Raw genomic sequence first — 403,849 nt, forward strand, 5'->3', positions numbered from 1 at the left:
CCTAGGACCGCTTGATATAAGGTACAGAAAGGTGAAAGCCATGATCACTGGCCTCAGCGCCTTCCCGCTCACCCCGATCGCCGGGGACGGTAGCGTCGATGAGAAAGCCTTCATCGGGCTGGTCGAACGACTGGTCACCGCCGGTGTCGACTGGATCGCGCCGTTGGGATCCACCGGGTCCTATGCCTACCTGCGCCCGGACGAACGGGCCCGTGTCACACGGCTGGCCGTCGAGCACGCGGCCGGTATCCCGGTGATGGTCGGGATCGGCGCCACCCGTACCCGCGAAGTCCTGAAGCTCGCCGAGGACGCGCAGACAGCGGGTGCGTCGGCACTCCTGTTGGCCCCGGTCTCGTATCAGCCGCTGACCGCCGACGACGTCTTCGGCCTGTACGAGGACGTGACCCGCGAGGTCTCCGTGCCGGTGGTCGTCTACGACAATCCCGGGACCACCCATTTCGTCTTCACCGACGAGCTGTACCAGGCGGTCGGCCGGCTGCCCCGGATCGCCTCCATCAAGATCCCCGGTGCCGCCTCGGCTCGCGTCGGTGAGCTGCGTGAACTCCTGCCGGCGCACGTCACGCTCGGGGTTTCCGGAGACGCGTTCGGGGCGGCGGGTCTGATCGCCGGTTGCGACGGCTGGTACACCGCTGTCGGCGGCACCCTGCCCACCCCGGCGCTCACCATCACCCGCGCGGTACAGGCCGGCGACCATGCCACCGCCCTGACCGAATCGGATCGCCTGAAGCCGTTATGGGACCTGTTCGCCCGGCACGGCGGCAGCATCCGAGTGCTCGCCACCATCGCCGAACACCTCGCCCTGGTGACGGCCCCCTGCCTGCCCACCCCACTCCGCGGCCTGACCGATGCGGCCCGCACCGAGGTGATCGAGATCCTCGAACGCCTGAACCTCGCGAAATGACCACCAGCCCACCACCCGACCAGACCGAGCAAACTGGCCGAACAGGAAGATCCCGACAGGTAGACCAGCCCAAGAAGGAGGGAGGGCCCGGGCAGGCGGACCGAACCGGAAAGGCTGTGGAAACGGGCTGGGCCGGGAGGGGAGAAGGGCTCGGGCGTGCAGGCCGGATCGGAAACGCTGTGGAAACGGGCTGGGCCGGGAGGGACGGAAGTTCCGGGCAGGCGGACGAGGGGCCTGGCGGTGGGCTGGCGCGCTACGTCGTCGCCGCCACCCTGGCTCGGGTCGCTGACGGGGGCGCTGTCGTCGCGGTTGTTCTGATGGTCACCACCGGCGGTGGGCCGGGGTGGCTTGCCGGACTGCTCGGGGCTGCCATTACCGGGCCCCATCTTGCCGGGCCGTTTGTTGCTCGGGCGCTGGACACTGCTCGGGACGGGCGTACCGTCATCGCCTTTGCCTGTTTGTTTCATGGGGTGGCGCTTGTTGGGGCGGTGCTGGTCTACCCGTACAGCTGGGTGGTCTCGATCCTGCTTTTGATCCTGTCGGGGTTGGTGGGGCCTCTGCTCACCGGAGGTGTCAGCAGTCGGCTTCCGGCCATCGCTGGGGCGGATCGGCGTTCTCAGCGGCGGGCTCAAGGGTGGGACGTCGCCACCTACGGGATTGCCGGGACCGTGGGGCCTTCCGTGGTGGCGGCCGTTGTGGCCTGGGCGAACGCCACGGTGGCCGGGCTGGTCCTGGCCGGTGCGGTTGTTGTTGCGGCGGGGCTCATGAGACTGCTGCCGTACGCCCCACCCGCCGGCGCCGCCAGTGAGGTGCCCCGGCCGGTTCGGACGCTCGGGCTGATGATCTCGAACGGGCCGTTGCGGCGCACGCTCTATCTGACCACGGCCGTCGCTTCGTCGGTTGCCGTGTTGCCGGTGATCGCGGTCGCCTCCGCCGGTGCGCTCGGGGTCGGGCACGCGGCGGCCGGGGTGCTGACCGCGGCATACGGCATCGGGGGTCTGATCGCCTCGGCCGGGCTCATGGTGCGGCCGCTGACCGGGGAGGCGGATCGGTCGATGATGCTCTTCGCCGGTGCGGTGGCTGCGGCATTGGCCCTGGTCGCGGTGACCACGGTGTTCTGGGCGGCCGTCCTGGCGTACGCGATGGCCGGTCTGTTGAACTCCGGTTTTTTCGCCGCCACCCTGGCCGCCCGCAGCGAGTACGCACCGCCTGCCGCCCGCGGGCAGGTCTTCGTCTGGATCGGCGCCCTGAAGATCACCGCGGGCTCGGCCGGAACCGCCCTGGCCGGCAGCGTGATCACCACCGGCATCCACCTGCCCCTGGCCGCCGCGACAGTCCTGACCCTGGCCGCCGCCGCCATCGCGCTGGCCGAGAAGCGCTGAAAACAGCCGGCGTCGTCTTGGTAGAGGGTCGGTAAGAAGTTCTGGTAGAGAACGGTAAGAAGAGGAGCGCTAACCGATCCGCCGGAGCGCGTCGAGCACCAGGTCCCAGAAGCGGGCGACGTCGATCCCGGTGGCGACGTGCGTGGTGCAGCCGGGCGGTGCCTCGCCACGCATGTCCACCACGGTCATCCCGGTGGTCAGCCGGCCGTGCAATTCCACATCGACCGGTGCGGCCCGGACCGTGAGCAGCGACGGGTCGATCACATAGGCGACCGCACACGGATCGTGCACCGGAGGAGCGGCAAAACCCTGATCGTTCAGGTACGCCTGGGTGAAAAACCGCAACACCTCACCGAAGAAACGCGACGGTACGGTGCCCAGCTCCTCGATCCGGGCGCAGACCTCCGGCGTGGCCAGCGCCGTGTGGGTCACGTCGAGGCCGACCATCGTCACCTTCCACGGCTGCTGGAAGACGATGCTCGCGGCCTCTGGATCCACCGCGATGTTGAACTCGGCCACCGGAGTGCGGTTGCCGCCCCGGATCGCGCCGCCCATCAGGACCACCTCGTGAACCCGGGACACGATGGCCGGTTCCTTGACGGCCGCCGTTGCGATATTGCTCAACGGGCCGGTCGGCACCAGCGTCACACTGCCCGGCGGATGCGTCATCACCAGGTCGATGATCAGGTCGACGGCGTGCCGGCCGTCCAACTCGAGAGCCGGCTCCGGAAGAACGGGGCCGTCCAGGCCGCTGTCGCCGTGCACCGACGCGGCGGTCCCGGGCGGCCGGACCAGGGGCCGGTGCAGGCCCCGGGCGAACGGCACGCCGGTGATGCCGCAGACCCCGGCGACGCTCAGCGCGTTCCGGGTCACCTTGCTGATCGACTGGTTGCCGGCGACGGTGGTGACCCCGATCAGGTCGACCGTGGGGTTGCCCCAGGCGAGCATCAGGGCGAACGCGTCGTCGTGGCCGGGATCGCAGTCGACAATGATCTTGCGCATGGGGCACCCTTCGAATCAGAACTCGGCGGAGACCTCGTCGAGGGCGGCCCGCTCGCCGGCGGTCAGCTCGACGGTGGCCGAGGCGATCAGGGCCGGCAGCTGGTCCACGGTGCGGGCGCTAGCGATCGGCGCCGCGACCTGCGGACGGCCACGCAGCCAGGCCAGCGCGACGGTCGCCGGGGCGACCCCGTGCGCGGCGGCCACGTCGTCGAGGACCTTGAGGACGGCCAGGCCCGGCCCGTTCAGCAGAGCGGCGGCGCCGTGCCCGCGCGGTGACTGGCCGAGGTCGTCGGCGGTGCGGTACTTGCCGGTGAGGAAACCGGCGGCCAGCCCGTAATAGGGGACGACGGCCAGATCCTCCTGTGCGGCCACCGGCGCGATGTCCCGCTCGTACCCGCCGCGTTTGATCAGGTTGTAATGGGGTTGAAGTGCGGTCGGCAGGGCGAATCCCTCCCGGCGCGCGACGGCGAACCATTCCCGGATCCGTTCGCCGGTGTAATTGGACAGCCCGATGGCGCGCACCTTTCCGGCCCGGACCAGCGCGTCGAAGGCGGCGGCGGTCTCCGCCAGCGGGGTGGCGGCGTCGTCGAAATGTGCCCAGTACAGGTCGATGTGGTCGATGCCGAGCCGGGTCAGCGACGCGTCGGCGGCGGCTGCCACATTGACGGCGGACAATCCCCGGAATTGCGGGTGCTGGCTCACCTTGGTCCCGATGACCAGCTGGTCGCGGTTGCCGCGGGCGGCCAGCCACGCCCCGATGACGGTCTCCGACTCGCCGCCGGAGTTGCCGGGCGCCCACGCGGAATAGCTGTCCGCGGTGTCGATGAAGTCGCCGCCGGCCGCCACGAAGGCGTCGAGCACCTGATGCGAGGTGGCCCGGTCGCTGGTCCAGCCGAACGTGTTGCCGCCCAGCGCGAGCGGGAGAGCGCTGATCCTGGTCATGGTCGCCAAACTACATCGCAGGATGTACGGGAACAGCGCACGGCACGGTGACCGGTACCTCTGGCGACCGATGCGTCCGCTCCGTCATCGGCGAAACGATATCCGGGTGTTCGAGGCACGTATTCCCGAACCATTCGGAATGAGAGATGCGACGACGAAGCCTGCTCCTGTTGCCCCTGCTGACCGCGTGCGGCGCGGCACCGTCCCGGACCGCGGTGCCGAACTCCCTGCGTATCCCACCGATCCTGGAACCATCAACCGACGGCGAGTTCGTGCTGACGATGCAGGCCGGGCGGACCGAGTTCCAACCCGGCAGGCCCACGCCCACCTGGGGGATCAACGGCTCCTATCTGGGCCCGACGATCCGGGTGTCCCGCGGCGACCGGGTGCGGATGCGGGTGGTGAACCGTCTCGCCGAGACCAGCACCCTGCACTGGCACGGCATCCGGCTGCCCGCCCGGATGGACGGCGGCCCGCACCAGATGATCGAACCCGGTGCCACCTGGACCCCCGAGTGGACGGTCGACCAGCCCGCGATGACCGGCTGGTACCACCCGCACCTGCACGAACACACCGCCATGCACGTCTACCGTGGCCTGGCCGGACTGATCGTCGTCGACGACGCGAACCGGACCGGGCTCCCCGGCGAGTACGGGGTGGACGACGTCCCGTTGATCCTCCAGGACAAGAAGTTCGAGGACGGCGGACAGCTCGAAGAGGGCGGCGTGGATCGCGGCACCTGGGGTGTGCTGGGCGAGGACGCACTGGTCAACGGCACCCTCAACGCCCGTTTCGCGGTCACCACCGAGGCCGTCCGGTTCCGGATCCTGAACGCCTCCAACGCCCGCGTCTACCGGGCCGGGTTCACCGACGGCCGTCGTTTCCACGTCGTGGCCACCGACGCCGGCCTGCTGCGACAGCCCGCCGAGGTGGACCGGGTCAAGCTGAGTCCCGGCGAACGCGCCGAGATCGTGGTCCGCTTCGCCCCCGGCGAGCAGGTGGTCCTGAACAGGATCGGCGAGACCGCCCGGGCGGCCGGTGACCCGGAGGAGGACGACTTCGACCTGATGACGTTCGTGGCGGATCCCCGGCTCGAACCGTCGCCGCCGATGCCGGCGGCACTGGGCGGCCCGCCGGCGGTGCCGCCCCCGCCCGGAGCCCGGGTCCGGACGTTCCGGCTGTCCGGCTCGGAGATCAACGACCGGGACATGGACATGACCCGGATCGACGAGGTCGTTCCCGCCGGAGCACACGAGATCTGGGAGATCGTCAACGAGTCGTACGCCCACAACTTCCACATCCACGAGGTGGAGTTCCGGATCCTGGAACTGAACGGGGCGCCCCCGCCCGCCTGGCAGCAGGGTCCCAAGGACACGGTCTTCCTACCCAAAGGAGCAAAAGCCCGCTTGTCGGTACGTTTCAACACGCACGTCGATCCGGTCGCCCCGTACATGTACCACTGTCACATCCTCCGTCACGAGGACAAAGGCATGATGGGCCAGTTCGTCGTCGTCACGCCCGGCACCGAGGACCGGGTAGCCCGTACGATCGAACCCGGTCACCACCACGACTGAACCGGATTCTCTCAACTTCGCCGGGGCCCGGCCGACGAGTTGAGGTGACGCTGCATCCTCTGGGGGGCGAATGCCACAACAGTGCTCGCCCACCGGGGCGACGTCGTGATCGGCGACGACTCCCCGGCTGACCTGCTGGCGCGCGCCGCCGTCTGCCTCAGCCGCGCGGACACCGCGGGCACCCGCGAGTTCGCGTCGGCGGTGGTGGCCGGTGACGACCCCGCCCTGCGCCCTCGGGCGATGGCCCTGCTGGTGCGCTGTCACCAGATCCGGGACGAACAGGTCGAGGCGCTCGCCCTGGCGCACCGGGCGCTGGAGGTCTGCTGGGCGGCCGGTGACACCGCCAGCGCGGCGATGATCCACGCCACGATGGCCCGCATCCTGCTCGTCACCTCCGACCCGGTGACCGCGACGGCCGAGATCATGACCGCTCTGGAGATGGCCGAGGCCGCCGGTGACCTGACCGCCCGGATGTGGACCTGCGCCGCGGCCTCGGTGGTCTACTTCTACCTCGAGCAGTTCGACCAGTGTTTCGAATTCTGCGAGCGGGCCGCCGAGATGGCCCGGCTGGTCGGTGACGAGGTCACCCACGGCGCGATGATCGACACGATCGCCTGCGCCAACATGGCCCTGGCCGAAGCCGCCCGGGCGGCCGGCGACGAGACCCGCGCGCTGTCGCTCGCCGCGATCGCCGCGGAGCAGTCCCGGGAGGCGACCGAGATCGCCCGCCGTGAGGGCAACCGGATGAACGAGGCGGTGGCGCTGGGCAACCTCGGCGAGACCCTGGCGTTCTGCGGCCGGGCCGAGGAGGCCCTCGCACTGTTCGACGACTGGCAGCTGGACTCCCGGGATCCGCCGTCGATCGTCACCCACATCCTCGACGTGCACGGCTGCATCTGCATGGCCAGCGGCCGGTACCCGGAGGCCATCGGTCACCTGCGCGCCGCACTGGCCGCGGCGGAGAGCAAAGTCAGCGAGATGGTGGCCGCCGAGCACCTGGCCGACGCCTACGAACGCAACGGTGACCTGCGCGGCGCGCTGGACACCTACAAGCTGTTCCACTCGCTGTCCAAGGCGGTGGCGTCCGAGGCGGCCCGGCGCAGCGGGCACATCGCTGTCGTACGCCTGGAGACGGCCCAGGCCAAGGCCGCCGCCGAGGAGGAACGGGGCCGGGTCATGGCCCTGCAACGGGCCAACCACGAGCTGTTGCGCAAGAGCCTGGAGGATCCGCTGACCGGGCTGGCCAACCGCCGGCACCTGGACGAGCTGATGGCCGCCGGACTGTCCGGCCAGGCGCTGCTGCTCGTCGACGTGGACCACTTCAAACGGGTCAACGACGAGCATTCGCATCTGGTCGGCGACCAGGTGCTCCGGTGCCTGGCCGACCTGCTCCGCGCCGTCTGCCGCACCGAGGACACCGTGGTCCGGTTCGGCGGTGAGGAGTTCGCGGTCCTGCTGTCCGATTCGGATCTCGCGGGTGCCCTGGCCGGCGCCGAACGCCTGCGGGTCCGGGTGGCGGCCCACGACTGGTCCACGATCGCGCCCGGCGTCACCGTCACGGTCAGCATCGGCCTGGCCCTGGGCGACGAGGCCCCCGACCCGTCCCAGATCCTGGCCCGCGCCGACGAGCGCCTGTACGAGGCCAAACGATCCGGCCGCAACCGGGTCCACGGCCCGGCACCGCTGGAAGCGATGACGATCCGGGTATGGGCGGAAGGCGAAGGGGCGTCAGGGCAGCCAGCCGGGCAGGGCGTGGCCGGATTCGTACGCCCACACCACCAGCTGGGCCCGGTCCCGTAGGCCCAGCTTGGTGAGGATCCGGCTGACGTGTGTCTTTGCCGTGGCGTGGCTGATCGACAGCTTGCCGGCGATCTCCTCGTTCGACAAGCCGCGGGCCACCTGGTCCATGATCTCCACCTCGCGCCGGGTGAGGGCGGCCAGTTCCGGGGTGGGCGGCGGGGTCAGGCGGGCGGCCACCTCGGCGATCAACCGGCGGGTCACCGACGGGGCGAGCAGCGCGTCACCGGCGGCCACGACCCGTACCGCCCGGATCAGGTCCACCGGTTCGGTGTCCTTGAGCAGGAAACCGGCGGCACCGGCACGGATGGCTCCGTAGACGTACTCATCGGTCTCGTAGGTCGTCAGAATGACCACCTTGACGTCGCGCAATCCCGGGTCGGAGCAGATCGCCCGGGTCGCGGCCAGCCCGTCCATCCCGGGCATCCGCACGTCCATCAGCACCACGCCCGGCCGTAGCTCACGGGCCAGCCGGACGGCCTCGCGCCCGTTCGCGGCCTCACCCGTCACGTCGAGATCCGGCTCGCCGCTGAGGATGGCCCGGAACCCGGCCCGGACCAGGGTCTGGTCGTCGGCGAGGACCACAGAGATCATCGGGTTCCGTTCTCGTCAGGGTTGATCGGTAGTTCGGCCCGGACCCGGAAGCCGCCGCCCGGTCGTGGCCCGGCCTGGAAACGGCCGCCGAGCGCGGCGATCCGTTCGGCCATCCCGCGCAGCCCGTTGCCGACGGAGAGAAGGGCGGAAGGAGGGCCGGGTGACGCGCGGCCGTCGTCGTCGACGGTCACCGTCAGCCGGTCGCCCTCGCGCACGATCCTGACCTCGGCGGACGTGGCGTGTGCGTGCCGGATCGTGTTCGTCAGCGCCTCCTGCACGATGCGATAGACGGCCGCGCCGGCCGGCACGGGCAGCTTCGGCGCCTCGACCGTCGACCGGATGCCGACCCCGGCCGCCCCGGCCCGGCGGAACAGCTCCGGCAACCCGGTGAGATCGGGCTCCCGCAGCACGTTCAGCACGGTGCGCACCTCATGAAGGGCTTCCTTGCTGGCGGTACGGATATTGGCCAGCGCCTCGAACGCCCCGTCCGGCGAACGGGTGTGCAGGGCCGCCCCGGCCTGCACGTTGATCAGCGCGATCCGGTGCGCCACCACGTCATGCACCTCCCGCGCGATCCGCAGCCGTTCCTCGACCGCCCGTTGCGACGCGGCAGCCTCGGCCCGTTCGACACGCTGGATCCGGCCCCGGGCGACCTCACCGAGTACCACCGCCACCAGCAGGATCGGCGCGACCCCGATCGCGACCTGCCCCGCATCGGCCCAGTCGTCGAACCCGCCGGCGGCGAACGCCAGCAGCAGCACCGCGGCGGCACTGCCGGACACCACCGGGCCACGTTCCCGGGCGACCGTGTACAGCGCGATCACCAGGCTCAACGCGATCGGCGAGTCGGGAAACCCGAACGGGTAGTAGAGCAGCGCCACCACACCGGTGACGACCAGCACGATGACCGGGAACCGTTGCCGCCCCAGCAGGGCCGCCGACCCGGCCACCAGAAGCGCCCAGCCGAGCGGCATCATCGCCCGGTCGCCGCCGTCCGTTGTGGTCAGCACGGTGGTGACGCAGAGCCCGAGAACCAGTCCGGCGATCGCGAATTCCCGCCACATGGCGCCCACTCTAGGCACGTCGAGGCCTTGGCACGGGGACGTGGCTGCCGATAATGAGCGAGTGAGCGGATCACGAGCGGCCACCCGCACGGTGCCGGAGATCGCCGCGGAGATCCAGTCGCTGGAGTACCGGTTCGGCGGCGACGGCGATCACGTGCTGACCCGTGCCACCGACCTCGCCGAACAGGCCCGTGCCCGCGGCGAACATCCGCTCTACCTGTGGGCGCGCCTGCTGGAGGCCAACATGCTGCGCCGCGGCGGCGAACTGGCGACGGCCGCGGCGATCTGTTCGGAGGCCAACGCGTGGGCGCAGGCCCGGCAGCACCGCCCGCTACTGGCCCGCAGCCACCAGCAGTTGTCGATAGTCCACGGCAATCTGGGTGACATCGCCGCCGGCCTGGAGCACGCGGTCCGTGCGGTGGAGGCCCTGGACGACGACGCGTCACCCCGGGCGCGCGGGGTGATACTGCTCCGGCTGGCGGACGTGCTCGCCGAGGGCGGTTCGCCCGACGCCGCCCGCACCCGGTACGGGCACGCCGAGCAGGTCGCGGTCACCGCCGGCGACGTCGAGCTGCGGATGGTGGTGCTGAACAACCTGGCGTACGCCGAACACCTGGCCGGCAACCAGGAGCAGGCCTGGGAGGCGATCCAGCGGTTGCGTACGGTGACCGAGGCGACCGGTGGCACGCTGTCCCCGGACGCGCTGGACACGATGGCGATGATCCAGATCGCGCGGGGGCGGTACGCCGAGGCCGCCCGGATCGCGGTGGCGAACGTGGACGCGTACGAGAGCGCCGGCCCGGACGACGCCGACGGTCTCGCCGAGTTCCTGCTGACCCTGGCCATCGCCCAGCGGCACCTCGGTGACCACGGCGCGTCCCAGCACGCCCTGGACCGGTGCGCCGCGATCTGCGAGGACCGGGAACTCGCCGGGGTCCGGGTGCGGGTGCTGGAGGAACAGGCCGAACTGCACGCCGCCCGGGGTGATCACGCGCGGGCGTTCATCGTCCACAAACGGTTCCACGCCGCCGAACGGGAACTACACTCGCAACAGCGTGACGCGCAGGCCCGGGCCCGGCACGCGGTCTTCGAGACCGCGGAGGCGCGCCGGGAGGCCGAACGGTTCCGCGAGCAGGCCCGCCGGGATCCGCTGACCGGGCTGCCGAACCGGCGGTACGTCGACGAGCACCTGCCGGCCCTGCTCGCCGCCGGTGGCCCGACGGTGGTCGCCCTGGTCGACCTGGACCATTTCAAACGGGTCAACGACCTCTGCTCGCACGAGATCGGCGACCGGGTCCTCACCGTCGTCGCCGGCCTGCTCACCCGGGCCGCCCGAGCCGGCGGGTTCGCGGCCCGGCTCGGCGGCGAGGAGTTCCTGCTGGTGCTGACCGGGGCCGGCACCGCCGAAGCGGCACCGGCCCTGGAACGGTTCCGGCAGTCGGTCCAGGACCATCCGTGGTCCGTGCTCACCGGCCGCCTGCCGGTCACCGTCAGTGTCGGCGCCCATCAGGCGATGCCGGGCGACGACCAGACGGCGGTCCTCGCCGCCGCGGACCGGCTGCTCTACGAAGCGAAAGGCTCCGGCCGGAACCGGGTCTGTTACTAGGTTTGGTGTGGCAGACCCCGCAGGGTCTGCCACACCAAACCTAGCCGCGCCGCCACTTCTGGTTGGCGCCGCCCAGGCACTCCCACAGGATCAGCTTGGCGCCGTCGTTGGCGTCCCAGCCGCCGATGTCGACGCACTTGTCGGCCTGCGGGTTCACCAGGTCACCGGCGCCGCTGAGCACCCACTGCTGGGCGGCGTTGCCGCTGCAGTTGGCGATCTGGATGGCCGCGCCGTTCGCGGTCGAGCCCCACGCCACGTCCAGGCACTTGTTGTTGCCGGTCCGCAGGGTGCCGCCGGTGGCCTCCCAGCGCTGTGCGGCACTGCCGTTGCAGTTCCACATCTGCGTCTGTACGCCGTCGGAGAAGTTGCTGTTCGGCACGTCGATGCACTTGTTGTTCAAGCTGCTGATCAGCGCCTGCCCGGTGCCGCCCCCGGAGGTGGTCAGCGACAACCCGTACACCGAAAGGATCTCGTTGACCGGCTGGAACCACATGGTGCCGCCCGAGGTGCAGTCGCCGGTCCCGCCGGAGGTGACACCCTGCGCCTGGTTGCCGGTGATCCACGAACCGCCGGAGTCACCCGGCTGCGCACACGCGTTGCTGCGGGACAGCCCGGAGACCGAACCCTGCGCGTAGTTGATCGTCTCGTTCCTGCCGAGCAGCGTGCCGCAGCGCCAGCCGGTGGTCCGCCCGGAGCGGCAGATCGAGCTGCCGATCGCCGCCTCCTGCGAGCCGGACACCAGCACGTTGCCGCCGCTGTAGTTGTTCACCCACGGCTGGGAGGTCCAGTTGCCGTTGGTGCGTACCCAGGCGTAGTCGTTGCCGGGGAACGACGAACCGGCGAACGTGCCCTGCGCGACGTTGTTGTATCCCAGCGTCGGGCTGCCGGTGCCGCCACAGTGCCCGGCGGTGACAAAACCGCCCGCGACGGCGAAACCGACCGAGCAGAGCGTGTTGCCGTTGATGACGTACTGGTCGCCGCCGCGGGTGTCGTACATCGGCTGCGGCTTCTCGGCGGCGGTGCGGACGGTGACCGGGCCCGCGCCGCTGGCCTCGGCGAACTCACGCGCCGCGGCCTCGGCGCCCGGCTGCACCGTGATCACCACGGCGTTCGCCGCCGGATCGACGAACCAGCTGCGTACGCTGTCCGGCGCCTGCTTCCCGTTGCGGTCCAGCCTGGCCCGGGCGGCGTCCAGGGTCTTCTCCGCGCGCTTGACGATCGTCGGGACGGCGCCTTCCGCGCGTACCCGCGAAGCCTCTTTCGCCGAGGTCACCGCCACGGTCAGGCGGGTGTCGCCGGCGGCGATCCAGGCGCCGCCGAAACGGTCACCGAGCTGGGCGCGCAGGCGCTGCTCGACGACCGGGGCCGCGGCTTCGGTGGCGAGCCGGCGGCGGATCTGGCTGTCGTCGAGGTTCAGGTCGCGGCGCATCGCCTCGGCCATCCCGGGGGACAGGTCGAGATCGGCGCCGCCGGGAGCAAGGCTGGGAGTTGCGGGGCCGGTGGGCGCGGCATGTCCGGCGGCCGGGGTCATGGTGGCGGTGATCAGCGCCGCGGCGCCGACGGCGAGCGCCCTGGCGAGGGTTCGTGGCATGCGGGAGGGTCCTTTCGCGCACGGGCCACCTGCCCGTCCGGGCGCGCCGGGACGAGCCGAAGCCGCTGGGGGGATGGCGAAGAGAGCGCTCTCGCAGAGATTCTCAACGCTCGATTCACAATCGTCAACAAACTTCACTGAAGCGCTTCTGGTACGCGTACCCTATGTAGAATCTCGTCTTAGGGTTTAGGCTGTGGCGCATGATCACAGCAGGGACGTCCGCCCGGATCCTGGCCGCTCTCTCCGAGGGCCCACGGGCGGGTCTCGAACTGATGGATTCCACCGGGCGCTCCAGCGGCACGCTCTACCGCTGCCTGGTCCGGTTGCAGCGGGCGGGCTACGTCGAATCGCGCTGGGAGACAGCTGCCGAGGGGCGCCCGGCCCGGCGCTACCACCACCTCACCGCGGCGGGAACCGCAGCTCACGGGCATGATGGAAATTGATGAGCGTTCCCGATCCCGCTGCCGTACCGTGTGCCGGTGACTGATCAGGACCTGAAGGTGTACCGGGCCGCCGCTTCCGCCGGCCTGACCTACAACTCCCCGCTGGGGGAGCATCGAGCGGCTGATCTGACCCGGCGTTTGGCGCCGGCCGGGGCGGACCGGCGGGCCCTCGACCTGGGCTGCGGCAGCGGTGAGCTGCTGATGCGGTTGTGCGAGGCACACGGCATCGGCGGCGACGGGGTCGAGTCCGACCCCACCGCCGGTGACCGGGCGCGGCAGCGCGCGGCCGAGCGCGGCCTCTCCGGACGGGTCACGTTCCACAGCGAGGACGCGTCCGGCTGGTCCAAGCCCGCCGACCTCGTCGTCAACGTCGGCTCCAGCCACATCTGGGGCGACGCCGGTCAGGCCCTGACGGCGCTGCACGCTCTCACCGCCCCCGGTGGAAAGGCGCTGTTCGCCGACGGCATCTACCGGACCACGCCCGGCGACACGGTCCACGAGATGTTCGGCGACCTGCCGGACCTGGCGGCGCTGACCCGATCCGCGGTCGACGCCGGATTCCGTCCCCTGCACATCGCCGAGTCGACCCTCGCCGAATGGGACGACTTCGAATCGGACTGGCTGGTCGGCGTCGAACACATCGGCACACCGCCGGCCCGGGCCTTCGCCGACGCCCGCCGCGACGGCTACCTCAACGGATACCGCGGCGTCGTCGGCTTCGCCTGGCTGATCCTGACCCCGGCCTGACCACCGCGCGGCGCTGAGACGCGAATGTGTGGCGTGCCGTCACCCGTCCACGTCGTCATCCGGCCGGGACGCTTCGCCCGAGGTCTTCCACAGCTGCAACCGGAACGCCTCGAACCGTCCCGGGAAAGGCCAGGCGTCCTCCGGTGCGAAACCGCCGGAGATTCCGCGGTTGTACGCTGCGATCCGGGCGCCGTATGTCCCGGCGCCGGTCGGCAGGTCCACTCCGAGATGGACGGCCGACTCCAGGGCCTGGATCGAGCTGAACCGGCCGCCGGGCAGGGCCAGTTCGGCCGTCGCGGTCCCGTCCGGCCTTCCCCCGGGCGAACTCGGCGTTTCCCCGGGCGGGCCCGGTGGGTCGTCCCGGACCTCGACCACGACGGACGCCGTGCCGGCGCCCATCGCGCGGGCGACGACGGCGTTGGGGCCCCACGCGAAATATCCGTACCCGAGGGTCCGGTGGGCCGCCGCGAAGTTCTCACCCTCGTCGCACGTCGGATCAAAGATCGTGAACAACCCGTACTGCGGGTTCACGGTGAACGAGTACTCGAACACAACCGGCACACCGCCGAAGGTAGAGCATCCCGTTCACCGGTCCGGTCGACGGACCGGAAACTCAACGTTCACCAGGGCAGACAGATCCTTAGAATGGGGCGGTGAGATCGCGTGAGGACGTCGGCCGGACCGAGGACGGGCGGTACATCGTCGTGGACGGGCGGCGGTGGCGGGCTACCGATCCGGCCATTCCGGAGGCGCTGCGGCAGGAGCTGGTCAACGAGCTGATGGCGGCCCGGCGGCTGGTCCGCAGCGATCCGGAGACGGCCCGGCCGCGGGTGCAGGACGCCAAGGTGGCGCTGGGGGAGCGCGGCGACCCGTGGTGGGAACCGACCGACGATGGCCGCCGGGTGCGCCTGGCCGCCGCGATCCGGGCGCTGCTGCGGCACCGCGACGAGGACTCCACGATCTGCCCGAGCGAGGCGGCCCGTATCGCCGGCGGCGAGTCATGGCGCGACATGATGGACCTGGCCCGTGCGACGGCCGCCGGCCTGGCCCGCGACGGAGTGATCACGGTCCGGCAGAAGGGCGCCGACGTCGACCCGTCAACCGCGACCGGCCCGATCCGCCTGGCCCGCGGCCCCGCCTGGTGAGATCCGCTCACCGAGCCACTGTTCGGCGTCCCAGGCCTGGAAGCGTTCGACCTCGGTGAAACCCAGCTTCGCCGCCAGGCGCATCGAACCCCGGTTGGCGGACTGGGTGGTCAGGATCGTGGGCTCGCCGGGGAGGGCATGGTCCAGCCAGTCGAGGGCCGCCGCACACGCCTCGGCGGCGTAACCGTGCCCCCAGGCCGCGGGAAGGAACAGATAGCCGAGGTCGATCTTGCCGAGAGCCGCCGGGCGGCTGTGCTGAGTCACCCGGCGGAGCAGGACCTGGCCGATGAAGGAGCCGTCGTGGTCGACGGCGAAACTGCCGGGCCACTGTTCGGGTATGCCGGGTAGGTCGCGTTCCAGTACGTCACGGGGGCGGGGGCCGCCGAGGTAGGTGTGCACCTCGGGCGAGGCGAGCAGGTCGACGAACGCCGGCCGATCCGCAGGCCGTGTTTCCCGTAGCACCAGCCGTCCGGTCCGGATCGGAGCGGGCGGCCAGGCCACGGCGGTGAGAGGGGAACCCATGGGGAAGGAAACTACCGGCGGACCCCGAACGCACGGTGCACGGTCCGGTCGGTGCTGTTGCCGCCCTCAACGCCCGCAGCCGTTGCGAAGCGGGCGTGGAGGCGGCCCGTCGCGGCCTGGTCTGATCAGTTTGCGACAGTCGTCGGCTCGTGCCGGACCGGGAAATTCACCGAGTTGGCGATGAAGCACTGCTCGTGCGCCTCCTGGTGCAGCGCCGCGGCCCGCTCGATCATGGCCGGGTCGGCCACGGTCACCTGCGGCCGCAGCACGACCTCGGTGAACCGCCCGGGGTGGCCCGCGCCCTCCCGCATGATCCCGGCGGCGGTGTCCCGATAATCGGTCACCGCGATCCGGGCCCGCGCGCACAGCGACAGGAAACTGAGCATGTGGCACTCCGCCAGGGCCGCGACCAGCAGATCCTCCGGGTTCCACCGCTCCGGCACACCGCGGAACACCGGGTCGGCGCTGCCCTGCAGGGTCGGCTTGCCCTCCGCGAGCACGTCGTGGTCCCGGGTGTAGTCCCGGTAACCGGCGCCGGTGTCACCGCTCCAGCGCACCGTGACCCGATAGTCGTGTTCCCTGATCACACTGCCTCACTCCACCCGCACGTTGTCCAGGTGGACGGTACCCGGGTTGACGTAGATCCACAGGACCCGGACGTCGGCCAGCGCGGTGGTGTCGCAGGACATCGCGGACAGCAGGTCGACGGCCGCCGTGGAGGTCTGGTCCTGGCCGATCCAGGTGAAGTTCGACTGGCACCAGGCCAGGCCGCTGCCGGTCTGCACGGCGATCGCCGCGTTGGTGCCGGTCGTCGGGGCGGTGCGCAGGTCGTACTTCAGGGCGCTGCGGGTGGACAGGTCGACCGGCTCCGGAAACGTCACACCGAACCAGCCGCCGTCGGCCGCGTCCACCCGCAGCCCGTGTGTGCCGTGGGTGGCGAAGTCGGTGGTCTGCGCGACGGTGCCGCCGTTGGTCTGCCAGGACGCCGACGCCCAGCCCTCGGTGCCGGTCTCGAACGAGGCGAGGATCGCGACCGCCGCCGGATCCGGCTTGACGGTGACCGTCACGGTCGCCACGTTCGACAGCTGTCCGGCCTGGTCCTTCACGGTGTAGCCGGTGGTCGAGCGCCCGGTGACCCCGCTCGCCGGGGTGAACGTGACGTCGCCGGCGGCGGTCGCGGCGAAGGTCCCGCCGGTGACGGTCCGGGTCCGCTGCCGGCCGGGCGCGACCGGGTCCAGGTCGAGGCCGGCCGGCTGGATCGGGCTGCGGTAGCCGATGTCGTTGGCGGTCGGCCGCACCGTCACCGGGGTGTCGAACTCGGTCACCACACTGTCGTGGTCGGCCACCGGAGCTGTCGACCGCTGACCGGATTCGATCTCATGGGTGGCGTTGGTGACGGTGGTGCACACCGGGCTGGGGCAGTAGACGGTGAAGCCGTCGTAGTCCGGATACAGGCTGCCGTCGTCCTGCGAGCCGGAGAGGATCCAATACAGAGATCCGTTTCCGCCGGTACGGGTGAACTCGCTCAGCCACGACTGATAGACCGGATTCCGGGTGCCCTTGTCCTTCCACCCGAACTCACCGAGCATCACCGCCTTGCCGAGCCGGGCCGCCTCCCGGTTGTGCCGGGCGATGAAAGCCGAACCCCACTCGGCCGTACGGTTCCCCCAGCCGTCCGGGTACAGGTGGTAGGACATCACGTCGACGGCCGGCAGCGCGGTCAGGGCCAGGGTGTCGACGCCCTCGCCGCAGTTGTCGATCCAGTCCGGAGCGTCCGGGCCATCACAGAAGAACCCTTCGTCACCCACACTGACCAGGTGTTTCGGGTCCACGGACTTGAGGTGCCGGGTCATCTCGTCGGCCCAGGCGGTGATCGTCTCGGTGGTGCAGGACGGGCCCTGCGGGTAAACGCCGGAGCCCTTGCAGCGCGGTTCGTTGCCCAGTTCCCACGTCATGATCGTCGGGTCGTCCTTGTACTTCACGCCGGTGATCGTGTTGACCCGGTTGAGGACGTGATCGAGGTAGTCCCGGTACCAGCCCCTGATGACCGGGTCGGTGTAGAAGTCGTCGTGGTGCTGCGCGCCCCGCCAGCGGACGTACTGGTCGATGCCGCCGAAGTCGGACCAGTTGTTGACCAGCGGCAGCACCAGTTTCAGGCCGTGCCGCCGGGCCGAGTCGACGACGTAGTCGAGGCGTTGCAGGCCGTCCGGGCCGTCGTTGAACGCGGGCCGCTCGCCGTCCCAGTACTGGAAGTGGACGCCGTCCGGCGCCGGGGCCACCGAGTCGCTGCCGTCGGCGTTGCCGATCAGGCCGAACGCCCAGGTGCGCAGCACGGTGAAGTCGGCCGCCGCGGCGTCGGCGAACACGTCGTCGACCATCGCCCGGCTCTTGTAGAACAGGTAGTAGTTGTTGGTCCCACCGAACCGGAACGTCCGGCCGTCCAGGGTGAGCCGGTGCCCGTTGCGGACCACAAAACCGTCCGGTGGGGCGGCGACAGCGGGCGCCGGGAGGAACGCGCCGAGCAACGCCGCCTGCAGGACGATCATCCGGATCCGCATCGGAACTCCCACCCGTATCGACAGTGGCCGATGTCACGCTAGGTCGGTCGCGGCAGAAATTCAAGGACGTTAAGAAGGTATTGCCGAAAACGTTTTCGGCGCGCATGTTGATTGATACGACTCGATCCCATGTGCTGGAGGCCGACGATGCGAACCCGACAGATCCGCAGCCTGCTGGCGGTCACCGCGACGGGCGTCCTGGCCGTCACGGCGGCCGTGCTCGCCCCCGGGGCGCACGCCGCGGCGGCCGGTTGCCAGGTGGCGTACACGATCAGTTCGCAGTGGCAGGGCGGTTTCGGCGCCAACGTGACGGTGACCAACCTCGGCGACCCGATCAACGGCTGGACCCTGCGCTGGACCTTCGGCACCGGCCAGGCCGTCACCCAGGCCTGGAACGCCACCGTCACCCAGAGCGGGACGGCGGTGACCGCGGTGAACGTGTCCTACAACGCCGCGCTCGCCACCGGCGCCGGCACCTCGTTCGGTTTCAACGGCTCGTTCAGCGGCGCCAACCCGGTACCCACCGCGTTCACCCTCAATGGCGTGACCTGCACCGGCGGCGTCGTCCCCAGCAGCCCCGGCCCGTCCACGTCACCCTCACCCTCGACCTCCACCGGGACACCGCCGGCCAAGACCGTCCGGGTGTTCTGGCTCAAGCCCACCGACGTCGCTTTCGATCAGCGCTACCCCGACGGCATCACGGCGGTCATGCGCGAGGCGCAGCGCTACTACCGGCAGGAACTCGGCAAGACCTTCACCCTGAACAGCACCGTCGTCGAGACGGTGACCGGTGAGCACGACCGGAACTGGTACATCACCACCAACTGCTCCGGCAGCGACCACTACTGGTGCGTGGTCGGCAACATGCACCAGGAGCTGATGCGCCGCTTCGGCATCGCCAACCCGGACAGCCGCTGGCTGGTGGTCGGCGAGATCAGCGCCGAGGAGACCAACCAGTCCGGCGGCGGCGCCAGCCCCGGCTGGGTGGTCCTGAGCGGCCACGACGCCGACGGCGCGGCCGGCATCAACGGCCCGATGAACCGCTGGTACGGCGGCATGGTCCACGAACTGGGCCACGCCTTCGGCCTGCCCGACTCGACGTCCACCGACGGCACCCCGATGTCTGCCTCCTTCTACGACTACCCCAACACCCACTTCAGCCAGTCCCAGAAGAACGCCATCATGTCCGGCCCGTACGGCAGCTTCCTGAGTTAGCCACCGTCCGTGTGCCGGTTGCGGTACGGTCCGGGCCGGCATGCGGGCGCGTCGAGGGGATCGCCGAATCGGCGCGTTCTACTTTCTCTTCTCGGCGGCATGGTGCGCTACCGACAGGAGCAAACCGGCGGCCCCGGCGAAGGCGCCTCCGCCGGTCAGCGCGGCGGTCGGCAAGTTGCTGCCCGCGAGAACCGATAGCCATCCGGCAAGAAGGCTGACTGTCAGGGCGCCGGGCAGGACGTAGAGAGCGGTGGTCCGATGCGGCTTCGCCGATCGCCGGGCCGGCGGCGACGGGGCTCGGGCGGGAAGGGTCTTGGAGAACCGGTCATTCATACTTCTATCTTCTATTCAGGGCAGTGACTAAACTAGTCGCGTTCACATGCTGCCATTCGATCTAACCGGTGACAGAATCAGCTATATAGCTGACAGGCGGCCGAATTTTTGGCAACGTTTGTTCTGCTTAGTCGTTGGTCAGCGCGACCTACTTCCGATCAATCGTTGACATGAGTAAGGTGAGTCAGGATGAATAGATCATTCCAGCGAGCCGTGGTCACCGCTCCGGAAAACGGATCTGTCATGCGCCTGCGGCCGATTGCGAACAGGTGCACGGCGGGCAATTGCCCTACTGTGTACATTGCGGATTCCGATGCGGCGGAACCCGGCACCGCCGTGGTGCAGGGCTTCGTGGTCTCGGCCGAGGAAGCGGGAATCGAACTGGCCGACGGGGAGATGCTGGTGCGGGTTCCCCTCAGTCTGTTGACCGAAGCGGCACATGGCATCTCGGGCGGTAGCCGGTCGGTCTGATCGAGGGGAGGGGCGGTATCTCCGTCGGTATGGGTGTTCCCGGCGCGGAGGACGAGCCGGTCGGTGCTGCCTTGGCCCGGATGCGCCGGGCCAAGCGGATCAGCGGTACACGCCTCGCCGCCCTGGCGGGGATGAGCCAACCCAAGATCTCCCGGATCGAACGTGGACAGGGAACCCTGAACCCGGACGATGTCGATGCCATCGCCCGTGCCCTCGGCATGGGCGATGCGGAGATCCAGGCGCTGGTGGCCCGCGCCGCCAAGTCCTACGACCGGATGACCGACTGGCGCCCGACCTCGGCGGGCCTGGCCCTGGCCCAGGAGACGTTGGCCGAGTGGGAGTCGGGTGCCGCCAGGGTGCGGACCTTCGAGCCGACGCTGGTGCCCGGTCCACTGCAGGCTCACGGCTACGCGAAACTCGTGCTGCGGGCGTTTCAGCGGCTCCTCGTGCTCACCGAGGAGGAACGCAGTGAGCCGGCGTTGCTGGCCGCGGTCTCAGCCCGTCTGCGCCGGCAGGAACACCTGGCGAATCCGGACACCGCGTTCGAGTTCATCATGGGCGAAGCGGCACTGAAGATCCGGACCCATCCTCCGGTCGAGGTTCTGGCTCAGATCAACCATCTGCGTGACATTCTCGCCCGTCATCCGAACGTCCGCATCACGATCGTTCCCGACGGCGCGCCGACGCCGATTCCTTTGCAGCACGGGTTCACCGTCATCGACGACGCTCTGGTGTTGGTCGATCTCTACAACACCGGACTCACCTCGCACAGCCGGAACGACGTGATGACGTATCACCGGGTGTTCGAGTTGCTTCAGGAGCAGGCCGTCGGCGTGGAGCCGTTCCTCGACCGGTACCAGTCGATGTACATCGGTATGTTGCGGGAAGGCTGACGGTCAGGTCGGGACCGGGACGCTGGTCCAGGAGTCGATCCACTTCGGGATGCCGTCCGGGTGGATCGGGCGGCACATGTAGTAGCCCTGGGCGTGTTCACAGCCCATCTCGCCGACCACCGTCAACGTCTTCTCGTCCTCGATGCCCTCGGCCACCACCGTCAGGTCCAGGGCGTGGGCCAGGTCCACGATGGCGGTGACGATGGCCCGGCCGCGTTCGGTGGTCAGGATCTCGGCGGTGAACTTGCGGTCGATCTTCAGCTCGTCCAGGGGCATCGACTGGAGGTAGCTCATCGACGAGTAACCCACCCCGAAGTCGTCGATGGACACCCGGACACCCCGGTCGCGCAGGTGGGTGAGGGCGGCCGCCGCGCTCTCCGGGTCGGTGATCAGGAACGATTCGGTGATCTCCATGGTCAGGTGGCCGGGTACCGCGTCGTACTGCCGCAGGAGTCCCTCCACCCGGGCCGGGAAACCGGGATCCCGCAGGCAGGCGGCGCCGATGTTGACCGCGACCGGGATGTGCCGGCCGTCCTCGCGCCACTCGGCCTGCTGCCGCAGCGCCATGTCGAGGACCGCCTCGGTCAGTGACAGCATCAGGTCGCTCTGCTCGGCCTCGGGCACGAACGCCTGCGGGCCGAGCAGTCCCCGGGTCGGGTGCCGCCAGCGGACCAGCGCCTCCATGCCGGCCACCGAGCGGTCCGCCGGGCGTACCTTCGGCTGGTAGTGCAGTTCGAGTTCGCCCCGGTCGATGGCGAAGCGCAGGTCGGTGAGCAGGGTGAGCTGTTCGAAGCTGTTGTTGTCGTTCTCCGGCTCGTAGGCGGCGATCCCGAGCCGGTTGCGTTTGGCGTGGTACATCGCCACGTCGGCGTGCTGCAGCAGTTCCTCGGCGCTGGCGCTGAGCGACGGGTAGTGCGAGTAGCCGATGCTGCCGCTGATGTCGACACTGAGGCCGCCGACGTCGGCGGGCCCGCACAGTTCGGCCAGGACACGCTGGGCGACCGTACGCGCGTCGATGATGCCCTCGACCCCGGTCAGCAGGATCGCGAACTCGTCGCCGCCGAGCCGGGCCACCAGGTCCGAGGCGCGGCTCCCGGCGCTGAGCCGGCGGGCCACCTCGACCAGCAGCAGGTCGCCGGAGTGGTGCCCGAGGGTGTCGTTGACCTCCTTGAACCGGTTGAGGTCGAGCAGCAGCAGCCCGACACCGGGGCCGGCGCGGTCGGCGTCGGCGATGGCCCGGGACACCCGTTCACCGAGCAGCCGGCGGTTGGCGAGCCCGGTGAGCCCGTCGTGGGAGGCCCGGTAGTCGTTGTCGGCGGCCTGCCGTTCGGTGCGTTTCTGGTACGCCAGCAGCACCAGCCCGCAGAAGATCACCAGCAGCAAGTCGGCCAGTGACAGCACCTCGACGGCGATCAGTTGCCGGGCGTTCGCGTCCTTGGCGTCGCGCAGCACCACGGCGATGGCCAGGTTGTTGCGGGCCACGTTCACCGACGCCTGGCGGCGCAGGCCGGACGCGCTCAGGGCGGCCTGCCGGGCGTACTTCAGGGTGTTCTCCCGGTCCTCGGTGGCCGCCGCGTCGATCAGGTTCCGCAGCGTGTACGTGTAGCCGCCGTACGCGTTCTGCAGCGCCATCACCTGCCGGGTGTCGTCGGTGCCGCCGTTGGCCAGCAGCCAGCGCAGGTTGGGTTCGGCCGAGCCGATCGAGGACAGCAGCGGCTGACGGTCGCCCGTCTCCGGCGAGTCGAGGTAGTCCTCCAGTAACTCGTACTCCATGCTGATCTTGAGGTAGATCTCGTTCCACTGCTGACTGGTCTGCTGGGTGCCGGCCGCGATGTCGGCGGCCCGGGCGGTGGAGCGGCTGCTGACCACGGCCATCGCGGCGAGCAGGGCGAGTCCCACGGTGAGGGCCGCCACCGCGCTGCGGGCGACCACCCGCCGCCGTAACCAGTCCCGCATGGCACCTCCCGAACCCTTATCGGCCGGGTTGTCGCAGTCATGAGACCTCAGCCGGGGCCCGGTCCGGCCGATGGGAGGGCGGGGGTGGAGATGAGGGTCGCGTCCGCCGCGTTCTCCGTGGCGCTACTGCTCGCCGCGTGCGCTGCCGAGGCCCCGACGCCGTCGGCGACCGATCCGGCGGTGCTGGTGGTGGCCGGCCGGCAGGTCGACTTCGTGAAGGAGCTGTCCGCCGGTTTCGCCGAGGGTGTGCGGCGGGTGCCCGGGATCCAGCACCGCACGATCGGGCCGGACGACGTCGACAACGCCGCCGAGATGCGCATGATCCGGGGTTTCCTGGACGGGAAACACGGCTCGGTCTCGCTGTTCACGTTCGCCCCGGAGCTGTTCGCCGACTCGCTGGGCAAGGCGGTCACGGCCGGTACCGCGCTGGTCGCGCTGCACTCGATCCCGGCGCCGGGTTCCCGGGTGCCGCTCTACATCGGCAACGACAACCTGGCGATCGGCACCCAGCTGGGCGAGGCGATGGCCCACCGGATCCCGGCACAGACCGAGGGACTGGTGATCATCGGATCGCCGTACCCGGGGGTGACCGTCCTGGACGAACGCGCCACCGGGGTCCGGGCGGCGATCGAGCGGCTGCGGCCGGACGTGACGGTGCTCGGGCCGTTCGACACCAAGCAGGACCCGGGGGCGAACCGGCACGCCTGGAGCACCCTGCAGGAGGCGAACCCGCACGCGCTCGCCTTCATCGGGGTGGGCGGCGCGGACGCGCACAGTCTGGCCCTGCTCCGGACCTCGGTCACCACCCGGATCGACGGGGGTGTCGGCACCGACCCGAAGGCGCTCGCGATGGCGGCGCGGGGCCCGATGGTGCTGGTGTCCACCGAGCCCTATCTGCAGGGGCTGCTGGCCGGGGCGATCCAGGCCCGGTGCGCGAAGGACGGCGATCCGCTGCCGACCGGCTGGCTGCCGGTGCCGGGCATCGTCGTGGACACCACGAACGCCGCGGAGATCACCGGCCGGCAGAGCAGCGAGGTGGCCCGGCGGGAGTGGTTCCGAGAGCGGGCCAACGAGATCCTGGGCGATCTGCCGGACACGATGCGCCCGCTAGTTGACGCCCAGTGACTCGCCGATCGAGCGACCCTCCTCGACGGCGTCGGTCCACGCCTTGGTGGCGGTCTTCGTGCCGGCCTCGATGGCGGCGAGCTGCGCCACGAACGCGTCGTGAATCTTGGAGTCGGCCGGCGCCTCGTAGACCCGGTGTGCCTTGCGGGCCGACTCGGCGAAGATCTCGACGGTCTTCTGGCCGCCGAAGAACGGGTCCGGCTCCTGCAGCGCGGGCATGTCGAACGCCGCCGTCGCGGCCGGGAAGAGCCCGGCGTCGGTGAACGCCGCGGCCTGGTTCTCCGGATCGAGGATCCACCTGATGATCTCGAAGGAGAGGTCCGGGTCGGCGGCGCCCTCCGGGATGGCCAGGAACGAGCCGCCGTAGTTGGCGCCGATCGCCGGGCCGTCCGCGACCCGCCACTTGCCGCTGGTGTCCGGGGCCAGGCTGGTCAGGTCGAAGCCGAGCCAGGACGCGCCGAGGGCGGTGGCGACCGTGCCCTCCTGCAGCGCCTTGCCCCAGCCGGTCTCGTCGGTGCTGGTGATGGCGGCCGACAGATCCTTGGCGATCAGTTCGACGGCCAGGTCCCAGGCTTCCCGGACGTGGGCCTCACCGCCGATGTAATGGTTGGTCTCGTCGATGTAGCGCTGGGTGCCCTGCCAGAGCTTGATCGTGTACAGCTCGGCGCCGCTGCGGACCAGCTTCACCGACGGTGTCGCCTTCACCAGCTTCACGCCGCCGGCGATGTAGTCGTCCCAGGTGCGCACCGCCGCGGCCATCTCGTCCGGCTCGCTGGGCAGCCCGGCGGCGGCGAAGAGGTCGGAGCGGAAGAAGGTGGCGGTCGGCCCGATGTCGATCGGGAAGCCGACCTGCCGGTTGTCCGGCGAGGCGGCCTGCTGCCATTTCCACGGCACGTACTGGCTCATCAGCTCGTCGGCGCCGAGGGTGTGCAGGTCGGCGAAGAGGTCGGCGCGGGGGAGCAGGGAGGCGATGTCCTCACCCTTGATGCCGACGATGCCGGGGATGTCCTTGCCGCTGTTCAGGATGTCGACGAGCTGGTCGCGGTAGACGCCCTGCAGCGCGTCCGGGATCAGCTCGGTGCGCGCGTCGAACTGGCTCTTGGCCTTGTTGAGGATGCCGGTGCTCAGGCCGCCCGGCCAGTAGAGCAGGTGGGTGGTGCCGCTGGAGTCGGTGGCCGGCGACTGCTGACCGCAGGCGGTCAGCGCTCCGGCGAGCCCCAGCAGGAGCGCCTGCCGTCGGGATATAGGTCGCAAAACGCCCCTTTCGCCATATCTACCGTATCACCGGATTCAAGGGCACGTGGCCTATTGATATGACCCGGAAGATATATAAGATCATCGCTATCCGCGGGCCATAATGCATACACACATGGAAATGTGTGCATCTCTGGTTCGGGAGGAACCGCGTGAAGAAATCCCTCGCGCTGGCCGGCGTGACCGCGCTGGTCGGTAGCACCCTCGTGGCCACCGCCGCGAGCAGTTCGGCCGCGCCGAAGCCCACGCCGCCGACACCCGCGCAGGCCGAGAGCCGCGCCGACGCCCTGATCGAGTCCCGTCCGGCGGCCATCGTCGCCGCGAAGGGCGAGACCTACGACGCCTACTCGACCAAGGTCGACGCCGACGGCGGCGCCCACACCCGCTACACCCGGGAGTACCAGGGGCTGCGCGTCGCCGGCGGTGACTTCGTCGTGCACACCAAGCCCGACGGCACCCTGGAGAGCACCTCGCTCGGCCTCGCCAAGCCGCTCACGCTGGGCACCACCGCCAAGGTGACCAGCGCCAAGGCTCTGAAGGACGCCAAGTCCCGCTTCGAGGGCAAGCTGACCAAGTCGGATCAGCCCGAGCTGTTCGTCGACGCGAGCACCGGCTACGGCATCCTGGCCTGGGAGACCGTTCTGCACGGCTGGGCGTCCGACGGCCAGACCCCGTCGCGGTTCCACGTCATCACCGACGCCGCCTCCGGCAAGCTGATCGGTGAGTACGACGAGATCAACCACATCACCGGCACCGGCAACAGCATCTTCTCCGGCACCGTCGCCGTCGAGTCCACGCTGTCCGGCTCCACCTACCAGCTGATCGACCCGGAACGCGGCAACGGCCGCACCTGCGACATGAACAACGGCACCAGTACCTGTACGACGTTCACCGACGACGACAACGTGTGGGGCACCGGCCTCAACACCAACCGTCAGTCGGCCGCCGTCGACGCCGCCTTCGGTGCCGCCACCACGTTCGACTACTTCAAGAACGTGCACGGCCGCAACGGCATCTTCGGTGACGGGCGCGGCGTGCCGTCCCGCGTCCACTACGGCAACGCGTACGTCAACGCGTTCTGGGACGGCGCCCAGATGACCTACGGAGACGGCGCGGGCAACGCGAACCCGCTGGTCGCCATCGACGTGGCCGGTCACGAGATGGCCCACGGCGTCACCGAGAACATCGTCAGCGGCGGTCTCACCTATTCCAGCGAGTCCGGCGGTCTGAACGAGGCCACCAGCGACATCTTCGGCTCGATGGTCGAGTTCTACGCGAACACCACGGCCGACCCGGGCGACTACGACATCGGCGAAGAGATCAACATCAACGGCAACGGCACGCCGCTGCGCTACATGTACGACCCGACCCTGGACGGCCGTTCGCACGGCTGCTGGTCGACCAGCACCGCCAGTGTCGACGTGCACTACTCGTCCGGCCCGGCCAACCACTTCTTCTTCAACCTGGCCGAGGGGACCGGCGCCACCGCGTACGGCACCTCTCCGGTCTGTGGCGCCGCCGAGGGTGTCGACGGCATCGGCCGGGACAAGGCCGCCGCTATCTGGTACCGGGCGCTCGACGTCTACTTCGCGTCGAACACCCGCTACGTGAACACCTCGGTGCCGTCGAACACCGCCCGCAACTACACCTTGTCCGCCGCCACCGACCTGTACGGCCTGTGCTCCACCGAGTACAAGACGGTCCAGGCGGCGTGGACCGCGGTCAACGTGGCCGGCAACGAGGACGAGTGCCCGGTCGCCAACGACTTCTCGGTCGCGCTCTCGTCGAACACGGTCGTCCTCGACCCGGGCACCTCGACCGACGTCACCGTCACCACCGCCAGCCTCGACGGTGAGGCGCAGACCATCGACCTGGCCGTCTCCGGTCTGCCGGCCGGCGTGACCGGCGCGTTCGCCGCTCCGTCGGTCACCGCCGGCGAGTCCACCACCCTGACGCTGACCGCCGCGGCCGGTGCCGAGAGCGGCCAGGCCGCGATCACCGTTCGCGGCACCTCGCCGGCGACGACCCGCCGGGCCAACATCGCCCTGACGGTCAACGGCCTGCCCGGCTGCTCCGCCAGCAACGCCACCGACGTCCCGATCAACGACAACAGCACCTCGGAGTCGACGATCGTGATCAGTGGCTGCGACGCCGTCCCGTCCTCGACCAGCAAGGTCGAGGTGCACATCGTCCACACCTACATCGGTGACCTGGTCGTCTCCCTGGTCGCCCCGGACGGCACCGCCTACACGCTGCAGAGCCGCACCGGTGGCAGCACCGACAACATCGACACCACCTACACCGTGAACCTGTCGTCCGAGACGGCGAACGGCGCCTGGATCCTGCGGGTGCAGGACGCCGCGGGCGCCGACACCGGTTACCTCAACAGCTGGTCGCTGAACCTCTGATCGGTTCGTAACACCTCGCGGACCCGGTCACGCAGCCATGCGTGACCGGGTTCGGTGTCGTAACGCTGATGCCACACCGCGACCACCGGCACCCGGGGCAACTCGACCGGCGCGGGTGCGGTGACCAGCCCGAACGCCTCGATCAGCGGCCCGCACGTCACCTCCGCCGCGATCATCAGCGCGTCACTGCCGGCGACGATCCGCAGCGCGCTCGCGGTGCTGCCGACCGACGCGATCACGGTTCTCCGCAGGCCGCGCTCGGCGAGCAGGTCGTCCACCGGATCGGTCAGCCGGCCCCGGCGCGAGAGCAGCACGTGCGGCTGCGCCGCGAAAACCTCGAGATCTTCCCCTTGCCGGTACGGGTGACCCGGGCGCGTCACCACGACCAGCCGGTCCCGGCCGATCGTCTCGGTACGGAACTCGGGCTGCTCGGGCACCGACGCGCCGATCTCCAGGTCCACCCGGCCGTGCCGCAGATCGTCGGAGTCGCCGGACGATTCGGTGAGGAACCTCAGTCGTACCCGGGGAGCGGTCCTGATCGTCGCGGCCAACAGCGCCGGGGCCATCGCGGCGGTCAGGGCGTCGTGGCAGCGCAGCGTGAACGTGCGATCCAGCGTCGGCAGGTCCAGGTCGCGGCGGGGTTGCAGGACCCGCTCGGCCTCGGTGAGCAGGGCGCTTACCTGGTCACGGATCGTGATCGCGTACGGCGTGGGGGTCATCGTCCGCCCGGTCCGGACCAGGATGTCGTCGCCGGTCAGCCGCCGGATCCGCCCGAGCGAACGGCTCACCGCCGGTGACGACAGGTGCAGACGGTCCGCCGCGCCCATCACGCTGCCCTCGGTCAGCAGGGCGTCCAGCACCGTCAGCAGATTCAGATCCAATTGCATGGGAGTAAACCTTAACTTAAAAACAGTGCATTGGACTTATCCGTATGTGTCCACAAGGCTCTGGTGCATGAACCTCTCCACAGTCGTCACCGCTGTCCGTACCGCAGGCACGCAGTTGCTGGAACGCTGGTCACCGGACAACCGTCCGGAAGAGCTGTACGCCGCCCTGCGCGCCAACGACGACCTCGTCACCGCGATCCTTCGTCCCGCGCTGCTCGACGCCCTGCCCGGCTCCGGCTGGGAGGAGGACGAGCACGCCACCGGCCCGATCGCCGCCGGCGACCAGTGGGTGGTCGACCCGGTCGGCGGCAACATGAACCTGGTGCACGGCATGACCGACTGGAACATCGGGGTCGCCCTGGTCCGCGACGGCCGCCCGGTCCTCGGCGTGCTGCACCTGCCGCAGTTCGGCGAGATGTACACCGCCACCGACGGCGGGGGAGCGTTCCTGAACGACGTGCCGATCCGGGTCTCGGCCAAGACCGACCTCGGACTCGCCCTGACCGGAACCGGTCAGGCCCAGCCCGGCCGTGGTGTCGAGCTGACCCGGCGCTTCGGCGACTCGATCACCGCGATGATGCGGTCCGCGCTGTACGTCCGCTCGTCGGTCCCGGTCGGGCACCAGCTGGCCCAGGTCGCGGCCGGGCGGATGGACGTGCACTGGCAGTTCGAGAACGTCCGCTCACACATCGGCCCGGTCCTGCTGGCCCGCGAGGCCGGCGCCACGGTGACCGATCTCGACGGCACGCCGTGGGAGATCACCAGCAGCGGCTATGTGGCCGCCGCGCCCGGCGTGCACGACGCCGCACTGACCGTCGTGCGGGGCGCGCTGTGATCCGGGTGGCCGTTCTCGGGGCCACCGGCGCGACCGGCCGTCTGATGGTGTCGGCCGCCCTCGACCGAGGGCTGGCGGTGACCGCCCTGGCCCGTGACCCCGCGCGGGTGCCCGACCGCCCGGGACTGACGGTGGTGGCCGCCGACGTCGGTGATCCGGCGTCCGTCGCCCGGGCGGTCGACGGGTGTGACGTGCTGGTGTCCGGTCTCGGTGTCCCGAAAGGATCACCGCCCGGCACGCTGACCCTGGGCGCCGCGGCCGTCGTCGCCGCGGCCGTCCCGCGGATCGTCTGGCTGGGCGCGCTGGGCACCGGCCCGTCCGGACCGGCGGCCGGAGCGGTGACCCGCGCCCTGCTCAAGGTGGCGATGAGCGCCGAACTACCGGACAAGGTGGAGGCCGACACGACCATCCTGGCCGCCGGCGGAACCGTCCTGCACGTCGGGCCCCTGGTCGGCGGCAAGGCGGCAGCCGCGCGCACGGTGCCGTTGGAGCAGGCCCCGAGACGGCTGTTCCCGTCCACGGTGAGCCGGTCGACGGTCGCCGCCGCGATGGTGGAGGAGGCGGTGCGGAACCGTTACCCGGGTCAGGTGGTCACCCTGGTTTAGCGGAGTTCGCCGTGCGGGTAACCGCTCCGCGACCCCCCACAACTAGGAGCAAAGATGTCCATTCAGGGACTCTTCTACATCATTGCCATCATCCTGCTCGTCGTGGCCGCCCTCCCGGTCAACACCGGCCGGATCAGCCTGGCCCTGCTCGGCGCAGCATTCGCCCTGGCCGCCTACTCCTGGCCGGTCCTCACCGCCTGACGATCCCCGAACGGCCCCGGCCTTCACGCCGGGGCCGAGGGCCCGCCCCCGCTTCCTTCCGGCCCCGCCAGGTGATCCTGCAGACGGGCGTGCCGGAACTGCCAGGTCAATCCGACCTGCCGCAGCACGCCCCGATGGCCGGCGTCCTCCAGAAACCGGACCAGCCGACCAGCAGTGCACCTCGGCGCGTACATGGTCGGGACATACGCCGCGATCAAGGTCTCCTCGATCGCGGTCGCGCTGCTGATCGACAGCAGTTCGGCCGGGTCGCGTTCCGGCCGTGAGTAGACGGTCCGCGCGAGATAGACCATGAGCGGCAGTGCCAGTGTGGTCGCGAGCGGGCCGTCCTGGCCGGCGCGCATCTTCTCGATCACGGGGTTCCATCGGGACCGGTCGCCGGGCCGGCCCGCGGCCAGGAAGTCGCCGATCCGGGTCACCGGGATCGGTTCGAGCGTCATGGTGGACGCGTGCGGGAGCTGTCCGGCCTCGTGGACCAGGTCCCGGTACTCGTCGGTGCGGCAGGTCAGCACGATCGGCCGGTCCCTGCTGACCGCCGCCCGTAACGCGACGATCGCCTGGGCCCGTCGCCGGTCCGGTAGCTCGTCCAGCCCGTCGACGACCGGGAGGATCCGATGCTGCTCGACCAGCCGGGTGACGGTGGCCCGGCCGGAACCGGCCGGCGCTCGCAGGACGCGGTACTCGTTGAGCAGATGCTCCGCCAGCCACGTGTCGAAGTGCTGCCGAAACGGATTCCAGGAAGCCGCGGTGACCAGCACCGGGACGGGTTCACCAGGCCGCCGGCCGGCCAGCAGCCGGCAGACGAGTAGGACCGCGGCCGAGGTCTTGCCGGCCCCGGGCGGCCCGATGACGACGAGTTGAGGCGCCGGAAGGGACCGCCACCGTCGCGCGATCCCGGTCACGTCGCCCCGCTCCGGGCCGCGCTCGCCCGCACCGTTCCCGGAGATCGTGACCTGCCAGTTCAGCCGCATGGGCTCCGGATCGGTCAGCCCGCGGGTGACGGCCTCACGCTCCCACTGCCGCCGTACCACCAGGGCGAGTTCGTCCTCCAGCGGGCCGAGGCCGTCCCGGTCCACCGTCGGGCCCGCCGTCAGCGCCCGCACGGCGACGGCTAGACCGAGTGCCCCCACGACCGCGCCCGCCATGCTCGCCACCTGGTCACCGAAACTGAGGAGGGCGACCGGCCCGAAGAGCGCGGCCAGAACCAGAGCCCCGGCCACCGCGAACAACACCGAGGCGAACAGCCACAACAGAAGCCAGCGAGTCGACGTCAAGGCACCTCCCGATCGTGGTGGGAGAGACAGGGGCCCCGTCCTTACCTGGCGGACAGAGCTGTCGACTTGACGAAATAGCTAGCCGGTCGGCAAGCTAGTCGAATGGTTGACATGCGTGCGCTTCGTTTTCATTCCTACGGTGACCCCGCCGATGTTCTTCGGCTCGACGAGACGGACAAGCCGGAGCCTGGGGACGGGCAGATCCGGATCGCTGTCGAGGCCTGTGGGCTCACTCCGGCGGACTGGGCGATCTGCGGTGGACTGCACGACGGCGTCCTGCCTCGCGGTATCGGGCTGGAGGTCTCCGGCACCGTGGATGCGCTCGGGGCCGGCGTGACCGGTGTCGAGGTCGGGGATCCGGTCCTCGGGCCGTCCGTGTATGCCGGGGCATCGGGCGGTGCGGCTGACTTCGCCCTGATGGCGACCTGGTTTCCTCGGCCCGCCGGACTCGGAGCGGTGCAGGCCGCGGCGTTGCCGATGGCGGTGGAGACCGCCTACCGGGGCATCGACGCTCTCGGGGACGTCTCCGGCCGGCGGGTGCTGGTCAGTGGGGCGGGAACGACGATCGGGCTCGCGGCTGCCCAGATCGCCCTGCGGCTGGGTGCCCGTGTCATCGCCAGCTCGGGGGACACCTTCGCCGGCTTGTTGCGGGAAGCGGGAGCGGAGGTCGTCGCGTACGGCGAAGGGCTCGGCCCGCGGGTGACGGCACTGGCCGGTGGGCCGGTCGACCTCGTGTTCGACGCCGCGCCGGCCGGGATCATGGCCGAGCTGCTGACCACCGTCACCGACCCGACCCACATCGTCACCGCTACCGATTTCGCCGCGATCCGGGACTTCGGCGTGCGCAGCACCGGCATGAACATGCGGTACGACGTGCTCGGCGAGTACGCCGAACTGGCCGCGCGGGGGCGGTTAGTCATGCCGATCGCCGGGACCTACCCTTTGGATCGCTGGCGGGAACCCCTGGCCGTCAGCCGCTCGGGCAAGGCGCGCGGAAAGCACGTGCTGGTTCCGGCACCGCACTGATCGAAGGAGGCTCGGTGGCTGACCGCACCGACAACCGGCGCACCGACACCCGGGACCGGGTGCTCGCCGTCGCCCTGGATCTCTTCGCCCACCAGGGTTACCAGGTCACGTCACTGCGGGAGATCGCCGAGCGGCTCGGGGTCACCAAAGCGGCGGTGTACTTCCACTTCCGCACCAAGCAGGAGATCCTCACCGCACTGCTGCACGGTTACGCCGGCGACGTCTCCGCCCTGGCCGCCGACGCCGAGGCGGGGCAGCCGCTGACCCGGGACGGGCGGGCGGAACTACTGCGCCGGTACGCCGTACTCCAGGAGCAGTGGGGTTCCGGGTTCGTCCTGCTCCTGCGGCAGAACTATGCCGAGATCCGGGACCTGCCGATCGGGGCCGCGGTCCAGGACGGCACCGCGTCCCTGGTGCGGGCCCTCGCTCCGGCGGGGGCAGGACCGGAAGACCGTCTGCGGGTACGGGTGGCGCTGACCACCTTCCAGATCGCCGCGTCCACGGCAGCCACCGAGGACGATCCGGCCACCACCGAGGCGACCATCGCCCTCGCACTGGACATCCTGCACGGCGGCGATCATTGACCGGGCGCGCCCGCCGTGGTGTCGACGCCGAGGAGGTCACGCAGCGCCGTGACCCCGGCCGGTGTGGGGCGCACCGCGCGGCCTGATCCGATTCGGACCAGCCAGCCGTTGGCGAAGAACGTCGTGCACAGCTGCGCGCCCGCTGCTCCGGCCAGGTGCGGGCGGCGCTCGGTCCAGTCCAGGCAACTCCGGGCCGTCGGACGTCGGCCGGCCGCCGGGCGTCGACCCGAGCCCGGCAGATCCGCCCCGAGCGTCTCGGCGAACCAGGCGCGCCCGGCCACGGTCAACAAGAAGCCACCGTCCTGATCCAGCAGCCCCCGGCTCGTCATCGCATCCGTGACCAGGACACCGAGCCGCCCGGCCAGGTGGTCGTAACAGGTCCGCCCCCGTCGCAGAGCCTCGGAAGCAGCCACGGCCCGCAGACCACGCCCCGCGGTGGGACGGCCCGAGGACGAAGACGCCGCGCCCTCGCCGGCCGCGGTCGACGGTGCCGTGATCCCGCTCGCGAGGTCTTCGATCAGCTGCGCGACCGTGGCGTCGGCCAGCCGGACGTACCGATGGCGGCCCTGTCGTTCCTCGGTGAGGAGGCCGCCGCTGGTCAGGCGGTGCAGGTGCCCGGTGGCGGTGGACCGGGCGACACCGGCATGTGCGGCCAGCTCACCGGCGGTCCAGGCGCGGCCGTCGAGCAGGGCGAGGCACATCGCGGCCCGAGTCCGGTCGGCCAGCAGGGCCGCGAGTGCGGCCAGATCGTCGGCGGTGGTCACCGTCCCAGGTTAGGGCGCGGTCGGTTCGGCGAGGACCGAACAATTGCGGCCGTACGGTCGGGTCATGCGCCTGATCCACGACCTCGACCAAGCCCGGGCCGTCCTCGACGACGTCACGTTCGTGGTACCCCCGGTACCACCCGCCACCAGCGGAATCGCCTGGCTCCGGGCCACCGTCGGCCGTTTCGCCGAGGGCACGGTCCACGAGCGACGGCGAGCCGCCCAGATCGCCATCCTGGACACGATCCCACCAGAGACGTTGCGGGGTCACGGCCCGGCCCATCCGGTGGAGATCCTGGCCCGCGCGATGGGGGTGGACGCGCCGATCGTGGAGTCGGTCCGGGAGGCGGCGCAGGCATACCAGCCGGGCACCGGCGACGAGTCACGCGCGGACGCGGCGGTCACCAGGTTGGTGGCGGTGTTCGGCGGCGTTCACGACGAGGCGACCGCGGCGCGGATCGGCCTCCTGGTGCAGGCGTGCGACGCCACCGCCACGTTGATCGAGCGTTCCCGCGATCGCGGCGTCGCCGAGGTGCTCCGTGATGATCCGCCGGTCGTCGCGACAAAGCGGCAGGCCACCATAACCACGACGATCGGTGGGATCACTATCGGACAGGGTGAGATCGTCCGGGTCCGTCTGGCCGGCGAGACGGCGTTCGGCTCGGGCCCACGTCGCTGCCCGGGCCGCGTCTACGCCCTGGCCCTGGCCGAAGGCAAAGAAGAGAGCTAGGGAGGGGGAGGAGGAAGGCAAAGCGGAGAGGGAGAGGGAGAGGGAGGCGGAGGGCGAGAGGGAAGGTGAGGGCGAGAGGAGGCGGACGGCGAGAGGGCGAGGCGGAGAGCGTCAGGCCGGGCCGGAGTTCGGCAGGAGCGCCAGGATCTCGGTGATGAGCAGGTCGGGGCGGTCGAGCATGACGTTGTGGCCGGAGCCCTCGGCGACGACCACGCGGGCGTTCGGGAGGGCTGCCGCCGACGTCGCGTGGGCGGCCCGCAGCGCGATCGCGGTCTTGTCGCCGGCGCCGGTGGACAGGAAGGTGACCGGGAGGTCGCCCAGGTCCGGCGGGGCGGAACGCAAGGCCGCCAGCCCGGGCACGAGGTGCCGCACCTCGTCGTGCAGGGCACCCGCCGCCCGCCGCCCGAAGTTCTCGTCCCGGAACTGGTCGAACAGGTCCCGGGGGAGCGCGCCGCCCATCCGACCGGCGAGACGCCGGTAGATGCCGAGGGCCACCATCACCCTGGTGACCGGCCCGGCCACGGCCATCCGCCGGGCCATCCCGGGTGTGAAGAAGTCGTCCAGGTTCTCGTCCGACGGGTCGACCAGCACGAGCGCCCGGACATCGGCTCGCCCGGCGGCGGCGAGCCGCGTGATCGGCCCGCCATAACTGTGCCCGACCAGCACGAACGGCCCGGGAAAGGCGTCCAGGACGGCACCGAGATCGTCGGCGAGACGGTTCAGGGTGCGAGGCCGGGGGCCGTCGTCGCTGGAGCCGATGCCCGCACGGTCGTAGACGACCGTGCGGGCATGACGGGCCACCGACGGGGCGACCAGGCCCCAGTAGACCCCGGACATGCCGAGTCCCGCTTCGAAGACGACGGTGCACGGGCCGTCCCCGGCGACCCGGGTGTGCAGGCGCCGGTCACCGATCGTCACGAAGGGGGTCACGGGTCAGAGCTTCTTCGCGGCCTTGAGCTGACCGGCCAGTTCCGCGTAGATCTGCGCGTACGACTTGTACGAGTAGGGCGCCGCCGCGTACCAGTTGTAGACCTGACCGGCCTTGACCGCGGGCAGGTTGGCCCAGGTCGCGACCTTCGCCAGGTCGGCCTTGCCGGCCTCGTAGGTACGGGCGTCGACCAGGATCACGTCGGCGTCGTTGAACTGGGTGGCCTGCTCCCAGCTGAGCTGCGCGAAGACCTCCTTCTTCGGGTTCTCCGGGCTGACCACGTCCAGGCCGGCCTTCTTCAGGGTGTTGCCCTCCGGGAGGTAGAGCGGGTCGGCGACGTACAGGCTGTCGGTGCTCGGCGACATGATCGCCACCTTGAGACCGGACGCCTTGGCGGCCTCACCGATGGCGGCGAGCGCGGCGGTGTACTCGGTCTTGGACGTGGCCAGCGCGGCGCTGCCGGTGTCGGCGCCGAGCTTGCCGGCCAGGTCGACGAAGGTCTCGATGGCGGCGTCGGTGGTCTCGTAGTTGCCGGGCACGGCGGCGGCGGGGGCCAGGCCGAGGATCTTCTCGGACTGGGCGGCCGGGACGTACCAGAGGCTCTTGGCGTCGAACGTGTAGTCGACGAGCAGCTCCGGGTTCATCAGCGCGTACTTCTCGGTGTCGAACTCACCGTAGGTGCTGCCGACCACCGTGATCTTGCTGAGGTCCAGCGAGCCGGCCTGGTAGCTGAGCTTGCCGGAGGCGTCCGGCTTCAGCTCGCCGTAGGCGCCCTTGACCTCGAAACCGGCGTCCAGCAGGGCGGCGGCGACACTGCTCTGGGCGACGACGACGGACGGCGCCTTGTCCAGCTTGATCTCCTTGCCGAGGGCGTCCTTGTACTCGAACGGCCCGGCCGGAGCGGTGGAGGCGGCGCTGTCGGTGGTGGCGGCCTCGGTCCCGCCGCCGCACGCGGTCAGGGCGAACGTCGCGACGAGCGCGACGGCCGTACCGGCAAATTTTTTGATCATGGGGTGGTAGTCCCTTCAGGGGTGTAACGCGGGATGACCAGAGGCGTCTTCGACTCGGGGTCGGTGATGATGCGGCAGGCGAGCCCGAAGACCTCTTCGATGAGTTCGGGAGTGATGATCGTGGTGGGGTCACCCTCGGCCACGATCCGGCCGTCCTTCATGGCCACCAGGTTGGTGGCGTAGCGGGCGGCGAGGTTCAGGTCGTGCAGGACCGCGACCAGCGTGGAGCCGCGTTCGCGGCGCAGCCGGGCGCACAGGTCGAGCACGTCGATCTGGTGCGAGATGTCCAGGTAGGTGGTCGGCTCGTCGAGCAGCAGGATGTCGGTCTCCTGGGCCAGCGCCATCGCCAGCCAGACCCGCTGGCGCTGGCCGCCGGACAGCTCGTGGAAACCCCGGCCGGACAGGTCGGCGGTGTCGGTGAGTTCCAGTGCGGCGTTCACCGCGGCCTGGTCGGCGGGCGACCACTGGCGCAGCAGCGACTGGTGCGGGTACCGGCCGCGGGCGACCAGGTCGGCGACGCTGATCGCCTCCGGCGCGGACTGGGACTGGGGGAGCAGCCCGAGCCGCCGGGCGACCTCCTTGGACGGGTGGTCGTGGATCGATTTGCCGTCCAGGATCACCGCGCCGCCCTGGGGTTTCAGCAGCCGGGCGAGCCCGCGCAGCAGGGTGGACTTGCCGCTGCCGTTGGCGCCGACGATCGCCGTGAACGACCCGTCCGGCACGGTCAGGTCCAGTTCGTGGACGATCTTCCGGCCGTCGTAGCCGAGCGCGACCTGTTCGGCCCGCAGTCGCGAGGTCATGCCCTGCCCTTTCGCCATTCGCGGCCCAGCAGCCACGCGAGATATGCGCCTCCGACGAGGCCGGTGAGTACGCCGACCGGCAGTTGCCGGGGCTGGAACGCTTCCCGGGCCGCCAGGTCGGCGAGCACGAGCAGCAGCGCGCCGGTCAGCCCGGACACGACGAGGTTGGGCCCGGGCGCCCCGGTCAGCCGCTTGGTGACCTGCGGGGCGGTGAGGGCGATGAACTGGATCGGCCCGGCCACGGCGACCGCGCCGGAGGCGAGCAGGACACCGGTGCCGACGGCGAGCAGCCGGGTCCGGTCGGTGGACAGGCCGAAGCTGGCGGACCGTTCGTCGGAGAACTCGCTCAGCGACAGCGGCCGGTGCAGCACCAGGCACAGCACAAATCCGGCCACCAGGATGCCGCCGACCAGGCGGGCCTCGTCCCAGTCCCGGCCGACCAGGTTGCCGACCAGCCACGCCGAGGCGCTCTGCGCGTCGTAGACCTGGGCCCGCACGATCAGCAGCGAGTTCAGCGAGTTCAGTGCCGCGCCGAGGCCGATGCCGACGAGCACCAGCCGCAGCGGGGCGACCCCGCCGCGGGAGGACAGGGCGAACACGATCGCGGCGGTGACCGCGCCGCCGACGACCGCGCCGATCGAGGTGGCGGCCAGGCTGCCCTTGAGGATCAGCAGGACGACGAGGGCGCCGGTGGAGGCGCCGATGCCGAAGCCGACGACGTCCGGGCTGCCCAGCGGGTTCCGGGTGATCGACTGGAAGATGCCGCCGGAGACCCCGAACGCGATGCCGACCAGGGCGGCGACGACCGCCCGGGGCAGCCGCAGCTCGCCGATGATCAGGTTCTCGGCGGGGGTGCCGGAGCCGAACACGGCGGCGACCACCCGGTCCATCGGGAACGCGTTGGTCCCGGCGGAGAGGGTAACGAGCAGCGCCGCGACCAGGAGCACGAGCAGCACCACGCCGACGATCAGGCTGCGATGATTGACCCGTACCGAATAAGGGCCGGCCTTCAGCAAAGTCATGAGGTGGCCGTCAGGGTGCGGCGGCGCACGAGCGCGATGAACAAGGGGGCTCCCAGGATGGCGGTCACCGCGCCGGCCTCGATCTCGGCGCCGCTGGAGACGATCCGGCCGAGGGTGTCGCAGAGGACCATGAAGGCGGCCGCGAGCAGCATCGACAGGGGGACGACCCGGCGCTGGTCGGCGCCGACCAGGATCCGGGCGACGTGCGGTACGGCGAGCCCGACGAAGACGAACGGCCCGGCGACCGAGGTGGCCGCGCCGCAGAGCAGGGTGATCGCGATCGCGGTGGCGACCCGGGCCTTGCCGAGGCCGAGGCCGAGCGCCTTGGAGGTGTCGTCGCCGAACGCGATCGCGTTCAGCGCCCGGGTCACCAGCAGCGCGATCACGATGCCGGCCAGGATCAGCGGCAGGGCCAGCAGCAGCCGGTCCATGCCGCGGTTGACCACCGAGCCGACCACCCAGAACCGCATCTCGTTGTAGCTGTCCTGGTCGCGCATGGACAGCGCGGTGATGTAGGAGAACAGCACCGCGGTGAGCGCGGCCCCGGCCAGGGCGAGCCGGGCCGGGGTGGCCGCCGACCGGGAGCCGCTGCCGAGCAGGTAGACGGCGACCGAAGCGATCGCGGCGCCGGCCAGGCCGAGCCAGGTCTGGGCGAAGCCGTTGGTGACGCCGAAGACGGCGAAGCCGGTGACGACCGCCGCGGCGGCGCCGGCGTTGACGCCGAGCAGGCCGGGGTCGGCGAGCGGGTTGCGGGTGAGTGCCTGCATGAGGGCGCCGGCTCCGCCGAACGCGGCGCCGGCGACCAGGCCGATGATCGTACGTTCGAGGCGGAGTCCACGCACGATGTCGGCGTTGTCGCCGGTCGCGCTGGGCATCAGCGCGTGGATGACGTCCACCGGTGAGATCGACTGCCGGCCCACCATCAGGCTGAGCACCACGACCACACCGAGGACGACCACCGCCCCGGCGAAGACGCCGAGTCTTCTGAGGTGAGAGGGTCGCACGGAGGTAAGGTAAGGCTACCTTTATTTGCTGGTCAACTCGATGTGATCAAGGACGGCCGGTGCTTGCGCTGACTGGCGATCAGGTCCACTGTGGTCGGCACGATCCCGTCGCCCGGCCAGCCCTCCCGATCCCACAGCGACGACCGCCGCAGAGCCTGCCCGCAGTGGACGAAGATCTCCTCGATCCGCACCCGGACCCCGATTCCCGGCCCGGTGGCGAACGACGGCTCTCGTAGCAGGGTGGCCTCGCCGTTGACGCGGACGCACTCTCGCATCCCCGGCACGATGAACAACATCCCGACACGCGGATGCTGCAGGATGTTGCGGAAACTGTCCAGCCGCCGGTTGCCGGGCCGGTCCACGAACGCCAGGTGATGGTCGTCGAGGACCTGCACGCCGCCGGCCGGCTCGCCGCGGGGCGACACATCCATCGATCCGTCGGCGGCGGTCGTGGCGAGCACGAAGAACGTGGACGCCCGCAGGAACCGGGCCGTCTCCGGGTCGATCAGGGTGAGCGCCTTGTCGCGGATCTCGGGATGCGGTGGTGCGACCAGCTCCCGCAGCTCTTCCTCGGTGGTGACGACGTGCTCGGTCACTGGTTCTCCTCGAAGACGTGGTGGCGGCCGATGGGGACGATCATCGGGGTCCGGGAGACCGGGTCCGGCACGATCCGGCAGGGCATCCCGAAGACCTCCTCGACCAGCGAAGCGGTGACGACCGAGCCCGGTTCGCCGGCCACCACGACGGCGCCGTTCTTCATCACGATCAGGTGGTCGGCGTACCGGCAGGCGAGGTTGAGGTCGTGCAGGACCGCGACGATCGTGGTGCCGTCCCGCTGGTTCAGATCGGTCAGCAGGTCGAGCACCTCCACCTGGTGGCTGACGTCCAGATAGGTGGTCGGCTCGTCGAGCAGCAGCACCTTCGTGCGCTGGGCCAGGGCCATCGCGATCCAGACCCGCTGCCGCTGCCCGCCGGACAGCTCGTCGACGGCCCGGCCGGTCAGCTCCAGGGTGCCGGTGGCCTCCAGCGCCTGGGTGACGGCGGCGTCGTCCTCGGCGTTCCACCGCCGGAACAGCCCCTGATGCGGGTGCCGGCCGCGCCCGACCAGGTCACCGACGGTGATGCCGTCCGGTGCGATCGGCCCCTGCGGGAGGATGCCGAGCTTGCGCGCGATCTCCCGGCTCGGGGTCTCGGCCAGGGCGCGGCCGTCCAGCAGCACCGCGCCGGCCAGTGGGGGCAGCAGCCGGGCCAGGCCACGCAGGAACGTCGACTTCCCGCACGCGTTCGGCCCGACGATCATGGTGATCCGCCCGGTCGGCAGCTCGAGGCTGAGGTCGCCGACCACCGTGCGTTCCCCGTACCCGAGGGAGAGGTTCTGGGTCTTCATGCTTTTCCTCCACGGTTGGCCGAGGCGAGCAACCACAGCAGGTAGGGCGCGCCGACCAGGGCGGTGAGCACGCCGGCCGGGAATTGTGTCGCGCCGAGCAGGTGGGCGCCGATGAAGTCGGCGACCAGCACGACCAGGGCGCCGACCAGGGCGGAGGCGGGCAGGGCGGGGCGTCCGCCGCCGACCAGGCGGGCGGCGATCGGGCCGGCGACGAACGCGACGAAGGCGACCGGTCCGGCCGCGGCGGTGGCTGCTCCGGCCAGGAGCACCCCGGTGACCAGCAGTGCGAGACGTGTGGTCTCGACCCGCCAGCCGAGGCCGCGGGCGAGGTCATCGCCCAGTTGCAGGCCGTTCAGAGCACGACCCAGGATCATTGCCGCCGGTACGAGGAACAACAGCTCCGCCGCGAGGGGCTGGACGTGCCCCCAGGTCCGCCCGTTGACGCTGCCGGTCAGCCAGAACAGGGCCTCCTGTGCCACCCGCACGTCGGCCCGGGTCATCAGGAACGACGTGATGCTGGACAGCCCGGCGCCGATCCCGATGCCGACCAGCACGAGCCGGTAACCGCCGACTCCGGACCGCCAGGACAGCAGGTAGATGGCGGTGGCGGTGAGCAGCGCCCCGGTCAGGGCGGCCACCGACACGAAGACGCCGCCGGCTCCGAACACGATGATCGCGGTGACCGCCGCGGTGCTCGCTCCGGCGCTGACGCCGATGACGTCCGGGCTGGCCAGGGGGTTGCGGACCAGGCGCTGGAAGATCGCGCCGGACAGTCCGAAGGCGAGCCCGACCAGCAGCGCGGTCAGCGCGCGGGGCAGCCGGATGGTGTGCACGATGTAGTCGACGGCCGGCAGACCGCTTCCGCTCAGCGACTTGACCACGTCGACCAGCGAGACCCGGAACTCGCCGTAGGAGAGGGTGAGCAGGAACATCGCCACCACCGCGAGCAGTACGCCGGTGGTGGCGGTGGTGGCCCGGCGCTGTTCCGCGCGGCGCTGCGCCGCGACGACGCCGGTCACAGCTCCGCCAGTCGTCGGCGGCGGGCCAGGGCGACGAAGACCGGCGCGCCGATCACCGCGGTCACGATGCCGACCTGGACCTCACCGGGGTGCGCGACGATCCGGCCGAGCACGTCGGCGGACAGGAGCAGGACCGGGGCCAGGATCATCGCGTACGGCAGCAGCCAGCGATGATCGGGACCGGTCACGATCCGGGCCATGTGCGGCACGACCAGGCCGACGAACCCGATCGGGCCGGCCATCGCGGTCGCCGCCCCGCACAGCAGCACCACCGCGGCCCCGCAGAGCAGCCGTCCGGCGGTCACGTTCTGTCCCCAGGAGACGGCGACGTCGTCACCCATCCCCAGAGCGTTCAGCACCCGGGCGCTGGCCAGCGCGAGCACCGCCCCGATCAGCAGGAACGGCGCCGCCTGCACGGCCACCTCGGCACCCCGCCCGGCCAGCGACCCGACCTGCCAGAGCCGGAACTCCTCGAACGTGTCGGCGTCGGTGAGCAGCACCGCGGTGGTCGCCGCTCCGAGCACGGCGGAGAGCGCGGCCCCGGACAGCGCGATCTTGACCGGGGTGGCGCCGCCGGAGCCCATCGCGCCGATCAGGTAGACCAGCACCGCGGCTCCGGCCGCCCCGGCGAAGCTGAACCAGACGTAGCCGATCAGGTCGGTCAGGCCGAAGACGCTGATGCCGATCACCACGAACAGGGCGGCGCCCGCATTCACGCCGAGAATGCCGGGATCGGCCAGCGGGTTGCGGGTGACACCCTGCACCACGGCGCCGGCCAGGCCGAGGGCCATGCCGGCGATCAGGCCGATCACGGTACGGGGAACGCGTACCTCACTGACGATGAGGTGTTCGGGAAGTGCCGGCTCGTGGTGGGTCAGGGCCGCCCAGATCGTCTCGGGCGGCAGCCCGCGGGAGCCGACGGTGACACTGAGCACCACGACTCCCGCGAGCGTCAGGACCAGCAGCACGAACCCGATGGCGCGCTTGTTCAACTGCCGGCGGCGGTGGCGAACAGCGGCACGGCCTTGTCGATCGCGTGCCGCAGGCCGAGGACCGAGGCGCTGGCGAACGCGGTGGAGATGGTCTTGTCCTCGAGGTAGACCAAGTGCCCGGCCTTCACCGACGGGATCGCCTGGAACAGCTTGTCGTCCAGCAGGGTCTGCTTGGTCGTGCCGATCATGAAGACCACGTTCAGGTCCGCGTCCAGCAGGTTCAGCTGCTCGGCGGAGATCTGTACCGAGAAGTTCTCCCCCTTGATCTTCTCCAGCTCCGGGGCGCCCACAAAACCGAGCTTCTCCATGAACTCCGACCGGTTGCTGTTCACGTACGCGCCGTATCCGGTCTTGGTCCGGCTGATCAGCGAGACGGTCTTGCCGGCGAACTGCGGGTTCGCCGCGGCCGCGTCGGCGAACCGCTTGTCCAGGTCGGTCTTGAGCGCCTCGGCCTCGGCGGTCTTCCCGAGCGCCTTGCCGACCAGGTCCAGCTGCTCGGTCCAGGTGGTCAGGTACGACGCGCGGCCGGCCGGCATGCCGACCACCGGGACACCGAGACCCTTGAGCAGGTCCTGGCGCTCCTGCTTGCCGCTGGAGCGGGTGTCCAGGATGAGGTCCGGCTGCAGGGCGGCGACCTGCTCCATGTCGACCTCGAGGGTGCCGAGGATCTTCGGCGGGGTGGTGTAGAGACCCTGCGCCCACACCCCCTGGCCGTCACCCTCGAACGCCAGCCAGTCGGAGGCGCCGACCGGCTGCACCCCGAGGGCGAGCGCGGTCTCGGCGTCGCTCCAGCCCAGGGCCACCACCCGCTGCGGCTGCTTCTCGATGGTGACGTCACCGAACGCGGTGGTGACGGTGACCGGGAACTGCGCGGACGACGTGCCGGTGCTGCTGTCGGTGGTGGTCGTCTCGGTGCCCGTGGTGGTGCAACCGGCGACCGCCAGCAGAACCGCGCCGGCACATGCGGCGAGCCAGCGCCGTCGGGACGTATACATGAAAATCTCCCAGGAGGTTAGGTTAGGCCTACCTAACCCCGGCGGTGCACCGGCGATCAAACCAGTGGGAACCACATCACACGGCATTCTTTTGCTGAAAGTGGGAAACCGCAGGTGACCGGCACCTACGTTGATGCGGTGAAGGACCACTCGGCGGCGGTGCTCGCGGTGATCTCCGAGGCGTACGTCGCGGCCACCGTCGAGGGCCGGGTCGTGCAGTGGAACCCGGCCGCCGAGGCGACCTTCGGCTGGAGCCGCGAGCAGGCGATCGGTGGCGACGTCGCCCGGCTGATCATCCCGGAGCGGCACCGGGACATGTACCGGGAGGCGCTGCGGCGGATCGCCGGCGGCGACCCGGGACGCCTGCTGGAACGGCGGCTGCAGTTCACCGCGCTGCACCGGGACGGCCACGAACTGCCCGTCGAGACCACCCTGACCGTCACCGGCGAGATCGTGCACGCGCTCGCCCGGGACGTGTCGGCGACCCTGCGCGGCAGCCGGTTCACCGTCGTCGAGGCGGCCGTCCTGCGCGGGCTGGCGGAGGCCACGAGCAGCGACGACGCGGCCGTGCGGGTGGTCGGGGCGCTGGGCGTACGGATGGGATGGCCGGTCTCCGAACTGTGGCTCTTCGACGCCGACCGGCAGATGATGACCTGCATCGCCCGCCACAACCGGGCCGGCCGGGACCTGACCGGGTTCGCGCTCGCCGAGATGGAACCGCACGCCGGGCTGCCCGGCGCGGTCTACCGGGACGGCCGGGCGCACTGGATCCCGGACGTGGCCGCCGCCCCGTCGTCGCCGCGCCGGCGGGCCGCCGCCCGGATCGGCCTGCGGGCCGCGGTCGGGGCGCCGATCCGCAGCGGATCCCAGGTGCTCGGCGCGCTCTGCGTCTTCGGCGACCGGGCCGAACCCTCCGACGCCACCCTGATCAGCCTGCTCTCCGGGCTGGCCGCGCACGTCGGGCAGTACCTGGAACGGCGCCGGGCCGAGGAGCTCGCCATCGACCTGGCGCGCACCAAGGACGAGTTCCTCACCATGGTCACGCACGAGCTGCGCAACCCGCTCGCGGTCATCCTCGGCACCGTCGCCCTGCTCGACGACGACCTCGAACCGGCCGAACGGCACGACCACCTGCGGATCATCGGCAGCAGCGCGGAACGGCTCAGCACGATGGCCGACGACCTGCTGGACCTGGCCCGGCTGGAGTCCGGCAGCCTGGAGATCCACCCGGCCGATCTGGACCTGGCCGGGCTGCTGCACGACAGCATCGCCACCGCCCGGATCGCGGCCGGCACGAAGGACCTCACCGTCCGGGCCGACCTGCCGTTCCGGCTGCCGCTCTGCGGTGACCCGGACCGGCTGCGCCAGGTGGCCGACAACCTGATCGGCAACGCGGTCAAATACACCCCGGAGGGCGGCACGATCACCGTCACCGCGGCCGCCGACGCCGCCCGGCCCGGCTGGGTGAGCTGGACGGTGGCCGACACCGGCATCGGGATCCCGGCGGGGGAGCGGTCCCGGCTGTTCCGCCGCTTCTACCGGGCATCGACCGCGGTGGCCGCCAAGATCCCCGGAACCGGGCTGGGCCTGGTCGTCACCCGCACCATCATCGAACGCCACCACGGCACGATCGCGGTGGCCGACACCGCCGGGCCCGGCACCACGTTCGTGGTCCGGCTGCCCCGGAGCGGATAGCTCGTTCACAGGAGATGTGCAGGTAGCGCCCGTATCTTCGGCCGGGAAGGGGACCGGTGACGGCCGCCGGCCCGGAAGCGGGAGACGACTGTTTTCATGGGCGGCATCACCGATTGGGTCACCGAGTGGGTTTTTCGTCTGGTCGATGCGCTGGGCGAGGTCGGCGTCGGGCTGCTGCTCTTCCTGGAGACGGTGATCCCGCCGATTCCCTCCGAGCTGATCCTGCCGCTGGCCGGATTCCACGCCCGCAGCGGTGATCTGAACCTGGTCCTGGTCTGGATCACCGCCACCATCGGCGCGGTCGCCGGCGCGGTGGTGTTGTATTACGTGGGAGCCCTGCTCGGGTACGACCGGTTGCACCAGCTCGCCGGGAAACGCTGGTTCGTGCTCGCCACCCGCGCCGACGTGGAGCGGGGCTACGCCCTGTTCGAGAAGTACGGCACCTGGCTGGTCCTGGTCGCCCGCTGTGTCCCGATCGTGCGCAGCCTGATCTCGCTGCCCGCCGGTGTCGCCCGGATGTCGCTGACCAAGTTCATCGCGTTCACCACGGTCGGCTCCGGCATCTGGAACGCGGCGCTGATCGGCGCCGGCTGGGCGCTCGCCGACAACTGGGACAGTGTCGAGGGATACCTCAGCCCGTTCAGCAAGATCGTGCTGGCGCTCGGTGTCTCGTTCGTGATCTTCCTGGTGGTGCGGCGGGTGCTGGCCCGCAAACGCGCCCGGGCCGAGGGTGTCGACCCGGCCGAGGCCGACGTGGACGGGCACCAGGCCGCCGACTTCGACGGCCTGGGCAGCCCGAACCACTATCCGACCCAGCGGCACCCGGCCCGCGGCACGGCCCGGGTGACCGACCACCACCACTGATCCGCCCGGCCCGGCCGTCGGCCGCGTCAGAGAGTGGTGATCAGGCCTCCGTCGATCACCAGGTCGGCGCCGGTGAGGTTGGTGGCCCGGTCGCTCGCCAGCAGCAGGACCAGGTCGGCGACCTCGTCCGGCTCGGTGAAGCGGCCGGTCACCGAACCCGCGGCGACCTGGTCGGCCACCGCCTCGGGCTTGCCGCCGGCCGCCTGCGCCACGGTGGCGGCCACCCCGTCCGGGCCCAGCCACAGACCGGTGGAGACCGGGCCGGGGCTCACCGTGGTCACCCGGATCCGGTGCGGGGCCAGCTCCTTCGACAGGGCCTTGCTGAAGTTGCCGAGGGCGGCCTTGGCAGCGCTGTAGTCGATCACCAGCGGGTCGGGCAGGCGGGCGTTCACCGAGTTGACGGTCACGATCGCGGCGTGACCGCTGTCGATCAGGTGGGGGACGGCGGCTCTGGTCGTGCGTACCGCCGCAAGGAAGTTGATCGTCAGGGTCTCGGCCCAGTCGGCGTCGGTGACCGAGAGGAAACCGCCGGTCCGGGGCCGCACCGCGCCGACGTTGTTGACCAGGATGTCCAGGCCACCGAGGGTGGTGACGGCGGTCTCGACCAGCCGGCCCGGACCGTCCGGATCGGCCAGATCGACGGGCACCGGATGCACGGCGGCCCGGGCGGCCAGGTCGGACAGTTCGGTGGTCACCGTGCGGGCGCCGGCCACGACGGCGACACCCTCGGCGGCCAGCGCCCGGGTGATCGCCAGGCCGATGCCCTTGCTGGCGCCGGTGACCAGGGCCCGGCGGCCGTTCAGATGCAGGTCCATGATCAGAGGTTCTGCCGCTTCAGCCAGGTCAGAACGCTGTCGGCGACCTCGCGCCAGCCGCTGTCCACGGTCAGCGAGTGCGCCCGGTCCTCGAACTCCAGGATGTCGGTGACCGCTTCGGAATGCCGGTACTGCTTGAGCGTCGCCCGGGTCACCGCCTCCGGAACGGTGTGATCCCGACCACCCATGATCAGCAGCAGCGGGCCGCGGTGGTCGTTGGCGGTGTCCACCTTCGCCGGCGAGTGCGGGTCGAAGTTGGCGGCGGCGGCCTCGAACAGCGGCTTGCCCGGCGACGGGACCGCCCACTTCTCGTGCAGCTCGTCCGACTCCTGCTCGGTGATCGCGTTGCCGAAGCCGTACCGGAACTGCTCGGCGGTCAGCGAGACCGCGCGGTTGCGGTTAGCCGGGTTCTTGAACACCGGGAAGGTCACCCGCAGCGACGACAACGGCAGCGGCAGCACCCCCTTGATCTGCGCGGCGTCGATCGCGACGGCGGCCGCCGCCAGGTCCTGGCCGAGCAGCTTCTGGGCGATCATGCCGCCGAACGAGTGACCGATCAGGATCGGCTTGCTGTCCCACTGGCCGATGATCTTCGTGTAGTGGGCGACCACGTCGTCGATGCCGTGACCGGCTACACCGTCCGGGTTCTCGCGGGCCCCCTGGACGGTGTCCGGTTCACCGGGCCAGCCCGGCGCCGACGTGCGGTAGCCGGCGCCCTCGAACAGATCCGTCCAGTTCGCCCAGGAGGTGGCGTGCAGCCAGAGGCCGTGGATGAAGAGCACGTGCGGGTTCGTCATGCCCGAAACGTAGGCGCGGACCGGCCCGCTCCGCGTACGTCAGATGACGGTATCGCGCAGGTCCGCGCGCGACGTCACGCCCAGTTTCGGGAAGATCCGGTGCAGATGGGTGCTGACCGTCCGGTGTGACAGGTAGAGGCGCTGGCCGATCTCCCGGTTGGTCAGGCCCTCCGCCGCCATCTGCGCGATCTGCAGCTCCTGCGGGGTCAGCCGGTCCCGGGCGTCGGGGGCCCGGCCCCGGCTCGTCTCACCGGCGGCCCGCAACTCGGCGCGCGCCCGGTCACCCCACGGGGTCAGCCCCATCGCGTCGAAACTGTCCCGGGCCGCCCGCAGCGGAGCCCGGGACTCGGCCGGCCGCCGCTGACGGCGCAGCCACTCGCCGTACCCCAGCTGGGCCCGGGCCCCCGGGAACGGCCACGACCCGGCGGCCAGCGCCTCGCCGAAGTCGCCGGTCAGCATTGCCCGCGCGTGCCGCAGCCCGCTGTGCAGCGCCGGCGACGGGGTGCGCCGCCCGACCGCCGTCATCTCGGCGATCACCCCGCTGACCGATTCCGGTCGCCCGCTGCGGACCGCGGCCTCGGCCAGATCACCTACCGCGTTGCACCGGATGGCCCGGTGGTACGCCGGATCCGCCGGATCGAACACCCGCTGCAACTCGTCCAGCGCGTCCTCGTTGCGGCCGTCGGCCAGGGCCGCCGAACCGCGCGCGATCTGCACCGCGGCCAGCACGGCGTGCGCCGCCCCCGGCAGGGCCGCCCGCTCCGCCTCGGCGGCCAGCCGGTACGCCTCGTCCTGCTCCCCGCGCAGCGCCGCCAGCGTCGCCCGGGCGGTCTGCGCGGTCGCCGCGACCAACGGCTGCGATGTGTCCCGGGCCAGCCGGTACGCCTCGTCGGCCGCCGGGATCGCCACCCCCAGATCGACCAGCTGGGCACAACTGCGCGCGTGCAACGTCAGCGCCCGGGCCAGCAGCGCCAGCCGCCCCTGCGCGCGCAGCCCGGCCAGCGAACCGGCGAAGAACCCGGCGGCCAGGTCGAACGCGCCGACCGCATGGGCGGCGTTACCCAGCATCCGGGCCGCCCGGCCACTGTGCGACGACTGCCGGCGCAACGCGTCCAGCACGATCCGGCCGTGCTCGATCGGCGAGGCGAAAGCCAGCACCATCAGCAGCCGGGGATCGTCGCCGTCCACCGGCACCCGTTCGGCGGCGGCGACCACACTCTGCCGGGCCTCCACACCCGGTTCGGTCCACCAGCAGCGCAGGGCCGCGCCGTACAGCAGGTTCAGCGCCAGATGCGGGTCGTCGGCGGCGGCCCGCTCGGCGATCCGGGCCAGCGACCAGGCCGCCCGGGTCCGCCCCAGCACACCGTCGTCGAAACTGTCCCGGATCCACGCGATCCGCCACTGCTGCCGCTCGGACAACAGCCCGGCCCGATCAGTTTCGGCCAGCAGCCGGGTGACGGTCTCGCTCTGCCCCAGCTCGAACGCGAGCTCGGCGGCCCGCAGCAGCCGCTCACCCCGCCGGTCCGGATCCGCACTCAGCCGCGCCGCCCGTTCCATCGCGGCGGCCGCGGCGGCCACCCCACCCCGCCGTTGCGCCCGCCCCGCCGCCACCTCGAGTTCGGTGGCGACCGCTTCGTCCGGCCGGTCGGTGGCCGCAGCCCGATGCCAGACCCGCCGATCCTCGAATTCCACCACCAGGGCCAGAGCCGCGTGGGTACGCCTACGCAACCCGACCCCGGCCCGCCCGTGCACCGCCGACCGCATCAGCGGATGCAGAAACCGAACCTGCTCGCCGTCGACCTCGACGAGCCGTGCCGTGACGGCCGGCTCCAGGTCGTCGGCGGTCCGGTCCTGCCCGGTCATCAGGCCCGCGGCGGTCATCGTCTCGGCCAGCGACTCGCTGTCGTTGAGGGCCGCCACCAGCAGCATGTCCCGGGTCGCCGGGGGCAGCGCGGTCATCCGGTCGGCGAACGCACGCTCGAGCCGGGCGGTCAGCGGCAGGCCCGCCGCCGGGTCGGCGCTGGTGCCGGCGCCGAGACCGGCGGGTAGTTCCACCAGGGCGAGCGGGTTGCCGGCGGCCTCGCGCAGCACCCGTTCGCGGGTCTCCGGCGGCAGGCCCGGGCTGCGGTCGTCGACGACCCGCTCGGCCGCGGACCGGTCCAGCCGGGTCAGGGCCAGCTCGGGCAGGCCGCTGCCGGTGAACGGCCCGGGGAACCCGTCGCGCAGCGCCGCCAGCAGCAGCACCGGCTCGAACTCCAGCCGCCGGGCGACGAAGACCAGGACGTCCGCGCTGGCCCGGTCCAGCCACTGGGCGTCCTCGACCAGGACGAGTAGCGGCCGGTGCGCGGCGGCCTCGGCCAGCAGCCCCAGCGTGGCGAGGGCGACCAGGAACAGTTCGGGTTCGGTGGATCCGGCGGGCGATTCGGCGGGCGTTCCAGTGGGGGAGAGGCCGAACGCGGTGTGCACGGCGTCCTGCTGCGGCCGGGGTAGCCGGTCGGCGTGGTCGATGACCGGTCGCAACAGCCGGTAGAGCCCGGCGAACGCGAGCTGGGCCTCGCTCTGCACCCCACCGGTGGCCAGCACCCGCATGCCCCGGCCCCCGGCCAGCCGCCCGGCCTCGGTGAGCAGGGCGGACTTGCCGATCCCGGCCTCACCGCAGACCACGGTGGCGCCGCCGCCGTCGCCGGTCCGGGCGACGAGCCCACCGAGGAGCTGGATCTCGTTCTCCCGACCGATCAGTAGCACCGGGACATCATGGCAAATCGCCGGTGGATCGATGGATTCGCGTCTATGGTGTCGAGCGGCCCTCCAATAGCAAAGGAACTTTACTGATGGCTGTGACCGACGCCCCGCCCGTGCGCCTGTGGAACCGCAACTTCACCCTCTACTTCACCGCCCGCATCATGTCGGTGCTGGGCGACACGATGGTCCCGGTCGCCCTGGCGGTCACGATGCTCGCCCTCGGCTACGGCGTGAGCGGCATCGGCTACGCCCTGGGCGCCTGGATGGGGGCGTTCGCGCTGTTCGTCGTGTTCGGCGGGGTGTTCGCGGACCGCTTCCACCCCCGGCCCCAGATGATCGGGGCGGACGTGGTCCGCGCGGTGGTCCAGCTGGCCGTGGCCGCCTGGATCTGGACGGGTCACACCCCGCTGTGGTTCCTGATCGGCACCTCGCTGGCCGGCGGGGTCGCGACGGCCATGTTCCAGCCCGGCCTGAACAGCCTGGTGCCGCAGGTCTCCACCGACGTGCAGAAGGCCAACGGGGTGGTCCGGGTCAGCCAGGGCCTGGCCACCATGGCCGGACCGGCGATCGGCGGTGTCCTGGTCGCCACCACCTCGCCGGCGGTGGCGTTCACCGTCGACGCGGCCACCTTCGTGATCAGCGGGATCTGCCTGGCCGCGCTGCGCCTGCCCGCGTTCACCGTGGACCGGTCCGGGTCGATGCTGGCGAACCTGCGGTTCGGCTGGGACGACTTCCGGTCCCGGTCCTGGCTGTGGGCGGTGATCCTGATCTGGTGGGTGCTCGGCGTCTTCGTCTGGGGACCGATCACCCCGGTCGGCGCGGTGTCGATCATCGGGGAGCACGGCAAGGCCGCGTTCGGGTACGCCGAGGCGGCGTTCGGGGCGGGCTCGGTGCTCGGCGCGCTGGCCGCCATCCGGATCCGGGCCACCCGCCCGCTGCTGGCCGGGGGCATCGCGATGTTCCTGTTCCCGCTGATGCCGCTGGCCGCCGCGCTCACCCCGGCCGTCCCGCTGCTGCTGCTCGGTTACGCGATCAGCGGACTGGGCTGGGCGTTCTGGGGCGTGCAGTGGGCCACCACGATCCAGACCCGGATCCCGGCCGACCGGCTCAACCGGGTCTCCGCGTACGAGATCGCCGGGTCCATCCTGGCCGTCCCGCTCGGCCAGGTCGTCTCCGGCCCGGCCACCCACCTGCTCGGCGTCCGGCCGCTGTTGCTGCTGGCGACGGTGATGAGCCTCGGCTGTGCCATCGCCCTGCTGGCGGTGGCCCCGATCCGGCGGCTGCGCGCCGCCGACGCGCACTGAATCTTGGGAGAACACCGGCGTGGGCCAGGCCCGGGCCTGCCGTCCCGCTCTGTGACTTCGGCCGCTGTCACAGGGTCCTGTCAGGCTCCGGCGGATAGTTTCGCCGCGTGACGCTCACCGACTCGCCGGCCCCGACGCCACCCTCGCCGTCCGCGAAACCCCCGGCCAGACGCCGGACCGGGGTGACCGTCGTGCTCTGGCTCCTGGTGGTGCCCGGAGCGCTCTGGTTCCTCGGGCGGGCGTTCGGGCTGGAGCGCGGCGCGCTGATCATGCTGTTCGCGGGCACCCCGTTCGTCGCCGCCTGGACCCTGATCCCGTTCCTCGCGGCGCTGGTGGCCCGGCGCTGGGCCACCGCGATCGTGGCCGGGATCGTCGCGGCCGGGATGGCCGTCTGCGTGCTGCCGCGGGCGCTGCCGGACCGGGACCAGGGCCCCACCGAGGGTGTCGCGCTGCGGGTGCTGACCATCAACACGCTGTACGGGGAGGCCGACGCCGCCCAGATCGTCCAGCTGGTCCGCGACGGTGACGTGGGCGTGCTCGCCGTGCAGGAGTTCACCCCGCGCGGCGAGTCGGCGCTGAAGGCCGCCGGGATCGGCGACCTGTTGCCGCACCAGCAGCTGACCGCGGCCCGCGACGCCGGGGGATCGGGGCTCTACTCCCGCTATCCGATGCTGACCCGGTCGACCCGGGACAACGACGGCGGATTCCAGCAGGCCACCGCCACCATCCAGCCGGACGGCGCGGCGCCGGTCTACCTGGAGTCGGTGCACCCCCTGGCACCGGCCGGCCCGGACATGTACGACGGCTGGCGCTCCGACATCCGCGAGCAGCCGGCCGCCGGTGGCGACGGACCGGCGAAGATCCTGCTCGGCGACTTCAACGCCACCCTGGACCACGGGGTGCTGCGGGACCTGATCGACACCGGTTACCGGGACGCGGCGTCCACCGTCGGCAAGGGCCTGGTGCCGAGCTGGCCCGCCTTCAACGGCTCCCGCGGCCTGGTCACCATCGACCACGTGCTGGTCGACGAGCGGATCGGGGTCCGCGACGTCGAGGTGCACAGCGTGACCGACTCCGATCACCGGGCGATCTTCGCCTCGCTGGTCCTCCCGGCTGGTTCTTAGGGGTTTTGGGCGGGACCGGCTGCAGCCCGCCCCGCCCAAAAAGCTCAGCTGTTGTGCGGGCGGCGGGCCACTGCCAGTAGATGGGTGGTCGGCCAGTCCAGCGGCTGCCCGTCGAGGTCCATCAGGTCGGCGACCGGGGCGATCCGGTTGTCGATCACCCAGTCGTTGCGGATCGGGGCGGACGCCGGATCCAGCTCGAAACCGACCTCGGCGAGCAGCTCGGCCCACTCGGCGAAGGACAGGCCGCAGAACTGCTCCTTCGTCTCGGACAGCCAGTTGTCCACGTAGTCCTTGCGGGTCAGGAAGTCCATCGCCGGGCCCAGCTCGATCCGGACCATCCCCTGCTCCGGGGCCTCGAACGTGAACGGGAACGCGAAATCGACGGCGAACTGGTCCAGCCGGGCCCGGGTGGAGAGGCCACTCACGTACTCGCGAACCGCCTCTGCATCGAGGTCCGCGAGGTCGTGCCGGGGCTGGGCCGGATTGTCGCCGTCGTCGTCGGCCAGCCATATCAGCACCTGCCGGCCGCGGTCGTCCGGGCCGCACACGTCGCTGTTGATCCAGACGCCGCCGGGCGCGGTGTGGTCGAAGATCCGGCGGGCGAACTGGAGCAACGACTCCCGGCGACTGCCGTACGACCAGATCTCGTGGGTCAGGGCGAACGTCAGGGTGGTGTCCACCGAACGGTCCGCGAAGATCGCGCCGCCGAGGACGTTGCGCTGGTAGAAGTACACGTTGGCGTTGTGGAACACGCCCTGCGCCTTCTTGTGCAGGCACTCCTGGTAAAGGTGCCGGGCCACCTCGACGCCGATCAGGTCGCTCTCGTGCAGGCCCGGCTCGCGGTCGGCCAGCTCCAGCAGCGAGCCGGCGCCGCAGCCGATGTCGACGATCCGGCCCGGGCGGACGTGCCGGCGGACCGCTGTCCACTTACGCTCGGCGGCGTCGGCGAAGGCCTCCACGTACGTCCGGTAGTCGCGGGTCGCGGTCAGCCCGCCCTCGTCACCGACCAGCGGATCGTTGACCACCGTGCGGACCTGGTCGACCAGCCGGTACCGCTGGTAGACGTCGATCGTCGCCGGATGCGCCAGCTCACGCCACGACTCGTCACCGGCGGCCAGCCGCAGCAGCACGTCGAACGGCCGCTCCGGCGTCACCGGCAGCAGCGGCTCGGCCTCGGCCAGGGCGATCGGGAAGCCGAGCAGCTCGTACAGTTTCGCCACCTCGGGCGTCGAACACGCCACCACGGTGTCGGCCGGGGTCAGCTCGATGCCGGTGGCCACCGCGATGCTCTTCAGCGTGACCTCGGCGAACGCGTCGGTGGGCGCGGTGTCGAAGACCGGCACGACAAGCGACCGCAGCCCGCTGACCAGGCTGAACCGTTCGATGGCGGCTTCCCGGCGGTGGTACGGCACCGGATTACGCCTGGTGTTGTCGTGGTTGGCCGACGTGACCGCCCAGACGATGGTGGCCTCGGTCGCGGCGGCGAGCCGGTGCAGGTACTCCGCCTGGAAGCGGGTCAGCAGATGGTGGCGCCCGGGAAACAGCACGTAACGTTCGATGATCCTCACCCCGCCATGATCATACTGACCAACTGCCGGGCACTCTTCTTAGAATCATCACCATGGGTATCGACTTCGCCCCATCGAGCAGATCGGGCTTGGGGATCGAGTGGGAGGTCGCCTGCGTGGACCGGCGCAGCGGCGAACTCACCGCGGCCGCACCGGAACTGCTCGCCCGGCTCGGGCCGGCCGACGGTTACCCGCATGTGACCGGGGAACTGCTCACCAACACCGTCGAGATCGTCAGCGCACCGCACCGCCGGGTCCGCGACGCCGTCACCGACCTGACCCGCCTCGCCGAACGGGTCGCCGCCGTCGCCGAACCACGCGGTGTCGACCTGATCTCCTCCGGCACCCACCCGTTCAGCCAGTGGTTCCGGCAGCAGGTGACCCCGGGCAAACCACGCTACGACACCCTGATCGACCGTACCCGATGGTGGGGCCGGCAGATGATGATCTGGGGCGTGCACGTCCACGTCGGTGTCGAGGACCGCCGCAAGGTGTTGCCGATCATCGACGGGCTGCTCACCTACCTGCCGCACTTCCAGGCCCTCAGCGCGTCCAGCCCGTTCTGGGCGGGCGAGACCACCGGGTACGCCTCCAACCGGGCCCTGATGTTCCAGCAGCTCCCGACGGCCGGGCTGCCGCCGCAGTTCCGGGACTGGGCCGAGTTCGAGGCGATGGTCGCCGACCTGAAGCACACCGGCGTGATCGAGGAGCTGAACGAGCTGCGCTGGGACATCCGGCCGTCCCCGTCCTGGGGCACGATCGAGGTGCGCACCTTCGACGGCATCCCCACCACCCGGGAGATCGCGTCGCTCGCCGCGCTGACCCAGTGTCTGGTCGAACTCCTCTCCCGGGAACTCGACGCGGGCCGCGAGGTGCCCCGGCTCCAGCCCTGGTTCGTCCGGGAGAACAAGTGGCGGGCCGCCCGGTACGGGATGGACGCGATCATCATCCAGAACGCGGCCGGCGACGAACAGCTGGTCACCAAGGACCTCGACGACCTGCTGCGGCGCCTGGCCCCGATCGCGGCGGACCTGGACTGCACCGCCGAGCTGGAGTCGCTGCGCGACATCGTCACCCACGGTGCCAGCTACCAGCGTCAGCTGCGCACCGCCGAGGCCAACGACGGCAGCCTGAAGGCGGTGGTGTCCTCCCTGGTCCGCGAACTGCACGAGGACGAGTTCAGCTGACCAGCACCGCCGCGGGATATCGTCGGACGATGATGGATCAGCGCCCCACTCTCGCCGACGTCGCCCGGGTCGCCGGGGTGTCCAAGGCCGCCGCCTCGCGGGCGATGAACGGCGCCTACGGGGTGTCCGACGCGGTCCGGCGGCGGGTCGTCGCGGTCGCCGCTGACCTCGGGTTCGAGCCGCACCCGGTGGCGCAGGCGCTGGCCACCGGGCAGGGCGGCCGGCAGCGGCGGGACACCGTCGAGGTGCTGATCGTCGATGCGGATCCGGAGGCGATGAGCGGCAAGCCGTTCTACGGGCGGGTGCTCGCCGGGGCGTCCCGGGCGCTGGCCGGGCGGGACATCGGCCTGACGGTCCGGCTGGTCGCGGCGCCGCCGGCCGAGGATCCGGATCCGCCGTTCGGGCGGCTGCTGATCAACGTGCCGGCCGCGGCGGCGACCGCCTACGCGCGCCGGGGCCGGGTGGTCTCGCTCGGGCGGTCCGGCGCCGGGGTCGCGTTCGTCGCGCCGGACAACGACGGCGGCGGCTCTCAGGCCGCGGTGCACCTGGTCAGCGGCAGGCGCGAGCGGGTCGGGGCGGTGTTCGGCCCGCCCACGCCGTGTGCCGACGAGCGGCGGGCCGGATTCCTGCGGGTGATGGCCGGCGCCGCCAGGCCGGTCGCGGTGGCCGACGGTGACTTCACCCGATCGCGGGCGTACGAGGCGGCCCGGGAGCTGCTGGCCCGGGAACCGGATCTGGATGCCGTTTTCGCCGCCTGCGACGTCACCGCGATGGGGGTGCTGCGGGCGCTGCGGGAGACCGGCCGCCGGGTGGCGCGGGACGTGGCGGTGGTCGGTTTCGACGGCAGTTCGCTGGCCGAGGCGGCGGACCTGACGTCGGTGTACATGCCGGTGGAGGAGGAGGCCGAGTCCGCGATCCGGCGCCTGCTCGATCCGGCCCTGCCGGAGCCGGGCCGCCTGCCGACCACGCTGACCGTCCGCGGATCGAGTTGACGCGCGATTATACGAGCGGGACGTCGGTCAGGGATCGACGGTCATGGTGATCGGGGAGTGGGGTTTATCGCCCTCCGCCGCGGATAGACTAGTGGTCTCAGGGGTTGGCCTGGCTGATCTCAGCACGCATATTGGGTGTCGTGACGGTGTCGGAGGATCTTCAACCGGATGCGGAGTGGAAGCGGCTGGCGCTCGCCGCGCTCCGCCGATCAGGCACGGCCGGCGACGATGTCGGCCCTGACCAGGTCGAGGAACTGCTCGCCGCGCTGACGTACGACGGGCTGCGGATCCCGGCGCTGCAGACGGCGTCCAGCGCCGACCTGCCGCCGGCCGGGCTGCCGGGCCGGTTCCCGTTCGTCCGCGGAACCCGGGACGCGACCGGACTGACCGCCGGCTGGGACATCAGGCAGCGGCACACCGCGCCGGATCCCGGGGCGATCCTGGCGGACCTGGAGAACGGCGTCACCTCGATCTGGCTGACCGACTGGGAGCCGAGCGCTCTCGACGGCGTGCTCCTGGATCTGGCGGGTGTGGTCCTGGACGCCGGTGACGCCGTCGCGGAGACCGGAGCGGCCTGGTTCGACCTGCTCGCGGCCCGGGGCGTCGACCCGGCGAAGGCCACCGGCGGGTTCGGGGCGGACCCGGTGGCCCGGGGGCGGGCCCTCGATGACACCGTGGCGCTGGCCGCCAGGTGCGTGGCGGAGGCGCCGGGGCTGCGGGCGATCACCGTCGACGCCACGATCCACCACGACGCGGGTGGATCCGAGGCTGAGGAGCTGGGCTGCGCGGTCGCGGCCGGGGTCGGCTACCTGCGGGCGCTGACCGATGCCGGGCTGACCGTCGAGCAGGCGCTGGGCCAGCTGGAGTTCCGGTTCGCGGCGACCGCCGACCAGTTCGCCACGATCGCCAAGCTGCGCGCGGCCCGCCGGATGTGGGCGCGGGTCGCCGAGATGTGCGGGGCGCCGGAGGCCGGTGGGCAGCGCCAGCACGCGGTGACCTCGGCGGCGATGATGACCGCCCGGGATCCGTGGGTGAACCTGCTGCGCACCACGGTCGCCGCGTTCGCCGCCGGGGTGGGCGGGGCGGACGCCGTGACGGTGCTGCCGTTCGACCACCGGATCGGCCGGTCCGACGCGTTCGCCCGGCGGCTGGCCCGCAACACCCAGATCCTGCTGCTGGAGGAGTCGCACGTGGCGCGGGTGGCCGACCCGGCCGGCGGCTCGTGGTACGTCGAGCGCTACACCGACGAGCTGGCCCACGCCGGGTGGGACTGGTTCACCACCATCGAACGGGCCGGTGGGTTCGCCGCCGCCCTGGACAGCGGCCTGATCGCCGGCCGGCTGGCCGCTACCTGGGCGCAACGGCGGGAGAATCTGGCGCACCGCCGCGACCCGATCACCGGGGTCAGCGAGTTCCCGGACCTGGCCGAGAAACCCCTGGTCCGCGCGGCCGCTCCGGCCGAGGCCAAGGGCGCGCTGCCGCGGCACCACTACGCGGAGGACTTCGAGCGCCTGCGCGACCGCAGCGAGGGCCATGCGCCCACGGTTCTGCTGATCCCGATCGGATCACCCGCCGCGTACGGCCCCCGGGTCACGTTCGCCACCAACCTGTTCGCCGCCGGTGGCATCGCCGTCACCACCGAACGCGGCGACGGCCCGCTCGGCGTGGTCTGTGTGTGCGGTGCGGAGCGGGACTACGCCGAGCAGCTGGATGCCGTGACCGCCGAGTTGAACGCGACCCGGGTCCTGATCGCCGGGCGCGGTGACGTCCGGGTGGGCGGGAACGCCGTCGCCGTCCTGACCACCGTGCTGGCCGACCTGGGAGTGCCACTGTGATCCCCGACTTCTCCACCGTGGAACTGGGCGTCCCGGCAGTGGAAAAGGAGACCCTGTCGCCGGGCGAGCCCTGGCACACGCCGGAGGGCATCGCCGTACCGCGGCTGTATGACGGTCTTGAGGGTCTGGACCATCTGGACAGCCGGCCCGGCATCGCGCCCTACCTGCGCGGACCGTATCCGACCATGTACGTCAACCAGCCGTGGACGGTCCGCCAGTACGCCGGGTTCTCCACCGCCGAGGCGTCCAACGCGTTCTACCGCCGCAACCTGGCCGCCGGGCAGAAGGGCCTGTCGGTGGCGTTCGACCTGCCCACCCACCGCGGCTACGACTCGGACCACCCGCGGGTGACAGGTGACGTCGGGATGGCCGGTGTCGCGATCGACTCCATCTACGACATGCGCCGTCTGTTCGAGGGCATCCCGCTGGACCGGATGAGCGTGTCGATGACGATGAACGGCGCGGTGCTGCCGGTGCTGGCGCTCTACATCGTCGCCGCTGAGGAGCAGGGTGTCGCGCCGGAGAAACTGTCCGGCACGATCCAGAACGACATCCTCAAGGAGTTCATGGTCCGCAACACCTACATCTATCCGCCGGCCCCGTCGATGCGGATCATCTCGGACATCTTCGCGTTCACCTCGCAGCGGATGCCGCGCTTCAACTCGATCTCGATCTCCGGCTACCACCTGCAGGAGGCGGGCGCCTCCGCCGACCTGGAACTCGCGTACACCCTGGCCGACGGCGTGGAGTACCTGCGTGCCGGGCAGAAGGCGGGCCTGGACATCGACGCGTTCGCCCCGAGGCTGTCGTTCTTCTGGGGCGTCGGGATGAACTTCTTCATGGAGGTCGCCAAGCTGCGCGCCGGGCGGTTGCTCTGGGCCGAGCTGGTCGGCCGGTTCGGGCCGAAGGATCCCCGGTCGACGAGCCTGCGCGCGCACTGCCAGACCTCCGGCTGGTCGCTGACCGCGCAGGACGTCTACAACAACGTGATGCGCACCTGTGTCGAGGCGATGGCCGCCACCCAGGGCCACACCCAGTCGCTGCACACCAACGCCCTCGACGAGGCGCTCGCGCTGCCGACCGACTTCTCCGCGCGGATCGCCCGCAACACCCAGTTGCTGCTGCAGCAGGAGTCCGGCACCACCCGGGCGATCGACCCGTGGGGCGGCAGCGCCTACGTCGAGCGCCTGACCCGCGATCTGGCGGCCCGCGCCCGCGAGCACATCGCCGAGGTGGAGGCGGCCGGCGGGATGGCCCGCGCGATCGACGAGGGCATCCCGAAACTGCGCGTCGAGGAGGCCGCCGCCCGTGTGCAGGCCCGGATCGACTCGGGCCGGCAGACCGTCATCGGGGTCAACAAGTACCGGCCGGACGCCGACGAGCCGATCGACGTTCTCAAGATCGACAACGCGGCGGTACGGGCGGGCCAGGTCGAACGACTGCGCCAGTTGAGGGCCGAGCGCGACGCCGAGGCCTGCGGGTCCGCCCTGGACGCCCTCACCCGAGCCGCCGGTGACGGCAGCGGCAACCTGCTCGCGCTCGCGGTCGACGCCGCCCGTGCCCGGGCCACCGTCGGCGAGATCTCCGAGGCCCTGGAGAAGGTGTACGGACGGCACGTCGCCCGGATCCGTACCATCTCCGGGGTCTACCGGAAGGAGGCGGGCGAGGTGACCAACATCGAGCGCGCCCGCGCCGCCACCGCCGCGTTCGCCGAGGCCGAGGGCCGTCAGCCGCGCATCCTGGTGGCCAAGATGGGCCAGGACGGCCACGACCGCGGCCAGAAGGTGATCGCCACCGCCTTCGCCGACCTCGGCTTCGACGTGGACGTCGGCCCGCTGTTCGCCACCCCGGCCGAGGTGGCCCGCCAGGCCGTCGAGGCCGACGTGCACATCGTCGGCGTCAACTCCCTGGCCGCCGGGCACCTCACGCTGGTGCCGGCGCTCCGCGACGAGCTCGCCGCACAGGGCCGCCCGGACATCATGATCATCGCGGGTGGGGTGATCCCGCCGCAGGACTACGACGAGCTGCGCGCCTCCGGCGCCGCCGCCATCTTCCCGCCCGGCACCGTGCTCGCCGACGCCGCGCTCGGCCTGCTCGACGACCTCTCCACGAAACTGGGCCACGTGCGGTGACCCCGGAGGAGATCGCCGCCGGGGTGCGCGCCCGCAGCCCGGCGTGGGTGGCCCGGGCCATCACCCTGGTCGAGTCCACCCGGCCCGACCACCAGGACCGCGCCCAGCGACTGCTCGCGCTGCTCACCCCGGACACCGGCCGCTCGCACCGGATCGGTGTCAGCGGGGTGCCCGGTGTCGGCAAGTCCACCTTCATCGACACGTTCGGCAGCGACCTGATCGCCTCCGGACACCGGGTCGCGGTGCTCGCCGTCGACCCGTCGTCGGTGCGCAGCCGCGGCAGCATCCTCGGCGACAAGACCCGGATGGCCCGGCTCGCCGCCGACCCGGCCGCCTACATCCGCCCGTCCCCGACCAGCGGCACCCTCGGCGGCGTCGCCAAGACCACCCGCGAGGCGATCGTCGTGGTCGAGGCGGCCGGTTACGACGTGGTGATCGTCGAGACCGTCGGTGTCGGACAGTCCGAGACCACCGTCGCCGGAATGGTCGACACGTTCCTGTTCCTCACCCTGGCCCGCACCGGCGACCAGCTGCAGGGCATCAAGAAGGGCATCCTCGAGGTCGCCGACGTCATCGCCGTCAACAAGGCCGACGGCCCGCACGCCACCGAAGCGGGACGGGCCGCCCGGGAACTCGCCGGGGCGCTGCGGATGATGAGCGACGGCGACGGCTGGACCACTCCCGTGCTGACGTGCAGCGCGCTGGAACGTACCGGAATCGGCGAAGTGTGGGCCCGGATCACCGCCCACCGGGAGCAGACCGACGTCGCCGCCCGCCGCCGGGAACAGCAGGCCGACTGGACCTGGACGATGGCCCGGGAGGCGCTGCTCCAGCGGTTCGAGACCCATCCGGCGGTCCGGGCCGAGGCCGGCGTGGTGCGCAAGGCGATCCTGGACGGTTCCCTCACCCCGGCCCAGGCGGCACAGCGACTGCTGGAGGCGTACGACGGATAGGTAGTTCTTGCCGACGCGACGCGGCGACCGGTAGCGGCACTGTGATCCGGTGTTCGCCATCCTCATCTTCCTCGATCTGACGCTGGCGGTGCTGCAGCTGGTCGCGGCGCCCCTGCTGTGGGTCCGCACGCTGGCTGCGCTGGCTGCCGGGCGGCTGGCCGTCGCGCTGGGCCTGCTCACCGGCGGGCTGCTGCTGGCCGACTCCCGGCTGAGCGTGCAGGTGCCGCTCGCCCTGATCCCCGCCCTGTTCGCCCTCTGGCGGCCCGGTAGGACGTCGGCCCGGGTCAGCGCGGCCGGAGCGGTGCTGTCGGTCTGGTGGCTGCTGGTGCCGTTCCCGCCCGAGGACACCGTCCTCGTGCTCGCCGGATCGGCCGCGGTGCTGGGACTGATCGTCGTCCTGTCCGCCCGGCCGCTCTCCCTGGCGCTGGTGTTCCTGCTGGTCCCGGCCGCGTCGCTGACCGCCGCGGCCACCGCCTCCGCCTCCGGCGGGCACCGGCACGACACCCCGGGACGGCTCAGCGTCGACCGGCTCACCGGCCCCGAAGACCAGACGCCGGACGTACGGACGACGCTGACCGCCGCCCGGACCGGCGACCGGCTCACCTTCAACGGCACCTCACCCGGCCCGGAGATCCGCGCGAAGGTCGGGCAGCTCGTCGAGGTCACCCTGCTCAACCGGGACGTCGACAGCGGTGTCACCCTGCACTGGCACGGCGTCGACGTCCCGAACGCGGAGGACGGCGTGCCCGGCGTCACCCAGGACGCGGTGCCGCCCGGTGGCCGCCACGTCTACCGGTTCGTCCCGACCCGGTCCGGCACCTTCTGGTACCACACCCACCGCGACGCCCTGCACAACGTCGAGAAAGGCCTGTTCGGGGCGTTCATCGTGGACGACGCCCCGTTCGGCGGCTTCGAACGGGTGCTGTTCACCCACCACTGGGCGGGCACCGAGGACGTGCCCGCCGGCCGTGAGGTCCGGTTACGCACCGTCAACAGCTCCGCCGAACCGCGGACCGTCCAGGTCGCCGGCGCCGACTTCCGGGTGACCGCCGTCGACGGCAACCCGATCCAGGGCGCCACCCCGCTCGCACCCGGCACCGACCTGGTGCTCGCCGCTGGTGGACGTTACGACCTCGGGTTCACCATGCCGCCCGGGCCGGTCACCGTCGCCCTCGACGGCGAGACCCGCACGCTCAGCCCCGGTGGCACCGCCCCGCCACTCCCGGTGACGAGCCAACGACAATTCGACCCGCTGTCGTACGGTTCCCCGAGCGCGCCCGTGGCCACCGGTCACCAGCGTGTGTTCGATCTGCGGCTGGACGACGGGTTCGGTTTCAGCCAGGGGCGGCTGTCGTACGTCAGCAGCCTGATCAACGGGCGGCTCTACCCGGCCGTACCCACCCTGGAAGTCGCCCACGGCGACCGGGTGAAGGTCCGCATCGCCAGCCGCAGCACCATCCAGCACCCGTTCCACCTGCACGGGCACCGCGTCCGGGTGCTGTCGCGCAACGGCGAGCCCAGCACCGGCAGCCCGTGGTGGACCGACACCCTCAACGTCGGCCGCGGCGAGCTGTACGAGATCGAGTTCACCGCCGACAACCCCGGCATCTGGATGAACCACTGCCACAACTTCCAGCACGGCGCCGACGGCATGATCCTGCACCTCGCGTATCAGGGCGTCAGCACCCCGTTCAGCTCCGACCACGCCCCCGAATGAGGACACCCATGAGCAGCGTCGTGGAAACCACCGAGATCGTCCTGCCCGGCATCGTCGAACCCGGCGGCCTGCAGATCCGCGTCCGGCGACTGCCGGCACCCGGACCCGGGCAGGTCGTGCTGCGGGTCGACGCCACCGGGGTGTCGTTCGCCGAACAGCAGATGCGGCTCGGCAAGTACTACGGGCAGCCGGAATTCCCGTTCGTTCCCGGCTACGACGCGGTCGGCACGGTCACCGCCGTCGGCGACGGTGCCGACCCCGGGCTGGGCGGTGGCCGGTTCGCCGTCGTCACCAAGGTCGGCGCGTGGGCCGGGCATCTCGTCGTCGACGCCGCCGCCCTGGTGCCGGTGCCGGACGGGGTCTCCTCGGCCGACGCGGAGACCGTCGTGGTCAACGGGGTCACCGCGCACCAGATGCTGTTCCGTACCGCCAAGGTCCGGTCCGGTCAGACGATCGTGGTGCTCGGCGCCAACGGCGGGGTCGGCTCCACCCTCGTCCAGCTGGCCCGGCACCACGGGATCACGGTGATCGGGACCGCCGCCGAACGGCACCACGCGGCCCTGACCGCCCTCGGCGCGATCCCGGTCGACTACCGGGATCCGGACATGTACCAGCGGATCCGCGAGCACGCGCCGCACGGGGTGGACGCGGTGTTCGACCATGTCGGCGGCGACGGGCTCAAGCAGTCGTGGCACCTGGTCCGCAAGGGCGGGACGCTGGTCTCCTACGGCACCGCCGCGGCCAAGGACGACTCCGGGTCGGCGCAACTGACGTACATGAACCTGTTCTCGCAGTTGTGGATGTGGCACCTGTCGCCCAACAACCGGGGCGCCCGCTTCTACAACTTCTGGGCCGGCGAGAAGCAGACGGCCAAGTTCCGGGCCCGGCTGCGCGAGGACCTGACCGCGGTCTTCGACCTGCTCGCCGCGGGATCCATCACCGCGCAGGTCGCGGCCACGTTCCCGCTGAGCCGGGCGGCCGAGGCATTGGCCCTCGCCGAATCCCGTACCGTAGCGGGCAAGGTCATCCTCCTTCGAGAGTAGACATGCCATCCGAATCCCTCACCGGGCGCGTTCACGAACAGCGCCGTATCCGGGAGCTTCTGAGCGACGCCCGGGAGGGACGCGGCGCGGCGTTGGTTCTGCGGGGCGAGGCCGGCATCGGCAAGAGCGCATTGCTGTCGTACGCGGAACGCGCGGTGCCGTCACTCCGGGTCCTGCGTGCTTACGGGTCCGAGTTCGAGCAGGAACTGCCGTATTCGGGGCTGCACCAGTTGTGCCGTCCGATGCTCCGGTATCTGCCGTCGCTACCTGCGCGGCACGGGGACGCCCTCGGGGTGGCGTTCGGGCTGGCCGAGGGCGCTCCGGACCCGTACCGGATCGGGCTCGCCGTTCTGGAACTGGTCACCGCCGCGGCCTCGGAGCAGCCGCTGTTGTGCCTGGTCGACGACGCGCAGTGGGTGGACGGCGCCTCCTCGCGGGCGCTGCGTTTCCTGGCCCGCCGGGTGGCCGGGGATCCGATCGCCATCCTGTTCGCGGTCCGCACCGGGGCCCCGCCGGACAGCTTTGCTGAACTGCCCGGCCTCGTCCTTTCCGGGCTCAGTGACGACGAGGCCCGGGCCCTGCTCGCCGCGCGTAGCCCGTTCCCGCTCGACGATCAGGTCCGGGACCGGCTGATCGCCGAGGCCCGGGGGAGTCCGCTCGCGCTGCTGGAACTGCCGCGGGCCGGAGGGTACGTGCCGCCGGCCCCGTCGTCGGTGCCGAGCCGGATCGAACACGGCTTCCAGACCCGCCTCGACGGGCTCTCCGCCGAGGCGCGACTGTTACTGATCACCGCGAGCGCCGACCCGACCGGCGATCCCGGCCTGCCCTGGACCGCGGCCCTGCACCTGGGCCTGGACCTGACCATCACCGGCAGCGAGGCGGCCGGCACCGGGCTGGCCGAGTTCGGGCACCGGATCCGGTTCTGTCATCCGCTGGCCCGGTCGGCGGTCTACCGGGCCGCCACCCCCGGCGAACGCCACCTGGTCCACCGGGCCCTGGCCGAGGCCACCGACCCGGCGACCGCCCCCGACCGGCGGGCCTGGCACCGCGCCCACGCCAGCGCCGGCCCCGACGACCGGGTGGCCGCCGAGTTGGAACAGTGCGCCTCCCGGGCCCAGGATCGGGGCGGCATCGCGGCGGCCGCGGCCTTCCTGGAGCAGGCGGTCGCGCTGTCCCTGAACGCCGACCAGCGGATCACCCGCACCCTGGCCGCCGCCCAGGCCCACTTCGACGCCGGCACTTCCGAAACCACCGCGGAACTCCTGGCCACCCTGGACTCCACCGGGATGGGCGTACACCAGCGGGCCCGGGTCGATCAGATGCGCGGGCGGATCGCGTTCACCCGTGACCACGACGATGCCGGCCCGCTGCTGATGGTGCGTGCCGCACAACGCCTGGCGCCGGTGGACCGGGCCGCCGCCCGCGGCTGTTTCCTGGACGCCCTGGAGATGAGCCTGGTGGTGGGCCGGGGCGGCGGGGTGATCCGGCAGGTGGTGGCCGCCGCCCGGGAGACCCTCCCGCCACCCGCCTCCCGAACCGCATCATCCGCGCCGGACCTGCTGGACACCGTGATCGCCCTGGTGACCGGCGGGTTCGCCGAGGCGGCGAAGTGGACCGCCGACGAGTGGACCGAGCATCCGGCGCTGTCCACGATGATCGCCATCGAGCTGTGGGATCCGGACACCCACGCCGACATCGCCGACTGGCTGGTCAAGGTGGGCCGCGACGCGGGTTCCCCGTTGACACTGCGGCTGGGACTCGCGCAGAAGGCGGTGGCCGCCACCATGAACGGCGACCTCGGCCAGGCGATCACCGTGACCGCGGAGGAGGCCGCGATCGCCGACGCCACCGATGCCGTCCCGCTGCTGCACCACCGCCTGCACCTGGCCGCCCAACGGGGTCGCCGCGACGAGTTCACCGCCCTCGCCTTCACCGGCCCGACCCGGGCCGCGGCGGCCCGGGTGATGAATCTGCACTCCTCGGCGGCCACCCTCTACAACGGGCTCGCCGACTACCCGGCCGCGCTGGCAGCCGCCCGCCGGGCCACCGCGACGGCCGACGCCTTCCTGACCGGCGCGGCCCTGCCGGAGCTGGTGGAGGCCGCTATCCGCTGCGAGGAGCCGGCCGTGGCAGTCGAGGCACTGGAGGCGCTGACCGCCCGCACCGAGGCCAGCGGCACCACCGCGGGCCGGGGAATGGCCGCGTACGCCCGAGGATTGGTCACCGGCACCGAGGACGATTTCCGGCAGTCGATCGAGCTGCTCACCGAGGGTCCGCTGACCCCCTACCTGGGCCGGGCCCACCTGCTATACGGCGAATGGCTACGCCGCAACGCCCGCCGCCGGGACTGCCGCCCTCACCTGAGAACCGCCCACGAACTGCTGACCGCCTCCGGCAGCGAGGGTTTCGCCAAGCGGGCCGCCGACGAGCTGCGGGCGACCGGCGAGAAGGTGTTCTCCCGCCCGGGAGATCCGTTCGAGAGCCTGACCATGCAGGAGGTGGCCATCGCCCGCCTGGTGGGTGCCGGCGCCACGTCGCTGGAGGTGGCCGCCCAGCTGTTTCTGAGCAAGCGCACGGTGGACGCCCACCTGCGCAACATCTTCCGCAAGCTGGGCTTGACCTCCCGCCGCCAGCTGAAGAACCACCCAGGCCTCTGACCAGCCGATCCAGGCTCCCAGGAAGGAAACATCGTGAAGCAGGAGCACGTGGTCCCCGCGCCCACCCCGCGGCTGGCGTTCCGGCCGATGGAGGTGGACGACCTCGACGACATGGCCGCGATTCTCGGGGATCCGGACGTGATGCGGTACTACCCGCGGCCCAAGACCCGGGACGAGGCCCGGGGCTGGATCGACTGGAACCAGCGCCTTTACCGGCAGGAAGGCCACGGGCTCTGGGTGGTGACGCTCCGGTCCACCGGTGAGTTCGTCGGCGACTGTGGGCTTACTCCGCAAGAGGTCGAGGGGGTCACCGACGTCGAAGTCGGCTACCACGTGCGGGCCGACCTGCAGGGTCACGGCTACGCCACCGAGGCCGCCACCGCCTGCCGGGACCACGCCCGCGACGTGCTCGGCGTGCGCCGGCTCATCGCGATCATCCACCCGGACAACGTCCCCTCGCAGCGGGTCGCGGAGAAGAGCGGCCTCGCCTACGAACGCGACGCCACCTACCGTGGCACCCAGAGCGTCCGGATCTACGCCGCGGCCCTGTGACGGCCGGTAGGTATCGATTGCCGACGCGAGTGGACCGGCCCACTGGCCAGGATCTACCGCATGAAAGCGCCGTCAATCGCGTCCTGGGACCGGTCGATGATGGTTCTGGCTGTGGGCATGGCGGTTCTCACCGCCGTCACCGCGGTCGGGATCCTCGTCGACGATCGGGTTCTCACCGGCGCTCCCATCTGGCTCAAACCGTTCAAGTTCTCGGTGTCGATCCTGCTGTACTCGCTGGCCCTCGCCTGGATGCTGTCGCTGCTCCCACGGCGCAGCCCGGTTGCTGAACGGTCCGCGTTCGTCATCGTCCTCGCGTTGTTCGTCGAGATGGCGATCGTCGTCGTGCAGGTGATCCGGGGGACCACCAGCCACTTCAACATGAGTACGCCGTTCGACACCGCCCTGTGGAACACCATGTTCGCCGCGATCATCGCGTTGTTCTTCGCACACGTGCTGATCGCCGTCGCGGTGCTGCGGGCCCGGATCCGGGACCGGGTGGTCAAGACCGGGATCGGGCTCGGTCTCGGGGTGTCCTGGCTGGGCCTGGTGGTGGCGGCGCCGATGCAGAGCGCGCACACCGTCGGCGTCCCGGACGGCGGCCCGGGGCTGCCGGTCACCGGCTGGAGCACGGCCGGCGGCGACCTGCGGATCGGGCACTTCATCGGCCTGCACGCGCTGCAGGTGCTGCCGCTGCTGGCCTGGGCACTGAACCGGTACGCCACCCGGCTGCCGGAGACCGCCCGGGTCCGGCTGCTGCTGGTCGCCGGAGCCGGGTACGCGGGCCTGACCGTGCTCACCACCTGGCAGGCCCTGCGCGGACAGCCACTGTTCGAACCGGACGGGCTGACCCTGGGCGTGCTCGCGGGGCTGATCCTCGCGGTGCTGGCCGGGGCGGCACTGTCGGTCACCCGTACCGGCGAAGGCAGTCCGTCGGTCTCCGGGGTGTCCATCGGCTGACCGGCAGGGAACCACCGACCTGGACCGGGCGGTCGGTCACCAGCTGCCGGCCGGGGCGTTGGCGGCCGTCGACGGGGCGAACTGCTCGAGGTAGCCGGTCCGGGGCCTGCCCAGAGCCTGATCTGCGCATAACCTGGTGGCCGAGGGAAAGGGGCCGCCACATGGCGAAGCTGGTCCACGTGACGAATGTGTCGCTCGACGGGTTCATCGAGGACCTCGTCGACCTCCACCACCGCGTCGTCACCGGGTGAGGATCCCGGCCCGGCTCGTCACCAACCTGCCCCGCTACTACGGCGACCGCGGCCGGGCCTGGCTCGCCGACGCGCCACGACTGGTGGCCAACCGGCTGGCCGAGTGGGCTCTCACCGTCGACGGCCCGCCCATGTGCGGTGAGGTCGCCCTGGTGATCCCGGTCCGGGGCCCCGACGGCCCGGCCGCGCTCAAGCTTCAGATCGACGACCCCGAGCACCCCGGCGAGGCTGCCGCCCTGCGGACCTGGAACGGCGACGGCGCGGTACGCCTGCTCCGCGAGCACGACGGCGCGCTGCTGCTCGAACGCCTCGATTCCGGGCGTGACCTGCGCGGTGTCCACGACGGGCAGGCCGCCCGGATCATCGCCGGGCTGCTGCTCCGGCTCAACGCCCACCGGGCCCCGGCGGGTGTCCGGAGTCTCGCCGACGTGACCGCGCGGATGCTGGCGGACGTTCCGGCCGCGGCCGCCCGGCTGACCGATCCGGCCGCCGGAAAGCTGCTTCTGACCTGGGCCGATGCGGTGCGGGAGGTGGCCGGTGACTGCGGCGACCGGCTGTTGCACTGGGACCTGCACCACCAGAACGTGCTGGCCGGCGACAGCGGCGACTGGGTGGCGATCGACCCCAAACCGCTGGCCGGTGATCCGGCGTTCGAGCTGCTCCCGGTGCTGCAGAACCAGTGGCCGGCGGACGGCGATCCGCGCCGGGCCGTCCGCCGCCGGTTCGAGGTGATGGTCGAGGTGATGGGGCTGGACCGGGAACGGGCGGTGCGCTGGACCCTCGGCCGCACCCTGCAGAACTCGCTGTGGACCGTCGAGGACGGCGGGCACGCTCTGGAGGCCGAGCAGGTTCTGGTGGCTGAGGCACTCGGTTAACCGGAACGGGTCGGTGGTTCGGGTGACATTTCCCGGGGCGGATCCTGACTACTGTGGATTGCCATGGAGCACCCTGAATCGTGGGATGACGAGACCCTTCAGGACGCGATCGCCGTACTCCGGCACGTGGCTCGGTGGCAGTTGACCCCGGACCGCTGGGCCCATGTGGATCAGGCCGTCGCCCGCCTCGGGACCGCGCTGACGGACGGTGACGCCGCCGGGATCCGGGAGGCCGTGATCGACCTGGAGCTGAGCGGGCCGACCCGGGCGCTGCGGATCGGGAGCGCCGTGATCGTCGGCATCCCGGAACCGGTGCTCGACCGCCGCACCACCCTGGTGCACGCGCTGGAACAGCGCCGGCTCCAGGGCCGGACGGGGGTGGCCGGTGACCGCGGGCAGGCTCGATGAGCAGGAGTTCGTCGCGCACCTGTTCGCGCCGGTGGACGGGCCGGCCGCGACGGACGCGCTGCGGGAGCTGGAGCTGCTCTGGGACGCGTGCCGCACCGAGTTGGGGATGACCCGGCGGATCGACGGCACCGGTCTGGCCACCGAGCTGCCCGCCGAGCCGGGTTCCGCGCCGGAGGGAGCCCTGGCCGGGCTGCAGGATCCGGCGGTGGATTTCCAGGCGGTGGTCCGGCGCGAGCACGACATGCTGAACTTCTCCCTGGTGATGGCCCAGCCGCGGCGGATGCGGCTGGGCGCGGCGACCCCGCCGGGCTGGTTCGAGTACGCCCGCTGGTGGCGCAAACTGACCGCCGGTGGCCTGGGCGCGTTCCTCGGTGGCGGCACCGTCTTTCTGGCCAAAGGCCCTGCTGACGTACGCGATGAGCTGCCTCCCGCCGAGGACGACGCGGACGAGTGGTGGACGAGGCCACTGGCGGTCAATGATCTGGCCCTGTGGGAGGCGACGGCCGGTGGTGCGCGGGCGTTCCGGCGGCTGGTGGTGCTGGGCCTGCCGGCCGAGGACGCCCGCCTGAGCCGGTTCACCTGGAGCGCCGGTGACGTGGCGCTGCCGCCGCTGGGCCGCTACCTGATGCACGCGGCCCGGCTGCGTTACCAGGCGCGGGTCCGCGGCGACGGTGAGCAGATCCGGGCGCTGCGGGACCGGGCGACGGCCCGCCTGAACCGGGCCGCCGCTGGGGATCACGACCTGGCCGGGGATCTGGCCGAGGTGGCCGGCACGCTGCAGGCGCTGACCTGGATGCAGCTCAGTGTGGAGGCGTCGGCGCAGAACATGGCGTCGGTGCTGCCGGCCCCTCTGCCGTCGGACCGGGCGCTGGCGACTGCGGTGACCCGGTGGCTCGCCGACGACGTCTACTACCTGCGGACGGTCCAGGACCGGGCGCGGCTGCTGGCCCCGGTGGTGAGCCTGCCGGTGACGTCCGCGCTCACCCCGCCGGTGGCCGGCCCGCCCCGGGAGCCGGACGGCCGGGCCGAGTACCGGATGGGTTTCGGGATCGACGTGGTCAGGTACAGCGACCGGACCACACCGGGCCAGTTCGAGGTGCAGCGGCGACTGGCCGGGATGGTGGCGGACGTCCTGGACGGGATCGGGGTGCCGCTGCGGGACAGCGATCGGCAGGACGCCGGCGACGGCATGATGGTGGTGCTGCCGGCCCGGGTCCAGCCGCACCTGGCCCTGCCGGGACTGCTCAACGGCTGGCGGGCCCGGCTGGCGGCGGACAACGGCGAGCATCCCGGGGACCGGATCCGGTTGCGACTGTCGGTGACGGTCGGCCGGTTCGCCCCGTCGGCGATCGGGTTCACCGGCGCCACCATCATCGAGACCGGGCGGCTGCTGGACAGCGACGCCCTGCGCCAGGGCATCAAGGACCATCCGGACGCCGATCTGGTCGCGCTGGTCTCCGACCGGATCTACCAGGACGTGGTGGGGGAGGGCTATCCCGGGCTGGACGCCGGCCACTTCGTGCCGGTGCGGGTGCGGGTCAAGACGTACGACCGGCAGGCCTGGCTCTGGCGGGGTGTGCCGGCCGGGCCCGGCGTCGGGGACTCCGTGACGGTCCCCGAACCCCGAACCCCGGCCGGCGGAGAAGGCTAGTACGCGCTGGTCGCCACCGCGACGTCCGACACGTCCAGCGGGAACACCCCGATCGCGGCGGCCGCCCCGGTGAGCAGGTCGATCGCGTACAGCGTCTGGTAGCCGCCGGCCGGGGTGAGCACCGCGAACGCCGTGTTCGTCACCGTCCTACCGCCGCTCAGGCCACTGAAGATGTCGAATCCGGTGTCCGGTCCGGCGTCGACACCGAGGTTGCCGGTGGCGACCAGGAACCCGTTGTTGGCCGGCGACTGGATGACGACCTGGTCGGTGGCGGTGTTGATGCCGAACAGGGTGGTGTTGGTGGCCCCGTTCAGATCGTTGTTGGTGTACGCCGCCGCGGTCACGCCCTTGGCCGGGCCGGTGCCCGGCGGGGTGGTCAGGGTGGTGTCCTCGACGGTGGTGTTGTCACCCAGGTTGTGCCGCAGGTTCTGGCCGTTGTCGCTGATCACCCGCAGCCGGTCGGCGGCCGGGTTGAAGTCGACACCGAACTTCGTGCCGTACAGCGCGACCTGCAACTGGGAGACCTTGGTGGCGATCGTGCTGGGCACCCCGATGACGTAGATGCCGCCCTGGTTGCCGACCGCGTACAGCTTGCCGTCCTGGGGCCGCGCGTCCAGTCCGACCACGTACGTGTCGCCGGCCAGGCCGGTGATCCGGCGTACCCAGTCGTTCTGTTCCGGGGTGTCGGTCCTGAAGGACAGCATCAGGGTGCCGCCGCCGGCGATCCCGAACGCCTGCAACGACGGCGCCGCGGCGGCCGCACCGGTGCCCGCCTGACCCGCGACCAGCGCCGAGGTGGTGAGGGTCAGAACGGCCGCCGAGGCGGCCCACTTCTTCAGCCGAGAGCTCATTTTCCGGTTTCTCCTTCGAGTGACGAACACCGGCGTTCGAGTGACGAACACCGACGTCCACGCGGTGACACATCGAAAGTTAAGAATGTTGAATGGATCGCGACTGGACGCGGAATGGACGCGGTGCCAGTCACCAGTCGACGGCCTCCGGGGCGCCGATCTCCGCCCAGCCGTCCCGCGCCTGCTTGCGGTGCTGCTCGGCGGTCTCCGGATCCCCGAGCATCTCCGCCGCCCGGGCCAGCCCGGCATGCGCCCGTGCCGACTCGTGCCGGTCCCCGGTCCCGGTGGCCAGACTCAGCGCCGCCCGGTGGTGCTCGCGCCCGTCGCCCGGCCGCCCGGTCGTGGTGCAGACCTCGCCGAGACTGTTGGTGACCCGCGCCTCGCCGGACCGCTCGCCGAGCTGCTGAAAGATCTCGAGCGCCTCACGCAGGAACAGGACGTCCTGGGTGACCGTGCCCAGACCGTCCAGCGCCAGAGCCGTACCGGCGCGTTCGTTGGTCCGGCGGAAGACCGCGAGCGCCTCCCGGTGCGACCGGGCCGCCCGTCTGGTGTCCCGCTGCCGGGCGGCGATGCCACCCAGGCTGACCAGGGCGTATCCCTCACCGACCGGGTCGCCGATGTCGCGGCAGATCCGCACCGACTCGCTGAGGTAGGCGGCCGCCTGCTCGTCGCGGCCCTGCCGCCGGAAGACCTGGCCCAGGTTGCCCAGGGCCCGTGTCTCGGCGGCCCGGTCGCCGGTGAGCCGGCACAGCGCGAGCGCCTCCCGGAGACGGTCCGCGGCGTCGTCGTACCGGCCCTGCCACTGGTGGACGTGACCGAGATTGCCCAGCGCCCGCGCCTGCACCGCGTGATCACCGCACTCCCGGGCCAGGCCGGCCGCGCGCCGCAGCATCGTCTCCGCCGGCTCGTAGTGTCCCTGCTGGACGTTCATCACCCCGAGATCGGTCAGCAGCTGCGCCTCCGCCGCGGTGTCCCCGGTCAGCCGGGCGGCCCGGACCGCGTGCTCGTGCATCACCACCGCCTCCGGGTAGTGCCCGCCGCTCTCCAGGTATCGCAGCAGCGTGAGGGTCAGATCGGCGGCGTGTGCGGGCCGGTGCGCGGCGAGTGCCACCAGGTTGTCGCGCTCCCGGTCCAGCCACGCCTGCGCGCCCTTCGCGGTGCCGACCGGCGGGATCGGCGCGTCCGGCCGGTCCACCCGGGCCCGCCGGTGCTGTTCCGCCGGATAGAGCGTGTCCATCGCCAGGGTCGCGGTGAACAGCATCGCGTCACTGAGCGCGTCGTCGTTCTCGATCAGGGGCAGAGCCAGGCTTGCGGCGTACGCCCGGAGCAGGTCGTGCTGCGTCCAGCGGTCGGCCGTCACGTGCTGGACCAGGTGTGCGTGCGCCAGCAGGTCCAGCAGCCCGGCGCCTCGGTCACGCCGGTGCCCAGCAGCGCGGCCGCGCCGTACCCCGACAGGTCCGGCCCGGGAACCAGCCCGAGCAGCCGGAACGCGCGCGCCGCGGCGGGCGGCAGCTGCCGGTAGGACCAGGAGAACACCGCTTGCACACCGGTCTGCGGGTCACCGCCGGCGTCCAGCAGCTCCAGCCGGCGGCTCTCGTCGGCGAGCTCGGTCACCAGGGTCCGCAGCGGCGCGCCGGGGCGGCCGACCGCCAGCTCGGCGGCCACCCGCAGGGCCAGCGGCAGCCGGGCACACCTGTCGATCAGGTCGGCCGCCGCCGCCGGATCGTCGCGCACCCGCCCGCCGATCAGCCGGGTGACGAGCGTCAGCGCCTCGTCGCCGGGCAGCAGCGGCACCACCAGACGATGCGCGCCGTGCCGGGCGACCAGGCCGGGCAGCATGTCCCGGCTGGTCACCAGCACCGTGCAGGACGGGGTGCCGGGCAGCAGCGGCCGGACCTGCTCGACGGTCGCGGCGTTGTCCAGCACGATCAGCATCCGGCGGCCGTCGAGGCGGCTGCGGTACGCGGCGGCCCGCTCGTCCCGGCCCGCCGGGATGTCCCGCCCGGCCATGCCCAGTGCACGCAGGAAACCGGCCAGGGCGTCGTCGGCTGTCATCGGCTGTTCGGTGTCGTACCCACGCAGGTTGATGTGCAGTTGACCGTCGGGGAACCGGGACCGGGACCGGTGCGCCCACCGCACGGCCAGGGCGGTCTTGCCGACGCCCGCCATGCCGGCGACGACGAGCAGGGCCGGCTCCCCGATCGGGACCAGCCGGTCCAGCTCGGCCAGCTCCTCGTCCCGCCCGGTGAACCCGGGGACGTCAGCCGGCAACTGGGCAGGCACCGCCTCCTTCTCCTCCCGGGCCGGCCTGATGCTGTCCCTCGGGGTCTCCGGCGGGGCGTCGTGCAGCACGGCCGCGTGGGCGGCGGCCAGCTCCGGGCCGGGATCGATGCCCAGCTCGTCGGCGAGACGGTGACGGATGTCGTGGTAGGTGGCGAACGCCTTGGCCCGCCGCCCGGCCGCCGCGTAGGCCCGGATCAGCCGCGCCTGCCCGGCCTCGTCCAGCGGCTGCCCGCCGGCCACCGCGAGCAGCCCGAGCACCGCCCGCCGCCCGGCCGAGGTCAACTCCACCGGATCGTCGCCGATCCAGGCGCGGACCGGGCCGAGCACCTGAATCCGCACGCTCCCCCCTCCGGCGCGTCACCGTCCGGCGCGGTTCCTTCCGGCGGGTCACCCTTCGGCGCGTCACCGCAGCTCGTCCAACCGCCGTCCAGTCAGGATCCAGTCCGGTGTTCCACCCTGCTCAAGGGAACCTTAGGCAAGCCTGAACCGATACCACAAGCACGGGAGCCGCATCGTGATACGTCGATCCGTAGCCTGCGTCACCGTCCTGACGGCGGCCCTGCTCACACCGTCCGTCCCGGCGTCCGCCGCGGCCACCGCCGGCTGCGATGTCAGCTATGTGACCAACGGCGACACGTGGTCGTTCACCGGCCAGATCACCATCACCAACACCGGGACGGCGATCCTGTACGGCTGGACGCTCCGCTTCGTGCTCCCCGCGGGCCAGACGTTGCGCTCCGGCTGGGAGGCCACCTTCACCGCCGACGGCCAGTCCGTCACCGCGAAGAGCCTCGCCTACAACAGCGACGTGGCCCCGGACAAGTCGGTCCAGGTCGGCTTCTCCGCCGCCGGCGACGTGAAGGGCCCCCGCCCACCCAAATTCAAGGTCAACGACCACGTGTGTACGACCACCAAGCCCTGATTCCGGGAACGGCGTGGTGGGCGCGTCGGAGGGGCGCGCCCACCACGCCCGGTTCGCCGTCCGGTCCGAGCGGAGGTCCGTGACAGGGCGGCGGTGGCGTGCGAGGCTACCCATCGGTAACCGATGGTGAGGGGGCGGCATGTCGGAGGGGCTCGAACAGGCGGCGCGGGAGGCCTGGCGGATCACCGAACCGCTGCACGGGATGATCTACTTCGTCGCCGAGGCGCGGGAGCGGTACGCGGCGCTGGGGCTCGACCCGGGGAACGGCTACTTCGCGTCCCGGTCGGCGGCGATGGGACCGGTCGGTCCGGGGCCGGTGGTGGCCACCTTCTACAACTTCAACCCCGACCTGGTGGCCCGCGCGCTGCCGTCGGCCTGGGACGTGACCACCCCGCAGGCTGTGCTGGCCGCCCGGGTGGACGCCGCCGGGGCCGCGCTGGAGCGGCTGCTCGGCGCCGGGGTGGTGGACTCGCCGGAGATGCGGGAGGCCGCCGATCTGGCGCGACGGGCCGCCGAGTCGGCCGCGGCGTACCCGGAAGGCCGTCCGCTCTTCGCCGCGCATGTCGCCCTGCCCTGGCCGGACCGGCCGCACCTGGTGCTCTGGCACGCCCAGACGATCCTGCGCGAGTTCCGCGGCGACGGGCACGTGGCCGCCCTGCTGCTGGCCGGTCTGTCCGGGTTGGAGGCGGTGATCCTGCACGTCGCGTCCGGGACGGTTCCGCGCCGGTTCCTGCAGCTCAGCCGGGGTTGGAGTGGTGAGCGCTGGGAGGCCGCGGCCGAGGGGCTGCGCCAGCGCGGGCTGATCGAGGGCGACGAGCCGGCCCTGAGCGCGAGCGGCGCCGAGTTGCGGGCGTCGATCGAGGCGACCACCGACCGGGCGGCCGTGCCCGCGTACGCGGTGCTCGGGGTGGACGGGTGTGCGCGGCTGGCCGAGTTGACCCGCCCGATGAGCCGGGCCGTGGTCAAGTCGGGTGGCCTGAGCATTGACAAGGCGCCCCGTCCGGCCTGACGGTCGTCTCCGTGCGTACGAAGATCGCTGTGGTCGTCGCCGTTGTCCTTCTGCTCGCCGGATGCGGCGGCGACCCGGAGAGGCGGTGCGGACCGAGTTCCTCGCGGACAGCACCGAGCTGACGCCGTCGCTGCATCTGGTCCCGGAGGCCGGGCAGTTCCCGCCGGTGCCCGCGCCCGGCACGTGGGAGCGGATGCTGCTGAAGTCCGGGGCCGGCCGCGAGTTCGTGGTGGTGAACACGTCCGGCAAGCTGGTGAAGCCGGTGCTCCGGGTGGGCGACAAGTCGTACCCGCCGGGCGGGGTCTCCGAGAGCGCCGTGCTGATCGCGGCGGTCGCGCCGAAGGTGCCGATGGTGCTGGAGCCGCGGGTACGCCCCGGAGGACAAGGCGACGAACTTCAGCGTGATCGAGACCGTCGGCTCGTCGACGAAGATGAAACTCGACTAGCACGCTACCCGGCGGTAACCTCGGTGCGGCGATCGTCGCTGTCGTTCACTGTGCGTTAACAGCGATGTGTGGTGCCTGCGATAGGCGTTTCCATTGACGCGAGTTGATGACGTACGCCCGATGTCTCGACGTTAACAGGGCCGTAACCTGGCGTGATTCTAGATTCTTATTGACATCTATCGATGTAATGGCGTTTGCTCGTCACAGCGGTATGTATCTACGTAGCTCGATGGCTGCTAGCTTTGGAAACGCCTGAAGCGGGACAAATAAGCGAAAAGGCAGTTCACCTCTGCGTGACGGAAAGGGCCGACGATGGCATCCGTACCCCGCAATCTCGTGATTGGCCTGTGTCCCACCGGCGAGCCCAACCCACGGCTGGTCGCGGCCGTCGCCCGGGGTGGCGGGCTCGGCGTCCTCGACCCCGGCACCGGCCGGAAAGCGCTCGACGACACCGCCCGCCTGGTCCCGGACGGCTTCGCGATCCGGGTCGCCGCGCCCCTCCCCGCCGACCTGCCGAACGCCGTCCGCGCCGTCATCGTCGACGCCCCCGACGGCCTGCCCGACACCGATCTGCCGGTCCTGGTCCAGGTGGTGTCCCTCGCCGAGGCCCGCGACGCGGTCGCCGCCGGAGCCGCCGGACTGCTGGCCCGCGGCAACGAAGCCGGCGGCCGGGTCGGCCCGCTCACCGCGTTCGTGCTGCTGCAGACCCTGCTGGCCGAGCTGCCGGACACCCCGGTCTGGGCGGCCGGTGGCATCGGCCCGCACACCGCCGCGGCAGCCGTCGCCGGTGGCGCCGCCGGAGTGGTCCTGGACGGCCAGTTCGCGCTGGTCAGCGAGCTGAACCTGCCCTACCGGGCGGCGTCCGCGATCCGCGCCATGGACGGCTCCGAGACCACGGTCACCGACGGGCGACGCGTCTACCATCACCCCGCGCACACCCACCCGATGCCGCCGCTCGGAGCCGAAGCCGCCTTCGCCCGCCCGCTCGCCGACCGCCACCGGTCCGCGGCCGCCGTGGTCCGGGCCGTCCGCGAGGCAGCCCTCGCCGGAGTCGCCGCCCCGGCCGAGTTGAACCTGATCGTGCAGGGGCCGATGACCCGGGTCAGCGACCAGGCCGCCTTCGCCGCCGCGGTCGCCGCCGAGGACGGGCTGCCGTTCCTGGCCCTGGCGCTGATGGACGGCGACCGGACCGCGCGCCTGCTGGAATCGGCCGCGGACACGCTCGGCGACCGGCCGTGGGGTGTCGGGCTGCTCGGCTTCTCCCCGCCCGAGGTGCGATCCGCCCAGCTCGCCGCGGTCCTGGCGACCCGCCCGCCGTACGCGATCATCGCCGGTGGCCGCCCCGACCAGGCCGCCCCGCTGGACGCCGCCGGCATCATCACGTTCCTGCACGTGCCGTCACCCGGCCTGCTGGACCGGTTCCTCGCCCAGGGCGCCCGCCGGTTCGTCTTCGAGGGCTCCGAATGCGGCGGCCACGTCGGGCCGCGCGCCAGCTTCCCGCTCTGGCAGAGCCAGATCGACCGGCTGCTCGCCTTCGACGAGGATCTCGGCGACGTGCGGGTGCTGTTCGCCGGCGGCATCCACGACGAACGATCGGCCGCCATGGTCGCCGCGCTCGCCGCACCGCTCGCCGCCCGGGGCGCGACCGTCGGCGTGCTGATGGGCACCGCGTACCTGTTCACCGCGGAGGCGGTCAGCGCCGGGGCGATCGTGCCGCGATTCCAGCAGGTGGCGGTGGAGACCGCCGAGACGGTGCTGCTGGAGACCTCACCCGGCCACGCCACCCGCTGTGCCCGTACCGGCTATGTGCAGACCTTCGCCCTGGCCCGGCAACGCCTCGCCGAGACCGGGACGGGAGTCCAGGAGGCCTGGGCCGAGCTGGAGCGCCTCAACCTCGGCCGGCTGCGGGTCGCCAGCAAGGGCCTGCGCCACCAGGACGGCGCCCTGCACGAGGTCGGCGACGACATCCAGCACCGCGACGGCATGTACATGATCGGCGACGTCGCCACCCTGCGCTCCACCACCACCACGATCCGCGAACTGCACCGCCAGGTCACTTCAGGAGCCACCGATCTTCTGGTACGCCGGGCCAGAGCGCTCGCCCCGGCTCCGGCGGTGGTCCGCGAACCCGAACCACTCGACATCGCGATCGTCGGCATGGCGTGTGTGCTGCCGCAGGCCGGTGACGTCACCCGCTACTGGCACAACACGGTGACCGGCGTGGACGCGATCAGCGAGATCCCGGCCGGGCGCTGGGACGTCGGCCGCTACTTCGACCCCGGCGCGTACCGCCGGCCGCGACGGGACGCCACCCCGTCCAAATGGGGCGGATTCCTACCCCGGGTCAACTTCGACCCCTTGGCGTACGGGATCCCGCCCACCTCCCTGGCCAGCATCGAACCCGTCCAGCTGCTCGCCCTGGAAGTGGCCGCGCGGGCGCTCGCCGACGCCGGGTACGCCGACCGCCCGTTCGCCCGCGACCGTGCCTCGGTCATCTTCGGCGCCGAGGCCGGGCACGACCTGGCCACCGCGTACGGCTTCCGGGCCCTGCTCCCCGGCTACCTCGGCGATCTCCCGCCCGCGTTGGACGAGCACCTGCCCCGGGTAACCGAGGACTCGTTCCCCGGCGTGCTGTCCAACGTGATCTCCGGCCGGATCGCCAACCGTCTCGACCTGGGCGGCGTCAACTACACCGTCGACGCGGCCTGCGCCGCCTCGCTGGCCGCCCTCGACCTGGCCTGCAAGGAACTCACCACCGGCACCAGCGACCTGGTCCTGTGCGGGGCCGCCGACCTGCACAACGGCATCTACGACTACCTGATGTTCGCCTCGGTCCGGGCGTTGTCCCCGTCCGGCCGGTGCGCCACCTTCGGCGCCGGGGCCGACGGCATCGCCCTGGGTGAAGGGGTGGCCTGCGTGACCCTGAAACGCCTGGCCGACGCCGAACGCGACGGCGACCGGGTGTACGCGGTGATCAAGTCGGTGGCCGGTTCCAGCGACGGCAGGTCCCTGGGCCTGACCGCACCCCGCCCCGAGGGCCAGCGGCTGGCGGTGCAGCGGGCGTACACCGCGGCCGGGGTGTCGATGGCCGACGTCGGCATGGTCGAGGCGCACGGCACCGGAACCGTGGTCGGCGACCGCACCGAACTGGCGGTTCTGACCGAGGCCTTCACCGAAGCCGGCGCCGGTGTCGGCAGCACCGCCCTGGGGTCGGTGAAGTCCCAGGTGGGGCACACGAAGTGCGCCGCCGGACTGGCGGGCCTGATCAAGACGGCGCTGGCCGTGCACACCGGGGTCCATCCGCCGACCCTGCACGTGGAGAAGCCGAACCCGTACTGGGACGGCGAGAAGAGCCCGTTCACCTTCGACCGCACGGCCCGCCCGTGGTTCCGCCCGCCGGCCGAACGCATCGCCGGGGTGAGCGCCTTCGGGTTCGGCGGCACCAACTTTCACGCCGTCCTGACCGGTTACGACGAACCGTCGCACGGCCTGGACGAGTGGCCCGCCGAACTGTTCCTGTTCCGCGGCGCCGACCGGGGGGCGGCGACCCGCCACCTGGACCGCCTGACCGACCTGATCACCGCCAACGACCGGGCGGGCCGCCCATGGCGCCTCCGCGACCTGGCCTGGACGGTATCCGCCGGTGTGGACCCCACCCTCCCGGTCCAGACGGCCATCGTCGCCACCGACCTGGACACGCTGGCCGCCGCCCTACCGTCGGCCCGAACCTTCACCCACGCCCCCCACCTGGGCGTATACGCCGCCGCCCCACCCACACCGTCCTCCGCCACCCCGCCCATGCCGTCCTCCGCCGCCGTGCCCGCGTCGCCTTTTGCTGCGCCCGCGTCGCCCTCTGCCGTGCCCGTGCCATCCTCCGCCGGGGATCCGGGCAGGATCGCTTTTCTCTTTCCGGGCCAAGGCAGCCAGCGGCCCGGAATGCTCGCTGACCTCTTTGTGGCGTTCCCCGCCCTACGGGCCACGATCACCGGACCGGCCGCCCGGTATGCCGACGTGATGTTCCCGCCCGCCGCTTTCGACCAGGCCGGCGACAAGGCCCAGCGAACCGCCCTGGCCGACACCCGGGTCGCCCAGCCCGCTCTCGGCATTGCGGATCTCGCCGCATTTCAACTGCTGACCAGCCTTGGCGTACGCCCGGACCAGCTGGCCGGCCACAGCTACGGCGAGGTGGTGGCCCTGACCGCAGCCGGAGCCCTCGACCCGGCAGACCTGGTGGACCTGAGCCGGGCCCGAGCCGAGGCGATCCTGGGCGCAACCACCGACGATCCCGGCGCCATGGCCGCGGTGTCCGCCTCCGCCGAAACGGTGCGCAAGGTCCTGGCCGCCCATCCCGACGTGGTGCCGGCCAACCACAACGCCCCCGAACAGACCGTGATCTCCGGCCCGACCGAAGCCATCGAAGCCGCTGTGAAAGCCTTGCGGGAAAAGCGGCTGAGCGCCAAACAGTTGCCGGTGGCATGCGCTTTCCACAGCCCCGTGGTGGCGGCTGGAGCCGTGACGTTCCTGGCAACCTTGGCCGAACGCACAGTGACCACCCCGGACACAGAGGTGTGGAGCAACGCGGAGGCCACGCCGTACCCCACGCAGCCCACCAGAATCCGTTCCCTACTGGCCCGCCAGATAGCCGACCCGGTCCGTTTCAAGGACCAGATAGAGGCGATGTACGAGTCAGGAACGAGAACGTTCGTAGAGGTAGGCCCGGGCGACGTCCTGACCCGCCTGGTAACCGCAACCCTGGGCGACCGAAACCACAAGGCAGTAGCCATGGACCGCCCCGGCGACCCGGGTCTACCCAGGTTGCTGAAGGTACTGGCGGAACTAGCGGTAACCGGCGTCCCGGTAGACCCGGAAAACTTGTTCACAGGCAGAGACACCAAGGTGGTGACCACCACCAAGATCCCACCCCGCCCCGGCTGGACAGTAGACGGCCACATGGTCCGAACCACCGACGGCAACCCCCTACCCGGAGGCCTACGCCCCGCCCAGGTCCTGGCCACAACCGAGCCCATCCCCTCTCCCCACCCCGCCGCGCCCACCTCAACCTCCTCCACCACGCCTGCCGCGCCTGGCTCTCGCTCCTTCGCCACGCCTGCCGCGCCCACCTCTCCCTCCTTTTCTGCCTCTCCCTCTTCCACCATCTCGTCCTCTCCTTTCACCGCGCCGTCCACCTCCGGGCTGCCCTCTGCTCCGCCGTCTTCATCCGTCCCGTCCCTCATCCCGTCTTCCGCATCCGAGCGGGACGCAGCCGTGATGGAGTTCTTGCGCGGCACCCGGGAGTTGGTCGCCACCCAGAGAGAGGTGATGCTCGGATACCTCGGAACGTCCGTGCCGTTGCCCTCCAATTTCGCTACCCCAGTGCATCCAGTCCCCGCCGACCTGCCCATTCCCGCAGACCTACCCGTTCCCGCCGCTCTCCCCGTTCCCGCTGACCTTCCTGTCTCCGAGGGCGACTCGCAGACCAGCGTCACCCCTTCACCGGCGCCAACCTCCGTCGATGTCCTTGCGCTGGTGGTGGCAACGGTGAGCGAGCGAACCGGATATCCGCCGGAGATGCTTGACCCGGCCTTGGATCTGGAAGCAGACCTCTCCGTCGATTCGATCAAGCGGACCGAGCTGATCGGCGAGCTGGCAGACCGCCTCGGTTTCGGCGGCGCAGGCGGTCAGATCGACGAGTCGGTAGTGGAAGAACTGACCCGGATCAAGACGATCCGAGGCATCGCCGACTGGATCGAAAAGCGTTCCGCCGCAATCTCTGCACCGACCTTGCCGCCCACTTCACCCGCAGCCTTATCCACAGATTCGCCGTTCTCGTTGTCCACGGGTTCGCCCGCTGTCGAACCCGAGCCCACGGTGGATGTGCTGTCCCTGGTGGTGGGGACGGTGAGCGAGCGAACCGGATACCCGTCGGAGATGTTGGATCCGGCCTTGGATCTGGAAGCAGATCTCTCCGTCGATTCGATCAAGCGGACTGAATTGATCGGCGAGTTGGCGGATCGTCTTGGTTTCGGCGGCGCAGGCGGTCAGATCGACGAGTCGGTAGTGGAAGAACTGGCCCGGATCAAGACAATCCGAGGCATCGCCGACTGGATCCAGTCCCGGACCGATCCTGGCCCCGTTTCTCCGGTTGCTGCCACTGTCGTCGCTGCTCCTGCTTCTGCTTCTGCTTCCGTTTCTGTTCCTGTTCCTGCTCCTCCTCCTGATCTGGTCTTTGCCTCCGCTCCGGCGGCCGCTCTCACGGTGACGCCTTTTCCTTTCGTTGAATTGCCTCAGAGCTTGCAGCGATATGTTGTGCAGGTTCAGGAGATTGCGCATCTGGAACCGGCCGGGCCTGATGTGTCCGTCGGCAGTGGCGTTGCCATCGTCGCCGATGGGCGGGGGATCGGACTGGAACTCGCCGACATGCTGGAAGAACACAGCATTCCTGTGTCGGTTCAGGACAATTCCGCTTCGGCGCACGGCATGATGGCGTCAACCCTTGACTCGGGTGGTTCGGCGACCGGCTTGGATGGGCTCGTCTATCTGGCTGGAATCGGGCCGGAACCTGCACCGGGTGTTCCGGAGGTGTTCGGGGTTCTTCGGCGGGCTCTGATCGGTGGGGTGCGCCGGGTGATCGTTGTTACCGGGTCGGCGGGCACGTTCGGGCATGGGTGGTCCGGGGATCCGGCCACTGATCCCACCTCGGGTGCCGGGATTCGAGGGCTGGTTCGCACGATTGCACGGGAGTACCCAGACGTCCTGGTCCGAGCGGTCGACGTGGACCTCAAGGAAGCACCTCGAAAGATCGCCGGACACCTGCTCGACGAACTCGCCGCCATCACCACCCCCGCGGCCGATCCCACCGCCCCATCCGTCAGTGGCCCCATCACCCCCGCGATCGATCCCACTGCCCCATCCGTCAGTGGCCCCACCACCACCTCTGCGAGCGGACCTTCCGCCACAGCCGGGACCAGCCTTACTGCCTCATCCGTCAGCGGCCCCACTGCTCCATCCGCGAGCGGGCCCGCCGCCACAGCCGGGACCGGCCTCATTGCAATATCCGCGAGCGGCCACGCCGTTACCTCTGTGAGCGGGCCCGCCTCCATGTCCGCGACCAGGACCGGCATCATCGGGGCTGGGCCCGCCGCCGGTTCGGGTGGGCCTGTGGTCGTCGGCTACACGAACGGAACCCGCACCACCCTGCGCGTCAGCGGTGGATCTCTGGGCGGGGCGGTCGACGTCGGGGCCGCGTGCCGGGATGCGGGGATCGGCCGTGAGTCCGTCGTGCTGTTGACCGGGGGCGCGCGCGGGATCACCGCCTCGGTTGCCGGCGTTCTCGCTGGAGTGGCCGGGTGCCACTTGGAGCTTGTCGGGCGTACGCCGCTGGGTGTGGAAGATCTTGACCCGGAAGTGATGGCCGCTGACAGTGAACCGGCGCTGCGACGTCTGCTCGTTGCACGTGGCTTGCGGAATCCTGCCGAGATCGGGGCAGCCGCGCGTCGTCTCGCCGCCGAGCGGGAGATTCGGCTGACCCTGCAGCGGCTGGCCGGGCGGGCGGCGTCGGTGCGGTACACACCTGTGGATGTCCGGGATCCACAGGCGGTGGCCCTGTTGATGACCGATGTCCACAGGCGGCACGGGCGACTCGACACGATTGTGCACGGGGCCGGCCTGTGTGAGGACAAACTGCTGGCCGAGAAGACCCCGGAATCGTTCGACCGGGTGTTCGGCACCAAAGTGGACGGGGCGCGGGCCATCGCTGCGGCGGCACCCCCGTACCTCAGGCAACTGATCTTGTTCGGCAGTGTCTCCGGTGTTTTCGGCAATCGGGGGCAGTGCGACTATTCCGCCGCCAACGATGCCCTCGACACCCTGGCCCGGAGCTGGCACGGCCGGGTCGCCGAACGGGTCCTCTCGGTCGACTGGGGGCCGTGGGCGCCGGAGGCCGGGGGCATGGTCACCCCCGAACTGGCCCGCGAGTACACCCGCCGCGGCGTCGACCTGATCGACCCGGCACACGGTGTGGCCGCGCTGCTGGCCGAACTGGCGTGGGGCCGCCCGGACCAGTGTCAAGTCGGATTCCTGGCCGGGCCTGTGGACAACTTCGACGGGTTCCGATGAGCGCGCCGGTCCCGGAGGCGGTGGCGATCGTCGGGATGGGCGCGGTCTTCCCGGGGGCTGGGGATATCGGCACGTTCTGGCGCAACATCGTCACGGGTGTGGACGCCACCGCCGACGTTCCGGTGTCGCGGTGGGATCCGGCCACCTTCTACGATCCGGGGGCCTACCACCGGCCGCCGGTGGCCGACCGGTTCTACTGCCGGCGGGGCGGGTTCGTCGACGACGTCGCGACGTTCGACCCGACCCGGTTCGGGATCATGCCCGCCGCGGTCGCCGTCACCGACCCTGACCAGCTGCTCGCCCTGCGGGCCGCCGCCGAGGCCATCGAGGACGCGGGCGGCGCCGGCGCTCTGCCGGACCGGTCCCGGATCGGGGTGATCATCGGCCGGGGCGGTTACCTGACGCCCGGCATGGCTCGGCTCGACCAGCGGGTACGCACCGTCACCCAACTGTTGTCCACACTCCGCGAACTCGTGCCCGGTCTGTCCACAGGCCAGCTCGCCGATGTCCGGAAACAGTTCCTGGCCGCCCTCGGGCCGGAGAGCCCGGACGCGGCCATCGGACTGGTGCCGAATTTCGCGGCCGCCCGGCTGGCCAACCGGTTCGACCTGCGCGGACCGTCGTACACAGTTGATGCCGCCTGTGCGTCCGGTCTGCTGGCCGTCGACGCGGCGGTCCGCGAACTGACCACCGGACGCTGCGACGCGGTCCTCGCCGGGGCGGTGCACGTCTGCCACGACCCCACCCTGTGGAGCGTGTTCACCCAGCTCCGGGCGCTGAGCCCGAGCGAACGGATCCGCCCGTTCGACAGGCGCGCCGACGGCACCCTGATGGCCGAGGGCACCGGCGTGCTCGTCCTCAAACGCCACGCCGACGCGCTCCGGGCCGGTGACCGGGTGTATGCGCTGGTCCGGGGCGTCGGGGTGGCCAGTGACGGGCGGGCTGCCAGCCTGGTCAGCCCCAGTGCCGACGGTCAGGTTCTGGCGGTACGGCGGGCGTGGGAAGCCGCCGGCCTGGACCCGGCGGCTCCCGATTCGGTGGGCCTGATCGAGGCGCACGGCACCGCCACCCCGGTGGGCGACACCGCGGAGCTGACCACCCTGGCCCGGGCTTTCGGCACCGGCGGCCCCACGATCGGCCTGGGCACGGTCAAGTCGATGATCGGTCACGCGATGCCGGCCGCCGGGATGGCCGGCCTGATCAAGGCGGCGCTGGCTGTCCACAACGGCATCCTCCCGCCGACCCTGCATGTGGACGAGCCGCATCCGGCCCTGGCGAGCACCCGTTGCCTGCCGATCCACCGGGCTACCCCGTGGCCGGCGGACTCCCCGCGCCGGGCTGGCGTGAACGCTTTCGGTTTCGGCGGCATCAACGCCCACGTAGTCCTCGAGCACCCGGGATCCGGCCCCGGCGGCACCCCGACTTTTGCGGCGGGCGCCCCGGTGATCAGTTCGGGACATCCGGCGCCGTCTTCGGCCTCTGCTACTCAGGGGCGGGTTCTCGCTGCTCCCGCCGCCGCTGTCCTTCCCGCCGAGACCGGCGCCGCCCTTCCTGCCAGGGGTTCAGCACCCGCGGACCCCTTTCGAATCCCACCACCGCCCGCCGCGCTGATTACCCCCGCGCCAGCTGCCGTGCCCTCGGCTCGCCCCGCGCCGGCCGCGGTGTCCTCCACTCATCCCGTGTCGCTCGCCGTGCCCTCGACTCACCCGGCGTCGGCTGCCGTGCTTTTCACCCAACCCGTGCCGACCGCCGTCTCCGTGACCGGGGCGGGTGGTGACTTCGTGGAACCGTTGCTGCTGCTTGCAGCGGACAGTCGCGAAGCCCTCACCGATCGGCTCGCGATTTCCGACGAGGAGTTGCTGGCCCGGTCCGCCGCCGGCGACTTCTTGCGTGGTGATTTCAGCGCCGATACCGAGCCAGGATCCTGTCGGCTGGCGATCGTGGCGCCGACCCCACGACGGCTTGCTCTGGCCCGGAAAGTGATCGAGCGGGGCCGGCCGTGGCGGGGCCGCGAGGACATCTGGTTCACCACCGAGCCGCTGCTCACCGGGGACGGCACTCTGGCATTTCTGTTCCCCGGTTTCGAGCCCGAGTTCGCGCCCCGCCTGGACGAGGTGGCCGCCCATCTCGGTCTGGCGGGACCACGTCTGACCGGCGGTACCGAGCTGCATTCCCGTGGCGCCGACGTGGTAGCGGTCGGCCGGTTCCTGGCCGAGGCGCTGAGCGAGCTGGGCGTGGTACCGGACCTGGTATCGGGCCACAGCCTGGGCGAATGGACCGCGATGGTTGCTGCCGGCAGCTACCGGGCCGCCGACGTGGACAGTTTTGTGGCATCGCTGCGGCCCGGGACGGTACCGGTGCCCGAGGTCGACTACGCCGCCGTGGGCTGCGGCGCGGACCGGGCCTTGAGCATCGCCGCGGCTCCCGGGGTGGTCATCTCGCACGACAACTGCCCACACCAGTCGGTGCTGTGCGGCCCGCCGGCGGCGATCACGGCGGCCCTCGAACGGCTGCGGGCCGAGGGCGTCCCCGGCGAGGTGCTGGCTTTCCGGTCCGGTTTCCACACCCCCATGGCAACCCCATTTCTTGCGGCCGTACGGGCCTCATTCGACATGCTCCCGCTGGATCCCCCGCACACGCCGGTGTGGTCAGCGACAACACTTGCGCCCTACCCGCAAGAACCCGCCGATGTCCGGCAACTCCTGGTCCGCCATTTGCTGGAACCCGTCCGTTTCCGCCAGCTGCTTGAGCGTCTTCATGACCGGGGAGTGCGCGGTTTCGTGCAGGTAGGCCCCGGCAGCCTGACCGGTTTCGTAGCCGACACCTTGGGCCGCCAAGACCACCTGACCATCGCGGCCCACACACCGTCCCGGGGAGGTACAGCCCAGCTACGCCGAGTGGCAGCCGCACTGTGGACAGAGGGCCGAACCCCCGACTGGAGCCGCCTGCCCACGCCGGCCAGATCGACAGCCGCCTCGACCCAAGTCCCGGCTCCCCCCGCGGAACCACCTGCAGAAAGGCATTTGACCGAGGTCAGGGAGCAGCCCAACGAGCCGAACACGGAGCGGGCTCGGGCAAAGGCCAAAGAAGGGTCAGGGTTGAAGGGCGGCACTCCGGTCCGTTTGGCTCTCGGCGCGCCACAGGTCCAACTGGCCGGAACGATCCCACCACTGATCCCGGCCGTCCCCGCTGCCAACGGTGTCCCGCTGCCGATTGCCGCTGGCCTTCTGCCGACCGACGGTGTCCCGCTGCCGATTGCCGCTGGCCTTCTGCCGACCGACGGTCTCCCGCTGTCGGCCGCCGCTGCCCTGCTGCCGACCGACGGCGCCTCGCTGTCGACCGCCGCTGGCCTTCCGCCGGTCGCGGATGGCCCGCTGCTGACCGCGGGTGCTGCATTGCCGACCATTGGTGCTGCGTTACCTGCTTCCGGGGTTCCGCTGCAGGCGGCCGGTGTCCCGTTTCCGGCTACCGACAGTCCGATTCTTGCTGCTCTGGCCGCGACGTTGGCCGAGACATCCGCAGCGGCCCGGGAGGTCGCCGAGGCGTGGTTCGCCGCCTCGATCGCAAACCCCGCGCAAGTCCCGCCAAGCTCGTCGCAAATCCCGGCGAAGGCAGGGCAAATTCCGGTGCAGGCAGGGCAGATTCCGGCGCGATCGCCGCTGGAACCGACACGCCAGGTTTCGCCGGCTGGAGTGGGCGGTGTCCGTACTGTCGAATGCTCTTTGGGGGGCATGCCCTGGTTGACCGACCACAGTTTGATTCCGCAGGCGGCGGGGTGGGCGGAACCTTCGGATCGGTTTCCGGTGGTGCCTCTGACCGGGCTGCTGGAGTTGATGGGGGAGGCCGCGCGCGAGATCTCGCCCGGGCTGATCGTTGTCGGACTTGAGCAGGTGCGGGTTCGGCGGTGGCTGGTGGTTGATCCGCCTACGACAGTCACCGTTCGGGCCGTTTCGGCTGGGGCGGGCAAGGTCAAGGTCTCCATTGATGGGTACGCCTCTGGAACGGTTCTGGTGGCCTCCGGTTATCCAGTGCCTCCGCCTGTGGACAACGGGGCGTTGCGGGAAGAGCGGCCGGCACCTGTGGACGCCGTGCGGCTCTATGTGGACAACTGGATGTTCCACGGACCCGAGTTTGCCGGTGTCAGCAGGCTGGATGTGCTGGCTGCCGATGGGATCCGGGGCGAGTTGACCGCTCTGCCGGCGCCCGGTGCGCTGTTGGATGCGGCCGGGCAGCTGATCGGGCACTGGATGCAGGTCAGTGCCGACGTCGACCAGGTCGTTTTTCCGATCGGTATCGCCGGGGTGCACTGGTTCGGGCCGCCTCCGGAACCGGGGGAGCGGCTGCAGTGCACCGCGCGGGTCACCGAACTGACCGACGATCGGATGCGTGCCGATGCCCAGTTGATCGGCGCTGACGGCCGGGTGCGGGTGACGATCACGGACTGGGTTACGCACCGGTTCTCCACCGACGACCGGATGTGGCAGTTGAAGCAGCATCCGGGCACGGTCGGCGCGGGTGAGCCGCAGCCGGACGGCTGGTGCCTGGTCCGGGAGCGCTGGCCGGACACCGCCACCCGCGAACTGGTGATGCGCCGCTATCTGGTGGCCGCTGAACGAGCCGAGTACGCCGACCGCAACCCGATGGCGCAGCGTGCATGGCTGCTCGGCCGGGTGGCCGCGAAGGACGCGGTCCGCGAACTGTTCCGTCGCCGGGGAGTGAAGGAGCTGTTCCCGTGCGAGATCCGGGTCGGCAACGACCCGGGCGGCAGACCGTGGGCGCGGGGCCCGGCCGGCGAACTCTTCCACATCTCCCTCGCCCACAGCGGCCCGATCGCGGTGGCGATAGCGGTGGAGCACGCCAGCCGCCCGACCGCCGGGCGGGAGGGTGTGGATGTCGGCGTTGTGCCGACCGCCGGGCGGGAGGGTGTGGATGTTGGCGTCGAGCCGACCGCCGGGCGGGAGGGTGTGGATATTGGCGTCGAGCCGGTTGCCGAGAGGGAAAGTGTGGGGATCGATGTCGAGCCGGTTGCTGAGCGGGCTATTGCTGACGTGGCGCTGACCGAGGCGGAGAAGCGCCTGTTCGAACAAACCGACCCTGTGGATCGTGCCGAACTCCTGACTCGTCTGTGGACGGCGAAGGAGGCCACCGCCAAGGCCGCCGGCACCGGGCTCGAAGGGAATCCTCGCCGTTTCGCCGCCGGCGAGCTGACCGCAGATGGCTGCATCGTCACTGCCGACGGCCATCGGTGGACGATCCGGCACCGCGCGATCGAGGTATCGGGTCGCCGCTACGTCGTCGCCTGGACAACCGAGCCACCGAGAAAAGCCGGGACGGCTGAGGCATCGAGCAGAGCCGGGACGCCTGAGCCGCCGGACGGAGCCTGGATGGCTGAGCCGCCGGACGGAGCCTGGATGGCTGAGCCGCCGGACGGAGCCTGGACGGCTGAGGCATCGGACGGGGCCTGGATGGCTGAGCCGCCGGGGGAAGTCGGGATGGGTGAACTGCTGAACAGGGGCTGGGCGGCTGGGGCTGCGAGGGCGGGCGGGATGGCCGGGGCGCTGGGTGACGGCCCGGGGACGGAATTGCCGAGTCAAGGAGGAAACGCGTGAGTTTGCCTGACAGCAGCCGGCTTCTCGAGGACGTCCGGGTGGCCCTCGCCGAGGTCATGGGTGACGACATTCTGCTCGCGGTCGAGATCACCCGGGACACCCGGTTCGACGACGATCTCGCGCTGGAGAGCATTGAATTCGTGGCGCTCGGTGAATATCTGCGGGAGAAATACGGCGACCGGGTTGACTTCGCCGCCTTCATCGCCGGTATGGAACTCGACGAGATCATGTCACTCACGGTGGGACGGCTGGTCGACTACATCGCCGAAACACTCGTGGCGGTCTGACCATGGTCGATGTAGTGGCCCGGGATGTGCGGTTCCATGTTCAGCGGATCAGCCCTCCCGGCGTACCGGAAAAGGTCGTTGTCTTTCTTCATGGGTTGATCCTCGACAATCTTTCCAGTTTCTATTACACGCTGGCCGGGCCGGTTTCCTCGCTCGGTATCGAGACGATCATGTACGACCTGCGTGGGCACGGGCGGTCGGAGCGGCCACCCGACGGCTACACGGTGGACGATGCTGTGGATGACCTGGCGGCTCTGCTTGCCGAGCTGGGTGTGGACAAACCTGTGTACCTGGTCGGCAACAGTTATGGCGGGGTGGTGGCGTTGCGGTTCGCGCTGCGCCGGCCGGAGCAGGTGGCCGGGCTGGTGGTGATCGAGGCGCACACCGTCGGGGACGGTGCGGGGGACTGGACCGAGCACATGAGCAACACCCTGACCGTGACCGCTCTCGGTCTGGCCCACGACGATCTCGCCGACCAGCTGAGCAAGATCGGTGACCGGAAGCTGGCGCGGGCCGCCAAACTGGCCGATCATCTGCTCAACGGCACCACCCTGATCGACGACGTGGCGGCCAACCCGGCGCTGCGCGGGCCCGATCTGCAGGCGATCCGTTGTCCGGTGCTGGCCGTCTACGGTGAGCATTCGGACCTGGCCGACGCCGGCCGCCAACTGGGCCGGCACGTGCCGGACTGCACCCTGCACGTGATCCCCGGCCAGGCGCACACGGTGCTGCGCGAGGCGACGCCGTTGGTCCGCACGCTGGTGCTGGACTGGCTGGTGGCGATATGAGCCGGTTCCTGTTCGTGGTGCCGCCGCTGACCGGGCACATCAACCCGGCCGCCGCGGTCGCCCGGGAACTGATCAGTCGCGGACACCGGGTGGCCTGGGCGGGGCGGGCGGAGACACTGCGCCCACTGGTGGGGGTCGATGCCGAGGTGTACGAAGCCGGGGATCCGGCGCTGGACGCGGTGCTGGCCCGGTCGCGGGATCGATGGCTGGGACTGCGCGGGGCGGGTGCTCTCAAGTTCCTGTGGGAGGAGTTCCTGGTACCCCTCGCCGACGCCTCGCGGCCCGGTGTGGAAACGGCTGTGGATACGTTCCGCCCGGACGTGCTGGTCGCCGATCAACAGGCGATCGCCGGGGCACTGGTCGCCGAGCGGCGCGGTCTGACCTGGGCGACCAGCGCCACCACGTCCGGGGAGTTCACCGATCCGTACGCGGCCATGCCGAAAGTGGAGGACTGGATCCGGGAGCGGATGGCGAAACTGTGCCGGGACGCCGGAGTTCCCGAGTCTGACCTGCGGTTCTCCGGGCATCTGGTGCTGGCGTTCACTTCGGCGGCGCTGATCGGGGCCGCCGATCGGTTTCCCGGGCACTACGCGTTCGTCGGGCCGGCCCTCAACGCCCGGCCGGATCGGATCGACTTCCCCTGGCCGGAGCTCGACCAGGAGAAACGACGGGTCCTGGTGTCGCTGGGGACGGTGAACGGGGACGCCGGCACGCGCTTCTTCGCCACGGTGGCCGCCGCCGCGGAACCCCTCGGCATCCAGTTGATCGTCGCTGCTCCGGACGGGGTGATCCCGGATCCGCCGCCGCATGTACTGGTCCGGCCCTATCTGCCGCAACTGGAATTGCTTCCACATGTGGACGCGGTGGTGTGCCATGCCGGCCACAACACGGTGTGTGAGGCGCTCGCGCACGGGCTGCCGCTGGTGGTGGCGCCGATCCGGGACGACCAGCCGGTGATCGCCGGTCAGGTGGTCGCCGCCGGGGCCGGGGTGCGGGTGCGGTTCGCCCGGTCCGGAGTGGATGAGTTGCGTGCCGCCTTGCACACGGTTCTGACCGATTCTGCCCATCGAGCGGCTGCCCTGCGGGTGCGGTCGTCGTTCACCGCCGCGGGTGGGGCACCAGCGGCGGCCGACCGTCTGGAGAAGCTGTGCTGACCGTGCTGCCGGCCGTCCTGGTCATCCTGATCCTGCTGCTCAGCGCGTTGCGATCACGGGTCCGGCTGGCCGCGTTGCAAGTCCTGCCGGAGCCCACTGACAACGAGCCGGCCGCGGAAAATGTGCCGACCACCGGAAACACAACGACCACCGGAAACACAACGACAACCGGAAACACAACGACGACCGGAAACACGCCGACCACCGGAAACACAACGACGACCGGAGGCGCGCCCGCCCTCACCACCGCGCCGGCCGGATTCCAGCTGTTCGCGCAGGCGGGCGTCGTGGTTGACGAGGCGACGCGGCGGGCTGCCCAGGCGTACGCGCGCCATCGAGGTCTTGAAGTTGTCGACCTTGTGCCGGGCGATCTGCCGGTTGCCGGGAGTCACGCCCTGGCCCGCGACGTCGATCCGGCCCGCTATCGCGACGACCGCCTCGCGGTGGGCCGTGGTGCCGGGCACGCGTTACTGGTAGCGACCGACCTGGCCGCCCGCGCCGAGGTGACCGCAAGCGCCAACCTCGATCCCGCCGAGATCATCCGGCTCACCGCCCGCCTCAAGAAATACGCCTCCACCAGCATGGACGTCGTCGTAGCCCCAGGTCTGCGGTCGGTCCCGGCCGATCCCGCCACCGGAAAGGCCCGGCTCCGCGCATCAGGCGCGATCGTCGCCATGTCACTGTCCGGAGCCTTCCTCGGGTACGCGTTACTCGCCGCAACCGTGGCCCTCCAGTTGACGTGGGGGCTCGCCGCCCTGGCCGTCTACAGCCTGCAGCCGTACCTGTTCCTAGCCGGAACCCCGCTGCACCCCGCCGACCTCAACCGCGCCTGGCTGCGATTGATCAGAGAACCGTGGCGCTGGCTACGCACGATCCGAGGCACCTGGCAGTCACAACACGACCGAGAACGGCAAGAACTGCAGGACCAGGCTCGCCTGGAGTACGCCGCCGAACTGTCCCGAGGCACCGACCGCTTCTTCGAACCGCCCCGCGACGACTGCCCGTGGTGCTCCGGCCGGAACCTGACGACCCGTGTCCACACCCGCGACCGTGTGCAGGGCAAACCCGGCCGCTTCACGCTTGTGGAATGCGACGGCTGTGGACACGTGTTCCAGAATCCCCGGCTCAGTCTCGACGGCCTGGCGTTCTACTACCGGGACGTGTACGACCGGCTCGGCGAGGACAGCACCGAGCACGCCTTCGGACTGTCGGTGGCGTCCTACGTGGGCCGCGCCGATCTGGTGAACCGGCACACCACGCCGGTGAACTGGCTGGATGTCGGAACCGGTCACGGGCACTTCTGCACCTACGCCCAGGGCGTCTTCCCGGACACCGTCTTCGACGGCCTGGACATCTCGGACTCGATCGACGACGCGCAACGCCGGGGCTGGGTGAGCACCGGCTACCGCGGTCTGTTTCCGGACTTCGCGGCGAAATTAGCCGACAGCTATGACGTCGTCAGCATGCATCACTACCTGGAGCACACCCGGGATCCGCGCGCCGAACTCGACGCCGCCGCCCAGGTGGTGCGGCCCGGCGGCTACCTGATGATCGAGGTCCCGAACCCGGCGACCCGCCTGGCCCGTCTGCTGCGCGGCTACTGGGTTCCCTATTTCCAGCCCGAACACCTCAACCTGGTTCCGGTACGGAATCTGACCGCGGCCCTGCTCCAGCGTGGTCTCCAGCCGGTAGCCGTGGAACTCGGCCGGGCCCACCAGCCGTGCGACTTCGCCGGCGCGGTACTGCTCTGGGTGAACAGTCTCTTCCCCGACCCCGATCATCCATGGGCCACCACCCCGGGTTCACGAGCGCAGAAGCTGGCCCGCCAGACAGCGTTCGTGGCGGCGGTCCCGCTCCTGGTGGTCGGCAACATCCTGGACCAGTTGCTGGGCGCGGCCATCGCTGGAACCGAAGGCGGAAACTGCTACCGAGTCCTGGCCCAGAAGCCTGTGGAGAAGCCGTGACCGACGTGATGTCCCGGGTCGACGCCCCGGCCGAATTGCGCATGGTGCCGTACACCTTTCTTCGGATGTTCGGCTCGCAACCGGATGTGGTGGCCTCCACCCGAGGCGGGCTCGGCCTGCTCGCGAACCGTGGGGCGGCGCTCGCGGTGACCGTGCCCTGGGGCGCGATCGTGGCCGGCAGCGCCCGTGACGACGGCGTGCTGGAGTTGCGGTCCCGCAATCGGCCCACCGAGGGGGTGACCCTGCAACCGGACGAGTGGTCGGCGGCGGCACCGGCCTGGGCGTGGCCGACGATCCGGGCGGCGAGCCGGTTGCGCGCGGCCGGTTTCGCCATCACCGGAGCCACCCTGGTCGTGCACACCGGTCTGCCCGGCGCGCTGTCGATCCCGACGGCCGCGGCTGCGACGGCGGCAACCACCAGGGCTTTCATCGACCTGTACGCCCTACCCGCCGACGCCGCGACATCCGCCGTCGGCTCCCCCGTCGTCCTCCCCGACCGAGCCGCCGACCTGGCCGCCCTCGCCGATGGTGGGGCCGTGCTCGCCCGCAGCGACACGACCGTGGACCGGCTGCCGTGGAATCCGGCCGCGGCGGGCCTGCGCCTGCTCGTCGTGGAATCGGGCAACCCGGAGCTGGTGGGGAATCAGTCCCGGGACGGCGATGTGCAACAGGCCGCGCAGGCGCTTCGCCGTGGTGACCTGTTCCGGTTCGGGCGGCTGCTGCCGGCGCCCGAACCGGACACCGGGCCGGCCGCAGCCGCGGCAGCCGCGAACGATGCCGGGGCCCTCGGTGCGACACTCGTCGGCGACCCGGCCCGCCCGGCCCTCGGCGTCCTCCTGCACGCCGCCGACCTGCCCCGGATCCGGGCCGCGATCCGGGCCGCCCTCCCGCCCGGCGACTACCGCCCGAGGTTCCTCACCGCCGGTAGCCGAGCCGGCTGACGTCCGATACCGATCGCTGATCACCTCCCGGCGGCACCCGGCCGATCAGAAAGAGCGGCTTGACGCATTCCGTTATCGGAATATGATTGCGGCATGGCGCGAGCAGCAACCACGTCGGACACGTTCAACGCGATCGCCGAACCGCAACGGCGGGACATCCTGACGCTGTTACGGTCCGGGGAGAGGTCGGTCACCGACCTGGCCCGGGAGCTGGGCATCAGTCAGCCGTCGGCCTCCAAACACCTGCGTGTGCTCCGCGAGGTGGGGCTGGTGCAGGCCCGCGAAGAGGGCAAACAACGGCTCTACGGGCTGGACGCCCGCGGGCTGCGCGAGGTCCACGAGTGGGTCGGCGGGTTCGAACAGTTCTGGGCCGGCAGCTTCGACCGCCTCGATGCGTATGTGCGGGAGCTGAAGAAGACACGAGCGGAGGACTGATGGACCGGGAGATCGTGATCGACCGGGTGGTCGACGCGCCGCGGGAGCTGGTGTTCGAGGCGTTCACCGAGGTCCGGCACCTGTCGCAGTGGTGGGGCCCGGCGGGGTTCTCGACCACCACCAGGGCGTTCACCTTCGCCGAGGGCGGGGTCTGGGAGTTCACCATGCACGGCCCGGACGGCACCGACTACCCCGAGTGGATCACCTGGACCGAGATCGTCCCGCCGGAGCGGATCGCGCTGCTGCACGGCGAGTCGGCCACCGACCCGAACGCGTTCACGTCGGTGCTGACGTTCACGGCCGCGAAGGACAAGACCTGGATCGAGATGCGCACGGTGTTCCCGACGAAACAACTGCGCGACGAGGCCGTGGAGAGATACGGCGCGATCGAGGGCGGCCGACAGACCTTGAACAACCTAGCTGCGTACGTGGAGAAGTGATGCCCGGAAAAGTGTTCTTCAGTGTCACGATGTCCCTGGACGGCTTCATCGCCCCGGAGGACCCGAACGAACTGATGGGGAAGAAGTGGGTCGAGCTGCAGAAATGGGTCTTCCCGCAGCGCTACTTCCGGGAGCGGCTGGGCCTGGGCGGCGGCGGAGAGGAAGGGCCCGACAACGATCTGGTACGGGACACCTTCGAGCGCACCGGCGCGAACGTGATGGGCAAGCGCATGTTCGACGCCGGCGAGCACGCCTGGCCGGAGAATCCGCCGTTCCGCACCCCGGTGTTCGTGCTGACGAAGGAGAAACGTGATCCGTGGGAGCGCCTGGGCGGCACCACGTTCCACTTCGTCAACGACGGCATCGAGTCCGCTCTGGATCAGGCCCGGCAGGCCGCCGGAGACCGGGATGTCCGGATCTCCGGCGGCGCCGACACCATCCGGCAGTATCTGAACGCGGGCCTGGTCGACGAGTTCTCGATCGCCCTGTCACCGATGCTGTTCGGCCAGGGGATCCGCCTGTTCGACGGCGTGGACATCCCCCTGGAAGCACAGCGGGTGACCCACCTGAACTACCGGTTGCCGAGGTAGTAGCTGACGTGCGGCGGCTGGTTGTAGGCCACGTTCTGCCAGGCCACACCCAGTCGGTAGAGCTTGTCCTGGACGAGCGTGGTGAACCCGTACCGGCTCGGGAAGGGTGTGCTGTAAAGGCGTAGCGCGGTGCTGTCGTCGGTGCGCCACAGCACCTCCTCGCGCCAGTCCCCGAGCAGATCGGCCTGCAGCGACGGCGTGCCCTTGGTGTAGTTGTTGGACGAGGTGCCGGTGGCCGTCAGCAGCCGGGTGGTGGTCCGGGTGGCCGGATCCCACTTGCCGATGGTCCCGGTGCCGACTCCCGCGTCGGCGTCCCAGTCGTGGTCCAGGATCTCCCGGCCCAGGTCGCCGTCCCAGTAGAGGACGAAGTTGGCGGCCGGGATGTCGGTCGAGATCAGGGTGCCGTCGGTGCTGTAGAGCCAGCCGGTCGGGCTGTTCCACGCGCCGCCGACGGCCCACGTCTCCTCGCCGGGGTACGCCGGGTCGATGTCGCCGGAGGCGCCGCGCCCGGTGTCGATGCCGGTGAACTGCCCGTGCAGCACGGTGCCGGTGGCGGCGTCGTGGGTCTCCATGCCGTACGCGGCGGACTTGCTCTCGTGCACACCGAAGACTTCCAGGCCGGGACGGTTCGGGTCGAGGTCACCGACGTGCAGGGCGTCGCCGTGCCCGAGACCTGTCGAGTGCAGCACCGAGCCGTCGTCGTCGATGGTCAGCGCGCCGTAGACGATCTCGTCCCTGCCGTCGCCGTCCACGTCGGCGGGGGAGAGGTTGTGGTAGCCCTGCCCCTCGTACTGCTTCCCGGCGACGTTGCTGTCGAACGTCCACCGGTGCGTCAGGGCGCCGCCGGCGAAGTCATAGGCCACCAATACGGTACGCGTGTAGTAACCGCGCGCCATCACGATGCTCGGGTGCTTGCCGTCCAGGTACGCGACCGACGCCAGGAACCGGTCCACCCGGTTGCCGTAGCAGTCGCCCCACGCGCACACGTCGCCACGAGCCGGCTCGTACGGAATGGTGGTCGTCGCCGCACCGGTGCGCCCATTGAAGACGGTGAGGAACTCCGGGCCGGTCAGCACGTAACCGGCGGTGTTGCGGTGATCCGCGGTCGCGTCACCGATCACCGTGCCGGTGCCGTCGGTGGTGCCGTCGGCGGTCTTGGACACCACCTCGGCACGGCCGTCACCGTCGAAGTCGTACACCAGGAACTGGGTGTAGTGCGCCCCGGCCCGGATGTTGCGGCCCAGCCCGATCCGCCACAGCCGGGTGCCGTCCAGTTCGTAGGCGTCCAGGAACACCTCGCCGGTGACGCCGGACTGCGAGTTGTCCTTGCTGTTGTCCGGATCCCACTTCAGGACGATCTCGTACTGCCCGTCGCCGTCCAGGTCGCCGATGCTCGCGTCGTTGGCCCGGTAGGTGTCACCCGGCTTCTGCAGCGGGATGTCGAGATGATCGGTGTCCCAGGCGGTCACCGGCCGACTGCGAACCCCGCCCCGGAGAGCCACCGAGTAGCGGTCGCCGGGCTTTCCGCGTACGTCCAGAAAGTTTGATCTTCCGCGCATTTCAGAAAAAATCTTGCGACCGTTACGGAACACGTCGAAGGCGGCGTGGCGCCGGTCGTCGGCCAGCAGCCGCCAGCTGACCAGCACACCGTCCGGGGTGGGGACGGCCACCAGCCCGCGGTCCAGGCGCTCGGTCTGCCGCCCGTCGACCGTGATGGTCGCCGGGCGGTGACCGGCCAGGGCGGGCGCGGCGGGCAGCAGCACGACGGCGGCGACGAGGGCGACCGCGGTCTTGAAACGCTTCATGGTCAGGCTCTCCGATCCAGGGCGGCGGCGACGTACGGCTGGAGGTATCCCGAGAGCACCTGGTGACCGAAATCGTTCGGGTGGGTGCCGTCGTTGGTCATGGTCGCCGGATCCCACCAGCCGGTGGTGTCGACGAACTCGATGTCCCGGTCCCCGGCCGCCTGTCGGGCCGCGACGGCCTCCGCGGTCTCGGCCGCCCACCAGCCCTTGAAGATCCGGACCGCCAGAATGGTCGCGCGCGGATTGTCGGCCCGCACATCGGCGAGGAAGTCCTCGTAGGCCACCCGGAAGTCCGCGCTGCTCACGCCGTGCCCGACGTCGTTGGTGCCGATGTTGACCACGACGACGTCCGGGCGGAACCGGCGGAAGTCCCAGTCGGCGGCGCCGTCCTGGAAACCGACGTGCGGATAGCGGCCCTCCAGGCCGTAACAGCGGATGCCGCGGGTGCTCTCCTCGGCGGTCAGCTCGTTGAGGCAGGCACCGCTGAGGGCGATCTGGGTGTGCCGGACGCCCAGATTCTCGCCGATGATCCACGGGTAGGCGGACAGCGCCACGTTGGTGGAGGTGTACCCGGCGGTGATCGAGTCGCCGACGAACTCGGCCGACTGCCGTTTCCGCTGCGGACGGAAGGTGTGCGCGCCGTCGTCCAGGGTCAGCCCCTGGAAACGGGCGTCGCCGGTGTAGCTGCCGGCCACGATCCGGTACGACACCAGCAGCGTGTGCCGGCCCTCGGCCAGTGGCTCCGGGGTCAGGTCGACGGTGCCGCTGACCTGACTGGCCAGGGTGTACGGGCCACCGTCGATGCTGTACCAGAAGTCGATCGTGTCGCGCTGCTCCAGGGCGACGCCGGTGCCGGTGAACCCGACCCGCAGGTAGGCGCCCGCCCACTGCGGGACATAGGCCGTCCGGTCGGTGGTGTCCCAGCGCCCGGTGTACTCGATGTTGCGGTCGGTGGGCGTGCCCTGCGCGGGCGGCGTCGCGGGGATCGGCAGGGTTCCCGCCATCAGGACGGACAGGAAAAGGTTCATGCGGACCTTCCCAGAAGTGAGCGGGCGAGCCGGATGCGCTGCTCGCGGAGGTCACCGGCGACGAGTTCGGCGATCCGGGCCGCGCCGTACGACTCGAAGTGGGTGTGGTCGTTGCAGAAGATCTGCCCGACCAGGCCGGTGCTGTAGTCGCCGTCGTTCGGGCACAGCGCGAGCGAGTTGTAGTAGTCGACGCTGAGAGTCTGCAGGTCGATGTAGTCGGCGCCGGTGGCTTCGGCGGCCGCGATCGTCGGCTCGGTGAAGCCGCGGTTCTTGACGGCCGTGTCGCCGGAGCAGGTGATCGCGGCGACCGCGGACAGCACGATCGGGTGCGCGCCGCGGTCGATCGCGGTCTGCGCCATGTAGGTCATCAGCTCCCGGTACCGCTCGGTGCCGACGTGCCGGGGGCAGGTCGGCGAGCCGTCGTTGATACCGAACTGGATGAACAGGTAGTCACCGGCTGTCATCCCGTCGAGGACCTGCTGCCAGCGGGCCGAGTACGTCTCGCCGGTCAGCACGCACTCGCCGTCCGCGCCGATCTCGGCGGTCACGTTGGGCTCGTGCAGCCAGGTCTGGATGCTGCGGCCGCCGAACGCCAGGTTGTGCACGGTGACGTTGTCACGGAACAGCGGGGCGAACTCGGCGCCCCAGCCGACCGGGCAGGTGCCGGTGGTGGGCGGGGCCATGGTCGAGTCGCCGGCCAGCCAGACGCCGACCGGGCGCGCGCCGGGATGGGCCGGGCCGCCCGGCGCGCCGGGGGACTCGCAGTCGGCGGGCGCGGCGTGCCCGGTGCCCGGCGCCACCAGGGTCAGGGCGATGGCCAGGGCGGACACGATCATCAGTCGAACTCTGCGCATGGACTCTCCTGGAGTCATGAAACGTTTCAGCAGAACGTGTTACCGTGAGATTAAATATCGATAACCATCGGTGTCAAGGAATGCATCGACGGCACTGGCTAACGTGGCGTCGTGGTGAACAGCAGATTCGCGCACTGGCCCGGCCGCGTGGTCACGATCGCGGGCATCTGGGTGGTGCTCAGCTTCCCGTTCCGCGGCTTCGGCTGGACCTGGTGGGTCGACTACGGGTTCGGGATGCTCAACGTGCCCGCCGAGCCGAACCTGTTCATCGCCGCCGTGCTCCTGCTGATGGGCAGCGCCCTGCGCCGCCGGCTGCGGGCCGCGTTCCTGCTGCTGCTCGTCTACCAGGTGTGCGCGACAGTGCTGGACGCCGCGGTGCTGGTGGCCGGCGTCGTCTTCTGGAACGACCTCAGTGCCGCCGACCTGGACCTGTCCCGCACCGACGTGGTGCTGACCGGGGTGGCGACCGTGCTCAGCACGATCGTGGTGATCCTGCTCTGGCGTTCCCGGCGGGCGTTCCCGGCGCGGCTGGGCCGCGGCTCGTGGCTCTGGGCGACGTCGGTGCTGGCAGCCGGCCTGATCACCGCCTGGAGTCTGGCGTTCGCCCTGACCATGCTGTTCCCGGACACCCTGCGGGGCAGTGGCGAGCGGGTGGTCTGGGCGAACCGGTCCGCGCTCGGGCTGAGCCCGGCCGGGGACAACGCCGGGCTCAACGGGCACCACGGTTACCACTGGGTGTCGGTGGCCGCGTCGACAGTCTCCGCGCTGGTGCTGCTGGTCGCGGTCGGGCTGTTCCTGCGGTCGGCGCGGGCCAAGCAGTACCTGGACACCGACGCCGAACTGCACCTGCGCCGGCTGCTGCTGACCGACGGCGAGGACGACTCGCTCGGCTGGTTCGCCACCCGCCGGGACAAGTCGGTGATCTTCTCCCCGGACGGGCGGGCCGCCGTCACCTACCGGGTGGTCGCGTCGGTCAGCCTGGCCAGCGCCGACCCGATCGGGCATCAGGCGTCCTGGCCCGCGGCGATCGGGGCGTGGCGGGCCGAGGCCCGACGGCACGGCTGGTTCACCGCGGTGCTGTCGGCGAGCGAGACCGGCGCCACCGCGTACGTCAGTGCGGGTTTGAAGGCCCTGGGCATCGGCGACGAGGCGATCCTCGACGTCGCCGGGTTCACCCTGCAGCCGAAGACGATGCGGCCGGTGCGGCGGGCCGTCGACCGGGTGCGCGCCGCCGGTTACACCTGCCAGGTCCGGCGGCAGGCGGCGATCGGCGCGGACGAGCTGGCCGAACTGGACCGGGTGGCCGCCACCTGGCGTGACGGCGGCACCGAGCGCGGTTTCTCGATGGCGCTGGGCCGGTTCGGCGATGCGGCCGACGGACGGTCCGTCGTGGTCACCGCCCACGATGATCATGGTTTGGTACGGGGGATCCTCACGTTCGTAACGTGGGGTGTCCGGGGTCTGTCCCTGGACCTGATGCGCGCCGACCGGACGGCGGAGAACGGTCTCACCGAGTTCCTGGTGGCCGGGCTCGTGGAGGCGTGCCCCGACCTGGGCGTACGCCGGATCTCGCTGAATTTCGCGATGTTCCGTTCGGTGTTCAGCTCGGCCGACGGGGTGGGCGCCGGGCCGGTGATCCGGGTGACCGACGCCGTGCTGGGCCTGGCTTCCCGGTTCTGGCAGCTGGAGTCGCTCTACCGCGCCAACGCCAAGTACCTGCCGGCCTGGGTGCCCCGCTTCCTCTGCTTCGACTCCTCGCTCGCCCTGAGCCGGGCGGTCTACGCCGCGGCCCGCGCCGAGGGCTTCCTGCCGTCGCTGCTGCCGCCGGTGCCCGCGCCCGACGCCGCGTTCGCCGAGGCGGTCCGGGCGCAGGAGGACCAGCTGCTGCGCCCGCCCCGCCCGGAACGCCGCCTGAGCCAGCAGCAACGCGCCCGCCTGGAGAAGCGGGACCGGCTGGTCCGCGACGGCGTCGAGCCCTACCCGGTGGCCGTCGCCCGCACCACCACCCTGGCCGCGGTCCGCGAGACCCATCCCGGCCTGCCGCCGGATGCCCGCACCGGCGTGCAGGTGTCGGTCACCGGGCGGATCCGGGCGCTGCGCGACCTGGGCGGGGTGATCTTCGCCCGGCTCCGCGACGGCGACACCGACCTGCAGGTCATGCTCACCGCCGCGACGACCCCGGCGGACGTGCTGCGGCGCTGGCGGCGGACCGTCGACCTCGGCGACCACGTCAGCGTCACCGGCGAGGTGGCCACCTCCCGGCGCGGCGAGCTGTCGATCCTGGCCACCGACTGGGCGATGGCCGCGAAATGCCTGCGCCCGCTGCCGGACGAGCACGCCGGGTTCACCGATCCGGAGGCGCGGGTCGCCCAGCGGCACCTGGATCTGCTGGTCAATCCGGAGGCGATGCGGGTTCTCCGGGATCGCAGCACGGCTGTCAGAGCACTGCGAGACGCTTTTGCGGTACGGGGTTTCACCGAGGTCGAGACTCCGATGCTGCAGACGGTCCACGGTGGTGCGGCCGCCCGCCCGTTCGTGACCCACATCAACGCGTACGACATGGAGCTGTTCCTGCGGATCGCCCCCGAGCTGTATCTGAAGCGGCTGTGCGTGGCGGGCATGGACCGGGTCTTCGAGTTGAACCGCAACTTCCGCAACGAGGGCGCCGACGCCACCCACAATCCGGAGTTCACCTCGCTGGAGGCGTACCAGGCGTACGCCGACTACGACACCATGCGGCTGCTGACCAGGGAACTCATCCTGGAGACGGCGACCGCGGTGCACGGTGAGCCGGTGGCGGCGCGGCCCGAGGGCCGGGTGGACCTGACCGAACCGTGGGCGGTGGTGACCGTGCACGAGGCGGTCAGCAAGGCCACCGGCGCGTCGCTGACCTCGGACACCCCGGCCGATCGGGTGCGCGAGGTGTGCGCGGCCCACGGGGTGCACGCCCCGGCCGACGCGAGCGCCGGTGAGCTGGTCGTCGAGCTGTACGACGCGCTGGTCGAGAAACAGACCACCTACCCGACGTTCTACACCGACTTCCCGCTGGAGACGTCACCGCTGACCCGGACCCACCGCACCGATGCGAAACTGGCCGAGCGCTGGGACCTGGTCGCGTACGGGATGGAGCTCGGCACCGCCTACTCGGAGCTGATCGACCCCACCGACCAGCGCGAACGCCTGACCGCCCAGTCGCTGAAAGCGGCCGCCGGCGACCCCGAGGCGATGCGTGTCGACGAGGCGTTCCTGTCCGCCCTGGAGTACGCGATGCCACCCACCGGCGGCCTCGGCCTGGGCGTCGACCGGATCGTGATGCTGCTGACCGGCACCCCGATCCGGGCCACCCTCGCCTTCCCGTTCCACCGCCCGGCGGTACATTGGCCCACGTGAGCGACCGGCAGGGGCCCTCGTGAGTGACCGGCAGGCCCGCAAACAGGCGGTCACGCAGGCGGACGTGGCACGGCACGCGGGTGTGAGTGGCGCCGTGGTCAGTTACGTGGTGCACGGCGGCCCGCGCCCGGTCGCTGCGGAGACCGCGCTGCGGGTCCGGGCGTCGATCGAGGCGCTCGGGTACCGGCCGAACGCGAGCGCCGCCGCCCTGCGTACCGGATCGTCGAAGTTGCTCGGTCTCGTCGTGCCGGACATCGGCAACACGCTCTGGGCCGACCTGACCGTCGCCGCCGGGCGCTGCGCCGCCGACCGGGGCTACGACCTGATCACCGCCAGCAGCGAGGGCAGCGCCACGATCGAGCGACAGCACCTGCAGAGCCTCGCCGGGCGGCAGGTCGAGGGCCTGCTGGTGACCGTGGTCGACATGGTCGATCCGGACGTCGCCGGCATCACCGGCACCGGGATCCCGACGGTGCTGCTCAACGTCTTCTCCGACGCGCCGGGTGTCAGCAGCATCGGGGTGGACGCCCGGCGCGGGGCCGCAGACGGGGTCACCCATCTGCTGGGGCACGGCTACCGGGACGTCGGGCTGATCATCCACCCCGACGAGACCGTCGAGCTGCGGGAACAGGGCTGGGAGCAGGCGCTCGGGTCGCGCGGGCCGATCGAGCGGGGGCCGTCCACCCGGCAGGGCGGATACGAAGCCGCGCTGCGCCTGTTCGGCCGCCCGGATCGGCCGCGGTCGGTCTTCGTCAGTTCGGACATGCAGGCGATCGGGTGTCTGCGCGCCCTGTGGGAGCTGGGGTTGCGGGTGCCGGAGGACGTCGCGGTCGTCTCGTTCGACGGGGCCGCCGACTCGGCCTTCACCACGCCGCCGTTGACCGTCGTACGCCAACCGGTGGGGTTGATGGCTCGTCAGGCCGTCGACCTGGTGCTGGACGGGGGACCGGCGCGCCGCATCGTGGAACCGGCGACGCTGACCGTCCGGAAATCGTGCGGCTGCTGAGGGTTCCCAGGCCCGTTGTCTATACGTATAGTTCCGGCTCGTGATCCGCACCGTTCTCCGCACCCCGCTGTACCGCGGCGTGACGATCGCCCTGTTCCTGTCCGGGGTGGGGTTCTCCGCGCCCGCCCCGCTGATGTCGCTGTTCCTGGTCGACGAACTGGGCGCGTCCCTGTCCACGGCCGGGCTGTTCGCGCTGACCAACCTGACCGCGCCGTTGGCCGGATACCTGATCGGCGCGCGTTCCGACCGGGTCGGCGACCGGCTCGGGCTCTTCCGGCTGTGCGCGGTTCTCGGGTGCGCGGGCTGGGTGGCGATCGCCTTCGCCGGGCAGCTGTGGGTGCCGGTCGTGGTCAACACCGTCGTGCTGTGCTTCGCCGGGGCCGCCACGTCCCAGCTGTTCGCCGCCGTCCAGGACCGGCCGGTGCCCGGCATCGACGGGGTGATCGCGATCCTCCGGATCGCCCTGGTCGGCGGCTGGGTCGTCGGACCGGTCCTGGGCTCGCTGCTGGCCGCCTGGACCGACGTGCGAACCATGTTCCTGGCCACCGCGGTCTGCCTGCTCGCCCAGATCGTGCCGCTGGGCCGGCAACGCTCGACCGCGGTCACCCACGACGTGTCGGCGCCGTCCACGGCACCCGGGCTCCGGCAGATGCTCCCGCTGATCGTCTTCACCACCCTTTCGGTCCTGGTGTACGCCGGGGACACGGTCAAGTTCGCCTACCTGCCGGTCTACATGAACCGTGACCTGCACCTGTCCTCCGGCCTCAGCGGCGCGATCATCGGCGCCCAGCCGCTGACCGAGATCCTGGTGATCCCGATCGCGATCGCCGCGGCCCGCCGATTCGGCGCGATGCGCGTCCTGACGGCGAGCTGCGTCCTGGCCGTGGCCGGCACGTTCTGCCTGGCCGTCGGCACCACCGCCGCGACCCTGTTCGCCGGCCAGATCCTGATCGGATTCCTGTGGGGCACGTTCGGCGGCCTGGGCATCATCGTCGCCCAGCGCCTGCTCCCGTCCGCGATAGCCACCGCGTCCGCGGTCTTCATCAGCGCCGAACCGGTGAGCGCCGCCGTCGGCGGCCTGGCCGGCGGCCTCGGCGTGAACGGCCTGGGCCTCCCCGGCGTCTTCCTGATCCCCACCGCCCTGGCCGCGGTCGCCGCCCTCGGCCTGGCCTGGATGACCCGCCGCTACCCGTCGCCCGCCCCCGCCCGGCCCGCCGCCCTTCCCGCCGCCCGGTGAACCTCAGTAGGGCAGCCGGATGCTCCGTCCGGCGAGCGTCGCCTCGTAGAACCGCAGCATCCGCGCCATGTCCGCGACCGCACCGTCATAGATGATCACACCCTTCGCCGTTGCGGTGGCGATGTCTTCGAAGGGTCCGAGCGCTGCACGGTGGGCCCCTCTCGGCGGAGCCAGCTGTCCCAGTGCGGGGCGATCAGGGCGGTGATCTCCGCGTAGCCGGCGGCACCTGGATGCGCGCCGTCGCCGGTGCGAATCTCGTCCATCCACGTCCCGTTGCTCCTCAGGGCGGGGTACACGGGCACATAAGGAACGCCTGCCTCCTGGCAGACTCGCGTGAACCGTTCGTCGAGCGCCGCCGTGCGCAGGTTCCGGGCGTGGTCGCCGACGGGCGGCGGGCCGACCATCAAGACACGCCAGCGGCGCCGGGCGGCCTGGCCGAGGATGGCACCGAGGTTGGCCGTGGACTGCCCGGGGCCCACCCGTGGGGCGCCGTTCTCGACGGTGGTGTCGTTGACGCCGAAGGACAACACCAGCCGGTGATCGCTGCCATCGCGCAGGCGCTGGTCGCATTCCGGCAGCCAGCGGTCTCGGATGTCGTCGGAGGTCTGGCGCCGGACGCCGAGGTTGTAGGCGGTCACCGGGTGACTCCGGGCGGCCAGCCGCCCCGTCCACCCGAGACAGGCCGGATCACCGACCCCGGCCACGAACGAGTCGCCGACAAAACGGATCCGCAGGTCCCGGCCCACCGCAGGATCGTAGATCAGGGCGACTTCCGCGAACCCACCCGCTGGGGGATCGGCGCAGCTGCTCCCAGTCATCATTCGTCCAGACGGTTGATTGCAGGCCGGTACCGGTCGGCGCGGGGCACGACGTTGGGAACGGGCCGCTGAGATGAGCCGGCCAGGATCAGGTGGTTCGCGGCATCGAGGCCCGGTTCCGGTCGATGATCATCGCGTGGGTCTCCAGCGGGCGTCGTCCTGGTCACCGGGCGGTTCGGTCACGGCTGCGTCGGTGACTCGGGTGAACCGGGGGATGCGGTCCAGCGGGGTGCAGGTCGTGATCCGGGTGGGGCCGGTGTGGACCGTGCCGTCGTCGGCTTGCCACTGGCCCTTCGGCAGGTGCACGTCGCGGTGGGTGGCGGCCTTTTCGGTCACCGGGGCGACGATCAGGTTCGGGCCGAGGAAGTACTGGTCGGTGACGTCGTCGAGGCCGGGTGCGTGGAAGGCCATCGGCCGGACCACCGCTTCGCCGGTGAGTGCCGCCTCGTCCACGAGGGACAGGATCAACGGCAGGTTTTCGGTACGGACGTCGAGGGCGCTGTGGACCGCCGCCAGATGACGGGCATCGAGGACCCGGGCCGGTGGGAGGGAGAACTGCATCATCGGGCTGAGGGCCGCGATCTGCGCGTACCGGACGAAGAACTCCTGGTCGACGCCCTGCTGCCCGCCGACCGCGCCGATCTCCCCGCCGCCGATCATGTCGGGGCAGGTCCAGGCGTGGCCGATCATGCCGTGGGCCAGCATCTCCGGGACCAGCGAGCCGATGCCGTCGGCGCCCCAGTGCGGTGGCGACAGGTCGCCGGCCTGGCGCTGAGCACGCTCGTCGAACGGATCGAGGAGCTGACCGGGCCGCCGCTGACGAGGCTGATCGAGCCGGTGGGCGTGGTGCGCCGGGCGACGACCGCCGGCTTTCAGGCGGCCAGCATCACCCGGGCCACCTCGGCGACGGCCGGTAGCTGATCCAGGTGCCGGATCTCCAGCTCCGGCCGGGTCCGCACACACATGCCGAAGCCGTAGCCGGCGCCCAGCAGCACCACCGCGAACTCGTCCGGGAACGGCCTGTCCCGGATGTAGACCGACCGGGCCCGGCCGAGCAGGTCGTGCAGGGACACCGGGAGTTCGGGGCAGGTGCCGGCCGGTTCCACCGCGAAGACGATGACGTCGGGATCGCGGGCGAGCATCCCGTGCAGCCGGTCCAGCGCGGTGGCGATCGACATGCTGTCCGCGGCGAAGGTGGGCCCGCTCGTCGCGGTCGCCGTGAACGGTGAGCCGGGCCGTTCGTGGAACGTCGACGGCGGCGCCGGGAGCACCGCGGCGGCCTCCGGGTCGTACCGATGGCCCGGTCCGTCGATCGGTCCCGGCCGGGCGAAGTGCCAGCCCTGACCCCAGTGCGCGCCGAGGTCCCGGGCGACCGCCAGATCGGCGGCCGTCTCGATGCCCTCGGCGATGATCCGCGCCCCGGTCCGGGCCGCCTGCGCGCGGACCACCGCGCTCACCCGGGCGGTCGCGGCCGACGCCGGATCCCGGATCAGGCTCAGATCCAGCTTGATCACTTCCGGTTCCAGGATCGGCAGGAACGCCAGCGACATCGGGTCCACGCCGACGTCGTCCAGGGCGACCGCGTGCCCGAACGCCCGGGTCAGCCCGGCCAGCCGCAGCATGCTGCCGGGCACCGTCGGCAGGGCCCGCTCGGTGAACTCCAGGACCTCCCGGAACGGCAGGCCGGCCACCACGAGTTCGGCGATCCGGGTGGAGATCGGCTGGTCGACGACGGCGGGTTCGGCGTTGACGAACAGCATCGGCGGCTGTACCGCGGCGTCGACGGCGACCTCCAGGGCCCGTTCGGCGCAGAGCTGGTCGAGGTCACCGAGGCGGCCGGCCGCGCGGGCGGCGTCGAACAGCCGGTCCGGGAACTCCAGCGCCGTCCCGGCCGGGCCGCGGGCCAGCGCCTCCAGCCCGACCACACCACCACCGGCCAGGTCGACGATCGGCTGGAACACCGGTCGCACCAGCCGGCCGGTGATCACGTCACCGACCGTCATCTGCGCCGCCCGTCGCGGACTCGTCACCTCGGTCATCGCCGTGTCCATCGGCCCCGGGCCCGCCCAACTGAGGCCTCTTAGGGTCGTCTTAACCTTGCCCTAACCGGTCGTTACCGGTCAGGCGGCGATAGTTCCGGCATGCGATCACTGCGCTCCACGAGCCTGACGGCGCTGGCCGTCCTCTCCGTCGCCGTCCCCCTGGCCGCGATCACCGCGCCGACCGCCGCCGTCGCGGCCAGCTCCAAGTTCTGCGACGGGGGCAGTTACACCGTGCTGGGCAAGACCGGCACCAAGGACCGGTTCCGCGGCACCGTCGCCGCCCCGGCCGGACGGTTCACCGTGCAGGGCAAGTACACCCGGTTCGACATCGACCCGGCCACCTTCGCGATTTACGACTACACGTTCACCGGCGCCGCCAACGTCGGCGACATGACCGGGCGCAAACCCACCCCGGTCTACACGAGCAAGGTGCCGGACCACCGCGGGCTGGCCCTGACCAGCGCCATCAGCCTGGAGCTGCGGGACGAGGGCTTGACGGTCTCGCGTACCGGCGCCAATGGGTTGAGCATGAAGATCCAGGCCAAGGACTGCGCCCAGGGCGGGATCTTCCAGATGGAGCCGTCGCGGGGTGACGGCACCCGCACGCGGATCGTGCACACCCTGGCCGATTCCACGTTCTACTACGACAATCCGCGGTTCCGGGCCCGGCTCGGCGCGTGGCTCGGCTCGGAGTGCACCAGCGAACAGACCGGACCGGCAGGCACTTTCTGCGTACGGGTGAGCCCCCGCGTCAACATCGGCAGCGACGTGGCCCCCGCGCTGGTGCTGCGGGACAGCGCTCAGGTCGCCACCCGCATCCCGCAGGCGTCGTGCGGCCCCGACTTCACCAACACGCTCGGCCTCTCCGAGACCAGGGACCACTGCGGCGCGACGAGCATCTGGGACGTGGCCAGTGGTGGCCGGATGGGCATGGTCACCGGCGAGGACGCCACCGAGGTCGCCAACCCGCCCACCAACTGCACGAACGACTGCCAGGCCGAGAACGGCGTCAACGGCCGGCTGGCCACGCTCGGCTTCCCGGCGGTCGTCGACCCGGCCGTGAAGCTCACCCCGCGCACCTCCACCGACGGCCTGACCGCGCCGCTCACCGTACCCTTCACCGCTCCCTTCACCGCTCCCTGATGATCATTCTCGGTCCGGATGCGGGATAATCACTTCCTGTGATCACCGAAGAACAGTGGCAGGACCTGCGGGCTCGCGCCCGGGAGGCGATGACCAAGGCGTACGCCCCGTACTCGAAGTTTCCGGTCGGGGTCGCCGCCCTGGTCGACGACGGCCGGATCGTCATCGGGGCCAACGTCGAGAACGCGTCGTACGGGCTGGGCCTCTGCGCCGAATGCAGCCTCGTCTCCGCCCTGATGATGTCCGGCGGCGGCAAGCTCGTCGCGTTCGCCTGCGTGGACGGTGACGGCAACGCGCTGATGCCGTGCGGGCGCTGCCGGCAGCTGCTCTACGAACACTCCGCCGAGGGCATGCTGCTCGACACGGTCAGCGGCATCCGGACCATCGACGAGGTGCTGCCGGACGCCTTCGGGCCCCGGACGCTGCGGGACTACCAGGACAGTCACTGAAAGCCGGGGTGCGGCCTTTTACCGGGGCCGCACCCCGGTTCCCTTTTAAATCGTGAACCCGCCGTCCACGTTGATCGTCGCGCCGGTGAGGTAGGCGCCGTCCGGGCCGGCCAGGAACGCCACAGTGGCCGCCACGTCGGACGGGGCCGCGAAGTGCCCGAGGGCGGTGAACGACCGGATCGTGCCGGCGTTCGGCCCGTCGGCCGGGTTGGACGCGGTGTCGGTCGGGCCCGGGTTGACCAGGTTCACCGTGATCGCACGGCCGCCGAGTTCCCGGCCCAGTGCCTTGGTCAGTCCGGTCAGGGCGGTCTTGCTCATCGCGTACAGCGAAAAGCCCGGAAAGACCGCCCGCTCGGCCACGTTGCTGCCGATGTTGATGATCCGCCCACCGGCCGGCATGTGGGCGACCGCGGCCTGCGAGGCCAGGAAGGGCGCTCGGACGTTGACCGCGACGGACTGCTCGAAGTCGTCGGGCGTCAGGTCCTCGAGCGGGCCGATCAGGAAGCTGCCGGCGTTGTTGACCAGGATGTCCAGCCGCCCCAGCGTTGCGGCGGCCTGCTCGACGGCGGCCACCACGGCCGCCGGATCGGCGCTGTCGGCCCGGACGGCGACGGCCCGCCGCCCGGCCGCCTTGATCCGGTCCACGATGTCGTCGGCGCTCTTCTGGTCCTGCTGGTAGGTGAGGGTGACGTCGGCGCCCTGTTCGGCCAGGCGCAGCGCCACGGCGGCCCCGATGCCGCGACTGCCGCCGGTGACCAGGGCCGCTTTCCCGTCGAGTGTGTTGTCCATGGGTTCGATCCTGATACTTGACGCCGCAACTTTCTGGCGGCTATCGGACCTGGCGTTCCGCAGTAGACAGTGTCTACCCGGATCTAGTAGACACTGTCTATGTCTGTTCGGCGGCACCTCGTGCTCGGGGCCAGTGTCGGCGGGGCCATGCTGGTGGCACTCGACGGGACGGTGCTGATCGTGGCCCAGCCCAGCCTGCAGCGGGAACTCGGCGCGAGCCTGTCTCAGGTCCAGTGGACCAGCACCGGCTACCTGCTCGCGGTGGCAGCGCTGCTCGTCGTGGCCGGTCGTCTGGGTGACCGCTACGGGCACGCCCGCCTGCTGTCCACCGGCGTCCTCGGGTTCGGGGTGGCGTCGGCGGGGATCGCCTTCGCTCCCGGGATCGGGTGGGTGATCGCGCTGCGGGCGCTGCAGGGGTGTTCGGCGCGCTGCTGCAACCGGCGACCCTGGCGGTCCGGGTTCCGGTGCCGGCGCGGTCCGAGCCGGCGCGGTTCGACCTGCTGGCGGCGGCCCTGCTCGCGGCCGCGCTGGCGATCGGGGTGCACACGCTTTCCGGGATCCCCGCGCACGGATGGACCACCACGCCGACCGTCCTGGGGCTGGCCGCTGCTCTGGGTGTGGCGTGGTTGTTCGTCGTGCGCGAGCGCCGGGCCACCGCCCCGCTGGTGCCGCCGCCGGTGGCCCGCTCGGTGCCGGTGATGGCGTCGTCAGCCCTGCTGCTGGTCGCGAGCGGCGCGCTGTTCGGGGCGTTGTTCGCGGTCACGTTCTTCGCCCAGGACACCCTGGGGTTCGACCCGCTCGCCGGTGGCCTGCGGGTGCTCCCGCTGACCGTGTCGATGATCCTCGGCGCCCCGATCGCCAACTTCACCCTCCGCCGGTACGGTCCACGCCGCACCGCTTTCGCCGGAACACTCCTGGTGGCATCCGGTGTCGCGCTGTTGTCCACTCTCGCCTGGAGCAGTTCGTGGCTCTCGACGAGCGTCGCCTTCGGCGTGCTGGGAGCAGGTTTCGCCACCGTCTCGGTAACCGCGACGGGAACCGTGGTGACCGACGCTCCACCCGGCCACGCCGGAGTGGTGGGCGGCCTGAAACAGACGGCGATGAACATCGGCCCGACCCTGGGCATCGCGACCGCCGCCGCGACGATGCCCCTGACCGGCTACCCCGCCACCCTGCTGATCCTGGCCGTGATCGCCACCACGGGCCTGCTCCCGGTCTCCCTGCTGCCCCGGGCCCGGCCCGGGCTCAGATGATGCCGCGGGCCCGCTGCAGCCCGCGCACGAACCGGCCGAACGCCTGGCTGTCGTCCGTCTCGTACAGGGTCAGCACGCCCTGCCAGAAGTCGGCGCGCATGGTCCACCGCCGCTCCCTCCGGCACCGGAACAGCTCCCACAGCCCGAAGACGACCATCGACCCACCCAGCCCGAACAACGTCGTGGACAGTGCGGCCCACCCGCCGGCCCAGGTCACCGCGGCGCCCATCGCCACCGGAACCAGCCCGGCGGCGGTGGCCGTCCCGAGCTGCCGCCGCTTGCGCGCCGCGTCGACGAAGGTGTAGTTCGACAACTGGGCCAGCGGAATCCACAGATCCGATCCGTCGGCCAGAATGTTGAGCTGGTCATCGACGATCGCGATGTCGTCGTCCCGGTAGTACACGTGCGAACCCGGCTCGTCGTCCGTCACCACTCACCCCACACATCGATCTCCGCCCACTTCAGCACGACCCCGGCCCGGCGGCCATCCTCCAGTGCCGGAGGTTGACACAACCGGCCCGCGGTGCCCCCACCGACCGGCCCGCGGTGTTCTCACCGACCGGCCCGCGGTGTTCTCACCGACGTGGGACAGCGCCGGCGTGGCGACTCTGCGAGCATGACCGCATGCGGATGGAGCCAGTGTGGCCGACGACCGGCGTCTACCCGGCTACCGCCGACTACGTGCACGCCATGGAGGTGCGCGGCGCCGAGCGCCTGGTCTTCGTCTCGGGCACGATGGGTCTGCGCCCCAATGGTGTGCCGGGCGCCGATCTGGCCGAGCAGCTCGACCTGATCTGGTCGAACATCCGCGGCATCCTGGCCGCGGCGGACATGACGCCGGACAACATCGTCCGGCTCACCAGCTACCTGACCGACGCTTCGTTCGCTGAGGCCAACGCGGCAGCCCGGGTCGCGGCTCTCGGCGGCCGGGTCGTACCGACCACGGCGATCGTCGTCCAGACCCTGCTCACCGACTGGCTGGTCGAGATCGAGGTGACCGCCGCGGCGTGACCCCGCCCGAGCCCGGACTGAGGTCCGCCGGGCGGCGGAGGGCCGGGCCGCGACTCGGAACAGCGACCGGGCCGGCGGTGAAGACGGGCTCCGGGTGGCGGATGGTCATCCGACGAGTACCACGTCTGCCAGCGGATGGGCGGCCAAGCCCTGGGCCAGCGGTTGCGCGACAAGCCACCGCACCGGGGCACCGACGGCATCGGCCCGCATCGGACCGTCGACCACCGGCACGGCGTCCCGATCGACGATCACGCCCGGTGTTCGGCAGACCACCGACACCCGCCGGGCCATCGACGACGCCGCACGGATCCCGGTGACCGGGGTTGGAGTTCCGGTTCGCCGAGATGCTCGGCGACTGCTATCCGCAGACCGCGCCCGGCGGGTGGCACGGCGTCACCTGTCGCGGGCGGGGCGGCCCCTGACCGGCTCGCCTTCGAACCGACCGGCCCGCCGTTCCAGCGGCTTGTTCCGAACGCCATGCCGTGCGCCGACCGGGACCGGTCGAGACCGGTCGGGTCTGGCGGATCATCGGGGGATGGGGATTCAAGTGGAATTCTGGCGGGGCGGTGAGCGGATTCGAGGGCTGCCCGATCCGGCGGGTGGGGTGTTCGACGCCGCCGGGGACTTCGATCGGCTGCTGGGGGAGTGGGCGCATCGGTTTCCGCTGCTCGGTGCGGTGGATCCGTGCGGGGAGACGTCGTTCGGGCCGGAGCGGATGGCCGGACTTCTCGCCGAGATCGACGTGCTGGCGGAGCAGGCTCGGGATGATGTGGCGCGCCGCGGGCTGATGCGCCTGCGGGTGATGGCACAGCGATGTGGGGACGTCTCGGAGCGGCTCGTGTTCGTCGGTGACTGACGGCCGGCGGGGCAGGACCTTGATGGTTCTGGCCCGCCGGCGATCGGGTCACTCCGTGGATGCCGGTTCGGGTTCGGCCGGGAGGTCCAGCTTGGTGCGTAGGCGGACCGGCTTGAGGAGGACCGCTGCCAGGACGCCGAGCAGGGCCACGCCGGCTGAGATCGCGAAGATGTGGCCGGTGGCGTTGCCGTATGCCGTGGCCACCGACGTGTCGTGGCCCGCGGACGCCACCTGGCGGGCCAGGATCGCGCCCAGGACCGCCACCCCGATGGTTCCGCCCAGGGAACGGAAGAACGCCACCGTCGCGCTCGCCGCGCCGATGTCGGAGAGCGGCACCGCGTTCTGCACGACCAGGACGAAGTTCTGCAACGTCATGCCGACGCCCGCGCCGATCAGGGTCATCGCGACGCCGATCAGGATCAGGTTGGTCCGGGCGTCCACAAAACCGAGGACGGCGAAACCCAGGGCCAGGCTCGTCGAGCCGATCACCAGGTACGGCTTGATGTTCCCGTGCCGGCTGATCAGACGGCCGGTGACGATCGACGACACCAGGATGCCCGCCATCATCGGGATCGTCAGCAGACCCGCGCCGGTCGGTGAGTACGACCGGCTCACCTGGAAGTACTGGGTCAGGAAGACGGCCGCGCCGTACATCGCGGTGCCGGCTGCCAGGCTGCCCAGGATGGCCAGCGCCGTCGTCCGCTGCCGCAGGATCCGGGGCGGCACCACCGGCTCGGCGGCCCGGGTCTCCACCCACGCCGCCGCGACCAGCAGGACCAGGGTGCCGCCGACCATCACGCCGGTCTGCCACGACGCCCATCCGAACGCGTCGCCGACGAACGACACCCAGATCAGCAGCAGGCTCACCCCGCCGGTGATCAGCGTCGCGCCCCAGTAGTCGATCTTCACGTTGTCCCGGCGCAGCACCGGCAGCTTGAGCGTGAGCTGCAACAACACCATGGCGATGAGGGCGAACGGAACCCCGATGAAGAAGCACCACCGCCAGCCCAGCCAGCCGGTGTCGACGATCAGGCCGCCCAGCAGCGGGCCGCCGATCGTCGAGATCGCGGTGACACTGGACTGGTAGCCGGCGTACTTGCCGCGTTCCCGGGGTGGGATCATCGCGCCGATCGCGATCTGCACCAGCGGCTGCAGGCCGCCGACACCGACACCCTGCAGGGCGCGGGCGGCGATCAGCTGGCCGGCGCTCTGGGCCAGCCCGGCCGCGATCGATCCGAGGATGAACACCACGGTTGCCACCTGCAGCAGCGTCTTCTTGCTGTACAGGTCGGCGAGTTTGCCCCAGATCGGCGTGGCGGCGGTCGCGGCCAGCAGCGTCGCCGTCACCACCCACGTGTAGTCGGTGGCCGACCCGTGCAGGTCGCTGAGCATCCGCGGCAGGGCGGTCGCGACGACCGTGCTGGCCAGCGTCGACACGAACAGGGCCAGCAGCAGCCCGGTCAGCGATTCGAGGATCTGCCGGCGGGTCGGCGTCTCGGTGGCGGTCATCGGATCTCCAGCCGCAGGATCGATCCTTCGGCGGCGACGAGCAGTTCGGCACCGGCCGTCGCGAGTCCGGCGAACGTTCGCGGCACTCCGGGCAAACCCTCAGAAGCCACATTTCCTGCGGTACGGGGGACCGAGCCGTCCCACAACCCGTCCGCCTCCACCGACAGCGCGCCGGTGGTCAGGTCCACCGACAGCACCCGTCCCCGGCCGGCCTCGGCGACGAACAGCCGGCCCGCGGCGACCGCCAGTCCTTCCGGCCGGTCCAGCCCTTCGGCCACCACGACCGGCGCCGGCGCGTCGAACGTCGGGTCGAGGACCGGATCGAGCCGGTACACCGCGCCCCGGCCGGCATCGCTGACGTAGCAGCGGCCGTCGTCGTCGAACGCCACGTCCATCGGCCGGTCGAGTCCGTCGGCCAGCACCGACAGGGTGTCGTCGAGTTCGACCGCGACGACCCGCCCGGCGCCCGCCTCGGCGATCACCAGCGCCCCGGCGGCGTCGACCGTGATGCCGAACGGTTCGTCGAGGTTCGCCCTGGTCCGGTACGTGCCGGTCTCGTCCATGGTGCGGACCCGCCCGAACTGCGAGGTCACGTGCCGGCCGTTGTCGTCGGCGGCGATGCCGTGCACGAAGGTGGACAGTTCGAAACCGTTGCTGTGGGCGAATCCGTAGTGGTCGGCCGCGTGCACACCACCGATGCTGTCGACGGCTAGGCCGTACGGGCCGGTCAGCCCACCCCGTACCAGCAACCGGTTTCGGCCTTCGGGGTTGATCTCGGCGATGCCACCGGTGGCGTAGCTGGAGACGAGCATCCGGTTCTCGTCGTCGAAGACGGCGTTGTCCATCCCGCAGACGCCGGTCGGCCAGCTGAACCGGTCACGCTCGGTGACCTGGGTGAGCGTGCCGCCGGCGTCCCGGGACAGGATGAACAGCGTGCCGGCCCGGTCGAAACGGACCGCCACCGGCTCGTGCACGTTCTCCAGGTACACCTGCGGGCTGCCGCCGTCCAGGCCGATCCGGTGCACCTCGCCGGTGATCATGTGCGGGTAGTAGAGGTGGCCGTCCGGCCCGATCTGCATGGCGTTGCCCATGGCCAGGCCGTCGGCCATCACCCGCGGCGCCCGGCCGTCGGTGAACAACTCCAGCAACCGGCCGCCGGGCACCATCTCGTTGACGAACAGCCGGTCCCCGGCGACCGCGATCCCGTTGGGGTTCCGTAGTCCTTCGGCGACAAGGTCAACCGCTCCTGCGGCCGTACGCCGCCAGACGCGTCCCGGGACCAGATCGGTGACGTACATCGAACCGTCCGGGCCGAAGGCCAGATCGTCCGGCGCCTCGATCGGGCCACCCGGCGCGACCACCACCTCGACGTCCCCGCCGGTGACCTCCAGTGCGGTGATCTGCCCGGCCACGAACTGGGCGACGTAGAGGCGGCCGTCCGGCCCGAACGCCACCCCGTTGGAACCGCGGATCACCGGAGCACCTCGCCGAAGCCGTCCTCGTCCCGCCAGCGGCGCAGCAGATCGTGGAAGACCACCGGGCCGGGACCGAACCCGTTGTTGACCTCGCGCGGTTTGCCCTCGTTGTTGTAGTAGCCGGGTGTGCACTCGGACTGGAACCGGTAGTTGTCCGGCGCGAGCTCCCGGATCGTGTCGCACCAGCCCTGCTCGGCCTCGGCGGTCGGCTCGACCCACCGCGCGCCCCGCTTGCCCGCCTCGGCGACCACCGCGGCGATGTGACCGGCCTGCTCCTGAAGTACATGCACGTAGTTGACGCTAGCCGCGTTCTGCAGCGAACCCAGGTGGAACAGGTTCGGGAAGCCGTGGCTGTAGAAGCCGTGCAGCGTGCGCGGCCCGCGGCCCCAGTGGTGCAGCAGCGGCAGACCGCCCCGGCCGTGCACCGGCAGGGTGCCGGAGACGACACCTGACACGCCGACCTCGAAACCGGTGGCGAAGATGACGCAGTCCACCTCGTACTCGGTGTCGCCGACCACGATGCCGGTCTCGGTCATCCGGGTGATGCCGCCGTGGTCGGCGGTGTCCACCAGGGTCACGTTTTCCCGGTTGAACGACTGCAGGTAGAAGTCGCTGAAGCCGGGACGCTTGCACATGTACCGGTACCAGGGCTTGAGGGTCTCGGCGACGGCCGGATCGGTGACCACCTCGTCGACCCGGGCGCGGATCTCGTCCATCTTGCGGAAGTCGGCGATCTCGTCGAGGTACTCCCGTTCCTCGTCGCTGAGCGACCGGTCCAGCGTGCCGGTGAGCATCTGCCGCTGCAGGCGGGAGGTGCTGGTCCAGCCGTCACCGATCAGGTCCCGCTCGGCGTACCCGCCGGTGACGATGGTCAGGAAGTTGTCCATCCGCTCCTGCTGCCAGCCGGGTCGCGTCGCGGCTTCCAGAACGGCCTGGTCGGTGGGGCGGTTGGCGCGGACGTCCACCGACGACGGGGTGCGCTGGAAGACGTACAGCCGCTCGGCGGTCTCGGCGACGTGCGGGACCACCTGGAGGCCGGTGGCGCCGGTGCCGACCACGGCGACCTTCTTGTCGGCGAGTTTCGCCAGGTCGTCGCTGGTGTAGCCGTAGTCCCAGCGGCTGGTGTGGAAGGTGTGCCCCCGGTAGCCCTCGATGCCCGGGATGCCGGGGAGCTTCGGCTGGGTCAGGGTGCCCGACGAGGTCACCACGTAGCGGGACCGGAAGCGGTCGCCGCGGTCGGTGCTGACGATCCACTCGGCGGCGTCCTCGTCCCAGGTCAGGTCGGTGACCTTGGTGTGGAACATGGTGTCGTCATAGAGGCTGAAGCGCTTCGCGATGGCGATCGCGTGCTGCCGGATCTCCTCGCCCGGGGCGTACCGCCACTTCGGGACGTAACCGACCTCCTCCAGCAGCGGCATGTAGACGGTCGCGTCGATGTCGCAGTGGATGCCGGGGTAGCGGTTCCAGTACCACGTACCGCCGAAGTCGCCCGCCTCGTCGATCATCCGGATGTCGCTCAGGCCGGCCTGGCGCAGCCGGGAGCCGGTGAGCAGACCGCCGAACCCGCCGCCGATCACCGTCGCCTCGACCCGGTCGGTTTTCGCCTCACGCTCCGTCACCGGCGTGTACGGGTCCTTGGCGTAGTAGCCGAACTCGCCGGCCGCCTTGCGGTACTGGGCGCTGCCGTCCGGGCGGATCCGCCGGTCTCGTTCGTGCCGGTAGCGGGCACGCAGCGCCTCGAGATCCTCGGGACGGTAGCGGCGTGGGGCGTTAATGGACATGGTGGGCTCTTTCGTAGGGTTCGCCCAGCCTACTGTTTAAGTCAACTGACTGACTTAATTTGTGGCTCTTTGCACTGGAGGTCGCCGGTCGCCCGGGGACCTCACCGATCACTGCACGTAGACCTTGCTGGCACCCGCTCACGTTGACCCGGCCGGCCGAGACCGGCGCCCACCCGTTCGCCCGGCTCGTGGTGACGCCGTTGCCGTCGATCACCCGGACGTCGACCGGGTGGTAACCCATCGCCGGCAGCCGGAAGGGCTCCGCCGAGGCCCAGACCTGGAACTCACCCTCACCTCGGTACTGCCCGAACGGCTGTGGCGAGCCGAGCCGTTCTCATCGTGTGGACCTCCCCGTGACGTGATGCGCTCTCGCATCGACGGCGGCGATCCTATGTGGCCCCTACGACGATTTCGCCGCCGGTGTGTCGTGCCTGGTACAGGCCTTCGAGCGCGTCGATCAGCCCGGAGGCGGCGGCCGGCCAGTCCGGGCGCTCGGACCGCTCCCGCTGGGCGCACGAGTGGATGATCAGCGTGTGCGCCATGTCGTCACGTTCCAGGCGCACCTCCGGCGGCAGCCCCGGCAGGCAGGCGTGCAGTGCGTCACCCACCTCGACCAGCATCGGCAGCCGGTCCAGCTCGGCGCCGGCCAGCTCCCGCAACTGCGGATCGGCCATCAGCTGGGCGGCGAATCGGGCGTACCAGCTCGGCGCCGTCAGATCAGCCAGATGATCGGTGTACGGCCGGACCACACACTCCACCCAGCCCCGCAGCCCCGTGCCGCCCCGATGCCGGGCGGCCAGCGCCCGCCGGATCTCCTCCATCGGCTCGGCGTGCCGCCTGATGATCGCCTGCACCAGATCGTTCTTGCCACCGAAGTGATAGGTGACCGCGGTGTTGTTCCCCTGCCCGGCCGCCTCACTGATCTGCCGGTTCGACACCGAGTAGACCCCACGCTCGGCGAAGAGCCGCTCAGCGGCGTCCAGGATGGCGGCCCGGGTCTGTTCCACCTGATCGACACGTAGCCGGCGGCTGGTCATCGTCTCCTGCTTCTGGTCTGGTTCCGAACCGCTTCCGACCACGCTGAGCACCGAAGCGGCGGCAGACCAGGATAGACGCCACCGGTCCACGACGGCCGATCCGACCCGATCGGAGGACCTGTTCCGGGTAGCCGGATTGACACAATCGACCGGCGGTTCACTTCGGACGGAAGGACCTCGCGTGCCCCTGGTCTACGTGCACGGGATCGGCAATCGGGAGGAGCGTCGCGCCTACGACGTCGCCAACCGCACCCGGGACCGGTTCTTCCGGCGGTTCCTGCCGGTCCCGGTGGTCGGGCACACCGAGATCCGTTCGCCGTACTGGGGAGAACACGGGGGAGTGCTGCGCTGGAAGCACGCCTCGCTGCCGGCTGCCGGACTGGAGTCACTCGGCGCGGGCGGCGACTTCGAGGCCGGGATCGCCCGGCTGGCGGCGGTGCCCGGTGCGGCCACCGGAACACTGCTGACCGGGACCGCCCGGAACAGCATGCGCGACGCCGTCGACCTGCTGTTCACAGTGATCGACGCCGACAGCCTCGACGACACCGCCGCCGACGCGGTGATCGCCGCGGCCGGCGCCCTGGTGGAGTACTGCGACCAGCGGGAACGTCTGGCGCCGGCCGGGCCGGACCGCTACCCGTGGCTGGCCGGGATCAAGGACGACGCCGACCTGATCGACCAGCTCCTGTCCCTGGCGGCGGCCGGCGGGGACGATCCGGAACCGGACCGTGAGTCGCTGGGCGGCCGGCACCGTCGCTACGGCCGCCTGCGGCTGCTGCTGCGTGGCGGTGCCGACCGGCTGCGGCGGGCGGCCGGACTGCCCGTCGAGACGTCGATCGCGGCCGTCCGGACCCTCACCGGCCGGCCGGTCTCCGATCTGGCCGGCGACGTCCTGACCTACCTGGCCCGGCGCGGCACCCCGGACGAGCCCGGCCCGATCGTACGGGCGGTGCTGACCGACCTCCGGGAAGCCGCCGCCGAAGCAGGCCCGGACCGCCCGCTGGTCGTGGTCGCGCACAGCATGGGCGGCAACATCATGTACGACCTGCTCACCCACTTCGCCCCGGACCTGCCGGTGCACACCCTGGTCACGGTCGGTTCCCAGGTCGCGCTCTTCGAGGAGCTGAAACTCTTCCGGGGCAGTGACCCCGCCCTGCCCGGACCCGATCTGGCCCGGATCCCGCGCCCCGCCGGACTGTCCCGGTGGATCAACGTCGTCGACCGGGCCGACCTGCTCGGCTACCGGGCGGGCGGTGTCTTCGACGGGGTGGAGGACTACGTCTACCCGACCAGTGCCCTGTGGGCGCACAGCGCCTACTTCCGGCAGCCGCACTTCTACGCCCGGCTCGGGCGGCGGCTGTGACCACCCTCTACTCCGACGGCGGCGCCGGACCGCGGATCCACGCGCTGGTCATCGGGGTGGGGCACTACCCGCACTGCGTCGCGTATCCGCCGGGCACCCCGGAGAGCCGGCTGGCCGCGGACATCACGCCGCTGACCACCGCGCCGTCCTCCGCCCTCGCCGTCAACCGGTGGCTGCTGGACAACCTGCGCGACGATCCGTACGTCCCGCTGGGCAGCGTCGAGACCCTGATCTCCGGCCCGGCCCCGATCGTCGTGCCCACCCCGTCCGGCGGGACGACTGTCGATCCGGCGACGTTCGGCAACGCCCGCGAGGCCGTCCACCGGTGGCGCGGCCGGTGCGACACCGACGAGGACAACGTGGCCCTGTTCTTCTTCTGCGGGCACGGCTGGGAACGCGGCGACCAGACCCTGCTGCTGGAGGACCTCGGCCGGCATCCCGGTGACTTCTTCGCCGGTGCCGTCAACTTCCGCCGCACCTACCTCGGCATGCGGGACTGCCGGGCCCGGACCCAGCTCTACTTCATCGACGCCTGCCGGGAACTGCCGCTCGAACTGCTGGAGATCGCCGCCGACGAGTCCCGCCCACTGCTGACCGTCCGCAATCCCCTCGAACCACCCGGCCGGCCACTGGACGCGCCGGTCTTCCACGCCACCACTCCCGGCCTGCGCGCCTACGGGCCACCGGGCGAGCCGACACCGTTCACCGAAGCGGTCCTCGACGTGCTCGGCGGGCGCGGCGCGCATCAGCCGCGCTGGGGCAGTTGGGAGATCCACACCGACCGGATCGCGCCCAGCGTACGGCGGATGATGCAGTGGAACGGCGTCGCCGACCAGCGTCCCACCGCCGAAGGCGTCACCATCTCGTCCCGGTTCCGGACCCTGCCGGGGCCGCCGGCGGTGCCGTTCCGGCTCAGCTGCGCACCGGCGGAGGCGCTGTACAGCGCCCGGTTGAGCCTCACCGCGCTGGACGACCCGGCGAACGGGCGGGTCCGCGAACCCCGCGGTGAACCGTGGCAGAACGAGGTGCCGGCCGGCAACTACCAGGTCCGGGCCGAGTTTCCGCCCGCTGCGTACCAGGACGTCTGTCTCTACCCGGCGTTCCTCCCGCCGGTTGTCGACGAGGTGATCCCGGTGGAACCGGCATGACACACCAGGTCCATCTCGAGTACGCCGAGGCCGACGAACCCGCGGGCACCGTCGTCGGCGCGGTGGAGATCCTGGACGCCGATCTGTGCACCTGGACCGGTGCGCCGGTGCTCGCGGGCCGGTCGTCGCCCGCCGAGGTGCCGCGCCCCGGCCGGTACGTCGCACAGGGACGCCTGGCCGGGGGCGCCTGGATCGGCGCCTCCTTCCAGGTGCCGGACCGGATCGGCACACCGGTCCGCGTCCAGCTGGAACAGGCCGCCCCCGGCCCGGACCGGCAGGCCGTGCCGGACGACGGCCGGACCTGCTGGGCCGCCGGGTTCACCCGCCAACTCTCCCGGTGGTCCCGGGTGCCGCTGAACCGACGCGCCGAACGGCCCACCTCGCTGGAACTCTTCCCCACGAGCGGAAGCCGCCCGGAGAACACCGCCGTCCTGGTCGGCGGGGACGGCATGCCCGCCCGTTTCGTGATCACGCCGGTCGATGCCGGTCTGCAACTGGCCCGATCCGGATCCTCGATCCGGGCCCAGCTGGCGCCGGGCCCGGAGCACACCCTGCTGTCGTTCCTCAGCGACGGCGACCTGGTCTGTGCCCGGATCGTCGCCGACCATCTGCTGGCCGAACCGCGCCGGGCCCGCCGCCGGCCACTGACCCTGCTGGCGGTGGGCTACCACCTCACCATGACCGGTGACGACCGTGCGCAGGACTGGGCGGACGAGGACCTGCGATGGCTGAGCACCAGCCCGGACGCCCTGGTGATCACCGCCTGGTCGCGTGCGGACGACGCCGGCGCCTTCCGCCGGCTCCTGGTGGAGGCGGCCACCCTGGGACCGCCGGCTGTCGGGATCGGACTCGGGTTGCTGCGGGACGGGCTCTACCTGCTGGACGACACCGATCCGGCGGTCGCCCGGGCGATCCGGGCGGTCCGCCGCTACCAGACGGCCCGGTTGCCCGGCATCCTGACCAGCTATCACGGCGACAGCCCGGAGTCGCCCGCGGCTCGGGTGCCGCCGATCGGCATTCCGGACGGCCTGCCGGTGGAGACGTTCCGGCTCGGTGGCGAGCCGCAGCCGCGCCCGGTCGAACCGTTCCTGGCCAGGTTGCGGTCGATGAGCGAGAACTTCCTCACCGCACAGCTCACCGCCGTCACGTACTTCGACACCGGGCAGCGGAGCCCGGGCCCGGTCGCGGCCACCCTGGAACTGACCGAGGCGGCCCGGGGCCTGCTCGGAGACGACATCACCGGCTCGGTCTCGCTGCGCCGCGGCACGTTGCGGGTCACCCTGGCCCGGATCGCCGACGAGGCCGCCGGTACGACCGTCTACCTGACCATCGACGGTGCCGAGCCGGCCGAGATCATGATGACCCGGCGGGGCGGCTCGTTCACCGCCGAGCTGCCCTGGCCCGGCGACATGCCGCAACAGCTCGGATTCCGGGTGGAGACCGGCGATGACCGGCTCTGAGTTCGACCCGGGCCGGCTCAGCCAGGTGGTGGTGTCCGCACTCGACCTGGCCGCCGCGGAGACCGGCCCGGCGCGCCCGGTCGACACCCGGGACGTGCTGCTCGCTCTGGCGCGGGTCGACATGGGCGGCGACTGGCAGCGGCTGTGGCTGGCCTTCGACAGCCCCGAGGTGATCGCCCGGTTCCCGGTCCGGGATCCGGCCCCGGAACCGGCCGCCGACTGGGGCCCGGCCGTGCTGACCGCGGGCTGCACCCGCGCGCTGGCGGCGGCGGTCCGGCTGGCCGACGTGTACGACACCGGCGAGGTCCCGGTCGGTCTCGCCGCGATCGCACTGACCGGCGAGCCGGACTCGGCCGCCGCCACGGCTGTCACCTTCGGCGACCGCTCCCGCCACCCCGAGCTGCTGGAACTCCTCCAGGAGGTAGCGGTGCAGGCGGTCCTCAACGACCTGCCCGACGCGCTGCGGCACGCCTTCGCCGGTTCGCCCGTGCTCCGGGCCGGTGACGGCGACCGGGAGCTGGACGCGGTGGTCGGGCGGCTGGGTGGGCCCGACAGCCTGAACAGGGTGGACGCGGTCGCCCTCGTCGGTGCCGCCGTCGAGGTCACCGGTGAACCGACCCTGGTCACCCACCTGGAACGGATGGAACTGACCCGGGACGTCGTCGGGGAGGCCCGGCGGATGGCCGGCGACCAGCCCTCGGCCTCGGCCGCCGACATGATCCAGCGGGCCCGGGACCGGTTCGACACCACCGAGCCGACCGCGGCGCAGCTGATCGTCGCCGCGACCACACGACCCGTCCCGGCGGTCCGGCGGACGGCCTGGCTGCTCGGCCTGTCCGCCGAGGAGATCGCCTACGAGGCCGCCGACGCGGACACCCGGCAACGTCCCCACGACGACAAGGTCAGCGACTACACGATGGCGCTGACCGTGCTCCTGGTGGTGCTCAACGTGGTCACGTCGGTGCTGGTGGTCACCCGTGCGGTCCAGCACGGGCCGTGGTGGCTGCTGTTGTTCGTCCTGCTGATCTGGTCCGGGCATCCACGGCTGCCGAACTGGTGGGCCTTCCTGGTGGCGCTGCTGCTGTATCCACCGGCAGGTCTGCCGGTGGCCGCTCCGGCACTGGCCGGCGCCCTGGCCGAGCTGGCGCTGGCCCGATCGGAGCGCCGGACCGCGTTCTTCCGGACCGGGGTGCGTCTCACCGCCCGGCAGTGGCGCCGGCACGTGCGGCGCCGTCATCCGCGCGCCTCCCAGGCGGGCACCACGTGGATCAGGTTGCTGCGGATGCGCCGGATGGGCGTGCCGGTGGAGGAATCGTGAACCGGCTCGTCTGGCTGTCCCGGTCCCGGGCCTATCTGACCATCGGCTGCCTGGTGGTCTTCGTCGTGCGGGCCGTGCTCGACCAGGAGTGGATCGCGCTCGCCGCCGGAACGGCCCTGGTGGTGTGGGCGGCCCGCTACCCGGTCGGTGCCGTGGTCGGGCTGCTGGCGGCGTGGTACCTGGACGCGCCCTGGCTGGCGGTGACCTGTGCGGTGATCCTCGCGCACGCGGCGGTGGTCCGGCTGCTGCCCATGCGCCTGCTCCGGCCCCGGGCCGATCCGGGTGTTCTCCAGGACGCCGTGCTGCGGATCGGGGCGGGGACGCTGGAGGCGCTGGACAGCTTCCGTGCCGGTGAACCGGTGGGTCCGGTCCATCTGGTCATGGCGGCCGGCGCCGAGGACCCGCGGGAGTGGGGTGAGCTGTCGATCAGCGAAGCCGGGGACGACTGGAACGGCACGCTGCTGACCGTCGGCGACCGGCCGTGGATGACGCTGGCCGCCGAGGCCGCGGCCCTGGCCCGGATACTCGGCCGGGAGACCGACGGCGTCTCCGGGGCACAGCTGCTGGGCGCTGCTGCGGTGCTGATCCCCGAGTCGCCGGTGTCCCGGGCGGGCAACACCCACGACCTCGCCGGCCGGGTGACCGGTCTCGGTCCCGAGCACCTGGTCGAACTGCTCCAGGAGTTCGTGAAGTCACCGGCCGGCGCGGACGCGCTCCGCCGGGCCGAGTTGCGCATGCAGCTCGACCCGAACCGGCAGGTCGACGACCGGATCCTGTTCAGCGGTGACCGCCGGGTGACCCTGCTCGCCCTGGTGCTGGCCGTCAGCGGCCCGGTGGCCGTGGTCGCGGTCCTCGGCGAGATGGCGGCTTCCGCGTTCACGGCGCCGGTCCGCTGGTGGCGGGCGGCCCGGCGGCCCCGGGACGTCCCACCGAACGGCCCGGCGGCAGACGCCCCGGCGACGAGGATCCGGCCCGCGCGGTGGCGCCGGATCCGGGCCACCCTGCGGGACGCGCCCGCGGCGATCCGTGTCGGTCGCCCACTGTGCACCACTGCCGCGATCGTGCTGGTCGCCGCCGGCCCGCTGCCGTGGTGGGTGAAATTGATCATCGGGGTGCTCCTCGTCCTGCTCCGCCCGTTGCGCAGGTGGTGGCTGGACGTGCTGTGGGTCGCCGGGCTGGGCGCGCTCGCCGTCCACGGTGGAGTTCTGTTGACGGCCGCCACGGCCGTGCTCGCGGCACGAATGATCATCACCTGGCTCGCGGTACGGCGCCGTGGCTTCGAGGCCGCGCTGACCGAGCCCCGCCGGCGGCTGCCGGGTATCTGGAGCATGCATCCCGAGGAGCGGATCCCGACGCCGGAGCAGGCCTGGGCGTCGTTCGCCGAAGCCGTGCGCCGGGGTGAGGACGACCCGTTCGACGGTAGCGCCGAATACGTGCTGGCCGCCTGGGCGACCGGCGACGCGGTCGTGCAGGGCCGGGCCGTGACCCGCGCGCTGCGCAAGGAACTGCTCGGGCAGTATCCGGCCGATCTGCAACGGCCGCCGTCGCTGATCGCCCATGTCGGGCGCCTCTACTTCCTGGAGACGCTGGCCGGCGCCGGGGTCCGCTGGCTCGCGGCGGTCGCCGCGGCCACGGTGACGGCCCTGGCGCTGCCGGTCCCGGCGATCATCTGGGGCCCGGTGCGGGTACCCGGATGGCTGTTCACCGCGGTGACCGTGCTGCTGCTGGTGGTCCAGCTCGCCGACCGGGTACCGAGCTGGTTCGGCGTGCTCGTGACCGTCCTGCCGATCCTGGTCCTCTCCCGGGCCGCGGCGATCCCCGCACTGACCGTGTCGGTGCTGGCCGCCGTGGCGGCATGGACCGTGCGGCGCTACGTCGAGCGGCGGGTGCTGGTCGCGCCACCGAGGATCGCCACGGCCAGTCTCACCATGACCGGATTCCGGTTCCGGCTCCGGTACCGGGCCGCCGCTGGTTTCGTCGCCCGGAACCGGCCGGGTATCGCGGTCGACCTCCTCACCGAGTTGGCGGAGAACTCCGCCGGCCGGCGCCCCGGCCTTGCCGCTGTCGCGCTGGCCGAGACGGCCCTGGTGGAACTCGAACGGGGCCGCCTGCAACCGGCTGTCGACAGGGCCGCCGCGGCGGCGGCCCTCGCCGCCACCGCCCGGGCCACCTCGTTCGCCCGCTTCGCGCAGGGGGTGATCTGGAGCCGGGTCGGTGACCACGAGCGGGCGATCCCGGAGCTGCGTGCCGCCGAACCCGTGCTGCGCGGCACCGCGGAGGGTGTCACCTGTGCCGCGGCACTCGCGCAATCGCTGGCGGTGACCGGGAACGTGGCCGAGGCGAACACGTACCTCGCTCGCGCGGCGGCCCGGCCGAACCTCGGCGGGCATCTGATGGTCTTGGTGGAAGCGCAGTTGGCGGTCGGGCGGGAACTGCTGCGGGAACAGCGGTACGGCGAGGCCTACGCCACCCTGGAGGACATCGGGCCCGGATTCGGTGGCACCGAGGACGACGAGGCCGGCAGCGAACGGGCCACCGCCCTGTGGCTCCGCCTGGTCGGTGAGGTGTCCCTGGTGAAGGGCCGGGCCGCCCTGGCGGACGGGCGGCTGCCGGAGGCCGGGGAACAGCTCCGGATCGCGGTGCAGCACCTACGCCGGACCACCGCGACGGACCTGCTCGGGACGGCCCGGATCGCCGAGGGTGAATATCACGGAACGCAGCGGGCCTGGAAGCAGGCCTGCGAGTCGGTGCGGGCCGGGATCCGGCTGCTGGAGCACCGGCGAGGCCAGTTGCGGCTCGGCGCGCACCGGGGTGGCCTGCTCAGTGTGGACCGGGCCGTCTACGACAGTGCTCTCGGCGTGCTGGTCCGGGCGCAGCGGGCCGGGCGTGGGGAGGCGGGTGAGATCGCGGCGGCGTTGCTCGAATCGCTGCGCCGGGACTCGTTCGCCTCGCTCCTGCGGGACGGCCGCGGCGCCTTCGCCGATCGTCTGCCCGAGTCCGCCCGCGATCTGGTGGCGCGGATCGCCGTACTCGAATCCGGGTTCGATCTGGAGGGCCGGTCCGCGGACGAGCGGGAGGAGAGCGTCCGGAAACTGCGGGAAGAGCTGGGCGACGCGGTGTCGCGGGGGTTCGCCGAGGCGTACCTGCCGGAGGACGTCGATCTGGCCCGGATGTTGCCCGCGCTGCGTGGCGCGCACGTCCTGCAGTTCGAGTTCGTCGAGGTCGGCGCGGAACGATGGCGCGGTTACCGGACGTGGATCCCGCCCGGTGGCCGCCCGGTCGTCGACGAGGTGATCATCAGCGGGCCGGGTGCGCTGGAGATCCTCGCGGACAGCACCCCGGAGAACGCCGGGGCCTTCTCGATCCCGCTGTTGCACGTGGCCGGGGACTGGGCGGATCTGGCCGGGGCGATCCTGCCGGCCGGGCTGCTGCTGGAACTCGCCCTGCTGGATCCGCGTGCTCCCGCCCGGCTGGTGGTGTGCGCCGGTGAGCACCTGGCCTACCTGCCGTGGCCGGCTCTGTTGCTGGACGCCGAGGATCCCGAGGCGGTTCTGGTACGCAAGGCGGTCCTGCAGTTCGTGCCGTCGCTGAGTGTGGTGGGCGAGAGTGAGCCGGCGGTTCCGGGTGGGGACGTGCTGGCCTACCTCGACCGGGACACCTACGACGATCCGGAGCAGCGGCGGCGGCTGACCGGGGCGCTGAGTGTCGTCTTCGCCGAGTCGCGAAGCGCTTTCGAGGAGCACCTGGCCGGCCGGCGGTTCACCGGTGGTTACCTGACCGCCCACGGCACGGGTTCGGGCATTGCGCAAGGGGTGCGGTTCAGCGACGGCGGGGTGCTGTCCGCGGCTGTCGCGTTGCGGTACCGATGGCCGCACTGGCTGGTCTTCGCCTCGTGTTTCGTCGCGAAACTGGAGCAGCAGGCCGGACACGAGCCGTTCGGTCTGGTCGGCGCCTGCATGCTCGGTGGCTGCCGGAGTGTCATCGGCGGGGTGATCGCGGTGGAACAGTCGGCCACCACCGCGATCACCACCGAGGTGGCCATCGCGGTGGCCGGTGGCGCGGATCCGGCGGCGGCGTTGCGGACCGCCCAACTCGCCCGGCTGGACGCCCTCGGGGACGCCGCCTTCATCGACCAATGGGCCGGACTCATCTGTTTCGCCACCACTGCGCATTCATTCAGGTAAGCGATTTAGCACGCCGGAAACGCGGCTCCAGTGAGAAGTATCTAACGTGGAGTTGTTCCGGATGACATCGTCGGGAAACCTCGGATTTCTTGACTGGGTCCTGCAACAGCCGGTTGACCTGGGCAAGGAGGCATCCTCGGTGCCGGAACGGTATGTGTTGGTGCAGTGGCCGGACGGGCCTGAACAGCGGATCTATTCGCCGTCCACGGTGGTCGAGGACTATTTCTCGGCGGGGCAGGAATACCCGGTCGGCGCATTTACCGAGCGGTGCCGGGAGGCATTGCGGATCGCCAGTGAGCGGGTTCGGGCGGCCTATGGATTTCCCTGCTCGAACGCCGCCCGGTCGATCGCCCAGGTCGAGCGGCACGCTGCGCTCCACCCCGCCGGGGTCGTGATCGTGAAGGGGATCGAGGCATGAGCGAGCACTTCACCGTCGTGGTCGTCGGGGGCGGGCAGGCGGGACTGTCGATGAGCTGGCACCTCGGCCGGCTCGGCGTCGACCACGTCGTCCTCGAACGGGACCAGGCCGGGCACGAGTGGCGGGACCGGCGGTGGGACTCGTTCTGCCTGGTCACCCCGAACTGGCAGGTCGACCTTCCGGGGTTCCCCTATGCCGGTGACGATCCGGACGGATTCATGTCGGGGGCCGAGGTCGTCGAGCACCTGGAAGCGTATGCCGCCTCCTTCGCGCCTCCGCTGCGGCAAGGGGTCACGGTCACCCGGCTCCGGCGTACCGCCGCAGGGATCTTCGCACTGCAGACCAGCGACGGTGACCTCACCGCGGACCAGGTGGTGGTCGCCACCGGGCCCTATCACGCGCCGGCCGTGCCCCGCCTCGCCGAACGGCTGCCGGCCGGGATCACACAACTGCACTCGTCGGAGTACCGGCGGGCCTCGCAGCTGCCGGACGGGGACGTGCTCGTCGTCGGGACCGGGCAGTCGGGATGTCAGATCGCCGAGGACCTGCATCTGGCCGGGCGCCGGGTGCACCTCGCGGTCGGGAGTGCGCCGCGGGCGGCCCGGCGGTATCGGGGGCGGGACACGCTGACCTGGCTCGACGCCATGGGGCACTACGCCAAGGGGGTCGACGAGTTCGGGGATGTGGACGAGGTCCGGGTGCGGGCCAACCACTACATGACCGGGCGGGACGGTGGGCGGGACATCGATCTGCGGTTGTTCGCCACGCAGGGCATGCAGTTGTACGGGCGATTGCTCGACGTCACCGAGGGTGCGCTCACTTTTGGGTCTGATCTGACGATAAATCTGGACAATGCGGATGCAGTGGCGGAAGGGATCAAGGACGCGATCGACCGGTGGATCGCAGCCAAGGGGATCGACGCTCCGACGGAAAGTCGATATGTCCCTGTTTGGGAGCCGCCTAGTGAGCCGCGAGCGCTGGAAGCCGGTGAACTAGCGGCGGTTGTGTGGGCCACCGGATTCCATCGTGATCATCGATGGATCCAGGTGCCGGTTTTCGACGGGCGCGGATATCCCACCCATGACCGCGGTGTGACCAGCTGCCCCGGCCTCTATTTCCTCGGGCTGCCCTGGCTGTGGACCTGGGGATCGGGCCGGTTCGCCGGGATCGCCCGAGACGCCGCCCACCTGGCCGCCAAGATCACCGCACCCCGCCGGCTCCGGAAGGCCGAGGACGTCATCTGGCTGGCCGGCACCGCCCCCGAAACGGTCGCGGCATGAACGACGCCCACCGCCACCTGGGGATTCTGCCCGCCTACCCGTTCTACGGCGGCCCGCCGGTCAACCCGGACACCACCGCCCGCGCCACCATCGACGAACTGATCGCCGACCTGGACGCCGAGGGCACCGAACGAGCCCTGATCCTGCCCAACTACGGGGTACCCGACCCCGACGTGGCATTCGGCTTCAACAACCTGGTGGTGGAGGCCGCCCAGCGCGACGACCGGATCCGCGCCGGCCTGTGGGTGTCCGCGAAAGCCGACGACGCGTCGCGGACGGCACAGGCGCTGGAGCTCGCGAAAGAACCGGGAGTGCGGGCGCTGAAGCTGAGTTTCCTGCTCGGCGGCGGCACCGAGGACCCGGGCCTGGACGCGATCTTCGCCGCCGCCCTCGAACACGACCTGACCGTCCACGTCCACACCTCCCCGGGCGCCGCCTCCGACATCGACCGGGTGGGAACCCTGGTGGACCGCTACGGCGACGACGTCCGGGTACACCTCGTGCACTTCGGCGGCGGCATGAGCGCCCACATCAAACTGATCGGCGGCCGGTTCTTCGACTGGATCACCGCCGGTAAACAGGTCTACACCGACCTGTCCTGGGCGATCGGTTTCGCCCCGCGCTGGCTCGCGCAGGAGATCGACAGGCGCGGCATCGGCCACGACCGGGTCCTCTTCGCCAGCGACGAACCGTGGGGCGACCACGCCGGCGAGTCGGCCCGGCTGCGTGCGGTCACCGGCGGTTCCGAACTGACCAAAGCTGTCTTCCACACCAATTTCGACAAACTGTACGGCTGAGAAGGAGCCCCCCATGTCCGACCTGACCGAACTCGAGCAGAAGTCCCTCGCCGAGATCCCGCACCCGTCGCTGCCCGAGGGCTCCAGCCTGTACGGCTCCACCAAGGTCTTCCCGGACTACCAGGCCGAGGAGGGCGAGTCCTACTTCACCCTGGTGCACGGCATCGCCCACGAGTCGTCGGTGAGTTTCGTGGCGATCCTGCAGGCCACCCGGGCGTTGCGGAAGGGCTTCGAGTCGGCGATCTACTTCTACGGCCCCGGATCGCTGAACGCCCTGGCCACCCGAGGGTTCCCGACCACCGGCACGTCGGCGTTCCCGGGCGAGCACAACATCAACAACTCGCTGAAGACGTTCATCGACGAGGGCGGCAAGGTCTACTGCTGCCGGTTCGGGCTGTCGCTGCACGGCGCCCGCGAGGAGGATCTGATCGAGGGTGTCATCCCGACGCACCCGCTCGACGTGCAGGACGCGCTGATCCACTACAAGCGCAAGGGCGCGATCATCAACTCGACCTACATGATCTGATGTCTCTCGACGTGCGATCCGACCTGGCCGTGCGCGGTGTCCGGGTGCCCACACCCGTGCACCGCCCGGCCGGGGCCGGCCCCAGCGACGACGGCCACGTGCAGCTCTGCGGCCAGAACGCGGCACTGCCGATCAACCCCGCCAGTCCCTATGCGGTACGCGACGGCAAGGTCTGGTTGGGGGAGACGGACACGGGACTGACGCTTGATGTCGTACGGCGGCCGCGTTTCTATGATCTGTCGACCGCAGACGGCGTGAGCTTCGAGAAGATCGCCCGCCTGCACGGCAGGGACATCCTGGCCACGACGGTGGTGCAGACCTGCATCCGGTACGTGGAGGATCAGCGCTGCCGGTTCTGCACCATCGAGGAGTCGCTGCAGTCCGGCAGCACCGTCGCCGCGAAGACTCCCGCGCAGCTGGCCGAGGTCGCCGAGGCGGCGGTACGCCTGGACGGCATCCGTCAGATGGTGATGACCACCGGCACGACCACCGGGCCGGACCGGGGCGCCCGCAACCTGGTCCGCTGCGTGCGGGCGGTCCTGGACGCGGTGCCCGGCCTGCCGATCCAGGTCCAGATCGAGCCGCCCGGCGACCTGTCGGTCATCGACGACCTGCACGCCGCCGGGGCCGCCGCCATCGGCATCCACGTGGAATCGCTTGACGACGAGGTCCGCCGCCGCTGGATGCCCGGCAAGGGCTCCGTCCCGATGACCGAATACGAACAGGCCTGGGACCGGGCGGTCACGGTGTTCGGCCGCAACCAGGTCTCCACCTACCTGCTGATCGGGCTCGGCGAGGACCCGGACGAACTCGTCGCCGGCGCCGCCCGCCTGATCGACCGGGGCGTCTACCCGTTCGTGGTCCCGTTCCGGCCGATGCGCGGCACCCTGGCCCGCCGCGACGGCTTCGTCGCCCCCGCGCCGTCGCTGGTCCGCGACATCAGCGAACGGGTCGCCACGCTGCTGAAAGCGGCCGGGATGCTCGGCGCCGACCAGAAGGCCGGCTGCGCCGCGTGCGGTGCGTGCGGCGTGCTCCAGGCGGCCGGCGGATGAGCGAGCTCGTACCCGCGCTCCTTGGTTCCCGTCTTTTGATCGAGCGTGCCGACGATCCGTCCGCTTATTTCGCGCTGCGCCGGCGAGTTTTCGTTCAAGAGCAAGGGCTGTTCGCCGGTACGGATCTCGACGACCGTGACGACGACCCGCGCACGGTCGTGTTGCAGGCCCGGGGTCCACACGGGGAACTGCTCGGGGGCGTGCGCCTGGGCCCGGCCGGTCCCGGCGCCGACATCGGCTGGTGGACCGGCGGCCGTCTCGCCGTGGACCCGTCGGTGCGCGGCGCCCGGGGCATCGGTCCGGCGCTGATCCGGGCGGCTTGCGCCTACGCCGAGAACGCCGGGGCCCTGCGGTTCGACGCCACCGTCCAGTCCCGTAACGAGCGGATGTTCCGGGCGCTGGGCTGGTCCCCGGTGCGTGCCGTCGCCGTCGCCGGGCAGCCGCACGTGCTCATGCGGTGGCCGATCGGCCGGATCGCCCGGCTGGTCGCGGCCACGAAACAACCGCTCGGTGAGCTGGTCGCCGGGATGGCCCCGGCCGGATGGGTCGGTGACGACGGCGCGCCCGTGCCCGATTCTGATCTGATCGCCGCCTGCGACGCGATCCTGCCGTCGATGGTGGAACGTGACCCGGACTGGGCCGGCTGGTGCGCGGTCCTGGTCAACATGAACGATCTCGCCGCGATGGGCGCCGCCCCGGTCGGCCTGCTCAACGCGGTCGGCGCCCGGGACGCCGCGTTCGCCGCCCGGATCCTGGGCGGGCTGCGCCGGGCCGCCGATGCCTGGGGTGTCCCGGTGCTCGGTGGGCACACCCATCTCGGTGTTCCGGCCGCGCTGTCGGCGACCGCGCTGGGCCGGACCGCGACCCCGGTGCCCGGTGGTGGTGGGCGTGCGGGCCACCCGATCCGGCTCACCGCTGATCTGGGCGGTGGCTGGCGGCCCGGACACCACGGGCGGCAGTGGGACTCGACCAGCCATCGCAACCCTGCTGAGCTGCGGCAACTGCACGGGTTGGTGGCCGCCGCCCGGCCGGACGCCGCCAAGGACGTGTCGATGGCCGGGATCGCCGGGACGCTCGGCATGCTCGCCGAGGCCAGTGGGTGCGGCGCGATCCTGGACGTGGCCCGGGTGCCCCGGCCGGCCGCCGCCACGGTGGGGGACTGGCTGACCTGTTTCCCCGGATTCGCGATGCTCACCGCCGGGGCGGCCGGGATCCCGGCGTCACCCGCGGTCACCGCCGACTGCGGCGAACTGACAACCGGCGCCGGAGTGCAGCTCCGCTGGCCGGACGGAGAACTCACCGAAGCCGTACCGGCCGGTGTCACAGAACTGGGGACAGCCGCATGACCACGCTGAGGATGGCCGCGGTGGCGGAACCCTTCGACCGGGATCTGGAGGGGGACTTCGAGCGCATCGTCAAGATCGTCGAGGCGGCGCGGGCTGACGGCGTACAGCTGCTGGCCCTGCCTGAAGCTTGTCTCGGTGGGTATCTCGCCGACCTGGACGGGGCCGCCGAGCAGCCGCCCGCGCTGCGCATCGACGGGCCGGAGATCGCGCGGCTGGTGGCGATCGCCGGGGACATGGTGGTGTGTGCGGGGTACTGCGAGGCCGACGGGGACCGCCGGTACAACAGCGTGGTCTGTGTCGGCGGCGGGCGGGTGCTCGGCAACCATCGCAAGGTGCACCAGCCGTTGCGGGAGGACGCCAGTTACGCGTCCGGGGCCGGGTTCGCCGCGTTCGACACTCCGATCGGGCGGATCGGGATGCTGATCTGCTACGACAAGGCGTTCCCCGAGTCGGCGCGCGCTCTGGCCCTGGACGGCGCGCAGATCATCGTGTGTGTCTCGGCGTGGCCCGGTAGCCGTACCGGCGCGGCCTCCGATCTCGCCGACGATCGCTGGACACGGCGGTTCGACCTGTTCGACCGGGCCCGCGCGCTGGAGAACCAGGTGGTGTGGCTGTCCGCGAACCAGGCCGGAACGTTCGGCTCACTGCGGTTCGTGTGCAGCGCGAAGATCGTCGACCCGGGTGGGGACGTGCTGGCCACCACCGGTGTACTGCCCGGTATTGCGGTGGCCGACATCGATGTCCCGGTGGCCCTGGAGACGGCCCGCCGGCACATGGGGCACCTGCGTGACCGGCGTCCCGAGGCGTACCGGTCGTGACCCGGATCGCCGCGGCGGCCGCGCACTTCGGACGGGACGTCGAGCACGGCCTCGGCCGGATCAGCAAGATCATCGAGGATGCGCGGGCCGCCGGCGCCGGCCTGCTGGTGCTGCCGGACGCGGCGATCGGTGGCTACCTCGCCGACCTGCGGCATCCCGACCCGTACGCGCTGCCCCCGGCGTTCACCGCCGACGATCCGATCATCGGCCGGGTCGCCGCGATGGCCGGTGACCTGGTGGTCTGCGTCGGCTACTGCGAAGACGACGGCGACGACAGGTACAACGCGGCGATCTGCCTGTCCGGCGACGGGGTGCACGGCCGGCACCGCAAGGTCCACCTGCCGGCCGCCGAGGCCACCGCCTACCGGGCCGGTGACCGGTTCGCCGCTTTCGACACGCCGGCCGGAAGGCTGGGCATGCTGATCGACTACGACAAGACGTTCCCCGAATCGGCACGGGCCCTGGCCGTGGACGGCGCGCAGATCGTCGCCTGCCTGTCCGCGTGGCCGACCAGCTACACCAACGCCGCGGCGAAACTGTCCCAGGACCGGCAGTCCCGCCTGTTCGACCTCTACGACTGTGCCCGTGCCGCCGAGAACCAGATCGTGGTGGTCTCCGCGAACCAGACCGGGAACGCCGGTGGAATGCGGTTCCTCGGCCAGGCCAAGGTGGTCGGACCGGCCGGAAACATCCTTGCGCGTACGTGGGGGAAAGCCGGCCTGGCCGTCGCCGAACTCGACGTGCCCGCGGAGATCGCCGCCGCCCGCCGCGTGCTGTCCCACCTGGACGAGTTACGACCGGAGACGTATCGGTGAGAATCGCCCTGCTGACCTATTCGACCCGCCCCCGGGGTGGCGTCGTGCACACGCTGTCGTTGGCGGAGGCGCTGGCCGAAATCGGTCACGACGTCACCGTGTGGACGCTGGGGCGGGGCGGCGGCTTCTTCCGTCCGGTGGATCCCCGGGTGCGGCTCGCGGTGGTGCCGTTCCCGGACGTGCCCGGGGAAGGCGTCGGGCCTCGGATCCTGCGGTCGATCCAGGTGCTGCGGACGGCTTTCACACCCGGCTCGTATGACGTGGTGCACGCCCAGGACTGCATCAGCGCCAATGCCGTGGATCGATGTGTGCGGACCATTCACCACCTCGACCAGTTCACCACTCCGGAGTTGGCTCAGTGTCATGAGAAGGCGATCGTCCGGCCGTATGCGCATCTGTGCGTGTCCGATGCCGTCGCGCGCGAGGTCCGGGACGGGTGGGGGTTATCGCCCACGGTCATTCCGAACGGGGTCGCCTACTCGCGCTTCGCCGACGCTGTTCCGTCCACTTCGCATGGCCGATACGTCCTCGCGGTCGGCGGTATCGAACCACGGAAGGGATCCATCGACCTGCTGTCGGCGTACGGCAAATTGTCGGGCTTGAAGTTGGTCATCGCCGGCGGCGAAACCCTGTTCGACTACCGTTCCTATCGCGCGGCCTGGGACGAGCGCGCGGCTTCCCTCGGCGTCGCGCCGGTGGTTCTCGGCCCGGTCGACCACGACGAGCTGCCCGGATTGGTCGCCGGGGCCGCGGTCTTCGCCTTCCCGTCCACCAAGGAGGGTTTCGGCCTGGCCGCGATGGAGGCCTTGGCCGCGGGCGTGCCGGTAGTGGTCCGCGACCTGCCGGTATTACGCGAGGTCTTCGGCTCCACGGTCACCTACGGCACCGACCCGGACAGCCTGGCTGTTGCCCTGCGCGACGCCATCGACAACCCGTCGCCCGCGCGGGTCGCGGCGGGCCGGGAATTGGCCGCCGCCCATACCTGGCGTGCGGCGGCCCTGCGGCACGTCGCGTTCTATCGTTCGCTCTCCGGATAGATGATCGTGTTGGCTCGTTGCAGGACGTCGATCTGGGCCTTGTTGAGCAGTTCGACGACGGCGTGCAACAGGACCGGCTGGGTTTGCGGGTCGCCGCCGGCCTGGACCTTGTCGACCGCCTTGCGTAGTGCGGGGTGGTCGTCCATGTCGCGTTTTATCTCGACGGCGTAGCGTTCGGCCAGGTCCTGGCGGGTCTCGTCGGTCGCGTCGTCGGACAGTTCGCCGAACTCCGCCGCCGCCTCCGACCGCGGTTCGGCGGTCAGGTCCCGCATCACGTCCATCGCCCCGGGCTCGAAGATCCGCGAGGTGAGCAGGACGAACGCCCGCTCCAGATCGTTCATCCCGTCGGCGTGGTCCTCGAACCCCGGGGCCGTCTCGGCTAGCACCGGATTCCGCAGGATCGACGCCAGCTCGGCACGCATCCGCTGCTGCCGCTCGATGCCGGCGGCCAGTTCGGCGTCGAGCGCCCGAAGCGTCTGCTCAGCACTCTCCGGCGACTCCTGAACGGCGGCGATGTCGGAGAGCGCCACCCCGAGCTCGGCCAGCCGCCGGATCCGCATCAGCCGCAGCAGATGCTGGATCCCGTACTTCTTGTAGCCGTTGGCCCCACGCCCAGGCTCCTTGAGCAGCCCGATCCGGTGATAATGCCGAACCGTCTTCACCGTGGTCCCGGCAAAGTCGGCGATCTCCCGGGTACTCCACCCACCTTTCATCCGCATGCACCACATTCGACACCGTGCCCCCGGGGCACAGTCAAGAACGGAAGTATGTCGTGCGTTCTGGCGCAAGAAGTGCGCGTCGCAGCGAAAGACCTGGTGTTGGGTTGGCGGAAGAGTTGGCGGGGAGCGGGAGGACCCGTACTCGGACCAGGAAGTGGGATTTTCAGTGGGCGAGAAGACTCTGGCCGGCAAGGTGGCTCTGGTTACCGGCGGTAGTCGTGGGATCGGGGCTGCGGTGGCGCGGCGGCTGGCGGGGCTCGGTGCGGATGTGGTGATCACCTATGTCGCGCCGGCCGAGAAGGCCAAGACGGTGGTCGAGGAGTTGCGGTCGATGGGCGTACGCGCGGAAGGGTTTCAGGCCGATCAGGCCGACCGCGGTCGGGTGACCGCGATGGTGGACGCCGTGGCGGAGCAGTTCGGGCGGATCGACATCCTGGTCAACAGTGCCGCGGTGTTCCGGGCCGGGGAGCTGTCCGATGACGAGCGGGACGGGCAGTGGGCGATCAACGTGACCGGGGTCGCGGACACCACCTACCGGGCGGTGAAGTACATGGGCAGTGGCGGGCGGGTCGTCAACCTGTCGTCGGGGCTGGCCACCAAGACGTTCGCGCCGGGAATGTCCGACTACGCGGCGTCCAAGGCGGCGATCAGCGCCTACACCCGCGGCTGGGCGCAGGACTTCGTCGCCCGGGGCATCACCGTGAACGCGATCGAGCTCGGGGTTGTCGACACCGACATGGCAGTGCCCGCGGATTCCGACGCCGGCCGGTTCATGCTCGGGGTCGTCATCCCGATGCACCGGTTCGGGTCGGCCGACGAGGCCGCCGGCGCCGTCGCGTTCCTGGTCGGGCCGGACGCCTCATACATCACCGGCACCACCCTGCGGGTCGACGGAGGCGCGCTGGCCTAGGCGGCTGTCTCTCGGGGTCACCCCGAATTCGCGGCGGTACGCGGTGGCGAACGACGCGTGGCTGGCGAACCCGCACGCGTACGCGATCTGGGCGATCGACCGTTCGCCCCAGGCGGGTGCGGCCAGCCGGGACCGGGCCAGGCGGAGCCGTTCGGTGCGGATCAGGTCGCGGGACGTGGTGCCCGCGGCCTGCAGCACGTCCTGCAGATACCGGGCCGACCAGCCGAGATCCCGGGCGATCCGGATGACGGACAGGTCGGGGTCGGCGGCGTGACGCCGGACGTATCGCCGGATCTGTGTCTCGACCTCGGCCCGCCGCCCGGCCGGAGCCGAATCGGTGCCGCCCTCGGCGGCCAGGCAGACCAACTCGAGCAGCTGGTCGCAGGCGATGTCGAACCCGGGCCCGGACAGCCGCTCGCGTTCCTCCTGCAGGGTGAGCACCGTCTGCCGGATCAACCGGCCCAGCCCGGCGGTGCCGTCGAACAGCTGCGGTTCGTGGCCGATGCCGGGACTGCGGCGCTGCAGTGCCTCGTCGGGGACGATCAGCGCGACCGACAGGAAGTCCTCGCCGTGCGCGAACCGGAGGGGCCGGTCGACGCCGCACAGGGCGAGGGCCCCGGACCGGATCTCACCGCTGGTGCCGGCCTGCTCGACGTGGGCGCTGCCGCGGATCGGCACCAACAGCTCCACCGCCCCGCGCGGATCGGTGCGGATGTGCCGCGGCTCCCGGATGAACTCCTCGCGGACGTCGCCGCACAGCACGATGCGGTGCGACCGGGTCTCCTGCCACTCCAGGCGCCCGGCCCACGGCCCGGTCTCGGCCAGGGTGACCCGGCTGGCCCCGTGCAGGCCGATGAAGGTGTCCCGCCAGACGTCCGCCGTCGGTGTCGCGCCCGGCCCGCTCCACCGATACATGCCGGGAAGCCTAACGTCAGAGGTGGAGCGGGCGGCGGTCATCGTGACGAAGCCTGCTGCCGGCCGAGCAGACGATCAGACGGGGATCAGGCGCGGCAGGTGGTGTCCCTGGTCGGCATCCGGCCGTCGACCAGGTAGGACGTGGTCAGGTTCAGGGCGCAGGCGTTGTCGGACAGGACGTACACGCCGTGGCCGCTGCCGTCGGTGGTGACCAGGCGGGCCCGCTTACCGAACTTCCGTTGGAGCAGTTCCGCGTTGACCGCCGGGGTGACCGGGTCGTGGCGGTTCTGCAGCAGCAGGACGTTCGCCGGGCCCTTGGCGTCCACCTTGACCGGCGGCTCGGCCGGCTCGTGCTTCCAGTAGGCGCACGGCATGATGTTGGCCGCGGCCGCCCCGAACAGCGGGTACCGCTCACGGTCGGTCTCCACGTCGCGCTGGTACGTCGCCAGATCCTTCGGCCACGCGACGTCGTTGCAGGTCACCGCCAGGTAGACGGTCAGCGCGTTGTCGACCGGGCTGGGCGCACCGGGAGTCTCCGGAGTCGGCACCGGTGCGGTCGCCGGGTTCAGCATCGACTGCCACAGCCGCGCCGTGGCGCCGTACTGGATCGGGTGGTAGAGGCCGGCGAACGTGAGGTACCGCAGGTGGGCGCCGTTGAAGCCGTCGGCGGTGGGGGTGCGGTCGAGGCGTTCGGCGAGGGTGACGAAGGTCCGGCGTACCGCAGCGGGGGTCTGCCCGAGGCCGTAGGCGGTGTGCCGTTGCGCCGCCCACGCGGCGAAATCGGGGAAGGTCTCCTCGAAACCGCGCGCGTACCGGCGCAGCGAGTCCCGGTCCAGGTGGGTGTCGGCCAGGTTGCTGTCCAGGACGATCCGGTCGGTGCTGTCCGGGAACAGCGACACGTAGGCCGCGCCGAGCGCCGAACCGTAGGACGCCCCGTAGAACGAGGCCTTCTTCTCGCCCAGGGCGGCCCGGATCCGGTCCAGGTCGCGGGCGGTGTTCGCGGTCGTCAGGTGCCGGAGCCGGCCGTCGGTGTCGTTGGCCGCGCACCGCTGCGCGACCTCGGCGGCGATCTTCGACTGGGCGGTCACGGCGGCCGTGTCCCCCGCGTACGGCGGAATGTTGGCCCAGTAGGCGTCGTCGGCGGTGAAACCGCAACTGACCGGCGACGAGTGACCGACGCCGCGGGTGTCCATGCCGATCAGGTCGTACGACGCCAGCACGCTCGCGGGCATGCCCTTGTTGAGCAGGAACGCGGGCTGGTCCAGCCCGGTGCCGCCCGGCCCGCCGGGGTTGAACATCAGGATGCCGCGCCGTTTCGCCGGGTCGGTGGCGGCGATCCGGGACACCATCAGGTCGATGGTGGCGCCGTCCGGGTCGCGGTAGTCGAGCGGAACGGTCACGGTGGTGCACTGCGCGACGAACGGCGCCGTGATCACCTCGGCGGGGCAGGCGGCCCAGCGTCGAGGTTCGGCTTCCGCGGGTTGAGCTTTGGTGGGTTCTCCCACGAGCAGCGCGCCGATCAGACCGAGTGTTCCGATGAAGGCGAGTTTCATGCCCTCATCCGACTCTGTGACCTCAGGGCACAGTCAAGCTCACTATCTGTGACCGCAGGGAATCACTCTACGAAGTTGTTCGGACCCTGCGCGGAGTTACCGCAGTGATTCCGGTAACGGGATCGTGGTGTTCGAACGGATAGCGCCTCCGATGTCGATCTTGTCACGTTCGACGGGACGGCCGGCACTGGCTAGGTTCCCTTGTCTAGGGCCGAAAGTCCCTGGTCAAGAGACATTTATGGGTACGACTCGATGGGGGAGCCATGACCTTGAACGAGCTTCGGACGGCCTTCCGGCAGCAACTGGAACAGGGCGATCGGGACAAGGCCAAGGCGTTGCTCGCCGACTACTCCGAGTTCACGCCGTACCTGGCGGTCGGTAACGCGGTACTGGCGAGTGCCGAGGGCGATCACCCGCTGGCGGCCCGGATGATCGGGGTTGCCGACACCGCGTACCCGGTGGCGGGGGAGAAGCCGGAGCCCGAGGACGCCGCCGAGCTCGCCAAGGTGCACGCCGCCGCCGTCGAGGCCCTGGGCGAGAGCGCATTCGCCGACTACCGCGCCGACGGCGCCCTGTGGGAGGGCGACTTCCGCACCTCCATGGTCTAGCAGGCAGGTGTTCAACGCGGGTTGACCGATCGATCGGTCAACCCGCGTTTTTTGTTTCGGGTGGCGTGGTGAAGGCCTGTGGTGTGGTGAAGGCCTGTGGTGTGGTGGAGGCCTGCCGGGTTTGCCGCATGTCGCCGCCGAGAGGCCCGGCACGCTGCGCGAGAAGCTCGCCGGTGCCGGCCCCTTCCGGCCCGCCGATCCTCCCGGAGCGGCTCAGGTCGGCTCCGGAAGAAGCGGTCGTTCAAACGGTTGCCTAAAACGTGGTGTCCGTCATAGTCTCCAGTCGTTCAAACGATTGAACACATGACGGAAGTGAGCGCACCGTGGCCTTTGACCTGCTGTCCCGGCTCGGCGGGGACGAAACCATGGCTGCGGTCTTCTCCCAGGAGCGGACCGTGGGGGACTGGCTCCTGGTCGAGGCCGAGCTGGGGCGGGCGCTGGCCGGTGCGGGTGTCGTCGACGAGGCCACCGGTGAGCGGATCGCCGCCGCCTGCCGCCTCGACGTGGTCGACATGCCCCGGCTCTGGGCCGAGTCCGCCAACGTCGGCTACCCGATCTTCCCGCTGGTCAAGATGATCTGCGCGGCGCTGGACGAGCGGGACGCCGCCTGGGTGCACTACGGCGCGACCACCCAGGACATCATGGACACCGCCCTGGCGCTGCAACTGCGGGACGCCGCGGACCGGCTGCTGGTCCTGCTCGGTGAGGTCGGCGACGGCCTGGCCCGGCTGGTCACCGAGCACGCCGGCACGGTGATGGCCGGGCGGACCCACGCCCAGCAGGCGGTGCCCACCACGTTCGGCGCGAAACTCGCGGTCTTCCTCGGCGAGGTCACCCGGCACCAGGCCCGGCTGCTGCGGGCCCGCGACGGTGTCGCCCTGATCTCGCTCTTCGGCGCGGGCGGCACCTCGGCGGCGCTCGGCGCGGTGTCCGGCCCGGTCCGCACCGGGCTCGCCGCCCGGCTCGGCCTCACCGACACCGTCGGCCCCTGGCACGTGGCCCGCGACTCGATCGCCGAACTCACCCAGTCCGCGGCGCTGGCGGCGGCCACCTGCGTGCGACTCGGCCGTGAGGTCGTCGACCTGTCCCGCACCGAGATCGGCGAGGTCGCCGAGGCCGACGGGATGTACCGCGGCGCGTCCTCGACGATGCCGCAGAAAGCCAACCCGATCTCGTCCGAGCTCGCCGTCGGGTTCGGGGTGATGGCCGGCTCGCACGCGCAGGCCGTGCTCCGGGCCATGGAGGTCGGCCACGAACGCGCGGCCGGCGAATGGCAGGTCGAGTGGCAGGCCGTGCCCGGTGCGCTGATCGCCGCCGCCGGAGCCCTGCGCGCGGCCGCCGCCATCACCGGTGGCCTGCGGGTCTTCCCGGACCGGATGGCGGAGAACCTGACCGCCGACGGCGGCCGGCTGATGGCCGAGGCCTACATGATCGCCCTGGCCGCCGAACTCGGCCGGGACAAGGCACACGAACTGGTGTACGGCGCGGTCCGCGACTCCCGGGCGACCGGATCGTCGCTGCGGGACGCGGTACGCGCCCGGGTCGGTGACGCGGCCTGGTCCACCATCGCGGGAACCCTGCCCGAACCGGCCGGATATGTCGGATCCACCACCGAAGCCTGCGAAGCCGCCGTGCACCACTGGCACGACGCGCCCCGCTGACCCGAACCAGCTGACACCGGCGCTCCCGCCCCGGAGCCGCCATGAAGACGCACCCCGTCCAGACAGGAGCATTTTCATGAACAAGACATATGGGACCATTGCCGCGCTCGGGCTCGTCCTGGCCGGCCTGACCGCCTGCAACACCGAATCGCCCGCCGAAACCCCGGCAGCGGGCACCGACACCACCAAGCAGCTCGTCTTCGGCCTGGCCAACCAGCAGGAGTCGGTGACCTTCCCGGCCGCGCTGGCCAAGGGCGCCAAGGCCAAGGCCGACGAGCTGGGCATCAAGCTGGTGTCCCTGGACTCCCAGGGCGACCAGCAGAAACAGGCCGGCCAGATGCAGGACCTGATCGCCCAGAAGGTCGACGGCATCCTCCTCGTCCCACTCTCGCCCGGCCCGGGGCAGGCCCTGGTGGACCAGGCCGCCGCGGCGAACATCCCGGTCGGCACGGTGCACGGCTATGTCGGCGCGAACCGGGACGTGGAGTCCCCGTACGAGAAGCTGAAGTTCATCGTCACCGAGAACGAGCGTGGCGCCGGGGCGACCGCCGGGGGGATGGCGGTGCAGCAGCTGCCGTCCGGTGGCAAGGTCGCGGTCATCACCGGTGCGGCCGGTTTCGACGAGAACACCACCCGGGTGGAGAAGTTCACCGCCGCCCTCGAGGCCAAGGGCGGTTTCCAGGTGGTCGCCACCCAGCCCGGCAACTGGACCAAGCAGGACGGCCAGTCGGCCTGCCAGAACCTGCTCGCCGCCACCCCGGACCTGGCCCTGATCTACGCGATCTCGGACGACATGGCGGTCGGATGCGCGGCCGCGGTGAAGTCGGCGAACTCGAAGGCGAAGATCCTCGGCGTCGGCGGTTCGGCGGCGGGCATCGCGGCGGTCAAGGACGGCACCCTCGCCGGTACGGTCTGCTACAAGCCGTACGACAGCGGTGTGATGGCCGTGCAGTTGCTGCACGACGCGGTGACCGGCAAGCTGAGCGGCACCCCGAAGACCACCTTCTACGACACCCCCGGTGTCACCAAGGACAACGTCGACTCCTGCACCCCGCAGTGGTGACCGGCGCGGTCCTGGCCGTCCGGGACGTCGAGAAGACGTACGCCAGCGGCACCCGGGCCCTGCGTGGTGTGTCGATGCGGGTGCTGCCGGGCACCGTGCACGGGCTGATCGGCGCGAACGGCGCCGGCAAGTCCACCCTGATCAAGATCCTGTCCGGCTGGCAGCAGGCCAGCACCGGCACTGTGGAGTGGAAGGACCAGCCGGTCGACTGGTCCCATCCCCGGCAGGCGCTGGCCGCCGGCATGGCCGCCGTGCACCAGCACACCCCGCTGGTGGACGCCATGTCGGTGGTGGAGAACGTCTTCCTGGGCCGCCGGGAGACCCGCCGCTGGGACGCCGCCGCCCGTCGCGCCGAACTGCTCGCGCTGTGCGACCGGATCGGTTACGAACTGGAACCGCATCAGGCGGTGGCGGAGCTGTCGGTCGGCGCCCGGCAGATGGTCGCGATCCTGCAGGCGCTCGCCCGGAACCCGGACGTGGTGCTGCTCGACGAGCCGACCGCCGCGCTGTCCCCGGCCGAGCGGGAGGTGCTGTTCCGTTCGATCCGGCGGCTGCGCGACGCGGGCACCACGGTCGTCTACACCTCGCACTTCCTGGACGAGGTGGTGGAACTGACCGACCATCTCACGGTTCTGCGCGACGGGCTGGTGGTGGTCGACGCGCCGACCGCCGACGTCACCGTGGACAGCCTGGTCACCGCGATCGTCGGCCGGGAACTGGCCCGGGAGCAGCGCGAGGAGCGCGAGGCCCGGCCGGTCGGCGCGCCGATCCTGGCCGTGACGGACCTGGAGTCGGCCGGGAAGTTCGGGCCGATCGATCTCACCGTGCACGCCGGGGAGATCGTCGGGATCGCCGGTCTGCTCGGCAGCGGCCGCACCGAGCTGCTCGAAGCGATCTACGGGGCCGATCCCGCCGCCACCGGCACCGTCCGGGTCGACGACAGACAGATCAAGGGATCACCCCGTTCGGCGGTACGGGCGGGCCTCGCGCTCGTCCCCGAGGACCGCGCCAAGCAGGGCTTCCTGCGGGACTGGGAGATCTGGCGCAACATCTCCCTGCCGTACCTGAGCGGCCTGTCCTGGCGGCGGCTGCTGCCCAGCGCCGCCCGGGAACGCGACCTGGCCCGGCGGGCGATCGCCGACCTCGGCATCGTCGCCGGATCGGCCGAGTCCCCGGTCGGCGAGCTGTCCGGCGGCAACGCGCAGAAGGTGGTCTTCGCCAAATGGGTGTACGGCCCGGCCCGGGTGCTGCTGCTGGACGAACCGTCGGCGGGTGTGGACGTCGGCGCCAAGGCCGACATCATCCACCTGGTGCGCCGGATGGCCGACGACGGCCGGGGCGTCCTGATGGTCTCCAGCGAGTTCGAGGAACTCCTGACCGCCTGTGACCGCATCCTGGTGGTCCGGCGCGGCCGGGTCGTCGCCGACCTGGCCGTCGGCGACACCGATCTGCACGACATCACCGCCCGGGCGAGCGGACTCAAGGAAGGTAACGACTCATGAGCACCACCTCCGCGCACGATCACGGCTCCTGGCGCCGGTCGCTGGCGCCGCGCGCCGCCGGGGTCGTCTACGCGTTCGTCGCCCTGGTCGCGATCCTGACGATCACCTCCAGCGTGCAGGGCCGGCCGAGTTATCTGAGCAGCGTCAACCTCAGCAACATCCTGGACCAGTCGGCGCTGATCGCGATCCTGGCGATCTTCATGACCGTGGTGCTGATCAGCGGCAACTTCGACCTGTCGGTGGCGTCCACGGCGGCGTTGGCCGGAACCGTGGCACTGAAGACCATCGACGGGTACGGGCCGGTCGTCGCCATCCTCGCCGCCCTGGTCACCGGGGCGCTGGTCGGGCTGCTCAACGGGGTTCTCGTACAAAAAGTGGGGGTGAACGCCTTCATCGTGACCCTCGGGACGCTGACCGCGGTCCGGGGCGTCGTCCAGGCGATTCTCGACGGGCAGAGCATCACCGCCGCCGACAGCACCCTGATGGACGTGGCGACGGCCCGCTGGGCGATGCCGATCGTGGTGGCCGTGATCCTGGCCGTGCTGCTGCTGGCCGGCGCCGGGCTGCTGATCAAGCGGGGCGGGTCGGTCCGGTCCACGGCCGGGCTGTGGGCCTCCGGGCTGGCGTTGCTGCTGCTCGCGCTCTTCCGGCCGCTGATGCTGGATCAGACGATCTCGGTCTGGATCATGCTGCTGCTGGTGGTGCTCACGGCGCTGACGCTGCGGTACACGGTGATCGGCCGGAACCTGTACGCGGTCGGCGGCAACCCGGAGGCGGCCCGGCTGTCCGGCATCGACGTGGACCGCTACCGGATGGTCGCGTTCGTGCTGAACGGGACGGTCGCCGCGCTGGTCGGGGTGCTCTACGCGGGCCGGTTCAACTCGGTCGACCCGACCGTGCTGACCGGCGGTGAGCTGACCGTGATCGCGGCCGCGGTGCTCGGCGGGACGTCGCTCTTCGGCGGCTCCGGTTTCGTCACCAAGTCGGTGGTCGGCACGCTGATCCTGTTCACCCTGAGCAACGGCTTCAACGTGCTCAACATCGGCTCGAACTACCAGAACGTCGTGCAGGGCACGGTGCTCGTCGCGGCCGCGTCGCTCTACACCGCCACCAGCGGGCGGGAGCGCCGGAAGCTGCGAGCCGCGCTGAAGAAGGAGAAACCCCCGGCACCGGCGGAGTTGGTGCGCAGTTGAAGAAAGCCCGGTGGCCATCGGCCACCGGGCTTCCTTGACAACCTACAACCGATTGGTTGTATATTGGCGTCGTGATCGAAGAGGATGCCGCCAAGGTCGACGCGCTGTTCCACGCGCTCGCCGACCGCACCCGGCGCGACATCCTCCGGCGCGTGCTGGCCCGGGAGCACTCGGTGTCCGCCCTGGCCGCGGAGTACGACATGAGCTTCGCCGCCGTGCAGAAGCATGTCGCCGTGCTGGAGCGGGCCGGCCTGCTGGCCAAGCGGCGTGCCGGCCGGGAGCAGCTGGCCAGCGGCGACGTGGTGGCCGTCCGGTCGGTGGCGTCCATGCTGGCCGAGCTGGAGCAGGTGTGGCGCGGCCGGATCGCCCGCATCGACGCGCTGATCGCATCCGACCCCGAGCAGGAGGACTGACCGATGCCCGTGACCGACGTCAAGCACGACCTGGACGAGTTGACCCTGACCATCACCGCGGAGTTCGCGGCGCCGGTCGAGCGGGTCTGGCAGGTGTATGCCGACCCGCGCCAGATGGAGAAGATCTGGGGGCCGCCGGACTACCCGGCGACGATCGTCGACCACGACCTGACCCCCGGTGGCCGGGTCACCTACTTCATGACCGGCCCCGACGGCTCCAAGCACGCCGGATACTGGCTGGTCGGCGAGGTGGACGAGCCGCGGTCCTTCACGTTCCGGGACGGGTTCGCCGATCTGGACTTCAATCCGGTGCCGGACATGCCGCTCTCCGACAACGCCTACACCTTCGCCGCGCACGACGGCGGCACCCGCGCTGTCTACGTGAGCAGGTACGAGTCCGCCGAGGCGCTGCAGCAGGTGCTGGACATGGGAGTCGTCGAGGGCGCGTCCGGGGCGATCAGCCAGATCGACGTCCTGCTCGCCGCCTGACACACCGGAACGGCCGGGGTTTCTGCACCCCGGCCGTTCTGTTGTCGGTCAGAAGCGCTGGACCTGCCCCGACTCGATCGACGCGTAACAGGTCTCGACCAGTTGCAGGGTGCGCAGCCCGTCGGCGGCGGTGGTCGGGGCGGCGCCCTGGCCGGCGATCTCCAGCAGCAGGGCGCGCATCGGCCCGGCGAAGGCGTCCGGGATCCAGCGGCCGGTCACCGGGTACGGCATCCAGCCGTCGGTGGGCAGCACCGCGCTGTGCACCTCGACGGTGTCCGGGCGGCCGTGCGGGTAGTCGTAGAGCAGGCCGATGGTGCCGCGGATCGCGCCGTGCGAGCCGTCGATCCGGAACGTCGCGGACTGGTCGCCGGTGTGGTTCTCGTGATTGACCTTGATCAGCGCGCGGCGGTCGCCGTCGAAGGTGAGCGTGGTCAGCGTCCGGGTCTCGCCCGCCACCGCCTGCCCCGGGAGGCGCCCGCCCACGCAGTACACCGACGACGGGTCGCCGAGCAGCGCCCGCACGGTGTCCAGGTAGTGGATCGAGTGGTACATCAGGTCCAGCCGCGGCGACGTGACCAGCCAGTCCCAGGCGGTGAAGTCGGTCTCGATGTCGACGTCCACGGTCACCGCGGTGATCTCGCCGATCCATCCGGCGGCGGCCATCGCGCGGGCGGCGGCCATCCCCTCGCCGTACCGCATCTGGTGGTTGACCACCAGAGACAGCCCGGCCGCGCGGGCCTCGGCGACCAGCTCCGCGCCGATCTTCGAGTCGACGGCCAGGGGTTTCTGGGCCAGCACGTGTTTGCCGGCGGCGAGCGCGCGCCTGATGATCGCCGGCTGGGCCTCCGGGACGACCGCCACGTCCACCACCTCGACGGCCGGATCGTCGAGCAGTTCGTCGAGCGTGTAGGTGCGGGGCAGGGCGAACTCCGCGCGGACACTCTCGGCGCGGTCCGGGTCGAGGTCGCAGACCCCCAAGATCTCAAGACCGGCTTTCCGGTACGCGGGAAGATGCGCGACCCGGGTGATGGCGCCCGCCCCGACGACGCCGATCCGCTTGCGAACGGCGTCGGGGATCGTCAGGTCGGCGGCGTCGGCGATGGGCTGCAGCTGGTGGAGCACGAGATTCTCCAGGTTCGTCGAGGCGGAACTGTTTCCCATGTCACCATCGCGTGTAACATTAGTCAATCGTTTGAATGACGTACGGAGGCCTTCCATGACGCTGCATCTCGTCGGTCGCGCGTTCGACGGTTTCGAGCGCAGCCTCACCGACCAGCTCACCGGCCTCGACGCGGACCACCGGCTGCTGGAGATCGAGGACCTGCAGCACGAGGTGGTCGACGGCACCCTGGCCACCGACGGGCGCGCCGACGTGCTGATGCTCATCACCGACTGGCTGCCGTCCCTGATCGCCGCCGGCAAGATCCGCACGCTGGACTTCGCCGAGTCCGCGCCGGACGGGTGGCCGGACGCCTGGTCACCGGCGCTTCGTGCGCTGCAGACCGGAGCGGACGGGCGGACGTACGGGGTGGCGTACCACGACGGGCCGATGCTGTTCCTCTACCGCACCGACCTCTACGGCTCGGCCACCGAGCAGCGCGGATTCGCCGAGCGGTTCGGGTACCCGCTGGCGCCGCCCACCGACTGGGCGCAGTTCCGGGACCAGGCCGTCTGGTTCGACCGCCCGGCACAGGGACTGCGCGGGACGGTGCAGGCCGGATACCCCGACGAGCACAACAACGTCTACGACTTCCTGATCCACCTGTGGAGTCGGGGCGGCGAGCTGATCACGCCGGACGGCGGCTCCGGTCTCGACAGCGCGGCGGCGGCCGGAGCCATCGACTTCCTGCAGGGGCTGTGGCACGTCGACCAGGTCGTCGATCCGGCCGCGGCCAAGTGGGACAGCGTCACCTCCGGAGTGCACTTCGCCGCGGGTGAGGCCGCGATGATGGTGAACTGGTGCGGGTTCGCGGCGATGTCCGCCGATCCGGCGTCACCCACCCACGGGCTGGTCGGGTGTGCGCCCGCACCCTCGGTCACGATGAACGCGTACTGGGTGCTGGCGGTGCCCGCCGGGGCCCGCGATCCGGAGGCCAGCGCCGACCTGATCCGGCAGCTCACCACCCAGGACATGGACGTGCGGACCGCTCTCGCCGGTGGGTCCGCCACCCGTCGGGACAGCTGGGCGGATCCTCGGGTGCGGGCGCTCGCCCCGTACTACGCGGTGCTGGAGGACGCCCACCGGAACTCGCGGTCGGTGCCGGCCGATCCGCGGTGGCCGCGGATCGCGGCGGTGCTGAACGAGATGATGCGGGCGGTCGTCGAGGACGGTGCCGGGCAGACGGCGCTGGCCGCGGCGCACGCCGAGCTCGGGACCGTGCTGACCCGTACCGGCGAAACTCGGACCGACGAAACTCCGGCCGTCGGAAGTCGTACCGGCGAATGAGATTTTTGGTCCGTCTTGAGACGGATCTGCCGCCGGAGATGCCGGAAGCGGCGCGCGACGACCTGCTCGCCGCCGAACGTCGTCGTGGTGAGGAACTGGTCCGGGCCGGGACGATCGAACATCTGTGGCGGCTGCCCGGCCGGCTCGCCAACGTGGGCGTCTGGCAGGCCGCCGACCCGGACGACCTGCACACGGCGATCGGTTCGCTGCCGCTGTGGCGGTGGATGACCGTGCGGGTGGAGGCCCTGGCCACCCATCCGCTGGATCCGTAGCCGCGCCCGGACCGCGTCACCGCCGAGGGTGGCGGTAATCCATGGTCATCACTACTGTTTGTCCCGTGGCGCTATTTGTCCGTAACGCGCGCATCCAGGGGGCCTGGTGAACACCGTGCTCGTCGCCCTGCCCCGGGAGGGCGCCGCGGCCGGGAAACTCCAGCTCGGGCCGGGGCAGCGGCTCCGGTTCGGCCGGGGCGGGCCGGGCATCGACGTGGACCTGGCACTGCCCGACCGGGCCGTCTCCCGGCTGGCCGGCGAGATCACCGCCACCGGCGACCACTGGTGCCTGACCAACTACAGCCGCCGGCACACCTACGTGGTGGAGAACCCGGAAGGCGGCGGCGAGTTCCTCAAGGTCCCGCCCGGGCGCTTCGGCGCGCCGGTGCCGTTCGAGATCTCCCGGGTCGTGCTGCCCGCCCGCGACGGCGCCGGGACCGCGCTGTTCCAGGTCTTCGCACCCATGCACACCTATCTGGACCAGCATTCCGGCGGTGCGCCCGGAGGGGAGCCGACGGTGGCCGCGTTCCCGCTGGACGCCACCGCGAAATACTTCCTGGTCCTGGTCGCGCTCTGTGAGCCACGGCTGCGCGACGAGTCCCCGATCGGCATCCCGGGCGACGCCGAGGTGGTCGCCCGGCTGCGCGAGCTGCCCGGCTGCGACGGCCTCACCGCCGACGCTGTCGCCTTCCACATCGACTACCTGACCCGGCGCAAACTGCGGCTGCGCGCGCCCGACTCGGGAACCGCCGCCGAACCCGCCGGGACCGGTTCCCGCCGGGAACACCTGGTCCGGGTGGCGCTGCGGTTCAACCTGGTCCAGGAGAGCCACCTGGAACTGCTGCCCCGCGCCGGCGGGCCCGGTGACCTCCACCGCGGGCTGGTCGGTCGACGTGCCGACCGGCTACCGGGTCGGCGGGTGGACGGTGACCGCGCCGATCGCCACCGGCGGCTGGGGCTCGGTGTACGCCGCCACCGGTGACGGCTCGGTCTACGCGGCCAGCGGTGACGGCTCGGTGTACGCGGCCAGCGGTGACGGCGAGGCCGCGCTCAAGTTCCTGCCCACCGGCACGGTCACCCCGCGCCAGGTCGCGCACCTGGCCGACGTCGCCGCCCGGGAACGCCGCGGTCACGAGCAGCTGTCGCATCCGCACCTGGTCCGGGCCCGGGAGATCCGGACCGTCGACGACCCGGAGAACACCGCGCTGGACGGGGCGCTGGTGATCGTGATGGAACGCGCCGAGGCCTCGCTGCGGGACCGGCTGCGCGAGGCCGGCGGCGGGCCGGTGCCGGACGCCGCCCGGCTGTTGGAAGAGATCTGCGACGCCCTGGCCTATCTGCACGGCCGTGACTGGGTGCACGGCGATCTCAAACCGGCGAACGTGCTGCTGATGCCCGGCGGATCGGCCCGGCTCGCCGATTTCGGCCTGGCCGGCGAGTTCGACGGCACCCACGCGTACCTGCCGCCGATGGCCTCACCGGACTACGTGCCACCGGAACGCTGGACCGAGTCACTCGGCGAACACGGCGTCGCGGTCCGGCCCAGCGCCGACGTCTGGGCCTTCGGCATCACCGCGCACCTGCTGCTCACCGGCGCCTTCCCGTTCCCCGGCGGGACACCGCAGGCCCGGCTCGCGGCCGCCGCCGAATACGCGGCCGGCTCGGCCCCGCCGGCCCTGTCACCGACATTGCCGCCGGAGTGGCACGACCTGATCCGGGACTGCCTGGCCCCCACCCACGCCGAACGGGCCCGGCACGGATCGCCGGAACTGCTGGAGCGGATCCGCCGGATCCGGGCGGGCGCCGCCCCGCCCGGCCGGATCCGGCGGATCCACGTCGCGGCCGCCGCCGTGGCCCTGACGACCGTGGCGGCGGCCGGGATCGTGTACGCCGGACGATCCACCCCACCGCCCGAGGTCTACCGGGCCGACCTGCTGCGCCACGGCGCCGGCGTCCCCGACGAGTACCGGCGGCTGATCGTGGACGCCGGCACCGCCTGCGCCGAACCCGGCATCACCCCGGCCCTGATCGCGGCCATGCTCAAGGCCGAGAGCGACTTCGACCCGAACCTGAACGACCCGGCCAAGGACGAGTACGGCATCGCCCGCTGGACCCCGTCGGTGCTGCGGTACTACCTGCCCGAGGGGCAACGTGACCAGGTACCGGCACCCCCGTTCCCGCCGGATGTGTCGATTCCGGCGGTTGGCCGGTACCTGTGCTTCCTGGCGCCCCGGCTGAGCACCGTCCCCGGCGATCCGGGGCTGCTGCTCGCCGCGGCCTACCGGACGTCGGCGACCAAGGTGGTCGAGGCGGGCGGGCCACCACCGAAGACGGTCGAGTACACCACCCGGGTCGGCGCGTTCCGGCAGACCTTCACCCCCTGATCATTCATGGTCGTCCTCTCTCGTCCCTTCTCGTATCGTCGGCGTTGCTCCCGGTTCCGGGCACCTACCCTGGTGCAGGTTGCCCGGACGGCCCCGGTCTGCTATCGCCGGTGCGCATCAGGGCTCGTCGCCGTGATCCGCGAGGCGGCCGTCTGAGGGCGTATGGTCGTCGATGTGGCGCTCGCCGGGGTTCAGAAGACGCTCCGACCGGTGCTGGCGGCCAAGGCTCTGGACCTGCGGCTGCCGTCGCCGATCCTCGGTGACACCTGGGCCGAGGAGACGATGCGGCGTCTCGACCCCGACTTCGACAAGGGCTGGTTCGCGACCAGTCAGCTCGGTCTCGTCGCGGTGGTGCGGGCCAAGGTCCTCGACGACTGGGCCCGGGCCTTCCTCGCCGAGCATCCGGACGCGGTCGTGCTGAACCTGGGGTGCGGCCTGGACGCCCGGGTGCACCGGATCGACCCGCCGGCCACCGTGGACTGGTACGACCTGGACTTTCCGGAGGTCATCGAGCTGCGGCAGCGGTTGCTGCCGCAGCGGTCCACGCTGATCGCCTCGGACGTCACCGATCTCGGCTGGCTGGACCGGGTGCCCCACGACCGGCCGGTGCTGACGGTCGCCGAGGGCATGCTGCCGTACCTGACCGAGCCCGACGCCCGGCGGCTGGTCACCGGCATCGTCGATACCTTCCCCAGCGGGGTGCTGGCGTTCGACGTGGCTTCGGTGGGCGCGTGGAAGATGTCGCGGTGGGATCCGATCGGCCGCAGCTACAACGCCCTGTTCCGGTGCGGCTTCGACGACCCGGCCGTGCTGGCCGCCTGGCACCCGGAGCTGGCCTTCGTCGACGAGGCCCCGATGAACGACGCGCCGGAACTGATGGCCAAGGCGCCCCCGGCCACCCGCCGCGCCTACCGCCTGCTCAACCTGATCCCGGGTTTCACCAGGTCCAGCCGGATCCTGCGCTTTCGCTTCGAGTGATGACGCGGCCCTTCTACGGTCGGCACGCCGATGCCTACGATCTGCTGATCACCGATCCGGTCGAGCCCTGGGTCGACGCCGTTCACGACCGGCTCGGCCGGCCGGGCGCTGCGATCCTGGACGCGGGGTGCGGGACCGGGCGACATGCCGCGGCGCTCATCGGCAAGGGGCATCGGGTCGACCTCGCCGACGCGTCCCCGGAGCTGTTGTCGCAAGCCCGGGCGCGGTGCCCCGGTGCGCGGGCTCTGCTCGTGGACCTGTGCACGATGCCGGCGGCGCCCGAGTACGACGCGGTGACCTGCCGGGGTGTCCTCAACGACATGACCACCGACGCGGACCGTGAGTCGGCGGTCGCGTCGCTGGTGGCGTGTCTGCGGCCGGGCGGGTTGCTGTTCCTGGACGTCCGGGAGGCCGCCGCTTCCCGGGCGCGGGCGGGCGGTGGCCGGAGCATCGTCGCCGGAGATCTGACGTTCGTCACCCGCACCCGGTGGCAGGACGGGCTGATCCACGTCGAAGAACGGTACGAGACCCCCGGCCAGGTGACGACCTACGACTTCACCATGCGGCCATGGACCCGGGACGAACTGCTCTCGGTGTTGCGCCGTAACGGCATGGGCGACGTCGAGATCCGGGACGGGGTCGGGCGCCGAACCGCGGATCGCTTGTTCGTGGTGGCGGAACTCAGCCGGTGAAGGCGCTGGTCGGGCGCTGGTGGCCACACCCGACATCACCCGGCCGGAGCCACCGGTCCTCGCCCAGCGGCTCCAGCCACAGGATCAGCCAGCCGTTCGTGACGTCCGGAAATCCCACGGGCGCAGCTCAGATCAGGTGCCTCGTGAAGAAGGCTGCCGCGTCCTGGCCCGCGGACCGGGGGACACCCGTGTGGCCGCCCATGTTGGCCAGCAGGGTCTTCTCCGGCGAACCGAACGCGTCGAACAGGGTCAGGGCCGCCTGCCTGTCGTTGCTCTCGTCGTCCCACTGCAGCAGGACGTGCAGCGGGATGGTGACCTGGCGGGCCTCCTCGACGATGGCGCGGGGGATGAAACTTCCGGCGAACAGGCCGGCCGCCACGATGCGTGGCTCGATCCGCGCCAGGCGGACGCCGATGGAGATCACCCCGCCGGAGAAGCCGGCCGGGCCGCCGATCTCCGGCAGTTGCAGCAGGGCGTCCAGGGTGGTCTGCCATTCCGGGACCGCGCGGTCGACGAGCGGCAGGATCAGGGCGTCGATGGTCTCCTCGCTGACCTGCTCGCCGGCCTCCAGCGCCCGGCGCATGTCGGCTCGGGCCTGGTCGGCGCCGGGCCAGGCGGGGCGGTCGCCGCTGCCGGGGAGTTCGATGGTGGCCGCGGCGAAACCGTTTGCCACGCAGTGCCGGGCGCGGGCTGCCAGCCGGGGGTACATCCGGCGTAGCCCGAGCGGCGGGTGACCGAGAAGGATCAGCGGAACCGGACCGGCGGACACGGGTGTCCAGAGGATGCCGGGGATCTCGCCGAGGGTGAACTCACGTTCCCGGACGTCGTCGCTCAGGGTTTGGTCGGTGGTGAATCGCATGGTCGTGCCTTTCGGGAGCTGAGACGGCGCTCCCGGACGACCTATCGCCCGGCCGTGACCCCGGAGGGGAGCACCCTGATCAGATCGTTCATCGGGCACCACCTCCTCGGACTCTCGCACGGCTGCCGAGAAAGTAGCAGACCCCACGAAGTTTCGCGCGTGTCCGGGTGGGCGTCGGCACCCTTCTTGGCCTAAGGTCGCCGCATGCTGATTGGCCGACGAACTCTCGCTGCTGTGGCCGCCCTCATGATCGCCGGTTCGGCCGGGTGCTCGTCGATCGGCCCAGCGACTCCCGAGGACGTCGTGCGGGCAGCTCCTGAGGACGTCGTCCGGGCTGCTCCGGAGAAGGCCGGCGCCTCGGATCCCCTGTTCAACAAGGTCGCCGTCACCCAGAGCGAGGCTCCGGTCAAAGCCGCGGAGACCAAGACCACCGAGGTGTACGCGCTGGGCGTCCGTGCCGACGCGAAGCAGCGGACCGTCACGTTCGACGAGATCGAGTGGTTCACCGGGAAAGCGGCCCGCGCCGCCTGCCAGGCCGACAAGGTCGAGGTCCAGCCGTCGGCCTGGTGCCACGACTTCTACTACCGCAACCCGGATGACCGGAAGCGGACAGCCGCCCTGGCCGAGTCGGCGACCGTCACGATCGCCGACTACTTCTCCGAGGCCGAGACGGTTCCGCAGAAGAAGGCCGGTCTGAGCGAACTCGACGAGCGCCTGACCGAGGGGGAGACCCTCCTGGTGCTGACCGTCCGGGACGGCGTTATCACCGGCCTGCGGGAGCAGTTCACGCCCTGATCGGATCGCGTTGATCAGGACGGCCCTGATCGGATGGCCCCGGCCGGATCGTGCTGATCGGGAACGCCGTGGCCGGGACCACCGCATTCGGCCCGGCGGTCGCGGGTCGGCCCTGGGCCGCGCCGACCTCGCGCGGCCGCCAGGGGAGGTGTGGATCTACGGGAGTGTCTGCTCGTATCAAATCCGGGGTGGCGCGGTTGACTCTCGAAGGACCAGTTCGGTCGCGGTGCTGACCACTTCGGTGACCTGTTCCTCCGGGGCGCGGGACAGCAGCAGCTCCACCGCGCGGCCGCCCAGCTGCTGCAACGGCATCCGGACCGTGGTCAGCGGGGGATTGAGGTGCTCGGCCAGGGGCAGGTCGTGGACGGCGACCACCGAGACGTCCGCGGGGACGCGCAGGCCGGCGCGGCGCAGGGTGTCCAAGACGCCGACGGCCATCGCGACGTTGGCCACGAAAACCGCGGTAGGAGTTCCGGATTTTTCCGCATTGGCCAGTAGGCTGCCCATCGCCTCGGCGCCGCCGCCGGACGTGTAGTCGCCACGGGCCACATCGGCGGGTCGGACCGTGATCCCGGCCGTCTTCATCGCCTGGCGGTAACCGGCGGCGCGGCGCTTGGCGGTGTCGGCGCCGGTCGGGCCGGCCACGTGCCCGATCCGGCGGTGACCCAGCGACAGCAGATGCTCGACGGCTAGTTTCGCCGCGTGGGCGTCGTCGAGGATCACGTATCGATGGTGGTCGCCGGTGTCCCGGCGGTTCACCATCATCCACGGCAGGCCCAGGCTCTGCAGTTTCTGGTGCTCGCGGGCGCTGGTCGGCCCGGCCAGCAGCAGGCCGTCGACCCGGCCCTGGCCGAGGAGTTCCAGGTAGCGGTCCATGCCGTTGCGGCTGCCCGAGGTGGATCCGGTGACCAGCACGTGACCGCGGTCCAGGGCGGCGCTCTCCGCCCCGGTGATGATCTCCGCGTAGACCGGGTTGGCGAAGTCCGGTATCACCAGCCCGAGGGTGCCGGCCTTGGCGGTGCGCAGGCTACGGGCCGCTATGTTCGGCCGGTAACCGAGCGTGCGGATCGCGTCGATCACCCGGTCCCGGGTCTCCTGGCGGATCACCAGGGCCGGGTCCTCGTTGATGACCCGGGAGACGATGGCCTTGTCGACGGTGGCGAGCTTGGCGACATCGACGAGCGTCACCCGCGGCGTGGCGGCGCGTCGCGTCGTCATGGCGATTCAGCTCCCTCGTCGTGTGGTGTACGCATGGTACGGGGTGGCTGGACCAGCTCCAGGGTGATGTCGTCCGGATCGAGGAAGTAGCAGGTGAAGCCGCCCGCGTTGATCCCGGCGGTGATCTCCTGCGGCGGGCTGACGAACCGGACCCCGGCCGCGCTCAGCCGGGCGTGGTCGGCGCGCGCGTCCTCGACACACATCGCCAGGTGCGCGGCGCCGGGCCGGTTGCGGTGCGGGCCGAACGGCTCACCCCGCGGCGTCCGGTACTCGACCAGTTCCAGGTCGTGTGTCGAGATCCCGCGCGGCTGCCCGGGCACCGCCAGCTGGGCGATCCGCAGGTCGGCGTCCGGATAGCCGACCAGGCGACGGGTGTAGTCGTTGTCCTGGTCCTGCCGGTGCACCAGCTGGAAGCCGAGCAGGCTGGCGTAGAAGTCGACTGACCGATCCAGATCAGCGACGGTGAAACTGAAGTGCCAGACCCCGAACATCGCGCTCACTTCCCGGTCACCGCGCGCAGCGCGTCCACGATGTCACCGGTCTGCGGCAGGACCGCCTGGGCCAGCTGCACGGCGGCCGGGATCCGGGTGTCCAGCGCGCCCACCCGGCGCGGCGGCGCGCTCAGCGGCACCCCGGACTCGCACACCCGGGCCACCACCTCGGCCCCGAATCCGCCGGTCAGGTTCGCCTCGTGCACCACCAGCAGCCGGCCGGTGCGGCGGACGCTGGCCAGCACCGCCTCGGTGTCGAACGGGTTGAGCCAGACCGCCTCGATCACGTCGGCGCTGATCCCGTCCTCGGCGACCAGGTCGACCGCGGCCTCCACCGAGCCGGTGATCGCGCCCCAGGTCACGATCGTGACGTCGTCGCCGGCCCGGCGCAGGCGGTGGCCGCCGATCGGTTCCACCGGGCCGCCGATCCGGACCTCGGACTTGGCCCCGGCGTACAGCGTCCGGTTCTCGATCACCACCACCGGGTCGTCGCAGGTCACCGCGGACAGCGTCAGGTCGTAGGCGTCCTGCGCGTCGACCGGCATCGCGACGCGGATCCCGGGCACGTGCAGCAGCAGCGCCTCCAGGTTCTGCGAGTGCTGGGCACAGGCCCCGGGAGCATTTCCCTGCTGGGTACGAATGGTCAACGGCGCCGCCAGCCGGCCCTCGGACACGTATCGCACGTTGGCGGCCTGGTTCACGATCTGGTCGAACGCGACGAGCATGAAGTCGGCCCACATGATCTCGACGATCGGGCGCCGGCCGGTCATCGCCGCCCCGACCGCCGCGCCGAGCATCGCGGTCTCCGAGATCGGCGTGTCGAACACCCGCTCGCCGAACGCCTTCCGCAGCCCGCGGGTCACCCCGAACACGCCGCCGGGCAGGGCCACGTCCTCGCCGAACAGCAGCGTCTCCGGCATCTGCTCCAGGCACCGGGCCAGCGCCGCGTTGATCGCGCCGCCGTAGGTGAGCTTGGCGGTCTCAGACATACAGGTGCTCCCGGGCGGTCGACGGGTCGGACAGGGGCGCGGCCAGCGCACGTTCGGTGGCCGCGGCGATCTCGGTGCGGGCGCGCTGCTCGACCCCGTCCAGGGTCTCCGCGGTGACACCCTGCAGGGTCAACTGCTTCTTCAGCCGTACGATCGGCTCGTGCTTCTCGTCCTCGGCCAGTTCGCCGGCGGGGCGGTAGCTCTGCGCGTCACCGATGTAGTGGCCGACGATGCGGCGGGTGGTGGCCTCGATGAACGTGGGCCCGCGCCCGTGTTCGGCGGTGGTCACGGCCAGCCCGACCGCGGTCGCCACCTGTGCCGGATCGTTGCCGTCGACCCGCACCGCCGGGATGCCGAGCGCGTGCGCCCGCGCCGACAGGTCCGGGTTGCGGACCATGTCGTTGATCGGGGTCAGCTCGGAGTACTTGTTGTTCTCGCAGATGAAGACGACAGGCAGGTCCATCGCGGCGGCCATGTTCATCGCCTCGGTGACCCCGCCCTGGTTCATCGCGCCGTCGCCGAAGACGGTCACCGCCACCCGGCCGCTGCCGTCGAACTTCGCGGCCAGCGCGGCGCCCACCGCGATCGGGGCGCCGGCGCCGACGATCGAGTTCTCCCCGTAGAAGCCGTACTCCGGCGCGGAGAAGTGCGCGGATCCGCCGCGGCCGCCGTTCACCCCGGTCCGCCGGTACAGCAGTTCGGCCATGATCCCGGTGGCCGGCACGCCCCGGGCCAGGGCCCAGCCGTGCCCGCGGTAGGTGCTGTACAGCGCGTCCTGCGGGCGCAGCATCCGGCAGGCGCCGACCGGAATCGCCTCCTGACCGTTCTCCAGGTGCACCGAGCCGACGATCCGGCCGTCCAGGCGCAGACTGAGGATCGTCTCCTCCAGCACCCGGATCCGCCACATCGCCAGCAGGTCCGCCAGTTGCTCGCCGCTCACTCGCATCGTCCTCTCCATCAGTTCATCTCCAGCCCGCCGTCGACGTTGAGCGCCTGCCCGGTCATGAACGACGCCATGTCGCTGACCAGGAACGCGACCACGGCGGCGAGTTCGTCGGGGTTGCCGGGGCGGCCCAGCGGGGTGCGTTTCGCGACGTCGTCGAGATACGCCGCACCGGCGCCGGGGCCGAACTCCCGATCGCGGTCGGCGAGGATGCCGGACCACATGTCGGTCATGAAGACGCCGGGGCAGACCGCGTTGACCCGTACGCTCGGGGCGTACGCCAGCGCGGTCGACTTGGTCAGCGACAGCAGTGCCGCCTTGCTCGCCGCGTAATCCATCGCGTTCGGCCGCCCGGAGCGCCCGGCGACCGAGCTGAGCAGCACGATGCTGCCGCTCGTCATGCCCTCCGCCGCTGCTCGCACGGTGTGGAAGACCCCGGTCAGGTTGATGTCCAGGGTGCGCTGCCACTGCTCGTCGGTGATCTCCGCCGGTGGGCGGGTGCGCATGACGCCGACCGCGGACACCAGGATCCGCAGTTCACCACCGGCCAGCCGGGCCGCTGTTTCTGGGGCCGCTCGGCAGACGGCCGGATCGGACAGGTCGACGCCGAGCGGGTGCACGACACCGAGCGGGGACAGCTCGGCGACCGCCTGGTCGAGGCGCTCGCCGGGCAGGTCGGCCAGCACGACCGGGGCGCCGCAGCGCAGCAGGGCGGCGGCGACGGCCCGGCCGAGACCGCCGCCTCCGCCGGTCACCAGGGACACGCGTCCGGTGAGGTCAGTGGTCTGCATGAGGCGCTCACCCATCGGTCGTTCAATCGTTTGACCGACAGTATGTCGCCGACCCGTACAGCGTCAACGGGTTCCCCGGTTATCCGGGCGAATCGGCCCGGTCCTGGCTAGGTTCGACATCGTGTCGTTTCCGGTCACGATCGTCCCGTCCGCCTCCGGCCCGCTGGAGGACGCCCTGCTCCGGGCCGGGCTGGAGATCCGGCACTTCGACGGGACCGGACCGGTGGCCACCGTGGCCAGGTCCAGCGCGGCGGTGATCTACGCGCTCGGTCCCTCCGGCTCCGAGGCCTTCGTCCGGGCGGTCCGGGAACACAACGACCGGATACCGATCCTGCTGTACGGCGAACAGCTCACCGCCCGGGACATCCCGCAAGCGGTCCTGGCGCGGATCGACGGGGTCGTCAACGCGTACGAGGACACCCCGGATTTTCTCGCCCGCAAGATCCAGCGGGAGGTCAGCCACTATCTGGGGCAGCTCGCGCCGCCGTTCTTCGCCGCCCTGATGCGGTACGCCAGCGACGGCGCCTACTCCTGGCACTGCCCCGGGCACTCCGGTGGCACCGCGTTCCTGAAGAGCCCGGTCGGCACCCTGTTCCACGACTTCTTCGGCGAGAACCTGCTGCGTGCCGACGTGTGCAACGCCGTCGAGGAACTCGGGCAGCTGCTCGACCACAGCGGGCCGATCGCCGACAGCGAACGCCTGGCCGCCCGCACGTTCCGCGCCGACCACCTCTACTTCGTCACCAACGGCACCTCCACCAGCAACAAGATCGTGTGGAACTCGCTGGTCGGGCCGGGCGACGTCGTGGCGGTGGACCGGAACTGCCACAAGTCGGTGCTGCACGCGATCATGCTGACCGGGGCGATCCCGATCTACCTGATGCCGACCCGGAACAAGGCCGGCGTGATCGGGCCGATCCCGCGCAGCGAGTTCAACCCCGTCGAGCTGCAACGCAAGATCGAGGCCAGCCCGCTGATCCTCGACAAGACCAAGCGGATCCGGCTGCTGGCGCTGACCCAGTCGACCTACGACGGGATCATCTACCGGGCGTCCGCTCTGAAAGCCGAGCTGGACGGGGTCGTCGACGCCCTGCACTTCGACGAGGCGTGGCTGCCGCACGCCTCGTTCCACCAGCTATACGACGGCATGCACGGCGTCGCCAACAACCAGGAACGCACCGACCGGACCGTCGTCTACGCCACCCAGTCCACCCACAAACTGCTCGCCGGACTGTCCCAGGCGTCGCAGATCCTGGTCCAGGACACCACCGGCGGGCACTTCGACGAACGGGTCTTCGGCCAGGCGTTCCGGATGCACACGTCGACCAGCCCGCAGTACGCCATCATCGCCAGCTGCGACGTGTCCGCCGAGATGATGGCCGGACGGCGCGGACCCGCCCTGGTGGAGGAGACCATCACCGAGGCGATGGAGTTCCGGCGCGCCGTCATCCGGGCCGGTCTGGACGCCGCCCCGGACTGGTGGTTCACGGTGTGGGGGCCGGACACCCCGCCCCGCGACGGGCTGCCCGACCGGACCGAGTGGGAACTGACCGCGGACGCCGCCTGGCACGGCTTCGACCGGATCGACGACGGCTTCACCATGCTCGACCCGATCAAGGTCACCCTGATGACCCCCGGCCTGACCGTGCACGGCGAGTTCAGCGACCCCGGCACACCGAGCATCCCCGGCATCGTGCTGGCCCGCTACCTGGCCGAACACGGGGTGGTGGTGGAGAAGACCGGCCTGTACTCGCTGTTCGTGCTTTTCACCATCGGCATCACCAAGGGCCGCTGGAACTCACTGCTGGCGGAGTTGCACCGGTTCAAGAGCGCCTACGACGGCAACGCCGTGATCGACAGGTTGATGCCGGCCTTCACCGCCGAGTTCCCGTCGTACGCCGGCCGCCGCCTGCGGGACCTCTGCGACGACCTGCACACCACCTACCGCGACGCCGACCTGGCCGAACTGACCACGGCGATCTACACCGAGCCGGTCGAACAGGTCACCATCCCGGCCGACGCGTGGACCGCGATGGCGGCCGGCCGGGTCGAGCACGTCCCGGTTTCCGAACTGGCCGGGCGTACCACCGCGGTGTTGCTGACCCCCTACCCGCCGGGCATCCCGCTGCTCGTGCCCGGCGAACGGATCAGCGCCGGCATCGTCCGGTTCCTGGAACACGAACAGGACCTGGCCGCCCGCTGGCCCGGCTTCACCGGCATCACCCACGGGGTCAGCGGGCTCACCGTCGCTTGTTTACCTGAACGGTGATCGTGTTGGAAGTCAGGCCGTAGTGGCCGGCCACCTCGCGCAGGCGCTCCTCGCCCTTGCCGATGCGGAAACTGTGGCCGTCCGGATCCCGGACCACGAAGTCACGCATCCCGGACGGGCGGGACGCGATCGGGTCCGTGATGTCCGCGCCGGCCTGCTCGTACTCGGCGCAGAGGGTGTCCGGGTCGTCGGCGTACACATAAGCCGTCTGGGCCGGCGGCGGGCCGTCGCCGGTCCACGGGATCAGCAGCAGGGTTTCGATGTCGCCGCTGGACAGGGCGGCCAGAGCGTCGTCGGCAGTGCGCCAGGCCAGGCGGAAGCCGAGCGCCTCCTGGTAATAGGTGATCGACCGATCCATGTCGGTCACGGCGAGCCGGGGCATCACGTGCAGCCAGGTCGTCGGTTCGGTGCTGATGGTGTCCTCCTCGGTGAGCGCGTCCACCGCCTCCAGCAGGCGGCGGACCTCGTCGAGCCGGGTTTCGAGGCGGGCGCGGTGGTCCCGGAACAGCTCGCGCCGTTCGGTGTCACCGGCGCCGGCCAGCACCCGGCGGATGTCCGCGATCGGCATGTCCAGCGATCGCAGCAGGGCGATGACCCGGGCGGCCCCGGTCTGGCCGCTGGTGTACCAGCGGTAGCCGGAGCCTTCGGCGCGGCCGTCCGGTTCGAGCAGCCGCATCCGGTCGTACCGGCGCAGCTGCGGAATGCTCAACCCGACCAGTTCAGCGAACCGCCCGATCCGAAAGTGCCCGTTGTCGTCGTCCACGCTCCGATTCTGCGAGACTCACCCGGGTGAGGGTCAACAACACGATCCACCCCATTGCCGGTACGCCTGACCTGCCCCGGATGCGAGCCTTCTACCAGGAGGTTCTCGGCGCGATCCAGGCCCGGCGCGTACCGGAGGAGGGTCCTGAGTTCTATGTCGAGCTGCGGATCGGCGATTCCACACTCGGTCTCGTCCGCCAGGAGGACGCCGAGACCGGTTCGCCGGTACGGATCATCCTGAGCGCCGAGGTGCCGGACGTCGACGCGTTGCTGCCCGTCGTCGAAGCCTCGGGTGGCACTGTCACGGGGCCGCCCAACGACATGCCGTGGGGTCAGCGGGTGGCGCACGTCCTCGACCCGGACGGCAACATGCTCAACCTTACGATGCCGCTCTGATCACTTGGGGAAGTGCGGCTTGAGGTTGGCGGCCATCATCCGGTCCAGGAGGCGGTCGGAGAGCAGGCGGGGGAGCCGGGTGAGCATGGCCGCGTCCCGGCCGATCGTGTAGCGGGCGCGTGGGCTGCGGGTGGTCGCGGCGTCGGCGATGATCCGGCCGGCCCGGTCGGCGGGCAGCCCGGACTTCGTGAAGTCGGCGGCCTGGTTGATGATCGCCCGGAGCAGGGCCCCGTACCGGGTCTGCTCGGTGGGTGTCATCCCGGCGATGGTCTTCTCGGCCCGCTCGATGCCGTGCGGGGTCATCTCGGTCTGCACACCACCGGGCTCGACGACGACCACCTGCACGCCGAGCGGCGCGAGTTCACGGCGTAGCGCGTCGCTCATGCCCTCCATGGCGAATTTCGCTCCCGCGTACGCGCCATAGGTGGGCATCGCGACCTTGCCGCCCACCGAGCTGATGTTGACGACCCGGCCTCCGCTGGTGTGCAGGGCGGGCAGGACCGCCTTGGTGACGGCGACGTGCCCGAAGAAGTTGACCTCGAACTGGCGGCGCCACTCGTCCATCGAGAGCAGCTCGACCGGGGCGTTGATCGCGATCCCGGCGTTGTTGATCACGGCGCGCAGCGGGCGGCGGCGCGGGTCGGTGGTGATCCGGCGGGCGACGTCCTCGATCTGACCGGCGTCGGTGACGTCGAGGAAGACCGGCTCGATGCCCGGCGCTTTCAGGGCGACCGCATCGGCGTCACGGCGGACTCCGGCGAGCACGTGGTAACCACGGCCGGCCAGCTCACGGGCGGTGGCCGCACCCATGCCGGTGGAGGCGCCGCTGATCAGGACCAGTTCTTCATGTGACGTTGTCATATGAACGACGGTAGGCATTCCATGTGACATTGTCAAATGAACGGGAGGGTAGATTGCCCCCATGGTCAGCAGGGTGGAGAGCGCGGCGGCAACCAGGCGCGCACTGGTGGACGCCGCCACGGAACTGCTCGACGAGGGCGGCCCGGAAGCGGTCACGCTACGCGCGGTCGGCGCACGGGCCGGCGTGTCCCGGGGCGCGCCGTACGGTCACTTCCCCGACAAGGAACACCTGCTCGGCGCGGTGGCCGAGGAGAGCTGGACGATCATCGGCGATGGTCTGGACAAGCTGATCGCCGACCGTTCGTTGCCTCCCGCCGAACGTCTGGAGCGCGCCCTGACCGGCTTGATGGAGGTGGGCCGCCGGCGCCCGCACGCCTACGCGCTGATGTTCGCGGCTCCGGTGGACCAGAACCCGGGAGCGGTGGAAGCGGTGTCCCGAACCCACGACCAGTTCCTGACGATCGTGGCGGAGCTGGCCGACGACCCCGGCCCGATCGGGGCACTGCTGATGACAAGCGTCCACGGCATTGTGGCCATGGAGAACAGCGGCCACCTGACCCCGGAAAAGTGGAACACCACAGGCGACGCCCTGCTCAAACTCCTGATCGCCCGGATCGCCTGACTGCGGCTGCGCGGATGTGATCGTCGTGATGCTCGAGGATTTTCTTGGTTCTCGGCACCAGTTGCGGCCAGCGCGCCCCGACCGTCGCGAGATGGGAGCGTAATTCCTCCCCCGAGTCGTAGAGCCACCCCTCGTCGAAACTCAGCGCCGCCTCTACCCGCCGGATGTCATCCGAATGGAGCCATTCGCGAAGAATGGATATCAGGTCGGTGCCGTTGTCGTCGGTCAACCAGATGAGCCTATGGATGATCTCGTCCAGATCGCCGCCCGTCAGGTTGGGGGAGAGCCTGGCGATCAGGCAGTCCATCACTGACCGCATCACCTCACGCCCGCGGAGGCGATCGATGCCGCCGCTCCAGGGGAGCCGGTCCTCGAAGTCGCAAGCCGCCACCGCGGGAAGGTCGGACTTCCACAGCCGGGTCACGGTTTGCGCCGTCAGATCGACGATCGATGACCGGTCACCGAGGTCTGTCGATTCCAACTCCACGGTGGTTCGCCAGCGCACAAAATCGGCGTCCGGCTCGATGGCTGACGTGGCCTGATTGCGGCGCGCCTCGACCACCAGGCCGGGCAGGAGCATGGCGCCTCGCTCGAATGTTCCACCCAGGAGTGCCGCGAGCACGACTTTCACCTCGGGAACGTCACCCTTGACGAATATCTTGCAATAGTCGAAGCCGTCCACATGTGCCTCCAAGGAGCTGGGCACGCATGGTACGGACGCGGGTGACCGGGCCGCGACATCATTTCGCCGGGGCGAGCGCCCAGACGAAGGCGGCTCGCGTAGGCCCACGTGGCTGGTCGGATCCGATGTCATCGAGCCGCGGCTTCGGCCATTGAGCGTAGGACCGTTTTGAAGCCCAGCCAGCCGATCGCCTCGAACGCCGGGGCGGTCAGGCGGGTCAGGCGGTGGGGCCACACCGTGACGTCCTCGCCCCACAGGACCCGGCTACGGTTTCCGGGTAACGGGGTCACCGTGAACCAGGCGTAACCCCGGATCACGTGGCCGTGTTTGGTCACCTCGCAGCGGCCTGCACTGTCGCCGGGAGTGTCTCCGGACGGGGGCTGCCAGCCGGTCACGGTCATCGGGTCGTCGAAAGCCAGGCGGCCTATGCCGGTGCGGGCCGTGAAAGCGCGGTCACCGGTCACCGCCACGCTGGTGAAGGGGGCCCAGTCGCCGTGGCGGGGCCAGTCGACAAGCGTCGCCCACGTGACCGTGGCGGGGGCGCGGACCGTCTGGCTCACGGTGAAACGGGGCATTTGTCCATCGTACCGACAATTAATCTGACCTTCTGGTGGGACCGCGAACCGTGCGCATCGCGTCGGTCAGGCCGTGCGGGCGGGTGTGCCTCGGGCGGCGACCGGCAGCGGGGTCGACGGACATCTCCTTCATCATCGCCACGCTCAGGGCCAGCATCACCACCACGAACGGCAGCGCCACCACGATCGTCGCCTGCTGCAGCGCCTGTAGCCCGCCGGCCAGCAGCAGCGCCGCGCCGACCGCGCCCATCAGCACGCCCCACATCACCACCAGCAGGCGGGCCGGCCGCAGCGCGCCGCGCGACGACAGCGAGGCCAGCACCAGGGACGCCGAGTCGGCGCTGGTCACGAAGTACAGGCCGACCAGCACCACGGTCACCGTGGTGGTCACGGCCGCCAACGGCAGCGACTCCAGGAGACTGAACAGGGCGTACTCGGAACCTTTGGCGACTTCGGCGACCAGGTCGACAGCGCCGGAGGTCTGGGCCTTGAGCGCGCTCCCGCCCATGATCGAGAACCACACCGCGCTGGCGCCGCTGGGGACCAGGAGCACGCCGACGACGAACTGCCGGACCGTGCGGCCGCGGGAGATCCGGGCGATGAAGGTGCCGACGAACGGTGCCCAGGAGATCCACCACGCCCAGTAGAACAGGGTCCACGACCCCATCCAGGACGGGTCCGAGAACGCGCCGGTACGCGTCGACATGACCAGCAGATTGTTCAGGTAGTCACCGACCGCCGCCGGCAGCACGTCCAGGGTGTAGACGGTCGGACCGGCCAGGAAGACGAAGAGCATCAGCAGTACGGCGAGGCACACGTTGATCGTGGACAGCCATTTGACGCCCCGGTCCAGCCCGGAGAAGGCGGACGCCACGAACGCCGCGGTCAGCGCCCCGATGATGATCAACTCGACGGTCCGGGTGTCCGGCACCCCGGCGACGATGCCGAGCCCCGCCGACACCTGCAGGGCGCCGAGCCCGAGGCTGGTGGCCGAGCCGAAGACGGTGGCGAAGACGGCGAGCAGGTCGATCAGCCGCCCGGTCCAGCCGTCGGCCCGGTCGCCGAGCAGCGGGTGGAACGCGGCGGAGAGCCGGTTGCCCCGGCCCTTACGGAACGTGGAGTACGCCAGCGCCAGCCCGGCCACCGCGTAGATCGCCCACGGATGCAGGGTCCAGTGGAACAGGGTGTACTGCATCGCCACCGAGGCGGCCGCCCCGCTCTCGGCGACGGCGCCGGATGCCGGGGGTGGCGCCGCGAAGTGCTGGATCGGTTCGGCGACCGAGTAGAACACCAGGCCGATGCCCATGCCGGCGCTGAACATCATGGCGACCCAGGCGAGGGTGCTGAACTCGGGTTCGTCGTCGTCGGCGCCGAGCCGGATCCGCCCGAAGCGCCCGGCCGCGAGGATCAGGGCGAGTACCAGGAAGGCGTCGGCGGCCAGTACGAAGAACCAGCCGAACGTGCCGATGGTCCAGTCCAGCCCGGCTTTCCCGGCGCGGGCCGCGGTGTCCGGGGTGAGTACCGCCCACAGCACGATCGCCAGCACACCGGCCACACCAACGGCGATGACCGGGCGGTCGGCGCGGTCGTCCTGAGCGGTGGTCACAGAAGATCATCGTGCCCCGGTTCGCGGCTCCGCGGTCAACATATTGACGCTCATCGAAACGATGCATAGCGTGCAGGCACGCACCCCGGCGCGGGCACACCCCCGCACGCGCCGGCTCGTTCCCCCCGCGAAAGGGCGTTGACCATGCTCCGAGGCGTACGTCGCACGATGCTCGCCGCAACCGCGCTCCTGCTGTCCCTGGCCTTCGCCGGACCGCCGGCCGGCGCACACGATCCGGGCTCCAAGGAGGGCAAGGCCGAGGAGCAGGAGCTGCTCCGGATCTACCAGCCCACCTGGAAGAGCGGCACCGCGATCGCCGACGCCACCGTGACCTGCGTGAACGGCACGGCCGGCAGTTACCCGTGCAAGAACGTGGACCTGCTCAGCTTCCTGCCCCAGTCGTCGCTGGGCGGCGGCAGCTCGTCGAGCATGTGGTACTGGGCGGACAGCTACAACAACAACGAGTACATCCTGTACTGCCGCTCCAACGGGGTCTCGTTCGTCAACGTCACCGACCCGTCGAACCCCCGCTACCTGGGCAACCTGCCGTCCGCGAACGGGGTCAGCTCGTCCTGGTGCGACATCCGGACGTACAACAACTACGCGTACATCGGCAAGGACTCGGTCTCGCACGGCATCCAGATCTTCGACCTGACCAAGCTGCGCAACGTCACCACCACCCAGACGTTCACCGCCGCCGCCAGGTTCACCGGCCTGACCAACAGCCACACCCTGTGGATCAACCAACAGACCGGCTTCCTGTACGTGTCCGGGGCCAACACCTGCAGCAAGGGCCTCACCATCTACGACATCAAGACGCCGCTCACGCTCACCCAGGCGGCCTGTTACACCGGGGCGGTCTACTCGCACGAGTCGATCGTGGTCAACTACACCGGGCCGGACACCCGTTACACCGGCCGGGAGATCGCGTTCAACTTCACCGGTCAGGGCAAGACCGTGCAGATCCTGGACGTGACGAACAAGTCGGCGATCAAGCTGCTGTCCAGCGGCACCCACCCCGGCGCCAGCTTCGTCCACCAGGGCTTCGCCAGCAGCGACTACAAGTACATGATCGTCAACGACGAGACGATCAGCACCGCCTCCGGCAGCCCCGACTTCGTCTACGACATCCAGAAACTGGACGCCATCAAGTACGTCGGCCGGGACAACGGCACCCGCGGCACGTTTGTCAACCACAACGGCTACACCGTCGGCAACCGGCACTTCCAGGCGTCGTACCGCGGCGGCCTGCGGATCCTGGACACCACCAACGTCGCGTCGGCCAGCCTGCCCGAGGTCGGCTACTTCGACGTTGACCCGTCCTCGAACGCCAGCGGCTACAGCGGGAGCTGGATGGCGCTGCCGTACCTGAAGAACGGGGTGGTAGCCGTACAGAGCATCGGTGTGGGTCTCTTCCTGGTGAAGCCCACCGGCACGGCGGCCGTCAACTGACCGCCCCACCAACCGGCACGGAACGTCACCGCCGCCTGACCGCGGCGGTGACGCTGGCCGGCTTCGTCGGGGCCGCCTACCTGTTCTTCGACAGCCAGGCCCCGGCCGCCGCGCCACCCGCACCGGCACCCTCCGTGGTCGCCTACAACAGCGACGGACTCTCCGACATCTACGACGGCTTCCAGGTCGAGCCGCTGTCCCTGCCGACCGGTCGCGGACCGGCCATGATCAAGCTGAAGGTCAACGGCCCGACCACCGACTTCCAGATCGTTCACACCGAACCCATGCACATGTACGTCCTCCGCGACGACCTGTCCGGCTACCAGCACCTGCACCCGACCCTGGTCGACGGCGCATGGACGGCCCCCGTGACGATCACCGACGGCGGCGCGTACCGGGTCTACATCGAGTTCACGCCGGCGGGCCGCCCGGCAACCGCCGACCCGACGGTCCTGGGAGTCCCGTTCGTGATCCCCGGCGACACCAGCATGATCCCGGTACCCGCCCCGTCCGCCTCGGCGACGTCCGGTGAGTACACGGTCCGCCGCCTGGACGGCACCGCCGACCTGACCTCGGGCACCCAGACGGCGTTGCAGTTCCAGGTGCTGCGCGACGGCCGGCCGGCGGAGCTGGAGCCGTATCTGGGCGCGTTCGCCCACCTGTCCAACTTCGAGGTCCGCACCCAGGCCCTGATGCACCTGCACCCACTCCCGTCCGATGCCACGGGTCTGCTGTCGTTCCACGCCGCCTTCGCCGAACGCGGCGACAAGCGCCTGTTCCTGCAGTTCCGTGCGGGCGGTGAACTGCACGAGGTCGCCTTCACCGTCTTCTCGACGTGACCAGCCCTCCGTCGGGTAGTGCGGGGAGTTGATCACCACCTACAGTCAGCCGCGTGACCGATACCTCTCCGCCCAGGCCGCGGACCCGCTGGGTGGTCCTTGCCGTTGTCGCCGTCGGTGCCCTCGCTGCCGTCACGCTCGGCGTCCAGCGGGCCGGCGCCCACCAGGACGGGCCCGGTCCGCGCGCTGTCGTGTCACTGCCGCCCGTCTCACCCGGCGTCGCCGGTGCCGGTTATGTGGGCAGCCGCTGGCGTCTGACCGGCGTGACGGACGCCCGCGGCACCACCGAGATCCCCGAATCCACCGACGCGTGGATCGAGCTGGCCGCCGACGGCAGATTCGTCGCGTTCGACGGCTGCAACACGATCAGCGGGCCCGTCGACACCACCAGCACCGGCTTCGACATCACCGACGCGCTGTCCACCCTTGTCGGGTGCCTCGACGGCGACCCCGCCGCGCAGGCTGCCATCATCGGCATGGACGCGATGACGTCGGGCCCGGCCGGCCAGACCATACACACCACCATCCTGTCGGCGGACCCGTCACAGTCGACCGTCCAGGCCGGCGGCGTCCGGCTGACCTTCACCCGATCCGGCCCGGCCGGTAGATAGGACGCCACCAGTGAACGCGCCGGCCGTCCGGGCAACCGCCGGAATCCCCGCCCCTCAGCGCGGGGCGAAGTCAAGAGGGAGCGGTGGCGCCGTGCAGGAACAGGTCGACGATCTGTTCTGCTGACAGGGCCGGATGTTGTGGCCGGGGGATCTGGATGCCGCTGAGGGCGAGGCCGAGGAATGCCTCCGCCAGGATGCCGGCGGGCAGGGCCAGGGTCGGCTCGTCCGGGTCGAGGACTCTGGTGACGGCTTCCCGGATGTCGATCATTTTTCCGATCCCCCGGAAATCCCGGCGATCGAAAGACCAGGGGACCGGCGTCTCGGCAGCATCGGCACGGTAGAGCGCGTCGACGTCGGTCCGGATGCGGTGGTAGTAGGCGTCCAGGATGGCGATCACCTGCACGAGGCGGGCGGCGAGGGGCAGAGTTGCGGGGATCGCGTCCATCTGGCGTACCGCCTCGGTCGGGTCGGTTGCCGCGCTCACGGTTGCCGCTATCGCCGCCGTGCATGCCTGGAGGATCGACTCCTTGTCGGTGAAGACGGTGAGCAGTTCGGGCTCGGGGACGTTGGCTGCCTGGGCTATCTGGGCCGTGGTCAGGGATGAGGACTGGGCCAGGAGCGGCAGCGCCGCCCGCACGATGGTGTGACGGAGCTGCTCCGGGTCCACGGAGACCAGGGTACGAACCGGGGACAAGGTAGGCCCGGACGAGCAGCGGTCCGGGCCTACCGAGGAGTACTCAATCGGCGGCGTGCAGCTTGGCGCCCTTGGCGTCGTACGCGGTGATGTCGGTCAAGGTGGCCGGCGGTGAGCCCGGGGGGAAGTCGAACCAGAAGATCTGGGTGTTGCTCTCCTCGTCGAAGGCGGTCCACGGCGCCCGTTTCGCTGCGACCGTCGCACCGGTGCCGGTGTCGCGGGCGGTGATCTTCGCAGCGTCGCCCACGTAGTAGCCGAAGGTCGGGGTGGTGCGGTCGCCGAGCAGGCGACCGGCCCGGACCGCGTGGAAGCCAGGGGAGAGCCGGTCGGCGCCCGGCGGGTCGGTGCTGACGATCTCGGGGCGGAAGTCGTCGAAGGTGCCCTTGACGGTGGTTCCCAGGATCAGGGTGAGCGACCTCTCCAGCCGGTTCGGGTCGCTCGTCTCGGTGTAGAGGATCCATCGGCGGCCGTCGGCCTTCTGGCCGGTCTCGACGATCGTGCCGACCACGCCGGGAGCCGAGGAGTTGCCTGTCGACGGCAGCGCCGACGGGCCGGCCACCGGGACCTGGCGGAGCGGAACCCCGAGGTTCACCAGCTGGCTGCCGCCGACGAGCAGCGCTACCACCGCCAGTGCGGACGCACCACCGACGGCGAGTCTGCGGCGCCTACGGATGCTGCCACCGGCGGCCATCACGTGTTGCAGGTCCAGGGGGGCGGGCCGGAAGTCGGGCGGTGAGTGCATGGCGTCCTTCAGATCGTCCAGCTGCGTCATAGTCCTGCACCTGCTTCCGTCTCGGTTCGTAGCGGCGGCACGGAGCCGACCGTGATGCGCAGTTTCGCCAGGGCGCGGGAGTTGAGGCTCTTGACCGTGCCGGCGGACAGGTCGAGTTCGCGGGACACCTCCGCCTCGCTGGCGTCGAAGAAGTGCCGCAGCACGATCACCGCCCGCTCCCGCGGCGACAGCGCCTGCAGCGCGCCGATCAGCCAGCGCCGTTTCGACACCACGTCGGCGACGTCCTCGGTGGCCTGCCGGTCCGGCATGGTCTCGGTCGCGTACTCCCGCATGGGGCGGCGCCACTGGTCGGTGACCAGGTTGGTGAGCACCGTGCGGGCGTATGCGTACGGATCCTTGCGCCGGACCCGCCCCCACGCGGCGTACACCCGGACCAGGGTGGCCTGTGCCGCTTCCTCGGCCTGGTGCTGATCGCCGGTGAGCAGGTACGCCGCCCGTTGCAGCCGGGCCGAACTGGCCTCGGCGAAAGCGATGAAGTCCGCGTCACCGCGCGCCATCGGAGGTCTTTCCACGTTTCATGAGCATCAAGACGAGTGGGTGTCAGGTTTGGTTGCGCCGGTCCGGAAGAGATTGCCACTGCAGGAGGGCCGCGGTGGCGTCGTCGCGCAGTTCGCCGTTCTCGTACGACACGATGGTGTGTATCAACCGGCGCATCGTCTCGGCCGGGGCGTTGCCCTGGAGCAGGGCGTCCAGGATGAACTCGCTCAACCGGTCCGGCCCGAACTGGGTGCCGGCGGTGTCCCGGGCCTCGGTGATGCCGTCGGTGTAGAGGATCAGGGTGTCGCCCGGTTCCAGTTGGGTCTCGGCCACCCGTGGCGGCCGGTTGGCCAGGTGTTCCAGCCCGAGCGGCAGCGTGTCGGGGGTGGGTAGCGACGGCAGCCGCCGGCCGGCCCGCAGGTGGATCTCGGCGGGGTGCCCGGCGCTGATCCGCCGGTACCGGCCGGTGACCATGTCGAGTTCGGCCAGCAGGGCGGTCACGAAGTACCCGGGGTGCTGGGCGCGGACCCACTTGTCGATGGAGCGGCACGTGTCGACCAGGGAGAGACCCGAGCGACGGGCGTTGCGGTACGTGTTGAGGGTCAGCGTGGCCAGGGCGCTGGCTTGGATGCCGTGCCCGACCGTGTCGAAGAGCGCCACGTGCAGGGTGTCGCCGTTGGCCGCGTAGTCGAAGGCGTCGCCGCCCACGTCGTAACAGGGCTCCAGGACGGCCGCGACGGTGGTGCCGTCGATGGCGTACGTCAGGGGCGGCAGTTGATTCCAGATGATCTCCGCGGCGAGCTGCATCGGCAGCCGGCGGCGGGTGTGCTCGACCGCGTCGCCGTAGAAGCGGCGGCTGGCGATCAACTCGGCGACCAGTGCCGCGATGATCTCCAGATCGTGCAGGGCGGATGCCGGTGGATGCTCCTTGACCCGCAGTTCCAGCACGCCGAGCCGTTCGGCCCCGTGCAGCAGCGGCAGCCAGAGGGCCCCGGCGTGCCACTGCCGCCGGGAGGTGGTGAAGGCCCGCCCGGCCGCGGTATCGGCCACCGTGATCGCCGCCGTGTTGTCCTGCGACGTGCGCAGCGGATGCAGCGCCATCTGACCGTAATCGGCCAGCAGCACGATCGCGCTCTCCGCGTCGAGCAGCGGCGCGGTGGCCGCGAGCACCGCCGGCAGGTCCTCGGCCCGCCCGCGGTGCCGTAGGTCCATGAGCCGCCGGACGGCCTCCATCGATTCCAGCATCGGATCCCATCATTCAGCCCACCGGCCGAAAAAGCACCGGGTCGCATGATGGGATCACCCCGACAGGCCGACACGAAACGCAGGGGGAGAGAACATGGTCGTTCCCATCGCCGTCACCGGCGCCACCGGGCGGCTGGGCGGGCGGATCGCCCGGCGGCTGGCGAGCGCCGGGGCGGCCCAGCGGCTGCTGGTCCGCGATCCGGCACGTGCCCCGGAGTTGCCCGGCGCCACCGCGGTGACCGCCTCCTACGCCGACGCGGCCGCGGCGCGCGCCGCGTTGGAGCAGGTGGAGACAGTGTTGATGGTGTCGGCGTCGGAGACCCTGGACCGGGTCGGTGAGCATGTCACGTTCATCGACGCCGCGGTGGCCGCCGGGGTCCGGAACCTGGTCTACATCTCGTTCTACGGCGCCGCGCCGGACGCCACGTTCACCCTGGCGCGTGACCACTGGGCCACCGAGCAGCATCTCAACGGCACGGGTCTGCGGGTGACGTTCCTGCGGGACAACCTGTACGCCGACTTCCTGCCGGGCCTGGCCGGCGCCGACGGGGTGATCCGTGGCCCGGCCGGGGACGGGCGGGTGGCGGCGGTCGCGCAGGACGACATCGCCGACGCCGCGACCGCCGTCCTGCTCGACCCGGCGGCGCACGCGGGGCGGACCTATTCGCTGACCGGTCCCGCGGCGCTCAGCATGGCCGAGGTCGCGGCGGTGCTGACGTCGGCGACCGGGCGCGAGGTCTCCTACCAGCAGGAGACGATTGCCGAGGCGTACGAATCCCGGAAGGTCTTCCAGGCCCCGGACTGGGAGGTCGACGCGTGGGTGTCGACCTACACCGCCATCGCGGCGGGGGAACTGGCCGGTGTCACCACCGACGTCGCCGACCTGACCGGCCACCCCGCCACCAGCCTGGAGCAGCTGCTCTCACAGCCCTGACCAGTATCGAAGCGCCTGCTCCGGGCTGTCGTCGCCGTCGACCAGGGCCCAGGCGACGTGGCCGTCGGGGCGCAGCAGGACCGCCCGTAGCTCCGGCTGCCCGGGGCAGGACGCTTCGATCACCCGGACCCGGTCCGACCAGGGCCGCATGGCGCCCGTCCCGGACAGGTCGAGCAGCACCGGGCCGCCGTCGGTGGCGCCGGGTGCCAGGTCCGGGCACAGCCGCCCGACCCACGGGTGGTCGCCGCCGCCGGGCATGTCGTAGCGGGTGTCGAGACCGGTCAGCACCTCGGCGAAGGCCCGGTTCCCGTCGGGGTGCGCGGCGACCCGGGTGAGCATCTCGACCAGTGGCTGCAGCTCCGCACCGGCGTTGCCGAGCAGCGTCTGGGCCCGGGTGGCGGCGAGAACCCGCGAACCGGCCGCGTGCCGTTCGGTGTGGTAGCTCTCCAGCAGATGGTCCGGTGCGGTGCCGTGCACGGTGGCGGCCAGTTTCCAGCCCAGGTTGAACGCGTCGTCGAGTGCCACGTTCACCCCGATCGCCCCGGCCGGGGGATGGATGTGCGCGGCGTCCCCGGCCAGGATCACCCGCCCGTGCACGTACCGGTCGGCCTGCCGGGCGGCGTCGCCGAACCGGGACACCCAGCGCGGCCTGACGAGTTCCACGTGCCGGCCGAGGGTCTGATCCACAGCGGACTGCAGTGCCTCCAGGGTCGCCGGGGTGGACGGTTGAGGGTCCTCGGCCAGGATCCGGACGTAGCCGGGCCGGGGGATCACCACCACCGTGCCGGCGGGCCCGGCCGTCGGGCCGTACGGCAGCGCCTCCGGGTCGGCCAGTTCGACGTCGCCGAGCAGCCAGTGCATGCCGGCGTCGGTGCCGGGGAAGTTGATGCCGGCCCGCTTGCGGACGGTGCTGCGGCCGCCGTCGCAGCCCACCACGTACGCCGCGCGCAGGCGCTCGCCGTTCACCGTGGCGATCACCGCGTCGCCGGTCTGCTCCAGCGCCTGCAACTCCTGACCACGGCGGACGTCGGCGCCGGTCCGGATCGCCTGTTGCTCCAGGTGTTCCTCGACCCGGGTCTGCGGGATCCCCAGCGTGTACGGGTGACCGGTGAACGTCCCGGCCAGCCCGAGCGTGACCGGCAGCGAGCCGAACGCGGCATGCGGCACCGGCCAGCCCTCGGCGATCAGGGGCGCGGCCAGCCCGCGCCGGGCCAGCAGATCCAGCGAGCGGGCGTTGAGGGTGAACCCGCGGCAGTACGCGGGCCGTTGCGCGTCGCGTTCGACGACCGCCACCCCGACGCCGGCCAGCCGGAGTTCGCAGGCGAGCATCAGCCCGGCCGGTCCGGCCCCGGCGATCAGCACGTCGATCATGCGGACCACGTCCCGTCGGCGGCGGGCCAGGTCAGGGTGCCGTCCCGGATCTCGTCGCGGGTCCGCACCGTCCACTCGAGTTCGGCCGCCAGCACGTGCAGGCCGTACTCGCCCTCGATCATGAAGAGCCGGGGGAGCAGGCCGGATCCGACGGTGTCGGCCATCATCTGCCGGGCCTCGGTGATCTGCAGCTCCAGCTGGCCGGCCCGTTCGCCGAGGGCGTCGGCGGCCCGCTCCGGGCCGAGCGCGCCCAGGTAGGAGACGGCGGCCAGGAACTTCGGGTACTCCACCACCGGGGTGCGGATCAGCTCGTCGACCCAGCTGACAAATTCCTGCTGCCCGGTCTCGGTGGTGGTGTAGACGGTCCGCTCCGGCCGGCGGCCGTCCTTGACGGTTTCGACCGGCGTGATCCACTCGTGCCGGACGAGGGCCGCCACCGTGTCGTACAGCGAACCGGTGGTGATTTTGAAACTGCTGTCCTTGCCTCGTTCGCGCAGCGTGGACGCCATCTCGTAGGGGTGCATCGACTTCTCCTGGAGCAGGCCGAGCACGGCCAGCGCCAGGGTGTTGGCGACCTTTCGACGGACCATCGAATCCCTCGCAATCGGTTAGTCGGATCCGACTATACGGATCCGACTAGCCGATCGGAAGGTCAGGGCAGCGGCGGGAAACGCAGCACGCGGTCGTCGGTCGCGGCCGGGGTGCCGCGGCCGTCCCGGTTGCTGGTGGTCACCCACAGGGCGCCGTCGGGTGCGCGCTCCACCGTGCGCAGCCGCCCGTACGTGCCCTGCAGCCGGGCGACCGGGGTGCCCACGCCGCCCGCGCCGGTCAGTGGCACCGTCCACAGGCGCTGGCCGCGTAGGGCGGCGACGTACAGCGTGGAGCCGTCGATCTCGGCGCCGCTCGGCGAGGCCTCCGCGGTACTCCACACCACGACCGGGTTACGGAACCGGGTGTCGGTGCTGGTGCCCTCGACCGTCGGCCAGCCGTAGTTGCCACCGGCCACGATCACGTTCACCTCGTCCCAGGTGTTCTGGCCGAACTCGGCGGCCCACAGGCGGCCCTGCGCGTCCCAGGCCAGGCCCTGCGGGTTGCGGTGGCCCAGGCTGTAGACCAGCGAGTTCGCGAACGGGTTGCCGGACGCGGGCACCCCGCCGTCCGGGCGCATCCGCAGGATCTTGCCGTTGCGGCTGGCCTGGTTCTGCGCGTTCGACGTCACGCCCGCGTCGCCGACTCCGGCGTACAGCATGCCGTCCGGGCCGAACGCGATCCGGCCGCCGTCGTGGATGCTCGCCTTCGCCAGCCCGCTCAGGATCACCTGCTGACTCGACGGGGTGTCCAGACGGAACCTGGCGATCCGGTTGTCGGAACTCGCGGTGAAGTAGACGTACACCAGATTGTCCTGGTTGAAGGTCGGTGAGACGGCCAGGCCGAGCAGTCCCGCCTCGCCGGTGGGGACGACCCCGGCGATGGTGGTGACCGTGACCGGCGCGGCGCCCGGCGTTATCCGCAGCACCCGGGCGCTGTTGCGTTCGGTAACCAGCGCGCTGCCGTCCGGTAGGAAGCCCAGGCCCCACGGGACGGTGAGGCCGCTCGCCACCACCTGCGGATCGCCCAGGTCGGGTGCCATCGCGATGGCGGGTTGCGGGCCGGCCGCCAGCAGGACCGCGGTGAGGGTGACGCCGATGAGCGTGCGGTGCATGAGCACCTCCAGAGATAGGCAATCGTCAATCAATGATGCCAGTTACTGGAACTACTCGTTCTGGTCAAAACCGACAAGACGTCGTCGATCGAGGTCCGGCAGGCGATTCTGCGCCATCTGCCGGCGGTGCTGCTCTGGAGGATTGCGCGCACCGGCTCGGGTTCAGCGGCGCCACCAACTTCAGCAAATATTTCCATCAACGAACCGGTGGTACGCCTATCGGGTTCCGTGGAGAGGCGCGCCGCTGATTGGTGATCCGATGTGGTGGGTATCAGGGGGTCACGGAGATACACCCCGACGAACGGAGCAATGGTCATGCTGGTCCTGGGACTCATCCTGCTGCTGCTGGGAATGCTCCTGAAGATCTCGATCCTCTACACGATCGGCATCATCCTGCTGATCATCGGAGCGGTGCTCTGGATCCTCGGCGCGGTCGGCCGCCCGGTCGGGGGACGAAAAGTCTGGTTCTAACATGATCGAGTGACGCTGATCTCCATCGTGGTGCCGGTCTTCAACGAGGAGGTTCTCCTCGGGAACTGCCTCGAAGCGATCTTCGGGCAGGACGAACCGGCACACGAGGTGATCGTCGTCGACAACGGCTCCGACGACGGCACCCTCGCGGTGCTCGCCGGATACCAGGGCCGGCTGATCCTTCTGCACGAGCCCCGGCCGGGTGTGCACCACGCCCGCAGCCGGGGCCTCGACGCGGCGACCGGCGACGTGATCGGGCGGATCGACGCCGACACCCGGCTCGCCCCCGGCTGGACCCGGGCCGTGCGGGAGACGTTCACCGGACCGGTGGTGCAGGCCGCCACCGGGCCGGTGCGGTACTACGACATCGCGGCGTCCCGGCTGGTCGACAGCGGGGACGCCCTTTTTCGTCAGGCGTCCTCCCGGCGCTCTCTGGACTGGCTGCTCGGGGCCAACATGGCTGTCCGGGCCGCCGCCTGGCACTGGATCCGGGACGGCCTCTGCACCGACGCGGAGGTGCACGAGGACATCGATCTCGGCATCCACCTGCACCGGGAAGGGCTGACCGTGGTCTTCGCCGGTGCCATGCGCGCCGGCACCTCGGCGCGGCGGATCGCCAACCGTTTCCGGGACTACCGGGCCTACGCGTTGCTGACCGAGAAGACCTATCAGCGGCATGGGTACGCGTACCGCCGCGCCTGGATCGTCACCCGCCTTCAACTGCTGCTGTTTCCGCTGCTGCGCCTGGTGTACGCCCTGGCCCAGCCCCGGCCGTGGACGGCCCTGCGCGGTGACGGCGGCCGGGTGAGCGCCATGCGGCCCCGCCGATCCAGCTGAGGCCGGCGAACAGGGCGGCGCGTTCCAGCAGGCCGTGCGGGGTGCCGGACAGCCGGCCGGCGGCGTCCAGCAACACCAGTACGGTGGCCGCGCCGAACGTCACGACCATGAGCCCGGCGATCGTCCACGCGGCTTTCCGGGGACCGGTTCTGATCACCGCGCCGACTCCGGCGCACGCCAGGACGACCGAGATCAACTGGTGGATCAGGCCGCGGGTGGTGTGCTCGACCGGCACACCCGGCGGGAAACCCAGCCCCGCGTCGGTACGGACCACGGCCAGCGCCACCAGGCAGAACCCGCACACCATGATCAGGCTGGAGCGGGGTACGGCGGTGGCGCACAGGATCAGCCACAGGCCGCAGGTCGCGAGGTCCGCCGTCCCGATCCAACCGTGCTCACCGAGCGACAGGTGACTGATCCACTGACGGGTCATGTCGAAACCGGGCCGGGTCAGCCCGTCCACAGTGCTCACCACGATCATCTGCGCGGCGGCGAGCACGCCGAGAAACCGTCTCACCTGGCCGACCCTACGACGGCGGGGACGGCGGCACCGCGGCGCGGCGCGGTGTGGCGGCCTCACGGTGCGGCGGCCTCGCGATGCGGCGGCCTCGCGGTGCGGCGCGGTGCGGTGGGGTGCGGCGGCCTCGCGGTGCGGTGCGGGGTGGCGGCATCGTCCGCGGCACGGAAGGATCTCCGGGGCGTGAGGATCGCCCACTTCTGCGACAGCCATCCGGGCCGGCCCGACGGTGTGACCCGCTCGGTGGAGACGACCGTCGATCTGTTGCGGTCTGCCGGACACCAGGTGGATCTTTACCGGCCCGGCTCGGTACGCAGCTTTCCGGTGCCGTTCCGTCAGGTCCGGGTGGGGTTACCGTTCGCCGCGCGGCGGGCTGACGTGGTTCACGTGCATACGACCGGGCCGATCGGGATGCGCGGGTTCCGGTTCGCCGTGGAGTGGGGCGTGCCGTTGGTGGTCACCTGGCACACGGACCTGCTGGCATATGCCGACCTGTTCCCGGAGATCCCGCTCGGCGCCGCGTGGTGTGCGATGCGGTTGGGGCTGGGGTGGTCGATGCCCCGGTACCTGGAGCTGACCCGCCCCGGACCGGTCCGTCGTGCCCGCCTGGTCCAGTTGGGCCGTGCGATGTTCGAGCAGGTGACGGTGGTGATAGCCCCGTCGGGGAAGACCGCTGCCGATCTCGCCGAGTTCCACCCCCGACAGATCGAGATACTCCCGACCCCGGTAGCCGACGCGCCCCCGACCACCATCCCTGGCAACCGCCCGCCGACCGCCGTGCCGAGCGACGTTCCCCCCGGCGCTGTTCTTGGCGATGTCTCGCCGGCCGGCGGTGATGTCGTCCTCTCCGTCGGGCGGGGGACTGCGGAGAAGAACCCCGAGTTGCTGCTGCGATCCTTCGCCCTGGTGCGGGCGGCCCGACCGGGCACCCGGCTCGTCCTGCTCGGAGTCCGGCAGCGGCGCAGGTACCTGATCCGGAGAATCGCCGCCCTGGGCCTGACCGGAAGCGTCGACGTCCTCCCCCCGGTGCCGCACCACCAGGTAGCTGATCACTATCGGACCGCTGCGGTCCTGGCCTTCACCTCGACGACCGACACCCAGAGCCTGGTACTCGCCGAGGCCGAAGCAGCCGGCCTGCCGGTGGTGGTAGCCGATCCCGCCCTCGCCACCCGCCCAGGCACCCACCGCCCACCTTCCGGCCACCCACCGCCCGGCCCGGATCCCGCTCCCGGATCCGTTACCTGCCCGGATGGCCACCTCCCGCCTTCTGGCCGCCCATCGGCCGGCCCGGATCCCGCTCCCGGATCTGCTACCCGGCCGGGTGGCCACTTCCAAGGCCTCGGGTTGTCTGCCGGGCTGGGTCCTGGCTCGAGTTTGTCCGGCGGGGCGGATCTCGTTTCGGCCGGGCGGTTCACCTGTGAACCCGAACCGGGCGCGGTCGCCTCGGCGCTTCTGCGCATGCTCGGCGACCGCGCTCTGCGTGCCGCGGTGGCCCGGGACGGGTTGGCAGCCGCGGCGGCCTACCCTCCGGAGGTCTTTCTGCACCGACTGTCGACGATCTATGACGAGGCGGTCAAAGACCGAAACAGATCAGAGCCCGGCCGTACCGGGGATCGCTGAGATCCACAGCGTGGTACTCGGCCGTCATCAGTTCCGGCGGCTCGCGCCCGGGATCGTTCAGCCAGCCCCGGACCGCGGCGACGGCTTCGGCCGGCTCCCGGCCCTCGTCCACCAGCGCGGTGTGCAGCATCCAGTAGATCAGCGACGCCACCTGATCCGGCACCACCTCCCGGAAGCCGATCACCGCCGTGAAGCCGCAGTCCAGCAACGAGCCGGCCAGCGCCCCGAGAACGACCGGACCCGGCGGAAGAACGGCGACCCCACCACCCCGGACCGGCGTCCCAGCGATCTCACCGGGCCCCAGAACCGTGGAATCGGCCAGCTCGAGGAAGCCTTCCGAGGTGACACCACAACCGAGATGCAGCATCGAAGCGTCCAGGTGACCGACGACCTCATCCCGGTCACCCACGCCGTCGTTCTGCTCCACGGTCCATCCCAGACCGGCCGACCGAGGATAGAAGGCACGCCGCAACCGGAGGGCGTCAACCGTGGCGCTCTCCCGATCCCGCCGCGGATTGGCGACGAAGACCGGCGCCGCCCCGACCGGCCGGCGCCCGCGCCTGACCAGAGTGACAAGCTGCTCGGCAGTCCGCACCCAGGAGACGTCGGCCCCGCCGACCCCGCTCCCATCACCCGGCCCGTCCTTGTCACCAAGGTCGTTCCGGCTGCCCGGGCCGCTCTCGTCGGCCGGGCGGTTCTTGTCGGCTGGGCTCTTCTTGTCGGTGGGATTCCTTTCCTCGGGCGGGCCCGCGATGACCACCCGGCCGGTCCGAGGCATGCCGGCGGTGATCGTTTCCAGTCGGCCGGTGGCCGCAGTCAGGGCCACGGATCTGAAGAGGAGAGTGTCGATCCCTGCCTCCCTCATCGCGGCCACGACCTCGGCGAACGCGGTGTCGATGGTGGCGCGGCCGTTCAGTTCGGCGGCAATGCGGTGGGCCGATTCCACCTCGCCCGGGGTCATCCCGGGAAGATCGGGACCGATCCGGCCGAGGCACCCGGCGGCCGAGCCCGGATCGTCCGGGCCGCCCGGCCAGCCGTTGCCGCCGTCGGCGTGATGCCTGTCGATCAACGCCTGGGCCAGGGCGATCTGGTCGGCGGGCCGTGCACCGGGAGCCTCCACGACGGCGGCAGCCAGGGCCACTCGATCGTCCGTCGAGGTGGCGCCGGCCAGAAGTTCCCGAAGTTCGGCCGCGGGAGTGATCGCTTTCGGTTCCTGTCGTGGCCGAGGCTCCGGCCCGTTCACCGGCACCGGCCCGTCGACTACCGCAACCCGGCCGGGACCGAGAGTGATCACGCTCGGCGGAGGCAACGAGGACGACCACGACGAGGGAGAGGACGGTGAGGGCGAAGACGGTGAGACGGGTGAGGACCGAGGCGGCGGCGATTGGGAAGGTGGGGGCGAGGTGGATGGCCGCGGCGGGGTGGGGGGTGTGGGGATGGCAGACGGTGGGCGCGGAGGCGGGACGAGAGTTGTCAGGTCCGGGATGGGCGGCGGCACCAGGCCCATCCCGGTGCCGCCGCTCATCTGCTGGTGCAGGGCCTGCATGTCGGCCAGCGCCTGGCCCAGCTTGGAGATGTCCACGCCGCCCGGGCCGCCGAGCATTCCCCGCAGCGCCTCCGCCACCGTGCCCAGCGTCGTTGCCGTCGAGATCAGTTCGGTGTTGATCCGGGGACCGTTCGCGACCTCCCGGAACAGCGCGATCGCCCGGTCCACGTCGGCGGCATCGTCCGAAGCGCCACCGCCACCGCCACCGCCGCCGAAGCCACCGCCACCAAAAGCGCCGCCGGCCATTTTTCGCATCATCGCCTCGGGGGACGAGAAGCCCGTCATAGTCCTGGTCAGCAGGATCTGGCCCAGGATCACCTTTGACCCGCCGGTCACCGCCGGCTGCTGGCCCGGGAAGCGCAACGACTCCTCCAGCATCTGCTCGGCGATGGTCCCGTCCCGGGGTCCTCCGCCGTGTGCCAGGTTCCGGATCCCGTACAGCCAGCCGAGTTGACCGGCCACCTGCCCGCGCAGTGCCTCCCCACCGGCCATCCGCCGGTAGGCCGCCTCCAGCGTCTCGATCGCCTCGCCCAGCAGGGGCAGCGCCGCGGGGGTGCCGACCCCGGCCCGCAGGTACCGGTTGGTCAGGTCGGAGCCGCGCTCCAGGAGCGTACGGAAGTCGTCGTTCTCCGTCATCTCACGTCCTCCGTCTCGTCACTGTCCGCCGTGGACGAATGCCGCCCAGGCCACCACCGCCGCCAGCCCGGCACGGTCCAGCCGGTGCCGCAGACCGGCGGGCATGTCCGGTGGGATCTCCCGGTCCGGGTCGAGCATCCACAGCTGTGCGTCCCGCAGCGCGGCCCACGCCGGCCGCCGTCGTACCCGCAGGTTGTGGTGCACCATGAACATCAGCACCGAGGTGGCGGCGTCCGGCACACTCCATTGGCTGGACAGCACGGTTCGCGCGCCCCCGGCCAGGAACGCCGTCGCCAGGCTGTAGGCCTCGTCGTAGCCACTCAGCGAGATCCCGGTCCGGCAGGCCGCGAGAACGACCAGACCGAGATCCCTTTCCGGTACGCCACCGAGCAGCGCCACCAGCTCAGCCGCGGTCAGCCGGTCCGTCTCCGGTTCGGCGGCGTCCGGACCGGTGTCCGCCCCGGCGAGTTGTAGGTAGGCAGTGGCCCGGGCCCCACCGGTCTGCACGAACCCGTGACAGGCCAGGTGCAGAACCCCGCCGTTGACCGGCCCCGGCGTGGTGAGCCAGGCACGGACCTCAGCCGCGGTGCCCCGCCCGGAGCGACTCACCGTGTCGTCCGGCCGCCGCCCCAGATAACGGGCGCCGGGATAGAAGACCTGCCGGATCGCGTACGCCTCCCGCCGCGCCGCGGGCAACGGATCAGCCGAGCTCTCCGGGTCTCCGACGATCAGCCCGGCCGGCCCGGGAACAACGGCCGGCAGCCCGGCGGACCGCACCAGCATCCGCGCCGAAGCGGTCTGCGACAGGGCGATCAGCTCGACGGCATACCGCCCGTCCGGCCGGCGGGCGGCCTGCCAGGGAACCCGCGCCAGGTCACCCATCGGGATCAGCACGATCCGTGGCGGCCGATCCGGGTGGACCGGCAGCCGCGGCAGGTAGGTCTCGATCAGCGCGGCCATGGCGGCGTCCCAGGCCCAGCGCCCGATCTCGGTCAGCCGTTCGTCGAGGTCACCGGCGGGCCCGGCACCGGCCGACATGTCCCGCCGGGCCAGAGCGGTCAGGTAGTCGTCCAGCCGGGGCATGACGCTCGGGGTGAGCGATGTCAGGGTGAGATAGGCGGGCGGCCCGGACGCCGGGGCGATCACCGCGTTACCGGGCCGGTTCTCGGCGCCGGGCACCAGATAGACGAGCGCGTCGGCGTCCAGATCGACGAGCGCCCGTTGGATCTCGGCATATCCGGGCGGATCGAAGAGTGCCGAGGTGGCCCCGTCCTGGGCCAGAACGGTCATCACGTCACGGCGCAGGTCGGCCGAGAGCGCCGCCGGGTCACCGGTGGCGGCGGCGGTCCGCCAACGTGCGGCGAGTTCGGTCTTCCCGGCTGCGGCCAGGTGTTCACCGAGGGAGCCGGTCGCGGTGGCGGCGTAGAGGGCCAGGCCCCGCCCGGCGTCCAGGGCGGTGATGGCCGACCCCGGGTCGCCGTTTGCCAGGTACTGCCGGGCCACGTCGATGGCGTCGCTTCCGGCGGTCCGCACCGCGGCGGTGGCCGATGCCAGGTCGGGCTGGATCAGCACCTGCCAGACGGCGCCGCGCAGCCCGTCCAGGGCGATCGGGTCGAAGCCGGTCCGGTCGCCGAGGGTGTGCCGGACCGCCCCGGACAGCTCGCTGATCATCTGCCACTGCGCGTGGTGCGGGCCGCCCGCCAGGGTCCGGGCCTCGACGAGCAGCTCGTCCGCCGCGCGCAGGTCCGGTTCGTCGGCGCTGACCTCGTACCGGCGCAGCAGGGCGGTGGCCAGCACCCCCAGGTAGAAGACGCGCTGGGGATGGTCCGGTCCGGCGATGTCCAGGGCGGTGCGCAGCTGGGCGAGGCCGAGTTCGATCCGGGCCGGGTCGCTCTCCCGCCCGGCCCGGATCGCCGCCATGCCGGCCTGGCTGTGCAGCAGAGCCCGGTCGGGGTTCAGAGTGTCGGCCCGGTCGGCGTGGTCCACCATCGCCTGGAGTGCGGCGTCCGACATCCGCGGGGTGTCGTCGTCGGACAGTCCGGTGAACGCGTCCAGGTCGGCGGACGACTCCTCGAAGACCTGGCGCAGTGGGCCCTCGGCGGGCAGGTTCGCAAACGTCTCCCGTACCGTGGCGGGGTCGTAGCGCCGTTCGGAGACCATCGCGGTCATCCGGGTGAGCACGTCCGCCTCGGGCCGGCTGCTGATCTCCGGCGGCAGCCCGGCGAGGTATTCGGCGACCTCGGCGGGCATCCGGGCCAGGGCGCCCCGGTCGTCCTGCTGGATGGCGGCGGCGACCTTCAGCGCCATCCGCCCGGACATGAACAGGGGCAGCAGGGCCGGATCACCGGTGTGCTGGGCGGCCAGTTCCTCCAGCTGTTTCAGGTTCCCGCCCGGGTCGGCCGGTTCGTACAGGAGCAGCATGATCTCGGCGGTGGCCCGGACCCGCAGCCACGCCGGATCCTTCGGCGGGTCGGTGGCGGCGACGGCGAGCAGTTCGGGCAGGGCCCGGATCCGGTTCGCGGGCGGCACCTCGCCGCCGCGGAGGATCGCCTGGACCAGCCCGGCGGCGAGACCGGCCCGCCCGGGCATGCCGTGCGGCAGACGGCCGAAGTCGCGCAGCGCGCCGTCGAGATCGCCGTGCCCGGCCACCGCACCGGCGATGGCGGCACAGCGGGCGAGATTGTCGTCCTGATCGCTCACGGGTCCTCCCGACCACGTCCGGTCCGTTCATGGATTCCTGACGGACAGGCGAACGCCGGTGACCGGCTGGCCGCCCGGCAGACCCGGGGCGAGCAACGGGCCGCCGAGGCCGAGGCGGCACTGGCGCTGACCCTGCAGCGCCGGGCCGCCGACGCGCCGGCCGCCACGTCCGAGGTCACCCGTCTGCAGTTGCTCGACGATCTGCGCTACACCGTCGACCAGGCCAATGAGCAGGTCCGCTGCCGGCAGGGCACGCTGTGGGATTTCGCCGCCCGGCTGGCCTGGTACACCGGCCCGGGGGCGGACGGGGCGCTCGCGGCGATCAGCGCGGCAGCAACGGGCTCGCTCATGTACGCCGGGACGGCTGGGCGGACCTGGCAGTTTGGGTTCGCGCCCGTGGCGGACGCCTACCGGTTCAACATGGTCGCCCCGGCCGCGATCTACCTGGGCGTCCGGGCTCGTCGACCCCGGACCGGTCCGCCTCGACCTGGGCGATCGGCCTCGGCGGCGTCGGTTTCGTCTACCAGATCTGCCTGGTCATCGGCACGATCGGCGATGCCTTCGACCCATCCACCACCACCTGACGATCCTCAGAAGACCGGCGGCTGGAAGAGGGGAGTCTCCACGGCCCGGGGGCGGGCCGGCGCGGCGACCGCGTTGAGCAGGAAGTCGACCATCCGGCGGGCCTGTGCCCGGGCCTGCGGCGCCCGCCCCGGCGGAAGGTTCAGCGCGTGCATCATGGCCCCGCCGAGCAGTGTCTCCAGCAGCAGCGGCACCGAGGTCTCCGGGGACAGTTCGCCACGGGCGATGCCGCGGCGCACGATGTCGCGGGCGGCGTTGACCTGTGACCGGCGCAGCTGCCGGTACCGGTCGGCGACCCCGGGGACCGAGTTGGCCTCCAGGCTCAGGCGCAGTGCGGCCCGCCCGGCCTCACCGGTGTAGAGGTTGAGCATCTGGGCGGCCACCTCCACCAGGTCGCCGCGCAGCGTGCCGGTGTCGACGGCGCTGATCGTCGCCAGGTTGGTGGTCAGCGCCTCGGTGAGCAGCGCTTCCTTGTTGCTCCAGCGCAGGTAGAGGGTCGGTTTGCTGATGCCGGCCCGGCGCGCGACGGTCTCCATCGCGAAGCCGGCCCAGCCGGTGTCGCCGAAGACGTCCAGGGCGGCCCGGGCGATACGGCGATCGACTTCCGGATCGCGGGGCCGGCCACCGGTGGTTCCCGTAGTCAAGCCAGGCCTCCTTGATTATGAACGGTCCCGTAAGGGTACAGCGCCCACCGACTGGTCGAATGTGGAACGATCAGCGTTCAGCAGCTGTTGACCTGCCTCCGTTACCCTCCGCGCCATGATCCAAGACATCGCGGGGATGTTTGTCGCCCAGGACTTCGGGACGTGGTCGCGGGCCGACGTCGAGCGGGTCGCCGGCGCTGGTCGGTGGCCCGCACGCGTGGGCGTTCTGGCGTAGGCCCCGGGTCCGGGTGGAGCGTGACCTGCGGCGTTCCACGGTCACCCTGCGAATCCAGCCGGCTGAGGCGGCCGAGAACGAGGAGTACAGCAACGCCCGGTACATGCCGGGCTGGGAGCACGAGCTGTGGTCCGCCACGCCGGACGAGGGTGGCGACGCCTACCGGTCGCTGATCGGGATGATGTTCTTCCACGCCCCGAACGTGACCGGCTGGGACGAGTTCGAGGCGACCGTGCGTGACCTGTTCGTCTCGCTCGCCGCGGACGTGCCGGCGCTGGGCGACCGGGCGCCGCACATCCTGTGGACCCTCACCACGGAGTCCGGGGATCGCGAGGTGTCCGGACTGTTCAAGAAGGAGTACGTCTCTCTCCAGGGCGAGGTCGTCTTCAACTTCACCGTCGACGTCGACACGACGGAGTTCCCGACCGGGCCGGAGAGCGGTCGGCGTGTCGCCGAGACGGCCCTGGCTATCGTCCGTGGCTGGGGTCTCGAGCCGGAGCAGTTGCGGTACTACCTGTACACCCCGGCGCCGGTTCGGGCGTGGGCGCAGTCCGGATTCCGGATCGAGGAGAAGTAGGGCCCGTCGTCGCACCCGGGCGGGGGCAGCCGGCCCGGGTGCGACGACGAGGGTCAGTGCGCGACCGGGCAGCCGCCGGTGAGGGTGCCGAGGAACGCGTTCGGGTCGTAGTAGTGCTCGACCTCGAGGAGTTTCAGGTCGTCGTCCACCTTGGCGACGCTCATCCCGAACATCTCGATGGTCTTCCCGGTCGGCTGGTGGCCGTGGTACTCACCGTCGAACGCGCCCCAGTGCCGCCACTTGAACGCGACCACCGGCGGCGGGCTGAGGACTTCGAGGACCTCCCAGTAGAACCCGTTCGGGAACGCGCCGTGGAAGACGTCGTGCTGGCCGTCGAACGACTCGGCCCGGTAGAACGGGCTGTCCCCGATGAGCACGTTGTAGCTGCCCTGGTCGGCGATGTCCTGCGCGGAGGCCCAGCCGCCGCCGTTGATGTTGGTGCGGAACCGCTCGGTGACCATCGAGACCCAGGTCGCCGGGTCCGTCTTGTGCGAGACCTCCATCTCGAAGACCTGCACGATCGTCTCCACGATCGCCTCGAGGGAGCCGGGCGCGTGGTCGGTCGTCCGCTGCTCGGGCATGACGACGGCGGACAGGTGGTAGTCCGGCGTGCCGTGCCGGAACTCTGAGGGGGCCGCGGCCTCGATCACGGCCGACCGGCCCTGCAGCCACAACGGTGTCTCAGACAAGACAGGTGTGTCCTTCCGGGGAAAAGAGGGTTCCGGTACGCCGCCGTCCGGTCACCCCCGGTGAGGTGAGCGCCGTCGACGGTATCCACATAGGACCCCGCCCGAAAGGGCTGATCGATGACAACCTATTTACATCCGGCAATGAGCATCACGATGTGAAGAACTCTGCAGATGCGGCCGGAAGATGCCTTTTCGGCTGGCATCTGCGGGCCTAGGATGATCTATCGCTCTTACCCGCGGACCGCTGCAAGTGCCACCCGAGGATCAAAATCAGGGGCAGGATCCACAGCCATGGGTACGTGTGGGAATGCGCGAACGCCACCACCGGCCGGTCGGCGCCCCGCACGTCGACACGCACCGTGTAGTGCCCCCACACCGGCCCCTCGAACGTGACCGGGATCCGGACCGTCCGGTGCTCACCCGGGCCCAGCGTGCCTGTCGCCCAGGTGGTGGCCCCGCTGGTCGGACGGCCGGGCCGGCCCACCGCCACCATCAGCCGCGGCTCGGCGACCGGTGCGGTGCGGTGCCGGGGTTGTGCACCTCGACCGCCATCGTCCGGTGGGCCGTCCCGCCGAGGAGTTCACCGGACACGCCCGGGCCGTCCAGCGTGGCGCGGGTGATGCCGACGACGGCCGGCGCCGCGGCGGCCACCGCGCAGTCGAGCGAACCCCGTTGCGCCTGGTTACCGCAGATCTCGGCGGTGACCGCCCCGGACGGCCAGCCGGTCAGCCGCACCACCACCGTCGTACCGACCCGGGTGGCCGGCTGATCCACCCGCACCTCGGGCGCCGCTGAGGAAACCCGCGCCGCGGAGAGCGGCAGGTCAGGCGCCGCGACCGGAGACGGGGTCAGGGCCAGGAGCAGGGCCAGCGTGACGCTCACGGATGGACGGCCGCCGGCACCGGGGTCATCCCGCGCCGCCGCCACCGGCGGATCGCCAGCACCGCGCCGACCAGCAGGAGCAGGTGCACCAGCGTCCACGGCACCCGCCACAGCACGCTGGAACCGGTGGTGACCGGCAGTGCCGCGCCGTCCGCCGACGCGGTCACGTCCACGGCCGCGGTCAGCTTGCCGGCCCCGAACACGCCGTCGATCCGGTCGGTCAGCTCGACGCGGGCGCCGGGCCGCCCAGCGCGATCGCGGCCAGCCCGGCCACGGAGAACTGCACGATGCTCATGTCCTGAAAAGGGTGAAGACGGCCGGTAGCGATTCACACACGCCAATGCGTACAGCGGACATGCCCGACGTGAACGAACCGGAGCCGCTAGTTTGGCGCGATGTCACCCGCGCGTATCGAGATCACCACCGCACCCGCCGGCCCCGGCGACCGGAACACCGTCGGCGGCACCCCGTTCCGGCCCGCCGGCGAGCCGTGGCCGTCCTGTTACTGCGGCGCACGGATGGTCTTCTTCTTCCAGGTCGACATCCCGGACGGCGGTCACCTCACGGTCTTCCAGTGCCCGGTGCACGACGATGCCGCGTACGGCCCGGCCCGGCTCCCCGACCGGTACTGGGACGAGGTCACCAGCCCGTTCGACGGGGTGTTCTGGCAGATATCGATCAGCGGCTCGGATGCCCCCGCTGCCGCCGCCGAGCCGCTCCTGCGACCACTGCGCCTGGAACTGCGGCCGGAGACCGGCCCGGCCGACGCGCACGGCTTCAAACTGGGCGGCACCCCGTCCTGGGCACAGGAGCCCGAACCCCACTGGTGCGCGTGCGGCACCGAGATGACCCTGCTCTGCCAGATCCCGGAGAACTTCGGCTTCGACATGTGGCCGATGCGCGACGACCGGGCCGAGCAGGCCCAGCTCTTCCTCGGCAACGAGATCTACCTGCTCGCCTGCCCGGCCCGCTGCCACCCGCGGGCCCTCTGGCCGGTGGCCCAGAATTGACCGGTGCCCCGGCGAGCGGTCCGGCGTTGCCGTCGGCCCGGGGACTGCGGGTGTATACCGACGGGCATTGCCCCGGCGGAGCGCCCGCCGCGCCGGGATCGGTCACAGGCAGCTCCACTGCTGGTTCTCCTTGCCGACGCACACCCAGATCCACATCGCCAGGCCTTCGGTCTCTTTGCCGTACGGGATGTCCAGGCAACCGCCTCCTTCCGCGGTGACCAGTTCGCGCGAGGCGTTGTAGGTCCACTGCTGGGCCCGGGCGCCGGTGCATGCCACCAGCGTCACCAGGGAACCGTTGGCGGCGCCGTCCACCTCCGCGCACTTGCCGCGGGCCCGCAGGGTCTTGTCGGAGGCCAGCGTGAAGCGCTGGCCGGCGTCCGTGCCTGCGCACGCCTTGGTCACGATCTGGCCGCCACCCGCCGGGGCGTACAGGCAGGTCTTCGGGCCTACGCCCTGGAACGGCGAGCCGGTGGCGGCGGCCCCGGGCGTGGGGGACTTGGACGCGGGCGGGCTGGTGGTCTTCTTCCGGCTGCCGGTCGGTGCCGCGGCCTCCCCACCCGGTGCCGCGGCGCCCGCGGAGGCGCCGCGCCGGGGTGTGCCGGAGACGGTCGCCGCCGGGCTGGGTGGCGGCGGGGTGGCGCTTGCCGCGCCCGGCGGCTGGGACACCACCGGAAACGCCTCGGGGGACGCCGGATCGGATCCCGCCAGCGGCGAGTAGGCGATCGCGCCGGCGACGAGCAGCGCCGCCACGGCCCCGCCGGCTACCAGCGCCGACCGCCGGACGGCCGACCTGACCCGGGGATTGCCGGCGGCCGGGCGAACGGCCGGACCCGAGGGCGCGGAGTCCGGGCCGCCAGGTGCGGCCGGCGGCGGAGCGACCAGCGACGGAACAGCCTGCGACGGAACAGCCTGCGACGGGACGGCCGCCGCCGGGGCCCCGGCGGCGCCCGGGGCGGACCGGAGCTTCGGGGTGGCGAACGTGGGCTCGGCGTAGACCGGCACGTCGGCGGGGCGCGGGGTGCCGGGGATGGTGGCCGCGACCAGGAGCCGCTTGGCGGTCTCGGCGTCCGCGCGCCGGTCCGGATCCCGCTGGAGCAGGGCGGTCAGCGCGGGCTGGAGTTCACCGGCGCGTTCCGGTGCGTCGGGGAGTTCGGTGGCCAGCGCGGCCAGGGTGGTCATCGGGGAGGACCGGACGTACGGCGGCCGGCCCTCGACCGCCGCGTACAGGGTGGCGCCCAGCGACCACAGGTCGGCGGACGGGCCGATCTCGTGGTCCAGGGCGCGTTCCGGCGCCAGGTACTGCGGGGAGCCGAGGACCACTCCGGTGCTTGTCATTCCGGCGTCCCCGGCCACGAGAGCCAGTCCGAAATCGGTCAGGACCACCCGGCCGTCGTCGGCCAGCAGGACGTTGCCCGGTTTCACGTCGCGGTGCAGCAGCCCGGCCCGGTGGGCGGCCCGTAGTCCGGCGAGGACACCGAGGCCGATGCGCGCCACCTGGTCCGGGGGCATCGGGCCGTCGTCACGGACGGTGGTGAACAGGGAACGTGACGGCACCAGCTCCATGACGATCCACGGGTCCTCGCCGTTGAACACCACGTCGAAGACCCGCACCACGTTCGGATGGTCCAGCCGGGCGATCGCGCGTGCCTCCCGGATGGCGCGTTCCCGCAGTTCAGCGAGTTCCGAATCGGGTATTCGGGGCGGCGGCACCAGCTCCTTGATCGCGACGTCGCGGTCGAGCAGCTGGTCCCGGGCCGCCCAGACACGCCCCATGCCACCCTGACCGAGCTGATCTACCAGCCGGTAACGTCCTGCGATCACATTCGACACTGCGGCAAGATACCGGGATAGATCGATTTATGGTGTCCTGCACGTGTGTAGACATTCCGTCAGGCCCTCTGCCGGCCAGTGACGTGCGGCACATCTCACGTGTTCAGGGCCAGGGCCGCCGCCTCGCCCCGGGAGCTGACCTCCAGCTTCTTCAGCACGCCGGCCACGTGGAACTTGACCGTGCTCTCGGTGACCCCCAGCTCGGCGCCGATCGTCTTGTTGCGTTTGCCCTGGGCGACCAGGCGCAGCACCTCCAGCTCGCGGCGGTTCAGGCGGGACAGCCGGTTCTCGCTCTCGCCGGCCCGGTCGGGGGCCGCCGCCAGTGGCAGGGTGACGACCGCGCGGCTGCCCCAGCCGGGCACCGTGTCCACCTCGACCGTCGCGCCGAGCGTGCGGGCGCGGCCGTCCAGCTCGCGCCGGAGAGCGGCCACGTCGAGGCGGCCGGGGCCTTGGTCGCGTACGTCGATCAGCAGTTGATCGGCCCGGCTCTGCCAGGCGATCCGCAGCCGGTCCAGCGACGGCTGGGCGGTCAGGGCCAGCACCACCGTGCGGGACATCGCGTGCGCGGCGAACGCGATCTCACCCGGCAGCGGGCAGTCGTCCCGGTTCGGGGCGACGAACTCCAGCTCCGCGTCATGATGTCGCAACATCTGCCGGACCTCGCGGCGCAACCGGGCGAACACCGCTGTCGCCTGTTCCTCCGAGGCCGCCTGGTCGGATGCCGGAGCGGACCGCAGCGCGACGAGTGCCGCCGACGCGGTCTCGGTGGCGTCGCGCCGGGCCCGGCCGTCGTCGAGCGCGGTGGACCGGAGCGTGGTCAGCACGGTGACCAGCGCGGTCTCGTGTGCCGCGGCCATCTCGGCGATGGTCCGGGCCCGCTCGCTGGACGCCGCCCGGGACTCGGCCAGGTAGTCCGGGCTGGCCTGGGCGACCTGCTGCCGGATCGACGTCGCGACGATGCCGAGGATCCCGGCCAGTCGCGCGGGCTGCGGCACCTCGGTGGCGGCGCTGCGGGGGATCAGCACGAGCAGGGTGTCGACCGGATCCAGGACCACCCATATCGTACGTTTCTCGCCGGCGATCGTGGCGGTGGTGACGATCGGCCGCCCCGGCTCGACACGTGCCTTGACCTGCTCCAACTCGGCCAGGGTGACACGGTTGACCATCTCGGTGGCCCCGGCGACCTTGCGCGGCCGGCCGGTGCACTCCCTGGTGAAGACGACGAGCGCGGTGTGCGGCCAGTCGGCGGCCAGGAACCGGGAGAACCGCCCGGCGATCTCGTGCAACGGGCCGTCGACGACCTCGCGCAGCCCGGTCAGCTCAGTACTCACCGCCGCACTCTAGACCTGTCCGGAAGACCAGGTTTTCCTGGCATCCCGATCAGGAGGCAATATGCCGGAAACCGCATATGGTCGGGTTTCCGTTCAACAGAAGGAAACATCCATGCCGCAGCAGGTCCGTGGAGTCATCGCCCGTGCCAAGGGCGCCCCGGTCGAACTCGTCGACATCGTCATCCCGGACCCCGGTCCCGGCGAGGTGGTCGTCAAGATCGCCGCGTGCGGGGTCTGTCATACCGACCTGACCTACCGCGAGGGCGGCATCAACGACGAGTACCCGTTCCTGCTCGGCCACGAGGCCGCGGGCACCGTCGAGACCGTCGGCGCGGGTGTCACCAGCGTGCAGCCCGGTGACTACGTGATCCTGAACTGGCGTGCCGTCTGCGGACAGTGCCGCGCCTGCAAGCGGGGCCGTCCGCAGTACTGCTTCGCCACCCACAACGCCACGCAGAAGATGACGCTGACCGACGGCACCGAGCTGTCGCCGGCCCTGGGTATCGGCGCGTTCGCCGACAAGACCCTGGTCCACGCCGGGCAGTGCACCAAGGTCGACCCGTCGGTGGATCCGGCCGTCGCCGGGCTGCTCGGCTGCGGTGTGATGGCCGGCATCGGGGCCGCCGTGAACACCGGCGCGGTCGGCCGGGGCGACTCGGTCGCGGTCATCGGCTGCGGGGGAGTGGGCGACGCGGCCATCGCCGGCGCGCGCCTGGCCGGGGCCACCACGATCATCGCCGTCGACCGGGACGCCCGGAAGCTGCAGTGGGCCACCGACCTGGGCGCCACCCACACCGTGGACGCGTCGGCCGTGGACGCCGTCGCCGCGATCCAGGAGCTGACCGGCGGGTTCGGCGCCGACGTGGTGATCGACGCGGTCGGCCGTCCGGAGACCTGGAAGCAGGCGTTCTACGCCCGGGACCTGGCCGGCACGGTCGTGCTGGTAGGCGTACCGACGCCGGAGATGACCGTGGAACTGCCGCTGCTGGACGTCTTCGGGCGCGGTGGCTCGCTCAAGTCCTCGTGGTACGGCGACTGCCTGCCGGAACGCGATTTCCCGATGCTGATCGACCTGTTCCAGCAGGGCCGGCTGCCGCTGGACAAGTTCGTCTCCGAGCGCATCGGTCTCGATGACGTCGAGAAGGCCTTCCACACCATGCACGCCGGGGAGGTGCTGCGTTCCGTAGTGATCTTCTAGGGCTTACCATGGTGGCGCCCGTGATCTTTGATCCACATAGGAGCGCTCGTGCCGAACGACCGGGATGTGCCCCCCACGCTGGACGCCACCGTGCCGCAGACCGCACGGATCTGGAACTTCCTGCTCGGTGGCAAGGACAACTTCGCCATCGACCGGGCGGTCGGTGAACAGATCCTCGCCTCCCGGCCGGAGCTGGCCGAGAACGCCCGTCTCAGCCGGGCCTACCTGATCCGGGCGGTGCGCTACCTGGCCGGTGAGGCGGGCGTGCGGCAGTTCCTGGACATCGGCACCGGGCTGCCCACCGCCAACAACACCCACGAGGTCGCGCAGCAGGTGGCACCGTCCAGCAAAGTGGTCTACGTGGACAACGACCCGCTGGTGCTGTCGCACGCGCGGGCGCTGCTCACCAGCCACCCCGACGGTGTCACCGACTACGTCGCCGCCGACATGTACGACATGGACGCGGTGCTGAGCGAGGCCGCCAAGACCCTGGACCTGTCCCAGCCGGTGGCGGTGCTGTTCATGGGCGTGCTCGGCCACATCGAGGACGACTCGGTCGCCGCCGAGCTGGTCAGCAAGGTGATGAAGGCGGTGCCGTCGGGCAGCTACCTGGCCACCTACGACGGCGCCGACATCACCCCGGCCAACGTCGAGGCGGCCCGGATCTGGAACGAGTCGGCCGCGCAGCCCTACCACCTGCGCAGCCCGGAGCGCCTGGTCTCGTTCTTCGACGGCCTGGAGCTGATCGAGCCGGGCATGGTCCCGGTGACCCGCTGGCGCCCGGAGGACGACGTCCCGGAGATCGACCAGTTCGGAGCGGTCGGCCGCAAGCCCTGACGGTTGACGGTTCGACGGGCCCGGCGCTGATCCCGTAGCGCCGGGCCCGTCGCCGTTCGATCAGGCGCTGTAGGAGTTCAGGAACGTCAGCAGGTCGTTGTTGAGCTGGTCCTTGTGGGTGTCGGTGATGCCGTGCGGGCCACCCGCGTACACCTTCAGCTCGGCGTCCTTGATCAGCGCGGCCGACGCCTGACCGCCCACCTCGAACGGCACGACCTGGTCGTCGTCGCCGTGCACGACGAGCGTGGGGACGTCGAACTTGGCCAGGTCACCACGGAAGTCGGTGGCCGAGAACGCGGCGATGCTCTCGTAGGTGTTGCGGTGCCCGGCGGCCATGCCCTGCCGCCAGAACGCGTCCTTCATGCCCTGCGACACCTGCGCGCCGGGACGGTTGGCGCCGAAGAACGGGCCGTTCGCGAAGTCCTGGTACAGCTGCGAGCGGTCGGCCAGCGAACCGGCCCGGATGCCGTCGAACACCTCGAGCGGCAGACCGCCCGGGTTGTCGTCGGTCTGCAGCATCAGCGGCGGTACGGCGGACACCAGCACCGCCTGCGCGACCCGGGCGGTGCCGTGATTGCCGATGTAGCGGGAGATCTCGCCGCCACCGGTGGAGAAGCCGATCAGGGTGACGTCCCGCAGGTCGAGGTGCTCGATCACGGCGGCCAGGTCGGCGGCGTAGGTGTCCATCTCGTTGCCGTGCCAGGTCTGCTCCGACCGGCCGTGCCCGCGACGGTCGTGCGCGATCACCCGGTAACCGTTGGACGCCAGGAACAGCTGCTGCGCCTCCCAGCTGTCCGAGTTCAGCGGCCAGCCGTGGCTGAGCACGACCGGGCGGCCCGTACCCCAGTCCTTGAAGTAGATCTGCGTGCCGTCGGACGTGGTGACGAAGCCCATGGGGGTCCTCTCGTGCGGGCACACCGGTGCGGTGCGGCCTCACCTTCAGTCAACCGGCCCCCGGCGGCCCGGACCACGCAGGAAATTACGCAGAACCGTCGATCGCGGCCAGCTGCTCCCGGGCCAGGCCGATGTGGTCCGGCAGGTTCCGGTCGATCATCTGCAACGCCAGCACCAGGTGGTCCCGGGCCATCGCGGGCATGCCGAGACCGATCCGGGCCCGGGCCAGGGTCAGATGCACCTGACCGGTCATCGACGTGTTGGCGAACCCGTCCACCAGCGGCAACGCGGCCTCCGCCATGGCCAGGGCCTCCGCCCAGCGCTCGGCGCGGACCAGGCACTCGGCCATGAACGTGTGCGCCCCGGCGAGCGCGCCCCGGGCCGGCATCGGCGACACCGGCCGGGCGGCGACCTCCCGGATCGCGGTGCGGAACTGCTCGATCGCCTCGTCCAGACGGCCCTGATCCATCAGCAGCAGCCCGAGACCCTGAAACTGCTGGACGTACGCGTCGTGGTCGCCGATCTCACCGAACACCCGCAACGACTCCAGGGCCGCCTGGTACGCCCGGTCCAGGTTGGTGCGGCTGAACCGCCAGGCGCTCGCCGCGTACTGCAGCGCCCATCCCTGCTGCCGCTTGTCGCCGAGCCGGACCGCCAGCTCGTAGGCGCCCATCGCGATCTCGGCGCCTTCGATCGGCCGGCGGGCCGGGAGCATGGCCGCCCATGCGAAATAGTTGAGGTGGGCCAGTTCCTGCGCCCGGTCGGGGAGCCGGGCGGCGGCGGCCCGGGACATGCCGTACACCTCGTACCAGCCGGCCCAGAACACCATCCGGTCGGAGAACCAGTGCATCGACTCGGCCACGTCCACCACCAGCTGGTCGTCCCCGGCGGCCGCCGCCACCCGCAGCGCGCCCAGCCAGTTCCCGGCCTCGGCCTGCAACCAGGCGTCCGCCTCCTCGGTGGTGGCCAGCGGCACCAGCCCCGACCAGCCGTCCGGCAGGCAGCCGTAGCCGGGTTCGAACCAGCGCCCGGCCACGATCGCCGTCGCCAGCAGCCAGTCCCGCATCAGCCGGGCGGTCTCGGCGCGGGTGCCCGGCGGCTCCTCGATGCGGAGCCGTTCGGCGGCGTACAACCGGATCAGGTCGTGGAACCGGTAGCGGTCGGCCCCCTCCGGTTGCAGCAGCCCCAGATCGACGAGCTGCTCCAGGCCGTCGACGGCATCCGGCAGATCGTTTCCGGTCAGCACCGCGGCGATCGGCGCCGCGAAATCCACCCCCGGCACGTGCGCCAGTCGCCGGAACAGGGTCGCCGCCTCCTCCGGCAGCTGCGCGTGCGACAGGGCGAACGCCGCCGCCACCCCGGTGTCCCCGGTCGCCAGCACCGCCAGCCGCCGGTCCGCGTCGGCCAGCCGGGCGACCAGATGCGCCACCGTCCACGCCGGCCGGGTCGCCAGCCGGGTGCCGGCGATCCGCAGCGCCAGCGGCAGATGCCCGCAGAACTCACCGACCGTCGCCACCTCCGCCGCCACGGCCGGGTCCACGGCCTGCGCCGCGATGCCCTGCAACAGCGTCGCCGACTCCTCCGGAGCAAGAGGATCAAGAGCTATTCGCCGTACGTCATCCAGCCCGCCGAGCACCCGCCTGCTCGTCACCACGGCCATCCCCGGACCGTCGCCGGGCAGCAGCGGCCGCACCTGCGCCTCGTTGGCGGCGTTGTCCAGCACCAGCAGGCACCGGCGCTCGCGCAGCACGGCCCGCAGCTGACTGGACCGCTCCTCGTCGGTCTCGGCGATCCGCCGCGGGCTCACCTCGCAGGCCCGCAGCAGCCGGACCAGCGCCTCCCCGACGGCCATCGGATCGTCGTCGGTGCCGCGCAGGTCCAGGTAGAACCGGCCGTCCGGGAAACGGCCGGCCAGATCCTCGGCCAGCTTGACCGCGAACGCCGTCTTGCCCAGCCCGGCCTGGCCGTGCACCACCACGACGTCCTTGCCCTCTTCGGTGAGCGCTGCCGCCTGCTCCAGCTCGGCGGACCGGCCCACGAAGTCGCCGATGGTGCGGGGCAGTTCGCACAGGCGGGGGCGTCCGGCGCCGGTCTGTGAGCGGCTCTGGCGCGCGATGTCCGCGAGCCCGGCGCGTTGCCGCGGGTCCAGGCCGAGTCCGTCGGCGAGAGCGGCCAGCGTACGGGTCTGCGGGGCTCTGCTGTGACCGCGCTCCATGTCGCTGATCGCCCGGGCGCTGACGCCGGAGGCCTCCGCGAGCTGCTCCATCGTCATCCCGGCGTCCTGGCGCAGGGCACGTAGACGGGTACTGAAGGTTGACACGCGACCAGCAGATCATCGGGGTGGTTGACGTGTCAATTCGGAGCGAGCTAGTGTTGGCACGTCAATCCGGGAGGTTCGATGGGTTCGAGTAGACGGCGGGCGCTGCCCACCCGGGAGCAACTGCACGTGTGGCGGGGCTATGTCGAGACCGCCGAGGTGCTGCGCAGCCGTCTCGGCGCCCGGCTGCAGAGCGAGACGTCACTGTCGGCGGGTGACTATCAGGTGCTGCTCGCGCTCAGCGAGGCATCCGGCGGCACGATGCGGTCCTCGACACTGGCCGTGACCATCGGGTGGGAGCGCAGCCGGCTGTCGCACCACCTGGGGCGGATGGAGAAACGCGACCTGATCCGGCGGGTGCCCTGCGACGACGACGTGCACGGCATCGACGTCACCCTGACCGCGACCGGTGCGGAGACCTTCCGGGCCGCTACCGTGCCGCACCTGCGGGCGGTTCGGGAGATGTTCGCCGACGCCCTCACCGACGAGCAGCTCGACCAGGTCGAGGAGCTGACCGCGACCCTGCGGCGGCACCTCGGTCTGGACCCTCTTTGAGAGACCGCTTTTAACAGACCGTTTTGAGAGACCGCGCGCTTCGGCACGTATGCACCCGCACGGTCCTTTTCACCGCCGTACCGAAAAGTGAAAGGACCTTTTGTCGTGCAGTTCGGCATCTTCGGCGTCGGCGACATCGCGCCCGACCCCAGCACCGGCATTCCCCGCTCCGAGGCGCAGCGCATCCAGGACACCATCCGGATCGCCAAAGCCGCCGACGAGCTGGGCCTGGACGTCTTCGCGGTCGGGGAGCACCACAACCCGCCGTTCGTGGCGTCCAGCCCACCCGCGCTGCTCGGCTACCTGGCCGCCGAGACGAAACAGATCCTGCTGTCCACCTCGATCACCCTGATCACCACGAACGACCCGGTGAAGATCGCCGAGGACTACGCGTTCGTGCAGCACCTCGCGTGCGGCCGGCTCGACCTGATGCTCGGCCGGGGCAACACCGTGCCCGTCTACCCGTGGTTCGGCCAGGACATCCGCAACGGCGTGCCGCTCGCGCTGGAGAACTACAACCTGCTGCACCGGCTGTGGCGGGAGGACGTCGTGGACTGGGAGGGCCGGTTCCGTACCCCGCTGCAAGGATTCACCGCCACACCGCGGCCGCTCGACGGGGTGCCGCCGTTCGTCTGGCACGGCGCCATCCGCACGCCGGAGATCGCCGAGCAGGCCGCCTTCCACGGCAACGGCTACTTCGCCAACCACATCCTGGCGCCGAACTTCCACTTCAAGCCGCTCGTCGACTTCTACCGGCAGCGGTTCCAGGACTACGGGCACGGCCGGGCGCAGGACGCGATCGTCGGACTCGGCGGTCAGGCGTTCATCGCCCGGAAGTCCCAGGAGGCGTACTCGCGGTTCCGGCCGTACTTCGAGAGCTACCCGATGTTCCAGGGCACCAGTCTGGAACAGGTCGCCACCGGGACGCCGCTGTCGGTCGGCTCGCCACAGGAGGTGATCGACAAGACGCTCACCTTCCAGGAGGGGTTCGGGGACTATCAGCGGCAGCTGTGGGCGCTCGACCTCGGCTCGATGCCGGTCGAGGTGGTGCTGGAACAGGTCGAGTTGCTGGCCACCGAGGTGGTGCCCGTACTGCGGAAGGAAATGGGGTCACGCCGGGCGCCCGGTGTGCCGGACGCGCCGACCCACGCCTCGCTGGTCGAGGCCGCCGGTGGTTCCCGGGAGGCGCGGCCCCGGCCCAACCGCGGCGACAACACGTCGGGTGCCGTGCCCTATCTGGACGCCGCATGAACCTGGTCCCGCCGCTGGTCCCGCCGGCGTTCCGGCTCGCTGTGGTCAGCGCCGGTGTCAGCGAGCCGTCGACCACCCGGATGCTCGCCGACCGGGCCGCGCGGGCCGTGGTCACCCGGCTGCCCGGCACCGACGTCCACGTCGTCGAACTCGCACCGATCGCCGCGGACATCGCTCGCGGCCTGGTCAGCGGGTTACTTGCCGGTCCCGTCCAGGAAGCGGTCGAGCTGCTCGCCGCGGCGGACGCGGTGATCGTGTCCACGCCGGTCTACAAGGCCGGGATCAGCGGACTGTTCAAGACGTTCATCGACGTCCTGGACAACGACCTGCTGATCGCCAAGCCGGTCCTGCTGGCGGCCACGGCCGGTTCGGCCCGGCACGCGATGGTCGTCGACGACCACCTACGGCCGTTGTTCGCCTACCTGCGGGCGATACCGGTGCCGACGTCACTGTTCGCCGCACCGGAGGACTGGGCAGCGGCGGAGACGTCCCAGCGGATCGACCGGGCCGCCGCCGAACTCGCGGCCCTGATGACGAGCGGGGTGGGCCGGGACATCGCCGACGGCGGCTGGTCGGCGTACCAGCACACCTTCGGAGGCAACGCGACCCGCTCCACCCGAACCCCGTCCGGCATCAACCTGGACACCGACCTGATGCGCCTGGCCCGCGGCGAGCCTTGATCCCCTGACACCTCGCACAGGACGCCGCCGTCGCCGTTCCGGCATCGGCGCGGCGGCGCCATCCACCCTCAACCTCGCGGCTCCGAGAGACTATCGGCCGGGTGCGACATAATCCGTGGGTGGACGACCAAGAGGCCTGGTACTCGGTTCGGTGCGTGTTCAGGCTGACCGAGTTCCGGACATACGAGGAGCGGATCACGCTCTGGCGGGCGTCATCCCCGGAGCAGGCGGTCAACCTGGCTGAATCCGAGGCGGCCGAATATGCCTCCGATGTCGCCGGTGAATATCTGGGCCTGGCGCAGGTCTATGCGATGGACGCCGGTCCCGAACACGGCGCAGAACTGTTCTCCCTGCTCCGCGACAGCCCGCTCCCGCCTACCGCCTACCTGGACACACATTTCGACACCGGAACCGAACGACAAGGTGCCGTCGAGTCCTCGTAGACGCCCCGGTGTGGGGCCTGCGAGGCTGGGCATCTTGCTGATCGGGAGGGGATGTTGGTGGCTGAGGGGGATGGGGCTCTGCCCGGGGCGTTCTATGAGCGGTTGTCGGAGAACGAATTTCGGGCCACGGACGCCACTGCCAGTCCCTGGGACTCCGCTCTGCAACATGGCGGGCCTCCGGCTGCCTTGTTGGCTCGGGCGGCTCTGCGGACTCGGCCTGATGAACTGTTGCGGGTCGGGCGGGTCACCGTTGACATGCTCGGGGGGATTCCGCGCGGGGTCGTTCGTACCGAAGCTGAAGTTGTCCGGCCCGGTAAAAGGGTTGAGCTTGTCGCCGCTCGGCTCTGGGTCGACGGGAAGCTTGCCGTCACCGGGACCGTGTGGCGGATTCGGGTCGATCCGGGGGTCACTGCTGAGCATGCGGATGCCGAGAGTGTTCCTGTGTTCCGGGGGCTCAGCCTCAACGGTTCTTCGACGGGGTCAGTCCGGACTGGGGGTATGGGCGGGCTGTTGAATGGCGGTTCGTCAGTGGGGGCTACTCCACGCCTGGGGGCTCGGAGGTCTGGGCCCGGCTTCGGATTCCGCTGGTCGAAGGGGAGGTCACCTTGCCTGTGGAGCGGCTTCTTGTCGTGGCGGACTCCGTGAACGGGCTTTCTGTTCGGCTTCCCATCACCGAGTGGCTCTCGATTCCGCCTACCCTCACGGTGACCATGCTGCGGGAGCCCCTGGACGAATGGATGTTTCTGCGGGCCCACACCACCATCGGGGCGGACGGTATGGGGATCGCTCGTGGGCAGGTCCATGACCGGGACGGGTTCGTGGCGGAGACTGCTCAACCCCTTCTGGTGCAACGGCGCGGCTGACGGGACTATCACTTCGGGACGATGCGGGTCGAACCTGAGGTAGATGTCTGCCGATGTAGCGCGCTTGAGAATCAGCTCTCATGAAACGCCTGATCGCATTGACGGCTCTTGTTCTCGGTGGTGTTGCCGTTCCCGGTGGTGCCGCCGCTTCGTCCAGCCCGGTCCTTCCGGCTCCCACCGGGCCCTATCCGGTCGGCGTTGCCACTCTGCATCTGACCGATGTGGGGCGGGCCGATCCGTGGGTGCCCGCATCCGGGGATCGGGAACTCATGGTTTCCGTGTGGTATCCGGCTGCCTCGGCAGTGGGGGAGACCGCCCGCTATCTGAGCGCTGTCGAGTCCGAGGCGATTCTGCGGGGGGCCGGGATCGCCGACGTGCCCGGGGATTCGCTCAGTGGCACCCGCACGCACGAATATCCGGATGCTGTTCCGGCCGGGCGGGCCCGGTCACTGCCCACCGTGGTGTTGTCGCCGGGGTTCACCTGGCCGCGCAGTTCCCTGACGGCGCTTGCCGAGGATCTTTCCAGCCATGGGTACGCCGTGATCGGCATCGATCACACCTACGAGACGTTCGCGACCACCTTTCCGGACGGGCGGGTCGCCACCTGTGCCGCCTGCATGCTGGAGGAGGTGGATGACTTCGGTGCTCAGGCCGTACAGAATCGGGCCGTCGACGTGTCCTTTGTCCTTGATCGGTTTTTCGGGGAGCGAACCCCGTGGCCGGGGGCGGGGCTGCTCGACCCGGAACGGATCGCGATGGTCGGCAGTTCGCTGGGTGGGGCCAGCAGCGCCGAGACGATGCTGCACGATCGGCGTGTCGATGTGGGCGCGAATCTGGACGGGACCATGTTCGAGCCGGTGCCCGCTGCGGGTCTCGACCGGCCGTTCCTGTTTCTCGGGGAGCCCGCGCACCGGCCCGGGGGCGCGGATCCGACATGGGATCGGGACTGGGAGCGGCTTCTCGGCTGGAAGCGGTGGCTGACGGTGACCGGGGCGGTGCATGCCTCGTTCACCGACTACGACCTGCTCGCCGAAGAGATCGGGGTCGATCTGGGCAGTGAACTGAGCGGGGTGCGGACCGTCGAGATCACCCGTCGTTACGTGCGCGCGTTCCTCGACCGGCATCTGCGGGGAAGGTCGCAGCCGCTGCTCGACCGGCCGTCGGTGCGCTATCCCGAGGTGGTCGTCCACTGATCCGAACCGGTCTTGCGGGGCCGGATCAGTGGCCGGACCCGCAAGACCGCCGGGTTTACTGCTTGACCTCGTCCTTGCCGGCGCCGCCGACCAGCTTGTCCTTGCCGGAGTCGCCCTCCAGCTTGTCGTCACCGGCGTTGCCGTAGAGGGCGTCGTTGCCGGAGCCGCCGTACAGCCAGTCGGGGCCGGTGCCGCCGATCAGGGTGTCGTTGCCGGTCATGCCGTAGAGGATGTCGAAACCGGGGCCGCCCAGCAGCCGGTCGTTGCCCTCGAATCCGTAGAGGACGTCGTCGCCCGCACCGCCGTCGAGCAGGTCAGCGCCCTTGCTGCCGAGGATGTCGTCGTTGCCGGCGCCACCGTAGATCCGGTCCCGGCCGGTGCCGCCGCTCATCGCGTCGGCGCCGGCGCCGCCCCAGGCGGACATCGGGACAGCGGAGCCGTTGTTCAGCAGGTCGTTCTGGTCGCCGAGCTTGACCACGAGTTCGGTGGGCGTACGCGACGTGGTGCACTTGACCTTGGTCTTGTCGCCCTTGACCGGCTTGCAGCCCTTGCCCGCCTTGATCGCGACCTGATCGTTCAGGGTCACGGTCCGGCCGGACACGGTGATCCGCAGGTTGTTGTTCTGGCCGGCTCCGGCGGTGAACCGGACCACGGTGCTGTTCTTGCCGCTGACCTCGGCCTTGGCAGCGGTGGCCGCCTGCGCCGGAGAGGCGAGGAACACCGTGGTGACCATGGCGGTCGCGCCGATCGCGGCTATCTTCTTGAGGTTCTTCTTCAGGTACGTATCGAACATTGATCCCCCGATCGTGTTTGTCGACCGGGATCTTATATTGATCTTGAAGGCTGTCCGGTGGGTGTCCTGATCAGAACGCGGACAGGCGGTCCACCAGCAGCTCGATGCGGTCCTCCGCATCCTGCGGGGGGAGGCGCCCCGCCCGGGACAAGGTTGCCAGGCCGTGCAGGGAAGCCCAGAAGATCTCAGTGAAAAGACCTGGTCGTACGTCGGGACCGGCCACGTCCTCGAGGGTTTCCAGCAGTGCGGTGAAACCGTCTCGTAGTGGCTCCGGGGTCTCCTCGGCGGCGAAGGTCAGGCCGCCGTCCAGTTGGAACATGGCGTCGTAGACCGCGGGGTAACGCTCGGCGAAGTCCAGATAGGCGCGGGCCAGGGCCAGAACCCGGCCGCGCGGGCCGCCCGTCGCGGAGTCCCCGGCGGTGTTCGTGGTGGCGTCCCTGGTGGTGTTCGTGGTGGCGTTTGTGGCGGCGTTCGCCGCGGCCCGGAGCGCAGCGGCCATCTCGGTGGCGCCTTCGAGGGCTACCGCGCCGATGATCTCGCGTTTGCCGCGGAAGTGGCTGTAGAGAACCGGCTGGCTGTACTGGATGCGCTCGGCCAGGCGGCGGGTGGTGACCGCGTCCCAGCCCTGCTGCTCGGCTAGTTCGCGGGCGGTCGCCACGATGAGCTTTTCGCGGTCGGCCCGTTCGCGTTCTTTGCGTACCTGTGCTGCCATGCCAGAAATTCTAGCACCGCTAGACATTCGAGCAGTGCTAGAGCTAGCGTTGCTACGAAAGCTAGCGACGCTAGATTACAGGGAAGGGATTCATTATGATCACCGCACTGCAGGTGCTCACGGTTGTGGTCGTCGGCGTGATGGTGGGGGTGGAGCTCGCCGTCGCCGTTGTGCTCAACCCGATCCTCGACAATCTTCCCGGCGACGCGGGTCAGCTCGGCCGGGCCCACGGTGGCCGGATGCTCGGCGCGGCGATGCCGGTCTGGTACATCACGTCGCTGGTCCTCGTGGTGATCTGGGCGGTCACCGCGTGGCACCGGTTCGTGGTCATCGCCGGGGTCCTGCTGATCATCAGCGTGATCATGTCGGTGCTGCTGCTGGTCCCGATCAACAACCGGAGCAAGAACTGGACCCCGGAGACCCGCCCCGCCGACTGGAAGCAGCAGGGCGCCCGCTGGGACCGCCTGCACTACGTCCGGGTCGCGATCATCGTCGCCGCGTTCGCCCTGCTGCCCGCGGCCTTGATCGGATGACCCGGCATGCGACTGTACCGGCCGGCCGAACCGGTAGGTTGTCGGCTGTGGTGGACGCGCGGCTGGAGCCGATGACCGACGACGAGTACAAGCCGTGGCGGATCGAGGCCGAGGCGCACTACGCGCGTAGTGTCGCCGCTTCCGGGCGGTCGGAGGTGGACTCCGTTCGCGTCGCGGCCGACGCCTACGCGCAGCTGCTTCCTGAGGAGAACCGGACTCCCGACCACCATTTCTGGTACGCCTACGGAGGTGATTTCCGGATCGGTTTCCTGTGGATGAAGGTGACCGACGGCGCCGCGTTCGTCTACAACGTCGCCGTGGAACCCGATCTGCGCCGACAGGGCTACGGCCGTGCGATCATGCTCGCCGCCGAGCGCTGGTGCCGTGACAACGAGCTGACCAGGATCAGTCTGCACGTCTTCGCTCACAACACCGGCGCCCGGGCGCTCTACGAGCAGCTGGGTTTCGCCGAGACCGGCCGCAACATGGTCAAGGATTTGGGTAATGGCTCGCGCTGACCCTCACTGCAGACCGTCGGCGGTGGCGGTGATGAGTTCGCCGTTGTCGGTGTCGCCCGACAGCTCCCAGATGAACGTGCCGCCGAGCCCCTGCTTGGTGACGTAGGCCATCTTGTCGCGCAGGGTGCCCGGGGTGTCGTAGCTGAACCATTCGTTGCCACACCTGGCGTAGGCGGCGCCGCCGATGGTCCCGGTGGTGGGGCAGGTGGTCTTGAGCTTGCGATAGGGCTGCTGCCCCGCGTTGAATCGGTCGAACCCGGGCGCCGGCGCGGTCGCCGTGCCGCCGGGGGCGGTCTGGGTGACGCCGCTCCATCCGCGGCCGTAGAAGTTGACCCCGAGCAGCATCTTGTTCGCCGGCACTTTCTTGTTCCTGAGTTTCTGTACCACCGCGTCCGACCAGAACCCGCTGGGGGCGCCGGGGTAGGAGGTCAACGGCGAGTGCGGACCGGTCGGCCCCTGGGGATTCCATTCGCCGGTGTAGTCGTAGGTCATCGGCAGTACGTAGGTCAGGCTGGCGATGCCTGTCACGTAGTCGGCGGCGTCGAGCTTGCCGCCGTCCGAGCCGTCGCCGGTGATGGCCGAGGTGATCACGAACTTGGTTCCGAACTTGGCCCGGAGGGCGGAGATGACCCGCGCGTAGCCGCCTGGCCCACTGCTGCGGTCACACGGTTCGATGGTGCAGACGTTCGGGTACTCCCAGTCGATGTCGATGCCGTCCCACAAGCCTGCCCAGCGGGGATCGTTGAGCAGGTTGTAGCAGGAGTTCGCGAACCCGGTGGGATCGGCCGCAGCCTGGTTGAAACCCGCCGACCAGGTCCAGCCGCCGAACGACCAGATCATCTTGAGGTGCGGATACTTCCTCTTCAGCTTCAGCAGTTGGTTGAACGACCCGCGCAGCGGCTGGTCCCAGGCATCGGCGACGCCGTCGACACTCTGCGCGGCACTGTGGATCTTCTGATAGTCGGCTTCCTCCTCGCCGTTTACGCACCTGCCCCCGGTGGTGTTGCCGAATGCGTACAGCAGGTGCGTCAACCGGGCAGCGGAGCCGCTGGTATCGATGTTCTTGACAAAGTAGTTCCGGTCGTGGACGGCCCAAGACGGGAAGTACGCGAAGGTGGCTTTACCCCGCGGGGTGACCACCGGCGGCGGGGGCTCTGAAGACTTCGTCGGCTCTGATGGAGCGGAGGAACCGCCACCACAAGGACCTTCGTCGCTCCATGCGTCATCCGGTCCGCTGTGAGCCGTGGGATCGGAATCGATCGACTTCCACCTCGCGCGGAAGTTGCGGCCGCTCTGTGACACCTGCGTCGGCTTGTCGTACTCGATGGAAGCCGACCAAGTTGTGAAGCAGGCGGGCAGCAGTGCCGGTTGTTTGCAGGGCCCGTCAGGCTGCCACACCGGGCCATCGGCCCGGCTGCTGCTGTTGGTATCGGGGCTGAGACCGTGGTGCCACCACCTGGACGTGTAGTTCAGGCCCTTCAGCGATGACTTCATCGTGGACTCGTAGACTTTCGTCGCCAGCCAGGCCGGCGCGCAGTCGGGGACGGCCGAGGCTCCGGCCGTGGGGGTGATCGCGGCGCTCAAGGCCACCATGCAGATGGATGCCCCGGCCCATAGGGCCGGACGAAGGATGCTGTTCACGATTGAACACTTCCGGTAGCTGAGGTGTGTGAGGGCATGCCTTCTCACCCCACTGGGCCGACACGTTCGCCTCGTTGGCGATTCGTGGGCGTGGGGCGTCGAGGATGGCGCGGCAGAGAAGCAGAACGCGAAGGCACATGCCTGGATGCGCGGTGGGGAGACTGCGAGGGGCCGAGCCGGCGGAACCGGCCCGGCCCCGAGTCAGCAGGCCTGGTATTTGTAGGTTCGGCTGCCCGGGGCGGTGACGTTCACGTCCCGGCGGATGACCGAGGTCTGGGCGCCGATGGAGGCGCAGGCCTTGGTGAATCCCTTGTTCGTGTATTCGATGTCGATGACGTTGTTGCCATACACGCTGGTGTAGTCGCGGCATTCGTCGTATTCGCCGCACTGCTCGGCGACTACGAAGTCGAGCCCGGCAGCTTTGCCGGCGGTGCCGAGTTCGGTGCTGTTCTTCTGCGCGATGGCCAGGCCCGCGGCGTGCGAGCGGGTGGCGAGCAGTTGCAGATAGGCCACCGCGCCGGCCTTGGTGAGCAGTCCTTTCGACCGGCTGTACGAGTCGATGTTGTCGGGTTCCACGGCCTTGAAGCCGGCGGCCGCGCACCCGGTGATCCATCCGCCGACGATCCCGGCCAGGGCTTCGCGTTTAGCCGGCGTCGACGTGTCCAGCAGGGTCTCGCCCCAGTCGGGGTCCTCGACATACCGGCCGCGCTTGTCTTTGAGTAGCAGGTTGTCGTGGTTGAGCTTCCACCAGTCTGTCTCATCGGGCTGGGTCTGGAAGGCGTTGACGTAGCAGAGGTTGTAGAGGCCGGCTACCGGCCGGTCGTTGCGGTCCCGGGTGACCACGGTGACACCCGCGGGCGGGGGATAGGCCTCGCCGATCTGGTAGTCGACGGTGGCGTTGACCGGCGGAGGTGCGAAGGCGGGAGCCGGAGAGGGCGCCGCCTGTGCCGCGGGTGCTAATGCGAACGCGCCGGTGAGAGTGAGTGAAACTGCGCTGACACCACTGATCAGGTGGTGGCTGAGGAAAGCCATGACGAAATCTCCACAGTGTGCGACCGGCCCCGCCTCGGACGGCAGCCGAACTGCGGTCCTGGCGACAATGCCCGGGCTGTGGTACCGGCTGGGCTCGATCGCGTCCTCGCAACGGTATCGGTTCAATGCCGCAAATCCGACCATTTGCTCAAGATCCGTGTGGCGCGACGGTGCCGGTCACGGTGGCCACGAACTGGCGCTGCGCCAGCAGGAAAATCGCGAGCAGGGGCGCGGTCGCCACGACGTTGCCGGCCATGAGTTCCGGCCACTGGGTGTGGTGTATGCCCCGGAACCCGGCGAGCCCGGACTGAAGCGTGCGGTGTGTGTCGGCGTCGATCGCGACGAGTGGCCAGAGCAGGTCGTTCCAGCTGGAGATCAGGGTGAGTACGGCCAGGGTGACCAGGGCGGGCCGGGCGAGCGGAAGCGCGATGTACACGAACGTCCGCAGGGTGCCGCAACCATCCAGGGCAGCCGACTCCTCCAGTTCGACGGGCAGGGACAGGAAGAACTGGCGCATCAGGAAGATCCCGAACGCCGAGGCCGTCCAGGGCAGGAACGCCGCCGCGAGAGTGTCGGTCAGGCCGGCCCGAGCAAACATGACGTACGTCGGGATCAGGAGAAGTTGCGGCGGGATCATCGAGGTCAGGAGCACCAGCACGAATGCCGGGGCCCGGCCGGTGAAACTCAGCCGGGCGAATCCGTACCCGGCGAGACTGCACAGTACGAGATGGGACACGACGGCCACGGTGGAGACCAGAACCGTGTTCGCGAACCAGTGCACGATGCCCGTTTCCGTGAACAGCCTCTGGTAGCCCCCGAGGTCCAGCCGGCCGGGGACCAGTTTCGGTGGGGACCGGGTGATCTCATCCGTACTCATGAAGGAGCTGGACACCAACTGCAGGATCGGCAGGACGAAGAGGAGGGCGAGCGGCATGAGCAGCAGGTGCCGGCGGCTGAACGGAAGCCTTCGCCGTGCCATCAGAGGATGTCCTTCCCAGTACGGCGCATGCGGATGACGACGACCAGCGCCAGTAGCAGCGTCATCGCGAAGATCAGGTAGGACAGAGCCGCGGCGCGTCCGTAGTGCATTCGGGGGAACGCCGTGTCGTACAGGAGGTAGGCGAGGGTCGTCGTGGCTCCCGACGGGCCGCCGCCGGTCGCCGTATGGATCAGATCGAAGAGCTGTACGGCGGTGAGTGTCTGCCAGAAGACGACGAAGACGGTGACCGCACGTAGCTCGGGCACCGTGATGTACCAGAAGGTGCGCCAGCGGCCCGCGCCGTCCAGTGCCGCCGCCTCGAGAAGCCTCCGTGGAACGTCCTGCAAGGCAGCCAGGTAGATCATCGAGGTGAACCCGATCTCTGCCCATAACGCGATCACGCACAGCGTGGCCATCGCCTGGTCGGGGCTGCGCAGAAACTGCTGCGCGGGCAGGCCGGCCCGGCCGAGCAACGCGTTCACCCTCCCGAACCCGGGATCGAACAGGATGGTGGAGAGAAGCCCGGTGACGGTCCCGCTGACCACGAACGGCACGATGACACACATACGGTAGAAGCCGATGAACCGGATGCGCCTGTCGAGTGCGACCGCCATGCCCATTCCCAGCAGGACCGAGGCGGGCACGAACATCGCCGCGAACACCAGCGTGTGACCGGCCGCTTCGTGGACGCCCGGATTTCGGGCCAGCCACGCGTAGTTGTCCCACCCGATGTCGTCCCAGGGGCCGAAGCCGTTCCAGTCCGTCCGGGAGAACATGAAGGACCATCCGGCGGGGAGCAAGGAGAGCGTGCCCACGAGCACCGTCGCCGGGCCGGCGAACGCCCATCCGGTCAAAGCTCGCCGTGTCCGGGTGCCGCCGGACGGCGTATGGACCAGAGGCATCAGTCGATCATCGATTCCGTGGACGCCGCCGCTTCATCGAGAGCCTGCCGAGGGGATTCGTAACCCCGCAGCACCTCGGCGACGGCATCACCGACATTGCGGGAGAGATCCGCGTACCCGGCCACTGCCGGCCGGTGTTGTTTTACGTTCGCCGTGTTGGCGGCGAACTCCCCAGCACCGGGAAACCGCTTCACATAGTCCCGGAAGGCCATCGTCTTGCGCCCGGTTTCGCGCAGCGGCAGGTTGCCGAGCTGGAGATTCCATTTCACGTCGATCTCGTCGCTGGTCAGCCAGGTGACGAAGTCCCGCGCCGCGCGCGCCCGGTCCGGGTCGTCGTGGTCGAACAACACCCAGAGGTCCGGCCCGGAGACGGTCTGGTGGTCGGTGCCGGTGCCCGGCAACCGAACGACGCCGTACCTCAGGGGCAGGTTGCTCAGAGCGGCAAGCACCCAGGGGCCGGACAGGATCATTCCGATGTGCCGGGACTTGAACATCGCGACCTGCTCGTCACCGTTGCGCGCCGGGTAGGCGGACCTGTCGTCGACAGTCATCGCACGCAGGGTCTCCAGCGCGCCGACTCCGGCGCCGGAGTTGAACGCGGGCTTCGTGCCGTCGAGAATGGCGCCGCCGAGCTGCCAGAACAGCGGCCAGAAACACAACAGGGCGTCCTCACCGCCGCCGGCGGGAAAGGCGGTGCCGAACGTGGTGGGTTCCGGCCCGGTCAGGGCCTTTGCCGCGGCCCTGAAGTCGGCCCAGGTCCACGACTCGTTCGGGTATGCCAGGCCACGGCGGTCGAACAGGTCCCTGTTGTAGATCAACGCGACGTTGTCGACCAGTGCCGGCACCCCGATCACCCGGCCGTTCACCGTGGCGACCTCCCGGGCAGCCGACGGCAGCCCGGCCCAGTGGACCTCCGGCTGTGCCGAGTATTCGGTCAGATCCTGGATCCGGTCACTCCGATCAAGATCAATTGCCCAGCTGCCGTACGCGTACGAGATGTCGGGATATCGGCCGGCCAGCAGACCCGCGGAGAGCTTCTGTAACAGGCCGTCGGTGTTCGACGCTCCCGGCTCCGGCCGGATCCGTACGTTCGGGTGTGTGGCCTCGTACTCGCGGGCCAGATCCTGACTGATCGTCCCGGCGTCGTCGGTCTGCCCGGTCCACCAGGTGATGACGACGGGGGAGTCCGGTCCGGTGGGTATCGATGGTGAACTACAGGCCGTCAGCGTCAGTACGCCCGCGACTGCGGCAAGCCGGTGAAACCGGCCCGCTTCGAAGTGGATCACAAGTGCCGATTATGGATCGCGGTCCGGGGCGGATCGGCCACGCGCGCGGCTCAACGCCCACGATTCCCGCGATCGAGTGAACAGCGATCCCGCCGGTGTCGGCCACACTATGACCGGGTTGTCGCCGACCGGAAGCCGACAACCCGGCCGGGGCATCAGGGCAGGGTGGGGCGCAGGCGGTTGCCGGCGCTGTCCATGTGCCTGCTCATCGCTGCTCCGGCGGCTTCCGGGTCGCCGGCTCGGAGGGCCTCCACGATGGCCCGGTGCTCGGCGATGGTGATCTTTGCGTGGTCGTCGTCGTTCAGGGCCCGCTCCACCCACACCCGGATCAGGGAGCGGACGCTCTGCAGGATGCCCTGCAGCAGCTCGTTGCCGGCGATCACCGCGAGCTCCTGGTGGAAGAGCATGTCGGCGGTGACGAAGTGGTGCAGGTCGCCGAGGCTGTCCTCCATCGACTCCAGGTGGCCGGTCAGCCGGGCCAGCGAGGCGTCGGTGGCGTGTTCGGCGGCCAGCCGGGCGGCCTGCGTCTCCAGACCGTGGCGGACCTCGATGAGTTCCCGGGTCTTGTCGGCGTGCAGCAGTATTCCCCAGCTCAAGGTCTGGGGGAGCAGCTCCGAGGTGCTGCCGCGCAGGTAGGTGCCGGAGCCGGGGCGGACCTCGACGATGCCGAGGATCTCCAGGGCGGCCAGGGCCTCGCGGACGGCTGAGCGCCCGACCCCCATCAGGGTGGCGAGCTGTCGTTCGGCGGGGAGGCGGTCGCCTTTCGCTATCGCTCCGCTGCGCATGTAGTCCAGCAGGCGACGGGTCACCTCCGCCATCGCGGTGGGGCTCTTGATGGTGCCGCCGAGGGCGGCGCTGAGCTCGGCGTCGGAGGACGAAGGGGTCGCCATGCCGCGAAGCATAGCAACCGGTTAACCAAAAAATTGGTCAACCGGTTGACAGGTGAGCCGAAGATCATGACGATGGCGTTACCGCTTCGTTCCACCGGGAGTCATTCATGTAAGGAGTTCGTCTTGACCAGCACGTCGATCGCCTCGTCGGCGCCGTCAGCAGTCGAGAAATCGGCGATCCGTAAAGTCGCCGTTCGTTTGGTGCCCTTCGTGGCACTCATGTTCTTCATCAACTACCTCGACCGCACCGCGATCGGGTTCGCAGCACCCAATGGAATGAATGACGACCTGGCCCTGACAGCGGCTCAGTACGGCTTCGCCTCGGGTGTCTTCTTCATCGGCTACATCCTGCTCGAGGTTCCCAGCAACCTCGCACTCCATAAGTTCGGGGCCCGCCGCTGGCTGGCCCGCATCATGGTCACCTGGGGCATCGTCGCGGTGCTCTTCACCTGGGTCGGCTCGTACACCCAGCTCAGCTGGCTGCGGTTCCTGCTCGGTGTGGCCGAGGCCGGCTTCTTCCCCGGCGCCATCCTCTTCCTCAGCCTCTGGGTGCCGGCCCGCTACCGCAGCCGCATCCTCGGCCTGTTCTACCTGGCCCAGCCGCTCACCAGCGTCATCGGCGCGCCCCTGGCCGGCTGGCTGATGACCCACAACGGCGTCTTCTTCGGCCTCGAGGGCTGGCGCTTCATGTTCCTCGGCGTCGGCGCCCCGGCCATCATCGTCGGCGTCATCGCCTGGTTCTACCTGGCCGACTCACCCAACCAGGCCAAGTGGCTGAGCCCGGACGAGAAGAAGTGGCTGACCGACGCGCTGGCCACCGAGAACAAGGCCAAGGGCGGCGAGGCCAAGAGCGGCGGTCACGGTCTGGCCGGACTCAAGGTCGCGTTCAGCAGCGGCCGGGTCTGGACGCTCAGCTTCATCTACTTCGGCTTCATCTACGGCCTCTACACGCTCGCGTTCTTCCTGCCGACGATCATCAAGGGCTTCGAGGCGCAGTACAGCGTCACGTTCTCCCTGATGGAGAAGGGCCTGATCACCGCCATTCCGTACGTCCCGGCGGCGATCGCGCTCTACCTGGCCACCCGGCACGCCACCAGGAACGGCGTGAAGTCCGGCCACATCGCCATCCCGGCAGCCGTCGGCGCGGTCAGCATCCCGGTGGCCCTGTTCGCCGGTTCGCCGACCCTGACGATCGCCGTGCTCGCGGTCACCGCCTGCGCGATCTTCGCGGCACTGCCCAACTTCTGGACCGTGCCCACCCAGTTCCTCGCCGGTGCCGCAGCCGCGGCCGGTATCGCCCTGATCAACACGATGGGCAACCTGGCCGGCTTCCTCGCCCCGCTCATCACCGGTGAGCTGGCCGACCTCAACGGCGGCGACTACAAGGTGGCGTTCTTCGTCGTCGGCGGATTCATGCTGCTCAGCTCGGTGCTGATGGTGGCACTGAGCCGTCGCGGACAGGTCACCGCCGACGAGCAAGCCCCCGTGCCGGCCGGGCACTGATCCACCACCCCCTGGAAGGACCCGACACACCATGACCCGTCTGTTCAACGATCCCGCCGCGTTCGCCGACGAGATGACCGAAGGCTTCGTGGCCGCCAACGGCCGCTGGGTGCGGCACACACCCGGTGGCGTGGTCCGCAGCACGGCCACCCCGGAAGGCTCCGTGGCCGTGGTCGTCGGCGGCGGGTCCGGCCACTACCCGGCGTTCGCCGGAATGGTGGGCCAGGGGCTGGCCAGCGGCGCCGTGATCGGCAACGTGTTCGCCTCGCCGAGCACGCAACAGGTCACGGCGGTCAGCAAGGCCGCCCACCACGGCGGCGGCGTGCTGCTGGCGTACGGCAACTACGCCGGTGACTGCCTCAACTTCGACGCCGCACAGGAGCGGTTGCGCGGCGAAGGACTGCAGGTGGAGACCATCCGCGTCACCGACGACATCTTCAGCGCGCCGGACACCGAACGGCACAAGCGCCGGGGCATCGCCGGTGACCTGGTCGTCTTCAAGGTCGCCGGCGCGGCCGCCGCCGAGGGGCTCCCCCTGGAAGCGGTGTCCGCGCTGGCGACCCGGGCCAACGACCGCACCCGCAGCATGGGCGTCGCGTTCTCCGGGTGCATGCTGCCCGGTGCCGACGAGCCGCTGTTCAGCGTGCCCGAGGGCAAGATGGCCATCGGCCTGGGCATTCACGGCGAGCCCGGGTTCGCCGAGGCCGACCTGCCGACCGCCGACGAGCTGGCCACCCTGTTCGTCGAGCGGCTGCTCCAGGAACTGCCCGACGACGTCGCGTCATACCAGGGCCAGAAAGTAGCCGTCCTGCTCAACGGGCTCGGGACCGTCAAGCAGGAGGAACTGTTCGTCGTCTACCGCCGGGTCGCGCAGCTCCTCGACGCCGCCGGAGTCACCGCCGTGCAGCCCGAGGTCGGCGAACTCTGCACCAGCTTCGACATGGCCGGCGTCTCCCTGACGCTGACCTGGCTCGACGAGGACCTGGAGCGCCTGTGGACCGCCCCGGCGGACACCCCGGCGTTCCACCGCGGGACGGTCGCGGCCTCTCTCAAAACAGAGACCGATCTCCCCACGTACGAGAAGAAGGAACTGAAGAAGGGCAGTGCCGCCTCGCAGCAGGCCGCCGCCCGGATCGTCGCGGTGCTGGAAGCCGCCCGCGACACCATCGACACCAACGTCGACGACCTCGGCCGCATCGACGCCGTCGCCGGCGACGGTGACCACGGCATCGGCATGCAGCGCGGCATCAAGGCAGCCGTCGACGCCGCTCAGGAAGCGCTGACGGCCGGAGCGGGTGCCGGAACCGTCCTGATCGAGGCCGCCGACGCCTGGTCCGACCGGGCCGGCGGCACGTCCGGCGCGCTGTGGGGCATCGCCCTGCGCCGTATCGGTACCACCCTCGGTGACCAGGACAAACCCACGCCCGAGGTGATGGCCGCGGCGGTCCGCGCGGCCCGCGACGGCATCTGTGACACCGGCGGCGCGCAGCTCGGCGACAAGACCATGGTCGACGTGCTGATCCCGCTGGACGAGTCGTACGCCGCGGCGGTCGCCGACGGTTCCTCCGTGACCGGCGCCTGGGGCGTCGCCGCGGACGCCGCCGAGAGTGCCGCCGAGGCCACGAAGAACCTGCTTCCGCGGATGGGCCGGGCCCGGCCGCACGCGGAGAAGAGCCTGGGCACCCCGGACGCCGGCGCGGTCTCGATGAGTCTCATCGCCCGCACCGTGCACACCGTGCTCAGCACCCCTGTAACAGCGAACGGAAAGTGACCCCCGCCATGAGCAGCAAGTTGCGAATCGTGATCGGCGCCGACGAGGCCGGTTTCGCCTACAAGGAAGCCCTCAAGGCCGACCTCGCCGCCAACCCGCTGGTGGAGTCGGTGGTCGACGTGGCGGACACCCCGGACCACCCGTACCCGAGCGTGGCGATCGCCGCCGCCGAGAAGGTCGCCGCCGGTGACGCCGACCGGGCGCTGCTGATCTGCGGCACCGGCCTGGGCGTGGCCATCGCGGCCAACAAGGTCGCCGGGATCCGGGCGGTCACCGCGCACGACAGCTTCTCCGTCGAACGTTCCATCCTGTCGAACAACGCGCAGGTGCTCACCTTCGGCCAGCGCGTCATCGGCCTGGAGCTGGCCCGCCGCCTGGCCAGGGAATGGCTGACCTACACCTTCGACGAGACCTCCGCGTCGGCCGGCAAGGTCGCCCTCATCGACCAGTACGAGTGCGCATGACCCGCACCCTCGGCGTCAGCCTGAAGATGTACTTCGGCTACGACCAGACACTGCGCTGGTGCCGGACCGTGGTCGCCAAGCTCGGTGACCACCCGGCCCTGGTCAGCGGGGACGTGCGGCTGTTCATCCTGCCGTCGTTCCCGGCGGTGCCGGCCGTGTCGGAGATCCTGCGGGGCACGCCGATCAGCACCGGCGGGCAGAACCTGGCCGCCGCCGACAGCGGCGCGTGGACCGGCGAGGTCAGCGGCAGCTTCCTGCGCGAGGCCGGCGGGAAGTTCGTCGAGGTGGGACACGCCGAGCGGCGCACCCACTTCGGTGAGGACGAGACGATCGTGTCGGACAAGACCGCGGCGGCGCTGCGGGCGGGTCTGGTGCCGGTGCTCTGCCTCGGCGAGAAGAACCGGATGCCCGTGGACCAGGCCGCCGCCGAGGTGCAGCGGCAGTTCGTCACCGCGCTGCAGGCCAGCCGCCGGTACGGGCTGGGCGGCTCGCTGGTTCTCGCGTACGAGCCGTTCTGGGCGATCGGGGCCGCCGAACCCGCCTCGGACGAGCACATCTCCGGGGTGTGCGAGCACCTGCGCAAGGTCGTCGCGTCCGAGGCCGCGCATCCGGACAGCGCGGTCATCTACGGCGGCAGCGCCGGGCCCGGGCTGCTCACCCGGCTGGGCGGCACCGTGGACGGGCTGTTCCTCGGACGGTTCGCGCACGACCCGGACGCCCTCGCCGCGATCGTTGCGGAGGCCGCGGCATGACCTCGACCATCGGCTTGAGCACGTACGCGTTCTTCTGGCAGTGGCATCCGACGGCGGCGAAACCGATCAGCCTCGACACGATGCTGGAGCGGACCGCCGCGCACGGGGTGACGCTGTTCCAGATCTGTGACTACCCGTTGATCGAGGAGCTGGATCTGGCGGCCGTCAAGGCGACCGCGGACCGGCTGGGGATCACGCTGGAGCTGGGCACACGGGGCCTTTCTGTCGAACATCTCACGAAATATCTGGACATCGCGGGGGCGCTCGGCGCTTCCGTGGTGCGTAGCATGTTCAACACGGTCAGCCATCAGCCGACTCTCGACGAGGCCACCCGACTTCTCACCACGGCGATTCCGTCGTACGAGAAAGCCGGTGTGGTCCTGGCCCTGGAGACCTACGAACAGGTCCCGACCCCGACCGTGGTGGCCGCGGTGGAAGCCGTCGGCTCGCCCCACCTGGGCATCTGTCTCGATCCGGCGAACAGCGTGGCCGCCCTGGAGCACCCCCGCGACACCGTCGAGCGGACCGCCCCGTACGTGAAGAACATTCACGTCAAGGACTTCTCCTTCACCCGCAAGGACGGCTGGGTCGGCTTCACGCTGGCCGGCTGCCCGCTCGGCGAGGGCCTCCTCGACTACGACCACATGATCGACACCGTGCGCCCGGCGGAGCGCGGCGTCAACCAGATCATCGAGCACTGGGTGCCCTGGCAGGGGGATCCGGAGACGACACAGCAGCTCGAAGACCGCTGGACCATTCACAACCTGAACTACCTGAGGAGCCGGAAATGAAGCTGACCATCGCGGTAGTGGGCGCGGGCGGCAAGATGGGCATGCGCGTCTCGAACAACCTGGCGCGCAGTGAGCACACCGTGTTCTACGCGGAGAACTCGCCCGCCGGCCAGCAGCGCACCATCGACGCCGGCCGCGTCGTGACCGCGACCGACGAGGCCGTCAAGGACGCCGACGTGGTCATCCTCGCGGTGCCGGACATCGCCCTCGGCCCGGTCTCCACCGCTGTCGTCCCGCAGCTGCGCCCCGGCGCGATCGTGCTGACGCTGGACCCGGCCGCGGCGTACGCCAACCTGCTCTTCCAGCGCGAGGACGTCGAGTACGCCGTCGCCCACCCGTGTCACCCGTCGGTCTTCCTGCAGCGCAAGACCAAGGAGGAGCTGGAGGACACGTTCGGTGGCATCGCCGCGCCGCAGGACGTGGTCGCCGCCCTGGAGTCCGGTGACGCCGAGGTCCAGAAGACCGCCGAGACCGTCATCCGTCTCATGTACGCGCCGGTCCTCGACGTGCACTGGGTGACCGTCAAGCAGCTCGCGTACCTGGAGCCGACCCTGGTCGAGGTCGTCGCCTGCATGATCGGTTCGCTGCTCAACGACGCCCTGCGGGAGACCGTGGACACCGTCGGCGTGCCGGAGCCGGCCGCCCGCGCCATGCTCATGGGTCACGTGCAGGTGGCGCTGGCCAACGGTCTGCGCGGCGACAACCCGTTCTCCGACGCGTGCCTGATCGCGATGGACTACGGCCGCGACAAGATCATCAAGGAGGACTGGAAGTCCATCTTCGACGACGCCGAGCTGGACAGCGTCCTGAAGAAGATGCTGCACCTGGACCACATCGACCGCTGACCGTCCCAGCGGGGGGAGAGACGCGGCCTCACCTGGGGAGGAGGCCGCGTCTCTCGGTCGTGAACCGGCGGCGGTGTTCCGTCGCGGTCAGCCCGGTCTCGCGGCGCGGCAGGGCGCGCGGGTTCGCCGCGTTGTCGGCGATCTCGGCGCCGTGATCGCGCCGCACCACGTCCGGCTCTCAGCTGCTCACGAACCGGGCCGATAGGACCGGGGAGCGGCGGTAGGAGGTGCCATGGCGCGGGTGCTGGTGGTCGACGACGAACCGGACGTCCGTGAGCTGGTGGCGATGTGGCTGCGTGCCGACGGCCACGAGGTCGTGGTCGCCGAGTGTGCCGCCACCGCGCTGTCGGCGGTCGAGCGGGACGGCATGGCCGATGTCGCGGTGGTCGACGTCGACCTGCCCGGCGTCGACGGGGTGGAGCTGGCTGCCGAGCTGCGGCGGCGTACGGCCGGGCTGCCTGTGGTGTTCCTGACCGTGCTCTGGTCCGGCGCCGACGTCGCGCGCCTTCGTGAACACGGCCACTACCTGCGTAAACCTTGCAGCCCGGCGGCGTTGCGGCAGGTCGTCGGTGAGTTGACCGGAGCCACCCGGTGAGCCTGCTGAGGACGGTGGCGTTCGCGGTGCTGTACGTCGCCGCCACGATTGCCGGCCGCATGACGATCATGGACGGGACGAGCCTGAGCCTGGTGTGGCCGGCCGCCGGGGTGGCGGCGGTCTGGTTCGGCGCCCAGTGGCAGTCCCGGACCCGCTGGGTGGACGTCGCCGCACTGTCGGTGATCACCTGGACGGTGAACGTCGCCACCGGCGCGAGCGGGATCCTGGCCGCCGCGTTCGTGGTGGCGAACCTGCTGCAGGCCGGGGTGTTCCTGGTCCTGATCCGCCGGTGGCGTCCGCACCTGTGGGGCGCCGGTGGCACCGAACAGTTGCGTAGCCCCCGCGATCTGTGGGCGCTGCTGGGCGCCGGGTTCATCGCTACGACCGCCGGCGCTGCGGTCGGGCCCACCGCGGTGTGGCTGGTCACCGGCCACTACTCGGCCGCCATCACCGCCGTGTGGCTGGTCCGGAACACGGCGAGTGTGCTGCTCATCGGTGCCGTCGGCCTGTGCTGCGGGCACGCGGTCAGCGTCTACCGGGCCCGGCACGGGTCTCTGCGCGGCTGGTGGCGCCAGGCCGCCACGGCCCTTCGGGCGACACCCCCCGAACGCCTTTTCGAGTACGCCGGACTGGCGCTCTGCTCCACCGTCGCCTACCTGGCCGGTTTCGCCCTGACCCACGGCCTGCCGATCGCGTTCGCGCTGATCGCGCTGACGGTGTGGGCGGCCATGCGTCTCGCCACCCCGTTCGTGGTGCTGCACGATCTCGCGGTCGGCGGCATCGTGGTGGTGTTCACCCTCGCCGGGCACGGCACCTTCGCCGCTATCGAATCGCACGCGATGCGGGCCTTCGTCGCGCAGTTGTTCGTGGTGATGGTCGCCGTGGTCGGGCTGGCCCTGGCTCTCGGCCGGGACGAGCGGCAGGCGCTGCTGATCGAACTCGCCTCGGAGAAGGCGGCTCTGGCCGTTGCGCACGACGAGGCGTCCCGGCGTGCGGAGATGATGCAGACCATCATCGAGTCGATGGCCGACGGTCTGTCGGTCGTCGACGCCGGCGGTCGGGTGGTGCTGCGCAATCCGGCGGCGGTGCGGCTGCTGGGTGGGCGGCTGAGCCCGGACGACGTGGTCGCTCCCAGCGGGCACTACGGTATCTGCCATCTCGACGGCAGCCCGATGGCCGACGACGAGTCGCCGTACGTCCGGGCGCTGACCGGCGAGGACATCGGCATGGACGTACTGGTCCGGAACGAGGGTGTCCCGGAAGGCCGGATCCTGTCGGTCCAGGCGACCACCATCGACCACGACCGGGACGGCCGTGCCGTGGTGCTGCTCTACACCGACGTCACCGCCGACCGCCGGCTGCGGGAGGAACTCACCGGTTTCGCCGGGGTCGTCGCGCACGATCTCCTGAACCCGCTGACCACCGTCGAGGGGTGGACCACCGCGGCGGTCGAGACCCTCGCCGGCTCCACGGACCCGGCAGCAGTGGAGGCCGGTGAGCAGTTGGCGCGGGTGTCGCGGGCGGCCGTGCGGATGCGGCACCTGATCAACGACCTGCTCGCCTACACGACCGCCCGGGATTCGGCGATCACCGAGGTGGAGGTCGACGTGCACGCGATCGTGGCGGACATCGTCGTCGCGCGGACCGACGCCGCGCAGGCCTCGGGTGGTCCGGTGCCGCGGTTCCGGTTCGACACGCTGCCGTGGGTGCGGGCCGATCCGGTGCTGTTGCGGCAGTTGGTCGACAATCTGATCGCCAACGCCATCAAGTACACCGCGCCGGGTGTCACGCCCCTCCTGGAGATCACGTCGCGGATCGCCGGCGACCGTACCGAGATCACCATCGCCGACAACGGGATCGGCATCCCGGCCGGGCAGCACGACGCGATCTTCGGCAACTTCCACCGGGCGCACCGCAGCGCCGGTTACAGCGGCACCGGGCTGGGTCTGGCGATCTGCCGGCGCATCGTGGACCGGCACGGTGGCACCATCGCCGCGTCCGACAACCCGGGTGGCGGCAGTCGTTTCACGTTCACGCTCGCCACCGCGGACGCCGGTGTTCCGCTGCGTGTCTCCGACGGATTCCAGTACGCCTGATAACAACTTTTAGGATTCTTTTTAAATACGGCGATCGGCGGTTGTCAACATATTGACGAGGCGAAACACGGGGGTAACAATCGCTGGGAGAGCGCTCTCCCCGCGTCACCCTCGTCCGACAGGCAGGTACATGAGACCCCCGACTTCCCCACAGACCCGCCGACGGGCCGTACTGAGCACCGTCCTCGCCGCCACCCTCGGTGTCACCGTCGTCTCGGTCGCCTCCAGCGCCAGCGCCGCCGACATCCCGGTGTCCCAGGGCAAACCGGCCACCGCCTCGTCCGTCGAGAGCGCCGCCTTCCCCGCCTCCGCAGCAGTCGACGGCGACGCCGGCACCCGCTGGTCGAGCACGTTCGCCGACCCGCAGTGGTTGCAGGTCGACCTGGGCAGCTCCCAGCCGATCACCCAGGTGGTGCTGAACTGGGAGGCCGCGTACGCCTCGGCGTTCACCATCCAGACCTCCGCCAACGGCAGCACCTGGACGAACATCAGCCCGGTCACCGCGGGCCAGACCGGCGTGCAGACGCTCGCCGTCAACGGCACCGGCCGGTACGTGCGGATGAACGGCACCACCCGCGCCACCCCGTACGGCTACTCGCTCTGGGAATTCCAGGTCTTCGGCAGCGGCACCACGCCCACCCTGCCCACCTCGGACACCCCGGACTTCGGCTCCAACGTGCGGATCTTCGATTCGTCCACCTCGGCGGCGACCATCCAGACCGCCGTGGACCAGGCGTTCAATTCCCAGCTGCGCAGCCCCACCGCCCAGTTCGGCACCCAGCGCCACGTCTTCCTCTTCAAGCCCGGCACGTACGGGCGGGTCTGGGCCAACGTCGGCTTCTACACCACGATCGCCGGTCTCGGGCTCAACCCCGACGACGTGACGATCAACGGCGCGGTCAACGTGGACTCCGGCTGGAACTACGGCGACGAATCCAACGCCACCCAGAACTTCTGGCGCAGCATGGAGAACCTGTCGATCGTGCCCGACGGCGGCACCAACCGGTGGGCGGTCTCCCAGGCGGCCCCGATGCGCCGCGTGCACATCAAGGGCAACCTGACCCTCGCGCCGTCGAACCAGGACAACGGGCAGGGCTACTCCAGCGGCGGCTACCTGGCCGACTCGATCGTCGACGGCGTCGTCTCCTCCGGCTCCCAGCAGCAGTGGTACACCCGCGACAGCAAGATCTCGCGCTGGGACGGCGGCGTCTGGAACATGGTCTACTCCGGTGTCCAGGGCGCTCCGGCCAACGCGTTCCCGAACCCGCCGCACACCACCCTCGCCACCACGCCGGTGACGCGGGAGAAGCCCTACCTGTACGTGGACAGCGCCGGCCTCTACCGGGTCTTCGTCCCCGCCCTGCGGCGCAACTCCGCGGGCGCCACCTGGCCGAACGCCGCCGGCACCTCGATCCCGATGCGCGAGTTCTACGTCGCCAAGCCCGGTGACAGCGCCGCCCGGATCAACTCGGCGCTCGCGCAGGGCCTGAACCTGTTCTTCACCCCCGGCACGTACAACCTGGACCAGACCCTGCGGGTCACCCGGGCCAACACCGTGGTCACCGGCATCGGCTTCCCGACCCTGATCCCGACCGGCGGGGTCGAGGCCCTGAACGTGGCCGACGTCGACGGGGTCAAGGTCAGCGGACTGACCTTCGACGCCGGTACGACCAACAGCCCCACCCTGATGAGCGTCGGGCAGGCCGGGGTGCACACCGACCACGCCGCCAACCCGATCAGCCTGCAGGACGTCTTCTTCCGCATCGGCAGCAGCGTCCAGGGCAAGGCCACCACCACGCTCGCCGTGCACAGCGACGACACCATCATCGACCACATCTGGGCCTGGCGGGCCGACCACGGCGGCGCGCCCACCGGCTGGGCGGTCAACACCGGCGACACCGGCGTCATCGTGAACGGCGACGACGTCCTGGCCACCGGTCTGTTCGTCGAGCACTACCAGAAGTACGAGGTGATCTGGAACGGCAACCGCGGCAAGACGATCTTCTTCCAGAACGAGAAGCCGTACGACGTACCGAACCAGGCCTCCTGGATCGGTCCCCGTGGCAACGGGTACGCCGCCTACAAGGTCGCCGACGCCGTCACCGACCACGAACTGTGGGGCGGCGGCTCGTACTCCTTCTTCAACGTCAACCCGAGCGTCCGGGTGGACCGCGCGTTCGAGGTGCCGAACCGGGCCGGCGTCAAGCTCCGCAGCATCCTGACGGTGTCGCTGGGCGATGTCGGCACGATCGCCAACGTCGTCAACGACACCGGTGGCTCGGTCCCCAACCCGGCCGGCAACACCGTCCCGCGCAACGTCGTCTCCTACCCCTGATCCGCACGTGAACAAGGGCCACCGGTGCTCCGTCCGCACCGGTGGCCCTTCAGGTATCGCCGGCTACGGGACCAGGATGGCCCGGCCCCGGACCCGGCCGGCGGTCAGGTCGTCGATCGCCTGCTGGAAGTCGTCGAGGGCGTACTTCGCGGTGTGCAGGGTGACCCTGCCCTGTGCGGCCAGGGCCATCAGGGCCGCCAGGTCGTTGTAGCTGCCGACCAGGTTGCCGATGATGTTGATCTCGGCGGAGATCAGGTCGATCGTCGGGACGTCGATGTTCTCGCCGTAACCGACCACGTGATAATCGCCGGCCCGCCGGGTCATCCGCAGGCCCTCGGCGGTGGAACCGCCCTCACCCACGAAGTCGATCACCACCTCGGCGCCGTGGCCTCCGGTCAACTGCAGCACCTCGTCGACCTGGCCGCCGGACGCGACCACACCGTGCCGCGCGCCGACACCGACCGCGAGCTTCACCGCGTCGGGGTTGCGGTCCACCACGATGATCTCGGCGGGGGACAGGGCCGCCATCACCTGGATGCCGATGTGGCCCAGACCGCCCGCGCCGATCATCACCACCCGGTCACCGGCGCGCAGACGGCGGGCCGCCTTGGCCACCGCGTGGTAGGCCGTCAGGCCCGCGTCGGCCAGCGCTGCCACGTCCGCCGGTTCGAGGCGGTCGTCGAGTCTGACCACGCTGCGGGCCGACGTCTTCAGGATCTCCGCGTAACCGCCGTCGGTATCGATGCCGGGGAACCTCGACGTCTCGCAGTGCACGTCGTCGCCGTCCCGGCAGGCCCGGCACAGGCCGCACGTCACCAGCGGATGCATGATGACCTTGTCGCCCTCGGTCACGTTGGTGACCGCGCTGCCCACCGCGGTGACCCAGCCCGCGTTCTCGTGACCGATCGTGTACGGCAGCGCCACCCCGGACTTCGCGGCCCACTGCCCTTCCAGGATGTGCAGGTCGGTGCGGCACACCCCGGCGCCGCCGACCTCGACCAGGACGTCGTGCGGCCCGGTGACGACCGGTTCCGGCACCTCGTCGAGGCGTAACGGCTGGTGGTAGCCGGTGACCCGAACGGCTCTCATGACAGGACCTCCAGGGGGAGCAGTGCTCGCCGACCGTGCGAGACGTCGGGGTAGCGGGTGGCCAGCAGGCCGCGGCAGAAGTGGGCGTTGCCCTCGACGGAGATCCGCACCGACCGGGCCCGCCGCAGCCGCATGTCGGCCTCACCAGGGGCGGGACGGCTGCCGTCTTCGTTGGTCAGCACCGGCGCGCCCGGATCGAGCGACAGCCCGAGCGCCTTCCGGCGGCGCAGCAGAGCCTCGGTCGTGGCTGCGGAAGCGGGCAGATCCGCGAGTGTCAGTTCGTAGACGCCGCCGGTCGGGGACAGTGCGGTGATCGCCCGTTCCATGGCCGCGGTGTGTGCCTTGCGCCGGAAGGTCGCGCGTAGTTCGTCGAGGGAGTCCTCGGCCTCGTGACCGAAGGTGCCGCGATAACCGGCACCGGCCGCGAGTCCGCGATTGATCAGGTCGGAGTCGTGGTGATCGTCGAGTTCGACGGTGACCCGCCCGGCGCCGGGGATCGCGCTGACCGCGTCGTGCGCATCGGATGCCATCAGGTAGGCGAAGTTCGGCGAGCAGAACGACGTGGGCAGCCGCAGATGCACCTCGACGTCCGCGCCGGTGACGTCGACGCTGCGGACGAAGCCGAGATCGGTGAGCGGCTCGTCGAGTTCCGGATCGACCACCGAGGCGAGCGCCGTCCACACCTCCGCCGCGGTGATCATGCGACGGCCAGCGGCTGCTGCCCGGCGGCCGGCACCGTCAGACCGTACAGCGAAGCGGCATTGAGACCCAGGATCTTCTTCTTCTGTACGGTCGTCAACGGCGCGTACTCGGTCATGTCGTCCGGGATCTGGAAGTCGACGAAGCGTTCCACCAGCCACCGCGGCGTCCACAGCGCATAGTCGCTGGAGAACAGGATCCGGTCCTCGCCCAGCCAGTAGTGGAGTTCGCCGATGATCTGCGCGAAGTACCGCGGCCGGGTGTGGATGAACGGCATCGCCACGGCCAGCCCGGCGTGCACGTTCGGCTCCTGGGTGGCGATCCAGCAGAAGTCCTCCAGGCGCGGCAGCCCGCAGTGCTCGACGATGAAGTTCAGATCGGTGAAGTCGGAGGCGACGTGATCGACGTCCGCCACGTCGAAGGCGTCCCGGTCCAGCGGCCGGATCGTCGGCCCCTTGTGCACGTGGATGTTCCGGATCCCGAGTTCCCGGCACAATTCCAGATAGCGGTACGACCAGTGATCGGTCAGCTTGTAGCCCCGTGACTCCCCGTGCCACTCCGCGGTGTAGAGCTTGACCCCCTGGAGCCCGAACCGTTCGGCGTCGGCCCGCAACTGGTCCAGTCCGGCCTCGCCGTTGCGCGGGTCGTAACAGTGGTTGTAGGTCAGCCGGTCCGGGTGCTTGCGGGTCAGCTCCCAGGCCTCCTCGGTCTGCCCGAAGCCCCGCCGGTAGAACTCGCCCAAGTGGGCCGGCTGGAAGATGGCGTGATCGACGTAGCCGTCCTCGAACAGGTCCTTCATCAGCCGGTCGCCGCCGTAGTACAGATAATCCTCGTACGGCCAGAGCTCGCTCGCCGGGCTCAGGTTGCGGTGATAGTCGTAGAAGCAGTCGATGAACTGCTTGCCGTGGATGTTGCGCTGGTTCTCCGGCCGGGCGTCCCACAGGGCGATGTGGGCATCGACGATGAAGTACTCCTCGCCGTCCTTGCGATACATCCTGGCCTCCCCTTCTCGGTGATGGCCGTCACGCTAGGTAGGTTCGCGGTGGTCCGGCAACGGGGTCGCTGTCTCACTTTGAAACACGCTCTGACCTGGTGATATATCGACGGGTGCGGCTACTCTGTAACGTCTGGGAAACGTGGGGGAGGGTCCGGTGGACGACGAACTGGCCGGCCGTGCCGCCCCCGGCCGGCTGCGCGCCTCCTGGCTGCGCAGCGAGCGCTACGGGGTGTCCCCCGACCATGTCGACCCGGTCTTCAGCGGGACGATCGACACCGGATCGCTGCTCTACAGCTGCGCCTCCGAGGTGCTCTCCGGTCTGCAGGCGACGATCGCCAACGAGCCGGTCGCCCTGATGATCGCCGACCGGGACGGCATGGTCCTCGCCCGGCTCTGCCCGGACACCACCATCCAGCGGTCGCTCGACCGGGTCCACCTCGCGCCCGGCTTCTCCTACAGCGAGCGGGTCACCGGTACCAACGGGCTCGGTCTCTCCCTCGCCGACCGGGCGCCGACCCTGGTCAAGGCCGAGGAGCACTACTGCACCGGGCTACGCGGTTACACCTGTGCGGCCGTCCCGGTGCTCGATCCGGTGCACCGTGAACTGGTCGGCAGCGTCAACCTGACCACCTGGTCCGGCTCGTCGTCCGCGCTGCTGCTCGCCCTCGCCCAGGCCGCCGCGAGCGCCACCAGCGCGCTGATGCTCGCCCGCGGCGCCGGGCGCACCCTGCCACCGGCCCCGCGCGGCGAGGTCTTCACCGTGATCGGCGGCTCGCTCGCCTCCGCGGACGGCGATCCGTGTGTGTCCGCGGCCTGGCACGCGGCCCTCGACGGCGCCGCCACCGCGGTCCAGCGGGGTCGCGGGCTGGCCGTGCTCGGCGCTCCCGGAAGTGGCCGGTCGACCCTGGCCGCGCTGGCCCGCCGCCGCGCCCCGGACCGTCCGCATCTGCTGCACGTGCGCGCCCCGGACGCCGGTGCCGTGGCCGGCTGGCTCGCCCTCTGGACCCCGGAACTGGCCAAACCCGGCACGTGCGTGATCATCTCCGGGGCCGACACGCTGCCCGCCTGGGCCGCCGGCGACCTGGCCCACCTGCTGGCCGCCGCCTCGCCGGACCGCTGGGTGCTCACCGCGCCCGACCTGGCGGCGCTGCCGGCCGAGCTGTCCGCGCTGACCGCCGCGGCCGTCACGGTTCCCGGGCTGGCCCAGCGTCCCGACGACGTCCTGCCCCTGGCCCATCACTTCGCCGCGCGGGTACGCCACCGCCCGGCCGTCTTCACCCCGCGCGCCGTCGCCGCCCTCACCGCCTACCACTGGCCGGGCAACACCCGCCAGCTGCGCCGGATCGTCCGGGACGCGGCGAACCGGGCCACCACCATCGACCTGCAGCACCTGTCCACCGAGCTGCTCGACGGCCCGGCCCGGCAGCTGACCAGGCTGGAGACCCTGGAGCGGGACGAGATCGCGCGCTGTCTGACCGAACCGGGGCAGACGATGACGCGTGCGGCCGAGGAATTGGGTATCAGCAGGGCGACCCTCTACCGCAAGACCGCGTACTACCGGATCACCGTTCCCCGCTGACGTTATGTGGACCGCTTGTACATTTCCTGCGCTCGAGTTAATGTACAAACAGTCCACATAACGAGGAGGGGTTATCATGACCGACACCACCACCCGCGTCGCGATCGTCACCGGGGGCTCCGGCGGGATCGGGCGGGCCGCCGCCGAGCGCCTGGCCACCGACGGATTCGCCGTCGTCGTGCACTACAACGGCAACAAGGAGCGGGCCGAGGAGACGGTCCGGGCCATCACCGAGGCCGGCGGGCGCGCCGTGACCGCCGGCGGCGACATCGCCGACGAGACCGCGGCGACCGAGCTGTTCGACACCGCCGCGCGCGAGTTCGGCGGCGTCGACGTGCTCGTGCACACCGCCGGGATCATGCCGCTGTCCCCGCTGGCCACCCTGGATCTGGACGTCTTCGACCGGATCCAGCGGGTCAACGTGCGCGGCACCTTCGTGGTCGGCAAGCTCGCCGCCCAGCGCCTGCGGCCCGGCGGCGCGATCATCAACTTCTCCACCTCGATCACCCGGCTGCAGCCGCCCGCCTACGGGGCCTACGCCGCCTCCAAGGCCGCGGTCGAGGCGATCACCCTGATCCTCGCCCGTGAGCTGCGCGGCAAGGACATCACGGTGAACACGGTCGCGCCCGGCCCGACCGCCACGCCGCTGTTCCTGGAGGGCAAGAGCCAGGAGCTGATCGACCAGATCGCCGGCAACAACCCGTTCCAGCGCCTCGGCGAGCCCGGCGACATCGCCGAAGCGGTGGCGTTCCTGGCCGGCCCGGCCCGCTGGGTCAACGGCCAGACCCTCTTCGTCAACGGTGGTGCGGCCTGAGGCCGTCGTCGCGGCCGGCGGTGCTGGCCCTCGGTCTGGTCCTGGCGGGCTGCGCCGAGCCGGCCGCGTCGCCACCTTCCGGAGCGCCGGCCGTGTCGCAGCCGGCGGGAGCGCCGGTCGCGTCGCAGCCTTCGGGGGCGCCGGCCGCGACACTCGGCACTCCCGTCGAACTGACCACCGGGCTGACGTCGCCGTGGGGGCTGACGTTCCTGCCGGACGGCTCGGCGCTGGTCTCCGAGCGCCTGACCGGGCAGATCCTGCGGGTGCCCGCCGCCGGTGGTGACGCGCAGCCGGTCGGTGTCGTCCCCGACGTCAGCGTGACCTCGGAGGGCGGCCTGCTCGGCATCGTCGCCTCCCGCGAATTCGCGCAGGACCGCACGATCTACGCCTCGGTGTCCGGTGCCGATCAGAACCGGATCGTGGCGATCACCATCGCCGAGGACTACCGCTCGCTCACCCTGGACCGGGTCCTGCTCGACGGCATCCGGACGGCCGACCGGCACCACGGCGGCCGGATCGTCATCGGCCCGGACGGGCACCTGTGGATCGGGACCGGCGACGCGTTCGAGCCCGCCAACGCCGCGACCGCGGACTCCCTGAACGGCAAGATCCTGCGGATCGCCACCGACGGCACCGTCCCCGACGGCAACCCGGGGAACTCGCCGATCTACTCCGGCGGGCACCGCAACGTGCAGGGCATCACCTTCGGCCCGGACGGCACCGCCTACGCCTCCGAGCTGGGCCACCGGACCTGGGACGAGGTGAACGTCCTGCGCCCGGGAGCCGACTACGGCTGGCCGGAGACCGAGGGCGTCGCGGGGGACACCGGCGAGGCGCCGATCGCCACGTTCCACCCGGACCAGGCCAGCCCGTCCGGGGTCGCCTACGCGCGGGGGTCGCTGTGGATCGGGGCGCTCGGCGGCCGGCGGCTCTGGCAGGTGCCCGTGGACGGCGCGTCCGCCGCGGCGCCGATCGGGCACCTCGTCGAGGCGTACGGCCGGATCCGGACCGTCGAAGTGGCCCCCGACGGGGCGTTGTGGCTGGTCACGTCGAACACCGACGGCGCGACCTGGGGCGGCACCGATCCCCGGCCGGGCGACGACCGTATTCTGCGGGTCGAGGTGAGGGACTGATGACCACGACCAAGCGGGGCCGGGGGCGGCGGCCGGCCGACGAGGTGCGGGCCGGAGTGCTGGAGGCGGCGGGGCGGCTGCTGCTGTCCGAAGGTGTTCAGGCGATCACCTTCGACCGGGTCGCCAAGGAGGCCGGGTCCAGCAAGATGACCCTCTACAAGTGGTGGCCGACGCCGGGGGCGCTCGCCGCCGAGGCGTACTTCGCCAGCAGCCAGCCGGTGCTGGAGTTCCCGGACACCGGCGACCTGCGGGCGGATCTGATCACCCAGCTGCGGTCGTTCGTGCACTGGCTGACCGGCGCCGGCCGGACGGTCTCCGAGTTGATCGGCGCCGCCCAGCTGGACGACGAACTGGCCCGGGCCTGGAAGGAGAGTTACGCGGTGCCCCGGCGGGAGTTCGCCCGGGTCCGGCTGGCCGCCGCCCGGGAGCAGGGCCAGCTGGCCGAGGACGCCGACCTGCACATCATCATCGACCAGCTGTGGGGCGCCTGCTACCACCGGGTGCTGGTGCTGAAGGTGCCCCTGGAGGATTCGATCGTGGAGCGTCTGGTCGACCAGACGCTCCACGGGGTGGCGCCGGTCAGCCGGCGTCCGAGCGGGTGAGCCGCCAGGCCGCGGCTGTGCCGGTGAGCAGCAGGTAACCGGCGAAGACCAGGGCGCCCAGGCCCGGGGTGAGCAGCTCCGGGTTGTCCACCACCGAGCCCATCGCCTCGCCCGCCGCCGACGGCAGGAACTTGTTGACGTTGACCCGCCAGCCGTACGGCAGCACCAGCGCACTGAGCATGGTCAGCAGGAACATCACCGCGAAGTACGCGGTGAACGCGGCTGCCGTGGACCGCAGCAGCCCGCCGAACAGCAGGCCGAACAGGCCCGCCCCGGTCACGTAGGCGGCGTGGCCGAACAGGGCCCGCACCACCCCGTCGTCGCCGAACGAGGCGCCCAGGTCGCCGATGATCGCCTGACCCGCGGCGAACGAGATCACCGTGGCCAGGAGCATCACCGCGTACGAGACCGTCCCGAGCACCACCACCTTGGCGGCGAGCACCGGCCAGCGCCGGGGCACCGCGGCCAGGGTGGTGCGGATCGTGCCGCTGCCGTACTCACCGGTCATGGTCAGCACGCCCAGCGCCCCGGCGGCCAGCAGCGCCACCAGGTCACCGGAGAGGCTCTTGCCGACCAGGTCGTCGACGGCGGCCCGCGCCGGGTCGAAGAGCAGCCAGCAGACGAGCAGCCCGGTCCCGGTGTACAGGCCGGCGGTCAGGGCCAGGGTGATCCAGGAGGAGCGCAGTGACCGGAATTTGATCCATTCGAAGCGGATCACCTGCGGGAAGGTCATCAGACGGTCCTCTCCTGGGTCAGGCGCATGAAGGCGTCCTCCAGGCTGGCCTGCCTGGTGGACAGTTCGTGCAGGGTGATCCCGTCGGCCGCGGCCCGGTTGCCGATCTGCTGGGCGTCCAGCCCGGACACCTCGAAACTGCCCCGGTCCACGCTGGTGACCGTCACCCCCGGCCCGGTCAGCAGGGCGTGCAGCCGGGTCGGCTGGTCGGTGCGGACCAGCACCGAGTCCAGCGCGGCGCGGGCGATGAAGCCGTCCAGCGGTTCGTCGGCGACCAGGCGGCCCCGGCTCACCACGATCAGGTGCTCGGCGGTCAGCGCCATCTCGCTCATCAGGTGTGAGGAGACGAAGACGGTGCGGCCGTCGGCGGCCAGGCCGCGCATCAGGTCCCGGATCCAGCGGATGCCCTCCGGGTCGAGACCGTTCACCGGCTCGTCCAGGATCAGCACCTCCGGGTCGGCCAGCAGCGCTGTCGCGATGCCCAGTCGCTGGCCCATCCCCAGGGAGTAGCCACCGGCGCGGCGGTGTGCGGTTGCCCGCAGGCCGACGATGTCGATCACATCATCGACCCGGGAGCGGGGGACACCGGCGGTGGCGGCCAGACCCAGCAGGTGGTGGAACGCGGTGCGGCCCGGATGGAACGAGCGCGCCTCCAGCAGGGCGCCGACCCGGCGCAGCGGTGTCGTGAGCTGTGCGTAGGGGTGGCCGTCGATGGTGGCGGTGCCCGCGGTGGGCCGGTCCAGACCCATGATCATCCGCATGGTGGTGGACTTGCCGGCGCCGTTGGGGCCGAGGAAACCGGTGACCACGCCGGGCCGCACCTGGAAGGACAGGCCGTCCACCACCGTCGCCGGGCCGTACCGCTTCGTCAGATCCTTCACTTCGATCATGCCGATCAGCCTGGCCGGGGCGGATCGTAATCCGCGTCGTTCCGATGTGGGTGCCGCCGTCTACCGCAGCCGTAGTAGGCGATGGTCGCCGGGATACCACGGGACGACGACAGCCGGCGATGCCCGCCGTCCGTAGAGTCGTGGCATGCGGCACTGGAGTCTCGGCACCTGGCGGCCGCAGCTGGTCGACGCCGTCGCCGGGGTGGTGCTGTTCGGAGCCACGTCCGTGGTGACGTTCGCGCAGAGCGTCGACAGCCCCGCGGAGCCCTGGCCGGATCCACTCGACGCGGTGGCGGCCCTCGCCGCGGTCCTGCTGATCACGCTGCGGCGGCGCCGGCCGCTGCCGGTGTTCCTGACGTCGGCCGGGTTGACCCTGCTCGGCGCCGGGGTGCCGTGGCTGCTGAAGCCTGCCGGGTTCGCCCTGCTGATCTGCACGTACACGGTGGCGACCACCAGCCGCCGGGTGATCGCCTGGTCGTGTGGTGTTCTCGCCGGGGCTGTCGCCTTCGTCGCCGCCGGTGACCGGACCGGGTCCGGGGCGGTCGCGATCTTCGTCTGGGCCGGGCTCGCCGTCGTGGTCGGGGACCTGGTGCGCACCCGCCGCGCGTATCGTGCCGAGGTCGTGGACCGGGCCCGGCGGGTGGAACGCAGCCGGGAGGAGGAGACCCGGCGGCAGGTGGTCGAGGAACGCCTGCGGATCGCCCGCGAGCTGCACGACGTGGTCGCCCACCACATCGCGATGATCAACGTACAGGCCGGGGTGGCCGCGCACCTGCTGCGCAGCAGCCCTGACCAGGCCGAACAGTCGCTGGCCCACGTGCGGCAGGCCGGCCGGACCGTCCTCGACGAGCTGTCCACGGTGCTCGGCGTGCTGCGCGACCCGGACCATCCGGCGGGTACCGCTGACGAACCGGCCCGCGGCCTGCAGCATCTGCCGGAACTGATCGACCAGGTGACCGGAGTCGGCCTGCGCGTGGAACACACCCAGGTCGGCGAGGTGCGGACACTCCCGGCGGCGACCGATCTGGCGGCGTACCGAATAATTCAGGAATCCCTGACCAACGCCCACAAGTACGCGTCCGACGACCGTGCCCGGCTGCGTCTGTGTTTCACCGCCACCACCTTGGAGATCACCGTCGACAACCACCTCCCGGATCACCCGCGCGGCGACGGGTACGGCCTGATCGGCATGCGGGAACGGGCCGTCGCGCTCGGTGGGGAGTTGACCGCCGGCGCGACGGGCGGCCGGTTCGTGGTGCGGGCGCTGCTGCCCGCGCCGGGGGAGGCGTCATGACGATCCGGGTGCTGCTCGCCGACGACCAGCGACTGATCCTGGCCGGGTTCCGGGTGCTGATCGACTCGGCGCCCGACCTGGAGGTGGTGGGGGAGGCCACCACCGGCGCGGAGGCGGTCGCGCTGGCCCGCGAGACCCGCGCCGACGTGGTGCTGATGGACATCCGGATGCCCGGCACGGACGGGATCGAGGCCACCCGGCTGATCACCGCCGACGAGGACCTGGCCGGGGTCCGGGTGCTGATGCTGACCACGTTCGAGATCGACGAGAACGTGCTGCGGGCGCTGCGGGCCGGGGCCAGCGGTTTCCTCAGCAAGGGGGTCGAGCCGGCCGATCTGCTGGACGGCATCCGGACCGTCGCGCACGGCGAGTCCCTGCTGTCGGCGAAGGCGACCCAGGCGCTGATCACCCAGTTCCTGGACCAGCCGGCCCCGCCCGCGCCGGGAACCGCGGCGGCCCTGCTGGACCAGCTCACCGGCCGGGAACGCGAGATCCTGGCGCTGGTGGCGCAGGGGCTGTCGAACGACGAGATCGCCGAGCGGTTGTACGTCTCCCCGCTGACCGCGAAGACCCACGTCAACCGGGCGATGACCAAACTCGGCGCCCGCGATCGGGCACAGTTGGTCATGGTGGCGTACCAGAGCGGGCTGGTCCGTCCCTGACCTGGGTTTTTCCCGGCATTCAGATGTGTTGCGTCACCGTTAAGGCTTCCGCTGGTACCTTCTTGTATACGAAGTCGTATGCAAACATGGGTTCTGTTGCCGGCCCGGCAACCCACGGAAGCGAGCAAGGGGCACAGCATGAACGGACGTCGAGTTTCCCGCCGTAACTTTCTCGGCCTCACCGCCGGAATCGGCACGGCGATCGGACTGTCGGCGTGCAGCGCACCCGGTGGCGGCTCCGGTGACGGCGCCGGTCAGACCAGCCTGACCATGTTCCACTGGGCCGGGGCGCAGGGCGAGGTGCCCAAGAAGATCGGTGACGCGTACGCCGCGGCCAACAACATCAAGATCAGCTACATCGAGGGTACGAACGCCGACACGTTCCCCAAGTTGGTCAGCTCGGTGCAGATCAACGCGCAGAACCCGCTGCTGAACCTGGGCTTCTTCAACGGCCAGTCGTTCGCCAACGGCGAGACCACGAACCTGTGGCTGCCGGTCCCGGACTCGGTGGCCAACGTGGCGAAGGTGCTGCCGGACTACCGCATCGCCAGCGGCCACGGGGCGTACATGGTGATGGACGCGATGGGCCTGATCTACAACAAGGAAGCGTTCCCGACCCCGCCGACCAGCTGGGCGCAACTGTTCGACGCCAAGTACAAGGGCAAGGTCACCACCTGGGACGCCCCGGCGTTCGGGGTCAACGCCCTGCCGGTGATCGCCAAGCTCAACGGCGGCAGCGAGTCGAACCTGCAGCCCGGCATCGACGTGTTCGCGGCCGCCGCCAAGGCCGGCCAGTTCAACGGCTTCATCTCCTCGCTCGACCAGCTCCGCCAGCAGCTGATCGCCGGCGAGGTGGTGATCGCGCCCGGGTTCCAGGGTGTCGCCGAGCCGTGGATCAAAGCCGGCGACCCGATCGGGTTCGCGGTGCCCACCGAGGGCGTGATGGCGTTCCCCGAGGGCTTCCAGATCGTCAACGGCTCGACCGAGGCCCAGGTCACCGCGTCGGCGGCGCTGATGAACCAGATGTTCGACCCGGGCAACGTCAGCGCCTACTGCGCCGCCACCGGCACCATCCCGCTGGTCGAGGGCGCGACCCTGGGCGCCGACTACGCCGACCGCCCGAGTTTCCAGCTGTCCACGGTCGAGGCCGCCATCAAGCTCGACTACCCGGCGCTGGTCGCCGCCACCGAGGCCGCGACCAAGTCCTGGAACGATCAGGTCAAGGCGAACATCTGATCATGACCGCGTCTGCCAGCTCGATCGAGATCAGTGGGGTCACCAGGCGGTTCGGGGCGGCCACGGTGCTGCACGGGATCTCCCTGACGATCGCCGCGAACAGCTTCCACTGCCTGCTCGGGCCGTCCGGGTGCGGGAAGACCACGCTGATGCACCTGCTCGCCGGGCTAGACGTGCCGGACGAGGGCACCATCGTCATCGGCGGGACCGAGCACACCCGGACCCCGGCGCACCGGCGGCCGACCAACCTGGTGTTCCAGAGCGGCGCGCTGTTCCCGCACATGTCGGTGCGGGACAACGTCGCGTTCGGGCTGCGCAGCGACGGTCTCAAAGGCCCGGCCCTACGCACCCGGGTCGACGAGAGCCTGGAGCTGGTCGCGATGGGCGAGTTCGCCGGGCGGATGCCCGCGACCCTCTCCGGTGGCCAGCGCCAGCGGATCGCGATCGCCCGCGCCCTGGTCAAACGGCCGGACGTGCTGCTGCTCGACGAGCCGCTCAGCGCGCTGGACCTGGCCCTGCAACTGCACATGCGGCGGGAACTCAAGCGCTGGCAGCAGGAGACCGGCACCACCTTCGTCTGCGTGACGCACAACCAGGCCGAGGCCATGGAGATCGCCGACGAGATCTCGGTGATGCGGGCCGGGACCATCGAGCAGACCGGCTCCGCCCAGGAGCTGTACGCCGCCCCGGAGACCCGTTTCGTGGCCGGTTTCATCGGCGAGAACAACATCTTCACCGGCCCCGGCCCGGTGATCGACGGCATCACCTTCCCCACCCCGGCCGCCGACGGTCAAGTGCTCACCCTGCGCCCGGAACATCTGCGGCTGGTCGAGGCCGGCAGCGACGACAGCCGGGGCGGCGTACGGGTGGACACCGTCGGGTTCACCGGCCGGACGATCCGCGCCGGGCTCCGGACCGGCACCGGGCGGGAACTGCTCGCCGAGTTGCCGGCCGGCACCCCGCTGACCCCCGGCGCCGAGGTGGGGCTCGCCTTCGACGCCGGGCACGTGTACGCGGTGCCGTCATGAGGAGCCGCCGGCTCGCCACAGTGCTGGTCGCGCCCGGTACCGCGTACCTGATCCTGGTCTTCGTCTCGATCGTCGCCCTGCTGTTCTCCTACAGCGCGCGCAGCGAACGGACCGCGGCGCTGGTCGCCCCGGTGGACTGGGCGACCTGGCAGAACGTGCTGACCGACGCCTACACCTGGCAGGTCCTGACCACGACCGTCCTGCTGGGCCTGGTGGTCAGTGTGCTGACCGTGCTGGTCGCCTATCCGCTGGCCTGGTGTGTGCACACCATGCGCCGGCCGTGGCAGGCCACCACGATGCTCTTCGTGATCTTCTCGCCGATCCTGGTCAGCGTGGTGGTCCGGACCTACGGCTGGGCGATGCTGCTGCGCGAGAACGGCCCGTTCGGGAGCCTCTTCGACGGCTGGCTCTACCACCAGCCGGGGGTGATCGTCGCCCTGGTGCACGTCGAGCTGCCGTTCGCGGTCTTCCCGATCCTGGCGGCCATCCGCTCGGTCCCACCGGAACTCGGCCGGGCCGCCGCCGATCTGGGCGCCGGGCCGCTGCGCCGGTTCCTGCGGGTGCAGCTGCCGCTGACCATGCCCGGCGTGCTCAGCGGCATCCAGCTGGTCTTCGCGCTGACCATCTCGGCGTTCGCCACCCCGGCGCTGCTCGGCGGCGGCCGGGTGACAGTGCTGGCCCAGACCATCTACCAGAGCATCCAGCAGCTGCAGTGGCCGACCGCGGCCGCCCAGGCGGTCCTGCTGCTGATCCTCGCCCTGCTGGTGCTGACCCTGTTCACCGGCCTGGCCCGGCTGGTGTCCGGCGGGCGGGCCGCGCGATGACGGCCCTGGTCAAAGCCCTGCGCTGGGCCTGGATCACGGCGTGCGCCGTGTTCATCACCGCGCCGCTGCTGATCGTGCTGGTCGCCTCGGTGAGCACCGACCACGTTCTGACCGGATGGCCGTCCGGCTTCACCCTCGAATGGATCCGCACCGCGCTGAGCTACGAGCCGTTCCAGGTCGGGTTCCTCTACTCGATCGAGGTCGCCGCGCTCGCCACCGTCATCGCCCTCGCGCTCGGTGTCCCGGCCGCGTACGCGATCGCCCGTCTCGACCTGCCCGGCACCGGACTGCTGCGCTCGATCTTCGTGGCCCCGCTGAGCCTGCCCCGGGTGGTCACCGGCTTCAGCTTCTTCGTGCTGTACGTGTCGCTGATGCCCACCGCGTACGGCACGGTCGGCGGCGTCGCCCTGGCGCACGTCCTGTTGCTGCTGCCGTTCGTGATCTCCGTGGTCGGCTCCGGGCTGGCCGGGCTCGACCCGCAGCTGGAGGCCGCCGCCCGGGACCTCGGCGCCACCCCGTGGCGGGCGTTCCGGCAGGTGACCCTCCCGCAGATCCGGCTGTCCCTGGTGATCGCCGCGGTCTTCGGATTCCTGACCTCCTTCGACGAGGTCGACACGTCGGTGTTCCTGATGCCGGCCGGCACCACCACCCTGCCGGTCGCGATCTTCCTGCGCCTGGAGCAGAACCAGGATCCGACCACCTCCGCGGTGTCCAGCCTGATGATCGCCGGCTCGCTGCTGCTGGCCGGGCTCACCGCGGTCGCGCTGCGCCGCTCCGGACTGTTCGGCACCGGCCGCAACGAGCAGAAGGAACAGGCATGAGTACGCGTTACCGCCTCGGCGTCGACGTCGGCGGCACCTTCACCGACGTGGTGCTGGCCGACACCACCACCGGCGCGCTGATCACCGACAAGGTGCCGTCGGACGCGGCCCAGCCGGCCCGCGCGGTGGTCGACGGCGTCCGCGCGATCCTCGACCGCGCCGGAGTCCGGCCCGAACAGGTCGAGTACTTCTCACACGGGCAGACGTTCGCGCTGAACACCGTGCTGCAACGCTCCGGCGCCCGGGTCGGGCTGCTGGTCACCCGCGGCTTCCCGGATCTGCTCGAGATCGGGCGGCTGCGGCTGGACGACCCGATCGACATGTTCGCCGTACCGAAACCGCCGCTGGTGCACCGCGACGACGTCCGGGAGATCGGCGAGCGGATGCTGGCCGACGGCACCGAGGAACGCCCCCTCGACCCGGCCGAGGTGGTCGCGGCCGTCGACGACCTGATCGCCGGCGGGGTGTCGGCGGTGGCGGTCGCGTTCCTGCACAGCCACCTGCACCCGGAACACGAACAGGCGGCGTACGACGCGATCCGCGCCGCCCACCCGGACCTGACCGTGGCCTGCTCGGCGCTGCTGTGGCCGGAGGAACGCGAGTACGAACGGGCCACCGTCGCGGTGCTCGGCGCGCACGTCGGCCGGGCCCTCGGCGGCTACCTGGAATTCCTGGTCCGGGAGCTGCGCGAGCTCGGACTGGACTGCCCGCTGCACATCACCCGCTCCAACGGCGGGGTCGCGTCGATCGCGCATTCACCCGACGACCGGGTCCGGGCCGCGGTCGAGACGCTGCTGTCCGGGCCGGCGTCCGGGGTGGCCGGGACGGTGCGGCTGGCCGCGTCCGCCGGCGTCGACCGGTTCGTCACGATGGACATGGGCGGCACCAGCGTCGACTGCGCGATCGTCGACGGCGCGATCCCGTACTCGACCGAGAGTGTCCTCGGCGACTTCCCGCTGATCATCCCGTCGGTGGAGATCTCGTCGATCGGGGCGGGCGGCGGCTCGATCGTCCGGGTCAACGACGGCGGGGTGCTCAAGGTCGGCCCGCGCAGCGCCGGCGCGTTCCCCGGCCCGGCCGCCTACGGTCGCGGCGGCACCGAACCGACGATCACCGACGCGTACGTGGTCTGCGGCTACCTCGACCCGACCGACTTCGCCGGCGGCAGCGTAGGCCTGGACGTGGCGGCGGCCCGCACCGCCCTGCTCCCGGTCGCCGAGCGGCTGGGCCTGAGCGTGGAAGCGGCCGCCGAGTCCGCGGTGGCCGTCGCGACGGCGATGATGCACGCCCAGCTGATCCCGCTGTGCGCACAACGCGGCGTCGACCCGTCCGAGCTGACCCTGATCGCGTACGGCGGCGCCGGCCCGGTGCAGGCCGCCCTGCTGGCCCGCACCCTGAACATGGCCGAGGTGCTGATCCCGGCGTCGCCCGGCACCCTCTGCGCGTACGGGGCGCTCGCCACCGACCTGCGCACCGACGTGGTCGCTGCCGCACACGGCACCGTCACCGACGCGTCGCTGCGCTCCGGCTGGGCGGCGCTGGAGGACCGGGCCCGCGCCTGGTACGCCGCCCAGGACCACCAGCTGCACCCGGACGTGACCGTGACCCGGTGGGCCGACGTGCAGCTGTCCGGCCAGTCGTTCACCCTGCCGGTGGTGCTGCCCGCCGGTCAGGAGCCGACGGTCGCCGCGCTGCACCGGGCGTTCACCGACGCGTACCTGCGCACCTACGCCGTCGACCCCGGTGACGCGGTCCTGGACGTCCGCAACCTGCGGGTCGGGCTGGCCGCCTCGTCCAGCCTGCCCGGCCCGGCGGTCACCGACGCTCCGGAGCCGGTCAGCGTCACGCACCGGGTGGTCGAGAACGGCGTGCTCGCCGACGTGCGGGTGCACCGGCGGCCGACACTCGCCGCCGGCACCGTCGTGACCGGACCGGCCCTGGTGTCCGCGCCGGACACCACCGTCTTCCTGCCCACCGGCTGTACCGGCACCGTCGACGCGGCCGGCAACCTGCGTATCCGCCTGACGGGAGGCACCCGTGCGTAGCTCACCGGTCCAGTTGGAGATCCTCGCCCACCGGCTCACCGCGGTCGTCGAGGAGATGGCCGAGAACATCCGGCGCACCAGCTTCAGCATCTTCGTCAAACAGACCGCCGACTTCGGGACCTGCCTGGTCACCCCGCAGGGGGAGGTGTTCGCGGCACCCCGGCGGATCTCCGGCAACATGATGATCGGGATCCCGGCGCGGGCGGTGATCGAGTCGCTCGCCCCGTACCGGCCGGGCGACGTCGGCCTCAGCAACGACCCGGACGCCACCGGCGGACTGGTCACCCACCTGCCCGACCTGTGGACCTGGGCGCCGCTGTTCGCCGGGGACGAGATCATCGCGTACGCGGTGAGCTTCGTGCACTCCTCCGACATCGGCGGGACCGTGCCCGGCTCGATCAGCTGGGACCACACCGACATCCACCAGGAAGGGCTTCTCATTCCGCCGGTACGCCTGGTCGAGGCCGGCGCACTCAACCAGGGTGTGCTCGACCTGGTCACCCGCAACACCCGGGTGCCCGACCAGAACCGCGGTGACCTGGCGGCCCAGATCGCCGGGCTGCGCACCGCCCAGCGCCGCCTGGACGAGATCGTCGCGAGCTTCGGCTCCGGCGCGGTCCGGGACGCGATCGAGGACCTGCTGGACACCGCCGAGAACCGGGCCGGCGACATGATCGGTGACCTGGCCGACGGGCGGTACTCGTTCACCGACTACGTGGAGGGTGTCGAGGGGTCGGTGCCGCCGGTGCGGCTCAGCCTGGAACTGACCGTCGAGGGGCGTACCGCGCACCTGTCGTTCGAGGGCACCTCACCGCAGGTGCTGGAGGCGGTCAACCTGCACACCGGCGGGCACGCCGGGCACTACATGCTGGCGTTCGCCCTGGTCAACTGGTGTTACTCGCAGGACCACGGGATCCCGTACAACTCGGGCATCGTCCGGCCGCTGCGCGCCACCCTGCCGCCCGGCTCGGTGGTCAACCCGGGCGCCGGCGCGCCGTGCGGGGTCCGGGCCGCGATCTTCTTCCGGATCATGGACCTGGTCGTCGCCTGCCTGGCCCAGGCCCGGCCCGGCGCGGCGATGGCCACCGGGGCCGGTGCCGTGGCGATCGCCGCGATCTCGCACATCGGCGCGGACGGGCGGCGGCGGGTGTCGGTGGGCCAGCCGCTGACCGGCGGCTCCGGCGGGCGCCCCGGCCGGCCCGGACTGCACGGCACCAGCTACATGGGTGGCTGGCTGCGCAACGTGCCCAACGAGATCCTCGAGGACGACGTCCCGGTGGTCGTCGAGGAGTACCGCTACCGGCGTGGCTCCGGCGGCGCGGGCGTGTCACCCGGCGGCGACGGGCTGGTCGTCACGATGCGGTCGCGGGTGGACGGCGTGACGTTCGCCGTACGCGGCCTGGAGCGGTTGATCTATCAGCCGTGGGGGCTCAACGGCGGCGAGCCCGGGGCGACCGGCCGGGCCACCCTCAACCCCGGCACACCCGGCGAACGTGACCTCGGCCGGGTCGGCACGATCACCCTGCGCGCGGGTGACGTGCTGCGCATCGAGACACCGGGCGGCGGTGGCCTCGGCGAACCGCGTACCGGGGCGCCGGAGTTCGCCCTCGGCGCCGCCCGGACCGCCGCCGACACCCGGTTCCCGCAGGAACTGCAGCGGCGGCTGATCGAGCACGTGCTGACCCGGGTGCCGTCCGCCGACCAGCCACGCGTCTACCGCGACCTCTGGCTCGGCCTCGACCGCGCGGCCGGCGACGGTGCCGTGACCGGGGAACTGCTGGAGGAGGCGTTGCGATCGTGACCGGACTGCGATTCGGGTTGAAGACGTACGACGCCGCGCCCTGGGACGAGCTGCGGCACCGCTGGCGCGACCACGAGGCCGCCGGCTTCGACGCGCTGTGGGCCGGCGACCACGTGTGGAGCACCCGCGACGGCGACGGCGCGCCCGCCCGGCCCCGGTTCGACTCGTGGCTGATGGCCGCCGGGATCGCCGCGGTCACCTCCCGGGTGGACGTCGGCACCCTGGTCAGCCCGATCGGGCTGCGTAACCCGGCGGTGCTCGGCAAACAGGCGGTCACCCTGGACCACCTGTCCGGTGGCCGGGCGGTCGCCGGGATCGGCAGCGGCGGCAACCCCCTGGACGGCGCCGCCGCCGGGATCCCCGCGTGGCCGAGTGACGAGAAGGCCGCCCGCCTCGGCGAGTACGCCCGGATCGTCCGCTCCTACCTGCGCGGCGCCGACGTCGACGTGGACGGCGAGTTCTACCGCAGCCACGGCGTCTCCGCGCCCGCCCCGGTCCGGGGACGGCTGCTGATCGCCGCGCACACCCGCGCCTCGATCGCCGCCGCGGCCGCCCACGCCGACGTGTGGAACAGCTACGGCGTGCTCTTCTCCCAGCTGCGTGCCGGTGTCGTGCTGACCCCGGAGCAGAGCCTGGCCGCGACCCGCCGCCGGGCCCGATGGCTCGACGAGGAGTGCGAGCGCATCGGCCGGGATCCCGCGGAGATCACCCGCTCGTTCATGCTCGCGTTCACCCGGGACACCCCGTGGACGAGCGTGCAGAACTTCCGCGACACCATCGGCCGGTACGCCGACATCGGCATCACCGAGTTCATGTTCCCCTTCCCGTTGCAGGGCGAGCACGACGACGACGTCTTCGCCGAGGTGGTCGCCGACGTCATGCCGAGACTCCAGGCGGGGGAGCGGCCGTGACCGGCGACCTGATCGCGCTGCGCCGGCGCCTGCACGCGGTGCCCGAGGTCGGCCTGGACCTGCCCCGCACCCGGGACGTCCTGGTCGAAGAACTACAGGATCTGCCGGTACAGCTGGTGCACGGCGACAAATGCACCTCCGTGACCGCGGTGCTGCGCGGCCGCGGCGACGGGCCGGTGGTGCTGCTGCGCTCCGACATGGACGCGCTGCCGATCACCGAGCGCACCGGGCTGCCCTATGCGGTTCCCGGCCCGGCCATGCACGCCTGCGGCCACGACCTGCACATGAGCGCGCTGGTCGGCGCGCTGCGGCTGCTGGCCTCGCGTGAGTTCGACGGAACCGTCATCGCCGCGTTCCAGCCCGGCGAGGAGGGCCACGGCGGTGCCGCGCTGATGCTGGCCGAAGGGCTGCTCGACGTGGCCGGGCCACCACCGATCGCCGCGTACGCCCTGCACGTCATCGCCGACCTGCCCAGCGGCGTGGTACATGGCCGGAGCGGGCCGATCATGGCCGCGTACGGGATCCTCGACGTCGAGATCACCGGCCGCGGTGCGCACGGCGGGCGCCCGCACGAGGGCGCCGACCCGGTGCCGGTGCTCGCCGAGACGGTCACCGCGCTGCACTCCTACGTCGACCGCCGCTTCGACGCGTTCGACCCGGTCGTGCTGACCGTCGGGGAACTGCGGGCCGGTCACGCCCCGAACGTCATCGCCGACTCGGCCACCCTGCGCGCCGGCGTGCGCACCTTCAGCGAGACCAACACCGCCCGGGTGGCGGCCGAGCTGCCCCGCCTGGTGGAGAACCTCGCCGCGGCCCACGGCATCACCGCCACCGCCGTCGTACGACCGGTGATGGGACCGACCATCAACGACCCGGCGGCGGCCGCACTCGTCGCCGCCACCGCCGTCCGGATGTTCGGCCCGGACCGCTACGTCGAACTGGCGCGACCACGGGCCGGTTCGGAGGACTTCTCCGAGATCCTGCGCCGGGTGCCCGGCGCGTTCCTGTACGTCGGTGCCGCCGATGGCGAGTCGCCGGCCGGCAACCACTCACCCCTGTCTCGTTTCGACGACCGGGTTCTCCCCGACGCCGCGGGCCTGCTGGCGGCCCTGGCCCTGCACCACCTCACCCCTGAGAGGCACCGATGACCACCGACCGCGTCCCCACCACCTCGCGCCGCGGCGCCGACGCCATCGTCGACACCCTGATCGCGCACGGCGTCACCACGATGTTCGGGGTGCCCGGCGACACCGGCGTCATCCTGTACGACGCGCTGCACGGCCGCCAGGACGAGATCGAGCACGTGCTGGCCCGCGACGAACGGCACGCGGCGTCGATGGCCGACGGGTACGCCCGGGTCACCAACCGGATCGGCGTGGTCGAGGTGTCCAGCGGCGGCGGCACCACCTTCGTCGTCGGTGGGCTCGGTGAACCGTTCGCCGCCGGGGTGCCGGTCCTGCTGATCACCTCGGACATCCACGCGGCGAGCCGTGGCACCGGCGCGCTGACCGAGATCGATCAGGTCGCGCTGTTCACCGCGGTCACCAAGTGGCGCACGATGGTGCAGAGCGCCGACGAGATCCCGGCCGCGATCAGCACCGCGATCCGCGAGGCCACCACCGGCCGGCCCGGCCCAGTCGCGGTGATCGTCCCGGAGAACATCCTCGAGGAGCACACCAGCGTGCCGGTCACCGCCGCGCCCGCCACCGCACCGGCCGTGCGGGCCGCGGCTGGTGAGGAGAAGGTCGCCGAGGCCGCCCGGCTGCTGACCGCCGCGCAGCGCCCGGCGATCGTCGCCGGTGGCGGCGTGCACGTCTCCGGCGCGTACGCCGAACTCAGCCTGCTCGCCGACACCCTCGGCGCGCCGGTCGCGACCAGCATCCACGGGCAGGGCTCGATCCCCACCGGCGATCCCTGGCACGTCGGCATCGTCGGCAACAACTCCGGCCAGCCCGGCGCCAACGCGCTGGTCGCCGCCGCCGACGTGGTGCTGCTGGTCGGCACCCGCGGCAACGCCACCAACACCAACAGCTGGACCGCGCCGAGCCGGACCGGCACCACGGTCATCCAGATCGACATCGAGCAGGCCCGGGCCGGGCGCAACTTCGCCGGTTCGCTGGGCCTGGCCGGGGACTGCGCGACGGTGCTCGGCCAGTTGGCCGCCGCGGTCAAGCCGGTGGCCAGCGACCGGCGCGAGGCCCGGCTGGCCGCCGCGACCGCCGCCCGCGCCGACGGCACCCCGCGTCCCGAGGGTGACGAGTTCGCGCCGGGTGTGCTCTACCCGCGGGCCGTCGTCGAACTGGTCCGTGACCTGCTCGGCGAGGACGTGACAGTGGTCGCCGACCCCGGCACGCCCACCCCGAACGTGGCCGCGTTCTGGACCCAGGAACGCGCCGCGAAGCGGACCGTCATCCCGCGCGGTCACGGCCCGATGGGCTTCGCCATCCCGGCCGCGATCGGCGCCGCCAAGGCCACCACCGGCCGTCCGGTCGTCAGCGTGACCGCCGACGGCAGTTTCGCGATGTCCTGCGGCGAGCTGGAGACCGCCGCCCGGTTCCGGTTGCCGATCCTGTTCCTGCAGTTCACCAACAACTCGATGGGCTGGATCAAGATGCTCCAGCACCTCTACACCGAGGGCCGCTACTTCGGGGTGGACCCCGGCCCGGTGGACGCGCCGATGGTGGCGCGGGCGAACGGCATCGAGGGCATCCGGGCCGAGTCGATGGACCAGCTGCGGCAGGCCGTCCAGAGCTTCTCCGACGATCCGCGGCCGTACTACATCGACATCCAGGTGCCTCACATGATCGACTTTGCGCCGCCGGTGCCCGCCTGGGACTCCGGGCTCGCCGGGAACACCGAACGCCCGGTTTACTGAGCTTCCCCGACGTCCTGAGGAGACGAATCGATGAGTGACGGCGTCAGCCGGTTGCGGTCCGCGGAGGTCTACGCGGTGCTGCGCGAGGAGATCACCGACGGGGTCATCACCCCCGGCTCCCCACTCGTCGAGGACGAGATCGCCCAGCGACTCGGCGTCTCCCGGACACCGGTGCGCGAATCGATCCAGCGTCTCGCCGCCGACGGCCTGGTGGTGTCGCGGCGGCGGCGCTGGATCGTGCACGCCTACTCGGCCGCCGAGATCACCGAGATCTACGAGGTCCGAGCCGGCCTGGAGTCGCATGCCGCCCGACTCGCGGCGCTCCGGGCGACCGACGAGAAACTCGCCGAGATCGAGGCGCAGCGGACCGAGATGACCAACGAGGACCTGCTCCTGCTGCCCGAGCGGGCCAAGGCCAACGACCACTTCCATGACCTGATCAGCGGCGCGGCGGGCAGCGCGCGGATGATGCGGGCCATCCGCGACCACCGGCTGTTCCACTTCAACCGGGGCCTGGCCAAGCTCTACAACCAGGACGAGGTCCGGATCTCGTCACGCCAGCACGCCCAGCTGATCGACGCGGTCACCGCCCGCGACGCCGGCACGGCCGGCGAGATCGCCCGGGTGCACGTCGAGTTCTCCCTGGGCCTGGTCCTCAAGAAGCTCTACTGACGACCCGGAGGGTTCTGTCTTACTTCGGCGCCTCTCCGGTGCCCCGCTGTTGAACTGTTCGGAAACCTGTGAGTCCACTATGGACTTGTTGTGTGATCGGCGACACAATGACGTGGACCCTGGGAGTGTCCACTGTGAGCGGTGCCCTGCTCGTTCCGATCCATCTCGACGCGTTGCACCTGACCGAAGAACGTACCGTCACCGCGCCGGCCGCCGACTTCACCGGGCTGCCGTACTTCGACGGACAACGGGACGTCAACGGCGACCGGCCCTACCTGGGCGACGCGGTCAACGCTCAGCCCCTGCACGACCAGGGGCTGATCCTGCGTCCCGGCGTCCACCTGCACTGGTCCCTGCCCGACGCGCTGACCGGCGGCGCCCACGACGACGAGGGCACCACGTTCCCGGTGGTGCCGACCCGCTGGCTCGTCACCCGCAGCCGGGCCGACACCACCGGGACCGTGTCGGTCGAGCGGCGCTGGGTGGTGGAGAGCGACTACCTGCGACCTTCCGGGGAGGCCGACGAAGGGTCGGTGCTGTATCCGCTGCCGCCCGAGGACGGGCGACGGCCGTACCGCGGTCTCGGCCGTACCGTCCCCTTCGAGCAGTGGACCGGATCCGGGACGGGCGCCGCATACCTGCCCGGCCTGACCGTCGTCGGGTGGGGACACCCCACGTTCGCCGCCCTCTACCCGAACTGCCACAGCGTCTTCGGCTTCCACGACCCACAACCCGGAGACACCGGGCCCGGACTTCAGTACGACGTGGCCGGCTGGTACCGCGACCCCGCGGCCGACCCGGCAACCGGGATCACCGACCTGGCCGGGCTCGGCTGGACGATCCGGGCGCTGGTGAGCCGCGAGGAGATCCTGAAACTGCGCGGCGCGTCGCCGGCACTCTGGACGGAACTGCTGGACCGCCGGTGGCTGACCGCCGACGGCAGCACCGGAGCCCTGGTCATGTCACCGGCGTGGCGGGCCGGACAGCCGCTCGGCGACGCCTTCCGGGAGTTCGAGGAACCGGTGAACGCGCTGCTCGACGCCGCTCCGGGAACCGGCACGCCGCCGGCCCGGACGGTCTGCTTCGCCAGGCTGAGGTTCGAAGCCGGCGACGGTACGCCCGGCGAGCCCACCGGCCCGGCCGTCACCGTCGCCGACAGCGGACCCGAGGCGCTGATCGCATACCTCAGCGACGGCGACGACGAGGCCGCCCGCCGGCTCGACGCCCTGCTCGGCGCCGCGGCGGTGGGCCACGACGGGCCGGACACCGAGGCGCTGCTCGCCGACGCCCGCCACGAGCGAACCTTCCAGCCGGTGCCCGGCCCGGTCCGCTGGACGGTGAGCTCCGAACGGGACGAGGGCGAGCCGGCGCCGCTGCCCACCACGATGCCCGGCCTGCTGGCCCGGCTCAACGACGCCGAGGAGGCCCGCTACCTCGCCGAGACCGAGATCGCCGAACGCAGCCGACGCCTGTTCGCCGACTGGTGCCGCTTCCAGATGTGCGCCTACCCGCCGCTGGACGAGGCCGCCGACTATCCGGACCTCGACCTGGTCCGGACCTTTCTGGAGAACCGGGCGCTGGCCCCGCTGGAGGAACGCCGCACCGCCCTCGCCCGGCTGACCGCGGCCCGGAACCTGGCCGAGGCCCGGGCCCGCGCCGCCGTCCGTCACCTGCCCGGCCTGTCGCTGAGCAGTGTCGCGGGACCGCGGTTCTACCAGCCCGCCGAACCGGTGGTGCTGCTGACCGGGGACGGCGTCACCCCGTCACCGCGCTACGGCCGGGACGGGCGGCTGCGCCCGGACGGCATGCTGGAGACCCGGGTCGCGGCCGCCGCCGACCCCGCCGATCCCGAGGCGCTGTGGCAGATCCTCGACGAGGTGTGGCGGGAACTCGCCGATTCCCCGCGAACCGACGAGATCGGCTTCGCCCTCCTGCGGCGCCCACCCTGGCACCCCGTGCTGCTGGAGTGGCAGGTCGCGTTCCTGCCCCGCACCGGCGCCACCGACCGCTATCCCCAGGACTACCTCGCCACGGCGTACGAACTCGGTCCGGACGGCGACGACCTGATCCCCCGGTCCACGGGACAGCCGGTCGAGCCGGGCGCCACCGAGCACTACTCCGGAGCGGCCATCCTCACCCCCTTCGTCGCGCCCCAGCTGCGGGAACTCATCGCCCGCTACCTCGTCGACCTGGTTCAGCGCCGCGATCTCGACACGTTCGGCGCGACCGGATCGGACAGCTCCGACATCGACGCGGTGGTGGCGTTCTACCTGGACCGCGCCGACGACCCGGTGCACACGATCGCCCGGGCGTACCAGCGGCTCGGTACCGGGTTCGCCGGCCTTTCCCAGGCCCTGGGCGGCTTCAACGAGGCACTGCTCGCCCGGCGCCAGGCGACCCAGCTGCCGATCGCCGACCCCCTCGGCCATCCGGCGGACCGCGCGCTGGCACACCGGGTCGCGGACGCGATCGGTGACGGCGGCACCAGCGCGCCGGTGCCCGCCAACGACTTCAACCCGATCCGGGCCGGTGCGCTGCGCCTGGCCCGGTTACGCCTGGTGGACAGCTTCGGCCAGGCCCGCGACCTGTCCTGGGACCGGATCGTGCTGCCCGAGACGCTGCGGGAACCCGGAAATCCGGGCTGGATCGCGATGCCGCCCCGGCTCACCCAGCCGGCCCGTCTGCATCTGCGCTGGCTGGCGGCGGCCCAGGACGGGCTCACCGAAGCCGGCGCCGACGCCGCCGGCACCCCGATCTGCGGATGGATCGTGCCGAACCACCTGGACGGCAGCCTCGCCTTCCACGACGGCGACGGCGTCGCCCTCGGAGAGGTGGACCCGTTCGCCAAGTGGCAGCCGGCGCCCGGCGCGGCGGCGCCGATCCTGCCCACTCAGGTCCACGATCCCGGTTTCGGCGGCATGCCCCCGGCCCTGCGCCGGATCGCGGCCCGGCTCACCGTCACCCCGGGGGCGTCGGACACCGGCCAGGCCGCGTATCTGTCCGCCTTCACCGAGGCCCTGGAATCCGCTCTGGACACCGTCGACCCGGCCGGCGCCGACCAGCAGCGCGACGGCCTCAGCCTGTTGGTGAGCCGGCCGGTCGCGGTGGTCCGGGCCGCGGTGGACCTGCAACTGCGCGAGCCACCGGCGGTCGACCAGTCGTGGACCTCGTTCGACCAGGATCTGCGCCGCACCACCCGGGAGACCCGGGACTTCACCGGAGTACGGTTCCCGGTCCGGATCGGCGCGGGCGGCCGGGCCGGTGACGGGCTGCTCGGGTTCTGGGCGGAGTCCGGCGGCGACACCTTCCGCGCCGTGGCCCCCGGCGGCACGGCGCCCGAACGGATCATCGCCGCGGACGGTCCCGCCGCCCTGGTGCAGCAGTCGATCGACGACCCGCCGGAGATCCTGACGATGCTCGTCGACCCGCGCGGCATCGTCCACGCGTCCTGTGGCGTCCTGCCCACCAAAGCCATCGGCCTGCCGTCCGAGCAGTACACCGCCGGTCTCACCGCGATACAGACCTCCTTCCTGACCGCGCCCCTGCTCACCAGCCGGGACCGGCTGCACGTGTCGCTGCCCGGCGAACCGGGCTGGACGTGGTCGTGGCTGGCGCCCGAACCGGGCCCGGACGGCCCGGCCTGGCGGGAGACACCCGCCGAGGAGACCATCACCCGTGACGTGTTCCTCCAGCACCTGCCCGATGCCGCGGCGCTGTGGGCGCACCTGCTGGACCCGGCCGTACGCTGGCTCGCCGACCAGGAACCGGGCGTCGTCGCGCTGAGTGTGGCCCGGCGCCGCCGTCCGCAGCTGAGCGGCGAGTTCGCCGGGCTGGAGGCGCTCGCCGACGAGCTGCTCGGCATCGACCCGGCGTCCGGCACCGCCCCGGCCGCACCGATCACCGCCGAGCAGTTCGCCAGTGCGATGCCCGAAGGCGCGGACGTCTGGGATCACCTGTGCGCGGCCGGCACCGGATGGCTCGAACCACTCGACGGCGACCCCGGCCGGTGCCGGGTCGTACCGCCGGATCAGCGGCCCGGCGCGGCCCCCGACGCCGACCGGCCCGACCGGATGGTCCCGGCCGAGCTGGCCGGGCCGTACCGGGTGCTGACCGGCCGGGTCGCCCTGATCTTCGACCTGTACGCCACCGGGATCGCCGCGATGCGGACCGACGCGCATCACCCCGGCGCCCAGGAGATCCGCGAGGGCTGGCTCACGCTGCGCCCCGCCCGAGAAGCGAGGACACTGTGACCGCTCTGGACCGCGGGCTGGCCGTTCACCTGCCCCTCACCGCATCCGGCGGCGACGTCGTGGTCGACGTCTCCGGCAACGGCAACGACGTGACACTCGCCGGCGCCGCCACCCCGGCCGCCGACGACCTGCTCGGCGGATGCCTGGCCCTCGGCGCGGGCGGCGGGGTCGTCCTGCCCGCGCTCGGCGACGCCGACGAGTTCACGATCCTGATGTGGGTCCGGCTGGACACCCTGACCGGGGACCGCCCGCTGGTGAGCGGGGCCGGACCGGGCCTGGCCCTGAACGGGGGTGTGCCCCGGATCGTCGGCGGCGGGTCGTTCACCGGCGCCCTGCGGGCCGGCGCGTGGCAGCATCTCGCGATCGGGCTGCACGGCCGGACCGCAACGGTGACGCTCGTGGTGGACGGCGGACCGGAACAGACACTTCCCTCTTCGGGTACGCCCGGGGCACTGCCCGCACCCACCCGTCTCGGCGCGACAGGCCCGGCCGACTGGCGGGGCCGGATCGGCGGCCTGCGGATCTACCGGCGGGCCCTCGGTACCGAGGAGATCCGGCAGCTCCGGCAGATCGACCTGGCAGTGCTCGCGGTCCACCTGCCGCTGACCGAACTGACCGACGGCACCACCCCGGACATCGCCGGCACCCTCGCCCCGGCGGTCGCCGGCGGCACCGTGGAATCCCACCTGGACGACGTGTTCGGCGCGTGCCTGCGCTTCGACGGCGACTCCGGAACCCTGACCGGGTCGGCACTGCCCGCGCTCACGGCGTACACCGTCTCGCTCTGGGTCCGCCCGGAATCCGGCGCGACGACGTGGCAGGGCATCGCCGGCAGCACCTCACGCGCGTTCCAGGTGTGGCTACACCCGGACGGCTCGGTGCGGCACCGGTTCCCGGGCGCGGTCGGCCTGACGTTCCCGGACACCCCGCCCGGCAGCGTCCGGGCCGGGTCCTGGCGGCACGTGACGGTGACCAACGACGGGGCCACCGCCACCACCTATGTCGACGGCGTCCTGTCCGCGACCGGCCCGGCCGGAGCGGTTCCGGCCGTCGCCCAGGCGCCTCTGCTGATCTCCGCGGATCTCGGTGACAGTGCCGGCGGCCGGTTCCGGGGCAGCCTCGCCCACCTGCGGATCCACCGGGCCGCCCTGCCCGCCGGCGAGTTGCGGCGACTCATCGACGGCGACCGGGCCGCGATCCTCGCCTTCCGCCGCGGGCATCCGCTCGGATTCCGGCTGACCAGCGCGGACGAGCCGGTGCTGCCGATCGACGACGACCCGGTCGGGCACCAGCTGTTCGCCGAGATCAGCAACACCGCCGACGAACCGGTCACGCTGAGCGCGATCACCGGGCCGCCCACCGCCGCGGCACACCACCTCGCGCTGCGGTTCCGGGCCGGCGCGCTCGCCGCCACCTGTCTCGACCCGGCGTACCCGCAAAGGTTGGTCCGTGTCGCCGCGGACCGGTGGCGGATGAGCGACCCGGTGATGGAGACCGGCAGTGTGGTGTTCTACCTGGCCAGCACGGTCGACCGGACCCTGGGCAAGGGCGGCGTCTGGCACCTGACACTCGAACACGCCGTCGCCGACGCGGCCGGTGGGGCCCGCGCCACCCGGGTGGAACTGAGCTACCGGGGCCTCTTCTACGCCGGGCAGGACACCCCGCTGGAGGGAACCCGGAGCCAGCGGCTGTCGATCGTCGACCGGCTCGGGCGCCCGGACATCCCGCTGCACGTCGGCTTCACCGGTGGCAGCACCGTCCTCAACGACGGCGACACCGAATCCGTGCTGCTGCTGCACGTGGCGAACCTGTCGGCGACCGACGACGTGCCGTTGGCGCCGAGCGGAGGCAGCGCCGCGCCGACCCGGCTGCGGATCTCCTTCGATCACGCCCCGGGCAACGCGGGACCGTCCCGCCCCTGGGCTCTGGGCACCGCCGACGACCTGAAGGACGTGGACGTTCCTGACCACCCCGGATGGAAGCTCGAACGCTCGCCGGGGCTCGCGGAGGCCACCGAACTGGTGCTGACCCCACTGTCGGCGACCGTCCTGGGACCGCGGGAGCTGATGCAGATCCCGCTGGCCCGGATCCGTTCGTCGCTGCCCACCGGGCCCGCGAACATCACCGTCGAGTACGAGAACGTGCCCGGCTACCAGGACGGCCGTTTTGTGTGCCAGGTGCAGAAGGGGCCGCTGACCACAGCCGGTCCGCGCGTCGGGATCGGGACGGCCGGGCCCGCCGCGGCCCTGCACCTGCGCGAGCGGATCGGAACCCCGCACGGCCCGAACACCGGAACCGTGCTGATCGACCACGAGAACGCCGGAGGAGTGTCGAGCGTCGTCTTCCGCAGCGCCGTGAATCGCGGCGGCGACTACGGCTACCTGCAGTATCAGGACTCGGCGACCCCCGGCGCCGCCGGCGAGAGCGCCCGGCTGCTGATCGGGACCTCCAACGACTACAACGACCACGTGATCCTCCAGCCGCAGTCGGGCAACGTCGGGATCCGGACCGCCGATCCCAAGGGAACCCTGCACGTGGCGGGCGACTACTACGGCAAGGGCAAGGTCACCCTGCACGCGAACGAGGGCGACCGGGGCAACGGCACCGCGATCCTCCAGGCCGGCGACGACTCCGGCACCTCGGCGGTGGACCTGGCGCTGCGGGCCCAGTCCGCCGGCCAGCCGATCGAGGTGGCCCGCATCGGCGCGAACGGCCGGATGACGGTGGGCGCGGTCACCACCCCGAACGCCCGGTTCACCGTGCAGGAGTCGAGCGCGATCAGCGCGTACGACACCAGTGCGGGATTCGGCAGCGAGTACGTCACGGTGATGTTCCACGGCCGTATCGGCAGCGGCGGAACCCGCGACCACTACCTGTTCGTCCTCCCCGATCACGCCACCGCCCACGTCGAGTCGACGGTCCTGATGCACGACGTCAACTCGAACACCAACAGGTACGTGGCCCGGGCCGTCTGCATGGTCTACCGCCAGTGGGTCGAGCCCCCGGTCGTCGAGCTGGTGGCCGACGGCTCGTACTCGAAATCCAGCGGCGTGGCAAACCTCTACGGCGCCCGGGTCATGAACTCCGGCAACGACATCCTGGTCCGGGTGAGCCAGGGCACACACGCCACCACCAGCGTCTACCGGGTGGTCGTCCGCTACCTGAAGGCGAAGGGGTGACCCGATGGCCTGGACTCTGAAGATTCACCACATCGACGTCGTCGGATCGGGAGACGCGACGCTGATCGAGGCCGAGGATCCGACGGTGGCGGGGGCACGCCGGACCATGTTGATCGACGGCGGTCGCATCGCCCACGCGAACAACCTGCACCAGCACCTGACAACAGTGGGCAATGTGACTGCGGCCAGCCCCTTGAACATCGTCGCCGTCACCCATTACGACGTGGATCACATGGGTGGGATCTTCTCCCTGTTCAATCAGGGCCACGTCGAGTACGCCAACGTCCGCGTCTACGACCAGGGCGAACCCCTCGCCGACAACAATCCTTACCTGCGTTACCTGTCCGCGCTGCGCCAGGCGCCCAACCGGCGACGGGTGACCGGCAACGTCATGAGCGAGTGGCTGAGGCCCGGACCGTTCCGGACCCGCGCCGGTGTCCAGCTGGCTCCGCCGCAGCTGCCGCCCGGAATGGTCATGACGTCGCAGCCGGTTCGCCTCATCGCCGGATTGCCGATGCAGGGCATGCCGGCCCTGCAGCCTCAGGTAGCCCCTGGTGTGCCGCTTCCCGCGGCACAGGTCAACGACTGGTGGTGCCCGCACTGGCTCGTCGGTCGTGAGGTCCTGTGGGCCACCGACACCGGTGATCTGGGCGTCGTTCCGGCCGGAGCTCCGACCGTGCACTGCATCGCCGCGAACCGGTATGTCCGCAATCCCGCGGGCGGGGCCACCTATCTGGCGGCCGGGCTCGGCATCGCCACCGTGCAGAACGAGAAGAGCCTGGCCTTCGAGGTTCGGTTCGGCAACTTCCGCTACTACATCGGCGGAGACATCGAGACGGCTCAGGAGACGATGATCGCCGCGAACCTGAACCCCACCAACGATGTCGCCGGGCGGGTCCAGGTGGTGAAGGCCAGCCATCACGGCGCGGCGACCGCGAGCGCGCCCGGGTTCATCGCCCGGATGCGGCCCGACGCCGTGATGATCTCGAACGGGCAGAACAACCAGTACGGGCACCCGCTGCCGCCGACCGTCGCCACCTTGGACGGACTGGTCGGCGTCGTTCCCACGCGTCGACGGATCTGGCACTACCTGACCGGCTACGACGTCCCCTTCGGCGCGGCGCCGCAGACGGCCGGTGGAGTCAACTCCCGGACCGGGGGCAACCCGCCTGCCAACACGGCAGGCGACATTCTCGTCAGGGTCACGGCCACACAAGCGAATGCCCCGGCGATCGGCTCGGCCGGGACCGCCCTCACCGGAGCCATCACCGCGACCTCCACGATTTCCGGTGTCGCGGCACCTCCTGGTACCGCGGCCGCTGCCATCGAGGCTCTGTACAGCGCCCCGCACCCGACCACCGCCGCGCAGGACGTGGTCACCGTGGTGCTCACCGGACTCGGGCTTGCCGGTCCTGCCGCGACTGCCGTGGCGGCTGCGGCAGTACCCGCCGCCGTAGCGGCCGCGGTGGCTGCGCCCGGGGCACACGTGGATGCCTTCGTCGCAGCCATGCGCGCCGCGGTCATGGCACAACCCGGCATTACCCAGAGCCAGGTTTTTGCGGCAGCCGCGACGGCAGCCGTGGCCTGGTATGGATTCTGCAGGATCGGGTCCGGCGCGAGTATCGATCCGACGATGCTCGCGAGAATCTTGTCGAAGGCCGTGAACATCGACGTCCATGCGGCGATCGTGGCGGCCGCAGCCGCCATGACTCCCGGTGCGACCGGGATGTTCACCGTCTTCTACGACAACCTCAACGCCCAAACCACGACCATCACCCACTTCTGACCGGCGGTGACGTGAGCATGACGTATGACGGGCGGCCTCTGGACGCCATCGAGACCGCGCTGCGCCGGGCCGTCAGCGGGGGAGTGCTGCCACTGAGCGGTGAGATCATCGCCGATTCCGGGTTCGTCGCGTTCCTGCGGGCGCTTCCCGGCAAGAAACTCGCCGTCAACGCCCCGGTCATCACCCTGTCCGGCAAGGGCTGGCCCGCTGTGCTCACCGTCAGCGGGAAGGCGCGGGAGGCCTGGCCGGTGAGCGCGTACGGCCCGGACGCCTTCGCCGTGGACAGCGTCACGGTGACGATCTCGCGGGCCGACGCCACAGCCCCGGCGCTCGTCGGATTCCAGGCGGTCGGCAAGGTTCGGGCCGGGACCGTCACGCTGCCGGTCACCGCCAGTCTCACCGACAGCGGCGAACTGGCCTGTGTGCTCACCGACGGCGACCACGGCCCGCTCTCCCTGCCCGCGCTCGTCGAGCAGGTCAGCAACTCCGGCGCCCGGATCGACCTGCCCGCGGACCTGCCGTTCGCCGATCTCGTCAAGCTCACCGAACTCGACCTGATCGTCGGGTTCGGGGCCACCGCCCGTACCGAAATGCGGGTCGCCGTGGGGTCCGACCTGGACTGGCCGCTGGTCGGCGACGAGATCGTGCTGCGCTCGGTGGGCGCCGGCCTGGCGATCAGCCGGACCGTGTCGGCGGAGGGGTACATCTCCAGCAGCTTCCGTGGCGCGCTCTCCGCGAGCCTGCGGATCGGCGCCGACTTCGACGTGGTGCTCGGGTTCGGCGGCGGGCGGCCCTGGGAGATCGCGCTGCTGCCCGCCGACGGCGCCCTGCCGACCCTGCCGCAGCTGGCCGCGTTCGCCGGGGGACAGCCCTTGCAGGATCTGGTCCAGGGTGGGCTCGACGCGCTGGACCTGGAGGAGATGGAGCTGGACGCGGTACGGATCGGTTTCGACCCGGTCACCGCGCCGACCCTGCGGTACGTCCGGATCGCCGCCCACCTGATCTTCGCCGGAGTCCGCCTCGACCTGTCCGTACGGCTGATGCCCGGTTTTGCGTTCGGCGGTTCGCTGCGCCCACCGTCCACCATCGGCCTGCGTGCCCTGTTCACCCACTTCTTCGGCAACGCCGACGGCTTCCCGGACATCACGATCACCCAGCTCGGCCTGACCGCTGACCCGTCGGCGGGAACCTACGAGCTGGTGGTGACCGCCGAGGACGACGACCTGACGATCGGGCCGATCGGGCTGCGCGGCCTGCACATCGACATCGCCAAGGACACCACCGGTTTCCACGGCACGATCGGCGCCGACATCGAACTCGGCGGCGCCACCCTGATCATCACCGCGGGCCGCCCGGCCGCCGCCGGGCCCTGGGTTTTCAGCGGCTCCACCGGCCCGGGCCAGCAGATCTCCATCGCCACGCTGCACAGCGATCTGGAGGCGAAGTTCGGCTCCTTCACCCTGCCGCCCGCCGTGCAGGGCCTGACGATCGACAACCTGGACATCGAGTTCGACACCGCCGGATCGTTCTCGTTCGCCTGCCACCTGATGTTCCCGGTCGGTGCGGACACCACCGTCGACCTCACCCTTCTGCTGGACGTACGCAAGGACGGCACCGGGCCCGCGACGGTGACCGCCCGCGGCACCCTGCTCGTCGGCGACCTGCGCTTCGACGTGGACTTCGCCCGCAACGACGGCGGCACGGCCCTGCTTGCCGCCTACACCGCCCAGCCCGGTCAGCAGGCGCTCCGGCTCAAGGACCTGTTCGCCCCGCTGCTCGCCGGTTCCCCGGGGGCAGCCGCGATGATCCCGGACAGCCTCACCCTGCAGATCAAGGACGTCTTCGTCCACCTGGACCGGCCTGCTACCCCCGGCGCCGGCGCCACCGTGCTCGCCGCCCTGGACCTGGGCGCCGCCATCGATCTGACCCAGCTTCCCCTGATCGGCCGGGAGCTTCCCGCCGGGCAGACCCTCACCGTCGACGATCTGCGTGTCGTGATCGCCTCGGCGCCGGTCGGCACCGCCCGGTTGGCAGTGCTCAACGGCATGCTCCCGCCGGGGATCGCGCCGCTGCCCACCACCGACCCGCTCACCGCCGGGGTCACCTTCGCCGCCGTGCTGTCCCTCGGCGGCGAGAAACAGCCGCTCACCCTGCCCACGTCGGCCGGATCGGGCACCGGCACGGTGAAAGCCGCCGCGGTTACCGGGCCCACCGCCGCGCCGGACAGCACGAAGTGGATCACCGTGCAGCGCTCGTTCGGGCCGCTGCGGCTCGGACGGGTCGGGTTCGCCTACACCGGCGGCTCGCTGTGGTTCCTGCTGGACGCGGGGATCGCCCTCGGCGGCCTCGCCTTCTCGCTGAACGGCCTCGCCGTAGGCTCACCGTTGCAGGAGTTCTCACCCACGTTCGACCTGCGCGGACTCGGACTCGACTACGCCAACGGCCCGCTGAGCATCGGCGGGGCCCTGATGCGCAGCACTCTCACCGGCACGGACGGCGTCACCTACGACGAGTACGAGGGCAGCCTGCTGCTCAAGACCGAACAGCTGACGTTGACCGCGCTCGGGGCGTACGCCTATGTGAGCGGATACCCGTCGCTGTTCGTTTACGCCGTGCTCGACTACCCGATCGGCGGCCCGGCGTTCCTGTTCGTCACCGGTCTGGCCGCGGGGTTCGGCTACAACCGGCGGCTGATCGTCCCGCCGATCGACCAGGTGGCACAGTTCCCCCTGGTCAGTGCGGTGACCGGCGAGACCACCACAGCGCCGGACCCGCTCGCGCAGCTGACCCGGCTGCGGGCTGCGGTGGTGCCCTCGTCCGGTGACGTGTTCCTCGCGGCCGGCATCCGGTTCACCTCGTTCAAACAGGTCGACACGTTCGCTCTGCTGATCGTGCTGCTCGGCGGCCGGTTCGAGATCGACGTGCTGGGCCTGTCCACGATGCGGTTGCCGGCCGCGCCGGGCGTGCCGCCGATCGCCGAGATCCAGATGGCGCTCAAGGCCGGGTTCGTTCCCGACGAGGGTTATCTCGGCGTACAGGCGCAGCTGACCTCGGCGTCGTTCCTGTTCTCCCGGGACTGCCACCTGACCGGCGGGTTCGCGTTTGCGGTCTGGTTCAGCGGTGAGCACCGCGGTGACTTCGTCGCCACCGTCGGCGGCTACCGGCCTGGTTTCCGGGTGCCGGCGCACTACCCGCAGGCGCCCCGGCTCGGGTTCACCTGGCAGGTCAGCGCGGAACTGTCGGTCAAGGGCGAGGTCTACTTCGCGCTGATGCCGGGTGCGCTCACCGCCGGTGGCAACCTGCAGGCCAACTGGACGAGCGGGCGGCTCGCGGCGTCGTTCTCGGCCGGTGTGGACTTCCTGCTCGCCTGGCAGCCGTACCACTACGAGGCGAGCCTCTACGTCCACTTCGCCGCCCGGTACACCTACCAGGCGTTCGGCACGCACACCATCTCGGTCGACGTCGGCGCGGACCTGTCGCTGTGGGGGCCCGAGTTCGCCGGCACCGCCCGTATCCATCTGTCGCTGATCAGCTTCGACATCGCGTTCGGTGACACCCGGGCCAGGCCCGCACCGCTCGACTGGGGCGCCTTCCAGCAGGCGTTCCTGCCCGCCGACACGGACGACGCGCCGGTCGGAACCGTGACCGTCGGCGACGGTTTGATGCGGGACGGCGAGACCGGCGTCGACTGGGTGCTCAGCCCGAAACGGTTCAGCCTCGTCACCGACTCCGCCGTGCCGGCCAAGACCTACGACCTCGGCGCGGGTACGGTCATCGGCGATCCGGAGGCGCCGAACACCGCCCTGGGCATCGGGCCGATGGACGTCCGCGCTGGTCGGTTCGCCTCCCGGACCACGGTACGGATCACCCGTGACGGCGTAGACGTCACCGGCGAGTTCGGGTTCGCCCCGGTTCACAAGCGGGTGCCGCGTGCCCTGTGGGGTGAGTCGGTGGCGCCGAGTCTGGACGGCGACGCTCTCCTCGGGCAGGCACTGACCGGGTTCGTGATCACCCCGACCGCCCCGGTCCAGCCGGACGACGACCCGCCCCGGACCGTTACCGATGAACGGGCGCGGTACGAGACCGTCGAGGTCCCGGGCGGCTACCGCTGGCAGGACCCGGTCGTCTGGCAGGAGGACAAGACGCAGGATCCGGCGGCGGCTTTCGGCCGTACCGCCGCCCGTACCGCACTGCTCGAAGCACTCGGCGTGCCGGCCGAGGTCACCGTGGACGCGGGCGCCACCGCCGCGTTCCTGGTGGCCCCGGTCTCCGGCCGTCTGACCGGGGGAGACCGATGACCGACGCCACAGTCTTCCGTTCCGCGCACCGGCCCGCGCCGGGCATGGCCGACGGCACCTACACGATCACCGTGCAGCAGGACCTCACTGTCCAGCAGGACCTCACCGTTCCCGGGGTCCACCGGCCGGTGCGCCCGGTCACCCGTAGCTTCGTCATCGGCGGCAGCCACGGAACCCTCGCGCCGCAGGACGTCGTGGCGGTGTTCCCGCCGGACGGCAGCATCGGCGACCACTCCACCGCCCTGCCCCACATCCTGCTGGACCGCGGCACCATCCCGTGGGAGCAGTCCGCCGAGGGAACTCTGCCCTGGCTGGCCCTGCTGCTGTTCGACGAGGCGGACACGACGACCACCGCTGTCATGAGCGTCGCGGAGGCCCGCCTGCTGCCCGGCCTGACCGGTCTCCCGGTCACGCCCGGTCTGCGGGACACCGACCGGATCACCGTGCTGACCGCCGCACCGGACCTGCTCGCCGCGATCATGCCCACCGGACCGGAACTGGCGGTGCTGACCCACACCCGGCAGCATCGCACCGGCCAGGTCCCGGACACCGACGAGGTCGCCGCCGTGTCCGGCAACCGGCTGCCCGCACCCGGCCGGACCAGCACCGTCCACCTGGTCTCGGTCGCCGCTCGCTACCGCGACGGGGCCTTCGACACCGGAGCCGGTGATCAGGTGCACCTGGTGTCGCTGACCAGCTGGCGGTTCGCGTGCATCGACGACGGCGCCGGCTTCAGCGCCCTGGCGCAGGCACTGGACACCGGTGCGCTCGCGTTGCCGCCCCGGGGAGTCCCGGCCGCTGACGCGTACCTGCAGAAGGGTTTTGTGCCGGTGCCGCACGCGCTGCGCCAGGCCGACCGGACGGTGTCGTGGTTCCACGGCCCGCTCACCCCGCAGGCCGGCGCCGATCCCGGCCAGGACTACGAGCCGGTACGGGTGGCCGACGAGCTGCTGCGCATCGACAGCGACACCGGGATGCTCGACGTCTCCTACGCCGCCGGGTGGCAGCTCGGCCGGCTCCTCGCCCTGAACAGCAGGCGCGTCGCCACCGCGTTCGGTGTGTGGCGGCGTGCCCATCGGCGTGCCCGCGACACCGGGATCCCCCCGATCCCGTTGCCGGGCGCTCCCGACCCCGACCCGGATCCGCCGGTGATCGTGGAGCAGTGGCTGGCCGGGCTGAACCTGCTGGACGGGGTGCCGTTCAACTACCTGGTCCCGGACGAGCGCATGCTTCCACCGGAGTCCCTGCGGGTGTTCCGGCTCGACGGCCGCTGGATCCGGTCCCTGCTGGACGGCGCGCTGAGCCTGGGCCGGGTCACCGCCGGCGACCTGGCCCACGACAGTGAACACCTGGCTCCGCTCATCGAGAATCGCCACCCGGGCGCGAGCGGGGTGCTGCTCGACTCGGCGCTTGTCGCGGGCTGGCCGGGACTGATCGTCGACGCCGAGGGGCCGGACGGCACGATCCTGCCGGCACTGCGTGTCCAACGGCTCAGCGGCACGGTCCTGCTCTGCCTGTTCGACGGCGAACCGGCCCGGCTGCGCCTGCACCTCGCACCGGAGTCCCTGCACCTGGGCGTCGACCACACCGGCGGCGAATACGTCAAGAAGTTGCGCGACGACGCCGGCATCCCGAAGCAGGGCCCGGAGGTCCCGGTGCCGTGGCGCGGCGCCGCCGTCGGCCGGGTCGTCGACGTCGCCGCGCTGGCCGCCGCCGTCTCCGCTCCGGTGACGGCGGCCGGATTCGCCCAGGCGATGATCGAGGGCGTGGTGAGTGTGGTCCTGTCCGGGACGGATCAGCGGAGCACAGCGCGCCCTTAGATGTCAGGCCTTGCGCTGCATGCTCGACCGGGCCGGATTGCCCTGGTCAGCGGCCTTGGGATCGGTCTCGCCCTGCTTGGCCCGGACCCCGGCGGCGATCCGGTCGCCGAGGGGCTTGTCGACGTGGCGCCAGTAGTCGAAGGCGCGTTCCAGGATCGGCTCGCTGACCCCGTTGAGCAGGTGACCGACCACGTTGTCGACGAGCCGGGTGCGGGCGTCGTCGTCGAGCACCTCGCGGACCAGCGTGCCGGCCTGGCCCCAGTCGTCGTCCTCGGCGTGCAGGGTGTACGCCGAGCGGACCATGTCGCCGTCGGAGTACCAGGTGCCGCCGTCGTCGGTCAGTGCCGGATCGGCTTTCGGGCCGCCGTACGAGTTGGGCGCGTACACCGGGTCGGTGGCGTTCTGCATGCGCATCGCCCCGTCCTTGGTATAGCTGTGCACCGGCGACTTCGGCGCGTTCACCGGGATCTGCCGGTAGTTGACCCCGAGCCGGGCCCGGTGCGCGTCGGAGTAGCTGAAACCACGGGCGAGCAGCATCTTGTCCGGCGACAACCCCGTACCGGCGACGGTGTTGTTGGGTTCGAAAGCCGCCTGCTCGATCTCGGTGTGGTAGTCGGTGACGTTCCGGTTCAGCGTCATCCGGCCGACCTCCTGCAGCGGGTAGTCGCCGTGCGGCCACACCTTGGTCAGGTCGAACGGGTTGAACCGGTAGTTCCGGGCCTCCTCGAACGGCATGATCTGCACGTGCAGCGTCCAGCTCGGGTGCTGCCCGTCGCGGATGTGCTCGAACAGGTCCCGCTGGTGGTAATCGGTGTCGGCGGAGGCCATCTGGTCGGCCTCGTCCTGGGTGAAGGTCTCGATGCCCTGGTCGGTCTTGAAGTGGTACTTGACCCAGAACTTCTCGCCGGCCGCGTTGATCCACATGTAGGTGTGGCTGCCGTACCCGTTCATGTGCCGCCAGGTCCGCGGGATCCCGCGGTCGCCCATCAGCCAGGTGACCTGGTGCGCCGACTCCGGCGACAGGCTCCAGAAGTCCCACTGCATGTCGTGGTCGCGCAGGTTGTTGTCGGACCGGCGCTTCTGCGAGCGGATGAAGTGCTGGAACTTCATCGGGTCGCGGATGAAGAAGACCGGGGTGTTGTTGCCGACGATGTCGAGGTTGCCGTCGCGGGTGTAGAACTTCACCGCGAACCCGCGCGGGTCACGCCAGGTGTCGGGGGAGCCGCGCTCCCCGGCGACGGTGGAGAACCGCACGATCACCTCGGTCTCCTCGGCGGGGGAGAAGACCGCCGCCCGGGTGTACGCGCTCAGGTCACGTGTCACCCGGAAGGTGCCGAACGCGCCGCCGCCCTTCGCGTGCGGCTGGCGCTCCGGAATGCGTTCCCGGTTGAAGTTCGCCATCTGCTCGATCAGGTAGTGGTCCTGTAAGAGCAGCGGGCCGTCGGGGCCCACGGTCAGCGAACGTTCGTCGCTGGCTACGGGAACCCCGGCATCGGTCGTGGTGGGTGGTCTCTGCGAATCGGTCACCTACAGCCACTACCCGCCCAGGAGGCAGACACACATTCATCGACAGTCATGGAATAGTGGGGGCATGCCGAAGAGACGAACGTTGCTGGCGGCCGGCGCTTTCCTCCCCTTCGCCGACGCGAGACCCGACGCCGGTCTCGCCGGGATCCAGCGCGAGATCGACCCCGCCCGGATCGAGGCGATCGTCCGGAAACTGGTCTCGTTCGGCACCCGGCACACCCTGTCGGTGCAGGACGACCCGGCCCGCGGCATCGGCGCCGCCCGCGACTGGATCTTCGCCGAGCTGCAGCGGTACGCCGCGGCCAGCCAGGGCCGGATGACCGTCGAGCTGCAGTCGTTCGTCCAGCCGGTGTCGCCCCGGGTTCCGGTCCCGACCCGGATCACCAACGTCATCGCCACCCTGACCGGGCGCACCACCCCCGAGCGTGTGTACGTGGTGACCGGCCACTACGACTCCCGGGTCAGCGACGTGATGGACGCGGTCAAGGACGCCCCGGGCGCCGACGACGACGCGTCCGGAGTCGCGGTGATCATGGAGCTGGCCCGGGTGCTGGCCGGCCGGCAACCCGAGTCGACGCTGGTGTTCGCCGCGGTGGCCGGCGAGGAGCAGGGCCTCTACGGCTCCGACCACATGGCCCAGGTCTACAAGGACGCCGGCACCGACATCCAGGCCATGTTCAGCAACGACATCGTCGGCACCGGCAGCGGCCACGATGGCACCCGCGACGAGCCGCGGACCGTCCGGCTGTTCGTCGAGGGGGTGCCCACCGCGGAGACCGCCGCCGAGGCGACCGTCCGCAAGAGTGTCGGCGGCGAGAACGACGGCCCGTCCCGGCAGCTGGGCCGCTTCGTCAAGTCGGTCGAGCCGGCCGACATGAAGGTGCGCGTCATCTGGCGCCGCGACCGCTACCTGCGCGGCAGCGACCACATCTCGTTCCTGCTGCGCGGTTACCCGGCGGCCCGTTTCACCGAGCCGAGAGAGAACTTCAACCACGAGCACCAGGACGTACGGGTGGAGAACGGCGTCCAGTACGGCGACCTCCCGCGGTTCTGCGACTGGGCGTACATCGCCAGGGTGGCCAAGGTGAACCTGGCGGCGCTGTGGTCGCTGGCGCAGGCCCCCGGCACCCCGAAGGGCGTGGTCATCGACACCACCCGCCTGACCAACGACACCACCCTGCGCTGGCAGCCGAGCACCGAACCGGACCTGGCCGGTTACGAGGTGGTCTGGCGCGAGACGACGGCCCCCGACTGGCAGCACACCCTCCCGGTCGGCAAGGTTGACACGGCCACGGTCGACCTCTCCAAGGACAACGTCTTCTTCGGCGTACGAGCCGTCGACAGCACCGGCCGCCGCAGCCCGGTCGCCGCCCCGAAACCCTCCTCCTGACCGACGTTCAGCGGGGCTGAGCCGGATCGGTGACCGGCAGGGTGGCGTGCACGGTGTAGGTGCCGTCCGCCCGCATCTCCGCGGTCAGGGCGCCGCCGGCGGCTTCGGCCCGTTCGCGCATGCCGGTCAGGCCGTGGCCGGTGCCGGGGCCGTGGTGGCCGGGGCGTGCCGGGTTGACGACGGTGATCCCCAGGTGGGCCTGGTGGTAGTCGATGCGCACGTCGGCCCGGCGGGCGGTGGCGTGTTTGCCGGCGTTGGTCAGGGACTCCTGCACGATCCGGTACGCGGCCAGGTCACCGGCACCGGTCAGGGGACGGGGCGTGCCGGTCCGGGTGACCCGGATGTCGTAGCCGGCCTGACGGAAACCGTCGATCAGGAGGTCCACCTCGGCGAACGACGGGGCCGGGCGCAGGCTGTCCGGGGGATCGTCGTCGGTGCGCAGCAGGCCCACCGTGGCGCGTAGCTCGTCCAGCGCCGCCCGGCTCGTGTCGCGGATCCCGGCCAGGGCGTCGCGGGCCTTGTCGGGATGCGCGGCCATCAGGTGGTGGGCCACCCCGGCCTGGGCGTTGACCAGGGTGATGTGGTGGGCCACCACGTCGTGCAGGTCCCGGGCGATGCGGATGCGCTCCTCCCGGACCTGGCGGTGGGCCTCCTGTTCGCGGGTGCGTTCGGCCAGTTCGGCGCGCTCGCGGACCTGGGCCAGCAGCGCCTGCCGGTCACTGGCCGCCACCCCCAGGGCCACCGCGATCAGGGCGTAGTTCGCCGGGACCAGGTTGGCCAGGTCGAACAGGCCGCCGGGCTGCCACGGGATCGCCGCCGCGGTCAGCGCCACGGCGGCCAGGCCCCCGGCGGTCCACGCGGTCCGCCTGTCGCACCGCGTCGCCACCGTGTACAGGGCGACCACCGCCGCCACGTCGATCAGCACGATGTGCCCGGCCGCCAGGGGCAGCAGCACCCCGGCCAGCACCGCGGTCGTCGTGACGGCCACCGGCCGGTGCAGCCGGAACAGCAGCGCCACCGAGCCGGTCAGGATCAGGACCAGCTGGGCCGTGGTGGGGGAGCGCAGCAGGTGGCCGCGCTGGTACGCCACCGTGGCCATCATGATCATGATGGTGAGCAGCGGCGGCAGCCAGATCCGCCACGCCCACCGGCCCCGCTCGGTCACCGGTTGCCTGCCCGGACCAGGCCGTTCTCGTACGCGAAGACCACCAGCTGGGCACGGTCGCGGGCGCCGGTCTTCATCATCGCCCGGTTGACGTGTGTCTTCGCGGTCGCCGGGCTGATCACCAGACGGTCGGCGATCTCGGTGTTGGACAGGCCGGCGCCGACCATCGCGGTGATCTCCCGCTCCCGGCCGGTCAGGTCGCCCAGGGCGGCGGCCACCGCCACCTGCGTCGGGTCGGGCTGGGCCAGGAAACGGCCGATCAACGCGGTCGTCGCGGACGGGGACAGCAGCGACTCACCGGCGGCGATCGTGCGTACGGCGGCAAGAAGGTCTGCGGGGTCGACGCCCTTGCCGAGGAAACCACTGGCGCCGGCCCGGAGCGCGGCCACCACGAACTCGTCGGTCTCGAACGTGGTCAGGATCAGCACCCGGACCCCGGCCAGGTCCTCGTCGGCGGTGATCCGGCGGGTGGCCTCGATGCCATCCATGTCCGGCATCCGGATGTCCATCAGCACCACGTCGGCCCGATCCGCCCTGGTCATGGCCACGGCTTCGGCCCCGGTCGCCGCCTCGCCGACGACGTCGATGTCCGGTTCGGCGTCCAGCAGCAGCCGGAACGTCGCCCGCAACAGGGCCTGGTCATCGGCGAGGAGCACTCGGATGGTCACGACTTGATTGTTTCCAAGACAGGACCTTCGATCGACACGCGTGGGGTCACCCGGTCCGCCCAGCGGGGGTAGGACCAGTTGGCGCGGCCGATCAGGCGCATCAGGGCCGGGATCAGCGTCAGCCGGACCACGAACGCGTCGACCAGGACCGCCAGGCCCAGACCGATACCGATGCCGGAGACGATCCGTTCGCCGCTGAAGCCGAAGGACGCGAACACGCACAGCATGATGGTGGCCGCGGCGGCGATCACCTGACCGGTTTCGGTCAGGCCGACCCGGATCGCGCGGCGGTTGTCGCGGGTGTGCGCCCACTCCTCGTGCATCCGGCTGACCAGGAACACCTGGTAGTCCATCGACAGGCCGAAGACCACACCGACGATCAGGACCGGGATCAGGTACATGATCGGAGCGCCGGAGCCGACCCCGAGCAGCGCGGAACCCCAACCGAACTGGAAGATCGCGGTGACCGCGCCGAGCCCGACCAGGATCGTCGCCAGGTTGCTGAGCGCGCCGACCAGCGGCACCAGGATGCTGCGGAACGCGACGGCCAGGAGCAGGAAACCGAGCAGGGCGATCAGGCCCAGGTACAGCGGCAGTTTGCCGAGCAGCGCGTCGGACAGGTCGATGCTGGTCGCGGTGGTGCCACCGACGTACACCCGCAGGCCGCTGCCCCTTTCGGCGGCGGGGATGACTTCGTCACGCAGGCGGTGCACCAGGTCGGCGGTCTCCTCGGTCTGCGCACTCGTCTCCGGTACGACCGTCAGAACGGTCCTGCCGGCCGCGGCGACCGTCGCGACTCCGGGAACCTCGGCGAGCGACGTGGCGAGATTGGTGAAGGCAGTGCTCGATGCGGCGTCCGGGACCTGAGCCACCAGCAGCAGCGACGCGTCGAAGCCGTCGCCGAACGCGGGCGCCATCAGGTCGTGGTAAGCGCGGGCGGGAGTGCCGACCGGGTCACTGCTGGCGTCGGCGTCCCCGACCCGCATCATCGTGACCGGCGCGGCGATCAGCGCGATGACCAGCAGCGCGGCCGTCGCGGCCCGCTTCGGTGCCCGGTCGATCAGGTCGGCCCACCGGGCGGAGAGTGTCGGCCGATGTGACGTGACCTGCTGCCTCTTCGACAGGACACGGGTGCCGAGGATGGCCAGCAACGCGGGCAGCAGGGTGATCGCGGCCAGGATCGTGAACAGGACGGTCACCGCGGCGGCCCGGGCCATCCCGGTCAGCAGGCCGAGGTCGACCACGAACATGCCGAGCAGGGCGACGATCACCGTGGCGCCGGCGAAGACGACGGCGCGACCGGAGGTGTCGAGGGCGTCGGCGATGCTGTCGGTGATCGTACGGCCGCGGGAAAGGTTCTTGCGGTGGCGGTTGACGATGAACAACGCGTAGTCGATGCCGACACCGAGGCCGATCAGGGCGCCCATGGTGAGGCTGGTCGCGGCCAGGTCCACCGCGTGCGAGGCGATCATCACGAGCAGCAGCGACGCGGCGACACCGACGACGCCGACCACGATCGGCAGGGCGGCGGCCCAGCCGGAGCGGAACATCAGCACCAGGATGACCAGGGCGGCGATGATCCCGACCGCTTCGGTGCCGTGTGAGGCGCCGGGCAACTCGGTGAACGCCTGCCCACCGACCTCGACGTCGAAATCGGGGGAGTCGTAGGCGAGCGCCGCCTCGGTGACCGGCGCGGTGTCGGCGTCCTTGTCGAGCACCACCGTGGCGTACGCGGTGCCGGTCCCGGTGTCCACCCGGGGTTCGGTCACGTCCACCACCCCGGGCAGAGTCCTGATCTTGGCGAGCATCTCGCCGGCCGGGTCACCGCTCGGCTTCCAGACGATGTTTCCGCTGGTGGTGGGAGTGCCACCGTCCTCGGCAAGCAGGGCGTAGGCGGTGGCCGATTCACTGTCCGGCAGGTCGGCGCCGTCGGTGAAGGCGGTGCCCCCGGCGAGCGCGATCGCGGCCAGGGCCACCAGGGCGACGATCCATGCTCCGACGACGGCGAACCGCCGACGGGAGCACCAGTGCGCGAGAGTCGACAAGACGATGACCTTCCAGGCGGTCGAACAGGGCCTGATCAGAGTCGTCCGGCGGCGCCCCGGAAACGTCAACCCGGCGTGGTGATGACGTGTACCGCGGTTGCGGTACGTCCCCTGACCACGAACAAGCCGAGGCCCACCCTCGAGCCCGGACGCTACCGCCCACCTACGACAATTTCGGCGGCACCGGACGCGGCAGCGGAAGCGGCGATGGCCAACTTCGGGGAGTCGCTGCAGCCGGAGATGCTGCGTCGCGGCGAGGCGGTCAGGAACTGACCGCGGCCAGGACCGCGTCCCGGGAAGCCAGCACCTCCTCGTGCAGGCGGGACACGTCGACTCCGACCAACCGGCCGGCGGACTTGCGGATCACGCCTGCCACCAGGACCGTTTCGATGTTTCGGGGGTCGGCTCCCAGGACCAGGGTGCCGACCGCGTCGTTCAGGGGCATCGTGTTGATGTCGGAGGCGTTCACGACGAGCAGGTCGGCCTGTTTGCCGGGGGTCAGGGAACCGGTGACCGCGCCCAGGCCGTTGGTGTGGGCGCCCTGGAGAGTGGCGAAGTCCAGCATGTCCCGGGTGGTGATCCGGTTCGGGACCGCATCCGTGCCGTAGGCGGCATTGACCGCGCGCATCCGCTGGATCGTGTGCAGCGCCCGCATCTGGGTGAACATGTCGCTGGCCAGCGCCACCTCGACGTCGATGCTCAGGCCGGGGCGCACCCCTACGGCCAGCGCCTCGTCGACCGCCGGGATCGCGGTTTCCAGCCCGATCTGGGCGTCCGACGTCGGAGCCAGCGAGATGGTGGTGCCGGTGTCGCCGATCGCCCGCCACGCCTCCGGGGTCAGGCCGGTGGCGTGGATCAGCGTGACGTGCGGGCCGAGCAGCCCGGCCCGGGCCCAGTCCACGATCGCCGTGGACGACGACTCGCCGAAGACCGCGTCGACGCTGACACCGATGCCCAGATATCGGGAGACCAAGGCCAATTGCGGCCCGTACGCCAGCAAGGGTCCGGAGATCTCCCCGGTGGCAAGCGTGGCCAGCCGCACCGACACCAGGCCCGACGAGTGCGCGGCGTGCAGTCGCTCCACGTCTTTCGGCCACTGGCCGTCCCAGTCGCCGAAGTGCGGGGCCATCGACGCGTGTACGCCCCGGATGCCGGTGTCCAGCAGCGCCTGGATCGCGGCGTCGGAGTGGGCGGCGCTGCGCGAGTTGTGCGAGAAGTCGAGCATCGTGGTGATGCCGGCGTCCAGGGCGGACAGCGCGGCCAGCCGGGTGCCGACGTACACGTCGTGCGGGCAGTAGGCGGGGGCGATCCGGGCCAGGGTGTTCGTCACGTACGCGCCCAGGTCGGTCACGTCGGGGATGCTGCGCCGGAACTGTGCCTGCCAGGCGTGCCGGTGCGTGTCGACAAATCCGGGGCTGACGATCCGGCCGGTGGTGTCGACGATCGACGCGCCCCGGGCCAGCGGGTGCTCGCGCAGGTCGGGGCCGACGGCCGCGATCCGGTCGCCGTCGATCAGCACGTCGCCGCGGGCCAGGTCGCCCAGGGCCGGATCCATGGTGACGACGGTGCCGCCGGTGAAGAGCATGGTCATTTTTTCTCCAGGAAGTAGCCGGCGTGGTGCAGGACGCCGTCGCGGATTTCGCCGTACGCCCAGAAGCCCAGGTCGTCGAGGTAGACGATGCGGTCGCCGTGGATCCAGAAGCGGCCCTGGTAGGCGTGCCGCCGCCCGTTGCGGGTCTCGTCGTAGCGGCCGTCGGCGGTGAGTTCCTGGTGCAGGAAACCGGTCGTGTCGATCCACATGCCGAGGTGCGGGCTGTCCGACGGTTGCGCCGGGGTGTCGGGGACGGTCTTCTGCCGGCGTCCGTCGACGACCACCATGACGGCTTGTTCGGGGCGCCAGAGGACGTACTCGAAAGGCTTCTGAAGGTCGATTCTGATCACCGTGAAGGTGGCCGGGCTGCCGGGTGCGAGACTGCTGAACCCGGCGATCGGGACGATGCTCAGGCCGGTGCAGTCGATGACCTCGCCGCCGCCGCTCACGGCGATCAAGCCGTCGGAGACCGAGAGATCGCGGAGACCGGGATCCGGGCCGTGGATCATCGCGTTGACAAATTTCATGCCACTACCGTCGCCGCTGTGCGCGGCGGTAACCAGGGCGGGACGCACCCTGGTTACCGACCGTCAGGTGGAGGACCGCTCGACGAGTCCGGCACTGATCTCGGACTCCGTGGCCGCGGGCGCGTCGTGGCCGGTCAGCCCGGCGACGACCAGCTCGGCGCGGCGCCGGGCGACGGCGTGCAGGTCGAAACGCACGGTGGTCAGGGGCGGGTTGGTCAGGGGCGCGACCAGGATGTCGTCGACGCCGATGACGGCCAGCTCCTCAGGCACCCGGACCGCCCGGCTCTGTGCCCCGGCGAGCACCGCCACCGCGGTCTCGTCGTTGAACGCGCAGATCCCGGTCACGCCCTGGCCGATCCAGTTCGTGACGGCGTCGGCGGCGACACCGACGTCCAGGCTGACGGTGGCCGTGACAGGTGGTTGCAGGCCGGTCTCGACACAGGCCTGTTCGACGCCGCGGAGTCGTTCGGCGGCCATCTGCTGGAACCGGGGATGTGCCGGGAGGGCGTACCCGAGCCGCTGGTGTCCGCGCCCGATCAGGTGTTCGGCCTGGATGCTGCCGATCGGCAACATGATGTCCGGGACGTCGGTGGGGGAGGGCAGGACCACCTCGGCGCCGGCGGCGCGAAGTGCCCGGGCGGTGTCGGCGTCGAACGGGGCGAACCCGGTGACCGCTGTCGCGCCGACGGTCGCGCACACGTCCGGGAGTGGCCGGCCCCGTGCCGCGGCCAGGTGGGTGACCAGGGTCAGGCCGTGCTCGGCGAGGGCGGCGGCGAACTCCTCGACGAACCGGCTGATGCCGGTGCCGATCGGCAGGTCGGGGACCGACAGCAGGACGATGTCGCTGCGCCCGGAGACCAGCGAGCGGGCGTTGCCGTGCGGGCGGTATTCGAGGCTTTCGGCGGCTTCCAGCACCCGGCGGCGGGTGGTGTCCGGGATGGACTGGTCGGGGCGGTTGTTGAGCACGTAGCTGACGGTGGCGCGGGAGACTCCGGCGGCACGGGCTACGTCGGCGCTGGTGGCGCGCTTGGCTGGGCGGGGCATGGCCTCTCATCGATGTTACGCAGACGTTACAAAACCGGGTCGTCCGATGATGTTACCTTGCTTACACGTGTCAGTTACTCGAGTAAGTAAGCGGTGATCCTGATATGAAACGATTCACCCGCGATGGAAACCTTGACGAGAAGGCGGCGCTGCTCTCCGGCGCCACCGCCTGGACCACCACCCCCGTCGACCGGCTCGGCATCCCCTCGATCGTGCTCACCGACGGCCCGCACGGCGTCCGCCTGGAGAAACCCGACTCCGAACGCTTCAGCTTCGAGAACAGCTTCCCCGCCACCTGCTTCCCGACCGCCGCCGCACTCGGCTCCAGCTGGGATCCCGACCTGCTGACCCGGATCGGCGAGGCCCTCGGCCGGGAGGGCCGCGCGCTGGGTGTCAACGTGCTGCTCGGCCCGGGTGTCAACATCAAGCGGTCACCGCTGTGCGGGCGCAACTTCGAGTACCTGTCCGAGGACCCGTACCTGACCGGCCGCCTGGGTGCCGCTCTGGTCCGCGGCGTGCAGAGCCAGGGTGTCGGCGCCTCGGTGAAACACTTCGCCGCCAACAATCAGGAGACCGAACGGCTGCGGGTCAGTGCCGAGGTCGACGAGCGGACCCTGCGCGAGATCTACCTGCCCGCCTTCGAACACATCGTGACCGAGGCGAAGCCGTGGACGGTGATGGCCGCCTACAACCGGATCAACGGCGTGCACGCCACCCAGAACCGGTGGCTGCTCACGCAGGTGCTGCGCGAGGAGTGGGGCTTCGACGGCCTGGTGGTGTCCGACTGGTGCGCGGTCACCGATCCGGTCGAGGCGGTCACCGCCGGGCTCGACCTGGAGATGCCGGCCAACGCGGGCAGCCCCGGGCGGCTGGTCACGGCGGTCCGCGAGGGACGTCTCGACGAGGCGCTCCTGGACCGGGCCGTGGACCGGGTGCTCGCCCTGATCGAGCGGGCACAGCCGGCGAACGGCAGCCCGGACTTCGAAGCCCACCACGCGCTCGCCCGGCAGGCCGCCGCCGAGTCTGCGGTCCTGCTCAAGAACGAGGGCGCCCTCCTGCCGCTGGCCCCGGGTACGCGGGTCGCGGTCTTCGGCGAAACCCATCGTCACCAGGGCGCCGGCAGCTCCAAGATTGTTCCCACGCGACTGGACAGGGCCGTCGATCACCTGGAGATCGCCGAGATCGCCGCCGACGCCGACGTGGCGGTTCTCTTTCTCGGACTGCCCGAGGGGGAAGAGTCCGAAGGCTTCGATCGCACCCATATCGACCTGCCCGCCGACCAGATCCGGCTGCTGGAGGAGGTCGCCGCCGTCCACCCGAACACCGTGGTGGTGCTCGCCAACGGTGGTGTCGTGCGCACCGGTGACTGGGAACGGCACGCCACGGCCGTACTGGAGATGTGGTTGCCCGGTCAGGCCGGTGGCGCGGCGGTGGCCGACCTGCTCTACGGGCGGGTCAACCCGTCCGGACGGCTCGCCGAGACCATCCCGCTGCGGCTTCCGGACACCCCCGCCTACCTGGACTTTCCCGGTTCGGAAGGCGCGGTGCGATACGGCGAGCGGCTCTACGTCGGATATCGCCACCACGACGCCCGGGATCTCGACGTGGCGTACCCGTTCGGGCACGGCCTGTCCTACACGACGTTCGAGTACTCCGACCTGGACGTCACCGGCCTGACCGTGGAGGTGACGGTCACCAACACCGGCGACCGGCCCGGCAAAGAAGTCGTCCAGCTGTACGTCCGCGACGTGGAATCCACCGTCGACCGGCCCGTCCGGGAACTCAAGGGCTTCCGCAAGGTCCACCTGGAGCCCGCTGAATCGAAACGGGTGACGTTCATTATTCAGCCCCGTGACCTGTGCTTCTACAGCGTGGCCCGCGAGGACTGGGTGCAGGAGACCGGTGACTTCGAGTTCTCGGTCGGCGCGTCGTCCCGTGATCTGCGCCTGTCGGCCACCGTCCACATCGCCGGCCCCGAGGACACCACGCCGCTGACCCTGGCGAACACCCTCGCCGAATGGCTCGCCGACCCGCGCGGCGCGGCAGTCGTCGGCGAGATGGCCGAACTGGGCGACCCGCAGATCCGCGCCATGGTGGAACACCTGCCACTGGACCGGCTGATCGCGATGAGCAACGGGCGTATCGACGCGGCGAGGTTCGTATGAGGAGATACGTCTGGCTCCTGCTCGCCGCCCAGTTCGGGGTCTTCCTGGCCCTGGTCACCCCGATCGCGATCTCCCTGGCCATCAAGGTCGAGCAGGTCGCACCCGGCAACCCGGAGTATCTCGGTTACGCCACCGGCTGCGGAGCCCTTGCCGCGATCGTCTCGGCGCCGCTGTTCGGGATGCTCAGCGACCGCACCCGCTCCCGGTTCGGCCGCCGCCGCCCGTGGTTCGCGCTCGGCACCCTGATCGGTGCGGTGGCCCTGGTCGTGATGGCCCTGGCCGGCGACATCGTCACGCTCGGCCTCGGCTGGGTGCTCGCACAGATCGGCTGGGGTTCGCTGATCGCTCTGCTGCTGACCTCGATGGCCGACCGGCTGCCCGAGGACCAGCGGGGCAGGATATCCGGCCTCGGTGGCATGGTCTCCCAGCTCGCCCCGATCCTGGGCGCGATCCTGGCCGGTGGCCTGGCCGGAAACGATCTGCTGCTGTTCCTGGTGCCCGGTGGCGTCGGGATCGTCACGATGGCCCTGTTCCTGCTGTTCGTGAGCGAACCCGACAGCCGCGAACTACCGCCGGGCGCTCCGATGAGCCTGGCCGAACTGCGGCACACCTACCTCTTCGACGTACGCCGCCACACCGACTTCGCCTGGAACTGGCTCGGCAAGTTCCTGTTCTTCTTCGGGCTCACGCTGAACACCACGTTCTCCGCGTTCTTCCTCGCCGACCGGATGGGCACCACCGTGCAGGAGGTCGCCGGGACGGTGGCGATCCTCGGGATCGGTGGCATCGTCACGGCGATGATCGGCGCGATCGGCGGCGGTTTCCTCTCCGACCGGTTGAAGCGCCGCCGGATCTTCGTGCTGCTCGGCGCGGCAGTCTTCGCCACCGGTACCACCGGGATGGTGCTCGCGCCGACGCTGCCACTGATCATCGGCGCGGCCATGATCAGCAACCTCGGCATCGGGCTGTTCGCCAGCGTCGACCAGGCCCTCGCCCTGGACGTGCTGCCGGACCGGGAGACCGACGCCGGTCGCTACGTCGGCATCTACGCCTTCTCCACCACGCTCGGCCAGGGCCTGGCCCCGTTCCTCGCCCCGGTGCTGCTCGGCGGCGACCGGAACTACACGGTCCTCTACCTCGCCGCGGCCGCGATCACCCTGGTCGGCGGCCTGACGGTGTTCTTCAAGATCAAGGCGGTGCGCTGATGAAGCGGGAATCGTTCAACCACGGCTGGGAGTTCCGGCCCAAGGTCAACCCGTTCGCCGAGCTGGCCGGGGCGTCCACACCCTGGCAGCCGGTGACGCTGCCGCACGACGCGATGATCATCCAGGACCGGGATCCGGCCGCCGACCCCGCCGGCGCCTACTTTCCGGGCGGCGTGTGGGAGTACCGCAAGACGTTCGAGCACCCGGGGGACCGGTGTGTCGTCCTGGAGTTCGACGGCGTCCACCGGGACGCGACCGTGTACGTCAACGGCGCCTACGCCGGGCAACGGCCCTACGGCTACTCGCTGTTCCGGATCGACGCCGGACGCCACCTGCGGCCCGGCGTCAATCAGATCCGCGTCGAAGCCCGCGCCCACCAGGACTCGCGCTGGTACACCGGCGCCGGCATCTACCGCGACACCTGGCTGCTCACCGGCGACCTGATCCGGATCGCCCCGGACGGCGTCGTGGTCACCACCCCGGACGTCGATGCCGAGCGCGCGGTCGTCGAGGTCGCCACCACCGTCGTCAACGACACGGTCACCGTCCACACCACCGACGTGACCACCACCCTGAGCAGCGGCATCACCCGGACCGCCCCGCTGACGATCATGCCGGGGGAGCGGGCCACCCTGCGGCAGCGCTTCTACGTCGACGACCCGCGCCGGTGGAGCGTCGACGACCCGCAGCTCCACACCGCCACCGTCTCGTTGAGTGACCACGACACCGAGACGGTCACGTTCGGCATCCGGGACCTGCGCCTCGACCCCCGGCACGGGCTGCGGATCAACGGTGAGACCGTCAAGCTGCGCGGCGCCTGCATCCACCACGACAACGGCATCCTCGGTGCCGCCACCCATCCGCATTCCGAACGCCGCCGGATCGAGAAACTCAAGGCGGCCGGCTTCAACGCGATCCGGATGTCGCACCACCCGGCCGGCAGCGCTCTGATCGACGCCTGCGACCGGATCGGCATGCTCGTCGTCGACGAGGCCTTCGACATGTGGACGTCGGCCAAGACCGGATTCGACTACAGCCTGCACTTCGAACAGTGGTGGGAACGCGACGTCGAGGCGATGGTCGCCAAGGACCGCAACCACCCGAGCGTGATCATGTACTCGATCGGCAACGAGATCCCGGAGACCGGCTCACCGGCCGGCGCGGTCTGGGGCCGGCGCCTCGCCGAGAAGGTCCGCGACCTCGACCCCACCCGGTACGTCACCAACGGCGTCAACAACATGCTCGCCGTCCTCGACGCGGTCATCGCCGGACGGCAGGCCCGCGGCGAGGAACAGGCCGGCGGCATCAACACCGCGATGGCCGACGCGGGCGCCATGATGAACATGATCGGACAGTCCGAGATGGTCACCCAGCGCACCGCCGAGTCGTACGGGCTGCTCGACGTGGCCGGGATGAACTACTCGGAGAGCCGCTACGCCCTGGACGCCGAACTGTTCCCGGAACGGATCATCCTCGGCACCGAGACGTTCCCGACCCGGATCGGCGACCTGTGGAAACTCGTCGAGCAGCACGACCACGTGATCGGTGACTTCACCTGGACCGGCTGGGACTACCTCGGCGAGGTCGGCATCGGACGCCCGCAGTACGACGACCCGGACGCCGTGCGCCAGTTCGCCGCGCCCTACCCCTACCTGCTGGCCGGATGCGGCGACATCGACATCATCGGCGACCGCCGGCCGGTCTCCTACTACCGGGAGATCGTCTTCGGGTTGCGGTCCGCCCCCTACCTCGCGGTTCGCCGGCCCCGACACCACGGCAGATCCAGCGTCGGTACGCCCTGGGCCTGGTCGGACAGCATCAACTCGTGGACCTGGCCCGGTTTCGAGGGCCGGCCGATCGCCGTCGAGGTGTATGCCGCCGCCGACGAGGCCGAACTGCTCGTCAACGGCGTCTCCGCGGGACGGCGGCCGATCGAGGACTTCCGCACCGAGTTCGACATCACCTACGAGCCCGGCGAGCTGGTCGTCATCGCGTACCGGCAAGGGAACGAAATCGGCCGCGACCAGCTGCGGACCGCAACCGGACCGGACACCCTGCACGCCGTCGCGGAGCAGACCGTGATCGGCGCCGGCGACCTCGCCCACGTGATCCTGACCCTGACCGGTCCCGATCAGCCGGTCACCGTGCAGGTCACCGGCGGCGAACTGATCGGTTTCGGTAGCGCCGACCCGTCGACCGAGGAACGCTTCGACACGACCACCCGCACCACCTACGAAGGGCGCGCGCTCGCCGTCATCCGGCCGGCCGGACCGGGACACATCCGGCTGACCGCGTCGGCACCCGGACACACCGACGCCGGCGTGCAGATCACCGTGGAGGACTGACGATGCTCACCGCACGCACCACCCTCGGTGACTGGCTCGACGATCCGGTCGGCGGGCCGCTCGTCCGTGACCTGCTCGGCGACGTGTCAGATTTGGGGCCGGCGCGCGTGTTCGCCCTGGACGACCTGGTGGCGCTCAGCCAGGGGCGGCTCACCCGGGCGAACGTCGACGACATGGTCCGGGCCGCGAACGGCGGCGAACTCGTGGTCGCCGCCGTGCCGAAGAAGGCCGCCGTGCCGATGCCGGTCCGCGACGATCTCACCCTGGCCGACATCCAGATTCGGGATCCGTTTCTGCTGCGTCATGGCGACAACTACTGGCTGTACGGCAGCACGGACAGCAACATCTGGGCCGGTCCCGGAACCGGGTTCGACACCTACCGCAGCGCCGATCTGCACACCTGGGAAGGGCCGGTCCCGGCGTTCCGGCCACCCGCCGGGTTCTGGAGCGACGGCATGTTCTGGGCCCCGGAGGTGCACTCCTACCAGGGGCGATGGTTCATGTTCGCGACGTTCACCGCGCCGGACGGCTACCGTGGAACCCAGATTCTGGTCGCCGGCGAACCCCAGGGCCCGTTCGAGCCGTGGAGCGCGGGGGCGATCACTCCGCGTGAGTGGCAGTGCCTCGACGGGACGCTGTTCGTCGACCCGGACGCCCAGCCGTGGATCGTGTTCTGTCAGGAGTGGACACAGATCCAGGACGGGGCGATCTGGGCGCAACGCCTCGCTCCTGACCTGCGCGCTCCCGTCGGGGAGCCGGTGCTGCTCTTTCACGCCTCCGCGGCGCCCTGGGCACGGACGCTGCCGCATGCGCCGGGCTCCTACGTCACCGACGGGCCGTTCCTGTTCCGCCTCGACAGCGGGAACCTGATCATGCTGTGGTCCAGTTTCGGCGACCAGGGTTACGCGATGGGTGTCGCCCACTCCTCGTCCGGGCTGGTCACCGGCCCGTGGACGCAGGAGGACCACGCGCTGTGGGCCACCGACGGCGGCCACGGCATGATCCTGCGCCACCCGGACGGGCGGCTCCTGCTGACCCTGCACCAGCCCAACACCACACCGCACGAACGGGCCGTCATCCATCCGCTCACCGAAGACTCCCTCGAGAAGGACCACCAGTGATCGACCGAGAAGCCCTCGTCCGCCGGCACGACGTCGTGCTGACCAGCCCCGATCCGGCGCACGCGATCACCGTCGGCAACGGCGACTTCGCCTACACCGCTGACATCACCGGGATGCAGACCTTCACCGGCCACCACGATCAGGCGGCCGCCTATCGGGAGCAGCGGCTCGCCGTCAACACCAGCACCATGTCCAACTGGGGCTGGCACTCGATGCCCAACCCGGACGGATTTGTCCTCGCCGACGCCATGTCCACCTACCGGACGGCTCGCGGGCCGGTCGAGTACCCGGACCGGTTCGACATGGCCGGCACCATGCGCGGACAGGTGGCCGACGAATTCCGGGCCGGCGCGTGGCTGCACGTCAACCCGCAGCGGCTCGACCTCGGCCGGATCGGGCTGCTGCTGCGGCCCGCCGTGGACTCCGCACCGTCGACCGATCCCGCCGACCTGACCGACTGTCATCAGCGGCTCGACCTGTGGACCGGCACGCTGACCAGTGTTTTCACCTACGCCGGCGAACGGGTGCGGGTCACCACCGTGGCCGATCCCAGCAGCTCCCGGGTCGCGTTCCGCATCGAGACGCCACTGCTCACCGACGGACGAGCCAAGATCAACATCCGGTTTCCGTACGCCGACGCGGGGTTCTTCCAGACGGCGGACTGGACCGTCCCCGATCGGCACGAGACGACCTACGCCGACGGGGTGTTCACCCGGGTCGTGGACGACACCACCTATCGCGTGCGCCTCGATCACTCCGGTGGCACGATCACCTCGGTCGAGCCGCACCACTACGTGCTCACCACCTCGTCGGACTCGCTTTTGCTGGTGGCCACCTTCGACGGCGGTGACTCCGGCTCCTTCGACGGCACTCTCGCGGCGGCCACCCGCTGGTGGCGTGACTTCTGGACCTCCGGAGCCGCCGTCGACTTCAGCGGCAGCACCGATCCGCGCGCCGCTGAACTGGAACGACGCGTGGTGCTGTCCCAGTACCTGACCGCGGTCAACAGCTCCGGTGTGCTCCCGCCCGCCGAGACCGGGCTGACCACCAACGCGTGGCAGGGCAAGTTCCACCTGGAGATGCACTGGTGGCACGCCGCCCACTTCGCCGCCTGGGGCCGCCCGCAGCTGCTGGAGAAGAGCCTCGACTGGTACCTGTCCCGGCTCGACGTGGCCCGGGACACCGCCCGGCGCCAGCACTACGCGGGAGCGCGCTGGCCGAAACACGTCGGCCCGGACGGGCGGGAGAGCCCCTCGGACATCGGGTCGCTCCTGATCTGGCAGCAGGCGCATCCGCTCTATCTGCTGGAACTGCTGCACCGGGCGGGTCGTGACGTGACCCGGTTCGCTGAACTGGTCGACGAGACCGCCACCTTCATGGCCGATTTTGCCCGTGACGGTCACCTCAGCGCGCCGGTGATGCCGGCGCAGGAGTTCTACGACGCCGCGACCACGGCGGATCCGACGTTCGAGCTCGCCTACTGGTGGTGGGGCCTGGAGATCGCCCAGCGCTGGCGGGACCGCGCCGGTCAGGGGCGGCGGGCCGACTGGCAGCGGGTCCAGGACAGCCTGGTGCGGCCCCGGCAGAGCGGCGGCACCTACTCGGCCGTCGCCACCGAGCCGTACCTGCGCCGCGACGACCATCCGGCGCTGCTCTGCGCGCTCGGCGTCGTCCCGGCTACCCCACTCATCGACCCGTCCGTGATGGCGGCGACCCTGGTGGACGTACTCGATGATTGGGATTGGGACAGTGCCTGGGGTTGGGATTTTCCGGCGATGGCGATGACGGCGACCCGGGTCGGCCGCCCTGACCTGGCCGTCGACGCGCTGCTTGCCGACCGGGTGAAGAACCGGTATCTGCCGACCGGGCACTGCCCGCAGATGGGCAGCCTGCTGCCGCTGTACCTGCCGGCCAACGGCGGCCTGCTCGCCGCGGTGTCGTTGATGGCCGCGGGCTGGGACGGAGCAGATCGGGACATCCCGGGTTTCCCCGCCGACGGCACCTGGACCGTCCGCCACGAAGGGTTCCGGGCCTGGCCCTAAAGGCCGGTCTTCACCCCGCCGGAGAGCGGGGAGTCGTGCAGTTCGAGGGTGGTCAGTTCGACACCCTTCGGTACGTCGAAGACCAGCTTGCCGGTGACCTTCGTGCCGGGGCTGAGTTTCTGCACGAAGGCCTCGACACCGCGGTTGGCGTACAGGCCGGCCAGTTTGTCGCTGTCGTATTCGGTTCCGGCGGCGTCGTACGCCGTCTGGGCCTGGCCGATGAAGTATTTGTCGTCGTCGCCGACGTTCCGCACCGACAGGGTGATCACGCAGAACCTGCCGTCGGCGGTGCGTTTCAGCTGTTCGAGGGCGACGGTGCTGCGGGAACAGTCCGTCTTGGTGACGGTGAACTCGAACTGGCCGTCGCGCACCGCCTTCCCCGCACTGAGCCGCGCCGCGGTGGCGGGACCGTTGGTCGCGGCGGCCGTCGTGGCGGTCAGGTCGCCGTGGTTGTACTGCTCGGCCGCGATACCGATCGCGAACAGCAGCACCACCACTGCTACCGACACCAGGACCACCAGGGTCAGCTTGGCCGGGGAGGGGCGCCGGGCGGCACGCACCGGTCGGCGCCGCTGACGAAGGTTGTTCGACATTCTGACCACTCCCCGGTTCGCTCTACTCACTCTCAGCTACTTCGGGCCGGTGGGCCAGTAAACCGGCATGATCGGCGGCATTCTTCGCTCGAAAGGACAAATCGGCCTGACGGTGACCTGGCTCTCGCCAACTTGAACTTCACACTGGTGTCAGCTTTTACCGTGGCGGCATGAACCTGTTCGAACCCGTCGCCGTCGGCTCCCTGAAACTCCCCAACCGCCTGGTGATCGCCCCGATGACCCGCAACCGTGCGGCCGCCGACGGCACGCCGACCGACCTGGTCGCCGAGTACTACCGGCAGCGCGCCACGGCCGGGCTGATCATCGCCGAGGCGGCCACCCCCAGCGCGGTCGGCCGCACGTACCCGAACATCACCGCCCTCTACACCGACGCCCACGTCACCGGATGGCGCCGGGTCACCGACGCGGTGCGGGACGCGGGCGGCCGGATGTTCCTGCAGATCCAGCACGGCGGCCGGGTCGGGCACCCGGACACCAGCGGGCACCAGCCGATCGCGCCGTCGCCGATCCCGCTGCCCGAGACCATCCACACGCCCCGCGGCCGTCAGGATCCGGTGGTCCCGAAGGAGATGACCGCCGAGGACATCCGCATGACGATCGCCGACTTCGCCGCTGCCGCCCGCCGCGCGATCGACGCCGGTTTCGAGGGCGTCGAGGTGCACAGCGCCAACGGATACCTGCTGCACCAGTTCTTGAGTGCCAACACCAACAAGCGCACTGATCGGTACGGGGGACCGGCCGAGTCCCGGGTCCGTTTCACCACTGAGGTCGTCGAGGCGGTCGTCCGGGAGATCGGCGCCGACCGTGTCGGGCTACGGATCTCACCCGGCAACACCGTCAACGGCATCGCCGAGGACGACGGTATCGAGCTGTACACCACCCTGGTCAACGCTGTTGCCGACCACGACCTGGCGTATCTGCACGTGGCGTTCGCCGCCCCGGACCAGCCCGCCTACCAGCGGATCTGGAAACTGTGGACCGGCACCCTGATCGCCAACCCGGTACTGCCCGCCGACCACATCCCCACCGACGGCGGCCGCGAGGCGGCGGACCGGCTCCTCGACTCGGGCGCCGACCTGATCGCCCTGGGCCGCCCGTTCCTGGCCAACCCGGACCTGGTCGAGCGCCTGCGAACCGGCGCCCCGGTCAACCAGGTCCGCAACAGCTACCTGATGTATGTGGGCGGCCCGACCGGTTACACCGACTATCCGGCCCTGCCGGTTTAGCCCCGAGGCTCAACCGTCGACTCTGCTGTCCGGGCTGATCTGCGCCAGGAAGGTGCGGGCCAGGTCGGCCGGGTCGATCCGGGCCGGGTCGCGGCCGCTGAGGATCCAGAAGAACATCGGGCCGATCAGCAGCGCGGTCGCCCGGTCGTGGTCGGCGTCCGGTGCGACCCGGGAGACGACAGCCCGTGCGGTGTCGCCGAGGATGTCGCGGCCGGCGAGCAGCGCGGCGACCGCCGGGTCGTGTTGCGCCTCGCCGAGCAGCGCCCGGTAGGCGGCCCCGGCGTGTGAGCGGGTCAGAAAGTAGTGCAGCGCCTCGAGGTAGCGGGTCACGTCCTCGAACGGGTCGTCGTCCGGCGGAACGGTGAGTTCCTCCTCGGCGTCCAGGGCGCTCGCCTCGAACAGGATCTCCGCCTTGGTCGACCACCAGCGGTACACGGTCATCCGGGAGACCCCGGCCAACTCGGCGATGCCCTTCATCGTCATCGCCGCGTAGCCCACCTTTGCCAGCAGGTCGTCCACGGCCCAGAGGACGGCGGCCCGGGCCGGCTCGCTGCGTGGGCGGCCACCTCTGTCCCGGCCCTGACTCATAGGTGTAGCCTAGCCGCCGAGTTTCGATACACCGTGCTACGTAACTCGCGAGGGAGTTCCATGCGCAGGCTCAGCGACACGTTCCTGACCGAGGCCGTCGTCACGCGGGCCGTCCCGCTCGAGGGCCGGATGCGGGCGGTCACCCTGGGCGGTCCCGCTCTCGCGGGCCTGAGCGTCCGGCCCGGTCAGCAGGTGCGGATCCAGGTGCCCGCCGCCAACCGGTTCGTCGATCGGCTCGGCGGGGTGCTCCGGACGTACTCGATCTGGGAGTACGACGGGGAAAGCATGCACCTGCGCGTCTTCGACCACGGCGACGGCCCCGGCGCGCAGTGGGGGCGTGAGGCCCGGCCCGGCGACGTCGTGCACCTGATGAAGCCGCAGGGCGACTTCGTCTGCCGCCCCAGCGAGTACCACCTGTTCGCCGGGGACGAGACGGCCTCGGTCGCGTTCGGCCCGATGATCCGCGGCCTGGCCGGCGACGCCGCTGTCCACACCGTCGTCGAAGTGGACACCGAGCACGAGCAGCTGCCGCTCCCCACCGGCACCGTCTGGCTGCACCGGAAGGGCCGGCCCGCGAACCGGTCGGCCGAACTGGTCGCGGCGGTCGCCGCCCTCGACCTGCCCGACCGTCCCGGCACCGCCTACCTGGCAGGCGAGGCCGGCACCATCCAGATGATCCGGGCCCACCTGGTCCGCGACCGCGGCTGGAACCGCCGCGACGTGCTGACCAAGCCGTTCTGGGCACCCGGCAAGACCGGCATGGATTAGGCCGGGAAGTCGGTCGAGCGGGACAGATGCTCCCAGGCGGCCATGTCGTGGTCGACGGCATCCCGGCCGGCCCGGACGACCTTCAGCGCGTCCGATCCGAGGATCAGATGGCGGGGCGGCTCCGGTACGTCCAGGATGTGCAGGACAGCGGCCGCCGCGCGGGCCGGGTCGCCGAGCTGCCGGCCGCTGGCGTCGCGGCGGGCGTCGCGGATCGGGCCGAAGAGGTCGTCGTAGTCCGCGATGGTCCGCGGCGCCCGGGTCATCGAACGTCCGGCCCAGTCGGTGCGGAACGAACCGGGTTCGATCGCGGTGACGTGGATGCCGAACGCCGCGACCTCCTTGCCGAGGGACTCGAGGATGCCTTCGAGCGCGAACTTGCTGCCGCAGTACGCGGAGACGCCGGGAAAGCCGGACAGCCCGCCCATCGAGGTGACGGCCAGGATGTGGCCCCGGCGGCGCCGAAGACGTTCGCGTCGAACTGGGCGCGCAGGGCCGACAGCGGGGTCTCCTCGAAGGTGCCCTCCAGGCCGTACCCGGCGTTGGCGATCAGCACGTCGGCCGGGACGTCGCGCAGCGCGGCGAAGACGGCGCCGTCGTCGGTGACGTCGAGGATCCGGGCGTGTGCCCGCCGCGGGTGCCGGGCCTCGAAGGCGGCCGCGTCGGCGTCCGTGCGGACGGTCCCGACGACGGTGTGCCCGGCGCCCCGCGAGACGGTCACCCGGCCGCTGCGGCAGCTGCTCGACGGGTACACCGCGGCCCCCGCGTTCGTTCTCAACCCGGCCAAGGACGTCATGGCGGTCAACCCGCTCGCCGAGGCGCTGTTCGCCCCGTTCGCGACGGCCGGCAACCTGGCCCGGATGACGTTCCTCGATCCGGCCGCCCGGCGGTTCTTCCGGCGGTGGGACCGGTTCGCCGAGTCGATCGTGGCCGGGCTGCGCCACGCCGGTGGACTCGACCCGGACTACCCCCGCCTGCACGAGGTGGTGGGGTCGCTGCGCGCGGAGAGCGAGGAGTTCGCCGCGCTGTGGGCGTCGCCGACCGTGTACGGCAAAACCCAGGACCCCACCGAGCTGGAGCACCCGGACGTCGGGCCGCTCGCCCTGGTGTCGCAGTCCTTTGACGTCCGTGGGGCGGCGGGCCAGCTCCTGGTCGTCTACCAGCCCGAACCCGGCAGCCGCTCGGCCGAGGCACTCGCCCTGCTCGGCTCCTTGCACGCACATCCCGGGAAACGGGCCTAGCACTTCAGATCGCCTGCACGTCCACCAGGACCTTTGTCGGTCTGCTCGAATCCAGGTCGTCGAAGGCATCTTGGAATTCGGCCAGCGGGACCAAGCGGGAGATGAGCAGGTCGGACGGGATGATGCCGTCGGCCAGTAAGGTGACCGCGGTTTCGAAGTCGCCGCGGTGGTGGCACGGGGTGCCGGACGGCTGGAGGGCCGGGTCGGCGCCGGTGTCGCCCCGGCGCGGGTCGATCACCGGGAAACCCAACGTGGTGAGCAGACGTCGCCGGAACGGGTCGGGCTCGGCGACGGTGATCTCGGCTCCGGCGTGCCGGGCCACGACGGCCAGGAGCACGCCGCTGGGGTCGCCGCCGAACACGACCCGCCGGGCACCGGGTTCGAGGTGCGCGTGGCGGACCGCGTGGACGGCGACGGCGACCGGCTCGATCAGGGCGGCGGCGTCGAGCGCGAGCCCGTCGGGAATGGCGACCAGCCGGTCCGCGGGAACGTTCCACAGGGTTCGCAGGGCTCCACCGCCGGCCATGACCGTGACGGCATCACCGCGCTGCCAGCCCTGGACGCCGCCGCCGACCGCGTCGACCAGCCCGGACATCTCGTGCCCGGGCGATCCGTGGAGAGCGTCGAGATCGTCGGCGCAGAGGCCGACGTAGGCGACCCGGACCCGCACCTCACCGACCGCGGGCGGCAGCGCCGCCGACGAGGTGACGCTGAGTGTCATGTCGTCGGCGTAGCACACGCTCAGCATCACCCGGCCTCCTTCGATTGATCATACTAATGTCGGCTTCAGTAAGCGCTTTCCCACTGGAAGGCGCCAGGAAGCCGAGATTAGTCATATCTTTGCCGTCTGATCAACACGGGGAACCTGTGAAAACCAAGAGCGGCCCCGGGGGTGACCCCGGGGCCGCTCTGTGAAGAACCGCGTCAGACCGCGTGATCGACCGCGAACTCCTCCACGCCGAGGAGGTGGACCGACATCCGTAGGCGGGCTCGGTCGGAATCCCGGCGGCGCAGCGCGGTCAGGATCGCCCGGTGCTCGGACTGGGCCTCGTCGACGGCGTCACGCTCGACCAGGGCCCGCCACATCCGGGTGCGGAAGGTGTGACTGAACAGGCCTTCGACCAGGGCTGCCATCACCGGGTTGCCGCCGGCGCGGGCGATCAGCCGGTGGAACTCGGTGTCCGCCTCGATGAACGCGGTCAGATCCACGTCGGTGCCGGCGGCGAGCAGGCCGTCGATGGTGTCGAGCAGCCGCTCCAGCTCGTCGAGTTGCTCGTCGGTCAGGGCGAGCGCGGCCCGGGCGGCGGTCTCCGCCTCCAGCACCCGGCGCACCTCCAGCAGGTGGGCGCTGGTGGCGGGGGAGTGCAGTTCGGACAGGAACCCGACCGGGCTCAGCAGCCGGGCCGGGTCCAACGCGGTGACGTAGGTGCCGTCGCCGCGCCGGGTGCCCAGCACGCCGAGGATCACCAGGGCCCGGACGCCCTCCCGCAACGGGCCCCGGGACACCCCGAGCCGCGCGGCCAGCTCTTTCTCGACCGGCAGCCGGTCACCCGGCCCCAGCTGCCCACCGGTGATCATCGCCTTGATGCCCTCGATGACGACATCCGTCTGCGAGCGCCCGTCGTCGGGATCCATGACGTTCATCCTATGAAAGCGTCCAGATGTGACCGGTCACCAGGTCCAGGTCGAGGCTCTCACCGCCCGGCAGCAGGAGGTGGACCCGGACCGGTGCGGACGCCGTCAGCGAAGCCGCCGTCACCCGCCCGTCCTGCCAGGTGAAGTCCACGGTCAGGCCGCCGCGGGCCCGGAGACCACGGACCGATCCGTCCGGCCAGGGGCAGGCGGGCAACAGCCGGACCCGGCGGCTGCCGTCCGGCTCCACGGCGTGCGACTGCAGCAGCGCCTCGGCGACTCCCGCGGTGAACCCGAGGTTGCCGTCGATCTGGAACGGGGGATGGGCACAGAGCAGCCCCCGGTAGACGCCTCCGCTCAAGTGGTGGCCGTCGTCGGCGACCGGTTGCAGGAAACGCCTGGTCAGCGCGGCGACCTGGGCCGGGTCGTGCAGGCGGGCCCACAGCGCGATCCGCCAGGCCAGCGACCAGCCGGTGGACTCGGCGCCCCGGGCCTCCAGGGTGCGGCGGGCGGCGCGAGCCAGGTCGGGGGTTTCCTCGGCGTCGATCGACGCTCGGGGGAACAGGCCGACCAGATGGGTCTGGTGCCGGTGAAGCGGTTCAGCATCGGGGACGTCGGTGTACCACTCCATGATCCGGCCGTCCGTGCCGATCCGCTCGCCGGGGATGCGCTCCAAGGCGGTGTCGATCCGGTCGTCCAGCTCGGAGGAGCCGCAGCGGCGAACACCGGCGAGCAGGGTGCGGATCAGCACCCGATCCGCGGTGGTCGACACCCCGACCGAGGCCGGCTGCCCGTCGGCCGCCACGTAGGTGTTCTCCGGGCTGGTGGACGGCGCGGTGCCGAGACTGCCGTCCGGTAGTTCGACCAGAGCGTCCAGCGCGAACCGGGCGGCACCGATCAGAATCGGCCGGGACCGCAGAAGTTCAGCGGAGTCGCCGGTCATCTCGTAGTGGTCCAGCAGGTGCAACGACAGCCAGACGCCACCGAGCGGCCAGAACGACCAGGACGGGTCGTCGGATCCACGGCCGGTCGGCCCGGTGAAACCCCAGATGTCGGCGTTGTGGTGGGCCACCCAGCCGTCCGCGTCGTACAGACGCCGGGCAGTTCGTGCCCCTGACCTGCTGAGCAGTTCCAGCCAGGTGTGCAGCGGCTCGGTCAGCTCGGTCAGGCCGGTCACCAGCGCCGGCCAGTAGTTCATCTGCGTGTTGATGTTGATGGTGTAGTTGCTGCTCCACGGCGGCCGCACCTGGTCGTTCCAGATGCCTTGCAGGTTCATCGGCCGGGTGCCGGGCCGGGATCCGGCGATCAGCAGATACCGCCCGAAGTGAAAGGCCAGCGCGACCAGATCCGGATCCTGCCCGTCGTGGGTGCGCAGCCGTTCATCGGTCGGCGTCCCGGTGCGGGCCGGCCCCAGTTCCAGGTCGGCACGATCAAAAAAGGCCCGATGATCTTGTACGTGCCGGGAACGCAGCAGACTGCTCGGCGTCGAGGCCACGAGCTGGGCGCGGTCCACCGCATCGCCGTGCGCGTGGGTGTCGGTGGTGAGAACCAGCAGCACCGAGCGGGTGCCCGTGATGATCAGGTCGGCGCCATCGGCGCGGACTTGACCGTCGGTGGTCACGGCGAGGGCCGCGGTGGCGGTGACAGTGGCGGAGTCGTCGTAGCAGACGGCCTCGGCGAAGGGGATGGACACGTAGCTCGGTTCGACGTGCGACGGCATGCGCACCTGCCCGGTCCACCGCCCGTCGCTCACTGAAGCGGTCAAGGTGGGATGCGGCGACGTCACCCGGATCCGGACCGTGACGGGCTCCCCGTCGACCACGGTGCGATGCACGACGAGCGCCTGGTCGGGCGCCGAGGCGAACGTCTCCTGACACATCCGGCTGCCACCCGCCGACCACGTGTGCCGTGCGACGGCCTCGGTGAGATCCAGGCTGCGTTCCACCTCCGGATCGCTGCCCTCCTGGTCCAACCAGAGATCGATCAGCGGCTGGTACGACTGGGTATAGCCCTGCTGCGCCCGCTTGACCTCGGCCTCAGCCGTGCGCACGTCTCCGGCGAGTGCGGCCTCTCGAGCGGCCATGACCGCGGCTCGCGCCAGGTCGTCAGGAACCTTCTCAAAAGACGTACCAGACCAGCAGTTGTCGTCGTTGATCTGAAGCCTGTCGACATCGGTGCCGCCGAAGCACATCGCCCCGAGCCGCCCGTTGCCGACCGGCAGGGCGTCGGTCCAGCGCTCGGCCGGTCCGTGCAGGTCGATCGCCCACCGCGCGCTCATGCGCCACCCCGGGCGCTGACCCGCAGCCGGACGACCCGATCACTCCACGCTCCCAGTACCACCCGCTGCCCCTCGATCCGGTCGTCGCCGTGTACATAGGTGAAGAGTTCCCCGTCGTCGAACCGCGGCGGGAGTTCGTCGTCGCATCCCTCGGTCTCGACCGTGAGGACGGCATCCCCGGCCCGCAGCACGCAGGGGGCGATCAGTTCACCGTCGCCGAAGACCAGTTCCACCCCGACGCGGGTACGCGGTCCGTCCATGCGCAGCTCCAGCTCGGCGGTGTCGCCGGACTCGGTGATACGCAGAGTGGTGACGAGCCGCATCGGGGACAGCGTACGGGCCGGGAAGTCCATGCTCGCCCAGAACCGCCCGTCGTGGGTCAGCGGATAGGCGCCGTCCGGGCGGGTGGCCGAGCCCGCGAGGGGCTGGTAGTAGCCGCTGACCCGCTCCTCGGTCAGCAGCACGGCGCCGTCCCCGTCGACCTGCAGTGTCGTGGGCCGGAACGCGCCCATCCCGAAGAACGCCGGGCTGATCCGCAGCGACCGCAGCCGAGCCGCACCGTGCCGGAACTGGAAGACGTTCGCGCTGTTGGCGAGCCCGGACCCGATGCTGCCGGTGCTCCGGGTGTCCGCCCCGGCGAAGACGGTGCTGGTGGTGGCACCGCTACGACGCCGGGCCAGCCCGACCGTGGGCCAGACCGTCCGGCCTTCCGGGGCGGGCGCGGCGACGGGAAGCGGCTCGGTGAGCACCGGATCGACGAGCGCCTCGGCGAGATGCCGGGCGGCTTCCGGCGGCCCGCCCGCAGCGGCGATGGTGGCCAGCCGGGCGAACTGAGTGTCACCGTCGGTGATCGCGAACCGCCGCAACAGACTGAGATACCGGTGTGCGTGGTACGTCTCCCGCTGGTCCTGCCGCCGCGAGTGGACGGTGGTCACCTCTCCGTCGTCGTCGACCAGGCTGACCAGGGTGCGCAGGTGAGCACGCACCGGTACGAGCAGCGCCGGCCACTCCAGCAGCCGGGCCAGGTGGACCAGCGCCGGCCCGGTCACGATCGAGCCGTAGACGGCGCTGCGCTCGGAGAAGAACCCGTCCGCGTCGATGTCGATGCCTTCGGCCAGCCACTCGTCGATCCGGGGCAGCAGCCGCTCGTCCCCGGTGACCCGGCGCAACCCGGCGAGGGCGCCGGCGAGTTCCCAGCGGTGATTCGGCGTATGGACACCGCCGGTGATCATCGCGTCGAGCGACCGTTCCGCGATCGTCTTCAGGACAGTGGCCTCGTCGGTCCAGCGCTCGGACCGTTCGAGGATCTCCAGGACCAGGCAGACGTCGTTGATGGTGAACGCGCTGTCCGGCGGCGACACGAGGTTGTCCCCGTCGAAGAGTCCACTGGGTCCTTGCAGGCTGGTCAGGTGTTGAAGCAGATCACCGACGGTTTCCGCAACGCCGCCGAAACCGGTCAGGTCAGCGACGATCAAGGTCTTGACCGCGCTCATCGTGTCCCGATGCGACAGGCCAGGCGCCGGAAGAGCGAGAAGGGCGGAAGCGGAAGCATGCGTGCTGCGCACGAGACGGTCGTAGTAGAGGGAGTCCACCCCGATCAGTCCTTCAGCCCGGAGTTGAGGTCGGAGCTCATGATGTACCGCTGCGCGACCAGGAAGATCACCAGCAGCGGCAGGATCGAGATCACCGAGGCGGGCAGCAGAATCGTCCAGTCGATGTTCTCGGCGCCGAGCAGCGAGCGCAGCGCGACCTGGAGGGTGAACTTGTCCGGGTCGTTGAGGACCAGCAGCGGCCAGATGTAGTCGTTCCACCGCCACTGGAAACTGAAGATCGCCAAGGTGATCACGATCGGGCGGGCCAGCGGCAGCATGATCCGGAAGAAGATGCCGATCTCGCCGGCGCCGTCGATCCGGGCGGCCTCGATCAGCTCGTCCGGGACGGTCTGGAAGAACTGGCGGAACATGAAGATGCCGCTGGCGGTCAGGATGCTCGGCACGATGATGCCGGCCAGGGTGTCGTACAGGCCTAGGTCCCGGATCACCACGAAGGTCGGGCTGAGGATGACCTCGGTCGGCAGCATGGTCGTGGACAGCACGCACATGAACAGCGCGGTCAGCCACCACGCCTTGTACTTGGCCAGGGCGTACCCGGTGGCGGCGCTGACGATCACGGTCAGCGTGGTGGTGACGGTGGCGACGACGAACGTGTTGCGGAAGTAGAGCGAGAAGTCGACCCGGTCCCAGGCGCGCAGGTAGCCGTCGAGGGTCCAGGTGTCCGGCAGGAACGTCAGCGGGAACCGGAACAGCTCCCCGCCGGGCTTGAACGAGCTGAGCAGGAACCACAGGATGGGCAGCACGAACAGCGCCGCGATCACCCACAGCGGAACGGTCGGCAGCGACGCCCGCACGATCCGGGTCAGGCGGCTTGCTTCGCGCGGTTTCTCAGAAGTCACGGTTGGCCCTCTTCTCCACGCGGGTCTGGACGAACGCGATGATCAGCAGCAGGACCATCAGGACCATCGAGACGGCACTGGCGTATCCGACGTTCGCGCGGTTGAAGCCGGTCTCGTAGATGTACTGGACGATCAGCCGGTTGGAGGTGCCCGGCCCGCCGCCGTTCAGGGCCTGGACCATGGCGAACTCCTTCATGTGCCCGATCGTGCTGAGCAGGATGACCATGAAGGAGGTCGGGGCGATGCCGGGCAGGGTGATGTTGCGGAACCGCTGCCAGGCGTTGGCGCCGTCCAGCGAGGCGGCCTCGTAGTAGGAGGTGGGCACGTTCCGGATCGCCGCGATGAACAGCAGCATGTTGAAGGCCATCCCGGCCCAGGCGGACGCGACCACGACGACGGCCAGGGACAGGTCGGCGTTGGAGGACCACGGGACCGCCCCGGCGCCCAGTTGGTCGAGGAGGAAGTTGACGGCGCCGAAGCTCTCGCCGAACATCCAGCGCCAGATGACGCCGATGACGATCGGGGAGATCAACCAGGGCAGGAAGAACACGACCTTCGCCGCCGTACGGCCTTTCGCGTACTTGGACGTGAGCAGCACCGCGATGGCCAGTGCGGACACGTAGACCAGTGGCACGGAGGCGCACACGTACAGCAGGGTGCGGGTCAGTGAGTGCCAGAAGTCGTCGTCGCTGAACAGGTCGGTGTAGTTCTCCATCCCGATGAACTCGGGTTCGCCGATGCCCCGGTAGTCGGTGAAGGAGTAGAACAGGCCGAGCGCGCCCGGCCAGACGAAGAACAGCCCGTACAGCACGGCGGCGACCGCGGTGAACAGCAGTGGTGCGAGGGTGTAGCGGCCGAGTCGGCGCCCGCCACGTGTCGGGACAGTGGTCATCAGTTCCTCCGTGCCGTCGGGCCGGCGGGGTGTGCAGACCCCGCCGGCCCCGGTGGCTACTTCTTGTAGAACTCGGTCGCCTGGTCGTTGATGGCCTTCACCGTGGTCGCCAGGTCCTGCTCACCGGCGAGGTACTTGACGGTGTCCTCCTTGAGCGCCTCGGTCTCCAACATCCGGCCGGCGATGGTATCGGTGATGCCGGACGTGGACTGGAAGCCGGAGATCGGGTCGGACGCGGCGATCTCGGCGTTGAACATGGCGAACGCGTCGGCGTTGGCGGTGTACTTGATGTCCAGGCCCTGCTCGGCGGGGAGGAAGCCGGAGATCTGCGACAGCTCGGTGTAGTTCTCCGGCTGGTACAGCCAGTCGACGAACGCCTTGGCCTTGTCCTCGACGCCGCTGCCCTTGAAGACGACCATCCAGTTGGTGCCGAGGTTGGTGGCGCGGGTGGGCTGGGCCGGCATCAGCGCGGTGGTCCACTCGAAGTCGGTGATGTTCTTGGAGAAGTCGGTGACCTGCCAGACGCCTGAGTAGTAGGCGGCGACCTGACCGGTCTTGAACAGGGCGGATGCGTCGTCGCCGGAGGTCCAGACCGACTTGGGCATGATGTCGTCGTCGTTGAGCTTCTTGAAGTACTCCAGGGCGGTGGTGCCGCCCGCGTCCAGCGCGTAGCTGCCGTCGGCCTGCTTCTGGGTGCCCTTGGAGCCGAACTGGTACATGAACGACCGGAGCCGGTGGGTGGAGCCGTCCATCACCATGCCGTACTTGGCGCCGGAACCCTCCTTGACCTTCGTCAGCGCGGCCACGAACTCGTCCCAGGTCCACGGGGTGTCGCCGACCCCCGGGTACTTGACGCCGGCCTTGTCGAACAGGGTCTTGTTGATGAACAGGCCGACCGCGGTGAGGTCGCTGGGCAGGGCCGGGACCTCGTTCTTGTCGTTGCGGACCACCAGCGACGGGATGACCTTGTTCTTCTCGGCGGTGTCGGCGAGGTCGACCACGTTGTCGATCCAGAGCGGGTCGACGCCGGAGGTGCGGGCCAGGGCGGGCAGGTCGTCGGCCTGGGCGCCGCTGCGCAGCCGGGTCAGCATGTCCGAGTACGGGATGTCGACGATCTTGATTTTGACGCCGGTCTCGGCCTCGTACTTGGTGGCCATGGCCTGGTAGCCGCCGCCCTGGTTGGCGTCGCCGGAGAGCAGGAACTGCAGGGGTTCGTTGTCGTCGGCCTCGGAGGAGCCGCCGGAGCAGCCCGCGAGGGTGAGGGTGACGGCCATGGCGGCCGCGGCGAAACGAAATATGCGTGAGTTCACGGTGATGTTCGACCTCTCGAAGGCGAATCCGGGATGGGTTAAGTATCAACGTGACCAGAAAGTGGTCAAGACTTTGTTGCCGAAGTTTTTCCTGGGGATGAGCAGACGATGTCGTCGCCGCCTGGGCCGGTAGCGCGGAAACCAGTAGGCTTGACGAGCGGATTTGAGTATCAGGTGGATACGAAAGAGGTGGCGATGGTCGACAAGGCCACGGCTCGGACGGCGACCGCCCGGGTGGTTACCGACATCAACCGCACCGCCGTCCTCGACGCGCTGGCCCACGCCGGGCCGCTGTCCCGCAACGCGCTGCGCGAGCACACCGGCCTCAGCCCGGTCACCATCAAACGGCTGTGCACGGCCCTGCTCGACGAGGGGCTGATCGTCCAGGTCGGCACCGAGAAGTCACAGGGCGGCCGGCCCTCCCACCTGTACCGGTTCGCCAGCGAACGACGGGTGATCATCACCGCCGAGGTCACCGTCGACGGGCCGCGCGCCATGCTGGTCGGCGTGGACGGCTCCGCGGGCGACCGAGAGTCCCGGCCGGTCCAGCCCGACACCGGCGCCGACGTCATGCTGGCGACCACCCTCGAGCTGATCGGCACGCTGCTGACCAGGGCACAGACCCTGAACCGGACCGTGCTCGGCATCGCCCTGTCCGTCCCCGGTGTCGTCGACCGGGAGGGGCGGGTCTCCAACTCGGTCGAGCTGGGCTGGCAGCAGCTCGCCGTCGGGCCGGTCGTCGAGCACCGGTTCGGGCTGCCCTGCCTGGTCGAGAACGACGCCAACGCGATAGCCATCGGCGAGTGGGCGCACGGCGCGGGCGCCGGAACCGACAGCCTGGTGTCGGTGGTCCTCGGCGTCGGCATCGGCGCCGGGCTGGTCTCCGACGGCCGGCTGGTCCGGGGCACCCGCTCCGGTGCCGGCAAGATCGGGCACCTGCTCACCGGCCTGGACTCGTTCGACAAGCTGTTCGTGCAGCAGGGCGACCTGGAGTCACACATCGGCGACACCGCCGCCCGCTACCGCGGTGACCGGCGGGTCCTCGGGGTGGCCCGGGTCCTCGATGCCGCCGACGCCGGGCACGCCAGCGCGCGCGGGCTCGCCGACAAGCTGCTGAACTATCTCGCGCTGTCGGTGGCCGCGCTCTCCACCGTGCTCGACCCGGAGGTGATCGTCTTCAGCGGGCAGCTGCCGCAGGACCCGGCGGGGCTGGTGCGGGCGCTGGAGCAGCGGCTGACCGGCCGCATCCCGTTCATTCCGCGCCTGGTCGCCGGGCGGCTGGGCGCCGACGCCGCGATGCTGGGCGTCGGCGAGCTGCTGGCCCGGCGTACCAAAGGCGCGGTCTATCTCTCCTGAATCCTCCCCAGACGGGTCAGCTGGGTGACGTGACCCGGGGTCAGCTCGTCGAGGCTGTGCACGCCGAGTAGTTTCATCGTGCGGACGATCTGCTCGGTGAGGATCGCGATGGTGCGGTCGACGCCTTCCCGGCCGCCGGCCATCAGGCCGTAGAGGTAGGCCCGGCCGATCAGGGTGAACTTCGCGCCCAGGGCGATGCAGGCGACGATGTCGGCGCCGTTCATGATGCCGGTGTCGACGGTGATCTCGATGTCGCCGCCGACCTCGCGGACCACCGACGGCAGCAGGTGGAACGGGATCGGCGCACGGTCCAGCTGGCGGCCGCCGTGGTTGGACAGCACGATGCCGTCGACCCCGAAGTCGGCCAGTTTGCGGGCGTCCTCGACGGTCTGCACACCCTTGACGGCGAGTCTGCCGGGCCACATCTCGCGGATGATGCGCAGGTCCTCGTAGCTGATGGTGGGGTCCATCGCGGCGTTCAGCAGCTCACCGACGGTGCCGCCGGTGGCCGACAGGGACGCGAACTCGAGTTTCGGGGTGGTCAGGAAGTCGTACCACCACCAGGGCCGGGGGATGGCGTTGGCGACGGTGCTCAGGCTGAGCTGCGGCGGGATGGAGAAGCCGTTGCGCTTGTCCCGCAGCCGGGCGCCCGCGACCGGGGTGTCGACGGTGAAGAAGAGCGTGTCGAAACCGGCCGCGGCGGCCCGTTCGACGAGCGCGTACGAGATCTCGCGCTTGTTCATCACGTAGAGCTGGAACCAGTTGCGGCCGCTCGGGTTGGCCTCCTTGACCGTCTCGATGCTGGTGGTGCCCAGCGTCGACAGGGTGAACGGGATCCCGGCCGCGCCCGCCGCACCGGCCCCGGCGGTCTCGCCCTCGGTCTGCATCAGCCGGGTGAACCCGGTCGGGGCGATCCCGAACGGCAGCGCCGACGGCCCGCCGAACACCGTCGCGCTGGTGTCGACGTTCGCCACGTCGCGCAGCACCCGCGGGTGGAACTCGATGTCCTGGAACGCCTGCCGCGCCCGGGTCAGCGACAGCTCGCCCTCGGCGGCGCCGTCGGTGTAGTCGAACGCCGCCCGCGGGGTGCGCCGCTTGGCGATCAGCCGCAGATCCTCGATGGTCAGGGCGGCGTCCAGACGGCGCTTCTTACCGTCCAGCTCCGGTTTCTTGAACCGCATCAGCTCGAAGATCTCGGCGGGTCGGGGGAACTGGCGCTGCACCATGCCTACTCCTGAGGGTCCTGGGTGAGGGTCCGCCGCAGCCATTGTTCGACCCCGGCGACGTGCACACTCGCCCAGGCCTGCGCCACATCGGGCTGACGCTGGGCGAGGGCGAGCTGGATCGCGCGGTGTTCGTCCAGGGTGCGCGTGGTGGCGGAGTCCTGGGTGAGCCCGCGCCAGACCCGGGCCCGGTGGGTCTGCCCGGAGACACTTTCGATCAGCGACGCCAGTACGTCGTTGCCCGATGCCCGTGCGATCCGGCGATGGAACTCCTGATCGTTCTTCACCAGCGCGTCGAGTGTCGGGCTGTCACCCAGCTCGTCGAGCAGATCGGCGAGCCCGGCGATGTCGGCGTCGCTCATCCGGTACGCGGCCATGCTGGTGGCCGCCGGCTCCAGCAGCCGGCGCACCTCGAGGAACTCCAGCATCGACTTGTCGTGCTGCAGATCGACCATGAACGAGATGGCCTCGGACAGCAGGCTGGGGGCCAGACTGGTGACGTAGGTGCCGGCCCCCTGCCGGACGTCGAGCACGTTGATCAGGGCCAGCGCGCGCACCGCCTCGCGCAGCGAGTTGCGGGACAGGCCGAGCTGGGCCGCCAGATCGGCCTCCCGGGGGAGCCGGTCACCGGGCGCCAGCTGACCCGAGGCGATCATCTGTTTGATCTTGTCGATGGCGGCGTCGGTCAGGGCCACGTCTACATCCGTTCCGTGCTGTCCAGAGGCTCCGTGGGGGCGGTGTACTCGATCTCGCCGGTCCAGTCTGTACCAGCGGCGAACGCGGTGACCACACGGATCCGGGGTGCGTCGCCGGTCAGCCGGAGGTGCAGGCGGCGGGTCCGCATGCCGGCCCGGACGTGGATGCGCTGCATGCCGATCGTGCCGGCGGTGATCAGTTCGGTGCCGTCGTCGTCGATGACGACATGCTGCTGGACGCGCTGTCCTTCGTCCAGTTCTTCCTCGATGACGAGATGGTCGAAGCTGATCTCCCGCCCGAAGTCGGCGACCACGGTCGTGCCTGTGGAGGACAAATCGGACGGGATGGGGGTGGCGAAGCGCTTCTCCATCTCGCGGCGCACCGTGAGAAGACGCGCCACGTCGCGGGCATCCAGCTCACCGTCAGCCGTCGGCGGCACGTTGAGCAGCAGATTCGCGCCCAGCCCGATCGAGCGGTAGAAGACGGCCAGCAGATGGTCGACCGACTTGGGGTCCTCGTTCGCGTGCCAGAACCAGCCGGGCCGCACCGACACGTCGCACTCCGGCGGCAGGTACTGGCTGGTCGTGAGGCTGTCGGTGGCGTCGGTGTAGTTGGAGACGTGCGTGGACGACACCACGTACTCCACCGGGTCGGCGGCGACCCCGTCCTCGTTACCGACCCAGCGGATCGTCGGGCGGCCCATGTTGAAGACCATCGCCCCCGGCTGGAGTTCGTCGATGACGGCCATCGCGGCATCCCAGTCGTAGGCCTGGTGCTCGGACCCGGCCCCGTCGAACCAGATCTCGCACAGCTCGCCGTATTTCGTGCACAGCTCCCGCAGCTGCCCGGTGAAGATCCGGTTGTACGCGTCCGGCTCGGTACCCCAGGTCGGTTCGTGCCGGTCCCAGGGTGAGAGGTAGACCCCGAACCGGACGCCGTGCCGGGCACACGCGTCGGCGACCTCCCGCACGACGTCGCCGGTCCCGTCACGCCACGTGCTGGAAGCCACGGAATAGTTCGTGGTCGCCGTGGGCCACAGGCAGAACCCGTCGTGGTGCTTCGCGGTCAGCACCACGTAACGGGCGCCCAGCTCAGCGGCGGTCCGGACCCAGCCGTCGGCGTCCAGTTTCGCCGGGTTGAAGACGTCGACACCGGCCGTGCCGTCACCCCATTCCAGGTCGAGGGCGGTGTTCGGGCCGAAGTGGAAGAACAGTCCGAACCGGTCGCGCTGCCAGCGCAACTGCTCCGGGGTGGGTACGACGGAACTCATTTGGAGACTCCTCCGAGGGCGATGCCCTTGGTGATGGTCCGGTGGAAGCCCAGGAACAGGGCGATCACCGGGATGGCGATGATGGTCAGGCCGGCGAACAGCGGGCCGAGCTGGGCGGTGAACCGGCCCTTGAACCCGAGGATGCCGACGGCGGCGGTCTGCGAGTCGGCGTTCTGCAGCAGCACGATGCCGATCTGGGTCTCGCTCCACACCCAGACCGCCAGCAGCAGCCCGGCGGTGGTGAGCGCGCCCAGCGACAACGGCACCACGATACGCAGGAAGATCGCGAACTCGCCCAGCCCGTCGACCTTGGCGGCTTCGATGACCTCTTCGGGGAACGCGGTGAAGAAGCCGTGCAGCACGATCACCGTGGTCGGCAGCGTCATCAGGCCGTAGACCACACCGAGCGCCCACGGGCTGTTCAGTGCGTTCAGGCTGTTGAACGTGCGGTACAGCGGGACCAGCAGCAGCACCGCCGGGACGACCGTGCCAAGGACGAAGAACGACAGGTAGACGTGTTTGGCCCGGCCCGGCAGGCGGGAGCCGAAGAACGCGCCGAGCGACCCGAGGCCCAAGTTCAGGATCAGGGCGACCACAAAGGCGGACAGCGAGTTCAGCAGCATGCCCTGCAACCCGGAGCTGCCGACCGGCCCGTTCCAGGCGGTGGCGAAGTTCTCCGGCAGGAAGTCGCCGCCCAGCCCGAGCGGGTTGGCGAAGATGCCGGTGTTGTCGCGGAACCCGAGGGTGGCGATCAGCAGGAACGGCACCACGGCGACGGCGGTCCACAGCGCCAGCGGCGTCTGGGTGAGGAAACCTCGTAGGGCCTTCACTGTTCTTTCCCTCGCGACAGGCGCAGGCCGACCAGCCCGAGCAGCAGCAGGACGGCTCCGCTGAGCACGGCCATCGCACCGGCGGTGCCGTAGTCGGTGAAGCTGAACGCCTCCTTGTAGATCAGCACCGGCAGGGTGGCCGTCGACGATCCGGGGCCGCCGTTGGTCATCGCCCAGACCACCGAGAAGTCGTTGGCGGTCCAGATCGCCTCCAGCATCAGCGTCAGGATCAGCACCGGACGGATGTTCGGCAGGGTCATCGAGAAGAACTGCCGGATCGGGCCGGCGCCGTCGATCCCGGCCGCCTCGTACACCGAGATCGGCACCTGCTCCATCGCACCGAGCACGATCAGGAACGCGAAACCGAGGTTGGCCCAGATCGCCACCACGATGATCACCGGGATGGCGGTCTCCGGGGTGACCAGCCACGCGTGCTGGTCACCGAAGCCGAGGAAACCGAGGACGCTGTTGACCGCTCCGTAGCCGGGCTGGAAGGCGGTGGACCAGAAGAGGCCGGCCGCCGCGGTCGGCACCACGCTGGGCAGGAACCAGACCACCCGGTAGAACCCGGAGCCGCGCACTCCCCGGCTGATCGGGGCGGCGAGCGCGCAGGCCAGCGCCACCACCCCGATCGAAACCCCGGCGGAGTACGCGACGGTGATCAGGATGCTGTGCCGGAAGTCGGCGTCGTCCAGCAGCGCCGTGTAGTTGTCCAGGCCGGCCCAGTCCAGCGGGCCGACCCCACTCCAGTGGCTGAGGCTGATCCGGACCCCGTCCAGGACGGGGTAGACGAAGACGGCCAGCAGCCCGAGCAGGGCCGGCGTCGCGGCGATCCAGGCGACCCGCGACTTTCTGGTTGCGGTCGAGGTGGTCACTTGGTGCGGGTCGTCTCCAGCGCGGCCTGCACCTTGGCCTGGATCGCCGCCGCGTCGGTGTCACCGGCGAGCAGCGCCTGGATCTGCGGGTCGACCAGGGCCTGGCCCAGCGTGGACGGGACCGTGCTGGTCCAGCCGCTCTGCAGGCCGGTGGTCTTGCTGTCGGCGATCATCTGCTGGACGTTCTCGTCCAGGGAGGCGAGCGCGGTGTCGGCGACGGTGTTCACCGCGGGCAGGTAACCGCCGACCTTGAGACCGGCCTCGACCTGCTGCTCGTCACTGAGCATGAAGTTGAGGTACTTCTCGGCCAGTTCCGGGTTCTTGGCCTTGGTGGGGATCGAGAACTGCGGTGTCGCCGAGCCGGTCAGCTGGGTCTTGCCGGCCGGGTCGACCGGCGGCAGCAGCATCCAGCCGAACTTGAGGTTCGGGTTGGCCTCCTTGATCATCGCCGCGAACCAGGAGCCCTCCAGGCGCATGCCGGTCTGGCCCTGCTGGAACTGGGCGTCGGTCTGCAGGTTGTCGGCGCCCAGGTAGCCCTCCTGGAAGACCTTCGCGTCGCCGAGCGCCTTGATCTGGTTGAGCGCGCCGGCGAAGCCCGGGTCGGTGTACTTCGCGGTGACGTCGGTGCCGGCCCGCCACGACTGCAGGTAGTTCGTCATCTGCTCGGGGGTGGTGGCGGTGGGCAGCAGCGCGTCGAGCATCCAGCTGATCTCCCAGCCGCTCTTGCCGCCGACGGCGAGGGGCTGGATCTTCTGGGCGCGCAGGGCGGTGGCCATGTCGGCGAGCTGCTGGACCGAGGTGATCCGGTGGTCGGCCGGGGCGGTGATGCCGGCCTTCTGGAACAGGTCGACGTTGTAGTAGACGACGCTGTAGTACGAGGTGCTGTCGGCGATCGCGTAGTGCTTGCCGTCGAACTCGGTCAGCGCGTTGGTCGCCTCCGGGTACCGCTTGTCCAGGTCGGAAGCGGTCCAGACGGCGCTCAGGTCACGCAGCCCGCCCTGCGAGACCAGGCTGGTGTACGCGGGGGAGTTGCCCGGGACCAGCGCGACGTCCGGCGCGTTGTCCGAGGTGATCACGGTCAGGTTGGAGCCGGTCGACGTCGCGGTGGCGATCGCCTGCAGGTTCACCTTGACGCCGGGGTTGGCCTTCTCGAAGTTCTGGGCGTACGCCTGGTAGACGGCCTCCTGCCCCTGGGAGAACTGCACGGTAAGGGTCTTGTCCGGGTCGCTGTCGCTGCCGGAGCAGCCGGCGGTGACGAGGCCGAGGGCGCAGAGCCCGCTGATGAATTTCAATGATCGTGATATCACGGCAAACTCCAGGGGGAAAGTCCGGTTTTGGTACGAAAAAAGACTAGGGTCCGTGCGGCTCGTGGCGCGCCGGATCGCGTCGGCAAGACATCCGATGACTGGCTTTTCGCCTGGTCCGGCCTGCCGGTGATCCGAGAGTTGCACCGATCTTGAGAGGTCGGCAAGCCATCGGGGGTAACAAAAACGTAACAGACACCCGATCACCTGTCCGTTTTGCCGTGAGTAGGCGAGGTGAAGGGCTTGATTTACCCCAAGTCATCGGATGTATTGTCGTCCCCATGACCTTGGACCCCCTCGAACGTGTCCGGATCGGCGGCACCGACGTGTCGGTGACCCGGCTCGGCCTGGGACTGGCCCCGATCGGCGGCCTGTTCACCGCCGTCAGCGACCAGCAGGCGCACGACACCGTCCGGCGCGGCTGGGACCTCGGCCTGCGCTACTTCGACGTGGCCCCGCTCTACGGCAACGGCCTGGCCGAGACCCGCGCCGGAGCCGTGCTCGCCGGCAAGCCGCAGGCGGAGTTCACCCTGTCTACCAAGGTCGGCCGGCTGCTGCGGCCCGGCGGCGACGGCGACCAGGAATTCTGGGCCGAACCGGCGGCGCTGGCCCCGGTCTTCGACTATTCCGCGGACGGGATCCGTACGTCGTACGCGGAAAGCCTGGCTCGTCTCGGTCTTTCCCGCACCGGCCTGCTGCACCTGCACGACCCGGACGACCACTTCGACCAGGCCGCCGGCGAGGCGCTGCCGGCGATGACCACGCTGCGCGACGAAGGCCGGATCGGCGCGGTGTCGGCCGGCATGAACCAGGCGCCGATGCTCGCCGACTTCGTCCGCACCGGGCACCTGGACGCGGTCCTGCTGGCCGGCCGGTTCACCCTGCTGGACCGCTCCGGCGCCGACGAGCTGCTGCCGCTGTGCCGGGAGAAGGGCGTGTCGGTGATCGCTGGCGGGGTGTTCAATTCCGGTCTGCTCGCCGACCCGCGGCCCGGCGCGATGTTCGACTACGCCCCCGCCGACGCGCACCTGGTCGAGCGGGCCCTGGAGATCCGCGACGTGTGCGGGCACCATGGAGTCCCGTTGCGCGCCGCCGCGATCCAGTTCCCCCTGACCCACCCGGCCGTCACGTCCGTCCTGGTCGGCGTGCGCTCCCCGGCCGAAGTCGACGACGCCGTCGCGATGGCGTCCGTCCCGATCCCCGCGGCCCTCTGGCAAGACCTCGGCATCAACCCCTTGGAGTACTCGTGAAATACCTGCGCATCGGACCCGCCGGCCAGGAGAGACCGGTCGCCTCGTACGACGGCCGGTTCTTCGATCTGTCCGCTGTCACGCCCGACATCACCGGGGCGTTCCTGGCCGCCGGCGGGATCGGAACCGTCGACGGCCTGCCCGAGATCGACATCGCCGGGCAGCGGATCGGCGCCCCGATCGCCCGGCCCGGGGTGGTGCTCTGTGTCGGGCAGAACTACGCCGCGCACGCCGCCGAGTCCGGCGCCACCCCGCCCGAGCAGCCGATCATCTTCTACAAGGCGCCGAACACGGTGATCGGGCCGGACGACGACGTGCTCATCCCGCGCGGTTCCACCCGTACCGACTGGGAGGTGGAACTCGGTGTCGTGATCGGCCGGACCGCCCGCTACCTGGCGTCACCCGACGACGCGGCCGCGCACATCGCCGGGTACGTGCTGTCCAACGACGTCAGCGAGCGCACCTTCCAGCTCGACGACTCCGGCGGCCAGTGGTCCAAGGGCAAGTCGTGCGAGACGTTCAACCCGCTCGGTCCGTGGCTGGCCACCGCCGACGAGCTGGCCGACCCGGCCCGGATCGGGTTGCGCAGCCGGGTCAACGGCGAGGTACGGCAGGACTCCACCAGCGCCGACATGATCTTCGACGTGCATTACCTGATCTGGCACCTGTCCCAGTACACGGTTCTGGAACCCGGCGACCTGATCAACACCGGCACCCCGCAGGGTGTGGCACTGTCCGGCCGCTTCCCCTATCTGGCGCCCGGCGACGTGATGGAGATCGAGGCCGACGGTCTGGGCCGTCAGCGCGGCACGGTGCGGGCCGCCGGATGAGGATCGTCGCGGTCGACACGTACGACATCCGCTTCCCGACGTCCCGGGACCTCGACGGCTCCGACGCCATGAACCCGGACCCGGACTACTCGGCCGCCTACGTGGTGCTGCGTACCGAGGACGGCAGCGAGGGCTACGGGCTCACCTTCACCATCGGCCGCGGCAACGAGGTGTGCCGCGCCGCGATCGACGCCCTCGCCCCGTTGGTGATCGGCGACGGCATCGACGACCTCGGCGAGTTCGCCCGCCGGCTCACCCACGACTCGCAGATCCGCTGGCTCGGCCCGGAGAAGGGTGTCATGCACCTGGCCGCCGCCGCCCTGATCAACGCGGCCTGGGACCTCACCGCCCGGGCCGCCGGGAAACCGGTGTGGCGGCTGCTCGCCGACATGGAACCCGAGCAGATCGTCGATCTCGTCGACTGGCGTTATCTCAGCGACGCGCTCACCCGCGACGAGGCCCTGGCACTGCTGCACGCCGCCCGCCCCGGCCGGGAGCAGCGCATCGCCCGGTTGATGGCCGACGGATACCCGGCCTACACGACCTCGCCCGGCTGGCTCGGCTACCACGACGACAAACTCGTGCGGCTGGCGAAGGAGGCGGTCGCCGACGGCTACCAGCAGATCAAACTCAAGGTCGGAGCAGACCTCGCCGATGACGTACGGCGGATGGAACTGGCTCGCCGGACCGTCGGCGACGACATCCGCATCGCGGTCGACGCCAACCAGCGATGGGACGTCGGCACAGCGCTGGAGTGGATGACGGCGCTCGCCCCGTACCGGCCGTGGTGGATCGAGGAACCGACCAGCCCCGACGACATCCTCGGCCACGCCGCGATCCGCCGCGGACTGCTCCCGGCCGGCATCAAGGTCGCCACCGGCGAACACGTGCAGAACCGGATCGTCTTCAAACAGCTGCTGCAGGCCGAGGCCGTCGACATCGTCCAGATCGACGCGTGCCGGGTCGCCGGGGTCAACGAGAACATCGCGATCCTGCTGCTCGCCGCCAAGTTCGGTAAACCGGTCTGCCCGCACGCCGGGGGAGTCGGCCTCTGCGAGCTGGTCCAGCACCTGTCGATGTTCGATTACGCGGCGGTCTCCGGGCGCCTCGACGACCGGGTCATCGAATTCGTCGACCACCTGCACGAACACTTCGAGGACCCGGCCGTGATCGTGAACGGCGCGTACCGGGCGCCCACGGCCCCGGGCTTCTCGGCCCGGATCCGCCCCGCGACGCTGCGGGAGTTCTCCTACCCGGACGGTCCGGCGTGGGCATCGGAAGGAGACGCCTGATGGGTACGTTCGACGGGCTGGTCGCGGTGGTGACCGGCGGTGGTTCGGGCATCGGCGCGGCAGTCGTGGCGGCGCTGCGTTCCGGTGGCGCCCGGGTGGCGTCGTTCGATCTGCATCCCGGCGAGCCCGCCGACGGCCTGCTCCCGATCACGGCCGACGTCAGCGACCGGGCGAGTCTGGAGCGCGGCGCCGATCGTACGGCCGCGGAGTTCGGGGTCATCGACATCCTGGTCAACTGTGCCGGGGTCAGCGCGGTCGGCGGTGTGGACGGCAACGACGACGACGAGTGGCGACGGGTCCTGGACATCAACGTCACCGGCATCGCCCGCAGCACCGCCGCGGTCCTGCCCCACCTGCGGCGCAGCTCGCACGCGTCGATCGTGAACATCTCGTCGATCGCCGCGACGGCCGGGTTGCCGCAGCGGGCGCTGTACTCGGCGTCCAAGGGCGCGGTTCACGCGTTGACCCTGGCCACGGCCGCCGACCTGATCGCCGACGGGATCCGGGTCAACTGCGTGGCGCCGGGCACCGTGGACACCCCGTGGGTGGCACGGCTGCTGGCCCGGACCGACGATCCGGTGGGGGAGAAGGCGCGGCTGGCCGCCCGGCAGCCCACCGGCCGTCTCGTCACAGCTGAGGAAGTGGCCGCCGCGGTGCTGTACCTCGCCTCGCCGGCCGCCGGCGCGACCACCGGAACGTCACTGGCGGTCGACGGCGGCATGTCCGGGCTGCGGCTCCCGAAGTAGTCAGCCGGGCAGATGTAACGTCACGTGCCCGTGCGCGGCCGCTTCGATGTGGATGCGGCCGCGATGACGGTGGGTGATCTCGGCGGCTATGGCCAGGCCAAGCCCGGAATGGCCGCCGGGATCCTCCGCCCCACGGTCCGTCACGAACGGTTCGAACGCGTGCCGCACCATGGCCGGCGCGAACCCGGGGCCGTCGTCGATCACGTGCACGGTCGCCGTCCGGCCGGCCTCGATCCGGACGGTCACCGTGGTTGTCGCGTAGTCGACGGCGTTCGCGATCAGCGCGGTGAGCAGCCGCTCGATCGCGGGCGCCGACCCGGGGACGACCACCCGGTCCGCCGTGGCCGACAGCACGATCGCCACGTCGTCGCTGGTCATCGACGCCACCACCGGCCCGGCGACCGCGACCAGATCGACGACCCCGTCCGGCGGCGTGCCGCGGGGATCGGCGGCGATCAGCAGGTCGTCCAGGATCCGGGTCAGCGCGCGGGTGTCGCGCGTCATCTCGTCGATACCGGCCGCGACGTCGGCGGGAACGTCGGCGCGGCGGCGGGACAGCAGCTGGGTGCGGGTGCTGAGCAGGGTGAGCGGGCTGCGCAGTTCGTGACTCGCGTCCGCGACGAACCGCCGCTGCACGGCGAGCGCCTCGGCCATCGGCACGATCGCCCGCCGGGCCATCACGTGCGCGGTGACCGCCGCCAGACCCAGGGCGGCGACCCCGACCAGCAGCAGCACGGACGCCAGCCTGCGCAGGGTCGCCTCGTCGCGGTGGTCCTCGGCCGTGACCTGGACGACCACCCCGTCCCGGCGAATCGTCCGGGTCGTGTAGTCCCGCCCGCCGACGACTCTCTCCCTGGTGACCGGCCCGGCGCCGCCGAGCACCCGCCGCGCCGTCTCCTGATCGACCAGCCCGGACGGCTGGCCCGCGGCCGTCGTCACGGTGTCGCCCCGGAAGACCGTCACGAAGATGCCACCCGGTGCGATCTGCGCGGACGTCAACCGGGAGGCGGCCCGCAGATCCCGCTCGGTGGTCGCGTCGGCGCCGATCTTGAACAGCACGAGGATCGCACCGAGCACGATGACCAGCAGCAGCGTGATCAGCGCGGTGAACTGCACGGTCAGCCGAGTCGTGACAGTCATGTCACGCGCCCGAGCCGGTAGCCGATGCCCCGCACGGTGTCGATCACGGTGCGCCCCAGTTTGCGGCGCAGATAGTGGACGTACGTGTCGACCATGCCCTGATCCGTGGCGTCCGGAAAGGCGACAGCCAGCAATTCCGCCCGCTCGAACACCTGCCGTGGACGGCGTGCCAGATGCTCCAGCAGCCGGGCCTCACCGTCGGACAGGGCGATCCGTCCCACCGACCGGCTCACCGTGTCGAGTGTGCCGCCCGGCACCAGGAGCGCCGCCGATGTGTCCTCGTGCCGCCGGAGCAGCGCCCGGATCCGGGCCAGCAACTCGCCGATGTCGAACGGTTTGGCGAGATAGTCCTCGGCTCCGCGGTCCAGGCCTTCGATCCGGTCGGCCGGATTCCCCAGGGCGGACAGAATCAGAGCCGGCGTCCGTACGCCCCGGCTGCGCAGCCGGGTCAGAACGTCGAGTCCTTCCAGCGCGGGCAGCCCACGGTCGAGAATCAGCACGTCGAACGACCGGGTGAGCCCCTCGTGCAGCGCCCGTTGCCCGTCCCCGACCCGGACGACCTCGTAGTCCTCCTCGGTCAGCAGCCCGACGAGCATCCCCGCGAGCCGGGAGTCGTCCTCGACCAGCAGCACCCGGGCCCTCACCAGTCGAATCTTTCCATGTGGATCCGGGTGGCCGGCAGCCCGGCGGCCCGGGCGTCCCGGACGACCAGGTCGGACCAGGCGGGCGGGCCGCAGACGTACAGGTCGGAGTCCAGCAGGTCGGGGAACACGTCCCCGATGGTCTGCCCCTCGGTGGACATCCAGGTGCCGGCCTCGGCCGGCCGGGGCCCGATCATGTGGACGACCCGGCTTCCGGTGGCCTCGGCCAGGGCCTCCACCTCGTCCCAGAGGTAGCGGTCGTCGGCGCCGCGCCCGCGCAGCACGACGGTCGCCTCGCCGGGGGTCAGCGGGGAGTCCTCCAGCAGGGCGCGTACCGGTGTCACCCCGACTCCGGCGGCCACCACCGACAGCCGGGGGCTGGTCCGGCCGGCGTCGGTGAAGATGCCGAACAGGCCGGCGAAACCCACGCGGGTGCCCGGGCGTACCCGGCTGATCCTGGCACTGCCTTTGCCGAGCGTGCGGACCGTGATGCGTGCGGTGGTGTCGGTGGGCACCGCGGAGAGGGAGATCGGATGTCCGTGGAACCAGGTCGCGCGGGACCAGAAACGCCAGATCGCGTACTGTCCGCCGGCCGCGCGCAGCCGGGTCAGGCGACGGCCGGAGAGGTGGATCGACACCACGCCGGGCGCGATCGGTTCGACGCCGGTGACCCGGACGTCGTGCCACAGGCTGCGGCCGATCGGCATCAGCACCCGGAAGACGAGCATCGCACCGAAGGCGATCGCGTACAGGGTGAGCCAGTAGGCGTACCGCCAGGACGCCGGATCGAGTACCGCGCCGTCCTGGCTCTGGTGCGGCAGGGCCATCACGATGCCGAGGTAGCTGAGGGCGTGCACCGCGAACCACATCTCGTGGGTGAACCACCGCCGGATCACGGTCACCGCCGAGGTCACCACGACGACCACGAACAGACCCAGCCCGATGTACGCGAGACCGGTGTCCTCCCCGTCGCCGATCAGCGCCAGGGTCTCGCCGACGACGTCACGCCCGTTCTCGACCGACCGTCCGACGGTCAGCAGGGCGAAGTGGGCGAGGATCAGATAGAGCGCGGGCTCGCCCAGCCTGCGGTGGTACGCCAGAGCCACGTCGTGGCCGATGACCCGGTCCAGGTACGGCACCCGGGCCGCCAGGAACACCATGACCAGCACCAGGTTCGTGCCGAGCAGCCCGGCCATGGTCCCGAGCGAGCTGAGCGCGGTGCCCGGGTTCAGTGTCGCGGGGCCGCCCCAGAGGGCGAACAGCACGAACGGCATCGCCACGGTCAGCCAGAACCCGGCTTTCAATACGGTCACCGTCACGGCCCGGCGGCCGGAGCGTCGCCGGCGTTCGACGTCCAGGGTGGTTGTCGGCATCATGGACGTCACCCTGACGCCGGATTCTCCACGGATTCTTAGAAGATCAACGGCAGCCGCGCCCGTACGCTGATGCTCTGCGCCCTCGGGACATAGCCGAGCCGTACGTTCAGTTCGCGCATGGCGGTGTTACCGGCCTGCGTCCACGTGGTGACCTCCCGGATGCCGTGCTCCACGGCCCACCTCAGCGCGGTCCGTTTCAGAGCGAGCGCGACACCACGGCCCCGCCAGTCCCGGGCGACCGCGGTCAGCGCGTTCTCGGCGATGCCGGGCCGGTCGGGGTCCGGCAGCAGGCCGGCGCAGCCGATCACCCGGTCGTCGGCGAGGGCCAGGAACATGGCCGCCGGATCGCCGATCCAGTCCGACTCCCACTGCGACGGTTCCACCCGGATGGTGGCGATCGTCGCCATGTCCTCGAAGCCCTGCCGTGCGACGTCGTCGTAGGCGCGCCGCCACAGCTCCGGGCGCTGTGCCACCGAGACGATCGTGACACCGGCGGGCACCACCGGGGCGGTCTCGTCGCCGACCGTGCGGACCTGCTCGATCTGCCGGTCCACCTCGGCGAACCCGAACCGGTGCGCGAAGAACAGCGACCCCGGGTCCTCGACCCCGGCACTGACGACGGCGACACCCAGGGCTTCGGCGTGCGGAGCCAGCCGGGCGAGCAGGGCGGTGCCCACACCCCGGCGCCGGAACCCGGTGAGCACCCGCGGCGCGACGAAGGCGGCGTCCGGCAGGTCGGACCGGCCGGTGACCCCGGATCCGGCCAGCTCTCCGTCGGCGTACGCCAGCAAGAAGGTCTGTCCGTTGGCCGCGGAGCGCCGCAGCGCCTCGATCTCGAGGGTGCGCTCGTTCGGCTCGACCGCCTGCCGGACCGCGCGCCAGTCCTCGAAGTCCTGCTCCGAGGCCGTCTCGCGCACCTCGATCGACATCGTGTCTCCTCGTTCTCCGGCGAAGGGGGCAGTTTCGCACGTGACGCGGTTGGCCGTACTGATCACCGTTCGTTGTTGACGCCGTGCCCTCCAGTGAGCATCGTGGAGAATCATGACCAGTCGTGCACTGATCGTCGCCAGCCAGGTCGGCGGGCTGGGCGGCTGCGACGACGACGCCGACCTGACCGTCGACGTCCTGAAGTCGCGCGGCTTCCTGGTCACCGCACTGCGCGACGGCGCGGCCTCCCGGGCGGGCATCCTCCGCGGACTCGAAGAGCTGATCGCGGAGACCCGGGCCGACGACGCCGCGGTCTTCTACTTCTCCGGTTACGGTCGCCGGGCCGCCGCCGACCTGCCCGGCGCCCCCGCGGAGCTGCCGTTCCTGCTGCCCACCGACATCGCGCAGACCACCCCCGACGACTTCCGGGGCATCCTCGCCGACGAACTCAGCGTGCTGCTCTGGCGGCTGACCCTGCGCAGTCCGAACGTGACCTCCATCCTGGACTGCCGTTCCCCGTCACCGGCGGTTCGCTGGCCGGTCGCGGCGGTCGGCCGGCGGTGGATGGCCACCGCGCAGGCCTTCGAGCGGCTGCTCGCCACCCATCCGGGCTCACCCTGGCACGACGACAACCCTGATGTCGTACGCGTGACGGCCGGCGGCGCCCGGGAGCCGGTGACGGAGGGCTGGTCACCGGAGTTCCGCCGCAACCACGGGCATCTCACCGCGGCCCTGATGCCGATCCTGCGGGACAACCCGCACGTGACCTGGGCCGAAGCGATCGCACGGGCCCGGCCGCCGGTGGTGGCCCGCAACCCGCTGCAACACCCGGAGGTCACCGGACCGGCCGACCGGGTGGTGTTCACCACGACCCCGGGCCGCCGGACCGGGCGACCGCACCCGATCCGGGTGGACCGGGCGACCGGCGAGACCTGGATCGACGACGCCCACGAGAACGGCATCCACCCCGGCGACGAGCTGCTGCTCTCACCCACCGGCCGGGTGCCCGGGCCGGCCGCCCCGATCCTGCGGGTCGGGCACCTGCGCGGGACCGCGGCCCTGCTGACCGCGCCCGCCGGGATCACCGTCGACGGGGTCGCCTACCCCTGGCGCAGCACCGCACGGGACATCCCGGTCCGGGTGTCGTCGCTGGACGACACCGCCCTCGCGGCACTCGCCGCGATTCCCGGCACCCGCCTGGTGACCGGCGGTGACGAGGCCGCGATCGTCACCGTCTCGCCCGGATATCTCCTGCACGACGCCACCGGTCTCTCCCTGGTCCGGGAGCCGCTGCCCGATGCCGGCCGGCTTCGGGAGCAGGTCGCCGGGCTGGTCACCTCGGCCCGGCTGCGTGCGCTCGGTGATCAGCCCGGCGACCTCGACCATCCGGTGCGGTTGCGGGTGGACGGATCCGCGGGGCCGATCACCGACGGCGCGACCGTGCACTCCGGTGACCTGATCCAGGTCGCCGTGAGGCCGGGCCCCGGCACGCCGCTGTCCTTCATCTGGGGGCCGCGGGCCGGGTCGCGGTCCTGGACCGTGGCCTGCTCCTGCGCTGGCCGGAGTCCGTCCCCGCGGTCGCCGCCCGGCACGAGACGATCCTGGCCGTCTTCTCCGAAACCCCGCTGGACGTGCGGGAGCTCATCCGGTCCGGTGCCGTGGACCTGACCGGGTCCGCGATCCGGCAGATCACCTTCCGGTTGTGTCCCGGCGGCACACCCTGCCCCTGCGGGCGATGATCCGCGCCTATCGTTCCGCGCTGCCGCGCAGCGCCCGGACCAGCGGCGCCAGCTCCTCCTCGGCGCTGAGCGTGTCGAGGGCTTCGGCCAGTGCGGTGTCGTTGGTCGGGCGGGCCGCGGTGAGCATGCGGTGCCCGTCGGCGGTGACCTCGGTGTAGATGCCGCGGCGGTCGGTGGGGCAGATGTAACGCGACAGCAGCCCGCGGTCCTCCAGCCGGGCGACCAGGCGGGTGGTCGCCGACTGGCTGAGCGCGATCGACTCGGCGACCTGTTTCATCTGCAGGTGGCCGCCGTCGTCGTCGTGCTGGCGGCTGAGCACGTCCAGCAGGGAGAACTCCCGGACGCTGATGCCGTGGGCGGGTTGCAGGGCGCGCTCGATGTGCGCGCTGATCCGATCGTGCAGGACCTGGAGTGCACACCAGCGCTGAGCCAACGCTGTCATGGCCTACATCATAGCCGTTTGCAAAAGCCCGCGTGTGCAACTAATTTTGCTTGCGTCAGGCAATACAAGGCGTACGCAAGTATTTAGGAGCCGGCCTTCATGCCGCAGCTGTTCACGCCCCTCACCCTGCCCGCCCCGAAGGGCCCCGGACTCGCCCTGCGCAACCGGGCGATCATCGCGCCGATGTGCCAGTACGTCATCGACCGCGAGGACGGCGTGCCCACCGACTGGCATCTGCAACACCTCGGATCCTTCGCCGCCGGCGGGTTCGGCCTGGTCACCGTCGAAGCGACCGGGGTCGAGGCCCGGGCCCGGATCAGCCCCCGCGACGTCGGCCTCTGGACCGACGAGCAGCAGCACGCCCACGAGCGGGTGGTCACCTTCCTGCACTCGCAGGGCGCCGCCGCCGCGGTGCAGCTCGCCCACGCCGGTGGCAAAGCCTCCACCTACCCGTGGCTGCCCGGCCAGCCCGACGGCACGGTGCCCGTCGCCGACGGCGGCTGGACCACGGTCAGCTCCGTCGACGGCCCGGTCCTGCCCGGACTCGACGCCGCGAAAGGGCTGACCGTCGCGGAGATCGCCGAGGTCGTCGCCGCGTTCGCCGACGCGGCGCGACGTGCCGACGCGGCCGGATACGACGCCATCCAGCTGCACGCCGCCCACGGCTACCTGATCCACCAGTTCCTGTCGCCGCTCACCAACACCCGCACCGACGAGTACGGCGGCGACGAACAGGGCCGGACCCGGTTCGTCCGCGAGGTGGCCGCCGCGGTCCGCGAGGTCTGGCCGGACCACAAGCCCCTCGGCATCCGGATCAGCGCCACCGACTGGCTGGACGGCGCCTGGGACGTCGCCGCCTCCGCCCGCCTGATCCGCCGCCTCGCCGACGAGCACGGCGTGACCTGGGTGGACGTCTCCTCCGGAGGCCTCGGCGGCGGCGCGACCATCCCGGTCGGCCCCGGTTACCAGGTGCCCCTGGCCGCCGAGTTGACCCGGCAGCTCGCCGACCTCCCGCTGGTGGTCAGCGCGGTCGGCCTGATCGACGAGCCGATCCAGGCCGAGACCATCCTGGCCACCGGCCAGGCACACGCCGTGTCGATCGGCCGGGCCGCCCTGCGCAACCCGCACTGGGCCGCGTCGGCCGCCACCCGCCTCGGCGTCCCCCGCACCGACATCCCGCAGGCCCCCCAGTTCTGGCGCGCCGACTGGTGATCCACGGTTCGCCTACGCTGGGGCCGTGCGGACTTCGAGATCATCCATGAGAAGCGGCAGATCCGGCCGTTCATGGAGTTCGTGCTGGCCCGGGAGGACTACCAGCAGCCCAAACCGCATCCGGAACCGTACCTGACCGGCCTCGCGCGGTTCGGCGCCCGGCCGGCGGAGACACTGGTCGTGGAGGATTCCGCCAGGGGCCTGACCTCGGCCGTGGCCGCCGGCATCGACTGCGCCGTCGTCCACAACGACTTCACGAAGACCCATGACGTCTCCCGGGCCACCTATCGCATCAAGACGCTGGCCGAGGTGACCGACATCGTCCTCGGGCGCCGGTGAGCCGTGGTACCGCGGTACCACGACCACGCGGGACCGCGGTCGGATGGCAGGGCGACGGTCCGTCCGTAGCGTTCTGACGGTGATCGAAGTTCACGGACTGACCAAGAAGTACGGTGCCGTCCGAGCCGTGCACGACGTGTCGTTCCGGCTGGAAGCCGGGGTGATCAACGGGTTCGTCGGGCCGAACGGGGCCGGCAAGTCGACGACCATCCGGATGATGGTGGGCCTGGACCGGCCGACGTCCGGGCACTGCCTGATCGACGGCCGGCCCTACGCCCGGCTGGCCGCGCCATTGCGCGCGGTCGGCGCCCTGCTCGACGTCGAGGCGATCCATCCCGGGCGCAGCGGGCGCGACCACCTGCGGATCCTGGCCCGTACCCACGGCATCGGCGCCCGCCGCGCCGACGAGCTCCTGGAGATGGTCGGCCTGGTCGGCTCCGCGTCCCGCCGGGTCGGCGGTTACTCCCTGGGCATGCGCCAGCGGCTCGGCCTGGCCGCCGCCCTGCTCGGCGACCCGGCCGCGTTGCTGCTGGACGAACCGGCGAACGGCCTGGACCCGGACGGCATCATCTGGATCCGTTCGCTGCTGCGCGGCCTGGCCCGGGAAGGGCGGGCGATCCTGGTCTCCAGCCACCTGATGGGCGAGCTGGCCCAGACCGTCGACCGGCTGATCGTTCTCGGTCGCGGCCGGGTGCTCGCCGACGCGTCGCTGGCCGAGCTGGTCTCCCGCAACGCCACCCGCGTCGTGCACACCCGTACCGAACAGCCGGACCGCCTGGAGCTTCTGCTGCGCGAGCGCGAGGCGGCCGTCGCCCGGCGCCCGGACGGCAGCTGCGAGGTCACCGGGATGACCGCCGACGAGGTGGCCGTGCTGGCCCACCACGCCGGGATCCTGCTCTACGAGAACACCACCGTGCCCGCCTCCCTGGAGGACGCCTATCTCACGCTGACCAGGGGGAACAACCGATGACAACCGATTCGCCGGTACGCCTGACCATGCCCCGCCTGATCGCCGCGGAGTGGCTCAAGCTGCGGACGCTGCGCTCGTTCTGGGCGTGTGTGGTCGCCGCGCCGGTGCTGGCGGCAGGCGGTGCCGCGGCGTCGGCGCTGTCCTTCAGCGATCCGGACCTGGCCGGGGACGTGACCGCCCGGGACGCCGTCACCGAGGTGCTGGCGTCGTCGTCGGGCGTGCTGCAGATCGCCCTGGTGGTCCTGGCCGTGGTGGCACTGAGCTGCGAATACACCGGCGGCGCGATCCGGGTGACCCTGGTCGGCGTACCGCGCAGGCTGAGTCTTGTGGCCGCGAAAGCGGTGGTGGTCACGGTCGTCGCGACCCTGCTGGCCGGTCTGTCGATCGCCCTGGGGTACGCCGCCGCCCTCCCACTGCTGCACCAGGGCGACGTGGCCCCGCTGCCGTACGGCACAATGCAGGCGCTGTTCGGTGTGGAGGTCGGGTACTGCGTGCTGGTGGCACTGTTCGCGTTCGCCGTCACACTCACGGTCCGCAACACGGCAGCCGGCGTCGGTCTCGTCCTGGGGGCCGTCCTACTGCTGAGAGTGGTGCTGTTCATGTTCGACCCGCTGGTGCGGTTCGACCTGCAGAGTCTGGCGTTCTCCACCGCCGCGACCCAGGTCTGGACCGACCCGCTGTCGCGTGCGCTGCCGGTCGTCGCCGCGTGGCTGCTGATCCCGGCGGTGGCCGGCGCCGTGAACCTGATCCGCCGGGACGCCTGAGTGACCGAGCTCCGCCATGTCCTGCGGGCCGGCCGTCCCGGGTGGGGAACCGCGATCGTGGTCGCGTTCTGCCTGCTGTCGGGGCTCGACACCGACATGCTCGTCGACTGGGCGCCGACCGGCGAGTTCTGGTGGGGCCTGGCGGTCAACACGGTGCTGTCGCTCGCGCTGTTCTGGGGGCGTGCCTACCCGTGGCCGGTGCTGGCGCTGGTCGTGGTGGGCGACGCCCTGTCCGTGCAGACCCAGGCCGTGGTGTACGCGGTGGCGATGTACTTCCTGGCCGCGAACCGGCCGCTGCGGCAGGTGTCGGCCGGGGCGGCCGGTTCGCTGGCCGTGCTGGGGGCCGAGACGTTCCTGCGGTCCGGCCGCGACGACTTCGGCATCTTCCTCGCCTACTACGGGACCGCCGTGATCGGCGCGGTCCTGATCGGGGCGAACGTCGCGATCCGCCGCCGCTACGTGCAGGCCCTCGTCGACCGGGCCGCGCAACTGGCGCGGGAGAAGGAGCAGGAGGGGCAGTTGGCGGCCGCCCGGGAACGGGCCCGGATCGCCCACGACCTGCACGACATCGTCGCGCACAACCTGACCATCATGGTGCGGCTGGCCGACGGCGCGACCGCGGTCGCCGACTCCGACCCGCAGCGCTCGCGCCGGGCCGTCGAGCGGGCCGCCGACCTGGGCCGGGAGGCGATGAAGGACATGCGCCGGCTGCTCGGTGTGCTGCACGACGGGAGCCCGGACTCCGGCGGTGACCTGGAGAGCATGGTCGCGACGTTCCGGATCGCCGGGCTGCCGGTGACGCTGCGGCGCCGCGGGCTCGACCCGGTGTCGCCCGGCCTGCAACGGGTGATCTTCCGCATCGTGCAGGAGGGGCTGACCAACGCCCTGCGGTACGCCGAACATCCCAGCGAAGTACTGGTCGACCTGGACTACACCGGCCCGATCCTCATCGTGATCACCGACGACGGGCGGGGCACCACACCGGCCCCGTCGGTCGGCAGCGAGCAGGGCCTGAACGCGATGCGGGAACGTGCCGCCCTCTACGGCGGCACGGTGGAGGCCGGCCGTCGACCGGTCGGCTGGTCCGTCCGGGTCACCCTGCCCCACCCCACCGAGGAAACCTCCTGAGGACTGTGATGACCGAGACGACCCTGCTGCTCGTGGACGACCAGGAACTGCTCCGCGACGGCATGGCGATGGTGCTGTCCCAGGCGCCGGGCCTGCGCATCGTCGGCGAGGCCGGCGACGGCCGGGCCGGTGCCCTGATGGCCCGTGACCTGCGCCCCGACGTGGTCCTGATGGACGTCCGGATGCCGATCATGGACGGCATCGAGGCGACCCGGGACATCGTCGCGAACTGCCCCGGCACCCGGGTCCTGATCCTCACCACCTTCGACCTCGACGAGTACGCCTTCAACGGCCTGCGCGCCGGGGCCAGCGGGTTCCTGCTCAAGGACGCGCCGTCGGCCGACCTGATCCACGCGGTCCGTACGGTCGCCGCCGGTGAGGCGGTCGTCTCGCCCCGGCACACCCGCACCCTGCTCGACCTCTACCAGGGCGGACGCGTCACCACCCCGGCCGGTACCAGCGCACTCGGCGAGCTGACCGGCCGGGAACGCGAGGTGCTGATCGCGATCGGACAGGGCCTGTCCAACCCGGAGATCGCCGGGCAGCTGTTCCTGTCCGAGTCCACGGTGAAGACCCACGTCGGCCGGGTGCTGGCCAAGATCGGCGCCCGGGACCGGGTGCACGCGGTGATCTGGGCGCACACCAACGGTCTGGTCTGAACAGTGGTACCGCGGTACCACGCCCGGAGGGCACCGCGGTCGGATGTCCGGGCCGGCCGGCGTCCGTAGCGTCATTCCCGTACCGAGAACACACCTCGACCAGGAAGAAAGAGTCACCCCGATGAATGCTCAGGCCGGTCACCCGACGAAGCCCCGCACCACCCCGATCGCCCTCTGGGTTCTCGGCGCCGTAGTCGTGCTGATCGCCGCGGTCGTGCTCTGGGTCGGCTGGCCGCGGACTCCCGTCACCCTGCCGGCCGGCGACTCCCGGGTGGACGTCTACGTGATCGACGACCACGAGGCCCTGACCTACCCGGCGGCGACCGGCGAGAAGGACGGCTGGTTCGGCCGCCTCTCGCTCCCGTGCGGCGTGACCATGTGGTACGTCGAGTCGGCCGGCACCGCGATGTGCGCCACCCTGGGCGGCCCGCACGGCAAGATCACCGTCACCGGCACGGACGGCCGGCTCGAACTGCCCGCCGACTCCCAGGCGGCCGTGGCGCGCTGGGCCGCCGAGAACAGCGACAGCGACCCGGTGACCCGGGTCCTCCTGACCCAGGACGGCGACCCGGTCGCCATCGTCACCGTGGCCACCCCGGCCACCGCGGTCCCGGCCACCTGATCCGCATGGTGGGAGCACTGAGGACCACGTCGGAGCTCTCGCCGCGGGCGGTCCGGCGGTTCGTCCTCGGCCGGCAGGGTCTCTGGCCCGGCCGCCGGGTGGCGGCCGCCGACGGTGTGCGGTCGGCGCTGACCGAGGCCGGGATGATCCAGATCGATCCGCTCACGGTGCTCGCCCGCAGCCACGACCTCGCCCTGCACGGCCGGGTGCTGGACTACCGCCCGGCCGACCTGGACCGGCTGATGTACACCGGGCGGGAGTTCTTCGACTACGGCGGAACGCTGTTCGTCGTCCCGATGACGGAGTTGCCGTACTGGCGGACTCCGATGGCCCGCCGGGCCGGCGACGAGCGGTGGCGGGTCTTCGCGGCCGAGCATCCGGCGCTGCTGGACGACGTCCGGAGCCGTCTGCGCGACGAGGGTCCGCTCAGCAGCCGCGATTTCGGCGGCGCCGGGAAGCGCGGCTCGTTCCGGTCGGCGAAACAGAGCGCGAACGCCCTGTACTACCTGTGGCTGACCGGTGAGCTGATGACACACGGGCGCCGCCGTTTCGAGCGGCTCTACGGCTTCCGTGACGACATCGCCCCGGCCGGGCTCCGGCACGCCGCCCCGGTCGAGGACGCCGAGCGGTACTTCGCGGGCAAGGCCTTCGCCGTCATCGGGCTCGCGACGGCGCGGTCCTGGGCGCACCGGTTCGCCCGGCTGTGCCACCGCAAGGTGGACCGCGACGAGGCCCGGTCGCGGATCGCCGCGATGGTCGATCGGGGCGAGGTGACGCCGGTACGGGTGGCGCACAGCAGTGTCGTCCATTACGTGCGCACCGAGGATCTGCCCCTTCTGGAGGTGGTGGCGCGGGGTGGTGTGCCGGAGGCGTGGCGCCCGCTCGGGCCGGACACCACGGCGGAGGTCACCTTCCTGGCGCCGCTGGACATCGTCAGCGCCCGGGGCCGGGCGAGGGAGCTGTTCGGCTTCGAGTACCTGTGGGAGGTGTACAAGCCCGCCGAACGGCGCCGGTGGGGTTACTACACGATGCCGGTGCTGCACGGTGACGAACTGGTCGCCCGCATCGACCCGAAACTGGACCGGGAGACCGGCACCCTGCGGATCGAGGGGCTCTGGTTCGAGGACGACGCGACGGCCCGGGACGGTGACTTCCTCGACGCGTACGCGGCCGGGTTGAACCGTCTCGCCGAGACCTTCGGCGCCACCCGGGTCACCGGTCGTGTTCCCGGCCCGAATCTGCTCTAGCGCAAATAGGTTTGCTGTGGAAACCTGTTTGCCATGACAGCAGATGCGATACGTCCCGGGGACGACCCCCGCCGGATCCTCTCCGAGGTGCGCGGGCTCGCCGCCCGGGTGCGCCGTGATCAGCGGCTCACCTGGGTGGCGTTGCTGGTGCTGGGTGCGGTGACCCTGCTCGCCGTGCCGTTCGACGCGATCTTCATGCAGCTGCAGTGCCAGGCCGACGGGTGTACGTTCGCGCGCCGCGGGATGCTCTACTACTGGCCGCCCGCGCTGCTGATCGCCTACGCCACGATCGCCTGGGGCTATCTGCGGGCCGCCCGGGCGCGGGGTGTCGGCGGGCGCGTGCTGCCGTACGCGATCACCGGCGCGGTCACGGCCGTCGTGTTCACCGCGGCGTACGTGGCGGCGGCGCTCTACTTCCCGGCCAACCCGCCGTTCGAGGGCGGTCCGGTGCCGTTCTGGTGGATCGTGCTGGACCGGCTGATCGCCCCGTGGGGCCTGATCGGGCTCGCGCTGCTCGTGCTGGCCGCCGTGGAACGCAACGGTCCGCTGCTGCTGTTCACCGGGGGATACCTGGCGCTGGTGCTGCTGGTCCTGCCGACGACCGAGGGCATGTCCATGATGGGCGCGAACCTGAGGCTGTCGATGGCGGTACCCCAGCTGATCATCGGCATCGTGCTGCTGGCCGGGGCGTTCGGTTTCGCGAAGGCCCGCCGCCCATGACCGACGTCTCCGGCCACCCGGTCACCGGGCTCGACGAGGTCGTTCATCAGCGGGTCCGCCTGGGCATCCTGGCCATCACGCACGAGGCCAAGCGGGTCGAGTTCGGTTACCTGCGCACCCAGCTCGACCTGACCGCCGGCAACCTCTCCAAACACCTGAGTGTCCTGGAGGCCGCCGGCCTGATCGACATCGAGAAGGGTTACGAGGGCAAACGCGGCCGCACCTGGATCACCCTCACGGCCGACGGTGACGCCGCCCTCGCCGCGGAGATCAGCCGCCTGAAGATGCTGATCGCCCGCGTCGAGACCGCCTAACCGCGCTGCCGAGGTTCGAGGATCACCACGGTGGTGGGAGTGGGGCGCCGCGCGGCGTAGGCGTCGAGTTTCGGGTCGAGGTCGCGCCAGCGCTGCCACAGCCGGTCGTGTTCGGCGCCGGGGGTGGCGGCGCGGGCCCGGACCGGGCGCTCGCGCCCGTCGACCTCGGTGGTGGCGTCCGGCTCGGCCAGCAGGTTGAGCCACCAGGCCGGCTCGCCCGCACCCCAGCCGTTCATGGCCAGGGTGACCTGGTCCGGCCCGTCCTCGAAGTAGGCGACGATCACCGAGCGGGGCTGCCCGCTGCGCCGCCCGGTGGTGGTGAGCCGGAGCGCGCCCTCACGCCCCGGCTGTGGCCGCTTCAGTCCGAGGCGCCCACGGCTGATCCGGTAGATGCCGCGATGGAGGGACCAGACGGCCCGCATGACCGGTCGCGGCGGCAGGAACACATTCTTGTCCGCCATGGAGGCAGTATGGAACCGCCTCCCTGAGACCTGCCTGAGCAGCGTCAGGCGGGCACGACCGCGGGAACCCGGATGCGGTCGGTGACAGCGACGGCGGGCTGGGTGCGGGTGACGGCGGGCCGTCCGGCCAGCAGGAGCGGGCGCAGGTCGGCGGCGACCATGTGCGCGAAGGCCGCGGGGCTGATCACGTGCAGGGAAGCGTTCAGGTTCTCCAGGGCCACACGCGCCAGGAACGCGTTGTCGGGCTGGTCCACGTACAACAGCGCGGTGATTCTCTCGAGGAACGGGCGGCAGCTGGCCGGGGTCTCGGTGCGGGTGTGCCGGGCCAGCCCGGTGCGGATCTCGGTGGGCAGATGCGGGGCGAGCAGCTCCGACGCACGGACCGGAAGCACGTCGGTCACCGCGCCCAGCACCCCGGTGACCACCCGCAGACTCTCGCGGCGGCCGTGCAGGCGAGCCTTGCGCTCCACGTTGCACAGAAGGGCATCAATTTCCACTGGGCGTCCTTCCCAAACATGAGGATGAGCCCGAGTGGTGCCCGCTGAAGAAGAGACGAAACCGCATTGAGGCGGACGTCACCCCTCGGGGGCCGCGTACCCTCGCCGCCATGACTGCGCGAGCCGACGACCTCGGGCTGGGGGCCTGGCTGCGGGATCCGGGCACGGTGGTGCGCCGCGACGTGGGGCTGCCGCTCGGTGACCCGGTCCCGGAGGCGATCGTGGCCGCGTCCGAGACTCCGGGCGCGCCGACCGAGTGGGAGCCGCACGCGCACCCGGTCGACGAGCTGGTCTGGGTGCGCGGCGGGACGATGACCTCGCGGATCGGCAACCGGCTCTTCACCGTGCCGGCCGGGTTCGGGTTGTGGCTGCCGGCCGGAACCGTGCACGGCGGGCGGGTGACGGCCGGCGCCGAGCTGCACTACGCGTTCTTCGCCCTGGGCCGGGTGCCGGCCGGGTTCGGCGGTCCGGCCCTGGTCGTGATCACCCCACTGCTGGAGGCGTTGCTGGTACGCCTGACCAGGGCCGATCTGGACCCCGCGGCGCGGGAGCGGACCGAGGCGGTGGTGTTCGACGTGCTCGTACCGGCGGAGCGGCAGTTCGCGCTGGAGCTGCCGGGTGATCCGCGGATCGACGCGATCGCCGAGGCGCTGCTCGCCGACCCGGCCGACAAGCGGGGCCTGGAGGAGTGGGCGGAGCACCTGGGCGCGAGCGACCGGACGATCAGCCGGGCGTTCCGTACCGCGACCGGGTTGTCGTTCGCGCAGTGGCGGCAGGCGCTGCGGGTGCACCGGGCGCTGGCGATGCTGGCCGAGGGCGCCGATGTCCGGGACGTCGCCGAGCGGCTGGGTTATGCCCAGCCGAGCACGTTCATCGCGGCGTTCCGACGGGTGCTGAAAGTGACTCCGGGGGCGCTGGCCAAACGAGGGTGATGTCCGGAATCCCGTATCCGGTGTCGTCAGCTCGGGATTGCCGACAAGTTGATCATCACCTAGCCTCGGTAAGGCAAGGCAAGCCTTACTTCACGGTGCTGCACCGTCTCAGGAGCGAATTCCGCATGATCATTGTCAACCGTCTCGCGGTCACCGCCGCGACGCTCACCGCGGTCGCCGTCACGGCCACCGCCTGCGGCACCACGGACGTCGAGGACGTCCCCACCGCCGCCTCGGCGGCCCCCGCCTCGCAGAACTGTGCCGAGGACACCACGACCACGTCGACCGGCCCGGTGTCGATGACCGACGGTGTCGGCCGCAAGGTCGAGCTGGCCAAGCCGGCCTCCCGGGTCGCCGTCCTGGAGTGGCAGCAGACCGAGGACCTGATCACGCTCTGCGTCAACCCGGTCGCCGTCGCCAGCCCCGACGGTTACAAGCAGTACGTCACCGCCGAGAAGCTGCCCGAGGGCGTGGCCAGCGCCGGCGAGCGTGGCGAACCCGACCTCGACGCGCTGTACGCGAGCAACCCGGACCTGATCGTCATGGAGGTCTACAAGGCCGACGACGAGCTGCTCGCCAAGCTGGAGAAGCGTGGCGTCCCGGTCCTGGCCACGGTCGGCGCCGACGCCAAGGGCCAGATCGACAACATGAAGAAGGTCTTTTCCATGATCGGTACGGCTACCGGCCGCACCGAACGCGCCGACGCCGTCCTCAAGGACTTCGACGCGCACTTCGCCGCGGCCAAGGAGAAGCTCGCCGCCGCGAACGTGCCCGCCACCAAGTTCCTGTTCTTCGACGGCTGGATCGAGGGCTCCAACGTGGTGATCCGCCCGTACGGCAAGGGTGCGCTCTTCACCGAGATCGGCGAGCAGCTCGGCATGACCTCGGCCTGGACCGACGAGATCAACTCGGCGTACGGCAGCGGCGGTGTCGACCCGTCCTACGGCCTGGCCCAGACCGACATCGAGGGCCTGACCGCCGTCGGCGACGCGACCCTGTTCTACGCCAACGACGGAACCCCGGAGAACTACGTCACCGAACTGAACAAGAGCGCGATCTGGAAGGCACTGCCCGCGGTCAAGGAGGGTCGCGCCCACACCTTCCCGAACAGCGTCTGGGGAGCCGGCGGCCCCAAGTCCAACGAACAGGCCATCGACGCCTACGTGAACATCCTGACCACGAAGTAGGTGGCAGGGTGGGAGAGTGCAGATCTCCTACCCCTGCGTGTGCTGCGGTCATCTGACCCTGACGGGGCCCCCGGGTTCCCGTCAGGTCTGCCGCGTGTGCGGCTGGGAGGACGACGTCTACCGGCTGCGCTGGCCGTACCGGGCGGGCGGGTCCTCCCTGATCGAGGCGCAGAAGAAGGTCACCGGTCCGGCCGAGTTCGACCGGGATCCGTTCTGGCGACCGATCGACACGGCACGCGACCGGTTCGAGCCGGGCGGGCGGGAGTTGGCGCCCTGGCCCGAGGACCGGACGGTGCTGTACTGGTGGCGCCGCCGTCCCGGAACCCTCTGGTGGGAGGAACCCGGCCCACGCCCCGAGGACGCCGGCGACGGCCCGGCCGACGACTTCGCCGAGGCCGTCCGGGCCGTCGCCGCGTTTCCACCGGCGACCGCGGACAACCTCCAGGGCATGGCCGTCGACTTCGACCACTACCTGTGGGAGTGCCCGTCGATCCGGGACGTGGTCGTGGTCAGCGGCCCGGACCCGGACCGCCAGTTGACGGCACACTGCCGCGCCGAGTCGGCGTCCGCGCCGCACCGGGTCGCCGCCGACGTCGAGCAAGTGTGGACGCGCGACCTCCGCTACGTGCACTGGGAGGCCCACCGGGTCCGGCTCGAACCGGCCTCGGTGATCCTCGACGCGGTGACGGTGAGCAGCGAGAACGGCTACCGGATCACCGCTACGATCGTCGTCACCTGGGCGTGACCGGACAGCCGTCCTCGTGCGTCGCTCAGAAAGTCTTCGTGCGTTGCTCAGAAGTCTTCGTGCGTCGCTCAGATGTCGAGGTCTTCGACCACCGGCTCGTCGCTGATGGTCTGGCGGGCCACCGAGTAGAGCTCGGCCGGGAGCAGCGGCTCCAGCTCCTCGGCGGTGTCGACGACGGTGAAGGTCGCCTGGGCCGGGGTGCGCATCCAGGCCTGGTCGGGGGACCAGTCGCCGATCCAGCCACGCCAGCCGGTGGACCACTTGCGGCTGCGGTCGGCGGCCGGGCCGACCGGAACGTGCAACTCGGACCGGGAATGGTGCACCGCGAACCGGCCCCCACTGGTCCGGAACAGCGAATACGTCTCGTCACCCTCGTTACCGGTCGCGGTCCACTCGCCGAGGGCAACCCCGAGGAACCGTTTGATCGACGAATCCCCGAGCCCCACCTTCACGGTGATCTCGTCGAACCCGGCCTTCTTGGCCTGCTCGATCTGCACCAGACGGTGCAGCGCGGTGACGATGGCGCTGGACAGGTTCCCGCCGGTCAGCTCCTGGGCCTGCTGCAGCAGCGGGAGGTCGTCGTCGGCGATGTAGATGGTCTTGTTCGGCATGTGACTCCCCTCTGGACATCAGTGTACTCATACGTGTACGACTACGTACATGGATACGTACACGTGGCCGATTGAGGTCGAGGACCTCACCGTGGCCTACGGCCGCACCAAGGCCCTGGACAAGATGAGCCTGCGCGTCGGGGCGGGCACCGTCACCGGACTGCTCGGTCCCAACGGCGCGGGCAAGACCACCCTGGTCAGAGTGCTGGCGACGCTGATGCGCCCACAGCGGGGAACCGCCCGGGTGATGGGCCACAACGTCGTCGGTGACGCTCTCGGCGTACGGCGGAAGATTGGTCTCGCCGGTCAGTTCGCCGCCGTCGACCAGGAACTCACCGGCCGGGAGAACCTGGAGACGATCGGCCGCCTCTACCACCTGCCCCGCGCCGAGGCCCGCCGCCGGGCGACCGCGATCCTCGAACGCTTCGGCCTCGCCGACGTCGCCGACCGGCGGGCCGGCACCTACTCCGGCGCCATGCGGCGGCGCCTCGACCTGGCCTCCAGCCTCACCGGCCGCCCACCCGTGCTGCTGCTCGACGAACCCACCACCGGCCTCGACCCGCGCTCCCGCCAGGAGTTGTGGGCCATCGTCGACGAACTGCGCCGGGACGGCACCACCGTCCTGCTCACCACCCAGTACCTGGAGGAGGCCGACCGGCTGGCCCAGCACATCGCCGTGCTGGACGGCGGCACGGTCATCGCCTACGGCACCCCGGCGGTGCTGAAGGCCGGCATCGGCGCCGACATCCTGCGGATCGGGCTGCACGATCCGGCCGACGTCCCGGCCGCGAGGCTGCTGCTGGCCGGTCTCGGCACCATCGAAGACCCTTTGTCGGTACGGGTGACCAGGCCGGACGCATCGGTCGAGGCCCTCCGCCGTCTCGACGCCGCCGGCCTGCGGGTGTCCACCATCGAACTGGCCCGGCCCAGCCTCGACGACGTCTTCCTGCACCTGACCGGCCACCCGACGATCCGTGAGGAGTCCCGATGAGCAACACCGTCCTGCACGACAGCCGGGTGCTGGCGGGCCGTCAACTGCGCAAGACCCTGCGCCGGCCGACGTACATCGTGTTCTCGTTCATCCAGCCGGTCATCTTCGTGCTGCTGTTCCGGTACGTCTTCGGTGGCGCCATCGACACCGGCGCCACCACCTACGTCAACTTCCTGATGCCCGGCATCATCGTGCAGACCGCGGTTCTCGGCGCCCTGGTCACCGGCCTCGGGCTCACCGAGGATCTGGGCAGCGGTTTTGTCGACCGGCTCCGCTCACTGCCGATGGCCCACTCGGCCGTGCTGCTGGCCCGTACCGCAGCCGATCTTGTCATGAACGTCTTCTCCCTGACCGTCATGATCGTGGTCGGACTGCTGGCCGGATTCCGCCCCGACCAGCCGGCATGGCAGCTGGGCATGGCGTTCCTGCTGGTCCTGGGATTCTCGTTCGTCTTCTCGTGGATCAGCGCCTGGATCGGCCTGACCGTCCGCAACCCGGAGACCGCCCAGTCGGCCGGTTTCATCTGGGTTTTCCCACTGACCTTCGCCTCGTCGGCGTTCGTCCCCACCGACACCATGCCCACCCCGGTCCGGGTCTTCGCCGAACACAACCCGGTGACCCTGGTCATCGACACCGTCCGCGGCCTCACCACCGGCGGCCCCGACCCGGCCGCCCCGGCGCTGCGCGTCCTGATCTGGTTCACCGCGCTGCTGCTGATCTTCATTCCGTTGGCGGTACGGGCTCTCCGCCGCGCTTGATCTCGCTGGTGGCAGCGGTATCGCGGATGGCCTCGGCGATGGTGGGGGCGTCCTTCTTGAGCAGCGCGCCGTGGTTGCTGGTCACCTTGGCGTGGATGCGGATGTTCGGGTTGCGGACGGTCACCGCGTCCAGGCCGGCCCGGATCTGTTCCTGCTCGTCACCCCGGCTGCCGAACGAGGCTCCCGAGGCCACGACGTACCGGGTGGGGACGGTGACGGCGTCGAGGACGGGGCTCAGTTCGCTCTCTCGGGACAGCTCGCCCAGCTCGATGTTGCTGTCGGCCTGCTGGTCGGCGGTCATCCGTGGGGTGAGGCCGGTCGGGCGCAGCAGGGGCAGGAACCAGCCCATCCGGCGGAACAACTTGCGGATCCGAACCTCCATGGCCTCGTCGAGCCAGTCGTGCGGGAACGCGCCGTCGACCAGGACCGCGCCGATCGTGCGGTCCGGGAACCGGGCGGCCCGGTGCGCGGCGACCACCGCGCCGTAGGACCAGCCCACCAGCAGCGCCCGGTCCAGCCCGCGAGCCGCCATCACGACGTCGACGTCGCGTACCGCGGCCTCGAAGGAGTAGTCCGCCGACCGTTTCGACCTGCCCCGGGCCCTCTCGTCGTAGGTGATGTGCCGCCACCCGGTGCCCAGCTCGGCGATGACCCGCCGCCAATAGCCCTGGGTGGCGAACTGCCCGTTGAGGTAGAGCACCGGGATGCCGGAGCCCCCGGTGTCGGTGACGGCCAGGGCCGTGTCCTCGACCGGCACCATGCCGGACCACTGCGCCACGGTCGGGACGTCGCTGTCGTTCGTCATGAGATTCCCCTGTTCCTGGTCGGTTGGTGGTGGTTGTCGTCAGAGACTGTGGGCGGTGATGTCGCCGTGGGCGGTGGTCGCGTGGATGCTCAGCGCGGCGCCGCCTTCGGTGCTGGTCAGGGTGTTGTGGACGCGGCCGGACCTGGTGCCGGCGTCCAGGGTCGCGGCGGTGCCACGGGCGGCGCCGATCGAGATGTCGCCGTGGTCGGTGCTCAGCGTGACGGTGCCCTCGACGGCCTCGGTGACGTGCAGGTCGCCCTTGCTGGTGGTGATCCGCGCCGGGCCGCCCAGCCGGCCGACCTTCACGTCGCCGGCCTGCAGGGTCAGGCGGGCGGCCGCCGTCTCGTCCAGCGTGATCGAGCCGTTCGCGCTCTCGACGGTGACGTCGCCGAGGCGTCCGACGCCCCGGAAGTCGGCGAGGGCCGCCACGGCCTCGACCCGGGAACCGGCGGGCAACTGGATCGTCACCTCGACGGCGCCGGACGCGCCGAGAAGCCGGTTCGGGGCCTCCTCGGCCACGACGCGCAGGACACCGTCGGTGTAGTCGACAGCGATCCGCTGCGCGGCCTCGACGTCGCGGCTCTTGGCGGCGTTCTCCGGCCGGATCTCGACAGTGGTGTCGGCCCGGTCGGCGGCGATGAGCCGGATCCGGCCGGCGGGGATGCCGAGCACGGCCGAGACCGGGGTGGGGGTGTCGAACTTCATCATCGTGAACTCCTTCGATCGAATGTTTCTGACAACGGAAAAGCTACGTTGCCTTCACGATGTCAGCAACATCGATGTTGCACTCTCATGTCATTTCTGCTGTTCAGGGCGTTGCATTCATTGCAATGGGTCAGGATGCAACGCAATGCCTGCTTGATCGTCCGTTGCAATGAGCGTAGGGTGAACGCTAAGTGGACGGATGCGAAGGAGGCCGTGGTGCCGGGTGGCAGGCTCACGCAACAGGAACGCCAGCAGATCGCGCTCGGGCTGGCCGACGGCCTCGCCTACGCGGAGATCGCCCGGCGCATCGATCGTCCGACCTCGACCGTCACCCGGGAGGTGATGCGCAACGGTGGCCCGGGCGCGTATCGCGGTGATCTCGCCCAGCACGCCACCGAACATCGCGCCCGCCGCCGGCCCAGGGCGGTGCCCGGGCGGTCTCCGGCCCTCCGGTCGGCCGAGGGGAGGGACAACGAGGCCCTTCGCGCGTACGAGGAAACCTTCGCCACCATCTTCATGCAGTCGGGCCTTCCCCGGATCACGGCGCGGGCGCTGGCCGGTCTGTACACCACCGACACCGGCAGTCTCACCGCCGCCGAGATCGCCGAGCGATTGCAGATCAGCCCGGGATCGGTCTCCAAAGCGGTCGCGTTCCTCGACAGTCAGGGTCTGATCAGGCGGGAACGTGACGAGCGGCGCCGGGAACGATATGTCGTCGACGACGACGTTCTGTACCAATCCGTGATGGCCAGCGCCCGGTCCACCGCCCAGCTCGGTGAGATCGCCCGGCAGGGAGTGGACATCCTCGGGCCCGGCACCCCGGCCGCCGCCCGGTTGGAGAACATCGCGCGCTTCGTCGACTTCGTCTCGGAGAACATCGCACGTGCCGCCGACCAGGCCCGGGAGATCCTGCACAGCAAACCCGACAGGGATCACTAGCCGGAATCTTGCCGTTTCCTGGCGCTTTCCTCAGATGCTGCAAAGGTTTTCCTGTCCCTTTGGCAAATGGTGAAGAGGGACACAGTGAATGGTGGCAAGAAATCCTCCCGATGCGTTTGAGTGGAGTCACCGGATGGGAATTCCGGCGCTGTCGCCGCAATTTCTGAGGAGCGTTTCGTGGAAGTCACCGGATTCTTCGCCGCCATTGTCATCGGTCTCGTCATCGGCGCCCTCGGCCGGCTCGTCGTGCCCGGCAAGCAGAGCATGCCGATCTGGCTCACCCTGCTGATCGGCGTCGTCGCCGCGATCATCGGCACCTTCATCGCCGCCGGGCTGGGCGTCGACGACACCAAGGGCATCGACTGGATCGAGATCGCCATCCAGGTCGGCGTGGCCGCCCTCGGTGTGGCCCTGGTCGCCGGCACTTACGGCCGCCGCAAGCACTGACCCCAGCCAACGGCCGCGGTCACCGCAAGCTTCGATCCCGGCCGACGACCGCGGCCGCCGCAAGCTTTGATCCCGGCCGACGACCGCGGCCATCGAAAGCGCTGGTCCCGCCTGGCGGCTCGGCACCTGACCTCGGGTGCCGGGCCGCCGCCGTATTCGCGGTTCGGGTCGTTGTCTTCCTGGACCACCCGTAGGCCCTGGCGGCTCGGGCACAAGTCCCCGCCGTCATCGACCGCGGAGAGCGATGCGCGGGTGACTTGCGGGGGTCTGGCACCGTGTGCCGGTGCCCGAATCTATTGTGGAATTCCTGGGTCTGCACGCCGAGCGGCAACCCGACCGGATCGCGGTGACCTCTGGCGGCCGGCAGATCACCTTCGCCGGTCTGGAGCAGCGGACCAGGGAATTCGCCGCCGGGCTGGCCGCGCTGGGTGTGGAGCGCGGCGCGCGGGTCCTGATCTGCCTGCCCGCCGGGATCGACGCGATCGTCGCCACTCTCGGCACGGTGCGGGCGGCCGCCGTCGGTGTGCCGGTGAATCCGCGTTCGACCACCGCCGAGCTGGAGCAGTATGCCGAGGACTGCACCCCCACCCTGACCGTGACCGCTGACAACGTCGCGGAGATCCTGGCCGCTTCTGGCGCGGAGGCCGTTTTCGGCGCGGAGGCCGCGGGAGCAGAGCAGGCAGGGAAGGCGGGGCGGGCCGAGTCGGCGGGGAAAGCCGGGCAGGCGGGACAGTTCGAGGGGACTGAGGAACCGGAAGCCTCGCCCGCGGTGGTCGCTCGGGACGATCTCGGGCTGGAGGAGGACGCCTGGATTCACTACACCTCGGGCTCTACCGGGCGACCCAAAGGTGTGGTCTCCAGCCAGGGCAGTTGGCTGTGGATGCTGGAGCAGTCACTGGTCGGGCACCTCGGCTTCACCGCTGACGATCGGCTGCTCTGGCCGTTGCCGTTGTTTCATGCGCTGGGGCACGCCCGCTGTGTGCTGGCCGTCGCGGTTGTCGGGATGAGTGCCACGGTCCTCGACCACACCGGCGACGACGAGCTGATCACCGCTCTTGAGACCAGTGCGCCGACGATCTTCACCGGTGTCCCGACGGTTTATCACCGGCTGATCGCCGCGCTCGGTGACCGTCGCCTGGACCTGCCCGGCCTGCGGATGTGTGTCACCGGGGGAGCGCCGTGCCCGCCACAGTTGCGGTCTGCCGTGCGCCACCTGCTCGGCGCACCTCTGATCAACAGCTATGGGAGTACGGAGACCTGCGGCGCGATAGCCATGGAGCACCCGGACCGCGAGCCGATCGCGGAAGGCTCGGTGGGCCGCGTCATCCGGACGGTGCGCATCGCCGATCCGGCTACCGGAGCCGAGCTGCCGGCGGGCGCCGAGGGTGAGGTGCAGGTCGGCGGTAAAGCCCTGATGAAGGGCTATCGCGGACTGCCGGACGCCACCGCCGAAGTGCTGTCCGACGGCTGGTACCACACCGGCGACCTGGGCCGACTGGACGGCGACCAGCTCGTGCTGACCGGCCGGGCCCGCGACCTGATCATCCGGGGTGGCGCCAACGTGCACCCGGCCGAGATCGAGAAGGTGCTGCTGGACCTGCCCGGTGTCGCCGACGTGGCGGTGGCGGGCCGCCCCCATCACCGGCTCGGCCAGGTCGCGATCGGCTACGTGGTGCCGAAGAGCCCCGACGTGGAGGCCCCGGCACTGCTCGCGGCGGCCCGGCGGCGAATGTCCGCCGCGAAGGCACCCGACGAGATCCAGATCGTGGCCAGCATCCCACGAACCGCCTCGGGCAAGGTGATCCGCGACGAGCTGGGAGCGCCGCGGAGACCGGGCAAGACGGTCCGCGACGACCTCGGAGCGTCGGACAAAAACGGCGTCCCGATGGGGACCGATGACCCGGTGCAAGACGATGACCCGATCGTCATCGTTGCCATGGCCTGCCGGTTTCCCGGTGGGGTTCGGTCGCCGGAGGATCTGTGGGCGATGGTGGACGGCGGCGTGGACGCGATCGGCCCGTTCCCGTCCGACCGTGGCTGGGATCCCGGCCTGTACGACCCGGATCCGGACCGGGCCCGGCACACCTACGTGCGCACCGGCGGCTTCCTCGACGGCGTGACCGATTTCGATCCGGCTCCGTTCGGGATCGGCGCGACCGAGGCGGTGGGCATGGACCCGCAGCAGCGGCTGCTCCTGGAGACCGCCTGGGAGCTGTGGGAACGCGCCGGCATCGACCCGGGCACGGTCCGCGGCAGCGACACCGGCACCTACCTGGGGCTGATGTACCGCGACTACGTCGGCCTGACGTACCGCGGCAACGGCACGCTGGAAGCCGACCTGGAGGGTCACCTGGTCCTCGGCTCGGCGGGCAGTGTGGCGTCCGGCCGGATCAACTACACGTTCGGGCTGACCGGCCCGGCCGTCAGCGTCGACACCGCCTGTTCGTCGTCGCTGGTCGCGATGCACTGGGCGGCCCGTGCGCTCCGGGCCGGGGAGTGCTCGATGGCGATCGCCGGTGGTGTCACGGTGATGTCCACGCCGGACCCGTTCGTGGTGTTCAGCCGCCTGCGGGGGCTGGCCCCGGACGGCCGGGTCAAAGCGTTCGCGGCCGACGCCGACGGCACCGCCTGGGCCGAGGGCGCCGGACTGCTGCTGCTGGAGCGGCTCTCCGACGCCCGTCGGCACGGCCACCCGGTGCTGGCCGTGCTGCGCGGGACCGCGATCGGCTCGGACGGCGCCTCCAACGGGCTCGCCGCCCCGCACGGCCCGGCCCAGCAGCGGGTGATCCGGGCGGCTCTGGCCGACGCCGGTCTCGGGCCGGCCGACGTGGACGCGGTCGAGGCGCACGGCACCGGCACCCTGCTCGGCGATCCGATCGAGGCGCAGGCACTGCTGGCCACGTACGGCCGGGACCGTCCGGCCGGGCAGCCGCTGTGGCTCGGCACGGTCAAGTCGAACATCGGCCACACCCAGGCCGCCGCCGGAGTCGCCGGAGTGATCAAAATGGTGCAGGCGCTGCGCCACGGACGCCTGCCGCGCACCCTGAACGTGGACCGGCCCAGCGAACACGTCGACTGGACCGCCGGCGACGTGAGACTCCTGACCGAGGCGCGCCCGTGGCCGCAGACCGGCCGGAGGAGCCGCGCCGCGGTGTCCTCGTTCGGGATCTCCGGCACCAACGCCCACGTCATCGTGGAGGAGGCCCCGCCCGCCGACGATCTGCCCGCGCCGGGTGATCAGGAGGGCCTGCCGCTGCTGCTGTCGGCCGCCGACGTCACCGCTCTGGCTCACCGGGCCCAACAACTGACCGGTTCAGATCACCGGTCGGCGACGACGGTCGGCGGCAGGAAGGCCGGTCCGGATCACCAGTCGGCGACGACGGCCAGCGGCAGGAGAGCCGGTTCGGATCACCAATTGGCGACGGCGGTCGACGGCGGGAAGGCTGGTTTGGATAGCCGGTCGGCGGCTGCGGCCGGCGGTGGGAAGGCGCCGGATCGGCTGTCGGCTGCTGCTGTCGGGGCCGGGCGGGCCTCGCAACGGCACCGGGCGGCACTCCTGGGCGGGCCCGCCACCTGGCCGGACGCGCTCGCGGCACTTGCCACCGGGCACCGGCACCCGCGGCTGGTGACCGGGGACGGCCGCCCCGCCGGCAAGGTCGCGTTCCTGTTCCCCGGCCAGGGCGCCCAGCGCCCCGGCATGCGCGACCTGCTGCCGTACGACGTCTTCCGTACCGCCTTCGACGAGGTCATGACGGCGCTCGGTGACCCGGTCCCGGACAACGCCGACGTGGACCGGACCGAGAACGCCCAGCCGCTGCTGTTCGCCTACGGTGTCGCCGCCGCCCGCCTGCTGCAGTCCTGGGGAATCGTCCCGGACGTGCTCGCCGGGCACTCGATCGGCGAGCTGGCCGCGGCCCACGTCGCCGGAATCCTCACCCTCCAGGACGCCGCGACCCTGGTCGGAGCGCGAGCACGGTTGATGGGCGCGCTTCCGGCAGGCGGTGCGATGGCCGCGATCGACACCGACGAGGCTTCGGTACGGGCACAGCTGCGCCCCGGAGTAGTCATCGCCGCGGTCAACGGCCCTCGATCGGTGGTGATCTCCGGCGACGAGCCCGCCGTGACCGCTTCCGCCCAGGCCCTGCGCGAGCACGGGCACCGGGCCACGATGCTGCGGGTCAGTCACGCCTTCCACTCGGCGCACATGGATCCGGTGCTCGGCGAGTTCGCCGCGGTGGCGGCCGGGATCACCTACCGTCCGGCGCGGATCCCGGTGCTCAGCACCCGCACCGGCCGGCCTGCCGTCGGCGACGATCTGCGGTCGGCCGAGTACTGGACACGCCAGTTGCGGGAGCCGGTGCGCTTCGCTGACGTCGTACCGGAAATGCCGGATCTTGCCGTTGAACTCGGACCCGTGCCCACACTGGCGCAGCATGTCCCGCAGGGCACGATCCTGGCCACCATGGACGGCGCGGCGACCCTGTGGGCGCGGGGTGTCGCGGTGGACCGGGCGGCGCTGCTCGGGCGGCCGGATCCGCGGCGGGTGGCGGCTCTGCCCACGTACCCGTTCCAGCGCCGCCGGTTCTGGATCACCGGCAGTGGGCCGGAACGGTCAACGGCCCTGCTCGACAGCATGGTTGCCGAACCCGGCACCGGGCGGCACGTGGCGACCGGCCGGTTGTCGCCGACTGCGCAGCCGTGGCTCGGGGACCACACGATCGGCGGGGAGACGCTGGTTCCGGGTGCGCTGTTCGCCGAGGCGGCGCTGGCGTTCGGGGCGTGGGCCGGGGTGCCGGTGGTGACCGAGATGGTCATCGAACGGCCGCTCGTGCTCGCCGGCGACGACGTGGACCTGCGCCTGGTACTGGACGCGCCGGAGCCGGACGGCAGCCGGGCCCTGGAGATTCGTTCCGGGCACACGCTGCACGTTTCCGGTCGGTGCGCGGCCGGCGACGAGGAGCCGGGGGAGTGGGACTGGGCCGGGGAGTGGCCGCCGGCCGGTGCGGAACCGGTCGATCTCGGCGGCTTCTACGACGACAGCGGCTATGGGCCCGCGTTTCGGGGTGTGAGCGCTGCCTGGCGTACCGGCAATCAGGTCTTCGCCGAGGTGCGCCTGCCCGCCGCCGCCGGGACCAGCCCCGACCCGCATCCCGCCCGGCTTGATGCCGCCCTGCATCCGGCACGGCTGATCGATGACCGGAATCAGACACCGCGCGTGCCGTTCGTCTGGTCCGGGATTCGTCGTTTCACCCCGGTCGCCGCGGTACGGGTACGCATCCAGTCCTCCGCCGCGGACCGGGTCCGGGTGCAACTGGCCGGGGCGGACGGGCAGCCGGTGCTGGAGATCGGTTCGCTGACGTTGCGGGCGCTGCCACAGCCGTTGTACCGGATCTCGCTGGCACCCGTTCCTCCTGGTCAACGTGTTGCGGACCCGGTGCTGCTGGACGCGTCGATGCCCACGGCGGTCAGCCCGGAACAGGTCCGTGCCCAGTTCTGGACCGTGGCGGCCCGGCTGCGGGAGCAGCTCGCCGGAGCATCGCGGGTCGTCGTCACCACGGACTCGCCGGTGGTCGCCGGGCTGGTCCGGGTGGCCGCCGCCGAGTATCCCGGGCAGGTCGGCCTGGTCCACACCGACGGCACCGAGACGTCACGCCGGGTGGTGCCCGATGTCGTCCACTCGGGCGAGCCGGAGATCACGATCGTCGACGGGGTACCCGGCGTGCCGCGGCTGGTCAGGGCTTCGGTGCGGTCCGGTGCGCCCACCGGGTTCGGCGACGGGACCGTGCTGATCACCGGTGGGACCGGGGCGCTCGGCCGTCTCCTGGCCCGGCATCTGGTTTCGGCTCACGGGGTGCGGCACCTGCTGCTGGTCAGCCGGAGCGCCTCCGCCGTGGACATCGGGCCGGACGCTTCCGTCACCGTCCGGGCCGCCGATGTCAGCGACCGTGCTCAGGTGGCCGCGCTCGTGGCGGCGGCTGATCCGCCGATCACCGCGGTGATCCATGCGGCAGGTGTCCTCGACGACGGCCCGATCGCCACGCTCACCCGGGAACGGGCCGACGCGGTGCTGCGGTCCAAGGTCGACGGCGCGTGGCACCTCGACGAACTGCTGCCCGGTGACCTGGCCGCGTTCATTCTGTGCTCGTCGGCGTCCAGTCTGCGGGGCAACGGTGGTCAGGCCGCCTACGCCGCCGGTAACGCCTACCTCAACGACCTCGCCCGCCGACGCCGAGGAGCCCTCTCCCTTGCCTGGGGGCCGCTCGACCTGGACGGCGGCATGCCGTTGCCTTCCGGCCGGGCCGACGCCGGCATGCCGCAGCCCTCCGGCCGGCCCTCGTTGCGGCCGATGACACCGGCCGAGGTGACCGCCGCCTTCGACGCGGCCCTGCTCGGTGCGGATCCGGTGCTCGCGCCGGTCGTCTACCGGAGCAAGGAGCGTGCGGTGCAGCCTGCCGCGGTGCCGGGCCGTCTTCTGGCCGGTCTCGCCGGACCGGAACTGGTCACCGCGCTGGAGGAGCTGCTGCGCGGCGAGATGGCCGGCGAACTCGGCCACGCCGACCCGGCGATGGTGGACGTGCGGGGCGCGTTCACCGACCAGGGCCTCGACTCGGTCAGTTCGATCCAGCTGCGGACCCGTCTGGTCGCGGCCACCGGTGTGGCGATGCCGGCCACCGTGGTCTTCGACCACCCGACCCCGGCGGCCCTGGCCCGCTGGATCGCCGACCGGATGGGCTCGGCGCCCGGCGCCGTGCCGCCTCCGGCGCAGGACGTCGACGACAGCCTGGTCGGCATGTTCACCGCCATCGCGGACAGTGGCCAGAACTGCCTGGCGGTGAATCTGCTGATCAGTGCCTCCGCCCTGCCGGTCACCGACAGTTCGCACCGCGCCCCCGTGGGACCGGTGCCGTTGACCGAACGCCCGGACGGCCCGCTGCTGATCTGTGTGCCGTCCTACGGCCCGGCGGGCGCCGCCGAGTTCCGCGTCTTCGCGCAGGCCGCCGACCACGCGGTCACGGTGCTGCCGCTACCCGGCTACGACAGCCGTCGCCAGACCCCGGAATCCTTCGACGAACTGCTCGACATGTTGATCGACGCCGCCGTCCGCGCCGCCGGAGACCGCCCCTACGTGCTGGTGGGCAGGTCCAGCGGCGGCATGCTAGCCCACGCGATGACCGAACGCCTGGAATCCCTGGACGTCCCCGGCCCGGCCGGTCTGGTGCTGCTCGACACCTACGAGAACGACCTCAGCCTCCTGACCGACGACTGGATCGCCGCCCTGGTGACCACCGGCCTGAACCGTTCGACGGCCCTGATCGGGGCAGCCGCGGCCCGCACCGCGCTGCTGGCCACCGGTTCCCACCTGCGGCTGGTGCGCGACCAGCGTCCGTCCCCGGTGAAGACACCGAGCCTGCTGGTGGCGGCCTCGTCCCCGGTCCCGGGCATGCCCGCCGATTGGCGTACCGCCCGGTCGGTCCCGCACGAACGAACGGAGGTTCCCGGTGACCACGTGACCATGCTGGACCGGCACGCCGCCACCACGGCGGCGACGGTCACCCGATGGGCGGCGCGACTTCTCCGGTGATCAGGAGTTCGCCGTCACGTCCGCCGGTTCCCGGCCCCAGAGAGCCAGTAGCCGCAGGTTGTCGTGGGAGCGGCTGCCCGGGTCTGTGGTGTAGAGGAACAGCGTCTGATCGTCGTCACCCGGCAGCGACAGCGCCTCGTACCGGATGGTGATCTCGCCGACCGCCGGGTGGATCATGCGTTTCGTGCCGTGGGTCCGCTCGTGCACCTGGAGATCGTTCCACCACGTACGGAAATCGGGGCTTTTGATCGTCAGCTCGCCGACGAGTTCGTTGAGGCGTACGTCGTCGGGATTGCGGCCCGCGTAGAGCCGCAACGTGCCGACCACCTCGGCCGCCACCGTCTCCCAGTCGAGGTACGCCTGGCGGGCCGCCGGATCCAGGAACACCCAGCGGGTGTAGTTGCGGTGTCTCGGCGGCAGTTTCGTCCAGTCGGTGAGCAGGGCGTTCGCGAGCGCGTTCGAGGCCAGCACGTCGGTGCGGCGGCCGATGACGAACGCCGGATGATCGGTCATCGACGCGATCATCTGCCGCATCGCCGGGCGGACCCGCTGCGGTGGCGTCTCGACCGGGCGCCGGCCGGCCGGGCGGGACAGGTCGGCGAGGTGGGCCCGCCCGGCCTGGTCGAGGCCGAAGACCCGGGCCAGCGCGTCGAGGACCGCCTCCGACGGGCTGCTGTGCCGCCCCTGCTCGAGCCGGGTGTAGTAGTCGACGCTCACCCCGGCCAGGTGCGCGACCTCCTCCCGGCGCATCCCCGGCACCCGCCGCGCGGTCTCGTCGCCGACCAGCGGCGGCGTGTCCGCCCGGCATCGGCGCAGGAACTCACCCAGATCCGATCGCTTCCCCATCAGTCCATGGTCGTCCCTTCCCGGGATCAAAATCCAGGGCCTGGGTGGGTACGCCGTACCCCGGCAGGACAGGGCCTGCCCGAGGGTGTCGACAGCCCGGTGACCGGGGCGAACATGGTGATCGCAACAAGACAGGCACCGATCGAGGAGATCACTCATGTCCTACCCCACCGACCGGCCGGCCACCTGGTTCGTCACCGGCGCCTCCCGCGGCATCGGCCTGGAACTCGTCCGGCAACTGCTGGACCGCGGCGACAACGTAGCCGCCACCACCCGCTCGGCCGAGCGCCTCAGCGCCGGGCTCACCCGGACCGACCGGTCCCGGCTGCTGGCCCTGGAGGTAGACTTGGCCGACGAGAAGCAGGTCACCGCGGCCGTCGCCGCCACGGCGGACCGGTTCGGTGTTGTCGACGTGGTCGTCAACAACGCCGGCTACGGGTTCCTCGCCGCGATCGAGGAGGTCACCGACACCGAAGCCCGCAGGATGTTCGACGTGCAGATCTTCGGCGTCTGGAACGTGCTGCGCGCCGTCCTGCCCGGCTTCCGCGCTGCCGGCAGCGGGCACGTGATCAACGTGTCGTCGATTCTCGGTCTGACGACGTTCCCGGGCTGGGGCCTGTACAGCGCGGGCAAGTTCGCCCTCGAAGGCCTGACCGGTTCGCTGGCCGCCGAAACGGCCGGGTTCGGGGTGAAGGTGAACCTGGTCGAACCCGGTTACACCCGCACCGACTTCCTGCGCCCGTCGTCGCTGGGCCTGCCGGCCGCGGCCGTCGACGGATACCAGGCCATCCGCGACATGACCGAGGCCCACCTGGCGATGCCCGGCACTCAGCTCGGCGACCCGGTGAAGGTGGCCGCCGCGATCATCCGGGTCGCGGTGGACGGCGACGCCCCCCCTGCACCAGCTGTTCGGCTCGGACTCGTACGGTCTTGCCCAGGCCCGCCTGCAGGCCCTGACCGCCGACGTCGAGGCCGGCCACCGCCTGGCCGTCAGCACCGACATTGCCTGACGGCCGCGACTCGCCGACGTCAGGCGCGGCCGTTGTAGACCACGGCGTCGGTGCGTTCGCCGTACGCCCGGAAGACCGTGATCGCCTCGTCGCGAAGCACGTCGGAGCGGACCTCGATGCCGCGTCTGACGAACTGGTCCTTCCAGTCGTCGCGCATCGGGCCCTCGTCGAAACCGGTGAGTTCCTCCAGCTCCGGGCCCTCACCGGCGACGACCAGGCGGGTGACGCCGGACCACAGGGTGGCGCCGTAACACATCGCGCACGGGCGCCAGTTGACCGCCAGCTCCAGTCGGCGGGCGCCCAGGTTCCAGGTGCCGAGCCGGGCCTGGGCCAGCGAGATCGCCACCACCTCGGCGTGCAGCGAGGACAGGTCGAAGGCGAGCACCAGGTTGACGCCGACGGAAAGGATCTCGCCGGTGGCGCTGTCGCTGACCACCGCGGCGAACGGGCCGCCGGTGTCCTCCCGGTGGTTGCGGTCGGCGAGCCGGTGCACCAGGCGCATCCGGTCCTCGACGTCGGGCATCGCGGCCGGGTCCGGGGCGATCTCGTCGAGGACCCAAGCCGGGAGCCGGGCCCCGAACGTGGTGGGGAAGGCGGTGGTGTCCATGGCCCGATCATCCCCCACCCGGCGGCTTCACCGGCCCGGTTACCGCGTCCAGGTAGGCGTTGATCGCCGTCAGGTTCCGGGTCAGCGCGTCGAGGCGGTCGGCCATCCGGTCGCGTTCGCGCCGGACCCGGTCGACGAAGTCGGGAGCCGGGTACCGCGAGTCCGCGGCGGCGGCCAGACAGGGCAGCACCTCGCGGATGATGTCGGTGGTCAGACCGGCGTCGAGCAGACTGCGGATCTGCTCCACACGTACGACAAGTGGCTCGTCGTAGTAGCGGTAACCGTTCGCCTGCCGCTCCGGAGTGAGCAGACCCTGCTCCTCGTAGTAGCGCAGCAGCCGGGGCGCCACGCCGGTCCGTTCGGACAGCTCTTTGATCCGCATCCGCCAACCCCCTTGCCTTCACATCTATGTGAAGGTTAGAGGATCGGCGGTATGGGAGCTGACATCAATTTCTACTTCGACCCGATCTGCCCGTTCGCCTGGATGACCAGCAAATGGATCCGGATCGTGCAGGCGCAACGGGACTACAGCGTCGACTGGCGGTTCATCTCGCTGCGGCTGATCAACGCACACATCGACTACGACACCCACTTCCCGCCGGAGTACGACGCACAACACACCGCCGGGCTGCGGCTGCTGCGGGTGGCCTCCGCGGTCCGGGAGCAGCACGGCCGTCCGGCGGTCGGGCCGCTGTATGCCGCGTACGGCGCCCGGATCCTGGAAGTCGCTCCGGACGAGGACCGCAAACCGGGCTGGCAGGGCACCCCCGACCTGGCCGCCGGCGCGCTGGCCGAGGCGGGGCTGCCGGTGTCGCTGGCCGAGTTCCTGGACGACACGTCCCGCGACGCCGAGATCCAGGCGGAGTCCGACGAGGCGCTGTCCCTGACCGGCCGGGACGTCGGCACCCCGATCGTGCACTTCCAGCCGCCGGAGGGGGTGGCGTTCTTCGGCCCGGTGATCAGCCGGCTGCCCGACGAGGCCCGGGCCGCGGAGCTGTGGGACCACGTGGTCGGCCTGGCGTCGTTCCCCGGTTTCGCCGAGTTGAAGCGCAGTCTGCGCGAACAGCCGCAACTGCCGTCCTTCGGCGTGACCACCGATCAGGCCGGTAGGACCGAGGACTGGCACGCCGGCAGTCGTCGCCTCAAGAAGTAGAACCGGCCGATATCGTCGGGAGGTGAGCGACCGATCCTGCCCCTGCGTCATCTGCTCGGCGACACCGGCCGGGCGGGGCGCGTCCATCGTCGCGACCGTCCAGGAGCACGGCTGGACCGTGCTCCGGATCCCCGGCACCGTCGAATTCGCGTACACCCTCGGGTTGTGGCACTCGTTCCGGTTGCCGGAACTGGTCATGTTCGGACTCGACGGCGGGCACATGCAGGACCTGCTCAACACCGGTGTCGCTCACCTGCGCGAGCACGGCCGCCCGGAGCCGGAGACGCCGTTCGCCGGGGTCCTCGACGGTTTCGAGACACAGCTCCGGCCGGTGGACGAGTCGTGGCGGGACGCGCTTTTCGGTACGGCGCACCAGTTCTACCGTGGCTGGCCGGTTCCGGTCTGGCAGCTGGTCTGGCCGGACGCGCACGGGCTGTGGCCGTGGCACGACGGCGCCACGGTGAGCAGCCGGACCCGGCAGGCGTTCGCGTGGCTGCCGGTCGCTGACCATCCCGTCGGCGGCTGGCAGCTGGTCGGCCACTTCGCCGACGGGTTCCCGCTGCCGGCCGAGCCGGACAGTTGGGCGCTGACCACCCGCTCGGTCCTCGACGGCACCCGGGAGGCGACGACGGTCCTGTTCGACGAGGGCGCCTTCGACGTGCTCGACGACCGGGGTCACGATGCCGACGACCTCTGTCTCACCTACCTGGGCCTTCTGGTCCAGCGCCTGCCCACCCTGCCTCGGCTGGCCGACCTGGCCGGGAACACGGTCTCGGTGCAGCAGCGCGAAGCCAGCGCCGCCGCCTGGAAACGGGCCGACCGCTATCCCTAGTCGCGGTGTTGCATCGGGCGCACGTCGGCCGGTGCTCCGGGCCGGCCGCCCGGGGTGGACCGGTAGTCCGGGACGCCCACGCACGTGAAGAGCATCGCGTCCAGCGGGGCTCCGACCAGGGCCGGGATCTCGCTGTCGAGGAAGGTCATGCCGGTGGCGCTGGCGCCCATCGCGTACGCCAGCAGGTGCAGCCGTCCCTCGACCAGCCCGGCGGCCAGCTGCGCGGCCCGGTACCCGCGGTCGTCCAGGGCCGCCACGTCCGCGGCGGTGATCACCACGAACGCCGCGTCCCTGGTCAAGCCCTGATCCAGGCTCACCCGGAACAGTTCCGCACGCTGATCGCCCGAGTGGATCGCGCTGTCCAGGTCGGGCCAGCGGTACACACCCGGCGTCACCTCGTGCACGTCGTGGACCGCGACGAACTGCGGCAGGCCGATTCCGCGTACGGCGATCCGAAGTCCGGTGGTGAGCACGTCCCTGGCCACCCCGCGGGTCGGGTCCATCCGCCGTTGCGAGCCGCGGGTCAGCACCACCGTCTCGACCGGCCCGGCCCCGGTCTCCGGCACGTCGACCGGATCACCCTCGGCCCACGGCTCACCCAGCACGGTCCCGTCCCCGGCTCGCTGTGCCGCCGTGACCAGCGGGAACTCCAGCGGATCGGTGTCCACGTCACCGGCGACCGCGGGCCCGGACGGTGTCAGCGCGGGCGGCTGCGAGCCCAGCGCGACCACGGCGACCGGCCATTCGTGGACACCGTCCGCGCCGACCAGCCCGGAGACCGCGGCGTCGGGGAACGTGGTCCACAGCCGCGCCGGGATGCCCGCCGACCCGGCCAGGGCGAGCGTCTGGGCCAGCATGGTGCCCGCATCCCAGTAGACGTGCCGGAAGCCGCGCTCGCGATACTTCCAGCCGGTCCGCCACGGGATCCCGGTGACCACGAGCGCGACTCCACCGCCGCTCGGCGCGGGCGCGACCCGGACCAGGGCGTGACCGGCCGGGTCGTACCAGTGCACACCGGCCGGAAGCCCCGGGTGATCCTCCGGGACGAGCACGTACAGCTCCAGCGGGAAACGCGCGCCGGCCGAACCCGCCGCCCGGAACAGGTGGGTGATCCCGTTGCTCCGCTTGGAGGTACGCACGACACCCGCCGACAGGTGCAGCAGCCGGGCCAGGTGCGGCAGGTCGAGATCCCGGGCGGCGACCCTTGCGGTCCCGGCCAGCACGCCGACCGCCGGCGCCCCGGTCGGCGGCAGGTCCCGGGGCAGCTCGACGCGCGGCAGATCCCCGGCGTATCGCTTGTGGAACAGCGGGAAGCGCTCGAAGTCGCTGGGCTTCAGATCGAGGACGAGACGTGGGTCGGCGATGACGTCGTCCCACTCCCGTCCCGGCTCGTAGGAGGTCAGCCGGTGCAGGATCTGTGTCATGGTCTCCACTGCCCCGACCCTAGTCCGAGGGGTAGGGAACAGCCCCACCATTATCGGTACGGGTGGCCGCAGCTCTATCGTGCAGCGTGCGGCCGGCTTCCGCGATCACCGGGATGCCCGATCGTCCGGCCAGGTGGTCAGTCCTCCACGGTGATGGCCAGGGCCGGGCAGACGGCGGCTGCCTGGTGCACGTCGTCGGACAGGTCGGCCGGGGGAGTGGGGTCCAGCAGGACGACCACGCCGTCCTCGTCGCGTTGGTCGAAGACGTCCATGGCGGCCATCACGCACGAACCGGCGGAAACACACTTGTCCTGGTCGATCGTCACCTTCATGATCTCTGTTCCTCGGGTTGCCGGGTCACCAGGTGACCGGGAGACGGTAGACGCCGTAGATGAAGCCGTCGTGCTTGAACGGGATGTCGTCCAGGTCCGCGGCCCGGGCCAGGGTCGGCAGCCGGCGCAGCAGGGCCGGATACGCCTCCTGCAGTTCCATTCTGGCCAGCGACTGGCCGACACACTGGTGGATGCCGTACCCGAAGGTGACGTGTGCGCGGGCGTCGCGGCGCAGGTCGAGGCTGTCCGGGTCGGGGAAGACGGACGGGTCGCGGTTGGCGGTCTCGTTCACCACCACGATGCCCTCACCGGCGCGGATCGTCTCGCCGCCGAGTTCGATGTCCGCCAGGGCGACCCGGCGCAGCCCGCCGTGGGTGATGGTGAGGTAACGCAGCAGCTCGTCGACGGCCCCGGCGATCACCTTGGGGTCGTCGGAGTCGCGCAGCAGCGCCGCCTGTTCGGGGTGTTCGAGCAGGGCCAGGGTGCCGAGCGCGATCATGTTGGCGGTGGTCTCGTGCCCGGCGAAGAGCATCAGGACACCCATGCCGACGGCTTCGGCGCGGGTCAGTTCACCGGCGGTGACCCGGGCGGCCAGGGCGCTGAGCATGTCGTCGGCGGGCGCGGCGAGTTTCTGGCCGAGCAGCCCGTCGAGGTAGCCGGCGAGTGCCTGCCCGGCGGCGCCGCGCTGTTCGCCGGTGGAGTTGCGATTGATGATGATGCGGCTGTTGGCCTGGAAGAACTCGTGGTCACCATAGGGGACACCGAGCAGTTCCGAGATCACCAGCGACGGTACGGGTAACGCGAACGCCTCGACCAGATCCGCCGGGTTCGGGCCGGCGACCAGCTCGTCCAGCCGGCTCTCGATGATCCGCCGGGTGGGCGCGCGCAGGGCCTCGACCCGTTTGACGGTGAACGCCCCGGTGGCCATCCGCCGCAGCCGGGCGTGTTCGGGGTCGTCGAGCAGGATGAAACTGGGCGCGGCGTGCGAGGTGGACTGTGCCTCGCCGGGGTTGAGGCGCGGGGTGCCGTTGGCCGGCTGGATGCTGACCCGCTGGTCGGACAGGATCTGCCGGTGCTCGGCGTGCCCGGTGACCAGCCACGGGGTGCTGCCGTCCCACAGTCGGGTCCGGCTCACCGCCGCCTGACGGGACTGTTCCCGCATGGCGGGCGCCGGGTCGAACGGGCAGCCGGGGGAGCGGGCGATGTCGTACGCGGCAATCGGGGTCGTCATGGTTCTCCTGACGTGGAAGGAGTCGTCGACGCTGCTGGCGAGCCCCCGTTCTGTCCGTTACGGCAAGTGCTGTCCGATATGGCGAACGTAAATCAAGTGATTGATTTAATCAAGCATCGTCACCGGCGCCCGGAGCAGACCCACCACGGCGTCCAGGAGAAGCTCGGTGATCTGCTCCCAGGACACGCCGAGAGTCGCATTGCCGTCGGCCAGCGCCCGCTCCCGGTCGATCACCGTCGTCGCCACCAGGTGCCGGGTCATCTCGGTACGCGCGGCCAGCACGCCGTCCGGTAGTTCCGGCAGGCAGCGGGCCAGATTCACCTGCAGACTCGCCAGGTCGGGGGTGGCCTCGACCGACTCCTCGGTGAGGATCGCCGCCAGGGTCGGATCGGCGCGCACCTGGGCGGTGAACCGCGCGTACCAGGTCGGGTTGCCGAGTGCGTCCAGGTGCTCGGTCAGCGGCCGGACCAGGCAGGCGACCCAGGCGCGCAGGTCGTCGGAGCCCTGCGCCTCGGTCATCAGCCGCTGGCGGATGCGGCCGATCGGCTCGGTGTGCCGGCGGATGATCACGCGTACCAGATCGGCCTTTGTTCCGAAGTGGTAGGAGACCGCGGCGATGTTGCCCTGCCCGGCGGCCTGGGCGATGTCCCGGTTGCCGACCGCGTGCACCCCGCGCTCGGCGAACAGCCGTTCCGCGGCGGTGAGCAGCGCCTCCCGTGTGGCGATGACCTGTTCCGCCCTCTTCACCGTGTGTCCACCCGTTCGTCGTGCCTGTCATCGAGTCAGGAAAGCCTAGTGATCGACATGATGTGACCTGCCTCGCCTTGCCGGTAGGGCCGACCTATCCATATCTTAATTCAACTGATTGATTTAAAATGCGGGGGTACGTCCTTGAGAACCAGCACCGACACGAGGCCGCCGACGGTCGTCAAACGCCCCGACCTCGTCGTCGCGATCCTGGCGTTCGCCGGCATCGTCGTCGCGGTCATGCAGACCGTGGTCATCCCGATCGTCCCCGAACTGCCCCGGCTGCTGAACGCCGAAGCCGCCGACACCGCCTGGGCGATCACCGCCACTCTGCTGGCCGCCGCCGTCGCCACCCCGGTCGTCGGCCGGCTCGGCGACATGTACGGCAAACGCCGCATGCTCCTGCTCAGCCTCGCCCTGATGCTGGCCGGCTCGCTGGTCTGCGCGGTCAGCTACTCGCTGGTCCCGTTCATCGCCGGCCGTGTCCTGCAGGGCCTCGCCGCCGGAGTCATCCCGCTCGGCATCAGCATCATGCGCGACGAGTTGCCCGCCGAACGTCTCGGCGCCGCCACCGCCCTGATGAGCGCCTCTCTCGGCGTCGGCGGCGCGGTAGGCCTGCCGCTGGCCGCGTTCGTTGCCGAGAACGTCGACTGGCACGCCCTGTTCTGGGCCTCTGCCGTGCTCGGTGCGATCGCCGTGACCCTGGTGTCGACCCTGGTCCCGGAGTCGTCCCGGCGCACCGGCGGCCACTTCGACCTGATCGGCGCCATCGGCCTGTCCGCGGCGCTGACCAGCATGCTGCTCGCCGTCTCCAAGGGCGCCACCTGGGGCTGGGGCAGCGGCCTGACCATCGGCCTGTTCACCGCCGCCGCGGTGATCTTCCTGCTCTGGGGCTTCTACGAGCTGCGCAGCGGCAACCCGCTGGTGGATCTGCGGACCACCGCCCGCCCACAGGTGCTGTTCACCAACCTGGCCGCGCTGGCCCTGGGCGTGTCGATGTTCGCCGCCCAGTTGATCGTCCCGCAGTTGGTGCAACTACCTGCCGAGACCGGGTACGGGTTGGGCCGCTCGCTGCTCACCGTGGGCCTCGTCCTGGCCCCGCAGGGCTTGGTCGTGATGGTGATCGCCCCACTGTCGGCCCGGGTGTCCGCGGCCTTCGGCCCGAAGACCACCCTGATGATCGGCGCGGCCGTGGTGGCCGCGGGTTACAGCCTGAACCTGGTGCTGATGAGCGAGCTCTGGCACCTCGTCCTGGTCACCTGCATCATCGGGGCCGGCATCGGTTTCGCGTACGGCGCGCTGCCCCTGCTGGTGATGGCCGGCGTCCCGGTCACCGAGACCGCCGCGGCCAACGCCCTCAACACGCTGGTCCGCTCGATCGGCGGCTCGATCGCCAGCGCGGTGGCCGGCGTGGTCCTGGCCCAGATGACCATGACCCTGGGCGGACACGCCCTACCCACCGAGAACGCCTTCCGAATCCTGATGGCCCTCGGCGCCGGAGCCGCCCTGCTCACCCTCCTGTTCACCGCTTTCCTGCCCCGCAGTCGGGCCAAGCGAGCCGCCCACTGACACCACACCCGGACGGCTGGCCAGATCGGGAACTTCACACCGGTCGTGCCGACATTGAGCGGTACGACCGGGACAGTCATGGTTTCCGTCTTCTCATTCAGCGCCGTCCGTTCGTTGCCAGCCATCTACATCAGGAAGTCCCAGGATTCCGTCAGGGAGTCCCACGGTTCCGCCGGGAACCCGCCGGCGTCGAGACCGTACTTCCGGATCTTGGCGGCGCTGACGCTGTCCCCGCCCCGTTCGCTCAGCCGAGCCAGATTGACGACGGCGTTGAGGTTGCCTCGATTGGCTGCCTCGCGGTAAAGGTGGGCAGCGCCGTCCAGGTCATCGGTAAGTTCCCGTCGTCGGGCCAACTGGCTCAACACGATCGGGTTCCCGCAGTCGGCGGCTTCGCGGGCTAGATCGACGGCATCCTGCAGGTCGCCGTGCTGCTCGATCTGCAGGGCGAGAGTGCCGAGGATGCCGGTGTGGCCACGTTCCGCGGCTTGCCGGGCGGCCGAGATCGCGGCTTCGAGGTCGCCGGCTCGCCGATCCTCGTCTATCTGTTTGATCAATATGCTGATGGCGGTTCTGTCGGCGGCCTGTCTGCGAAGCCGCGCGCCTTGGATGACGCCGATGTCCTGTACGGCAGCGGCCCGGGAACGGTCGATAGCCCGGGGGTTGAGGTCGGGTGCGCGATCGAGGTCGCCGGCACGTTCGCCCCGCTGGGCGGAGGTGCGACGGGTCGCAAGGTCGGATTCCGCGGCGGCACGGTCGAGGCGGACCGCAGTGTCTGAGTCGCCCGTCTCCGCGCTGAGTCGGGCCAGGGCGTACAGGGCTTGCGGGTCGCTACGGTCGGCGGCCTGGCGATAGAGCGAAGTGGCGTGCTGGAAGTCACCAGTTCGCTCCTGTGTGAAAGCCAGGAGATTGAGTGCATCGGTATTGCCGCGTGCGGCCGCGTACCGGCAGAGTTCCGCCGCGCTGTGTGGCGCGTCTGCCTGCCGTAGTAGCCGGAACAGCGCTCGGAAGGCTCCGAGGTTTCCCGTGCGGACGCTGGCACGGTAGAGGCTGAAGGCATTCTGGTACCGCCCTCTTTGTTCGGCCGCCCAGCCCAGGACCTGCAATGCGGTGGCGTCGCCGATCGTCGCGGATGCGGCTTGCCAGAAAGACAGGGGTGGATAACACCTGGCGCGAAGCTTGATGCCGGTCTGCTCGATGTAGTCGGCCAGCCGATACATCAGTTCGCCAGGAAGTTCGGGTTCGCCGGGGCGAGGTCTTACTAGGGTCAACAGCCCCCGGGTGCCGTTGCAAGCCTCGGCAGCATACGTCAGTGCGTGTTCGAGCCATGCGGGCCTGAGTTGGTCCCACTCGTCGTCGTCGAGGTAGCCCACGGCTGCAGTTTGCAGCAGCGTGTGAGGAATCACCGGAAGGAAGCCGAGCCTGCGGGTGTCGATCGCGACGTCCAGCAGGGCCCGGACGGCCGGCGGCGCCTTCTGATACCGATCGAGCAGCTGAGGCGCTCCGGCCAGGTATTGAGTGATCCGACCGCACGTAGCGTGAATACCGGCATGACGTAGGCGCGGGTCGTCGTGCTTGTTCAGGTCCTCCAGGTCGGTTGTTGTGAAGGCCCCAGGGACGTCGATGTCGGTGCCGTCGAGCAGCTCCCGGGCCTGCCCGTGCGGATCGGCGAGTCCGTCCTCGACCGGCCGCGTCCTCAACATCGTCCAATGCTCCGGCCACATCGTCGCCAGAATCAGTATCGGACTCCGTAACCGATCGGTGAGCAACGTGCGCAGGCCGGCCGTGACCCGTTCGCCGAGACGATGGTCTGACGGCGCAAGGTAGAGTTGAGCCTCATTCAACCAGACGATGCAGTACGCGCCGACCTCGCTCATCTGCTCCGCGGCTGCCTCGGACCGGCTCGGATCGTACGGATGCCAGACCCGCCAACGGCCGGGCTGCTGCCGTTCGATGTATTGCACCAGTTCCCAACAGGCCCGGGTCTTGCCCGTCGAAGAACTGCCCACCATGGTGATCATCTGGCTGGAACCGTTGAGCGCTTGATCGGCGATGGCACGCATCTGCCGATCATGGGGGCGTTCGACGTAGCCGGGCAGAGGCGGCAGCCGGCTCCGGCCGGCGGAGGCGTCGATTACCCGGTGTACCTCGAGAGTGAACGGATCACACGTGCTGATGGGCCACCCGAGCCGCGTTGGTGCGTCATCGGGGAATGTCGATGGTGTGGGTGCGGCTGCCAGCCAGGCAGCAACCCACAGCTCGCGGACTCTGGCCGACACGGAAGCGGTGTCCGTCCGGCCCGCCTCTCGGGCCAACGCGATCGCGATCGTGATGCAGTCTCGTTTCGTCGCCAATGAATCACCACTGATGACTTTGCCGATCACGTCCTTCTTCGGCGCTGCCAGAAGGCTGTCATCGGCGGCGATCGCGTTGGCGAGCTCGTCCAGGCGGGGGCAGTCGGCCTCGGCGTAGAGGTGATAGATCACGTCACGGAGTTCACGGCTCGGTCCGGCGGCCAGCGCAATACGTTCCACCGGGCGGCTGCTCGACGGAAGTGGTCTGTTCTCGTCGGTACTCATCCTGTAGTCAAGCATCGCTCAGGGTGTTGATATAGACACTCATCGGCACTGATCGGGTTTGAGTTTCAGCCTCCGGCACCGGCCTCATGGTGAGTTCGAGCCGGTCGGCTCGTATCCGTCTCCGTGGTGAAGGGGCGAACGCCATGATCCAGAACCTTCAGGTCGATGACGTCGACAATTCGAAGAGCCGAAGCCGTGTCGGTTACCGACTCTTCGCGATGACGAACCGGATCGCTCTCGCGGCAGTCACCGGCTTGGCGTCAGGCCTGATGCGTGCCGCGGTCGACTGGCTACTTCAGGTGCTGGGCTCCTGAGCATGGTTGAGCCCGAGCGGCGACGCTTCGCATGGTGGCGGCGTCGCAACGAGAGCATGCCGACGCTCGCCCTTTTCGACGGTGCTGCTGGCATGCCGAAGGCAGAGTCGACGCATCCGTCATGCTCATCAACAAACCGTGGGACACCGCAGCCGGTGTGATCGTCGTCGGTGACGACCTTCTCCTCGCGATCCTCAATCTTGTGGGCGGTGATGGACACTGAGTCGTTCCTGGTCCCACAGCCAGGAGGCGATCCGGGTGACGGCCTTGTCGCGGTGGCGGCGGTAGGTGTTGAAGGACAGATGCAGGGTGGCGGCGACCCGTTCCTGGGTGGCCGCCGGGCGCAGGAACGTGCGCTCGACCAGTTCGTGCAGCTCCGGGGAGAGCGTCGCCGCGGCCTCGCCGAGCAACTCCCGCAACGCCTCGGCCGGGGTGGTGCCGGACCGCTGCCGGACCAGGCGGGACCGGGTCAGCGGGTTGTGGCGCAGAACCTCCGGGGCGTGCAGGTCGCGTAGCGCCGACCGGACCGCGGCGGCGAAATCACTTTCGGACAGGATCGGCTCGCCGTGATCAGCGTTGGCGGGGCGGACCGGGGCGCCGAGCTGCCGGGCGTGCAACAGGGCCACCATCTCGGCGAAACCGGTGCGGCGCCAGTCGTGGGCGAACACCGGATACGTCACCCCGCCGACCTCGTAGTCGCCGGCCGTCCAGAAGTCCAGCAGTTCCATCACCGGGGTCCACAGTTCCGCGTCCTGGAACGCGCCGACCAGCGTCCACGCCGTGTCGTCGTCGATCAGCATGATGTCCAGCATCTGGCAGGCCATGAACAACGTCAGTGACGGCGACGGGCCCTGCCCGCACTCGGCGTCGACGAAAAAACGCCATGCCCGCACCCGCTCGCCCGGCCGCGGTGGACCGTTTTTGGACGCGTACCCGAAAAGGGTGTCGGCTCCTGGATCCACCCCCAGATCACTTTCGGTCAGGTCGAGGCGGGCGGCGAAGCCCCGCACCGCACCGTCGGCGGTCCGGAAGACCCGGAAACCCTGCGGGCGGCGATCCAGCCAGTACGCGCACAGCTCGGCCTGCCGGTCGCCCTGCCATCGGCGGGTCATGCCGACGATCGCGGCCCGGTCGCCGTCGGCCGGGCGGTCCGGCCAGATGCCCATCACCGGTGGCAGCGAGCGCAGCGCGGTCAACGGCGACCGCGCCCCGTTGAGAACGACCGCCAGCACCACCAGCTGCATCCGGTCCTGTTCGCCGGGGGTGGCCAGGATCCGGTCCCGCACCGCGTGGAGTTTGCGCCGGTACAGCTCGGCGAACCGGTCCGGATCCCGCCAGCGCAGATCGGCGTTGAGGGCGTCGCGGACCACGTCGTGCGGGTACAGCCCGTACGGGCTCTCGTCGACGAACGGCCGCGCCCGCAACCAGGCGAAAACGTCCCCGGCGTCCCCGCCGACCACCGGGCGCAGCAGATCCTCGGTGGTCACCGGCATCTGCGCGCACATCTCCAGAGCGGCCCGGTGCCGTGGGCTCGGCGCTTCGTCGATCATCCGGCCGAGCAGCACACCCACCACATCGGGCAGATCACCCAGCGTGTCCGGGACAGTGCCGCGCCGGACCGCGTCGACGATCATCGACAGGGTCAGCGGGTGACCGCGACTGATCATCAGCAGCCGCTCGTGCGCCGTCGCCGGCACACCCTGCGCGCCCAGGTAGGCCCGGCCGTCGTCGTCCGGCAGGTTGCCCAGCGTCACCACCCGGGTCAGCGCCCGCCAGGCCGGATCGGCACGCCAGGCCGGTCCCGGCGGTTGCCGCCCGGCGATCACCACCAGGCAGTCGCCCGGCAGCGACGGCAGATACTGCTCGCGGATCCAGTCGTCGACCGGTTCCAGCAGTTCATAGGTGTCGATCAGCAGCACCCCGGCGGCCGGCGTCGGCAGCATCTGCGGCACGTGGGCCAGATGCCGGGCATCGGCCCGGGTCACGTCCGCGCCCTGCTCGGCGGCGACCTCGGCGAACACGTCGAGCAGCGCGCTCTTGCCGACCCCGCCCGGCCCGTGCACGAACAGCACCCCGGCCTCACCGGGCTTGTGCGACAGCATCCCGGGCGCGCCAGGGTTGTGTAACCGCGCCCCGGGCGCGCCGAGTGCCGCCCGGAACATCGCGACCTCAGCCGCGCGCCCGGTGAACGAACGCCGCCGGATCGCGCGCAGTGTCTCCCGAAGCGATGTCACGCCCGAACCCTAATGGGCACCGGATGGGCACCGCGTGGGCTGTCCACCGGGCCGTACCGCGACGACCATCCATGGCATGACAGATTTTCCGGACAACTGGGGCCGCTGGGGCGACACCGACCAGCTCGGCGCGGTCAACCTGATCACCGACGAGGCACGGGCCCGCGGGGCCGCCGAGGCGCGTACCGGGTGGACGGTGTCGCTGGCCCGGGTCACCACACCGTTTCCGCTGACCGGCGGCCCGATGGCGCAGGCCACCGCGCCGACCACCGCCGTACAGACGATCATGCAGTTCACCGGGTTCGGCGCGCCTGCGATGGGCGAGGTGATGGTGATGACCACCCACCATCCGGAGGTGACCCATCTGGACGGTCTCGGCCACTGGGTCGAGGGCGGCCGGGTCTACCCCGGGGTCGACGTCGCGGACAGTTCCGGCCCGACCGGGGTCCGGCACGGCGCCGCCGACGTCTACGGCAACGGCATCCTCACTCGCGGCGTGCTGCTCGACCTGGTACCCGGCGGCCGCCTCGCCCCGGCAACAGCAGTGACCGGAAACGATCTGGACGAGGCGGCGGCCCGCGCCGGGATCGAGGTACTGCCCGGTGACGCGCTGACGGTGCGCGGCGGCTGGGACCGGGCGACCGCGGAACCACCGCTGCCCGGCATGACCGCGAGCGCCGTCCAATGGATGCACGACAAAGGCATCTCCGTGTACGCCGGTGACGTCGGCGACGCGATGCCACCCCTGCCGGGGGAGTTCCCGGGCGCCCTGCACCGGCTCGGCCTGGGCAAACTGGCGATCCCGCTGATCGACGCCCCGGCGCTGGAGGACCTGGCCGCCACCTGCGAGCGACTGGACCGCTGGACGTTCCAGTTCGTGCTGGCGGCGCCCCGGATCGCCGGCACCACCGGCCTGCCAGTCAATCCACTCGCGGTCTTCTAACGACGTTCCCGGCGCAGTACGGCGGGGGAGTAGCGGGCCGGGGTCAGCGCCCACTCCTCCGGGGCGAAACCCGCCGGCAGATCCGGTCGTCGCCAGGTCTCCGGCGGGTGCCCGGGCGGCAGCCACTCACGCCGCCAGATGCCCAGGGCGAGATCCAGATCGGTCAGGGCCGGGGTGAGCCGCTCGTCCAGGGTGGTACGCAGATGCTCGGCCCACAACCGGACCCGCAGGTCACGGACCAGATCGCCGGTGGTGACGACGGTGGAGGTGATCTCGCTGTCGGTGCCGGCCATCGAGCGGCTGAAGAAGTTGGCCGAGCCGATGCAGGCGAACACGTCGTCGACCAGCATCAGCTTGGTGTGCACGGTCAGGTTGTCGACCCGGTACATCACCACGTTGCGGCGGGCGCCGGCCGGCAGCTTGTCCAGCACCCGGCGCCGCAGATCGTGCGTGACGACCGGACGTACCGCGCTGTCCCCGCCGTCAGCCGGATCCCGGCGACCGGAACCGACCAGGATCACCTTGACCCCGCGACAGGCCGCGGCTCGCAGGGCGCCGTACAGCTGGAACCGGGGGTCGCCGCCCGGGGCCTCGTGGAAGTACTGATCCTCGAGGTAGATGTAGCGTTCGGCGGCCCCGATCGCGGTGGCCATCGCGTGGTAGATCTCCTGGATACCGGCCCGAACCACGTTCGCCCGGCGCATCCGGCGCAGCCCCGGATGCCGGTAGAGCATCCACGGCCGGTACGACCGGACCACCTGCACCGCGATTTCTGCCACGGGGTGCTCAGGTTGTTCCGGCACCGATGGCAGGTCCCGCGGCGCGTCCAGTGGGTTGATTACCGCACGCTCACCGCCGGACAGGTTCCGGGTGACGATCCGGGGCGGCAGCGCGGCGGTGTTCTGCCACCGGAACCGGAACGTCTCCCAGACCCGCACGGCGGCTGGCCCGTGCAACCGAGCCGCCGCATCATGCCACCCCCACCGGTGAAACCCGAGCCGCAGCCGCCGATGCGGAGAGTGGTCAAAACGAGAAGGCGAAAGATCCAGTCCGCCGACGTACGCGGTGAGCACCCCACCGTGGCGGAACACGACGAGCTTCTGGTGATTGGACCCGATCACCGGCCCCGACCAGTCCAGCAGCACCCGGTCAGCAAGCGGAGATCCGGCGGAGTCCCGGGTGGAGGGTTGCCAGGCGCGCAGGACACGAGCTGCAAGACTGTTGGCCCGAAACGGCCCGAACGGCAGCCAGGGAACCCCGCCGGAGATCTCCGCAGCGCTCAGCACGATCCGAACGTCAGCACCGTCCGCGGCTTTCTCGGCGAGCACGTCGGTGAACGGCCGATACCCGTCCTCCCCGGCGATCCGCCCACTGAGGTCAAGGTGCGGATCGGCTTGATACCCGGCGATGTAGACGGCGTCCCCGGGCTGAAGCGCCGCAATGTGCCCGGCAAGCTCGGTGAAGTAGGTGACCCCGTCGATGATCGGCTCGAACCGGGAGTTCCCGACAAACGTAGGACACGCCTCGGTGGCAGGCGGCAGATAACGCCCGATCAGTTCCCCCAGCAACGAACCATGCGGCATCCGCTGATCAAACCATCGCCCGCCTTGAGAGTCGCTACCGATACCGCAGCAGCCTTCAGTTCTTCTTGGCCGGCTTATCTACCGTGGCCTCCCCGGCCTTGCCCTTGACCGTCCACTCGATGAAGGGCTTGCCGTCGGGTGTGGCGGTAATCGGTGCGACCAGTGAGGTCAGGACGACGATATCGGCGGGATCGAGGATGCCGGTGTGAGCGGCTTCCACCGGCTCGGTGGTTACATAGACCAGGAGAGCGCCGCGGTGGCCGCGAGGGTGACGCCACTGGTTGGCAGCGGGGTCATCGATCCTGGTGTCTTTGCCGGAGATGCGTTCCAGTGCATCGCGGTGTTTCGGGTCGCTACCGGGAAAGTCGTAGCGGGTCAAGCGGCGTTTGCGGGTGATGATCTGCCGTTCACCGAGGTCCGGGAGTTGACAGTTCACGCCATTGGTCAGGATCGGCCAGACCACCAGCATGTCTTCGATCTGCCCTCGTTTGACTTTGTCACGGTAGAAGTTGATGACGGGATCGACAACCTCGTGGGCGTCGGTATGCCAGCACAACGCCGTCAGAGCATTAATGAAGGTGTCACCGTCGACTATCCCGACTCGTGCCGTGAAGTACGACCGGTGCTCTAGCTCGTGTCGGCTTCGAGCCGACACGAACTTCGCTTCCGTTTGCGCGGCGGTGAGGATCGGGAGCAACGCATCGTAGTTTGCTCGACGGCCGGGTTCCTTGTCTGCCGGGCCGTAATAGTCCTTGAGACGGCCGGAGTCGCCCATCGTGTTGACGACTGCGTTGAACATCTTGTTCGGGGCGGTGGGTCGAAGATACGGAAGGTGCTGGCTGACGATCGGCGGTACCTGCCACGGTTCGAGGATGTCCTCATATTCGCGGAGTCTCTCGCGGAAGGCCATCTCGTCCCGCATGAGTCCCTCGAACGCCTCGTACAGGTCCATGCGCTGTTTAGCATCGGCAGGGTCGCGCCGGATGAACAACCTGACCAGATCGCGGTAGCCGGGGCGGAAGCCGAACCAACGGCCCGCCTGCATCATGGTGTCGCCTTGTAGTGCCTTGCGGGTATAGAAGGAGACAGTCAGTCCCTCGACGGTGAAGCCACGGCTGAGTTTCGCTCCGCCGATTAGGATCCGCCATACTTTGTCCCGGTCGAAGTCGAGCGCGTACTGCTCGGCCTCGGCGTCGCTGTTCACGACTATTACCGCGTCACCCACCGTGGTGATCCGGCGAAGTGCCTCCCCGAGCGGTTCGATCAGGTCCTCGAAGGAGTCCGGGACTGGGTAATCGCCGGCCCGCGCCCGGCAAACGGGTTCGAAGTCCTTGTTCCATAGATGCTGCAGCCGGTCGAGTGCGTCCGGCGAGCTGAATGACGCCTCTTTCCACACCTCGCGTACCAGCTTGGCCATCTTGCTGTGATCCGCGGTCTTAGTTGCTTCGTGGATCATCATTGTGTGGTGGCGGAAGCGCACCGAGTGGTGCTGTTCGCGGTACACCTTGATGGCTCCGGACAGCAGAAACGAGTCGACTGCGTCGCGGATCTCTTGGCGGCGCTCGCCGTCGGAGCTCGTCGAGTCGTCGTCCGGCGGAGGTCCGACCCGCCGGATGTAAGCGAGCTCATTGGACGTGGCCGGGTCGGTCTTCTTGTCCTCGCTGTTCCAATCGACGTCGTGGAAATCGGCGGCACCCATGTAGTTCGCCGGGCGGTCGAGCGCGATGACGAAGTTCTTCGGGTAGATGTCGCTGGCGTCCTCGGGATCGACGAAGAAGTTGGCGAAGGGCGTAGCCGTGTACATCACGAGCTGGGCGCGAGGCAGACGGGCGAGGAGACCGGTGATGGCCTTGTTGATCGCTGTTCGCTCCGGGCTCTTCCTAGGGTTCTTGGTGTTGATCGAGGCCAGATCCGACTCGTCGTCGATGATCAGGGCGGGAAGTTCGTTGAGGCTCTGCTTGAGTGGCGCGAGGTCGTCGGCCAGCTTCTGCAGCACCTTGTCGTTCTTCTTCACCACGACGAGGCGTACGTCGGCGGTCTTCAGATTCGCCGGGTCGTAGAACGGCTTACCGGGATCGCTGCGGTGCAACTCCATGCTGGTCAGACCGTGTTTGAGTCGCATGTAGTCGTCATTGAGCAAGGTCAGCCGTTTGATGACTGGGTAGCCCTTGGTCTCGAAGTCTTCGCCGTGTTCCACGAAGTTCTTGTTGAGCCAGTCCTCGTCACCGGCGTAGTCGAAATCAGTCGACGCTTCGCTCTTGATGCCGCGGACCAGGTTCTCCCGGCCGACCAGCTCTCGGTCCAGGCGTCGCTGAGTCTGCGATCGCAGGAGTTCGATCGTTCCGGTCATCACGATGATGAGCCGGTAGCCGGCGTCGATCGCTTTGGCGATCACCCCGGTGAAGTTGGCGGTCTTGCCGCTCTGTACGTAACCCACGACCAGGCCCTTGCTCTGGTACTGATGCTCGGATGCCGGGTCCGAGATACGGCCGACCACGTCGGTCGTCGCCTGGTCGAGAGCGGCCACCGAGTCGGCCGACCAGCCCCGCTTGTGGAGCAGGTAGTCACGGTAGTGAGGCCAGTAGAACGACCACTGACTCCGCCGATCCTCGTCGTACCAGGAGTTCCATTTTTCGCTGATCACTGTCGGGCGCATGACCGAGACCGGTGCGATGTGGTCGAGCCGGTCCACCACGGGCTGTGAAAGGTCGAGCAGGTCGTACATGCGGCGGCGACGTTGTACGGTCCGGGGATCTGTCGTGGCCGGTTGATCCCAGGGCGGGTTCCTTGCGAAATCCCACTCGGCCAATGTGATCGCGAGTTCGCGTACGGCCTTGTTGTCCTGCTGATTGTGCGCGTCGAGGAAGTCGAACAGTTCCTCGGTGGTAAGCGGCGCATTCTGTCCCCGTAAGCCGTTCATAGCCCCGAGCAGGGGCATCGGCCCGGACATGCGAAGGCCGCCAACCGCGAACAGGAGAGCAGAGTTCAGGTCAGTCATGACTTCCTCCCATGATGAAGGCGTCCGCCGGCGGTGGTGGCGTTTCCGGAGTCAGGCTCGTCAAATCGACCGTGTAGGTCGCGCCGACGATCAGTTCGGGACGTGGGCAGGCGCTTTCGATCATCTGGCGGTTGAGTGACGGGAAATCGTCGGTCACCGAGTACGCGGCGGGAATGGTTCGCAGGCGCCAAGGCTCGCGGTAGAGGGGGCGGTCTCGCTCGCGCCAGCCCGCCATGCCGAGCGCCTGATCCAGGGAAGGAGCGGAGGGGCCCGCTGCGTCCTGCACGTCGTCGACCAACTGTGCCAGGCTACGGCCGCTGACGCTGGTTGCTGGGGTGAGTTGCACGGAGATCAACCACAACGGTGCGCCCGGAACGGGGGCGAGCTGGTCCAGGCCGCTGATGGTGTGCTTGCGGCGTTCGGTACGGGTGGTCTTGATCTCGCAGGTGAAATCGGCGAAGACGAAGTCGTGCTCGTTCGCGGCATACCCTTTCCATGCCTCGACGGCGGCAGCCGGACCGAGTTGCCGGATGCATGCCTCCAGGAAGATCATCTCGCCGTAGAGACCAGCCTGCTTCTCGGCGGACAGAGCGCCGACCCGTGCCAGCAACTCGCCGAGAGTGGACAGCGCGGCGTGTACGGCAGCCGGGAACGACAGGCCGTCCTGCTGGATCAGGTCGGCGATGTCGCTGACCAGGAGGTATGCCTCGTATTCGTTGTCGGTGTATCGCACCACGATCTCAGCCCAGGGTGTGCTGGCGTCGTCGACGATGCCGGTCCGGACGTTCTCGTACTGGCCGGTGTCGGGAGCGTCAGCGCCGTCATGCGGTGTGCGTAGCGCGATCTCGTGCAACAGCGGGTCGAACTCGATCCGGCACGCTGGCTCGCCGGGAATCGCGATGGTTGCCGGAACGCCGGTCAGGTAGTCGCCGAGCCCGTCGCGGGAGAGGTGCCGGTCGCGGGCCGTGACGGTCATCGGGATCCGTTGTCGCGGTACTGGGACTCGGCCCGGATGGCGGCGGATAGAACCGCCGACCACATCTCCAGGAGGTCCTTGTCCCGCGGCCCCCATACGCTGCCCTTGAAGTGGTCCTCGGTCAGCAGGAACATCAGCGTCTTCACCAGCGGCGCGTCGCTCATCCCGGTGTTCCCGCCGTTCAGTGCCGTCCGGTAGTGCTTGTTAAGGTTTATCACCCGCTCCACGCGGTCGAGTTCGAAGAACTTCTCTGTGGCCATCGCCTTCCAGCGGATCTCGACCGGCCCTTCCTCGGTGCGCAGCGGCACCTCGGCGCGGATGACGCGCCGGACGTCCTCGTGCAGGCCCTTGGACGGCTCGGCGATCGGCCGGCGGCGGTGGTGTCGGCGCCGGGACTCGGTGAGGACCGACTCGGCATGCGTCAGATAGTCGGTGAAGGTGGTCTGTTCGCCGTTATGAGCGGCTGCCGCGTGTACGAGGGCCGCCTGAAACTCGTGGGTGAACAGGACTCCACTCTTCTCCGGGTTTAGCCGGACCAGGTCGGATACTGCGGCAAAATCGTCGATCATCACCCGTGCCAGGGCGCGGTCCTTGCCGCTGGCGGTCACGTGGTTCCAGCCGCCCGCCTGAAGCAGACGATCATTGCGATAGAGGAAGAAGCCCTGGAACTCGGCGCCCTCCCGGCCGTAGAGACGAAACTCGGGACCGCTCAACTTCGGAGGGAGGATGTAGCAGGACAGTTCCACGGCACGTTGCCCGACAACGGCGGTCAACTTCCTCGGGTAACCGTCGACGGCGGTGGCACGATGCCCGAACGGGTCGATCGGTGTGATCGGCTCCGGGATGCCGGCCCGCCCCCGTAGGAGGTCGAACACTTCCAGATCGATCCGTAGTCGGCGATCGTCGAGCAATCGGTGGTAGACCAGGCCCAGGTGCAGGCGAAGGCGGGTCTTGGTCTCCTCCAACCAGTGGGTGAGCCCGGCGTGTGAGGTCTGCGGAAATCTGGTGTCGGTCCAGTGCACGAGGGTTCCGGTGGTGCCGCTGATGCGTTCCAGCAGCACATCGAGTTCGTGCCGGACCGTGCCGGGGGCGATCACGTCGCAGCCGTAGTCCCGCTGCACGTCGTTGCGGCGGAGCCTGCGGCAGTGTGTCTCCCCGGATGCCGGGCGGGTGGTCAGGGTCAGCGTGTCGGCGTGGCTGAACGACGCCGCCTTCAGTCCGATGCCGAAGTGACCCTGATCGCGGTCGCTGTATGCGCGTTGTCGGCCGAGGCGCATCGCCTCGTCCGCCTGCGGGCCGTCCAGCCCTTGGCCGTCATCGACGATACGCAGGCCGACGGGTTGCCCGTGGTCGGTGTCGAAGCGGACCAGAACCCGGCTTGCGCCCGCGTCGATGCTGTTGTCGATGAGGTCCGCGATGGCCGATTCCACGGTGTGGTGGGTGCCCAGGCTCTTCACGACACCGGGATCCGGCTCGAGGATCTTCCGTTCCAGGACATCGTCCCCGATGTGAATCGGACTCACGAAAAAGACTGTAGGTGCAGGCCCCTGACGCAGGCCCCAGTTGGCGAAATCAGCGGCCGGGCAACACCGATATCGCTTCGGCGACCTCCGAGTTGGGTCACGCTGGGTGAGTCTGTCGTGCCGGTCGGGTCGGCGAGAGGAATCGGCGTGAACAGTGACGTCTTCGAGCCGGTGAAGCTGGAAGCCCACTGGCTGAAGGTGCAACTACACCTACAGCCCGCTATCAACCTGGCGCTTGTTCACAACCGGGTTCCACCGGTGAGGCGGCTGAGGATCGACAACCGGGGACCGGATGCGATCGAAGGGCTCGAAGTGAGTCTGGCGATCGACGGCCCGGACGGAGCGCTCTGCGAGCCCTGGCGCGACGGCGTTCCCACGATGCGTGGATGGAAGACCTGGGGTGACTTCACCTCCTTCGGGCCGGACGTTGCTGTGCTCCGCGGCACGAACGAGGCCTTCCCAGTCGAATACCGGCTCACCGTCGCACGCCGGGGGCATCCGGATCTCCTGGCATCGATACCGTCTCTAGTCCTCGCCCACGACGAGTGGTTCAACAGTCCGCTGCTGTTCGACACGCTGGCTGCCTTCGTGCAGCCCAACACGGCCGCGGTCGACGCGGTTCTCCGCACCGCGGCGCAGATCATGGTCGACACCACCGGCTCGGGCTCGATGGACGGGTATCAGAGTGGGCCTGGCCGGGCCGCCAACATCGCGGGCGCGATCTACGAAGCGCTCCGGCAATCGGGAATCCACTACCGACAGTCAGCCGCCTCGTTCGAGAAAAGCGGCCAGAAGATCCGGACCACGGCAGCAGTCCTGGAAGGCCGTCTGGGTAACTGTGTCGACCTCTCCGTCACGTACGCCGCCTGCCTCGAACAGGCAGGTCTGCGGCCGCTGATATGGCTGCTCGACGGTCATGCGATTGCCGGCTTCCTGACGGTCGAGGGCCATCTGCCGACGGCCGTGATAACCGAGGCCAATCTACTCATCTCGATGGTCGAATCCGGCCGGGCCGTTCCGGTCGAGCTGACCGCGGTCGGGCCCGGGACGAACTCGCTGGATTTTCCGGCGGCGGTGCAGGCCGGCCTCGGACACTTCCGTGACGGTCGATCCGCATTACATGGTGTCGTCGACATCCATCAGGCCCATCGCAACGGGGTGCGTCCCCTACCGTCCCGGGAATCGATGTCATCACCGCAGATACCGGAGGCCGGCGCCGTCCCATCCGGCCAGGGGTCGATCGAACTCCCGCCCGGTGCCGCCCGTGTGTGGGTCGAGGACCGCGCCGCCGATGAGGAGTTGCCTGAGGAACAGGACGACTCTCCGCTGCGTATCCAGCAGTGGAAGAGGGCACTGCTCGACCTCAGCCTCCGCAACCCGCTACTGAGTCTGCCGACACGGGGCAAAGGACTCGGGCTGCACGTCGCTGCGGGAGGTCTGGCTCTGCTCGACGACCTCATCCACGCCGGCAAACGCCTGGAGGTCGTGCCGCAGGACCAGATCAGTCACCTCGATGAACTGGCCGGTGCGCGGCGTGCGATGAATCTCGATGCAGATGTGGTCACCCAGTTGCTCCGAGACGATCACCGGATCTTCGGCGCAGTGGACGAGAAACGCTATCGCACCGTCATGCGCGGACTCCAGCGTGACGCCCGCACGATGGAACAGGAGACCGGTGGCAACTATCTCTATCTGACCATCGGCACCCTGGTTCACCCCAAGGCCAGGGGAGGCGAGGCCCACGCACCACTGTTCCTTCTGCCGGTTCGGATCGAGGGCGGTACCGGCCGTCTTGCGTACCACCTCGTCGTCGACGGCTCACAGGTGGCGTCGGCGAATCAGTGCCTGGTCGAATGGCTGCGGGTCCGGCACGGTGTGCAGATCGCCGAGCTGGAGCGCCCGATTCGCGACGAACACGGGCTGGACATCCCGAAGACGCTGGCGGCGATCCGGGAGCACCTGGTCCTGAACCGCCTGAACTATCGCATCGACGAGATCGCCAGCCTGCGCCTGCTGCAGTTCTCCACAGTCCAGCTCTGGCGCGACCTTCGAGACCACTGGCCGGTCTTCATGGCCAACCCGGTCGTCCGTCACCTGGTGGAGTCGACCGGAGCGACCTTCGACGACCCTCTCGGCGACCCGGCCGACCTCACCGTCGACGAGAGCCGCCTGCACCTCCCGATCCCGGCCGACGGATCACAGATGCAGGCCATCGTCACGGCCGAGCGCGGCTACTCGTTCGTGCTCGAAGGACCTCCTGGCACGGGCAAGTCCCAGACGATCACCAACCTCATCGCCACCGCTATCACCCGCGGCCGGTCGGTGCTGTTCGTGGCGGAGAAGCAGGCTGCCCTGGAGGTAGTCAAGAGCCGGCTCGCGTCAATCGGGCTTGCCCCATTCACGCTCGACCTGCACGGTCGGACGCAGTCGATGAATGCGATCCGCGAGCAGCTGTATCAGTCGTTGGAGCAGGCCGACCGCGGTGACGCGACCACCTGGACCGCAGTGGAATCCGCCTACCGGGCCAAACTGTCGGCGCTTGCCCGATATCCGGAGCGGCTCCATACCCGGAGCAGCGCGGGCTGGACGGCGTGGTCCGCGTTCGAGGCAGTCCTCGTATACGGCGAAGGCCCCACCGCGGTGATCCCGGCCGGATTCCTGGACGTGGCCGCACCGGATCGCGAACGGGTTGAGCGCAACCTCGAGGATTTCGTCGCTGTGGCACAGTCGACCCAGTTGCGGTACGGCCATCCGTGGGCCTTGAGTGGTCTGCGTGGCGTCGACGGTCTCGACCAGACTGCATTGCACACGATTGCCGGCGACTTGGAGAAGGCCCGCGCTCATGTGATGAGCCGTCCGGAACTCGCTGCCTGCATCAAGCGTCTCGCCGAGCCCGGCGCGCTCACCACATTCCAACCGGCCGCCCGGCTCACGGCGGCGGGCCGGCTGCCGGACCGCGTGGCGACCCAGCGAGCGCGCGAGCCCGGCTGGGATGGTCAGGTCGCTCAGCTGGGAGCGGATCTGCAGCAGTTCCGCCGGGATCACGAGGACGAGTTGCGGGACTTCCAGCTCGGCCTGTTGTCGGCGCCTGAGCTCACCGAGTGGCTGGACGAGGCTCATCGCGCGGCCAAGCGGTTCCTCGGCAAACGTAAGGCGCTTCAGCGAGTCGCGGATCATCTGACACCGCTCACCCGGACGGGCGTGGCGGTTGAGGCTGACCAGGTCGTACCGGTCATCACTCGACTATTGCAGGTAGTGGAACGGGTCGGCTTGTTGCGGACGCGGGCCGGAGTCCTCGACGGGCTGCGCCTACCATCGGACTGGCCGGTCGAGGCCTCTGACGCGGCGGAGCAACTGTCGGCAGCCCGGCAGGACGTCGTGATCGGCCGAGCCTTGTCTCAGGAACATCCGGACGTATGGAGTCTCCTCGTCGCCGACTCGGGCCCGGAGATCGCACGCCTCCTCGAGTGCGTGCTCACCACCTGGACCGCATGGCGGGCAGCACTTCACAGCCGCCAGGTGGAGTTCGGGTTCTGGGCCGGCGAGACGGGCTGGTTCGAGGCCTGGCAGCGGGACGGGGCGACCTGGCAGGCCGATCTGGGCCGCGACGGTCTACTGGCGCCGCAACGATGGGCGGCCGTACTGGCTAACACGGATCCGTTGACCCGTGCGGGTCTCGGTGCGTTCCGTGATCAGTTGTTACGCGCCGAGATCCCGGCGGATGCGGCCGAGGACGCGTACCGGCGTGGCGTCGCCGCGACCGCATTGACCGGCCGGCTTCGAGCCGGGCACCTCGACTACTTCGATCCGGACGTACACGACAACGAGATCTCACAATTCCAGAAGACCGCGGCCGAGTTGCGTGCTGCGCTGCCGGACCATCTGCCGTCGCTACTTGTGGAACGGCGCCCGTTCCACCCGGGAGAACGCCGTGGCGGAGTCGCGGATCTGGCCGCCGAGCTACGTCGTAAGCGCGGTGGGAAGTCGTTCCGGGAGTTGTTCACCGCAAACTCTGAGGTCATCCTGACACTGACACCCTGTGTACTGGTCAGCCCGGCCTCCGCGGCCACCTTTCTGGCACCGGACGCGGCCAGGTTCGACATCGTGATCTTCGACGAGGCGTCGCAGATCAGGGTGCCCGAGGCGATCGGAGCCATGGGCCGCGGCCGGTCTGCTGTCATCGTCGGTGATTCCCGGCAGATGCCGCCCACCTCCATCATGCAGGCCTCGGGCGGCGACGATGAACACACCGCCGAGGACGAACCGATCCCCGAGGACCTCGACAGCATCCTGAGTGAGGCGGTGGAGTCCGGTCTGCCGCAGCGCTGGCTCACCTGGCACTACCGTAGTCACGACGAGTCATTGATCGCCTTCTCGAACCGCTACTACTACGACAACAAGCTCTCCAGCATGCCTTCGCCCGGTGTGGCCGAAACCGCCGGTGTCCAGTGGCGGAGAGTGAACGGCCGCTACGACCGTGGTGCCAGCCGGACGAACGATGTCGAGGCGCGCGAGATCGTCATGGAGATCTCCCGGCGGTTGCGTGCTCCTACGACCAGAGCCTCGTCGATCGGTGTCGTGACCTTCAACCTTCCGCAACGCGACCTGATTCTGAACATGCTCGAGGAGACCACCGATCCGTTGATCCGTGACAGAATGTCTGATGGCCGGCCCGAACCGATCTTCGTCAAGAACCTCGAGAACGTTCAAGGCGACGAACGTGATGTCATCCTGTTCTCGCTCGCCTTCTCCACTGATCCGGGAACTGGCCGGTTACCCCTGAACCTCGGCCCGTTGAGTCAATCCGGCGGCGAGCGACGATTCAACGTCGCCATCACCCGTGCCCGCCGACAGGTCGTCCTCTTCGCCTCCTTCGACCCGTCCGACATCGACCTGGCGCGGACCTCGTCGGTGGGAACCCATCATCTTCGGGCGTACTGCGAGATGGCAGCCGCTGGGGTGGAGACCCTCGGAGACCTCTCCAGCACCCGGCGCCACAATCGCGATCGGATCCGGGAGGAGGTGTCCGCCGCTATCGAGCAACGCGGATTCGAGGTCACTACCTGTCATGGGTTGTCCGACTTCACCGTCGATATAGCCGTCCGGGCCGTGGGAGCCGCGCGTTGGCAGGTCGCGGTGATGCTGGATGGTCCGCAGTGGGGCCTGCGTCCCACGGTGGCAGACCGGGACGACGCCCCAGCCCTTCTGAACACCATCATGGGCTGGCCGGAGGTGGTGCGATTCTGGTTGCCCGCCTGGATCCGTGATCGCTCGCGGGTCCTCGACGCGGTAGCCGCCGCAGTCGAACGAGCCGTTACCGAGGGCGACTGTCCTGTCGTGCACGCCTCGCCCGAGTACCTCCTACACCCGGAGGAAGGCCGGGACGAAACGGAGATCCCGCTTCCGGATGAGGCCGAGTTCCGTACTGATCCACTGATGCCGGCCTGGGATGAGAAATCCACGGTAGGACTGGTCGTCTCGGGTTCCGGTTGTTCAGACTTTGTACCTTACGCACCGACTCCGCTGGGGCAACGCGGCGACATCGATCTCATCGACAGCAGCCCGGCCATCCGGGCCGCCGTTCGCTCCGCGATCGAGCAGGTGGTCGAAGCCGAGGGACCGGTGGAACAGCAGCGCCTGGCTCGGCTGGTGCTGGCCCGCTACGGCTTCACCAAGGCGCACGCCGACCGCCGAGCGGCCGTCCTCGCCTTGGCTCAACCGGAACTGTTCCGCAACAGTGCGGCGGGCGTCTTCGTTTGGCCGCCCGACCTCGACGCGGAATCATGGCGTGGATACCGCCGCACCAACTTGAGTTCGGATCGTGCGTTCGAGGACATCGCGCCAGAGGAGATCGCGAACGCGGCATACAGTGCACTGGCGGCGCGCCCTGATCTGGGCGAGTCGGATCTGCTGCGGTCGACCCTGGAACTACTCGGGTACCGCCGTATGACTGAGAAGATCGACAGGTTGTTGCGGCACGGTCTTGAGGTTGGTCAGCGTACTGGCGCTCTGGCCCGGGACAGGGACGGCTCCTATTACGTCGAAGCCAGTCGATCCGTGTAGTAGTCAACGAAAGGCGATCGCTGGTCATGCCCGCGGAGCGGTTCATCCTGGCCCAGTCGTGGTGGTTGGCGAGTCAGTTGTTTCGCCGGCATCCGAAGCTGACCCTCATCGAGACGCATCCCGGTGGAGGCCTGTACGACTGCCTCACGCTGGTGAGCGGCCAGTCCAGCCTGATACACATCAATCGGGTCGGGGGCATCGACGTCTCCGTCGCATCGGACGAGCCGTTCAAGATGGCGATTGAAGAGTTGTTCGACCTCCCTGATCCGGTCGAGATCATTCCGAGGATCGAAACAGCAGCGCGGATCGACTCACCGGCCCAGGCGCCACCTTCCACGCCGGCTGCACTGACGTATCGCGCGATCGCGCACCTGATGGCGATCACCGTCAACGACAAACGCCGTTGGGACGTCCGGAACGAGCGGATCGACTCCAGTGGTATGGGTGGCGGCGGAACCCTCGGCAGCCTGGCCAAGTTCCCCGTCGCCGCCGCGCGAGCCAAGGAGAAACGTCCGGGTGATCTTCTTGGAGACCCCCTCTACCGATATTGGGGTGTCCTACGTGACGGTAAGGCGATCGCCGTTCTCGACACCGACGGTTACGCGTATGTGGGCCATCAGGTACACCATCTACCCACGCTGTATCAGGCGGGCAATCGGCGAGTGACAGCGATGACCGCGGCCGCGTTCGCCGAGATCCTGCCCTGATCAGACCGGCACTCCGAGGCTCTCGCGCAGTCCGCTGGCTCGGGCGATCGGGCGTTCCACCGCTGTTCGGACGGCCTCCTCGGTGCCCAGTACCCGCAGGCCGTTCTTTGCTCGGGTGACTGCGGTGTAGAACAGTTCCCGGGTCAGCAACGGTGAACTCGCCGGTGGCAGGATCAGCGACACGCGTTCGAACTGGCTGCCCTGGCTGCGGTGGACCGTCACCGCGTACAGCGGCTGTGCCTGTGACAACCGGGACGGTGACACCGACACCAGTTCCTCGCCCCGGGCGAACACCGCCCGCAACCCGTCCGGGCTCTGCACGATCACCCCGGTGTCCCCGTTGAACAAGCCCGCCTCGTAGTCGTTTGCCGTGATCAGAAGCGGTCGTCCGGGAACCGCGTCGCCCCACTCCGGCACCCCCAGCCACCGGGCCACCTCGGCGGTCCACCAGGCCACCCCGAACGGCCCCCGCCGGTGCGCGCACAGCAGCCGGTGTGTCTCCAGACACCGCAACGCCCCCGCCGCGTCCCCCTCGGCGGCGGCCGCCGCCACCGCCCGCAACGAGTCGACGACCTCCTCCCGGAGCCCCGCACACTCCACCGCGGAAGTCTCGACGAACTCCAGCTGCCCTCCGCCACCCCGCAGCAGACCTACGACGGCGTCCGCGTCCCCACGGCGCACCGCGGCGGCCAGTGCGGCCAGGTCTCCGCCGAATCGCCAGATCCGGTCCAGTGTCACGACACCGTTGGTGATCACCGAGTCGGCCGTGTCGACCGAGGTCAGCGCGGACTGCAACTCCGGCTCGGGAAGCCCGGGAGCGGCCACGATGTCGCCGAGTACGGCCCCGGCCTCCACCGACGCCAGCTGTCCGGGGTCGCCGACGAGGATCAGCCGGGCGTCGGGCCGGATCGCGTCGATCAGCCGGGCCATCAACGTCAGCGACACCATCGAACTCTCGTCCACCACGATCACGTCGTACGGCAGCCGATGTGCCCGGTGATGTCGGAACCGGGTCCGCGTCCCGGGCTGCCGCCCCAGCAGCCGGTGCAGCGTCGACGCCTGCAACCCGATGATCCCGGCCCGGTCCGCGTCGGGCAGCGCCGCCGCGGCTTCCCGCACCGCCTCGGTCAACCGGGCCGCGGCCTTCCCGGTCGGGGCCGCCAGGGCGATCCGTAACGGACCGCCGGGTTGGGCACGCAGCACCGCGAGCATCCGGGCGACCGCTGTGGTCTTGCCGGTCCCCGGCCCGCCGGCCAGCACCGACACCCATCGCAGGGTGCTCACCGCGGCGGCCAGCCGTTGCCGGCACGACGAGGCGTCGAACAGCCGGTCGAGATCGGCACGCAGCCGGGTCAGGTCGGCGGCGGGCGGATCGGTGGCCCGTTGCTGCAGCTGACGGCGGATCGACTCCTCCTCCCGCCAGTACCGGTCCAGATAGAGCAGCCCGTTGGCCAGCCGTAACGGCCGCCCGGGTGTGCCGTCGCGGGACACCATCGGGCTGCGGGCGCAGGCGTCGAGCCAGGCCGCCGGTTCGGGCCAGGGAAGTTCGCCGGCGTCGAGGATCGCCACGGTGCCGCTGACCGTCGCCAGATCCACACAGACCGAGCCCATTCGCAGTGCCCGGACTGCCAGGGCGGCGGCCAGGCGGACCGTCTCGTCGGTCTCCCCGGTGAGGGATCCGATCCTCGAAGCGACGTGCAGATCGGCCAGATCCAACACGCCTGCCGTATCGAATGCGGTGAGTGTCACAGCAGGTCCGACAGTTCGGTGATCAGTTCGTGCGGCGGCTGCCAACTGAAAACTCCGTGGCCCGGTGGCGTGGCCGGCCCGCACATTCCCCGCAGGAACAGATACAACACCCCACCGAAATGAGTGGACGGGTCATATCCGGGCTGCCGCCACCGCAGATAACGATGCAGCGCGACCCCGTAGAGCAGGGCCTGCAACGGATAATGCGCCGCGATCATCGCCTCCGACATGGCCGCCGGACGGTAATCGGCCGCGGTCAACGGCGCCGAGAATCCACCGAGCCGGTTCGACTTGTAGTCGACGACGACATAACGCGGCCCGGGCAGCCGCAACACGGCGTCGATGCTCCCGGTCAGATATCCCCGCAGAGTAAGCGGACCGAGCTCCCGGAGCCGGGAAACGTAACCCGACAACGGATCGCCCGGACGAAGGTGCCGTGCGACGCAGTCGGAAAACGATTCCAATGCCTGCTCGGGTACGTCCGGAGCACGGTCGCCGCCACCCAGCGGAAACTCGAACTCCAGTTCGTCGAGCCGGTCCCCGCGCCCGAACCCGGTGAGCGACCGCCCGTCCGCCAACGGCCCGAGCGGGGTCCGCAGGGCCGGGACCAGTGCGTCCGCAAGTGTCCGCGGATCCAGTCCGGACAGGGGCAGCCCTGCCGCACAAGCGACGAGTTCGGCCGTCAGGTCGGGCGCCGTGAAGTCGCACCGTTCGAGCAGCGAGTGCAGCAGCGTCCCGAACGCCGCCCCGGCGGGCAGTTCACCCATCGGCGACAGCACCTCGGACCCCGGCCCGCCCGGGTCGGCCACGACCGGGACGGCGGCCTCGTCGTCCAGTTGAGCGGTGGGGTTCTCGCTGTCGACAGCCGGATGGTCATGCTGCCCGGAGGTGAGCCGGGAATAGGAGGTCCGTCGCCAGTCCAGATCCAGCCGACGGCGGAAGTGCGCCACGGCAAGCTCCGGCCGGGCCGGTACGGGCGCCTCCCAGCGCGCCGGTTCCGCCGCTTCCACCCGTTCGATCTCGAGGCCGAGTCCGCGCAGGTGGGACAGGGCGTCGTCATCGGCCGGGACCGGGTACTCCGGGAGCGGGTTCTCACCCGCACCGGGACGCCCGAACAGGAACCGGTGCAGCGCCGACGCCCTGGTGTTGGCGGTCGGCGCCCACCACGCGACCACCCGGCTCGCGGCCCGGGTCAGTGCCACGTAGAGCAGCCGCAGGTCCTCGCCGTCCTCCTCGTCCCGGTGGCGGCGTTCCGAGGCCCGGAATCCGGCTCCGCTCGGGCCACCCACGTCCAGCACGCGTTGTCCGGCCGCGTCGTGCAGCCGCAGCAGGTCGGGCTGCCCGACGAACCGGTCCCAGCCGAACGGCAGCAGCACCACCGGGTACTCCAGGCCTTTGCTGCCGTGCACGGTCAGGATCTGTACCGCGTCGGCGTCCGACTCCAGCCGCCGGCTGCGTTCCACACTGGCGTCCAGGGGCGCGTCGTCGATGCGGCGGCGCAGCCAGTCGGTGACCGCGGCGAGCCCGAGGTCGCCGTCGACGGCCGCGGCGTGCAGGGCCGTCCCGATGTGCCGCAGATCGGTGAGGCGACGTTCGCCGCCGCGCCGGGCGAGCAGCCGTTCCGGCAGGCCGGTCGCGGTGACCGCCTCCAGCAGGGCGGCCATCCCGTGCTCGGCGGCCAGGACCGCCCAGTGCCGCAGGGTGGTGCCGAGCCGGTCCAGGTCCGTCTCGGTGGCTTCGGCCAGCTTCCGGGCGGGCCAGCCGACGAGGCCGGTCAGTGCGGCGGCCGCGACCCGGGCCCGGCGGTGCGGCTGGTCCAGTCCGTCCAGCAGCGCCAGCCAGTCCCGGGCGGCCGGGGTGCCGAAGACGCTGGTGGTGCCGGCCTGGACCGCGGGGACTCCGGCGCTCGCCAGGGCCTGGTGGACCAGGGTGCTCTGCCGGTTCGTCCGGACCAGGACGGCGACGTCTCCGGGCACCACCTCCCGGCCGGCCAGCATCACGGTCACCTGGGACACCAGGTCGGCGACGATCGCGTCCCGGGCGTCGGCGGCCGCCACCAGACCGATTTTGTTCAGCGGGAACCCGTTCCGCCCGAGTACCCGGAGCCGGAACGGTGGCCCCGGCAGGCGAGCGTCCGGGTGGGCCGCGTCCACCGGCCGCACGGTGATCCGGCTGTCGCCGAGCGCGGCCCGCCCGAACACGGTGGCGAACGCCGCCAGCAGCCCGTGGTCGCTGCGCCAGTTGGTCGCCAGGCCGGCATGCGCCGGGGCGTCCGCGGCCGCCGCCAGATAGCTGACCACGTCCGCGCCCCGGAAGGCGTAGATGGCCTGTTTCGGATCGCCGATCAGCACCAGCGTGCGATGTCCGTGGAATGCGGTCCGCACGATGGTCCACTGCACCGGGTCGGTGTCCTGGAACTCGTCGATCATCACGACCGAGTACCGCTCCCGCAGGCGGCGGCACGCGTCCGGGCCGCGTGCCGGGTCGGTGAGCGTGGTGGCGAGACCGGTCAGCAGGTCGTCGAACCCGGTCAGTCCACGGGCCCGTTGCCGGCGGCCGACCTCGGCGCGGACCGCGGTGGCGAATCGGCAGCGGACCTGGGCCTCCGCGTCCGGATCGCCGGTGGACGGCTCCAGCCGGGCCTGACCGTCGGTGACCGCCTGCCGGGCGACGGCCAGCGCCACCTTCCGGTCGAAGTGCGGTCCGGGCGAGCCCGCCGTGCCGTACTTGCGCAGGTAGAGGTCGTCGGCGACCTCGGTGACCAGGTCGTCGAGGTCTTCGGTGAAGACCGTGGCCGGATCGGTGTCGGCGGTGATGCCGAGATCGGCGAGGACCTGACGGCAGAACTGGTGGGTGGTCGCGATCGTCGCCGCATCGAAGCCGGCGACGGCGGTGACGAGCCGTTGCCGGCGCCGGGCGACCTCGTCCGGGGACACGTCGGCCAGCAGCGCCACCAGCGGGTCGGGGGAGACCCGGGCGTGGTGCGGGTCGGCCAGGGCCCGTTCGGTGGCGACCAGGCGCTCGCGTACCCGCTGGCGCAGTTCGGCGGTCGCGGACCGTCCGAAGGTGACCAGCAGCAGCTGATCCAGTGCGGCCCGTCCCTCGGCGACGTATCGGGTGGCCAGCGCCGCGATGGTCCAGGTCTTGCCGGTGCCCGCGCTGGCCTCCAGAACCGTGGTGCCCTCCGGCAGCGGCCCACGGATGTCGAATCCGGTGACCACGAGTGTCGCGGACGGCATCAGAGCTGCTCCGTCCGTTCGGCGCCGGCCAGGGGTCGCCAGAGACGTATCGCCAGCTCACCGAAGCGGGTCGGCTCGGTCCCGCCGGACGAGGGTTCGGCGAGCAGCACCTCCAGGGCCGCGGCCGGCCCCCATACGAGCTGGTGGATGCCGTCCTCGGACTCGCCGCCGAACGAGAAGTTGGTCCATTCGGTGCGGGCCTTGGCGTAGGCGTCGTCCAGGTCGCCGCCGGTGAGCCGGCACCGGGCGTAGGCGTGCGAGGACTTACCGGCCAGCGGCAGTGGTTCCCGCAGCCCGGCGTCGGCGATCGCGACCAGGTCGGCGAGCACCGCCGCCGCTGTGGCCGGGTCGATCGGCCCGGCGACCGACCGTGCCGGGCGTCCACGGGCCCCACGTCCGATGGTGATCGTCCGCCAGGGTGTGGCCGGGCGGGCCACGGTCAGGGCGAGCAGGTCGAGCCAGGCCCGGAGCCGGTGTTTGGGCGAGATCCGGGCGAAGGCGACCGTGAGCAGGGTGTCGCCGTACAGGGCGCCGATCGTGCCGGTCAACTGCCGACTGTCGGGGAGCGCGATCGTGATGTCGACGGCCCGGGACTCGCCGTCGCGGTGGGTCAGGGCCTCGGCGACCAGCGGATCCACTTCGGCCGCCAGCGAGTCCAGCAGCCGGGAGCCGAGCGGACCGGGCGGCACCGTGCCGCGCCGCCATTCGGCCTGCACGTTGCGGCCCAGGTCACCGCCGTTCAACAGGGACCGGAGCAGGCGGTCCCCGACCGCCCACCGTTGCAGCGCGTCCAACTCGACGGGCAACGCGTCGCCGGGGTCGTCGTCCGAGCCGGACATCACCAGACCGAGGCGGCGCCGTGCGAAACCCCGTACCGGATGAGCGAAGAAGGTGTGCAGATCGGCCAGCTCGACCGACTCGTCGTCGAGCGGCGCCAGCAGCCCCGGGAGGAACGGCGGCTCCGGCATCCGCTCACCGGCCGCGACCCGCGCCCCGGCCAGCGCGACCGCGTCGAAACTGAACGGATCGGCGGCGTCGAAGTTGCGGGCGTCGAACGGTTGCAGCGGATGCCGGACGATCACCTGATCGTGCAGGGGGCGGCCGTCCGCCGTGCGCGCGGTGCCGTCCAGGGCGTCGAGCAGTTCACCGAGCGGCACCGCCGGGGGCCGCGGCGCGTTGGTGCGCTCGTCGGCGCCGGAGTAGAGCAGCACCAGGGTGCCGGTGGCGGCCATCACCGCGTCGAGCAGGAGTTGCCGGTCCTCGCCGCGCGGGTCGCGTTCACCCACACACGGGTCGCGGCCGAGCACGTCGTCGCCGTCCAGCCGGGCGGCGCGGGGGAAGTCGCCGTCGTCGAGCCCGAGGACACAGATCACCCGGTGCGGGACCGACCGCATCGGCACGAGGGTGCACATCGTCAGGTCGCCGGTGCGGAAGTTGGCGCGGCTCGGAGTGCCGTGCAGATGCTCGTCCAGCAGGGCCCGGATGTCGGTCAGCCGGAGCAGGATCCCGTCCCGGGCGTGCGCGCCGGTCTCCGCCAGCACCTCGGTGAGCTGGGTACGCTGCCAGGCGTCCTGGTCCGGCACGTCGGTGAGCAGATCGGCGGCGGTCTCGATCGCGTCGATCCACGCGGGCGGCGGGCGCTGCCCGGCGAAGCCGCCGAGAACCGTGTGCAGCCGGTCGACGAGTTCGGCGAGCCGGCCGGTGAGGTCCACGTCGCCGGAGTCCATGTCGTCCAGCGGCAACGCGGTGCCCAGCCAGTACGGCCCCTCCTCGCTCATCGCGACACCCAGCAGGATCCGGTCCAGGCCCGCGTCCCAGGTGTTCGACCGGACCGGCACCTGGAACCGGGCCCGGTGCTCGGCGTCGAACCCCCAGCGCACCCCGGAGTCGGCGACCAGTTCACCGAGCCGGTCCAGATCGTCGTCGTCGAATCGGAATCGGCGGCGCACCGGGGGCATCGCCGCCAGGTCGAGGACCTGCGCCGCGGTCACCCGGCCGTCCGCCAGGTCCAGCAGGGTCGCGACGACGGCGAACAGCGGGTTGAGCCGGCGCAGCGCCCGGTCGGCGAGCCGGACCCGCAGCCGGTGCGCCGGATGGCCGGCGTCCGCGCCGAGCCCGAACGCGGCCGAGATCAGCGGCGCGTACACCTCGATGTCCGGGCACATCACCAGCACGTCGCGGGGTTCCAGCCCGGGATCGGCGGCGAGCAGTCCCAGGATCACCTCCCGGAGCACCTCGACCTGCCGGTCCGGGCCGTGACAGGCGTGCACCTGCACGCTGCGGTCACCCCGGTCGACGACCGGGAGCGGGTCCGGCGTGGGCCGGTCGGCGGCGATCGCCTGTTGCAGCAGGCCGAGCAGGGTGCCGGGGAACCGGGTACCCGGATGGTGGGTGTCGCGGCCGGCGAGCGGCCCGAGCGTCACCTGCACCTCACGGACGTCGCGGCCCAGGGACGCGAGCAGAGGGTGCCGCGCCAGGCCGCCGGTCCGGTCACCGTCTCTGCGGGTCAACCCCGTTTGCGGGTACGCCGGGGAAAGGTCCCACAGCACGGGCGACGGATGCGGCAGCCACACATGCACGTCCCGGCCCGCGGCCAGCGCGCCGAGCACGGCGACGTGAGCCGCCGGCAGCCGGGTGACCCCGAAGACCGACAGCCGTCCGGGCAGCCCCGACGACTGCGGATCGGCCCGGAGCCGCGTGCAGATCACGTCCAGTTGCCCGGCCGGCCCGGGACCGTCCATCCGTTCGGCCAGCCGCCGCCACAGCTCTGCCTGCCAGCGCAGATCCGCCGGCAGCCGGCCGCCCAGACCGTCCTGGTCGTCACCGGCCGACCAGGACCGGAGCATGCCGGGCCGGTGCCGGGCGTACGAGTCGAACAGGGCGGCCAGCTTGCGTGCCGTCGCGTACCGCCGCCCGTGCCGGACCGGATCGTCGTCGCCCGCACCGAGATAGGCCGCCAGGGTCCGGCACCACGGTTCGGCCGTGCAGCCGTCGATGGTCTCCAGCAGTGGCCACACCAGCCGGTCCGGATGCCACGCGCTGTCGCGATCGCCGAACCCGGCCCGTGTCATCAGCTCGGTGAAGGACGGGAACAGCACGTTCGCGCAGATCCCGTCCTCGCTGCCGGCCACTCCCAGCCGGTGCGAGAGCCGCTGTGCCAGCCAGCGTTCGACACCCCGCGACGGCACCGACACGATCTCCGGGGCGAAGGGATCCCCGGTGGCGTCACCGAGCACCTCGGCCAGCGCCTCGGCCAGCCGGTCGGTGCGCTCGGCCCGATGCAGCATCAACATGACACGCCCAGCTTCGGCGATCACGGTTGCGGGTGGGCCCGAACCCCGAATACCGCAGGCCCTTCCGGGCAGCGCGGCGACAATGAACCGTATGACGCAGCGACCACGGCTGAGCGCCGTGCAGAGCGACCGGGCCGCCGGGGTGCTGCTCGGCGCGGCCTGCGGCGACGCGCTCGGTGTGCCCTACGAGTTCGCCGCCCCACCACCCGCGGGCCGGGCGCCCCGGATGTCCGGCGGTGGGCTCGGCGATTACGCGCCGGGGGAGTACAGCGACGACACCCAGATGGCGGTCTGCATCGCCGAGGTCGCCGCCACCGGTGCCGACCTGCGGGAACCCGCGGCGCTGGACCGGATCGCCGCGAACTTCCTGCGCTGGCGGGACGAGGGCGCGACCGACATCGGCATCCAGACGCGCCAGGTCCTGAGCAGGGTGACCGGCCGGGCCGGGGACGGGCTAGGTGCGGCGATGAGCGAGGCCGCCCGAGACCTGCACGAACAGACGGGGAAGAGCGCCGGTAACGGTTCCCTGATGCGTACCGGCGTCGTCGCCCTCGCCTACCTGGGTGAGCCCGAGTCGATGGCCGGGGCCGCCCGCGCGGTCAGCGCGCTGACCCACTTCGACCCGCTCGCCGGTGACGGCTGTGTGCTGTGGTGTGCGGCCGTGCGCCGGGCGGTCCTCGACGGCACCTTCGCCGGGCTGCGCGAGGGCCTGGACCTGATTCCGGCCGAGCGACGCGATCAGTGGGCCGGCTGGCTCGACGAGGCGGAACTGCACGAGCCCGGGTACTTCCCGAACAACGGTTTTGTGGTGACCGCCCTGCAAGCGGCCTGGTCCGCGATCTCCCGCACCCCGGTCCCGGCGGAGGACCCGGCCGCGGGTGTGTTCGCCTGCGACCACCTGCGCGACGCCCTGTACGCGGCGGTCGGCGCGGGCAACGACACCGACACCGTGGCGGCGATCGCCGGAGCGCTCCTCGGCGCCCGGTGGGGCAGCTCCGGGATCCCCCTGGACTGGCAGCGTCTAGTCCACGGCTGGCCCGGCAACCGAACCCCGGACCTGATCGCTCTCGGTCTGCTGACCGCCGGCGGCGGAGAACCCGACCGGGTGGGCTGGCCCGGATGCGACCGGATGGAAGCACCGATCCCGCACGCGCTGTCGACCGCCCACCCGGACGACGACGGCGTGATCCTCGGCAACCTGGTCACCGACGCGGTCGAGGCAGGGGTGACCGCGGTCGTCTCCCTGTGCCGGGTCGGGCGGGCCCAGTTCGCCGGGATACCCGTGGAGAACCAGGTGCAGGTCTGGCTCGTCGACCAGCCGGGCGCCAACGCGAACACCGCGTTCGCCCTGGACCAGGCGGCGCGGATGGTTGCCGGCCTGCGGGCCGAGGGCCACCGGGTGCTGCTGCACTGCGCCGCCGGGCAGAGCCGCACCCCGGCGGCTGCGGCCCGGTACACGATGATCCGATCCGGTCGTGACGGGCAGGCGGCACTCGCCGAGATGCGGGCCCTGCTGCACGAGCACGGTTACCACCTCAACGCGGAGCTGCACCGGGTCGTCACGTCCTTCGGGTGACGGTCCGTTCGCTGAACGGGTCAGGGTAGGTGCGCCACACCTGCTCGCCGCGGGAGAGTTCGTCGTCGGTGAGCAGGCAGGTGGCCAGGGTACGGTGCAGGTGGACCGGGTCGAAGTCCAGGCCGATGAAGGCCAGGTGCTGGTGGCGGTCCTCGTAGTACGGATCCCATTCGACGCCGGCGGCCAGGCAGCGTTCCGGGTCCACCTCGTGCCACAGGTCGGCGGGCAGCGGACCCAGCCAGCCGCTGTGCGGGCCCAGCGTCAGACCCCCGGACGACTCCCACGTCCACACGATGTCGGGGCGGCTGGCCAGCCAGAAGTGGCCGCGCGACCGCAGCACCCCCTCGGTCACCTCGTCCAGAGCGTCGTGCAACCGTCCGGGGTGGAACGGGCGACGGGCATGGAAGACACAGGACACCACGCCGTACGACGGGAGAGGCTCGTGAATCCCGACGGCCCGCCCGCGCAGGCCCCGGGTGATCGCGTCGACTCTCCGGCCCCGCTCCGCCGGGCCCCACGGCGCGATCCGGTGCACCAGCACCCGCAGCTGTTCGGCCTCCCACTCGTCGCCGCCGTCCGGGGCGCCTTCCAGGGCCACCGTGTCGGCCTGTTCGATCTGGCGGCTGACCAGGTCACCGATCCGCTCGTCGGACAGGGCGTCCAGCAGCAGGTCGGCGGGCACCACCGTGATCACCCGCGGTGGTTCGCCGGGCCAGGCGGCGCGGACCTGATCCGGTTCGCAGTCGTCCGGGACCACCACCAGCAGGCCGGGGCCGTCCGGGAGCACGGTCAGGTCGTCGACGAGCACCACCCGCCGGCCGGCTGCCATCCGTCGCGCGACCTCGGCGGTGGCGTGCGGGAAGTAGCCGCACAACACGACGTCAGTGCTGGTGGACATCGTCGTCCTCCCAAGCGGGGAACGGGTCCGGCAGGGTGCTCCAGCCGTCCGGGCCGTCGGCCAGTTCGGCGGGGGTGAGCAGGCAGCTCCGCAGCCCGTCCCGTAGTTCGTCGGCGGGCAGCCGGACGCCGATCAGGACCAGTTCCTGGCGGCGGTCGCCGAACCGGGGATGCCAGCGCCGGCGCAGGTCGGCGGCCTCCTGCGGGTCGTCCGGCCAGATCCCGGACGCGGCGACCGGCACGCCCGCCGGGTCGCAGCGGCCGTGCGGCCCGGCCTGGGACCAGAGGCCGATCAGGTCCGGGCGGGTGGCGAGCCAGAGAAAACCTTTCGAGCGGAGTACGCCGTACGTGTCGATCGCGGTCGTCAGGAAGTCCCACAGCCGTTGTGGGTGGAACGGTTCGGGGGCGCGGAACAGCAGGCTGCCGATGCCGTACTCGACGGTCTCCGGGATGTGCTCGCCGTTGAGTTCGGCGACCCAGCCGGGTGCGGTCTCGGCGGCGTCCATGTCGAAACCGCCGGTGTGCAGCAGGTCGGCGGGGTCGACCCGGCCGAACGTGGACCGGATCTGCCGGGCTCCCGGGTTGAGCCGGGTGACCAGGGCCTCGACGCGGGCCAACTCGTCGGCGGACACCAGATCGGTCTTGTTGATCACCACGACGCCGGCGAATTCGAGTTGGTCGACGAGCAGGTCGGCGATCGTACGATCATCGTCCTCGAACGCCGCCAGACCGCGTGCCTCGAGCGTCTCGCCGGCCTGGATCCGCGCGATCAGATGGGGTGCGTCGACGACGGTGACCATGGTGTCGAGCCGGGCGACGTCGTCGAGCACCCGGTCGCCGTCGCCGACACCGAACGCGAACGTGGCGGCGACCGGCAGCGGTTCGGAGATGCCGCTGGACTCGATCAGCAGGTAGTCGAACCGGTCCTGCCGGGCCAGCGCGGCCACCTCGGTCAGCAGGTCGTCGCGCAGCGTGCAGCAGATGCAGCCGTTGGTCATCTCGACGAGGCGTTCCTCGGTGCGGGAGATGCCGTCGCGTACCAGCGCCGCGTCGATGTTGATCTCGCTCATGTCGTTGACGATCACCGCGACGCGCAGCCCGTCCCGGTTGGCCAGCACGTGGTTGAGCAGGGTGGTCTTGCCGGCCCCGAGGAACCCGGAGAGCACGGTGACCGGCAGGCGATCGTCGGTGTCGGAGCGCGCGGTGCGCAGTTTCGGAACGGCCATGCCGTACAGCTTATTGGAAATGATTTTCGTTTTGATGGGTGGGGGTGGTCAGGGCTCTGTCGACCAGGACGACCGCGATCGCGGCGGCGGTGGCCAGCGTCTCGGTGTCGAGGACCCGGCTGCGGGCCGACGCGCCGTCCAGCAGCAGCGCCAGCTGTTCGCCGAGCTGTTCCGGGTCGGGCGCGCCGGCCTCACGGGCACTGTCGGTGAGCCGCGCGGCGAACGCCAACTTGTAGTCGCGGGCGAGCACCCGGGCCGGATGCTCCGGATCGGGGATCTCCACGGCCGCCGCGATGAACGGGCACAGCGGCGCATGGATCTCGAAGACCGCCAGGAGCCGATCGCGCGGGGTGAGGTCGGCGCGGTCGAACACCTCGGGCAGCACGTCCGGGTCAAACCGGCGCAGACACTCGGCGATCAGATCGTCCTTGCCGGTGAAGTGCTGGTAGAGCGTGCGCTTGGACACCTCGGCCGCCGCACAGAGCTGATCCATGCCGGTGCTGTTGATGCCCTGATGCCGGAACAGCTGCTGGGACGCGCTGATGATGCGCTCCCGCGCGCCCCGGCCCCGCCGCCGGCCCTGTGGCCCTTTCTCCAACTCCGTCACCCCCGCAGTCTAACCCTGGTTGGTACGGATCGGTGTACTTAGCTTGCGCCGCGGACGATCACCCTCTACGTTAAGTGCACAGATCGGTTTACTTAGGGAGTGGTCATGGGAAAGCTCGAAGGCAAGGTCGCAGTCATCACCGGCGGGACCAGTGGCATGGCGCTGGCCGGGGCCCGGCTGTTCGTCGACGAGGGGGCGTACGTCTTCATCACCGGACGGCGGCAGGACGCGCTGGACGAGGCGGTCCAGGTGATCGGCCGGAACGTGACGGGCGTGCGGGCCGACTCGGCCGATCTCGACGACCTGGACCGGCTGTTCGCGACGGTCCGGCGGGAGAAGGGCGCGATCGACGTGCTGTGGGCCAGCGCCGGCACGGGGGAGCAGGGCGGGCTCGGTGAGATCACCGAGAAGCAGTTCGACGCCGCGTTCTCGCTCAACGCGCGCGGCACGCTGTTCACCGTCCAGAAGGCGTTGCCGCTGTTCAACGACGGTGGCTCGATCCTGATGACCGGGTCGAACGCGTCATTGCGGGGCTACCCGAACTGGAGTGTGTACGCGGCCAGCAAGGCGGTGCTGCCCGCGTACGCCCGGGTGTGGGTGGCCGAGTTGCGGGACCGGCGGATCCGGGTGAACGTGCTGACCCCGGGCCAGATCGGCACGCCCATTCTGGAGGAGGTGATGGACGAGGCGACGAAGGCGATGTTCGAATCGCTGATCCCGCGCCGCAGCATGGGCCGCCCCGAGGAGGTCGCGTCGGTGGCGTTGTTCCTCGCCTCGGACGACTCCAGTTACGTCAACGGGATGGAGCTGGTCGCCGACGGCGGCACCACGGTCATCTGAGCGGGTGCCGGGCGCCGGGGGATGAACAGCGCGGACACGAACGCGGCGACCGCGACCAGGCCCGCTACGGCGAAGACCACCTGGTAGGCGTGCAACGACGGGGCGGCACCGCCGGGAATGGCCATGGTCAGGTTGGCCAGGACGGTGGCGACCACGGCGCTGCACACCGCCTGGCCGATCGACCTGGTCAGAGTGTTGATGCCGTTGGCCGCCGCGGTCTCGTGGACCGGGACCGCCTGCATGATCAGGCTCGGCAGGGCCGAGTAGGCCAGGGCGGTGCCCGCTCCGACGACCAGCGCGCCGGCCACGATCGTCCACAGGTTCACGCTGGTCACGATGCGTACCGCATAGCCGGCGGCCATCACGGCGCTGGCCAGCAGCAGGGTGAAACGTGGACCGCGGCGGGCGGACAGCCAGCCGGACACCGGCGAGAGCACGGCCATCGCGAGTCCGCCCGGGATCAGGCAGAGGCCGCTGACGATCACCGAGAGGCCCAGCCCGTACCCGGTGGCGGTCGGCTCCTGAACCAACTGCGCGGTGGACAGCGAGTTGGCGTAGAACGCGAACCCGACGAACATGCCCGCCACGTTGGTGAACAGCACCGCCGGGCGGGCCGAGGTCCGCAGATCCACCAGCGGCTGCCGGGTCCGCGACTCCCACCAGCCCCACAGCGGGCAGAGCAGTGCCGCGACCAGGAACAACCCCCACGTCCGGGGTGACGACCAGCCCCAGGCCGCGCCCTTGGAGGCGGCGACCAGCAGGCAGACCAGGATGGTGGAGAGGCCGAGCGCGCCGGGGACGTCGAAACGGCCGGGGGCGCGGACCCGGGATTTCGGTACGACCCGTCGGATCACGATCAGGAAGAACAGGCTGAGAGCGGCGGAGACCCAGAACATGGTGTGCCAGTCGACGTACTCGACCACGGCCGCGGCGACCGGGATGCCGAACGCGGCGCCGATCCCCAGGGTGGAACTCATGATCGCGGCCGACGACAGCATCCGTTCCGGTGGCAGCTCGTCGCGCAGGATGCTCATGCCCAGCGGCACCACGGCCAGGGCGGCGCCCTGCAGCGCCCGGCCGACGATCATCACGGCCAGGTGCGAGCTGGCGCCCAGCAGCACCGAGCCGATCACCAGCAGGCCGAGGACGCCGGTCAGGACGCGGCGTTTGCCGTACATGTCACCGGCCCGGCCGAGCAGCGGGGTGAACACCGCCCCGGTCAGCAGCGTGATGGTGAGCAGCCAGCTGACGTCGGTGGGGGTGCTGCCGGTCAGCCGGGGGAGCGACGGGAGCAGCGGCACCACGATCGTCTGCATGATCGCGACGATGACCCCTGATGCGGCCAGCACGGTCAGGATCAGGCGTTCTTTCGAGGTCTTTGCGCTGCTCACCGGCCGAGCCTAGGAAGAAACGTGCACACTGGGCAAGTTTTTCGGTGGCTATGTGATACAGCAGTCTCAGCTTGCGGCGAGCTTTCAACGAGGCGGCCGTCGCCGTCGTACTCCGCGGTGGGAACCTGCACGGCCTGTGCAGGTAGAGAGAGGAGTTTCGATGTCCACCAGGAGGAACCGTAGTAAGAGGATCGCGCTGGGCGGGGCCGTCGCGGTGGTCGTGGCCGGCGGACTGGTCATGACCCAGAACAGCTTCGCCGACACTTCCGGCCGGGGCTCGCGGTCGAGCGTGCCGACCGCCGCCGACGCGTCCGGGAACTGCTCCGACGTGCACATCATCGTCACCCGGGCGTCCACCGAGCGGCCCGGCACCGGCATCATCGGCTCGCTGGCCACCGCGGTCACCCGGGCCAGCGACCAGAACATCACGGTCGAGGCCACCGATTACCCGGCCGTGCTCAACCCGTACGCGCCGAGCGTCGCCGCCGGCATCGAGGCCGCCACGAAACAGCTCACCGACGAGGCCACCGACTGTCCGAACACCAAGATCGTGATGATGGGCTACTCCCAGGGCGCCCACGTCATCGGCGACGTGCTGGCCGGCACCGGGCGGGCGGCCGGCTTCACCCGCTCCGCGCCGGTCTCCGCGGACATCTCCGACAAGGTGGTGGCGGTGGTGCTGATGGGCGACCCGCGGCACGTGCCCGGCGAGGCCTTCAACGCGGGCACCTCGCGGACCGCGGGCCTGTTCGCCCGGGGTGACGACGCCTCGCTGGACGCCTTCGCCGACCGTACCCAGTCGTACTGCGACACCGGCGACACGTTCTGCGCGAGCGGGGCGAGCATCGCCACCCACCTGAGCTACACCCGCAAGTACAACAGCGACGCCCAGCAGTTCATCCTGCAGAAGATCGGCGGCTGACGGCCCGTGTTCCCACGCCGATGAGGGTGGTGGCGTCGAGTTCGTCCGTGCCGGACCGGTACAGCGAGTCCAGGTAGGCCTCACGGACCCGGCCGATGGCGGCCGGGTCCAGCCCGGACAGCGCGGCGACGTACCCGGAACCGGTCACGAGCAGCCACGCCACCTCCGGGGTCAGGTGCAGGCGCAACTCGTGGGTGGTCACGGCGACGTCGTCCAGCCCCCGGTCGGCCAACCAGTCCCGGAAGGCGCCGGCCTCGTTGACGGCGTCGATCGGGCCGGTGGGCCGTTTCGCCGGGGCCGTCCCGGTGACCGTCGCGACGGCGTCCCGCAGATGGGTGCCGGCGGCCTCCACCGCGCCGCGCCGCCAGATCGTCACGCCGACCCGCCCGCCCGGTGCGGCCCGGCTGACCAGATGCTCGGTGCCGGCCGCCATGTCCGGGAAGAAGAAGACACCGAGCACCGCCTGTACGACGTCGTAGCCGCTCCCGGGCCAGGACGCGACGTCGGCGACGTGCGCGTGCAACTGTGGCAGCCCGGCGGCGAGCGACCGCAGCTCGCCGATCATCCCGGCCGACATGTCGACCGCGTCCACCAGCCCCTGGGCACCGACCCGGCGGGCGGCGGGGATCGCCGACGCCCCGTTGCCACAGCAGGCGTCCAGGACCCGCTGCCCTTCGGCCGGCCCGGTCAGCTCGACGGTGGCCTGCCCGACGGGCTTCCACAGGTACTGACCGAGCCGCTCGAAGTCGCTGCTGGCGGTGTCGAAGGCACGCACAAAACGGTCATCGGACATGATGCTCCTGACGTCGTTCCGGGGTTGCTGGAGACTCCCACGACTAACGGTAGGGTGTCGCGGACCATCCTCGATGGACCAGGAGTGACCATGACCGAAGCCGAAGGCTCGCTGCGCACGGAGGATCCCGCCCGGATCGGGGCGTACCACCTCGTCCGGCGGATCGGCGCGGGCGGCATGGGCGTGGTCTACGAGGGGCGGGCCGACGACGGCCGCCGGGTCGCGGTCAAGGTGATCCACGCCGCGCTCGTCGGGGATCCCGGATTCCGGTCCCGGTTCCGTTCCGAGGTCGCCCGGGCCCGGCAGGTGCCGCCGTTCTGCACCGCCGAGGTGCTCGACGCCGACCCGGACGCCGACCAGCCGTACCTCGTCGTCGAGTACGTGGACGGCCCGTCGCTCGCCGACGAGATCGCCCGCAACGGCCCGGTCGGCCCGGCCAACCTGCACGCCCTGGCGATCGGGGTGGCGACGGCGCTCGCCGCGATCCACGAGGCCGGGGTCATCCACCGCGACCTCAAACCGCACAACGTGCTGCTCGCCCCCGGCAGTCCGAAAGTGATCGACTTCGGGATCGCCCAGGCGCTGGAACCGACCACCCAGCTCACCCGCACGGGTGAACTCGTCGGATCGATCAACTACATGGCGCCGGAACGGTTCGGAGCGGTCGCCGACGCGGTCACTCCCGCCACCGACGTGTTCGCGTGGGGCTGCGTGGTGGCCTACGCGGCCCAGGGGCAGGCGCCGTTCGACGCCGACTCCGCGGTCGGGGTCTTCGGCCGGATCATGGGCGGTCGGCCCACCCTGGACGGGTTGACCGGGCGGCTGCGGGACCTGGTCGAGCGGTCGCTGTCCGCCGATCCGCGGCTGCGGCCCACCGCCCGCGAGCTGGTCCAGGCCCTGATCGGCCCGGAGGACACGTTCGAGCACCAGCCCGAGATGCGTACCGCCGTCATCGGGATGCTCGCAGCCCGCCCCTCGTCGCCGTCTCCGTCCGGTCGCTGGGCGCTCGTCGCCGCGGTTGTGGCCGTGGTGCTGGTCCTGGCCGGTGGAACCGTCTTCGCCCTGCACGCCGGCCGGGACTGGTGGGACGACGCCCGGGCCGGTACCCCCGCCGGTTCTTCCCCCGTCATGCGGCTGCCCGGCGGCACCGTGGCCGCCTCCGACCCGCTCGTCACCGACGGCGCGTGGGAGTCGAAGTCGGTGCAGAGCGGCCGGACATTCTGCCGGTTCACCGACGACGGCCTGCTGATCCAGAACCAGAACTCCGGTGTCTGGCTGTGCGAGAACACCGACCTGGAGGTGAAGGGCGTCTTCTCGGTCGAGGTGACCGGCCGGATCGAACGGGCCGGCAGCTGCCTGGGCATCTGGTTCGCCTCCACCCCGGCCATGCGGTACCGGCTGGCCGTCTGCCCCGGCGTCTGGCAGCTGGAGTCCGAACAGGAGGCCAACGGCGACAGCGCGGTCCTGAAGCAGTGGAAGGTCGACAGCGGCCCCCTCGGCACCGAGATCCACCCCCAGCTGGTGGTCGAGAACGACGTGGTCCGCGTCGGCAACGCCGGCACCCAGCTGGGCGAACACAAACTGAACGAGCCCGACCTGACGGGCGGCTGGTTCCACCTGGGCGTGATCAGCGTCGACGGCGCCGGCCTGGGCCCGTTCCAGGTCAACTTCGCCGACATCGAGATCCGCGTCGGCGCCTGACGGGATCTCAGTTCACGTCGCCGTAGACGGTCTCGCACGGGTATCCGTCGTGGTCGACGTCCATGCTGCCCGGCAAGCCGAACTCCTGGTAGTAGTCCCACATCCGGGTGTAGGTGACGCCGCGGGCGAACAACGTCGCACACGGCTTCGACCCGAGAGAACCGAGCGTGACGCGTTCGGGTTGTTTCTTGGCCGGTGTCACGTAGACGGTCTTGACGGAGGTCGACGGTCGGGGCGCCGGGCTGGATGGCGTGGTGACCGGCACTGCTCTGATCGGCTCTTCGGTCACGGCGATGACCGGGGCCGGGCCGGCAGTGGGCGTCGTTGCCCGGCCGTCTCGGCTTCCCATCAGGTAAGCGATCGCGCCCACTGAGGCTGCGACGACCACGGCGAGGACCGTGGCGAGGACGACGGCGACGTTCTTCATGGTGGTCTCGATCCGCTGGGTCTCGCGCTTCGCCTGACGGTCGGCCGTCATGTCGCCGGATTTAGGTTCCCGCGAACATCTCGGGAGACGCCTCGGCGCGCCGATGGACACGCCCGACAGCGAACGCGGGACTCGGGGCCGCAGGCCGGCCAGGGCCGCCGTTCGCGCAGCCACGACCGGCACGTTCATCCGTGACGCGAAAGAGAGAACCGCGATGACCATCAACCTGTTTCGTGCTCTGTTCGTCTCCGGTGCCGCGCTCACCGCGACCGCTCTGGGAGCCACCTCCGCCGAAGCCGCCACCAAGCCCGTGAAGAACCTGAACATCACCGTCAACACCGTTGACAACGGCCTGTGCAACCACGGTGTGCTGGAGGCCGTCTTCGAGACGCCGCTGCGCAGGACCACACTGTTCGATCTGACCGTGACGACCTCCCGCGGCAAGATCTTCAAGCCCGTCTACTCCGACTACACCTGGGGATACATCAACGGCGGTTGCGTCACCAAGGCATTGGTGAAGGACGTGCGGAACAGGCGGCTCACCGGGAAGGTCCGGGCCTTCACCTCCGACGGCGAGTTCGTCGGGCAGCGCACCGCCCGTATCAAACTGATCCACCAGACGGTCGGCTGCTGACCGGGCCGCCGCCTGCGGCGCCGTCGAGGAGTAGTGCGATGCCCCGGGAGTAGTAGGCGTCCTCGTCGGGCAGTCCCAGGAAGAAGTCGACTGTCTCGGTCAGGTGTGGGTAGGTCTGCGGGGACAGCGACTTCAACTTCGCGCGCTTTTCGGCGAGCAGGGACTCTCGTTGGGCCGGGTCGGGGACGGACATTTCGCCGGGCTGGTTCGTCACCAGGCTGATCAAGCCGGTGAGCAGGAAGATGCTCAGCTGGGCGGCGGCCTCCGGCGTGTGCCCGGCGGCGCGCAGCAGGCCGATGACCCGGTCAGCCAGGCGGAGGCCGGGTTCGGTGCGCAGCAGCCGGATCGGCATCAGGTCGGCCAGGGTGGGATGGGCGCGCAGGACGTGCAGCAGGGCCGTCATCTCGGTGCGCAGATCGGGCTCGCCGCTCAACTCGCTGAGCACCCGTTCGACCAGGGCGTCGAGCAGTGCGTTCTTGTCCTTGAAATGCCAGTACAGCGCCATCGGGGTGACGTTGAAGGCGGTGGCGACCCGGCGCAGGGTGACCGCGTCGAGGCCGTCGGTGTCGGCGATGTGCAGGGCTGCGGTCAGCAGTTCGGCGCGGTCGAGACGCTCGGAGGCCGGAGGTCGGGGTGTCACGCGGATAACTATATCCCGTAAAGGTTGACGGTGATGCGGGCTCGCGGCTACGGTCGCTATACGACGTAAATTTACGTCATATAGTCAAGGGGTAGGGCATGACTCGGACCGTTCTCGTCACCGGCAGCTCGTCCGGCTTCGGCCGGCACACCGTGCAGAAGTTCCTCGCCGAGGGGTGGAACGTCGTCGCCACCCTGCGCGACCCGGCCGGATGGACCGGCGGCGACTCCGACCGGCTGCTGGTGCAGGCACTCGACGTCCGCGACGACGCCTCGGCAACCGCCGCGGTGCACGCCGCGACCGAGCGCTTCGGCCGCCTCGACGTCGTCGTCAACAACGCGGGCATCGGCCTGTTCTCGGTCTTCGAGACCACCCCGCAGTCGGTGATCGAGGAACTCTTCGACACCAACGTCTACGGGCCGATGCGCGTGATCCGGGCCGCGCTCCCGGTCTTCGCCGGTCAGGGCGGCGGCCGGATCGTCAACGTCACCTCCAGCAGCGCCACCGTGCCGACCCCGTTGCAGGCCGCCTACGGCGCGTCGAAAGCCGCGATCACCGCGTTCTCCGAGGCTCTGGAGTACGAGTTGGCCGACCGGAACGTGCAGGTCCGCGCGGTCGAGCCGGGTTTTGTACCGACCACCGGGTTCTTCGGCTCCACCACGAAGCGTTTCGAGGCCATCCCGGCGCCGGAGTCCTACCTGCCGTACATCCAGAAGCAGATCTCCGCCTTTGACGTTCCTGCCCCGGACGGCTATTTCGCCACCGCCGACGACGTGGCCGCCACCGTCTACACCGCGGCCACCGACACCAGCGGGCTCACCCGGTTCCGGGTCGGCGGCGACACCCTCGACGCCGCCGAGGCCCGCCGTCGCCCCGACGCCGATTACGACTCCTGGCGCACCGCCCGGTTCGCCGGCTGAACTCCGAGCACGCGGAGCGCGTCGAGAGCGACAGCGGTGAGGACGCCGCGGCCGACACCGGCGCGGCCGAGCAACTCCATGCCCCGGGTGACGGCGACGAAGTAGACCGCCAGCGACTGCACGTTCGCGTCCGCCGGGATGTCCCCGTTCTCCCGCGCGTGTTCCAGGCATTCGGCGTAGGCGCCGGCGAGCTGATCGATTCCGGTCTTCGCGGCCGAGGAGAGCGGATCCTCCGTGCCGGCCGATTCGACAAGCGCGCGCGTGGTGAGCGAGACCCGGCGGTCGGTGCCGCTGAACTCGATCGCCATGGTGAGCATGTGACCCCGGATCCGTTCGATCGGGGAGGCGTCGTCGTGCCCGAGCGCTTCGGTGACGGCGCGCGCCGCCTCCTCCCGGTCCTCGGAGAGGGCCCGGAAGAACAGTTCCCGTTTCCCGCCGAACGCGTTGTACAGGCTCTGTTTCCCCAGGCCGGTCGCCCGCACCAGGTCGTCGAGGGTCGCGGCGGCGAGCCCGTGCACCGCGAACACCTCGCCGGCGCTGCTGACGACATCACTCTCGACGAACTTGCGGGGACGAGGCATGGCAGGAAGCCTACGTTGTTGACCGTACCGGCAAAAAGGTGTGCTCAGGACAGGTCGGTGATCACGACGCGGCCGCTGGACGGGTCCGTCAGGGACTCGTAGCCGGCGTCGATCTCGTCCAGGGCGATCCGCTTGGTGATCAGGTCGTCCAGGTTCATCCGGCCCTGCAGGTACATCGAGGCGTAGAACGGCAGGTCCCGCTTGATCTCCGAGGAGCCCATGTAAACCCCTTGGACCTTCTGCGAGTACGTCAGGGCGGTGAGCGCACTGACGTCCACGCCCGCGTCCATGCCGCCGACGCCGATCAGGTAGAGGCCACCCCCGCGCCCGAGCATCTGCATGGCCTGGGCGGTGACCGGGCGTACCCCGACGAAGTCGAAGACGTGGTCGGCCCCGTGGCCGGTGATGTCACGGACCGCCTCGACCGGGTCGGCGGTGCGGGAGTTGACGACGTGGGTGGCGCCGAACGCCCGGGCCCGGTCGAGTTTCACGTCCTCCAGATCGGTGACGATGATCTTCTCGGCGCCGGCCAGGCGGGCGCCGTTCACCGCGTTCAGGCCGACCCCGCCGGCGCCGATCACCACGACGGTGTCACCCTGGCGGACCTCCGCGCTGCGCAGGACGGCGCCCGCGCCGGTGAGCACACCGCAGCCGAGCAGCGCCGCGGGCGCCCACGGCATCTCGTCCGGGACCACCGCCAGCTGGTTCTCGTGCACCAGCACCTCCTGGGCGAAACCGCCGAGGCCCATGCCCTGGGCGACCGGAGCGCCGTTCCAGGACAGCCGGGACGCCTGGTCGGCGCCGCGCAGGGTGGCTTCCGGGCGCAGGCAGATGTAGGAGCGGCCGCCGAGACAGTTGACGCACGACCCGCAGTACTGGATCAGGCTGCCGACGACGTGGTCGCCGACCTTGACCTGGGAGACCAGCGGGCCGACCTCGACGACCTCGCCGGCCACCTCGTGACCGAGCACGACGGGGAACTCCCCGCCGATGAACGTGGCGACACTCAGGTCGGAGTGGCACAGGCCGGAGGCCTTCACGGCGATGCGGACCTCGTGGCCGACCGGGTCGCCGATGGTGATGTCCTCGACGGCGAAGCCCTGGCCGAGGCCCTTGGTGACGGATGCCTTCATGGTGGTTCCTATCGAGCGGTGGGGCGGTACGGCCGAGTCTGCATCCGTCCCCCGAGAAAAGCAACAGGTGTCTCTTATCCCTGGTCAGAGGCGTACGATAAGATCCACATATGTCCCTGTCGCCGGAGGATGACCTCGACGTCCGGATTCGGCGCACCCGCGACCGGCTGCGCCGGGCCGTGCTCGAACTCGCCTCGGAACACCCGGTCGAGGAGATCACGGTGGCCGACCTGGTCCGGGTCGCCCGCATCAACCGGACCACCTTCTACAAACACGCGGCCAGCCCCGCCGACGTGCTGGCCGAGATCCTCTACGCCGACCTGGACCGGATCCGGGCCGGCTGGCTCGACGGCGCCGCGACGATCCCGGAAACCTGGGAACGATCCGCCGCCGAACTCGCCGAGCATCTGCTCCGGTACGACGCCCTCTACACCGTCGGCCTGGTCGGCCAGCGCAGCGCCGTGCTGTACCGCCTGCTGATCGACCACTTCGCCGCCTCGGCCCGGGGCCTGATGGACCGCGACCCGGCGCTGCTGCCGGACGGCCCGGGCCCGCGGGAGTGGCGGGCCCGGGCGTACAGCAGCTTCATCGCCCACGGCCAGGTCGGCATCATCGAGGCCTGGCTGTCCGAGCCCACCCCACGCGACCCGGCCCTGCTGATCTCGGTCTCGGCCGCCACCATGTCCACCGGCCTGCACGGCCTCTGACCACCTCGGCGAGGCCCCGCGCCGGAGATGACCGGTGGATCCTGGGTATTCCGGTTCCACACGGATACGGAAGGGGTGCACGATGGCGAGGTTCGTGACTATCGGTTATGGGGACCAGGCCGGCTACGAGCAGACCGACCCTGCGGTACGGGATGCGGCTCACGCCCACGACGCGCGGCTGCGGGCGGACGGCGCGGTCATGGGCATCGCCGGCCAGCCGGTGCAGGTCCGGCGGCCCGGCGGCGCTGAACTGACCACGCAGACGGGCCCGTTCCTGTCGTCGGCGCTGCCGCTGGCCGGGTTCGCCGTCATCGAGGCGGCGACCCTGGAGGAGGCCATCGAGATCGCGTCACACTCGCCGTGCGCGGTGGCACACGGCGTGATCGAAGTCTGGCCGCTGACCGAGTAGTCAGTGCTGAGCAGAGCTGAAGACGACGACGCGCGGGCGGCGGGCCGGGTCCTCCGGGATCATCTCGCCGGGGGCCAGCACGCCGCGGGCGGTGACCTCACCGGTGGTCGGGTCGACGATGCGGTATGCCGGGGGAGCGTCGTGGTCTGCCGACAGCCGCAGGTTCTGGCCGTCCTCCTGGTAGACGATCTGCAGCACCCCGGGCACCCGCAGCCCGCGGGGGCTGAGGGCGGCCTCCCAATCGGGCGCCATGTCCGTGATCGGCAAACCGGTCAAGATCTTTCCGACCATGCCCACGTACGTGGAACCCTCGAAGCCCAGCGCCGACTCCCAGTTCCCCTCGGGTGCGAGGAAGTACGGCGGGTGACCGGGTTCGCCCTCGCGGTGCACCCACTGCCACACGTTGGCGGCACCGTAGACCACGCCCATCGTGGACCCGGCGCACAGGTTGCTCCACGCCTCGTGCCCCTGCCACCAGCCGGCGGCGCGGTCGGCGCTGACCGTCCGCTCGTACGACGGCTCACCGTTGGCGACCGCCTTGACCGGCCGCTCGTGCCACATGCCGGCCACCCGCTCCGGAACGTGTTCCCCGCCGTGCCCGGTCTGGCACCACTGGAAGTCGAGCCAGCCGGCGTCCTGATGCGCGTTGGCGCGGACGTGCGGCCGGTAGTGGATGCCGGTCGGCTGCCGGTAGCAGTCCCACTCCTCGATCTCCCGGCCGCCCGCCTCCACCTGCGGTTCCCGCCCGGAGCCGTCGGCGCCGACCAGGTAGATCGCCGGCCGGGCGCCGTACCGGGCCACCAGATAGCGGCAGTAACGGGCGTATTCGCCGGGCGGGACGACGGTGCCGGCCACCGACAGGCCTTTCCAGCCGAAACCCTGGAAGACCGGTTGCAGGACCGGGACGATGCCGTGTTCGACCAGGACGGCGAGGAGACGGTCGAGGTACTGGAAGTACGCCGGGTCCGGCTCGTTGAGATGCCCGGTGGGCAGATCCTCGAAGCCGACACCGAAGCCCTCGTCGGCGGTCCGGTCCCGGGGCCCGACCGCGTGCATGTCCGGCTGGACCGTCATCAGCAGGGCGGCGTTGAACCCCTTGTCCCGGCGATTCCGGGCGTAGACGCGGACCTGCTCCTCGGTGGCCCGCCACGGCAGCGCCCAGGCGGTGTCGGCGACCAGCAGCGCCGGGGTGCCGTCGGCGTGAATCAGGTTGCGGCCGCCGGGGGACATCCGCCAGAAGCCGTGCCTTTGCAACGGCGTACCGGCAAGCGGTCCGGTGCTTTGAAAGGAACCGCTGACCTGGTGCAGTCCGGCATCGGCGACCGACGCATGGGTGGTCCACCGCCAGGTGCCCGCGGCAGCCGGCGACGCGAACCGGACCCGCCAGACCCGGCCACCGTCATGAAAGCCCGGCCGCCGAAGCCTGCTGCCGTCGTCGTGGACAAAATCAGCCCAGACCTCGACGCCGGTGTACGGGTCGTCGTGCTCGGCATCCGCCGTCAGCACGATCTCGGTCTCCTGCCAGGCAGCGATGCTCGTCGACATCTGTCCTACGGTGTCACGCCGGGGTTTGCCTCGCATCCGCCCGGAGTGGTGCCGGCCATCACCCGGTTGCGGCCCTGGTCCTTGGCGGCGTAGAGGCAGTGGTCGGCCTGGAGCATCAGTTGTGCGCTGGTGTCGGCGGGGCCGGGCATCCAGGCGGCGCCCACCGAGACCGTGATCGGCTGTGGCGGGCCGTCGCCCATCGGGATCGGCTGGGCCGCCACCGCCGCCCGGATGCGTTCGGCGATCGTCAACGTCGCGTCGGGGCCCGCATGGGCCAGGAGCAGCACGAACTCCTCGCCACCGTAGCGGGCCACCACGTCACCGGCCCGGGTCGCGGTGCGGAGACGGTCGGCCAACTCCTGCAGCACCCGGTCGCCGCCGTTGTGGCCGCGGGTGTCGTTGACCCGCTTGAAATGGTCGACGTCCAGGATCAGCACCCCGAACGGATCCACCGCGCGTTCCTGCCGGGCCACCGCCGTGGCCAGCGCCTCCTCGAAGTAGCGCCTGGTCCGCAGCCCGGTCAGCCCGTCAGTGACGGCCAGGGTCCGCTGCTGTTGCAGCATCAGCCACATCCGGCCCATCACCAGGGCGGACAGGATCGCGCTGGCCCCGGCGTAGACGGCGACATAGCGGTTGTCGCCGCCGGCGTGCCCGAGGATCAGCGCGGCCGGGCCGACCAGCAGGGGCAGGCTCAGCACCAGTAGCCAGCGGCCGGACTGCTGGATCGGCCGGGACCGGTCGCGGCGGTGCAGGGCGGCCATCGACGGGTGCACCGCGGCGGCCCCGACCAGCAGCGGCATCAGCACCCACAGGGATTCGGCGACGATCGCCAGCCGGGCGTGGCCGGTCAGGTTCATCGCGTCCCCGGCCAGGAAACAGCCGAGGGCGCCGCCGAGCAGTCCCAGGGCCGGGCCGTTGCGCCCGCCGCCGAGCAGCATCCGTAGCGCGGTGCCGAGGATCAGCAGGTCCATGCAGAGGTAGACAGCCGGCATGATCGTCGCGCCGGGGGCGTCCAGTGCCGGCACCAGTAGCACCGGCCAGGAGAGTGTGGCCAGCCCGACCACGATGACCGCCACGTCGATCCAGCCGGTCGGGTCCTGTCCGCCGCGGATCCGGGTCCAGAGCACCGCCACCGCGGCGATCAGCGGGTACTCGGCCAGGTAGACGGCGTCCACCGGCATGTCCTGCCCGGTGACGCGCTGCAGGACGGCCAGGCTGATCCCGATCAGGTTGATCAGCGACCCGGCCAGCACGCACAGCCACGGGGCCCGGTGGGACGGCCGGTGGCGGCGCAGCCCGGCCACGGTCGCGGTGGTGACGGCCACCGCCGCGACGGCGGTGGCGATCAGCGACGCCCAGGCGGGCAGCAGATCCAGTCCGGCCGCCAGGTAGAGGCCTGCTGCCAGCAGCCCCAGCACCACCAGGCGTGAGGTCGTCAGCACGTCCCGCACGCGGACGAGCCTAAAGCGGCGCACTCCCGGGCGGCAGCGGTTTGGTCAGGCCGGCGAACAGGACCGCGAAGTTATCCAGCGACTCCAGGGCGGTCCGGTCGTCGCGGTGCGAGAGCCAGGCGCTGCCGATGCCGCTGAGGGCGGCCACCACCAGCTCGGCGAACTGCCGGGTGCCGATGGTCAGCTGCAGACCGGCCTCGGCGGCGAACCGCTCGGTCAGAGCGGTGGCCCGGTCCAGGTACGCCTGGTGCTGCCAGTTGGGCAGGTCGCTCAGCTCGGGATCGCGCTGGGCGAGGTTGACCAGCTCGGACAGGACCAGGTGGGTGGCCGGGTCGGACTCGACCGCCGACCAGTAGGCGCGCAGTAGCAGCCGCACATTTTCCGCGGGGCCGGCGGACGGGTCGACGGTGGGCCAGGTGCCGGCGTCGAGGGTGACGTTGATGTCGGTGGAGAGCAGGGCTTTGTACAGCTCCTGCTTCGACCGGAAGCAGTAGTGGAAGGTGCTCTGCGCCATGCCCGCCTCGGTGCAGATGGCGCGGGTGGTGGCGGCCGTGATGCCGTCGCGTTTCATCACGCGCAGGGCGGCGTCGGCGAGCTTCTCCCGGCGTACGTCAGCAGGGATGTGCTTCTTCGTCGCCGTCATGTTGCGAGCCTAACAAACTTGGTCGTTTGACTTGGTCACTTGACCAACTTACCGTTCCTGGTATGTCCGAGATCCCCGGCCCGAAGCCGCTGCCACTGCTGGGCAACCTCGCCAGCGTCCTGTCCACCAGCGCCCAGACCAACGTCGACTTCGCCCGCGAGTACCACGAGAGGTACGGTCCGATCTTCGCGATGACCCTCGGCGGCCAGCGGATGATCTTCGCCTCCGGGCACGCCCTCGTCGCCGAGATGTGCGCCGACCCGCGCTGGTCGAAATCGGTCCACGCCACCCTCGCCGAGGTCCGCGCGTTCGCCGGCGACGGCCTGTTCACCGCCCATACCGGCGAGCCGAACTGGGCCGCCGCGCACCGGCTGCTGATGCCCGCGTTCGGCCCGATGGCGATGAGGGACTGGTTCCCGGGCATGCTCGACATCGCCGAGCAGATGTTCACCCGCTGGGCCCGGTTCGGCCCGGACGCGGTGATCGACGTCGGCGACGACATGACCCGCCTGACCCTGGACACCATCGCCCTGACCGCTTTCGGTCTGCGCCTCAACTCGTTCTACAGCGAGACCATGCACCCGTTCGTCGGCGCGATGACCCGCAGCCTGGTCGAGGCGGGCGCCCGCAGCGAACGCCTGCCGGCTGTGCAGTCGCTGATGCTCGGCGCCAACCGCCGCTACCGGGCCGACATCGACACCATGCGCGGCATCACCGAGCGGATCGTCGCCGACCGGATCGCCCAGCCGGCCGAGGACCGGCCCGACGACCTGCTCGAACGCATGCTCGGCACCGACGGGCTGCCCGCGGGGAACATCCAGTATCAGCTCGCCACGTTCCTGATCGCCGGCCACGAGACCACTTCCGGCCTGCTCACCTTCGTCACCCACGAGCTGCTCGCGCACCCCGCGCTGCTGGCCCGCGCCCGGCAGACCGTCGACCGGGTGCTCGGCGACCGCACACCGGCCTTCGAGGACCTCGCCGACCTCGGATACCTCGGCCAGATCCTGCGCGAGACGTTGCGCCTGCACCCCACCGCGCCCGCCTTCGCCCTCACGCCCGATCAAAATCTGACACTGGGCGGGTACGAGGTATCAGCCGACGAGGACGTCCTGGTCATGTTGCCGACGCTGCACCGGGATCCGGCCGTGTGGGCGGATCCGGACACGTTCGACCCGGACCGGTTCGCGCCGGAGCGGATGGCGGAGATCCCGGAGTACGCGTGGATGCCGTTCGGGCACGGGGCGCGGGCCTGCATCGGGCGGCCGTTCGCGCTGCAGGAGGCCACTCTGGTGCTGGCCATGATGCTGCAGCGCTTCGACCTGGAACGGTGCGACCCCGACTACGAGCTGGTCATTCAGGAGACCTTGACGATCAAACCCAAGGATCTGCGGGTACGGGCGGTCGCGCGCACGTCCCGGCCGGTCCAGGTTGCCCCGGCTGCTGATTCCCCGCGCGGCCGTGATCCACTGCTGGTCCTGTACGGCTCCAACGGTGGCAGCAGTGCGAGTCTGGCCCGCACGATCGCCGCCGATTCCGCCGGTCAGGGCTTCGATGTCACGTGTCGCCACACTCGACTCGCGGGCCGGTGATCTGCCGCTGGACGGCCCGGTCGTCATTGTCACGTCGTCGTACAACGGCAATCCGCCGGACAACGCCGCTCGTTTCGTCGACTGGCTGACCACCGCGAAACCCGACCTGACCGGCGTCGACTACCTGGTCCTCGGCTGCGGCAGCTTGGACTGGGCCGCCACCTACCAGCGGGTGCCCACCCTGATCGACGAGGCGATGACCGCCGCCGGGGCCCGCCGTCTGCGCGATCGTGGGGTGATCGACGCCCGTACCGACTTCTTCGGCGACTGGGAGCGCTGGTACCAGCCACTGTGGCCGTTGCTGGCGCCCGACCGGCGGCCCACTGCTGCCGGCCCGCGTTTCCGGGTCTCGTCCCAGGCGGTGGTCCTGGAGAACCGCGAGTTGGTCCGGCTGCCCGGCCACGGTTCGAAACGGCACCTGGAGATCCGTCTGCCGGAGGGTGTCACCTACCGCACCGGCGACTACCTGTCGGTGCGCCCGGAGAACGATCCCGTCCTGGTCACCAGGATGTTGAACCGTCTGGGCCTGCGCCCGGACCGCATCTGCACGATCGACACGGACCTCCCGGAGAGCCTGATCCCGGTCGGTCACCCGTTGACCGCCGAGGAGCTTCTTCTGCGGTACGTGGATCTGGCGGTCCCGGCCACTGCCGGAGTCGTGGCCCGCCTGGCCGAGACCACCCGCTGCACCCCGGAGCGCGCCGAACTCGACGACCCCGCCCCGCTGCTGGACAAGCGGCTGACCGTGCTCGACCTGCTGGAACGCTTCACGTCCTGCCGCGTCGACCTGGCGCTGGCCCTGGAGTTGCTGCCCGCGCCACGGCCCCGTCAGTATTCGATCAGTTCCGCAGCCGAGGACCAGCCGGAGACCGCCGCCCTGACGGTGTCGGTGGTGGACGGCGGCGTGGCGTCCGGCTACCTGAGCCGGGCCCGCCCCGGTGACCTGATCAGCGCTTTCATCACGTCACCGCCGGAGTCGTTCCGCCCACCGGCCGATCCGGAGATCCCGATCGTGATGATCGCCGCCGGTTCGGGTGTCGCCCCGTTCCGGGCGTTCCTGCGTTCCCGCCCCGCTGCCGCCCGGTCCCTGCTGTTCTTCGGTTGCCGCCACCCCGAGGCCGACGACCTGTACGCCGACGAACTCACCGGCCACGAGGTACACCGCGCATACTCCCGCCACCCGGACGGCGACATCACCTACGTCCAGCACCGCCTGTGGGCCGACCGCGACCGGCTGACCGCGCTGCTGGCCGAGGGCGCCCACGTCTATGTGTGCGGCGACATCCGTGGAATGGGCCCAGCCGTGGAGGAGACCCTCCTCCGGATCGGCGGACCGACCCTGCTGGACGACCTGCGAGCACAGGACCGCTACGCCACCGACCTCTTCTGATCCGGGTGGACGCGCATTGACGGTCGGCGTTTTAATGGGCCGGAGATCACGACGACGGGGGCCGGGATGACCGAGAAGAACGCGATCACGACTGGCGTCGAGGAGCTGGCCCGGACGGTGGCTCGACAGTCGCCGTGGGAGAAAGGCCTCGGGCCGGAGCAGCGGCGCGAGGCGTGGCTGGGGAGGCTGGCCGCGCTGGAGCAGATCCGGGTGGAGGCCGCCCGGCAGGCGGAGACCGCGGCGGCCCGGGCTGTCGAGTTCGGCGCCGATCCTCAGGAGGTCGCCGACGTGACGGGGCGGGGTGGCCGGCGCTGGGCGTGGCTGTTCGGCCGGGGCGGCCGGACGGCCGGTGCGGGGCTGGGGACGCTGTCGGCGCACGGCCGGGCGGCGAGCATCCGACGGGACAACCTGCCGCCGGTCTGACGCGTCGACGCGCCCGGGTCAGAGGTCGGAGGCGGCCACCCGGTTGCGGCCGGACTGTTTGGCCTCGTAGAGGGCGTCGTCGGCCAGTTTCAGGAGGCGTTCCGGGAGGGCTCCGGGGGTGGGGTCGGCGGCGGCTATGCCGATGCTCACCGTCACCCGGCCCAGCGGGGCGGTGGCGTGCGGCTCGTTCAGGTCGGCCACCGCCCGGCAGATGCGTTCGGCGGCGGCTCGGGCGTCCTCCAACGCGGTTTCCGGCATGACTATGCAGAACTCCTCGCCGCCGTACCGGGCCACCAGGTCGGTGGAGCGCACGTTCCCGTACAGGACCTTCGCCACTCGGCGCAGGCACTCGTCGCCGCCCTGGTGGCCGTAGTGGTCGTTGTAGAGCTTGAAGCCGTCTATGTCGATCATGGCTAGGGCCAGGGGTTCCTCGGAGCGGGACGCGCGGGCCCACTCGTGGTCGAGGGTCTCGTCCAGGCGGCGGCGGTTCGGCAGGCCGGTCAGCGGGTCGGTGATGATGAGGTGTTCGAGGCGGCGGTTGGCCTCGTTGAGTTCCTCGGTGCGCTTGGTGACCAGTTGCTCGAGGTTGGCGTAGAGCTGGGCGTTGTCCAGGGAGACCGTGAGTTGTCCGGCGAGCATCATCACCGCGTTCAGCCGGGCGGTGGTGAAGCTGCGGCGGGTGAGCCGGTTCTCCAGCACGAGCATGGCCCGGAGGGTGCCCTGGTTGAGGATGGGGGCGACGAGCAGGGAGCAGTGTTCGGCGTCGGCGAGGTAGGGGTCGCGGTTGACGCGGTCGTCGGTGCGGGCGTCGTCGACGATCATGGGTTCGCGGGTGCGTTCGGCGTAGCGCACCGCCGATTCGGGCAGTGGGTGTCCGGTGGGTAGCCAGGTTCCGGTGGTGGGGTCCGCGAGCAGCAGGTGTACGGCGGTGGCCCCGGTCATCGCGCCGAGGACCTGTTCCACGGTGGCGCGCAGCTGATCCAGATCGGTCTCCGAGCTGAACGCGCGTGCCGCTTCCAGCACGCCGACCAGGTCGATGGCGTCGGCGGACAGGTTCACGCTCGAGGTCACCTCCACGCGGGCCGGGGCGGCACCGGCCAGGAACGTGTGCTCCGCCGTCAACTGCCGGACCTTGCCGTGGGCGCCCCACCGCTGGTAGGCGTCCCGGGCGTCGGCGAGCAGACGGCGCCCGGTGTGCCGCATGCCGTGGTCCAGGTGGCACAGTCCGGCGTGTTCGGTGATCAGCGCCGCCTGCCAGGGCCGGTTCACCTCGGACACCGCGGACAGCGCCTCGTCGAAGAGCCACACGGCGGCGGGCAGGTCGCCGCTGACCCACGCGTAGGTGGCCGCGGCGAAGTGGTGCAGGTGCCGGAAGTTGACCGGGTTGTCGTCGGCCCGGGCGGCCAGGAAATCACGGCTGCGGGCGGCGTCGGCGAGCGCTTCCCGGCGTACCAGATCGTCGGTGGCGGTGGTGGCGCGCACTGCCGCACCCAGAACGGCCACCGTGTGTGCCTGCGCCTCGAGGTAGTTGCCCTGCGCGTCGGGCACCAGCGCCAGAGCCGCCGCACCGGACCGGGCCAGCGCCTCGTCGTCGCGGTGGACGGCGGCGTTCAGCGCCCGCAGCACCTCGAACCCGGCGCGGCCCGGCGCGTTGCCGGACAGGTTGTCCAGCAGTTCCTGCTCGGTGGTCTCGTCGTCGCCGAGCCGTCCGGGCAGCCGGTTCTCGCCGCGCATCGACCTGATGAACTGGCGGGCGGCCAGGAAGTACGGCGTGCCCTGCGGGTACCCGATCCGTTCGGTGAACGTGACGGCCGCTTCCACCTCGGCGTCCAGGACGGCCAGGTCGTCGAGGTCGAGGCCCTGCGGCACGGTCACGAACCAGGTGTTGGCGGCCCAGGTCAGATCACCGGCGCGGAGCAGTCCGTCGCGGGCGTCGTGGGCGGCCCGGATCGAGTTCTCCAACGGCTCGAACCAGCCGATGCCGGCGAAGGCGTGCAGCATCCGGGTCTGCGAGGTGGCCGGTTCCCAGCCGTTGGCCTCGCCGATCGGCAGGACCCGCCGGATTGCCCGGTAGCCGTCGCGGTAGTCACCGGAGCGGGCGGTGACGAAGCTGATGTGGCCGAGCGCGCCGAGCAGTTCCCGGGACGGCCCGCCGCGCGCCCACATCGCGAACGCGGTCACCACCAGCCACACCATCGTCAGGTGGTCGCCCCGGAACATCGCGACGGTGACCAGCGGGTCGATCACCCGGGCGGCGGCCAGCGCGCGCGGGTCGGTGAGCCGGGCGGTGTCGTCCGGTTCGGTGGCCAGCCAGGCGCGGAAGACGGCCAGCCCGTCGTGCACCTCGCGGCCGATCCCGTCCGGGCCGGGGATGGTCATGTCCAGTTCGGCCAGGATCTCCCGGCCCAGGTCGAACGCGTCGTCCAGCCGCCCGCGGCTCATCAGGCTGAGGATCTGGTCGCGGGCCGTCCCGGTGCTGCCGGCCGCGCGCAGCTCGGCGAAGACCTCGTCGGCCTGCTCGAACCGGCCGAGCGCGCAGAGCGTGCCGTGCCAGGCGACAAGCGTCTCCCGGTGGTCGGCGCTGTCCGGGGTGAACGCGGTCAGCGCGGCGGCCAGGAACACCTCGGCCGATGTCTGGTCGCTCCCGGACCGGGCGATGGCCGCGGCCCGGCGCAGCAGCGTGGCGGCGGTCTGCCGTTCGGCGGGGTCGGTGACCAGGTGCAGTGCGGCCCGGTACTGCTGGGCGGCGGCCAGCGGGTGGGTGCCGTCGGCGGCGAGCCGCCGCGCGAGACTCAGGGCGAGCCTTTCCCGGTCTTCGCCGTACGCGGCCTGCTGCACCCGGTCGTGGCGGAACGCCGCCTGTTCGCCGACGATGATCAGGCCGTCCTCGACCGCGGGCCGGAGCAGGGTGTCGAGGGTGTCCGGGGGATGACCGGTGGCGATGGCGAGCAGGTCCGGGGAGACCTCGGCGCCGAGTCCGGCCATCGCCTCGACCAGTTCGCGGGTGGCTGTGGGCAGTGCCGCGATCCGTTCGGCGAGCAGGCTGACCACGTCGCCCTGGCTGACGAACCGGCGGACCGTGCCCGGATCCCAGCGCCATCCGTCCCCGTGGGGGACCAGGGCGCCGTCGCGGCGCAGCGCGTTGAGCAGCTCGATGGTGTCGAACGGGTTCCCGCCGGTCCGCTCGGCGAGGGCCACGGCCAGCGGCACGGCCTGTCCGGGGGAGATCCGCAGGATGTCGGCGAGCAGGACACCGAGGTCACCGGTCGGCAGGCTGGCCAACCGCAGGACTGCGGTGTTGCCGCCGGTCCGCCGGATCCGGGCCACCACGTTGCTGAGCGGGTGGGTCTCGTCGACCTCCGCCTCGCGGTAGGCGCCGACCACGAACACGCCGGTCAGGTCGGGGTGGGCGAGCATGTCGTCGAGGAAGCCGAGGGCGGTCGGGCCGGCCCACTGCAGGTCGTCGATGAAGATGATCAGTGGCCGGTCGGCGTCGGCCACCCCGCGGAGCAGGTCACGGCCCATCCGCTGGATCCGGTGGATCGCGTGCCACGGGTCGTCGGCGGCCTCCGGTTCGACACCGAGCAACGTCGCGAACGGCGGCAGGACCGCCGCGGCCAGCCCGGCGTTGCTGCCGAACCTCTCCAGCAGGATTCGCCGGATCCGGGTGACCTCGTCGTCGGTCTCGGCGAGCAGTTGGCTGCCGATGGCGCAGAACGCCTGGCGGACGGCGTCGGCGCCGAGGTCCCGGCGGTACTGGTCGAACTTGCCGCTGACGAACCGGCGGCCTGAGGTGCGCAGTTGGTTGATCAGGGCGGTCTTGCCGACGCCGGGT

Annotated in this window: 344 protein-coding genes and 4 pseudogenes; 193 read left to right on the forward strand and 155 right to left on the reverse strand. The window is 70.7% G+C overall.

Translation table 11 applies throughout. The features are described from left to right. Positions 1–40 precede the first annotated feature (40 nt). Together Aco03nite_RS14710 and Aco03nite_RS14715 are read left to right on the forward strand one after the other, a co-directional pair. Positions 41–922, forward strand: a complete 882-nt coding sequence (locus Aco03nite_RS14710) for a dihydrodipicolinate synthase family protein (RefSeq protein ID WP_203795652.1) — start codon at positions 41–43, stop codon at positions 920–922. Positions 923–1,602: 680 nt separating this feature from the next. Continuing rightward, the gene (locus Aco03nite_RS14715) at positions 1,603–2,304 is read left to right on the forward strand and encodes an MFS transporter (RefSeq protein ID WP_203795653.1); all 702 of its coding nucleotides are present in this window, start codon (positions 1,603–1,605) and stop codon (positions 2,302–2,304) included. 69 nt (positions 2,305–2,373) lie between these two features. Here the strand turns inward: Aco03nite_RS14715 and Aco03nite_RS14720 are convergent, their stop codons facing one another. After that, entirely contained in the window at positions 2,374–3,306 is a 933-nt protein-coding gene (locus Aco03nite_RS14720) for a nucleoside hydrolase (protein WP_203795654.1), read from the reverse strand. Positions 3,307–3,321: 15 nt separating this feature from the next. Continuing rightward, positions 3,322–4,248 (reverse strand): aldo/keto reductase, encoded by a 927-nt coding sequence (locus Aco03nite_RS14725; protein ID WP_203795655.1) that lies wholly within the window; start codon positions 4,246–4,248, stop codon positions 3,322–3,324. Between the two features lie 146 nt (positions 4,249–4,394). Between Aco03nite_RS14725 and Aco03nite_RS14730 the strand changes: the two genes are divergently transcribed. Further along, complete coding sequence (locus Aco03nite_RS14730) at positions 4,395–5,822, forward strand: multicopper oxidase family protein (protein WP_203795656.1); 1,428 nt, start codon at positions 4,395–4,397, stop codon at positions 5,820–5,822. Positions 5,823–5,903: 81 nt separating this feature from the next. After that, complete coding sequence (locus Aco03nite_RS14735) at positions 5,904–7,622, forward strand: tetratricopeptide repeat-containing diguanylate cyclase (RefSeq protein WP_203795657.1); 1,719 nt, start codon at positions 5,904–5,906, stop codon at positions 7,620–7,622. On the opposite strand, the gene Aco03nite_RS14740 is transcribed toward Aco03nite_RS14735, so the two are convergent. Further along, positions 7,551–8,213, reverse strand: coding sequence for a response regulator (locus Aco03nite_RS14740; protein ID WP_203795658.1), 663 nt, complete (start codon positions 8,211–8,213; stop codon positions 7,551–7,553). The two genes, Aco03nite_RS14735 and Aco03nite_RS14740, sit on opposite strands and share 72 nt — an antisense overlap. After that, on the reverse strand, positions 8,210–9,277 hold the full coding sequence (locus tag Aco03nite_RS14745; protein ID WP_203795659.1) for a sensor histidine kinase: 1,068 nt from the start codon (positions 9,275–9,277) through the stop codon (positions 8,210–8,212). The genes Aco03nite_RS14740 and Aco03nite_RS14745 overlap by 4 nt, the downstream gene beginning before the upstream one ends. 61 nt (positions 9,278–9,338) lie before the next feature. On the opposite strand from Aco03nite_RS14745, the gene Aco03nite_RS14750 reads away from it, so the two are divergent. After that, positions 9,339–10,883 (forward strand): tetratricopeptide repeat-containing diguanylate cyclase, encoded by a 1,545-nt coding sequence (locus Aco03nite_RS14750; RefSeq protein ID WP_203795660.1) that lies wholly within the window; start codon positions 9,339–9,341, stop codon positions 10,881–10,883. 40 nt (positions 10,884–10,923) lie between these two features. Here the strand turns inward: Aco03nite_RS14750 and Aco03nite_RS14755 are convergent, their stop codons facing one another. Continuing rightward, positions 10,924–12,474: a ricin-type beta-trefoil lectin domain protein gene (locus tag Aco03nite_RS14755; RefSeq protein WP_203795661.1), complete on the reverse strand. Its 1,551-nt coding sequence runs from the start codon at positions 12,472–12,474 to the stop codon at positions 10,924–10,926. Between the two features lie 200 nt (positions 12,475–12,674). On the opposite strand from Aco03nite_RS14755, the gene Aco03nite_RS14760 reads away from it, so the two are divergent. Both Aco03nite_RS14760 and Aco03nite_RS14765 read left to right on the forward strand, forming a co-directional pair. Then, the gene (locus Aco03nite_RS14760) at positions 12,675–12,917 is read left to right on the forward strand and encodes a PadR family transcriptional regulator (protein WP_203795662.1); all 243 of its coding nucleotides are present in this window, start codon (positions 12,675–12,677) and stop codon (positions 12,915–12,917) included. A gap of 36 nt (positions 12,918–12,953) precedes the next feature. Beyond that, positions 12,954–13,664, forward strand: a complete 711-nt coding sequence (locus Aco03nite_RS14765; protein WP_203795663.1) for an SAM-dependent methyltransferase — start codon at positions 12,954–12,956, stop codon at positions 13,662–13,664. A 39-nt stretch (positions 13,665–13,703) separates the two neighbouring features. On the opposite strand, the gene Aco03nite_RS14770 is transcribed toward Aco03nite_RS14765, so the two are convergent. Continuing rightward, positions 13,704–14,225 carry a hypothetical protein gene (locus Aco03nite_RS14770; protein ID WP_203795664.1) on the reverse strand — a complete coding sequence of 174 codons (522 nt, stop codon included), beginning with the start codon at positions 14,223–14,225 and terminating at the stop codon, positions 13,704–13,706. 92 nt (positions 14,226–14,317) lie between these two features. On the opposite strand from Aco03nite_RS14770, the gene Aco03nite_RS14775 reads away from it, so the two are divergent. Beyond that, entirely contained in the window at positions 14,318–14,809 is a 492-nt protein-coding gene (locus Aco03nite_RS14775) for a DUF3253 domain-containing protein (RefSeq protein ID WP_239145169.1), read from the forward strand. Here Aco03nite_RS14775 and Aco03nite_RS14780 read toward each other — a convergent pair. The 3 genes from Aco03nite_RS14780 to Aco03nite_RS14790 all read right to left on the reverse strand — a co-directional run bounded on the left by Aco03nite_RS14780 (position 14,762) and on the right by Aco03nite_RS14790 (position 17,889). Beyond that, complete coding sequence (locus tag Aco03nite_RS14780; RefSeq protein WP_203795665.1) at positions 14,762–15,331, reverse strand: GNAT family N-acetyltransferase; 570 nt, start codon at positions 15,329–15,331, stop codon at positions 14,762–14,764. The genes Aco03nite_RS14775 and Aco03nite_RS14780 overlap by 48 nt on opposite strands. 125 nt (positions 15,332–15,456) lie before the next feature. Beyond that, positions 15,457–15,918 (reverse strand): OsmC family protein, encoded by a 462-nt coding sequence (locus tag Aco03nite_RS14785; protein ID WP_203795666.1) that lies wholly within the window; start codon positions 15,916–15,918, stop codon positions 15,457–15,459. A 6-nt stretch (positions 15,919–15,924) separates the two neighbouring features. Beyond that, a complete protein-coding gene (locus Aco03nite_RS14790; RefSeq protein WP_203795667.1) occupies positions 15,925–17,889 on the reverse strand; it encodes a cellulase family glycosylhydrolase in 1,965 nt (654 codons plus the stop codon). 147 nt (positions 17,890–18,036) lie between these two features. On the opposite strand from Aco03nite_RS14790, the gene Aco03nite_RS14795 reads away from it, so the two are divergent. The 3 genes from Aco03nite_RS14795 to Aco03nite_RS14805 all read left to right on the forward strand — a co-directional run bounded on the left by Aco03nite_RS14795 (position 18,037) and on the right by Aco03nite_RS14805 (position 20,801). Next, complete coding sequence (locus Aco03nite_RS14795; RefSeq protein ID WP_203795668.1) at positions 18,037–19,104, forward strand: cellulose binding domain-containing protein; 1,068 nt, start codon at positions 18,037–18,039, stop codon at positions 19,102–19,104. A gap of 522 nt (positions 19,105–19,626) precedes the next feature. Next, entirely contained in the window at positions 19,627–19,908 is a 282-nt protein-coding gene (locus tag Aco03nite_RS14800; RefSeq protein ID WP_203795669.1) for a hypothetical protein, read from the forward strand. A 29-nt stretch (positions 19,909–19,937) separates the two neighbouring features. Beyond that, complete coding sequence (locus tag Aco03nite_RS14805; RefSeq protein WP_203795670.1) at positions 19,938–20,801, forward strand: helix-turn-helix domain-containing protein; 864 nt, start codon at positions 19,938–19,940, stop codon at positions 20,799–20,801. A gap of 3 nt (positions 20,802–20,804) precedes the next feature. Here Aco03nite_RS14805 and Aco03nite_RS14810 read toward each other — a convergent pair whose 3' ends face one another. Further along, a complete protein-coding gene (locus Aco03nite_RS14810) occupies positions 20,805–22,757 on the reverse strand; it encodes a putative bifunctional diguanylate cyclase/phosphodiesterase (RefSeq protein ID WP_203795671.1) in 1,953 nt (650 codons plus the stop codon). 90 nt (positions 22,758–22,847) lie between these two features. On the opposite strand from Aco03nite_RS14810, the gene Aco03nite_RS14815 reads away from it, so the two are divergent. Further along, entirely contained in the window at positions 22,848–23,882 is a 1,035-nt protein-coding gene (locus Aco03nite_RS14815; RefSeq protein ID WP_239145201.1) for a sugar ABC transporter substrate-binding protein, read from the forward strand. On the opposite strand, the gene Aco03nite_RS14820 is transcribed toward Aco03nite_RS14815, so the two are convergent. After that, a complete protein-coding gene (locus Aco03nite_RS14820) occupies positions 23,865–25,136 on the reverse strand; it encodes an extracellular solute-binding protein (protein ID WP_203795673.1) in 1,272 nt (423 codons plus the stop codon). The two genes, Aco03nite_RS14815 and Aco03nite_RS14820, sit on opposite strands and share 18 nt — an antisense overlap. A 152-nt stretch (positions 25,137–25,288) precedes the next feature. Here Aco03nite_RS14820 and Aco03nite_RS14825 point away from each other — a divergent pair, with 152 nt between their 5' ends. Continuing rightward, positions 25,289–27,544, forward strand: coding sequence for a M4 family metallopeptidase (locus tag Aco03nite_RS14825; protein ID WP_203795674.1), 2,256 nt, complete (start codon positions 25,289–25,291; stop codon positions 27,542–27,544). Here Aco03nite_RS14825 and Aco03nite_RS14830 read toward each other — a convergent pair. Further along, positions 27,514–28,431, reverse strand: a complete 918-nt coding sequence (locus tag Aco03nite_RS14830; protein WP_203795675.1) for a LysR family transcriptional regulator — start codon at positions 28,429–28,431, stop codon at positions 27,514–27,516. The two genes, Aco03nite_RS14825 and Aco03nite_RS14830, sit on opposite strands and share 31 nt — an antisense overlap. Positions 28,432–28,498: 67 nt before the next feature. Between Aco03nite_RS14830 and Aco03nite_RS14835 the strand changes: the two genes are divergently transcribed. The 3 genes from Aco03nite_RS14835 to Aco03nite_RS14845 are packed head-to-tail and all read left to right on the forward strand — an operon-like array spanning position 28,499 to position 30,072. Continuing rightward, the gene (locus tag Aco03nite_RS14835) at positions 28,499–29,266 is read left to right on the forward strand and encodes an inositol monophosphatase family protein (RefSeq protein WP_203795676.1); all 768 of its coding nucleotides are present in this window, start codon (positions 28,499–28,501) and stop codon (positions 29,264–29,266) included. Between the two features lie 5 nt (positions 29,267–29,271). Continuing rightward, positions 29,272–29,871, forward strand: a complete 600-nt coding sequence (locus Aco03nite_RS14840) for an NAD(P)-dependent oxidoreductase (protein WP_239145170.1) — start codon at positions 29,272–29,274, stop codon at positions 29,869–29,871. Between the two features lie 54 nt (positions 29,872–29,925). After that, on the forward strand, positions 29,926–30,072 hold the full coding sequence (locus Aco03nite_RS14845; protein ID WP_203795677.1) for a hypothetical protein: 147 nt from the start codon (positions 29,926–29,928) through the stop codon (positions 30,070–30,072). A gap of 23 nt (positions 30,073–30,095) precedes the next feature. On the opposite strand, the gene Aco03nite_RS14850 is transcribed toward Aco03nite_RS14845, so the two are convergent. Continuing rightward, complete coding sequence (locus Aco03nite_RS14850) at positions 30,096–31,364, reverse strand: NACHT domain-containing protein (protein WP_203795678.1); 1,269 nt, start codon at positions 31,362–31,364, stop codon at positions 30,096–30,098. 111 nt (positions 31,365–31,475) lie between these two features. On the opposite strand from Aco03nite_RS14850, the gene Aco03nite_RS14855 reads away from it, so the two are divergent. Beyond that, positions 31,476–32,390, forward strand: a complete 915-nt coding sequence (locus Aco03nite_RS14855; protein WP_203795679.1) for an NADP-dependent oxidoreductase — start codon at positions 31,476–31,478, stop codon at positions 32,388–32,390. Between the two features lie 14 nt (positions 32,391–32,404). After that, complete coding sequence (locus tag Aco03nite_RS14860) at positions 32,405–32,974, forward strand: TetR/AcrR family transcriptional regulator (RefSeq protein WP_203795680.1); 570 nt, start codon at positions 32,405–32,407, stop codon at positions 32,972–32,974. On the opposite strand, the gene Aco03nite_RS14865 is transcribed toward Aco03nite_RS14860, so the two are convergent. Beyond that, positions 32,968–33,738 (reverse strand): ArsR/SmtB family transcription factor, encoded by a 771-nt coding sequence (locus tag Aco03nite_RS14865; protein WP_203795681.1) that lies wholly within the window; start codon positions 33,736–33,738, stop codon positions 32,968–32,970. The two genes, Aco03nite_RS14860 and Aco03nite_RS14865, sit on opposite strands and share 7 nt — an antisense overlap. A gap of 64 nt (positions 33,739–33,802) precedes the next feature. Here Aco03nite_RS14865 and Aco03nite_RS14870 point away from each other — a divergent pair, with 64 nt between their 5' ends. Beyond that, positions 33,803–34,468 carry a hypothetical protein gene (locus Aco03nite_RS14870; protein ID WP_203795682.1) on the forward strand — a complete coding sequence of 222 codons (666 nt, stop codon included), beginning with the start codon at positions 33,803–33,805 and terminating at the stop codon, positions 34,466–34,468. A gap of 111 nt (positions 34,469–34,579) precedes the next feature. Here Aco03nite_RS14870 and Aco03nite_RS14875 read toward each other — a convergent pair whose 3' ends face one another. Genes Aco03nite_RS14875 through Aco03nite_RS14920 form a run of 10 tightly spaced genes read right to left on the reverse strand, consistent with a single transcriptional unit; the run spans position 34,580 to position 43,625 of the window. Next, positions 34,580–35,398, reverse strand: a complete 819-nt coding sequence (locus tag Aco03nite_RS14875; protein ID WP_203795683.1) for an alpha/beta fold hydrolase — start codon at positions 35,396–35,398, stop codon at positions 34,580–34,582. Positions 35,399–35,401: 3 nt separating this feature from the next. Continuing rightward, positions 35,402–36,406 carry an ABC transporter substrate-binding protein gene (locus Aco03nite_RS14880; protein WP_203795684.1) on the reverse strand — a complete coding sequence of 335 codons (1,005 nt, stop codon included), beginning with the start codon at positions 36,404–36,406 and terminating at the stop codon, positions 35,402–35,404. Next, on the reverse strand, positions 36,403–37,206 hold the full coding sequence (locus Aco03nite_RS14885; RefSeq protein ID WP_203795685.1) for an ABC transporter ATP-binding protein: 804 nt from the start codon (positions 37,204–37,206) through the stop codon (positions 36,403–36,405). The genes Aco03nite_RS14880 and Aco03nite_RS14885 overlap by 4 nt, the downstream gene beginning before the upstream one ends. Then, positions 37,203–38,228, reverse strand: coding sequence for a FecCD family ABC transporter permease (locus Aco03nite_RS14890; protein ID WP_203795686.1), 1,026 nt, complete (start codon positions 38,226–38,228; stop codon positions 37,203–37,205). Before Aco03nite_RS14890 ends, Aco03nite_RS14885 begins: the two co-directional genes overlap by 4 nt. After that, positions 38,225–39,232 (reverse strand): FecCD family ABC transporter permease, encoded by a 1,008-nt coding sequence (locus Aco03nite_RS14895; protein WP_239145171.1) that lies wholly within the window; start codon positions 39,230–39,232, stop codon positions 38,225–38,227. The genes Aco03nite_RS14890 and Aco03nite_RS14895 overlap by 4 nt, the downstream gene beginning before the upstream one ends. Before the next feature lie 32 nt (positions 39,233–39,264). After that, positions 39,265–39,828: an MSMEG_1061 family FMN-dependent PPOX-type flavoprotein gene (locus tag Aco03nite_RS14900; protein WP_203795687.1), complete on the reverse strand. Its 564-nt coding sequence runs from the start codon at positions 39,826–39,828 to the stop codon at positions 39,265–39,267. Continuing rightward, positions 39,825–40,619, reverse strand: a complete 795-nt coding sequence (locus Aco03nite_RS14905; protein WP_203795688.1) for an ABC transporter ATP-binding protein — start codon at positions 40,617–40,619, stop codon at positions 39,825–39,827. Before Aco03nite_RS14905 ends, Aco03nite_RS14900 begins: the two co-directional genes overlap by 4 nt. Then, complete coding sequence (locus Aco03nite_RS14910; protein ID WP_239145172.1) at positions 40,616–41,638, reverse strand: FecCD family ABC transporter permease; 1,023 nt, start codon at positions 41,636–41,638, stop codon at positions 40,616–40,618. The genes Aco03nite_RS14905 and Aco03nite_RS14910 overlap by 4 nt, the downstream gene beginning before the upstream one ends. Beyond that, positions 41,635–42,630, reverse strand: a complete 996-nt coding sequence (locus tag Aco03nite_RS14915) for a FecCD family ABC transporter permease (RefSeq protein ID WP_239145173.1) — start codon at positions 42,628–42,630, stop codon at positions 41,635–41,637. Before Aco03nite_RS14915 ends, Aco03nite_RS14910 begins: the two co-directional genes overlap by 4 nt. Further along, the gene (locus tag Aco03nite_RS14920; protein ID WP_203795689.1) at positions 42,627–43,625 is read right to left on the reverse strand and encodes an iron-siderophore ABC transporter substrate-binding protein; all 999 of its coding nucleotides are present in this window, start codon (positions 43,623–43,625) and stop codon (positions 42,627–42,629) included. Before Aco03nite_RS14920 ends, Aco03nite_RS14915 begins: the two co-directional genes overlap by 4 nt. Before the next feature lie 114 nt (positions 43,626–43,739). Here Aco03nite_RS14920 and Aco03nite_RS14925 point away from each other — a divergent pair, with 114 nt between their 5' ends. Both Aco03nite_RS14925 and Aco03nite_RS14930 read left to right on the forward strand, forming a co-directional pair. Then, positions 43,740–45,320, forward strand: a complete 1,581-nt coding sequence (locus tag Aco03nite_RS14925; RefSeq protein WP_203795690.1) for a sensor histidine kinase — start codon at positions 43,740–43,742, stop codon at positions 45,318–45,320. Between the two features lie 96 nt (positions 45,321–45,416). After that, positions 45,417–46,184: a DedA family protein gene (locus Aco03nite_RS14930; protein WP_203795691.1), complete on the forward strand. Its 768-nt coding sequence runs from the start codon at positions 45,417–45,419 to the stop codon at positions 46,182–46,184. Between the two features lie 26 nt (positions 46,185–46,210). Here Aco03nite_RS14930 and Aco03nite_RS14935 read toward each other — a convergent pair whose 3' ends face one another. The 3 genes from Aco03nite_RS14935 to Aco03nite_RS14945 are packed head-to-tail and all read right to left on the reverse strand — an operon-like array spanning position 46,211 to position 50,541. Then, entirely contained in the window at positions 46,211–46,999 is a 789-nt protein-coding gene (locus Aco03nite_RS14935; RefSeq protein WP_203795692.1) for an oxidoreductase, read from the reverse strand. 2 nt (positions 47,000–47,001) lie between these two features. After that, positions 47,002–47,796, reverse strand: a complete 795-nt coding sequence (locus Aco03nite_RS14940) for an alpha/beta hydrolase (RefSeq protein WP_203795693.1) — start codon at positions 47,794–47,796, stop codon at positions 47,002–47,004. Positions 47,797–47,835: 39 nt separating this feature from the next. Continuing rightward, the gene (locus Aco03nite_RS14945) at positions 47,836–50,541 is read right to left on the reverse strand and encodes an ATP-binding protein (protein WP_239145174.1); all 2,706 of its coding nucleotides are present in this window, start codon (positions 50,539–50,541) and stop codon (positions 47,836–47,838) included. A gap of 86 nt (positions 50,542–50,627) precedes the next feature. On the opposite strand from Aco03nite_RS14945, the gene Aco03nite_RS14950 reads away from it, so the two are divergent. After that, complete coding sequence (locus Aco03nite_RS14950) at positions 50,628–51,842, forward strand: MFS transporter (protein ID WP_203795694.1); 1,215 nt, start codon at positions 50,628–50,630, stop codon at positions 51,840–51,842. A 107-nt stretch (positions 51,843–51,949) separates the two neighbouring features. After that, positions 51,950–52,966, forward strand: a complete 1,017-nt coding sequence (locus Aco03nite_RS14955) for an endonuclease/exonuclease/phosphatase family protein (protein ID WP_239145175.1) — start codon at positions 51,950–51,952, stop codon at positions 52,964–52,966. A gap of 44 nt (positions 52,967–53,010) precedes the next feature. Here Aco03nite_RS14955 and Aco03nite_RS14960 read toward each other — a convergent pair whose 3' ends face one another. Continuing rightward, positions 53,011–54,534 carry a class I SAM-dependent methyltransferase gene (locus tag Aco03nite_RS14960; RefSeq protein ID WP_203795695.1) on the reverse strand — a complete coding sequence of 508 codons (1,524 nt, stop codon included), beginning with the start codon at positions 54,532–54,534 and terminating at the stop codon, positions 53,011–53,013. Between the two features lie 53 nt (positions 54,535–54,587). Between Aco03nite_RS14960 and Aco03nite_RS14965 the strand changes: the two genes are divergently transcribed. From Aco03nite_RS14965 to Aco03nite_RS15025, 13 genes are all read left to right on the forward strand, one after another. Further along, positions 54,588–55,721, forward strand: a complete 1,134-nt coding sequence (locus Aco03nite_RS14965) for a glutamate--cysteine ligase (protein WP_203795696.1) — start codon at positions 54,588–54,590, stop codon at positions 55,719–55,721. A 29-nt stretch (positions 55,722–55,750) separates the two neighbouring features. Continuing rightward, positions 55,751–56,713: a LacI family DNA-binding transcriptional regulator gene (locus Aco03nite_RS14970; protein ID WP_203795697.1), complete on the forward strand. Its 963-nt coding sequence runs from the start codon at positions 55,751–55,753 to the stop codon at positions 56,711–56,713. A 140-nt stretch (positions 56,714–56,853) separates the two neighbouring features. Continuing rightward, the gene (locus Aco03nite_RS14975) at positions 56,854–58,548 is read left to right on the forward strand and encodes a methylmalonyl-CoA mutase subunit beta (RefSeq protein ID WP_203795698.1); all 1,695 of its coding nucleotides are present in this window, start codon (positions 56,854–56,856) and stop codon (positions 58,546–58,548) included. A gap of 38 nt (positions 58,549–58,586) precedes the next feature. Continuing rightward, complete coding sequence (scpA, locus tag Aco03nite_RS14980; protein ID WP_373872601.1) at positions 58,587–60,680, forward strand: methylmalonyl-CoA mutase; 2,094 nt, start codon at positions 58,587–58,589, stop codon at positions 60,678–60,680. Continuing rightward, positions 60,677–61,633 (forward strand): methylmalonyl Co-A mutase-associated GTPase MeaB, encoded by a 957-nt coding sequence (meaB, locus tag Aco03nite_RS14985; protein ID WP_203795700.1) that lies wholly within the window; start codon positions 60,677–60,679, stop codon positions 61,631–61,633. Before scpA ends, meaB begins: the two co-directional genes overlap by 4 nt. Before the next feature lie 49 nt (positions 61,634–61,682). Beyond that, positions 61,683–63,350 (forward strand): multicopper oxidase family protein, encoded by a 1,668-nt coding sequence (locus Aco03nite_RS14990; protein ID WP_203795701.1) that lies wholly within the window; start codon positions 61,683–61,685, stop codon positions 63,348–63,350. Positions 63,351–63,358: 8 nt separating this feature from the next. Further along, complete coding sequence (locus Aco03nite_RS14995; RefSeq protein WP_203795702.1) at positions 63,359–64,393, forward strand: medium chain dehydrogenase/reductase family protein; 1,035 nt, start codon at positions 63,359–63,361, stop codon at positions 64,391–64,393. A gap of 2 nt (positions 64,394–64,395) precedes the next feature. Beyond that, positions 64,396–67,050, forward strand: coding sequence for an ATP-binding protein (locus Aco03nite_RS15000; protein WP_203795703.1), 2,655 nt, complete (start codon positions 64,396–64,398; stop codon positions 67,048–67,050). Positions 67,051–67,083: 33 nt separating this feature from the next. Beyond that, positions 67,084–67,602: a GNAT family N-acetyltransferase gene (locus tag Aco03nite_RS15005; protein ID WP_239145176.1), complete on the forward strand. Its 519-nt coding sequence runs from the start codon at positions 67,084–67,086 to the stop codon at positions 67,600–67,602. Positions 67,603–67,662: 60 nt separating this feature from the next. Beyond that, positions 67,663–68,559, forward strand: a complete 897-nt coding sequence (locus tag Aco03nite_RS15010; RefSeq protein WP_203795704.1) for a hypothetical protein — start codon at positions 67,663–67,665, stop codon at positions 68,557–68,559. A 247-nt stretch (positions 68,560–68,806) separates the two neighbouring features. Then, a complete protein-coding gene (locus Aco03nite_RS15015) occupies positions 68,807–69,685 on the forward strand; it encodes an aminoglycoside phosphotransferase family protein (RefSeq protein WP_203795705.1) in 879 nt (292 codons plus the stop codon). Between the two features lie 63 nt (positions 69,686–69,748). Then, on the forward strand, positions 69,749–70,093 hold the full coding sequence (locus tag Aco03nite_RS15020) for a CATRA system-associated protein (protein ID WP_203795706.1): 345 nt from the start codon (positions 69,749–69,751) through the stop codon (positions 70,091–70,093). Further along, positions 70,071–71,744 (forward strand): CATRA conflict system CASPASE/TPR repeat-associated protein, encoded by a 1,674-nt coding sequence (locus Aco03nite_RS15025; RefSeq protein WP_203795707.1) that lies wholly within the window; start codon positions 70,071–70,073, stop codon positions 71,742–71,744. The genes Aco03nite_RS15020 and Aco03nite_RS15025 overlap by 23 nt, the downstream gene beginning before the upstream one ends. Here the strand turns inward: Aco03nite_RS15025 and Aco03nite_RS15030 are convergent. The 3 genes from Aco03nite_RS15030 to Aco03nite_RS15045 all read right to left on the reverse strand — a co-directional run bounded on the left by Aco03nite_RS15030 (position 71,741) and on the right by Aco03nite_RS15045 (position 75,217). Next, positions 71,741–72,595, reverse strand: coding sequence for a DUF4394 domain-containing protein (locus tag Aco03nite_RS15030; RefSeq protein WP_203795708.1), 855 nt, complete (start codon positions 72,593–72,595; stop codon positions 71,741–71,743). The genes Aco03nite_RS15025 and Aco03nite_RS15030 overlap by 4 nt on opposite strands. A gap of 130 nt (positions 72,596–72,725) precedes the next feature. Continuing rightward, the gene (locus Aco03nite_RS15035; protein ID WP_307837641.1) at positions 72,726–73,955 is read right to left on the reverse strand and encodes a tetratricopeptide repeat protein; all 1,230 of its coding nucleotides are present in this window, start codon (positions 73,953–73,955) and stop codon (positions 72,726–72,728) included. Next, positions 73,952–75,217, reverse strand: a complete 1,266-nt coding sequence (locus Aco03nite_RS15045) for a BTAD domain-containing putative transcriptional regulator (RefSeq protein WP_307837642.1) — start codon at positions 75,215–75,217, stop codon at positions 73,952–73,954. The genes Aco03nite_RS15035 and Aco03nite_RS15045 overlap by 4 nt, the downstream gene beginning before the upstream one ends. 175 nt (positions 75,218–75,392) lie before the next feature. Here Aco03nite_RS15045 and Aco03nite_RS15050 point away from each other — a divergent pair, with 175 nt between their 5' ends. The 14 genes and pseudogenes from Aco03nite_RS15050 to Aco03nite_RS15110 all read left to right on the forward strand — a co-directional run bounded on the left by Aco03nite_RS15050 (position 75,393) and on the right by Aco03nite_RS15110 (position 97,578). After that, entirely contained in the window at positions 75,393–75,800 is a 408-nt protein-coding gene (locus Aco03nite_RS15050; RefSeq protein ID WP_203795709.1) for a cellulose binding domain-containing protein, read from the forward strand. A gap of 139 nt (positions 75,801–75,939) precedes the next feature. Next, entirely contained in the window at positions 75,940–76,809 is an 870-nt protein-coding gene (locus Aco03nite_RS15055; protein ID WP_203795710.1) for an SCO6745 family protein, read from the forward strand. Between the two features lie 61 nt (positions 76,810–76,870). Next, on the forward strand, positions 76,871–77,314 hold the full coding sequence (locus Aco03nite_RS15060; RefSeq protein ID WP_203795711.1) for a hypothetical protein: 444 nt from the start codon (positions 76,871–76,873) through the stop codon (positions 77,312–77,314). A 277-nt stretch (positions 77,315–77,591) separates the two neighbouring features. Beyond that, positions 77,592–85,370, forward strand: coding sequence for a type I polyketide synthase (locus Aco03nite_RS15065; protein WP_203795712.1), 7,779 nt, complete (start codon positions 77,592–77,594; stop codon positions 85,368–85,370). A gap of 35 nt (positions 85,371–85,405) precedes the next feature. Then, positions 85,406–86,188 (forward strand): annotated as a pseudogene (locus Aco03nite_RS54690) (beta-ketoacyl [acyl carrier protein] synthase domain-containing protein); the annotation flags it as partial. Between the two features lie 12 nt (positions 86,189–86,200). Continuing rightward, a complete protein-coding gene (locus Aco03nite_RS15070; protein ID WP_239145178.1) occupies positions 86,201–90,979 on the forward strand; it encodes an acyltransferase domain-containing protein in 4,779 nt (1,592 codons plus the stop codon). Further along, positions 90,976–91,266 (forward strand): acyl carrier protein, encoded by a 291-nt coding sequence (locus Aco03nite_RS15075; RefSeq protein ID WP_203795714.1) that lies wholly within the window; start codon positions 90,976–90,978, stop codon positions 91,264–91,266. The genes Aco03nite_RS15070 and Aco03nite_RS15075 overlap by 4 nt, the downstream gene beginning before the upstream one ends. A 2-nt stretch (positions 91,267–91,268) precedes the next feature. Beyond that, the gene (locus Aco03nite_RS15080; RefSeq protein WP_275415870.1) at positions 91,269–92,054 is read left to right on the forward strand and encodes an alpha/beta fold hydrolase; all 786 of its coding nucleotides are present in this window, start codon (positions 91,269–91,271) and stop codon (positions 92,052–92,054) included. After that, on the forward strand, positions 92,051–93,208 hold the full coding sequence (locus Aco03nite_RS15085) for a glycosyltransferase (RefSeq protein WP_203795716.1): 1,158 nt from the start codon (positions 92,051–92,053) through the stop codon (positions 93,206–93,208). The genes Aco03nite_RS15080 and Aco03nite_RS15085 overlap by 4 nt, the downstream gene beginning before the upstream one ends. Continuing rightward, a complete protein-coding gene (locus Aco03nite_RS15090; protein WP_203795717.1) occupies positions 93,202–95,172 on the forward strand; it encodes a class I SAM-dependent methyltransferase in 1,971 nt (656 codons plus the stop codon). The genes Aco03nite_RS15085 and Aco03nite_RS15090 overlap by 7 nt, the downstream gene beginning before the upstream one ends. Beyond that, positions 95,169–96,113, forward strand: a complete 945-nt coding sequence (locus Aco03nite_RS15095) for a hypothetical protein (RefSeq protein ID WP_203795718.1) — start codon at positions 95,169–95,171, stop codon at positions 96,111–96,113. Before Aco03nite_RS15090 ends, Aco03nite_RS15095 begins: the two co-directional genes overlap by 4 nt. 93 nt (positions 96,114–96,206) lie before the next feature. Continuing rightward, entirely contained in the window at positions 96,207–96,548 is a 342-nt protein-coding gene (locus Aco03nite_RS15100) for an ArsR/SmtB family transcription factor (RefSeq protein ID WP_203795719.1), read from the forward strand. Continuing rightward, a complete protein-coding gene (locus Aco03nite_RS15105) occupies positions 96,548–96,988 on the forward strand; it encodes an SRPBCC family protein (protein ID WP_203795720.1) in 441 nt (146 codons plus the stop codon). Before Aco03nite_RS15100 ends, Aco03nite_RS15105 begins: the two co-directional genes overlap by 1 nt. Next, positions 96,988–97,578 carry a dihydrofolate reductase family protein gene (locus tag Aco03nite_RS15110; protein ID WP_203795721.1) on the forward strand — a complete coding sequence of 197 codons (591 nt, stop codon included), beginning with the start codon at positions 96,988–96,990 and terminating at the stop codon, positions 97,576–97,578. The genes Aco03nite_RS15105 and Aco03nite_RS15110 overlap by 1 nt, the downstream gene beginning before the upstream one ends. Here Aco03nite_RS15110 and Aco03nite_RS15115 read toward each other — a convergent pair. The 3 genes from Aco03nite_RS15115 to Aco03nite_RS15125 are packed head-to-tail and all read right to left on the reverse strand — an operon-like array spanning position 97,560 to position 101,265. Then, a complete protein-coding gene (locus Aco03nite_RS15115; protein ID WP_203795722.1) occupies positions 97,560–99,383 on the reverse strand; it encodes a rhamnogalacturonan lyase in 1,824 nt (607 codons plus the stop codon). The genes Aco03nite_RS15110 and Aco03nite_RS15115 overlap by 19 nt on opposite strands. 2 nt (positions 99,384–99,385) lie before the next feature. Continuing rightward, positions 99,386–100,411: a GDSL-type esterase/lipase family protein gene (locus Aco03nite_RS15120; RefSeq protein ID WP_203795723.1), complete on the reverse strand. Its 1,026-nt coding sequence runs from the start codon at positions 100,409–100,411 to the stop codon at positions 99,386–99,388. Then, positions 100,408–101,265 carry an SGNH/GDSL hydrolase family protein gene (locus Aco03nite_RS15125; RefSeq protein ID WP_203795724.1) on the reverse strand — a complete coding sequence of 286 codons (858 nt, stop codon included), beginning with the start codon at positions 101,263–101,265 and terminating at the stop codon, positions 100,408–100,410. Before Aco03nite_RS15125 ends, Aco03nite_RS15120 begins: the two co-directional genes overlap by 4 nt. 111 nt (positions 101,266–101,376) lie before the next feature. Here Aco03nite_RS15125 and lysX point away from each other — a divergent pair, with 111 nt between their 5' ends. From lysX to Aco03nite_RS15140, 3 genes are read left to right on the forward strand one after another with little or no spacing between them, the layout of a single operon-like run. Then, positions 101,377–104,655 carry a bifunctional lysylphosphatidylglycerol synthetase/lysine--tRNA ligase LysX gene (gene lysX, locus Aco03nite_RS15130; protein WP_239145179.1) on the forward strand — a complete coding sequence of 1,093 codons (3,279 nt, stop codon included), beginning with the start codon at positions 101,377–101,379 and terminating at the stop codon, positions 104,653–104,655. A 19-nt stretch (positions 104,656–104,674) separates the two neighbouring features. Next, on the forward strand, positions 104,675–105,661 hold the full coding sequence (locus tag Aco03nite_RS15135) for a LacI family DNA-binding transcriptional regulator (RefSeq protein ID WP_203795725.1): 987 nt from the start codon (positions 104,675–104,677) through the stop codon (positions 105,659–105,661). A 40-nt stretch (positions 105,662–105,701) separates the two neighbouring features. Continuing rightward, a complete protein-coding gene (locus Aco03nite_RS15140; protein WP_203795726.1) occupies positions 105,702–106,898 on the forward strand; it encodes an MFS transporter in 1,197 nt (398 codons plus the stop codon). A gap of 95 nt (positions 106,899–106,993) precedes the next feature. Here the strand turns inward: Aco03nite_RS15140 and Aco03nite_RS15145 are convergent, their stop codons facing one another. Together Aco03nite_RS15145 and Aco03nite_RS15150 are read right to left on the reverse strand one after the other, a co-directional pair. Then, complete coding sequence (locus Aco03nite_RS15145) at positions 106,994–107,644, reverse strand: DUF459 domain-containing protein (RefSeq protein WP_203795727.1); 651 nt, start codon at positions 107,642–107,644, stop codon at positions 106,994–106,996. A 201-nt stretch (positions 107,645–107,845) separates the two neighbouring features. Then, positions 107,846–108,406 carry a glycoside hydrolase family 31 family protein gene (locus Aco03nite_RS15150; protein WP_203795728.1) on the reverse strand — a complete coding sequence of 187 codons (561 nt, stop codon included), beginning with the start codon at positions 108,404–108,406 and terminating at the stop codon, positions 107,846–107,848. Here Aco03nite_RS15150 and Aco03nite_RS15155 point away from each other — a divergent pair. Continuing rightward, entirely contained in the window at positions 108,395–108,637 is a 243-nt protein-coding gene (locus tag Aco03nite_RS15155) for a hypothetical protein (RefSeq protein WP_203795729.1), read from the forward strand. The genes Aco03nite_RS15150 and Aco03nite_RS15155 overlap by 12 nt on opposite strands. Here the strand turns inward: Aco03nite_RS15155 and Aco03nite_RS15160 are convergent. Next, positions 108,589–109,755: an EAL domain-containing protein gene (locus tag Aco03nite_RS15160; RefSeq protein WP_203795730.1), complete on the reverse strand. Its 1,167-nt coding sequence runs from the start codon at positions 109,753–109,755 to the stop codon at positions 108,589–108,591. The genes Aco03nite_RS15155 and Aco03nite_RS15160 overlap by 49 nt on opposite strands. A gap of 102 nt (positions 109,756–109,857) precedes the next feature. Here Aco03nite_RS15160 and Aco03nite_RS15165 point away from each other — a divergent pair, with 102 nt between their 5' ends. Together Aco03nite_RS15165 and Aco03nite_RS15170 are read left to right on the forward strand one after the other, a co-directional pair. Then, positions 109,858–110,901, forward strand: a complete 1,044-nt coding sequence (locus Aco03nite_RS15165; RefSeq protein ID WP_203795731.1) for a hypothetical protein — start codon at positions 109,858–109,860, stop codon at positions 110,899–110,901. A gap of 38 nt (positions 110,902–110,939) precedes the next feature. After that, complete coding sequence (locus Aco03nite_RS15170) at positions 110,940–111,350, forward strand: cytidine deaminase (protein ID WP_239145180.1); 411 nt, start codon at positions 110,940–110,942, stop codon at positions 111,348–111,350. Positions 111,351–111,395: 45 nt separating this feature from the next. Here the strand turns inward: Aco03nite_RS15170 and Aco03nite_RS15175 are convergent, their stop codons facing one another. Beyond that, a complete protein-coding gene (locus Aco03nite_RS15175; RefSeq protein WP_203795732.1) occupies positions 111,396–112,139 on the reverse strand; it encodes an SDR family NAD(P)-dependent oxidoreductase in 744 nt (247 codons plus the stop codon). Between the two features lie 147 nt (positions 112,140–112,286). On the opposite strand from Aco03nite_RS15175, the pseudogene Aco03nite_RS15185 reads away from it, so the two are divergent. Further along, a pseudogene (locus tag Aco03nite_RS15185) lies at positions 112,287–113,392 on the forward strand (MFS transporter). On the opposite strand, the gene Aco03nite_RS15190 reads toward Aco03nite_RS15185, so the two are convergent. Next, the gene (locus Aco03nite_RS15190) at positions 113,385–113,822 is read right to left on the reverse strand and encodes a DUF6232 family protein (protein ID WP_203795735.1); all 438 of its coding nucleotides are present in this window, start codon (positions 113,820–113,822) and stop codon (positions 113,385–113,387) included. The pseudogene Aco03nite_RS15185 and the gene Aco03nite_RS15190 sit on opposite strands and share 8 nt — an antisense overlap. Before the next feature lie 194 nt (positions 113,823–114,016). Here Aco03nite_RS15190 and Aco03nite_RS15195 point away from each other — a divergent pair, with 194 nt between their 5' ends. Further along, the gene (locus tag Aco03nite_RS15195; RefSeq protein ID WP_203795736.1) at positions 114,017–114,403 is read left to right on the forward strand and encodes a RidA family protein; all 387 of its coding nucleotides are present in this window, start codon (positions 114,017–114,019) and stop codon (positions 114,401–114,403) included. A 105-nt stretch (positions 114,404–114,508) separates the two neighbouring features. Here the strand turns inward: Aco03nite_RS15195 and Aco03nite_RS15200 are convergent, their stop codons facing one another. After that, positions 114,509–114,655, reverse strand: a complete 147-nt coding sequence (locus Aco03nite_RS15200; protein WP_203795737.1) for a hypothetical protein — start codon at positions 114,653–114,655, stop codon at positions 114,509–114,511. Positions 114,656–114,938: 283 nt separating this feature from the next. Between Aco03nite_RS15200 and Aco03nite_RS15205 the strand changes: the two genes are divergently transcribed. After that, positions 114,939–115,259 (forward strand): hypothetical protein, encoded by a 321-nt coding sequence (locus Aco03nite_RS15205; protein WP_203795738.1) that lies wholly within the window; start codon positions 114,939–114,941, stop codon positions 115,257–115,259. A 48-nt stretch (positions 115,260–115,307) separates the two neighbouring features. Here the strand turns inward: Aco03nite_RS15205 and Aco03nite_RS15210 are convergent, their stop codons facing one another. From Aco03nite_RS15210 to Aco03nite_RS15225, 4 genes are all read right to left on the reverse strand, one after another. Continuing rightward, positions 115,308–116,768 carry an MDR family MFS transporter gene (locus Aco03nite_RS15210; protein WP_203795739.1) on the reverse strand — a complete coding sequence of 487 codons (1,461 nt, stop codon included), beginning with the start codon at positions 116,766–116,768 and terminating at the stop codon, positions 115,308–115,310. Continuing rightward, positions 116,765–118,243: a hypothetical protein gene (locus Aco03nite_RS15215; protein ID WP_203795740.1), complete on the reverse strand. Its 1,479-nt coding sequence runs from the start codon at positions 118,241–118,243 to the stop codon at positions 116,765–116,767. The genes Aco03nite_RS15210 and Aco03nite_RS15215 overlap by 4 nt, the downstream gene beginning before the upstream one ends. Continuing rightward, positions 118,240–120,024, reverse strand: coding sequence for a flavin-containing monooxygenase (locus tag Aco03nite_RS15220; RefSeq protein WP_203795741.1), 1,785 nt, complete (start codon positions 120,022–120,024; stop codon positions 118,240–118,242). The genes Aco03nite_RS15215 and Aco03nite_RS15220 overlap by 4 nt, the downstream gene beginning before the upstream one ends. Before the next feature lie 389 nt (positions 120,025–120,413). Further along, positions 120,414–121,061, reverse strand: a complete 648-nt coding sequence (locus Aco03nite_RS15225; RefSeq protein WP_203795742.1) for a TetR/AcrR family transcriptional regulator — start codon at positions 121,059–121,061, stop codon at positions 120,414–120,416. Positions 121,062–121,242: 181 nt separating this feature from the next. Between Aco03nite_RS15225 and Aco03nite_RS15230 the strand changes: the two genes are divergently transcribed. Genes Aco03nite_RS15230 through Aco03nite_RS15295 form a run of 14 tightly spaced genes read left to right on the forward strand, consistent with a single transcriptional unit; the run spans position 121,243 to position 138,623 of the window. Further along, complete coding sequence (locus Aco03nite_RS15230; protein WP_203795743.1) at positions 121,243–122,424, forward strand: lipase family protein; 1,182 nt, start codon at positions 121,243–121,245, stop codon at positions 122,422–122,424. Continuing rightward, positions 122,421–123,572: a caspase family protein gene (locus Aco03nite_RS15235; protein WP_203795744.1), complete on the forward strand. Its 1,152-nt coding sequence runs from the start codon at positions 122,421–122,423 to the stop codon at positions 123,570–123,572. Before Aco03nite_RS15230 ends, Aco03nite_RS15235 begins: the two co-directional genes overlap by 4 nt. Next, positions 123,569–125,032 (forward strand): hypothetical protein, encoded by a 1,464-nt coding sequence (locus Aco03nite_RS15240; RefSeq protein WP_203795745.1) that lies wholly within the window; start codon positions 123,569–123,571, stop codon positions 125,030–125,032. Before Aco03nite_RS15235 ends, Aco03nite_RS15240 begins: the two co-directional genes overlap by 4 nt. Then, on the forward strand, positions 125,019–126,350 hold the full coding sequence (locus tag Aco03nite_RS15245) for a hypothetical protein (RefSeq protein WP_203795746.1): 1,332 nt from the start codon (positions 125,019–125,021) through the stop codon (positions 126,348–126,350). The genes Aco03nite_RS15240 and Aco03nite_RS15245 overlap by 14 nt, the downstream gene beginning before the upstream one ends. Then, on the forward strand, positions 126,347–130,534 hold the full coding sequence (locus Aco03nite_RS15250; protein ID WP_203795747.1) for a CHAT domain-containing protein: 4,188 nt from the start codon (positions 126,347–126,349) through the stop codon (positions 130,532–130,534). The genes Aco03nite_RS15245 and Aco03nite_RS15250 overlap by 4 nt, the downstream gene beginning before the upstream one ends. Positions 130,535–130,580: 46 nt before the next feature. After that, positions 130,581–130,952, forward strand: coding sequence for an MSMEG_0570 family nitrogen starvation response protein (locus tag Aco03nite_RS15255; protein ID WP_239145182.1), 372 nt, complete (start codon positions 130,581–130,583; stop codon positions 130,950–130,952). Next, the gene (locus tag Aco03nite_RS15260; protein ID WP_203795748.1) at positions 130,949–132,232 is read left to right on the forward strand and encodes an MSMEG_0569 family flavin-dependent oxidoreductase; all 1,284 of its coding nucleotides are present in this window, start codon (positions 130,949–130,951) and stop codon (positions 132,230–132,232) included. Before Aco03nite_RS15255 ends, Aco03nite_RS15260 begins: the two co-directional genes overlap by 4 nt. Next, the gene (locus Aco03nite_RS15265) at positions 132,229–133,029 is read left to right on the forward strand and encodes an amidohydrolase family protein (RefSeq protein ID WP_203795749.1); all 801 of its coding nucleotides are present in this window, start codon (positions 132,229–132,231) and stop codon (positions 133,027–133,029) included. The genes Aco03nite_RS15260 and Aco03nite_RS15265 overlap by 4 nt, the downstream gene beginning before the upstream one ends. A gap of 13 nt (positions 133,030–133,042) precedes the next feature. Further along, complete coding sequence (locus Aco03nite_RS15270; protein ID WP_203795750.1) at positions 133,043–133,555, forward strand: MSMEG_0572/Sll0783 family nitrogen starvation response protein; 513 nt, start codon at positions 133,043–133,045, stop codon at positions 133,553–133,555. Further along, positions 133,555–134,607, forward strand: a complete 1,053-nt coding sequence (locus Aco03nite_RS15275) for an MSMEG_0568 family radical SAM protein (RefSeq protein WP_203795751.1) — start codon at positions 133,555–133,557, stop codon at positions 134,605–134,607. The genes Aco03nite_RS15270 and Aco03nite_RS15275 overlap by 1 nt, the downstream gene beginning before the upstream one ends. Beyond that, positions 134,604–135,953 (forward strand): MSMEG_0567/sll0787 family protein, encoded by a 1,350-nt coding sequence (locus Aco03nite_RS15280; RefSeq protein ID WP_203795752.1) that lies wholly within the window; start codon positions 134,604–134,606, stop codon positions 135,951–135,953. The genes Aco03nite_RS15275 and Aco03nite_RS15280 overlap by 4 nt, the downstream gene beginning before the upstream one ends. Further along, positions 135,950–136,771, forward strand: a complete 822-nt coding sequence (locus tag Aco03nite_RS15285; RefSeq protein WP_239145183.1) for a carbon-nitrogen hydrolase family protein — start codon at positions 135,950–135,952, stop codon at positions 136,769–136,771. The genes Aco03nite_RS15280 and Aco03nite_RS15285 overlap by 4 nt, the downstream gene beginning before the upstream one ends. Next, positions 136,768–137,586, forward strand: a complete 819-nt coding sequence (locus Aco03nite_RS15290; protein ID WP_239145184.1) for a carbon-nitrogen hydrolase family protein — start codon at positions 136,768–136,770, stop codon at positions 137,584–137,586. Before Aco03nite_RS15285 ends, Aco03nite_RS15290 begins: the two co-directional genes overlap by 4 nt. Next, positions 137,583–138,623: an MSMEG_0565 family glycosyltransferase gene (locus Aco03nite_RS15295; protein WP_203795753.1), complete on the forward strand. Its 1,041-nt coding sequence runs from the start codon at positions 137,583–137,585 to the stop codon at positions 138,621–138,623. Before Aco03nite_RS15290 ends, Aco03nite_RS15295 begins: the two co-directional genes overlap by 4 nt. On the opposite strand, the gene Aco03nite_RS15300 is transcribed toward Aco03nite_RS15295, so the two are convergent. After that, positions 138,602–139,342: a MerR family DNA-binding transcriptional regulator gene (locus tag Aco03nite_RS15300; RefSeq protein ID WP_203795754.1), complete on the reverse strand. Its 741-nt coding sequence runs from the start codon at positions 139,340–139,342 to the stop codon at positions 138,602–138,604. The two genes, Aco03nite_RS15295 and Aco03nite_RS15300, sit on opposite strands and share 22 nt — an antisense overlap. Before the next feature lie 166 nt (positions 139,343–139,508). On the opposite strand from Aco03nite_RS15300, the gene Aco03nite_RS15305 reads away from it, so the two are divergent. Continuing rightward, positions 139,509–140,252, forward strand: a complete 744-nt coding sequence (locus tag Aco03nite_RS15305) for an SDR family NAD(P)-dependent oxidoreductase (RefSeq protein WP_203795755.1) — start codon at positions 139,509–139,511, stop codon at positions 140,250–140,252. Here the strand turns inward: Aco03nite_RS15305 and Aco03nite_RS15310 are convergent. Continuing rightward, on the reverse strand, positions 140,202–141,167 hold the full coding sequence (locus Aco03nite_RS15310; RefSeq protein ID WP_203795756.1) for a helix-turn-helix transcriptional regulator: 966 nt from the start codon (positions 141,165–141,167) through the stop codon (positions 140,202–140,204). The two genes, Aco03nite_RS15305 and Aco03nite_RS15310, sit on opposite strands and share 51 nt — an antisense overlap. Before the next feature lie 86 nt (positions 141,168–141,253). After that, on the reverse strand, positions 141,254–142,720 hold the full coding sequence (locus Aco03nite_RS15315) for an alpha/beta hydrolase (protein WP_203795757.1): 1,467 nt from the start codon (positions 142,718–142,720) through the stop codon (positions 141,254–141,256). A 263-nt stretch (positions 142,721–142,983) separates the two neighbouring features. Here Aco03nite_RS15315 and Aco03nite_RS15320 point away from each other — a divergent pair, with 263 nt between their 5' ends. The 7 genes from Aco03nite_RS15320 (at position 142,984) to Aco03nite_RS15350 (ending at position 149,649) form a co-directional block, all read left to right on the forward strand. Next, positions 142,984–143,328: a hypothetical protein gene (locus Aco03nite_RS15320; RefSeq protein ID WP_203795758.1), complete on the forward strand. Its 345-nt coding sequence runs from the start codon at positions 142,984–142,986 to the stop codon at positions 143,326–143,328. A 323-nt stretch (positions 143,329–143,651) separates the two neighbouring features. Beyond that, on the forward strand, positions 143,652–144,989 hold the full coding sequence (locus tag Aco03nite_RS15325; RefSeq protein WP_203795759.1) for a lyase family protein: 1,338 nt from the start codon (positions 143,652–143,654) through the stop codon (positions 144,987–144,989). Positions 144,990–145,065: 76 nt separating this feature from the next. After that, a complete protein-coding gene (locus Aco03nite_RS15330; RefSeq protein ID WP_203795760.1) occupies positions 145,066–146,052 on the forward strand; it encodes a sugar ABC transporter substrate-binding protein in 987 nt (328 codons plus the stop codon). Then, positions 146,049–147,554 carry a sugar ABC transporter ATP-binding protein gene (locus tag Aco03nite_RS15335; protein WP_203795761.1) on the forward strand — a complete coding sequence of 502 codons (1,506 nt, stop codon included), beginning with the start codon at positions 146,049–146,051 and terminating at the stop codon, positions 147,552–147,554. The genes Aco03nite_RS15330 and Aco03nite_RS15335 overlap by 4 nt, the downstream gene beginning before the upstream one ends. Continuing rightward, positions 147,551–148,747, forward strand: coding sequence for an ABC transporter permease (locus tag Aco03nite_RS15340; protein ID WP_203795762.1), 1,197 nt, complete (start codon positions 147,551–147,553; stop codon positions 148,745–148,747). Before Aco03nite_RS15335 ends, Aco03nite_RS15340 begins: the two co-directional genes overlap by 4 nt. A 71-nt stretch (positions 148,748–148,818) precedes the next feature. Beyond that, positions 148,819–149,160, forward strand: coding sequence for an ArsR/SmtB family transcription factor (locus Aco03nite_RS15345; RefSeq protein ID WP_239145185.1), 342 nt, complete (start codon positions 148,819–148,821; stop codon positions 149,158–149,160). Positions 149,161–149,163: 3 nt separating this feature from the next. Continuing rightward, on the forward strand, positions 149,164–149,649 hold the full coding sequence (locus Aco03nite_RS15350; RefSeq protein ID WP_203795764.1) for an SRPBCC family protein: 486 nt from the start codon (positions 149,164–149,166) through the stop codon (positions 149,647–149,649). Between the two features lie 48 nt (positions 149,650–149,697). Here the strand turns inward: Aco03nite_RS15350 and Aco03nite_RS15355 are convergent, their stop codons facing one another. Further along, positions 149,698–150,810: a Gfo/Idh/MocA family protein gene (locus Aco03nite_RS15355; RefSeq protein ID WP_203795765.1), complete on the reverse strand. Its 1,113-nt coding sequence runs from the start codon at positions 150,808–150,810 to the stop codon at positions 149,698–149,700. 55 nt (positions 150,811–150,865) lie between these two features. On the opposite strand from Aco03nite_RS15355, the gene Aco03nite_RS15360 reads away from it, so the two are divergent. The 6 genes from Aco03nite_RS15360 to Aco03nite_RS15385 all read left to right on the forward strand — a co-directional run bounded on the left by Aco03nite_RS15360 (position 150,866) and on the right by Aco03nite_RS15385 (position 156,421). After that, entirely contained in the window at positions 150,866–152,095 is a 1,230-nt protein-coding gene (locus Aco03nite_RS15360; protein ID WP_203795766.1) for an extracellular solute-binding protein, read from the forward strand. Continuing rightward, positions 152,092–152,367, forward strand: coding sequence for a muconolactone Delta-isomerase (locus Aco03nite_RS15365; protein WP_203795767.1), 276 nt, complete (start codon positions 152,092–152,094; stop codon positions 152,365–152,367). The genes Aco03nite_RS15360 and Aco03nite_RS15365 overlap by 4 nt, the downstream gene beginning before the upstream one ends. A 106-nt stretch (positions 152,368–152,473) precedes the next feature. After that, positions 152,474–153,349: a serine/threonine protein kinase gene (locus tag Aco03nite_RS15370; RefSeq protein ID WP_203795768.1), complete on the forward strand. Its 876-nt coding sequence runs from the start codon at positions 152,474–152,476 to the stop codon at positions 153,347–153,349. Then, positions 153,231–154,751, forward strand: coding sequence for a protein kinase domain-containing protein (locus tag Aco03nite_RS15375; protein WP_203795769.1), 1,521 nt, complete (start codon positions 153,231–153,233; stop codon positions 154,749–154,751). Before Aco03nite_RS15370 ends, Aco03nite_RS15375 begins: the two co-directional genes overlap by 119 nt. A 162-nt stretch (positions 154,752–154,913) precedes the next feature. After that, complete coding sequence (locus tag Aco03nite_RS15380; RefSeq protein WP_203795770.1) at positions 154,914–155,729, forward strand: class I SAM-dependent methyltransferase; 816 nt, start codon at positions 154,914–154,916, stop codon at positions 155,727–155,729. After that, on the forward strand, positions 155,729–156,421 hold the full coding sequence (locus tag Aco03nite_RS15385; RefSeq protein WP_203795771.1) for a class I SAM-dependent methyltransferase: 693 nt from the start codon (positions 155,729–155,731) through the stop codon (positions 156,419–156,421). The genes Aco03nite_RS15380 and Aco03nite_RS15385 overlap by 1 nt, the downstream gene beginning before the upstream one ends. Here Aco03nite_RS15385 and Aco03nite_RS54070 read toward each other — a convergent pair. Further along, positions 156,411–156,539, reverse strand: a complete 129-nt coding sequence (locus Aco03nite_RS54070) for a hypothetical protein (protein ID WP_275415871.1) — start codon at positions 156,537–156,539, stop codon at positions 156,411–156,413. The genes Aco03nite_RS15385 and Aco03nite_RS54070 overlap by 11 nt on opposite strands. A gap of 9 nt (positions 156,540–156,548) precedes the next feature. After that, complete coding sequence (locus tag Aco03nite_RS15390) at positions 156,549–157,280, reverse strand: alpha/beta hydrolase (RefSeq protein ID WP_203795772.1); 732 nt, start codon at positions 157,278–157,280, stop codon at positions 156,549–156,551. Between the two features lie 204 nt (positions 157,281–157,484). On the opposite strand from Aco03nite_RS15390, the gene Aco03nite_RS15395 reads away from it, so the two are divergent. Further along, a complete protein-coding gene (locus Aco03nite_RS15395) occupies positions 157,485–158,075 on the forward strand; it encodes a hypothetical protein (protein WP_203795773.1) in 591 nt (196 codons plus the stop codon). Positions 158,076–158,252: 177 nt separating this feature from the next. On the opposite strand, the gene Aco03nite_RS15400 is transcribed toward Aco03nite_RS15395, so the two are convergent. From Aco03nite_RS15400 to Aco03nite_RS15420, 5 genes are read right to left on the reverse strand one after another with little or no spacing between them, the layout of a single operon-like run. Further along, the gene (locus tag Aco03nite_RS15400; RefSeq protein ID WP_203795774.1) at positions 158,253–159,293 is read right to left on the reverse strand and encodes a LacI family DNA-binding transcriptional regulator; all 1,041 of its coding nucleotides are present in this window, start codon (positions 159,291–159,293) and stop codon (positions 158,253–158,255) included. Continuing rightward, complete coding sequence (locus tag Aco03nite_RS15405) at positions 159,290–159,784, reverse strand: VOC family protein (protein WP_239145203.1); 495 nt, start codon at positions 159,782–159,784, stop codon at positions 159,290–159,292. The genes Aco03nite_RS15400 and Aco03nite_RS15405 overlap by 4 nt, the downstream gene beginning before the upstream one ends. Before the next feature lie 5 nt (positions 159,785–159,789). Further along, a complete protein-coding gene (locus Aco03nite_RS15410; protein ID WP_203795776.1) occupies positions 159,790–160,773 on the reverse strand; it encodes an alpha-ketoacid dehydrogenase subunit beta in 984 nt (327 codons plus the stop codon). Beyond that, positions 160,766–161,731, reverse strand: a complete 966-nt coding sequence (locus Aco03nite_RS15415; protein ID WP_239145186.1) for a thiamine pyrophosphate-dependent dehydrogenase E1 component subunit alpha — start codon at positions 161,729–161,731, stop codon at positions 160,766–160,768. The genes Aco03nite_RS15410 and Aco03nite_RS15415 overlap by 8 nt, the downstream gene beginning before the upstream one ends. Next, on the reverse strand, positions 161,731–162,507 hold the full coding sequence (locus Aco03nite_RS15420; protein ID WP_203795777.1) for an SDR family NAD(P)-dependent oxidoreductase: 777 nt from the start codon (positions 162,505–162,507) through the stop codon (positions 161,731–161,733). Before Aco03nite_RS15420 ends, Aco03nite_RS15415 begins: the two co-directional genes overlap by 1 nt. A 121-nt stretch (positions 162,508–162,628) precedes the next feature. On the opposite strand from Aco03nite_RS15420, the gene Aco03nite_RS15425 reads away from it, so the two are divergent. Further along, entirely contained in the window at positions 162,629–164,776 is a 2,148-nt protein-coding gene (locus Aco03nite_RS15425) for an Orn/Lys/Arg family decarboxylase (protein ID WP_203795778.1), read from the forward strand. On the opposite strand, the gene Aco03nite_RS15430 is transcribed toward Aco03nite_RS15425, so the two are convergent. Then, positions 164,748–165,539, reverse strand: a complete 792-nt coding sequence (locus Aco03nite_RS15430) for a VOC family protein (protein WP_203795779.1) — start codon at positions 165,537–165,539, stop codon at positions 164,748–164,750. The genes Aco03nite_RS15425 and Aco03nite_RS15430 overlap by 29 nt on opposite strands. 26 nt (positions 165,540–165,565) lie before the next feature. Here Aco03nite_RS15430 and Aco03nite_RS15435 point away from each other — a divergent pair, with 26 nt between their 5' ends. After that, positions 165,566–165,934, forward strand: a complete 369-nt coding sequence (locus Aco03nite_RS15435; RefSeq protein ID WP_203795780.1) for a VOC family protein — start codon at positions 165,566–165,568, stop codon at positions 165,932–165,934. On the opposite strand, the gene Aco03nite_RS15440 is transcribed toward Aco03nite_RS15435, so the two are convergent. Beyond that, the gene (locus Aco03nite_RS15440) at positions 165,935–166,795 is read right to left on the reverse strand and encodes an SDR family oxidoreductase (RefSeq protein WP_239145187.1); all 861 of its coding nucleotides are present in this window, start codon (positions 166,793–166,795) and stop codon (positions 165,935–165,937) included. A 61-nt stretch (positions 166,796–166,856) separates the two neighbouring features. On the opposite strand from Aco03nite_RS15440, the gene Aco03nite_RS15445 reads away from it, so the two are divergent. Next, positions 166,857–167,417, forward strand: coding sequence for a TetR/AcrR family transcriptional regulator (locus tag Aco03nite_RS15445; RefSeq protein ID WP_239145188.1), 561 nt, complete (start codon positions 166,857–166,859; stop codon positions 167,415–167,417). Here Aco03nite_RS15445 and Aco03nite_RS15450 read toward each other — a convergent pair. From Aco03nite_RS15450 to Aco03nite_RS15460, 3 genes are all read right to left on the reverse strand, one after another. Next, positions 167,389–168,099 (reverse strand): hypothetical protein, encoded by a 711-nt coding sequence (locus Aco03nite_RS15450; protein ID WP_203795782.1) that lies wholly within the window; start codon positions 168,097–168,099, stop codon positions 167,389–167,391. The genes Aco03nite_RS15445 and Aco03nite_RS15450 overlap by 29 nt on opposite strands. A 128-nt stretch (positions 168,100–168,227) precedes the next feature. Next, positions 168,228–168,674: an SRPBCC family protein gene (locus Aco03nite_RS15455; RefSeq protein WP_203795783.1), complete on the reverse strand. Its 447-nt coding sequence runs from the start codon at positions 168,672–168,674 to the stop codon at positions 168,228–168,230. A 19-nt stretch (positions 168,675–168,693) separates the two neighbouring features. Continuing rightward, complete coding sequence (locus tag Aco03nite_RS15460; protein ID WP_203795784.1) at positions 168,694–170,280, reverse strand: BCCT family transporter; 1,587 nt, start codon at positions 170,278–170,280, stop codon at positions 168,694–168,696. A gap of 144 nt (positions 170,281–170,424) precedes the next feature. Between Aco03nite_RS15460 and Aco03nite_RS15465 the strand changes: the two genes are divergently transcribed. The 3 genes from Aco03nite_RS15465 to Aco03nite_RS15475 are packed head-to-tail and all read left to right on the forward strand — an operon-like array spanning position 170,425 to position 173,182. Further along, the gene (locus Aco03nite_RS15465) at positions 170,425–171,732 is read left to right on the forward strand and encodes a choice-of-anchor B family protein (RefSeq protein ID WP_239145204.1); all 1,308 of its coding nucleotides are present in this window, start codon (positions 170,425–170,427) and stop codon (positions 171,730–171,732) included. Between the two features lie 47 nt (positions 171,733–171,779). Next, entirely contained in the window at positions 171,780–172,571 is a 792-nt protein-coding gene (locus Aco03nite_RS15470; protein ID WP_203795786.1) for a DUF8832 domain-containing protein, read from the forward strand. A 53-nt stretch (positions 172,572–172,624) separates the two neighbouring features. Next, the gene (locus Aco03nite_RS15475) at positions 172,625–173,182 is read left to right on the forward strand and encodes an META domain-containing protein (protein WP_203795787.1); all 558 of its coding nucleotides are present in this window, start codon (positions 172,625–172,627) and stop codon (positions 173,180–173,182) included. Positions 173,183–173,252: 70 nt separating this feature from the next. On the opposite strand, the gene Aco03nite_RS15480 is transcribed toward Aco03nite_RS15475, so the two are convergent. From Aco03nite_RS15480 to Aco03nite_RS15495, 4 genes are all read right to left on the reverse strand, one after another. Then, the gene (locus tag Aco03nite_RS15480; RefSeq protein ID WP_203795788.1) at positions 173,253–173,849 is read right to left on the reverse strand and encodes a TetR/AcrR family transcriptional regulator; all 597 of its coding nucleotides are present in this window, start codon (positions 173,847–173,849) and stop codon (positions 173,253–173,255) included. Positions 173,850–173,919: 70 nt separating this feature from the next. Continuing rightward, complete coding sequence (locus Aco03nite_RS15485) at positions 173,920–174,648, reverse strand: hypothetical protein (protein WP_203795789.1); 729 nt, start codon at positions 174,646–174,648, stop codon at positions 173,920–173,922. Further along, positions 174,645–175,166, reverse strand: coding sequence for a SigE family RNA polymerase sigma factor (locus Aco03nite_RS15490; protein WP_203795790.1), 522 nt, complete (start codon positions 175,164–175,166; stop codon positions 174,645–174,647). Before Aco03nite_RS15490 ends, Aco03nite_RS15485 begins: the two co-directional genes overlap by 4 nt. 43 nt (positions 175,167–175,209) lie before the next feature. After that, positions 175,210–176,391: a PP2C family protein-serine/threonine phosphatase gene (locus Aco03nite_RS15495; protein ID WP_203795791.1), complete on the reverse strand. Its 1,182-nt coding sequence runs from the start codon at positions 176,389–176,391 to the stop codon at positions 175,210–175,212. Between the two features lie 94 nt (positions 176,392–176,485). Between Aco03nite_RS15495 and Aco03nite_RS15500 the strand changes: the two genes are divergently transcribed. Beyond that, the gene (locus Aco03nite_RS15500; RefSeq protein ID WP_203795792.1) at positions 176,486–177,325 is read left to right on the forward strand and encodes an SDR family oxidoreductase; all 840 of its coding nucleotides are present in this window, start codon (positions 176,486–176,488) and stop codon (positions 177,323–177,325) included. Here the strand turns inward: Aco03nite_RS15500 and Aco03nite_RS15505 are convergent. The 3 genes from Aco03nite_RS15505 to Aco03nite_RS15515 form a co-directional block, all read right to left on the reverse strand. Next, entirely contained in the window at positions 177,314–178,696 is a 1,383-nt protein-coding gene (locus tag Aco03nite_RS15505; RefSeq protein ID WP_203795793.1) for an FAD-dependent monooxygenase, read from the reverse strand. The two genes, Aco03nite_RS15500 and Aco03nite_RS15505, sit on opposite strands and share 12 nt — an antisense overlap. Continuing rightward, a complete protein-coding gene (locus tag Aco03nite_RS15510; protein ID WP_203795794.1) occupies positions 178,693–179,286 on the reverse strand; it encodes a PadR family transcriptional regulator in 594 nt (197 codons plus the stop codon). Before Aco03nite_RS15510 ends, Aco03nite_RS15505 begins: the two co-directional genes overlap by 4 nt. A gap of 62 nt (positions 179,287–179,348) precedes the next feature. After that, on the reverse strand, positions 179,349–180,398 hold the full coding sequence (locus Aco03nite_RS15515; protein ID WP_203795795.1) for a PQQ-dependent sugar dehydrogenase: 1,050 nt from the start codon (positions 180,396–180,398) through the stop codon (positions 179,349–179,351). A 315-nt stretch (positions 180,399–180,713) separates the two neighbouring features. Here Aco03nite_RS15515 and Aco03nite_RS15520 point away from each other — a divergent pair, with 315 nt between their 5' ends. Further along, on the forward strand, positions 180,714–180,869 hold the full coding sequence (locus Aco03nite_RS15520; RefSeq protein ID WP_203795796.1) for a hypothetical protein: 156 nt from the start codon (positions 180,714–180,716) through the stop codon (positions 180,867–180,869). Positions 180,870–180,878: 9 nt separating this feature from the next. After that, positions 180,879–181,706, forward strand: a complete 828-nt coding sequence (locus Aco03nite_RS15525) for a glycosyltransferase family 2 protein (RefSeq protein WP_203795797.1) — start codon at positions 180,879–180,881, stop codon at positions 181,704–181,706. A 34-nt stretch (positions 181,707–181,740) separates the two neighbouring features. Here Aco03nite_RS15525 and Aco03nite_RS54545 read toward each other — a convergent pair. After that, a pseudogene (locus Aco03nite_RS54545) lies at positions 181,741–182,436 on the reverse strand (DUF998 domain-containing protein); the annotation flags it as partial. Here Aco03nite_RS54545 and Aco03nite_RS15530 point away from each other — a divergent pair. Next, entirely contained in the window at positions 182,407–183,843 is a 1,437-nt protein-coding gene (locus Aco03nite_RS15530) for a glycosyltransferase (RefSeq protein ID WP_203795798.1), read from the forward strand. The pseudogene Aco03nite_RS54545 and the gene Aco03nite_RS15530 sit on opposite strands and share 30 nt — an antisense overlap. Here the strand turns inward: Aco03nite_RS15530 and Aco03nite_RS15535 are convergent. From Aco03nite_RS15535 to Aco03nite_RS15545, 3 genes are all read right to left on the reverse strand, one after another. Continuing rightward, positions 183,797–186,025: a hypothetical protein gene (locus Aco03nite_RS15535; protein ID WP_203795799.1), complete on the reverse strand. Its 2,229-nt coding sequence runs from the start codon at positions 186,023–186,025 to the stop codon at positions 183,797–183,799. The two genes, Aco03nite_RS15530 and Aco03nite_RS15535, sit on opposite strands and share 47 nt — an antisense overlap. An 18-nt stretch (positions 186,026–186,043) precedes the next feature. Then, positions 186,044–188,725 carry a CHAT domain-containing protein gene (locus Aco03nite_RS15540; protein WP_203795800.1) on the reverse strand — a complete coding sequence of 894 codons (2,682 nt, stop codon included), beginning with the start codon at positions 188,723–188,725 and terminating at the stop codon, positions 186,044–186,046. Positions 188,726–189,315: 590 nt separating this feature from the next. After that, complete coding sequence (locus tag Aco03nite_RS15545; protein ID WP_239145189.1) at positions 189,316–189,951, reverse strand: TetR/AcrR family transcriptional regulator; 636 nt, start codon at positions 189,949–189,951, stop codon at positions 189,316–189,318. Positions 189,952–190,199: 248 nt separating this feature from the next. Between Aco03nite_RS15545 and Aco03nite_RS15550 the strand changes: the two genes are divergently transcribed. Then, positions 190,200–190,763, forward strand: a complete 564-nt coding sequence (locus Aco03nite_RS15550; protein WP_203795801.1) for a hypothetical protein — start codon at positions 190,200–190,202, stop codon at positions 190,761–190,763. A gap of 53 nt (positions 190,764–190,816) precedes the next feature. On the opposite strand, the gene Aco03nite_RS15555 is transcribed toward Aco03nite_RS15550, so the two are convergent. The 4 genes from Aco03nite_RS15555 to Aco03nite_RS15570 all read right to left on the reverse strand — a co-directional run bounded on the left by Aco03nite_RS15555 (position 190,817) and on the right by Aco03nite_RS15570 (position 192,537). Beyond that, entirely contained in the window at positions 190,817–191,452 is a 636-nt protein-coding gene (locus Aco03nite_RS15555; protein WP_203795802.1) for a nuclear transport factor 2 family protein, read from the reverse strand. A 211-nt stretch (positions 191,453–191,663) separates the two neighbouring features. Further along, positions 191,664–191,945: a hypothetical protein gene (locus Aco03nite_RS15560; RefSeq protein WP_203795803.1), complete on the reverse strand. Its 282-nt coding sequence runs from the start codon at positions 191,943–191,945 to the stop codon at positions 191,664–191,666. Then, a complete protein-coding gene (locus Aco03nite_RS15565; protein WP_203795804.1) occupies positions 191,945–192,334 on the reverse strand; it encodes a hypothetical protein in 390 nt (129 codons plus the stop codon). Before Aco03nite_RS15565 ends, Aco03nite_RS15560 begins: the two co-directional genes overlap by 1 nt. Then, positions 192,331–192,537, reverse strand: coding sequence for a hypothetical protein (locus Aco03nite_RS15570; RefSeq protein WP_203795805.1), 207 nt, complete (start codon positions 192,535–192,537; stop codon positions 192,331–192,333). Before Aco03nite_RS15570 ends, Aco03nite_RS15565 begins: the two co-directional genes overlap by 4 nt. Before the next feature lie 192 nt (positions 192,538–192,729). Between Aco03nite_RS15570 and Aco03nite_RS15575 the strand changes: the two genes are divergently transcribed. Further along, complete coding sequence (locus Aco03nite_RS15575; RefSeq protein WP_203795806.1) at positions 192,730–193,344, forward strand: hypothetical protein; 615 nt, start codon at positions 192,730–192,732, stop codon at positions 193,342–193,344. 102 nt (positions 193,345–193,446) lie between these two features. Here Aco03nite_RS15575 and Aco03nite_RS15580 read toward each other — a convergent pair whose 3' ends face one another. Beyond that, positions 193,447–195,117, reverse strand: a complete 1,671-nt coding sequence (locus tag Aco03nite_RS15580) for a serine/threonine protein kinase (RefSeq protein ID WP_203796136.1) — start codon at positions 195,115–195,117, stop codon at positions 193,447–193,449. Between the two features lie 152 nt (positions 195,118–195,269). Continuing rightward, the gene (locus tag Aco03nite_RS52930) at positions 195,270–196,505 is read right to left on the reverse strand and encodes a LuxR C-terminal-related transcriptional regulator (RefSeq protein ID WP_239145191.1); all 1,236 of its coding nucleotides are present in this window, start codon (positions 196,503–196,505) and stop codon (positions 195,270–195,272) included. A gap of 112 nt (positions 196,506–196,617) precedes the next feature. Between Aco03nite_RS52930 and Aco03nite_RS15590 the strand changes: the two genes are divergently transcribed. Both Aco03nite_RS15590 and Aco03nite_RS15595 read left to right on the forward strand, forming a co-directional pair. Continuing rightward, positions 196,618–197,703 (forward strand): S-(hydroxymethyl)mycothiol dehydrogenase, encoded by a 1,086-nt coding sequence (locus tag Aco03nite_RS15590; RefSeq protein WP_203795807.1) that lies wholly within the window; start codon positions 196,618–196,620, stop codon positions 197,701–197,703. Positions 197,704–197,751: 48 nt separating this feature from the next. Further along, positions 197,752–198,540: an SAM-dependent methyltransferase gene (locus Aco03nite_RS15595; RefSeq protein ID WP_239145192.1), complete on the forward strand. Its 789-nt coding sequence runs from the start codon at positions 197,752–197,754 to the stop codon at positions 198,538–198,540. 60 nt (positions 198,541–198,600) lie between these two features. Here Aco03nite_RS15595 and Aco03nite_RS15600 read toward each other — a convergent pair whose 3' ends face one another. Next, complete coding sequence (locus Aco03nite_RS15600) at positions 198,601–199,434, reverse strand: alpha/beta fold hydrolase (protein WP_203795808.1); 834 nt, start codon at positions 199,432–199,434, stop codon at positions 198,601–198,603. An 85-nt stretch (positions 199,435–199,519) separates the two neighbouring features. Further along, positions 199,520–201,754, reverse strand: a complete 2,235-nt coding sequence (locus tag Aco03nite_RS15605) for an ATP-binding protein (protein WP_203795809.1) — start codon at positions 201,752–201,754, stop codon at positions 199,520–199,522. Positions 201,755–201,832: 78 nt separating this feature from the next. Here Aco03nite_RS15605 and Aco03nite_RS15610 point away from each other — a divergent pair, with 78 nt between their 5' ends. The 7 genes and pseudogenes from Aco03nite_RS15610 (at position 201,833) to Aco03nite_RS15635 (ending at position 206,736) form a co-directional block, all read left to right on the forward strand. Then, the gene (locus Aco03nite_RS15610; RefSeq protein ID WP_203795810.1) at positions 201,833–202,306 is read left to right on the forward strand and encodes a MarR family winged helix-turn-helix transcriptional regulator; all 474 of its coding nucleotides are present in this window, start codon (positions 201,833–201,835) and stop codon (positions 202,304–202,306) included. A 105-nt stretch (positions 202,307–202,411) separates the two neighbouring features. Further along, positions 202,412–203,557: a CE1758 family FMN-dependent luciferase-like monooxygenase gene (locus Aco03nite_RS15615; protein ID WP_203795811.1), complete on the forward strand. Its 1,146-nt coding sequence runs from the start codon at positions 202,412–202,414 to the stop codon at positions 203,555–203,557. After that, positions 203,554–204,237, forward strand: coding sequence for a CE1759 family FMN reductase (locus Aco03nite_RS15620; RefSeq protein WP_203795812.1), 684 nt, complete (start codon positions 203,554–203,556; stop codon positions 204,235–204,237). The genes Aco03nite_RS15615 and Aco03nite_RS15620 overlap by 4 nt, the downstream gene beginning before the upstream one ends. Before the next feature lie 119 nt (positions 204,238–204,356). Then, on the forward strand, positions 204,357–204,680 hold the full coding sequence (locus Aco03nite_RS15625) for a hypothetical protein (protein ID WP_203795813.1): 324 nt from the start codon (positions 204,357–204,359) through the stop codon (positions 204,678–204,680). 51 nt (positions 204,681–204,731) lie between these two features. Then, entirely contained in the window at positions 204,732–205,325 is a 594-nt protein-coding gene (locus Aco03nite_RS15630) for an acyl-CoA thioesterase domain-containing protein (RefSeq protein ID WP_275415872.1), read from the forward strand. After that, a pseudogene (locus Aco03nite_RS54075) lies at positions 205,214–205,543 on the forward strand (thioesterase family protein); the annotation flags it as partial. The gene Aco03nite_RS15630 and the pseudogene Aco03nite_RS54075, both read left to right, overlap by 112 nt. An 80-nt stretch (positions 205,544–205,623) precedes the next feature. Continuing rightward, positions 205,624–206,736: an alpha/beta hydrolase family protein gene (locus Aco03nite_RS15635; protein ID WP_203795814.1), complete on the forward strand. Its 1,113-nt coding sequence runs from the start codon at positions 205,624–205,626 to the stop codon at positions 206,734–206,736. 55 nt (positions 206,737–206,791) lie between these two features. Here the strand turns inward: Aco03nite_RS15635 and Aco03nite_RS15640 are convergent, their stop codons facing one another. Together Aco03nite_RS15640 and Aco03nite_RS15645 are read right to left on the reverse strand one after the other, a co-directional pair. After that, positions 206,792–207,529: a calcium-binding protein gene (locus Aco03nite_RS15640; protein WP_203795815.1), complete on the reverse strand. Its 738-nt coding sequence runs from the start codon at positions 207,527–207,529 to the stop codon at positions 206,792–206,794. 70 nt (positions 207,530–207,599) lie between these two features. Beyond that, positions 207,600–208,241: a TetR/AcrR family transcriptional regulator gene (locus Aco03nite_RS15645; protein WP_203795816.1), complete on the reverse strand. Its 642-nt coding sequence runs from the start codon at positions 208,239–208,241 to the stop codon at positions 207,600–207,602. Positions 208,242–208,336: 95 nt separating this feature from the next. Here Aco03nite_RS15645 and Aco03nite_RS15650 point away from each other — a divergent pair, with 95 nt between their 5' ends. Beyond that, positions 208,337–208,774, forward strand: coding sequence for an anthrone oxygenase family protein (locus Aco03nite_RS15650; protein WP_203795817.1), 438 nt, complete (start codon positions 208,337–208,339; stop codon positions 208,772–208,774). 47 nt (positions 208,775–208,821) lie between these two features. Beyond that, positions 208,822–209,292, forward strand: a complete 471-nt coding sequence (locus Aco03nite_RS15655; protein ID WP_203795818.1) for a GNAT family N-acetyltransferase — start codon at positions 208,822–208,824, stop codon at positions 209,290–209,292. 3 nt (positions 209,293–209,295) lie between these two features. Here Aco03nite_RS15655 and Aco03nite_RS15660 read toward each other — a convergent pair whose 3' ends face one another. The 6 genes from Aco03nite_RS15660 to Aco03nite_RS15685 form a co-directional block, all read right to left on the reverse strand. Further along, positions 209,296–210,933 carry a glycoside hydrolase family 18 protein gene (locus Aco03nite_RS15660; protein ID WP_239145193.1) on the reverse strand — a complete coding sequence of 546 codons (1,638 nt, stop codon included), beginning with the start codon at positions 210,931–210,933 and terminating at the stop codon, positions 209,296–209,298. 201 nt (positions 210,934–211,134) lie between these two features. Continuing rightward, the gene (locus tag Aco03nite_RS15665) at positions 211,135–211,965 is read right to left on the reverse strand and encodes an endo alpha-1,4 polygalactosaminidase (protein WP_203795819.1); all 831 of its coding nucleotides are present in this window, start codon (positions 211,963–211,965) and stop codon (positions 211,135–211,137) included. A 148-nt stretch (positions 211,966–212,113) separates the two neighbouring features. Further along, positions 212,114–212,944, reverse strand: coding sequence for a carbohydrate ABC transporter permease (locus tag Aco03nite_RS15670; RefSeq protein WP_203795820.1), 831 nt, complete (start codon positions 212,942–212,944; stop codon positions 212,114–212,116). Continuing rightward, entirely contained in the window at positions 212,944–213,846 is a 903-nt protein-coding gene (locus Aco03nite_RS15675; RefSeq protein WP_203795821.1) for a carbohydrate ABC transporter permease, read from the reverse strand. The genes Aco03nite_RS15670 and Aco03nite_RS15675 overlap by 1 nt, the downstream gene beginning before the upstream one ends. Next, a complete protein-coding gene (locus tag Aco03nite_RS15680; RefSeq protein ID WP_239145194.1) occupies positions 213,846–215,132 on the reverse strand; it encodes an ABC transporter substrate-binding protein in 1,287 nt (428 codons plus the stop codon). The genes Aco03nite_RS15675 and Aco03nite_RS15680 overlap by 1 nt, the downstream gene beginning before the upstream one ends. 155 nt (positions 215,133–215,287) lie before the next feature. Next, on the reverse strand, positions 215,288–216,022 hold the full coding sequence (locus Aco03nite_RS15685; protein WP_203795822.1) for a FadR/GntR family transcriptional regulator: 735 nt from the start codon (positions 216,020–216,022) through the stop codon (positions 215,288–215,290). A gap of 219 nt (positions 216,023–216,241) precedes the next feature. Here Aco03nite_RS15685 and Aco03nite_RS15690 point away from each other — a divergent pair, with 219 nt between their 5' ends. Genes Aco03nite_RS15690 through Aco03nite_RS15715 form a run of 6 tightly spaced genes read left to right on the forward strand, consistent with a single transcriptional unit; the run spans position 216,242 to position 222,148 of the window. Then, the gene (locus Aco03nite_RS15690; RefSeq protein WP_239145205.1) at positions 216,242–217,525 is read left to right on the forward strand and encodes an MFS transporter; all 1,284 of its coding nucleotides are present in this window, start codon (positions 216,242–216,244) and stop codon (positions 217,523–217,525) included. Positions 217,526–217,556: 31 nt separating this feature from the next. Continuing rightward, positions 217,557–219,296, forward strand: coding sequence for a dihydroxyacetone kinase family protein (locus tag Aco03nite_RS15695; protein WP_203795823.1), 1,740 nt, complete (start codon positions 217,557–217,559; stop codon positions 219,294–219,296). 8 nt (positions 219,297–219,304) lie between these two features. Beyond that, on the forward strand, positions 219,305–219,760 hold the full coding sequence (locus Aco03nite_RS15700; RefSeq protein WP_203795824.1) for a ribose-5-phosphate isomerase: 456 nt from the start codon (positions 219,305–219,307) through the stop codon (positions 219,758–219,760). Continuing rightward, complete coding sequence (locus tag Aco03nite_RS15705; RefSeq protein ID WP_203795825.1) at positions 219,757–220,512, forward strand: triose-phosphate isomerase family protein; 756 nt, start codon at positions 219,757–219,759, stop codon at positions 220,510–220,512. Before Aco03nite_RS15700 ends, Aco03nite_RS15705 begins: the two co-directional genes overlap by 4 nt. Further along, positions 220,509–221,303, forward strand: coding sequence for a sugar phosphate isomerase/epimerase family protein (locus Aco03nite_RS15710; protein ID WP_203795826.1), 795 nt, complete (start codon positions 220,509–220,511; stop codon positions 221,301–221,303). The genes Aco03nite_RS15705 and Aco03nite_RS15710 overlap by 4 nt, the downstream gene beginning before the upstream one ends. Then, positions 221,300–222,148 (forward strand): phosphogluconate dehydrogenase C-terminal domain-containing protein, encoded by an 849-nt coding sequence (locus Aco03nite_RS15715; protein WP_203795827.1) that lies wholly within the window; start codon positions 221,300–221,302, stop codon positions 222,146–222,148. The genes Aco03nite_RS15710 and Aco03nite_RS15715 overlap by 4 nt, the downstream gene beginning before the upstream one ends. Before the next feature lie 28 nt (positions 222,149–222,176). Here the strand turns inward: Aco03nite_RS15715 and Aco03nite_RS15720 are convergent, their stop codons facing one another. Beyond that, entirely contained in the window at positions 222,177–222,317 is a 141-nt protein-coding gene (locus Aco03nite_RS15720) for a hypothetical protein (RefSeq protein WP_203795828.1), read from the reverse strand. Positions 222,318–222,380: 63 nt separating this feature from the next. On the opposite strand from Aco03nite_RS15720, the gene Aco03nite_RS15725 reads away from it, so the two are divergent. The 3 genes from Aco03nite_RS15725 to Aco03nite_RS15735 all read left to right on the forward strand — a co-directional run bounded on the left by Aco03nite_RS15725 (position 222,381) and on the right by Aco03nite_RS15735 (position 227,174). After that, positions 222,381–222,743 (forward strand): response regulator transcription factor, encoded by a 363-nt coding sequence (locus Aco03nite_RS15725; protein WP_203795829.1) that lies wholly within the window; start codon positions 222,381–222,383, stop codon positions 222,741–222,743. Continuing rightward, positions 222,740–224,839, forward strand: a complete 2,100-nt coding sequence (locus Aco03nite_RS15730) for a sensor histidine kinase (RefSeq protein WP_239145195.1) — start codon at positions 222,740–222,742, stop codon at positions 224,837–224,839. The genes Aco03nite_RS15725 and Aco03nite_RS15730 overlap by 4 nt, the downstream gene beginning before the upstream one ends. A gap of 130 nt (positions 224,840–224,969) precedes the next feature. Continuing rightward, on the forward strand, positions 224,970–227,174 hold the full coding sequence (locus tag Aco03nite_RS15735) for a pectate lyase-like domain-containing protein (RefSeq protein ID WP_203795830.1): 2,205 nt from the start codon (positions 224,970–224,972) through the stop codon (positions 227,172–227,174). 63 nt (positions 227,175–227,237) lie between these two features. Here Aco03nite_RS15735 and Aco03nite_RS15740 read toward each other — a convergent pair whose 3' ends face one another. Genes Aco03nite_RS15740 through Aco03nite_RS15750 form a run of 3 tightly spaced genes read right to left on the reverse strand, consistent with a single transcriptional unit; the run spans position 227,238 to position 229,956 of the window. Further along, complete coding sequence (locus Aco03nite_RS15740; RefSeq protein WP_203795831.1) at positions 227,238–228,263, reverse strand: NAD(P)-dependent alcohol dehydrogenase; 1,026 nt, start codon at positions 228,261–228,263, stop codon at positions 227,238–227,240. Next, positions 228,260–228,964, reverse strand: coding sequence for an iron-sulfur cluster assembly protein (locus Aco03nite_RS15745; RefSeq protein ID WP_203795832.1), 705 nt, complete (start codon positions 228,962–228,964; stop codon positions 228,260–228,262). The genes Aco03nite_RS15740 and Aco03nite_RS15745 overlap by 4 nt, the downstream gene beginning before the upstream one ends. After that, a complete protein-coding gene (locus Aco03nite_RS15750) occupies positions 228,961–229,956 on the reverse strand; it encodes an amidohydrolase family protein (protein ID WP_203795833.1) in 996 nt (331 codons plus the stop codon). Before Aco03nite_RS15750 ends, Aco03nite_RS15745 begins: the two co-directional genes overlap by 4 nt. Positions 229,957–230,113: 157 nt before the next feature. On the opposite strand from Aco03nite_RS15750, the gene Aco03nite_RS15755 reads away from it, so the two are divergent. The 4 genes from Aco03nite_RS15755 (at position 230,114) to Aco03nite_RS15770 (ending at position 234,087) form a co-directional block, all read left to right on the forward strand. Then, complete coding sequence (locus tag Aco03nite_RS15755; protein ID WP_203795834.1) at positions 230,114–231,538, forward strand: AAA-type ATPase lid domain-containing protein; 1,425 nt, start codon at positions 230,114–230,116, stop codon at positions 231,536–231,538. A 76-nt stretch (positions 231,539–231,614) separates the two neighbouring features. Further along, on the forward strand, positions 231,615–232,352 hold the full coding sequence (locus Aco03nite_RS15760) for an SDR family oxidoreductase (RefSeq protein WP_203795835.1): 738 nt from the start codon (positions 231,615–231,617) through the stop codon (positions 232,350–232,352). Between the two features lie 92 nt (positions 232,353–232,444). Next, on the forward strand, positions 232,445–233,485 hold the full coding sequence (locus Aco03nite_RS15765; protein ID WP_203795836.1) for a PQQ-dependent sugar dehydrogenase: 1,041 nt from the start codon (positions 232,445–232,447) through the stop codon (positions 233,483–233,485). Then, positions 233,485–234,087: a TetR/AcrR family transcriptional regulator gene (locus Aco03nite_RS15770; RefSeq protein ID WP_203795837.1), complete on the forward strand. Its 603-nt coding sequence runs from the start codon at positions 233,485–233,487 to the stop codon at positions 234,085–234,087. The genes Aco03nite_RS15765 and Aco03nite_RS15770 overlap by 1 nt, the downstream gene beginning before the upstream one ends. Here Aco03nite_RS15770 and Aco03nite_RS15775 read toward each other — a convergent pair. After that, positions 234,065–234,820 carry an ABC transporter permease subunit gene (locus Aco03nite_RS15775; protein WP_203795838.1) on the reverse strand — a complete coding sequence of 252 codons (756 nt, stop codon included), beginning with the start codon at positions 234,818–234,820 and terminating at the stop codon, positions 234,065–234,067. The two genes, Aco03nite_RS15770 and Aco03nite_RS15775, sit on opposite strands and share 23 nt — an antisense overlap. Continuing rightward, positions 234,820–235,710, reverse strand: a complete 891-nt coding sequence (locus Aco03nite_RS15780; RefSeq protein ID WP_203795839.1) for an ABC transporter ATP-binding protein — start codon at positions 235,708–235,710, stop codon at positions 234,820–234,822. The genes Aco03nite_RS15775 and Aco03nite_RS15780 overlap by 1 nt, the downstream gene beginning before the upstream one ends. Positions 235,711–235,855: 145 nt before the next feature. Between Aco03nite_RS15780 and Aco03nite_RS15785 the strand changes: the two genes are divergently transcribed. From Aco03nite_RS15785 to Aco03nite_RS15865, 17 genes are all read left to right on the forward strand, one after another. Next, a complete protein-coding gene (locus tag Aco03nite_RS15785; RefSeq protein WP_203795840.1) occupies positions 235,856–237,004 on the forward strand; it encodes a sensor histidine kinase in 1,149 nt (382 codons plus the stop codon). Beyond that, a complete protein-coding gene (locus tag Aco03nite_RS15790; protein ID WP_203795841.1) occupies positions 237,001–237,666 on the forward strand; it encodes a response regulator transcription factor in 666 nt (221 codons plus the stop codon). Before Aco03nite_RS15785 ends, Aco03nite_RS15790 begins: the two co-directional genes overlap by 4 nt. A 138-nt stretch (positions 237,667–237,804) precedes the next feature. Next, positions 237,805–238,902 carry an ABC transporter substrate-binding protein gene (locus tag Aco03nite_RS15795; protein WP_203795842.1) on the forward strand — a complete coding sequence of 366 codons (1,098 nt, stop codon included), beginning with the start codon at positions 237,805–237,807 and terminating at the stop codon, positions 238,900–238,902. 2 nt (positions 238,903–238,904) lie between these two features. Beyond that, a complete protein-coding gene (locus Aco03nite_RS15800) occupies positions 238,905–239,930 on the forward strand; it encodes an ABC transporter ATP-binding protein (RefSeq protein ID WP_203795843.1) in 1,026 nt (341 codons plus the stop codon). Then, entirely contained in the window at positions 239,927–240,754 is an 828-nt protein-coding gene (locus Aco03nite_RS15805) for an ABC transporter permease (protein WP_203795844.1), read from the forward strand. Before Aco03nite_RS15800 ends, Aco03nite_RS15805 begins: the two co-directional genes overlap by 4 nt. Beyond that, on the forward strand, positions 240,751–241,575 hold the full coding sequence (locus Aco03nite_RS15810) for an ABC transporter permease (RefSeq protein WP_203795845.1): 825 nt from the start codon (positions 240,751–240,753) through the stop codon (positions 241,573–241,575). The genes Aco03nite_RS15805 and Aco03nite_RS15810 overlap by 4 nt, the downstream gene beginning before the upstream one ends. Beyond that, complete coding sequence (locus tag Aco03nite_RS15815) at positions 241,572–243,620, forward strand: hydantoinase/oxoprolinase family protein (protein ID WP_203795846.1); 2,049 nt, start codon at positions 241,572–241,574, stop codon at positions 243,618–243,620. Before Aco03nite_RS15810 ends, Aco03nite_RS15815 begins: the two co-directional genes overlap by 4 nt. Continuing rightward, entirely contained in the window at positions 243,613–245,421 is a 1,809-nt protein-coding gene (locus Aco03nite_RS15820) for a hydantoinase B/oxoprolinase family protein (protein WP_203795847.1), read from the forward strand. The genes Aco03nite_RS15815 and Aco03nite_RS15820 overlap by 8 nt, the downstream gene beginning before the upstream one ends. Beyond that, positions 245,418–246,332 (forward strand): LLM class flavin-dependent oxidoreductase, encoded by a 915-nt coding sequence (locus Aco03nite_RS15825; protein ID WP_203795848.1) that lies wholly within the window; start codon positions 245,418–245,420, stop codon positions 246,330–246,332. The genes Aco03nite_RS15820 and Aco03nite_RS15825 overlap by 4 nt, the downstream gene beginning before the upstream one ends. Continuing rightward, the gene (locus Aco03nite_RS15830) at positions 246,329–247,480 is read left to right on the forward strand and encodes a M20 metallopeptidase family protein (protein WP_203795849.1); all 1,152 of its coding nucleotides are present in this window, start codon (positions 246,329–246,331) and stop codon (positions 247,478–247,480) included. The genes Aco03nite_RS15825 and Aco03nite_RS15830 overlap by 4 nt, the downstream gene beginning before the upstream one ends. Beyond that, positions 247,477–249,207 (forward strand): thiamine pyrophosphate-binding protein, encoded by a 1,731-nt coding sequence (locus Aco03nite_RS15835; RefSeq protein WP_203795850.1) that lies wholly within the window; start codon positions 247,477–247,479, stop codon positions 249,205–249,207. Before Aco03nite_RS15830 ends, Aco03nite_RS15835 begins: the two co-directional genes overlap by 4 nt. 30 nt (positions 249,208–249,237) lie before the next feature. After that, the gene (locus tag Aco03nite_RS15840; protein WP_203795851.1) at positions 249,238–249,879 is read left to right on the forward strand and encodes a GntR family transcriptional regulator; all 642 of its coding nucleotides are present in this window, start codon (positions 249,238–249,240) and stop codon (positions 249,877–249,879) included. A gap of 125 nt (positions 249,880–250,004) precedes the next feature. Beyond that, complete coding sequence (locus tag Aco03nite_RS15845) at positions 250,005–254,129, forward strand: hypothetical protein (RefSeq protein ID WP_203795852.1); 4,125 nt, start codon at positions 250,005–250,007, stop codon at positions 254,127–254,129. Next, positions 254,126–257,308, forward strand: a complete 3,183-nt coding sequence (locus tag Aco03nite_RS15850; protein WP_203795853.1) for a LamG domain-containing protein — start codon at positions 254,126–254,128, stop codon at positions 257,306–257,308. Before Aco03nite_RS15845 ends, Aco03nite_RS15850 begins: the two co-directional genes overlap by 4 nt. A gap of 4 nt (positions 257,309–257,312) precedes the next feature. After that, positions 257,313–259,094: a ComEC/Rec2 family competence protein gene (locus Aco03nite_RS15855; protein WP_203795854.1), complete on the forward strand. Its 1,782-nt coding sequence runs from the start codon at positions 257,313–257,315 to the stop codon at positions 259,092–259,094. A gap of 17 nt (positions 259,095–259,111) precedes the next feature. Beyond that, positions 259,112–263,392, forward strand: a complete 4,281-nt coding sequence (locus tag Aco03nite_RS15860; protein ID WP_203795855.1) for a DUF6603 domain-containing protein — start codon at positions 259,112–259,114, stop codon at positions 263,390–263,392. Continuing rightward, positions 263,389–265,212 carry a hypothetical protein gene (locus Aco03nite_RS15865; RefSeq protein ID WP_203795856.1) on the forward strand — a complete coding sequence of 608 codons (1,824 nt, stop codon included), beginning with the start codon at positions 263,389–263,391 and terminating at the stop codon, positions 265,210–265,212. The genes Aco03nite_RS15860 and Aco03nite_RS15865 overlap by 4 nt, the downstream gene beginning before the upstream one ends. Positions 265,213–265,215: 3 nt before the next feature. Here the strand turns inward: Aco03nite_RS15865 and Aco03nite_RS15870 are convergent, their stop codons facing one another. Next, entirely contained in the window at positions 265,216–266,739 is a 1,524-nt protein-coding gene (locus tag Aco03nite_RS15870; protein WP_203795857.1) for a catalase, read from the reverse strand. A gap of 64 nt (positions 266,740–266,803) precedes the next feature. Here Aco03nite_RS15870 and Aco03nite_RS15875 point away from each other — a divergent pair, with 64 nt between their 5' ends. Continuing rightward, positions 266,804–268,129, forward strand: coding sequence for a M20/M25/M40 family metallo-hydrolase (locus Aco03nite_RS15875; protein WP_203795858.1), 1,326 nt, complete (start codon positions 266,804–266,806; stop codon positions 268,127–268,129). Between the two features lie 7 nt (positions 268,130–268,136). On the opposite strand, the gene Aco03nite_RS15880 is transcribed toward Aco03nite_RS15875, so the two are convergent. From Aco03nite_RS15880 to Aco03nite_RS15905, 6 genes are all read right to left on the reverse strand, one after another. Next, complete coding sequence (locus Aco03nite_RS15880) at positions 268,137–269,294, reverse strand: sensor histidine kinase (protein ID WP_203795859.1); 1,158 nt, start codon at positions 269,292–269,294, stop codon at positions 268,137–268,139. Further along, the gene (locus Aco03nite_RS15885) at positions 269,291–269,962 is read right to left on the reverse strand and encodes a response regulator transcription factor (protein WP_203795860.1); all 672 of its coding nucleotides are present in this window, start codon (positions 269,960–269,962) and stop codon (positions 269,291–269,293) included. Before Aco03nite_RS15885 ends, Aco03nite_RS15880 begins: the two co-directional genes overlap by 4 nt. Continuing rightward, entirely contained in the window at positions 269,959–272,007 is a 2,049-nt protein-coding gene (locus tag Aco03nite_RS15890) for an MMPL family transporter (protein ID WP_203795861.1), read from the reverse strand. Before Aco03nite_RS15890 ends, Aco03nite_RS15885 begins: the two co-directional genes overlap by 4 nt. Positions 272,008–272,269: 262 nt before the next feature. Further along, the gene (locus tag Aco03nite_RS15895) at positions 272,270–273,598 is read right to left on the reverse strand and encodes an amidohydrolase family protein (RefSeq protein WP_203795862.1); all 1,329 of its coding nucleotides are present in this window, start codon (positions 273,596–273,598) and stop codon (positions 272,270–272,272) included. Further along, entirely contained in the window at positions 273,595–274,125 is a 531-nt protein-coding gene (locus Aco03nite_RS15900; protein ID WP_203795863.1) for an Atu4866 domain-containing protein, read from the reverse strand. Before Aco03nite_RS15900 ends, Aco03nite_RS15895 begins: the two co-directional genes overlap by 4 nt. Before the next feature lie 63 nt (positions 274,126–274,188). Continuing rightward, on the reverse strand, positions 274,189–275,169 hold the full coding sequence (locus Aco03nite_RS15905) for a LacI family DNA-binding transcriptional regulator (RefSeq protein WP_203795864.1): 981 nt from the start codon (positions 275,167–275,169) through the stop codon (positions 274,189–274,191). Between the two features lie 104 nt (positions 275,170–275,273). Here Aco03nite_RS15905 and Aco03nite_RS15910 point away from each other — a divergent pair, with 104 nt between their 5' ends. From Aco03nite_RS15910 to Aco03nite_RS15930, 5 genes are read left to right on the forward strand one after another with little or no spacing between them, the layout of a single operon-like run. After that, positions 275,274–277,334 carry a glycoside hydrolase family 3 C-terminal domain-containing protein gene (locus Aco03nite_RS15910; RefSeq protein WP_203795865.1) on the forward strand — a complete coding sequence of 687 codons (2,061 nt, stop codon included), beginning with the start codon at positions 275,274–275,276 and terminating at the stop codon, positions 277,332–277,334. Next, entirely contained in the window at positions 277,331–278,539 is a 1,209-nt protein-coding gene (locus tag Aco03nite_RS15915) for an MFS transporter (RefSeq protein WP_203795866.1), read from the forward strand. Before Aco03nite_RS15910 ends, Aco03nite_RS15915 begins: the two co-directional genes overlap by 4 nt. Continuing rightward, positions 278,539–280,884, forward strand: coding sequence for a glycoside hydrolase family 2 TIM barrel-domain containing protein (locus tag Aco03nite_RS15920; RefSeq protein ID WP_203795867.1), 2,346 nt, complete (start codon positions 278,539–278,541; stop codon positions 280,882–280,884). Before Aco03nite_RS15915 ends, Aco03nite_RS15920 begins: the two co-directional genes overlap by 1 nt. Positions 280,885–280,886: 2 nt before the next feature. Then, the gene (locus Aco03nite_RS15925; protein ID WP_203795868.1) at positions 280,887–282,005 is read left to right on the forward strand and encodes a glycoside hydrolase family 43 protein; all 1,119 of its coding nucleotides are present in this window, start codon (positions 280,887–280,889) and stop codon (positions 282,003–282,005) included. After that, on the forward strand, positions 282,002–284,047 hold the full coding sequence (locus Aco03nite_RS15930) for a hypothetical protein (RefSeq protein ID WP_203795869.1): 2,046 nt from the start codon (positions 282,002–282,004) through the stop codon (positions 284,045–284,047). The genes Aco03nite_RS15925 and Aco03nite_RS15930 overlap by 4 nt, the downstream gene beginning before the upstream one ends. Here Aco03nite_RS15930 and Aco03nite_RS15935 read toward each other — a convergent pair. Next, complete coding sequence (locus tag Aco03nite_RS15935) at positions 284,044–284,640, reverse strand: DUF4352 domain-containing protein (protein WP_203795870.1); 597 nt, start codon at positions 284,638–284,640, stop codon at positions 284,044–284,046. The genes Aco03nite_RS15930 and Aco03nite_RS15935 overlap by 4 nt on opposite strands. A gap of 170 nt (positions 284,641–284,810) precedes the next feature. On the opposite strand from Aco03nite_RS15935, the gene Aco03nite_RS15940 reads away from it, so the two are divergent. After that, positions 284,811–285,887 carry an alkene reductase gene (locus tag Aco03nite_RS15940; RefSeq protein ID WP_203795871.1) on the forward strand — a complete coding sequence of 359 codons (1,077 nt, stop codon included), beginning with the start codon at positions 284,811–284,813 and terminating at the stop codon, positions 285,885–285,887. A gap of 9 nt (positions 285,888–285,896) precedes the next feature. Here Aco03nite_RS15940 and Aco03nite_RS15945 read toward each other — a convergent pair whose 3' ends face one another. Beyond that, positions 285,897–286,475 (reverse strand): TetR/AcrR family transcriptional regulator, encoded by a 579-nt coding sequence (locus tag Aco03nite_RS15945; RefSeq protein ID WP_203795872.1) that lies wholly within the window; start codon positions 286,473–286,475, stop codon positions 285,897–285,899. Positions 286,476–286,535: 60 nt separating this feature from the next. Between Aco03nite_RS15945 and Aco03nite_RS15950 the strand changes: the two genes are divergently transcribed. After that, a complete protein-coding gene (locus Aco03nite_RS15950) occupies positions 286,536–287,243 on the forward strand; it encodes a siderophore-interacting protein (RefSeq protein ID WP_203795873.1) in 708 nt (235 codons plus the stop codon). Here Aco03nite_RS15950 and Aco03nite_RS15955 read toward each other — a convergent pair. After that, the gene (locus tag Aco03nite_RS15955; protein ID WP_203796160.1) at positions 287,240–287,668 is read right to left on the reverse strand and encodes an SDR family NAD(P)-dependent oxidoreductase; all 429 of its coding nucleotides are present in this window, start codon (positions 287,666–287,668) and stop codon (positions 287,240–287,242) included. The two genes, Aco03nite_RS15950 and Aco03nite_RS15955, sit on opposite strands and share 4 nt — an antisense overlap. An 18-nt stretch (positions 287,669–287,686) precedes the next feature. Between Aco03nite_RS15955 and Aco03nite_RS15960 the strand changes: the two genes are divergently transcribed. Next, the gene (locus Aco03nite_RS15960; RefSeq protein WP_239145196.1) at positions 287,687–288,481 is read left to right on the forward strand and encodes an MmyB family transcriptional regulator; all 795 of its coding nucleotides are present in this window, start codon (positions 287,687–287,689) and stop codon (positions 288,479–288,481) included. Positions 288,482–288,485: 4 nt separating this feature from the next. On the opposite strand, the gene Aco03nite_RS15965 is transcribed toward Aco03nite_RS15960, so the two are convergent. The 7 genes from Aco03nite_RS15965 to Aco03nite_RS15995 all read right to left on the reverse strand — a co-directional run bounded on the left by Aco03nite_RS15965 (position 288,486) and on the right by Aco03nite_RS15995 (position 297,045). Next, a complete protein-coding gene (locus tag Aco03nite_RS15965; protein WP_203796150.1) occupies positions 288,486–289,229 on the reverse strand; it encodes an alcohol dehydrogenase catalytic domain-containing protein in 744 nt (247 codons plus the stop codon). A 176-nt stretch (positions 289,230–289,405) separates the two neighbouring features. After that, positions 289,406–290,116: a FadR/GntR family transcriptional regulator gene (locus Aco03nite_RS15970; protein WP_203795875.1), complete on the reverse strand. Its 711-nt coding sequence runs from the start codon at positions 290,114–290,116 to the stop codon at positions 289,406–289,408. A 10-nt stretch (positions 290,117–290,126) separates the two neighbouring features. Further along, complete coding sequence (locus Aco03nite_RS15975) at positions 290,127–292,391, reverse strand: glycosyl hydrolase family 95 catalytic domain-containing protein (RefSeq protein WP_203795876.1); 2,265 nt, start codon at positions 292,389–292,391, stop codon at positions 290,127–290,129. Further along, positions 292,388–293,983 (reverse strand): hypothetical protein, encoded by a 1,596-nt coding sequence (locus Aco03nite_RS15980; protein ID WP_203795877.1) that lies wholly within the window; start codon positions 293,981–293,983, stop codon positions 292,388–292,390. The genes Aco03nite_RS15975 and Aco03nite_RS15980 overlap by 4 nt, the downstream gene beginning before the upstream one ends. A gap of 5 nt (positions 293,984–293,988) precedes the next feature. Then, positions 293,989–294,843 (reverse strand): carbohydrate ABC transporter permease, encoded by an 855-nt coding sequence (locus Aco03nite_RS15985; protein WP_203795878.1) that lies wholly within the window; start codon positions 294,841–294,843, stop codon positions 293,989–293,991. After that, the gene (locus Aco03nite_RS15990; protein ID WP_203795879.1) at positions 294,833–295,735 is read right to left on the reverse strand and encodes a carbohydrate ABC transporter permease; all 903 of its coding nucleotides are present in this window, start codon (positions 295,733–295,735) and stop codon (positions 294,833–294,835) included. Before Aco03nite_RS15990 ends, Aco03nite_RS15985 begins: the two co-directional genes overlap by 11 nt. Positions 295,736–295,791: 56 nt before the next feature. Continuing rightward, positions 295,792–297,045 (reverse strand): ABC transporter substrate-binding protein, encoded by a 1,254-nt coding sequence (locus Aco03nite_RS15995; protein ID WP_203795880.1) that lies wholly within the window; start codon positions 297,043–297,045, stop codon positions 295,792–295,794. Positions 297,046–297,240: 195 nt separating this feature from the next. On the opposite strand from Aco03nite_RS15995, the gene Aco03nite_RS16000 reads away from it, so the two are divergent. Continuing rightward, a complete protein-coding gene (locus Aco03nite_RS16000; protein WP_203795882.1) occupies positions 297,241–298,401 on the forward strand; it encodes an ROK family transcriptional regulator in 1,161 nt (386 codons plus the stop codon). On the opposite strand, the gene Aco03nite_RS16005 is transcribed toward Aco03nite_RS16000, so the two are convergent. From Aco03nite_RS16005 to Aco03nite_RS16030, 6 genes are read right to left on the reverse strand one after another with little or no spacing between them, the layout of a single operon-like run. Then, entirely contained in the window at positions 298,389–299,627 is a 1,239-nt protein-coding gene (locus tag Aco03nite_RS16005) for an alpha-hydroxy acid oxidase (protein ID WP_203795884.1), read from the reverse strand. The two genes, Aco03nite_RS16000 and Aco03nite_RS16005, sit on opposite strands and share 13 nt — an antisense overlap. A 2-nt stretch (positions 299,628–299,629) precedes the next feature. Beyond that, positions 299,630–300,319 carry a FadR/GntR family transcriptional regulator gene (locus Aco03nite_RS16010; protein ID WP_203795885.1) on the reverse strand — a complete coding sequence of 230 codons (690 nt, stop codon included), beginning with the start codon at positions 300,317–300,319 and terminating at the stop codon, positions 299,630–299,632. Positions 300,320–300,321: 2 nt separating this feature from the next. Next, positions 300,322–301,590 (reverse strand): alpha-L-fucosidase, encoded by a 1,269-nt coding sequence (locus tag Aco03nite_RS16015; protein WP_203795887.1) that lies wholly within the window; start codon positions 301,588–301,590, stop codon positions 300,322–300,324. Then, entirely contained in the window at positions 301,587–302,420 is an 834-nt protein-coding gene (locus Aco03nite_RS16020) for a carbohydrate ABC transporter permease (RefSeq protein WP_203795889.1), read from the reverse strand. The genes Aco03nite_RS16015 and Aco03nite_RS16020 overlap by 4 nt, the downstream gene beginning before the upstream one ends. Beyond that, positions 302,417–303,295 carry a carbohydrate ABC transporter permease gene (locus tag Aco03nite_RS16025; RefSeq protein ID WP_203795891.1) on the reverse strand — a complete coding sequence of 293 codons (879 nt, stop codon included), beginning with the start codon at positions 303,293–303,295 and terminating at the stop codon, positions 302,417–302,419. Before Aco03nite_RS16025 ends, Aco03nite_RS16020 begins: the two co-directional genes overlap by 4 nt. Next, positions 303,292–304,587, reverse strand: a complete 1,296-nt coding sequence (locus Aco03nite_RS16030; RefSeq protein WP_203795897.1) for an ABC transporter substrate-binding protein — start codon at positions 304,585–304,587, stop codon at positions 303,292–303,294. Before Aco03nite_RS16030 ends, Aco03nite_RS16025 begins: the two co-directional genes overlap by 4 nt. 293 nt (positions 304,588–304,880) lie before the next feature. On the opposite strand from Aco03nite_RS16030, the gene Aco03nite_RS16035 reads away from it, so the two are divergent. The 4 genes from Aco03nite_RS16035 to Aco03nite_RS16050 are packed head-to-tail and all read left to right on the forward strand — an operon-like array spanning position 304,881 to position 308,717. Next, on the forward strand, positions 304,881–305,849 hold the full coding sequence (locus Aco03nite_RS16035) for an aldo/keto reductase (protein ID WP_239145197.1): 969 nt from the start codon (positions 304,881–304,883) through the stop codon (positions 305,847–305,849). Further along, positions 305,846–306,679, forward strand: coding sequence for a fumarylacetoacetate hydrolase family protein (locus tag Aco03nite_RS16040; RefSeq protein ID WP_203795899.1), 834 nt, complete (start codon positions 305,846–305,848; stop codon positions 306,677–306,679). The genes Aco03nite_RS16035 and Aco03nite_RS16040 overlap by 4 nt, the downstream gene beginning before the upstream one ends. After that, positions 306,676–307,971 (forward strand): enolase C-terminal domain-like protein, encoded by a 1,296-nt coding sequence (locus Aco03nite_RS16045; protein ID WP_203795901.1) that lies wholly within the window; start codon positions 306,676–306,678, stop codon positions 307,969–307,971. Before Aco03nite_RS16040 ends, Aco03nite_RS16045 begins: the two co-directional genes overlap by 4 nt. After that, positions 307,971–308,717: an SDR family NAD(P)-dependent oxidoreductase gene (locus tag Aco03nite_RS16050; RefSeq protein ID WP_203795903.1), complete on the forward strand. Its 747-nt coding sequence runs from the start codon at positions 307,971–307,973 to the stop codon at positions 308,715–308,717. The genes Aco03nite_RS16045 and Aco03nite_RS16050 overlap by 1 nt, the downstream gene beginning before the upstream one ends. Here Aco03nite_RS16050 and Aco03nite_RS16055 read toward each other — a convergent pair whose 3' ends face one another. The 4 genes from Aco03nite_RS16055 to Aco03nite_RS16070 are packed head-to-tail and all read right to left on the reverse strand — an operon-like array spanning position 308,718 to position 312,803. Beyond that, positions 308,718–309,857, reverse strand: coding sequence for a sensor histidine kinase (locus Aco03nite_RS16055; protein WP_203795905.1), 1,140 nt, complete (start codon positions 309,855–309,857; stop codon positions 308,718–308,720). Then, a complete protein-coding gene (locus tag Aco03nite_RS16060) occupies positions 309,854–310,501 on the reverse strand; it encodes a response regulator transcription factor (protein ID WP_239145198.1) in 648 nt (215 codons plus the stop codon). The genes Aco03nite_RS16055 and Aco03nite_RS16060 overlap by 4 nt, the downstream gene beginning before the upstream one ends. Then, a complete protein-coding gene (locus tag Aco03nite_RS16065; protein ID WP_203795911.1) occupies positions 310,498–311,874 on the reverse strand; it encodes a ferredoxin reductase family protein in 1,377 nt (458 codons plus the stop codon). Before Aco03nite_RS16065 ends, Aco03nite_RS16060 begins: the two co-directional genes overlap by 4 nt. Before the next feature lie 35 nt (positions 311,875–311,909). Next, positions 311,910–312,803, reverse strand: a complete 894-nt coding sequence (locus Aco03nite_RS16070; protein ID WP_203795918.1) for a GNAT family N-acetyltransferase — start codon at positions 312,801–312,803, stop codon at positions 311,910–311,912. 112 nt (positions 312,804–312,915) lie between these two features. Between Aco03nite_RS16070 and Aco03nite_RS16075 the strand changes: the two genes are divergently transcribed. Next, on the forward strand, positions 312,916–314,469 hold the full coding sequence (locus tag Aco03nite_RS16075; RefSeq protein ID WP_203795919.1) for a caspase family protein: 1,554 nt from the start codon (positions 312,916–312,918) through the stop codon (positions 314,467–314,469). Between the two features lie 78 nt (positions 314,470–314,547). Here Aco03nite_RS16075 and Aco03nite_RS16080 read toward each other — a convergent pair whose 3' ends face one another. Beyond that, positions 314,548–314,982, reverse strand: a complete 435-nt coding sequence (locus Aco03nite_RS16080; protein ID WP_203795921.1) for a MarR family winged helix-turn-helix transcriptional regulator — start codon at positions 314,980–314,982, stop codon at positions 314,548–314,550. Positions 314,983–315,081: 99 nt separating this feature from the next. Here Aco03nite_RS16080 and Aco03nite_RS16085 point away from each other — a divergent pair, with 99 nt between their 5' ends. The 10 genes from Aco03nite_RS16085 to Aco03nite_RS16130 all read left to right on the forward strand — a co-directional run bounded on the left by Aco03nite_RS16085 (position 315,082) and on the right by Aco03nite_RS16130 (position 322,957). Then, entirely contained in the window at positions 315,082–316,194 is a 1,113-nt protein-coding gene (locus tag Aco03nite_RS16085; RefSeq protein WP_203795923.1) for an oxidoreductase, read from the forward strand. 60 nt (positions 316,195–316,254) lie between these two features. Next, positions 316,255–316,533, forward strand: a complete 279-nt coding sequence (locus Aco03nite_RS16090) for an HAD family hydrolase (protein WP_373872602.1) — start codon at positions 316,255–316,257, stop codon at positions 316,531–316,533. A gap of 79 nt (positions 316,534–316,612) precedes the next feature. Beyond that, a complete protein-coding gene (locus tag Aco03nite_RS16095) occupies positions 316,613–317,503 on the forward strand; it encodes an ATP-binding cassette domain-containing protein (RefSeq protein WP_239145199.1) in 891 nt (296 codons plus the stop codon). After that, complete coding sequence (locus Aco03nite_RS16100; RefSeq protein WP_203795934.1) at positions 317,500–318,267, forward strand: ABC transporter permease; 768 nt, start codon at positions 317,500–317,502, stop codon at positions 318,265–318,267. The genes Aco03nite_RS16095 and Aco03nite_RS16100 overlap by 4 nt, the downstream gene beginning before the upstream one ends. After that, complete coding sequence (locus Aco03nite_RS16105; protein WP_203795936.1) at positions 318,268–319,395, forward strand: sensor histidine kinase; 1,128 nt, start codon at positions 318,268–318,270, stop codon at positions 319,393–319,395. 8 nt (positions 319,396–319,403) lie between these two features. Next, complete coding sequence (locus tag Aco03nite_RS16110; RefSeq protein ID WP_203795938.1) at positions 319,404–320,054, forward strand: response regulator; 651 nt, start codon at positions 319,404–319,406, stop codon at positions 320,052–320,054. Between the two features lie 121 nt (positions 320,055–320,175). Further along, positions 320,176–320,676, forward strand: a complete 501-nt coding sequence (locus Aco03nite_RS16115) for a hypothetical protein (protein WP_203795939.1) — start codon at positions 320,176–320,178, stop codon at positions 320,674–320,676. A gap of 5 nt (positions 320,677–320,681) precedes the next feature. Further along, the gene (locus Aco03nite_RS16120; RefSeq protein ID WP_203795941.1) at positions 320,682–321,923 is read left to right on the forward strand and encodes a winged helix-turn-helix domain-containing protein; all 1,242 of its coding nucleotides are present in this window, start codon (positions 320,682–320,684) and stop codon (positions 321,921–321,923) included. Positions 321,924–321,956: 33 nt separating this feature from the next. Beyond that, positions 321,957–322,643: a hypothetical protein gene (locus Aco03nite_RS16125; protein ID WP_203795943.1), complete on the forward strand. Its 687-nt coding sequence runs from the start codon at positions 321,957–321,959 to the stop codon at positions 322,641–322,643. Further along, positions 322,640–322,957: a transcriptional regulator gene (locus Aco03nite_RS16130; RefSeq protein ID WP_203795945.1), complete on the forward strand. Its 318-nt coding sequence runs from the start codon at positions 322,640–322,642 to the stop codon at positions 322,955–322,957. Before Aco03nite_RS16125 ends, Aco03nite_RS16130 begins: the two co-directional genes overlap by 4 nt. On the opposite strand, the gene Aco03nite_RS16135 is transcribed toward Aco03nite_RS16130, so the two are convergent. Then, entirely contained in the window at positions 322,954–323,418 is a 465-nt protein-coding gene (locus Aco03nite_RS16135; RefSeq protein ID WP_203795953.1) for a nitroreductase family deazaflavin-dependent oxidoreductase, read from the reverse strand. The genes Aco03nite_RS16130 and Aco03nite_RS16135 overlap by 4 nt on opposite strands. Positions 323,419–323,462: 44 nt before the next feature. After that, positions 323,463–323,915 (reverse strand): DUF2267 domain-containing protein, encoded by a 453-nt coding sequence (locus tag Aco03nite_RS16140; RefSeq protein WP_203795955.1) that lies wholly within the window; start codon positions 323,913–323,915, stop codon positions 323,463–323,465. Between the two features lie 110 nt (positions 323,916–324,025). Between Aco03nite_RS16140 and Aco03nite_RS16145 the strand changes: the two genes are divergently transcribed. The 3 genes from Aco03nite_RS16145 to Aco03nite_RS16155 all read left to right on the forward strand — a co-directional run bounded on the left by Aco03nite_RS16145 (position 324,026) and on the right by Aco03nite_RS16155 (position 326,779). After that, positions 324,026–324,847, forward strand: a complete 822-nt coding sequence (locus Aco03nite_RS16145) for a helix-turn-helix domain-containing protein (RefSeq protein WP_203795957.1) — start codon at positions 324,026–324,028, stop codon at positions 324,845–324,847. A 125-nt stretch (positions 324,848–324,972) separates the two neighbouring features. Then, complete coding sequence (locus tag Aco03nite_RS16150) at positions 324,973–326,034, forward strand: ABC transporter substrate-binding protein (protein ID WP_203795959.1); 1,062 nt, start codon at positions 324,973–324,975, stop codon at positions 326,032–326,034. Positions 326,035–326,071: 37 nt separating this feature from the next. Next, complete coding sequence (locus Aco03nite_RS16155; RefSeq protein WP_239145206.1) at positions 326,072–326,779, forward strand: CPCC family cysteine-rich protein; 708 nt, start codon at positions 326,072–326,074, stop codon at positions 326,777–326,779. Between the two features lie 68 nt (positions 326,780–326,847). Here the strand turns inward: Aco03nite_RS16155 and Aco03nite_RS16160 are convergent, their stop codons facing one another. Then, a complete protein-coding gene (locus tag Aco03nite_RS16160; RefSeq protein WP_203795963.1) occupies positions 326,848–327,390 on the reverse strand; it encodes an EXLDI protein in 543 nt (180 codons plus the stop codon). A gap of 49 nt (positions 327,391–327,439) precedes the next feature. Here Aco03nite_RS16160 and Aco03nite_RS16165 point away from each other — a divergent pair, with 49 nt between their 5' ends. Together Aco03nite_RS16165 and Aco03nite_RS16170 are read left to right on the forward strand one after the other, a co-directional pair. After that, a complete protein-coding gene (locus Aco03nite_RS16165) occupies positions 327,440–328,381 on the forward strand; it encodes an ATP-binding cassette domain-containing protein (protein WP_203795974.1) in 942 nt (313 codons plus the stop codon). Next, positions 328,378–329,139, forward strand: coding sequence for an ABC transporter permease (locus Aco03nite_RS16170; RefSeq protein ID WP_203795976.1), 762 nt, complete (start codon positions 328,378–328,380; stop codon positions 329,137–329,139). The genes Aco03nite_RS16165 and Aco03nite_RS16170 overlap by 4 nt, the downstream gene beginning before the upstream one ends. Here the strand turns inward: Aco03nite_RS16170 and Aco03nite_RS16175 are convergent. Both Aco03nite_RS16175 and Aco03nite_RS16180 read right to left on the reverse strand, forming a co-directional pair. After that, positions 329,102–329,944 carry an alpha/beta fold hydrolase gene (locus Aco03nite_RS16175; RefSeq protein WP_203795977.1) on the reverse strand — a complete coding sequence of 281 codons (843 nt, stop codon included), beginning with the start codon at positions 329,942–329,944 and terminating at the stop codon, positions 329,102–329,104. The two genes, Aco03nite_RS16170 and Aco03nite_RS16175, sit on opposite strands and share 38 nt — an antisense overlap. A gap of 39 nt (positions 329,945–329,983) precedes the next feature. Next, positions 329,984–330,652, reverse strand: coding sequence for a DUF4097 family beta strand repeat-containing protein (locus Aco03nite_RS16180; RefSeq protein WP_203795979.1), 669 nt, complete (start codon positions 330,650–330,652; stop codon positions 329,984–329,986). Positions 330,653–330,865: 213 nt separating this feature from the next. Between Aco03nite_RS16180 and Aco03nite_RS16185 the strand changes: the two genes are divergently transcribed. The 3 genes from Aco03nite_RS16185 (at position 330,866) to Aco03nite_RS16195 (ending at position 339,617) form a co-directional block, all read left to right on the forward strand. Beyond that, the gene (locus Aco03nite_RS16185) at positions 330,866–331,588 is read left to right on the forward strand and encodes a GbsR/MarR family transcriptional regulator (RefSeq protein ID WP_203796156.1); all 723 of its coding nucleotides are present in this window, start codon (positions 330,866–330,868) and stop codon (positions 331,586–331,588) included. 177 nt (positions 331,589–331,765) lie between these two features. Continuing rightward, the gene (locus tag Aco03nite_RS16190) at positions 331,766–332,035 is read left to right on the forward strand and encodes a GlsB/YeaQ/YmgE family stress response membrane protein (RefSeq protein WP_203795981.1); all 270 of its coding nucleotides are present in this window, start codon (positions 331,766–331,768) and stop codon (positions 332,033–332,035) included. 283 nt (positions 332,036–332,318) lie between these two features. Next, complete coding sequence (locus Aco03nite_RS16195) at positions 332,319–339,617, forward strand: type I polyketide synthase (RefSeq protein WP_203795990.1); 7,299 nt, start codon at positions 332,319–332,321, stop codon at positions 339,615–339,617. On the opposite strand, the gene Aco03nite_RS16200 is transcribed toward Aco03nite_RS16195, so the two are convergent. After that, on the reverse strand, positions 339,618–340,463 hold the full coding sequence (locus tag Aco03nite_RS16200) for a helix-turn-helix transcriptional regulator (protein ID WP_203795991.1): 846 nt from the start codon (positions 340,461–340,463) through the stop codon (positions 339,618–339,620). It abuts the gene before it with no gap. Between the two features lie 157 nt (positions 340,464–340,620). Here Aco03nite_RS16200 and Aco03nite_RS16205 point away from each other — a divergent pair, with 157 nt between their 5' ends. Continuing rightward, entirely contained in the window at positions 340,621–341,511 is an 891-nt protein-coding gene (locus Aco03nite_RS16205; protein WP_239145200.1) for an SDR family oxidoreductase, read from the forward strand. Here Aco03nite_RS16205 and Aco03nite_RS16210 read toward each other — a convergent pair. Continuing rightward, positions 341,493–342,080 (reverse strand): nucleoside deaminase, encoded by a 588-nt coding sequence (locus tag Aco03nite_RS16210; protein WP_203795993.1) that lies wholly within the window; start codon positions 342,078–342,080, stop codon positions 341,493–341,495. The two genes, Aco03nite_RS16205 and Aco03nite_RS16210, sit on opposite strands and share 19 nt — an antisense overlap. A gap of 7 nt (positions 342,081–342,087) precedes the next feature. After that, positions 342,088–342,462 carry a MerR family transcriptional regulator gene (locus Aco03nite_RS16215; RefSeq protein WP_203795995.1) on the reverse strand — a complete coding sequence of 125 codons (375 nt, stop codon included), beginning with the start codon at positions 342,460–342,462 and terminating at the stop codon, positions 342,088–342,090. A 51-nt stretch (positions 342,463–342,513) separates the two neighbouring features. On the opposite strand from Aco03nite_RS16215, the gene Aco03nite_RS16220 reads away from it, so the two are divergent. Further along, positions 342,514–343,233, forward strand: a complete 720-nt coding sequence (locus tag Aco03nite_RS16220) for a mycothiol-dependent nitroreductase Rv2466c family protein (RefSeq protein ID WP_203795997.1) — start codon at positions 342,514–342,516, stop codon at positions 343,231–343,233. A 22-nt stretch (positions 343,234–343,255) separates the two neighbouring features. Next, positions 343,256–344,065: a DUF4262 domain-containing protein gene (locus Aco03nite_RS16225; RefSeq protein ID WP_203795999.1), complete on the forward strand. Its 810-nt coding sequence runs from the start codon at positions 343,256–343,258 to the stop codon at positions 344,063–344,065. Here Aco03nite_RS16225 and Aco03nite_RS16230 read toward each other — a convergent pair. The 4 genes from Aco03nite_RS16230 to Aco03nite_RS16245 all read right to left on the reverse strand — a co-directional run bounded on the left by Aco03nite_RS16230 (position 344,062) and on the right by Aco03nite_RS16245 (position 347,799). Continuing rightward, entirely contained in the window at positions 344,062–345,489 is a 1,428-nt protein-coding gene (locus tag Aco03nite_RS16230) for a nitroreductase family protein (RefSeq protein WP_239145207.1), read from the reverse strand. The two genes, Aco03nite_RS16225 and Aco03nite_RS16230, sit on opposite strands and share 4 nt — an antisense overlap. A 137-nt stretch (positions 345,490–345,626) precedes the next feature. Further along, on the reverse strand, positions 345,627–345,821 hold the full coding sequence (locus tag Aco03nite_RS16235) for a ferredoxin (protein ID WP_203796001.1): 195 nt from the start codon (positions 345,819–345,821) through the stop codon (positions 345,627–345,629). A 25-nt stretch (positions 345,822–345,846) separates the two neighbouring features. Then, a complete protein-coding gene (locus Aco03nite_RS16240) occupies positions 345,847–347,052 on the reverse strand; it encodes a cytochrome P450 (RefSeq protein ID WP_203796003.1) in 1,206 nt (401 codons plus the stop codon). Between the two features lie 105 nt (positions 347,053–347,157). Continuing rightward, positions 347,158–347,799 (reverse strand): TetR/AcrR family transcriptional regulator, encoded by a 642-nt coding sequence (locus tag Aco03nite_RS16245; RefSeq protein WP_203796005.1) that lies wholly within the window; start codon positions 347,797–347,799, stop codon positions 347,158–347,160. 144 nt (positions 347,800–347,943) lie between these two features. Here Aco03nite_RS16245 and Aco03nite_RS16250 point away from each other — a divergent pair, with 144 nt between their 5' ends. Continuing rightward, positions 347,944–349,368, forward strand: coding sequence for an MFS transporter (locus tag Aco03nite_RS16250; protein ID WP_203796007.1), 1,425 nt, complete (start codon positions 347,944–347,946; stop codon positions 349,366–349,368). Positions 349,369–349,493: 125 nt separating this feature from the next. Here the strand turns inward: Aco03nite_RS16250 and Aco03nite_RS16255 are convergent, their stop codons facing one another. Beyond that, complete coding sequence (locus tag Aco03nite_RS16255; protein ID WP_203796009.1) at positions 349,494–351,944, reverse strand: tetratricopeptide repeat protein; 2,451 nt, start codon at positions 351,942–351,944, stop codon at positions 349,494–349,496. Positions 351,945–352,087: 143 nt separating this feature from the next. Between Aco03nite_RS16255 and Aco03nite_RS16260 the strand changes: the two genes are divergently transcribed. Continuing rightward, the gene (locus tag Aco03nite_RS16260; RefSeq protein WP_203796011.1) at positions 352,088–352,258 is read left to right on the forward strand and encodes a hypothetical protein; all 171 of its coding nucleotides are present in this window, start codon (positions 352,088–352,090) and stop codon (positions 352,256–352,258) included. A 194-nt stretch (positions 352,259–352,452) separates the two neighbouring features. Here Aco03nite_RS16260 and Aco03nite_RS16265 read toward each other — a convergent pair whose 3' ends face one another. Next, positions 352,453–354,492, reverse strand: a complete 2,040-nt coding sequence (locus Aco03nite_RS16265) for an ATP-binding protein (RefSeq protein ID WP_203796013.1) — start codon at positions 354,490–354,492, stop codon at positions 352,453–352,455. Positions 354,493–354,568: 76 nt separating this feature from the next. On the opposite strand from Aco03nite_RS16265, the gene Aco03nite_RS16270 reads away from it, so the two are divergent. Then, positions 354,569–355,435, forward strand: a complete 867-nt coding sequence (locus Aco03nite_RS16270) for a cyclase family protein (protein ID WP_203796014.1) — start codon at positions 354,569–354,571, stop codon at positions 355,433–355,435. On the opposite strand, the gene Aco03nite_RS16275 is transcribed toward Aco03nite_RS16270, so the two are convergent. The 4 genes from Aco03nite_RS16275 to Aco03nite_RS16290 are packed head-to-tail and all read right to left on the reverse strand — an operon-like array spanning position 355,432 to position 362,515. Then, positions 355,432–357,018, reverse strand: coding sequence for a phospholipase D-like domain-containing protein (locus tag Aco03nite_RS16275; RefSeq protein WP_203796016.1), 1,587 nt, complete (start codon positions 357,016–357,018; stop codon positions 355,432–355,434). The two genes, Aco03nite_RS16270 and Aco03nite_RS16275, sit on opposite strands and share 4 nt — an antisense overlap. 55 nt (positions 357,019–357,073) lie before the next feature. Further along, entirely contained in the window at positions 357,074–360,016 is a 2,943-nt protein-coding gene (locus tag Aco03nite_RS16280; protein ID WP_203796018.1) for a Z1 domain-containing protein, read from the reverse strand. After that, on the reverse strand, positions 360,009–360,992 hold the full coding sequence (locus Aco03nite_RS16285) for a PD-(D/E)XK motif protein (RefSeq protein ID WP_203796019.1): 984 nt from the start codon (positions 360,990–360,992) through the stop codon (positions 360,009–360,011). Before Aco03nite_RS16285 ends, Aco03nite_RS16280 begins: the two co-directional genes overlap by 8 nt. Then, on the reverse strand, positions 360,989–362,515 hold the full coding sequence (locus tag Aco03nite_RS16290; RefSeq protein WP_203796021.1) for an ATP-binding protein: 1,527 nt from the start codon (positions 362,513–362,515) through the stop codon (positions 360,989–360,991). Before Aco03nite_RS16290 ends, Aco03nite_RS16285 begins: the two co-directional genes overlap by 4 nt. 147 nt (positions 362,516–362,662) lie before the next feature. On the opposite strand from Aco03nite_RS16290, the gene proA reads away from it, so the two are divergent. Continuing rightward, on the forward strand, positions 362,663–368,578 hold the full coding sequence (gene proA, locus Aco03nite_RS16295; RefSeq protein WP_203796023.1) for an anti-phage protein ProA: 5,916 nt from the start codon (positions 362,663–362,665) through the stop codon (positions 368,576–368,578). 26 nt (positions 368,579–368,604) lie between these two features. Beyond that, positions 368,605–369,285 (forward strand): TY-Chap2 family putative peptide chaperone, encoded by a 681-nt coding sequence (locus tag Aco03nite_RS16300; RefSeq protein WP_203796030.1) that lies wholly within the window; start codon positions 368,605–368,607, stop codon positions 369,283–369,285. Here Aco03nite_RS16300 and recD read toward each other — a convergent pair whose 3' ends face one another. From recD to recC, 3 genes are read right to left on the reverse strand one after another with little or no spacing between them, the layout of a single operon-like run. Then, positions 369,286–371,034 carry an exodeoxyribonuclease V subunit alpha gene (gene recD / locus Aco03nite_RS16305; protein WP_203796032.1) on the reverse strand — a complete coding sequence of 583 codons (1,749 nt, stop codon included), beginning with the start codon at positions 371,032–371,034 and terminating at the stop codon, positions 369,286–369,288. Next, on the reverse strand, positions 371,031–374,273 hold the full coding sequence (locus Aco03nite_RS16310) for a UvrD-helicase domain-containing protein (RefSeq protein WP_203796034.1): 3,243 nt from the start codon (positions 374,271–374,273) through the stop codon (positions 371,031–371,033). Before Aco03nite_RS16310 ends, recD begins: the two co-directional genes overlap by 4 nt. Next, positions 374,273–377,566: an exodeoxyribonuclease V subunit gamma gene (gene recC / locus Aco03nite_RS16315; protein WP_203796036.1), complete on the reverse strand. Its 3,294-nt coding sequence runs from the start codon at positions 377,564–377,566 to the stop codon at positions 374,273–374,275. The genes Aco03nite_RS16310 and recC overlap by 1 nt, the downstream gene beginning before the upstream one ends. 91 nt (positions 377,567–377,657) lie before the next feature. Between recC and Aco03nite_RS16320 the strand changes: the two genes are divergently transcribed. Then, positions 377,658–379,142 carry an ADP-ribosylglycohydrolase family protein gene (locus tag Aco03nite_RS16320; protein WP_203796044.1) on the forward strand — a complete coding sequence of 495 codons (1,485 nt, stop codon included), beginning with the start codon at positions 377,658–377,660 and terminating at the stop codon, positions 379,140–379,142. Here Aco03nite_RS16320 and Aco03nite_RS16325 read toward each other — a convergent pair. From Aco03nite_RS16325 to Aco03nite_RS16335, 3 genes are read right to left on the reverse strand one after another with little or no spacing between them, the layout of a single operon-like run. Then, on the reverse strand, positions 379,126–380,040 hold the full coding sequence (locus Aco03nite_RS16325) for a GTP-binding protein (protein WP_203796051.1): 915 nt from the start codon (positions 380,038–380,040) through the stop codon (positions 379,126–379,128). The two genes, Aco03nite_RS16320 and Aco03nite_RS16325, sit on opposite strands and share 17 nt — an antisense overlap. Then, complete coding sequence (locus Aco03nite_RS16330) at positions 380,024–381,265, reverse strand: GTP-binding protein (protein ID WP_203796053.1); 1,242 nt, start codon at positions 381,263–381,265, stop codon at positions 380,024–380,026. Before Aco03nite_RS16330 ends, Aco03nite_RS16325 begins: the two co-directional genes overlap by 17 nt. Before the next feature lie 10 nt (positions 381,266–381,275). Further along, on the reverse strand, positions 381,276–381,872 hold the full coding sequence (locus Aco03nite_RS16335; protein ID WP_203796055.1) for a TetR/AcrR family transcriptional regulator: 597 nt from the start codon (positions 381,870–381,872) through the stop codon (positions 381,276–381,278). 105 nt (positions 381,873–381,977) lie between these two features. Between Aco03nite_RS16335 and Aco03nite_RS16340 the strand changes: the two genes are divergently transcribed. After that, positions 381,978–382,712, forward strand: coding sequence for an SDR family NAD(P)-dependent oxidoreductase (locus Aco03nite_RS16340; protein WP_203796057.1), 735 nt, complete (start codon positions 381,978–381,980; stop codon positions 382,710–382,712). Here Aco03nite_RS16340 and Aco03nite_RS16345 read toward each other — a convergent pair. Continuing rightward, entirely contained in the window at positions 382,661–384,103 is a 1,443-nt protein-coding gene (locus tag Aco03nite_RS16345) for an MFS transporter (protein ID WP_203796059.1), read from the reverse strand. The two genes, Aco03nite_RS16340 and Aco03nite_RS16345, sit on opposite strands and share 52 nt — an antisense overlap. Before the next feature lie 160 nt (positions 384,104–384,263). On the opposite strand from Aco03nite_RS16345, the gene Aco03nite_RS16350 reads away from it, so the two are divergent. Then, a complete protein-coding gene (locus Aco03nite_RS16350) occupies positions 384,264–385,025 on the forward strand; it encodes a cutinase family protein (protein ID WP_203796061.1) in 762 nt (253 codons plus the stop codon). Here the strand turns inward: Aco03nite_RS16350 and Aco03nite_RS16355 are convergent. Next, on the reverse strand, positions 385,000–385,818 hold the full coding sequence (locus Aco03nite_RS16355) for a class I SAM-dependent methyltransferase (protein ID WP_203796063.1): 819 nt from the start codon (positions 385,816–385,818) through the stop codon (positions 385,000–385,002). The genes Aco03nite_RS16350 and Aco03nite_RS16355 overlap by 26 nt on opposite strands. Before the next feature lie 90 nt (positions 385,819–385,908). On the opposite strand from Aco03nite_RS16355, the gene Aco03nite_RS16360 reads away from it, so the two are divergent. After that, entirely contained in the window at positions 385,909–387,519 is a 1,611-nt protein-coding gene (locus Aco03nite_RS16360) for a serine/threonine-protein kinase (RefSeq protein WP_203796065.1), read from the forward strand. 7 nt (positions 387,520–387,526) lie between these two features. Here the strand turns inward: Aco03nite_RS16360 and Aco03nite_RS16365 are convergent, their stop codons facing one another. Beyond that, entirely contained in the window at positions 387,527–387,997 is a 471-nt protein-coding gene (locus tag Aco03nite_RS16365; RefSeq protein ID WP_203796067.1) for a hypothetical protein, read from the reverse strand. A 163-nt stretch (positions 387,998–388,160) separates the two neighbouring features. Here Aco03nite_RS16365 and Aco03nite_RS16370 point away from each other — a divergent pair, with 163 nt between their 5' ends. Continuing rightward, positions 388,161–388,580, forward strand: a complete 420-nt coding sequence (locus Aco03nite_RS16370) for a hypothetical protein (RefSeq protein ID WP_203796068.1) — start codon at positions 388,161–388,163, stop codon at positions 388,578–388,580. Here Aco03nite_RS16370 and Aco03nite_RS16375 read toward each other — a convergent pair. Then, positions 388,549–389,220, reverse strand: coding sequence for a TetR/AcrR family transcriptional regulator (locus Aco03nite_RS16375; protein ID WP_203796070.1), 672 nt, complete (start codon positions 389,218–389,220; stop codon positions 388,549–388,551). The genes Aco03nite_RS16370 and Aco03nite_RS16375 overlap by 32 nt on opposite strands. A 98-nt stretch (positions 389,221–389,318) precedes the next feature. On the opposite strand from Aco03nite_RS16375, the gene Aco03nite_RS16380 reads away from it, so the two are divergent. Next, positions 389,319–390,140 carry an SDR family oxidoreductase gene (locus tag Aco03nite_RS16380; protein ID WP_203796072.1) on the forward strand — a complete coding sequence of 274 codons (822 nt, stop codon included), beginning with the start codon at positions 389,319–389,321 and terminating at the stop codon, positions 390,138–390,140. On the opposite strand, the gene Aco03nite_RS16385 is transcribed toward Aco03nite_RS16380, so the two are convergent. Both Aco03nite_RS16385 and Aco03nite_RS16390 read right to left on the reverse strand, forming a co-directional pair. Further along, positions 390,104–390,721 (reverse strand): TetR/AcrR family transcriptional regulator, encoded by a 618-nt coding sequence (locus Aco03nite_RS16385; RefSeq protein WP_203796074.1) that lies wholly within the window; start codon positions 390,719–390,721, stop codon positions 390,104–390,106. The genes Aco03nite_RS16380 and Aco03nite_RS16385 overlap by 37 nt on opposite strands. Positions 390,722–390,765: 44 nt before the next feature. After that, positions 390,766–391,854, reverse strand: a complete 1,089-nt coding sequence (locus Aco03nite_RS16390; protein ID WP_203796075.1) for a zinc-binding dehydrogenase — start codon at positions 391,852–391,854, stop codon at positions 390,766–390,768. A gap of 110 nt (positions 391,855–391,964) precedes the next feature. Here Aco03nite_RS16390 and Aco03nite_RS16395 point away from each other — a divergent pair, with 110 nt between their 5' ends. After that, a complete protein-coding gene (locus Aco03nite_RS16395) occupies positions 391,965–392,561 on the forward strand; it encodes a TetR/AcrR family transcriptional regulator (protein ID WP_203796077.1) in 597 nt (198 codons plus the stop codon). Between the two features lie 82 nt (positions 392,562–392,643). After that, the gene (locus Aco03nite_RS16400) at positions 392,644–392,970 is read left to right on the forward strand and encodes a YciI family protein (protein ID WP_203796079.1); all 327 of its coding nucleotides are present in this window, start codon (positions 392,644–392,646) and stop codon (positions 392,968–392,970) included. On the opposite strand, the gene Aco03nite_RS16405 is transcribed toward Aco03nite_RS16400, so the two are convergent. From Aco03nite_RS16405 to Aco03nite_RS16415, 3 genes are read right to left on the reverse strand one after another with little or no spacing between them, the layout of a single operon-like run. Next, positions 392,971–394,515, reverse strand: a complete 1,545-nt coding sequence (locus tag Aco03nite_RS16405) for a glycoside hydrolase family 140 protein (RefSeq protein ID WP_203796080.1) — start codon at positions 394,513–394,515, stop codon at positions 392,971–392,973. A gap of 5 nt (positions 394,516–394,520) precedes the next feature. Further along, complete coding sequence (locus Aco03nite_RS16410) at positions 394,521–395,966, reverse strand: GGDEF domain-containing protein (RefSeq protein WP_203796082.1); 1,446 nt, start codon at positions 395,964–395,966, stop codon at positions 394,521–394,523. 10 nt (positions 395,967–395,976) lie between these two features. Continuing rightward, positions 395,977–396,609, reverse strand: coding sequence for a TetR/AcrR family transcriptional regulator (locus Aco03nite_RS16415; RefSeq protein WP_203796084.1), 633 nt, complete (start codon positions 396,607–396,609; stop codon positions 395,977–395,979). A 62-nt stretch (positions 396,610–396,671) separates the two neighbouring features. Between Aco03nite_RS16415 and Aco03nite_RS16420 the strand changes: the two genes are divergently transcribed. The 3 genes from Aco03nite_RS16420 to Aco03nite_RS16430 all read left to right on the forward strand — a co-directional run bounded on the left by Aco03nite_RS16420 (position 396,672) and on the right by Aco03nite_RS16430 (position 400,014). Next, positions 396,672–398,201 (forward strand): cytochrome P450, encoded by a 1,530-nt coding sequence (locus Aco03nite_RS16420; RefSeq protein WP_203796086.1) that lies wholly within the window; start codon positions 396,672–396,674, stop codon positions 398,199–398,201. Further along, positions 398,164–399,591, forward strand: coding sequence for a flavodoxin domain-containing protein (locus Aco03nite_RS16425; protein ID WP_203796088.1), 1,428 nt, complete (start codon positions 398,164–398,166; stop codon positions 399,589–399,591). The genes Aco03nite_RS16420 and Aco03nite_RS16425 overlap by 38 nt, the downstream gene beginning before the upstream one ends. A gap of 66 nt (positions 399,592–399,657) precedes the next feature. Further along, positions 399,658–400,014, forward strand: a complete 357-nt coding sequence (locus tag Aco03nite_RS16430; RefSeq protein WP_203796089.1) for a hypothetical protein — start codon at positions 399,658–399,660, stop codon at positions 400,012–400,014. A gap of 18 nt (positions 400,015–400,032) precedes the next feature. Here Aco03nite_RS16430 and Aco03nite_RS16435 read toward each other — a convergent pair. Beyond that, positions 400,033–403,849, reverse strand: a 3,817-nt coding sequence (locus tag Aco03nite_RS16435; RefSeq protein ID WP_203796098.1) for a diguanylate cyclase domain-containing protein, incomplete at its 5' end; no start/stop codon positions are given.

Source organism: Actinoplanes couchii, assembly GCF_016862075.1.
In the GTDB taxonomy this organism is placed as follows: domain Bacteria; phylum Actinomycetota; class Actinomycetes; order Mycobacteriales; family Micromonosporaceae; genus Actinoplanes; species Actinoplanes couchii.

Coding starts and splice junctions, on each gene's coding strand:
- Aco03nite_RS14710 (WP_203795652.1), top strand. CDS start 41: ATGATCACTGGCCTCAGCGCCTTCCCGCTCACCCCGATCGCCGGGGAC.
- Aco03nite_RS14720 (WP_203795654.1), bottom strand. CDS start 3,306: ATGCGCAAGATCATTGTCGACTGCGATCCCGGCCACGACGACGCGTTC.
- Aco03nite_RS14725 (WP_203795655.1), bottom strand. CDS start 4,248: ATGACCAGGATCAGCGCTCTCCCGCTCGCGCTGGGCGGCAACACGTTC.
- Aco03nite_RS14730 (WP_203795656.1), top strand. CDS start 4,395: ATGCGACGACGAAGCCTGCTCCTGTTGCCCCTGCTGACCGCGTGCGGC.
- Aco03nite_RS14740 (WP_203795658.1), bottom strand. CDS start 8,213: ATGATCTCTGTGGTCCTCGCCGACGACCAGACCCTGGTCCGGGCCGGG.
- Aco03nite_RS14745 (WP_203795659.1), bottom strand. CDS start 9,277: ATGTGGCGGGAATTCGCGATCGCCGGACTGGTTCTCGGGCTCTGCGTC.
- Aco03nite_RS14755 (WP_203795661.1), bottom strand. CDS start 12,474: ATGCCACGAACCCTCGCCAGGGCGCTCGCCGTCGGCGCCGCGGCGCTG.
- Aco03nite_RS14760 (WP_203795662.1), top strand. CDS start 12,675: ATGATCACAGCAGGGACGTCCGCCCGGATCCTGGCCGCTCTCTCCGAG.
- Aco03nite_RS14780 (WP_203795665.1), bottom strand. CDS start 15,331: ATGGGTTCCCCTCTCACCGCCGTGGCCTGGCCGCCCGCTCCGATCCGG.
- Aco03nite_RS14790 (WP_203795667.1), bottom strand. CDS start 17,889: ATGCGGATCCGGATGATCGTCCTGCAGGCGGCGTTGCTCGGCGCGTTC.
- Aco03nite_RS14795 (WP_203795668.1), top strand. CDS start 18,037: ATGCGAACCCGACAGATCCGCAGCCTGCTGGCGGTCACCGCGACGGGC.
- Aco03nite_RS14800 (WP_203795669.1), top strand. CDS start 19,627: ATGAATAGATCATTCCAGCGAGCCGTGGTCACCGCTCCGGAAAACGGA.
- Aco03nite_RS14805 (WP_203795670.1), top strand. CDS start 19,938: ATGGGTGTTCCCGGCGCGGAGGACGAGCCGGTCGGTGCTGCCTTGGCC.
- Aco03nite_RS14810 (WP_203795671.1), bottom strand. CDS start 22,757: ATGCGGGACTGGTTACGGCGGCGGGTGGTCGCCCGCAGCGCGGTGGCG.
- Aco03nite_RS14815 (WP_239145201.1), top strand. CDS start 22,848: ATGAGGGTCGCGTCCGCCGCGTTCTCCGTGGCGCTACTGCTCGCCGCG.
- Aco03nite_RS14830 (WP_203795675.1), bottom strand. CDS start 28,431: ATGCAATTGGATCTGAATCTGCTGACGGTGCTGGACGCCCTGCTGACC.
- Aco03nite_RS14835 (WP_203795676.1), top strand. CDS start 28,499: ATGAACCTCTCCACAGTCGTCACCGCTGTCCGTACCGCAGGCACGCAG.
- Aco03nite_RS14845 (WP_203795677.1), top strand. CDS start 29,926: ATGTCCATTCAGGGACTCTTCTACATCATTGCCATCATCCTGCTCGTC.
- Aco03nite_RS14855 (WP_203795679.1), top strand. CDS start 31,476: ATGCGTGCGCTTCGTTTTCATTCCTACGGTGACCCCGCCGATGTTCTT.
- Aco03nite_RS14870 (WP_203795682.1), top strand. CDS start 33,803: ATGCGCCTGATCCACGACCTCGACCAAGCCCGGGCCGTCCTCGACGAC.
- Aco03nite_RS14880 (WP_203795684.1), bottom strand. CDS start 36,406: ATGATCAAAAAATTTGCCGGTACGGCCGTCGCGCTCGTCGCGACGTTC.
- Aco03nite_RS14885 (WP_203795685.1), bottom strand. CDS start 37,206: ATGACCTCGCGACTGCGGGCCGAACAGGTCGCGCTCGGCTACGACGGC.
- Aco03nite_RS14890 (WP_203795686.1), bottom strand. CDS start 38,228: ATGACTTTGCTGAAGGCCGGCCCTTATTCGGTACGGGTCAATCATCGC.
- Aco03nite_RS14905 (WP_203795688.1), bottom strand. CDS start 40,619: ATGAAGACCCAGAACCTCTCCCTCGGGTACGGGGAACGCACGGTGGTC.
- Aco03nite_RS14920 (WP_203795689.1), bottom strand. CDS start 43,625: ATGTATACGTCCCGACGGCGCTGGCTCGCCGCATGTGCCGGCGCGGTT.
- Aco03nite_RS14930 (WP_203795691.1), top strand. CDS start 45,417: ATGGGCGGCATCACCGATTGGGTCACCGAGTGGGTTTTTCGTCTGGTC.
- Aco03nite_RS14935 (WP_203795692.1), bottom strand. CDS start 46,999: ATGGACCTGCATCTGAACGGCCGCCGGGCCCTGGTCACCGGCGCCAGC.
- Aco03nite_RS14940 (WP_203795693.1), bottom strand. CDS start 47,796: ATGACGAACCCGCACGTGCTCTTCATCCACGGCCTCTGGCTGCACGCC.
- Aco03nite_RS14950 (WP_203795694.1), top strand. CDS start 50,628: ATGGCTGTGACCGACGCCCCGCCCGTGCGCCTGTGGAACCGCAACTTC.
- Aco03nite_RS14965 (WP_203795696.1), top strand. CDS start 54,588: ATGGGTATCGACTTCGCCCCATCGAGCAGATCGGGCTTGGGGATCGAG.
- Aco03nite_RS14970 (WP_203795697.1), top strand. CDS start 55,751: ATGATGGATCAGCGCCCCACTCTCGCCGACGTCGCCCGGGTCGCCGGG.
- Aco03nite_RS14995 (WP_203795702.1), top strand. CDS start 63,359: ATGAGCAGCGTCGTGGAAACCACCGAGATCGTCCTGCCCGGCATCGTC.
- Aco03nite_RS15000 (WP_203795703.1), top strand. CDS start 64,396: ATGCCATCCGAATCCCTCACCGGGCGCGTTCACGAACAGCGCCGTATC.
- Aco03nite_RS15010 (WP_203795704.1), top strand. CDS start 67,663: ATGAAAGCGCCGTCAATCGCGTCCTGGGACCGGTCGATGATGGTTCTG.
- Aco03nite_RS15020 (WP_203795706.1), top strand. CDS start 69,749: ATGGAGCACCCTGAATCGTGGGATGACGAGACCCTTCAGGACGCGATC.
- Aco03nite_RS15030 (WP_203795708.1), bottom strand. CDS start 72,595: ATGAGCTCTCGGCTGAAGAAGTGGGCCGCCTCGGCGGCCGTTCTGACC.
- Aco03nite_RS15055 (WP_203795710.1), top strand. CDS start 75,940: ATGTCGGAGGGGCTCGAACAGGCGGCGCGGGAGGCCTGGCGGATCACC.
- Aco03nite_RS15060 (WP_203795711.1), top strand. CDS start 76,871: ATGCGGCGGCGACCCGGAGAGGCGGTGCGGACCGAGTTCCTCGCGGAC.
- Aco03nite_RS15070 (WP_239145178.1), top strand. CDS start 86,201: ATGGCCGAGGGCACCGGCGTGCTCGTCCTCAAACGCCACGCCGACGCG.
- Aco03nite_RS15080 (WP_275415870.1), top strand. CDS start 91,269: ATGGTCGATGTAGTGGCCCGGGATGTGCGGTTCCATGTTCAGCGGATC.
- Aco03nite_RS15085 (WP_203795716.1), top strand. CDS start 92,051: ATGAGCCGGTTCCTGTTCGTGGTGCCGCCGCTGACCGGGCACATCAAC.
- Aco03nite_RS15100 (WP_203795719.1), top strand. CDS start 96,207: ATGGCGCGAGCAGCAACCACGTCGGACACGTTCAACGCGATCGCCGAA.
- Aco03nite_RS15105 (WP_203795720.1), top strand. CDS start 96,548: ATGGACCGGGAGATCGTGATCGACCGGGTGGTCGACGCGCCGCGGGAG.
- Aco03nite_RS15110 (WP_203795721.1), top strand. CDS start 96,988: ATGCCCGGAAAAGTGTTCTTCAGTGTCACGATGTCCCTGGACGGCTTC.
- Aco03nite_RS15115 (WP_203795722.1), bottom strand. CDS start 99,383: ATGAAGCGTTTCAAGACCGCGGTCGCCCTCGTCGCCGCCGTCGTGCTG.
- Aco03nite_RS15120 (WP_203795723.1), bottom strand. CDS start 100,411: ATGAACCTTTTCCTGTCCGTCCTGATGGCGGGAACCCTGCCGATCCCC.
- Aco03nite_RS15125 (WP_203795724.1), bottom strand. CDS start 101,265: ATGCGCAGAGTTCGACTGATGATCGTGTCCGCCCTGGCCATCGCCCTG.
- Aco03nite_RS15150 (WP_203795728.1), bottom strand. CDS start 108,406: ATGATCGGCCACGCCTGGACCTGCCCCGACATGATCGGCGGCGGGGAG.
- Aco03nite_RS15160 (WP_203795730.1), bottom strand. CDS start 109,755: ATGACCGAGGTGACGAGTCCGCGACGGGCGGCGCAGATGACGGTCGGT.
- Aco03nite_RS15165 (WP_203795731.1), top strand. CDS start 109,858: ATGCGATCACTGCGCTCCACGAGCCTGACGGCGCTGGCCGTCCTCTCC.
- Aco03nite_RS15175 (WP_203795732.1), bottom strand. CDS start 112,139: ATGGACAACACACTCGACGGGAAAGCGGCCCTGGTCACCGGCGGCAGT.
- Aco03nite_RS15195 (WP_203795736.1), top strand. CDS start 114,017: ATGCGGATGGAGCCAGTGTGGCCGACGACCGGCGTCTACCCGGCTACC.
- Aco03nite_RS15205 (WP_203795738.1), top strand. CDS start 114,939: ATGGGGATTCAAGTGGAATTCTGGCGGGGCGGTGAGCGGATTCGAGGG.
- Aco03nite_RS15210 (WP_203795739.1), bottom strand. CDS start 116,768: ATGACCGCCACCGAGACGCCGACCCGCCGGCAGATCCTCGAATCGCTG.
- Aco03nite_RS15220 (WP_203795741.1), bottom strand. CDS start 120,024: ATGTCCATTAACGCCCCACGCCGCTACCGTCCCGAGGATCTCGAGGCG.
- Aco03nite_RS15225 (WP_203795742.1), bottom strand. CDS start 121,061: ATGACCAGCCGCCGGCTACGTGTCGATCAGGTGGAACAGACCCGGGCC.
- Aco03nite_RS15240 (WP_203795745.1), top strand. CDS start 123,569: ATGACACACCAGGTCCATCTCGAGTACGCCGAGGCCGACGAACCCGCG.
- Aco03nite_RS15245 (WP_203795746.1), top strand. CDS start 125,019: ATGACCGGCTCTGAGTTCGACCCGGGCCGGCTCAGCCAGGTGGTGGTG.
- Aco03nite_RS15260 (WP_203795748.1), top strand. CDS start 130,949: ATGAGCGAGCACTTCACCGTCGTGGTCGTCGGGGGCGGGCAGGCGGGA.
- Aco03nite_RS15265 (WP_203795749.1), top strand. CDS start 132,229: ATGAACGACGCCCACCGCCACCTGGGGATTCTGCCCGCCTACCCGTTC.
- Aco03nite_RS15270 (WP_203795750.1), top strand. CDS start 133,043: ATGTCCGACCTGACCGAACTCGAGCAGAAGTCCCTCGCCGAGATCCCG.
- Aco03nite_RS15275 (WP_203795751.1), top strand. CDS start 133,555: ATGTCTCTCGACGTGCGATCCGACCTGGCCGTGCGCGGTGTCCGGGTG.
- Aco03nite_RS15280 (WP_203795752.1), top strand. CDS start 134,604: ATGAGCGAGCTCGTACCCGCGCTCCTTGGTTCCCGTCTTTTGATCGAG.
- Aco03nite_RS15285 (WP_239145183.1), top strand. CDS start 135,950: ATGACCACGCTGAGGATGGCCGCGGTGGCGGAACCCTTCGACCGGGAT.
- Aco03nite_RS15300 (WP_203795754.1), bottom strand. CDS start 139,342: ATGCGGATGAAAGGTGGGTGGAGTACCCGGGAGATCGCCGACTTTGCC.
- Aco03nite_RS15310 (WP_203795756.1), bottom strand. CDS start 141,167: ATGTATCGGTGGAGCGGGCCGGGCGCGACACCGACGGCGGACGTCTGG.
- Aco03nite_RS15315 (WP_203795757.1), bottom strand. CDS start 142,720: ATGAAACTCGCCTTCATCGGAACACTCGGTCTGATCGGCGCGCTGCTC.
- Aco03nite_RS15320 (WP_203795758.1), top strand. CDS start 142,984: ATGACCTTGAACGAGCTTCGGACGGCCTTCCGGCAGCAACTGGAACAG.
- Aco03nite_RS15330 (WP_203795760.1), top strand. CDS start 145,066: ATGAACAAGACATATGGGACCATTGCCGCGCTCGGGCTCGTCCTGGCC.
- Aco03nite_RS15340 (WP_203795762.1), top strand. CDS start 147,551: ATGAGCACCACCTCCGCGCACGATCACGGCTCCTGGCGCCGGTCGCTG.
- Aco03nite_RS15350 (WP_203795764.1), top strand. CDS start 149,164: ATGCCCGTGACCGACGTCAAGCACGACCTGGACGAGTTGACCCTGACC.
- Aco03nite_RS15355 (WP_203795765.1), bottom strand. CDS start 150,810: ATGGGAAACAGTTCCGCCTCGACGAACCTGGAGAATCTCGTGCTCCAC.
- Aco03nite_RS15360 (WP_203795766.1), top strand. CDS start 150,866: ATGACGCTGCATCTCGTCGGTCGCGCGTTCGACGGTTTCGAGCGCAGC.
- Aco03nite_RS15365 (WP_203795767.1), top strand. CDS start 152,092: ATGAGATTTTTGGTCCGTCTTGAGACGGATCTGCCGCCGGAGATGCCG.
- Aco03nite_RS15380 (WP_203795770.1), top strand. CDS start 154,914: ATGGTCGTCGATGTGGCGCTCGCCGGGGTTCAGAAGACGCTCCGACCG.
- Aco03nite_RS15385 (WP_203795771.1), top strand. CDS start 155,729: ATGACGCGGCCCTTCTACGGTCGGCACGCCGATGCCTACGATCTGCTG.
- Aco03nite_RS15390 (WP_203795772.1), bottom strand. CDS start 157,280: ATGCGATTCACCACCGACCAAACCCTGAGCGACGACGTCCGGGAACGT.
- Aco03nite_RS15395 (WP_203795773.1), top strand. CDS start 157,485: ATGCTGATTGGCCGACGAACTCTCGCTGCTGTGGCCGCCCTCATGATC.
- Aco03nite_RS15400 (WP_203795774.1), bottom strand. CDS start 159,293: ATGACGACGCGACGCGCCGCCACGCCGCGGGTGACGCTCGTCGATGTC.
- Aco03nite_RS15405 (WP_239145203.1), bottom strand. CDS start 159,784: ATGTTCGGGGTCTGGCACTTCAGTTTCACCGTCGCTGATCTGGATCGG.
- Aco03nite_RS15410 (WP_203795776.1), bottom strand. CDS start 160,773: ATGTCTGAGACCGCCAAGCTCACCTACGGCGGCGCGATCAACGCGGCG.
- Aco03nite_RS15415 (WP_239145186.1), bottom strand. CDS start 161,731: ATGGAGAGGACGATGCGAGTGAGCGGCGAGCAACTGGCGGACCTGCTG.
- Aco03nite_RS15420 (WP_203795777.1), bottom strand. CDS start 162,507: ATGCAGACCACTGACCTCACCGGACGCGTGTCCCTGGTGACCGGCGGA.
- Aco03nite_RS15440 (WP_239145187.1), bottom strand. CDS start 166,795: ATGACAACGTCACATGAAGAACTGGTCCTGATCAGCGGCGCCTCCACC.
- Aco03nite_RS15445 (WP_239145188.1), top strand. CDS start 166,857: ATGGTCAGCAGGGTGGAGAGCGCGGCGGCAACCAGGCGCGCACTGGTG.
- Aco03nite_RS15455 (WP_203795783.1), bottom strand. CDS start 168,674: ATGCCCCGTTTCACCGTGAGCCAGACGGTCCGCGCCCCCGCCACGGTC.
- Aco03nite_RS15465 (WP_239145204.1), top strand. CDS start 170,425: ATGCTCCGAGGCGTACGTCGCACGATGCTCGCCGCAACCGCGCTCCTG.
- Aco03nite_RS15485 (WP_203795789.1), bottom strand. CDS start 174,648: ATGACGCAGCTGGACGATCTGAAGGACGCCATGCACTCACCGCCCGAC.
- Aco03nite_RS15490 (WP_203795790.1), bottom strand. CDS start 175,166: ATGGCGCGCGGTGACGCGGACTTCATCGCTTTCGCCGAGGCCAGTTCG.
- Aco03nite_RS15495 (WP_203795791.1), bottom strand. CDS start 176,391: ATGCTGGAATCGATGGAGGCCGTCCGGCGGCTCATGGACCTACGGCAC.
- Aco03nite_RS15500 (WP_203795792.1), top strand. CDS start 176,486: ATGGTCGTTCCCATCGCCGTCACCGGCGCCACCGGGCGGCTGGGCGGG.
- Aco03nite_RS15505 (WP_203795793.1), bottom strand. CDS start 178,696: ATGATCGACGTGCTGATCGCCGGGGCCGGACCGGCCGGGCTGATGCTC.
- Aco03nite_RS15510 (WP_203795794.1), bottom strand. CDS start 179,286: ATGGTCCGTCGAAAGGTCGCCAACACCCTGGCGCTGGCCGTGCTCGGC.
- Aco03nite_RS15515 (WP_203795795.1), bottom strand. CDS start 180,398: ATGCACCGCACGCTCATCGGCGTCACCCTCACCGCGGTCCTGCTGGCG.
- Aco03nite_RS15520 (WP_203795796.1), top strand. CDS start 180,714: ATGCTGGTCCTGGGACTCATCCTGCTGCTGCTGGGAATGCTCCTGAAG.
- Aco03nite_RS15535 (WP_203795799.1), bottom strand. CDS start 186,025: ATGACGGAGAACGACGACTTCCGTACGCTCCTGGAGCGCGGCTCCGAC.
- Aco03nite_RS15560 (WP_203795803.1), bottom strand. CDS start 191,945: ATGGTGGCGGTGGGCCGGCCCGGCCGTCCGACCAGCGGGGCCACCACC.
- Aco03nite_RS15575 (WP_203795806.1), top strand. CDS start 192,730: ATGTCACCCGCGCGTATCGAGATCACCACCGCACCCGCCGGCCCCGGC.
- Aco03nite_RS15580 (WP_203796136.1), bottom strand. CDS start 195,117: ATGGGGCGTGTCTGGGCGGCCCGGGACCAGCTGCTCGACCGCGACGTC.
- Aco03nite_RS15590 (WP_203795807.1), top strand. CDS start 196,618: ATGCCGCAGCAGGTCCGTGGAGTCATCGCCCGTGCCAAGGGCGCCCCG.
- Aco03nite_RS15600 (WP_203795808.1), bottom strand. CDS start 199,434: ATGGGCTTCGTCACCACGTCCGACGGCACGCAGATCTACTTCAAGGAC.
- Aco03nite_RS15610 (WP_203795810.1), top strand. CDS start 201,833: ATGGGTTCGAGTAGACGGCGGGCGCTGCCCACCCGGGAGCAACTGCAC.
- Aco03nite_RS15620 (WP_203795812.1), top strand. CDS start 203,554: ATGAACCTGGTCCCGCCGCTGGTCCCGCCGGCGTTCCGGCTCGCTGTG.
- Aco03nite_RS15630 (WP_275415872.1), top strand. CDS start 204,732: ATGTTGGTGGCTGAGGGGGATGGGGCTCTGCCCGGGGCGTTCTATGAG.
- Aco03nite_RS15635 (WP_203795814.1), top strand. CDS start 205,624: ATGAAACGCCTGATCGCATTGACGGCTCTTGTTCTCGGTGGTGTTGCC.
- Aco03nite_RS15640 (WP_203795815.1), bottom strand. CDS start 207,529: ATGTTCGATACGTACCTGAAGAAGAACCTCAAGAAGATAGCCGCGATC.
- Aco03nite_RS15645 (WP_203795816.1), bottom strand. CDS start 208,241: ATGGCAGCACAGGTACGCAAAGAACGCGAACGGGCCGACCGCGAAAAG.
- Aco03nite_RS15650 (WP_203795817.1), top strand. CDS start 208,337: ATGATCACCGCACTGCAGGTGCTCACGGTTGTGGTCGTCGGCGTGATG.
- Aco03nite_RS15665 (WP_203795819.1), bottom strand. CDS start 211,965: ATGGCTTTCCTCAGCCACCACCTGATCAGTGGTGTCAGCGCAGTTTCA.
- Aco03nite_RS15670 (WP_203795820.1), bottom strand. CDS start 212,944: ATGGCACGGCGAAGGCTTCCGTTCAGCCGCCGGCACCTGCTGCTCATG.
- Aco03nite_RS15675 (WP_203795821.1), bottom strand. CDS start 213,846: ATGCCTCTGGTCCATACGCCGTCCGGCGGCACCCGGACACGGCGAGCT.
- Aco03nite_RS15685 (WP_203795822.1), bottom strand. CDS start 216,022: ATGGCGACCCCTTCGTCCTCCGACGCCGAGCTCAGCGCCGCCCTCGGC.
- Aco03nite_RS15690 (WP_239145205.1), top strand. CDS start 216,242: ATGTTCTTCATCAACTACCTCGACCGCACCGCGATCGGGTTCGCAGCA.
- Aco03nite_RS15695 (WP_203795823.1), top strand. CDS start 217,557: ATGACCCGTCTGTTCAACGATCCCGCCGCGTTCGCCGACGAGATGACC.
- Aco03nite_RS15700 (WP_203795824.1), top strand. CDS start 219,305: ATGAGCAGCAAGTTGCGAATCGTGATCGGCGCCGACGAGGCCGGTTTC.
- Aco03nite_RS15705 (WP_203795825.1), top strand. CDS start 219,757: ATGACCCGCACCCTCGGCGTCAGCCTGAAGATGTACTTCGGCTACGAC.
- Aco03nite_RS15710 (WP_203795826.1), top strand. CDS start 220,509: ATGACCTCGACCATCGGCTTGAGCACGTACGCGTTCTTCTGGCAGTGG.
- Aco03nite_RS15715 (WP_203795827.1), top strand. CDS start 221,300: ATGAAGCTGACCATCGCGGTAGTGGGCGCGGGCGGCAAGATGGGCATG.
- Aco03nite_RS15725 (WP_203795829.1), top strand. CDS start 222,381: ATGGCGCGGGTGCTGGTGGTCGACGACGAACCGGACGTCCGTGAGCTG.
- Aco03nite_RS15735 (WP_203795830.1), top strand. CDS start 224,970: ATGAGACCCCCGACTTCCCCACAGACCCGCCGACGGGCCGTACTGAGC.
- Aco03nite_RS15740 (WP_203795831.1), bottom strand. CDS start 228,263: ATGAGAGCCGTTCGGGTCACCGGCTACCACCAGCCGTTACGCCTCGAC.
- Aco03nite_RS15745 (WP_203795832.1), bottom strand. CDS start 228,964: ATGATCACCGCGGCGGAGGTGTGGACGGCGCTCGCCTCGGTGGTCGAT.
- Aco03nite_RS15750 (WP_203795833.1), bottom strand. CDS start 229,956: ATGTATCGCAAGGACGGCGAGGAGTACTTCATCGTCGATGCCCACATC.
- Aco03nite_RS15760 (WP_203795835.1), top strand. CDS start 231,615: ATGACCGACACCACCACCCGCGTCGCGATCGTCACCGGGGGCTCCGGC.
- Aco03nite_RS15770 (WP_203795837.1), top strand. CDS start 233,485: ATGACCACGACCAAGCGGGGCCGGGGGCGGCGGCCGGCCGACGAGGTG.
- Aco03nite_RS15775 (WP_203795838.1), bottom strand. CDS start 234,820: ATGACCTTCCCGCAGGTGATCCGCTTCGAATGGATCAAATTCCGGTCA.
- Aco03nite_RS15780 (WP_203795839.1), bottom strand. CDS start 235,710: ATGATCGAAGTGAAGGATCTGACGAAGCGGTACGGCCCGGCGACGGTG.
- Aco03nite_RS15785 (WP_203795840.1), top strand. CDS start 235,856: ATGCGGCACTGGAGTCTCGGCACCTGGCGGCCGCAGCTGGTCGACGCC.
- Aco03nite_RS15790 (WP_203795841.1), top strand. CDS start 237,001: ATGACGATCCGGGTGCTGCTCGCCGACGACCAGCGACTGATCCTGGCC.
- Aco03nite_RS15795 (WP_203795842.1), top strand. CDS start 237,805: ATGAACGGACGTCGAGTTTCCCGCCGTAACTTTCTCGGCCTCACCGCC.
- Aco03nite_RS15800 (WP_203795843.1), top strand. CDS start 238,905: ATGACCGCGTCTGCCAGCTCGATCGAGATCAGTGGGGTCACCAGGCGG.
- Aco03nite_RS15805 (WP_203795844.1), top strand. CDS start 239,927: ATGAGGAGCCGCCGGCTCGCCACAGTGCTGGTCGCGCCCGGTACCGCG.
- Aco03nite_RS15810 (WP_203795845.1), top strand. CDS start 240,751: ATGACGGCCCTGGTCAAAGCCCTGCGCTGGGCCTGGATCACGGCGTGC.
- Aco03nite_RS15815 (WP_203795846.1), top strand. CDS start 241,572: ATGAGTACGCGTTACCGCCTCGGCGTCGACGTCGGCGGCACCTTCACC.
- Aco03nite_RS15835 (WP_203795850.1), top strand. CDS start 247,477: ATGACCACCGACCGCGTCCCCACCACCTCGCGCCGCGGCGCCGACGCC.
- Aco03nite_RS15840 (WP_203795851.1), top strand. CDS start 249,238: ATGAGTGACGGCGTCAGCCGGTTGCGGTCCGCGGAGGTCTACGCGGTG.
- Aco03nite_RS15855 (WP_203795854.1), top strand. CDS start 257,313: ATGGCCTGGACTCTGAAGATTCACCACATCGACGTCGTCGGATCGGGA.
- Aco03nite_RS15860 (WP_203795855.1), top strand. CDS start 259,112: ATGACGTATGACGGGCGGCCTCTGGACGCCATCGAGACCGCGCTGCGC.
- Aco03nite_RS15865 (WP_203795856.1), top strand. CDS start 263,389: ATGACCGACGCCACAGTCTTCCGTTCCGCGCACCGGCCCGCGCCGGGC.
- Aco03nite_RS15875 (WP_203795858.1), top strand. CDS start 266,804: ATGCCGAAGAGACGAACGTTGCTGGCGGCCGGCGCTTTCCTCCCCTTC.
- Aco03nite_RS15895 (WP_203795862.1), bottom strand. CDS start 273,598: ATGACCATGCTCTTCACCGGCGGCACCGTCGTCACCATGGATCCGGCC.
- Aco03nite_RS15900 (WP_203795863.1), bottom strand. CDS start 274,125: ATGAAATTTGTCAACGCGATGATCCACGGCCCGGATCCCGGTCTCCGC.
- Aco03nite_RS15905 (WP_203795864.1), bottom strand. CDS start 275,169: ATGCCCCGCCCAGCCAAGCGCGCCACCAGCGCCGACGTAGCCCGTGCC.
- Aco03nite_RS15910 (WP_203795865.1), top strand. CDS start 275,274: ATGAAACGATTCACCCGCGATGGAAACCTTGACGAGAAGGCGGCGCTG.
- Aco03nite_RS15915 (WP_203795866.1), top strand. CDS start 277,331: ATGAGGAGATACGTCTGGCTCCTGCTCGCCGCCCAGTTCGGGGTCTTC.
- Aco03nite_RS15920 (WP_203795867.1), top strand. CDS start 278,539: ATGAAGCGGGAATCGTTCAACCACGGCTGGGAGTTCCGGCCCAAGGTC.
- Aco03nite_RS15925 (WP_203795868.1), top strand. CDS start 280,887: ATGCTCACCGCACGCACCACCCTCGGTGACTGGCTCGACGATCCGGTC.
- Aco03nite_RS15935 (WP_203795870.1), bottom strand. CDS start 284,640: ATGTCGAACAACCTTCGTCAGCGGCGCCGACCGGTGCGTGCCGCCCGG.
- Aco03nite_RS15940 (WP_203795871.1), top strand. CDS start 284,811: ATGAACCTGTTCGAACCCGTCGCCGTCGGCTCCCTGAAACTCCCCAAC.
- Aco03nite_RS15945 (WP_203795872.1), bottom strand. CDS start 286,475: ATGAGTCAGGGCCGGGACAGAGGTGGCCGCCCACGCAGCGAGCCGGCC.
- Aco03nite_RS15950 (WP_203795873.1), top strand. CDS start 286,536: ATGCGCAGGCTCAGCGACACGTTCCTGACCGAGGCCGTCGTCACGCGG.
- Aco03nite_RS15955 (WP_203796160.1), bottom strand. CDS start 287,668: ATGGGCGGGCTGTCCGGCTTTCCCGGCGTCTCCGCGTACTGCGGCAGC.
- Aco03nite_RS15965 (WP_203796150.1), bottom strand. CDS start 289,229: ATGCTGAGCGTGTGCTACGCCGACGACATGACACTCAGCGTCACCTCG.
- Aco03nite_RS15970 (WP_203795875.1), bottom strand. CDS start 290,116: ATGGATCCCGACGACGGGCGCTCGCAGACGGATGTCGTCATCGAGGGC.
- Aco03nite_RS15975 (WP_203795876.1), bottom strand. CDS start 292,391: ATGAGCGCGCGGTGGGCGATCGACCTGCACGGACCGGCCGAGCGCTGG.
- Aco03nite_RS15990 (WP_203795879.1), bottom strand. CDS start 295,735: ATGACCACTGTCCCGACACGTGGCGGGCGCCGACTCGGCCGCTACACC.
- Aco03nite_RS16000 (WP_203795882.1), top strand. CDS start 297,241: ATGGTCGACAAGGCCACGGCTCGGACGGCGACCGCCCGGGTGGTTACC.
- Aco03nite_RS16005 (WP_203795884.1), bottom strand. CDS start 299,627: ATGGTGCAGCGCCAGTTCCCCCGACCCGCCGAGATCTTCGAGCTGATG.
- Aco03nite_RS16015 (WP_203795887.1), bottom strand. CDS start 301,590: ATGAGTTCCGTCGTACCCACCCCGGAGCAGTTGCGCTGGCAGCGCGAC.
- Aco03nite_RS16035 (WP_239145197.1), top strand. CDS start 304,881: ATGACCTTGGACCCCCTCGAACGTGTCCGGATCGGCGGCACCGACGTG.
- Aco03nite_RS16045 (WP_203795901.1), top strand. CDS start 306,676: ATGAGGATCGTCGCGGTCGACACGTACGACATCCGCTTCCCGACGTCC.
- Aco03nite_RS16050 (WP_203795903.1), top strand. CDS start 307,971: ATGGGTACGTTCGACGGGCTGGTCGCGGTGGTGACCGGCGGTGGTTCG.
- Aco03nite_RS16055 (WP_203795905.1), bottom strand. CDS start 309,857: ATGACTGTCACGACTCGGCTGACCGTGCAGTTCACCGCGCTGATCACG.
- Aco03nite_RS16065 (WP_203795911.1), bottom strand. CDS start 311,874: ATGATGCCGACAACCACCCTGGACGTCGAACGCCGGCGACGCTCCGGC.
- Aco03nite_RS16070 (WP_203795918.1), bottom strand. CDS start 312,803: ATGTCGATCGAGGTGCGCGAGACGGCCTCGGAGCAGGACTTCGAGGAC.
- Aco03nite_RS16075 (WP_203795919.1), top strand. CDS start 312,916: ATGACCAGTCGTGCACTGATCGTCGCCAGCCAGGTCGGCGGGCTGGGC.
- Aco03nite_RS16080 (WP_203795921.1), bottom strand. CDS start 314,982: ATGACAGCGTTGGCTCAGCGCTGGTGTGCACTCCAGGTCCTGCACGAT.
- Aco03nite_RS16085 (WP_203795923.1), top strand. CDS start 315,082: ATGCCGCAGCTGTTCACGCCCCTCACCCTGCCCGCCCCGAAGGGCCCC.
- Aco03nite_RS16100 (WP_203795934.1), top strand. CDS start 317,500: ATGACAACCGATTCGCCGGTACGCCTGACCATGCCCCGCCTGATCGCC.
- Aco03nite_RS16110 (WP_203795938.1), top strand. CDS start 319,404: ATGACCGAGACGACCCTGCTGCTCGTGGACGACCAGGAACTGCTCCGC.
- Aco03nite_RS16115 (WP_203795939.1), top strand. CDS start 320,176: ATGAATGCTCAGGCCGGTCACCCGACGAAGCCCCGCACCACCCCGATC.
- Aco03nite_RS16120 (WP_203795941.1), top strand. CDS start 320,682: ATGGTGGGAGCACTGAGGACCACGTCGGAGCTCTCGCCGCGGGCGGTC.
- Aco03nite_RS16125 (WP_203795943.1), top strand. CDS start 321,957: ATGACAGCAGATGCGATACGTCCCGGGGACGACCCCCGCCGGATCCTC.
- Aco03nite_RS16130 (WP_203795945.1), top strand. CDS start 322,640: ATGACCGACGTCTCCGGCCACCCGGTCACCGGGCTCGACGAGGTCGTT.
- Aco03nite_RS16135 (WP_203795953.1), bottom strand. CDS start 323,418: ATGGCGGACAAGAATGTGTTCCTGCCGCCGCGACCGGTCATGCGGGCC.
- Aco03nite_RS16145 (WP_203795957.1), top strand. CDS start 324,026: ATGACTGCGCGAGCCGACGACCTCGGGCTGGGGGCCTGGCTGCGGGAT.
- Aco03nite_RS16150 (WP_203795959.1), top strand. CDS start 324,973: ATGATCATTGTCAACCGTCTCGCGGTCACCGCCGCGACGCTCACCGCG.
- Aco03nite_RS16160 (WP_203795963.1), bottom strand. CDS start 327,390: ATGCCGAACAAGACCATCTACATCGCCGACGACGACCTCCCGCTGCTG.
- Aco03nite_RS16165 (WP_203795974.1), top strand. CDS start 327,440: ATGGATACGTACACGTGGCCGATTGAGGTCGAGGACCTCACCGTGGCC.
- Aco03nite_RS16170 (WP_203795976.1), top strand. CDS start 328,378: ATGAGCAACACCGTCCTGCACGACAGCCGGGTGCTGGCGGGCCGTCAA.
- Aco03nite_RS16175 (WP_203795977.1), bottom strand. CDS start 329,944: ATGACGAACGACAGCGACGTCCCGACCGTGGCGCAGTGGTCCGGCATG.
- Aco03nite_RS16180 (WP_203795979.1), bottom strand. CDS start 330,652: ATGATGAAGTTCGACACCCCCACCCCGGTCTCGGCCGTGCTCGGCATC.
- Aco03nite_RS16200 (WP_203795991.1), bottom strand. CDS start 340,463: ATGGGGAAGCGATCGGATCTGGGTGAGTTCCTGCGCCGATGCCGGGCG.
- Aco03nite_RS16205 (WP_239145200.1), top strand. CDS start 340,621: ATGTCCTACCCCACCGACCGGCCGGCCACCTGGTTCGTCACCGGCGCC.
- Aco03nite_RS16210 (WP_203795993.1), bottom strand. CDS start 342,080: ATGGACACCACCGCCTTCCCCACCACGTTCGGGGCCCGGCTCCCGGCT.
- Aco03nite_RS16215 (WP_203795995.1), bottom strand. CDS start 342,462: ATGCGGATCAAAGAGCTGTCCGAACGGACCGGCGTGGCGCCCCGGCTG.
- Aco03nite_RS16220 (WP_203795997.1), top strand. CDS start 342,514: ATGGGAGCTGACATCAATTTCTACTTCGACCCGATCTGCCCGTTCGCC.
- Aco03nite_RS16230 (WP_239145207.1), bottom strand. CDS start 345,489: ATGACACAGATCCTGCACCGGCTGACCTCCTACGAGCCGGGACGGGAG.
- Aco03nite_RS16235 (WP_203796001.1), bottom strand. CDS start 345,821: ATGAAGGTGACGATCGACCAGGACAAGTGTGTTTCCGCCGGTTCGTGC.
- Aco03nite_RS16240 (WP_203796003.1), bottom strand. CDS start 347,052: ATGACGACCCCGATTGCCGCGTACGACATCGCCCGCTCCCCCGGCTGC.
- Aco03nite_RS16255 (WP_203796009.1), bottom strand. CDS start 351,944: ATGAGTACCGACGAGAACAGACCACTTCCGTCGAGCAGCCGCCCGGTG.
- Aco03nite_RS16260 (WP_203796011.1), top strand. CDS start 352,088: ATGATCCAGAACCTTCAGGTCGATGACGTCGACAATTCGAAGAGCCGA.
- Aco03nite_RS16270 (WP_203796014.1), top strand. CDS start 354,569: ATGACAGATTTTCCGGACAACTGGGGCCGCTGGGGCGACACCGACCAG.
- Aco03nite_RS16275 (WP_203796016.1), bottom strand. CDS start 357,018: ATGCCGCATGGTTCGTTGCTGGGGGAACTGATCGGGCGTTATCTGCCG.
- Aco03nite_RS16280 (WP_203796018.1), bottom strand. CDS start 360,016: ATGACTGACCTGAACTCTGCTCTCCTGTTCGCGGTTGGCGGCCTTCGC.
- Aco03nite_RS16285 (WP_203796019.1), bottom strand. CDS start 360,992: ATGACCGTCACGGCCCGCGACCGGCACCTCTCCCGCGACGGGCTCGGC.
- Aco03nite_RS16300 (WP_203796030.1), top strand. CDS start 368,605: ATGCCCGCGGAGCGGTTCATCCTGGCCCAGTCGTGGTGGTTGGCGAGT.
- Aco03nite_RS16310 (WP_203796034.1), bottom strand. CDS start 374,273: ATGCCGTCCGCGACACTCGTGGTCACCGGATTCGACATCCGTGGGCCG.
- recC (WP_203796036.1), bottom strand. CDS start 377,566: ATGTTGATGCTGCATCGGGCCGAGCGCACCGACCGGCTGGCCGAGGCG.
- Aco03nite_RS16320 (WP_203796044.1), top strand. CDS start 377,658: ATGACGCAGCGACCACGGCTGAGCGCCGTGCAGAGCGACCGGGCCGCC.
- Aco03nite_RS16325 (WP_203796051.1), bottom strand. CDS start 380,040: ATGTCCACCAGCACTGACGTCGTGTTGTGCGGCTACTTCCCGCACGCC.
- Aco03nite_RS16330 (WP_203796053.1), bottom strand. CDS start 381,265: ATGGCCGTTCCGAAACTGCGCACCGCGCGCTCCGACACCGACGATCGC.
- Aco03nite_RS16340 (WP_203796057.1), top strand. CDS start 381,978: ATGGGAAAGCTCGAAGGCAAGGTCGCAGTCATCACCGGCGGGACCAGT.
- Aco03nite_RS16350 (WP_203796061.1), top strand. CDS start 384,264: ATGTCCACCAGGAGGAACCGTAGTAAGAGGATCGCGCTGGGCGGGGCC.
- Aco03nite_RS16355 (WP_203796063.1), bottom strand. CDS start 385,818: ATGTCCGATGACCGTTTTGTGCGTGCCTTCGACACCGCCAGCAGCGAC.
- Aco03nite_RS16360 (WP_203796065.1), top strand. CDS start 385,909: ATGACCGAAGCCGAAGGCTCGCTGCGCACGGAGGATCCCGCCCGGATC.
- Aco03nite_RS16365 (WP_203796067.1), bottom strand. CDS start 387,997: ATGACGGCCGACCGTCAGGCGAAGCGCGAGACCCAGCGGATCGAGACC.
- Aco03nite_RS16370 (WP_203796068.1), top strand. CDS start 388,161: ATGACCATCAACCTGTTTCGTGCTCTGTTCGTCTCCGGTGCCGCGCTC.
- Aco03nite_RS16380 (WP_203796072.1), top strand. CDS start 389,319: ATGACTCGGACCGTTCTCGTCACCGGCAGCTCGTCCGGCTTCGGCCGG.
- Aco03nite_RS16385 (WP_203796074.1), bottom strand. CDS start 390,721: ATGCCTCGTCCCCGCAAGTTCGTCGAGAGTGATGTCGTCAGCAGCGCC.
- Aco03nite_RS16390 (WP_203796075.1), bottom strand. CDS start 391,854: ATGAAGGCATCCGTCACCAAGGGCCTCGGCCAGGGCTTCGCCGTCGAG.
- Aco03nite_RS16395 (WP_203796077.1), top strand. CDS start 391,965: ATGTCCCTGTCGCCGGAGGATGACCTCGACGTCCGGATTCGGCGCACC.
- Aco03nite_RS16400 (WP_203796079.1), top strand. CDS start 392,644: ATGGCGAGGTTCGTGACTATCGGTTATGGGGACCAGGCCGGCTACGAG.
- Aco03nite_RS16405 (WP_203796080.1), bottom strand. CDS start 394,515: ATGTCGACGAGCATCGCTGCCTGGCAGGAGACCGAGATCGTGCTGACG.
- Aco03nite_RS16415 (WP_203796084.1), bottom strand. CDS start 396,609: ATGACGGCGACGAAGAAGCACATCCCTGCTGACGTACGCCGGGAGAAG.
- Aco03nite_RS16420 (WP_203796086.1), top strand. CDS start 396,672: ATGTCCGAGATCCCCGGCCCGAAGCCGCTGCCACTGCTGGGCAACCTC.
- Aco03nite_RS16425 (WP_203796088.1), top strand. CDS start 398,164: ATGTCACGTGTCGCCACACTCGACTCGCGGGCCGGTGATCTGCCGCTG.
- Aco03nite_RS16430 (WP_203796089.1), top strand. CDS start 399,658: ATGACCGAGAAGAACGCGATCACGACTGGCGTCGAGGAGCTGGCCCGG.